Raw genomic sequence first — 348,302 nt, forward strand, 5'->3', positions numbered from 1 at the left:
AGAGTCCGGGCAAGAACGGTAAGGCCAAGAGGACAACCGTTGAGGTGGTCTACCTGGTCTGCTCGCTGCCTATGGAGCAGGCTCAGCCCGAGCAGGTTGCGGCCTGGGTCCAAGGGCACTGGGGAATCGAGAACCGGCTCCACTGGGTCAGGGACGTGGTCTTCGATGAGGACCGCCACCAGCTGCGCACCCGTAACGGCCCCGAGATCATGGCCGCCCTGCGCAACCTGGCCATCGGCCTCATCCGCCTGGTCCACGGCCCCGGCGCCGGTATCGCCTCGACCACCAGATCCCTGTCACGACGCCCAAAACGAGCCATCAAGCTCATCACCCAGCCAAGCACCTGACCCGACTTTGCCGACCCCCTGTGGCCCGTGTACTCGACGACGAGGGTGGCGAACCCATCGGAGTGCGTGAGATGGAACAGGCCGACGAACCTCTTTTCCCGCTCTTCGTGCCCGCGCCCACGAATCAGGACGGTCAGGAATCCGTGTCGCAGCCGGAAACTGTAACCGGTCGGCGTGACGGGCCTGAGAGAGATCGGGGCATCGGCCCAACGGGGTACGATCACTGGCCTCGAGTTTTCATTGTTGGGGTGTTGAAGGCGGGGTGGGGGTGTCGCTTCGCTTGGAATAGTGAGGTTTTCTCGCTGGGGTGGTGGTGCTGGTGGTCTGAGCGCTGGGATGGCTGAGAAGGGGGGCCGGGGTGTGTCGGAGCGGGGTGCACGCGGAGCCGTGCGTCAGAGTTGTTTTCGACCAAGAAAACCTGCTCGCAAGAAAGGCTCCGCGCGGGTGTCCTATCGTGCCGCTCCCGACGTACCCATCGCCACCGCGCGTACCGTCAACGGCTGGCCGACCACCCACCACCGCACCCACGACGCCCGACCCCATCAACGGACCGTCACCACCCGGGTCCAGACAGCCCCGGTGCTGCGGCGGCCCAAGGACGGCACCGATGCGCGGGCCCTGACCCGCGACGCCGGGGTCCCGCGGGCCACCGCCCACCGCTACCGCCCGCGAGGCCCTGGAGGTCATCGCCCAACGATCCCCCGACATCACCGACGTCCCGAACAGGCTCCGGCGCAGAGGTGAGCCTTTTGCGCGCCTGGACGCCACCCTGGTGCGCACCGACCGGGTCGCAGCCCGCACCCAGGCCGGCAACCACCTGTGACACTCGGGTAAGCACAAGGCCTTCGGCGGCAACATGCAGGTCCTGACCGATCGCACTGGCTTCCCGGTGCGGACCGCGCCCATGGAGCCCGGCTCGACCCATCTTCATCACCGCCGCCCGGGCCCACGCCCCGCCGGCACTGCACCGGGCGGCCTCACCGGGACTGCCCACCCCCCGGCGGACAAGAGCCGCACCGGGGCCGGCATCGGCATCAAGGCCCCGGCCAAGAACCCCGCCCCGGACCCCGACACCAGACGGCACGGGCAAGCCGATCGCCCGCATACGAGCCCCGGCCGAGACAGCCAACACCCTACTCAAGCACTTCAAGGCCCTACGACACGCCACTCCCACCCCCACAGCCATCACCACCATCACCGCCACAGCCCCGGCCACCCTCACCCTCCACAAAAACCCCTGGCGAGAAAACCTCAGTGAGAGGGTCCACCGAATGGTGTACCCCGCGCAGAGCAGGGCGATCAACGATATGGCCTCATGGATCGAGCTGAGATACAACCATGTCCGCCTTCACTCAGCCCTGGTGTACCGCAACCCTGACGAGGTGGAACGCGAGTTCCTGGGCCTGACCAAGGCGGCCTGAAGCACAAAACAAGTAATGTCCGAAAAACACATAGCAGTCCACCGGATCAACTCACAGCATTACGGAACATTCCCCGCCCGTCGCGGCGATCGGGGACCCAGGGCCGCGCGCAGCGCCGGGGCGAGCTGCGCGACGATCTCGTTCGGGGTCAGCGAGGCCACCGGTTCGAGCCGCAGCAGGTGCCGGGTCAGGAAGAGCCCGCTCATGATCGTCGCCGCCGCGGCCGCCCGCTGCTGCGCGTCCGGCCCCTCGATGTGGTCGGTCAGGCGCCCGATCATCTCGGACTGCAGATATTCCCGCAGGACCCGTGAGGCGGACTGCGAGGCGAGTGCGTCGGCGAACAGGCGCGTCAGGCCGGTGCGGTACTCCGGACGGTCCCACAGGGTGAGGGCCGCCCGCAGCAGTGCCTCGGGCAGGTGCTCGGGGGCGACCTTCGCGGCCACGACGTCGAAGCCCTGCGCCGGGCTGAGTGCGAGCGCGGCCACGGCCCGGAACAGTCCCTCTTTCGAGCCGAAGTAGTAGGTGACCAGGGTGTGGTCGACATCCGCCTCGCGGGCGATCGACCGCAAGGAGGTTCCGATGTAGCCATTCGCCTCGAACCCGGCGCGCGCCGCCGTGAGGATCCGCCCCTTGGCGTTCGAGGATCCGGAGGGGCGCCCCCGTCGTTTATTCACCACGGTTGAAATCATGATGCTCCGACGCGTCCCATGGCAACCATGAGCACTCACCACGACCCCGGACCGCCCGCCTGCTCCGACGCCCCCGCCGTCAGCTTCCGCGACCTGCGCATGGAGTTCCGACGACGCCGTCGCGAGCCCCTGACGGCGCTCGACTCCCTGACCCTCGACGTCGCCCACGGCCAGGTCTTCGGCCTGCTCGGCCCCAACGGCTCGGGCAAGACGACCTCCGTCAACCTCCTGTGCGGGCTCCTGCGCCCCACCCGCGGGACTGTCCTGTGCGAGGGCATCGACGTGCGCACCGACGTCACCGCAGTACGCACCCACCTGGGCGTCGTCCCCCAGGAGACCGCCCTGTACAACGACCTGTCCGCCGATGAGAACCTCTCCTTCCATGCCCGCCTGTACGGCGTCCCCCGCGACGAGCGGCGCGGCCGCATCGACGAGGCTCTCGAGCTCGTCGGACTGGCCGAGCGCCGCCGCGACCGGGTCGGCACCTACTCCGGCGGCATGCAGCGCCGCCTGGCCCTTGCGCGCGCCCTCCTGACCGAGCCGAGCGTCGTCGTCCTGGACGAGCCCACCCTCGGCGTTGACGTCCAGTCCCGGGCCGCCCTGTGGGACCGGGTGCGGCGCATCGCCTCCGGGGGCGGCACGGTGCTGTTGACGACCAACTACATGGAGGAGGCCCAGGCGCTCGCCGACAACCTCGCCATCCTCGACCACGGCGTGCTCGTGGCCACCGGTACCCCCGACGAGCTGCGCGGGCGGTTGGGCCGGACCTTCATCGACGTGCGCGCCTCCCGCCCGGACGCGGCCGGCCGACTCGCCGGCCTGCCCGGCGTCACCGGCGTCACCTGGCACGACGGCGTCGCCTCCGTGGCCGCCGACGCCGCACCGGCGACCACCCGCGCCGTGCTCGACTGGTTCGTCGAGCGCGACCCCGACGCCGCACTCGTCGGCGTGCGGCGCCCCGACCTCAATGACGTCTTCCTGGCCCTGACCGGGACGGCGCTGCGCGACGGGGGCCGAGCATGAAGGGCGCGAGCGCGGCCGTCGCGATCGCGGTCAAGGACTGGACGAGGTTCGCCCGCCAGCCGTTCCTCATGGTCATCAGCGTCGTCATCCCCCTGGTCTTCATCTTCTTCTACTCACTGATCATCCCCGTGTCCAACAACAACCCGATCATGGTCGCCGACCTCGACGGCGGCCCGGTCTCCTCGCGCCTGATCGAGACCATGCGGACCATCCACTCCGAGGAGGGGCCCTACTACGACGTGCGCACCACCGATGCGACCGCTGCGCTGGAGGCGTTCGACGACGGCGACGCCCTGGCGGTCATCGTCATCCCGGAGGGCTTCTCCGACGCCGCCGAGGCCGGGAGCGCGCAGGTGGAGCTGCGGCTGAACAACATCAACTCCGACTACTCCAAGAACCTGCGCCTGCGGCTGGACGATGCGGTCCGCCAGCTCGATGACGGCCTGGCCCAGCCCGTGGCGAGCGTGGAGGAGACTGGCTGGCTGCCGACGGACCCCACCATGCTCGGCTACATCTCCACTAGCCTGCTCCTGTTCGGCTGTCTGTACGCCGCCATGGTGGGCGCTGGCCTCCAGGTGGCCTGCGAGTGGAATGACAGGACGGTCAAGAACCTGCTGCTGGCCCCGCTGGGACGCGGCGCGCTCGTGGCCGGCAAGGTGCTCGCCGGCCTGGGGCAGTCCCTGGCCTCTGTGGCACTCGTCCTGCTCGTGCTCGTCGTCGGCTTCGGCTTTCACCCCACCGGGAACCTGCTGGCCATGACCGGCATCGTGGCGGCGGCGCTCCTCATGGGCTCGGGGATCGGCACCGTCGTCGGCGTCGCGTCGAAGAAGACGCTCGCGACGGCATCGGGTCTGATCGCCCTGGCCGTCATGTTCTTCCTCGTCTCCGGCAACGAGGAGTCCATGCGCGGCTTGGCCTGGGGTGAGCCGATCACGACGCTGTGGCGCCTCTCGCGGGCGCTGCCCACCACGTACGCCTTCATGAGCGCGCGCAGCATTTTCTTGACCGGCGACACATCGGACCTGGCCGGGAACCTGGTCGTCGTGCTGGCCTCCACCGCGGTGATCCTCGCCCTCGCCGGATGGCTGCTGCGTCGAGCCTACAGCCGCCTGACCGGAGGACAGTGATGACGGTGATGACAGCGCAGACGGCGCAGGGGCCGCGGACGACGATGGGCCGGCACCTCGACCGTGTCGGGGCGGTCGCCCGCAAGGACCTGCACCAGTGGGCCCGAGACCGGCAGGCCCTGGCCGGGCCTGTGCTCATCCCCCTGGTGCTCATGTTCCTGTGCGGCGTCCTGTTCGGGTTCGGCGGGGACGATTGGAACATCGGCCTGGTCAATCGGGGCACCGGCCCGCACGCGGCCGCCCTCGAGCAGGAGATCCGCGACCTGCGCAGCAACATCTCCCCGTACTTCCATGTCGTGACCACCGACCCCGACGAGGCCGACCGCCTGGTCGCCGAGGGCCGCCTGCACCTGGTGGTCACCATCCCCGAGGACTTCGACGCCCAGGTGGACGCCGGGCGGACCCCCGTACTCAGGACGAGGGCCTACAACATCAACACTGACATGATGAAGAACGCCCGCCTGCGCCTGACCCGGGCCGTCCAGGACTACGCCGCGGGGCACGTCCCCGACGCGGCGCCGGTCACCGTGACCCAGACGACCACACGCACCGACGACGTGCGGCGGCGGGTCTTCATCGCCCACAGCGCCGTCGTCCTGGCGGTCATGGTCGGCTCCGCGCTCAACGCCGCGATCATGGTCGCTCGCGAGTGGGAGCACCGGACCGTCAAGGAGGTTCGGCTCGCGCCGCGGCCCCTGGCCGATCTCACTGCCGGTACCCTGACCGCCTCGGTCCTCGCCGGCTGCATCAACACCCTGGTCACGCTCGCCGTGGCGCTCCTCCTCTTCGGGGTGCGCCTGCCGGTGGGGCGGCTGCCCGTCTTGCTGGCGGTCGCCGCCCTGACGAGCGTGGCCTGCTCCGGGGTGGGGGTGGCCATCGGGGCGTGGCTGCGCGACTACCGCACCGTCCAGCCGCTGCTCATGATCACTTTTGCCGGTTCCTTCTTCGCTTCGGGCGGGTTCTCCTCTGTCGCCACTCTGCCGCGGAACGTTCAGGTCTTCGACCGGTTCTGGCCGCCGTCCTACATCTTTGAGACCATGCAAGCGCAGGCATGGATGGTGGAGCCGCCCTCGGTCGTGCCCGTGCTGGCCGGATGCCTTGTCGCCGCCGCCTGCGGAGTGGGGCTGGGCGCCTGGGCGCTGGGCAGGAGGCTGTAGAGGGCCGACGGCGGGAGGGGCCGTCCTCAGGCGAAGACGACGGTGCGGCGGCCGTTGAGCAGGACGCGGTGCTCGGCGTGCCACGTGACGGCCTGGGCGAGGACCCGGCGCTCGACGTCCCGGCCCTTGCGCTGGAGGGCGAGGGCCGAGTCGGCGTGCGACGCCCGGGTGACGTCCTGCTCGATGATCGGGCCCTCGTCGAGGTCGGCCGTGACGTAGTGGGCCGTCGCCCCGATGAGCTTGACGCCGCGGTCGTGGGCCTGGTGATACGGCTTGGCGCCCTTGAAGCTGGGCAGGAAGGAGTGGTGGATGTTGATCACGCTCCCGTGAAGCCGTTCGCACAGGGCGGGGGAGAGGATCTGCATGTAGCGCGCCAGCACGACGAGCTCCACGCCCAGGGAGTCGACCAGGGCGAGCAGCTCGGACTCGGCCGTCGCCTTGGTGTCCCTGGTGACCGGGATGTGGTGGAAGGAGGCTCCGTAGAACTCGGTCACGCTGCGCAGGTCCTCGTGATTGCCGACGACGCCGACGACGTCGATGGGCAGGCCCTGGCTGGTGGCGCGGAACAGCAGGTCGGACAGGCAGTGGGCCTCCTTGGACACCATGAGGAGCGTGCGCAGCGGGCGGTCGACCTCGTGCAGCGCCCAGTGCATCTCGTACTGCTCGGCCATCTCGGCCAGATCCGCCTCCAGCTCGGGGCGCGGCACCCGGGTGACGACGGAGACGCGCATGAAGAACAGGCCGGACTCGGGGTCGCCGAACTGCTGGGACTCGGTGATATTGCCCCCGCGTCGCGCCAGTGCCCCGGAGACGGCGTGGACGATGCCCGGCCGGTCCGGACAGGACAGCGTGAGGACGAGGTGCTGCGGCGCCGGGGGTGAGGGGGCGACGGTCGCAGGGGCTTCGACGGTCCCGGGGGCTCCGGCGGTGTCGGCGGTCTCGGAGGTCATGTCCGCAGGGTAGTCGGAGGAGCGCGACGGCCGCGCGGCATCCCGATGGGGCCGCCTCACGCGGTGGCGACCTCCGCGAGCGGGAGGGGCCCAGGAACCGCCCCGGTGGTTGGCGCCACCGGGGCGGGCGACCTCCGCGTGCGGGCCCTCTCAGCCCTGACGGGCCTTGAAGCGGGGGTTCTTCCTGTTGATGACGTAGGTGTGGCCGCGGCGGCGCACCACCTTGCTGCCGGGCTGCTTGGCGAGCGACCTGATGGAGGCGCGAACCTTCATGGGCTGGTCCTCTATCTTCCTTATCTTCGTTCGGATGCGGGTGATTCCTGGGGTGCTCCCTGGATGCGGTCGGCGTCTCAGCGCCGGCGCCTCCCGTAGCGGCGCTCGAACTTCTCCACCCGGCCGGCCGTGTCCAGGATCCGGCCCCTGCCGGTCCAGAAGGGGTGCGAGGCGCTGGAGACATCGACGTCCACGACGGGGTAGGTATTGCCGTCCTCCCACTCGATGGTCTGAGAGGACGTCATGGTGGAGCGGGTCAGGAAGGCGAAGTCCGCGCTCTTGTCGCGGAAGACGATCGGGTGGTAGTCGGGGTGGATTCCGGGGCGCATGAGGATGACGCACTCCTCACCAGGACGACTTCGAGATGCCGGGCAGCTCGCCGCGCAGGGCCATCTCGCGGAAGCGGACGCGCGAGATCCCGGCCTTGCGCAGGAAGCCGCGCGGGCGCCCGTCGACGCCGTCGCGGTTGCGCACGCGAGTGGGGGAGGCGTTCCGGGGCAGGGCGTGCAGGGCCGCCATGGCGGCATCCCGCTCGGCGACGGTCAGCGCCGGGTCGACCGCGGCCCGTTTCAGCTCGGCGCGGCGCTCGGCGTATCGCGCCACGGTCCGGCGACGGCGCCTGTCGGCCGCGATCTTGGACTTCTTGGCCATCAGCGGGACTCCTTGAACTCGACGTGCCGGCGCACGACCGGGTCGAACTTGCGCAGGACGAGGCGGTCCGGCGTGTTGCGCCGGTTCTTGCGGGTGACGTAGGTGCAGCCGGTGCCGGCGGTGGAGACCAGCGTGATGACGGGCCTCAGGTCCTTGGATCTCCCGGTCCTGGCGGGCATCAGATCCTCTCCCCTCTGGCGCGCATCTGCGCCACGACGACGTCGATGCCCTTCTTGTCGATGATCTTGATGCCCTTGGCGCTCACGGTCAGGCGCACGGTGCGGCCCAGGGAGGGCACCCAGTAGCGCTTCCTCTGCAGGTTGGGCAGCCACCGGCGCTTGGAGCGGCGGTGGGAGTGGGAGATCGAGTGACCGGTGACCGGCCGGGCTCCCGTGACTTGGCAATAGCGGCTCATGGGGCCACTATATGCAAATGATTCTCAGTACAGTCAATTGGGAGGTGCCGTGCACTGCCTCGCACTCATCAGCGTCGTCGATCCGCTGCTGGTGGACCTGGTCGGCCTCGCTCTCCACGGCGAGGACGCCCTCGTCCTGACGGCCTCGCTCCACGCCGGCCCCGATGCCGGTCCCGGCACCGATCTCAGCGCCGCCCCCGGCTCCGTCACCGCTGCCGACGCGCCCGGCGACCCCGGCCTCGCCGACGGCTTCATCCGACTGACCGCCGCGCAGGTCCCCCTCGACGCGGGCACCGCGCCCGTCCTCGACATCGCCCGCACGACGGACTGCTGGACCTGCTCCCTGCGGGAGGTGCTGCTGGCCGTCGTCGAGGACCGCGCGCGCCTGGACCCCGACGGCGCCACCGTCGTCCTGCTGCCGCCCGGCGTCGAGCTCATCCACCTCGCCCCGCGCCTGGCCGACGACCTCGCCCGGCTGCCCGGCGTGACGCTCGCCGGCCTGGCCCACGTCATCGACGTCGACGCCGCGGCCCGCGACCTGCTCACCCACCGCCCTGCGCCCGAGTCGGTCGCCGTCGTCGAGGACCAGTGCGCGGGCGAGCTGCACATGGTGGCCCTCGGCTACGCCGACGCGGTCGTCGCCCTCGGCCGGGACCCGGTCGGCCGCGACCTGGTGGAGCACCTGCGCCCTCACGACACCCTCCTGCTGCCCGGCCTGGACGCGCCGCTCCTGCCCGAGCTGCTCGCCCTGCGCCACGACGCCGCCCGCGCGGTGGCCCGCGTCCACCCCGCCACGACCCGGGCCTGGGGCGGTCCGGCCGAGCACGGGGTGCGCACCCTGGATCTGTTCAGCGAGATGCCCTTCCACCCCGGGCGCCTGCGCGAGCTGGTCGAGGACCTGGCGGGGCGCGGCATGCTGGCGCGCGGCTGCTTCTGGCTGCCGAGCCGCCCCGGGCGCGTGTGCACCTGGGAGGTCGCCGGGGGCGCGGTCAGCGTGGGGGACGCCGGCCCCTGGACGGAGAGCCCGGACGATCCGGACGGCCCGGACGGGCCCCGGTGCCACCTCGTGGTCACCGGCGTCGCCGATGACGACGCCTGCGAGCGCGTGCGCGCCGCCTTCGGCAGCATCCTCCTGCGCGCCGACGAGCTCGCCGAGGCCCTCGCCTGGGCCGGCGCGCCCGACGGCCTGGAGGACTGGCTCGGCCGGGGGTGACCCGCCCGCACCCCGGGGCGTCCGCGCCGCGGGCGGTTCCGCGCCCGAGCCTCCCGACGGCGGTAGCATGGACATCGTCGTCGCGACTGGCGCAGAGGTGGTCACCACCGGGGAGCGACGGCGCCGCACCGGACCGCGCCGGAGCGGCCGTCACGGGAACCTGGTCGCCCGCCTGGGCCGGAGTCACCGCCCCCGCACGGCGCCGCCGTGCCGACACGAGGAGAACCATGACTGGACCAGCCGGCACCACGCTCAACAACCTGCCCCTGGCCGAGCTCGACCCGGAGATCGCGTCCGTCCTGGACGACGAGCTCGCCCGTCAGCGCGGCACCCTGGAGATGATCGCCTCGGAGAACTTCGTGCCCCGCGCCGTGCTCCAGGCCCAGGGGTCGGTGCTGACCAACAAGTACGCCGAGGGCTACCCGGGCCGCCGCTACTACGGCGGCTGCGAGGTCGTCGACGTCGCCGAGACCCTCGCCATCGAGCGCGCCAAGGCCGTCTTCGACGCCGAGTGGGCCAACGTCCAGCCCCACTCCGGCGCCCAGGCCAACGCCGCCGTCCTCCACGCCCTGGCCGACGCCGGCGACACCATCCTCGGCCTGTCGCTCGCCCACGGCGGTCACCTCACCCATGGGATGAGGATCAACTTCTCCGGCAAGAACTACCACGCCACCGCCTACGGCGTGGACGAGACCACCATGCGCGTCGAGATGGACCAGGTGCGCGAGGCCGCCCTGCGCGAGCGCCCCAGGGTCATCATCGCAGGCTGGTCCGCCTACCCCCGCCACCTCGACTTCGAGGCCTTCCGCGCCATCGCCGACGAGGTCGGCGCCTCCCTGTGGACCGACATGGCCCACTTCGCCGGGCTCGTCGCCGCCGGCCTCCACCCCAGCCCCCTGCCCGCCTCCGACGTCGTGTCCACCACCGTCCACAAGACCCTCGGCGGCCCCCGCTCCGGCATGCTCCTGACCAACCGCGCCGAGCAGTGGGGCAGGAGGCTCGACTCCGCCGTCTTCCCGGGCCAGCAGGGAGGCCCCCTCATGCACGTCATCGCCGCCAAGGCCGTGGCCATGAGGGTCGCCGGTACCGAGGAGTTCAAGGACCGCCAGGTGCGCACCCTCGAGGGCGCCGCCATCCTGGCCGAGCGCCTCCTGGCCGACGACGCGCGCGCGGCCGGGATCCGGCTGGTGACCGGCGGCACCGACGTCCACCTCGTCCTGGTGGACCTGCGCGAGGCCCCCCTGGACGGCCAGCAGGCCGAGGACCTCCTCCACGAGGCAGGCATCACCGTCAACCGCAACGCCGTCCCCTTCGACCCGCGTCCGCCGCGGGTCACCTCGGGCCTGCGCATCGGCACCCCCGCCCTGGCCGCCCGCGGCTTCGGCGCCGCCGAGTTCACCGAGGTCGCCGACATCATCGCCACCGCCCTCGTCCACGGCGCCGCCGGCACCGCCGACGACGAGACCCTGGCCGCCCTGCGCGACCGCGTGCGCGCCCTGACCGACGCCTTCCCCCTCTACCCGGGGCTGGCCCAGTGAGGGCCCCCTGGGGCGGGCCCGCCCGGATCCTGGACGGCAGGGCCACGGCCGCCGCCCTCAAGGCCGAGCTCGCCGAGCGCGTCGCGGCGCTGCGCGAGCGCGGCGTCGTGCCGGGGCTCGGCACGGTGCTCGTGGGCGAGGACCCCGGAAGCCTCACGTACGTCGCCGGCAAGCACGCCGACTGCGCCGAGGTCGGCATCGACTCGCTCCGCATCGACCTGCCCGCCACCGCGACGCGGGCCGAGGTCGAGGCCGCCGTCGACCGCCTCAACGCGGATCCCGCCTGCACCGGCTACATCGTCCAGCTCCCGCTGCCGGCCGGCGTGGACACCAACGCCGTCCTGGAGCGCATCGACCCGGGCAAGGACGCCGACGGCCTGCACCCCACCAACCTGGGCCGCCTGGTGCTGCGGACCTCGGGGCCCATCGCCTCCCCGCTGCCGTGCACGCCCCGGGCCTGCATCGAGCTGATCGCCCGCCACGGCATCGACCTGGCGGGGGCCGACGTGTGCGTCATCGGTCGCGGCGTCACCGTGGGGCGCAGCATCGGCCTGCTGCTGGGCCGCAAGGACATCAACGCCACCGTCGATGTCTGCCACACGGGCACTCGCGACCTGGCCGCGCACGTGCGCCGCGCCGGCGTCGTCGTCTCGGCGGCCGGCAGCCCCGGCATCATCGCCGCGGACATGGTGGCTCCCGGTGCGGTCGTCCTGGACGTCGGGGTCGCCCGGGTCACCGACCCCGCCACCGGCAGGGGGAGGATCGCCGGGGACGTCGCCGACGGCGTCGATGAGGTCGCGGCCTGGCTCTCCCCGAACCCCGGGGGAGTGGGGCCCATGACGCGGGCCCTGCTGCTGGCCAACGTCGTCGAGGCCGCCGAGCGGCGCGCCGGTTGAGCGCACGGCCCGGGATCAGTTGCCCGGTCGGAAATCCCTGCGGGACAGGCTGCCCGGTGGCATCTCGGTGAGCCGGACGTCGTCGACCCGCGCCCACCGGGGGCCGTGGTGGAGCCAGGAGACCAGCCGCGAGACCGCGTCGGCCGGTCCCTGGGCCACGACCTCGACGTCGCCGTCGGAAAGGTTGCTCACCCGGCCGACCAGCCCCAGCTCCTGCGCCTCCTCGGTGCAGTACCAGCGGAAGCCGACGCCCTGGACCTGCCCCGACACGCGCGCGCGGATGGTGCGCACGCGGGCGGTGCTCGCGTCCGCCGGTGCGCCCGGGCCGCCGGGAGGGCGCGATGAGCCGGAGCCGCGCAGGCGGGAGAAGAGACTCATGGTTCCGTCCCTCAGAAGACGTAGTCGATGACCAGCGGGGCGTGGTCGGACCACCTGGCGTCGTAGGAGTCGGCGCGGTCCACGGTCAGGGAGGCGGCGCGTCTGGCCAGGCGCGGTGTGGCCACCTGGTAGTCGATGCGCCAGCCCACGTCGTTGTCGAAGGCCTTGCCGCGCTGGGACCACCACGTGTAGGGGCCCTGCCGGTCGGGCGCCAGGGAGCGCGCCACGTCCACCCAGCCGGCGGCGAACCAGCCCTCCAGGTGGGCGATCTCCTCGTCCAGGACGCCCGCGGACTTGTTGTGGTTCGGCTTCCAGTTCTTGATGTCCCTCTCGGAGCGGACCACGTTGAGGTCGCCGGCCATGACGACCTGGGGGCCGCCCGACTCGCTGGAGTCCAGCAGCTCCGCCATGCGCGCATCCACGAGCTCCAGGTGGGCGTACTTCTGATCCATCTTCTCGGTGCCGACCCGGCCCGAGTGCAGGTAGGCCGAGACGATGGTGAGCGTGTGGCGGCCGGCTCCGTCCGAGCCCGGCGTGCCCTCCACGCCGAGGTCCACTTCGAGCCACCGGCCCGAATCGACATCGGGCTCGGCGGTGTCCGGGGGCGCCACGCCCCGGCGCACCTCCCCCGCGGTGACCGGGATGTCCTCGCGGACGGCGACGGCGACCCCCGCGCGGCCCTTGATGCGGCACGGCCAGATCTCCGAGCGGTACCCGGGCAGGAGGGAGGAGGCGGTCGTCTCGTCCGCGCGGACCTCCTGGAGCACGAGGACGTCGGGCGCGCTGGCCTCCAGCCACCCCGAGATGCCCTTGCGGGCCGCTGCCCGAATGCCGTTGACGTTGACGGTGGCGATACGCATGATCTCAGAGTACGGCCTGCCGCGATGACACCGCGGCTGGACACTCGCTGTCGGGGGCGCTGACGATGAGGAGCTCCGGCGAGCTCCGACGGGCGCCGACGGGCTCAGTAGCGGATGGCGTCGATGGGGCGGATGCGCACGGCCACGATCGCCGGGATGATGCCCGACAACGCGCCCACGGCGGTCGCCGCCAGCAGGCCGATCACGGCGGCCAGCATGGGGAAGGGCGGGTTCGAGGGCATCGGCAGCCCATCGAACACGACGCTCAACGGCACCCAGCGGAGCGCCACGATGGCGATGCCGACGCCGACGACGCCGGCCACCACGGTCGCCACGACCGACTCCAGCATGATGGAGAAGAATATTCGCCGGCTCGTCGCCCCGAAGGAGCGTCTCACCCCGATCTCGTGGATGCGCTGGCGCACCGTCACCAGCGAGATGTTGACCAGGCTCAGGGCGCCCAGGATCATGACGAAGACGCCGGAGCCGGTGACCACGGTGGTGAAGGCGTCCGCGCTGACGTTCGAGCTTCCGCTGACGTTGTCGGTCGTCTGCGTGGATCCCTGCCCGAACTGGGCGTCCAGGCTCGCCTTGGCCAGGTCCTTGACCTGCTGGGCCTCGGCTTTGCCGGCCCAGATCTCGAGCGTCGGTATGGGGCGCTCGCTCTCCTCGGGCAGCTGCTGCTCGTAGGAGTCCGCCAGGACGAAGGCCGACAGCGGCTGCGGGCAGGGGATGTTGTTGCCCTCGGCGTCGGTGGTGGTGCAGTAGCTCAGATTCTCGGGCTCGAGCACGCCCACGATGGTGAAGGTGGTGCGCACGGGGGTGTAGGAGGTGACGGTGACCGGCTCCGTGAGCTCGGAGATGCCGAGGTCCTCGAGGAATCCCTGGGAGACGACCAGTGTCGGGGAGAGGTCGTCGGCGTCGTCGGACCTGAACCACCGGCCCTGGGACACGGACGTGTGGTGCAGGGTCCCGTACCCCTCGCTCACCGCCTGGGTGGAGATCTGGCGGGGGCCGTCCGGGAAGGCGAAGCGCACCTTCGTGGTGTAGGTGGTCGCCCAGGAGCTCGCCTCGTAGCGGGAGACGAAGGACGCCATGGCGCGGTTCACCCTGTCCGAGGTGGCGGCCGACGCCGTGGCCCCCGACGACCCCGCGCCGCCCCGTCCCGAGCCGGCGGAGCCCTGCCCGGAGCCCGACTGCCCGGAGCCCGACTGCCCGGAGCCCTGACCCGAGCCGGACTGGCCCGAGCCCGCCGTCGGAGCGCTCGAGGCCCCGGCGTCATCGTCCCCGGGGTCGTCCTGACCGCGGACCGTCACGTCCTTCCCGGTGGGGGAGACGTTGATGGTGACGGTGCCGGGGCGCCCGACGCCCTGCTCGATCTCGGAGTTGATCGCGGACACCGAGACCTGCCCGACGGCGATGACGAAGGACATCGCGGCCACGGCCGCCGCCACGCCGACGAGGGAGAGCAGCACCCGGAGCTTGCCGATGCGCAGCTGCGCCCACGCCTCGATGACGGCGCCGACGAATCCGGTGAGCAGGCCGCCCGCTCCTGCGAATATGCTCACTTCGGACCCCCTCCCGCGTCGGCCGGCTCGGGTGCGCGGGAGGCGTGCGCCCCGGGCGCCCGGCCGAGCTGGACCTCGCCGAACTCCTCCAGGGAGCCCACCCGCCGGCGGGTCACCGAGATCGGGGTGAGGACCCCGTGCTCCAGGCGGTACTGGGTGTGCGCCCGCCCGGCCACCGCCAGGTCGTGGGTGATGAGGATGAGTGCCGCACCGGTGTCGCGGCACTGCCTCTCCAGCAGCTCCATGACGGCGTTGCCGGTATCGACGTCGAGGGCGCCGGTCGGCTCGTCGGCCAGGATGACGTGGGGGCGTCGTGCCAGGGCCCGGGCGATGGCGACCCGCTGCTGCTCGCCGCCCGACAGGCGCCCGATGGAGAAGCCCCTCTTGCTCCCCAGCCCGACGGCGTCCAGAAGCCCCTCGGCCCGGGAGGTGCGGCTCCAGAAGGCCGTCCCGTGGTCGTACAGGAGGGGGGCCGCGATGTTCTCGGTGGTCGTCAGCCCGTTGATGAGGTTGAAGGACTGGAAGACGAAGCCGAAGGTCTGCCCGCGCAGGTGGGCGCGGCGGCCCTCGCCCAGCCCCGCCGTGTCGATGCCCATCAGGTGATAGCTGCCGGAGGTCGGGGTGTCGATGAGTCCGAGGGTGTTGAGCAGGGTCGACTTGCCGGTGCCGGAGCGCCCGACGATGGCCACGTGCTCCCCGGGGTGGACGTCCAGGTCGACGCCGGTGAGGATGTTCAGCGGCGGGCTGTCGGGGACCATGAAGGTGCGCGTGATGCCGCGCAGGCTGATCAGCGGGTCCGGGCTCACAGGATCTCCTGGCCGTTCTCGTCGTAGCAGGCCGAGTTGTCGGGCTCGCACGTGTTGGGCGTGCCCGTGCGGACGATGTCCTTGCCGGGCACGTACTGGAGGATCGTCTCGCCCCCGGTCAGGCCGTCGGTGACCTGGATGCTGGTGCCGTCGTTGATACCCAGGGAGACCTCGCGCTTCTCGGCCCCCCTCGGGTTGTCCGGGTCGGTGACGACCCAGACATTCCCCGCCGTCACGGATCCCTCGACCGCCGTGACGGGGACCAGGACGGCGCCCGAGGCCGAGCCCGCGTCGATGCCGATGGTGGCCTTGAGACCGGCGAAGACCTGCTGCTCCGCCGGCACGGAGCAGCGCACCTCCACCGAGGTGCCGTCCCCGGCCTTGGTCGTGGGCTGCCCGTCCTGGCCGGTGGTGGTGGAGGTGTTCTCCTTCGTGCCGATCTTGAGGCTCAAGCAGGAGAAGGGCGCGGGGCCGTCGTTCGTCGAGACGGTCGCCGTGGCCGGGGCGTTGGTGAGCCGGTACTGCTGGGAGGCGGTGATGGTGCCCGTGGCCGAGTAGGTCTGGGGGGTCACCGTGGCCACGACCATGCCGACGCTCGTGTCCTGGTTCTCGATGACGCTGAAGGACACCTTGCCGCTCTCCGGGGCGGTGACCGTGCCCCAGGTGGTCTTGTCCCCGCCGTCGGCGCTCGGCTCGGTCTTCTTGATGTACAGGAGGGGCTCCCCCTGGGTGACCAGGGCGTCCTTGGCCACGGCGAGGGAGTCGACGGTGCCGGTCAGGGTGGCCTTCGCCTCGACGGCCTTGTCCTGGACGATCTGGCCCTTGATCTCCACCGTGCTGGTGATGTCCCCGACCGTGGCGGTGGTCGTCCTCGTGGAGACCTCCAGCCCGGAGGAGATGTCCGCGCGTTCCTGCCCCTGCTGGCTGGGGAAGAAGGCGATCTTCGTCAGCGCCAGGGCGATGACGACGGCGATGAGGACCTTGAGTGTCGGTAGGGCGTATTTCTTCATTCGAGTCTCCGGTTGTGCCCGGGTGCGCGGGCGCCTGGAACGGGGCGCAACGGGACGACGATGCGCCTGGCAGGGGGTTGTGCGGAGCCTATAGTCCTTGGTCTTAGGGGCGGTTCCTCCTCCAGGAGGAACCGCCCCTAAGACCACGGAATGAGAAGGAATTGAGACAGGTGGGGCCGGGGGGCCTCAGACCAGGCGGCCGGCCGGCGCGGAGGGGACCGCGTTCAGGAACGCCGGGGCCGCGAAGCCGGTCTCGGCGTAGGCGTCGACGACGGCCCGGGCGACGGCGCCGGCGGCGGTGGCGTCGATGAGCGCGATCGCGGAGCCTCCGAAGCCGCCGCCGGTCATCCGCGCCCCGTGGGCGCCGGCCGCCCGGGCCGCCTCCACGGCCGTGTCCAGCTCGGGACAGGTGCACTCGTAGTCGTCGCGCAGCGAGTCGTGGCTGGCGTCCATGAGGGCGCCGACCTCCTCCAGCTTCGCGCCGGCCAGCGGGCGGTCGTCGCGCAGCAGCGCGACGAGACGGCGGGTGCGCTCGATCTCGGTCACCACATGGCGGGTGCGCTTGACCAGCTCGTCGGCGTCCGCCTCGCCCGATCCCGACAGGCGGGTCAGGTGCGCGTCCAGCTCGCCCGGCGGGACGTCCGCCAGCAGGTCGACGCCGAGCACCCGGGCGGACCTCTCGCAGGAGGCTCGGCGCGCGCCGTACTGCCCGTCCACCAGGGAGTGCTTGGCCCTGGTGTCGATGACCAGCAGCGCCAGTCCGGCGGCGTCCAGGTCGAAGGGGACCTGCTCGACCGCGCCTGTGCGGCAGTCCAGTCTCAGGGCGTGCCCGGCGCGGCAGCGCAGGGAGGCGGACTGGTCCATCCCGCCCGTGGGCGCGCCCGCCACCTCGTTCTCCGCGCGTACGCAGGCCGTCACGAGGCGCGCGCGGCCGGCATCGTCGGGCGCATCCGCCGTGCCCGCCAGCCCGAGGCCGTTGACCTCGTCCAGGGCCACCGCGGTGGCGCTCTCCAGGGCGGCCGAGGAGGACAGGCCGCCGCCCAGGGGCACGCAGGAGTACAGGGCGGCGTCGAATCCCGACAACGGGCCCACCCCGTCGTGCTCCAGGGCCCAGGCCACGCCGGCGATGTAGGCGTTCCAGTTGCGCACCTCGCCGGGCGTCCCCTTGGGCCCGATGGCGTCCAGGTCCAGGACGTCGATGCTCTCCCGCGTCTGGGAGGACACGAGCCGGATCGTGCGGTCCGTGCGGCGCCGAAACGCCAGGTGGGCGCGGTGCGGCAGGGCGATGGGCAGGGCGAGCCCGCCGTTGTAGTCCGTGTGCTCGCCGATGATGTTGACGCGTCCCGGCGCGTACCAGACGCCGTCGGGCTCGCCGCCGAGGGTCTCGCGGAACAGGGTGGTGGCCGCGGTCACGCCCTCCTCGGGGCTCATGGCCGGGGAGAAGGCGGGGGCGCCGCTGGCGGTGGCGGGGGTCGGGGTGTCGTTCATGGCGGGCTCCTGGTGCTGCGGGTCGGCGATGACGGGCTTCGAGCGCCATCCTGCCAGAGGACGGGCCCGCGCACGCGGGATCGCGCGTACCAGTGGTGGCCCCGGAGCCCCAGAAGGAGAGACGGGCCCGCGCACGCGGGATCGCGCGGCGGGTAGCCTGCGTCTACGCCGACCTGGACGGGACGGGCCCGCGCACGCGGGATCGCGCGAGCCCGTCCGGGCCCGGGCGCGGGGCGGACGGCGAGCGGACGGCGGAGGACTGCACTTCGTGCGGTAGTGTCCCCCTGACACGTCCCCGGCCCGACGGAGGTGACATGGACGTACCCGTGCCGACCCCCTTCCAGTGCGTCGTGGGGCTGACCATCCCCCTGCCGGAGCCCTGGGCGGCTCAGGTCCGGATCGTCCGCGCTGACGCCGGCGACCCGCTGGCCCGCGTCATCGCGCCGCACGTCACCCTGCTGCCGCCCACCGCCGTCGAGCGGGACGACGTGCCGGTCATCGCGGCGCATGTCGAGCAGGTGGCCGCCGGCACCGCGCCGTTCGTGGTGCGCGCGTGCGGGGTCGGCACTTTCCGCCCGGTCAGCCCCGTCGTCTACGTCGCGCTCATGGACGGCGGGCCCCAGTGCGACGCCCTCCAGCGGGCGCTGCGGGAGCGGGGCGGGCCCCTGGCCACGGCCCTGCGCTTCCCCTTCCACCCGCACATCACCCTCGCCCACGAGGTCGATGACGACGCCCTCGATGCGGCGGCCCGGGACGGCGCGGGCATCGACGCGCGCTTCGTGGTCGAGCGGATCCGCCTGCACCGTCTGGCCGACGACGGCTCCTGGCAGGTGCTGGCCGCCCCGGCGCTGGCCGGTCGGGCGCAGCGCGCGGGCACCGGGAGCGGGACGGCCGGGTCGGGCCGCGCACCCGCTAGCCTGGGGGCGTGACCGACAAGCCGATCCACGCGATCATCCCCGCCGGCGGCGCCGGCACCCGGCTGTGGCCGCTCTCCAGGCGGCGCCGCCCCAAGTTCCTCCTCGACCTCACCGGCGCCGGCCGCACCCTCATCCAGGGCACGGTGGCGCGGCTGGAGCCCGTGGCCGCCACGACGACGGTCGTCACCGGCGCCGCCCACGTGGCGGCGGTCGCCGATCAGCTGCCCGACGTTCCGCGCGAGAGCATCCTGGCCGAGCCCGCCCCCCGGGACTCCATGGCGGCCATCGCCCTGGCCGCCGGGGTCGTCGCCGGACGCCACGGCCGCGACGCCGTGGTCGGCTCCTTCGCCGCCGACCACGCCATCGCCGACGAGGCGGCCTTCGTCGACGCCGTCCGGCAGGCCGCCGCGCTGGCGCGCGAGGGATGGGTCGCGACCATCGGCATCGAGGCGACCGGTCCATCGACGGCCTTCGGCTACATCCACTCCGGCGAGGCCGTCGACGTGCCCGGGGCCCCCGACGGCCGCCGCGTGCTCGACTTCACCGAGAAGCCCGACGCCGCCACCGCGGCCGCCTACCTGGCCACGGGCGACTACCGCTGGAACGCCGGCATGTTCGTGGCCCGCGCGGACGTCCTGCTGGACCATCTCGCCGCCCGGAGGCCCCGGCTCGCCGCGGACGTCGAGGCGATCGCGGCCGCCTGGGACGCCCCCGCGCGCGAGGAGGTTCTCGCCGCGCTCTGGCCGGGCCTGGAGGGGATCTCCATCGACCACGCCATCGCCGAGCCCGTGGCCGCGGCCGGGGGCGTGGCCACGGTGCCCGTCTCCATGGGCTGGGACGACGTCGGCGGCTTCGACTCCCTGGCGGCCCTCGTGGCCGCGCGCACCCGCGGGAGGGCCGACGGCGTCGCCGTGCTGGAGGGGATCATCGGCTCCGACAACGCTCCGGCCGACCCCGCGGACGGCTCCTCGGACGGCGGGCCGGCGGCCGGGGTCGAGGCCGTGTCCTCGTCCGGTGCGCTCGTGGCCTCGACCACCGGACGCAGGATCGCCCTGCTGGGCGTGCCGGGCATCGTCGTCGTCGACACGCCGGACGCCCTGCTCGTGACGACTCCGGAGCGGGCCCAGGCGGTCAAGGACGTCGTCGATCGGCTGCGGGCCGAGGGGCGCGACGAGCTCCTGTGACTCCTGCGGGCCTCCGCGAACGCCGAGGCCCGTCGCCCCGCCCGCTCGGCCGGCTCGACCGGGTCCGGCCCGCGCGGCTGCTCCCGCGGGAGTCGTGCGGAGCGTTCTCGACTTGAGAATTTCGGATGCCCGAAATAATCTCGCCTCTCATGAGAACCATGATCACCGGTCGGCGCCGCGCGGCGACCGCGCTCGCCTCCCTCGCCATCGCCGCGGCGGCCCTGCCCCTGACCGCCTGCAGCGCGTCCACGTCGTCGGGCACCGACGCCTCCACCATCAAGGCCGTGGCCTCCACCACCCAGATCTGCGACTACATCACCCAGCTCGCCTCCGGCGGCCAGGACGACGGCCTCTCCTTCGAGCGCACCGCGGCCGACGGCACCACCGAGCACATCGGCGCCGACGACGCCGGCGCCAAGACCCGTCTGAAGCTCACCTGCCTGCTCGCCCCCAACGCCTCCGCCCACGAGCACGACATGACCCCCGCCCAGTCCAAGGCCCTGTCCGAGGCCGACCTCTTCTTCGTCTCCGGGGTGGACCTGGAGCACTTCCTCGACGACGCCGTCACCTCCACCGGGTTCAAGGGCTCCATGGTCGTGACCTCCGGGGTGGCCGGCGCCGCGGACATCGACGACCTCGACGCCCAGAAGGCCGAGGAGAAGGACCTGCCGTACACCATCGACCGCGGCACCGCCACGGTGGAGGTCGCCCGGTGGCCCTTCCCGCCCGAGGACGGCGAGAGCGAGCCCGAGTTCCGCTTCGACCCGCACGTGTGGACCTCGCCGAAGAACGCCATCGCCCAGGTCACCAACATCGGCGCCGCCCTGGAGGAGGCCTCGCCCGAGTCCGCCGAGCTCCTGGGCTCCCACGTCCAGGCCTACGTCGACCGCCTGAACGACCTCGACGCCTGGGCCCGCACCAGCCTGGAGACCGTCCCCGCCGACAAGCGCGTCCTGTTCACCAGCCACGACGCCTTCGGCTACTTCTCCGCCGAGTACGGCGTGGCCTTCAAGGGCGCCGCCCTGTCCGACTTCAACGACCAGCAGGACGCCACCGCCCAGAAGATCCAGGACACCGCCGACGAGGTCAAGGCCTCCGGCGCCGTGGCGATCTTCGCCGAGAACTCCAACAACCCCAAGTCCGTCCAGAAGGTCGCCGAGGTCGCCGGCGTCAAGGCCATCATCGGGGACGAGGCCCTGTACGGGGACTCGCTGGGCGACCCCGGCTCGGACGGCGAGACCTACATCGGCTCGATCCTCCACAACGTCACCAACCTCACCAAGGCCTGGGACGGCTCGGTCGCGGACATCCCGGACTCGCTGAAGGACTGGACGCCCATGCAGACGGAGGTTCGATGACCGTCGACGGCGAGCCGGTCGTCGCTCTGGAGGAGGCGGCCTTCGCCTACGCCTCCCGCCCCGTCCTGACCGGGGTCACCGGAACCGTCGGGGCCGGTGAGGCCCTCGCCCTCATCGGCCCCAACGGGTCGGGCAAGACGACGCTCCTGCGCGGCCTGCTCGGCATGGTCCGGCTCGCCGCGGGGGCCCTGCGCGTGGTCGGCGCGGCGCCCGGCCGGGCGCCGCGCGGATCGATCGGCTACGTCCCCCAGGTCGCCGACCTCGACCCGAGCTTCCCCGTCACCGTCCTGGACGTCGTCCTCATGGGCACGTACTCCCGCCTGGGTCTCCTGCGCCGCCCCGGACGCGAGGAGCGCCGGCGCTGCCGGGAGGCCCTGGAGGGCGTCGGGCTGGACGACCTGGCCTCCCGGCGCTTCGGCACGCTGTCGGGCGGCCAGCGCCAGCGCGTGCTCGTGGCCCGCTGCATCGCCGCCGACCCGCGTCTCATCCTCCTGGACGAGCCCTTCAACGGCCTCGACCAGCCCAACCGCACCGCCCTGCTCGGCATCATCGAGCGGCTCAAGGAGCGCGGCATCGGTGTGGTCGTCTCCACCCACGACCTGGTTCTGGCCCGGCGGACCTGCGAGAAGGCCGCCCTGCTGGCCGGGCGGCAGATCGCCTTCGGGCCGCGCGAGGAGGTCCTGGTGCCCGCCCTGGTCGAGCAGGCCTACGGCGGGCCGGGCTCGGACCTCCTCATCGGGCTCGGTCCCCTCCCCGCCGCGCCGGGCGGCGGCGCGGCGGACAGCGACCGGGGGAACGACTCGGAGAGCATCCCGGGGAATGACGAGGAGAGGCCATGACGGCCTTCGCCGATCTCGTCGAGGCCCTGCGGCTCCTGGCCGCCCGCGTGCCGGGCCTGGCCCCGCTCGCCTCCGCGCCCTACCTCTTCCGGCCGCTGCTCATGATCGTGCTGCTCGGCGGCGTGTGCGCCGTCGTCGGCACCCTGGTCAACCTGCGCGCCACCGAGTTCACCGCCGAGGCGATGGTCCACGCCGTCTTCCCCGGCATCGTGGCGGGCGCCGTCTACGGAGGCATCGACCGGATCGTCCCCGCGGCCGGCGCGGTGGCCGTGCTCGCCGCCGCCGTCCTGACGTGGGTGACCCATCGCGCGACCCGCCGCTCCGCCTCCGAGGCGGGCACGGCCGTGGTCCTCACCGGTTTCTTCTCGATCGGGATCATCCTGTCTCTGGCCGAGGGGGACTTCTCCGGGCAGCTCGAGGCGCTCATGTTCGGCAGGCTCCTGGAGGTCACCGACCTGCGCCTGGCCCAGGCCGTCCTCATGTGCCTGATCGCCCTGGCCGCGGTGGCGGCGACCTGGAAGGAGCAGGTCGCCTACGCCTTCGACCCCATCGGGGCGAGGGCCGCCGGCATGCGCCTGCTCGTGCTCGACCTGGTGCTCAACATGGCCGTCGCCGCGGTCGTCGTCTCGGCGTCCACGGCGGTGGGCACGCTCCTGGTCATCGGGTACCTCGTCATACCCGGCGCCACCGGCCGCATCCTGGCCGGCCGGGTGCCCGCCATGGTGGCCGTGGCCCTCGGCGTGGGCGTCGGCGGCGGCTGGCTGGGGCTGCTGATCATGACCGCGCCGCTGCCCCGCCCGGTCTCGCCGCAGGCGGCGGTGGCCCTGACCATGACCGTCCTGTTCCTGGTGGCCGCGGCCCATCGCAGCGTGCGCCGCGCCGGAGCGGGGGCGGCATGAGCGTCAGCTGGGACGTCCTTGCCCTGCCGCTTCTCGAGGTGGTGCTCATGGGGGCGCTGGCCGGCGTCGTGGGGGCCCTGGCACTGGTTCACCGGCGGATCTTCTTCACCGAGTCCCTCACCCACGCCACCTTCCCCGGCGCGGTCGCGGGAGTGGTCGTGGCCGCGGCGCTGAGCCGCTCCCTGGCCGGTCAACGGGCCGACTACGACCTGCTGACCGGCGCCCTGTTCATCGGCGCCGTGCTCATGTGCCTGCCCATGATCGCGCTCATGCGCTGGCTGTCGACCATCCCGGGGCTGACCTCCCAGTCGGCCGCGGGGATCGTGCTGACCTTCGGCTTCGCACTGGGCTACTTCCTGGTCAAGTGGTTCGCTCCGCTGCCGCTGAAGGTCGACGGGTTCCTGACCGGGTCGGTCCTCAACATCGGCCTCGCGGACGTCGCCGTGACGACCGCGGTCCTCCTCGGGGCGCTCGCGGTCCTGGCGGTCGCCGGCCGTCTCCTGGCCTTCCACGGCTTCGACCCGGTCGGCTACCGGGCCGCCGGGCTGCGCAGTGGACCGGTCGAGGCGGTCCTGCTGATCCTGATCTGCCTGACCATCGCGGCGCTGGTGCCGGCCGTCGGCACGATCCTGCCCATCGCCCTGGTCGCGGCGCCCGCCGCCGCGATCGCCCCGTGGTGCTCCTCGATGCGCGCCCTGGTGGCAGGGTCGGCGCTGCTGGGCGCCGCCACCTGCGTGGCGGGGATGTGGCTGGGAGTGTCCCTGGGCCTGTCGGTGGGCGGCGTCATCGCGGCGACGGCGGCCGCCGCCTACGTACTGGCCGCCGCCGTGCGCGCCCTCAGATGCCGAGTACTCCGTGCAGATCGGTCGTCATGAGCTCCAGACGGTCGGCGGCGGTGCGGCGCGCCACCTCGACCGGATCCTCGACGGCGACCGGCACGACGACCTCGCAGTAGCACGTCAGTGCCGGCTCGGCCCCCGAGGGGAGCACGACGACGCGGTCGTCGGCCGCCGTCTTGATGATCAGGCCGTCGGCCGGCGGCAGGCTCCCGCCGTTGCCGTCCGAGGCCCCGTCCATCAGGTCGAAGACGTCGACCACGGGGGAGCCGGCCAGTGAGGCGGGCACGCCGCCGGCGCGCAGGCGGTCCATGGTGCCGGGGATGAGGGACGGATCCTCCACGCGCACGCGCAGGGGTCTGGTGGCGTGCAGCCCGTGCTCGCGCGCCAGCCGTTCGAGCAGGTCGGCGATCGATCGGCCCTGCTGCTTGAGCACGCTGGCCAGCACCGCCAGGCGCACGGCGGCCGAGATGCCGTCCCCGTCTCGCACCGAGGCGGGATCCACGCAGTAGCCCAGCGCCTCCTCGTAGCCGAAGACGAGCCCGGGCACCCGGCTGATCCACCTGAAGCCGGTCAGCGCGTTGCGGTGGCCGAGCCCGTGGGCCTGCGCGATCCTGCGCAGCATGCGGGAGGAGACGATCGAGCTGGCCAGGATGCCGGTGCCCGTGAAGGCGGCGAGCTCGGCCGCCTGCTCGCCCAGGACCGTCCCGACCTCGTCGCCGGTGAGCCGACGCCAGCCTCCTGTGACGTGCTTGTCGGGGATGGCCGCGCAGCAGCGGCCGGCGTCGGGGCCGATGGCGATCACGAGGTCGGCATCGACCTGGCGGGCCAGCGCGAGGGCCGGGTCGAGGCGCCCGGACTCCTCCGGGGCGGGGAGGACGACGGCGGGGGAGTCGGGATCGGGGTCGAACTGCTCGGGCACGACGACGACGTCGAGCCCCACGCGGCTCAGCGCGTCGCGGCAGATCCTCCCGCCCTCGCCGCGCATGGCGGCCAGGACCACCCTCAGGGGCGCGGCGGCGCGCATGCGCGCCGCCCTCGCCGCGCTGTCGGTGTACTCCTCGACCACCTCGGCGCCGAGGGCCTCCCAGCCGGAGTCCGGCATGGGCACCCCGTCCAGAGAGCCGACCGCGGCGATCCGCTCGGCGATCTCGGCGTCGTGGGGCGGCACGATCCGCGCGCCCCGACCCGGGCCGGTCACGACCCGTCCGCCCAGGTAGACCGCCCAGCTGCTGAGATCGTCGCAGCCGTTCGCGTCGGCGCGGTCCTCGCAGCCGCCGCCGTCCCGGGGCGGTCGGCGGGAGGTCGTCGCCATGACCGCGGCGTCGGCCCCCAGGCGCCGCAGCGCGAAGGCGAGGACCGGAGTGGGGCAATGGGACTCGAACAGGAGAGCGCGGCCCCCCGCACCGGTGATGACGGAGGCCGTGTCGCGGGCGAGGGCGTCCGAGCCGTGATGCGCGTCGTAGCCGATCACGACGGCGAAGCCCGCACCGAGCCTGTCCCGCAGATAGGCGGCCAGACCCGCGGCGGCGCGGATGACGACGACGCGGTTCATCCGGCCGGGCCCCGCCCCCGGGCGTCCCCGCAGGCCGGCGGCGCCAAGCCGCAGGACGGTCGAGAACGCGTCGGCCAGGGCGGCGGTGGCCCCGGCGTCGCCGTTCTCGTGGGCCCTCAGCAGAGCGGCGAGCTCCTCACGGGTCGTGGGATCGGGGTCCTCATCGATCCAGGCAGTCACGGCAACGGTGTCGAGAGAGCGATCCGGGGGGGTCATGGTTGCGACGCTACCGTGACGCGCCTGCCCCGAACCGGGACAATGACGGCCCTCACGAGTGGTGCCCAACACAAGGATGTGAGGCGGCTGATCCCGGCCGGGGAGGCTCGGGGCGCGCCGGTCGCTCGGGCCCGGATCCCGCCGTTCGGGCCCGGGGATCTGGAGCCCGGGCCGTGCCGCCGGAGCGGGCTCGGATCCCGCCGCTCGGGCCCGGCCGCTCCCGGCTCGGGGCGCGCCGCTCGGGCTCGGCCTCGGAACCGGGCGTCGCCGTACGCTGGGCCCATGACCGATGCCCCGCTCCCGCGGCCCCCTCGGGCCCCGCAGCAGCCGCCCGGCGATCCCGTTGCGCTGCCCGATCCCACCGGCGACCTCGGAGCCCTCGCCCTCGCCCTGGTGTCCGCCCCGAGCGTGTCCGGCGCCGAGGGCCCGCTGGCCGACGCCGTCCAGGCCGCTCTGGCGGCACGGGGGCATCTGGAGGTCCTGCGGCACGGCAACACGGTCGTCGCCCGCACCCGTCTGGGCCGCCCCGAGAGGATCGTCGTCGCCGGTCACCTGGACACCGTCCCCGTCTCGCGTCGCACCGGCAACGTCCCGGGCCGCATGGAGACGCGCGACGGCCGGCCGGTCGTGTGGGGGCGCGGCAGTGTCGACATGAAGGGCGGCGTCGCCGTCGGCCTGCACCTGGCCGCCACCCTGACCGCCCCGCGCCGCGACGTCACCTGGGTCTTCTACGACAACGAGGAGGTCGTCGATGAGCTCAACGGGCTCGGCCTGGCGCTCGCGGCCCACCCGGACTGGTTCGAGGCCGACCTGGCGGTGCTCGGCGAGCCCACCGGCGCGGGCATCGAGGGCGGCTGCAACGGCACCCTGCGCCTCATCCTGGACGTGCCCGGGCTGGCCGCGCACTCGGCACGGGCCTGGCGCGGCGTCAACGCCATTCACGCCGCCTCCACCCTCATCGAGCGGGTCCGAGCCGCTCCGGTGCGGACCGTCGAGGTCGAGGGCCTGGCCTACCGGGAGTCCTTCAGCGTCGTCCTCATCGAGGGGGGCGTGGCGGCCAACACGATCCCCGACCGCTGCCGCCTCACGGTCAACTACCGCTTCGCCCCCGACCTGACGGCCGAGGAGGCCCTCACTCGCGCCCGGCGCGTCCTGGCGGGACTCGCCCCCGACCGTCCCGGCGTCGACGACGGGGCGGGCCCGGTCATCGACGCCGGCACCGGGGCGGTCGCGGTCGAGCTCGACGACCTGAGCCCGCCCGCCCGCCCGGGTCTCGACTCCCCCATGGCGCGCGAGCTCATCGATCTGGTGCGCGAGCGCGGGGGAGGGGTCGGCCCCAAGTACGGGTGGACCGACGTCGCCCGCTTCTCCGCGGCCGGCGTGCCCGCGGTGAACCTCGGCCCGGGCGACCCGATGCTGTGCCACACCGACGACGAGCACTGCCCCGTGGACCAGATCGAGGCGGTCGCGGACGCGCTGCGCGCCTGGCTCGCGTGATGGTCCGGGCGGCGTGTCCGACGGCACCCGCCGGTACCGCCGCGCGATGGGGGATCATGCCCCCATGACGAGCAAGATACGTGAGACCTACCGCAAGGGGCCCGTGCTGCTGCGCGGGACTCAGATCCCCGCTCGGACCACCGACGCGCGCCTGCTGGACCGTCGAGGCGACGCCGACTGGCTCCACTCCGATCCGTGGCGCGTCCTGCGCATCCAGTCCGAGTTCGTCGAGGGGTTCGGCGCGCTGGCCGAGCTGGGGCCGGCGATCGGCGTCTTCGGGTCGGCGCGCACCGCCGCCGACGACCCGGCCTACGCCCTGGCCGAGCGGATCGGAGCGGGCCTGGCGCGCAGCGGCTACGGCGTCATCACCGGCGGGGGCCCCGGAATGATGGAGGCCGCCAACAAGGGCGCCCATGAGGCCGGCGGCGCCTCCGTGGGACTCGGCATCGAGCTCCCCCGGGAGCAGGAGATGAATCAGTACGTCGACCTGGGCATCGACTTCCGCTACTTCTTCGCGCGCAAGACGATGTTCCTGAAGTACTCGGACGGCTTCGTCGTCATGCCGGGGGGCATGGGCACGCTCGACGAGCTCTTCGAGGCAGTCACCCTGGTCCAGACCGGCAAGGTCTCCTCCTTCCCGATCGTACTGGTGGGCTCGGCCTACTGGGGCGGACTGGTGGACTGGATCCGCGGCACCGTTCTCGACACCGGCACGATCTCGCCCGAGGACCTCGATCTGCTCCCCGTTGTCGACACGGCCCGGGAGGCCGTCGACTACGTCGTCGATGGCGCGCGGCGGCTGCGGGCCGGTCGGGTCGCCCGGGATCGCGAGGCCTGACGAGGCGCGAGGCGGCCCGGCGGATGACCCGACGACCGGGCGGCGACGAAGCGGAACCGGGCATAGTTGAGCATTCGTGGACTTAACCACGTTCTCCTGAGGATCGGCGTCGTCGTGCCGTAGAATGAACTGGGCAGTGCGGTGATGAATCCGCGATACAGCACTGAAAGGGGAGCTCATGGCTGCCATGAAGCCCAGGACCGGCGACGGGCCTCTCGAAGTCGTCAAAGAAGGCCGCTCGATTATTATGCGCGTACCGCTGGAGGGCGGTGGCCGTCTGGTCGTCGAGATCACACCCAATGAGATCAAAGAGCTCCAGGAGGCGCTGGCCTCCGTGAAGTACTGATTCTCGAGCCGTGCATCGTATGCGGTGCCGACCGCGGTAACGGCAGGAGCCGGGTCCCCACGGGCCCGGTTCTCGTATGAGGGCGCAGGAGCACCAGTCCACTACTACTACTCCGGTAACAGGTCCTGCGCCAGTCGGGGCCGGCCCGAATCGGTCCGGGCCGGCATGGGCCGGTGCGAACCGGTCGAGAACCGGTTCGATTCAGGGGTCGGTCCGGGCGGCCCGGGGCCGGCACCGGGCTCAGGCCCGGCGGACGGCCACCAGCAGCCCGTCGCCCACCGGCAGGAGCGAGACGAGCACACTGTCGTGATCGCGCAGGGACTTGCCGAGCTCGCGCGCGGCGACCGTCGCGGCGTCGCGGCGGGCGGGGTCGGCGACATGATCGTTCCACAGGGCCCGAGTGACGGCGAGGACGCCGCCGATGCGCAGCATGCGCAGCGCCGCTCCGGCCAGCGCGGCGGACTCCTCCGGCTCGACGTCGAGGACGACCATGTCGTAGGAGCGGGCGGCCATGCGGGGCATGACGTCGGAGGCCCTGCCCCGGATGATCCGCGTGCGCGCCCCCGGGTAGCCGGCGGCGTCGAAGGCCCTGCGCGCCTCCCTCTGGAGCTCGGGCTCGACGTCGATGGTCGTCAGCACGCCGTCCGAGCCCATGCCGCTGAGCAGGCACAGCCCCGAGACGCCGGTGCCGGTGCCGATCTCGGCGACGGACTTCGCGGCCACGGCGGCGGCGAGCATCCTCAGTGCCGCGCCGGTCGCCGGGGACACGGGCGCGATGCCGAGCTCGATGCCGCGCAGCCTGGCCTCGGCGGTCTGCTCGTCCTCGCCGGGGAACTCCTCGGTGTAGGACCAGCTCAAGGTCTTGTCGGCGCTCACCGTTCCACCTTCCGTGCTGCGACCGGTGGTCGCGTGGGATCGGGTCTGCCCGTGCGGGGCCCGAGGCGGGGCGGGCGCGGGCGACTGCTCTCATTGTTCCAGGTTGCGAGCCCATCAGCGGTATCGCCCCTGGCGATGCGCACGCCGCCGTGATGCTACGCGGGCGTGCGGGATCGCCGTGCGGCACGCCGCGGCCCCGTCCGCCGTGCGCCGGGCCCGTGCTCGGTGTCGTCCTCGTTCCCTATACTGGTCGCGTGCTAGGCATCTCGGGTTCCGAATTCCTCGTCATCATCCTGGTGGTGGTCATCGTCGTCGGGCCGCAGCGCCTGCCCGAGTACGCCCGCAAGCTGACCCAGGCCGTGCGCCGTCTCAGGGTGTTCCTGGACGACGCCAAGGAGCAGATCGCAGAGGAGGTCGGTCCGGAGCTGGCCGACCTCAACCTGACCGACCTCGACCCCCGCAACTACGACCCGCGCAAGATCGTGCGCGACGCCCTGGGCGAGGACCTGGACGCCATCCGCAAGGACCTCGCCACCCCGTTCCAGTCCGTCGCCAAGGAGGCCAGGGAGACGGCCGACGCCGTCGCGACGGGGACGGCGCCCCGCTCGACCAAGTCCCTGACTCGGATGATCGATGGCAAGGCCGAGGAGACGCGCAGGGAGCGCGAGGCGCAGGCGGAGCCGTCGCCGTCCGGCGCTCCCGACGGAGACGGCTCCGGGGGCTCCTCCGAGAGCTCTTGCAGGGACTCGCACGATGCCGATGACACCACGGGCGGGACGACCGCCGGCGTCCCGGTGGATGCTGGCGGGGCCCCCGCCGACGACGGTGGGAGGGCCGCCGACGGGGATTCGGTCATCCAGGCCCCGGCGGCCGATGAGACCCTGGATGAGATCCCGGCGGCCGGGGCGGCCGATGAGGGCCCGGGTGGTCGGGCCCCGGATCCGGTTCCTTCGAGCCTGGTCGAGGACGCCGCCCAGGATGATGGGGACGCCGAGCGGTCGATCGGGAGGACCCGGGTGCGCCCGGTGTCTCCCCGCGACATCGTGCGCGCGGCCAACGCCGCCGCGCGCACCCGCGCCGAGGCCGCAACGGCCGTCGTCGATGCCTGAGGCCCGGGAGGTTTGAGATCCGGCTGACCGAGGATCGGGGCCGGCCGAGGCGACTCACTCACGACCGCCGACCGCCGGGAGCCCCTCGGGGCTCCCGGCGGTCGGCGGTCGTCAGGTCGCGACCTTCAGGCTGAGCCTGCGACCGGCCAGCCCGCGGGAGCGGTGGGAGAGCCTGCTCGCGACCCCCGCCAGCTCCAGGGCCGCGGGCGCATCGGCGGCCGGCCTGCCGCCCTCGGAGACAGTGGTGGGCACACCGCCGTCGGAGCCCTCCCGCAGGCGGATGTCCAGGGGGAGTTGGGCCAGGAGCGGCACCTCGTACCCCAGCGTTCGCGTCAGTGAGTCGCTGACTCTCCCGCCCCCTCCCGAGCCGAAGATCTCCAGGCGCGAACCGTCGGCCTGCGGCATGTAGGACATGTTCTCGATGACGCCGACGACCTTCTGATTGGTCTGGGTGGCGATGAGCCCGGTGCGCTCGGCGACCTCCGCCGCGGCGGTCTGCGGCGTGGTCACCACCAGGATCTCGGCGTTCGGCAGGAGCTGGGCCACCGAGATCGTCACGTCCCCGGTTCCGGGGGGCAGGTCGAGCAGGAGGACGTCCAGGTCGCCCCAGAAGACGTCGGAGAGGAACTGCTGGACCGCCCGGTGCAGCATGGGACCGCGCCAGACGACCGGCTGCTTGTCCTCCACGAACATGCCGATGGAGATGACCTTGACCCCGTACGCCACCGGCGGGACGATCATGCCGTCCAGCTGGGTGGGGACCCGGTCCACGCCGAGCATGCGGGGGATGGAGAAGCCGTAGATGTCGGCGTCGACGACGCCCACGCTCAGGCCCTGGGCGGCCATCGCCGCCGCGAGGTTGGCGGTCACCGAGGACTTGCCGACCCCGCCCTTGCCGGAGGTCACCGCGTACACGCGCGTGAGGCTGCCCGGCTGGGTGAAGGGGATGACCGGTTCGGCGGCGCCGCCGCGCAGCCGGGCGCGCAGCTCCGCCTTCTGCTCGTCGGTCATGACGCCCAGGCGCACGCTCACCCCGGTGACGCCCTCGACACCACCGACCTCGCGACGCGTGTCCTCCGTGATCGTGTCCTTGAGCGGACAGCCGGCGACAGTCAGCAGGACGCCGACGGTCACGGCCCCCGCGTCGTCGATCTCGACCGATTCGACCATGCCGAGATCGGTGATCGAACGGCGGAGCTCGGGGTCGATGACTCGGCCGAGGGCCTCACGAACTGCGTCTTCGGTGGGTGCGGACATGACACCATCCTAAGTGGCCGCGTGCGGTGGCCGTCGTGGTGCGCAGCACGTTGGAGGGGGCCTTCGCGCTCCGGGCGCGGCCTCGGGGCGGGATCGGGCGCCGGCCGGGTCCGAGGCCCGTGCTGCGCTCCGGGCGCGCATGGCCTCAGGCGTTCCGTGGCGGCGCCCCCTGCCCGTCCGGCTCCTCGGAGAGCTCCTCCATGAGCTCGCCGACGATCTCCTCGCGCGAGCGGCGCTCCTCGGTGAGCAGCTCCTCCAGGACGTCGCGCAGCTCGGAGCGCACGAAGTCCCGGGTGGCCACCTCGTTCATCGCCAGGCGCAGCGAGGCGATCTCGCGAGTGAGGAACTCCGTGTCCTCCAGGTTGCGCTGGGCGCGCTGGCGGTCCTGCTCGGCGGTGACGCGGTCGCGGTCGTCCTGGCGGTTCTGGGCCAGCAGGATCAGCGGCGCGGAGTAGGACGCCTGGGTGGAGAAGGCCAGGTTGAGCAGGATGAAGGGGTACGGGTCCCAGGCGGCTCCCTCGTTGATCTTCACCAGGAGCATGTTCGCCGCGATCCACGCCACGACGAACACCGTCATGTAGAGGACGAACTTCGGCGAGCCCATGAACCGGGCCGTCGCCTCGGCGAAGCGCCCGAAGCCGTCGGAGCGGGAGGCGCGCGCGGGATGGAACCAGCGCATCCACCGCGAGCGGGACCGGTTCAGCGGCTGGTCGAGCTGGTCAGGCATTGGCGTTCCTCTCGATCGTCTCGTCGGTGACGGCCTCATCGGCCTCCCGCCAGTCGTCGGGCATGAGGTGGTCCAGGACGTCGTCGACGGACACCGCGCCGAGCAGCCGACCCGCCTCGTCCAGGATCGGCAGGGCGGTGAGGTTGTAGGTGGCCAGCAGCCGGGTGACCGTGCCGATCGAGTCGTCGGCGTGGACTGGTTCGAGGGCCTTGTCCAGGATCGAGCCGAGCAGGCGCTGCGGGCGCTCGCGCAGGGCCTTCTGGAAGTGGACCATTCCCAGGAAGCGCCCCGTCGGGGACTCCAGCGGGGGGCGGCACACGAAGGCGATCGCCGCGAGCGCCGGCTGGACCTCGGCCTTGCGCGCCTGCGCCAGGAAGGTCGCCACGTTGGCCTCCGGGGGCAGGATGATCGGCTCGGTCGTCATGAGGCCGCCGGCGGTGTACTCGTCGTACCTCATGAGGCGGCGCACGTCCTCGGCCTCATCGGGCTGCATGAGTCCGAGCAGCTCGGTCGCCTTGGGCAGGGGGAGCTCCGAGACCAGGTCGGCGGCGTCGTCCGGCTGCATGGCGTCCAGGACGTCGGCGGCGCGGGCGGCGTCCAGCCCCGACAGCAGGGCGACGGCGTCGTCGGTGGACAGCTCCTCGACGGCGTCGGCCAGGCGCTCGTCGGACAGCTCGGCGGCCACCTCGATCTGGCGGGGCAGGGGCAGGTCCGACAGGACATCGGCCAGGTCGGCGGGCTTGAGGTCCTCCATGGTGGCCAGCAGCGCGGTCGCCCCCTGCTGGTCGGCGCTGCCCGCCAGGCCCGTGACCTCCTCGGGGCGCGCCATGAAGGTCTCCCCGCGGCGCAGTCCCAGGGGGCCGGAGGCGCCGCGCTGGACGAACAGGCGCGTCACCTTCCAGTCCATGCCGCGGTCGCGCTCGATGGCGACGTCGCGGACCGTGACGGGCCCCGTGCCGTCGCGCATGGTGACCACTCGGTCGAGCAGCTCGCCCACGACGAGCGTCTCGACGTGGCGCTGCTCGAAGCGGCGGATGTTGACCAGGCCGGTGGTGATGACGGCGCCCGGCTCGATGGCCGTCACCCGTGACAGCGGCAGGAAGACGCGGCGGCGGCCGGGCACCTCGATGACCAGTCCCACCGCTCGCGGCTCCCCGCGCATCTGGATCAGGACGATGACGTCGTGGACCTTGCCCACCGCGTCCCCGAGCGGATCGAAGACGGTCGTGCCCACGAGACGGGCGACGAAGACCCTTGATATAGTGCGCGTCCTGGTGTTCTCCACGAGCACAGACTATGCGCCCCGAGCATGATGGGCCGGTATGCGGCCCTGATCGGGGGCGTGGCGTGGGACGATGGGGTCATGAGTCAGTTCTCCGCGCGACCCGCGCTCTCGCCCAGGGGCGGCGTCATGCCCCGGGGCGATGAGGTCGCCTCCTTCGCCAGTTACGCCGAGGCCCAGCACGCCGTCGACTCCCTGTCCGATGATGGCTTCCCCGTGCAGCACCTCACCATCATCGGTACCGACCTGCGGCAGGTGGAGCGGATCACGGGACGCATGAGCTGGGGGCGCGCCGTTGCCTCGGGCGCCGGGTCGGGTCTGTGGATCGGCCTGTTCTTCGGCGCGATGATGTCCCTGGTGGGCTCCGAGTCGGCCGGCGGCATGAGCATGGTGACGGCGGTGCTCCTGGGCGTGGTGTGGGGGATCGTCTTCCAGGTGGGCTCCTACGCGCTGACCCGCGGGCGGCGCGACTTCACCTCGGTGAGCCAGGTCGTGGCCTCGCGCTACTCGATCATCGCGTCGTCCAGAGCCGCCGAGGCGGCGCAGGCCCTGGCCGGCGTGCCCGGCAACCTCTCCCGGGGCGGCGACGCGGCTCGTCGGGCCGAGGAGCGGCGAGCCGCTCGGGAGCAGGCGCGCGGCGGCGGCCCCACGGCCTTCGGGTCGCGCCTCGACGAGCGGCCGCGCTACGGCGTCCGCGTGCCAGAGGGGGTCGATCCCTCCGAGTACTCCGACGCCGGCGGCCCCGGGGGTCCCGGCGGCTCCGGCGCGGCGGAGGGGGAGGAGGTCGACCCCTACCTGCGGCCGGCGGACGACCGGGGGCCCCGTGCCCGGGGCGAAGAGGGCTCGGGGCGCTCCGACGAGCACGGGGCTGACGAGGCATGAGCATCCCCATCGGCCTGTCCAATGCCTGCCTCATGCCCGCCGGCGTCGAGACGACCTTCGCGCTGGCGGCCGAGCTCGGGTACGACGGCGTCGAGGTCATGGTGTGGTCCGAGCGCACCACGCAGGACTCGCGGCTCCTGTCCGTGCTCGCCGAGCGCTACGAGCAACCGGTCCTGGCCGTGCACGCCCCCACGCTGCTGCTCACCCGCGGGGTCTTCGGCGCCGATCCCTGGGACAAGGTCGATCGCTCCATCGAGCTCGCGTTCGCCCTGGGGGCGCCCAACGTCGTTCTCCACCCGCCCTTCTTCTGGCAGACCCGCTACGCCCGCGGCTTCGTGGCCGGGGTGGCTCTGCGCGAGACCACCACCGGCATGCACCTGTGCGTGGAGAACATGTTCACCTGGCGCCCCCGCGACGCCCGCTCCTCACGGGAGTTCCAGGCGTACTCCCCGACCTGGGACCCGGTGGGTCAGGGCTACCACTCGGTCACCCTGGATATCTCCCACGCGGCGACCTCGGGCTCGGACGCCCTGGCCATGGCCCGTGCGCTCGGCCCGACCCTGCGCCACCTCCACCTGACGGACGGGGTGCCGGGGTTCCGCGACGACCACCTTCTGCCCGGCCAGGGCAACCAGGACTGCGCGGGCGTCCTGGCGCACCTGGCGGACACCGGCTTCGAGGGCCGCGGCGGCCAGGTCGTCGTCGAGGTCAAGGCGGGATCCATGACGGCCGCCGAGCGCCGCGAGGGCCTGACCAGCGCCCTGGCGTTCGCCCGCGAGCACCTCGAGGGGGAGGGGCGCACCGAGAACGTCCACGTCCCCGCTCCCACGCGCAGGCGCTACCGCACGGGCTGATGCGCCGCCGCGCCGCCGGCTCGGCTCAGCAGGGGCTCTCGAGCTCGCGGTGGGCGGCGGGCTCGAGCTGGAAGGTCGCGTGCTTGATGGGAACCGGGAAGTGCTCGGCGACGCACGTCTGGAGCATGTCCAGGATCGCCGCGGCGTGCCCGTCGCGCAGGCACTCGTCGCGCACGACGACGTGGGCGGTCAGCACCGGCAGGCCGGAGGCGATCGTCCAGGCGTGCAGGTCGTGGACGTCCTCGACGTGGTCGACGTCCAGGACGTGGCGGCGCACCTCGGCCAGGTCGAGGGTCTCGGGCGTGAAGTCCATCAGCACGCGTCCGGCCGAGCGCAGCAGGCTCAGCGCCCGCGGGAAGATGAGGGCGACGATGAGGAGCGATGCGATGGCGTCGGCGCGGGTCCATCCCGTGAGCGCGACGACGCCCGCGGCCACGATGACCCCGACCGAGCCGAGCGCGTCGTTGGCGACCTCCAGGAAGGCCGCGCGGGTATTGAGGCTCGACCCGCGGCCGCTCGCCAGGACGAGCATGGAGACGACGTTGGCGGCCAGGCCGATCACGCCCATGACGAGCATGCCGTCGGCCCCGATCTCGCCCGGCGCGAGGAGGTCGATGATCGCGCGCACGCCGACGACGATCCCGACGACGGCGAGCATCCCGGCCTGGAGGGCGGCGCCGATGACCTCGGCGCGCCGCATGCCCCAGGTCGAGCGGTCCGTGGGCGGGCGGGTGGACAGGTGCGCGGCCGTGAGCGCGATGACCAGGCCGATGGCGTCGGTGAGCATGTGACCGGCGTCCGCGAGCAGGGCGAGGGAGCCGGTGAGCAGGCCGGTGACGACCTCGGCGACGAGGACGGTGGAGGTCAGGGCGAGGACGAGGGCGAGCCGGCCCCGCGAGGCGCCGGCGGAGTGGTCGTGGGCGTGATGGGGACGGTGGTCGTGCGGGTCGTGCCGGCCATCGTGGTCGCGGTGGTCGGGGAGGGGGCGGTCGGCGGCGCTCATTCGATCCTCTCCGTCTCCTCCGGCTCATCGCCGGCGTTATCAGGGGCGACGGCGACCGCGCGGGCGAGGGTCCCGGCGGCGACGAGGACGGCGGTCAGCTCGTCGGCGTGCTCCAGGACGCTCACGCGGGCTCGGCCGTGGGCGTGTGTGGAGATGAGTCCGGCGCCGCGCAGGATGGCGAGGTGCTGGGAGACCGTCGACTGGGCCAGGCCCAGGTGCTCGGCGAGCTCGCCGACGCGGTGCTCGCCGCCGCGCAGGTGGGACAGGACGGCCAGACGCGTGGGATCCCCGAGGACGGACAGGACCGCCGCCTGGGCGGTGGCGTCGTGGACGGCGGAGGTGTCGTCGGTGATATCGGTGGGCAGGATCTCATGAATGATCGGCACCCACCGATGATATCGGTGGGTGCCGAAATGATGTCAAGAGGTGTCAGAATCCTCGTGATTCGCGTGCTGCTCGTGCTGCGCGGCTCAGCTCTCGATCAGGCCGTTCACCCAGGCCTCGACGTCATCGGCCGTGCGCGGGATCGCCGCGGTCAGGTACTCGGCGCGGCCGTCGGGGCGCATGACGACGTCGTCCTCGATCCGCACCCCCATGCCGCGCAGCTCGGCGGGGACCCGCAGGTCGTCCGCCCTGAAGTACAGGCCCGGCTCGATCGTGAAGACCATGCCCGGGACGAGCTCGGCGTCCATGGACATCTCGCGGCGCGCCTGGGCGCAGTCGTGCACGTCCAGGCCCAGGTGGTGGCTCGTGCCGTGCACCATCCAGCGCCGGTGGTACTGCCCCTCGGGGCCGAGGGAGTCGGCCGCCGTGACGCCGTCGGGCAGCAGCCCCCACTCCTCCAGCCGGGCGGCGATGACCTCCATGGCCGCGGCGTGCAGGTCCTTGAAGCGGCAGCCGGGCTCGTTGGCCCGGGCGAAGGCCGCGTCGGCGGCCTCGAGCACCGCCTCGTAGACGCGGCGCTGCTCGGCGGTGAATCGCCCGTCCACCGGGATCGTGCGGGTCACGTCGGCCGTGTAGAGGGAGTCGATCTCCACGCCGGCGTCCACCAGCACCAGCTCGCCGGGCTGGACGCGCCCGTTGTTGTCGATCCAGTGCAGGGTGTTGGCGTGGTCCCCGGCCGCGGCGATCGTGTCGTAGCCCAGGCCGTTGCCCTCCTCGCGGGCCCTGGCCCCGAAGGCCCCCTCGAGCACGCGCTCGCCGCGCCAGTGGCCCTTCGCGCGGGGGATGGAGCGGATGAGGTCGTCGAAGCCGGCCTTGGTGGCGTCCACCGCCTTGCGCATCTGGTCCACCTCCCAGGCGTCCTTGACCAGGCGCAGCTCACTGGTCGCCTCGGCCAGCGCGTCGTCGACCTGCTGGGCCTCCTGCCCGGCGGCCAGGCCGGCGCTGCGCCGCACCCGGTCGACCAGCGCGGTGACGGCCGCGTCGGCCTCGGCGACCACTCGCAGGCCGACCCCGCCCGCGCCCGCGTCCTTGGCCAGGACGTCGGGCAGCGAGTCGATGTGGGCGCAGCGGATCCCGGTGGCGGCCTCGACCTCCTCGACGGAGGGGCGCACACCCACCCACAGCTCGCCGTAGCGCGAGTCGGCGTAGAACCCCTCGCTCGTCCGCGAGGCGCGCGGACGGAAGTAGAGCACGGACTCGTGCGTGGGCTCGCCCGCGGCGATCCGCTGGCCCGGCACGGTGAGCGGCTCGAGGACGAGGACCGCGTCGGGCTCGAAGTCGGTGCCCGTGCCCGCCAGGTGGGCGAAGGCCGAATGGGGCCGGAAGCGGTAGTCGCAGTCGTTGTTGCGGGTCACCAGCGTCCCGGCGGGGATCACCAGGCGCTCGCCGGGGAAGAGCGCTCCCAGGGCGCTGCGGCGCGTCGCGGCCCACGGCGCGGCGTCGCTGCGCTCCGGCAGGTCGGAGGGGCGCGGGCCCCAGCCCGAGCCGATGAACTCCCGGAAGGCCTTGTTGGTGGGCCGGCGGGAGCGGTTGCCGCCGCGCTGGCTCAGCGGCTGACTCGTCGGCTGGTTCGAGGGTCGAACCGAGGGGCCGTCGGTCGGTCGGTCGGAGGGGCGGGCCGGGGACTGCGGGGCCGCGGCGGACTCGGGCGTGGATCCAGCAGCCGGTTCAGTGGCTGATTCAGTGGCTGATTCAGTGGCTGATTCAGTGGCTGATCCGGTGACGGTCTCGGCGGCTCGCTCGCCGGCCGGCGCGGGGGCGACGGGGGAAGGACGGTTCGTCTCACTCATGACCGCATCCTCCCACCGGGCGGCCCCTCAGGCCGAGCGGGTCGGCTCCTCGGCCCGGGCACCCGACCGACGGCGGGCCCGCGACAGCACGTCGGCCGCGGCGACGGACGCCGCCAGCGGGTGAAGGTCGGATTCCCGCGCCCCGGAGGTCACGAGACGGCAGACCTCTGCCAGCTCCCGGGCGAGCACGGGCGCGCCGTCGTCGGGCACCGACAGGTCCTCCTCGCCCTCCGGGCCCGTCAACCGGATGACGCGGGGCCACTGGGGGTCGTCGAAGCTCAGGACGCGGTGATCGGAGGTGATGCAGCTGCCGGTCCCGGTGGGCGAGGTCTTCGAGTGCAGGCAGACCACCTGCAGATCCGTGAGCAGGGCGGCCCCGTCCGCGGCGCAGGCGCCGGTGATCCGGTCGTAGTCGAGCACCACGACGCCGTGGGAGTCGGCCGCATCCGGCAGGTTCCGCCCCGCGGCGGTGATCCGGCTCGGCGTCCCGAACAGGTGGATGGCCAGCGACACCGGGTAGATGCCCAGGTCCATGAGGCTGCCGCCTCCCAGGGCCGGGTCGAAGGCGGGCGGCAGCTCTCCGGCGCGCAGGTGATCCATGCGGCTGGAGTACTGCTCCCTGATCAGCACCGCGCGGTGCGGGCCGCTCCCATCGGCGAGCAGCTCGGGCAGGGCACGACGGATCGCCGCGGTGCCCGGCTCGAAGGCGGTCAGCCATCCCTCCATGAGGAAGCGGTCGTGGCGCCCGGCGGCGACGACCATCGCCTCCGCCTCGGCGGCGTCGAGTGCGAACGGCTTCTCCACCAGGACGTGGAAGCCGGCCTCGAGGGCGGCGATCGTCTGGGGGGCGTGCAGGGCGTTCGGGGAGCCGATGTAGACGACGTCGATGGGGGTGGGGCCATCGGGACGGCCCGCCGCGAGCATCTCCTCCAGCGTCGCGTACGACGCCCCGATGCCGTGCTCGGCGGCGAAGGCGGCCGCGCGCTCGGGGTGCGCCGAGGTCACGGCCACCACCCGGGCCTGCGGCATGACGGCGGCCGCCTGGAGGAACCACCGGGCGATGAAGCCGGCTCCCACGATCCCGAAGCGCACGATCGGCGGATCGGCCCCGGGGACCGCGGCGGTGCCGTCGGAGCGGGCGGACGCGATGGGAGTGAGAGAACTCATACCGGCATCGTCCCACACTCCGCTGCGCTCATGCCGGCGTTCGCCCCCGAATCGAGTCCGCGCGCCCGGGGGCCGCCCTCCCGCAGTCCTCCCGCACTGTCCATCCGCGCCCTCCCTACACTGTGCTCGTGAGCGCGCGCATCGATCCCCACACCCACTCCACCTGCTCGGACGGAACCGACACGCCCACGGAGCTCATGGCCGCGGCCGCGCGCGCGGGGCTCGACGTCGTCGGGCTGACCGACCACGACACGACGGCCGGGTGGGCCGAGGCCGCCGCGGCCGTGCCGCGGTGCGGCGTGACCCTGCTGCGGGGCGCGGAGATCTCCTGCGCCGCCGATGGCGCCGTCCTCCATCTGCTCGCCTACCTCTTCGATCCCGAGGACGCGGCTCTGCGGGACGTCCTGGAGCACGCCCGCGCCTCGCGCGACGGCCGGGCCCGGCGCATGGTCGAGCGCCTCGCGGCCGACTACCCGATCACCTGGCAGGACGTCGTCGAGCAGGCCTCGCGGGAGGCCACCATCGGGCGGCCCCACATCGCGGACGCGCTCGTGTCCGCGGGCTGCTTCCCGGATCGCTCGGCCGCCTTCGCGGGTCCGCTGGCCACGGACTCGCCGTACTACGCGCCCCACTGGGCGCCGGATCCCGTCGAGGCCTGCGGGCTCGTGCGCGGCGCCGGGGGCGTGCCCGTCGCGGCCCACCCGCGCGCCGTCCGGCGGCAGCGCCGTCCCGTGCCCGACGAGACCTTCGCCGCCATGGCCGAGGCGGGGCTGGCCGCCCTCGAGGTCGATCATCGCGACCACGACGCCGCCGGACGCGAGGCGGCCCGCACCCTGGCACGCGCCCTCGGTCTGGGAATGTCCGGATCCTCCGACTACCATGGCACCGGCAAGCCCAATCGCCTGGGCGAGAACCTCATGGCGCCCGAGCTGCTCGACCGCGTCGTCGGCGAGGGCGCCCTGCCTCTTGTCACCGCCTGACCCGCTCCACCGGACATCCGCTCCCACGCCCATGCTCGACTCCCTCTTCAGCCTCAACCTGTTCGCCACGTCCTTCACGACGGTGCTCGTCATCCAGGACCCGCTCGGGGCCATCCCGATCTTCCTGTCGCTGACCAGCCGGCAGAGCACCGATGAGCGCAAGCGCTCGGCCAGGGAGGCCACCCTGGTCTCCCTGGCGGTGATCCTGGTCTTCGCGATCTTCGGGCGGTACATCCTGAAGTTCCTCGGCATCTCCGTGCCGGCCCTGCAGACCTCCGGCGGACTGCTGCTGCTGCTCGTGGCCCTCGAGCTGCTCACCGACAAGGCCGATGAGAGCCCCGACCCGGAGGCCGTGAGCACCAACGTCGCACTGGTGCCCCTGGGCACGCCCCTGCTGGCCGGGCCGGGGGCCATCGTCGCGGCCATGGTGGCGGTCGAGTCCGCATCGGGCTCCATCGTGGGGTGGACGTCGGTGACCGCGGCCATGATCGCCACTCACGTCGTCATCTGGCTCACCCTGCGCTTCTCCGTGGCGCTGCACCGCTTCCTGGGCGACTCCGCGATCCGCGTCCTCACCCGGATCTTCGGTCTGCTGCTCGCGGCGATCGCGGTGCAGATGATCGCGGCCGGCGTCCTCGCGTTCATCGCCGACATGCTCTGAGAGCCGACATCGACATGCTCAGAGACGCTCTCCGATAGTCCTGCGGGTCCCCACGGCCCCGGGCGCTCCGCGACCGGTCGTGCCCGATCGCGCCGGGGCGGGCTCCGGCGGGGGCAGCTCGGCTCAGTCCTCGCGAGGAGGGACGGGCCTGCCCCCGCGGGTGCGTTTGCGGGAGCGGCGGCGCCCGTCATGCGCCGTCGTCCCGCCGCGGCGCGCGCGGGCGCCGTCGAGCCACCGCGCGTCGTGATCGTCGTGCCCGTCGGAGCGGGAGGCCCTGCCGCCGCCACTGCGCCCGGCGCGCGCGCCCCGCCCGCCCCTCGGTCGCCGCGATCCCTGCGAGCCGCGCTCGCGCCTGCCGGTCTCGCCCAGGTCCTCGATCTTCTCCGCGTCCAGTCCCGCCAGCACGCGCTTGGAGCGCGGCAGGGTGCCGGTCGCGTCATGGGCGATGCCCAGGTCGGTGTAGAGGTGGTCGCTGGTGTGATAGGTCTCCACCGGCTCCTCGACGGGCAGCCCCAGGGCCTTGGCGATCATCCTCCACCGGGGGATGTCGTCCCAGTCCACGAAGGTGACCGCCGTGCCCGAGTGGCCCGCGCGCCCGGTGCGGCCGATGCGGTGGACGTAGATCTTCTCGTCCTCCGGGCACTGGTAGTTGATGACGTGGGTGACGTCGTCGACGTCGATGCCGCGCGCCGCGACGTCGGTGGCGACGAGCACATCGACCTTGCCGTTGCGGAAGGCCCGAAGCGCCTGCTCGCGGGCCCCCTGGCCCAGGTCCCCGTGCAGGGCCGCCGTGGCGAAGCCGCGGGCGGACAGGTCCTCGGCGACGCGCGCGCAGGTGCGCTTGGTGCGCGCGAAGATGATGGTGCGCCCGCGTCCGTCCGCCTGGAGGATCCGCGCGACGACCTCCACCTTGTTCAGGGCGTGGGTGCGGTACACGACCTGCCGGACGGTCGTGACCGTCATGCCCTCGTCACCGGGGTCCTGGGCGCGGATGTGCGTCGGCTTGGTCATGTAGCGCCGTGCCAGGGCGACCACGGCGCCGGGCATGGTGGCGCTGAACAGCATGGTCTGCCGGTCGCTGCGCGTGCGGGCCAGGATCTTCTCGACGTCGGGCAGGAAGCCCAGGTCGAGCATCTCGTCGGCCTCGTCCAGCACGACGGTGGTCACGTGAGTCAGATCCAGCACGTCGCGGTCCATGAGGTCGATGAGCCGGCCGGGCGTGCCCACGACGATCTCGGCTCCCCGCTCCAGGGCCTCGATCTGCGGCTCGTAGGCGCGCCCCCCGTAGACCTGCACGATGCGCACCGTGCGCCTGGCCGCCGCCATGGCCAGCTCCTCGGCGACCTGCTTGGCCAGCTCGCGGGTGGGCAGGACGATGAGCGCCTGCGGGGATCCCGACGCCGGATCCTCCTCCCAGCCGTCCTCGCCCGGGCCCAGGGTGTCCATGAGCAGGGGCAGGGCGAAGCCGAGCGTCTTCCCGGTGCCGGTCTTGGCCTGGCCGATGATGTCCTGGCCCTCCAGGGCCACGGGGAGCGCGAGCGCCTGGATGGGGAAGGGATGGGTGACGCCGTGCTCCGCCAGGGCGCTGCAGAGCTCCGGCTCCACCCCGAGGTCGGCGAAGGTCCTCCCGGTCAGATCGGCGTCGCCGTCCTCGTCGGTGATATCGGGAGTGGCCTCGTCCAGGACCGGGGCGTGGGCGCCGGAGGTGCGCAGGACGCCCGAGGCATCGGGGGCGTCATCGGGGACCGGTCCCTTCCGGGGGGCCCGCGCGGTCTGCGCGATGGGGGCCCCGAGCGCGCTCGGGGCGGCGGTGCTGTCGTCGGTCACGACGTTCCTTCCGGTCGGACCGCGCGTGCTCCCCGCGCGCACCGGCGCGGTCGGGCCTCGGCCCGCCGGGGGCGCGCGACATGGGGGCGCCGGGCGCTGCTGGGCACGGGCCCGGCGCGCCGAACTCCTTGCGGTCGCGGTGCGGCAGCCGATCGTGAATCGTGTCCCGCACCGGGCCGGAGGGCCTGCGGGACCAGGCTGCGGGACGACCGGTCAGCCATGGACTCCGCCAGGCTAGCCCCTTGTCGCGTGATGCGCCGCCGGGACCGGGACCCGAGCGTCGTGGTGGTGGTCGAACTCACGCACTCGGGCGCGTCTCGTGCTCTCCCGCTCACCGATGATCGTCGCCCGTCCGCCCCGCCGCGCTCCCGCGGGCCCGCCGCGCGCGACCCTACGCGCCCCGCGCCGGCGGCCTACGCTTGTTCTCATGACCAGCCCGATGCCCCCCTATCCGTCGTCGTCCCCCGCCTCCCACGTGCAGTCCGTCCTGGGCATGGCCGCATTCATGTGCTCCATCGCCTGCACGCGCTACGCCAAGGACGCCGACAAGGCCCCCTCGATGGGGCCGCGGGTGGAGCTGCTGCGGATGAGCGCCGAGCGCGTGGCCGCCTTCGACGCCGTCAACGCCCTCGCCCGGGAGGCCGGGGTGGACGCCAGCGCCGGTGCCGAGCCCTTCATCGGCTCCCTCGGGGACTTCGACGAGCGACTGCGGCCGTTGGACTGGGAGGAGCGGCTGATCAAGACCTACCTCGCCTTCGGCCTGCTCCTGGACTTCTCCGAGGCGCTGGTGGACGCCCTGGACGAGCCGCTGCGCACAGCGGTGCTCGACGTGCTCGGGGCGGACCGCTTCGGCGCCATGGCCGCCACGGAGCTTCTCGACGACGTGGCCGGCGATCCCCAGCTCGCCGCCCGGCTCGGCCTGTGGGGACGACGGGTCGTGGGGGAGGAGATCGGCACCCTCCGGCGGATGCTGTCGGCGCATCCCGAGCTCCTGGGCGGCGGCGCCGATGCGGAGGCGCTGTACGAGGTCCTCTCGCAGGGGGCGACCAGCCGCATGCGCGGCCTGGGCCTGCGGGCCTGACCCCGGGCGGCACGATCGGGAGCCCCGGGGGGCCGGGGCGCCGCCGCCGGGACGGCCGGGGCTCCGCCGATCGCCGTCATCCGCGCGCTCTGACCGGCCCCTCGGTCCCTCGGCCCCGGCCGGCGGGGAGGAGAACCGGTGGCCGAGGAGCCCGGTCGGCCCCGGCCGGCTGCGGGGGAAGAAGAAGAGAGAAGAGAAGAAAGAGGAGCAAGGAGGTGCGCGCATGCGCACGATGTTCATCCTGCGCGGGGCGCCCGGCGCGGGCAAGTCGACTCTGATCCGCCGGCATCGGCTCGGCGATCTCGCCATCGGTCTGGACGACTTCCGACGCCTGTACTCCACTCCCTTCACGGACCTGGACGGCGTTCCCACCCTGTCCATGACCTTCGGCGCGGAGAAGCAGGTCGTGACGGCCTTCAGGGCCGCCGTCGCCAACCGGATCCGGCAGGGCGGCACCCTTCTGCTGGACTGCACCAACCCGACGCGCAAGAGCTACCGGGAGTTCGCCTCCCTGGCGCGGCGCTGCGGCTACGAGGTCCGCGTCATCGACGTCCAGGGCGAGCTCGACGACGCCGAGCTGGTCGAGCGCAACGAGTCCCGCCGCGGCGAGATCGGATACGTCGAGCCGCGCGTCGTGACGGACATCGCCGCCCGCGTGCGGGCCGGGGCGGGCTCGGTCGTCGAGCCCGTCGTGGGCATGGACGACGTGCGCCGCCTCAGCACCGTCGAGGAGATCGACGCCACCGGCTACGAGCGCCTCGTCATCATCGGCGACGTGCAGAGCTGCTCCGGGGCACTGGCCCGGGTCAAGGAGCGCTTCGGCGGCTGGGACCCCGCCACCCTGTTCGTCTTCGTCGGCGACCTGTTCGACCGGGGTCCCGACGCCGCGGGCGTCTTCGACCTCATCGCCGGTGAGACCGGCGAGGTGCCGGACAACGTCGTCCTCGTCGAGGGCAACCACGACGAGCACCTGCGCATGCTCTGCTCCGACGTGCGCGGCGGCAGCTGGCCGGACACGCGCGAGTCCCGTCGCCGGATCCTGGACTCGGGGCGGAGCAACGGGGACATCGAGGCGCTCCTGGCGCGCATGGTCCCGCTGGCCGGTCTGCGCTTCGCAGGCGAGCACGTCCTGGTCACCCATGCGGGCCTCGACCCGGCCACCATCGACCGGATCGTCACCGAGCGCGAGGATGGCCTCCTGGCCTGGGACCTCACGGAGGTCCCCATGCTCCAGCTCCTGCTCGGCTCCTCCTGGCGGTCCGCCACCTTCCAGGGGCGGTCCAGCTACGAGAGCGCCGTCGAGACCCGCCTGTCCCACCCGCGGATCCTCCAGGTCCACGGGCACCGCAACGGCACCCGCTCCGAGGAGCCGGGGCCCGCGCGGGCCGCGCCCAACGTCTACACCCTCGAGCACGGGGTCGAGCACGGCGGCCATCTCGCCGTCCTGCAGATCGACGCCGACGGCACGCGCACCCTTCACGCCTTCGAGGAGGATCACCCGGCGGTCGCCGGCGCGGCCGCCGACCCCACCAGCCTGGTGGCGCGCATGAGCGCCCACCCCGAGGTCCGCGTGCGCGAGGTGACGGGCCTGCCCGGCGTGCTCGCCTGCAACTTCTCCAGGCGGGCCTTCACCAAGCGCCTGTGGGACGAGACCAGCTGCAGGGCCCGCGGCCTGTTCCTGCGCGCCGCGGACGCCGCGGTCGTCGCCCGCGGCTACGACAAGTTCTTCAACATCGGCCAAGCCCCGGGCCCGGCCAGCGCGGAGGAGATCGTGCGCGTCGGCGTTGGACGGCCCCTGACCGCGCGCCGCAAGTGGAACGGCTACCTCGCCATCGTCAGCGTCATCGATGGTCGGCTGCGCGTCTTCTCCAAGTCCGGCGTCACACCCTTCTCCGAGCACGCGGAGGCCCTCCTGGTCGCTCACGTGGGGGATCGGGCCGACGAGCTCGCGGGGATCATCGCCGGGGCCGGAGTCTCGCTCACCTTCGAGGTCATCAGCCGCCGCGATCCCCACATCATCGACGAGGGCGATGACAAGGTCGTGCTGCTCGACGCCATCCGCAACCAGGAGGACATGGAACTGGTCGATGACCTGCGCCTGCGCCTGGCCGACGACTTCGGCTTCGTCTCCCCGGAGGTGGAGGTCCTGTCCGAGGCCGCGGACGACGGTGCGACGGCGGCGCTGGCAGCCCGGTCCCGCGTCGCCGAGGAGCGAGGGGAGGAGGGATTCGTCATCACCTACGCCGACGGCGCGATGGCCAAGTACAAGTCCCGGGTCTACAGCGAGATCAAGGCCTTCCGCTCCCAGCTGTCCCGTTACCTGGAGGGGGGCCGGGTGCGCGCGACGGGGCCGGGCGCCGGGCTCATGCGCACCTACCTCGATAGGGCCGCCGGCGAGGGCTCCGGCGGGGGGCTCGTCGGGGACTTCATGGTCGATGGCCTGATCGGGCCGGTGATCGACATCCCGGCACTGGTCGCCGCCATGTGAGAGCCCCGTGAGGGGACGACGGCGCCGCGCCCCGCTTCTCGCGGGGCGCGGCTGTGCTCATGCGCTCATATGCTCGTACGGCTGACTCGTACGGCTCACACGCCGAAGCCGACGCGGCGCGGGGAGGCCTCCCCGACCTCGACGTAGGCGAGCGAGCCGGCCGGGATGAAGACCTTACGACCCTTGTCGTCGCTCAGTGTGACGTCCGCCTCGGCGGCGCCGGCCACCGCGGCGAGCACCTCCTCCTGCGAGACGGTGGTGTCGAGGCTCAGCTCGCGGGCGACGTGCTTGATGCCGATCGTGACCTGCATGATGACTCCTTCGTTCCTGCCGGCGGCGCGCCGCCGGTCGGTCGTTCCTGTCGTTCCTGGCCGTATTCCAGGGCGATCCTAGGGCGGGCCCGTCGCCCGCATCGCGGTCGGTGCGGGTTCGGCGCGGTGTTTCGCGTCGCGCGGACGGTGAGGAAGGCGACCGCGCGATCCGGTCGCTGATCGGTCGCCGGGGCCGGGACGTGGCCGTACGTGTCGCACCCCCGTGGTGTCATGGGACCATGCACGACGACGGCGCCCCGACTCGGGTCCGGCTCCTCCCCGCCCGGGAGGCGCCGCCCCTGCCCGCCCCGGACGCCTCCGGGCGCGCGGTCCTGGAGCGCGCCGCGGCGGGCGCCGACCTCGTGGTCCTCGGCGCGGCCGGCACGGGCAAGACCTCCCTGGCGCTGCGCCTGCTCTCAGACGCCGTCGCCGCCGGCCGCGACGCCCTCCTGCTCGCCCCCACCCGGGCCCGCGCCGATGCCCTGCGGCAGCGCTCCGCCCACCTGATGCGCGAGCGCGGCGTCGGGGACGGCGCGGTGAGGGTGCGCACGCCCGCCGGATACGCCTTCATGGTGCTCACCACCTTCCTCACGCGCCGCCGTGATCCGCTGCCCGCCCCGGTCCTGCTCGCCGGGGCCGAGGAGGACGCGGCGCTCGCCGATCTCATCGATCCCCGGCAGTGGCCGGGCCTGCCGCCCGAGGCCGTCGCCTCCCGGGCCTTCCGCACCGAGGTGCGCAACCTCCTGGCGCGCGCCGGGGAGCTGAAGGTGGACGCCGATCGCCTCGCCGCCCTGGGACGCGAGCTCGGGATCCCGGTCTGGGGCCCGGCCTCGGCCCTCCTGCGCACGTGGGACGCGCAGGGCAGGCCCACCGCCCGGCGGCGCTCGGAGACGCGCGGGCTGGACACCGCTCGCATCCAGGACCGCGCCGTCGAGGCCCTGGAGGACTGGGACGCCCCGGGCGTCCTCGACCGGCCCCCCGTGCCCGATCTGGTCGTGGTCGACGACTACCAGGACTGCACCGCCGCCACGGCGCGACTCCTGTCCGCCCTGGCCCGTCCCGACGCCGCCGGGCGCCGCGCCCGGGTCGTCGTGCTGGGGGACCCCGACGTCGCCGTCGAGACCTTCCGCGGCGGGACCCCGAGCCTGCTCGTGGAGGCCGAGGACGACTCGGGCCTGGCCGCCGAGCGCCTGACCCTGGACGCCGTCCACCGGGGCAATCCCGCGCTGCACGCCGTGTGGAGGGATCAGGCCGGAAGGGTCCCGGTGACCGGCACCGCCTCCCACCGCGGGGCGCTGATGGCCGCGGCGCCGGGCGAGCCGGAGGCGCCGGTCGCCGGGGCGGATGAGGCGGACTCCGGGGGCCCGGGAGGAGCCGAGGTCGTCGTCGCCTCCTCGCCCGCCCAGGAGGCCGCGCACGTCGCCCGCATGCTGCGCGGCGAGCGCATCCACCGCTCCACGCCCTGGGACTCCATGGCCGTCATCGTGCGCTCGGCGGGGCGTGCCCAGGTCGTGGCCCGCGAGCTGCGCCGCCGCGGCGTGCCCCTGGCGACCACCGCACCGGCGGTGCTGCTGCGCGCCGAACCGGCCACCGGGGCGATTCTGGCGACCGCCCGGGCCGCGCTCGCCGGGCGCCTCGGCGGTGCGGACGCGCCGCCCGAGCGGCCCAGCGCCCTCGACCTGCTCACCAGCCCCCTGGTCGGCCTGAGCTCGCTGGATCTGCGACGCCTGCGCCGTCGTCTGCGCCTGGATCGCCCCGCCGAGGCCCTCCCCGATGAGAATCTGCTCGCCGCGCTGGACTCGCCCGGAGCCGCCTCGGCTCTGGCGGAGGGGCTCGCCCGGGAGCCCCTGGCGGAGCAGGCCGCGCGCCTGGCGGCCGCGGCGCGCATCGTGTCCGCGGCGCGCGCGGCCTGCGGGACCGGCGACGAGGATGAGACCGGCGGCAGCGGGACCGGCGACGGGGGACGGCCCGAGCGCATCGACGCGGAGGCGCTCCTGTGGGCGATCTGGGACGCCTCGGGGTGCGCCGAGCGGTGGCGCTCCACGGCCCTCGGGGCGGACTCGGATCCGCTCCTGGCCGAGGCCGCCGAACGGGACCTCGACACGGTCACCGCCCTGTTCAAGCGCGCCGAGGTGTGGGCCGAACGGCACCCGGGCGAGGACGCGTCCTCCTTCCTGGCCGAGCTCCTCGACGAGGTCCTCCCCTCCGACTCGGTCGCCCCGCAGGGGGTGCGCCCCGCCGGCGTCGCGATCCTCACGCCCGCCTCCGCGGCGGGCGACGAGTGGGACGTCGTCGCCGTCATGGGCGTGGGCCGGGACGCCTGGCCGGACCTGCGCCTGCGGGACACGATCACGCGCTCGGGCCTCCTCGTCGATGCCGTCACCGGTCGCCTGCCCGCGCCCCCGTCCGGTCGCGGCGGGGCCGCCGTCGACACCGCCGCCGCCCGCTCCCAGGTGCGCGCCGACGAGCGCCGCATGCTCCTGGCGGCGCTGACCCGTGCGAGACGGCGTCTCCTGGTCACCGCCGTCGCCGACGCCGACAACGCGCCCTCCGCGTTCCTCGTCGAGGTGGCCCGCGCCGCCCGCGTGCCCGTTCAGGACGCGGACGGCGACCCGGTCATCGCCCCGGACACCGGCGACCTCACCCTGCGGGGGCTGGTCGGAGAGCTGCGGCGCGCCGCCGTCTCCGGCCTGCTCCCCGGTGCCTCGCCCGCTGAGCGGGAGCGCGCGCGCTCCGCGGCGGCGCTCCTGGCCGAGCTGGGCCGCGACGGTCCCGGCCCCGGCGTGGCCGGCGCGCTGCCGGAGGACTGGGCCGGCATCGCCGCACCGACCTCGACGGCCCCGCTCGTCGGGCGGGACGACGCCGTGCGCATCAGCCCCTCCGACGTCGAGGCCATCGCCGCCTGCCCGCTGCGCTGGTTCCTGCTCCGCCAGGGCGGGGGCACCGGCCCGTCGACCCCGCAGACCCTGGGCCTGCTCGTCCACGACGTCGCCGAGCAGGCCCAGCGCGAGGGACTGCGCGGCGAGGCGCTCAGGGCCCGCTTCGAGGAGCGTCTGCCCGACCTCGCCTACCCCGACACCTGGCTCGGCGATCTCGCCGCCGACCACGCGAGGCAGCTCATCGACCGGCTCGACTCCTATCTGTCGGGCGTGTCCGGGCGCGTCGACGTCGAGAGGCGCGTCGATGTCCGGCTCGATCTGCCCGTCCCAGCCGGCGCCGGTGATGCCGCTGGCGCCGGTGATACCGCCGGCGCTCGCGGGAGCGTCGCGGTGCGGCTGCGCGGTCGGATCGACCGCATCGAGTACGTCGACGGCGCGCCGTCGTCCACCGGCGAGCAGGATCGGCCCGACGACCCCCTGCCCGACGGGCGCGGCGAGCGCGTTCGCCTCATCGACCTCAAGACCGGTGCGAGGAGGCCGAAGGACGAGGACGCCGCCCGCAACCCGCAGCTGGCCGCCTACCGTCTCGCCCTGGAGACCAAGGGGTACGTCGTCGCCGGTGGGGCGCTCGTCCTCCTCGGAGCACCGCCGCTCAGGGACGGACTGACCATCCTGGCCCCCAAGGGCGCCGCGCTCGCCGACAGCCCCGACCCGCGGACCGGTCGGGACTGGGCGCGGGAGCTCGTCGCCTCCGCGGCGGCCGACGCCCGCGGCGCCCGGCTGACCGCCCGGACCGGGGCGCACTGCGCCCGCTGCATCGTCAGGGACTCCTGCCCGGCCGTCCCCGAGGGGAGGAGGACCGCATCATGAGCGCGCCGACGCCCGACGGGCTCGCCGAGGCCCTCGGCCTGCCTCCGCCGACGCCCGAGCAGGCCCGCGTCATCGCGCACCCGCTCCGCCCCCTCCTCGTCGTCGCGGGCGCCGGCAGCGGCAAGACCGCCACCATGAGCCAGCGCGTCGTCCACCTCGTCGCCCGGGGCGAGGTCGCCGCCGACCAGGTCCTCGGCCTGACCTTCACCCGCAGGGCCACCGCCGAGCTGGCGCAGCGCGTCTCCGCCCGGCTCGGCCGACTCGCGGCCTCCGGCCTCGTCCCCGACCCGCAGGAGGCCCCCGAGCCCACCGTCGCCACCTACAACGCCTTCGCGGGCTCCCTCGTGCGTGACCATGGCCTGCGCGTGGGCGTCGACCCCGACTCCGCCCTCATCACCGAGGCCAGGGCGTGGCGGATCGTCGCCGACCTGCTCGAGGCCCGAACCGAGCCCCTGCCGGTCGACAGGCTCTCCACCGCGGTCAGGGCCGTCCTCGCTCTCGACTCCGCGCTGTCCGAGAACCTCCTCGACGTCGAGGAGGCCGCCTCCGGCCTTGAGGACCTCTCGGACCTGTTCGAGGGACTCTCCTCGGTGCGCGGGCTCAAGAGCCTCGTCGGCAGGGCGTCGACCGCCTCTCGTCAGCGGCTGGGCATGCTCCAGGTCGTCGCCGACTACCGCGAGCACAGGCACCGCCGCGGCCTGCTGTCCTTCGGGGACCAGATCGCGCTCGCCTGCCGCATCGCCGAGCGCGTCCCCGAGGTCGTCGAACAGGTGCGCGCCCGGTACCCGGCCGTTCTCCTCGATGAGTTCCAGGACACCTCAGTCGCCCAGGCGCGCCTCCTGTCCGCCCTCTTCGCGGACAGCGGGGTCACGGCCGTCGGCGACCCGAACCAGGCGATCTACGGGTGGCGCGGCGCCAGCGCCGACGCCCTCGACGACTTCCACCGCCGCTTCAACCCCGACGGCGCGGCCGCCGTGCGCTCGGGGGCGGTCGCGGCGGACGACCCCGCGGGCGCGCCCGTCCTGCCCCTGTCGACCGCCTGGCGCAGCGACCGGGCCGTCCTCGCGGCCGCCAACGCCGTCTCGGAGCCGCTGCGCCGCCACGTTCCGCGGGCGGGGGACGCCGAGGTCGAGCACGTTCCCGTGGAGGAGCTGCGCGCCCGACCCGCGTCGGCCGGACTCGCCGACGGGCACGTCCTGGGACTGCGCGTCGGCGACCCGCTCGCGGAGGCCGAGGCCGTCGCCGACTTCATGGCGGAGCGCTGGAGCGCCACGGCCGAGCTCGCGGTGCTCGGTCGCGTCCGCTCGGCCTTCCCGGTCGTCGCCGAGGCGCTGGAGGCGCGCGGCATCCCCTACGAGGTCGTCGGGCTGGGCGGAATGCTCTCGGTGCCCGAGGTCGCCGACGTGCGCGCCCTCATCACCGTGGCCGCCGATCCGGAGCGCGGGGACCGGCTCATGAGGCTGCTCACCGCCGCCCGCATCGGCGCCACCGACCTGCGGGCGCTGAGCGACTACGCCGGGGCGATCGCGCGGGGGCCGTCCCCCGTCGGTGGCCCGGACGGTGCGCGCACCGCCGACGCGCCGGACGGGGAGAGGGGCGCGCCGCTGCTCGCCGAGGCGATCGAGGCGATCGCACGGCGCGCCGACGCCGCTACCGGGAGCGGAGTCGGCGTCGATGACGTCGGCGTCCCGGGCCTGACCGCGGCGGGCGCGCGCGCCGCCGACCGCGTCGCCCGGGCCGTGCGCCGGGTCCGCGCCGTCCTGGCGCTGCCGCCGGCGGAGGTCGTCATGGCCGCCGAGCAGGCCCTCGGACTCGATGTCGAGCTGACGGCACGGGTCGGCGACCGCATGGGGCGCCGCGCCCTCGACGCCCTCCGGGCCACCGCCGAGCGCTACGCCGCGGACACGGAGGCCCCGGACGTCGCCGACTTCCTCGCCTGGCTCGACGACGCCGCCGAGCACGAGCGCGGTCTTGAGGCGCCCGAGGTCGAGCCGGAGCCCGGTGCCGTCCAGATCCTCACCGTCCACGCCGCCAAGGGCCTGGAGTGGGACCACGTCGCCGTCATCGGCATGGTCGAGGGCGTCCTCCCGAGCTACTCGACGTCTCCGGCGGACGACCTCAGCGTCAGGGACTGGGCGTGGATGACGAGGCTCGACGAGTTCCCCCACCCCCTGCGCGCCGATGCCGGCACGCTCCCGCCCTTCGAGCTCGGCGCGCTGGAGCCGCCGGACGTCGACAAGGACGAGGTGAAGGACCTGCTCGACTCCTACCGGCTCGCCCTGGGGCGGCACGGCCTGGCCGAGGAGCGCCGTCTCGCCTACGTGGCGATCACGCGGGCCCGCCACGACGTCCTCCTCGCCTCCAGCCACTTCGCCGGCGGGGCCGGCAGGAGCCGTCCCATGTCGCGCTTCCTGGCCGAGCTGCGGCGCCGCGAGCTGGTCGAGCCCCGGGGGGAGGGCTTCACCGAGCCGGCCCCCGACGCCGTCAACCGGCTGGCGGACCGCTCGATGACGGCCCAGTGGCCCGAGCCGGCCGCGGACGACGACGTCGCCCTGGCCCGTAGGCGGGCGGCGGACGCCGTCACCGCGTTCCTCGCGCCCTCCGCCACGGTCCCGGTCACGCCCCTCGATGTCTCCTCGGCGGAGGGCGGCGACGCGGCGTCCGAACCTCGGGGGGATCCCGTCGTGCGTCGTTGGCGCGAGGAGGCGGCCCTGCTCCTGGCGGAGCGGACCCGCAGTCGCGGGGAGTCCCCGGCCGTCCGGATGCCCCCGCACCTGCCCGCCACCAGGCTCGACGACCTGCGCGCGGACGGGGACCGCTTCGCCCTGGACCTGCGTCGCCCCCTGCCCCCGGAACCGCGCCCGGCGGGGCGGCTGGGCACCGTCTTCCACGAGGCCGTGGCCCTGCGTCTGAGCGGGCAGGGTCAGCTGCTGACCCTGGAGCAGGCGGGCGTGCCCACCTCGCTGACGCCCGGAGATCGCGAGCAACTCGACCGGTGGCTCCAGGTCGCCGAGAACCTGCCCCTGTTGGACGGCTATGCGCTCGACGGCACCGAGGTCGAGCTCGAACTGGCGCTGGAGCCCGTCGCCCTGCGCTGCCGCCTCGACGCCGTCTTCCGGGGGCGCGACGGCACCTGGCTCATCATCGACTGGAAGACGGGAGGTCGACGGGTGCCCGTCGACCAGCTCAGCACCTACGTCCACGCCCTGGCCGCCTCCCGGGGCGTGGCGACCGGCGCCGTGCGCGCAGCCTACGTCTACGTGAACAGCCCCGGCGGGCGGGTCGACGAGCTCACCGCCGAGGACCTGCTGCCCCTGGCCGAGATCGAGGCCGCCCTGCGGACGGAGACGTGAGCGAGAGGTGACGGCTCTCCGCGCTCCCGGGCGAGGCCGGGGGCGCATCGGCGGGCGGTGGCCCGGTACTCCCGGGCGCGGCGCGGTCCTGGAAGGCCAGGTGATGCATCGCGCTCGCTTGGCCCGGTGCTCCCGGGCGCGGCTCGGTCGTACGCCGGGCGTTCTCCTGGTTTCTCGTCGGAGTCGGGCTCGCCGTCATCCGGAGCTCGCGCGGTCGTACGTGGGCTCGCGCAGTCGTACCCTCCTGCGCCGGGTCGTACCTTGGGGAGGCTTTAAGGCACGACCGTGCGCGCTCGGGTACGACCGCGTGGATCTGGATACGACCGCGTGGCGATGAGTACGACCGCGCGCGGGGCTCTCGCAGCGTCGCGGCACTGGACGGCCCGGCCCGACACCGATCGCGCGGGGACGGACCGGGCTCGATCGCTCCGGGGAGACCCCGCACGGTCCCGCGGAGGCCGACAATGGATGCCAGGGGCACTCGGGCGCCGCCCCCGTCGTCCCCGGACACGACGAGCCGGTTGACCTTGCCACTGTGACAACCCGGAAGGTGAATGCATGCCCGAGACACCCGTCCGACCGTGCTGGACCATCGGCCAGTTCTCCCGTATGACGCGCCTGAGCGCCAGGATGCTGCGGCACTACGACAGCCTGGGCCTCCTGCGCCCCGGCGAGGTCGATCCGTGGAGCGGCTACCGGTACTACTCGGACGTCGAGCTCGGTCCCGCCATGATGCTGCGTCGTCTGCGGGACGCGGGCCTGGGCCTGGACGACATAGCCCGGGTCCTGCCCGCCCTTCTCGCCGACGACGAGAGCCTCTGGAGGCCCGCGCTGGAACGGCATCTCGACCGCCTTGAGGCCGAGGCCGAGGCGCTCGGGCAGCGGCGCGAGCTGACGCTCGCCCTGCTCCGTCACCGAGAGGAAGAAGAGGAACCAGTCATGACAGCGTCAACCGCATCCGCCACGATCCTCACGATCCCGGCGCACACGATCGTCGCCCGGCGCGAGACCATTCCCACCTACGCCGACGAGGCCGCCCTGTTCGAGGAGTTCGAGGCCCAGCTCCACGAGGTCCTGGCCTCCACCGGTACGGCCCTGAGCGGAGAGCCGTGCGGCGCCACCTTCTACGAGGACGGGTACGTCGAGCGCGACGTCGATATCGAGGTCTGGGAGGTCGTCGCCTCCCCGGTCGAGGTCGTCCCTCCGCTGACCTGCCGCGCCGTGGAGGAGCGCACGGTCGCCATGGCCGAGCACGCGGGCTCGTACGAGAGTCTCTCGGAGACCTACACGGCGCTCCTGCGGGAGGTCGGCGAGCGCGGGCTCACGCCCTGCGGTCAGATGTTCGAGCGCTACCTCGTGGGTCCGATCCACAACCCCGATGCCACCACGTGGCGCACGCAGGTGTGCTGCCCGATCGTCGTCGGCTGACGTCCCTCGCGGGTCGGCGGGGCCGGCCGGGTGAGGTCGCCGGGCCGTGTCGATCGGCCGGGTCGGCCCGCTCGGGCTCCGTCGATCTGCTCGCCCGGCCCGGCCCGCCCTGCCCCGTCGGGCGAGGGCGCCGGGGCCGACGGCAGCAACCTCTTCGCCGTTCTGTCCTCATGCCCCGTCGGGCGAGGGCGCCGGGCCGTGAACCGGGCGCAGCGGCGTGACCCGCGCCGTGCCCCGCTCGGCGCGGGCGTCGTCGGCCTCCTCGTCGTCGGAGTCGGCGGCGTCGATGTCGTCGTCGAGCGCGACCATGGCGACCTCGTGGGTGATCGCCTCCGGCCCGGCGGGCACCCGCTCGCCCGGCACCGGGGCCAGGCGGGGCTCGCGCGGCTCGACGAGCGGCTCGTCGCCGACCTGGTCGGCCAGGTCGGCGAGCATGGTCACGGCGTCCTCGACGATCCCGTCCCGGCCGGCGCGCACCCCGTGCAGGAGCCACCGCGCCAGGCTCAGTTCGCTGACCAGCTCGGCGCGATCCCGCAGGTGCTTGTCGACGCCCTCGGTGCGCGCCAGGTCGTAGGCGCCCTCGATGGAGTCCAGGCAGTCGACCGGGACGGAGGCGTAGATCCAGGCCATGTCCTCCGCGGGGTCCCCGACGTGGGCCTGGCCGAGCCCGCGCATGGCGACGACCGCGCCGCCCGCCGTCAGGACGTTCTCCGCATCGAGGTCCCCGTGCACAACCACCGGTCGGAACCTCCACAGCGTGGGATCCTCCAGTGCGGACTCCCACCGGGACAGCAGCGCCGGGGGCACCCTCCCGGTCCCGGCGGCGTCGTCCATGAGGCTCAGCCAGCGGTCGCGGACCTCCTGGGAGTCGTAGACCGGCATGCCCGCCTCGGAGATGACGGAGGTCGGCAGCTCGTGGAGCTCGCCCAGGGCCCTGCCCACGCCGGCGGACAGACCGGGGCCCGGGTGCAGGGCGGAGACGTCCACCGGCCGACCCTCCAGATGGGTGCGGACCTGGATGTGGGCCTCCTCGCTGCGCACCGTCCCGGCCACGCGCGGCACGTTGAAGCTCAGACGGCCGTCGTCGACGATCCGCCCGATGCGCCGCAGCACCTCGGCCTCGGCGTCGAGGCCCGCGCCGGTGGTGTCGTCGTGGGCCTCGAGGACCTCCCAGTGACGGCCCCTGGTGTCGATCACGCCGACGACATGGAGGGAGGCGGACTCCTCCTGGGGCAGGGCCAGGCGCGCCGGGTCGAGTCCGGGCACGGCGACGCCGGCCAGGGCGGCCAGCGCCAGCGGGGAGCGCTTGCGGCGGGGCGCCGCGGAGGAGGCCGGGGCGGGCGCTGAGGACGGCGCAGCGGCGGGCGCGGCGGTAGGCGCGTCCTCCGCGCTCGGCGGTGCGGCGGGGTCGGACGGTCCGGTGGGCGGCTGCGACATGGCTCAACCGTAGGCGAGTAGCGGGTTATCGGGGTACTGCCGCGCCCTATTGCGACGGGTCGAGGTCCCCGTGTTATCCACAGGGCGCCGCCGGGGGCTGGCGCGGAGGGGAGAACGTGCTCTAGGCTCCGAATCGCGGAGCCGCCCGCCCGTCCGCGGTACCGCCGCCCCGGTCGACCCTGATCGCATCTGATCGCGCAGCGGTCGCCTGGGCCGACCATCCCTGCCCACCCCTGACCCACAGCGAGGCCCGACCATGGATGCAGCGGCGCTGCTGCACGACGAGATCCGCGAGCTCGTCCGCCTGCGGGGCGTGGACCCGCTCACCGAGACCGCGGCGCTGGAGGCCCTCGTCGCCGAGGCCTCCGCCGACTACGTGACCCGCGCCGACGCCGGGCTCGTCCCGCCCCTGCGCGATCCCGACGACGCCCGGGCGCGGGCGGTCGATGCCCTGGCGGGGCTCGGCCCCCTGCAGCGCTACCTCGACGACGACTCGATCGAGGAGGTCTGGTGCAATGCGCCCGGGCGGGTCTTCGTGGCGCGCTCCGGCAGGCCGGAGCTGACGACGACGATTCTGGAGGACGAGGACCTGCGCGTGCTCGTCGAGCGCATGCTGCGGGTCTCGGGGCGCCGCCTCGACCTGTCCAGTCCCTTCGTGGACGCCCAGATGCCCGACGGCGAGCGCCTCCACGTCGTCATCCCGCCCATCACCGCCCGGCACTGGGCCGTCAACATCCGCAAGCACTCCTCGCGGGCCTGGCGCACGGCCGACCTCGTGCGCCTGGGCTCCCTGACGCCGCGGGTCGCCGCCTTCCTGGACGCCTCCGTCCAGGCGGGCCTCAACATCCTCGTCTCGGGCGCCACCCAGGCCGGCAAGACCACCATGGTCCGCGCGCTGGCCGGGGCCATCCCCGCGGGTCAGCGCGTGATCACCTGCGAGGAGGTCTTCGAGCTCTCCCTGCGCAACCGCGACTGCGTCGCCATGCAGACCCGGGCCGCCAACCTCGAGGGGGTCGGCGAGATCAGTCTGCGCCGTCTGGTCAAGGAGGCTCTGCGCATGCGTCCCGACCGCCTCCTGATCGGCGAGGTCCGCGAGGCCGAGGCGCTCGATCTTCTCATCGCCATGAACTCCGGGCTGCCCGCCATGAGCACCCTGCACGCGAACTCCGCGCGCGAGGCCGTCGTCAAGATCTGCACGCTCCCGCTGCTGGCGGGGGAGAACGTGTCGGCGGCCTTCGTGGTGCCCACGGTCGCCGGCGCCGTGGACCTCGTCGTCCATCTCGACCTCGACTCCAAGGGCCGTCGGCGCGTGCGCGAGGTCGCCGCCCTGTCCGGACGGGTCGAGAACGGCGTCGTCGAGCTGGCCGACGTCTTCCATCGCGAACCCGGGGGCGGGCTCGTGCGCGGCCCCGGCGCTCCGCCGTCGCCCGATCGCTACGCCCGCGCCGGCCACAGCCTGGCGGAGCTCCTCGCCCCCGAGGGCAGCGGTCGTCGCACGGGGGAGCGGGTCTGATGGGCGCGATCGCGGGACTCGCGGGCGGGATCGGCATGGTGCTCGTCTGGCTCGCCCTGACCACCGAGCCTCCCCAGTGGCGCTCCGAGCGGCAGCGCCGCCTCGCGGACCTCCTGGTCCAGGCCGGGGTCGGGCGCACCAGCCCGGCGGTGTTCGTCGCGGGCAGCGCGGCCCTGGGGGTCGTGGCCGCTCTGGGCTTCCTCGGCGTCTCCCGCGCCTGGTCCATCGCCATCGTCTTCGGGGCCATCGCCGCCGTCGCGCCCTACGTCGCGGTCTCCAGCCGGGCCCGCTCACGGCGCACCCGTCTGCGGGAGGTGTGGCCCGAGGCCGTCGACACCCTGGTGTCCGGGGTGCGCGCCGGCATGAGTCTGCCCGAGGCCCTGGGCAACCTCGGCGAGCGCGGTCCGGATGCGGTGCGCGAGCAGTTCCGCGCCTTCGCGGTCGATTACGCGGCCACGGCGCGCTTCGCCGTGTGCCTGGACCGGCTCAAGGCGCGCTTCGCCGATCCGGTCGCCGACCGGATCGTGGAGGCTCTCCGTCTGGCCCACGAGGTCGGCGGCAGCGAGCTGGGAGTTCTGCTGCGCTCCCTGTCGCACATGCTGCGCGAGGACCTGCGCACTCGCGGCGAGCTCGAGGCCCGTCAGTCCTGGACCGTCAACGGGGCCAGGGTCGCCGTGGCTGCGCCCTGGCTCGTCCTGGCGCTCCTGTCGACCCGCCCCCAGGCGGCCGCGGCCTATGCGACATCGACGGGCGCGCTGATCCTGGCCGTGGGGGCCGTGGCCAGCGTTCTGGCCTACCGCCTCATGCTGCGGCTCGGGCGCCTGCCCGAGGAGGAGCGGGTGCTGCGATGAACGTCTCCCTGGGCGCCCTCGCCGGTCTCATGGCGGCGTGCGGCCTGCTTCTCATCGTCTCGGCGTCACGACGCCGCCACCTCACCCTGGACGACCGGCTCGCCCCCTACACCCACGAGCAGCCCGCGACCTCGGGCCTGCTGAGCGCCACCGCGCCGGACGCCGACGGGCGCACGATCTCGCTCGTGCTGCTGGCGGCGATCGGCTCGGCGGGCCGTGTGCTCGAGGGCCTGGGGTCATCGGCGGAGTCGGTGCGGCGCCGGCTGCCGCGAGCGGGCAGCGCCCTGAGCTACGAGGGGTTCCGGCTCCAGCAGCTCCTGTGGGCCGCCTCGGCCTTCGCCGTCACGATCGGGGCCGGTCTGCTCGTCTCGATGGTGCGTCACGTGAGCGTGCCGCTGCTCGGCGTCGCGGCTCTCGTCGCCCTGGTCGGCGGCGCGGCCTGCCGCGACTGGCGGCTCAGCCAGGAGGTCGAGCGACGTCGGAGGCGCATCGAGGCCCAGCTGCCCGACGTCGTGGAGCTGCTCGCCCTCGTCGTCGGCGCCGGGCAGGGCCCCGTCGCCGCCATCGAGCGCGTCGTCGGGCTCGGAACCGGCGACCTGGTCGACGAGCTCTCCCTGACCCTGGCGGACGTGCGCAGCGGCGCGGTCCTGACCACCGCCCTGCTCCGCCTGGAGAGCCGCGTCGACTCCCTGCACGTGACGCGCCTGTCGGAGGCCATCGCCGTCGCCCTCGAACGGGGCACGCCGCTGACCGACGTCATGCGCGCCCAGGCCGCCGACGTGCGGGAGGCCTCCCGACGCGCCCTCATGGAGGAGGGCGGCAAGCGCGAGATCGCGCAGATGGTGCCGGTGGTCTTCCTCGTTCTGCCGATCACCGTCGTCTTCGCCCTGTTCCCCGGCCTGTTCGTCCTGCGCCTGGGGATCTGAGACCGCCGACGCCCCGCCCTCACCGACCGACCTCCCCGCCCTCCGCCCGCCCCGACCCGTCGTCCTCGTCCCGTCCAGATCCGCCTTCGACCAGATCCGCCCTTGAAACTTGAAAGGACAGTCAGATGATTCATCCCACCTCCTCCGCCCCCGCCGCCCGCCTGCGCGACGAGCGCGGGGACGTCCCCGGCTGGGTGCTGGTCACCCTCATGACCGCGGGTCTGGTCGTCACCCTGTGGGCGGTGGCCGGGCCGGCACTGACCCAGGTGTTCAACGATGCGATCGCCAAGGTCACCGGTGCCATCTGACGGCGGGGCCCGCGGACGTCCCGACCCGCGGGCCGCCGAGGCCGGCTCCGCCGTCGTGGACTTCGCGCTGGTGGGCGTGCTCGTGATCGCCGTGTCCGTCGCGCTCCTCCAGCTCGCCCTGGGCCTGCACGTGCGCAACATCCTGACCGACGCCGCCGGTGAGGGCGCCCGCAGGGCCGCTCTTGTCGGCGGCAGCGAGGCCGAGGCCGCGGCGCGCGTGTCCATGCTGGCCGATGCCGCGCTGGCGGACGGCTACGTCGAGGACGTGGTCGTGTCCCGGACCGCGATCGACGGCGTCCCGGTGGTGCGGGCCGAGGTGACGGCGCCCCTGCCGGTGCTGGGGCTGCTCGGACCCTCGGGCGCGCTGCGGGTGACCGGCCACGCCGTCGACGAGGCCGCGCTCGTGCGTCGGGCGAGCGGCGCCCGGGAGGAGCCATGAGCGGCGGCGAGGACGGCAACGCGCCCGTGGAGTTCGTCGGCTGGACGCTGCTGATGGTCGTTCCGCTCCTCTACCTGCTCGTGGCCCTCGCGAGGATCCAGGCGGCGTCCTTCGCCGTCGCCTCCGCCGCCGACGCCGCCGGCCGCGTCCTGGAGGTGGAGGAGGGCGACGGCGCCCTGACGCATGCCCGCGTCGCGGTCGGCCTGGCCCTGTCCGACCAGCGCATCGACGCCGATCCCGCGAGCGCCCTGAGCCTGACGTGCTCGGACGACGCGTGCGCCGCGGGCGTCGTGCGCGTCGAGGCCGGGGTCGATCTGCCGGTCCTGGGGGCGGCCGGCGTGGGCCGCGGCGTCGTCGTGCTCGACGCCGAGCGCGCCGTGACCCGGGCCGGGTCCGAGAAGTCCGGGAGACCCGGGTGAGGCGCGGGCCGCGGCCTCCAGCGGGAGGGCCGGCGCCCCACGAGGGCGGTGCGGTGGGCAAGCAGTGCGATGGGCGAGTCGACGAGCGGGGAAGGCGACGGATGCAGTCGGTGAGACGCGGCGGGGCGCGTGAGGGCCGCGGTGACGAGGGCCGCGGCGATGCGCACGAGGAGGGGCAGGTCCTGCTGCTGGGCGTCGGGGCGATCGCGGTGGTGGCCGCGCTCGTCCTGGTGGTGGCCAGCGCCACCGCCGTCCACCTGGACCTGAAGACCCTGACCTCGCTGGCCGACTCGGCGGCCGCGGCCGCCGTCGACGGCATGGACGAGGACGGCTACTTCGGGGGAGTCGAGGCCGGCGGCGCGCCCGGGCGCCTCACGGACGCGGGCGTGCGCGCGGCGGCGCTCGACGATCTCGGGACCCAGCCCGAGCGCCCGGAGTCGCTGCAGCTGCGTCAGGCGGTCAGCCCCGACGGCGTCACCGCCGTCGTCACGCTCACCGCCCGGTCTCGTCCGCCCTTCCTGCCGTGGGGCGTGATCCCGGCCCAGGGGTTCACCATCACCGCCACCGGCTCGGCGCGGGTCTCGACGGCGCCGTGAGGCGGCGGCGAGAGCACGATCCGACCGGGCCGTTGAAGAGCGGCCGCATATCTCCATATGGACCATATAGATGATCTGAACCGAGGTCGGTACTGTCGATCCCATGGACATCTCCGCTCATCGCATCGCCGTCCTCCTCGCCGTGCATCGCGCCGGAGGCGTTGTGGCGGCCGCGGATCTGCTCCGCCTCAGCCCGTCGGCGGTCAGCCAGCAGGTCCGTCTGCTGGAGAAGGAGGCGGGCGTGCGCGTGCTCGACCGCACGCCCACGGGCGCCGTCCTGACCGAGTCCGGCCGGGTCCTGGCCGAAACCGCCGAGCGCATCGAGTCCGAGCTGGCCACGGCCCGGCGGGAGCTCGCGCTCGTCGATGGCGACGTCCCCGCCGGCATCGTCCGCATCGGCTCCTTCGCCACGGCGATCCGGGCGCTCCTTTTGCCGCTGCTGCTCGCACTGGAGGAGTCGATGCCCGGCATCGAGGTGATCATCGAGGAGGTCGAGGAGCGCGCGGCCCTGGCGCGGCTGCGGCAGGGGGCGCTCGACCTGGCCCTGCTCGAGCGCGATTCCCACACCCTGCCGGCGCCTCCGCGCGCCATGAACGACGTCCCCCTGCTGGACGAGTCATGGCTGGTGGTCGTCCCGCCCGGGCGGGCCGTCCCGAGCACGCTGGCCGACCTGGCGAGCGCCACCTGGATCGATCAGGATCCCTCGTCCGCCGGCGCGTTCGCGCTGGCCCGTCTCTCGCGCCGGCTGGGCGCGCCCCTGACCGTCCGCCACGTGGTCCACGACGACGACGTCGTCCTGGCGATGGTGGGCCAGGGCCTGGGCTACGCGCTCCTGCCCGAGCTGGCGGTGCACTCCGGCGCGGTCCCCGACGGCGTCGTCGTCTCCAGCCCGCCCGGCCTGGGCACCCGGCAGCTCGTCGTGCGCCACCGCGTCACCCGCACCGAGCCGACCAGCGCGGTGCGCGCGGTCCTGGAGGCGCTGCTGGCGCGCGCCCAGGCCCTCGAGCTGGGCTGAGCCGCGGGGGTCCGGCCGCCGCGGGGACTCTGCCGTAGACTCGCGGCGTGGCCACCGACTTCCCCGCCGAGATCGAACGACTCCGACACACCTACGCCTCCATCGCGGCGGTGACGGATCCCGAGGCGCTGCGGGCGCGCATCGCCTCCCTGTCCGAGAGGGCCGCCGCCCCGGACCTGTGGGACGATCCGGACGCCGCCCAGGCGGTCACCTCGGCGCTGTCGCACGCCCAGGCCGACCTGGGGCGCGTCGAGGAGCTCGGGGGGCGTCTCGACGACCTCGAGGCCATGGTCGAGATGGCGGGGGAGGAGAGCGGTGAGGACGCCGATGAGCTGCTCGCCGAGGCCGAGTCGGACCTGGCCGCCATCGACAAGGACCTGTCCGACCTGGAGATTCGCACGCTGCTGAGCGGCGAGTACGACCAGCGCGACGCCGTCGTCACCATCCGGTCCGGGGCCGGCGGGGTGGACGCGGCCGACTTCGCCGAGATGCTCCTGCGCATGTACACCCGCTGGGCCGAGCGCCATGACTACCCCGTCAAGGTCCTCAACACCTCCTACGCCGAGGAGGCGGGCCTGAAGTCCGTCACCTTCGAGGTCCACGCCCCCTACGCCTACGGGACGCTCTCGGTGGAGGGCGGCACGCACCGGCTGGTGCGCATCAGCCCCTTCGACAATCAGGGGCGCCGGCAGACCTCCTTCGCGGCCGTCGAGGTCATCCCGCTCATCGAGTCCACCGACCACATCGACGTCCCGGAGACGGACATCCGCGTCGACGTCTTCCGATCCTCGGGGCCCGGCGGGCAGAGCGTCAACACGACCGACTCGGCCGTGCGCATCACCCACATCCCCACCGGCCTGGTGGTCTCCATGCAGGACGAGAAGTCCCAGATCCAGAACCGCGCCGCCGCCATGCGCGTCCTCCAGTCGCGCCTGCTGCTGCTCAAGCAGCAGGAGGAGGACGCCAGGAAGAAGGAGCTCGCCGGGGACGTCAAGGCGTCCTGGGGCGACCAGATGCGCTCCTACGTCCTCAACCCCTACCAGATGGTCAAGGACCTGCGGACCAGCTTCGAGGTCGGCAACCCCGACTCGGTCTTCGACGGCGACATCGACGGCTTCATCGACGCCGGCATCCGCTGGCGCAGGCAGCAGGAGGGCGCCGGGGACTGATCGGCCGACGTCGAGGCTCCGGCGGTTGCGGGCCTGACGGCCGCCTCATCCGGGCGGTCGGTCCTGCGCGCCTCGCCCATGAGGGGGGACCCTGGTATGTGTCAGGGGGTGCCCGTATTCATCCCTGAACAGTGGATGAGAGTGTTGTGGCGCGGGGCACCGCTTCCTAACGTCGGGAGTCATGAGCACCTCACCGGCTGAAGCACCTTCCCCTGACACCGCAACAGATCCTTCCTCGCCCCGGCGCCGGCTGCCCGGCCGCGGGGGAACGGCCCTGCGCGTCGCGCTCGCAGTGCTTGTCATGTCTGCGGGCGACCTCCTGCTCGTTCCCCTGCTGCTTCTCGGTTTGCTCAAGAACCGCCCGGAAGACGCGGCGGGGGCTGTGATGGGAACCGCGGCGACGCTCGCGTCGTCCCTGCTCGTCCTGTTCCTGACCTGGTTGCTGGTGACTCGTCTGGACGGGGGGAGCCTAAGCGACCTGCGGCTGCGAGTCGATCGGCGGGCCCTGGCCTGGATGCTGGCCATGGTCGTGGTGGCCGTGGCCATCGCGGCGGTCATCGGGGTGGTCATGGACATGCTCGGGATCGAGCCGGCCGCCAGCGGGCTCACGGATCTCTCCCCGCCCGTCATTGGGATCCTGCTCCTCGCTCGAGTGAATTCGGCGTTCCTGGTCCAGGGGTTCCCGGAGGAGCTCGTGTGGCGCGGTTGGCTCTTCGGATCGCTGGGCGGCACTCGCCGGGCCGGTGCCATCTCGGTCATCGCCTTCACGCTGCTGCACATCATCTCCAACGGCGGGCAGGAGAACTGGATGGAGCGCATCCTGTACCTGGCGATGCCCTTCGGCTTCGCCGTCGCGGCGGTGGTGGTGGCGCGGGTGTCGGGCTCGACATGGGCGGCCGTGGGCGTGCACGGGGGCTTCCACATGGGCTCCCTGGTCCTGCTCGCCATGCGAACCGATGAGGGGCATCCCGTGGCCTGGGTGCTTGGGGGCGCCCTGTGGCTGGCGGTGGCCGGCGTGGTCCGCCTCCTGGCCCGACGCCGCATACTGCCCTGCTCCACGGAGCGCGCGATATCGGTTTGATGATGTGGTATCACGCGGGGAAGGGGTGAGGAGGAGTTATGGCCAGTGCGGTGATTCGCGGGCTCAATGTCATCTCCGAGCCTCTGCGGCGACGGCCTGGACGACGATGGTCGGCGGGGCGAGAGCGGAGGGGCATCTCCCGGTCGTGGACTCCCTCATCGCCGCCGCCGCTCGTTGAGGGCGGGTCCGAAGCCGGAAACGGCGTAAAAGATCGAGATCGACGTGGCCATGCCCGGGCTGAATATCCGGGGTGCTCTCGCGTGATGACGAGAACCGGTCCTCGATAGGTGTTCGTGCATCGATTGATTGGTTGCAACTGTAACGGTGTTCGTCTCATATTCCAGGCGACTACTGTTGTGCTGCATCGGGGTTGCTGTATTTTGAGTGAAGGATGTTGATCCAGTGGTTGAGGGGGAGTGCTTGTGATGAATAGGACGATCAAGATCGTTGAGATTGTTGAGTCCAATAAAACGGCGACGTCCGGGGTCATGATGATGGCCTGGAATCGCACGAGGCCCACTGTCCGGTGAGAACTGTGGTGCGATGCGATGAGTTTTGAAGAGCATTGGACTGCCTCCGCTCCTTGCTGTGTGGCGGAAGGACTTGTGAGATGAGGAGTCTCCTCGAGGATGCGGATAGATTGCGTGTCGCAGATTGAAGGCTTTCAGGAGAACGTCGAAATCATGAAGGCCGAGGCGGAGCGAATCGCTGACGATATCGCAGCGGACGTCCTGGGCGCCACCAGGGGACTGGTGGTGCCGTGCGGATGAGCAATGTGGTTCTTACGGCCACGGGTCTGCGCCGGGTCTTCGGGAGGAGGAACAAGGTCGTCGCCGTCGACGGCGTCAACCTCGACGTCGAACCTGGGCAGGTTCACGCACTTCTGGGTCCCAACGGCGCGGGCAAGACGACGACGGTGCGCATGTGCTCCACTCTCCTCGCACCCACGAGTGGGGACATCGCCGTCGACGGCGTGGACGCGGTGAGGCGGCCCCGGCGCGCACGCGCCCGTCTGGGGCTGGTCCTCGGAGGCGAACTCGGCTTCTACCCCCGGGCGACCGCGAGGGAGAACCTCTTGTTCTTCGCCGACCTCCAGGGACTCGACGCATCGCGGCGCCGGGCGGCGGTTGAGGACGCGCTCGAGCGCGTGACCCTGACCGACGTCGGAGACCGCAAGGCGGGGGCTCTTTCCCGGGGGATGCTCCAGCGCCTCCACCTCGCTCGTGCGCTCCTGGGGCGTCCGCGCCTTCTGCTCCTCGATGAGCCGACGACCGGACTCGACCCCGACGTCGCCCTGCAGGTCCGTGACCTCGTCAGGGACATGGCGTCGCAGGGCGTCGGCGTGCTCATGACGTCGCACTCGATGCCGGAGGTGGAGGAGCTCGCCGACGTCATCTCGGTCATTGGCGCGGGGAGGATCGTCACCAGGGGGTCCGTGCGCGACGTCGCCGCGTTCGCGGGCGTCGAGATGACGACGACCCTCACCCTTCCCGCGCGACTGTCCGGGCTCTCGGAGCGCCTTCAGGATCGCATCGGCGACGACGGCGTCGTGGTGCAGCGCCCGCTGTCGGGGCAGTGGGCGATGACCGTCCTCTGGACGACGGCGGCCGCCCCGTCGGCAGGTCTTGCGGTTCTCGGGGAACTGCTCGAGAAGGAGGGCGCGGCGGAGCCTGTTGACATGGTGACGCGTCCGGCGTCGCTCGAGGAGGCGTATCTGGCGCTCGTGGACGGGCTCGGGGCATGAGGCGCCACTTGCGGATGAGCTGGTTCCATGTCCGTCAGTTCGTCTCCGTGCCCTACTTCATCCAGCTCATGATACTGACGACGGTGACGACGACCCTGATCCAGTTCCTCGCGCAGCGCGCGTGGGGAGGGATCACGCCGACCGAGGGGTGGGTGCGTGGTGGGGTCATCGGCATGTGGACGACTGCGACCTGCGCCGCCGGCATCGTCGGCTTCGAACGGTACAAGGGCACGCTGGTGCACCTGATCCTCGCGCCCATCGGCGCCCTGCGGGCTCTCACCGCGCTCGTCGCCTCGGCGGCCTCTTTCGGGGTGGCGGCGTTGCCGTTGTCCTGGGTGACGTGGGCGGTGCTGTCCTGGTCAGTGGACTTCACACCGATAAGCGCGTCACTCGTGCCCCGGCTGCTCGGCGGCGCGGTCATGCTGCTCGTCGGGTGCGTGGTCCTCAGCTTCGTCGTCGCCGCGGTGTTCGTCCTGACCCCGAACGCCATCTCCTACGAGGGTCTCCTCCTCGTCCCGGTCTTCATCCTCTCCGGCATCGTGTTCACGTCGGTGGACCCCCCGGCCTGGCTCGCACTGGTGAGCAGGCTGATCCCGCTGCGGTTGCCCGTTGATCTCCTCCTGGGCGAGCCGATCGGTGCGGTCGACGCGCTGGTCTGGTGCTCCGTCGTTCTGGCCTGGCTCGTCCTGTCCGGGTTCCTGGCGGTTCGCGCACTCAGGGGCGCGACCCGAGCGGGGACGCTCGAGGTGATCTGATGGTCTCGTTCGTTCACCGGTTGGCATCCGGCGTGCGCGTGGGCTGGGCGTCCTCCACCGCTTTCGCCTCCCTCGGCACGACGCTGACGACGCTCCTGCTCATTCCGCTGCTCGATGTTCTCTTCGACGTCCTCATGGGGCACGACCTGTCCTCTCCGAACCTCGTGCGCACCGGGTACGCGGCGGCGCTCGTGGCCGTTGCCGTCTCCGTCTCCGGCGGAGTCGTCTCCAGCGTGGCGGCGGACCGGAACCTCGGGGTCTTTCACGAGGTCCACACCCGCAGGCGGGTCGACGCGGCGTACTGGCTGTCCGCAGGCGTCATGCCGCTGATCCTGGCGATTCCGACCGGGGCCGCCGCGATCGGTTCCGTCTTCGTCCTGTCGTCGGCCCACGACATCGCCATGCTGGGGCGGGTGGTTGCGCTCGTTCCCGTGGTCGTCGTGTGCGGGCTGCTCATGGGAGTGGGCGGAGCCGGGGTCGGGGTGGATCTTCCCGACCCCTATCTGGGGGCGACGGTGATCGCATCCGTCCTCCCGCTCCTCGCAGGAGTGATCGTGCCGCTGAGCGATTGCCCGCAGTGGTTGAGGGCGGCGGCGAGTCTCATGCCGCTGAGCGGCGTCGTCGGCGTCATCGACACGACGGGCGGTATCCGGCCGGCGATCGGCCACGACCTCGGGGTCGCCCTCGCCTGGGCCCTCGCAGGGCTGCTCGCCACTCGCCACGCCGTCGTGCGCGTGCGGGCCGGACTGCGTCGCGACGTCATCTGAGGGCGAGTCGGTACCACGGAGGAGGATGAGGATGAGTGACGCGGAGACGTTCGGCTGGGGCGATCGTTGGCGCGCCCACCTCGAGGTCGCGGCGATGGGGGCCGGCGAGGACCTCGCCGCCGGACGCGTCATCGCGGCAGTCCTCCCCCGTCGAACGTATCTTGAGCGCCCGTCGCCGTCGGGGCGGTCGGTCGGGCAGCCCATCGCTGCGAACATCGATGTCGTCCTCATCGTCGAGCCCATGGACCCGACTCCCTCCGTCGGGCGTGTGGAGAGGTTCGCCGCGATGTCGAGATCCGCCGGGGCCGAGGCGTGGCTCGTCCTCACGAAGACCGATCTGGTCGCTCCCGAGGTTGTCGAGGAGGCCCTGACGGGCATGGCGCCCTGGGTCGACGCCGCCGTCGGTGTCACCTCGGCGGACCCGGCGTCCACCGAGCGCCTGCGGACCCTGCTCCCGAAGGGGGCGACCGCCGTCCTCGTCGGACGGTCGGGGGCCGGGAAGTCGACCCTGCTCAACACGATCCTCGGCGTGGACCACGCGACGGGGGAGGTCCGCTCCTCCGACTCCAAGGGGCGTCACACGACGACGCGCCGCGAGCTTCTCGCCCGACGGGGAATCTCCCTCATCGACACCCCGGGAGTGCGGGCTCTGGCCGCCACTGTTGACGGGGAGGCGATCGACGACGTGTTCAGCGACATCATTGACGCGGCGGCCGCATGCCGGTACGCGAACTGCCAGCACGGGAGCGAACCGGGCTGCGCCGTGCGAGAGGCGATCACCGAGGGGCGCCTGGATCCCGAACGGCTCGGTCGCTACCAGCGAATGCTGCGGGAGTCCGCTCGGCTGGCCGCTCGCTCGGATGCTCGGCACGCCCGTGAACAGGAACGCCGAGCGTTTCGGAATGACAGTCGGGGCAGGCGGGGCGTCATGCGCCTCAAGGGACGCTGATCGCCCACCGCCGACCCGGTGCCGCACGGGGCTGCGGGGCCGCGGGTGCCGTCGTCGGTTCCGGGGGAGGGCGCGACTCCATCGCCTCGGCAGTCCGACCCGACTCCTGACGGGCCGGCCTCGAGTTCTCATCGGAGCACGCGCGCGGGAGCGGGGTTCCCGGACTGCGGGTCCCGGATCAGGTCCTCGGAGCGTTCGGCGCCCGGCATCTGGGGCGCCCCGAGTACTGGGAGGCGCTCACCGGATCGGGCCCCGTCCTCATCGAGAACATCAGGCTCGATCCAGCGGTTCTCCAAGCCGGGACAACGCGAACGCCGGGCCCCATCCACGACAGGTACTCCGGCGTCTACTCCCACTCCACCTCAGTGGCGGCCCTCCAAGCGTATGATCGACATGCGCATCCGGGCAAGAGATCGACGAGACTCATCAGGCATGCCCGCAATGGATGCGATCCGGCGGATCGCCGAGGAGTCGGGAGCTCACCGCGAGCGGGTGCCGGGATCGACGTGGACCGCGACATCATCGGCGTCGTCGAGGGCCTTCAACATGCGCTCGTAGGCGTCGGGGCTGAGGAGAACCCCGACGGTGTGTCCCCGCTTGGTCAGGAAGACAGTGTCATGCCGCGCCTGATCAACGAGATGAGGAAGAGTGGAACGGGCTTTTGACATCGAGACCGTCGTGGACATGGGGCAACTGTACGTTTCGCCGTGCGATACGGGCATGACGCCGTCGATCATCGACGCGTCCGCCTCCCCGAGGGACGCGTCCGCCTCCCCGAGGGAGAGCTCCCGGGGCTCCGGGCGGAATGAGCGGGTGGAGCCGGCGTACTGCCGGCGTGCCGTCGGCGTGCACCGCCTCACGCCATCGCCCGTCGCCATCGTCCGTCCGCTCCCTTAGGCTTGGCCCCGGTGCGCACGGCCGGGGCCGCGGGGTCCGTCGTCGCGCAGAACCTCCGCTCACACACCGACGAAAGGCGCGGCGAAGCAGTGGCTGAGTACATCTACCAGATGATCAAGGCGCGCAAGGCGCACGGCGACAAGGTCATCCTCGACGACGTCACCATGGCCTTCCTCCCCGGAGCCAAGATCGGCATGGTCGGCCCCAACGGCGCCGGCAAGTCCTCCATCCTCAAGATCATGGCCGGCATCGACCAGCCCTCCAACGGCGAGGCCCGCCTGAGCCCCGGCTACAGCGTCGGCATCCTCCTCCAGGAGCCCCCGCTCAACGAGGACAAGACGGTGCTCGGCAACGTCGAGGAGGGCGTTGCCGAGATCAAGTCCAAACTCGACCGCTACAACGAGATCTCCGCCGCCATGGCCGACCCGGACGCCGACTTCGACGCCCTCATGGAGGAGATGGGCGCGCTCCAGACCGAGATCGACGCCGCGAACGCCTGGGACCTCGACTCCCAGCTCGAGCAGGCCATGGACGCCCTGCGCTGCCCCCCGCCGGACGCCGAGGTGGGGCACCTGTCCGGTGGCGAGCGCCGCCGCGTGGCCCTGTGCAAGCTGCTCCTCGAGGCCCCCGACCTGCTGCTCCTGGACGAGCCCACCAACCACCTCGACGCCGAGTCCGTGCTGTGGCTGGAGCAGCACCTGTCCACCTACGCGGGCGCCGTCATCGCCGTCACTCACGACCGCTACTTCCTCGACCACGTCGCCCAGTGGATCGCCGAGGTCGACCGCGGTCACCTCTACCCCTACGAGGGCAACTACTCCACCTACCTGGAGACCAAGGAGAAGCGCCTGGAGGTCCAGGGCAAGAAGGACGCCAAGCTCGCCAAGCGCCTCAAGGACGAGCTGGAGTGGGTGCGCTCGTCGGCCAAGGGCCGCCAGGCCAAGTCCAAGGCGCGTCTGGCCCGCTACGAGGAGATGGCCGCCGAGGCCGAGCGCACGCGCAAGCTCGACTTCGAGGAGATCCAGATCCCGCCGGGCCCCCGATTGGGCAACCAGGTCCTGGAGGCCACCAACCTCAACAAGGGCTTCGACGGGCGCACCCTCATCGACGACCTGTCCTTCACCCTGCCGCGCAACGGCATCGTCGGCATCGTCGGGCCCAACGGCGTCGGCAAGACGACCCTGTTCAAGACCATCGTGGGTCTGGAGCCGCTCGACGGCGGGGACCTCACGATCGGCCAGACCGTCAAGCTCTCCTACGTCGACCAGACCCGCGCGGGCATAGACCCCAAGAAGACGCTGTGGGAGGTCGTCTCCGACGGACTGGACTACATCCAGGTCGGCAACGTGGAGATGCCCTCGCGCGCCTACGTCGCCTCCTTCGGGTTCAAGGGCGCCGACCAGCAGAAGCCAGCCGGTGTGCTCTCCGGCGGTGAGCGCAACCGTCTCAACCTGGCCCTGACCCTCAAGCAGGGCGGCAACCTCATCCTCCTGGACGAGCCCACCAACGACCTCGACGTCGAGACTCTGGGGTCGCTGGAGAACGCCCTGCTGGAGTTCCCCGGCTGCGCTGTGGTCATCACCCACGACCGCTGGTTCCTCGACCGCGTGGCCACCCACATCCTCGCCTGGGAGGGAACTGACGCCGATCCGGCCAGCTGGTACTGGTTCGAGGGGAACTTCGCCTCCTACGAGGAGAACAAGGTCAAGCGCCTGGGTGCCGAGGCGGCCCGCCCGCACCGGGTCACCTACCGCAAGCTGACCCGCGATTGACCCGCGACTGATCTCGAGATCGGTTCAGTTCCGCGCCGAGATCGGTTCGGTTCCGCATCGAGATCGGTCCGGCGGAGCTGTGCCCCGACGACGGCGTTGTCGGTCGAGCGGGGAGCGCCCGCCACTGACGGAGGGGAAACGAGCGATGTAGCCGAGGTTCGGCACGTACGACTGAGGATCATCCGGCCAGTTGTGCGGGGCTCACCGTGCTGATGTGGTGATCGGCTTCAGATGGAGCAGCCGCTGGGTGCTGTTGTAGTCGACGACCTCGGCGATAATGTGCAGATTCTGGCCTACGCTCACGCTGTCCGGGACGTTGTCGCCCGTGAGATTGAGGTTGAAGTAACTGCAATTCGCGAATTGGAAACTTGGTCCGTGCACCGAGGTGGTGCTGTAGTCACCTGCGTAGACCAGAAAATCGAAACGTGTGTTATAGGCGTTGTGGCGAGCCACGTCCGCAATGTTCCCGTCGAACTCGACGGCACGCCCCTTGTATTCCGATGTGAACTGCTCGACGGTGGCGTCGTCCGGCTGCGGACTCTGCACCAGTGCGCGGAAGTCTTCGTTGTTGTCGACTGTGATGGTCTCGTCGCCGGTGGTGGGTGACGGAGTTGCCTCAGGAGTCGGAGAGGGTTCGGGGCTCAGCGGGGTGGAGGGGGAGGGCGGCTGCTCGGATGCGGCCGGTATCGGCTCCGAGGATTCCTTCTCCTTCTTCGGGAAGGTGTGATAGCTGACGATCACAGGTGTATCTGCTGAAAATGTATCTCTGGTGGAGAACGACGTGTCGCCGCCGATCGACACCTCCTCGACCTCGCCGTCCTCGGTCAGCCAGCCGGTGATCAGGTCATCTATCTCTTTCGTTGAGACGTCGGTGAACCCTGCATCATTGAATTTCGACACTACTTTTTGATAATTGCTGCTGCTCGCCTCGGATGAGTCGATTGGGGCGTTGATCTTCCTGCTGGCTGCATCGTTGCAGCTCACAAGGGAGATCGTCAGGACGCACACGCTGATCAAGCTGATCGTTTTTTTCACGATGTTCCTCGGGGAATAGTGTCGATGGGGAGCTCGACGTAAGGGGTGTGTTATCGACCGGTCGATTCTACGGCGAGGCCGGCGCCATCGGGGCGATACCGCGCAAGACTATTATGCCACTCGTAGGGCGGGTGCAACCGTTCAGGGTGCTTCCATCGTCCATGAGACTCCAATGTCTCGCAGCCGTGCGGTGCCCTAGAGCTGCTTCGCCCTAGAGCTGCTTCCCGTGGTCGCTCGGGTCGGTCGAACAAGGACAGCTGTCCTGCTGGGCGGCGCGAAGATTTTCCCCGGCGCATCCCTCATGTTTTTCATGGGTGTGGTGATCCCGCGCCGAGATCGGTTCGGTTCCGCATCGAGATCGGTCCGGCGGAGCTGTGCCCCGACGAGTCGGGCATTCCTGCACGAGTCCGACGACGGCGTCGTCCAACTCATGCAGAAATGCAGCCCTCGCGCAGAAAAGCTCGACTCGATGGCACCTTGTCGACGCGGACCGCGGCGGCCTTGATCTCCAAAAGTGTCCAAATCTGCCGCAAAGGCGGTTCTTGTGCACTCGAAGGCATGGGAGATCCGCCTGATTCCAACGATCTGCAGTGCGGTGCATGGTGCAGAACAATCCCTTTGTGGCAGATTTGGACACGCTCCGCCCGAACGATCCTGTTACGTCTCAGAAGTCCCACGCGCCTCACCGGGCGGGTGCACCCGTCTCCTCGTGCCCCATCAGGAGAACCCGCTCCCACCCTCGATCTCACTTCTCCACTGCACCGGTCCCCGGACGTGCTCGTAGCGCCGTCGTCGCCGTGACCTCAATTCTCGCCCTCCGCAGAGGAACCCGACGAGAACGCCTCAAGGGGGGAGTCGGGCGGTCAGTGCGTGGATGAGGGCCGCGACCGACGGATCCGCGACCATCGCCCATTCCCCTCTGCTCAGACCGATGACGACGTCGACGACTCGGAGGACAGCTCAGCCGGGAGCCCCGCCGTCGTCCTCCTCCGCCATGCGGATCTCCCACCGGCCGCTGCCGCGAGCAGTCCGCGTGGGCACTCTGATCATGCCCTCCTGGGCGATGGTGGACACGAGCCGCCCGGAGGAGTCGAAGACCTCCGCCCGGACCATCGCCCGCCCGCCCTGCGAGCTCGGCGAGTCCTGGACGAAGAGCAGCCAGTCGCACACGTCCACGTCCCGGTGGAACCACTGGGTGTGGTCGAGAGTCGCCAGGCTCATCCCCTTGCTGCGCCAGCTGAGCCCCTGACTGCGCAGCGCCGGCTCCAGCATCACCTGGTCGCACATGTAGGTCAGCAGCGCCCTGTGCACCGTCTGCGAGGCCCCGGCCGGGACGCGCCCGCGCGAGCGCGCCCACAGGTGCTGGACGCCGCTCCGCTCCTCGTCGGGACTCAGATAGACAGTGCCCTCGACATGTCGCAGGTCGAAGGCCGCCGTGCGTCCGAGGAACTTCGCCACCGGGTGGTTGACGGTCCTGAAGAGCTCCAGCGCACTCGTCAGCTCCTCGGGGCGCGGCACCTCGGGCGCCCCGATCTGAACATCGGCGCCGCCCTGAGTCTCCTGGAATGAGGAGATCATGGTCAGGATCGGCACCCCGCCCTGCGAGGCCGTGGTGCGCCGCTGCGAGAAGGACCTGCCGTCATGGAGTCTCTCGACGGCGAAGCGCACCGGCATGTCGGGCCTGCCCCCGCGCATGAAGTAGGCGTGCACCGAGTGGGGCAGGCGCTCGCCATCGCCGTCGTCCACCAGAGTGGCGGCCCCGGCGAGCAGCCCCTGCGCCACTACCTGACCGCCGTAGATGCGCCCGGAGAGCTGGGGCAGGGACTCGCCCGTGAAGGCGTCCTCCGCCGCGCACCCGTCTCCGTCGTGGACCTCCTCGCTCAGGGCCAGGACCCGGGTCACTGAGCCCAACGGCTCCTCGGTGGCGACGGGGACCGGGTACGGCGTCGTCACAGGCCGAGTTCCTCCAGGATCGGCAGCTCGGCGCGCACGGCGGTCCGGGCGTCGTCAGCGGTCCTGGCGTTGATCGCCAGCTCGGCCAGGCGCTGGCAGTCGGCGAGGTCCACGGACTTGAGCACGGCGTCGACGTCGGGCAGGGCGCGGGCCGTCATCGACAGGCTCGCCACGCCCAGACCCACCAGGACGACGGCGAGCGCCGGGTCGGCGGCGGCCTCGCCGCACACGCCCACCGGGCGGCCGTGGGGGGAGGCGCCGTCGCAGGCGGCCTTGATCAGACGCAGGACCGCGGGCTGCCAGCCGGTCGACAGATCCGCCAGGGAGGACAGGAGCCGGTCCGCCGCCATGACGTACTGCGTGAGGTCGTTGGTGCCGATGGAGGCGAAGTCGGCGTGCTCGAAGAGCTTGTCCGCCATGAGCGCGGCGGACGGCACCTCGATCATCATGCCCGCGGTCCTGAGCCCGTAGGAGCGCGCCTTGTCGGTGAACGCCTTGGCCTCGTCGGCGGTGGAGATCATGGGGGCCATGACCCACACCTTCGCCTCGGTGGCGGCCTCGGCCTTGGCGAGGGCCTCGAGCTGGTGCTCCAGGACCTCGGGGTCGCGTCGCGCGGTGCGGTAGGCGCGCACGCCGAGCGCCGGGTTGGCCTCAGTGGCGTCGGTGAGGAAGGGGAGCGGCTTGTCGGCCCCGGCGTCGAGGGTGCGCACGACGACCTTCTTGCCGGGGAAGGCCTCGAGCACGCCGCGGTAGGCCTCCACCTGCGCCTCGATCGTGGGCTCCTCGGGCTGGTCGAGGAAGCAGAACTCGGTGCGGAACAGTCCCACGCCCATGGCGCCCGCCTTCGCGGCGCTGCGGGCCCCCGCGGCCTCGCCGACATTGGCCAGCAGCTGGACCTCATGGCCGTCCTTGGTGGCGCCGTCGCCGTGGAAGACGCGCACCCGGCTGGCGAGCTCGCGGGCCCGGCGCAGGGCCTCCTCCGTCGGGTTGAGGGTGACGGTGCCCTTGGTGCCGTCGACGAGGACGATGTCGCCGTCGTGAAGCTGGTCGATGACCTCCGTGCCGGTGCCGACGATCGCCGGTATGCCGAGCGCGCGGGCCAGGATCGCGGTGTGCGAGGTGGGGCCGCCCTCGGAGGTGATGAAGGCGACGACCTTCTCGGGATCGAGTAGGGCCGTGTCGGCGGGCGCGAGATCCTCGGCGACGAGGACGAAGGGCTCGGGCAGGTGCGGGATGCCCGGCATGGGGGAGTCGGTGAGGACGGCGACGATGCGGTCGCGCACGTCCGCCACGTCGCGGGTGCGCTCGGCCATGTAGCCGCCCAGGGACTCGAGCATACCGGCGAGGGTGTCGGCGGCCTCCCACACGGCGCGCTCGGGGACGAGCTTGCGCTCGCGGACCTTGGCCTGGGCCGACGTGGTCAGAGTCGGGTCGGCGGCCATCTGGGCCGTGGTCTCCAGCAGAGTGCGTCCATCGCCCTTGGCCTCGGCCGCGGAGAGCTCGAGGTTCTTCTTGACCCTCTGAGCGGCTTCGGCGATGCGGTCGCACTCCTTCTCGGGGTCTCGATCGGAGTCGAGCGTGGCGATCTCGGGCTCGGTGATGCCCGGTGCCATGCAGGCAACGGGGCCGGCGATGAGCCCGGGGCTCACGCCAATGCCGGTCAGGGACGACGTGGGTGTTGCGTCGGACGGGGCCATGCGGTGCTCCTCAACAGCGATGGAGGCGAGTATCACGCTCCATTGTGCCCCGGAGGAGCGGTGGATGGAGCGTTTCCGCCGTCGGATGAATGACGATTGACACCGGGGCGCCTCGACGAGACCCCGATCGGCCCTCGGCGGAGGGCCTGTCCGACGGGAGGCGTTCCACCTAGGATAAAGTGATACCGAGCACGGAGATGACGAGCCGTCGCGCGGCGTCCGTGGGCGCCCTCGAACGCCCACGGACGCCACCGGGTCGAGTCTCACGAGGAGCCATGAGGAGCACAGAATGAGCACTGCTGAACAGATCGTCACCGGCCTGGGGGGCCGCGAGAACATCTCGGATCTCGAGCCCTGCATCACGCGTCTGCGCGTCGAGGTCGTGGATCAGGAGAAGGTCGATGAGGAGGCCCTGCGGGCCGCGGGCGCCTTCGGGGTCGTCCGCTCCGGCCGCGTCGTGCAGGTCGTCGTCGGGCCGGCGGCGGACGACCTCGCGGGCGAGATCGCGGGCCTGGACTGAACCGCGGCGCTCGTGGCCCCGCCGTCCGCCGCTCGACCGTGGGTGCGGACGGCGGGCGGCCGAGGAGGAGGCGAGTAGGAAAGGCGCGTCGCGACTAGTAATGCGCCGCCAGGTGTGAAACGCTTGCTGCAACGGATGGCTGCCGCTCGATCGTCCAGTCGCATTGTCGCGCTGGCACGGTCGGGCGAGCCGTCGCTCACCACACCATCCCCATAGGGACCACCCTCGCGCCCACGCGACCGACCAACGAGAAGCCACGCCATGACTGAGTCCATCGCCGCATCCGAGCCCGCGGGCGAGCGCCTGAAGAGGCTCGCCGAAGCACACGGAGTCTCCACCGAGTACTGGGACTACCACGGCAACCTCGCCGCCCCGTCCCGGGCCACGCTCGTCGCCGTCCTGGCGGCGCTGGGCGTCGATGCCGGCACCGACGAGGAGGTCGAGGCCTCCCTGATGGAGGCCGACCTCGCCCCCTGGCGGCTCACGTTGCCGCGCGTCGTCGTCACCCGGGCCGGCTCCTCGGGCTCCGTGCCGGTCCATCTGCCCGACGGCGCCTCCGTGCGGGTGCGCGTCGAGCTGGAGGGCGGCGGCAGGTGGGACCTGTCCCAGACCGATGAGTGGACGCTCCCGCACGATGTGGACGGGGCCCTGATCGGCCGGGCGTGCTTCGCCCTGCCGGCCGATCTCCCCCTGGGATGGCACACCCTGGTCGCGGAGATCGACGCCTCCCCGGCGCGCGAGGCGTTCTCGGCGACCGCGCCGCTGGCCGTCACCCCGGAACGACTGGAGCTGCCGGCGGCCCTGGGACTGCGGGGCTGGGGAGCGATGGCGCAGCTGTACTCCGTGCGCTCGCACGGCTCATGGGGCATCGGGGACGCGGACGACCTCACCGAGCTGGTCAGCTTCCTGGGGGACGAGGGCGCCGACTTCCTCCTCATCAACCCGCTGCACGCCGCGGAGCCGGCCGGTCGCATGACTCCGTCGCCCTATCTGCCGGTGACCAGGCGCTTCGTCAACCCCATCTACATCCGTCCCGAGGCGATCGGGGAGGTCGCTCGCCTGTCCGGGCCGCGCCGCTCCCTGGTCCAGTGGGCCTTCGAGGAGGTCTCGGCGACCGATCTCAGCGCGGAGCCCATCGACCGTGATGCCGTCTGGAAGGCCAAGAGAGAGGCCCTCGAGGTCATCTTCGCCGCCGGGCGCTCCCGGGCGCGTCAGCGCGACTTCGAGCGCTTCCGCGCCGAGCAGGGCGAGGGGCTGGAGCGCTACGCCCTGTGGTGCGCCCTGACCGAGAAGTACGGCGCGCTGGTGGACTGGCCCCATACCCTCAAGGACGCCTCGAGCGCCTTCGTCGCCAACGAGGCCCGAACCCTGACCGAGCGCATCGACTTCTACGCCTGGATGCAGTGGATCGTCGATGAGCAGCTGGGCCGTGCGCAGGCGGAGGCCAAGGCCTCCGGCATGAGCCTGGGAGTCATGGACGATCTGGCCGTCGGCGTGCACCCGCACGGAGCCGACGTGTGGAGCGATCCGGAGTCCTTCGCCCGGGGCATCGAGGTCGGCGCCCCGCCGGACATGTACAACCAGCTCGGCCAGAACTGGTCCCAGCCCCCGTGGAGCCCCGTGCACCTGGCGGAGACGGCCTACGCGCCCCTGCGCGACATGGTGCGCACGGTCCTGCGCCACGCCGGCGCGCTGCGCATGGATCACATCGTCGGGCTGTTCCGCCTGTGGTGGATCCCCCGGGGCATGCGGGCCGATCAGGGCGCCTACGTCCGCTACGACCACGAGGCCATGGTCGGCGTGGTCCTGCTGGAGGCCCACCGCGCCGGTGCCGTCATCATCGGCGAGGACCTGGGCACCGTCGAGCCCTGGGCGCGCGACTACCTCGCCAGCCGGGGCGTGCTCGGCACATCGGTGCTGTGGTTCGAGAAGCAGCACGACGGTTGGCCGCTGCAGCCCGCCGCCTACCGGCGCCTGGCCCTGTCCACCGTCAACACCCACGACCTGCCGCCCACCGCCGGATACCTCGCCGATGAGCACGTGGCCCTGCGCGAGCGGCTCGGGCTGCTCACCGAGCCCGCCGAGCGGGTTCGCGCCGAGGCCCGCCTGGAGCGCGAGCGGATGATCACCCGGCTGCGCGAGCACGGGCTGCTGGACGACGACCCCTCGGAGCGGGAGATCGTCGAGGCCCTGCACCGCTACGTGATGCGCACCCCCTCCGCGCTGGTCGGCGTGGCCCTCGTCGATGGCGTCGGCGAGCGGCGCACCCAGAACCAGCCGGGCACCGATCAGGAGTACCCGAACTGGAAGATCCCGCTCGCCGACGGCTCGGGCAGCGTCGTCCTGGTCGAGGACCTGCCGGACAACGTCAGGCTGAGCAGCCTGCTGGCCGCCGTCCGCGAGGAGATGAAGCGCTGAGGCGCCGCTGAGCCGGGGCGCCCCGCCCCTTTTCGCCGAGATCGGTCCGGTTCCGCACCGAGATCGGTCCGGTTCCGCACCGAGATCGGTCCGGTTCCGCACCGAGATCGGTCCGGTTCCGCACCGAGATCGGTCCGGCGATTCTCGTTCAGGCCCAGGTGCAGGCCGCGGCCCCGCTGGCGAGTGCCTCGCCCGCGCGTGCGGTCGTCAGCGCCTCCTTCTCGGCCTCCAGCGCGACCACCGGAACGATCGGGTCGTATCCGCGTGCCTCGATCCTCGTGGGGGACCAGGTCACCACCGGGTCGCCGACGGCGACCGCGCTGCCCTCGGCGGCGTGGACCGCGAAGCCCTCTCCGCTCAGCCGGACCGTATCGAGGCCGAGATGGACGAGCACGCCGCGCCCCTCCGGGGACACGACGACGTAGGCGTGCGGGTGGACCTTGGACAGGGTGCCGGAGATCGGCGCGACGGCGGTGACGGCACCGCCGTCGCGGTCGGGATCGATGGCCAGTCCGGGGCCGACGAGTCCGCCCGAGAAGACGGGGTCGGGGACGTCCTCGATGGCGACGACCCTTCCCGCCAGCGGGGCCCGGACGACCAGGCTCATCGCAGGTCCTCGATCTCCTCCGCGATCGTGTCGGCGTTGGGCCCGACGACGACCTGGGCGACGGCGCCGACCATGAGCACGCCGTGCGCGCCCGCGGCCTTGAGCCCGGCCTCGTCGACGAGCGAGGCGTTCTCCAGCTCGCACCGCAGGCGGGTGATGCAGGGTTCGATCTCGATGATGTTGTCGAATCCCCCGAGGGCCTTGACGATGCTCTGTGCCTGATCGGTCTGGGACTGGGGCATGGCGCGATGTCCTCCTGTGTCGGCCGGCCGCAGCCGGGCTCGGTGAATGACGAGGAGAATGCTATGGCCTTCGGGCGACGAGGTCGGGGAGGCGGCGCCCGGCTCGCGGGGGCGATGTCGCACCCCGTTGCCTTTACCTTATTGATATGAGTCATACGATTCGTCGGGGCGTGATGTGCTTTACAGTCTGCACAGCGTCTCACTTGCCAGGGAGAGCTGGTCCGGACGAGCCCATCGGCGGGCGCGCGTCTCGTCGTCTCCCTCAAGAGCGATGCGCTCCCGGTGCGGCGACGTGGCCCACCATCCCGGAACCGGAGAGAGGAGAACCGTGTCTGACGAGAAGAAGAGGGGCGGCGCCTTCGCGCTCGCTCAGCGGCTCGGACGTTCGCTCATGCTCCCCATCGCGACGCTGCCGGCCGCCGGCCTTCTCATGCGCCTGGGCCAGGCGGACATGCTCGGCTCCGACTCCCACGGCGGGGGTCTGTCCTCGCACGTGCCCTGGATGCAACCGGTCGCCGACGTGCTCGTCGCCTCCGGCAACGCCGTCTTCTCCCACCTGCCCCTCATCTTCGCCGTCGGGGTCGCCGTCGGGGTCGCCAGGAGGTCGGATGGCTCGACGGGCATGGCCGGCCTGTTCGGCTACATCGTGTACGAGGGCGTCCTCGGCGCCCTGGCCCCCCACTGGGGGACGGGCGGCGCGACGCCGGAGCACAACACCATCGACTACGGCGTGCTCGGCGGCATCGTCATCGGGATCATGTCCGCCGTTCTGTGGGAACGGTTCCATCGGGTCGCACTGCCCGACTGGCTCGCCTTCTTCGGCGGTCGCCGCTTCGTGCTGATCGTCACCTCACTGGCGGCGATCGGCGTCGCGCTGGTCATGGGCGCTCTCTACCCGGTCTTCAACTGGCTCATCAACGACCAGCTCGGCGGCTGGCTCATGAGGGCGGGCGCTGAGGGCGGCGCCTCGGCGGTCCTGGCGACCTTCGTCTTCGGCGTCGTCAACCGCCTCCTCATCCCCTTCGGCCTGCATCACCTGCTCAACTCCATCCCGTGGTTCCAGCTCGGAACGTGCACGGATGCCGACGGGCAGACCCTCCACGGCGACCTCACCTGCTTCTTCTCCGGAGTCGACGGCACCAACGCCTGGACCGGTTCCTTCATGACGGGGTTCTTCCCGATCATGATGTTCGCCCTGCCGGCCGCGGCCCTCGCCATCTGGCACACGGCCCGCCTCTCCAGGCGCAGGGCCACCGGGGCCCTCATGATCTCCGTCGCCCTGACCGCCTTCCTCACCGGCATCACCGAGCCTCTGGAGTACGCCTTCGCCTACGTGGCCTTCCCCCTGTACGCGGTTCACGCGGTCCTCACCGGCACCTCACTGGCCCTGGTCAACGCCCTGGGCATCAAGGACGGATTCGCCTTCTCCGCGGGGGGCATCGACTACCTCATCAACCTCGGCAAGTCCGCCGAGCTCTCGGGCGGCTACCTGGCCGGCCCGATTCTTCTGGCCGCCATCGGCCTGGCGTACGGCGTCGTGTACTACCTGCTGTTCCGGTTCCTCATCGTCCTGATGGGCTTCAAGACTCCCGGACGCGACGACTCCGACCTCGATGCCCTCGAGCCAGCGGCGGCGGACGAGCCCGATCGGGCGACGGCGGCGCGCACGCGCCTGCGGATGCAACGGCGCAGGGGCGTCGTGACCGCCTGAGCCGGGCGCCGGCCCCGATCGAGGGGGCCGGAGCCCGGTCGGCTCCTGCGATGGCGCGGGCCGGCGACGTCCGGCGGCGCAGGGCCGAGGCGGCTGGGGCGCCCGGCCGGCGCTCCCTCCCGTCAGCCCGCGGCGGCCTCGCGGGCCTGGGCGCCGGCCACCCGGCGGGTGTCGTCGAGGTTCTCCGAGATGATCCGGCGGAAGGCCGCCGGCGCATCCTCGTGGGAGGCCAGCCAGCCCTCCAGGGCGCCGATCGGGTCCGCGCCGTCGAGCCCCACCGTCGCGGGGGACCACAGGGCGGTGAGCAGGTTCTCGGCCATGTGGAAGGTGCGCGTGTCCCAGATGGCGTCCGCCTGGCGGACGTACTCCTCGATGAAGGGGACGAGCAGCCCGGGATCGCGCTCGACGTCGTTGAAACCGCGCAGGGTCTTGACCTGAGTCTCGTTGGGCATGGAGGCGTCCTCCACGAGCGTGCGCCAGGTCTCGGACTTGGCCTCGGCGGTCGGCACGGCGGCCCGCGCCTGCGCGGCGCGCTCGCGTCCCGTCGTCGTCAGGTCGCGGGCCTCCTCGGCGGCGATCTCGGTCTCGCCCGCGCGGCCCGCGGCCACGAGCCCGATGAGCAGCTCCCAGCGCAGGTCCTGGTCGACGACGAGACCCTCGGGGACGTCCGAGCCGGCGAGCCAGGCGGCGACGACGCCGGTCTGCTCGTCCGTGACCGCGTGGGCTGCGACGGCGCGCACCAGCTGGAGCTGTTTGTCGCTGCCGGGCTCGGCGTTCCCGGCCAGGGCCAGCAGGGCACCGGCGGAGCCGGGAGCGGCGGCTCGGCGGTCGTCCGGGGGCAGGTAGAGGGACAGGCAGGTGGTGATCCGCGCCAGGAGGCCCTGGATGACCGAGGAGTGCGTCTCGACGGCGAGCGCGTCGAGGGCGGCGGCGAGGTAGCGCGAGGACGGCAGCTCGGCATCGCGCACCATGTCCCAGGCCGAGGCCAGGACGACGGAGCGCGGCAGGGACTCGGCGAAGGCGCCCACGTGCTCCAGACCGGCGGCCAGGGAGTCCTCGTCCAGGCGCACCTTGGCGTAGGTGAGATCGTCGTCGTTGAGGACGAGGACGTCGGCGCGGCGCGTGCCGACCAGCCCGGGGACCGGAGTGCGCTCCCCGTCCACGTCGAGCTCGATGCGTCCGGTGCGGGTCAGGACGGCCTGGTCGCCTCGGCCGGTCAGCGTGTAGGAGCCGATCGCCACCCGGTGCGGGCGCAGCGAGGCGGGGGAGCCCGTCGGGATCTCCTGCACGACCTCGGCGGAGGTGATGACGCCGTCATCGTCGGTGGTGAGCGACATGCGCAGGGTGGTGACCCCCGCCTCCTGAAGCCACACCCGCGTCCACGCGCCCAGATCGCGTCCCGAGACCCTCTCCAGCTCGGCGAGCAGGTCGGTGAGCGTGGCGTTGCCGTAGGCATGGGCGGCCAGGTAGTTCTTGATGCCCTCGAAGAAGCTCTCCCGGCCCACGTAGCCCACGAGGGCCGCCAGCACGGAGGCCCCCTTGGCGTAGGTGATGCCGTCGAAGTTGACCTCGACGTCGTGCAGGTCGTTGATCTCGGCGGCGACCGGGTGGGTGGAGCTCAACTGGTCCTGGTTGTAGGCCCAGCCCTTCTCGATGGTCTGGAAGGTGGTCCAGGCGTCGGAGAAGCGGGTGGTCTCGGCGACGGCGAGGGTGGAGGTGTACTCGGCGAAGGACTCGTTCAGCCACAGGTCGTTCCACCACTTCATGGTCACCATGTCGCCGAACCACATGTGGGCGAGCTCGTGGAGGATGGTGACGGCGCGGCGCTCCACGCGGGCCTCGATGGGCCGGGAGCGGAAGATGTAGTCGTCGCGGTGGGTCACGCACCCGGCGTTCTCCATGGCGCCGGCGTTGAACTCGGGCACGAAGATCTGGTCGTACTTCGCGAAGGCGTAGGGGGTGCCGAAGAGGTCCTCGTAGTAGGCGAAGCCCTCGCGGGTCATCTCCAGGATCTCGTCGGCGTCCATGTGATCGAACAGCGAGGCGCGGCAGTGGACGCCCAGCGGGACGACGCGTCCGTCGGCGGCCCGGTACTCGCCGGTGGCCCCCCGGTAGGGACCGGCGACGATGGCGGTGATGTAGGAGCTGATCGGCTCGGTGGGGGCGAAGGCGAAGACGCGCGCGCCGTCCCGGGCCGCCGGCGAGGGGGTGGGGGAGTTGGACAGGACCGTCCAGCCCTCGGGCACGGTCACCGTGAAGGCGAAGGGGGCCTTGAGATCGGGCTGCTCGAAGACGGCGAAGACCCGGCGGGCGTCGGGCACCTCGAACTGGGTGTAGAGGTAGGTCTCGGAGTCGGCGGGGTCGGTGAAGCGGTGCAGGCCCTCCCCGGTGTGCATGTAGGCGCAGTCGGCGACGACCGTCAGCTCGTTGTCGGCCTCCAGGTCGCCCAGCACGATACGGGAGTCGATATAGGTCTCGGCCGGGTCGAGCTCGCGGCCGTTCAGGACGATGGAGCGCACCCGCGGGGCGATCAGGTCGATGAACGTGACGGCTCCGGGCTCGGCCGAGAAGCGCGCGGTCGTCGTCGAGCGGAAGGTCTTGCGCGCCGGATCGGCGGCGCCGGACAGGTCGAGGGCGACGTCGTAGCTCGTGGCGGTCACGAGGCCGGCGCGGGCGGCCGCCTCGTCGCGGGTCAGGTTCTGACCGGGCATGGGTGCTCCTTGCGGTTCGGGGAGGTTGACGCCGCACCGGTGGCGGGCCGTCGTGGGCCGGGGCGGTGCGGAACTGCGGGCCATCCTCTCATCGGGGCCGCGGTCGGATGAAATGAGCCCGTCCCATCAGCCCGTCGCGGCCCAGCCGGCCGGGGCGCGGCGGTCGAGCCGGGTGCGCAGCAGGGCGACGGCGTGTCGCGGCTCAGTCCGCCGGGGCGCAGTTCCCGGGCTCGTAGCCGTGCTCGGCGAGCACGGCGCGGGTCTCCTCGGTGGGCAGGGCTATGAAGGAGTCGCCCTGCGTGGGAGCGGGGACATCGACGAGCGTGACGGCGTCGGCACCGGCCCGGGCCGCGGTGCCGCCCAGCGTGGCGAGGTCGAGCAGGCCGGTGCCGTCGTCGACCCCCAGGTTGCCGCTGAGAGTCCAGGCCAGCCGGTGCGCCGCGAAGGGGTTGCGAGCGCGGTCGCGCATGGCGCCGACGAGGGCCTTCATGACGACGCCGGTGTACTGGCTGCGTCGCTGCGCGCCCTCGGAGTCGGACAGCACGACCCACGCGCCGTCGCGGTGGACCTCGGGATGCCGGGAGCGGACCAGGGCGAGTGCGTCGATGCCGGACAGGGTCCGGGGGCCGGCCTCGGGGATGTCGAGACCGGCGTTGGCGTCCCGGACGGGCTCGTCGAGCGCGACGTCGAGGCCGCCCATGGAGTCGATAATGGCGGCGAACTGGGCCATATCGACAATGACCAGGTGCGTCGTGGCGATGCCGAGCTGGGTGCACAGCAGATCGACGGTGTTCTGCGCGCCGTCGAGGTAGGAGGTGGCGAGTCTCTGACTCGTGAGGAAGGTCGGGCCGATGGTGAGGTCCCGGGGCAGGGCGAGGACGGTGAGTCCGTCCGCGGTGGGCCGCACGAGGGCCAGGACATCGGCGCGGGAGCCGCCCCCGGTGTCCTCCACGGTGCCGTACCGGTCGGGGCCCGCGGGGAGGGTCTCGCGCGAGTCGGTGCCGACGACGAGCCACGTCTCGTCGTTCGCAGCGCCTGTCGAGGTGGCGTCCGCGATGGCATGCGGCATGCGGACCTCGGTGCGGCCGAGCCTGGCGGACATGAGGCCGACGTCGCCGACGGCGAGGGCCAGGACCAGAATCAGGGCGAGGGCGGTCGCGGCCAGGAGCGGGCGTCGCCGACGGAAGACCCCCGCTCGGGTGCGTGCGGCGACGAGGGCCGCACGCACCCGAGCGGGGGCTGTGCGATGGGCGGGCGTGTCGGAGTGCGTCATCACCCGCACATTACGCGGGACTCATGCCTTGCGGCGCGAGGCGAGAACGACGGCGCCGGAGGCCAGGAAGCCGGCGGCGACGAGGACGACGCCGAGGTCGGCACCGGTGTTGGCGAGGCCCTTCTTGGCGGGAGCCGAGGCGGCCGCCTTGGTCTCGGCGGGCTTGGGCTCGGCAGCGGGCTTCTTGGCCGGAGCCGCCTGGTCATCGGTGCCGGGGTCCGCCGGGGCCGCCGGGTCCTCGACGCCGGGCGCGGGCTGCTGGGCGTTGTCGTCGCCTCCGGCCTGGCCGGTCCCGCTGCCGTCGTCGACGTAGTACATCTTGCCGCTCTTGACGAGGACGTTCTGGAACCAGGCGTGCTCGCCGTAGGCGATGCCGAAGACGCCGGCCTTGTACCTGCCGTCGGGCACGTCGACGGGGGCGGTGAAGCGGTGGGACACGGCGCCCTTGGCGTCGGCGGTGAAGGTCGACAGGACGGTGAAGTCGCCCTCGACCGGGCCCGTCTCACTGTTGTAGGCGTTCTCCGGCACGAGGCGGAAGGTGGCCTCCTCGTTGGGGGCGAAGCCGGTGACCTCGACCGCGATGGTCTGGGAGCCGTCGGCCTCGGAGGTCAGCGTGTAGGAGCCGTCGAGCGTCGTGGAGTCCGCCTGGAGGGACAGCCCGAGGGACTTGATGGTGTTGTTGTTGTAGTCGAGGCAGGCGAAGGAGAGGGTGGTCCTCTGCTGATCCTTCACGCCGGCGGCGGCCAGGTTGATCGTCGCGCTCCACGAGCCGTCGGAGTTGACCGTGCCGGTGCCCTGGGCGCCCTGCCCGCCCTCGCCGACGGCCCACATGAGGCTGGTCTGCTTGGAACTGCTGTCGGATCCGTCGGGGCCGTCGGGGGCGACGCAGCCGGTGCCGGAGACGGTGAAGGGCACGCTCGGGTCGGCGACGCCCGTGTAGTCGTTGTTGACCGTGAAGCCGTCCTCCTCGTCGGCGAAGGCGGGGGTGGAGACGGCGGAGCCGGCGACGACGAGGGCGGCGGCAGCACCTAGGGCGGCAGCGGAGCGTCCGAGACGCATGAGTCCTCCAAGGGGATGATCGGGTTGGGTTGTTGGCCATCACGGTGCTGCTGCACCGATCCGGGTCTCACTCTCTCTCACTCGAGGGCAGGACACAAGTCCACAACATCTCGAACACAGGCTCAACATGCGTATCACTAGTCACATCAGTCACAGGAGTCCCAGATATGTGGGACTTCGGTCCTAAAATTCACCAGATGGTGATGCGTTTCTCGGGCGCCAGCCACAGGGCGTCGTCCCCGGTCACGCCGAAGGCCTCGTAGAAGGCGTCCATGTTGCGCACGATGCCGTTGCAGCGGAACTCGTTCGGGGAGTGCGGGTCGATGGTGAGCAGCAGCTCGGCGTAGTCGTCGCGGTTCCGGCCCCTCCAGATGCGCGCCCAGGAGCAGAAGAAGCGCTCCAGCGCGCTCAGGCCGTCGATGACCGGCGCCTCCTCGACCGACTCGATGCCCGCCTCGGCCAGCGCCAGCCGGTAGGCCTTGAGCGCGATCCCCAGGCCCCCGAGATCCCCGATGTTCTCGCCGATCGTCAGCGCGCCGTTGACGTGCGGGACTGCGGAGACGTCCTCGCCCGCGGCCTCGGCCCGGGCTACGAGCAGCGCCGGCCGATAGGCGCTGTACTGGTCGATGAGCGCCCTGGTGCGCGCCGTGAAGGCCTCGCGGTCGGCGGGGGTCCACCAGTCGGACACCTTGCCGGTGCCGTCGAAGGTCGAGCCCTGGTCGTCGAAGCCATGCCCGATCTCGTGGCCGATGACCGCGCCGATGCCGCCGTAGTTGACGGCGTCGTCGGCCTCGGGGTCGAAGAAGGGCGGCTGGAGGATCGCCGCGGGGAAGACGATCTCGTTCATCGTCGGGTTGTAGTAGGCGTTGACGGTCTGCGGCGTCATGTGCCACTCGCCCCGGTCCACGGGCTCGGACAGCTTGCGCAGATCGCGGGCCAGGTCGACGTCCTCGACCGAGCGCACCGAGGCGATGACGTCCCCGGGCGTGACGACGACCGCGGAGTAGTCGCGCCAGGTGTCCGGATAGCCGATCTTGGGCGTGAACATGGCCAGCTTCTCCAGAGCGCGCTCGCGGGTGGCCGGGCTCATCCACTCCAGGGACGAGATCGACTCCCGGTAGGCCTCGATGAGGCGCTCCACCAGCGCCTTCATCCGCTCCTTGTGCGCGGGAGGGAAGTGCCGTTCCACGTAGAGCTCTCCCAGGGCCTCGCCCATGGCGCCCTCGACCAGGCCGACGGCGCGCTTCCACCGCGCCCGGAGCTCGTCGACTCCCTGCAGGGTGCGGGAGTAGAAGTCGAAGTTCTCCTCCACGAAGGCCCGTGACAGCAGGGTCGCACGGCCGTGGACCACGTGCCACGCCGCCCACGCGCGCAGGCCCTCCAGGTCCGACTCCTCCCACACCCGCGCGGCATGGGGCAGGTAGTCGGGCTGCTTGACGATCGCGCGGTCGAGCAGCGTCGTCGGGGCCGCGCCCGCGGCCGCGGCCGCCCGGTTGATCCCGGAGCGCCAGGCCTCCCACGGGAAGGCCGGGGCCGAGGCGGTCAGCTCGGCCCAGGTGCGCGGGTTGTTCATCCTCTCCACGTCGCGGCGGGCGACACGGTCCCAGTGCCCGGCGGCCAGGGCGGTCTCCAACGCCATGATTCTCGCGGCCAGCTCGTCGGCCTCGGCACCGAGCCGCTCCGGCAGTCCCGCCAGCTCCAGCATGCGCGCGATGTGCGCCGTGTAGGCCTCGCGGACCTCGGCGCGCTCGTCCTGACGGTAGTACGACTCGTCGGGAAGGCCGAGCCCGGACTGCCCCACCCAGGTGGTGTAGTGGTCGGGGTCGTTGAGGTCGACGTCGACATCGACGGCGACCGGGCCCATGAAGCCGGCGGTGATCCTCTCTCCCAGCGCCCGCGCCAGGGCCTCCTCGTCGTCCGCCTCCAGGACGGGGGCGAGTTCGTCCCGCAGCGGCGCGGACCCCAGCTCCTCGATGCGCTCCTCGTCGAGGAAGGAGGCGTACAGGGAGGCGATCTTCGCTGAGGACGTGACTGGCGCGGTCCCTCCGTCGGCCCGGGCGGCGAGGTCGTCGAGGATGTCGCGGCAGGCGGCCTCCGCCGCGTCGCGCAGGACCACGAAGGAGCTGATGCCCGGGCGGTCGGCGGCGATCCGCGCGTTGGCGAGCCACGTGCCGTTGACGTGGCGGAAGAGGTCGTCCTGAGGCCGCACGGCGGGGTCGATGGCCGAGGCCTCGAGCACGCCGCCGCGTGCGGGGGCGGTGCCCTGGAGGGCGGCCGAGCCCGCGGGATCCGATGGGCTCGCTGGGTTCGCGGGGGCCGCTGGGTTCGCGGGCGCCCCGGAGCCCTCGGTGCTCTCGGCCGGGACGTGCGCCGCCGAAGCGGGGGAGTGAGTCGTCATGGAGTCACGCTAACGTGGGCCACGGCCGCGCATCGGCGCCGCCGATGCGCGGCCGGAGACTGTTCGCGTGAGGCACAATCCGGCCGTCACCGGTTCCTCCTGGTCGTCTCGCACCACGTTCCCCGCGTCTCGCACCACCGTCGCCGCTTACTCCTGCCGCCGCCTGTCGCGCGGGTCCGTCGGTTCCTCCTCGCCGCCCCGGAGGTACACCGCCAGCAGGGCGTACGCCGCGGCGCCCAGCCAGAGGGCGACGGAGGGAGCCGATGCCGCATCGAGGCTCAGAGCCGGCCAGCTGCCCGCCACTGCGCCGAGCGCCCCACCGGCCCGGCACCAGACGGTGTCGTTCACGAACTCCTCGCCCTGCGGCTGCACCTACTGCTCCCCGATCAGCACGCTCACGATCCCCCATGCGCACGGCTGGGCGATCACGAGCCCGGTCGCACCGAGGACCGGGCCGCGTCCGGGCAGGAGCAGGGCGGACGCGGATAGCGCGACGGCCCCTGCGACGCAGCACGCGAGGCCCGTCGCCCTGGCGCCGTAGCGGGCGCGTGATACCCGGCTGATCTGGGTCCCGCACTGGCCCCCGCGCCCATCGCCACCAGGGGCCGGACGTAAGCGGAATGCCCGTCATGCGCTCCGACGTGGATCGGCGCGTAGACCGCGGTGAGGCCCATGATGACGGCCCTTCCGCCCCGTGCATCTCCTCGGACACATCCAGTACGAGGGGGATGGGTGAGGCGAGGATCAGGTAGGCGACGACAACATATCCGACGTGAATCCCACTGACGATGGAGTCGATAGCCACTGCCAGAAGGAGGACGTCGTAGCACTCGCAGAATAGGGGTACCCGTCCTGGGCGCCAGTTCGCGACGAGTCTCACCGCAAGGGGAGCGAGCAGATCCTCGATATTCGTGAGCGTCGCGTCGAAGGCGATCCAGGCCGGTGGCAGGAGCGAGGCGACGGCCATAGCCCACGCCGTCCTCTCGACGGGGCCGTCACGGTGCCCGGTTGTCCAAATCTGCCACAAAGGGCTCGTTCTGTACCATGCGGCGCACTGCGGATCGTTGATATCACGCGGATCGTTCATGTCTTCGGGTGCACAAGAACCGCCTTTGCGGCAGATTCGGACACGTCCCCGCCCGGACGAGTCCTGTTACGTCTCAGAAGTCCCATGCGCCCCACCGGGAGGGTGCGCTTCTTCCCGGGTCGGTCCGCCGTGTCGCCCTCGCGCTCCTCGTGGGTACGCGCATCGGCATCGCCGGAGCGCAGTCGAAAATCGCTCGCGTGAGGCACAATCCGCTCATGCGTATTCACATCGGTACCGACCACGCCGGATTCGAGCTCAAGAACCATCTGAAGGACCACTGGAGACGGGCCGGCCACGAGGTCGTCGATCATGGCAGTCACGAGTACGACCCCGGCGACGACTACCCCGAGTTCTGCTTCGCCTGCGCCGAGGGCGTCATCGCGGACCCCGGCAGCCTCGGCGTCGTCCTGGGCGGCTCCGGCAACGGCGAGCAGATCGCCGCCAACAAGGTCGATGGCGTGCGCGCCGCCCTCGTGTGGTCCGTCGAGACCGCGCGCCTGGCTCGTCAGCACAATGACGCCAACGTCGCCGGCTTCGGTGTGCGCCAGCACTCCGTCGAGGAGGCCCTGACGATCCTCGACGCCTTCATCGCCGAGTCCTTCTCCGGCGACGCTCGCCACCGCGCACGGATCGACCAGGTGCGCGATTACGAGCGCACCCATCACGAGGGGGTCTGACCCCAGCGGTAGGGGGCCGGCCCCGGCTCCGTCCTGACTCCTCCGTCCCGGCTCCGTTCCGGCCGTGGCCCGATTCTGCTCCGGCCAGGGGCTCGGGTCCGAGGCGAGGCCGCCTCGAATCCCGACTCCGCGGTGCCGCCGCTCCGGCATCCGCGGAGGCTCGGGTAGCGTCCGACCCATGCCGGAAGGACACACCATCCATCGACTCGCGGGCGCTCTCGCCGAGCTCTACGGCGGTCGGCGCCTGCGGGCGCTCTCCCCGCAGGGGCGCTTCGCCGACGGCGCCGCCCGGCTCGACGGTCAGGTCCTCCTGGGCGCCGAGGCACACGGCAAGCACCTTCTCCTGGCCTTCGGGCCCCGGTCCGACGTGCCGCTGGGCGCCGAGGCCGTCACCTGGCTGCGCATCCACCTGGGGCTGTACGGCTCGTGGACCTTCGACGGCGACTCCGCCTTCACCGCTCCGCACGCCATCGGCGCCCCGCGCAGACGGGTCGGCGAGCGCGGGGAGCACGCGCTGCGGCACGGGGGCGGCTCCGCGCTCACGGGCCTGAACGGCGGTGACGAGACGGACCCGGGAACCGCTGATGCGCCGGCCGCGCCCGAGCCGGGGCGGTGGAGCCCTCCCGAGCCCCGTGGCGCCGTGCGGCTGCGTCTGCTCGGGGAGCACGGCGTGGCTGATCTGACAGGACCGGCGGCCTGCGAGCTTCTCGACGCCGAGGGCGTCGCCGCCGTGCACCGGCGCCTGGGTCCCGACCCGCTGCGCGCCGACGCCGACCCGGACGAGTTCATCGCGAGCGCGCGGCGTCGTCGGAAGGCGATCGGGGAACTGCTCATGGACCAGTCGGTCATCTCCGGAGTGGGCAATATCTTCCGCGCCGAGACGCTGCTGCGCTGCGGGATCAGTCCTTTCCCCGCGGGCAACCGGCTCGGCGAGGAGCGCCTGCGCGCCGTATGGGACGACCTCGTCCCGCTCATGGAGTACGGCGTGGCCACCGGCTTCATCACCACCGTCGATCCCGATGACGTCCCCGATCCGCTGCCCGACGGCGACGAGGAGGCCGGGCGCTGGTACGTCTACCACCGCACCGGGCGGCCCTGCCTGAGGTGCGGCACCCCGGTGAAAGAGCGGGAGGCGGCCGGGCGACGGCTCTTCTGGTGCCCGACGTGCCAGGCCTGTTGACGCTCGTCTCCTTCTCGCGGCCTTCGTCGAGTTCGGTCGGGTTCCGCGTCGAGATCGGTTCGGTTCCGGCTCGAGTTCGGTTCGGGGCGGGTGCTGTCAGGGTTTTGCCAGGTGGGGTGGGGGTGAATCTCCAGGGTGGTGGGGTTACATAGTGGTCGCCGTCGGACGGGGCGGGTCCTGAGGGTTGGGGAACCCGGTGAGGGATTCGCGTCGAGCGCTGCTGGGGTCCAAGGGAGCCCTGGTGGTGCGTTCCGGCGAAGGAGGCTCGTCCGGCCGGGAGTGGGAACCCGGTGCGGCGGTCTCGATGACGAGGGCCCGTGGGTCCGGGTCGCCGCCCCGGACCCACGGGCCGCACTCATGCACAACGGCGGAGGCGAGTGCGCGATCTCGTTCCCCGCCTCCCACCGCCGTCGGATGCGGCGTCAGATGTAGATCGTCGGATCCATCATGAGCTCGGGATCGGTGCGCGGGTCGCGCACGCGCGCCGGGACGCCCACGCCGACGTGATCGGCCGGCAGGTTCTTCACCAGCACCGCGTTGGCCCCGATCTTGGCATTGTCCTGCACCGTCACTGGGCCGAGCACCTTGGCGCCCGCACCGATCTGCACATTGTTGCCGATGGTGGGGTGCCGCTTGCCGGGGTTCATCGAGACCCCGCCCAGGGTGACGCCGTGGAACATGAGGACGTCGTCGCCGACCTCCGCGGTCTCCCCGATGACGACGCCCATGCCGTGGTCGATGAAGAACCGGTCGCCGATCCTCGCCGCCGGGTGGATCTCGATACCGGTGACGCCCCGCGCCGCCTGGGACAGGGCCCGTGCGGCGAACTTGTGGCCCGAGTTCCACAGCTTGTGCGCCGCGCGGTGCGCCCACAGGGCGTGCACGCCGGGGTAGAGCACGGCCACCTCGAAGTTGGAGCGCGCGGCGGGGTCGCGCCTGCGGGCCGTGGCCAGGTCCTCCCTGGCCAGCCTCCACAGTGAACGGGTCGGGTCGTGCATGGTGCTCCTCGGTATTCGGGTCGGTGGCGAGGCCGATGTCGGGCGGCACCGCCGGGATTCAGGGGTCTCAGGGATCGAGGATCGGATGCCGGATTCCTCGTCCGTGGCTGCCGTGGCTATCCGCGGCGCGGATGATTCCGGTGGAGCAACGCCGACGGCGGCGCTCCTGTTCCCAGGGGCGCCGCCATCGGACGACCCGCCTCAGAGCGGCGAAGGCCGACGTGCGGAGCTTCGACGGGCTCAACCGGCTGGCCCGGGTGAGGTACTCAGTTGAGGTACTCGGAGTACAGCGGAGTCGACAGGTAGCGCTCGCCGGTGTCGGGCAGCACGGTGACGATCGTCTTGCCGGCGAACTCGGGGCGCTGGGCGAGCAGGTCCGCGGCGGCCAGGGCGGCGCCGGAGGAGATGCCCACGAGGAGGCCCTCCTCGGCGGCGGCCCGGCGGGCGTAGACGATGGCGTCGTCCGACGGGACGTGGAGCAGCTCGTCCCAGATGTCCTGGTCGAGGACCTCGGGGACCACGTTCGGGCCCAGTCCCTGGATCTTGTGCGGAGCGGCGCGTCCCTCGCCGAGCAACGGCGACTCCGTGGGCTCCACCCCGAAGATCTTGGTGCGGGGCCGCTCCTTCCGCAGGATCTGGCCGACGCCGGTCAGGGTGCCTCCGGTGCCGATGCCGGCCACGAAGACATCGATATCGCCCGCCTGCTCCAGGAGTTCCCGCGCCGTGGTCTCCCGGTGGATCTCGGGGTTGGCCGGATTGGTGAACTGGGAGGCCAGGATCGAGTTGGGAGTGGCCGCCTGGATCTCCTCGGCGCGCTTGACGGCGCCGGCGACGCCGCCCTCGGTGGTGAGTACCAGCTCTGCGCCGAAGGCGCGCATGATCGCGCGGCGCTCCTTCGACATGGTCTCGGGCATCGTGATGACGACCTTGTAGCCCAGGGCCGCGCCGACCATGGCCAGGCCGACGCCCGTGTTGCCGCTGGTGGCCTCGATGATGGTGCCGCCCAGCGTGAGGTCGCCGGAGGCCTCGGCCGCGCGCACGATCGACAGGGCGATGCGGTCCTTGACGCTGCCGGCCGGCTCGAAGGCCTCGACCTTGGCCAGAACCGTGGCCGGGCCGGAGATGAGACGATTGATGCGCACCAGCGGGGTTCCGCCGACGGTTTCGGTGATGTTGGACAAGTAGGGCATCGTGCTTCTTCCTCGTGAGTGTCCCTGCGGGCGGGCTCGACGGCGCTGGGGCGCCGCGTTCGAGAGTGTCTGGAATGCCGGGTGGACCGGAAGACCGGGTCCGGGCGGGGCCGGCATGAGGCGGAGTGACGGTTCGCGGCCGTCGATGAGGGGGACTTGCCGGTCGTGCCGGTGGTGACGCGGCGTGAGTCTCGCCGGGGTCGTCCCATAGCGCCGGGCATGCGCGCAGCGACGCGCGCACAGTTGTCGTGGCCAGGCGCTCTATCGACACCGGGTGCACTCAGCGCAGTGAATGCACTGAGCGGTGGGCCGACAGCGGACCGACATCGCACGCATGACGCCGTTGGTCATCGTGGGGTCCTCCTTCTGCGGCCCGGGGCGACCCGCGGGGGCGGTCGCCTCTACAGTGCAGACCGTACCGCGGCGATGCGCGTCGTTGTCAAGACGTCTCGGGCGCACGCGCGTGATCCGCACGGCGGACGGCGAGCGGTTGATGAGCGGCGGCCCCGACGCCGACGATGAGGGAGCGGGGAAGCGGTGCCGTGCGACGCGGTTTCAGACGGGCAGCTCGACGACGCGCCGCCCGGCGCTGCGAGGCGCGGCGCTCCCCGCCGTCATGGCGGCCAGGAGCTCGGTGATCCGGGCGGCGTCGGGGGAGCCGGTGGCCAGGAGGAGGACCGCGTGGGTGGCGCCCCAGACGGTCTCCTCGACGGTGAGGTCGTGCTCTCCGCGCCCGCACGCGGCCCGCAACTCCGCCTCGATCCGGCCAGCGTCGGCCACCGGGAGCCGCACGTCCCACAGGTGGCGGGTCGTCAGACGGACTCGTTTCGCGGCGGCCAGGGCGCGGGCGGTCGCCTCCGAGTAGGCCCGCACGAGGCCGCCGGTGCCCAGGAGGACTCCGCCGAAGTACCGGGTGACGACGACGGCGGTCGCGGTCAGGTCCGCGGCCCGCAGCGTCTCGAGCATCGGCCGACCGGCCGTGCCCGGGGGCTCGCCGTCGTCGTTGGAGCGCTCGATCGGCAACGCGCCCGGGCTGGGGACCGTGTAGGCCGAGCAGTGGTGACGGGCGTCCGGGTGATCACCGCGCACCACGGCGATGAAGGCCCTCGCCTCCTCCTCGCAGTCCGCGCGCGCAGCGCGGGCCAGGAAGTGGGATCGCTTGATCTCCAGGTCGATCTCGGGCTGATCGCCCTGGGCCAGGGTGAGCGGCGAGTCGGACGGGGCGGCGCCGTCGGCCCCGGAGGCGGAAGTGAGCATGGTGCCATCGTGGCATGGCGGGACTGATCTCACACGCTCGCCGCCCCGTTCGGGCTGGAACGGCCTTGGACGATGTCGTTAAGGTATCCTCCGGTTCAGCTGTCGATGGATCGGACGATCCCAGGACTTTGGAGAGGAGCGGGCTCATGGCAGTGCCGAAGCGGAGGATGTCCCGCAGCAACACCCGTAACCGCCGCTCGCAGTGGAAGGCCAAGCTTCCCGAGCTCAACACCATCCGGGTCGCGGGTCGCGAGATCTCCGTGCCCCGCCGCCTGGTGAAGGCCTACAAGACTGGGCTCCTCGAGTACTGAGCCCTGTCCAGCGGATTCGCGCGGTTGGCCGTGGTCGATCGCATCGGGTCCGTCCATGCGGGTGTAGCTCAATGGTAGAGCCTCTGCCTTCCAAGCAGATTGCGCGGGTTCGATTCCCGTCACCCGCTCGGTGATCGAACCGGGCCGCTTCCGGCGCTGCGCTGGCGATCCGGTCCGTTTCTCACGGGGTATAGCGCAGCTTGGTAGCGCGCCTGCTTTGGGAGCAGGAGATCGTGGGTTCAAATCCCGCTACCCCGACCATCAAGTCTGGATTGCCGGGTGTTTTTTTGTGGTTCAGGCCGCCTTGCTCAGGCTCAGGAGTTCGCGTCCACCTCGTTGGGGGCGCGATATCCCAGGGCTGAGTGAAGGCGGCTATGGTTGTGTCCCGGCTCGATCCACGAGGCAATATCATTGATCGCCTTGTCCTTCGCGGGGTGCACCATGCGGTGGCTCTCTCATTCTTCAGTGCGGCGTTGAGCGACTGAAGCCCGGGCAACCCACCCGGTCGCTCCCCCGTGCGCCCCACCGGGGTCGAATGCTGTAGACCTTGAGGTGGTTCAGGAACTTCTGAGACGTGTACTGACCGCCACGGTCGGAGTGGAAGGTCGTCACGTCTTTCTCGATCGGGCACCTGCGCACGGTGACAATGAGTCTTGTTCCTGTTGTTTGGGTGCGCTGGTTCCGGTCTTCGGGGTTGGGGAGGGCGGGGTGATCTGGGCATGGTTGGGAAGGGCTGTTCCGGGGGAGTTTGCGGTGTCGGGCGGTGGGCCTGTACGAGATGGTACTGGGGGCGAGGGTGCGTGGGAGCGCCCGGGACCTGGGAATCGTGCATGGCGCGCTGCGCCGGTGGCCGGCCCGGTGGGGGCGGGCCGGCGCCCGGCCTGCTGCGCTCCAGCGCTTCCAGTACGTCCCAGCCGAGTGGCGCAGAGGAGCCTGCCTCGGAGGCGATCACCCGCCTGGAGGCTGCCAATGTCAGGCTTCGGGCCCGGAGAAGTCAAGCCCGGCCCGGGGAGCCGGTGGGATCCTTCGGTAGGCGGGCGGGCATGTTCCGCCGGTGGAGACGATCCGGTAGAGCCCGTGCTCCGGTTCGTTGAGGACCACCGAGATTCCTATGGGGTCAAGCGGCTGCGGGCTGGTCGAGCCGGCTTGCTCGTCTTATCTGCGCCTGGAGAGTCCGGCGCACCGGCCCGTCAGCGGCGCTGGGCCGCTGAGGCGGCCCTGACCGAGCTGATAACGCGCACCTGCACAGGGCCGACCTGGCCATGGGCTCGCCCAGGACCGATCGCCGAGCTTAACGAGACCGCCGAGCAGGCGGGCGGGCGCGTGAGCCGTCAGCGGGTTGCCCGACTGATGCGCACCGTGGGCGCCAACCGGCTACCGGCGACGGCGCCGGGTGCGCACCACCGTGCCGGACCGGATCGGGCTGGCGCCAGGTGCCCCAACCCGCTCGGGCGCGACGTCACGGCCTCTGGCCCCCAACCGCAGGATGCGTCGGCGATATTCCCCCACTGCGTGGGAGGCGCCCCTCCCGCCCGCCTCTGGTTGATGGGACGAACCTGTACCTGGCCGCTGTCATCGACTGCGCACGGCCGGCGCCCGGTCGGCCGGAAGTTGCGCGCCCACATGCGTAACACCCCCTGGCCATCGAGGCTCTCCAGCAGGCCGCGACCACACGCGGGAGGCCCGAAGGGGGCTGTATTCCATACTGACCACGGATCGCCCGCACCTCCAAGAGCCTTTCACGCCTGCGAGAGGCCCGGGACGACCCCGTCTGGGGTACGTGGTGTCTCGGACTGGGGATTTTTTCTTCCCGTTAGTCGATAGGATGGAGACCATACCAGCAGCAAAATACTCTGAGGGGTTCAAGGCCCAGGTCGTGCGTGAGGTGATCGAGAAGCACCGCACGATCGCCTCGGTGTCCGCCTCATAGAGCCTTGTGGCATAGAGAAGTGGGCAGCTGGGTCGCCAGGTACAGAAAGACTGTGCCACTGATCAGGGCCGGCAGAAGGCGCTCGAGTTGGCTTAAGAATCGCAAAACTCAGGGCGGAGAACAGGGAGCTGCGTGAGGAAAACGGGTTTCTGGAAAAAGCGGTCGCCTGGTTTGCGAAGGAACGGCCGTGACCGAACGCTACGAGGTCGAGGACGCGAAGAGGACCATTATAGCCGGCATTAAACAAGGTTGCATTCCGGGGGTGTGTCACCCGGTAATTGCGGGTTATTCAATATGGAATGCGTGCGTGATTGTTGATGTGACGCCGGAGGAGCGGGGCGTTCTTCTGGGGCGGAAGAAGCGTGGTGACTCGTTCGTCCTGGTGTGGTTAAAGGCCGAGGCCATTTTGTACGCGTCTCGTGGTGTCGGCACGGGCGTTATCGCTGAGATGGGCGACCGCAGCCACAGGACGGTGCCCAACTGGCTCTCGGGGCGGGGTGGCGGGCCACCGGGCTGCACTCGGCGGTGGCCGGGCACGCCGGTAGCGAGAACGCCGCCAAGCTCACCCGCGCCCAGAAGGAGCAGCTCAAGGAGACCCTGAGCAGACCACCGGCCCAGAGCGGGGTCAGGGCGGAGTTCTGGGACGTGCCGGCCCTGCGCGACGTGGTGTGGGTCAGGCTCGGTGTGGAGTATGACTCGGACTCCTCCTACCAGTTGCTCCTGCATTTCCTCGGGATGAGCTTTAAGCTTCCCGACCCTTTTGACAAGCGTCGCGACGAGGCCGCCATCACCGCTCGGATGGGCCAGGTCCGCCAGGAGGTCGCCGACCTGCTGGTCCAGGGCTGGAAGGTGTACACCGTAGATGAGGTCCGCGTCGAGCACGAGGCCGAGATCCGCCGCATGTGGCTACCCAAGGGCCAGAGAACCAAGGTCTATGTCGACCGGGACCGTTCGGTCCGGTCCTTCTTCGGTGCACTGAGCCTGACCAGCAAGCAGGTGCGCATCTACCCCATCGAGGGCAATCAGAATGCCGAGCAGATCATCCCCAGCCCTGGCCCGCCCGGTGCGCAAGACGGACAACGACAAGATCGCTGTTGTTCTTGACAACGCGAGCTTCCACCACGCCAAGGCGGTCACTGGTCTGTATGAGCACGGCCAGGCCCTGGAGCGCATCAGGCCGATCTACCTATTTCCTTACGCTCCTGATCACAACCCGATCGAGCACGTCTGGAACACCGCTAAGGAGAACATCTCAAACATACAACGAGACACCCTCGAGGAAGCCTACTGCGCATTCACCATCTACATCACCAACCGCGCCTTCGACTACGACTTCGAGCACCTACTCATCACACCAACCCAAGGAAACCTCGACTAAAGACGGCCATAGAGAACTGGGCTGCAGCCACTCAACCGTGGTCGATGGCCGCCAAGTCCTAGAGGAGAAAATAATACCGATTTGTAAATTTCTAGCACCTGGGAGTGGGAGAATCGTCAAATGCCCAATCTTCACTTCCCGACCCACGATTCTGATCCACCCACCCAGAACCGCCCTCACCGGGAAACGAATCTGGAATCATTTCACTGGAGTACCGCCAATGAGTATCGACATCACTTGATCCGCCTACAGCCAGGCAGCAACCACCAACAGTTTGTCGCCAAGCGTACCAAGCCTGAGCGTCGCTTCTTACACCAAGATGAATTTCCCGTGGCTCGGAAAGATAGTCGAACCCAGCAATAGGAAGCACAACATTTTTGTCGCCCTGGTAGCGATGACCGTGATTGCGGTACAGTCCCATCTCGGCAAAATATACGCTCTCAAGTGTTTGTTTCGTTTCGTAGAACTCGCGACGATCGATCCATCTTCCATTGTCGTCTCGCCCCTGAGAGCCAGCGAGCTTTCGAAGGCGCCGCTCTCGTTTGCGATTCATCTGAGCGTGCGCCCTCACGACCTGGCGGTAACGACACATCACGTCACGTGCTTCGTGATAACTTTCAGCGTTCGCGACATCAATGAGCCACTGTCCGCAGAATGCGCGCACGTATCGTAGGCTACCATGAAATCCTATAATCATCGCCAATTTCGTCGATTTTTTGACTTGCTTGTTGTGAATTTGTAGAAGAACGAGTTTGGTCTCCGCGCTGGCGATAATTCCCAACATATATGCAAACGGAATCATCGTGATTGGCAAGTAGACTGAGAATGCGAAAGACCTCAATTGCTGCCCCCAATCATAGGTGTCATGTCTCTGGATTAGCCAATTACTCACCCATACAAATAAACTTATGCCGATGAATCCCAGCAGCCGGTTGAACAAGGCTACCGTCGAAGCCTGCGACGGATCCCTCTTGTTGAAGTTGACCCCAAATATTAGAATGACTACAAGCGTTTGCAATAGTAGCTCCAATACATATGGTAGCGACGTCAGGTTTACATAAGTGATTGCAAGCGCGGCTACGCCGAAAGTCTCTTTTGTGATGCTGAGCAACAGTTGCTTACCGTCATCGGCTTCAAGGGATTTAAAAATTAGAAGTGGAATGCCAGAAAATATTGCAAGGACCAATGTATCCTTAAGTAACATGAAGTCCCACAAACCGATCCAAGCAGCCTGGTAGGTTAAGGCGGCAATCGTCGCCCCATATACGAGGATGACTTGCAGAACTTTCGGGCGAAGGGTCTGCTTGACGACGTCGCCCCAAGAGCTCTTTAGTTGTCGTCGGTCTTTGCTCTTGACAATAGCGAAGACAATGAAAATAAGTAACAGTGTGAGTGATGCTGCTTCACGGCTCGTCAACAACATGCCAATGCCTTTGATAATACTATTAACGTCGCGATTTTCTCAAGAGATCATTGAGATTTTCTCATCGGGGTGGGGGTGCTCGTGTCCTGAGCGCTGGGACGGCGGGAAAGGGTGGATAGGATTAGGGTGGGGTCTGTCTGAGCGGGGTGCACGCGGAGCCGTGTGTTCGAGTTGTTTTCGACCAGGGAAACCTGCTCGCAAGGGAGGCTCTGCGCGGGTATTCTACCATGCCACTTTCGACGTCCCGGCTGCTACCGTACGTATCGTCGGCGGCTGACCGGCCGTCCACCGCCGCGCCCACGACATCCGCCCCCACCAGTGGGTCGCCACGATTCGGAGCCAGGCCATCCTGGTACTGCGGTGGCTCAAGGACGGCATCGACGTGCGCACCCTGGCCGGCGACTCCGGGGTCTCGCAGGCCACTGCCTGCCGCTACCTGCATGAGGCTCTGGAGGTCATCGCCCAACGATCCCCCGACATCACTGACGTCCTGGACAGGCTCACAAGGAACGGGTGAGCCGTTTGTGTGCGCTGGCGGCACTCTGGTGCGCAGCGACCGGGTCCCGGGTCGCGGCCCGCACCGAGTCCGGTAATCACCTGCGGTACTCGGGTAAGCGCAGGGCCTTCGGCGGCAACGTGCAGGTTTTGACCGACCACGCGGGATTCCCGGTGCGGACCGCGCCCGTGGAGCCGGGCTCGACCCATGACTGAATCGCATCGGGTTTGATGGAGGCAGTGAATGCGCGGAAGGATCACTGTCATGAGTGCACCGAGGAAGTACCTCGAGGAGTTGAGGGGCGGGCCACCCGCCTGGCTGTGGAGGCCCGTCGGGACCCGGAGAGGTCCGAGGGCGCGATCCGTAGGATCGCCGACGAGCTGGGCGTCTACCCCCGAGGCTCTGCGCACCTGGGTGAGGTAGGCCGAGATCGACGGCGGCATCCGGCCAGGAACCACCACTGACGAGGCGCAGCGGATCAGGGAGCTGGAGGCCGAGAATCGGGAGCTGCGCAGGGCGAACGCGATCCTGAAGAGCTCATCGGCTTGTCTATCGCGGCGGAGTGCGGGCGCCCATCTCGCTTGAGCGTGTTCAATGGTTTGTGTAGGCCGCTTCCGTTAGAAGGGCTGACACTGGTGACTGCTACCGATGACGACAGGGCTCGTGCTGGTGGGTGGGATGTGATTGACCAGGTGCGCCGGAGCGGAGCTCTGGATGGTTTGTTCGAGCAGACCTGGTGCCGGGCGGGTGACGATGACCGGGGCCGATGGTCTGCTTCCGGCCCTGCACCAAGGGAGGGCCTGGAGCGGGGCCTGGCCGCCTGGCTTGAGCGAGCACCTGGACTACGAGGGGGGGGCGAGCAAGCGGCCCGAGCGCGCGGCAGCGCCAGGAGGGGGCCACGCCCAAGATGGTGGACTCGCCAGGAGGGGTCCCTTTGAGACCCGTGGTGCCCCGGAGGCCGGGCCGGGACCTTCACCCCGCGCCCGGTAGCGCTATGGGACAGCGCCGCCCGGTTTGGGGTCGATGCGCGTGAACCACCAGACCTGATACGCTGGCAGAATTGAGACGTAAGGGGATATCCGGCTCTTCGTGTTTGAGGGTGTAGTAGGTAAAGGCCTATTGATGTGTTCGGGGGCGGGGGTGGGTGCGTCGTTGCGCTGGGTGGGGGTCGAGGTCCTCCGATGATGGGAGCTGCTACACACCCCGGCTGAGAGACCTCGACGTGCCTGAGACTACCTTCACCCGCCCTGATCTGACGACCTTTCTGGGCCTGGACGCCCTGGGGCTGACCGCGGTGGGCCAGTTTCTCACAGCGGAGCGGGCGGTTGTGGAGTGCCGCGTGCAGATCGGGTTTGAGGACCCCTTCTGCAAGGCGTGCGGGGCCCAGGGGCAGGCTCGTGGGACAGTGGCCCGGCGCCTGGCCCACGTGCCGGTGGGGTGGCGGCCCACACAGCTGCTGGTACGTGTGCGGCGCTTCGCCTGCACCCACTGCCGCCGGGTGTGGCGGCAGGACGCGACTCGGCTGGCCCGGCCCAGAGCCCGTCTGACCCACTGCGCGGTTCAGTGGGGGCTGCGGGCCCTTGCCCTGGAGTCCATGTCCGTCTCACGCGTCGCGCAGGCCCTGGGGATCTCCTGGCACGCCGCCAACAACGCGATCCTCATTCGGGCCGAGCAGGTCCTCACCGGCGACCCGGACCGCTTCGGCGGCGTGGAGGTGCTCGGCGTCGACGAGCACGCGTGGCGCCACACCAAGCGGGGCGACAAGGGCGACACGTACGTCACGGTGATCGTTGACCTGACCCCGGTACGCGACTCCACAGGGCCGGCCCGCCTGCTGGACGTGGTCCCGGGCCGGTCCAAGAAGGTCCTCAAGACTTGGCTCGCCCAGCGCGACCAGGACTGGCGCCAACGGGTTGAGGTGGTGGCCATGGATGGTTTCACCGGGTTCAAGAGCGCCGCCGGCGAGGAGTTCCCCAAGGCCCGGGCGGTCATGGGCCCCTACGCGCGTCGTGGCCCTGGCTGCCGGCAAGCTCGTCCAGTGCCGCCGCCGCACCCAACGAGCGATCACAGGGCGTCGGGGCCGGGCGGGGGACCTGCTCTACCGAGCCCGGCGCACCCTGCTGACAGGCGCCGACCTGCTCACCGACGCCCAGGCCAGCCGTCTCGAGGCTCTGTTCGCCGACGAGCGCCACGCTCCGGTCCAGGCCACCTGGGGCGTCTACCAGCGCCTCATTCAGGCCTACCGCACCGAGGGCCCGGGCCTGGGAAAGCACCTGATGCAACAGCTCATCGACTCCTTGAAGCAGGCCATCCCCGACGGGCCGGAGGAGACCCAGGCACTGGCTAAGACCCTGATCAGCCGCAGTCAGGACGTCCTGGCCTACTTCGACACCCCCGTACCTCTAACGGCCCCACCGAAGCCGCGGGCGGACGCCTCGAGCACCTACGCGGCATCGCCCTGGGACTCCGCAACCTCACCCACTACACCATCCGCAGCCTCATCCACGCCGGACGCCTCAAAGACCACCTGACAACAACTACCCAAGCGCACCGATAAGCCCCACCTACCACACCCCCAAACATGAAGAGCCGCCTTCATCCTCGATTCGCGTGACGCGCGGAGCGCGTCGTGGTCCGCTCGCACGAGGCGGATCCTGACGGTGACGGAACAGATCGTGACGGTAAGGCGTCCATCGGTCTGTGCCGAGACGAACCTTCGTGAGTTAAAGTGTTAGGCGTTCTCACGCTAGCGACTTGCTAGTTGGGCTGATCTTCGCATCGTCAGGAGTTCCCATGGTCCCCATCTACCCTACTGGCGGGCCCAGGCACGCTGCGCCATACCCTCCCCTTCCTCCGCGGCCACCCCTTCCTCCCCTTTCTCCGCCGCCACCTCGCAGGAGCCACGCTGGTGTTGTCGTGTCCATCCTCGTCACCGCTGCCGTCGCTCTTGCGGTCGGCACCGCCGGTGGCTACGCCGTGGGGAGCGGAAAGGCCGTCGCAGCCGCATCGGCGTCCGCTTCCGCCACGCGCAGCACCTTGTTCTCCTCCGCCGTCTCCTCGTGCGGCTCTCCCGCCGGTACTCAGCTCGGCGACGGCGGCCGTACCCTCATGCTCCATACGCGAGGCACGAAGCAGCGTTCGTCTGGCATGTCGGTTCAAGACCTGCGATGCATCCTCAAGAAGCTCGGCGCGTCCGACGCTGTCATATCCCGCATGAGCGCCACTCGAGCCATCGACGGCATGCAGGACGGGCGGTGGGGCGGCATCAGCGCCTCATGGACGTATCACCCCGACGACGGATTGAACATCACCCTGACCATGGACTGATCTGGTCGTGGACGGCTGGCGACAGACCTGGACGGAGGAATGAATGAGGAATGCGCGGGTGACCCTCCGCGACGGCCTCCCGCGCGTGGCGCGCCCCATAGGATGGGGGCGGCGTTGCAGATGACGCCAGGAGGAGGAACCATGAAGATCCTGCACTCGCAGTTCACCGCCAAGCCCGGTTTCGAGGGCGAGGTGGCGGGGATGATCTGCGATTTCGCCGACAAGGTCCGCGCCGAGCCGGGCAACCGCGTCTTCGACGTCTACCGGCACAACGACAACCCCGGGAAGTTCTTCGTCATGGAGGCCTACGTCGACGAGGACGCCTTCCAGACCCACCTGGGCATGCCCTACGGCGGGCCCTTCAACGCGCGTCTGGAGGAGCTCATCGAGGAGCCCCACTCGATCCTCACCTTCCTCGATCAGATCGCCTGACGGGAACGCCCGGCCGCGCTCCTCGCGGGCGCCCGGCCGAGGACGGGGGCGGGGCCCCGCGGATCATGCGAACATGTCGGCGGGTCCCGCCCCGGTTGCGTCATCGCCGCTCGATCAGTGGTTGGGCCCGCCCGCGCCCTCGTTGACGCGGTCGGTGAGGATGCGCCCGAAGGAGGAGGCGTCACGGGTGGAGATGTAGTTCGCGACGGCCTGGAAGAAGCCGTCCTGCATCGCCGGCGAGATCACCTCCCCGTAGGAGATCGAGTTGAGGATCTTCTGGCTGCGCAGATCGCTCGCCGCCTGCTGCTGATAGGCGGACAGGGAGGACACGTCGGCGTCGTTGCGCACCGGGACGCATCCCTTGACCTCGCAGACGGCGGTCTGGACGCCGGGGTCGAGGACGGAGCCGAGGAACGCGTCCGCGTCGCCGCGGCTGTCCGTGGAGGAGGAGACCACGAACGAATCGACGACCATGAGGAAGCTGCCCTCGGTTCCCGGGAAGACGGTGGAGGACACCGGCGAGGCTCCGGCGGTCGAGCCGCCGGTGGGGCTGCCGGTCGAGTCGCCGAGAGTGAGGGACTCCGACAGGGCGCTGTCGTTCATCTGGTAGAACCCGCACTCGCCCGCCGCCAGGCGACCGGAGGCCTCGTCCCACGTGCGGGTCGCGTCGCCCTGATCCGTGTGGTCCATGAGGCGCCCGAAGGTGTCGAGGGCGTTCCTCACCTCCTGCCCGTTCCAGTCGAAGCGGTCCGCCTGGATCCTCTCCCAGCCCTCCTGGCCGATGGTGGCCAGCAGGACCGACTCGAAGAGCCCGGCCGTGGTGATGGAGTCGGCCCCGCCGATGCACAGGGGTGTCGTCCCCTTCGCCTGCAGGGTGTCCAGGTCGGTCATGAACTGGTCGAGGGTGTAGCCCTCGCCCGGCTCGGCGATCCCCGCGCTCTGAAGAACGCTCCGGTTGAACATCAGGAGGTTCGCGCGGTGAGCGGACAGGGGGGCCGCGTACTGGGCCCCGTCGACCGAGACCGAGGACAGCACGTCCTCGGGGAGCTGCGCCTTGACGTCGTCGGAGAAGAGGGAGGAGACGTCGCCGACGGAGCCGGCGTTGCGCCACGCGGAGATGTTGCCGCCGACGAGGCTCTGCCAGACGTCGGGCGCGTCCCCGCGCGCGATGCGCGTGGCGAGGGTGACGTGGGCCTGGGAGCCTCCGCCGCCGGCCACCGCGATCTCGTCCACGGAGGCCTCGGGGTTCCGCGTCTTGTACTGGTCGACGAGGGCGTCGAAGGCGGATGACTCGGAGGCGGACGTCCACCAGGAGAGGACGTCGATGGATCCGCTCGCGGAGGGGGACGAGCCTCCCGAGCAGGCGGTGAGGGCGACGGCGGTCGTCGCAGCGGTGAGAAGGGCGACGAGGCGTTGTTTCAGAGTGGTCATCACGAGGCCTTCCTCTCTGATGAGGTGGTGGTGATTACTCGCGGGGCGGGCGTGCGCAGGTCGTAGATCGCGTAGAGCGTGACCATGGCGAAGCAGAACGCCGGCACGACGAACGAGGTGGCTGCGCTCGTCATGTCCATCACCCGTCCCTGGACCATCGGCATGATCGCTCCGCCGACGATCGCCATGACGAGGCCGGCGGCGCCGAACTTCGTCGCCTCGCCCAGGCCCGCCAGGGCCACGCCGTAGATCGTGGGGAACATGAGGGACAGGCACAGGGAGATGGCGATGACGGCGATCACCCCGGTGATATCCGGACGCAGTGCGGCGTAGAGGCACAGGGCGACTGCCACGGTGCCGAGGAGCGTCATGACCTTGGTCGCGCGGATGCGCGCGATGACGGCGGTCATGACGAAGCGGGCGATGAGGAAGACGACGAGGCTGATCTGCAGCATCTGCGAGCCCAGCTGGAGGGAGCCGTCGATCGCCTGCTGCGTGTACTGGATGATGTACGTCCAGCAGCACACCTGGGCGGCCACGTTGAAGAACTGGGCGAGGACGCCGTATCTGTACCTCGTGGAGCGCCACAGGACGATCGCCGGGTTGGCGGCCCTCGTCGCGGCCTCCTCGTCGGTCGACGACGAGGGCGGCGCCTTCTGGATGAAGATGATGACGAGGATGACGGCCAGTAGGATTCCGAGGCCGATGTAGGGGCCGGTGACGGCTCGCAGCTGCTCCGCGCGGATCTGACGCTCCATCTCTGCGCTGACGTCGGCGAGGTTCACCGGGGTGTCGAGCTTGGGGAGGATGAGGGTCGAGGCGATGAGGACGCCGATGTTGGTCCCCAGCGGGTTGAACGCCTGAGCGAGGTTGAGGCGTCGTGTCGCGGTCTCCTCCGGCCCCAGCGAGATGACGTAGGGGCTGGCGGACGTCTCCAGGAGGGAGCACCCTGCGGCGATGGCGAACAGGGCGGCGAGGAAGGCCCCGTAGGTCATCACCCGGGAGGCCGGCCAGAACCCGAAGGCGCCCAGTGCGGCCAGGGCGAGGCCGGAGACCATTCCCGCCTTGTAGCCCCACCGGGAGTTGATGAAGGCGGCGGGTATGGCCAGGAGGAAGTATGCGCCGTAGTACGCCATCTGGACCAGGGACGCCTGGAACGAGGACATGTCGAAGATGCGTTTGAAGCCCGAGACCATGGGGGTCGTCAGGTCGGCGGCGATGCCCCAGGCGGTGAAGCACCCGATGACCGCGATGAGGAGCATGGCGGTGCCCGGGAAGAGTATCTTGGGTTTGGATGCGGCGTGTGGATCGGCGGTTTCTTTGTCTGTGGCTGATGTCAGGGCCGTCATTGGGTCTCCGTGAATCTGCTCCGGCGGAGCGGATGCGGGGTCCGGGCCGGAGTGTGTGCAGCGCGTCACTGCGATGGTACCCGGACCGCGTCGCGCCGGTTGGTTTTCGCGGACAGGTCTTCAACGGTCTTCTGCGAGGACGTCCTGAGAGGCGGCGCATGGAGGGACAGCCCGCCCGTCCTGATCCGCGCGGGCTCGTTCCCGTCCTGCTCGTCCATCCGCGCGCCTGCGCGCGCTATCGATGGCGGTGTGGGCGGCGACGTCGAGGTGGGCGTCCATCCGCGCGCCTGCGCGCGCTATGCTCCGACCCCCGCTCCTTCGCGTCCGGTCGCCCTGCTCCGGCGGCGCGCCCGTGGGCGGCCGTGGCGACCAGGCGGACGGGGAGGTCCGGGTGATGCCCGCCCGCGCGCCTGTGCGCGGCCTCATTTTTCGCGCCGCGCTGCCCGTGGCCTAGGATGGCCCGGATTGACGCCATCCATCGGCGTCCGTGACGGGGCACGTCCGGCTCCGCACGCATTGTCAGCATCCCCCGCATCGGAGTAGAGCCCCGTGAAGAGCACTGTCGAGAACCTTGACCCCACGCGCATCAAGCTGACCGTGGAGGTCCCCTACGAGGAGCTCAAGCCCGGCCTCGACGCCGCCTACAAGGAGATCGGCTCTCAGATCCAGGTGCCCGGCTTCCGCCGCGGCCACGTTCCCGCCCAGGTCATCGATCAGCGCGTGGGCCGCGCCTCGGTCATCCAGGAGGCCGTCAACAACAGGCTGTCGGACTTCTACCGCGAGGCCATCACGGAGGCGGGCCGCGTGCCCATGGCCCAGCCCGGGGTCGAGGTCACCGAGCTGCCCAATGTCACCGGGCCCCAGGGCGGCCGGCTCGGCTTCACCGCCGAGGTCACCGTCCGCCCGGAGTTCGACCTGCCCGACCTGGGGACCGCCGAGGTCGTCGTCGATGCCGTCGAGGTCGGCGATGAGGACGTCGACGGCGAGCTGGAGAGCCTCCGCGCCCGCTTCGGCTCCCTGAAGTCCGTGGAGCGCGAGGTCGAGACCGGGGACTTCGTCACCATCGACCTCAAGGCCGTCATCGACGGCGAGGAGGTCGACTCGGTGTCCGGCGTCTCCTATGAGATCGGCAAGGGCAACATGCTCGAGGGCCTGGACGACGCCCTGCGCGGTCTGAGGGCCGAGGAGTCCACCACCTTCACCACCAACCTCGCCGGTGGCGAGCACGCGGGAGAGGAGGCCGAGGTCACGGTGACCGCCACGGCCGTCAAGGAGCGCGAGCTCCCGGAGGCCGATGACGAGTTCGCCGAGGTGGCCTCGGAGTTCGACACCATCGACGAGCTGCGCGAGGACCTGAGGAGGCAGGTCGCCCAGCGCAAGGCCGGCGACCAGGCCATCGCCGCCCGCGACGCCCTTCTGGACTACCTGCGCGGACAGGTCTCCTTCGACGTCCCCGCCGAGGTCGTCGAGGCTGAGATCAAGCAGCATCTGACTGCCGAGGGCAAGGAGGGCGACGACGATCACGCCGAGAAGATCCGCGAGGACGTCACCGCCGGCGTGCGCGACCAGGTCATCCTCGACACCCTGGCCGAGAGTCTCGAGGTCGGCGTGAATCAGGAGGAGCTCATCGACTACCTCGTCCAGACCGCGCAGCAGTACGGCATGGAGCCCGCCCAGTTCATGCAGGGCGCCCAGAAGGCCGGCCAGATTCCGGCCTTCGTCGCCGAGATCGCCCGCAACAAGTCCCTGGCCATGGCCCTGCGCCAGGTAACCGTCAAGGACTCCGAGGGCCGGACCATCGACCTGACCGAGTTCATCGGCTCCGACGAGCTCGACGCGGCCTCCGTGGTCTCCGAGACCGAGGACGCCTCCTCCCCGGACGACGTCGAGGCTGATGACGTTGAGCCCGCGGATGGCGCCGACGAGGCCCCCGTGGCCGCCGCCGGCTCCGCCGCCTCGGCGGCTTCCGCCGACTGAGTCGCCGCCATCGCGGATCCGGGCCGCCACCTCCTCAGGGGTGGCGGCCCGTTCGCGCGCGTGAGGCCGTTGACGGCGTCGCTGAGTGCGCCTACCATATGACTCATCAGTCATATGACTCACGAGTCATAAGTCATAGGAGGTCGTCGTGCCCCACGCCACCTTTTTCAGTCTCCCCGAGGACAAACGCGCCCGCGTCGTGGACGCTCTCAAGGCCGAGTTCGCCGCCCGTCCCTACTCCCGGGCCTCGGTCGATCGCGTCACCGCCTCCGCCGGTGTGTCCAAGGGCAGCTTCTACCAGTACTTCGAGGACAAGCTCGACGCCTACACCCACCTGGTGCGCGGGCTCATGAGTGAACGCGTCGGCCTGGCGGGAGCGCCTGCTCCCGAGGCCCCCCTCGAGGAGGTGCTCACCGCCGTCGTGAGGGGGAGCCACGACTTCCACCGGCGCGACCCGCTGGGCTGGGCCGTGCTCGCGCGCGCCCTGGCCGACGACGCCCCGCGGCTTCTCGACTCCGACGAGTCGATCTCCGGCGGTGTCCACCGGTGGGCGGTCGCCGCCATCGCCGCCGGACAGGCGAGCGGCGAGCTGCGCGACGACGTCGACGCCGATACCGCCGCCTGGATGATCGAACGCGTGCTGCTGGGAACGCCCCACTACGTCATGACCCGCTTCGGCGTCGACCCCGAGAGCGCCGCCGCCGACGGCAGTGCCTTCGACCGGCCCGAGATCGCCCGGGTGGCCGACGACGTCGTCGCCCTGCTGGCGGCCGCCCTGACGGTGCCGGGCCGGGACGGCGGCCGCGACTGCGGGGGCGAGGGCGGTGAGTGAGGCGATCGCGGTCCACGACCTTTCCTTCACCTATCGGGGCTCGACCCGCCCGGCCCTGGACGACGTCGGCCTGAGCGTCGCCGCCGGCGAGATCATCGGCCTGCTGGGGCCCAGCGGCGCGGGCAAGTCCACCCTCCAGCGGGTCCTGACCGGCCTGATCACCGGGTACCGGGGCTCGGCGTGCGTGCTCGGCCGCGAGATCGCCGACTGGGGGCGCGGGGTCTACGAGCGCATCGGGGTCGCCTTCGAGACGCCCGTCTCCTTCGGGCGCCTCACCCTGCGCGAGAACCTCGCCTACACCGCCCGCCTGTACCGCGGCCCCGTCCGGGACCCGGAGGGGCTGCTGGCCGCCGTCGACCTCGCCGACGACGCGGAGCTGCGCGCCGCGCACATGAGCAAGGGCATGGGGGTGCGCTTCAATGTGGCGCGCGCTCTCCTGCACGGACCCGAGCTGGTCTTCCTCGACGAGCCCACCTCCGGTCTCGACCCGGTGGGGGCGCGGAGGATGGAGGACCTCATCGCCGCCGAGCGCGCCCGGGGGTGCACCGTCGTCGTCACCACCCACGACATGACCCTCGCCCATCGCGCCTGCGACCGGGTCGGCTTCATCGTCGACGGGCGGCTCGTCGAGGCGGGCGCGCCGGGCGAGCTGTGCCGGCGGCACGGCAGGCGGGAGGTCCGCGTCGCCTGGGACGGGGGCGGCGGCGTCTACCCGCTGGACGGTCTCGCCGACGACGCCTCCTTCCACGAGGCGCTTCGCACCCGGCGCGTGCGCGCGCTCCACTCGCGCGAGGCCGACCTGGCCGAGGTCTTCGCCTCCGTCACCGGCCGGGAGCTGTCATGACCGGGGCCGGGGCGGGGCGCGCCGCCGCCTGCGGTCGCGCCGCCGTGAGGCGCACCGCCGCCACCCTCGTGCTCGACCTGCGGCGCCAGGCAACGGAGGGGTACTGGTTCGTGGCCCTGCTCGCGGGCCTGATGGTCGGCGCCGTCCTCCTCGCGATCGCCGGGGATCCGCGCCGCTGGTGGCCGGTCGTCGTCCTGGCCGAGCTGTCCATCACCTCCTTCTACTTCGCCGCCGTGCAGGTCCTGCGCGAGCGGGGCGAGGGCACCCTCGCCGCCCGGGCCCTCACCCCGCTGGGGCCGGGGGAGTACCTGGCCGCGCTCGCCGCATCCCTGTGCCCGCTCGCCCTCGCCGAGGTCGGCGCGCTGGTCCTCGCGGCCCACGGCGCGGCGGTGCTCTGGCCGGTCCTGGCCCTCGGCGCGGCCCTCGTCTCCTGCCTCTACGTCCTCTACGGCGTCATCGCCGTCGCCGGCTACGAGACCATCGGGGCCTTCCTGCTGCCCTCGGGGCTGTGGACGCTCGTCCTGGGCCTTCCCGTCCTGCCCCTCCTCGGGGTCCCGGGCGGGTGGTGGCTGTGGTGCCACCCGCTCCAGCCCGCCGTTGTCCTCATCGAGGCCGCGTTCGGGGCCCGGCCGGTCGGGGCCGTCGCGCCCTGCGCGCTGCTCGGGGCCGCCTGGTGCGCGCTCCTGGCCCTCGTCGCCCGGGCGAGGCTGGTGCGCGCTGTCACTGCGAAGGGGGCGGTCTCATGAGACCCCGCGCAATGCTGGGACTGCTGCCCGCCGACCTGCGCCGCCTGGCCCGCGACGAGCTGCTGGTGTGGATGCCGGCCGTGCCCCTGGCCATGGCCCTGGCCGCGCGGCTCGGCGTGCCGGCGCTCCTGCGGGCCGTCGGCCCGGGCGGGGCGGGGGCCCGGGAGTGGGCCGCCCGCATCGACGTGGCCGCCTTCGCCATTGTCGTGCCGGTGCTGGTCGGCACGGTCGTGGGCTTCATGCTGCTGGGGGAGAAGGAGGACGGGGTCTGGTCGGTCCTCGCCGTCACGCCGACGTCCCTGCGCGGCTACCTGATCTGGAGGGCCGCCGGCGCGGTGATCGTCGCGGCCGCCGCCGGCGGGGTGTGCACGCGGCTCGCCGGCCTGGACGACCTGGGGGCGGCGCGCACCGCCGTCCTCGCCGCGGCCGGCGCGCCCCTGGCAGGCGCCGCCGCCCTGAGCTTGGCGGCCTGGGCGGCGAACACGGTCCAGGGATTCGCCGCCGTCAAGCTGTCCCTGATCGTCCTCGTCCTGCCCGCCGTCGTGCCCCGCGACGCCGGGGCGTGGCACTGGCCGCTCGCCGCGATCCCGAGCTGGTGGCCGGTGCGCGCCTACTGGGACCTGACCGGCCCGGGATCCTGGTGGCCCGCCTGGCTGCTGGGGTCCGTGGCGGTCGGTCTGGCGATCATGGCGGCCGGGCTGCGCCGGGCCGCGCCCTGAGCGGCGGCGGCATGACGAGGCGGGCGGGACTGTCTCAGTCCCTCGCGCCGACCTCCACCATGACGAGCTGCATGCGGCAGGCGGTCACCGCGGTCAGGGCGTGACGGTCGTTCGGGGCCAGGTAGACGACATCGCCGGCCTTCAGACGCTCGCTGCGGTTGCCGATGGAGAAGTCCATCTCGCCCTCCAGCAGGGTGACCACGACGGCCTTGGTCGAGGCGTGCTCGGTGAGCATCTGCCCGGCGTCGAAGGTGAAGATGACGGTGCGCAGCACGTCGTTGTTGACGACCACGCGGGATGTGGTGGCCTCCTCGCTGATGGGCAGGACCTCGTTCAGACCGAGGCGGAAGAGGGACTCCGAGACGGCGGTGGCGGGCATGACGAGTTCCTTTCTCATGGTTCTCATGGTTCGGTGATTGCTCTCATGGTGCGGTGACTGCTGACGACGCGAGTCCGGGCGATCCTGGGGGCGCGGCGCGCCTCGGGCCGGTGCGGGCTCCGTGCCCGTCGGATCGCTCGCGCGGCGCCGGGCCCGGAGCCCGAGTCGGGGACGAGGCCGGTGTCCGGGGTCGGGGCGGACGGGGCGAACGACGACTCGTGTCCTCCCGACTCCTCCCGATCCCTCTCATTCGCCCTCCCGGCGCCGTTTCAAATGGGTCGGAAACACACTAGCGCACCCGCTTTCGTCCCGATGGGTGCCCTCCCTCACGGCTCCCGCAGTGCGCAATGGGGCCGATCCCGGGAGAGGGCCGGGCGACGCCCTCTCTCACGGCTCTCACGGTGCCGCCCGGGACGCCGACCTGCGGGCGGGGAGCCTGTGCCGTGAGCGAAAGCGCTCGATCGCGGGCATGAGGCTCGCCCCGACGGCGTTAGCGTTGACGGTACCGAACACGAGAGGACTGACGTGAGCGAGCTTACTTCGCCCGTGACGCCCGCGGCGGCCGAGGGGCCCGGCGCGGGACTGGGCCTGACCGACTCCATCTACAACCGCCTCCTGAAGGAGCGGATCATCTGGCTCGGATCCGAGGTGCGCGATGACAACGCCAACGCCATCTGCGCGCAGATGCTTCTGCTCGCCGCGGAGGATCCGGAGCGGGACATCTACCTCTACATCAACAGCCCCGGCGGCTCGGTGACCGCCGGGATGGCCATCTACGACACCATGCAGTACGTCCGGCCGGACGTCGTCACGGTGGCCACCGGCCTGGCCGCCTCCATGGGGCAGTTCCTGCTGACCGCCGGGGCGAAGGGCAAGCGCTACATCACCCCGCACGCGCGCGTGCTCATGCACCAGCCCTCCGGCGGCGCGGGCGGGTCCGCCACGGACATACGCATCAACGCCGACCTCATCATCGCGATGAAGCACGAGCTCGCCGAGATCACCGCCTCCAACACCGGGCACACGGTGGAGGAGATCATCGCCGACTCGGACCGCGACCACTGGTTCAGCGCGACCGAGGCCCTGGACTACGGCTTCATCGACCACATCGTGACCTCGAGCCGTGAGATCGGCGCTCAGAACGGAGAGAACTGACATGACGAGCTCTCGTCCCTACTTCGAGGCCGTCGCGCGCCAGACCGGTGTCGCGGCCCAGGCGGGATCCCTCCCGCAGTCCCGCTACGTGCTGCCCCAGTTCGAGGAGCGCACCGCCTACGGCTTCAAGCGGCAGGACCCCTACGCCAAGCTCTTCGAGGACCGCATCGTCTTCATGGGCGTCCAGGTCGACGACGCCAGCGCCGATGACATCATGGCCCAGCTGCTCGTCCTGGAGTCCCAGGACCCAGACGGGCTGATCACCATGTACATCAACAGCCCCGGCGGCTCGTTCACCGCCCTGACGGCCATCTACGACACCATGCAGTACATCAAGCCGCAGGTGCAGACGGTGTGCCTGGGCCAGGCCGCCTCCGCCGCCGCGGTGCTGCTGGCCGCGGGATCGCCGGGCAAGCGCCTGGCCCTGCCCAATGTGCGGGTCCTCATCCACCAGCCCGCGATGGAGGGCGTTCAGGGGCAGGCCAGCGACATCGAGATCGTGGCCGACGAGATCGACCGCATGCGCGCCTGGCTGGAGGACACCCTGGCGGCCCACACCGGCAGGGACCGCGACCTCATCCACGCCGATCTGGAGCGGGACAAGATCCTGACCGCCAAGCAGGCCCTGGAGTACGGCATCGTCGACCAGGTCCTGTCGTCCCGCAAGGCACTCCCCTCACCCCACTCAGCCTGAGAATGCCCTGAGTTCACCCTGAGATCGATCAAATCAGCGGACGGGCGCGGGGTTGGCGCGTTACCCTACGAAAAACAATCCCACCCCACGCCCATCCCGCTGCTGTGCGGACACGCCGACCGGTCCGGCCGCGCCGAGACGCCTTGAACATAGGCTGGCGCACGAGTCGGGCCCTGTGCCCGCAGCGGCTCGACAAGACGGAGGATCCCCACGTGGCACGCAGCGCCGAGAGTGTTGACCTTCTCAAGTGCTCTTTCTGCGGCAAGAGTCAAAAGCAGGTCAAGAAACTAATCGCCGGTCCGGGCGTCTACATCTGCGATGAGTGCATTGAGCTGTGCAACGAGATCGTCGACGAGGAGCTCGGCGACTCCAGCGCGGGTGTTCCCCTGGAGCTGCCCAAGCCGCAGGAGATCTTCGACTTCCTCAACCAGTACGTCATCGGCCAGGAGGGCGCCAAGCGCGCCATGAGCGTGGCCGTCTACAACCATTACAAGCGCGTTCAGGTGCGCGAGCGCGCGGTCGCCGAGGGCGACGGCCTGGAGCTCGGCAAGTCGAACATCCTCCTGCTCGGCCCCACCGGTACGGGTAAGACCCATCTGGCCCGCACTCTGGCCCGTCTCCTCGACGTCCCCTTCGCCATCGTCGATGCGACCGCCCTGACCGAGGCCGGGTACGTGGGCGAGGACGTGGAGAACATTCTGCTCAAGCTCATCCAGGCCGCCGACGGAGATGTCAAGCGCGCCGAGAAGGGCATTATCTATATCGATGAGATCGACAAGATCGGGCGCAAGGCCGAGAATCCGTCGATCACGCGCGACGTGTCCGGCGAGGGCGTTCAGCAGGCTCTCCTGAAGATCATCGAGGGCACCACCGCCTCGGTTCCGCCGGGCGGCGGGCGCAAGCACCCCCACCAGGAGTTCCTGGAGATCGACACCACCAACATCCTGTTCATCGCGGCCGGGGCCTTCGCGGGCATCGAGGACATCGTCCGGCAGCGCCAGCGCAAAGAGGTCGGCGCACAGCTGGTGGGGTTCGGCGCGACCCTGACCAGGGACTCCGCCAGGGACGTGTTCGCCTCGCCGGTGCGCCCGGAGGACCTTCACAAGTTCGGTCTCATCCCCGAGTTCATCGGGCGCCTTCCCGTGATCGCCACCGTTCAGGATCTGGGCGTGCCCGAGCTGGTGCGCGTGATGACCGAGCCCAAGAACGCGCTCGTGTCCCAGTACGAGTACCTCTTCAGCCTCGACGGCGTCGAGCTCGTCTTCACCGATGAGGCCATCGAGGCCATCGCCTCCCTGGCCCTGGAGCGCAAGACCGGTGCCCGGGGACTGACCAGCATCGCCGAGGAGGTCCTGGGCAACGCCATGTTCGAGGTGCCCTCCATGCCGGAGGTCGGGCGGGTCGTCGTCGATGCCGACGCCGTGCGCGGGACGGGGCGCCCGTGCTACGAGGTGGGCTCCGGAACCCTCGCGGCCGCCTACAAGGGGGAGCGGAGCCGCACCGCATGAGCGCCGTTCCGGCCCCCACCCCCGGTGGCGCCGGTGCCGCCGAAGCGGTGCCCGCGACGGGGCCGGAGGCCGTCGAGCGGAACCAGCCGGGCGTCCCGACCCGGTTGGCGGTCTACCGCGCGACCATCGACAACCTGGATGCCGCCCTCGTTCACCTGCTGGCCGAGCGCTTCCGCTGCACGCAGCAGGTGGGTCTGCTCAAGGCCGAGCTCGACCTGCCTCCGTCGGATCCGGGCAGGGAGGAGCGCCAGGTGGTGCGCCTGCGGGCCCTCGCCCAGGACTCCGGGCTCGACCCGGTTTTCGCGGAGAAGTTCTTCACCTTCATCGTCGCCGAGGTGATCCGCCACCACGAGGCGATTCGCGACGAGTTGGCCGAGTGAGTCGCGAGCGGGGCGGGCGGCGGGACCGGCCCGCTCACCTCAGGGCGCGCGTGTAGAGCGCGTCGATCTCCTCGGCGAAGCGCTCTCGGGCCTGCGCCCGGCGGACCTTCAATGAGGGCGTGAGCAGCCCGTTGGCGACAGTGAAGTCCCCGGGAAGCACCGTGAAGGTTCGAATGGACTCGGCCCGGGACACCGCCTCGTTCGCCCTGGCCACGGCCCGCTCGAGGGCCGCCCGTATCCGCGGGTCCTGCGCGGCCTCGACCGGATCCATGTCCTCCAGGCCGTGGCTCGCGAGCCACAGCGGCAGCATCTCCGCGTCGAGGGTGACCAGGGCGCCGATGCAGGGCCGCCCGTCGCCCACGACGAGGACCTGGCTGACCAGCGGGTGCCCGCGCAGCCGGTCCTCCAGGATGGCCGGGGCGACGTTCTTGCCGCCGGCGGTCACGATGAGCTCCTTCTTGCGACCCGTGATCCACAGGAAGCCCTCCGAGTCGAGGGAGCCGAGGTCGCCGCTGCGCAGCCATCCGTCGTCGAGCGCCTCCGCGGTGGCGGCGGGGTTGTTGTGGTACCCCCGGAAGAGACCGATGCCCTTGATGAGGATCTCGCCGTCGTCGTCCAGCCTCACCGAGGTGCCCGGCAGCGGCGGTCCGACCGAGCCGATGCGCGTGGCGTCCGGCAGGTTGACCGTGCACGGGGCGGCCGTCTCGGTCAGGCCGTAGCCCTCCAGGACCGTGATCCCGGCACCGCGGTAGAAGTGGCCCAGCCGCTCGCCCAGGGGCCCGCCGCCGGAGATGACGTGGCAGACCCGGCCCCCCAGCAGGTCCCGCAGTCTGGAGAAGACCATTCGGTCGAAGACGGCCCGCTGCGCCCGCAGGCCGCGGCTCGGCCCCTCCGGGGCGTCCAGGGCCCGCGAGTAGGCGATCGCGGTCTTGGCCGCCAGGCGGAAGACCTTCTGCTTGGCGCCGGTCGAACGGGCATCGGCGGCGTTGTAGATCTTCTCGAACACCCGCGGAACGGCGATGACGAAGGTCGGACGGAAGGATGCCAGGTCGGTCACCAGGTTCTTCACGTCCGGGCTGTGCCCGAGGACGCCGGCCGGTGAGCAGACGATCGCGATCTCGACGAAGCGCCCCAGCACGTGCGCCAGGGGCAGGAACAGCAGCGCCCGGACCTCGGGCGCCCCCAGCACCTCGGGGACGTGGGCGACCGTGTTGACGCTCAGGTGGATGAGGTTGCCGTGAGTGAGCTCGACGCCCTTGGGCCGACCCGTCGTGCCCGAGGTGTAGACGATGGTGGCCGGGTCCGCGCTCCCCAGTCGCGCGGTGCGGGCGTCGAGGTCCGCGTAGGCGCTGCCGCCGATGTCCCGCCCGGCCGCCATGAGCTCGGTGATCGCCCCCCTGGCGATGGACAGCACCTGGAGGTCGCCCAGCTCGGGCGCGGTGGCCGTGAGCGAGGTCAGCATCGTCCCCATGGCCACGTCCTCGACGACGACCAGGCGCACATCGGCATCGGTGAGGATCCATCGCGCCTGCTCGGCCGACGAGGTCTCGTAGATGGGCACGACGACGAGGCCCGCCTCCCAGGCCGCGAAATCGAGCAGCGTCCACTCGTAGCTCGTGTGCGACATGATGCCGATTGCGCTTCCGGGCTCCAGGCCGCGCGCCACGAGCCCGGCCGCCACCTGGCGGACCTGGTCGCGGAAGGCGCGGGCGGGCATGCTCCGCCAGCGTCCTCCCACCGAGGACTTGCGCGCGATCAGCGGGCCGTCGGGATTGGTGCGCACGCGCTCGGCCAGTGCCCACGGGCCCGTCATGCCGTCATGCACGGGCACGAGCAGCGGCGCGGAGATCTCACGGGGCGCGCTCACTCCTGCGGCCCCTTCCTCGTCGAGGCGTAGATGCCCGCGATCGTGTCGGCGTACTCCTCCATCACCTGGTTGCGCTTGACCTTCAGGGAGGGGGTCAGCAGGCCGTTGGCCTCGGTGAAGTCGGCGGTCAGCACCCGGTAGGCCCGGATCGACTCGGCCCGCGAGACCGCGCGATTCGTGCGCGCCACCGCCCGGTCGAGGGCCGCGAGCACCTGCGGGTTGGTCGAGGCCTCGACGACGTCCATCTCCGGCAGGCCGTGGTTGCGCAGCCAGCCGGGCAGCATCTCGCGGTCCAGCGTGATGAGGGCCGAGATGAACGGCTCGCCGTCGCCGACGACGAGGACCTGGCTGACCAGCGGGTGCCCGCGCAGCCGGTCCTCCAGGATGGCCGGGGCGACGTTCTTGCCGCCGGCGGTCACGATGAGCTCCTTCTTGCGACCCGTGATCCTGATCCATCCGTCGGGGTCGATGGAGCCGATGTCCCCGGTGCGGAACCAGCCGTCCGGTGTGAAGGCCTCGGCATTGGCGGCGGGATTGTTGTGGTAGCGGGAGAAGACGCTCATCCCACGGACCTCGATCTCGCCGTCCGCGCCCACCCGGGCCCGGCTCCCGCACACGGGCGGGCCCACGGTGCCGATCTTGTTGCGCCAGTCGAGGTTGACGCTGAGGGGGCCGATCGTCTCGGTCAGGCCGTAGCCCTCGAGGATGATCAGGCCCAGGCCGCGGTAGAAGTGGCCCAGCCGCTCGCCCAGGGGCCCGCCGCCGGAGATGGCGTAGCGGGCGTTGGGGCCGAGTAGATCCCGAATGGTGCGGTAGACGAGTCGATCCGCCAGCGCGTGCGCGGCCGTCAGCCCGCGGGAGGGGCCCTCGGGGGTGTCCAGGGCGCGGGAGTACTCGATGGCGACCTTCGCCGCCCAGCGGAAGGTCTTGAGCCTGAACCCGCCGCCGGCCTTGGCGTCCGCCGCGTTGTAGATCTTCTCCAGGACGCGGGGGACGGCCAGTACGTAGGACGGCCCGAAGCCCTTGAGGTCGGGCAGCAGGGTGGCGACGTCGGGCGTATGACCGAGAACGCCGTTTCCGGCGATGGACAGCAGCTCCAGGCACCGGGCGTAGGAGTGGGCCAGCGGCAGGAACAGCAGCAGGCGCGTATCGGGGGAGAAGAGCAGATCGGGGATCCAGCGCACGCCGTTCCAGGCCAGACCCGCGGCCATGCGGTGGGTGACCTCGACGCCCTTGGGATTGCCGGTCGTCCCGGAGGTGTAGATGATCGAGAAGACGTCATCGGCCCTCAGCGCGTCGCAGCGCTCGTCGAGGTCGGCGCGGGAGACCGCTCTGCCCTCGGCCGAGATGGTCGTGATGGCGTCGCGGTCCAGGGACAGCACCCGCACCTCGGCGGCATCGGGATGGGCGGCGGCCCTCGCCGCGGCGGCGCCCCGCACCAGCTCGGCCAGCGCGGCCGACTCGGTGATCACCAGTCGCACGTCCGCGTCCTGCAGGATCCACTGCACCTGGGAGGGCGAGTCCGTCTCGTAGATCGGCACCGAGACCAGGGCGGCCCGGGCGATGGCCATGTCGAGCAGTGTCCACTCGTAGGAGGTGTGGGCCATGATACTCACGCACTGCCCGGGCTCCAGCCCCATTCCCACCAGGCCGGAGGCGACCCGGGCGACGTCCTCGCCGAAGTTGCGCGCCGTGACATCGACCCAGGAGCGTCCCAGCGCGGCCTTGCGCTCGATGATCGTCGAGTCCGGGTCGCGGGCGATACGATCGGCCAGCAGCCACGGAACCGTCCATGAGAGGTCCGGCTCGGTGACGACGTCGCTGGTGGCGGCGCCGTCGAGCACGCGGGGCTTGCCGGCTGCGGACACGGTGGGCTGGCCGGGGGATGGTCGCGGGTTCACCTGGTCATTGTGTCAGGTCGGTCGCTGCGAGCGGTCCCTTCGACCAAAAGATCTGACGGCCTGTCTTAGTGAGATCCGCTAAGGAGGCCTCTGCCCCTCGTGCGCTCCCACAGGTCGGGCTCATGAGCCCGCCGAGTTCGTCGCACTCGCCGAGCTCCCCCGGTCCTCCGGGGCCGTCGCGTCCGCCGCTCGCACCGGGCCGCCGTACAGCTCGTCGATCCGGTCGGCGAAGCGCTCCACCGCGACGGCGCGCTTGACCTTGAGCGAGGGGGTGAGCAGGCCGTTGGCCTCGGTGAAGTCCCCGTTGAGGACGGTGATCCTGCGGATCGACTCCGCCCGCGAGACATGCGCGTTGGTCCGCGCCACCGCCCGGTCGAGCGCCGCCAGCACGCTGGGGTCGGAGGCGGCCTCGGGCGCCGTCATCGGGGGCAGGCCGTGGTTGCGCAGCCAGCCGGGCAGCATCTCGGCGTCGAGTGTGATGAGTGCGGCGATGAAGGGCCGCTTGTCGCCGACGACGACCACCTGGCTGATGAGGGGGTGCCCGCGCAGCCGGTCCTCCAGGATGGCCGGGGCGACGTTCTTGCCGCCGGCGGTCACGATGATGTCCTTGGCCCTGCCCGTGATCCTCACGTAGCCGTCGCGGTCCAGGGAGCCGAGATCGCCGGTGCGGAACCAGCCGTCGGGAGTGAGGGCGGCCGCCGTGGCCTCGGTGTCGTTGTGGTAGCCCTGGAAGACCGAGGGGCCCTTGACGAGGATCTCCCCGTCCTCGGCCACGCGCACGGCCACGGGCGGCAGGGGCGGTCCCACGGTGCCGATCTTCGACAGCCGGGGCGTGTTGACCGAGACCGGTCCCACCGTCTCGGTCAGCCCGTAGCCCTCCAGGACGGGGATGCCGAGTCCGCGGTAGAAGTGGGCGAGCCGTTGGGACAGCGGCGCCCCGCCGGAGATGATCCAGTCGACGTTGCCGCCCACGAGGGTCCTGATGCGCTGGAAGACGAGGCGGTCCGCCAGCGCCCGCTGCGCACGCAGGGCGCGCGACGGCCCGGCCGGCCCATCCAGGGAGCGGGAGTAGTCGACGGCGACCTTCGCCGCCCAGCGGAACACCGTCCGGGCGCTGCCCGAACCGGCTCGGGCGTCGGCGGAGTTGTAGATCTTCTCCAGGACCCGCGGCACCACCAGCAGGTAGGACGGGCGGAAGGTGGCCAGATCGGACAGGAGGTTCTTCGTGTCGGGCACGTGGCCGATGACCCCCTGCCCGGAGATCTGGAACACCTCCAGGAAGCGTGCGAAGACGTGGGCCAGCGGCAGGAAGAGCAGGAGCCGCGAGTCGCGTCCCATGGCGATCTCCGGTATCCACTGGTGCGCGTTGGTGCACAGGTCGGTGAAGTTGCCATGGGACAGGACGGTGCCCTTGGGCGTGCCGGTGGTCCCCGAGGTGTAGACGATCGTCGCGAGCGAGGAGGTCGTCAGGGAGTCGGTGCGCTCGGCCGGCGCCGAGCGGGGAACGGAGCGGCCGGAGTCGGTGATGGTGTGGAGCGCGTCGGTGTCCAGGGAGAGCACCCGAGTGCCCTCCCGCCCCGCCGAGGCGGCGGCCGCGCGGACGAGCTCGGCCATGGTGATCGTCTCGGTGACGACGAGATCGATGTCGGCGTCGGCGAGGACGTGCGCGATCTGCTCGGCCGAGCTCGTCTCGTAGATGGGGACCGGGACCAGGGCGGCGGTCCAGCAGGCGAAGTCGAGCAGTGTCCACTCGTAGCGGGTGCGCGACATGATGGCGACTCGCTCGCCGGGTCCCAGCCCCATGCCGATGAGTCCGGCGGCGACCGTCTCGACCTCCTCGGAGAAGTCGCGGGCGGTGATCGTGCGCCACACCTCGCTCGTCTCCTGCTTGCGGGCGACGAGCGGGCGGTCCGCCGAGCGGGAGACCCTCTCCCGCAGCAGTGCGGGCAGGGTCGTCCGCTCGTCGATGCGCACGAGGACGGGGGCGCGCCACTCCAGCGCGCCGCGTCGGGCGGGGGAGGCGGAGGGAACGATCGGTTTCGTCATGCACGGCATTTAACGGCATGTCCGCCGCCTCCGCAGGCGCGTCGCGGGATCGGCGGCGAGGAATCGGAGAGCCCGCCGAGCCGGACCCCGATCGCGTTCTGACGGCCGTGGAGGCGCACCAGGCGGTCCTCGATGCCGAGTGGACCGATCCCGGGGCGTCGACCGGCGGTCCGAGCCCCATGCCCGCGGAGACGACGATCCGGGACGGGCGCGACGATCTCATCCGACTCGGGCCTCCGGTGATCTCGGCGGCCAGCGACGTGCGGCGCGTGAAGGCGGTCTTCCAGGATGACGGCACCGCGACGGCCAGGACCGAGGGTCGCGAGCCGTACGACGACGGCTCGGCTACCGCTCCGGTCGCTCCCCGACGGACGACGTGACGACGCGGTCGCCCGTGCGCGTCCGCGTCGCGCCTCAGGCCCTCCTGCGCCTGGCCGGGGCCTCGCCGAGCTCGACGGCGGTGACGCGCACCGGGGTGCTCTCGGGAGCCTCGGCGCCGGGGACCGCCTCGGTCGCACCGGTCCTTGCGGGCGTCGCGACCTCTACCGTGAAGGGGCCGATGACCTTGGCGGCGTCGACCAGGTCCGCGCGCACGGTCTCGACCGCGTCGGCCACGGCGGCGGCCTCGGGAGCCACTGCCAGGGCGACCGACAGGATCGGAGTCCTCTGACTCGTCCTGGCCTCGGACTTCACCTTGCGCAGGGCGGTCAGGGCCGCTCCCGCGTGCGCGACCAGCCGGGCGTCTGCGCCGCCCGCGGCCTCCCGCAGCACCGCCGCCTCGGGCCACGCCGCGCGGTGCACGCTCCCGGTGCGGTACCAGCTCCACACCTCCTCGGTGACGAAGGGCAGGAAGGGGGCGAACAGGCGCACGAACGTGTCCACCGCGATCGCCAGCAGCGCGCGGGCGCTGCGCACCGCCGCGGCGTCGTGCGAGCCGTCGAAGTCGTTGGCGCGATCCTTGACCAGCTCGATGTAGTCGTCGCAGAAGGTCCAGAACAGGGACTCCGCGGCCTCCAGCGCGCGGGCGTGCTCGAAGTCCTCGAACGCGGCCGTCGCGGTCTCGACGACATCGGCCAGGGCGGACAGCACGGCGCGGTCGATGGGCTCCGTGACCGCGCTCGCCTCCAGGCTCGGCGGCGGCACGGCGGCCAGCGCCGTCTCATCGGCGTCGAACGGGATCCCCATGGACAGGGCGAACTTGGAGGCGTTGAGGATCTTGATGGCCAGGCGTCGTCCGATCTTGATCTGCGCCTCGTCGAAGGTGGCGTCCAGCCCCAGGCGGGCCGACGCCGCCCAGTAGCGCACGGCGTCGGAGCCGTACTGCTCCAGCAGGTCCATGGGGGTGACGACATTGCCCTTGGACTTGGACATCTTCTTGTGATCCGGATCCAGGATCCACCCGGAGATGCCTGCGTGCGCCCATGGCAGCGCACCGAACTCCAGATCGGCGCGCACGACGGTGGAGAACAGCCAGGTGCGGATGATGTCCTGCCCCTGGGGGCGCAGATCCATGGGGTAGGTGCGGGCGAAGAGATCCTCGTCGGTCAGCCACCCGCAGGCCAGCTCGGGGGACAGGGAGGAGGTCGCCCAGGTGTCCATGATGTCCAGCTCGCCGACGAACCCGCCCGGCGCGCCGCGCTGCTCCTCGGTGTATCCGGCCGGGACGTCCGAGGAGGGGTCGATCGGCAGGGCCGACTCCTCGGGGGTGATGATCGCGTCGTAGTCGACCTCGCCGTCGGCCCCGACCCCGTACCACAGCGGGAAGGGCACGCCGAAGAAGCGCTGGCGGGAGATGAGCCAGTCGTTGTTCAGACCCGTCACCCAGTTCTCGTAGCGCACCCGCATGAAGTCGGGGTGGAAGGTCAGCTCGCGCCCGCGCGTCAGCAGCTCGGCCCGCAGGTCCGCCCCCGTCTCCGGATTCGTCCACGCCCTGCCGCCGTTGCGGATGTACCACTGGCGGGAGGTGACGATCTCCAGGGGCTTGTCGCCCTTCTCGAAGAAGTTGGTCTGGCGCATCGTCCTGGTGGGCTCGCCGCGCATCTCGCCGGTGGCGGCCAGCTCGCCCACGACCGCCTCGCGGGCCGAGAAGGTGGTCCTGCCGGCCATGGACCGGTAGACCTCGCGACCGCGGGAGTCGGCGATCCAGTCGGGGACCTCGCTCCGCAGGCGTCCGTCCCTGCGCAGCACCGCGCGCAGCGGCAGGCTCAGATCGCGCCACCAGTCGATATCGGTGGTGTCGCCGAAGGTGCAGCACATGGCGATGCCCGCGCCCTTGTCCATCTCGGCCTCGGGGTGGGCCAGCACGGGCACCTCGACGCCGAAGACGGGGGAGGCGACGGTCGTGCCGAACAGCGGCTTGAAGCGCTCGTCGTCGGGATGGGCCACCAGGGCCACGCAGGCCGGCAGCAGCTCGGGACGCGTCGTCTCCACGCAGATGTCGGCGGTGCCGCCCGGTCCCGCCTCGATCGGGGCGCCCGCCGCCTCCGCCGCGGCCGCGGCCGCGGAATCGACCACGTGGAAGGCGATGCGGTGGTAGAAGCCGGGGTACTCCCGCGACTCCAGCTCCGCCTGGGCCACCGCCGTCTGGAACGTCACGTCCCACAGGCCGGGGGCGGCGGACTGGTAGGCCTCCCCTCGCGCCAGGTTGCGCAGGAAGGCGGCCTGGGCGACCTTGCGGGCCCGCTCCCCGATGGTCTGATAGGTCTGGGACCAGTCCACGCTCAGGCCCAGGCGGCGCCACAGGGCCTCGAACTGCTTCTCGTCGTCCACCGTGAGGCGCTCGCACAGCTCGACGAAGTTGCGCCGGGAGACCGGAACCTGGTCGCGGGCCCTGATCGACCTGCCCTCGCCACCGGTGTGCGGCGGGACGAAGTCGGGGTCGTAGGGCAGAGAGGGGTCGCAGCGCACCCCGAAGTAGTTCTGGACCCGTCGCTCGGTGGGCAGGCCGTTGTCGTCCCAGCCCATGGGGTAGAACACCGCCCTGCCTCGCATGCGCTGGAAGCGGGCCACCGTATCGGTGTGGGTGTAGGAGAAGACGTGCCCCACGTGCAGGGAGCCGGAGGCCGTGGGCGGCGGGGTGTCGATGGAGAAGACGTCATGGCGATCGGCGCTGCGGTCGAAGTCGTACGTGCCGTCGGACTGCCAGCGCTCGCCCCACGCGATCTCCAGGCCGTCGGTGGAGACTCTGGCCGGCACGCGCGGGCTGCGGAGGGAGGAGGGGAGGAGGCGAGAGGCCGGCTCCGCTGGAGTCGCTGGAGTCGCTGGAGTCGCTGGAGTCTCGGGCATGGGCCCGATTCTGTCACGGGGCGCGGGCTCGTCCCGAATGGGTGCCCCGCGCCGCCCTGTGAAGTGGGCTACCAGGCGCGCCCGTCGCGCGGGCCGTGGCGCTCGACGTCGGACGCGTCGGCGTGTCGGGGTCGGATGGGACGAGAGACACGCGGGTGAACGCGAGGAGGGGATGAAACGAAGCCCCAGGACGTTTATCGTTCTGTTGTAAGCAACCCGCTGACCAGCGCCCCGCCCCGCCCCGTATTCCCGACCCACCGAGACCCACTGAGAGGAGAGCCCGTGGACGAGCGCCCCCAGGTGGCCCCGTCCGGGACATCCCCCGACCCCCTCCCGGCGACCACTCCCGCACCCGCCTCACCCCCGACATCCTCCGCGCCACCATCCGCGTCCGCCAGCGCCGCCGAGTTGGAGGCGCAACGACGTCTGCGGGAGGACACCGGCAGTATCGAACCCATCGAGGACGTCATCGCCGCGCCCTCCGCGCCCACCGAGTCCCCCGCTCCGGTCGACGAGCCCTCGCCGAGCACGCCGGTGGCCCCGATGCCCGCGGTGGGCGCCGCGGCCAAGCGGGCGTCCACGCTGGCCCGCGCGCAGATCGGTGTCGCGGTCGTCGCCGGCCTGTCGGTCATCGCCGCCCTGGCCATATTCGTACCCGGCTCCGGCGGGCGGGAGGGGATCGGTCAGGGACCCGTCCAGCCCACGGCCACCAGCACCGCGGAGACCTCTCAGCCCTCGCCCACGGCGCAGGCCGCCAGAACGGCGCCCGCCGGGGCGGGCCGGCACGGCGGGGGGGCCACCGCCGGCGGCGGTCAACCGGACCCCGCGGCCTCGGCCTCCGCACCACCGGCCGCTCAGTCCGACGCCGCGCCGAACGGCGACGGCGATTCCGGCGCCAACGGCGCCGGTGCCGGCACGGGCACCTTCTCCGGTCCGGGGTCCGGCGGCGACGCCGGCGTGGCGGATGCCGCCGACGCAGGGGACGGCGGCGGCGCGGGACCGGGCGGATCCTCCTCCGAGGAGGGGCCGGCGAGCGACCCTCCTCCCCCGCAGGAGTCGGAGGACAAGCCGAGCCTGCCGTCCCACAAGAACCCCCTCGTGCACCCGACCTCGCCGCCGCCGAGTCATCCCGATGCCAGTCCCACGCCCTGAACGGCGGGGGAGGCCTTCCCCGGACGTCGCGCCGTCGGAGCCGCGGGCCCTGGTCGCCCGACTCATTTCAGGTTAGGCTCACCTGGTCGCGCATGATCGGTCGTGCGCGGTGCGCCCGGGCGGCGACGCCGTCCGCGGCGGCTGCGCTCATCGACGAGGAGGACACGGGATGGCGGTCACCGTCGGCACCCTCATCAGCCCCGCCCGCAGGGCGATGGTCCTGTCCGGTCTGCTCACGGCCGGCGGTGCCGTTCTGTCCGTCGTGCCGTACGCGGCGCTGCGCAATATGGCGGCCATCTGGCTGGGCGAGTCGAATCGCGTCGGCTGGGCCGGCGGCCTGTGGGCGTGGGCGATCATCGCCGTCGCCTCCCTCTTCGCGGCGCAGGTGCTGTACCTGATGGGCCTGGGGGTCACCCACCTGGCCGAGGCGAGGCTGCGCCACCTGCTGCGCACGCGGGTGGTCGATGCCATCGGCCACCTGCCGCTGGGGAGCGTGGCCTCCATCCCGCACGGCGCCATCCGCAAGATGGTCGCCGACGACACCTCCTCCATCCACACACTGGTCGCCCACGTGCCCGGGGACGCCACCAACGCCGTCGTCGGGGTCGCCGCGGGCATGATCTACCTCCTGTGGACGGACTGGCGGCTCGCCCTCGCCCTGCTGGGCGTGTGGTGCCTGGTTCTCGCGGCCATCGCCGTCCCCACCATGCGCGGCCTCGGCGACATCACCGATCGCTTCGGGGTCGCGCAGACCCGGCTGGCCTCCGCCACCGTCGAGATGCTCGAGGGCATCAAGGAGATCAAGGGCTTCCAGGCCGCCGATGCGACTCGTACCCGTTTCGATGCGGCCCGCGCCCGCTTCTCCGACCTCTCCTACGAGTGGGTGTCAGCCTCCGGCAGGACGATGAGCCTCATGGGCGCCGTCCTGCGCCCGGCCGCCGTCTTCGCCACCGTGGCGCCCCTCGTCGTCCTCTTCGTGACGCAGGGGTGGACCCGGTTGTCCGACACGCTGCCCTTCTTCCTCCTGGCGCCGGGCCTGCCCGAGGGGCTGCTGACGCTGGTCGGACTCATGCAGCACACGTACGAGTCCCGCATGGCGGCCCGAACCACCGCCGACCTCCTCTCCCGGGAGCCCATGCCCGAGGGCGCCCGCGACGAGGAGGAGGGACCGACCCCTGGCCGCGTCGAGGTCGATGGCGTCACCTTCTCCTACGAGGCCGGTTCCCCGGTGCTCAGGGACGTCTCCCTCACCGCCGAGCCGGGCACCGTCACCGCCCTCGTCGGCCCCTCCGGCGGCGGCAAGTCCACCCTGGTCCGCCTCATCGCGCGCTTCTACGACGTCGACTCCGGCGCCGTGCGCGTCGGCGGCGTCGATGTGCGCGCGGCGACCTTCTCCTGGCTGTTCACCCGCATCGCGGTCATGCTGCAGGATGTGGAGCTGTCCCACGACTCGGTGGCGGACAACATCGCCCTGGGGCGCCCCGGGGCCTCCCACGAGCAGATCGAGGCCGCGGCGCGCGCCGCCTGCATCCATGAGCGCATCACGCGCCTGCCTCGGGGCTACGACACCGTCCTGGGAGAGGAGGGAGGGTTCCTCTCGGGCGGTGAGCAGCAGCGTGTCGCCCTTGCCCGGGCCTACCTCCAGGACGCCCCGATCCTCCTCCTGGACGAGGCCACCGCCCAGGCCGACCCCGCCTCCGAGCGGGACATTCATCGGGCCCTGTCCCGCCTGGCGGCGGGTCGCACCGTCATCATCATCGCCCACCGCCTGTCGACCGTGCGCGACGCCGATCAGATCCTCGTCGTGGACGGCGGTCGGGTCGTCGAGCGCGGGCGCCACCACGAGCTCATGGCCGCCGATGGTCGCTACGCCTCCATGTGGCGCAGTCAGGACACCGGCTCCGAGAGCGGGGACGAGCGCGACCATGCCGGAACCGCTCCCGCGGGCGTCGGAGAGGGGGAGTGACCATGTGGTCGATGCTGCTGCGCCTCGTCAATGCCGCGGAGATGCGGATGATCCTCGCCGGGTTCGTCGCCTCGTCGGTCCTTCAGGGCGTGACCCTGGCTCTCATGATCCCCTTCCTGCGCGCCCTCTACGGGCGCTCGGAGTCCTTGACCGCCTGGCTCATCGTGGTCGTGGCGCTCGGGGCCCTCACGGTGCTCGTCGATGCGGTCGCCATGTACCGCTCCTACCGGGTGAGCGTCTTCGAGGTCTGCGACACCATGATCGACCGCGTGGCCGAGCACGTCCTGTCCCTGCCGCTGGGCTGGTTCGACGCCGGGCGCCGGGCCGCCGTGGTCAACGCGACCTCCAAGGAGGTCAACACCCTGTCGCACCTGACGTCGCTGGTCATCCCCAGTCTGTGCAACGCCTTCATCGTGCCCCTGGTCATGCTGGTGGCGACGGCGTTCGTCGAGTGGCCGCTGGCCCTCATCATGGCCATCACGATCGTTCCGCTGGCCCTCACCTGGCGGCTCATGCTCGCCGCGACCACCCGCGCCAACGAGATGGAGGACTCCGCGTCGGCGGACGCCGCCGGCCGCCTGGTCGAGTTCGCCCGCCTTCAGGCGGTGCTGCGCGCCACCGGCGCCACCGAGACGGGCTGGGAGCCCCTGCGCGCGACTCTCGACGCCGACTCCGAGGCCACTCTCGCCGGGCTGCGCATCAAGGGGCGCCCCGCCCAGGCCTTCAATCTCATCGTCAATCTCGCCTTCGCCCTGGTCATGGCCGCGGGTCTGTCCGCGGTCAGCGGCCACGGTCTCGACGTGGTCGCCTACCTGGCGATCGTGACCGTCGCCTCGCGGATGCTCCTGCCGCTGACCAGGGCCGCCCTGCTGTCCGCCGAGGCCGATCATGCCCGGATCGCCCTGCGCGCCATGAGCTCCATCCTCGATGCCGAGCCCCTGCCGGAGCCCGCCCCCGACGAGCGGAGCCGTCCCGAGGGCACCGCGATCGCCCTGTCCGGAGTCTCCTTCTCCTACGACGAGGGTCGTCCGGTCCTGGCCGACGTGTCCCTGACCGCGCCGCAGGGACGGGTCACGGCGCTGGTGGGCCCCTCCGGCGCCGGGAAGTCCACGATCCTGCGTCTGATCGCCCGCTTCTGGGACGTGGACGCCGGAGCGGTCACCATCGGCGGCGCCGACGTGCGCGCCCTGCCCGCCACCGAGATCATGGGCCTGACCTCCATGGTCTTCCAGGACGTCTACCTCTTCGACACGACCATCCGGGAGAACCTGCGCATCGCCCGGCCCGAGGCGACCGACGCCGAGCTGGAGGCGGCGGCCCGTCGCGCCCGGCTGGACGGAGTCATCGAGGCGCTCCCGCACGGGTGGGACACGGAGGTGGGGCCCGGTGGTCTCAGCCTGTCCGGCGGTGAGCGTCAGCGGGTGTCGATCGCCCGCGCCTTCGTCAAGGACGCCCCGATCCTCCTGCTCGACGAGATGACGTCCGCCCTGGACGGGGAGAACGAGTCGGCGATCACCGAGATCATTCGCGAGCTGTCCCACGGGCGCACCGTCATGATGGTGGCTCACCGCTTGTCCACGATCCGTCGGGCCGACGAGGTCGTCTTCCTCGAACCCGCCGATGGGGGCGCGCGGGTCGTGCAGCGGGGCGCGCCGACCGAGCTGGCGGTCGTACCCGGTCCCTTCCGCGACTTCGTCGAGGCGTCCGGGACCGCCTCCCGCTGGCACCTCGCCCGGGACTGACGGAGCCGAGGCGGTCGGGGACGCTCAGGCCCCGAGCGCGCGGTCACGGGCGATCGTCGCCCGCACCGCCTCGATGACGGCCGGGGAGAAGCCCTCCCGCTCCATCGCGACCAGGCCGGCTATCGTCGTCCCGCCGGGGGAGCACACGGCGTCGACCAGGTCCGCCGGCGTACGGGCCGCCCCGTCCCCGGCGCTGCGCTCCGCCTCGCGGCGGACCAGGACCGCCGTGCCGAGCAGCGCCTGGGCGACGACGTCCACCGCCTGCGCCTTGGGCATCCCGGCGTCGACGCCGCCGCGGGCGAGCGCCTCGACCAGGGTGAGGATGAATGCGGGCGATGAGCCGGCGAGGGCCGTGAACGCAGGGAAGCTCCTCTCGGGCAGGACCATCGTGCGACCGACCCGCCCCATGAGCTCGGCGGCGAGCCCCAGATCGGCCTCGTCCGCCGCCGCTCCCGCCACCAGCGCCGTCATGGACTCGCCCACGACCGCGGCCAGATTGGGCATGGCCCGCACCACCCGGGCGCCGTCCGGCAGCCGGGCCTCCAGCTGCGCCGTCGTCAGCCCTGCCGCGATGGAGACGATCAGGGGACGGTGCTCGGCCAGGACCGCCTGAAGCGGTGCCAGGGCGACGGGGACGACATGGGGCTTGACCGCCAGGACGACGACGTCGGCGGCGGACACGAGCTCCTCGGGACCGCGGGCGAGGCGCGCGCCGGTGCGGGCCGCCAGTGCCGCGGCCGAGTCGTGCGCGCTCCACACCAGGACGTCGGCGGCGTCGGCGGGGGCGCGGGGGACGCCGGCGGTACTGGCGCCGCGCCCGCCGGCGAGCAGGCCGTCCACGATCGCGCCCGCCATGCTGCCCGCCCCGATGAAGCCGTAGGTCGTCATGGCCCCAGCCTATCGGCGGTTCGCCGGCGGCGCGGAGGCGCGGCACGAAGGTGTGGCGCCTCCGCGCCGCCTCAGGCGGCCCCGACGATGAGGTACCCCGCGGACACGACGGTCAGCGCGGTGACCAGGCGGTTGAAGAGCCCCTGGTCCATCCGGGCGGCCACCCGCCTGCCGGCCAGGGCCGAGGCGATGACGACGGGCGCCAGGACGGCGTCCAGCCCCAGGGTCTCCGCGTGAATGACCCCCAGGCCGATCGAGAAGGGCAGCTTGACCACGTTGACGAGGAAGAAGAACCAGGCGGTCGTGCCCAGGAAGGACGTCACCGCGAACCTCGAGGCCAGGAGGTACATGGTCATCACCGGTCCTCCCGCGTTGGCCGCCATCGTGGTGAAGCCCGACAGCGTGCCGTAGACGAGTCTCCCGGCCGGCCCCTGGACCGTCGGCGGACCCGGGCGGCGCATGAGGGCGAGCGTCACCGCGATGAGGATCAGCAGGAGCGCCCCGATGAGGATCGCCGTCGCGCGATCGCCGGCGGCCATCAGGAACCCGGCACCGGCGATGACCCCCAGCAGGACGCCCGGCACCAGGCGGCGCAGGGTCGCCCAGTCGACGTCGCGGCGATAGGCGGAGATGGCGACCGCGTCGCCCACCAGCAGGAGGATGAGCAGCGTGCCCGTGGAGGCCCTGGCCGGCAGGACCGCCGCGAACAGGGCCACCGCGAGCGTGGCCGCGCCCGGCAGGGCCGTCTTGGCGATGCCGACGGCGACGGCGGCGACGACGAGCACGCACCAGCCGATGCCGGAGAGGGGGAGAAGCACCTCTGCATTGTCCTGCACCGCAGGGACAAGCGTAAGAGCATGAGAGAAATTGTCAGGACTAGTGCGAGGGCGATTCCGATGGCGGCTCCGAGGGGGACCCGGAGGCGGCTCAGGGGAGGGCGAGGCGGTCGGCCCCGCCTCGGGCGCGTCGGGCCGAGGCGAGGAGGTCGTCGCGCCGCCGGCGCAGCGCGGAGATGTCCTCGGGCGCGTTCAGGACCGTGAAGCGCAGATGCTTCGTCTCGGACGCCTGGGCCGGCAGGTGGTGGAGGTCGCCGCGCTGCTCGTGGTAGCCGCGGCCGTGGACCGAGGAGTTGGCCGGTTCGAGCCCGACGACGTAGTCGCCCGACGCCATCGACTTCCACTCCATGAGGTAGGGGAGCTCGCGGGCGGAGAACTCGACGACCAGGGCCAGGCCGAGCTCGTCGTTGACGACCGCCGCGAAGGTCGAGCCGTCGTCGGCCGCTGCGGGGGTGTGGATGTAGACCGACTCCTCGATGCCGGGGCGCGGCTCCTCGACGCTCGACCACGGGGTCGTGTCCGCCGCCGTGGTCTCGTTGCGGGGCTCGGCCTCGAGGCTCGGGATGACGATCTCCGCGCCGGGCGCGAGCAGCGGCCAGCCGACGTTGCAGTGGTACATGAGCATCATGGGCTCGTCGCGGAAGCCCTCGTTGATGATCTCATCGGTGACCTCCAGCGCGGCCTCGCCCGATCGGGTCCGCAGGCGACGGCGCAGGAGCAGGTTCTCGCCGAAGAGCTCGGCCTCGCGAACCTCTCCGCTGACCGACAGGACGTAGTCCTCGCCCTCCCAGGCCGCGTCGTAGCCCACGTGCTCGGCGGGGCTGGTGCGGATCCTGCCGTGCATGGGGTACTCGCGCCCCTCGGCGTCGGCCCACGGGGCGCCGATGTTCTCGAAGCCGCAGGTGAAGAACAGGCCGCCCATGATGGAGCGCTGCGCCTCCAGGCCATGGGTGTCGAAGGGGTTGCGGCCTCCCAGACCGGGCTTGGAGGTGAAGGAGAGGATCGTGCCGCTGTACTCCAGCTCGGCGACATCGAGTGCCTTGTCCGCCATCGCGGCCAGGCGCAGGGGGCCGTTCTTCATCTCGATGACGCGCATGCCGGCCGCTCGGCCGTCCTCGTGCCGGACGGAGCGGACGTAGGCGAGCTGCTGCATCGAGCCGACTCTGGCGAGGGTCTCGGAGCGGTTCATCGGCGGGCCTCCTCGGGCTCGGTGTCTCCCGCCGGGGACGGCGGTCCGAGGCGGCTCGTGGAGGCCCCTTCGTCCATCGGCGCGGTCGAGAACCCGGCGCCCCCCGCTCAGGGTAGCGCACCCCGGGGCGCGGACGGGGCGGGCCCGTGCGCGTCTCGGGATGGCTCGGCGGCCCAGTCGCGTGCCCTGAAGGGGGTGGCGGGCGGGCCCGTGCGCCTCGGGACGGCCCGGGAGGGGCCGGAGCGGCTCAGGACAGGACGGCCCAGCCGAGCGGGGGCAGGACGACGCCGTCGCGCTCGGGCCGCGGGGGCGGGGCGTCGTGCGCCGAGGCCAGGACGAGGTGATGGTCCGCGGTGGGCAGCCAGACCTCGGTCTCCTCCAGGCTGAGGACGAGCACCGCCTCGGCGGGCTCGCGCTCACCGGTGCGCTCGCGCATGCGCAGCGACAGGACGGTGTTGTCCAGATGGAGCGCATCGACCTCGGCGTCATGCAGCCACGGCAGGCGGCGGCGCAGGCCGATGAGCTCCTGGTGCAGGGCGCGCACCGGCCCGCCGGCGCGCGCCTGCGGCGAGGCGGGCAGCTCGGGGCGGATGGCGTCGTCGCCGCCGAGGCGCTCCTCCTTGACGGCCCGCAGGCCGTCCTCGTCTCCGTAGTAGACGGCCGGTGTGCCCGGCAGGGCCATGAGCAGGGCCAGCGCGTGGGGCGCTCGGCGCGGGTCGGGGAGCTGGGAGGCGATCCTGGTGGTGTCGTGGTTGCCGATGAAGGTCCACGGAACGAAGGTCCTGAGCAGCTCGGCGTTGCGTCCCAGGGTCCAGTCCAGTTCGTAGAAGTTCGCCTCGGCCAGGGAGTGCCAGATCGCCTGCCACAACTCGTACTGGGTGACGGCGTCCATGCCCGAGGCGGACACGATGGCGGCGTAGTCCCCGTGGATGACCTCGCCCACGATGTAGACCTCCGGATGGGCGCGGCGCACCCGGGGCAGAACCCGCGTCCAGAAGGTCGGATCGATGGCGTAGGCCGCGTCCAGCCGCCAGCCGTCCACGCCCCGTGAGCACCAGTGGGTCATGACGTCGGTGACGAGCTCAACCACCGCCTCGCAGGAGTGGTCGAGCTCGGGCAGCCAGTCCTGGCCCTCGAAGCGCTCGTAGTCCGGTGCGGTGCCCGGTCTCCACGCGTCCTCGCCGCCCGGCCATGTCAGGCGGAACATGCCGGCCTGCCGGGAGCGGGGGCCGACCCGGGGCAGGGCGGCGAAGTCCGGGTGGTCGATGCCGACGTGGTTGAAGACGCCGTCGAGCATGACGCGCACGCCCCGGGTGTGAGCGGCGTCGATGAGGGCGAGCAGGTCCTCGTTCGTGCCCAGGCGGGGATCGACCCGCATGTGGTCGACCGTGTCGTAGCCGTGCGACATCGACTGGAACACGGGGCCGAGCATGAGCACGTTGCAGCCGAGCTCGACGAGGTGGTCGAGCCAGGGGATGAGGCGGCGGAGGCGGTGCTCGGCCGCCATGGCCCCCGCGGGCGAGGCCGGGTCGTCCGGGTTCCCGGGCGGGCGGAGCGCCGGGGCTCCCATGGCCCCCAGGGGGAAGACGTGCCAGGCGATGGCGTGGCGGACCCAGTCCGGCTCGCCCGGACCGGCTGGGTGGAGGGCGGAGGGGTCGGGCGCGGCGGCATCGGCGTGCATGCCCCCAATCTATCGCGCCGACGGCCCGATCATCGGGGTCCGCCGAGCGCTCGTCGGTCGGCATCGTGCGCCGGCCCCGGGGGCGGGCCCGGCGGGGTGCGCCGTGCCGCGGCCGACGACGGGCGCGGCCGCGCGGGTCCGGAGAGGGACTCGCCGACCGGACTCGCACCGGGTGCCCGGACGGTGCGGCCGTGCGGCCTCCCGGGCGGGCGTGCGGATCCGAGCGGCGATCCGAGCGTTCGACGGGGGCGTGGCGGGGGCATGGGGGAGGATGGCGTCATGAGTCAGCCTGCGAATCAGTCCATGAGTCAGCCGCGGAGCCGTTCCCGCGCGTCCTCCGGTCCGCGTCGGGCCCTGGTCACCGGGGCCTCCACCGGCATCGGCGAGGCCACCGTCCGCCTGCTTCGATCCCACAGGTGGGACGTGATCGCCACCGCGCGCCGCGTCGAGCGCCTCCGGGCCCTGGCGGCCGACACCGGCTGCGCCTGGATCGCCGCGGATCTTCAGCGAGCCGACGACGTCGAGGCTCTCGCCGCCGAGGCGCTCGGGGCCGGAGGCGTGGACGCGGTGGTCAACAACGCCGGGGGCGCGCTCGGCGCCGATCCCGTCGCCGATGGGAGCCCGCAGGAGTGGCTGACCATGTACGAGCGCAACGTCCTGGCGGCGCTGCGCGTCACCCAGGCGCTCCTGCCCGGCATGCGCGAGCGCGGCGGCGACGTCGTCTTCCTGACGTCCACCGCGGCCCACGACACCTACCCGGGAGGCGCCGGCTACGTGGCGGCCAAGCACGGCGAGCGGATCATCGCCAACACCCTGCGTCTCGAGCTCGTCGGGGAGCCGGTGCGCATCATCGAGATCGCGCCGGGCATGGTCGCCACCAGCGAGTTCTCCCTCAACCGCTTCCACGGGGACCGGTCGCGGGCCGATGCCGTCTACGCCGGGGTCGAGGCCCCGCTGAGCGCCGAGGACGTCGCCGAGTGCATCGTCTGGGCCCTGGAGCGCCCCGTCCACGTCAACATCGACTCCATGGTCGTGCGGCCGCGCGCCCAGGCCTCCAACACGATCGTCGCGCGCGACTGAGGCGAGGGGCGGCCGGCCCGCACCCGCAGGGCGGTGGTGGGTGGAGTCGCGCCTGCCCGGTGCCACCGGCGGGCGGCCCGCCCGGGGCGCTCCGAGCTCTCCGGCGGGAGGGGCGGTCCTCCGAGCCGCTCAAGGCCGTTCTAAGGCCGGAGAGGGCCGGCCGGAGCCGGCCGCGCCTCTCGTGCCCCCTCACGGGGTCCTGCAACGACCCCCCGAATTGTGATGCGCATCTCATTGTGTGACTCCGGGCTCGTGCGGTGTACTTATGTGCACAAGCACTTATGTGCACAAGTCGTCGATGCTCGCCCGGTCCCGCTCGATCCCAGGGGAAGTCATGTCCTTCGAAGACGCCGTCGTCTACCAGATCTACCCGCGCTCCTTCCGCGACTCCACGGGCGATGGCGTCGGCGACCTGCGCGGGATCGTCGAGAGGGTCCCCTACATCGCCTCCCTCGGCGTCGACTACGTCTGGCTCAACCCCTTCTTCCCCTCACCGGGATGCGACAACGGCTACGACGTGTCCGACTACTGCGCCGTCGATCCCGCCATGGGCTCCCTGGAGGACTTCGACGATCTCGTCGCCGCTCTGGGCGCCCACGGCATCGGGGTCATGCTCGACATGGTGCTCAACCACACCTCGACCGAGCACGAGTGGTTCCAGCGGGCCCTGGCCGGCGAGCAGCGCTATCGCGACTACTTCTACATCCGCCCCGTCAGGGAGAGGGGAAGCCGGCCCACCGAGCTGCCCACGAACTGGGTCTCCAAGTTCGGCGGGCCCGCCTGGGCCCCATTCGGTCCCGTCGACGAGGACGGGCGGCCGCTCTCGGGCGAGTACTACCTCCACCTCTACGATCCCGGCCAGGCCGATCTCGACTGGCACAACCCCGAGGTGCGCGCCCGCGCCGCCGAGGTCGTCAACTTCTGGCGCGCCCGGGGCGTGCACGCCTTCCGCTTCGACGTCGTCAACCTCATCGGCAAGCCCGAGCCGTTCGTCGATGCGCCGGCGGGCACCGACGACCGGGCCGTCTACACCGACGGCCCCCTGGTCCACACCTACCTGCGCGAGCTCAATGAGGCCAGCTTCGGCCAGGACCCCGACTCGGTGACGGTGGGGGAGATGTCCTCGACCAGCATCGGCGCGTGCGTGGAGTACACGCGGCCCGAGAACCGTGAGCTGTCCATGGTGTTCAACTTCCACCACCTCAAGGTCGATTACGCGTCGGGGCGCAAGTGGACGCTCATGGATCCCGACATCCCCGCCCTGAAGAGGCTCCTCAACGACTGGGCCCTCGGTCTCCAGGACGGCGGCGGTTGGAACGCCCTGTTCTGGAACAACCACGACCAGCCCCGCGCCATCGACCGGTTCGGCGACGCCGACCGCTTCCGCTACGAGTCCGCCACCATGCTGGCCACCGCCATCCACCTCATGCGCGGCACCCCCTACGTGTACATGGGGGAGGAGATCGGCATGAGCGACCCCGGATACACGACCATCGAGGACTACGTCGATATCGAGGCGCGCAACGCCTTCGCCGAGCTCGTCGCCGCCGGGCACGAGGCGGACGAGGCCTTCCGGATCGTCCACTCCAAGGCGCGCGACAACGCCCGCACCCCCATGCAGTGGGACGCGAGCGCCAGCGCCGGGTTCACCGATGGCGTCCCCTGGCTGCGGCCCACCAACCAGGACGAGGTCAATGTCGCCCACGAGGAGGCGTCGGGCCGCATCCTCCCCTATTACAGGAGACTCATCGCCCTGCGCAAGAGCGTGCCGGTGATATCCGGGGGAGCCTACGAGCCCTACGCGCTCGACGACCCGGACATCATGGCCTACGTCCGCCACGACGAGGAGCACCGCCTGCTGGTCGTCTGCAGCTTCCGCGGGCACGAGACCGGGATCGACCTGCCCACGGACTTCCTGGGCGGGGAGGTGCTCATCTCCAACTACCCGCTCCGATCGCTGCGGGAGCGGATGAGCCTGCGCCCGTACGAGGCCCTCGCCCTGCTCGTGTGACCCGGGTGGTCCGCTCCCGCGCGCCGCCCCCGTACCCGTCCGCTGCTCAGTCGTCCTCCAGTCCTGATCCCGATCCCTGCCCACCACGGAGTACCGCTCCCCGCCCGGCGGCACCTCCCCGACCCGCTGACAGCACAACGCTCCGAAAGGAACACGTCATGTCCCTACCAGCCAAGCCAGCGATCGAACGCGAGGTCCCGATCGCCTCCCCGGTGACGGGGAGGGTCATCGACCTCGCCGACGTTCCCGATCCGGTCTTCTCCTCCAAGGCCGTCGGCGATGGGCTCGGCGTCGAGCCAGACGACGGGACCATCGTCTCCCCGGTGGACGCCACCGTCACCATGGTGGCCGGAACCGGGCACGCCATCGGGTTCAAGGCGGACTCCGGCCTCGAGGTCCTCGTCCACCTGGGCGTGGACACTGTCGAGCTGGAGGGAGAGCCCTTCGATCTGGGCGTGAGCGTCGGCGACGCCGTCAGGGCGGGCGATGCGCTGGGCACCATGGACCTGGAGGCCATCCGCGCCGCCGGCAAGGCCACCACCGCCATCGTGGTCCTCACCAACACCATGACCCACCTCGAGTCGCTCTCCGTCACCCTCGGCGAGGCCGAGGCGGGCACCACCATCGCCACCGCCGTGCTCAAGAGCGGCGAGTCCGCCGCCGCTGACGATGACGCCGCCGGTTCGGGAGCCGTCTCCGGGACGGGCGGCGCCGATGGCCTCACCGGCTTCGACGCCACGGCCGCCGGCATCATCAGGAGCATCGGCGGTCCCGACAACGTCCGCTCGGTGCTCCACTGCATCACCCGGGTGCGCTTCTACCTCAAGGACCAGTCGCTCGCCGACGACGCGGCGGTGGCCGATACCGAGGGCGTCATCGACGTCGCCAAGGCCGGCGGCCAGTACCAGGTGGTCATCGGCCCGGCGGTGGAGGACGTCTACGACGCGGTCGTGAAGCAGCTGCCCGGCACGGCTCGGGGAGACGCGGACGGCGGCGAGGTCGAGGAGGTCGAGAGGCCCACCACTCTGATCGGATGGCTCAAGCTCGGCTTCAGCTCGATGATCGGGGTCATCACCGGCTCGATGATCCCGGTCATCGGCCTGCTCGCGGCCTCGGGCGTGCTCAAGGGGATCCTGTCCCTGCTCACCCAGTTCGACATCGTGGGGGCGGGGACGTCCACCTACAAGATCATCGATGCGATGTCCTCCTCGGTGTTCTACTTCCTGCCCATCATCATCGGATTCACCGCGGCGCGGCGCCTGGGCTCGGATCCCATCGTCGTGGCCATCATCGGCGGGGTCCTGTGCTATCCCAGCCTGATCGACCTCTCGAACTCGGACGCGTCCGACTACAGGATCGTCGCCAGACTCGGGCAGACGGTGTTCAACGCCGACTTCTTCGGCATTCCGGTCTCCCTACCGGAGAGGACCGCCTACACCAGCTCGATCTTCCCGATCATCGTGGCGGCTTGGCTGGCGGCCAGGATCGAACCGGTCCTCAAGAGGCGGATCCCCGTGGTCGTCCGCTCGATCTTCATGCCGCTGCTCGAGGTCTTCATCGTCTCCGCCCTCATCCTGCTGGTCTTCGGCCCCGTCATCATGTTCATCTCCGGCGGCATCGCCGGCGCCATCAAGCTCGTCCTCGGACTGAACTTCTCGCTGGCCGGGTTCGACCTGAACTTCTCGCTGGCCGGGTTGTTCATCGGCGGCTTCTACCAGTGCCTGGTCATCTTCGGCCTGCACTGGGCGGTCATCCCGCTCATCTCCGCCGATCTGGCCCAGACCGGGAGCTCGCCCCTGAACGCCATCGTCTCGGCGACCATGATCGCTCAGGGCGGCGGCGCCCTGGCGGTGTGGCTCAAGACGCGCAACGCCCGCATTCGCACGCTCGCCGGGCCCGCGACCATCTCCGCCTTCTGCGGTATCACCGAGCCCGCCATGTACGGTCTCAACCTCAAGTACGGCCGAATCTTCATCACCGCGTCGATCGGCGGTGCCGTGGGCGGTCTGCTCACCGGCCTGTTCAATGTCACCATGTACGGCTTCACCGGGGCCTTCGTCGGCTTCCCCTCCTTCGTCAACCCCGAAGGCATCGACTCGGGCTTCACGGGCTACTGGATCGCCTCCATCGCCGCTCTTGCCGTCTCCTTCACGTGCACCTACTTCTTCGGCTTCTCCGATGCCGACGTCGATAAGGTCCGCGAGGTCAAGAAGGTCCGGCTGGGACGTCGGGAGCCCGCAGGCGCATGATCTCCGGGAGGGAGCCGGTTGCGAGTCGGGTACTGTCAGCGCTGCGCCGGCAGGCGCTGGGCGATGGAGATGAAGCTGAAGGTCCTGGCCGCATGACGGGAGCGGGTGTACTCGAAGGGCACGCCCGAGGAGTCGAAGGAGAAGGACTCCACGACGCCCACGCAGTTCTGCCCGCCCAGGTCGAGGTAGTGCAGGTCCTCCTCGTCGGCCGGCTCGATGGTGGCCAGACGGGAGGAGGAGACGATGCTCACCCCGAGCTCATTCTCCAGGTAGGCGTAGATGGAGGACTCGGCCGCCTCCCTCGGTACCCGCGGGACGACCTCGGCGAGGAACATGTTGTGGTCCACGATGGCGGGGCGCCCGTCCAGGAATCGCAGGCGCTTCAGCGCGATCGCGCTCGCGCCCTCGGGCAGGCCGGATCGCTGGGCCAGATCCGCGTCGACGGTCACCGTGCTGGAGTCCAGCAGCCTGGTGCGCACCTCGATGCCCAGTCGTCGGCCGGCCTCGGCCAGCGACTCGATGCCGGCGAGCAGGAAGTGGGAGGTCCGGTGCCGGCGGAAGATGATCTGGATCCCCTTGCCCTGCATCGCCTGGACGTACCCCTGGCTCGCCAGGTACTGGAGCGCCTTGCGCACCGTGTTGCGCGAGATCCCGAACTCGTCGGCCAGGGAGTTCTCCGAGGGGAGGAAGGATAGGAAGGGGTAGTCCCCCCGTTCGATGCTCGTGCGCAGCGTGGAGTAGATCTCCTCGTACTTCGCCATGCGACTCGCCCCCTCACGTCTGAGATCCTCACCGGGCAGTCGTCGGATGACCGGCGGACCGTGGGCCCATACCCTATCGTCCGGTCCCGGCGGGACGGGATGACCGGCCGGCGATCGCCCGGTAGCGCCGGGCGACGACCTCCGCGACCGCGGGGTGGTCGCCCAGGGGAGGGGACACCAGATCGGCCCCGGCCCCGCGCAGCGCGCGTGAGAAGCGTCCCTGCGCCAGAAGGTAGGTGGCGATCGCGATGGTGCCGGCGCCCTCGGCCCGCCAGTGCCGCACGGCGAGGCGCGCGCTCGGCTCGACCGATGACAGGTAGGCGGTGCGCACCGGTGTCCCGAGCAGCCGGGACAGCCTCCGTCCGGCCGCCTCCGCCTCCGCCACCGGGCCGCGACGGCGCGAGCCCGCCGCGGCCAGGACGACGCCGTCGATCTCGCCGAGCTCCGCGCCCTCGCCCGCCAGCGCCCGTCGGAGGCGCTGCGCGACGGCTCCCACGATGACGGGCTCCGGACCCAGATGGGCGGTGATCGTTCCGGAGCCGTGCTCGCGCACGCAGTGCGGCAGGTCGTGCCCGACGTGGTGGCCGCCGCCGAGGAAGAGGGGCACGACGACGGGGTCGGTGCTCCCCGCCAGCGCGTCCGCGATGCTGGGCCTCTGGAACTCCGCCCAGCCGTGCCGCACGTCCGCTTCGGGGAGCAGAGCGCTCACCCGCTCGGCGATGCGCTCCAGCAGTGGTGGGCCACCGGGGCGGCGAGTGCCGTGCGCCGCCAGCACGAGCGGCCCGGGCGCGGTCGCAGCGGTGCCCGGAGCCCGTGCGCGCGCCCCCGGGGGCGCGGCGACGCCCGCCTCCCTCCGGCCGGTCCCCGGAGTGCGCGCGCGGGCTCCCGCGATCATCGGACTCGGACCACCGGGACCGCGGCGGCCTCCCCGACCGACGTGGACTCTCGCAGGGCGGACCCCTTCACCGGTGACGGCGGCTGGTCCGCACCGCGTCCCGAGCGCCTTGAGCGCTCTGAGAGCCCTGGGCGCCCAGAGCGCACTGAGACGGTGACGAGCAGGGCCCACACCGGGAGGAGGATCAGCGGGGCTACGGTGACGAGCCGTCCCGGGGCGTGGAGGGCCGACAGGATCGTGCGCAGATTGGTCAGGGCGATGAATCCTCCCACCGTGCTACCGAGAACCCGGCCGGGAATGCGCGACACGAGCCAGGCCGCGACCGGCGCCGCGATGAGCCCACCGACCAGGAGCGCGCCCACGACCGTCGGGCTGATGCCGGCCGTGCCCAGTCCCGCCAGGAAGCCCGCCGAGGCGGCCACGGCGACGATGAGCTCCGAGGTATCGACGCTGCCGACGATGGTGCGCGGCGCGGTCCGGCCGCGCGCCAGCAGCGTCGTCGTCGCCACGGGGCCCCAGCCGCCACCGCCGATCGCGTCCACGAATCCGCCGACCAGGCCGAGCAGGGCGAGGAACCGGGCCGAGTGCGGGCTGCGACGCGCGGAGGAGCCGGCCGGAGGGCGCACTGCGAAGCGGACCAGGACGTACAGGCCCAGCACCAGCAGGATGCCCGAGGTCGCCGGCGTCGCCGTCCCGCTGCCCAGGCGGGTCAGGAGGGTCGCGCCCGCGAGCGCGCCCACCGCCCCCGGGCCGCCCAGTCGGGCGACGAGCCGCCAGTCGGTGTTGCCCAGTCGGTGGTGGGCGGCCCCCGAGACGAGCGTCGTGCCGATCTCGGACAGGTGGACGCAGGCGCTCGTCAGGGCGGGGCCGAGTCCGGCCAGCAGGAGCAGGGAGGACGAGGTGACGCCGTAGCCCATGCCGAGGGCGCCGTCGACGAGCTGGGATGCCAGGCCCACGAGGGCCAGGACGAGGAGTTCTCTCATGAACCGATCCGATCTGACTGGGGGGGGCGGAGGGGCGGTCGATCAGCCCCGGGGCACGACCCGGTCCTTCCAGGCGGGGCTGACCGTGACGACGTCGCCGAGGACGATGACCGCCGGCGCTCTCGCTCCGATGGACTCGGCGACATCGGGGAGATGACGCAGGATGGTGGTGGTCACCCGCTGGTCGGGGCGGTAGCCGCGCTCGACGACGGCCGCCGGGGTGCCGGGGTCGGCACCGCGACCGGTGAGGAGGGCCGTGGAGCGACGCAGATGGCGCACTCCCATGAGCAGGATCAGGGTGTGATCGCGGCGCGCCGGGACGGTGGCGACCAGGTCCTCGTTGGCCGAGACGACCGAGAAGCCGCGGGCGAGTCCGCGGTGCGTGACCGGTATGCCCGCCGCCGCCGGCACGGCGATGGCGGAGGTCACTCCGGGGACGATCTCGACGGTCACGCCGGCGGCGCGGCAGGCCCGCGCCTCCTCGCCGCCGCGCCCGAGCACGCAGGGGTCGCCGCCCTTGAGCCGCACCACTCGCCTGCCGGCCCGGGCGCGGGCCACCAGCAGGGCGTCGATGTCGGCCTGGGGCATCAGGTGGTCGCCGGGCCGCTTGGAGGCGTCGATCACCTCGACGGTCGGGGCCAGGCCGCTCAGCAGGCCGCGCGGCGCCAGGCGATCGGCGACGACGACGTCGGCGCGGGCGAGCAGCTCCATGCCGCGCACGGTGATGAGCCCGGGTTCGCCCGGGCCCCCGCCCACGAGGGCGACCCAGCCGCCCGCGTCGTCGTCGGTGATGCCCACTCGCGCAGAAGCGCTCATGACCCGGCCTCCTCGACGCGCCTCTCGAGCGCCTCGGGAGCGCGGACCATGCCGGCCGCCAGGGTCCGGCCGTCCTGCGGGTCGATGAGCAGGAAGGCGCCGTCGGTGCGCGAGGCCGCGTAGTCGGCCGCGGGCAGCGGCTCCGCCAGCCGGAGGCGGACCCGTCCGATGTCGTTGAGAACGAGCCGGTCGGCGGGCGCGGTCGTCAGGTCGTCCAGGTCCAGGGCGCCCTCGATGCCCGCCACGAGGGCCCGGACCGTGCGCGTGCCGTGCTTGACCAGGATCCGGTCGTCCCCGTGCAGGGGATGCTCGGACAACCAGGCGACGTGCGCGTCGATCTCCCGCACGAGCGGCGGGAGGCCGCGGGGTCCCGCGATGACGTCGCCGCGGGCGATGTCGATGTCGTCGGCGAGCTCCAGGGCCACGGACTGCCCGGCTCGTGCCGAGGGGAGCGCCCGCGCGCCCAGGTTGATGCCGGTCACCGCGGTGCGCCGGCGGGAGGGGAGGACGACGACCTCGTCGCCGATGCTCACGGTGCCGGCGGCGATGCTCCCGGCGTAGCCGCGGTACTCGCTCAGGCCCTCGGCGGCGGCGGCCCGGGGGCGGATGACCATCTGGACGGGCAGGCGCAGGGGGCGATCGGCGCGTGCCGACTCCGCGGGCAGGGACTCCAGGAGCTCCAGGAGCGCCGGGCCGTCGTAGAAGGGGGTGCGCGCCGAGCGCTCCACGATGTTGTCCCCCAGAAGCGCCGAGGTGGGCAGAATGCGCGCGTCGGCGACGCCGAGGGCCGCGGCGACCCGCTCGATCCGGTCGGCCACGCGGGTGAAGGCCTCGGCCGAGAAGTCGACCAGGTCGATCTTGTTGACTGCGACCACCACGTGGGGCACCGCCAGGAGTCCGGCGACCGCCAGGTGCCTGCGGGTCTGCTCGAGCACGCCGTGGCGCGCGTCCACCAGCAGTACGACGACGTCGGCCGTCGAGGCGCCGGTGACCATGTTGCGCGTGTACTGCACGTGTCCGGGGCAGTCGGCCAGGATGAAGGAGCGCCGCGGGGTGGCGAAGTAGCGGTAGGCGACGTCGATGGTGATGCCCTGCTCGCGCTCGGCCCGCAGGCCGTCGGTGAGCAGCGCCGGGTCCGCCCGCGTCAGGCCCCTGTCCAGACTGACCCGCTCCACGGCTGCGAGCTGATCGCGCAGAACGGACTTGGAGTCGAGCAGGAGACGGCCCACGAGGGTGGACTTGCCGTCGTCGACGCTCCCGGCGGTGGCCAGGCGCAGCAGGCCCCCGCCCTGGAGGGCGGTCTCGGCCCGCTCGGCGGAGGGGGCGCTCATCAGAAGTACCCCTCCCTCTTGCGGTCCTCCATGGCGCCTCGCTCAGGCGGTCGTCGGCGCGGGTGGCGCCCCGCTCGGTGAGGGAGGAGGCCGCCACCTCGACGACGATCTCGTGGTTGGTGGTCGCGGCGGACTCCACCGCACCGGTGCAGGACATGTCGCCCACGGTGCGGTAGCGCGCCCTCGCAGTGCGCGTGCGCTCCCCGCGGCGCGGCCGGGTCACGGGGCTCACCGCCAGCCACATGCCGTCGCGGAGGAGGACCTCGCGCTCATGGGCGTAGTACAGGCTCGGCAGGGCGATGCCCTCGCGCTCGACGTAGCGCCACACGTCCAGCTCGGTCCAGTTCGACAGCGGGAAGACGCGCACGTGCTCGCCGGGGGCGTGGCGCGGATTGAGCAGGGTCCACAGCTCGGGGCGCTGGTTGCGCGGGTCCCACTGCCCGAACTCGTCGCGCAGGGAGACGATGCGCTCCTTGGCGCGCGCCTTCTCCTCGTCGCGTCGTCCGCCGCCGAAGACCCCGTCGAAGCCGCCGTCCCGGATGGCGTCCAGCAGGGGGCGGGTCTGCAGGGGGTTGCGGGTGCCGTCGGGCCGCTCGCGCAGCCGGCCGTCGTCGATGTAGTCCTGGACGCGGGCGATGATCAGGCGCATCCCGAGGCGCTCGGCGACGGCGTCCCGGTAGGCGAGCACCTCGGGGAAGTTGTGGCCGGTGTCCACGTGCAGCAGGGGGAAGGGCACGGGCGCCGGCCAGAAGGCCTTGCGCGCCAGGTGCAGCACGACCACGGAGTCCTTGCCGCCGGAGAAGAGCAGCACGGGCCGGCGGCACTCGGCGACGGCCTCCCGGACGACGGCGATGGCCTCGGCCTCCAGGGCGTCGAGCTGGTCGAGGGGAGGGGAGCCGTCCCCCGCTCCCGCCCGGTCGGCCGCCGGGGTCGTCCCCGGAGTCGCAGCGGGTGCGGCGGATTCAGTGGGCGCAGTGGTTCTGACGGCTTCAGCGGCTACGGGGGTCGTTGCGGTCGTCGTGGTTGCGGTCAGGGGGGTCACGGGTCCTCCGGAAGGGGGGCGGCGTCGATCTGCGACGATCCGCGCTGGTTGACGATGGTTTGGCGATGACAGGGCGCTCACAGGTGGATGCCGCACTCGGTCTTGGCGAAGCCGGACCAGCGGCCCGAGCGCGGGTCCTCGCCGGGGGCGACGCGGGCGGTGCAGGGCTCGCAGCCGATCGAGGGGTATCCGTCGGCCAGCAGCGGGTTGACGATGACGCCGTGCTCGGTCGCGTAGTCCAGGAGCTCCTCGATGGTCCAGGCGGCCAGTGGATTGATCTTGACGATCCGGTGCGTCCGGTCGAAGCCGACCAGCGGGGCGGCGGCGCGGGTGGGGGCGTCCTCGCGACGCACCCCGGTGGCCCAGGCCTCGTACCCGGCGAGCGCGCGCGCCAGCGGCTCGACCTTGCGCAGGCGGCAGCACAGGCCCGGGTCGCGCGCGTGCAGGCGCGGTCCGAAGCGCTCGTCCTGCTCGGCCACGCTCAGCGCGGGCAGCACGTCGATGAGCGTGATGTCCATGGTGGCCGCCACGGCGTCGCGGGTGCCGTTGGTCTCGGCGAAGTGGAGGCCCGTCTGCACGAAGAGCGTATCGACGCCCGGGACCAGGGCGGAGACGACGTGGGGCAAAACGGCGTCGGCCATGGAGCAGGCCACCGCGAGCGTGCCCGGGAAGGTGCGGGCCGCCCAGGCGATGACCTCGGCGGCGGGGGCGTCGTCGCCGAGGTCGGCTGCGCCCGCTGCGGCCAGGGCGCGCAGCTCGTCCTCGTCGCGCCTGGGGGCATCGGCCGGGCGCGGGGCGTTGGCGCCCCGGGCGGTGGCGCGCCCGAAGCGGTTGCGGGCGGGCCCGGCGGACCCAGGAGACTCAGCCGGCTCGGCGGGTTCGGCGAGTTCAGCGCGGTTCGGGGCGAGAGGGCTGATGACAGTCATTGAAGGGCCTCCTGATCGGCACGATGAACCCACTGGGCGAAGCTCTCCTCGTCCTCCCGCTGGGCGAGGTAGCGGCGCACGAGGCGCTCGATGTAGTCGGTCAGGCCGGTGGCGGGCACCTTGAGCCCGCGCACCGTGCGGCCGATCTCGGCCTCGGGCCGGCCCTCGCGGGCCAGGGAGCCGCCCAGGTGGACCTGGAAGCCCGGGACGCGCTCGCCGTCGACCGTGATGATCTGGCCCTTGAGGCCGACGTCGGCGGTCTGAATGCGCGCGCAGGAGTTGGGGCAGCCGTTGATGTTGACGGTCAGCGGGCGCTCCAAATCGGTGTCGGCCAGGCGCTCGTCGAGCTCGGCCGCCACACGTGCGGCCAGGGCCTTGGTCTCCACGATCGCGAACTTGCAGAACTCCAGGCCGGTGCACGCCAGCATCGAGCGGGTCAGGGGGCCGGGGTCGGGGTCGATCCCCAGCGCCCTCAATCCGGCGACGGCGTCGTCGGTCCTGTCCCCGGGCACGTCCAGCAGCAGGATGTTCTGCAGGGGTGTGGTGCGCACCCGGTCCGATCCCACCGATTCCGCCAGGTCGGCCAGGCCCAGCATGATGTCCCCTGACAGGCGTCCCACCGGGGGCTTCCCGCCGATCCAGTAGGCGCCGTCCCGCTGCAGGTGCACGCCCAGGTGGTCGGCCTCGCCGCGAGGCGGGCGCGGGGCCGGCCCATCGGCGAGGCGGAAGCCGAGGTACTCCTCCTCCAGGACCTCGCGGAAGCGCTCGGGCCCCCACTCGGCCATGAGGAACTTCAGCCGCGCCTTGTTGCGCAGGCGCCGGTAGCCGTAGTCGCGGAAGATGCGGACCACGCCCCACCACACGTCGCCGACCTGGTCGGGGCGCACGAAGGCCCCCAGGCGCCTGCCCAGGAACGGCGCGGTGGACAGGGCGCCGGCGATCCACAGGTCGTAGCCGGGGCCGAGCTCGGGGTGGTCGACGCCGACGTAGGAGATGTCGTTGATCTCGTGGAGGACATCGAGTGTGGGCGAGCCGGTGAAGGCCGTCTTGAACTTGCGCGGCAGGTTGGCGATCTCCGGGTCGCCCAGGTAGGCGTCGTGGATCGCCCGGGCCGCCTCGGAGGGGTCGATGACCTCCTCCGGCTCGATGCCGGCCACCGGTGAGACCAGGAATCCCCGAGGGGTGTCCCCGCAGGCCTCGACGGTGGTCAGTCCGACGTCGTCCAGACGCCGCCACAGCTCGGGGATGTTCTCGATCTCGAGCCAGTGCAGCTGGAGGTTCTGACGGTCGGTGATGTCCAGAGTGCCGCGGGCGAAATCGTTGGAGGCGGTGCCGATGACCCGCATCTGGCCCACCGACAGCGTCTGACCGTCCATGCGGATGCGCTGCATGAAGTAGTGGTCCTCCAGCTCGGTGACGTCGAGCTGGGCGGTTCTGCCGCCGTCGATGCCCTGCTTGCGCTGGGTGTACAGCCCCCACCATCGGAAACGGCCGTGCAGGTCGGTGGGGTCGATGGAGCCGAAGCCGCCCGTGGCGTAGTCGGCGATGATGCGCTCGCGGGCACCCAGCGGGTTCCCGTCCTGCTTGAGTACTTCGTTGTCATTGAGCGGTTCGCGGCCGTCGACGAGCCACTGGCCGTTGGAGCGGCCCCGGCGCGGCGGGCGGACGTCGCGCCGGGCTCCGGGAGCGGCATCCGGGACGGGGCGACGGGCCGTGACAGGGCGCTCGCGCGCAGGCCGGGTGCGGGTGGTGGTGCTCATGTCCTTCTCCGAGAAAGTGGGATCGATGAGCGTCCGGTGGCGGTTCTCGCCGCGGTCCATGGCGGTGGCCGTCATGGCTCCACCTCTCGCACGCGCCTGTGCGGCCCCGGACGCCTCGTTGCGCCGGATCCGTGTGCGGTCGTGCCGTTGCGGTCAGGCGCCTGTCAGGCCTGACAACACATGACTCGTCCGTGGGCACGCTGGTGCGCCGAGGGGCTGATCCTCTCCGGGATGCCCCTGGCGGCGGTACGGCGTGCGGCGGTCATGCCACTGACGCTAGTGAGGGCGACGCGTGGCTCTACAGGTAGGGAACCTCGCAAGATGACGCTGTGTCATTGGGATGAACCACGAAAATCCCGAAGAATCTCATCCTGCGGAATCGGGGTGGTCTCCAGAGCGGAACCCGGTAGTGCGCCGTGCGGCCTGCGTCACGCCGGAGAGGGGAGAGGGATGAGGAATGACGAAGAGGGCCGGCGCAGCGCCGTGAGGCTGCGGACGGGGCGCCGTCGAGGTCGTGCGGCCCTACCTGGGACGCGCCGGTGCCGTCAGTCTACGGACGGGGCGCCGGCTCGGGGGCGCCTGCCAGTCGTGCCGGATCGGGTCCGGACTGGGCCTGGATGCGGGATGATCGGCTCCGGTCCGGCGGGCGCGACCGCGGGGCTCTACGGCTCTGCCAACCGGTGTCGAGCGGGAACGTGAACGTACCTTCGTCATGTGAACGTACTTTTCTCCCATTCCACTGAGCTTTAGCCCCAGTGGAATGGGAGAAAAGTACGTTCACATCGCAAAAGTACGTTCACGTTGGGGCTTTTCTGTTGTCCGCGTTTGGCTGGGCCGGCCTCGCCGCCGGCGGCCGGCTCGACATGGTTTCCCGAGCCTCCCGAGCCTCCCGAGTCGGGCGGATCCGGTGGGCGCCGAGGCGAGCTGCGGTTCGTGGCTGCGATCGGAGGCTGCGCAGCGTGTCGTGTGTCAGCAGCGCGTCAGGGTGTGTCGAGGATGACGCCGCCGACCGGGGCTTGCGGCTGGTCCGGGCCGCCCGGGTCTGATTACACTCCCTGGCATCCAGGCGCTGACCCGGCCGGAACGTCGTGTGCACTGTGTGCACTGTGCGTACGACGAATCCGGGCATCACCGGCGAGCCTCCCGGAAGAACAGGTGCCTGCCGTCCAGCCGGCTCATCGGCCTCAATCAGCCGATCGGCTCAGGTGGCTCAGGTCGGCATGTGCCCCATTAGACCCGGGCGGGAGGGGCCCGTACAGCCCCGCACGAGCGGTCGCGCACCGTCCGCCGTCGCGGCTCTCACGCGGCGGCGGTGCCTCAGGGCTCCACCCTGTGGGCGAGGCGCGCGGCAAGCGAGGTGGTACCGCGGTGCCCTTCCCCGCGCCGGCTGCCAGCCGGGACCGGCGGGGACGGCGTCGTCCTCGTGAGACGCAGATGTTCACGAGTGAGACACGAGGCAGACCCCGATGGCTGATACCGCCGACACCGCCGCTACCGCCGATACGTCCGGCACCGCCAAGCCGACCACCGCCCACACGGGCGCCGCCTTCTACCCCCTGCACCGGCCCGGCCAGGCGGTTGAGCCATCGCCGTCCTTCCCCGCCATCGAGGAGGATGTCCTCGCCTACTGGAAGGCCGACGGCACCTTCCAGGCCTCCATCGACAATCGCGATGAGCCCTGCGACGAATTCGTCTTCTACGACGGCCCGCCCTTCGCCAACGGCCTGCCGCACTACGGCCACCTCCTGACCGGTTACGTCAAGGACGCCGTCGGGCGCTTCCAGACCCAGATGGGCAAGCGCGTCGAGCGCCGATTCGGCTGGGACACCCACGGCCTGCCCGCCGAGCTCGAGGCCCAGCGCCTGCTCGGCCTCGACGACGTCACCGAGATCACCCGCCCCGGCGGCATCGGCATCGAGAAGTTCAACGCCGAGTGCCGCTCCTCCGTGCTGCGCTACACCGAGGAGTGGGAGGACTACGTCACCCGCCAGGCGCGCTGGGTCGACTTCGAGCACGACTACAAGACCCTCGACCCCACCTACATGGAGTCCGTCCTGTGGGCCTTCAAGTCCCTCTACGACAAGGGCCTGGCCTATCAGGGCTACCGCGTGCTGCCCTACTGCTGGCACGACCGCACCCCCTTGAGCAACCACGAGCTCAAGATGGACGACGACATCTACCAGGACCGCCAGGACAACACCGTCACGGTGGGCCTGCGTCTTCAGGAGCCGCTGCGTCGGGGGGCGGAGCGGCCCGAGCTCCTGCTCATCTGGACCACGACCCCCTGGACCCTGCCCTCCAACCTGGCCGTCGCCGTGGGTCCCGACGTCGAGTACGTCACCGTGCACGTCGCCGAGGACCTCGACTCGCCGGTGGCGGGCGAGGACGTCGTCATCGCCAAGGACCTTCTGGGCGCCTATGTCCGCGAGCTCGGCGAGGACCCGCGGATCGTGGCCGCCTGCATCGGGGCCGACCTGGCGGGAGTGCGCTACCACCCCATCTTCGACTACTTCGATGACGACGCCCACCGCGCCGCTCCCGGGCCGAACGCCTGGAGCGTCATCACCGCCGACTTCGTCACCACCACGGACGGGACCGGTCTGGTCCATATGGCCTCCGCCTTCGGTGAGGACGACATGATCGCCTGCACCGAGGCGGGCATCGAGACCGTCGTGCCCGTGGACGACGGCGGCTGCTTCACCGAGGAGGTCGGCGACTACGCCGGGCTCCAGGTCTTCGAGGCCAACAAGCCGATCGTGGCCGACCTGCGCGACGGCAGCGGCCCCCTGGCCCGCCGCGATGCCGCCCAGCGCGCCGTCCTGGTGCGCCAGGCCTCCTACGTGCACTCCTACCCGCACTGCTGGCGCTGCCGCAAACCGCTCATCTACAAGGCCGTCTCCTCCTGGTTCGTGCGCGTGACCGCCATCCGCGACCGCATGGTCGAGCTCAACCAGGAGATCGACTGGTTCCCCGGACACATCAAGGACGGCATCTTCGGCAAGTGGCTGGCCGGCGCCCGCGACTGGTCGATCTCCCGCAACCGCTTCTGGGGCGCTCCCATCCCGGTATGGCGCTCGGACGACCCGCGCTACCCGCGCGAGGACGTCTACGGCTCCTTCGAAGAGCTCGAGCGCGACTTCGGGGTGACGATCACCGACCTGCACCGCCCCTTCATCGACACCCTCGTGCGGCCCAACCCCGATGACCCCACGGGCAAGTCCATGATGCGCCGCATCCCCGATGTTCTGGACTGCTGGTTCGAGTCCGGCTCCATGCCCTTCGCCCAGGTGCACTACCCCTTCGAGAACGTCGAGTGGTTCGAGTCCCACTACCCCGGGGACTTCATCGTGGAGTACATCGGCCAGACCCGCGGATGGTTCTACACCCTCCACGTGCTGGCCACGGCCCTGTTCGACCGGCCCGCCTTCACCAACTGCGTCTCCCACGGGATCCTCCTGGGCAACGACGGGGCGAAGATGAGCAAGTCCCGGCGCAACTACCCCGACGTCTCCATGGTCTTCGACCGCGACGGCGCCGACGCCATGCGCTGGTTCCTGCTGTCCAGCCCCGTGGTGCGCGGCGGGAACCTCGTGGTCACCGACAAGGCCATCCGCGACACCGTGCGCCAGGTGCTGCTGCCGCTGTGGAACGTCTGGTACTTCTTCGCGCTCTACGCGGGGCAGGCCGACGACGGGCGCGGCTACGTCACCGACGGGGTGGACCTGGACGACGCGGGCCTGTTCGGCAAGAAGGGCTCCCTGCACGTCATGGACCGCTACATCTTGGCTCGCACCAAGGACCTGGCCGCCACCGTGGGGGCGCAGATGAGCGCCTACGACGTCACCGGCGCCACCGCCACCGTGCGCGAATTCCTCGACGTGCTCACCAACTGGTACCTGCGCACCTCGCGGAGCCGCTTCACCGACGGGGCCAATGCCGCGGTCTGCCGGCCGGCCTTCGACACCCTGGCCACCGTGCTGCGCGTCCTGGTGCAGGTGATGGCTCCGCTCACCCCGCTGACCAGCGAGGAGATCTACCGCGGTCTGACGGGGGAGCGCTCCGTGCACCTGACCGATTGGCCGGTCCTGCCCGCGCATGTGGCCGACTCCTCCCTGGTGGCCGCCATGGATGAGGCCCGTGACGCCGTCTCGGCGGCGCTGAGCCTGCGCAAGGCCGAGAAGCTGCGCGTGCGCCAGCCGCTGCGCTCGCTCACCGTGGCCACGACCGATCCCGCCGCTCTGGCGCCCTTCCGCGACCTGATCGCTGAGGAGGTCAACGTCAAGGAGGTGCGGGTGCTCGATGCCGCCGACGCCGGCTACGAGGTGACCGAGCAGCTCACCCTCAACCCCCGCGCCTTCGACCCCGATATCCGCAAGGCGACCAGCAAGCTCTTCGCGGCCGTCAAGGCGGGGGAGTGGACGCTGACCGAGGACGGGGACGTGCGCTTCGACGACGTCCTGGTGGGCGGTGCACCCGTGGTGCTCGAGGCCGAGGAGAGCTCATTCACCCTGACCAGCCGCATCGAGGTCGATGACGACTCCCTGGCCGCGACCATGATCGGCTCGGGCGCCTTCATCGTCCTGGACACGGCCCTGGACGACGCCCTGGAGGCCGAGGGCTGGGCGCGCGACCTGATCCGGCTCGTCCAGGACGAGCGCAAGGCCGCCGGGCTGCACGTGGGCGATCGCATCGAGCTGACCCTGACGGTTCCGGCCGACAGGGGCGCCTGGACGGGCGCGCATCTGGACCTGATCAAGGGCGAGACCGGGTGCGTGGCCGCGAACGTCCTGACCGACCCGCAGGCCGATCAGGCCAGTGCCTCCGTTGCGAAGGCGGAGGGCTGAATCTGCTCCGTGCTCCACTCCGAGTGCTGGGCACGCGCCGGCCGTGGACGTCGTTGGCGTACCTCGTCGTGGAGATCGCAGCCGGATGGCTCACCTGGCTGTTCGCGAGCACCATCGTGCTGCTGCCCGTCTGGGCGGCGGCATGGGCGGGCGCCGAGCGCCGGCTGGTGACGCTGGCCGGCCTCCCGCCGATCGCGCCCCGGGCGGCGGGCTGGGCGGGTCGTCTGCGTGAGGCCGCCTTCGTCCTGGTCCTCGCCGTGGTGGCGATCCTGGGGACGATCGCGGCCGCGATGCTGCGCACCGCGGCGCAGATCACCCTCATCGAGCCGGTCCGGGCGCAGGCCGATGCCGGCGGCGCATCGGCCTCTCCGGCGGGGCGCTGCCTGATCGTCCTCGTCGGCCTCATCGGCGCGTGCCTGCTCCCGTGGCTCGTGATCGGGGCGGCGTCGGGGCTGGCGCGCCTGTCCACGGCGCTGCTCTCTCCGCGGGCCGAACAACTGCAGAAGCAGGTCGACGCCCTCGTCGACAGGGCCGTGGAGACGGAGGACCGCCTCATTTTGGAGCGCAGGCTCATGGAGCAGCGCCTTCACGACGGCGCGCAGCTGCACCTGAGCGCGGCCGGCCTCCGCCTGGGGCTCCTCGAGCTTCGGCTCGCCGGCCTCGAGGGCCCGTCGGGGGCGGAGGCGCGCGAGACCCTCGGCGAGCTGCGCGAGCAGATCGACGCCGCCGCCGACGCGGTTCGGGAGGCGGCCCACGGGCTCACCCCGAGGACTCTCGCCGAGCAGGGGCTGCGGGCCGCTCTGGAGGAGCTCGCCGCCGGCCTGCCAATCCCGACCCGGGTGACCTGGGCCGGCGGGGAGGGGACGCCGTCGCCTCCCGATGAGATCGCCGAGAACCTGTACCTCATCGCCTCCGAGGCGATCACCAACGCGATTCGGCACAGCGGCTGCAGCCGCATCGAGGCGCGCGTGGAGTGCATCGGCGCTGACAACGGTGCCGTCGTGCTGACGGTGCGTGACGACGGCAGGGGCGGGGCCGCCCCGACGGGGCAGGGAATCCTCGGAATGGCGGCCCGTTCCCGCCGTCTGGGAGGTACTTTCGAGGCGGTCAGCCCCGACGGCGGGCCGACCACCATCACCGTCCGCATCCCGACGGGAGAGCAGCGATGAGGATAGTCCTGGCCGAGGACGAGGCGCTGCTGCGCGAGGGCCTGGTCATGCTGCTCGAGCATGCCGGGCACGACGTCGTCGCGTCCGTGGCGACCGCCACCGAGCTGGTCCACGTGGTGAAGCGCAATGATCCCGCAGTTCCGCCGGACATCGTCATCACCGATGTGCGCATGCCGCCGGGCAGGACCGATGACGGCCTGCGCGCCGCCATCGAGCTGCGCCGAGATCGCCCGCACCTGCCGATCCTGCTCCTGTCCCAGTACCTGGGCAACGAGTATCTGCAACGACTCCTGGACTCGGCCGAGGACGACCCGCGCTCCGGCGGCGTCGGGTACCTGCTCAAGGACAGGGTGGCCCACGTGCACGAGTTCATGCAGGCGCTCCAGGCCGTGGCCTCCGGCGGGGTGGTCGTGGACCGCAAGGTCATCAGTGCGCTGATGCGCCGCAGCGAGGACCGCCTGGAGCGCCTGACGCCGCGGGAGCGGGAAGTGCTCCAGCACGTGTCGGCGGGGGAGACCAACCACGGGATCGCCGAGGCGCTGCACCTGTCCGATGGGGCGGTCGTCAAGCACATCGGCGCCATCTTCGACAAGCTGGGCCTGTCCCAGCGCGAGGGCAACCGGCGCGTGCTGGCCGTACTGGCCTTCCTCGACCATCCCTGAGACCGGCTCTGACCCGGACCGGATTCGACCCCGATCGGTTCTCATCCCGGCCAGCGGCGCCACGACGGCGCGCGGCAGAGTCCTGAGTCCGTGTGAGTCCGTGGTGGGGTTTTCCCCACCACGATCCGACCGCCATGCCCACTGCGCTCGCGGGCGCACTGGGCTGACATGGGGGCATGAGACCGACCCCCGCCGTTGAGGCCCACGAGCTGCGCAAGTCCTTCCCGACTCCCGGCGGGAGGCCGATCGAGATCCTGCACGGCGTCACCTGCGCCATTGAGGCGGGCAGGGTGACGGCGCTGGTGGGCCCCAGCGGGTCGGGCAAGTCCACCGCCCTGCTGTGCCTGGCGGGGCTCGAGCCGGCGTCCTCGGGCCGGGTGATCCTCATGGGGCGCGACGTGGGCGCGCTGTCGGCCGCGCGCGTGGCGGAGCTGTACCGCGACCGGGTCGGCTTCGTCTTCCAGGCCTACAACCTCGTGCCCTACCTGAGCGTGCGGGAGAATCTGACGATCAGCGACACCCTGGCGGGCCGCAGGCCCGATCGGACGCGCGTGCAGCAGGTCCTCGCCGGGCTCGGCCTTGAGGCGCGCGCCGACGCGGTCACGACGACGCTCTCCGGCGGGGAGCAGCAGCGCGTCGCCCTGGGGAGGGTGCTCTACCGCCGCCCGCCGGTGGTGTTCGCCGATGAACCGACCGGGGCTCTGGACACGCGCTCGGCATCCTTCGTCCTGGCCGAGCTGCGGCGCCTGGCCGACGAGGGCGCCGCGGTCGTGCTGGTCACCCACGACCTAGGGGCAGCAGCCATGGCGGAGACGGCGCTCGTCATGCGCGATGGAGTGATTGTCGGCCGCCGTTGCGGCGCCACCCCCGACGAGCTGCTGACTGTGATGAACCGGGCGGGGGAGGCGGCATGATCCGCTACACGCTGCGCGCTCTGGCCGTTCAGTGGCGGGCCTGGTCGGGCACGCTGATGGTGCTGGCCTTCGCGGCTGCCCTCGTCGATGTCTGCCTGGTGCACCGGATGACCGTCACCCGGCCGGACGTGGTCGCCGCGGCGCGGGCCGCGGGCGTCAGACCGGCGGAGCTGGTGGTGCCCGGCGTATCGGTGTACGTCTACTCGGCGATGGTGGCGATCCCGGTGGTGGCGGTCGTCGGGCAGTCCTGCGTGCAGGCCCTGCGCACGGACTGGGCCAGGTGGCGCCTGGCCGGCGCCCTGCCCCGGCAGGTGTTCGTCGGCGTCATCGCCACCGTGGTCTCGGTGGCGGTGGTGTCCTGCCTGCCCGGCATCCTGGTGGGGGCGGTGGTGGACCAGCCCTTCGCCGCGGTGCTCACGCGCATGGCGGCGCAGCGCATGGGACGGATCGAGGTGGCCCAGACGCCGGCGACGGTCCTGCTCACGATCGTCTCCGTCGTCGGCGTCGCCGTGATCGGGGCGATCGGCCCGGCGCGCACCGCCGTGCGCACTCCGGCGGCCGAGGCGGTCCGCACCGCCACCGCCGCGTCGGGACGGCGCCGTATGGGCGTCATCCGGTGGATCCTGGCCGGGGCGTGGGCCCTGGTGTGCGTCGTCCAGCTGCTCGTGGCCTTCATGGTCCGGCCCGGTAAGCGTGCCGATGGGCTGCCGGACGGCGGCGGCCAGGCGATGCTGGCCGCCCTGCTGCTGGCCATCCTGGTCGTGCTGCTCGCGCCCGCAGTGATTCCCGGTCTGCTGCGCGCCTGGTCGGCTCCGCTGGCCCGGCTCGGAGGGCCGTGCATGATCGCCCGCCGTTCCGCGCTGTGGCGCAGTTCCCTGGCGGCCAGCGCCATCGCCCAGCTGGCCCTGGCCTTCTCCTTCGCGGCCGCCCTGATGACCAACCTCGATACGGCCGAGGCGGTGATCGAGGCGGAGCACCTGAACGTGACGCTCAACCAGTCCGATTCCCTGGTCCTGGCGGCGATTCTCGGGGCCATGGCCCTGCTCGGCGCCATCGCCGTGGTCGCCATGGCATCCCGCTCCAGACAGCAGGAGATCGCCGTGCTCCGCTGCGCGGGAGCCACCATCGGAGGTGTGCGCGCCCAGGTCGTGATCGAGGCGGCCCTGTACGTCGGGACCGCCCTGATCATCTCCGTCATTCCATTGGCCGTCACGGCGCTCGGCGAGGCGATGTTCTTCGCCAGGGCGGGCCTGCCGTTCCTGCCCAGCCCGGCCGTCGGACGACTCGTGCTGCTGGCTCTGGGGTCCTTCGCGGTTCTCGCCGCGGTGCTCCTGGCACCGGTGCGCCGCGCCCACCGGGCGCCGATCGGCTCCACCCTGACCGCTGAGTGAGGCATGGGTGAGGCGAGTGAGTGCGAGGCGATCCGGTCAGTGCGCTTCGTCGCGTTGCAAGGAGCCGTTATCGCGCCGGGACGCGAGGCGACGCAGGAAGTGGGCGCATCCCAGGCAGCCGAAGAGCGCGGGGTAGCCGACCAGCGTCCATGGCCGGGCGGACTCCGCTCCGGATGCGATGATCATGCCGCCCAGAAAGGATGCAATGGCGATCAGGCCCAGGCAGAGTCCTGCAACTCTGAGGTAGAGGATGCGCCGCTGAGTCTGAGTCGTTGTCCGGGTTATCCGTGTCATCACTGTGATCATACTCAACTCGCCCCGACTCGCCCCCGGCTCACCCCGACTCGAGGACGCGGCCGTCGGCGGTGAGGATGGCGAGCGCGGGCGCGCTGGCGACGTCGGCGCCTACGGCCGGCGTCTCCATCTTCACGATAGGTGAACTCGATTACTTTGCCTTCCTCTATTGACAGATGGCGGTAGCATCTGCTCGGGCTGCTTGGTCGCGCATGCGGCGAAAGGCATGCGGACGGACATTCGAAGAACAATCGCGAAGGACGTGGTGATGAGCGGGAGTGAGCCTCGTTCCGGCGGAGGGGATGGTCATCCGGGGGCTGCCTTCGGAATCCCCGAGGGAGCCACGGGCGAGGAGGTCGTTGACGCCGTCCTGGCCGCCGGTGGCTCGACCGGCCCCGATGATCTCGAGGGAATCGATCCCGAGCTCCTGCCCTACCTGGAGGCCGCCGACGCTGAGGACAGTGATGTCGGCGAAGCCGACGAAGCCGACGAAGCCGACGAAGCCGACGAAGCCGACGAAGCCGACGAAGCCGACGAAGCCGGCGGTACTGATGACGCCGCCGCTGGGCACCGGGCTCAGGAGGAGGACCTGGAGGCCCTGCGCGAACTCGTCGCCGCCAATATGATTCCGGGCGGCGACCTGGAGCGCCTCGACGCCCTCCTGGCCGAGGTCGATGAGGACGACTCCGACGACTGGAACGAGTGGGAGCCTCAACTTCCCGACTCGCCCGCCGCATCGGGCGCCGACTCGGACGAGGACGAGGAAACTGAAGAGACCGGGCACCACCGGGCCGACCTGCTCGCCGCCGCCCGCGCCGTCGAGGTCTCTGCGCGCATGCGCGAGGTGGAGTCGGAGATTCTGTCGCGCGCCCCCGAGCACCGCGTCCAGCCGAGCCTGGAGCGCGTCGAGTGGGCCCTCGACCTGCTCGGCAACCCCGAGCGGGCCTACCGCAATATCCACATCACCGGCACCAATGGCAAGACCTCCACCGCACGCATGGCCGAGCGCCTCCTGGCCGCCACCGGCATGCGTACCGGCCGCTTCACCAGCCCCCACCTGGCCACCATTCGCGAGCGCATCGCCCTGGACGGCGAGCCGATCAGCGAGGAGGGGTTCATCGCCGCGTGGGAGGACGTGGCCCCCTACATCCGGATGGTGGATGAGCGCTCGGCCGCGGCGGGCGGGCCGCGCATGAGCTTCTTCGAGGTCCTAACCGTCATGGCGCTGGCCGTCTTCGCCGATCATCCGGTCGACGTCGCCGTCATCGAGGTCGGCATGGGCGGAACCTGGGACTGCACCAACGTCGTGCCCGGGGATGTCGAGGTGATCACCCCCATCGGCTTGGACCATGCCGCCTGGCTGGGCGACACCATCGAGGAGGTCGCCTCCAACAAGGCCGGCATCATCAAGGACGGCGCCATGCTCATCACCTCCGTCCAGCCCCCGGCGGCGCAGGCCATCATCGCCGCGGCCGCCGCGCAGCACGGCGTCGTCTGGCGCCGTGAGCTGGATCCCGAGGAGGATCCTGACGAGGCGGGCGCGGGTGTCCTGAGCGTGCTGGATCGCACCCTGGCCGTGGGCGGGCAGATGACGACGCTGCGCACCACGGCTGCCGTGTACGAGGACGTCTTCATCCCGCTGCACGGCGACTACCAGGCGCACAACGCTCTGCTGGCGCTGGCCTCCGCCGAGGCCCTGTTCGGTGGCCGTGCGCTGCCCGCCAAGATCGTCGAGGACGGCTTCGCCTCGGTGGCCAGCCCCGGCCGCATGGAGGTGCTGCGCTCCAGCCCGACCGTCATCGTCGATGCCGGACACAACCCCCACGGTCTGGGGGCGCTCGTGCCCGCCGTGGAGGAGGCGTTCGGATTCCGCCATCTGGTGGCGGTCGTCGGGGTCATGGCGGACAAGGATGTCGAGGGGATCCTGTCCGTCCTCGAGCCGGCCTGCGACGCGGTGGTGTGCGTGCCGGTCGATTCCCCGCGCGCCTTGGAGGTCGAGGACCTGGCCGTCGTCGCGCGCGAGGTCTTCGGCGCCGATCGCGTCGATGCGGCCGACACGCTGGCGGGCGGCATCGAGAGAGCCGTCACCCTCTCGGAGGGCTTCGACGACCCCTTGGCGTCCTCGGGCGTCCTCGTCGTCGGCTCGGTGGTGCTGGTCGCCGAGGCCCGCGCCCTGTTCGGCCGGGCCTGAGGGGCGTGTGGCGGGCATCGCGCTCACGGGATCCTCGGGGCCGGGGCGCCTAACAGGCGCGCTGGCGTGCGGGATGCCAGAATGGAGCAGTACAGTCCGGCATCTGCCGGCACAGGATGCTGACCGGCAACAGGACGACGAGGAGAACCGTGACTCACGAGAAGCCGCTTGACGTCGCGTGGAGCACCGCTTGGATCCGCGGTGCGGCGGCGGCCGTCGCCGAGCACCGTGACGAGCTCACGGCACTGGACGCGGCCATCGGCGACGGCGACCACGGCGCCAATCTCGATCGCGGGATGCACGCGGCGGTGGCCAAGCTCGATTCCCAGCTCGACTCCCGGCAGGGCGCGGGCGGTGTGCTCGACCTGCCCGCGGGCGTGCTCAAGGCGACGGCGACCACTCTGCTGGCCACGGTGGGGGGCGCGGCCGGTCCGCTGCTGGGGACGGCCTTCCTGCGGGCGTCGCGGATCGGCGACCTGCCCGTGCTGTCCTCCCAGGATGTCGCGATGCTCCTGAACGAGGCCGCGGCCGGGGTGCAGGTGCGCGGACGGGCCGAGATCGGTGACAAGACGATGCTGGACGCGTGGCAGCCCGCCGCCCGGGCCGCGCGTGAGGCCGCCGATGCAGGGGCGAGCCCGGCCGAGGTGCTGCGGGCCGCGGCCGCCGCCGCGGCCGATGGCGCCGAGACGACCTGCCCGATGACGGCGCGCAGGGGCCGCGCCTCCTATCTCGGTGCGCGCTCCGCGGGCCACTGCGATCCCGGTGCGCTCTCGACCGCCCTCATCCTCGCGGCCGCGGTGCGGGCCGCGGGCGCCGAGATGGGCTGACCGTGTCCGCCCGGGGTGGGCGGAGATGACAGGGGTTGCCAATCGAGGCGATCGCCGACACGCTGGCGTCCTGGGCCTTTGCGGGGCCTGCGCGGGGCCGTCGCGCCCTCGCTCCGCCGTGATTCGCGTTGAAAGGATTCGCCATGACCGACGCCCCCGAGCGCATGCTCGTCCTCATCAAGCCCGACGCCGTCCGACGCCGGCTGACCGGGGAGATCCTGCGCCGCATCGAGGCCAAGGGCTACGAGATCGTCGCGCTCGACCGCCTCGTGGCGACCCCCGACGTGCTGGCCGAGCACTACGCGGAGCACGTCGACAAGCCCTTCTACCCCGGCGTCGTGGAGTACATGACCAGCGGCCCGCTGGTCTCCGTCGTCGTCGAGGGGCATCGGGTGGTCGAGGGGCTGCGCTCCCTCATCGGCGCCACCGAGCCGACCATTGCGGCCCCGGGGACCATCCGCGGCGATCTGGGCCGCGACTGGGGCGGCTCGGCCATGATGAACCTCGTCCACGGCTCCGACTCGCCTCAGTCGGCCGAGCGCGAGATCGCGATCTGGTTCCCCCATCTCGTCGACTGAGCTCCGGGCCGGGCCCCGGAGCCTTCGAGGAAGCCCTCGATGAGCCTCTGACCGAGGCCGGCAGTCCGGTGCCGATTGGAGTCCGGCCAGCGACTCCGGGCCCGGGCCAGCGACTCGCACCAGGTCGGCGGGCGGTTCGCGGCGGCCTGCGAGCCACTCGCCGTGGGTCCCGGGCGAACCGGGCCGATCTCGAGCCGGAACTCGACCGATCTCGGCGCGAGGGGGCGAGGGGGCGACGGGCGCGCCCCGGCCGCCCCGTAGGCCGCCGCGGCGATCGCATAGCCCACGATCATCCACACGATCATGGCGACGACCACCGCGTCGATGCTGAACAGCGCCTCGGGCAGGACCCCGGTCAGCTCGGCGGCGGCGCCCGCGGCGAGCCCGATGAGCCCGTAGCCGAGGATGACGGCGACGCCCGTGCCCAGGATCTTGCCCGCCAGGAGCGAGCCGGGTCGCACGCAGGCCAGCAGGATCTCCACGATCCTGCTGGACTTCTCCTCGACCACGCCCATGGCGATGGTCTGGCCGCCGCCCATGATGACGATGATCATGAGGATGTCGATGAGGCCGAGGGTCGCGTACCGGGCGCCGAAGTCCTCGGAGTCGTACCGGGGCGGGTCGAGCGCCTCCACCCGGGGCGCCGCCTGGGCCAGGGCCCCGGCCGTCGTCGCCGGGTCCCCGCCGAGCGCGGTGACCTGGTCCGACAGCGCCGCCTGCTGCAGGATGTTGGTGACGGCGGCCACGACGGCGCTGTCGGAGTTCTCGCTCCTGGACACGAGGAGCCCGGGTGTCTCCCCGGTCAGGTCGAGGACCATATCGACTGTGCCGGCTGCGCCGCCGGGGGACTCGGGGGCGCCGTCGTCGATGCCCAGAGCGGCCTCGGGCCGCGCGCCCGAGAGGTCGACGACCTCGATGGGCCGCTCCTTGGAGTCCTTGATGCCCTTGATCTGCTCCAGGACGGAGGTCGACGCGTGCGCGCCGGCCTCCGCCGGCTCGATCGAGTCGGTCGCGTCCGCCGGATCCGCCGCGTCCGCCGCACCTGCCATGAGCACGCCCAGGCGGTAGGGCTCCTCGTCGTCCCCGGTGACGTAGCTGTGGGCGAGGATCCCGCCGACGGTGATGACGAGCAGGACGATCGTGGCGGCGAGCGAGGACCTCTTGAGCAGCTGGGCGCGCAGCTCGCGTGCTGCGACCAGACGGATCTCGGCGCCGCGGGGCATGGTGCTGCGTGGCGTGGCGGTACGCGATGACGACATGCTCTCAGGCCTCCTGCTCGGTTGCGGCACTCGCCGCGCCTCCGGCTCCGGCGGCCCCGCCGGTCGCCCCGCCTCGTCGGCGGGCGCGGCGAGGGCCTCTCGGAAGATCTCGGTCAGTGGGCGGTGGACCGGGCCCAGCTCGCGCAGACGGCCCAGGTGCTCGGCGGCCCGGCGGAGGGGCTGCTCGTCGGGGCCGCCGGCGGAGAGCTCGAGGCGGGCTCCCCGGTCGTGCGCCGCGGCGGTGACCCGCGGGTCGGGAACGCCGGCCAGCAGGGCGCGGGCGGCGTCCGCGGCGGCGTCGGGGGAGTCGTCCGTCTCGACGACGGCCCGCCAGCGCGGTTCGGCGGTGGCGCGGAGCCGGTCGATGGTGCCCTCGGCGACGAGCCGGCCGGAGCGGATGATGACGACGCGGTCGCACAGGCGCTCGACGAGGTCGAGCTGGTGGGAGGAGAAGAGGGCGGGCACACCGGATCGGGCGCACTCGCGCAGCACGGCGCTCATGACGTCGACCGCCATCGGGTCCAGGCCGGAGAAGGGCTCGTCGAGGATGAGCAGGTCGGGGCGGCCGACGAGGGCGGCGGCGAGCTGGACGCGCTGCTGGTTGCCCAGGGAGAGCCTCTGGACCTCGTCGTCGCGGCGCCGGGCGATGCCGAGGCGCTCGGTCCACTCCCGACCGGCCCTGCGGGCGGTGGCGGCGTCGATGCCGTGGAGCCGGGCGAGGTAGGTCAGCTGCTCGCCGACCCTCATCCTGGGGTACAGGCCGCGCTCCTCGGGCATGTAGCCGATGCGGCGGCGGATCCGGGCGTCGACCGGTGCGCCGTTCCAGGTCACCGCGCCCGCGTCGGGGGCGAGCGCGCCCATGACGATGCGCATGGCGGTGGACTTGCCGGCGCCGTTGGCCCCCACGAAGCCGACCAGCTCGTGGTCGTCCAGGGTGAGGGACAGGGAGTCGAGGGCCTGAAGGCCCCCGAGGCGCTTGGACAGGCGTCTGATCATCAGCATGAGAGCTCCGGGACCGGTCGACGGAATGTCAAGTTCCCTTGACTTAGAAGGCATGCTTGACCAGATGTCGGTTGTCAAGCGCTCTTGCCATGAGCATGCCGGGGCCGCGATGGGTCCGACATCATCGGACGAGTCGTGCGATGTCGCCGTCGGGCTCGTCCGACGATCAGGGGGGGGCTCGCCGCTCGGAGTCCGGGCGACGACTCCGGTCGGGCGACGAGCGGACCCGACCGGGGGCCGCTGCGAGGATCAGGACCGGGAGGCGATCCACTCGGCCGCGGCCGCGGGCGCCTCCTGGGACGGGACCTCGACGTCGGGCGCGATCGGCTCCTCCGAGAACCGCTCGCCGGTGCGGGCCTGCGAGATGCCCGTGGTGAGGACCATGGTGCGCCCCGTGTACAGCGGGTACTCCTGATTGACCGAGGCGTAGCCCCTGGTCGGATCGCCGAAGGCCCGGGCGTTGTCCAGCCCGCGGAAGGCCAGGAGCGTCTGCTCGCCCGAGGAGGCGGTCGTCCCCGAGGTCAGCACCGCCACGGGCACGTCGAGCTTGTCGCGGGCTCCCACCGAGATCGATGTGCCGCCGCCCTTGATCGTGCCGTCCTCGAGGGCGGCGTCGCTGGTGCGCCCCTGGATCACGAAGGAGGTGACCGTCCCGTCGGGCAGCAGGGGGGACAGCCCGGCGAGCATCGGCCCCATGTCCCCGCCGCCGTTCTCGCGCAGATCGACCACCACGCCGCAGACCCCGTCCGCGCCCAGGGCGTCCGCGATGGTGTTGGCGTACTCGTCGCCCTGGTCGACGGTTCCCGCGAACTCCGGGACCGTGACGGTCAGCACGCACCCGTCCAGGGAGGACGTCGGTGCGATGTAGGAGTCGCTCAGGCTCCGGACCTCGTCGGCGTCCATCATGAAGGAGTGCTTGCCGCCGGCGACTGCGAGGGCGTCGGTCAGGATCTCGTCGACCTCGTCGTGGGTGGAGGCCGCCCTGATCCGTTCGGAGGCGTCGGCGCGGGCGGCCTCCCACTCCTCGCCGGTGGCGTGGATGCCGGCGTCCATGATGTCCAGGACCTTCGCCCCGTAGGACTGCGGATCGGGCGCGGGCCACCAGATGCCGAGGGAGGGGCCCGCCGAGTGGACGAGCCAAGCCCCGCCGGCGGCGCCGACGACGACGAGGACGGAGACGACCACGACGACGATCATGAGGACCCGATGGCGGGAACGGGCGGGTCGGGGAGAGGGGGAGGGGCGCTGCGTGCTCATGGCTCTATGATGGCCATCACTGGTCGCCGAGCGGATCGGCCCGCGGGACCGGTTCACGGTCCGTCCCCGGGAGGAGACCCCCACCGCCTCATCCTCCGCGGTGACGGCCCGGCCGTGGTCCCGGGCCGAGGGGCCGCGAGTCGTCGGGCCTCACGAAAGGGGCGCTCCCCGGTGCGGGTCCGCTCGCCCCGCGGGAGGGCCGCTATCGTGGGCGCGTGCATCTCAAGACGTTGACGCTCAAGGGCTTCAAGTCCTTCGCCTCGTCAACCACCCTCCGTCTGGAGCCCGGCATCACCGCGGTGGTCGGCCCCAACGGGTCCGGCAAGTCCAACGTCGTCGACGCCCTGACCTGGGTCATGGGGGAGCAGGGCGCCAAGAACCTGCGCGGTGGCTCCATGGCCGACGTCATCTTCGCCGGGGCCGGGTCCCGCCCGGCGCTCGGCCGCGCCGAGGTCTCCCTGACCATCGACAACACCGACGGCTCCCTGCCGATCGACTACACCGAGGTCACCATCACCCGCACCCTCTTCCGCGGTGGCGGATCCGAGTACAGGATCAACGGCACCGCCTGCCGCCTCCTCGACGTCCAGGAGCTGCTCTCCGACACCGGCCTGGGCCGACAGATGCACGTCATTGTGGGGCAGGGCCGGCTCGACGCCGTCCTGTCCGCCACGCCCGAGGACCGGCGCGGGTTCATCGAGGAGGCCGCCGGCGTCCTCAAGCACCGCCGTCGCAAGGAGCGCGCCCTGCGCAAGCTCGACTCCATGGCGGCCGACCTCGCCCGCCTGACGGACCTGACCACCGAGCTGCGCCGCCAGCTCGGCCCCCTGGCCCGGCAGGCCGCCGCGGCGCGCCGCGCCCGCACCATTCAGGCCGAGGTCCGCGACGCCACCGCCCGGCTGCTCGCCGACGACGTCGTCCAGACCCAGTCCCTCCTGGAGGCCGGGGACGAGGACAAGGCCCTCCTGGCCCGCCGCCGCGCCGCCGCGGAGGAGGCCGCCCGCGCCGCCCGCTCCCGCCTGGCCGAGCTCGCCGCCGTCGAGACCACCTCCGCGCAGCGCCTGGCGCGAGCCGCCGACGTCTGGGAGGGGCTCACCACCGCCGCCCAGTCGCTGGGCGCGCTGGCCGACGTCGCCGCCGAGCGCGTCCGCGGCCTCGCCTCCGCCCCCGCTCCCGCCCGGGGGACCGACCCCGACGAGCTCGAGCGCCGCGCAGAGGCGGCCGCGATCGAGGAGGCCGAGCTGGCGGGCGCCGTCGAGACGGCCCGCTCGGCCCTGTCCGACGCGACCCGCCGGCGCGCGGACGCCGAGGCCGCCGAGGCCGCCGCCGAGCGGGCCCTGTCCCAGGCGCAGCGCCGCGCCGCGGACCGTCGCGAGTCACTGGCCCGCGCCGGCGGCCGAGTGGCCTCCGCACGTTCCCGCCACGAGGCCGCCCTGGCCGCGCGCGAGCAGGCCCGCTCGGCGCTGGCGGCGGCCCGTCAGCGCGCCGACGCCGCGCAGGCCGCACTGACCGATCACCGGGGGGCGCGCCCCGACGACCCGAGCGGCGACGGTGAGGCGCCGGGCGAGCAGCAGGTCCGGGCCGCCGCTGCCCACGAGACGGCCGCCGCCGGGCTGGCGGCCGCTCGCGACGCCGTCGCCGCGGCCACCGACGCCCGCCGCGAGGCCGCGTCGGACCGCGCCACCTGGACGGCGCGCCGCGACACCCTGTCCCTGTCGCTGACGGCTCAGGACGCCACCGGCGCCCTCGCCGAGGCTGGCCTGCCCGGTGTGCTCGGCCCCCTCAGCGAGGCCGTGGGTGTGGAGCGCGGCTGGGAGAACGCCATCGCGGCGCTGCTCGGCGACCTCGCCGGGGCGGCCGTCGTGGAGGGGACCGGGAGCGCCCTGACCGCCATGGCGCACGTGCGCGACGAGGGCGGCGGCGCCCTGCGCCTGGTGATCCTCCGGGAGCCGGGCCCCGACGGGACCGGCGGGAGGGGCGCCGAGGGCGGGGCCGCCGGTGCGGAGGCCGTCGCCGGGACCGACGCCGGGGGCGGTACCGGGACGGCCGGGACGTCGGCTCCGCCGCCGGAGGGCGCGCGCCCGTCCACCGCCCTGGTGTCGGCCGGGCAACCGGGGCTGAGCGCCGCCCTGAGACGGATCCTCGCCGGCGCCTGGGTCGCCCCGGACCTGGAGACGGCCCGCGCCGTGCGGGAGGCCCTGCCCGAGGCCGTCGTCGCCACCAGGGACGGGGAGGTGCTCGCACCCGCATGGGCGACGTCCGCCGGGCGCGGCACCTCCTCCGTGCTCGAGCTGGCCGCTGCGCACGAGGAGGCCTCCGCCGAGGCCGACGCCGCCGCCCGGGCCGAGGCCGAGGCCGACGCCGCCCTCGATGAGGCCCGTGATCGCGAGGAGGCCGCCCGCCTCGCGGTCGGCGAGGCGCTGTCGGCCCTGCGCGCGGCCGACGCCGACGCGGCCCGCTCCGCGGAGGCGCTGGCCCGCCTGACCTCGGCGGCGCGCGCCGCGCAGGAGGAGGCCGAACGCGCCCGACGCGTCCTGGAGCGGGCCGAGGACGAGTCGGCTCAGCGCACGACCGAGCTCGCGGCGGCGACCTCGGCCCTGGCCGACATCGAGTCCTCGGGCGCGGACGACGACGGGCACGGGGGCCTCGACGACGCCGTCGAGGCCGCTCGCGCAGGGCGGGGATCGGCGGTCGCGGAGGCCCGCCGGGCGCGCGCCGATGAGACCGAGGCCCGTCTGACGCTGCGCACCGCCGAGGAGCGCGAGCGCTCGGGGCGCGGGCGCGCGGACTCCCTGCGCGCCGCCGCTCGCCGCGAGCGGGAGGCGCGCGCCGCCGCCGAGCGGGCCGCGGCGCGGCGCGCCTCCCGGCTGGCCATCGCCTCCCGCGTGCGGGACCGCGCCCGGACCGCCGCCGATACCGCACGCGCCTGGATAGAGGAGGCCCAGGAGGAGCGCGTCCGCATCGAGACCGAGCGGACGCGGGCGGGCGCCGCGACGAACGAGGTCCGCGCCGAGCTCGACGACCTGGGCGCGGAGATGTCCCGGCTGACCGATGCCGCCCACCGCGACGAGATCGCTCGCGCCGAGCACCGCATGCGCCTGCAGTCCCTGGCCGAGCGCGCCATGAATGAGCTGGGACTGGAGCTGGAGCCGCTCGTGGAGGAGTACGGGCCGCACATGCCCGTTCCCATGGCGGTCGGGGAGGGGGCGGACGACGGCGCCGGTCCGACGGACGATGGGGACGGGGGCTCCGCGGGGGAGCGGGCCTCCCTCTCCCGGGGCCGCCCCTACGTGCGCGCCGAGCAGGAGAAGCGGCTGACGCGGGCCAACCGGGATCTCGCCCGCCTGGGCAAGGTCAACCCGCTGGCCCTGGAGGAGCACGCCGCCCTGGAGCAGCGCCACCAGTTCCTCGCCGAGCAGCTCGCCGACCTCAAGTCGTCGCGCGCCGACCTGCTGAGCATCGTCGAGGAGATCGACGCCCGCGTTCAGGAGGTCTTCGCCCGCGCCTTCGAGGACACGGCCCGCCAGTTCGCGGCCGTCTTCGACCGGCTCTTCCCCGGGGGCGAGGGGCGCCTGGTGCTCACCGATCCGGAGGACATGCTCACCACGGGCATCGAGATCGAGGCGCGGCCCGCGGGCAAGAGGGTCAAGCGGCTCTCACTGCTCTCCGGCGGCGAGCGGTCGCTGGCCGCGGTGGCGCTCCTCATCGCGATCTTCAAGGCGAGGCCCTCGCCGTTCTACGTCATGGACGAGGTCGAGGCGGCCCTGGACGACACGAACCTGGGCCGCCTGCTGGAGATCTTCACCGAGCTGCGGGAGTCGAGCCAGCTCATCATCATCACCCATCAGAAGCGCACCATGGAGGTCGCCGACGCCCTGTACGGCATCAGCATGCGCGACGGCATCACCAAGGCCGTCAGCCAGCGGCTGGCGCGCGGCGGGGAGGCGAGCGGGGACACGGCCTGACGCGCCCACCGGGATCGGCGTCGCACTCGCCCCGGCGGCACGCGACCGCACCCGCATGTGTGACGAAAGTCAGAACAAAGTCGCCGGGTCGCGGACGAGTGCGATTGCCGCTTGCGCCCGCGGCGAACGCGGTGCCGGCAGTGCACGACACGTGTCGTGGACCTCAGCGACGGCGTGACGCACGTGAGGCACAATCAATCCCATGGGTGACATGATCGTTCCTCTGCTCGTCGTCGTCATCGCCGCTCTGGCGGTTATCGGAATCTTCATCATCAGTCGCTACCCCGTCTCCACCTGGCGAGCCGGACTGCGCGACCTCACCAAGGCCGCCCGTGACAAGGAGGGGCCCGTCGAGGTCGTTCCGCAGGACGTGCACCTGGACGATCTCATGACTCGTGACGACTCCTCGGCCTACACCCGCACCGACGCCTTCCCCGGTCTGGTCGGCGCCGTGGAGAAGGCCATGACCACCGCCGAGGGGACCACCGCGGTGGTGCGTCGGGCGCGCGCCGAGCTGACGTCCGATCATGCGTCCGGGTCGCGGGCCGCGCGAGATGGGCAGATTCCGGTTTCCTGAGCAACCAGCCGCGTCGCGCCGGTGCGAGGCTCTCGCACCGGCGCGACGCGGCGTTCGCGGCCGCCGCGGGCTGAGTCGCCCCCCGATGCGAGCGGCCCCGTCGACGGACTGCGCCGGCGGGCGCGAGGCGGGGCCCGCTGCCCGCCGCCGATTGGATCGGGCATGATGGGGCCATGGATTCCTGGATGATCGTTCTCGCCATCATCATCGTCATCGCCGTGATCGGCGGCATCTGGTTCGTCGCGAGTCGCCGTGGCGGCGGGCGGGTGCCCGACGAGATCAGCGCCCACAAGCCCGCCGAGGCCGACGACGTCCTGCCCGCACCGCCGCAGGAGCAGGGGGAGGCCGATTCCGGCGCCGGGGCCCCGCAGACGGCGACGCTCGAGCGCCCCGAGTCGATCCCCGGGCGCATGCAGCGCCTGCGGGCGCGCCTGGCGGGATCCGGCGGCTTCGGGCGCGCCGTCCTGTCGGTCCTGTCGCGCGGGGACCTGACCGAGGCCGACTGGGAGGAGATCGAGGACACGCTCCTGACCTCGGATCTCGGCATCGAGGTGACCACCGCTGTCATGGAGGAGCTGCGCACCCAGGCCAAGGTCCTGGACACCTCCGATCCCGAGGCGATACGCGAGGTCCTGCGCGCCGAGCTGCTGACGCTGGTCGACCCGACCATGGACCGCTCCCTCGTCCTGAAGCGGCCCGACCCCGCCGAGGGCCGGGACGGGGACGAGGGCGCCCCGGCCGCCGCGGTCCTCATGGTGGGCGTCAACGGGACCGGTAAGACGACGACCTGCGGCAAGCTCGCGCGCGTCCTGGTCGCCCAGGACCGCACGGTCCTCATGGGCGCCGCCGACACCTTCCGCGCCGCGGCCGCCGATCAGCTGACCACCTGGGGGCGGCGCGTGGGCGTCGAGGTCGTGCGCAGCGAGAAGGAGGGCGCCGACCCGGCGTCGGTGGCCTACGACGCCGTCCGTCGGGCGGCCCGCACCGGGGTCGACGTCGTCCTGGTCGATACCGCCGGACGCCTCCAGAACAAGGCCGGTCTCATGGACGAGCTCGGCAAGGTCAAGCGCGTCATGGAGAAGATCGCCCCCGTCGGCGAGATCCTGCTGGTGCTGGACGCCACGACCGGCCAGAACGGCATGCGTCAGGCCCAGGTCTTCTCCGAGGCCGTGGGCGTCACCGGGATCGTGCTGACCAAGATGGACGGCACCGCCAAGGGCGGCATCGTCGTCACCGTCCAGAAGGAGCTGGGTGTGCCCGTCAAGCTCGTGGGCCTGGGGGAGGGCGCCGACGACCTGGCCCCCTTCGACCCGGAGGGCTTCGTCGACGCGCTGCTGGGCTGAGCCGTCGCTCACGGGCCTGCCCGTCTCTGCGCAACGCCTCCGGCCACTCGCCTCGTTTCAGAGCCTGGGTAGCCGGAGGCGTCTCGACCAAGTCGGGTGAGGGCCCTTACTGAATGATCCACCCCTTCTGGGCGGCGATGTGCACCGCTGCGGCGCGGGTGGGGGCGCCGGTCTTGGCCATGGCCTGGGAGAGGTGATTGCGGGTCGTTCCCTCCGAGAGGTGAACGCGCCGGGCGACCTCGGAGACGGTGGCGCCGTCGGCGGCGGCCTGAAGCACCTCGGTCTCCCTGGCGGTCAAAGGGGAGTCCCCGAAGATGAGCGAGTCGGCGGCCAGCGCCGGGTCGACGACTCGCAGCCCTGCATGGACTCGGCGCACCGACTCGGCCAGCTCGGTGACCGGAGCGTCCTTGACGACGAAGCCGTGGGCCCCGGACTGGATAGCGCGTCGCAGGAATCCGGGGCGCCCAAAGGTGGTGACGATGAGGACCCTTGTGGTCGGCAGCCGCTCCAGGAGTCTCGCGGTCGCGCTCAGTCCGTCAGTGCCGGGCATGTCGACGTCCATGAGAACGACGTCTGGCCGGTGCTCGAGTGCAACGGGGAGGACGTCGTCCCCGTTTCCGACCTGGGCGACGACCTCGATGTCGGTTTCCAAGGTGAGCAGCGCGGCCAGCGCCCCGCGCACCATGGCCTGGTCATCGGCCAGCATCACTCGGATCATCGATCATCTCCGTCGCTCGTGGTCCATCTAGGACTGGTGCATCAGCAGCAGCGCACTGCGGGTACGCAACCGGTTCAGCGCGTCGTATCCTGCGTCAGCCGAGAGGATAAACGACGGGCGCTCACCCTCAGAGCAGTGCCCTTGCCGCTGGAAGGCGTCCCAGCGGTGAGGTCAGCGCCGTTGTCCTGGCAGCGTTGACGCAGCCCCTCCAACCCGTGACCGTCACTGGCGCTAGACGAGTCGAGTCCGATACCGTCGTCGGTCACCTCAATGGAATCAGTGGTCAGCTCCACCTTGCAGTGCGAGGCGTGGGCATGGCGCACGACGTTGGTGACGCCCTCGCGCACCACCCAGGCGAAGAGCTCGCGCAGCTCGGGGTCGACGACCTCGACGGTCAGCGGTAAATCGGCGCGGATACCGGCTGAGCTCAGGACATTCGTGGCACGAGCCAGCTCGCCGGCCAGGCTCAGCTCGCGGTAGCTGTTGACGGTGGCGCGCACGTCGGCCAGGGCGGAGCGCGCCAGGGACTGAACCTCGGTCAGCTCCGCCTTGACCTGATCGGGGGCGGTATCGACGAGTCTGGTGGCGAGCTCGGTCTTCAGGGCGATGACGGTCAACGAGTGCCCCAGGATGTCATGCATGTCCCGGGCCATGCGGTTGCGCTCCTCATTGATCTCCAGCTCGTGAGTGCGCTGCTCCAGAATGCGGGCCACCCGTCGCTGCTCCATGATGTAGCGCCCGAAGACGCAGGCGCCTCCCGCACCGAGGAGAGCGATCCATGCGTCTTCACTCGCGGACCAGGAGGGACTCATCCTGGGAACGAGGAACAGTGTGCCAGCGAGGATCGCGATGGGGCCGATGGCCGCCTGCCAGGGCAGGGAGAAGGCCAGGACGACGGCCAGGAAGACCACCAGCTGCAGGCTCTGAGGCCCCACGCCGAGGGCGGCCCCGATCGCTGTGAGCGCGCCGACGACGATGAGCAACAGACTCAGGCGGCCTGGCCAGGTCAGGCCCTGGCGCACCCGTCTCACGCTGAGCGAGCAGGCGGCGTACAGGCATGCGCAGGAGACGACGACGCTGACAGCGCCCCACGCCCCACCGCTGGATCCTTGGGCCAGCCCCACCCTGACGACCGGAACCATGGAGGCGGCCCACACGATCCCCCAGCCGAGCGCCACAACGCGGGTGCGGCGAGCCCGCGCCTCGTCGGGTGACAGGGCGCGGGCGGTCATGGACGAGATCGTACTCATTCTTGGAGCTCTAGACCCGAGCAGTATCGCGGCCCATCCTCCAGGCGGCACCGCCCAGGAAGACCGCGAGCCAGGTCAGGACGTTGACCACCCACCCCCAGGAGAAGTTCTCGCCGCCCATGGGCCACAGCGCCAGGTTGTGCAGCCCGTACATGGGGGTGAGGCTGCCGATGCGATCCATGGTGGAGCCCGGCGTCAATGGGATGAACATGCCGCCGAGGAAGGCGAGCAGGGCCATGAGCGGGCCGACCACCTGCATGGCGTTGTCCGAGGGGAGGAGGTAGCCGACAAACAGGCCGAAGGCGACGAAGACCAGGGAGCCGAACCAGATGATGAGTGCCGAGGAGATCCAGACCTTCGCCGGCATCTGCGCGTGACGCAAGGGGCCGCAGGCGTAGACGGCACCGATGGCCAGGGCGCTGATGAGCATCCCGACGATCGTCTTGGTGGCGATGTAGGCGATGGGCTTCAGCGGCGTCAGGCGCAGCTGTCGGCTCCAGCCCGAGGCCCGCTCGGTGCTCACGGCCGCTCCGGCCCCGGTGGTGGTCATGAGTGCGCCGTACAGGGCCATGCCGATCATCATGTTCGCCACGACGTTGCCGTTGCCGTAGGGCGTGGAGGAGTAGTCGGTGGTGGTGAACATGAGGAAGAAGGCCACCGGTAGAAGAACCGAGAAGATGACGGACCGACGGTTGCGCAGGCGTCGGCGGATCTCGAGGAGCAGGAGAGTCAGGCTCAACCCACCCAGAGGCGGCGTGGTGCGGGAGGAGAGATCGAAACGACGGATAGGCGAGGTCTTGGCCGAGGGCAGGGTTGACGATGAAGAAGACATGGAAGTGGCGGATCCGGTTGAGGTAGTGGATGGGAGAGTGACGGTGCTGCTGGTGCGGACGGCACGGCTCATGCTGATGCTTCCGGAGCAGGAACGGTGGTGTCATCGCTGGTCAGGGCCACGAAGGCCTCCTCCAGGCCACGGCTGGTGATCTCCAGGTCCTTGGCGAGGTGCTCGCCGAGGAGAAGTGCGGCGACGGCGTCGGTGTCGGTCGAGCTCAGGGTGAGCGCGCTGCCCAGGATCTCGACATCGGAGACCGTGCCTTGGGCCCGCAGATCGGCCAGGGCGTCATGCAGCTGCTCGGGAGCGCAGGTCAGGGTGGCCCGTACGCTCCGCCCGCTCACGGAGGCGCGGATTTCGGCGGCGGTGCCGTCGGCGATGATGCGCCCATGACGCATCAGGATGATCCGGTCGGCGAAGGCATCGGCCTCCTCGAGGTAGTGCGTGGCGAAGACGATGGTGCGCCCGCGCTCGGCGTCGGCGTGGATGGACTCCCAGAAGCTGCGGCGCCCCTCGACGTCCATGCCTGTGGTCGGTTCATCGAGGATGAGCAGTGCAGGATCACTCACGAGCGCCATGGCGAAGCGCAGGCGCTGCTGCTGGCCCCCGGAGCACTTCTTGACGATGCGCGAGGCGAAGTCGGTGACGCCGGCGCGACGCATGGCCTCCTCGGCGTCGGTCCGATGGGAGAAGAGACTCGCCGTCAGCTCCACCGTCTCACGCACGGTGATATCGGGCAGGAGGCCTGCGGTCTGCATGACTGCGGCGACCAGACCCCGGTCGACCGCCTGGCGCGGAGTCGTCCCGAAGACTCTCGCATCGCCGCTGGTGGGGCGGCTCAGTCCCAGGATCATGTCGATCGTCGTCGTCTTGCCCGCGCCGTTGGGTCCCAGGAGGGCGACGACCTCCCCGGGGCGGATGGTCAGGTCGATACCGTCGACGGCGGTGACATCACCGAATGACTTGTGCAGATCGGTCAGTCGGACGGCGTCTGCACGGTCCGTCTGGAGAGCCTCCTGGGCAGAGGGCTCCAGGTCGGGCCGAGGCGTTGCTGTGCTCATGGCTCAAGACTCGCGCAGCAGCGGCGGTGGCCCATGGCCCATCGGTCATCACTTGCTCATGACATATCTCAGGGGTGAGCAGATGGTGGAATAAGCGCATTGTGGCGGGCAAAGCCGGATTGTTGAACGCGAGAGGAGATACCGGGCGAAGCCGGCGAGTAGCGGGCGGTCGGTGAGTGTGGGCTCAGTCCCGGTCCGGGCACGGGGGAGAGGACGGGCCCCGCTTGCCGCTATCCTGGGTCGCAGTCAGCGGAGTCGCCATGGCTGACGGCCATGGGTGTTCCTCTTTCATCCGCCCTCAAGTCTCCCGACCAACGCGCCCGACGGCGCCAGGAAGGACCATCGCGTGTTCGGCAATCTCTCCGATCGCATCACCGCCTCCTTCAACCAGCTGCGCGGCAAGGGCCGCCTGACCGAGGCGGATATCGATGGCACCGTCTCCGAGATCCGCCGCGCCCTTCTGGAGGCCGACGTCGCCCTGCCGGTGGTCCGCGCCTTCACCGCGGCCGTGCGCGAGAAGGCCAGGGCCGCCGTGCGCTCCCAGGCGCTCAATCCCGCCCAGCAGGTCGTGCAGATCGTCAACGACGAGCTCATCGAGGTCCTGGGCGGACAGTCCCGCGAGATCAACTGGGCCGACCGCGGTCCCACGATCATCATGCTCGCCGGTCTTCAGGGCGCGGGCAAGACCACCCTGGCGGGGAAGCTCGGACGCTGGCTGCGCGACCAGGGCAAGCGCGTCCTCCTGATCGCCTCCGACCTGCAGCGCCCCAACGCCGTCACCCAGCTGAGCGTCGTCGCCGAGCGCGCCGGGGTGCACGTGTGGGCGCCCGAGCCCGGCAACGGTGTGGGCGACCCCGTGGCCGTGGCCCGCACCGGCGTCGAGCAGGCGCGCACTCACGGCTACGACGTCGTCGTCGTGGACACGGCCGGTCGCCTGGGCGTGGACGCCGAGATGATGGACCAGGCCATCCGCATCCGCGACGCGGTCGCCCCCCACGAGATCCTCTTCGTCCTGGACGCCATGGTCGGCCAGGACGCCGTCAACACCTCGGTCGCCTTCCGCGACGGCGTCGGCTTCACCGGCGTCGTGCTCTCCAAGCTCGACGGCGACGCCCGCGGCGGCGCCGCCCTGTCGGTGCGCGGGGTCACCGGCGCCCCGGTCCTGTTCTCCTCCACCGGTGAGGGCCTGACCGACTTCGAGCGCTTCCACGCCGACCGCATGGCCAGCCGCATCCTCGACATGGGCGACATGCTCACCCTCATCGAGCAGGCGCAGAGGACCTTCGACGAGAAGGAGGCCGAGGACGCCGCCGCCAAGCTCGCCTCCGGCGACTTCACCCTCGAGGACTTCCTGTCCCAGCTGCGGCAGATCCGCAAGATGGGCTCGATGAAGAAGCTGCTGGGCATGATGCCCGGCATGGGGCAGATGCGCGAGACCCTGGAGGCCTTCGACGAACGGGAGGTCGACCGCATCGAGGCCATCGTGTGCTCCATGACGCCCGCCGAGCGCAAGGACCTGTCCATCCTCAACGGCTCGCGTCGCTCGCGCATCGCCAAGGGGTCTGGCACCACCGTTCAGGCCGTCAACGAGCTCGTCGAGCGCTTCGGCCAGGCCAAGAAGATGATGGAGGCCATGGCCGCCGGCGGCGGCCCCGACAGCGCCGGCGCCGGTATGCCCGGGATGGGGTCGCTGCCGTCCATGGGCAAGCACTCCAAGGCCAGGCAGGCCCCCAGGAGCAAGCGGCGCAAGGGCGGCAGGAAGGGGCGCTCCGGCAACCCCGCCAAGGCCGCCCGTCAGGCGAAGGAGGCCGCCGCTCGGGCCAAGGCGAACGACGGCGCGTCCGGGGCGCCCGCCGCCGGCTCCGCCTTCGGCCTGGGCGCGGGAGCGAACGCGCCCGCTGCGGGCGGGTACGGCATCATGCCCGGCCAGGAGGAGGCGTCCGCGGCACGATCCGCCGGCGCCGGCAGCGGCGATGACGTCGCCGACGCCATGAACTCCCTGCCCGAGGACCTGAAGCGCCGACTCGGGCTGTGACCCCGTTCTAGGGCGCGTCGACCAGGCGCTTCGAGACGTCCACCTCCGCGCCCAGGCCGGAGTACGCGTCCGCGAGGGCATCGACGGCGGCCGTCAGCTGCTCGTCGGTCGCCGGGGCGAGCGCGTCGAGGATGAAGAGCGCCGTCCGCGTCTCGTCGGACAGGCCGGTGCGTCGGCCCTGCCGCCAGTTCCAGCGACGGCAGGTCACCCCGGCGCCGTCGCACCACACGACCTCCCCGGGCTCGGGATGCTCGATCACCGCCTCGCCGCCGGCGGTGGTGTCGAAGGGCTCGTCCCCGACCGCGCGGATCAGGCGGGCGGGGCCCTGGTAGCGGTGGAGGTCCTCCCCGCCCAGGGGGATCTGGTGGAGGACCGAGATCGCGTTGTACACGTCGGTGAGCGCATTGACCCGCGGCAGCCCGCGCTCCGCGCGGCGGGTGAGGGCCTCGAGGCTGTTGCGGGTGCGCTGCGGCTTCGCGCCGAAGGCCCGGTACGCCTCCCGCCAGGCCGCGATGTGCGGAAGCTCGGCCACAGGCGACTTCGCGAGCAGGGCGCGGGCGCGGGCCTCGGCGGCCGCGATGAGCGCATCGGCTCCCGAGACCGGGTCGCCGTCGCCGCCGTCGGTCTGGAGGCCCGCCACGGGCTCAAGGCCGTCGACCACGAGCAGCATGGCTCGATAGTCCGGGCGCAACTCGAACACCGCGGGCTCCACGGTGCAGGCGGCCAGGAACTCGGCGGGAGTCGCGTGGTCGGACATGGCGGGTCCTCACTCTCCTCTTGGACGCGCGGGCGGCGGCGACACCATGATGGCAGAGCGGCGGGCGGTTCGGGAGCGTCGTCCTCGAGCCGCCCGGGGCGGGCGCCGAAGAGCATCGGAGCTGGATGAACACTGAGAGTCTTCATGTCACCTCCGTCCCGCCACCACGTGTCACAGCCAGCCGTTGGTCTCGGCCGTGCGCGCGGCCTCGGTGCGGTTGCGGGCGTGCGTCTTGCTGATCGCGCTGGACAGGTAGTTGCGCACCGTCCCGGCGCCCAGGTGGAGGGAGTCGGCGATGTCGTGGGCGTCCGCGCCGCGCGCGGCCAGTCGCAGCACGTCCTTCTCGCGGTCCGTGAGCGGGTTCGGCCCCACGATCACCGACTCCTGGGCCAGCGTCGGGTCGATGACGCGCAGCCCCGCCGCGACCTTCCGGATCGCCTCCGCAAGCTCCTCGGGCGGGGTGTCCTTGACCAGGAAACCCGATGCGCCGGCCTCCAGCGCGCGGGACAGGTAGCCGGGGCGCCCGAACGTCGTGACGATGAGGCTGCGGCAGCCCGTGCCCGATGCGGTCAGCGCCTCCGCGGTGGCCAGGCCGTCCATGTCCGGCATGTCGATGTCCAGCAGGGCGACGTCGACGGCGTGCTCCCGGACCAGCGCCGTCACCGCTCGCCCGGTGCCCGCCTGGGCGACGACATCGATATCGTGCTCCAGGCCGAGCAGTGTGGCCAGCGCCCCCCGGACGAGGGCCTGGTCGTCGGCGATGAGGACGCGGATCGGGGTGCTCATAGGGTGACCTCCAGGACGGTGCCCGGGTGCGCGGCCGTGCCGCCCGGTGCGGGACTGGTCAGGACGAGGGCGCCGCCGACGGCCTCGACGCGCTCGCGCAGGCCGGTCAGCCCGTTGCCGGGACGGTGCCCGGCGACGCCCGCGCCGTCGTCCTGCACGCGCACCCGCCCCGGGGCGAGGCCGATCCGCACGTGAGTGGCGCCGGCGTGCCGCAGGACGTTCGTCGTCCCCTCCCGCAGGGCCCATGCGAGCAGCTCGCGCTGGGGCAGGGGGACATCGGAGGCCTGACCGGAGAACACGGCGGCGATGTCGGCGGCCGCGAAGGCCGTGCGGGACGCCTCCAGCTGACCGGCGAGATCCGGTACGCGCAGGCGGGTGACGGTTGCGCGCACGTCCGCCAGGGCGGAGCGGGACAGCTCGACGATCTCGGCGAGCTCGTGCTCGGCGGCCTCGGGGTCGCGGCGCACGAGCCGGTGGGCGACCTCCGCCTTGAGCGTGAGGACGGTCAGGGAGTGCCCGAGGAGGTCGTGGACGTCGCGGCCGATCTCCTCGCGCTCGGCGGCGGCGGCGAGCTCGCGCCCCTCCGCCTCGCGTCGCGCGCTGGCGCCGGCCCCGAAGCGGGAGATCATGACGATGACGGAGGACAGGGAGAAGCCCATGGCCGCCCACGTGATCCCCGCCTCCGGGGCGAGGAGGAGAATGCCGAGGTCGGTCAGGAGGATGAGGCAGCCGGAGATGATCAGGCCGGTGCGCAGCGTCGTCGTGAACAGGATGATCGCGCAGAAGTAGGGCAGGTAGGAGAACGTGTACCACCCGTTCAGTCCCGGGGCGGAGGCGGCTGCGACGCCCGCCAGCAGTGCGAGTCTGCCGGCCGCCGGCCTCAGCTGGTCGAGGACGCCCGCCCCCTCCGGCAGATCGAGCCAGAGCGGCATGGTGGACACGGCCCAGGTGTAGGCGCAGGTGAAGCCGAGGAGCCCGATGACGCCCACGACTTTGTAGGACAGCGGCATGTCGGCCCTGATCACGAAGGTGAGGGGGATGAGGAGGAAGACGGTCCAGAAGGTGGAGCTCCAGTCGATCCGCCGGTACCAGGGCCCGGGGCGGCCGTCGGCGGCCGCCACCGGACCGGTGGCGGCCGCGCTTCCGCCGGGCAGGAGGGCCATCTCGGATGTCCCGGTCGTCTGCCCGGTCAGCGGCGCACCGTCGTGCGACGCTGCGCGGTCAGGCACGCCACGACGAAGATGAGGGTCCACACGCCGATGTTAACGACCGGCACCCACAGGGCCTCGTGGATGATGGCGCTCTCGCCGGTGCTGGTCGCGGTGGCGATGACGTCCCCCTGGAGCGCGCGGACGGCCAGGTTGCCGGTCCCGTACATGGGAGTGACGTGGGCGAAGGCGAACAGGCCCCCGCTCAGCGGCATGAACAGGTTGCCGAGGAAGGCGTAGATGCTGATCGAGGCGCCCGCGATGCCGACCGCCGCCTGCGCCGGGAACCACAGACCCACGGCCAGCCCGTAGCAGGCGAAGGGGACGGCGGCCAGCAGGGTGAGGGCGTAGCTGGCGGCCCACACCCAGGGGGCGTCCATCTGCGCGCCCGTGAAGGATCCCGCGATGAAGATGACGGTGACCGGGAAGACCGAGACGATGAGGGCGGTCAGCAGCTTGGTGGTGATGTAGACGCGCAGGCCGCCCGCCGTGAGCGCCATCTGGCGGCCCCATCCGCCCACCTGCTCGACGGCGGCGCCGGCGGCCGTGCAGGTGGCGGCGATGGCCACGGAGAAGACCGACATGTTGATCATGATCGTGGCGGCGACATTGCCCCGACCGACGTCATAGGCGGAGAAGTCCTGCATGGCGCCCCAGAACAGGTACATGCCCAGCGGCATCACGAGGGTGAAGAAGAGCATGTCGGGACGGCGCAGGGTGGTCAGGGCGTCGATGCGCGTGTAGACCCACGGGCGCGGGCGGCGAGTCGCGGTGGCGGGGCCGTCGCCGCGCGCGGTGGAGGCGGTGGTGGTCATGAGTGGTTCCTTGATTCTGGTGACGGGCGGACGGGGATCTGCGGGGCCGGCGCCCTGGCCTGGCGGGCGGCTCCGACCGGGAGGAGCGGCGGGCTCACGCCGCGCGCGCGGACGCGTCGTCGTGCTCCCCGCCGACGAGCTCGGCGAAGATCTCCTCGAGGCTGAGCGCGGTGATGCCGAGGTGGGTGGCCGGGGTGGCGGTGAGCAGGAGCCGGGCGACGTCGTCCGGGGCGGTGGTGCGCACCTCCAGGTGCGCGCCGTGGACCTCCACTCCCAGCAGGGAGTCGGATACGGGCTCCAGGGCGGCGCGCAGCTCGCCCTGGCCGGTCAGGCCCGGCCAGGAGGCGGTCACCGTGGTGCCCTCGCCCATGGCGCGCACCTCGTCCACCGAGCCGGCGGCGACCAGGCGGCCGCGGTCGATGATGACGATGCGGTCCGCGACGTCGGCGGCCTCCTGCAGGTAGTGGGTGGCGAAGAGGATCGCCCGGCCCCGCGCCGTCTGCCGGCGCATGGTGTCCCAGAAGGCGGCGCGGGCGGTGGGGTCCAGGCCGGTGGTCGGCTCGTCCAGGACCAGCAGCTCCGGCTGCGCCAGGAGCGCCAGTGCCAGACGGATGCGCTGGATCTCGCCGCCCGAGCACCGGGAGATCCTCCGGCGGAGCATCCCGCGCAGGTCCGTCTGGTCGATGATCGCCTCGACGTCGGGCGCGCGCAGCTGGAGGGAGGCGACGATGTCGAGGGTCTGACCGACCGTGAAGGAGGGGATGAGTCCCCCGGTCTGGAGGACCGCGCCGACGCGCCCGGCCCGCACCGCCTCGCGCGGCGCGACTCCCAGGACGGTGGCCGTGCCGGCGTCGGCCCGGGTGAAGCCGAGGACGACGTCCAGGGTGGTGGACTTGCCGGCGCCGTTGGGCCCGAGGAAGGCGACGACCTCGCCGGGGGCCACGGTGAGGTCGAGGGAGTCGACGGCGACGACGGGGCCGAAGGTCTTGCGCAGGCCGACCACGTGGACGGCGGGGACGATCGAGGGACCGGCATCGGCGTCGGAATCGACCGGGGGGAGGACGGGGCGCGCCATGAGGGGGGAAGCGGCTGTGCTGTTCATGGCATGAGGGTCACCCCGGTCCGCCCGGCACGGTACTGAGCGCTGTCACCGGCTCGGCATGACAGGTGTCATGCGCGCGCTCGGCCCCGTGCCGGCGCGCCGGGCCTCCCCGATATGCGGACGCCCGAGGCCGTCGGGGAACGGCTCCTGTAGCGTCGAGCGCGCCCCGCTCCCGACGGACGGAGATCCCCGTGCTCGCTGCACTGCCCGCCGCAGCAGGAACCGACCTGACTCAGGACCTGTCCGCCTTCGAGGAGTTCGTCTCGGGGAGGATCCTCGTCTGGGTCCTGCTCGGCGCCGGCCTGTACCTGACGATCCGCACGCGCGGCGTCCAGGTGCGCCTGTTCCCACGGGCCGTTCACCTCGTGGCGCGCTCGCGCCACCAGCGCGGCAGCCTGTCGAGCTTCCAGGCCTTCGTCATCGGGCTGGGCGGCCGTGTGGGCACCGGCAACATCGCGGGGGTCGCGCTGGCGATCACCCTCGGCGGCCCGGGAGCCCTGTTCTGGATGTGGGTGGTGGCCCTGCTGGGCATGGCGACCTCCTTCGCGGAATCGACGCTCGCCCAGGTCTTCAAGGTCCGCGGCCCCGACGGCATCTTCCGCGGCGGCCCCGCCTACTACATGCGGCGCGGACTGGGCCGGCGGGGCGGCGCCCCGGGCGGGGCGACCCGGCCCGGCCGGGCCATGGGCGCGGCCTTCGCCGTCATGCTCGTCTTCTCCTACGGCCTCATCTTCCCCATGGTCCAGTCCAACACCATCGCCGTGACCCTCCAGGAGGGCCACGGCGTGGGGACCGCGGTGACGGCGATCGTGCTCATGGCCGTGACCGCCCCGATCCTGCTGGCCGGCATGCGCATGGTCGCCCGCGTCACCGAGTGGCTCGTGCCTCTCATGGCGCTGGCCTACCTCGGGGTCGTCCTCGTCGTCCTCGTCGTCTCGGCCCCGCGGGTGCCCGGGGTCCTCGCCGATATCGTCGCCGGCGCCCTCCACCTCCGGGCGGGCCTGGCGGGCACGGCCGGAGGCTTCTTCGCCACCTTCCTCAACGGCACCAAGCGCGGACTGTTCTCCAACGAGGCCGGCCAGGGCTCCTCGCCCAACGGGGCCGCCACCGCCGACGTCGCCCACCCCGTCACCCAGGGGCTCATCCAGGCGCTCGGCGTGTTCATCGACACGATCGTCATCTGCACGGCCACGGGGCTGACCGTGCTGCTCGCCTCGCCGCGGGTCTACACCCCCGGCGTCGAGCCCGAGTGGGCCGAGACGACGCTGGTCCAGCACGCGCTGGCCGACTCCCTGCCCGGCGGCTGGGTCGTGCCCTTCATGACCTTCGTGGTCCTCACCTTCGCCTACTCCAGCGTGCTGGGGTACTCCGCCTTCGCCGAGATCAACATCTCCTACCTCGGCGGGGGGCGCGCGGCGGGCGTGCTCCTGCGCCTGACCATGACGGCGGCCACCGGGCTGGGCGCCGTCGTCGCCCTGGAGCCGGCGTGGGTCATGGCCGACATCGCCCTGGCGCTCATGACCGTCCTCAACCTCGTCGCCGTCCTGGGGCTGAGCCGCTGGGTCCTCGCCGTCCTGCGCGACTACGACTCCCAGCGCGCCGACGGCGTGGCCGAGCCCGCCTTCGTGGCGCGCGGCAACCCGCTGCTGCCCGGTGACCCCGGCGGCGACGTCTGGACGGCCGAGCGCGCGACCGCCCGCGTGGCCGCCCTCGACGAGGAGTGAAGGAGGAGCGAGTCGCGCGCATGTCAGGCCGCCGGCGACACCGCTTTGTCAGCCGGTGGGCGCATAGGTGACCAGGGCGCCGTCCTCGAGCGCGATGAGGAGGTCCTCCCGCATAACCGTGACATGGGCCCTCTCGCCGTACAGCGACTCCCCCAGGGGGACCACTCGCCCCTGGGCGAGGTCGATGACGCGCACGGGACCGGGCCCCGGGGAGGAGAGCCTCAGGACCAGATATCGTTCGCCCGCTGTGACGGCCTTCTCGTTCCCAAGCCGCAACGAGGTCGTGACCCTCCCGTCCGCGCCGGTCACCCGGCGTCCGCTCCCGAGCGCGCACGTGCCGTGCCGCGGGTGGCAGTCGAACGCGATCGAGGTCCAGGACGAGTCCCCCTCCCCGGCGATGGCGGGCCTCCGGAACTGGGGGAGGGCGTCGCCGGGGAGGGGGACGGGTCCCCATCGCAGTGCGAGGACGCCGTCCTGCAGATCCCAGCCGGTGCAGGCGGGATCGGGTCCGCCCGTGCAGGCGATGACGAGGTCGTTTGTGACCAGCGCGGGCGAGGACGATCCGCCCCAGGGGGTGCCCTCGACCTCGCCCGTGGCCGGATCGATGAGGCTGTTGGAGGAGATCAGGGCTGTGGAGGTCAGGGCCTTGGGCTCCAACAGGGGCGTGGTCGACCAAGCTTCTCGGGGCTGGCCGTCGACGAGCCTGTATCCGCGCAGCCGATTCGACGCCCCGTGGTCCCCTGGAGTCGAGTCGTAGACCACGAGACGGTCGCCGTTGACGTGGACGCGGACGTAGGCGTCGGCGCTCAGCCCGAGGTCGACGCGCCGCGCCTGGGACCACGGGTCGTCCGTGGCGGAGGGCTCAGGGGAGGGCGGCGTGGTACGAGAGAACGGCGGGGCGGCGGGCTCCTCCGATGATCGCGTCTCTACGGGTTCGTCCTCCGGACCGCGGCTCTGGAAGCGCTCGACGACGGTGAACGCGACGAGCACGACGACGAGGGGGGACCATCAGGGCGGCCAGGAGCGCGGAGCCCCGGCCGAGATCGTCGAGCCGCCTCGTCATCGCGCTCGGGCGTCGTGGAGGCCTCCGGGGTGGGCGCGTGGACGGACTCGGCTCGCCTTCTCGCCCGCCTGCGCGCGCCCTCGCGGGTCCGGGCCGCCTGAGCGGGGATGATCCCGAGGGACCCCGCGCGGAGCCGGGCGGGTGGATGGAGGTCGGTGCGCCGGGGGGGCGGATGCCGGAGAAGAGGCGTCTCACAGGGGTAGCGTGCTCCGGTCGCCGCTCGCGCGGCCAGCCCCGACCGCGGTCGGGCGCCTCGCCTTCCTGCCGCCGGCGGCGCCGGCGACGAACGCCAGGACGACCAGCAGGCGGGCGCACAGGCGTCGAGCCCTGTGCGAGCGGTTCCGGAGGCGGAGCCTCGCGTCCGGATCCTCGGCGAGATCATCATGGCGCTGCCTTCGCTCGTCTGCCGATGTCTGCCGCCGATGTCTGCTGAGGAGGTCCTCCCGAACGACTCTCACACGGGCGCGGTCGTCGTGCAACGACTCCGACCGGGCAGCGCGCCCCACCCGCCCGGCGCCGGCGACGCGCACCTGGCCGGTCGCGCCGTTGTGGGGCATCTCGCACGTGTCCCGGGGCGATGCCTCCGTCGTGCGCTGGCGACGATATCGATCGCTCTGGCAGAATGACCGGCTGTACTCGACTGCGTACGGTCCCTCTCCCGGGCGTGGTTGCGTCTCGGCCCGCGCCGGACATCGTTGCTCGACCCCACCGGGTCCGTCGTGCGCCACACCATCCAGAGTCAGGAGCTCATCTACTGTGGCAGTTAAGATTCGCCTCAAGCGCATCGGCAAGAAGTTCGCGCCCGCGTATCGGGTGGTTGTGCTGGATGCGCGCAAGAAGCGCGATGGTCGTGTGATCGAGGAGATCGGCCTGTACGACCCGATGCAGGAGCCGTCGCTGATACGGATCGATTCCGAGCGGGTGCGGTACTGGCTGGGCGTGGGTGCTCAGCCGTCGAACACGGTGTTCAACTTGTTGAAGATCACGGGCGACTACCAGGCGTTCAAGGGGCTGCCGATCCCGGAGGGCAAGCTGCGGGTCAAGGACGAGGCCGCTGAGGCGGCCGCCAGGCAGGAGGCCATCCGGTCCGCCGCCGACGATGCGGAGAAGCGCAAGGCCACCGCCGCCGCGGCTGCTCAGGAGGCCGGGGCGGCCGAGCAGGCTGCCGAGGGGGCCTGAGCTATGCTGGCTCAGGCGCTGGAGCATCTTGTACGGGGCATCGTGGACAATCCCGATGACGTGACGGTCACCTCCAGGTCCCTGCGTCGCGGTGGCCTGCTGGAGGTGCGGGTCGATCCCGAGGACCTGGGCCGCGTGATCGGCCGGTCGGGACGAACCGCCCGGGCGTTGCGCACCGTCATCGGCGCCCTGGCCGATACTCCGGTGCGCGTCGACGTCATCGACACCGATCGTCATCCATAGACACCGATCGCATCGGCCGTTTCATCGGCGCGGGCGCCCGGCCCTCATCAGGAGGGACCGGGCGCCCGCGCCTGTCCCGGATGAGCCCGGGGCCGCCGGAGGCCGTGATGGAGAGGCCGGCCGTGCCGATCGGGCCGACCGGGGCGGTGACGAGGCCCCGGCGGGGCGGTCGGGCCGGCCCGGCCGTGCTCGGCCGTGCCGTGGCGGGGCGCGGTAGGTTTACCCCGTGCTGCTCACCGTCGCCGTCATCGGCCCCGCCCATGCCCTCAAGGGAGAGGTCCGTCTTGAGATCCGCACCGACGATCCCGAGGGCAGGCTCTCTCCGGGCACCAGTCTGCCGGTTCAGGCGCCCCGGGGCCGCACGGCGCCCTCGCACGACCAGCCCTCATACGACCGCCTGACCGTCGCGCGTCTGCGCTTCGACGGCACCCGCTGGTTCGCCGCCTTCGAGGAGGCGCGGGACCGCACCGCCGCCGAGGCCCTGCGCGGCGTGCGCCTGCTGGTCGACACCGACACCGTCGGCGGAAGCGCCGCCGAGGGCTCCGGCGATGCCGACGACGAGGCCTGGTACGCCCACGAGCTCATCGGTCTGCGGGCCGTCCGCGCCCTGCCCGGCGCCGAGCCCCAGCACCTCGGCGAGGTCGTCGACCTCGAACCCGGTGTCGCCCAGGACCGCATCGTCGTGCGCACTCCCGACGGCGAGGAGGTCGCCGTGCCCTTCGTCGAGCAGCTCGTCCCCGGGATCGATCCCGAGGCCGGTGTCGTGACCCTGGATCCTCCCGGCGGGCTCTTCCCCGGCGTCGGCCGGACCGAGGAGGCCCGCTGATGGTCCGGGCCCCCGCGGGATCCGGCGCGGGACCCGACGTTCCCGGCTCCCTGCGCCTCGACGTCGTCACGATCTTCCCCGATTACCCGAAGGCGCTGAACCTCTCCCTCATCGGCAGAGCGGCGCGGACCGGGCTCATCGACCTGCACGTCCACGACCTGCGCGAGTGGACCCACGACCGCCATCGCACTGTCGACGACACCCCGCTCGGCGGCGGCGCCGGCATGGTGATGAGGCCCGACGTGTGGGGCGAGGCCCTCGACTCCCTCCTCGCTCCCCCCGCCGGCGCCGCGGGGGCCCTCCCCGCGCCGGTCGGCCGCCCCGCCCCCCGCGACACCGGGGCCTCTTCGGGGCCCGACCGCCAGGTCCTCGTCATCCCCACACCCGCGGGCGACCTGTTCACCCAGCGCACCGCTGAGGACCTCGCCCGGGCCGACCGGATCGTCTTCGCCTGCGGGCGCTACGAGGGCATCGACGCCCGCGTCGCCGAGCACTACCGGAGCCTCGGCGTCGAGGTGCGCGAGCTGTCCATCGGCGACTACGTGCTGAGCGGCGGCGAGGTCGCGGCCCTGGTCATGATCGAGGCCGTCGCCCGCCTGCGCCCCGGAGTTCTGGGCAACCCCGCCTCCGTCGTCGAGGAGTCCCACGGCGGGGCAGGCCTTCTGGAGCACCCCGTTCACACCCGTCCCGTCGCCTGGCGCGGTCTCGACCTGGCCGACTCCGACCCGCACCTCCTGTCGGGCGACCACGCCCGCATCGCCCGCGCACGTCGCGACCAGGCCCTCGCCCGCACGGCGGCCCGCCGTCCCGACATGATCGGCCGTCTGCGCCCCGAGACCCTCGACGCCGCCGACCGCGCCGTCCTGGCGCGCCACGGCTGGGCGGTCCCGGAGGGCGCGCGGGGCCCGGTCGGGCTGGTCGTGCGACCCGCCCTGGCCGAGGACGTCGAGGCTCTGTCCGCCCTGGCGGCGCGCACCTTCCCCGACGCCTGCCCGCCCTTCCTCGCACCGGAGCGGATCGCCGCCCACATCGCGACCAACCTCGCCCCCGAGCGCTTCGCCGTCTGGCGGGCCGACCCGCGCGCGGTCCTGACGGTGGCCGAGCTGCCCGGCGGACTCGCACCGGACGGCCTCGCGGCGGGCGCCGATCCCGCCGACGCCGTGGCCCCGGGGGAGATCATCGGTTACAGCGTCGTGCTCGTGGAGCGGGCCGACCCCGAGGGCGGGCTCATCACGGGGCTGGACCAGCGGCCCGACGCCGTCGGCGTCCCCCCGCGCTCCGACGGCACCGCGGGACTGGCCGCCGAGCTGTCCAAGGCCTACGTCGATACGCGCCTGCGCTCCTCCGGAGTCGCCGCGGTGCTCCTGGACGAGGCCGTCCGCGCCGCCGCCGCGGAGGGCGCCACCGTCCTGTGGCTCGGCACCCACGAGCGCAACCGCCGGGCGCAGAGGGCCTACAGGCGGCGCGGCTTCCGCATCGTCGGATCGCGAGTCTACGACGTCGGCGGGCGGACCTGCCGGGACGTGGTCATGAGCCTTGACCCGCGGGAGGCCCGCCATGAGCACTGAGAGCACTGAGAGCACTGACGGCACTGAGAACACTGGCAGTACGGGCGGAATGGGCGGTGCGGGCCGCACCGACCGCATCGGGACGGTGAGGGTGACGGAGATGAGGCAGATGAGGAATGCGCCCGGGCGCGCCGCCGAGGCCGCCCTTCCAGAGCGGCCGCACGGGCGGTCGCGCGGTCTCGGCGGGAGGCGGGAGCCCCACCCGTTCGTGCGCAGGCTGGTCACCCTGGTCGCCGTGCTGGTGGTCATCGCCGTCGTGCGCAGCCTGGTCGTGCAGAGCTACACCATTCCCTCGGGGTCCATGGAGAACACGCTCCACGCCGGCGATCGCATCATGGTCACGGTGTACGACGCCGGCTCCGTCGAGCGCGGTGACGTCGTCGTGTTCACCGATCCCGACAACTGGCTCACCGAGCCCGGGCCCACAGGCGTCGCCCGCGTCATCCAGGATGTGCTGGTGGCTGTGCGCCTGCTGCCGGAGAACGCGGGGCACCACCTCGTCAAGCGGGTCGTCGGACTGCCCGGCGACCACATCGTGGCGGATGGCACCGGTCCGATGAGCGTCAACGGGATCGTTCTCGACGAGCCCTACCTCAAGCCCGGTCGCACCAGTTCGGACATCGCCTTCGACGTCACCGTCCCCGACGGCTACGTGTGGGTCATGGGCGACAACAGGTCGAACTCGGCCGATTCCCGGGTGCACCGGGGCGATGCCCACGGCGGCTTCGTGCCGGCCGGCAACATCGTCGGCACCGCCAGGTTCGTGTACTGGCCCATCGGACGCTGGTCCGGGCTGGGGGGCGGTCGGGACGTCTTCTCCCGCGTGCCCGAGGCGGCCTCCGCCCCGGTGACGACGCCCGCTCCGGCCGTCGGCGAGCACTGAGGGTCATCCGCCCGTAGACGCCCGTAAGGCGCGTGACGTCAGGCACTCGGACCCCGACGGCCTCGCAGCCTCGTGCCGCACTGTGGCAGACTGAGCGCGCCTCCGGGCCTCGGGCGTCCTCTGCCACTGGGGAGGGCGCTCATGCGCAGGATCCGCGGGCGATCGAGAACGATGCAGCCGCCCCATGGGGTTCGTCCCGAGGCGGGCCGCGGCGTCGCCTACCAAACGCCCATGACCAGTGGCACGAGCGTGGAGAGAGTAATGACCAACCTGATTGACCAGATCGACGCGGCCTCGCTGCGCGACGATGTGCCCGACTTCCGAGCCGGTGACACCCTCAAGGTGCACGTCAAGGTCGTCGAGGGCAGCCGTACCCGTACCCAGGTGTTCCAGGGCGTCGTGATCGCCCGCCAGGGCGGCGGCGTCTCCGAGACCTTCACGGTTCGCAAGATCTCCTTCGGCGTCGGCGTCGAGCGCACCTTCCCGGTTCACACGCCCACCGTTGAGAGGATCGAGGTCGTCACTCGCGGCGACGTGCGTCGGGCCAAGCTGTACTACCTGCGCAACCTGCGGGGCAAGGCGGCCAAGATCAAGGAGCGCCGCGAGAGCTGAGGGGCGCGCTCGTCGCGTTCCGCCGTCCGGATCCGGGCGGCGCCCCTTCTCACCACCGGGGCATCCAGGCCTCGTTATGCATACGCACCACCTCGGAACAGGAGCACGGTGACCTCACCGCAGGACGACCGCGAGGAGTTCGGTCCCGACGTCGACGACGGCGGGACCGCGACCTCTCCCGACAAGGAGCAGGCCGACGACGAGTCCGCGGCCGCTCCTCCCGAGGAGAGCCCGACGCAGGCTGCGCCCGCGGAGGCGGGCGATGAGGCCGTGGCGTCCGACGGGGCGGATGAGCTCGCACCCGAGGAGGCGGAGTCCGTCCCCGCTCCCGCGGGCCGGGAGCCCTGCGAGGCGGATGAGGCCGGCTCGATCGAGCAGCCGGTCGAGCACGAGGCCGACGCTCCCGAGTCCGATCCGGTCGAGGCGAGCGGGGAGCCGGAGTCGGCGCCCCCGGTCGTCGCGTCCGCCGACTCCGCCGGGTCGGGACGGCAGGCCGTTGAGCCGGTCGACTCCGAGCAGGTCGGGTCCGGGTCCGGCACTGAGACTGAGGACCCGGCTGAGGCCGGGCGGCAGGCCGGTGGGGCGGACATGGCCGAGCCGGCCGAGCCGGCCGAGCCGGCCGAGCCGGCCGAGCCGGCCGATCCGGTCGAGGTCGAGCCCGAGGCGGAGGAGCTCGCCGAGGTCGATCCGGTCGAGGATGCTGGGCCCGGGATCGCCGAGTCCGATGCCGAGCCGGTCGAGGTCGAGCCCGAGACGGAGGACTCCGCCGAATCCGGGTTGGCCGAGTCCGCTGAACCCGGGCGGATCGCGTCCGAGGCGGATGAGGCGGGGGCCGATGACGCGAGGAGCGAGCCGGATGCCGTCGAGGCCGGGCCTGCTGAATCCGGGGCCGAGTCGGTGCCGGACGACCTCGAGGAGGGGCGGATCGAGCCGGTCGAGGCCGTGACGGATGTCGAAGCCGACGAAGCATCCGAGGCGCCCGAGGGACGCGAGGCGATCGACTCCCGGGCCGATGACGGCCGAGCCGCGGGCGACGGCTCGGAGTCCGTCGTCGAGCCGCACGAGGAGCGGGCGCCCGTCGTGGACGAGGGCGGCGGTGCTGCGCCGCACGAGCCGGATGAAGAGCCCGATGCCGCGGACTCCGCGCCGGAGGCCCGGCCCCCCGCGCCGGAGATCGATGAGCCCTCGCCCGGGGCCGGCGGCACCGGGGTCGTCGAGCCCGATGCCGGGACCACGGCACGGAGCCTCGCGGCAGAAGCGGCCGACGCGTCGACTCCGCTGCCGGAGGCGGTGTCCGGAACGGAGGAGCCCTCGTCGCACGCCGGTGAGCCGGCTGCCGGTGCCGAGGAGTCCGAGCCGGAGGAGCCCATCGACCTCCCCCCCTCCTACCCGCCCACCCGGCGCCCTCGTCCCCTGCCGATCCCTGGCAGGGAGAAGGATGAGGACTCCTCGGAGACCCGACCGCGCCGGGGATGGCTGTCCACCGTCGCCGTCGTCCTGGTCGTCCTCGCCCTGTCCGCCTTCATCAAGACTCACATCGTCCAGACCTTCGAGATCCCGTCCGGTTCGATGGAGAACACCCTGCAGTCCGATGACCAGGTCGCCGTGCGGATGTACCACGCCCACGACGTCCACCGCGGAGACGTCGTGGTCTTCGCGGACCCGGGCGGCTGGCTCGATGCCGAGGATCCGTCCGGTTTCAAGGGGCTCGTTCGCGATGGTCTCATCCTCACCGGACTGCTGCCGAGGAACTCGGGGCATCACCTCATCAAACGAGTCATCGGCGTCGCCGGGGACCGCGTCACGGCCGATGGGCACGGCGTCCTGACCGTCAACGGCGTCCCCCTGAATGAGACCTATGTCAAGGAGGGTACCGTCCCGTCCTCGGTGCCCTTCGACGTCATCGTCCCCGAGGGCTGCGTATGGGTCATGGGCGACAACCGCTCCAACTCCCTGGACTCCCGATTCCACCAGGACGACCCGCACGGCGGCGCCGTGCCGTTGAAGGACGTCGTCGGCGTGGCCACCAACGTCGTGTGGCCGGTGAGCCGCTGGAGCTCGCTCGACAACGGTGAGGCGGTCTTCGCCGACGTGTCCGGCTCCGGCCCGTGATCCCTTCTGCTCCCGCGGCTGCGGCGAGGCGGTCGCGGCCGCTCCGCCCCGACCGGGAGGTCGAGACCGGGATGCTGACGCGCCACCGGCTGGTCGGCGGCATGGACGAGGTCGGGCGCGGCTCCCTGGCGGGACCGGTGACCGTCGGTCTGGCCGTCGTCGGCCGCGAGACGTCGGACGCCTTCCCCGGGACCCTGGCCGATTCGAAGCAGCTCACGCCCCGACGCCGCGAGGCCCTCGTGGGACCGTGCCGCGCGTGGGTCCTCGACTGGGCCGTGGCCCATGCCTCCCCCGCGGAGATCGACGACCTCGGCATCGTCGGCGCCCTGCGCCTGGCCGGCCGGCGTGCCCTCGCCCGAGTGGCCGCGCGCGACCGTCTGCCCGGCGCGATCATCCTCGACGGGCGGGCGGACTGGCTGACCGGCACCGATCCCGACCTGCTCGACGCCCTGGCCGGCGAGCCCGCCGGCACCGACCCGCCCCCGGGCGACGGCGCACCGGCTCTGCCCGCCCGTCTCATCCCGGGCGTGCGCATGGAGGTCGGGGGAGACGCCCGCTGCGCCGTCGTCGCCGCGGCGTCCGTCCTGGCGAAGGTCGAGCGCGACGCCCTGATGACGGCCCTGCCCGATCCGGGCTACGACTGGGCCTCCAACAAGGGGTACTCCTCCGGGGCGCACATCGAGGCACTGGCTCGTCTGGGCGCGAGCGACCAGCATCGCCGCTCGTGGCGCCTCCCCGGGCTGACGCCCGCGGACGGAACGACCCGTTGAGCCCGCATCCGCGGATCCGGTCCGGACCGGGGCCGGTCCACGGCCGGATCGGGACCGCTCCGGACCGCTTCGCGGCTGGTCCGTGGCCGACGGAGTGCGACGCGCCACCGGCGCCTGCTCGGGCCGCGCAGCAGGGACGTGCATGATGGGACGGTGAGCGCCGATGACCTCGAGTCCTACGAGAACGACCTGGAGCTGGACCTGTACCGCGAGTACAGGGACGTCGTCTCGTTGTTCTCCTACGTCGTGGAGACCGAGCGCCGCTTCTACCTGGCCAACGCCATCGACGTGCAGGTGCGCACCAATGGCGGCGAGGTCTTCTTCGAGCTCAGCCTCGAGGACGCCTGGGTATGGGATATCTACCGCTCGAGCCGCTTCGTGAAGTCCGTTCATGTCGTCACCTTCAAGGACGTCAACGTCGAGGAGCTCACCAAGCCGGAGATGGACATCCCCTCCTGATCCCGCCGGCCCACCACCCGGCATTGATGTGATGCAGATCATGTTGTAGGGCTCCACCGCACTTCTCGCGCCGGACGCCTCCACCATGCTCGAGGACGTCGTTCGCGCGGTCCGCCGCCGCCCGCGCATTCTGGTGGCGGAGGTGATCCCCGTGATCATGACAACGTCTACGACCCGCGGGTCCGCGGAGGCGCTCGGCCGCCCGGCGGTCGGCCGGCGCGGCGAGGACATCGCCGCCCGGTATCTCGGCGACCACGGCTGGCGGGTCCTGGACCGCAACTGGCGCCTCAGCGACGGCCTGCGCGGCGAGCTCGATCTTGTGGCCCTGGAGCCCGCCGCCGACCGTCCACCGACCCTCGTGGTGGTCGAGGTCAAGACCCGCACGGGCCTGAGCGCCGGGCCGCCCGCGGCGGCCGTCGACACGGCCAAGCTCGGTCGCCTGCGCGTGCTCGCGGCGGCCTGGGCGGCGCAGCACCCCGTCCCCCACGAGCGCATCCGCCTCGATGTGGTCTCGGTGCTCCTGCGCCGGGGCCTGCCCGCCGAGCTGCGCCATCACCGCGGGGTGGGCGTGTCATGAGCCTGGCGCGCACCCTGGCCGTGACCCTCACCGGCCTGGAGGGCCATCTCGTGGACGTCGAGGCCCACTCGAGCCAGGGCCTGCCCGGCTTCACCCTCGTGGGGCTCCCCGACGCCGCCGTGCGCGAGTCGCGCGAGCGCGTACGCGCGGCACTGACCACCTGCGGCGTCACATGGGGCGAGCAGCGGCTGACGGTCAACCTGTCTCCGGCCGATCTGCGCAAGACCGGCACCGGGTTCGACCTGGCCCTGGCCCTGGCCGTTCTCGGCGCCCGCGCGCTGCTGCCCGGTGGCGCCCTGGCGGTGCTGGACCGCACCGTCTACATCGGCGAGCTCGGACTGGACGGCTCCGTCCATCCCGTGCGCGGCATCCTGCCGGCCGTGCGCACCGCCGTCGAGGCCGGTGTGCCCGACGTCGTCGTGGCCGCCTCCGCCGCCTGCGAGGCCGCCCTCGTCCCGGGGGCCCGCGTGCGCGCGGTCGACCACATCGGCGAGCTCGTCGAGGACTACGGAGGAGAACTGCCTCCCCGCGCCCGCGCGGTCGTCGAGCGCGCCCACCGGCGCTCCGAGCAGACCCGCGGCCCGCGGCGCCGCCCGACGGGCTCCGCCCCCGATCTCGCCGACGTCGTCGGGCAGCCCGAGGCCCGCCATGCACTTGAGGTCGCCGCCGCGGGCGGCCACCATCTTCTTCTCGTGGGTCCGCCCGGCGCGGGCAAGACCATGCTGGCCGAGCGACTGCCCTCCGTCCTGCCGCCGCTGGACGCGGAGGATGCCGCGACCGTCACCTCCCTGCACTCCCTGGCGGGCGCCTTCGACCCGGAGGCCGGCCTGCTGACCACGCCGCCCCTACGAGCCCCGCACCACACCGCGACCAGGGCGGCGGTCGTCGGGGGCGGCAGCGGCTCGCCCCGGCCGGGCGACGTCTCGCTGGCCCACCGCGGGGTGCTCTTCCTCGACGAGGCGCCGGAGTTCCCCAGCGGCGTCCTGGACTGCCTGCGTCAGCCCCTGGAGACCGGCTCGGTCACCATCGACCGGGTCGGCGGACGGGCCGCCTTCCCCGCCGCCTTCCAACTCGTCCTGGCGGCGAACCCCTGCCCCTGCGGCAAGAGCGGGGGCCGCGGGCTGGAATGCACCTGCACGTCCCTGCAGCGCAGACGCTACTTCTCGCGGCTGTCGGGCCCGCTCCTGGATCGCATCGACATCCAGGTCGAGGTCGCGGCCGTCACGGCTCAGGACCTGGCGGTGGGCGCCGTGGGCGAATCGAGCCGGGACGTCGCCGCGCGCGTGCAGCGGGCGCGTGCGCGCGCGGCCCATCGGCTGGCGAGCACTCCCTGGCGGCTCATGGGGCAGGTGCCGGGGTCCTGGCTGCGCTCGCCCTCCTCCGGAATGGACGCCGCCCTGCTGGCACCGCTCATGGCCGCCCTGGACCACGGCGACCTCACCCTTCGCGGCGTCGACAGGGTGCTGCGCCTGTCCTGGACCCTGGCGGACCTCGCCGGCCGCCCGGCTCCCACGACCGCCGACCTCGGCGGCGCCCTGGCCCTGCGCATGAGAGGAGCGCGACTGTGAACCCGACCGGTACCGCGGACGCGGCGGGCTCGACCGTCCCGGCGGGTTCGGCCGACTCGACCGATCCGGTCGGCCCGACGGGCGCGGGTCCCGCCCCCGCGCCGTCGTCGGGGGCCCCGGTGCCCTCCGTCCCGGAATCCCCTCGTGCGGCCGATCCCTCATCCGACCGGGTGCGGGGGAGGAGCGGGCCGCCCGCCGGAGCCCGCCCGCGGCGCCGCACGCTGCCCCACCCCATCGGGAACGAGGCCCTGGCCCGAGCCACCTGGTCCCGCCTGGCCGAGCCCGCCGATCGCGCCGCATGCGCCCTGGTCGGCGCCCTGGGCGCCACCGGGGCTCTCGCCTGGCTCCTCGACGAGGCTCTGGACTCCGACGGGAGGGTGCTGCCCGCGCCGCGCCCGCCCGTGCCCGTCCGGGGCGACGCCGCCCGGGCTCGCGCGGCCTGGAGCCGGGCGGTCGCACGATGGGCGCCCAGGCTCACCGGTCTGGACATCCGTCGCGAGCTCGACGCCCTGGAGCGGCTCGGCGGCAGTCTCGTCCTGCCCTCCGACCCGTGGTGGCCCGCCGGTCTGGACGATCTTGAGCACCCGCCCCACTGCCTGTGGGTCCGCGGCGACCCCGCGCTGCTGTCATCGGACGGCCCCCATGACGGGGCGCCGCCCTCCCGGGCCGCTGCCGGGGCCGCTGGGGCCCGGCGCGCCCGAGCCGATCTCGTCGCCGCGGGCCCCGGCGCCGGGCGGTCCCTGGCCCTGGTCGGATCGAGAGCCTCCACCGATTACGGGGAGCGCGTCGCCGCCCGAATCGCCTCCGAGGTGACGGCCCGGGGCGCCGTCGTCGTCTCCGGCGGGGCCTTCGGCATCGACGCCGCGGCCCTGCGCGGAGCCCTGCACGCCGGCCCGACGCTGTCCGTGAGCGCCGGAGGGGTGGACCGGCTCTACCCGGCGGCGAATGCCGATCTGCTGTCGGCCGTCATCGGCACCGGCGCTCTCGTGGCCGAGGTCCCCCCGGGATGCCAGCCCGGACGGCATCGCTTCCTGACGCGCAACCGTCTCATCGCGGCCATGAGCGGGGCGACCGTCGTCGTCGAGGCCGCCTGGCGCTCCGGGGCCCTGTCCACGGCCCGGCACGCGCGCGACCTCGGCCGCGGCCTCGGCGCGGTGCCCGGCCCGGTCACCTCCATGGAGTCAGTCGGCTGCCACCGGCTGCTGCGCAACGGCGCCGTGTGCGTCACCGACGCCGACGACGCCCTCGAGCTCATCGCCCCTCTGGGAGAGATCGATCCCGAGGCGACCCGTGCGGCCGCCGCCGGCCAGGCCGGCTCCGGGCTTCTCGACGGCCTGTCGGAGGAGGCCTCCGCGGTGATCGACGCCCTTCCCGCCCGGGGTTCGGCGAGGGTCGAGACGCTGACCCGAGCGGCGGGCCTCTCGGAGCAGGAGGTCGTCTCGGCGCTGGGGCTGCTCGAGCTCTCCGGACGCGTCCAGCGCGACGGGCCGCGCTGGCGCCGACGCCCCGTGCCGTGAGAGCCGCGGGCGGGTGCGATGGCGGGCGTCGCTGGGAAACGGCGAGAGTCGCCGTGCGAGTGCTCGTGGGAGCCGCGTCGATGGGCGGATCGCTAGTCTGTCCTCATGAGCGAACCGGTCCGGCCGCGCACCCGCGGCGAGCTGAGCGACGCGTGGTTCCGCCACCTCGCTCTTCAACGGGGCCTGTCCGAGCACACCGTGCGCGCCTACGTCGCCGACGTCGAGGACCTGCTCACCTTCCTCGGCGTGGGCGCCGACGCCGATGAGCCGGTCGGCCCCGCGCTGGCCAGCCTCGACCTGGCCGATCTGCGCGCGTGGCTGGCGCGGATGTCCGCCTCCGGCAGCGCCCGGGCCACCATCGCGCGTCGCTCGGCGGCGGTGAGGGCCTTCTCCGCCTGGGCCCACCGCGGCGCCCTGCTCACCGCCGACGTCGCCGTCCGACTGCGCTCGCCCCGGGCGGACAACCGGCTGCCGGCGGTCCTGACCGAGGAGCAGGCCGAGGCGCTCCTGACGGCGGCCGCGCGTCGAGTCGATGAGGCCTCCGAGGCCTCCGCGCTCGCGGAGGGCGGTGCCGCACGAGGGGAGGACGCGCGCAAGAGCATCGCGCGGCGGGCCATCGCTCTGCGCGACGTCGCGCTCCTGGAGCTCCTGTACGCCACCGGCGTGCGCGTCTCGGAGCTGTGCGGTCTCGACGTCGCCGACCTGGATCGCTCCCGCCGCACCCTGCGCGTGCTGGGCAAGGGGGGGGATGAGCGCACCGTGCCCTACGGGGCCCCCGCATCCCGGGCGCTTGAGCACTGGCTCTCCGTACGCGGCCGGATCGCGGCCGGCGCCGCCGGCGGGGCGCTCTTCGTCGGCGTGCGCGGCCGGCGCCTCGATCCCCGTGCGGCCCGCGACGTCGTCCACCGGGCGGCCGCGCTCGCGGGTGTGCCCGACCTCGGCCCGCACGGACTGCGGCACTCGGCCGCCACCCACGTCCTGAACGGGGGGGCGGACCTGCGCAGTGTCCAGGAGCTGCTCGGCCACTCCTCCCTGTCCACCACGCAGCGCTACACCCACGTATCGACCGAGCGCCTGCGGGCCGTGTACGCCCAGGCGTTCCCGCGGGCGTGAGCGGTTGGTGCGCGACGGTGCGGCGGCCGGCTCCCCGCCCGCTGTCGTGGAGCTCGCCGGGGGACGCCCGGACCCGGAGGTGCTCGGCCGTACCCGTACGACCTCGTGCGCTCGGCGGTGCTCATCACCCGGCCCTCAGAGGCTTGAGACGGATGACGGCGGGCCGCAGGAGGCGCAACGGGTTGATGTAGGCCTTCGGCCCTGTGCGCGCCCCCCAGTGGAGCGCGTCCGCCCCGTCGGAGCGGTGCCCCGCTCGAAGCGTGCCGATGGTCTGGCCCCGCGCGACGACGTCACCGGTCGCGACCGAGGCCTCGACCGGCTCGTAGGTGGTGCGGACGCCATCGGCGTGATCGATGGAGACCACCGGCCGGCCCGCGACCACGCCCGCGAAGGCCACGGTCCCGTCCCCCGCCGCGAGCACCGGCGAGCCCGCCGGAAGGGCCAGATCCACGCCCCGATGCCCCGAGCCCCAGACCACCGCCGGAGGGTCGAAGCCCTGGAGCACATCCGCGGGGGCGCCGGTCGGCCACCCGTAGAGGGAGCGGGGAGCAGGATTCCGCGGATCCGCGGCGCTCAGGGTCGCCGAGGACGCGGCGTCCATCACCGTCACGTCGGCCGTTGCCGCCGTTACGGTCGCCGCGGCCGGCGGCGGTCCTGCGGCCAGTGGCGCCAGCAGGCTCAGGGCAGTGCCCAGCACGAGGGACCGGTGGCGGTGCTCGCGCGAGGACGCGCGCGGGCGCCGGCAGGGGCACGGACACGGGGAGGACGGGCGCACGGGGCTCATGCTCACCAGGCTGCTCCGGGCGCCCGGTCGGCGCACCCGAGGGCGTTGAGCCCTGTGGGCCGTGATTCGGCGCGGGGACTGGTGGAGCCCGGCGAGGTGATGGGAATGACATTCCCGCGCCTCCGGATCCTCTCATTTCGGCGCGGAATCGCGCCAAACACTGTGGTAGCCTCGCGTTCGCAGTCGCCTGTGGCCCGCTCGCACCGATTCGTCAAACCGATCGATCGTCGCTGGTTGATGTCGATCGGCATTCCGTCGGTTCCACGCTGACCGTGGGTGGCTGACTTCGCGTGCTCGCGTCCGCGCCCATCGGCTCACCCCGATCCGGGTGCGGGCTTCCTTTCGGGCGTCGCGGTCGAGGTCCTGAACCGCCCAGGCGGAGAGGGTGACCGCGCGTCGCGAGCACCAGGCCCCATCCACCCGGCCCCTCCGGGGCGGAGCCGCGGCCCGCCGTGCGGGCCCACCGGTCAAAGGGGAAGAACCATCAATACCGGGGCGTCGTCCACGACGGCGGACAACCGCCCCACGACTCATAGCGGGCCCGGCAACCTCCGGGTCGCGCGCGAAAGGACCGACATGGCGATTGTCACCATGCGTCAACTCCTCGAGAGCGGTGTCCACTTCGGCCACCAGACCCGCCGCTGGAACCCGAAGATGAAGCGCTTCATCCTCACCGAGCGCAACGGCATCTACGTCATCGACCTCCAGCAGACCGTCGAGGGCATCAACACCGCCTACGACTTCGTCAAGGAGATCGTCGCCCGCGGTGGCAGCATCCTGTTCGTCGGTACCAAGAAGCAGGCGCAGGCCGCCGTGGCCGAGCAGGCCCAGCGCGTCGGCATGCCCTACGTGAGCCAGCGCTGGCTCGGCGGCATGCTCACCAACTTCTCCACCGTGCGCGCCCGCCTGGACCGCATGAAGGAGCTCGAGCAGATCGACTTCGACGACGTGGCCGGGTCCGGCCGCACGAAGAAGGAGCTGCTCATGATGCGCCGTGAGAAGGACAAGCTCGTCAAGACCCTCGGCGGTATTCGCGACATGAGCAGGCTGCCGGCCGCGGTGTGGGTCGTCGATACCAAGAAGGAGCACCTGGCGATCTCCGAGGCCCGGAAGCTGAACATCCCCGTCGTCGCCATCCTCGACACCAACTGCGACCCCGACGAGGTCACCTACGGCGTCCCCGGCAACGACGACGCCATCCGCGCCGTCAGCCTGCTGACCCGCGTCATCGCCGACGCCGCGGCCGAGGGCCTCGTGGCCCGCTCCGCCGGCCGCGCCCGCACGGGCGCCGAGGCCGAGGTCGCCGCGACCGACGCCGAGCCGCTGCCCGAGTGGGAGGCCGCCCTCCTCGCCGGTGCCGAGGCGGAGCAGACCGAGCAGGCCGTTGTCGAGCAGGTCGAGCAGACCGCCGAGCCGGGCGAGCAGACGGCCGGCGCCGCCCAGCAGGCCTGAGCGCCCCGCCCCGGCAGCCCGACCGGCCCAGCGGGGCGCGGCGGGACCCGGCCGGACCCAGTCAGACACACTCCAGTCAGTACAGGAGACACAGGAGACATCCATGGCGAACTACACCACCGCCGACATCAAGGCGCTGCGCGAGAAGACCGGCGCCGGCATGCTCGACGTCAAGAAGGCCCTCGACGAGGCCGACGGCGACGCCGAGAAGGCCATTGAGATCATCCGCGTCAAGGGGCTGAAGGGCATCGCCAAGCGCGAGGGCCGCTCGGCCACGGCCGGCCTCATCGCCGCCAAGGTCGTCGAGGACGGCGGCTCCCAGGTCGGGGTCCTGGTCGAGGTCAACGCGGAGACCGACTTCGTGGCCAAGAACGAGAAGTTCATCGACTTCGCCGCCAAGGTCCTCGACGCGGCCATCGCCTCCGGCGCCCAGACCGCCGAGGAGCTCGCCGAGGCCGCGGCCGACGGCGGCAGCGTCAAGGAGCTGACCGACTCCATGCAGGCCGTCATCGGGGAGAAGATCGTCGTGCGCCGCGTCGCCCGCCTGGCGGCCCCGAGGGTCGACACCTATCTGCACCGCACCAACCCCGACCTGCCCGCCCAGGTCGCGGTGCTCGTCGGCACCGACGAGGCGGCCGCGGAGGTGGCCCACGACATCGCGATGCACATCGCCGCCTACTCGCCGCTCTACCTCGCCCGCGAGGACGTCCCGGAGGAGACGGTCGCCAAGGAGCGCGCCATCGCCGAGGAGACGACCCGCGCCGAGGGCAAGCCCGAGAAGGCCGTCCCCAGGATCGTCGAGGGCCGGCTGAACGGCTACTTCAAGGAGAACTGCCTCGTCGACCAGCCCTACGCCAAGGACCCCAAGACCACGGTCGGCAAGGTCGTGGGAGCCACCGGCGGCGAGCTGACCGGCTTCGTCCGCTTCCGCGTCGGCGCCTGAGCGCCCGGCCTCCCGCGCCGTCGCGAGGCGACCCGCCGGCGACTCCGCCATCACTCGAGGGCCCCGCGAGCACCCGCTCGCGGGGCCCTCGCGGGGTTCCGCCCGGGCGGGGCCGCCCGTCGACGCGACCGGGGGCGCGCTGGCATGCTGTGGACGTGAGCACGTCCACCAGCACCCGGGCCGGGGATGTCCCCGGTTCGGCGAACGGGACCAGGATCGTCCTGCGGCCCTCGGGCGACAGGTGCGTCGGCGGCGGCTGCCTGGTCGCGCTGCCCATCGTCATCCTGCCGACGGCCATCGGCTCCGTCGTGGCTCGCGGCGGGCGGATGCCGGACCTCCTCGCCCTGCCGATCCTCGCGCTCATCGTGATGCTGATGGTCGGGCTGGCGATCCTGCCCTCGCACGTGGTCATCGACTCCGGCGGCTTCCATCGGCGGGGGATCCTCCTCCGCAAGGACCTCCCCTGGCCGGTCATGCCCTCCCGGCTCGTGCTGCGCGAGCGCACGGAGTCCAGCGGCCGCGGCCGCCGCAGGGTCCTGAGAGTCGTTCTCGACCCGAGATCAATGACGCCGCAGCCCTGGCCGCCATGTTCGACGACGGGCCCGCGGACGGCGCCGCGCATGCTGGCGCCCGATCCTGAGACGGGCTCCGGTTCCGGAAGGCTCGGTCGGCGCGCCGGGACCGGGGGACCGCCGCGCGCGGAGGCGCCGGACGCCGGGTCGTGACTGCGTCGACAACGAGTGCGGGCGCGACAGCGGGTAGGCTCGCTCCCGGCGCGCCTGCCGCCTTGCTATGTATCGTCGGACGCACATTCAGGAGACATGACTTATGACCGCTCAGCCGCTGCCCTGCACGACCCCGGCGACTCCGGTCGAGCACCCGCGCCGCGTCCTGCTGAAGCTCTCCGGAGAGGTGTTCGGCGGGGGAGCGGTGGGCCTGGACCCCGACGTCGTCTCCGACGCCGCTCGGCAGATCGCCGAGGCGGTGCTCTCCGGGGTGCAGGTGGCCGTCGTCGTCGGCGGGGGCAACTTCTTCCGCGGCGCCGAGCTCTCCCAGCGCGGCATGGCCCGCGACCGCGCCGACTACATGGGCATGCTCGGCACCGTCATGAACGCCCTGGCGCTGCAGGACTTCATCGAGAAGGCCGGGGTGCCGGCGCGCGTCCAGTCCGCGATCGCCATGACCCAGGTCGCCGAGCCCTACGTCCCGCTGCGCGCCATCCGCCACCTGGAGAAGGGGCGGGTCGTCGTCTTCGGCGCCGGGGCGGGGCTGCCCTACTTCTCCACCGACACCGTCTCCGCCCAGCGGGCGCTGGAGACCCGCTGCGACGAGCTCCTCGTGGGCAAGAACGGCGTCGACGGCGTCTACACCGCCGACCCGCGCACGGACCCGACGGCCCGACTTCTCGACCGCCTGACCTACGAGCGCGCCCTGGCCGACGGGCTCAAGGTCGTCGACGCCTCCGCCTTCGCCCTGTGCCGCGACAACGGCCTGACCATGCGCGTCTTCGGCATGGGCGAGGGCGGTGGCATCACTCGCGCGCTCCTCGGTGAGCAGATCGGTACCCTCGTCACACAGGACTGAGCCGGCGCCCGGCCAGCACCGCCCACTACTCGAGAACCACCAGCCACCACCGGAGGAACCACCATGATCGACGATGTCATGCTCGATGCCGAGGACAAGATGGACAAGGCCCTCGACGCCGCCAAGCACGAGCTCGCAGCCATCCGCACCGGTCGCGCCAACCCCGCCATGTTCACCCCGCTTCTGGTCGACTACTACGGAGCCCCGACCCCGCTCCAGCAGCTCGCCTCCATCACCATTCCCGAGGCCCGCACGGTGATCATCAGCCCCTTCGACCGCTCCGCGATGAAGGCCATCACCACCGCCATCCGCGAGTCCGACCTCGGCGTCAACCCGACCGACGACGGCACGGTCATCCGCGTGTCCCTGCCCGCCCTGACGGAGGAGCGGCGCAGGGACTACGTCAAGCTCGCCCGCAGCCGCGCCGAGGAGTCCCGCGTTCAGGTGCGCGGCATCCGCGGTCGCTCCAAGAAGGAGCTCGAGGCCATCAAGAAGGGCGGAGAGGCCGGCGAGGACGATGTTATGCGCGCCGAGTCCGAGCTCGACGCCCTGACCAAGCGCTTCGTCGATGCCATCGACGAAGCGCTGTCCGCCAAGGAGGCCGAGCTCCTCGACGTCTGAGCCCGCGCCGCCCGACCGTTTTCGCAGACCGACGAGAACACGCGCCCCGTGACCTTGCTGAGCACGCTGCTGACCCCGCCGCCGACGCGCAACCGCCCCCCTCTGCCCGCCACCGGGCGGGCGGGGCGGAATCTCCCCGCCGCCGTCGGGGTCGCGGTCGTCCTGATCGGCGCAGTCCTGGCCTCCCTGTTCTTCTACAAGATCCTGTTCGTCGGGGTGGTGGTCATCGCCGTCTGCGGGGCCCTGTGGGAGCTCGCCGGGGCCTTCGCGCGCAAGGGCATACGCCTGCCCATGGCCCCCCTGTGGCTCGGCTCCCTCGGAATGGCCGTGTGCGCCTGGACCATCGGCGCCGAGGCTGCCCTCGGGGCCTACCTCGCCACGGCGGGATCCTGCGTGCTGTGGTGCTTCATGGACCAGGCGGAGGCCGAGTCCGGCACCGACCTCGAGGCCCCCGATCACATGGTCCCGCGCACGGATGAGCACGACGCCGCACGACGATCCCGCTCCGTGGAGGCCTCCGCCTCCGTCTTCGCCGCGACCTACCTGCCGTTCCTGGCCAGCTTCGCCGTGCTGGTCACGGCTCAGGATCACGGGGTCGGCAAGGTTCTCATGCTCATCGCCCTGCCTGTGGCCAATGACACCGGCGGTTGGTTGGCGGGCATCACCCTCGGCCGGCACCCCATGGCGCCGAGCGTCTCGCCCAAGAAGTCCTGGGAGGGCTTCGCCGGCTCCATGATCGCCACCGTGTGCACTGGTGCCGGCTGCCTGTGGGCCCTGGGCGGGCCCTGGTGGGCGGGCGCGGCCCTGGGCGCCGCCATCGTCGTCGTCTCGACCTTGGGCGACCTGGGCGAGTCCCTTCTCAAGCGGGATCTCGGCCTGAAGGACATGGGCACGCTCCTGCCCGGGCATGGCGGTCTCATGGATCGACTCGACTCGATCCTCGTGGCCGCGCCCGTCGTCTACGTCTTCTCCCTGCTTATTCGATAGTTTGTCCTATAGATCATCCGACGGCCCGACCGACCGACTCGGTCGACCGGGGCCGGCCGGTACCGCCACCTCATTCCTGAGAGGAGCACTGAACCAAGTGAGATCCGTATCGCGGCCCGCTCCCGTCGTCATCGGGCGCGGTCCGACGGCCCCAGGGCCGTCTTCGGGATCACGCCGGGTTCAGGTGCGCCCCACCGACCAGCCCCCCGAGGGCGCCACCAGTCCTGACGCGCGCCCCCGCCTGTCCTTCGCGGTGCCCCCGGCACGGGGGAGGGCCCCCCGGCACCTGGCGGATCTCGACCTGGCGGGCCGCAGGGCCGCCGTCGGGGAGGCGGGCCTGCCCGCCTTCCGGGCCGACCAGCTCTCGCGCCACTACTTCACCCGCTTCACGCGCGATGCCGCCGACATGACCGATCTGCCCGCCGACGGGCGCGACCGGCTGGTCGCCGACCTGCTGCCCGACCTCATCCGCGAGGTGCGCGCGCTCCGGGCCGACGGCGGCCGCACCGTCAAGCACCTGTGGGAGCTGCACGACGGGGTGCGCGTGGAGTCGGTCCTCATGCGCTACCGGGACCGCACCACCCTGTGCGTGTCCTCTCAGGCCGGCTGCGGCATGGCCTGCCCCTTCTGCGCCACCGGTCAGATGGGACTCACCCGCAACCTGTCGGCCGCCGAGATCGTCGAGCAGGTGCGCCGCGCCGCGCGGGCCTCGGCCGCAGGCGCCCTCACCGGCGGCCCCGCCCGCCTGTCCAACGTCGTCTTCATGGGCATGGGCGAGCCGATGATCAACTACAAGAACGTCGTCGCCGCCCTGCACCGGCTCATCGATCCGCCTCCCGAGGGCTTCGGGCTGTCCGCCCGCGCGATCACCGTCTCCACGGTCGGCCTGGTGCCCCTGATCCGCAGGCTCGCCACCGAGGGCATGCCCGTGACGCTGGCGGTGTCCCTGCACGCCCCCGACGACGAGTTGCGGGACGAGCTCATCCCCGTCAACTCCAAGTGGAAGGTGGGCGAGCTCCTCGACGCCGCCCATGACTACTTCCGATCCACCGGGCGACGCGTCTCGATCGAGTACGCCCTCATCAGGAACATGAACGATCACGCCTGGCGCGCTCAGCGCCTGGCGGACGAGTTGTGCGCCCGCGGCCGCGGGTGGGCGCACGTCAACCCCATTCCGCTCAACCCGACGCCGGGCTCCATCTGGACCTGCTCGGAACCGGACGTGCAGAACCTCTTCGTCGACACGCTGCGGCGCGCCGGCATCACGACGACGGTGCGGGATACTCGCGGTAGTGACATCGACGGCGCCTGCGGTCAGTTGGCCGCTGAGGTGCTCCACCAGGAAAGGGCCAGGACATGAGCGACATGTTCCCCAGGGCGGGCCTGTTCCGGCAGGGTTACCGCCGCGAGCAGGTCGAGGGCTATTTCGCGACCGCTCACGAGATCTACGACGCCGGCGAGCTCGACGAGATGGATTCCGAGGGCGTGCGCACCGTCGCCTTCGACATCGTGCGCGGCGGCTACAAGCCCGCCGCCGTCGATGCCGCCCTGGATCGGCTCGAGGCCGCCTTCCTGCAGCGGCGTCGGGCCGACTTCGTGGCCGAGAGGGGGCGCAAGGCCTGGATGGAGGAGGTCGCCCAGCTGGCCACCACCCTCTACCCGCGGCTGCTGCGGCCCCACGGGTCGCGCTTCGCCTCGGCTCACAAGCACGGGTACTCCAAGGTCGAGGTCGATCGGCTCATGGACCGCGTCGCCTCCTACTTCGACGCCGCTACCGCGCTGTCCTCCATCGAGGTGCGCACCGCCACCTTCTCGGCCGCGAGGAAGGACGCCGCCTACGACGAGAGGAGCGTGGACCGCTATCTCGCCCGCGTCGTCGAGGTCCTGCTGTCCGTCGAGTGAGGCGAGGCGGTGGGAGCGGTCCGCGGACCCGCGACGGCGCCGCGCTCGCCGTGTCCGCCAGAAGCCCCGGCAGACGCTCCGGGAGTCCAGGAAGGAGTACGCATGAGTCACGCCCCCGCCCGGCTGGTCGTGCTGGGGTCCACCGGCTCGATCGGGACCCAGGCCCTGGAGGTCGTCGCGCGCCTCGGCCCCCGGGGGAGGGCCCCCCGGGTCGTGGGACTGGCCGCCGGGGGCTCCCGCCTCGAGGAGCTGGCCGAGCAGGCCGTCGTCCATGAGGTGCCGCGGGTCGCGGTCTCCTCCTCCGAGACGGGCGCGCGCGAGCGGGCGCGCGCCGCGCTGGCGGCCGCGGCCGACCGCCTGGGGCGTCCCGACCCGGTCGCGGAGGTCCTCGTCGGCCCCGACGCCCCGGTCGAGCTCGTCGTCCGGGCCGGGCTGGCCGAGGACGACACCGTCCTGAACGGCATCACCGGCTCGGTCGGCCTGCGCCCGACCCTGGCGGCGCTGGCCACCGGTGCGCGCCTGGCCCTGGCGAACAAGGAGTCCCTCGTCGTCGGCGGTGCCCTGGTCCGGCATGCCGTGCGTCGCGACGGGCAGGTCGTCCCCGTGGACTCCGAGCACTCCGCCATCGCCCAGGCCCTGGCCTCCGGCCGCCACGAGAAGGGGCTGACCAGCCCGGTCGTCACCGGGCGCAGCGAGGTGCGCCGCCTGGTGCTCACCGCCTCGGGCGGCCCCTTCCGCGGCCGCGCGCGAGCCGACCTCGCCGCAGTGACCGCCGAGCAGGCCCTGGCGCACCCGACCTGGACGATGGGACCCGTCGTCACCGTCAACTCCTCCACCCTGGTCAACAAGGGACTGGAGCTCATCGAGGCGCACCTCCTGTTCGACGTCGCCCCGACCGACATCGCTGTCGTCGTGCACCCGCAGTCCGTCGTCCACTCCATGGTCGAGTTCGTCGACGGCGCCACCATCGCCCAGGCCTCGCCCCCGGACATGCGGCTGCCCATCGCCCTGGGGCTGACCTGGCCGGCGCGCCCCGACCTGTCCGGGCTGGTGACGCCCAACCGGTGGGGGGAGCCGACCGCCTGGACCTTCGAGCCGCTGGATGCCGAGACCTTCCCCGCCGTCGACCTGGCCCGCCGCGCGGTGGCGGCCTCCGCGACCCACCCGGCCGTCCTCAACGCCGCCAACGAGCAGGCCGTCGACGCCTTCCTGGCCGGCCGCCTGAGGTGGACGGACATCGTCGAGGTCGACGCCGCCGTCGTGGGCGAGCACGAGGGCTTCTCCGGGGCGCCCGCGCCCGGCGCCCCCGACGGCCCCGGCGCGGCCCCGCGCCTGGACGACGTCCTGGCGGCCGAGGCATGGGCGCGCCGGCGGGCGGAGGAGCTCATCGCCGATCGCTCGCGCCGTTCGGGCTGAGCCCTCCCCAGTACCGACCTGTCCCGTTCTACAGCACCAGGAGCCGCCCGTGAGCCCGACTCTCGCATACATCCTCGGCATCATCGTCCTCATCGTGGGGATCGCCGTGTCAGTCGCCCTCCATGAGCTGGGGCACATGATCCCCGCCAAGCGGTTCGGCGTGAAGGTGCCCGAGTACTTCATCGGCTTCGGGCCGCGCCTGTGGTCCGTGCGCCGCGGCGAGACCGAGTACGGCGTCAAGGCGATCTGGCTCGGCGGCTACGTCAGGCTGCTCGGCATGCTGCCCCCGGCCCGACCCGACCGCCCGGACAAGCCCGGGTCGATGGTGGCCGACGCCCGTCAGGAGTCCCTGGACGAGCTGGGACCCGACGAGCGGGACCGGGCCTTCTACCGGCTCACCGTGCCGCGCAAGCTCCTGGTGATGGCCGGGGGGATCCTGACCAACCTGGTTCTGGGGATCCTCTGCCTCGTGCTGGCCCTGGGCGCGGTCGGGCAGTACACCCGCACCTCCACGATCTCATCGGTGGGGGCCTGCGTACCGGCCGACGTCGACGCCGGCGGATCCGAGTGCGCCACGGACGATCCCTCGCCCGCGGCGGCCGCGGACCTGCGGGTGGGCGACGAGATCGTCTCCTGGAACGGCGCGCGCACGCCCGCCTGGGAGGACGTTCAGAAGGCCATCCGCTCCGGCGGCACCGAACCGGCCGAGGTCGTCGTGCGCCGGGACGGGGCGGAGACGACCCTGAGCGTGACCCCCGTCGAGGTCGAGCGCACCGTCACCGCCTCCGACGGGAGCACCTCCAAGGAGCCGAGACCCTACGTCGGCATCGGGCCGGGGCTGGGCACGGTGCGGGTGCCGATCAGCCGGGTCCCGGGGGCGGTCGCCACCGCGGTCGGGCAGACCCTCAAGGCGATCTTCACCCTGCCGGTCGGCCTCTACCACTCGGTGGCCGCGGGCCTGGGACTGGAGCAGCGCAGTGCCGACGGCCTGGTCAGCCTGGTGGGCGTGGGCAGGATCGCGGGCGAGGTCTCCAGCGAGGGCGTGGGCACCGGCGCGATCCCCTTCTCCGCGCGCCTGTCCTCCATGCTGAGCCTGCTGGGCTCGCTCAACCTCGCCCTGTTCGCCTTCAACCTGGTGCCGCTCCTGCCCCTGGACGGCGGGCACGTCGCGGGCGCCTGCTGGGAGGGGGTGCGGCGCGCCTGGGCGCGCCGGCGCGGGCGCCCCGATCCCGGTCCCGTGGACACGGCCCGGATGCTGCCGGTGGGGCAGGTGGTGCTCGTCGCCCTGGTCGTCATGGCGCTGGTGCTCATCTGGGTCGACATCGTCGCGCCGTTCTGAGCCCGACGCCGGCCCCCGGGCGGCGTCGGCGCATCCGCGCCGCGTGCTCCGCGGGGCACGGGGAGAAGCGCTCGGGGGAGGGCCCGGGCGCCCGGGGACGAGAACCCGGGGAGGAGGACGCGGGAAGCGGAGCCCATGGCGACCGCCCCGAGCCCCGGGAGACCATGGTCGAGTCATCGAGCCCATCGGGACCATCAGTGCGGACCGCTGCGGCGGGCGGTCGCGGCGCCGTCGGCTGCGCGGGCCGCACCGGTCCCCCGGAAGCCTCAGGAGAGCTCATGGCTGAGTCATCGCCGGCGCCCGCCGCCCCCGGGAGGCCCGAGGGGAGCCGCCTCCCGCACGAGCCGGAGTCCCGGCGCCGCGTGCGGTCCGACCGCACCCGGAGGCTGGGCGCCTTCCTGTTCCTGGCCCAGGGCCCCATTGTCACGTTCACGCCCGTCTGGACGCTCGGGGTGTTCTTCATGGGACTCACCGGGGGCGGGTGGTTCACGGTGTTCTACATCATCTACGCCCTGCCCGTGGTCGTCATCGGCCAGGCGCTCATGTGGGCGTTCTCGGCCCTGGAGGCTCGCCGCACCCATGTGCGGCGCCTGAACGCCGTGGGGACCTGGGCCTACCTGGTGCACGTCGTGTGCGTCCTCGTCTTCCCGCTCATCCTCGTGGACGTCGACGACTCTCACGACATCGGATCACTCCTGACGTGGATCGGCCTGCCCCACTTCTTCGCGTTCACCGTGGACGGCGCGGTGCTGGTGGTCGGGGCCCTGGCGGGCGTCGTGGCCCTGGCGGTCGGGTGGATGCCGCTCGAGGAGTGATCTCGCCGCGCGCGGGAGCCGCACCACAGGACGCCTCGCCGCCTGGCTGACAGGCTGTCATCGGGTCCATACTTGGGCGCGTGACTGAAGCCATCGCCCTTGGTATCCCCACCGTCCGTGAGGAGAGGCCCGTCCTGGCTCCGCGCAGGCCCACTCGAAGGATCAGGGTGGGGGACCGTCACGTCGGGGGCGACGCTCCCATCACGGTCCAGTCGATGACGACGACGAAGACTCACGACATCGGCGCGACCCTCCAGCAGATCGCCGAGCTGACGGCCGCCGGCTGCGACATCGTGCGGGTCGCCTGCCCCACCGACAAGGACGCCGACGCACTGCCGGTCATCGCCAAGCAGTCGCGCATCCCCGTGATCGCGGACATCCACTTCAAGCCCAAGTACGTCTTCCAGGCCATCGAGGCCGGTTGTGGCGCGGTGCGCGTCAACCCGGGCAACATCCGCAAATTCGACGACCAGGTCGCCGAGATCTGCAAGGCCGCCTCCGACCACGGCGTCTCCCTGCGCATCGGCGTCAACGCCGGCTCCCTGGACCGGCGTCTGCTCAAGAAGTACGGCAAGGCCACGCCCGAGGCGCTCGTGGAGTCGGCGACGTGGGAGGCGGGCCTGTTCGAGGAGTGCGGCTTCCACGACTTCAAGATCTCGGTCAAGCACCACGACGTGGTCACCATGGTCCAGGCCTATCAGCTGCTCTCCGAGAAGGGCGACTGGCCCCTGCACCTGGGGGTGACCGAGGCCGGTCCCGCCTTCCAGGGCACCATCAAGTCCTGCGCGGCCTTCGGCACGCTGCTCGCTCAGGGCATCGGGGACACCATCCGCGTGTCCCTGTCGGCCCCGCCGGTGGAGGAGGTCAAGGTCGGCACCAAGCTGCTGGAGTTCATGGGGCTGCGCGAGCGCAAGCTCGAGATCGTCTCGTGCCCCTCGTGCGGGCGCGCTCAGGTGGATGTGTGGACGCTCGCCGAGGAGGTCGAGTCCGGGCTCAAGCAGATCACCGCTCCGCTGCGGGTGGCCGTCATGGGCTGCGTGGTCAACGGACCCGGCGAGGCCCGCGAGGCCGATCTCGGCTGCGCCTCGGGCAACGGCAAGGGTCAGATCTTCGTGCGCGGCAAGGTCGTCGAGACCGTTCCCGAGAATCGAGTCGTCGAGACCCTCCTCGAGCACGCCCAGTCGATGGCCGATCAGATGCGCTCCGAGCTCGGCGAGGCCGCTCTGGCGGGGACGACCCCCAGCGTCGTCACCAGCGCCTGACGCCGCTGCGGGAGTGCACCGCTCGCCCAGTCGCCGCTACCGTGAGCTTCTTCGGCCACCGCTTGAACGCCATCGGCCCGCACCAGCGCGACGGGCTGCTGCGCCTGTGCGCCCTCGAGCCGGTCGGCGCCGTCTCCCTGGCCCACCTGGTGCGCAGGTGGGAGCGATGGAGCAGAGGCGACGTCGTCGTCCTGGGACGGCCGAGCCGACCCGCCGCCGGAGCGTGGGCAACCGGCTCGCTGGTGCCCTTCGGCCTGGCCGCGCGTCCCGGGCTCGGGCACGACGGCGTCGGGCCCGCCGGGGCGCGGGTGATCGCGGACCACGCGCGGCTGCGCCTGACTCGCCGCGGCTCGGTCACGGGTCCGGCGCCGGATGTGGAGGCGGTGTGGGCGCCCCTGGCCGTCGACGGCCTGCGCGCGCGCGAGGAGCGGTGGATACAGCCGCTCCTGGTGGCGCCGTCGCCCCCCGGCGGTCTGGTCGAGCCGGTTCTGAGACGCCGACCGCGCCTGGGATGGGCGGCCGACGGTCTTCACGCCGCCGGCCCGGCCGAGGAGGAGCTGGTGCTGCCCGCATCGGTGGCCATGTTCTCCGGCGAGCTCGGCTACGACCCGACGGCGGCGGGGGGCTCCTACGCCCGGCACGTCGCCTGGCTGATCGCCGCGGGACGCACGTACGTCCTCCTGGACGACGGCGAAGGGCGGCCCGCGCAACCGGGCGGACCGGCACGGGTGGCATTCAAGACCGACGTCGGCGCGATATGGGAGTCTCCCACGGGCGTGGTCGCCCAGTTGACCGGGGTGTGGACCCGGGACGACCTGCGCGGACGGGGAATCGGCACGGCGGCCCTGGCGGCCGTGGTCGATGCCGTGCGCCGGGACCACGTGCGCGCCGGAGGCGTCGTGAGTCTGTACGTCAATGACTTCAATGCCGCCGCACTGGGCCTGTACGGCCGGCTGGGCTTCGAGCGGGTCGGCACCTTCGCCACCGTGCTGCTTTAGCGGGTCGGGCCCTCGGCGGCTCGGGCTTTCGGCGGCCGGGGCGTCTCCGCTCCGGGGCCCGGGAGGCAGGGACCTGCGCTCCCTTTTCACCGAGATCGGTTCAGTTCCGCGTCGAGATCGGTCGAGTTCCGCGTCGAGATCGGTCCGGTTCGGCCGCGTCTCTCGCGCCCTCGGCGGGCTCACGTCCCGACCGCGTCGAGCATCTCTCGCAGGGCGCGGGTGTACTCCTCGAAGGCCGCGCGCCCCCTGGTGGTGAGCGCGAGGTAGGTGGCGGGGGTGCGTCCCGTGAAGGTCTTGGACTGGGACACGTACCCGGCCTCCTCCAGCCTGCTCAGGTGGGTGGACAGGTTCCCCGCCGTCATGCCGAGCATCTCGCGCAGACGGGGGAAGACCATCTCGTCGCCCCGGGGCAGGCCCGCCAGGGTCGCCATGATGCGGAGCCGGGCCTGCGCGTGGATGACCGGGTCGAGTGGTACGGCGCCGGAACTCATCGCGCGGCCCTTTTCGCGTCCCGGGTGCGGAAGAGGTCGACGGCGGCGGCGATGAGCATGCCTCCACCGCCCGCCAGAGCCATGATCGCCCATAGCAGGGCGCCCCCGACGAGGGTGGCCGCCGTGGTGACCGCGAGGAACCAGCCACCGATCCACGCCAGCACGGGCTCGTCCCACACGGCTGAGCCGGCGATGAAGAGGACGCCGACGATGAGGCAGGGAACGGCGTTGCTCAGGACCATGCCCGTCTCCATGGCCTCCGGCGTCCCGAGGCTCATGAGGAGGGCGCCGACCCGGCCGACGGCGACCTCGCCGAGGATGAATCCTCCGACCCAGGCGGCGCCGTAGCGCAGGGCCGCCCGGTTGGAGGCTCCGCGCACCCCGCGCGCGCGGCGGATGATGTAGATGCCGGTGTAGGTGCCGGCCGCGGCGAGGCAGCCGAAGTAGACCAGCCAGAAGAGTCGCGGCATGGTCCAGTCGGGACGGATGCTCAACCAGCCGACGCCGTAGCCCACGAGCCATGCCAGTCCCCAGGCGGTGAGCAGGGGCGAGGAGCGGATGAGGGTGCGCCGCCGGACGGCGACCTGCTGCTCGACGATCGTGTCGAGGGCGGTGCGAGGGCTGAACGGGGCATCGGTGCTCATGGGACTCCTCGGCGATCACAGTGGTTTGCGAACCAAACTCGAATCGGGCCCGAACCACTGTACTCCGCCGCCCCGGACGTCCGCCCCCGCTCCTGCGACGCGCATCGGGCCGTCGCTCCCGGGCCCGTCGTTCCGCCTCGTCTCCCGGGCCCGTCGTTCCGCCTCGTCTCCCGGGCCCGTCGTTCCGCCTCAGGGCATCGACGGGGACATCATGGTGAACAGCATATGGTGCGCTCAGGGGAGCGGGCATAGCATCGCCGCTCGTGCACGATATGTCCGAAACCGGATCTAAGAGCACGGATCGTCAGAATATCGAGGTCTGGAATGATCTCGTCTCGCCCAAGGATCTCGTGGTCTGCTTGCTGATATCGGTGGTCTGCGCCGTCGCGGCCGTGCCGATCGCCTCCAGAATCGGCGGGCAGACGCTTTTCTGGGGGCTGGGCGCATCCGTTCTCGGTTTCATCGTGAACTGCCTGCTGGTGGCCCCCAAACGGGACGTCGTTATCGTCGACGAGTCGGGCGTCACCGACGAAGCGGATTCCGCCGACGCGGAGGGGAGCGACGCCCGATGACCCCGGAGCTCATTCCCATGATGCTGATGGCGGTGCTGGGCGCCGTCGTTCTCTACACCTTCATCGGTTTCGTCCCCGGTACCGATGAGACGAGCGTGCTCGCCCCGGTCACTCTGGCCCTCGTGCTCGCCGGCGCCCCGCCGCAGGTGGTGCTCGCCTTCTTCGTCTCGGCGGTCGTCACCCTCAACCTGATGAACGGCATACCGACGGCGCTGGTCGGGCTGCCGGGCGGAGTGATGTCGGCTCCGCTGATGGAGCACTCCGTGCTGCTGCGCGACAAGGGCCTGGCCTCCGGCACGATCAGGAAGATGGCGGTCGGCTCCGCCATCGGAACCCTGATCTCCATCCCGCTCGGCTTCGCCCTGGCGGGGCTGCTCAGCCCCGTCGCCGAGCCGATCAAGTCCCAGACCCCGCTCATCCTCGCCGCGGGGACGGTGCTCCTGGCGCTGCTCGGCGGCAATCGGGCTCTCGCGTTGATCGCGATCATCCCATTGGCGCTCATGTTCCAGGCGCTGCCCGCGCTCTACCGCTCGACCGGCATCATCTCCGAGGACGGCAACGTGAGCGTTTCCTTCTTCCTGGGGATCACGGTGGGCCCCATGCTCCTGACCGGGCTGGAGCTGCTCAACCCGGGGCGGCGCGCGGCTCTTCCGCACGGAACCCGCACGAGGACGGAGCTCCTGCGCTCCGGGTTCGACTCGCGGGAGCTGATGCCGGGGCGCCTGGTCTCCCTGTCCGAGGGCTGGTGGAGCGCCACCATGGCGGCCGCCTCCACACCTCTGTTCGTGCTCAGTCCCGTCGGCCTGACCTTCCTGCTGGGGGAGGCGTCCGTGGCGCGCCAGGAGGAGAATCGCGTGCGTCGTGCGCAGCGCGCGGTGACCGTGATGAGCGCGCTGACGCACTCGACGTATCTCGCCGGCGTCATCATTCCGCTCGTCGCCCTGGGCATTCCCGTCTCGGGAGTCTCCGCGGGGCCCGCGGGCCCGCTCTTCAACGCGCCGCCCGTCTACGACTTGAGCAACAACCTGCACCACCAACTGCGGATGCCCGATTTCGTCATGGCCGTCACCGCGGGCGCGCTGATCTCCGTCGCGATCACATATGTGATCGCGGTCCGCTGGTCGTCGCGGATCACCTACTTCGTGATGCGGCGCATTCCGCACGAGGCGGTTCTCGCGCTGTTCATGGCCTTCATCCTGCTGCTCGCCTACATTGACGCGGGCGTTCCGAATGTGTTCGGAGTACTGCTCGTCGGCGTGCTGTGCGGAGCGCTCAATCGTCTCGGAGTCTCCTACGGCGTGCAGTTCATGACGCTCTACGCCGCGCCCGGCATCGTCGGGGCTCTGGTCGCTCTGGCCTGAGCGGTGGCGGTCCGACGTCGGCCCCGACCGCTCCGACTCCCGACCGCGAGGGCTCGTCCATCAGCGACGCGGACCGATCTCGACGCGGATCTGAACCGATCTCGACGCACCGGCGCGCGCCGCTGCGCGGTCATCGGACCCGCGCGATGAGCCCGGCCCGGACCGTCTGGCGGCGCCCGGACCGTCTAGCGGCGCTCCGAGCGACGGGCCAGAGCCTCCGGATCCACACCCAGCAGTCGCGCCCGTTCGCGGGTGGGTCCCGTCACCAGCACGTCCGTGAGGCGCAGGTGGTCGACATCGGCCGCCCCCAGCAGGGTCATCAGCGTTCGCACGTGGTCGGTCCACGAGTGCAGCTCGTCCCGGAGCCCATCGGCGCCCCGTACGGTCAGGGTGTGCAGGAAATGCCCCGAGACGCCGACCGCGCGAGCCCCCAGGGCGAGCGAGCGCACGACGTCGAGAGGATTGCGCACGCCTCCGGAGGCGAGCACCGGGAGCCCGACGGGGTCCCGGCCGCAGAGCGCATCCAGGAGGCACAGGGGCGCCGACTGCCCCCAGCCGGTCAGGTAGGCGTACTCCCGGCGGCGGCGCTCGTTCTCGATGGCGATGAAGTCCGTGCCGCCGGCGCCCGCCACATCGACCGCGGTGACGCCGGTCCGCTCCAGCGTCATGATCGTGCGGCGCGAGAGCCCGAACCCCACCTCCTTCGCCACGACCGGCACGGGCACGGTTGCGACGATGGCGGCGATGCGCTCCGCCCAGTCGCGGAAGTCCCGGTCCCCCTCGGGCATGATCAACTCCTGCGCCGCGTTCAGGTGGATCTGCAGGGCGTCCGCCCGGACCATCTCGACGGCGCGCAGCGCCTGCTCCGGAGTGACCGTCGGACCGACATTGGCGAGCACGAAGGCGTGCGGGGCCTCACGACGGATGATGCGGAAGCCGTCGGCGCGCTCGGGATCCTCCAGGGCGATGCGCTGCGAGCCGCAGGCGATCGCGACATCCGCATCGGCGGCGGCCCCGGCCAGGCCGGCGTTGACCGCCGCCGTCGCCCGCGTGCCCCCGGTCATCGCGTTGATGTAGAACGGAACCCTCCAGGTCGCGCCGCACACCGTCGTGCTCGTGTCGATCATGTCGGCGCTGGTGCGCGGGAGGCCGTGATGGACGAAGGACACGTCGTCGAAGGCGTTCGGCCCGCCCTGGTCGTGCAGACGCACCGCCAGCCTCAGGTGCTCATCCTTGCGGGAGGCGCGCTCCGGCCCCGCCGGTGGCGTGGGCCCGGCAGGACTCCCGGGCACCACGGGCTCCGCGGGCTCGACGCTCATGAGGCGGCCTCGCCTCGGGAGTGGACCGACAGATCCAGGGGCCGGATGCCCGATGCCTCCCAGGCCGAGCACATGGCGTCCGCATCCGTCCCCGGCGGGCACAGGGCGATGCCGCAGTCCCCGCCACCGGCGCCGGAGCTCTTGGCGGACGCTCCGAAACCCCGGGCGATGTCCACGAGCCGCCGCAGCCGAGGGGTCTCGATGACGATCCCGCTCGTGCGGCTGAGGTCCGACAGGAGCCGGCGGCTCTCCTCGATCCGACCGGCGATCGCCCGGCCGTCGTCCTCCCGGAGCGCACGGGCGAGGGAGCCCACGCAGCTCTCGCTGGCCCGGAGGAAGGCCGCGTAGGCCGCGTAGGCCGGGGCCGCATGGGCCGTGCGGGCGGCATGGGCGGCCTGCCCGGTTCCCCTGGTGCGAGCCCGGACGCCCGCCACGAGCCGCGGGGTGGAGGCCGGCTCGCCGGTCCATCCCACGCGCAGGCGCGGGCTCGGCGGTTCCAGGCGGCGGATGCCAAGGCACGGCCAGTCCATCCGCACCAGCTCTCCCACGCTCGTGCGGCCGCTCGTCCGGCGCAGCCATCGGCGGTCGGGGGAGGTGTAGTCGATCCATCCGGTGAAGGCACTGGCCGCGATATCGCCCCCGGAGCCGATGGGCTGCACGGACTCGTTGGCCAGCAGTGCGAGCTTGTAGACGGCGAGGTCGTCCAGGGGCAGGTCGTGGAACCCGGCCACCGCGCGCACCGTGGCCACGGTCACCGCCGCGGAGGAGCCCAGGCCGAGCTTGCGTCCGCCGTCGTCCAGCTCGCTGGAGACATCCAGGTCGAAGAGCCGCAGCGGGCCGCCCGCCTCGCGCACCATCTGCTCGACGAGGCGGATCGCCGGGACCACGTGGTCGCCGGCCCGCTCCTCGACCTCCATCGCGCCGTCCTCGGGACGCCGGTACCAGGTCCGGGAGCGCGTCCCGTGCAGGGCGGTGCTGATGCGGCCGGCGTGCTCGGCGGGGGCGACCCGCGCCGTGATGAAGCGGTCGACCGCGACCAGCACCGCCCGGTGGCCCGGTTCGACGACGGCGTACTCGCCGGCGATGTAGAGCTTCCCGGGCGCGCTGCGCGTCACGCCGCCCGCGGTCACGGGACGACCTCCTCGACGTGCACGCCGGCGCCCGGGTGCCTGACCGACACCGTCGCTCCGGGCAGGCGATCGCGAAGGGCGGCGGCGACCCGGTCGGCGCTGTCCCTGCTGGTGAGCGCCTTCACGTTCGGGCCGGCGTCGATGGTCGCCCAGACGGGCAGCCCCTCGTCGCGCACGGCGCGGATCGTGCCCAGCGCCTCGACCGTCCGCGGCAGCCAGTACATGATGCCGGGGCGGGAGGCGATCATCGCGGCGTGCATCCCCAGCGCGTTCGCCTCGACGACCTCGCCCAGGCGAGGCAGGTCGCGGCGGCGCACCGCCGCCAGCGCCGCGCGCAGGTCCTCGCGGCCGGCCTCCACCCAGGCGGGGTAGAGCGGCGAGGACCTCATGGTCTCCCGCATGGCCCTCGTACTGCTGATGCCCTTGTGCCGCTCGGAGAGCACGACCACGACCATGGCCAGGTCCAGGGCGCACTCCACGGGCTCGGCATAGGACGTCTCGTCATCGACGCCGGCGTTCCACAGCACCAGCCCGCCGAAGACCGACCGCGTCGCCGAGCCGGAGCCGCGTCGGGCGAGCCGGGAGAGCGCGCGGTCGTCGAGACGCATGCCCGCTGCGCGCGAGGCGGCTGCGGCGAGCGCGGCGAAGCCCGCGGCGGAGCTCGCCAGGCCGGCCGCCAGCGGCACCGTGGAGGAGGAGGCCACGGTCGCCGACGCCGACTCGCCCGACTTCGCGCGCACGAGGTCGAGGAAGCGGGTCACCCGGGCCAGCTCCGCACCGCCGGGGGACGAGCCGTTGATCGTGACCGCGTCCCCGCCCCGCTCCTCGCTCGTCGCGCCCGCCCCGACTGCGCCGCCGTCGAAGGAGACCGTCGTGGTCGTCCGGGTCCCGTCGAGGGTGAGGGACAGGCTGGATGCGGTGGGGATCGTCAGCGACTCGTCCGCCTTGCCCCAGTACTTGATCAGAGCGATGTTGGTGTTCGCCGTGGCCGTCACCGCGGGCGCCGCCGCGGCCGTCTTCGCGGGGCTCACTCGTCCGCCTCGCCGGTGCGCATCCGATGGGTCCACGCGGCGGGCGCCCCCGCCCGCCGCAGGGCGGAGCGGACCCGGTCCGCCGCCCCCTCGCTGCCCGTCAGGGCGATCACGCACCCGCCGAGGCCTCCTCCGGTGAGCTTGGCTCCCAGTGCTCCGGCCCGGCGCGCCGCCCCGACGAGCCGGTCCAGGACCGGCAGGCTCAGGTCGAGCCCCGCGAGCACCGTGTGCGCCCGATTCATGGCCTCCCCCAGGGCGGGCGCGTCGCCGTCGTGCAGCGCCGTGATCGCCGTCCTCGCCAGCGCGCCGAGGCCGTCGATGAGCGGGCCCACGCCCTCGGCGTCCTGCTCGTAGCGCCGGCGCAGGCCGCTGACGGCCTCGCGGGTGCTGCCCTGAACGCCCGAGTCGGCGATGACGAGGTGCGCGTGGGCGATGCGCTGGCTGACGGGCCGCATCCGACCGCCCTGGAATCGGATCGGGGAGGACGAGCTGGTCGCCGCCGCGTCCAGTCCGGACGGGTTCCCGTGCGCGACCCGCTCGGCCATCTGCGTGAGCGCGAACAGCTCATCGGCGGAGGCGTCGCGTCGGCAGGCGTCCAGAACGGCGCGGATGACCGCGCCCGACGCCGCGGCGGAGGAGCCCAGCCCGCGCGCGTGGGGGAAGTCGCTGCGGGTGGTGATCTCGAAGGACTGGCCGAGGCGCCCCGAGAACTCCCGGGCCTTGTCGAATGCGCGGGCGACGCAGGCGAACCGGGGCCCGCTGCGATCGATGGGGCCGCGGTAGTCGAGGCTGCACAGCCTCGAAGGGCCGGGCACCGGCGCGGCCGTCGCCCGCATCCGCAGATCGTGCAGCGGCAGGGCCACGGCGGGGTGCCCGTACACGACGGAGTGCTCGCCCAGGAGGATGACCTTCGCCCAGGTCCGACCGCGCCCCTCGCGGACGGAGGAGTGCCTGTCCATCTTCTTCCCCTGCCTGTAGGCCAAGAGTGCGGGAGGTCCTGCGGGAAGTCACGGCCCCGACCGGGCTGAAGCATATCGCGGGGATGCTCGACATGCCGCGCCGCGGCATCGCGTCGGCCGCGTCGGCCGCGCCGTCGTCGCGCACCGCATGATGCCGCGCGCGTGCGGTGCGTACCATGTGCCCCGTGCTGCACAGACTCTCCACCGCCTTCATCCGGACGCTGCGCGAGGACCCGGCCGATGCCGAGGTCGCCAGCCACAGGCTGCTCGTGCGCGCCTGCTACATACGCCGCGCCGCGCCCGGCGTCTACACCTGGTTGCCGCTGGGTCTGCGCACCCTGCGCAAGATCGAGGCGGTCGTGCGCGAGGAGATGGACGCCATCGGCGCCCAGGAGGTCCACTTCCCCGGCCTGCTGTCCGCCGACCCGTACAAGGCGAGCGGCCGCTGGGATCAGTACGGCCCCACCCTGTTCACCCTGGCCGATCGTCGGGGCAACGACTACCTCCTGGCGCCCACCCATGAGGAGATGTTCACGCTCCTGGTCAAGGACATGTACTCCTCGTACAAGGACCTGCCCGCGGTGATCTACCAGATCCAGACCAAGTACCGCGACGAGGCCCGCCCTCGCGCCGGCCTCATCCGCGGCCGCGAGTTCGTCATGAAGGACTCCTACTCCTTCGACATGGACGACGCCGGTCTGGAGGCCTCCTACCGGATGCACCGCGACGCCTACGAGCGGATCTTCACCCGCCTGGGCCTGGACTACGTGCCGGTCAACGCCGTGGCCGGGGCCATGGGCGGCTCCCACTCCGAGGAGTTCCTCCACCCCTCGCCGATCGGCGAGGACACCTTCGTGCGCTCCGCCGGCGGCTACGCCGCCAACGCGGAGGCCGTGGTCACGGTCCCCCCCGAGCCGGTCGACGCCGGCGCCGAGCCGCCCGCGCGCGTCGTGGACACCCCCGACACCCCCACCATCGACACGCTCGTGGACCTGTGCAACGAGCGCTACCCCCGCCAGGACGGCCGGGCGTGGACCGCCGCCGACACCCTGAAGAATGTTGTGGTCACTCTCACCCACCCGGGCGGCGCCAAGGAGCTCCTCGTCGTGGGCCTGCCCGGCGACCGCGAGATCGACATGAGGCGGCTCGAGGCGGCCGTCGCCCCCGCCGAGGTCGAGATGGCCGTCGATGAGGACTTCGACGGCCACCCCGAGCTCGTGCGCGGCTACATCGGCCCGACCGCCATCGGACCCAACTCGCCCGACCGACGCACGGAGATCGACCAGGACGGCCGGGAGCGCCCCGCCGGCTCCGTGCGCTACCTGCTGGATCCCCGAGTCGTGGACGGCACCAGCTGGGTCACCGGCGCCAACACGCCCAAGAAGCACGTGCTCCACCTGGTCAAGGGCCGCGACTTCACCGCCGACGGCACGATCGAGGCCGCCGAGATCCGCGCCGGCGACCCCGCCCCCGACGGCTCGGGCCCCCTCGAGCTGGCCCGCGGCATCGAGATCGGCCACATCTTCGCGCTGGGCCGGAGGTACGCCGAGGCGCTGGGGCTGTCCGTCCTGGACGTCAACGGCAGGTCCCGCGTGGTCACCATGGGCTCCTACGGCATCGGGGTGTCCCGGGTCATGGCGGCGCTGGCGGAGGCCAACCACGACGAGCACGGGCTCGCCTGGCCCATCCGGGTCGCCCCGTACCACGTCCAGATCCTGGCCACCGGCAAGGACGACGCCGTCTTCGACACCGCCGCCTCCCTGGGGGAGGCGCTCGACGCCGAGGGCCTCGAGGTCCTCTACGACGACCGCCGCAGGGTGTCGGCGGGTGTGAAGTTCGCCGACGCCGAGCTGCTGGGCATGCCCTATATCGTCGTCGTCGGACGCGACCTGGCCAGGGAGGGCACGGTCGAGCTCCGCGATCGTCGCAGCGGCGACCGCCGCAGCGTGCCGGTCGCCGACGCCGTCGGGCGGGTGGCCGCCGTCCTGCACGAGGCTCTCGCGCGCGCCTGAGCGGGCCGGCTCGGCGGGGACGCCCGGGGACCGGGGGAGCGGGCCCTCGCGCGGGCCCGAGCGGTCGCACCGGCCCGCAGCCGCGCGGCTCCGCTCCCGACGCCCTCTGGCATACTGCCGCTCATGGGCCCGCTTCTCACGGTGGCGGCCGTCGTGGCCGTCCTGCTCGCGCTGGATCGCCTCTGCCTGTGGATGGAGAGCCGGGGCCTGATCTACTGGCGCCGGAGCAGGCCCGACCCGCGCGGCGCTGTGCTCGGCGTCGTCGATGGGGTCGTCAATCCCGCGCACGTGCACGTGGTCGAGCAGCGCCGCACCGAGGCGCTCCTCATCGACGTCCAGACCGACGCCGGGCCATCACGGCTTCCCGCACCCTCCTCGCGCGAGGGCCGTGAGGGTGACGAGGGTCGCGCCTGCCGCGGGAACGCGGGGAACGCGGGGGACGCGGTCGCGCGGCGCTGCGACGGCTGAGCGGATGGCTGACCGGACGACCGGGCGCCCGCTCGCCTCCTGGTGCCCGAGCGCTCCACTGCGCGGCTACCAGGCCGACCTCCTGAACGCCGTGCGACCCGACGACGGAGCCCGTCTTCACCTGGTCGCCCCGCCCGGCGTCGGCAAGACCGTGCTCGGCCTGGCCCTCGCGGTCCGCAACGGCCGCCGCGCCCTGGTCCTGGCGCCCACCACCGTCATCCGCGCCCAGTGGGTCGAGCAGGCCGCGCGGTTCTTCCGCGCCCCCGACGGCAGTGCGCCCCTGGTCGCCGACCGCTGCCCCGAGGCGGGGGAGGACCCCGCGGATCTCACCGTCCTGACCTATCAGGCGCTGTCGGTGGTCGACGACTCCGGTTCCTGGGAGACGGCCGCCCGGGAGCGGTGGCTGGACGACCTCGGACGCGACGGGCGCCCTCGCGCCCGGGCCGACGCCTGGCTCGACGCCCTCGCGGCCGACAACCCGGCCGCCTACAACCGCGGCATCCGCTCGCGCGCCGCCACCATCCGCGCCCGCGTCGATGAGCTCGACGACGGCGCCGTCGCCGCGCTGCTGGCACCCGGGGCGCGCGAGCGCCTGGACGCGCTCATCGGGGCCGGCACGGCCACGATCGTCCTGGACGAGTGCCACCACCTGCGCGCTCACTGGGCCGTCGTCGTCCACTACCTGCGTCGCCGTCTCGACGCCGCCGGACTGGCCCCCACCCTCATCGGCCTGACGGCCACCGAGCCCAGCGCCGAGGACCGCTCCCGGCGGCGCTACCAGGCCCTGCTGGGCGATGTCGATGCCGAGATCGCCGTTCCCGCCGTGGTGCGATCCGGCCACCTCGCCCCCTACCGGCCCATGGCCTGGTTCACCCTGCCCGCGCCCGAGGAGACCGCCTTCCTGACCACCGCCGGGGCGGAGCTCCGCCACCGCATCGCCCAGTACCTCCTCGCGCCCGACGGCATCGACCACCTCCTCGGCCTCGTCGCGCCGGGACTGCCCGCCGACGCGCTGCTGCCCGCGCGCGGCGCCCCGCCCGGCGACGGCTCGCGCCGCCCTCGCCGCCGGCCGCTCGCGCCCGACGACCCGCTCCTGATGCGGGCCCTGGCCGCCGGCTTCGACGAGGCCCCGGCGCTCGCCGCGGCGGCCGCGGCCCTTCTGCGGCGCACCGACGACTACGCGCCCACTCCGCTCAGCGTGCTCGTCGTCCCGCACCTGCTGGAGCTCGACGCCCTCGACGCCGCCGAGGAGCTGAGCCTCCTGGCGCACTACGCCCTGAACCGGCTCCTGCCCGATCCCGCCCGCCGCGCCGACTGGGAGGACGTGCGCCTGACGCTGCGCGGCTTCGGACTGCACCTGACCGACTCCGGGATCCGCACCGGCCGCTCGCCCCTCGACGTCATCACCGCCGCCTCGCGCGCCAAGGACGCCGCCGTCGTCGACATCGTGCGCCACGAGCTCGACGCCCTCGGGGACCGCCTGCGCGCGGTGGTGGTCACCGACGCCGCCGAGCGCTCCGCGCCGCACCGCGCCCTCGACGTCCTGGTGGGCGCCGACCGGGCCGATGCCGCGGGCGGGGCCGCGCGCTGCTTCAACGCGATCCTGGCGGACGAGGCGCTGCGCGGCCTGCACCCGGTGCTGCTCACCGCCTCCAGGCTGCGGCTGGCCCACGGCGACGACGCCCTCCTGGAGCGCCTGCGCGCGCGCACCGGTCTGGAGCTGCCCGCCCGCGACGACGGCTGGTCCCTGACGGTCGCCGGCGGCGTCCGCGGCGCCGACCTCGTGCTGGCGGTCAGCGGGCTCGTCTCCGCCGGCCAGATCCGTCTCGTCGTCGGCACGCGCGGCCTGCTCGGGGAGGGATGGGACTGCCCCGCCGTCAACACCCTGGTGGACCTCACCACCGTCACCACGTCCGCGTCCGTCCAGCAGCTGCGCGGACGCACCATCCGCCTGGACCCGGCGTGGCCCGGCAAGGTCGCCCACAACTGGTCCGTCGCCTGCCTGGTGCCGGCCGACTCCCGACTGCGCTCCACCACGGACCTCGACCGCCTGCGCCGCAAGGCCGACCGCATCTGGTCGGTCGTCCTGCCCGAGCCCGGCTCCGGGGACGATCCGCCGCCCGGACGACGGCCCCCGACGATCGAGACCGGGCTGGCCGGCGTCCTGACGCCCTCCCAGCGTCGGGTCCTCGACCGGCTCGCCGGGGGCGCCCGGTCCGAGGACGTCGCCGCCCTCAATACCACGACCCTGGCCTCCCTCGGCGACCGGGAGGCCGAGGGCGGCCGCTGGTCGGTCGGCGCGCCGAGCAGCGACTCGCCCGGCGCGCCGAATGGCGCCTCGCCCGGCGCGGGGCGCTCCCTGGAAGTGGTCCGCATCCGCGTGTCCGCTCCCGTCCCCGGGTGGAACGCGGCGGGCGCCGGCCTGCTGCGCCGCGGCGCCCCGGCGGATTTCTGGGCCGGTGCGGCGCGCGCGGTCCTGGCCGCCATGGGATCCCGCGACGGGGCCGTCGGGCCGGATCGCGGACATCTGGTCGTCCTGACCGGGGACGAGCGGGGCGGGCGCGCGGCGGGCACCGTGGTCGTCGGGCTCGACGGGGTCGACGCCGCGACGGGCGCCCGCTTCGCCGACGCCCTGGCCGAGCTGCTGACCCCGCCGCGGCGCCGGCCCCGCTTCGTGCTGGAGGCCGCGCCCCTGACGCTCATCCGGCCCGGGGGGCCGGGCGCCCTGGGACCCGTGCGCCGGCTCCTGGGACGTCTGGCGGCCCGCGGCGCCTGGGGGAGGGGGCGCAGCCTGCATCTTCCCGTCCCCACGGCGCTGGCGGCCTCACCGGCCGGTATGGGGATGCTCGTGCGGGCGTGGAGGCGGTACGTCGGTCCGTGCCGTGCGCACCTGGTGCGCGACGCCGATGACGCCGAGGCGCTCATGGCCGGCCGCAGCGGGGGCGTGCGCCGGCGCGTCACCGTGCGTCGCGCCCGCCGCTGGGTGGAGTCCCCGGCCGGCCGGACCGGGCGGCCCGGTCAGGCCGAGGCGTAGCCCGGCAGGGGCTCGTCCGCCGCGGCTCCCCAGGCTCGCGCCCTCAGGCCCGCGTCGACGGCCGCGTTGATGGCCTCGGTGGTCGCCTCACCGCCGCCGGCGGCGACGCCGGCGACCTCCGCGTCCATGACGGTGGTCCAGGCCTGGCGCGCCCAGGTCACGTCCAGCGAGGCGCCCTCCGCCGCTCCCGTCGGAGGCGCGTAGGCGGACAGGCGCGCGTCCGCCCCTCCGAGCGCCAGCGATGCCGAGACCACGCGAGTGGCGTACGCGGCGTCCTCGTTCGCGTGAGCGCGCTGATCGTCGGCCGCGCGCGCCGCCACCTCCTGGAGCGCGTAGCGAGCGGCGTCGTAGGCCTGCAGCACCGATCCGGGCGCGGGAGCGCCCGAGGAGAAGGATCGTCGAGGAGCTTCGACCGCCCCGGGGTCGAGCGAGACCGCTCCCAGCAGCCACGCGACGGCCAGGGAGGCGTACAGGCGCGCGGCGGTGGTCTCCGAGGCCTGGGAGGCCGCCGTCGATGCCTGCGTCGCGCCCTCGGTCAGCGCTGTCACCAGGTCCGCCGTGGCGGCGGTGGGCGCGGCCGTGGCGATCGGCGACGCCGTCGGGTGGCCGGAGGGGGGCGCCGTCGCCCACGGCTCCCACACGCCGCCCAGGGCGTTGAGCTGCGCGCGTCCGGAGTCGGCCAGGCGCCGGGCATCGCCTGCTCCGTCGGCGCCGCCGGCGACGACGTCCGCGGTCGAGACGATGAGGGACGCGCGGCGCGCCAGGGCGTCGCGAGCCGCCTCGGACGCGGGGGGCGCGGGCAGCGAGTCGGGTGCACCGGTGCCCAGGCGCAGCTCGCACCCGGCGGTCAGGGCGAGCACGGCGGCCACGGCGCCCGCCCCGCCGCCGCGCAGCATCAGACGCCGGGACGGGGGACGGCCCGAGCGCGCACGGGCCGGAACGGAGTCTGAGGACGGGGGGGTCGATCGCATCACGCGGCGATCCTCCCATGGACGGGTAGCATGTGACTCATTGACCATGTTCGCCGAGTTCGCTGAGTTCGATGAGAGTCACCGGCCTCGCTGAATTCACTAGTCACTGTCGCCGACAGTCCCGCCGGCCCCGATGGGCCCGGCGGGAGGAAGCACGATCGGGAGGATCCGCCCATGGCCGACGCGCTCGCACGCAGTCTCACCGAGCTGCTCGCCCCTGTCGTCGAGGGCGCCGGGGCCTTCCTCGAGGGCATTGAGACGACCCGGGCCGGGAAGTACTCCACCGTGCGTGTCCTGGTCGACCTCCCCGACGGTCCCGGGGACCTGGGCATGGACGCGCTGACCGAGGTCTCCCGCGCCGTGTCGACCGCCCTCGATGAGGCGGATCCGGTCAAGGGCCGGTACACCCTGGAGGTCTCGACCCCCGGCGCGGAACGCGAGCTGAGCACCCCGCGCCACTTCCGCCGCGCGGTGGGGCACGACGTCGAGCTCACGGTCGAGGGCGGCGGCGCGGACGTCGTGCTCGCCGGCACCGTCACCGCGGCGGATGAGAACTCCGTCACCCTCCGGGTCGACGGGCGGGAGCGGACCCTGGCGCTCGGCGACGTGAGGCGGGCGCGCATGGTCGTCATCTTCTGATACTACGAACCATCGGCCCGGTCCCGACCGCGGCCGCGGGCGGCCCGCCCGACGCACCGCCCAGACGAGAGAGGACCCGAGGAACCATGGACATCAACATGCCGGAGCTGCGAGGCGCTGCCGATGAGCTGGGCATAGACCTGGACAACCTCCTGCCGGCCATCGAGGATGCCATTCTGGGCGCCTACTCCAAGGTCCCCGGCGCCATCCGCGGCGCCCACGTCGAGATCGACCGGCGGACCGGCCATATGAGCGTGCTGGCGCCCGAGGTGGACGAGGAGGACCAGCCCACGGGCGAGTACTTCGACGACACCCCCGACGACTTCGGACGCATCGCCCAGGCCACGGCCCGCTCCGTCATCGTCCAGCGCATCCAGGACCGGCGCGACTTCCAGGTCCTGGGCGCCTTCAAGGACAAGTCCGGCGAGCTGATCTCCGGAGTGGTCGAGCAGGGGCGCGACCCGCGTGTCGTCTACGTGCGCCTGGACGAGGAGCACGAGGGGATCATGCCCCCGCACGAGCAGGTGCCCGGCGAGAGGTACCGGCACGGCGACCGCGTGCGCGCCTACGTCACCGAGGTCTCCCGCGGGCCCAAGGGCGCCCAGATCATCCTCTCGCGCACTCATCCCGGCCTGGTGCGCAAGCTCTTCGAGCGGGAGGTCCCCGAGCTCGCCTCCGGCGACGTCGAGATCGTCTCGGTCGCCAGGGAGGCGGGGCACCGCTCCAAGATGGCGGTGCGCTCCCGAGTGCGCGGCGTGGGCGCCAAGGGCGCCTGCATCGGCCCGATGGGTCAGCGGGTGCGCGCCGTCATGGCGGAGCTGGGCGGGGAGAAGATCGACATCGTCGACTACTCCGAGGACCCGGCGCGCTTCGTCGCCAACGCCCTGTCCCCGGCGCGGGTCGCCTCGGTGACGGTGCTGGACGCCGAGGAGCGCATGGCGCGCGCCGTCGTCCCCGACTTCCAGCTCTCCCTGGCCATCGGCAAGGAGGGGCAGAACGCCCGTCTGGCCGCGCGCCTGACCGGGTGGAAGATCGATATCCACGCCGACGCCGAGTCGGGCGAGGTCGCTCCCGGCCACGTCTCGCGCGCCGACGACGTGACTGGTCCCTCAAATCCGGACGCTCAGGACTGAGGCCGTACAGCGGCGGACGACGGTAAACTCTGGGCGGGTCTGTCCGAGGGCGCCCGTCTCATCAGCTGAGCCAGTTGATCGGGTCGGCCGAGCCGGTGCGCTCCGATGGCGGCACCCGAGCAGCGAGCGGAGCGACGCGGGAGTACGCGGAAGGACACGGCGAGCCGGTGGCAACCACCACACACACGCCCGAGCGCAGGTGCATCGGCTGTCGGAGCAGGGCTCCCCGGGCGCAGCTCCTGCGCCTGGTGACGAGCGCCGACGGCGAGTTGATGGTCGACGTCCGGGCCACCATGCCCGGACGCGGCGCGTGGATCCATCCCGACTCCGCGTGCCTCGCTCTCGCAGAGCGCAGGCGCGCCTTCGGGCGCGCTCTGCGAACCAGCGGGCCACCCGATGTGGCCCCCGTGCGCGACTGGATCGCCTCCTACGAGGCGGGCCGGGGCGGGCACGAAGCACCGGTTCCCGCGGAACCGGCACGACCGATAGCGAAGGCGGGTAGGAAGTTGATGGGCACCCGATGAGTACCCGGCGATGAGCTGCCTCTAGAAGCGCCCACCCTGATCCGGGGTGGGCAACCGGACAGGAGAAAAGTGGCTAAACCACGCGTTCATGAGCTCGCGAAGGAGCTCGACCCCTCTGGCAAGAAGATCACCTCGAAGATGATTCTGGCCTGGCTCAAGGACCAGGGAGAGTTCGTCAAGGCGGCGTCCTCGGCGGTGGAGCCCCCCGTCGCCCGCAGAGTCCGCGAGCACTTCGGCTCCCCGGCCGCGTCGGCCCGGGGAGGCTCGCCCAAGCCCGCGCCGGCGGCGCCCCGGCCCCGTCCGGGCAAGCCCCCGGTCCCCAAGCCCGGCGGCGCCCGGCCGGCGGGGCCGCGCCCGGGGGCGCCCAAGCCCGCCGCGCCGACTCCGCCGAAGCCGGAGGCCCAGGCGCCCCGCCCGGCGGCGCCCGCGACTCCGAAGGCGCCCAAGCCCGCGCCCCGCCCCGGTGCCGGGGCGGCCCCGAAGCCCGGGGCGGCGGCCGAGCGCAAGGGCTCCGCCCCCACTCCCGGCCCGCGTCGCGGCTCGGCGCCGACTCCCGGCCCGCGTCCGGGCGCGCCGCGTCCGGGCAACAACCCCTACGCCACGTCCCAGGGCATGCCCCGCCCCAGCGGCCGCGGTCGTGACCGCGGCGGTCAGGGCGGCCCGCGTCCGGGCAACAACCCCTACGCCACGTCCCAGGGCATGCCCCGCCCCGGCGGCTCGGGCGGTCCGCGCCCTCAGGGAGGGCGTCCGGGTCCGCGCCCCGGCGGCGGGCGCGCCCAGGGCTCCACCGGAGGCCCGCGCTCGCAGGGGGCGCCGCGTCCGGGAGGCCCGCGCCCCAACCCGGGCATGATGCCCGGGCACTCCTCCGTCGGACGTCCCGGCGCTCCCGCCCGCGGCGGGCAGTCCGGCCGCGGCGGTCGTCCGGGCGGCGGTGGCCGCGGAGGCGCCGGTGGCGGCGGTCCCCGCGGTGGGGGCGGCTTCGGCGGCGGTCCCCGCGGCGGGCGCGGGGGGCGCGGCTCCACGCAGGGCGCCTTCGGGCGCGGCGGCGGTGCTCCTCGCGGGCGCAAGTCCAGGCGGGCGAAGCGCCAGGAGTTCGAGCAGCAGAGCGCGCCGTCGATCGGCGGGGTGGTCGTCCCCCGCGGAGACGGCTCGACCCCGATCCGCGTGCGTCAGGGCGCGACGCTCACGGACCTGGCGGAGAAGATCGACGCCAACCCCGCGGCTCTCGTCACGGTGCTCTTCCACCTCGGTGAGATGGCCACGGCCACCCAGTCCCTCGACGAGGACACCTTCGCCCTGCTGGGCGCCGAGCTGGGCTACAACGTCCAGGTCGTCTCGCCCGAGGACGAGGACCGCGAGCTGCTGGAGTCCTTCGACATCGACCTGGAGGCCGAGGAGGCCGGGGAGGACGACGACGATCTGCTGCCGCGTCCGCCGGTGGTCACCGTCATGGGTCACGTCGACCACGGCAAGACCAAGCTGCTGGACGCCATCCGCTCCACCGACGTCGTCGCCGCCGAGGCCGGAGGGATCACTCAGTCCATCGGCGCCTACCAGGTGCGCGTGCACCTGAACGACGACATCCGCCCGATCACCTTCATCGACACGCCCGGCCACGAGGCCTTCACGGCCATGCGCGCCCGCGGCGCGGAGGTCACGGACATCGCGATCCTCGTGGTGGCCGCCGACGACGGCGTCATGCCGCAGACCGTCGAGGCCCTCAACCACGCCCAGGCCGCGAACGTGCCGATCGTGGTGGCCATCAACAAGATCGACAAGGAGGGCGCCAACCCGGACAAGATCCGCGGCCAGCTCACCGAGTACGGCCTGGTGCCCGAGGAGTACGGCGGCGACACCATGTTCGTCGAGATCTCGGCCAAGCAGCGCCTCAACATCGACGCCCTCCTGGAGGCGGTCCTGCTGACGGCCGATGCGGCCCTCGACTTGCGCGCCAATCCGGACACGGACGCCCGCGGCGTCACCATCGAGGCCAAGCTCGACAGGGGGCGCGGCGCTGTGACGACCGCTCTGGTCCAGCGCGGCACTCTGCACGTCGGCGACCCGATCGTTGCCGGCAGCGCTTACGGGCGCGTGCGCGCCATGTTCGACGAGCACGGCGGCTCCCTGGAGGAGGCGGGTCCGGCGCGTCCGGCCCTCGTCCTGGGCCTGACCAGCGTGCCCAGTGCCGGGGACTCCTTCATCGTGGCGCCCGACGACCGCACCGCTCGGCAGATCGCGGACAGGCGCGAGGCCGCCGAGCGGGCGGCACTGCTGGCCAGGCGGCGCAAGCGCGTGTCCCTGGAGAACCTCACCGACGTCCTCAAGGAGGGCAAGGTCGACACCCTCAACCTCATCCTCAAGGGCGACAGCTCGGGCGCGGTCGAGGCGCTGGAGGACTCCCTGCTCAAGATCGATGTCGGCGAGGAGGTCGCCCTGCGTGTCATCCACCGCGGGGTGGGCGCGATCACGCAGAACGACGTCAATCTCGCCACGGTCGACTCCGCCGTCATCATCGGCTTCAACGTGCGGCCCGCCGAACGGGTGGCCGAGCTGGCCGACCGCGAGGGCGTCGATATGAAGTTCTACTCGGTCATCTACAACGCGATCGAGGACGTCGAGTCCGCCATGAGAGGCATGCTCAAGCCCATCTACGAGGAGGTCGGACTCGGTACCGCCGAGATCCGGCAGGTCTTCCACTCCTCTAAGTTCGGCTCGATCGCCGGTTCGATCGTCCGCTCCGGGACGATCAGGCGCGGCACGAAGGCGCGCCTCGTGCGCGACGGAGTCGTCGTCAAAGGCGATCTGTCCATCGAGACGCTGCGCCGCGAGAAGGACGACGTCACCGAGGTCCGCGAGGGCTACGAGTGCGGCATCAACCTGGCCTTCAGGGACATCGCCGAGGGCGACGTCATCGAGACCTGGGAGATGCGCGAGAAGCCGCGCGACTGAGGCGGACCGGCGGCCCGTCGAGGACCGCCGGCGGCTGCCCCGCGGTGGAGCGAGGGGGCGCGGGATCATCCTGCGCCCCCTCGCCGCGCGCCTGGTCGGGTCGGGGCGGGGGCCGACGGACCGATCTCGAGCCGGAACTGAACCGATCTCGACGTGGAACTCGACCGATCCCGACGAGGGCTCCGGTGGCCCGGCGCTCCCGGGGCCCGCGCGATGGCGGCGCCCCGACCGCTCTCACGCGCGGCGCACGCGCGGTCGGCGGGTCGCCTCGCGCACGGCATCGGCCACGAAGATCGCGACCGCGATCCACACCAGCACCATGGCCGCCCAGCGGGCCGGCGGAATCTCCTCGTGGAACACCGCCCACGCCAGGATGAACTGGATGATCGGCGCGATGTACTGACTCATTCCCACCACGCTCAGCGGTACCCGGCGCGTCCCGGCCGCGAAGAGCAGCAGCGGCACTGCCGTGACCGGTCCGGCCACGATGAGCAGGGCCACCATCGACCAGCCCGTCTGCGGCCCCTGCCAGGCGGACTGGCCCCGCAGGGCCAGATGGCCCAGGTATCCCATCGCCACGGGGCAGACCATGGCGCTCTCCACCGTCAGGCCGGTCAGCGCATCGACTCGCGGCCCGATCCGCTTCTTGACCAGGCCGTACAGCCCGAACGAGAGGGCCAGGGCCAGGGAGATCCACGGCAGGGAGCCCTGCAGCGCCACCAGGAGCACCACGGCCGCGGTCGCCAGGCCGATCGAGACCCGGTGGACGGGGCGCAGCCGCTCGCGCAGCACCAGGGAGGCCAGGGCCACCGTCACCAGCGGGTTGATGAAGTAGCCCAGGGCCGCGTCGGCCGTCCGCGCGGTGTTGACGCCGTAGACGTAGATGAGCCAGTTGACCGAGACCAGCGCTCCCGAGACGGCCAGGGTTCCCAGCAGGCGGGGCGTGCGCAGCGCGCGGACCAGCTGCGACCAGCGGCGTCGTGCGGCGACGAGGAGCAGACAGGTCGCAAGGGTCCACACGATGCGATGGCCGATGATCTCCACGCTGCCCGCGTCCGCCAGCAGGTGGAAGTACAGGGGGAAGACGCCCCACAGGGTGTAGCACCCGACGACCAGGGCCATCCCGGTGCCGTCGAGCCCAGCGCCCTCCCGTCGCGGGGCGGGCACGGGCGCGTCGGGGGAGGAGTGCATGGTGCGGATCCGTTCGCAGTCGGACATCACGGCGGCACGGGACCGTCGCTCCGCGTAGCATAGTGCGGCGTGCTGCCGGGCATCGCAACGGCTCACGGAGCACAGTTCCTCCACACGCCCCCGCGTTCGCCCAGTCCGGAGGCCGCCCGCCATCAGATCCACGACCGTCCACCCCGAGGAGCCCGCCATGGCCGACGCCGCCCGCGCCCGCAAGGTCGCCGACCGAATCCACCAGACCGTCGCCCGCCTCCTGCAGGGGCGGATCAAGGACCCGCGCCTGGGATTCGTCACCATCACCGACGTGCGCGTCACCGGCGACCTCCAGCAGGCGACGATCTTCTACACGGTCTACGGCAGTGACGAGGACCGCAGCGACAGCGCCGCCGCCCTGAGCTCGGCCAAGGGACTGATCCGCTCCGAGGTGGGCCGGGCACTCGGGATCCGCCTGACGCCGTCGCTGACCTTCCAGCTCGATGCCCTCCCCGCGCAGGCCAGGTCCTTCGACGACGCCCTGGCCCGGGCGCGCGCCAGGGATGAGGAGATCGCTCGCGCTCACGCCGGCGCCGCCCACGCCGGCGACGCCGATCCGTACAGGCACGACAACGAGCCCGACGACGCCGGTCGGGCCGCCGGGGCGGAGGCGGACGCGACCGGAGCCGACGGGACGCGGGCGTGAGGGCGACTCGCCCGGACGTGCCCCGGGGCGCCGCGACGGCCGGCGACGGCATCGTCCTGGTCGACAAGCTGGCGGGTCTGTCCAGCCACGACGTCGTCGCCCTCACCCGCCGCCTGGCCGCCACGCGCAAGGTGGGTCACGCCGGCACTCTCGACCCCATGGCCACCGGCCTGCTGGTCCTGGGCGTCGGCCGCGCCACGCGCCTGCTGACCTACCTCGTCGGCGCCGACAAGACCTACGAGGCCACCGTGCGCCTGGGGCAGGAGACCACCACCGAGGACGCCGAGGGCGGGGTCACCACCGCTCGGGGCTGCCGGATCGACGACCTGCCCGCCGCCCGTCTCGACGAGGCGTTGGACCGCCTGACCGGTCCGATCCAGCAGGTGCCCAGCGCCGTGTCCGCCATCAGGGTCGACGGCATGCGCTCCTACGAGCGGGTGCGCCGCGGTCAGGACGTCGAGCTGGCGGCCAGATCCGTCACCATCCACGCGCTGGAGCTGCGCGGCCGCCCGCGTGCCGCTGCGGCCGTGAACGGCAACGGGACGGCGGGAGCCGCCGGTGCGGCCGGCTCCGTCGGCTCCGTCGGTGCAGCCGATACGGTCGAGGTCGTCGATATCGACCTGCGCGTGGCCTGCTCCTCGGGGACCTACGTGCGCGCCCTCGCCAGGGACCTGGGCGCCGCCCTGGGATGCGGGGCGCACCTGACGGCCCTCAGGCGCACCCGGGTCGGCCCCTTCGGCGTCGACGAGGCCGCCACTCTCGGCGCGCTGAGCGCCCGGGTGGAGTCCGACGCCGCTGCCGCCCGGCCGCGAGGACTGAGCGTGCTGCCCGTGCCGACGGCGGCGCGCCGGTGCTTCGAGGCGGTGGAGCTCACCGGGTCGGAGGCGCGCGCCCTCGGCCACGGCCAGTTCCTGCCGGCATCCCTCCTGGACCGGGCCCGAGCCCCCGAGCACCCCATCGTTCCCACGGCCGCGGTCCCGGCGGGATCGGCGACCCCGGCGGGCCGGCGGAGGGTGACCGCCGGGTTCGCCCCGGACGGCGCCGTCGTGGCGCTGCTGGCCCGCGAAGGCGCCCGTGCCCGCCCCGTGCTGGTGCTGGCCCCGGCATGAGCGGAGAATCCGGCTCGACGACGACCTCGGGACGGATGACGGCCGCCGATGCCGGGCCCGGAGGCGTCGCGCTCGCCGTGCTCGCTGCGCGCCCGAGTCGGTGCGGGAGGCCCGGGGAGCCGCCGGGGCCTCCCGGGGTCGTCCGACGGGGTCGGGCCCGCGGCGGCTCCGGAGTTGGTGCCGGTCACACGGAGCGGCGTTGCAGGGCCTCCGAGACGGTGGACAGGCGCTGTGCGGCCCGGGCCTCCTCGTACTCGCCCAGCGCCAAGTCCTCGGCGATGGATCCGTCGACGAGCACCAGCACCCGGTCCGCCCGGGTCGCCACCCGGGCGTCGTGGGTGACCATGACGAGGGTCGTTCCCGAGGCGTGCACCTGGCCGAGCAGATCGAGGATCTGCTGCGCGGTGGCCGAGTTGAGCGCCCCGGTGGGCTCGTCGGCGAAGACGATCCCGGGGTCGTTGATGAGCGCCCGGCAGATGCCGGCCCGCTGCAGCTGGCCCCCGGAGACCTCGGTGACGCCGTTGTCGGCCAGGTCCGCGATCCCCATGCGCTCCATGAGGCTCCGGCCCCGCGCCGTGATCTCCGGGCGCGGGCGCAGCCCGGCCAGGTAGCCCGGCAGGACGATGTTGTCCAGCAGGCACAGGGTGGGCATCAGGTGAGCCTGCTGGAAGACGAAGCCGAAGCGCGTCAGCCGCAGCGCCGCCAGCTCCTTCTCGCTCAGGGCGGTGACGTCGGTGTCGCCCAGGAGGATCGAGCCGGCGCTGGGGCGGTCCATGCCGCTCAGGCAGTGCAGGAGGGTGGACTTCCCGGATCCGGAGGGCCCCATGATCGCGACGAACTGTCCCCGCTCGATGTCCAGGTCGAGGCTCTCCAGGACGGGGGAGCGGTAGCTCTTCGACAGGCCTCTGGCGCACAGCGCCGGGGGCGTGGATCCGCTCCTCGTCATGGTGCTCGACGGGGTCGAGGTGTGCATGTGATCTTTCCTCATTCGCTGGTCGGGGTCGTGGACAGGGGCATGGCGCGCAGACGTCTGAGGGCCAGGGCGACGGCGCCGGTGACGGTGGCCAGCAGTGCTCCTGGCAGGATCACTCCCACCAGCCACGGGTCGGGGAGGAGCTGGAGGTCGGGCGCTCCCCGGGTGGCCATGACCGCCCCGATCGCGGACTGCCCCACCGTGAAGGTTCCCAGGAGCCCCAGCGCGACTCCCGTCAGGGCGAGCGCGCCGAAACGGACGAGGTACTGGCCCGCGATGGCGCGTCCGGTGCAGCCCAAGGCCCGCAGCACCCCCACCTGGAGTCTCTCCCGGGACAGGATCAGGACGGTGAACAGGATTGTGATGAGGAAGGACAGCCCCAGCGCGATGGCGCAGGCCATGATGGTGATGAGACGGACCTGGGAGCCGGTGGCCCCGAAGAACTGGGAGGCGTACTCGTTCATGCCGATCGCCTGGACTCCCGCGAACTCCTGGCTCAGGTCGTGGGCGACGACGTCGGCCTGGTCCTCGCTGTGCACATCGGCGTAGATGATCTGCCACAGCGCCGGGGCGCCGTCGTCGAAAGTGGCCTTGGCGGTCAGCCCGTTGTTGGTGATGTCCTGGTAGACGCCCGTGACCGTGAGGTCCCTGTTCCCCTGCGCCGTCTGCACGGTGACGGTGGAGCCCTCCTCGGCGCCGACGGCCCGGGCCTGGCTGTAGGACAGGGAGACCTCGTCGTCGGAGGCGGGGCCATGACCGGAGATGTACCTCATGGGGAAGGCCTCGTGGTCGCCGATGTCGATGAGCACCGTCTCCCACGTGCCGCTGCTCGTGGCCATCTTGTAGTTGCGGCGCAGCACGGTGGCGTGCCGGCTGACACGGGGGTCGGAGTCGACCGCCCTCTCCACGGCGGCCAGGTCCTGGACCCCGGTGCGCACGTCGATGCGCAGATCAGCCTGGCCGACGCCCAGGTAGGTGGCGATCTGCGGGTCGCTCAAGGTGGTGGAGACGTTGGCCGGCAGCACCATGGTGACGGTGCACAGCGCCAGGACGCCCAGCAGCAGCGCGTTGGAGGGGCGCAGGGCCTCGCGCGCCCCGAGCCACACCTGGACCGGGAGCCGGCGCACACCGGTCAGCCGCCACCGCCGGCGGCGCGGGCGCAGAGTCCCGCTGGTCCCGCTGCGCAGGGCCTCGATCGCCGAGATGCGCCCGATGCGCCGCAGGGAGGCCCACGTGGAGGCGATGACGGCCGCGGCCAGCACCAGGACCGTCAGGACGGGCAGTCCCAGGCTCCAGACGGTGGTGGGGGGTGAGCCCAGGTAGAGCGTCGTCGGCGCCTCCAGCGCCGCTGCCAGCGGCTGTCCCGCCGCGTAGCCCACGACGGCGCCCACCGCTGACAGCGCCAGGTACTTGAGCACGTAGAGGCGGCGTATCCGGCTCTGCGGGGCGCCGATGGCCTTGAGCACCGCGATCTGGGCCAGGTCCGTCTCGATGGCCGCCAGCACCGTGTAGCGCAGGGCGAGCATGGCGACGACCGCGAGGACGACCGCGACGATGAGGGCGACGGCCACGATGAGCATGGCGTTCAGGGAATTCATGAACTGGATCATCGAGGCGCTGACGTTGATGCCGTTGCTGGGCAGGCCCGCCTCCTTGTAGTCGTCGATGACGGCGCCGGGACGGGCGGAGTCGGCCAGGGCGAATTCGATGAGGTACTCGGGCTCGGTGATCTGCTGCTCCAGGGCGGAGAAGTCCTCGGGGCTGATCACCAGGCGCTTGGAGGGGATGATGGCGGCGTTCATCTGCGCGTCCCGCATGAAGCCCGCCACCGTCAGCTCGGTCCTCGTCCCCCCGGCGCTCACGGTGACCGCGTCCCCGACGTCCGCCGCTCCGATGGCCCGGTAGTGGATCGGCAGGAACACCTCGCCCGGTCCCGGGTGGACCGGGTCGCCGTTGTCATCCAGCAGCAGGTCGAGGTGCTCGGGGGAGGTGACGAAGGCGGGCTCGCTGTAGGAGTCGGACTGGACGACTCCGTTGATCGAGAGCTCCTGGCGCGGTACCGGCAGAGTCTTGATGACCTCGTGATCGGTGACGTCGTCGCGCGCGGCGGCCCACCGGTCGATGGCTCCGCGATCGACCTGCCCGGTGTGCATCTGGACCAGGTCCGGCAGCTCGGCCCGCGTGGAGAGCCGGCTGGTCGCCGACAGGCTGTCCACGATGAGGGAGGTGCCGGCCGACATCAGCGTGGCGGCCAGTGCGACGAGGGCGGTCAGGGTGGCGGCGACGACGGCGCCGCGCGCCAGGTCGGCCCTGAGGAGTCGAGTCAGCACGGGACGGCCCTCGCGGTCGACCGTGTCGCGCGCCCCGTTCGCTCCGCCCGCTCCGCAAGCGCTGCTGACCGGGGACCACTCGTCCCGGTCCGGGTCTCCGCCTGCGGGGATTCCCGTCCACCGGCGGGGGAGGGAGGGGTCAAGGACCGGCGCCGCGAGTGGATGACGGCGGCCAGTCCGATGGTGACCAGGCCCGCCAGGGCCACCAGCAGAGCCGCGCCGCGCCCCGTCCCGGTGCCCATGACCGCTCCCAGGCCGTGGGCCAGCGCGCCGTCGGACGTCAGGAGCGGCTGGAGGACGCGGTCGGCCAGGGGCCCGGCGCTCACATAGGCGACGACGTACCCCAGCTGGGAGATGAGGCTGATCGTCCCCCAGGCCCGGGCCTGATAGTCCCCGTCCACGCTCATGCGCACCAGGGTCTCGGCTCCGGCGTTGCACAGGGCCAGGCTGGCGAAGACGGCGAATCCCGTGACCGCGGCCCACCAGGGCCATACGCGCAGGGCCAGGAGCACCATGGCCGCGCCCGCGCCCGCCGTCCCCAGGGTCAGCAGCGTCGTGGGGCGCAGGCGCGCCAGGGCGGTCACCAGGCCGGCGCCGGCCAGGATGCCGGTGGCCGCCGCGGTCTCCACCTGGCCCATGGTGGTCGTGCCCACGTGGGGGAGCAGGATCGGCTTGAGCAGCACCTGCAGCGTGCCGATGGTCAGGGTCACGAAGGTCATGAGGGCCACGAGACCTCTCACGCCGGGACGCGCCGTGACGGCGCGCCAGCCGCCCAGGAGATGGTCGGCCGGGGAGGCGGCGCCCCGCTCGCCGGCGCTCCGGCGCCCGACGGCGCGCATGACGATGATCGAGCAGGTCACGGTCACCAGGCAGGTGGAGGCGTCCAGGGCCAAAAGGCCCCGCAGTCCCACCAGGGACAGCAGAAGACCGGCCAGCAGCGGGGACAGCAGGTAGCGTGCGGAGGAGGCGGCCTGCAGCATGCCGGCGCTGCGCAGGTAGTCCTCCTCATCGACCAGGTCGGTGACGGAGGCGCGCAGCGCGGGCTCGGTCAGGGCCGCCAGGCAGGAGGAGGCCGCCACGCCCGCCAGGATGTGAGCGAGCCGGGGCGAGGGCGTGCTCAGCACCAGGATGATGGCGACCAGCCCGAGCACGGATCCGCCGTCGCCGATGATCATCATGAGCCTGCGGTCGAAGTGGTCCGCCAGGGCTCCGGCCACCGGGGCCAGGAGGATGATCGGGGCGAAGGCGCACAGCTGGACCAGGGCCACGGCTGAGGCCGTCCCGTAGGCGGAGTAGGCGAAGACGGCCAGGCCGAAGGCGGTCAGCCCGCTGCCCACGGAGTTGACGAGCGTGCCGATCAGCAGCAGGTGGAGGTGCTTCATCGCTCACCGCCTCGGGGCGACGTCGCAGGACCGGACGCGAGTCCCGGTGGGGTCTGGGCGACGTGCGCGGCAGCGGCGCGGCGCGCCGTCCGATCCGCCTCGCCGGTGACGACGCGGTCCTCCGAAGGCGATCCGGCGGGTCGCCGGGGAACTGGTGTGCGTGTGTTGGGGGCCATGGCTCCTCGCGATGTGTCGAGCGGGCCCGTGCCGGGCTCCGGGGTGGATGGGCTGATGGACGCCGAGAGGCGGACGGGGCGATATGGGACATGACCCGACCGACCGTCGGTCTAGTTCGAGGGTAGCCTCCTCCGCCGAGGGCGGTCAACCCGGACGCCCCGGGCCCCCGGTCGGGCGCCGCCCGGCTCGACCGGGACGAGGGGGGAGGGACCCGCGGGCGGCTCGCACCCCGGTGATGCCGTCGCCGCTGATCCGTTGCGAGAGGGACCCGCGGGCGGCGGCTCGCGCGGCGCGGTCCGCTCGTGGCAGTGTTGACCCGCAAGATCGGTGGTCGTTCCGCCGAGTGGATCGAGAACAGGATTGCCCGCAGTGGAGGTCTGGTACGGCGCCGAGCAGGTGCCCGCGAGTCTGAGTGCGCCTGGTGGGCCGGGCAGCGTGGTGACCATCGGCGTCTTCGACGGCGTGCACCGCGGGCATCAGGCGATCCTGAGCCGGGTTGTCGAGCGGGCCCGCCGGGCGGGGGGCGCCGGGCCGTTGGCGGTGGCCGTGACCTTCGACCCGCACCCGGTGCTGGTTCACCACCCCGAGGCCCACCTGCCCATGGTCGCCTCCCTGGCGGACCGGCTCACGGCCCTGGCGGCCACCGGCCTGGACGCCGTCCTCGTGATCCCCTACACCCTCGACTTCGCCGACCAGGGCCCCGAGGAGTTCGTGCGCACCTGGCTCGAGGAGCTGCTCGGGGCGCGGGCGGTCGTCGTGGGCGACGACGTGCGCTTCGGGCGCGGTAATAGCGGTGATGCGGCGAGACTGGGGCGGATAGGTCGTGCCGACGGCCTGGCCGTGGAGATCGTCGCCGACGTGCGCTCCCCCTCGGGGCGCCGCTGGTCGTCCACCTGGGTGCGCGAGCTCCTCAGGGCGGGTGACATGCGCGGGGCCGCCGAGGTCCTGGGGCGCACCCATCGTCTGCGCGGCACCGTCGTCCACGGGCTGCGGCGCGGTCGCGAGCTGGGCTTCCCCACGGCCAATCTCGACGCCGCCAGTGCGGGCGTGGTCCCGCCCGACGGCGTCTACGCCGGATGGCTCGTGCGCTCGTCCGGCGCCGGGGCCCTCTCCGACCCGCGGGACCGCGCGCCGCGCGAGGAGCGGTTGCCGGCCGCGATCTCCATCGGCACCAACCCGACTTTCGACGACGTCCCCCAGCGCACCGTCGAGGCGCACGTGCTGGGGCGCGGCGATCTCGACCTGTACGGGGAGGTCGTCGCCATCGAGCTCGTCGAGCTGCTGCGCCCCATGCTCGCCTTCGACGGCCTGGAGCCGCTGCTGGTCCAGATGCGCCAGGACGTCATCGACACCGCTCACGTCCTGGCCGTCCCGGTTCCCGAGCCGATCCGCCCGGAGGACGTCACGGCCGGCTGATGGGGCCGGCCGACCGAGAGCGGTCGTCAGCCCGTCGTCAGCCCTTGGGGTGCTCGGCGAAGAACTCCCACATCAGCTCGGAGGCGCTGATCTCCCGAGTCGTGGTTCCCAGGGCGCTCAGGTCGGCCGAGGTCCCCGGCCAGGTGTGCCCGCCGCCGGCGATCGTGTAGGCCACGACGTCCGCGCCCCGGCTGCAGCCCTGGTGGGCGGTGCGCTCGACGTGCTCGCTGATCTGCTCGGTCGTCGTCCCCGTGCACTCGTCGAGATCGGCCCACCTCTGGACGGCGGTGGCGACGTCGTAGCCCCACCGCGGGTCGTTGTCGCCCCTGTAGGGGTTGACGAGATCGGCCGTTCCGTGGAACGTCATGACCGACACGCCCTGGGCGGAGGCGCAGGTGGTCGTGTCGATGACGGTGGGGTCCTCCTCGCTCGCCCGACCCGCGCGCAGGCCCGCCACCGGTGCGATGGCGGCGACGAGGTCGGGGCGGGCGCAGGCGAGGGCGGAGGCCATGCGGCCGCCGCCGGAGAAACCGGTGACGTAGACGCGCTGGGGATCCGCGCAGCCCTGAGCGGTGAGCTCCTCGATGACGGCGGCCAGGAAGTCGACGTCGTCGCGCGCGTCCTCCGGCGGCAGCCGGCCGGCGGTGGTGGGAACGCCCGGGACGTTCCAGGCCCAGTTCCCGTCGGCCAGCGGACTGCTCGACTCCGTCGCGATCGCCGCGGACGGCTGCGCCACGATGAAGCCGGTCTCGTCGGAGTCGGCGACGGCGTCCAGGTCGGAGATGCTGGCCTGGAAGAAGCCGTTCGAGTCCGAGCCGTGCAGGTCCAGGACCAGGGGCAGGGGCGTCTCCGGATCGGACGCCTCGGGGACGTGCACCCGGACGGGGTAGGTGGTTCCGTCGAAGTCGATGTCGAGCGTCCGGGTCCCGCTGAGCGTGCGACTGCACTGCGTCGCGGCCGGGGCCGTATCGGCCGACGGGGTGACGTCGGGCGTCGGGGCGGGCGAGGAGCCGGTCGCGGAGGGCCGCGAGGTCGTGCGCTGGAGGACCGACGTCGCCGTGATCAGGGCGGCGATGATGAGGAGGGAGAGGCCTCCGATGAGGAGGGGGCGACGTGGCGGGCGACGTGACATGGGTCCTTCCTTGTCCGCCGGGGCTCCTGGCTGCGGCGCGAGAGTGGGCGGGAACGGCTCGTGCGGGGCGCACGGCGACGGGCGGGCCCGTCTCCAGCCGCCCCGAGCACACTGCGGATTATAACGGCGGGGTCTCCGCGGTCGCGGCTCGACGGCGGCGCCGGCCGCCCGCGGGTCGTGTGCGCGAGCCCACGGGCCGCACGGCCCGGTGCGGGTGTGGGTGCCGGTGGGGACTGGTAGTGTTGGCGGGCCGTCGACCGGCCGCGGACGAGTCATGCCCGGGAGAACCAGCCCCGGCGCTCCGCGCAACGAGGATCAGGAGCCGTCGTGTCGATTTCCGCCAAGCGCAAGCAGGAGCTCATCGCCGAGTACGCCACTCACGAGGGGGACACGGGCTCCCCGGAGGTCCAGGTCGCCATCCTGTCGGAGCGCATCTCCAATCTCACCGAGCACTTCAAGACCCACACGCACGACCACCACTCGCGCCGGGGCCTCTATCTGCTCATCGGTAAGCGCCGTCGCCTCCTCGACTACCTCATGGAGGAGGACATCGGGCGCTACCGCTCGCTGATCTCCCGTCTCGGCATTCGCCGCTGAGGCCGGCGTCCCCGCTCCTCCCGAGGGTTTCCTTCGAGTCCTCGTCGGGACTGCGCCGCACGATCCGGTGCGCTCCGGTCCCGCCGCCGCATGCGGGAGCGGAGCGTCATCGACGGGCCCGCCCCCGCGCTCAGTCTCAGAGCAGCGAGCGGTAGAGGGCCTCGATGTCCTCCCGGGTCGCCGGCCGCGGGTTGCCCGGGGTGCACACGTCGTTGAAGGCGTCCTCGGCCAGGGCGGCGACGCCCGAGGCGTCCACGCCGATCTCCGAGATCCGCGTGGGGTTGCCGAGGTCGGTCGTCAGGGTCGCGACGGCCTCGACGGCGGCGGCGCGGGCATCGGCCAGCGGCATGGTTCGGGCCCCCTCGGCACCGAAGGCCTCGGCGATGTCGCGGTACTTCTCCCCGGTGAACTCCGCGTTGTAGGCCATGACCGGCGCGAGCAGGATGCCGTTGGCCACTCCGTGGGGCGCGCCGTAGCGCCCGCCCAGCGGGTGGGCCATGCCGTGGACCAGGCCGAGACCGACGTTGGAGTAGGCCATGCCGTTGATGTAGGCGGCCAGTCCCATCGCCTCGACGGCGTCGGCGTCGCCGTCGGCCGCCTTGCGCAGGTTCGTCGCGATCATCCGGATGGAGCGCAGGCACAGGGCGTCGCTCAGCTCCCAGGCGCCGGGTGTGATGTAGCCCTCGATGGCGTGAGTCAGGGCGTCCAGGCCGGTGGCGACCTTGAGGGAGCGGGGCATGGCGTCCATCAGGTCGGGGTCGACGACGGCGACCACCGGGATGTCGTGCGGGTCCACGCACACGAACTTGCGCCTGTTCGCGGTGTCGGTGATGACGTAGTTGATCGTGGTCTCCGATGCGGTCCCGGCGGTCGTGGGCACGCCGATGATCGGCACGCCCGGGTTCTTCGTGGGCGACACGCCCTCCAGGCTCAGGACGTCCTCGAACTCGGGGTTGGTGGCGATGACCGAGATGGCCTTGCAGGTGTCCTGCGGGGACCCGCCGCCCAGGCCGATGAGGATCTCGGCGCCGGATGCGCGGAAGGCGGCCAGACCCGCCTGGACCTTCTCGATGGGCGGGTTGGGGACGACGTCGGAGAAGAGATCCCAGCCGATGCCGGCGCCGTCGAGGAGGTCGGTGATGCGGGTCGCCGTCCCATTGCCCGCCAGGACCGGGTCGGTGACGATGAAGGCCCTGCTCAGGCCCCGGCCGGTGATCTCCGCGGGGATGGCGGAGACGGCGCCGCGGCCGAAGTGGCCGGTCTGGTTGAAGATCATGCGGTGGGTCATGACGGGTGCTCCTCGAACGGACGGTGCCGGTGCGGTCCGGCGTGATCGGTGCGGCCGGTGCGAGTCGCCGCGAGTCGGTGCGGTCGTGACGGCGGCGCCCATCCGGCATGTCCACGATCACATGCGAGGCGGCCCGGGGGGCAGGCCCGAAGGTCCCTGGTGCCGGGGTGCCGGGGTGCCGGACGCGGCGCGTGGGCGCTGCGCCTCGCCCGCGCGACGGCGCGGTGGCCTGCCGGCCCCGGGCGCGGGCCGCGGGACGGCACTCGCCCGCCGCCGCTGCCGCCGCCCTCACCCCGGGCGCGGGCCGCGGGACGAGAGCCTCGGGCGGGCCCCGCGGGCCCCGGCCCTCCGGGGACTCGTGGGGCGCGTCGCGCGTCCCATCTCACGCCGACACGGGGGCGGGGACGCGTTGAGGCCGACACCTCCACGGTAGGATCATCGCGCCCGCACGTGTGCGCGCGCCCGTGATTCCCGGGTCGGATGCATGCTGAGGACCGGCAAGGACCGGCGTCGGAGCGACGCCGCCTCATCGGCGCGGGCCCGGGACCCGGGGACAAGCCCGGCCCCGGACGGCAGGAGCCGTCGGTTTTCGGTGGTGGCCTCCGGAACGGCGCGCGTCGGTCGCGGCGCGACTGCTCTGTTCCGTGGGCCTCGATCGAAGACCGCGCTCCGGCCCCAGAGGAAACCTGAGAAAGAGACGCATCGCAGATGTTCATTGACGACCCCGAGGTCACCGCCGCCGAGGCAGTGATCGACAACGGTGCCTTCGGCAAGCGCGTGGTCCGCTTCGAGACCGGCCGCCTCGCCAAGCAGGCGGCCGGAAGCGCCATGGCCTATCTCGACGGCGAGACGGCCATCCTGTCCGCCACGACCGTGGGCAAGCACCCCAAGGACCAGTTCGACTTCTTCCCGCTCACCGTCGACGTGGAGGAGCGCCAGTACGCCGCCGGGCGCATCCCCGGATCCTTCTTCCGCCGCGAGGGCCGAGCCGGCACTTCCGCCATCCTCGCCTGCCGACTCATCGACCGCCCGCTGCGCCCCTCCTTCGTCAAGGGGCTGCGCAACGAGGTCCAGGTCATCGAGACGATCCTGGCCATCGATCCCGACGACGCCTACGACGTCCTGGCCATCAACGCGGCCTCCATGTCCACCCAGATCGCGGGCCTACCCTTCTCGGGGCCCGTCGCGGGCACCCGCCTGGCCCTCATCGACGGCCAGTGGGTGGCCTTCCCCCGCTACTCCGAGCTCGAGCGCGCTACCTTCAACATGGTGGTGGCGGGCCGGGTCCTGGAGTCCGGCGACGTCGCCATCATGATGGTCGAGGCCGGTGCCACCGAGAACGCCTGGAACCTCATCGCCACCGGTGCCACGGCCCCCACCGAGGCCGTCGTCGCCGAGGCCCTGGAGGCCGCCAAGCCGCACATCAAGGCGCTGTGCGAGGCTCAGATGGAGGTCGCCGCCCGCGCCTCGAAGCCCACCGCCGAGTTCCCGCTCTACCTGGACTACACCGACGAGCAGTACGACGCCGTGGAGAGGGCCGCGGAGACGCACGATCTGGCCGGCGCCATCGCCACCGAGGGCAAGCAGGCCCGCGACCAGGCCATCGACGCCGTGCGCGAGGGGGTCCTCGCCGAGCTGGCCGAGCGGTTCGGGGCCGAGGAGGACGCCAAGGCGCTCAAGGCCGCCTTCAGGTCCGTGACCAAGAAGCTGGTGCGTCACCGCACCCTGACCGAGGGCGTGCGCATGGACGGCCGCGGCACGAAGGACATCCGCACGCTGGCGGCCGAGGTGGAGGTTCTGCCCCGCGTTCACGGGTCGGCCGTCTTCGAGCGCGGCGAGACCCAGATCCTGGGCGTCACCACGCTCAACATGCTGCGCATGGAGCAGCAGATCGACGACCTCTCCCCGATCACGCACAAGCGCTACATGCACCAGTACGTCTTCCCGCCCTTCTCCACCGGTGAGACCGGTCGGGTGGGCGCTCCCAAGCGCCGCGAGATCGGCCACGGGGCCCTGGCCGAGCGCGCGCTCGTGCCGGTGCTGCCCAGCCGCGACGACTTCCCCTACGCCATCCGCCAGGTCTCCGAGGCCCTCGGCTCCAACGGGTCGACGTCCATGGGCTCCGTGTGCGCCTCGACGCTGTCGCTGCTCAACGCGGGCGTGCCGCTGCGCGCCCCGGTGGCGGGCATCGCCATGGGCCTCATGCACGAGGAGATCGACGGCGAGACCACGTGGGCCACGCTGACCGACATCCTCGGATCGGAGGACGCCTTCGGCGACATGGACTTCAAGGTCGCCGGCACCCGTGACTTCATCACGGCCCTCCAGCTCGACACCAAGCTCGACGGGCTGCCCTCGGAGATCCTCGCCGGCGCGCTCGGGCAGGCCCGTGACGCCCGTCTGTTCATCCTCGACGTCCTGGCTCAGGCCATCGACGGCCCCGACGAGATGGCATCGACCGCGCCGCGCGTCCTGGCCGTGCGCATCCCCGTGGACAAGATCGGCGAGGTCATCGGCCCCAAGGGCAAGATGATCAACCAGATCCAGGAGGACACCGGCGCGGACCTCACGGTGGAGGACGACGGCACCGTCTACATCGGCGCCTCCGACGGCCCGTCCGCCGAGGCCGCCCGTGACGCCGTCAACGCCATCGCCAACCCGCAGATGCCGGAGATCGGCGAGCGCTTCGTGGGCACCGTCGTCAAGACGACGACCTTCGGCGCCTTCGTCTCCCTGACCCCGGGCAAGGACGGTCTGCTGCACGTCTCGCAGATCCGCCGTCTGGTGGGCGGCAAGCGCGTGGAGAACGTGGAGGACGTCCTGGGCGTCGGCGACAAGGTTCAGGTCGAGCTGGCCGAGATCGACCAGCGCGGCAAGCTGAGTCTGCACGCCGTCCTGTCCGACGAGCAGCTGGCCGCCGAGGCCGAGAACAAGGCGGCGCACTCGCACTCCGGCGGCGGGAGTGGGGAGCGTCGCGAGCGTCGCCCGCGTCGCGAGCGCGCCGAGCGCACCGAGCGCTCGGACGGCGATGGCGAGCGTCGTGAGCGCCGCCCGCGACGGCGCCGCACCCGCACGGTCGAGTCCTCCGAGGAGGAGTGAGCGACGGGCGACCGCGCGCTGATGCCGGCGGGGCCGGGACGCTGCGAGGCGGCCCGGCCCCGCCGCCCCGTCTCCTCCGTCGAGATCGGTCGAGTTCCGCGTCGAGATCGGTCCGGGGCGCCGGGAGAGCACGTCGCGCCCGTCCGCGTGCCCGGTGGGGCGGCGGGGCGCCACCCCGTCGGTGAGGGGGCTCCGCCCCGGTACCGGTGACGGCGCCGGGCCCGTTAGGCTCATCCGGTGACCAACCCGTCCCCCTCCACCGCTGGCGCCCTCGGGAGCAGGGCCACCAGCTACGCCGAGGCCGATCTCCTGCGCGGTACTGCGGGCGCTCCCGGCACCGAGTTGCGCTTGACCGACGACAGCGCCGTGCTGCGCCGTTCGATTCTGCCCGGTGGTGTGCGCGTCATCACCGAGTCCGTGCCGGGTCTGCGCTCGGCGTCGATCGGCATGTGGTTCGGCGTCGGGTCCCGTGATGAGGCCGCGGGCCAGGAGGGCTCCACCCACTTCCTGGAGCACCTGCTGTTCAAGGGCACCGCCACGCGCGACGCCCACGACATCGCCGAGGCCTTCGACATGATCGGCGGCGAGTCCAACGCCGCCACCTCCAAGGAGCACACCTCCTACTACGCCCGCGTGCTCGCCCCCGACGCCATGGAGGCACTCGATGTACTCGCCGACATGGTGACCTCCTCCCTCCTGGAACCGACCGACGTTGAGACCGAGCGCGGCGTCATCGTCTCCGAGCTCGCCGACGCCGCCGACGACCCGGCCGACGTCGCCCAGGAGGCATTCGCCCGTGCCGCCTTCGGCGAGGACACGCCGCTGGGCCGGCCCATCGGCGGCACCAACGAGACTGTCATCGCCGTGCCGCGCGACGCCGTGTGGGAGCACTACAGGCGCACCTACGCCTCCGACTCCCTCGTGGTGGCGGCTGCCGGCGCCGTGGACCACGACGAGGTCTGCGAGCGGGTGGCCGCCGATCTGGCCGCCGCCGGGTGGGATGCCTCGGCCGACGCCGCCCCCCGGGAGCGCCGTTTCGAGGTCGAGCCCTTCACGCCGCTGGACGTCCACGACATCACCGTCTCCCGTGAGGGCGAGCAGACCCACCTGTACCTGACCTGCCAGGGCATCGCCGTGCTCGACGAGAGGCGCTGGGCGATGAGCGTGCTCACCACCATCCTGGGCGGAGGCATGTCCTCTCGTCTGTTCCAGGAGGTGCGCGAGAAGCGCGGCCTGGCCTACACCACCTACGCCTTCGACGTCTCCCACGCCGGTGCCGGGGCCTTCGGGCTCTACGCCGGCTGCGCCCCGAGCAACGTGGACGAGGTGTGCGCTGTCATGGTCGGGGAGTTCGAGAGGCTCGCGGCCGACGGCGTGAGTGAGCGCGAGTTGCGGCGCGCCCGCGGCCAGCTGCGCGGCGCCATGGTGCTCGGGGGAGAGGACTCCCTTGCGCGCATGGGGCGCCTGGGCCGCGGCGAGGTCGTCACCGGCCGCCTGCGCTCCATGGAGGAGAACCTGCGGCGCCTGAGCGCCGTCACTGCCGAGGAGGTGCGTGAGATGGCCGCCTGGCTGGCGGGACACGCCCGCGCCCGCGTCCTCGTCGGCCCCAGGGCCTAATCGGGTGGGAGTATGTGTCACGCTGCGGCAGCCGTCGCCGTAGGGGTGCCGACGTCGTCGCGAGAGAACTGCGTCGGCGGAGGCATCCACATCCTTGTCGTGCAGGCTTTCAGACAGGCTGATGGACGAGTGACGTGGAGCCCGTGGGCCGGGGGCGCGCCCGAGGCTGGTTAAGAAGCGGCCTCGACAGTCCGTGCGGAGCGAGGCGCGGTCAAGTCTTTTGGTGTGGTGTAGTTGTGGTTAGGGGTTGAGGATGATGGTGCTGTGGTCGGTTAGGGCGTGCTGGTCGTGGGAGAGTGTGTGGGTGAGGTTTCTGAGGGAGGCTTCGGACAGGTAGCGGCGTTCGCCGTACTGCCACTCTTCGTGCTGCTCGAGCAGGACGGCGCCGATCAGGCGGGTGACGGACTGCCGGTCGGGGAAGACCTGCACGACGTCGGCGCGGCGCTTGACCTCGCGGTTGAGGCGCTCGATGGGGTTGTTGGACCAGATCTTGGGCCAGTGCTGTTTGGGGAGGGCCGCAAACGCGGTGCAGCGCTGCCAGGCGGCGCCGGGCAGGATCGCCTTGACCGCGGAGCGGATACCGGCGTGGGCGTCGCTGGTGACCAGCACGACCCCCTCGGGGGCCTGGTCGGTGGTGACCCTCAGTCCCCGCTGGCGCAGGGACCGCAGGAAGGGCGTCCAAAAGTCGGTGGTCTCGGCGTCGCCGAGAGCCATGCCCAGGATCTCGCGACGTCCTTGGGCTGAAACCCCGGTGGCGACCACCAGGGCCTGGCAGACCACCCGGTGGCCCAGGCGTACGTCGAGGTAGGTGGCGTCCACGAACAGGTAGGGGAACCAGGTGTGGTCCAGTGGCCGGGGCAGAAACTCCGCGACTCCCTCGCCGATGTCCTTGCAGATCCTTGAGACGGTGGATCTGGAGGTACCGGACTCGTTGCCCAGGGCCTTGACCAGGTCATCGACCTTGCGGGTCGAGACCCCCCTCCCTCGATCCAGGCTGAGCAGATCACGGCGTACAGGGCCTTGTCGACCCGTTTGCGCGGTGACAGCAGGGACGGGAAGAACGATCCCTGCCGCAGCTTGGGGATGGCCAGGTCCACCTCCCCGGCCGTGGTGGCCAGCCTCTTGGGACGCCTCCCGTTGCGCCGTGTGCGCCGGTCCTGGGTGCGCTCGTAGCGGCCGGCGCCGATCACCGCGGTGGCCTCGGCGTCCACAAGGTCCTGCAGCCCGGCCTGAAGCAGACGACGCAAGGACGTCGTCATGGGCCAGGTCGGGGTCGGCCAGGACTTCCTGAATCAGCGCGGGGCACGGCAGACTTGTTCTCGGGCATCGTGGGTACTCCTTGGTGAATCCTGGTCGTGAACACACGGGCTCCCACGATGCCCCCTCGTGCGCCTACACCGCCTCAGGGACCAGCGCGGGAATTGCCACCACATAAGGGACTCACCCGCGCTATGCGAACAGCCCGCGCGCAAGGGAACGGCGTGACCGCGCTGGCACGTCAGTTTGGGGTTCACCGGGGCACGGTGTGGGCGAAGACGCGGTGACAGCACCTGAGGACCGGCGTGGAAGATGAACTCTTGCCCCCGGCCGAACAGGCGAGTGGCAGTCCGTGCGGCAACGGCTCCAGCGCCCGCATGACCAGCGTGCTGGTCATAGTGATAAGCACGCTTGTCTCATAGACAAGCGTGCTTGACACTTTGGAGCCATGTTCAAGTTCAGTGTTCGGGAATGGTTCGCAGTAGTCGGGGGATCGGTCGTGTTCTTCGCAGGCGCGGTCATCGGCGGTGTGCTCTACGCACTCGACGTTTTGCCCGCATGGGCGGGATGCGGGATGGGGTCTCGCCGTAGCCTCGATCCTTGGGTTGCTTCTCTTCATAGGCACAACAGTGCGTGGCCTGCTGCGCACTGACACCGAGGGGGTGGAGCGCCAGGACGCGGCGCGGGCGTCCATGATCGCGGTCCTCGTGATCGTCATGGCCGGGTTCGCCTACGCGCTCCTCGAAGCGTTCGCGGGCCTGCCGAGGATGATCGCCGCGGCGCCCGCAGCCGCGACCGCCCTCGTCCGGATGATCGCGTTCGCATGGCGGCTCCGCGGCGGTGAGGAAGGATGATCGCCAATCGTCTCCCCGTGCTGTGTGCCGAGCGCCGCTGGAGCCAAGCCGACCTCGCCGAACGTATCAACGTGTCACGGCAGACGATCGTCTCACTAGAGAACGGTCGATACGAGCCGACGCTGATAGATCGCCATGCGGTTGTCGGCAGTGTTCGATGCACCGATCGAGGAGATCTTCAGCCCAGACCCCGACGACCTCAGCCTCGTTCGCACAGACTGACCACACGCGCCCTCTCCCCACAAGACGCCGAACGCCTCGATTCATCTGGATGGACGCCCATACAGCGAGGCCACTACGAGCACATCGTTACCCTCCGCCCAGGGCGATGACGAGCGTTGCTGCTGCCAGCAGGAGGCTGGCCGGTGTCATCGTCCAGCGTTCGGCGGGGCTGCGCGAGATCGCGTTGAGCGCCACGCTCGCGGCGAAGAACGCGAACATCACCCAGGTCAAGACGATCACCGCTGCACTGTCTCCGGCCGGGAGAACGCCCGCACGGCTGAGCAGCAGGGCCGCCAACCCCGCGTACACCAGCACCGACGCCGCACTGGCGACGCGGAGCCCGCGCGGCAGAACGCGGTGCTGGCCGCCCCACCCGAAATGACCTAAGGGGAGGCCCGACGCGGCGAGGATCTGCATGACGGCGAGCGCCGCCAGCAGCGCGAGCGCGACGACAAGAGCGATGGCGGTCATGCGGTTTCCTCTCATCGAGCCACTGCATTGCGAGCACATGCGCGAGGATGCCGTGGTCCAGGGTCGCCCGCCGTTAGTGGTAGACCTGCTGGACGTCGTCCGAGACCTCTGTAGCATCGAGTTCCGCTGCCAACGAGGCGAGCCGATCGGCATCCGCCGCGATCCTCCCGCGCAGCACCGCGACGCACGCACGCGCGCCGGTCGGCTGCGGGAAGCCGTCCGAGCAAGCAGACCTTCGCGAGCATCGTCGGCCCGGCATCGGAGGCGGTGACCGGCGCGTGCATCCACTCGCGCCACGCCTGCTGGCCGGCATCGTTGACGACGTAGACCTTCTTGCGCCGACGAGAGTCGTCGGCGTCGAGGATCGTCACCCACCCATGCGACTCCAGTTGCCCGAGCGCGCGCTGGATACTCCCGGAACTGGCGGTGTAGAACAGCGAGATGCCCGCAGCGAACTGTTTGCGCATGTCGTAGAGCGAGAGCGGCCCATCCAGCAGGATGCCGAGGATCAAGAACCGCATGAGGTCGCTGAACGGATTCAGCCCCAAGACCCGGACGCTGCCCTGGGTGGGCCGGCGGAGACCTGCCAGCATCTCCACGGTCGTGGTCTTACCGGCACCGTTCGTGCCCAGCAGACCGAAGGTCTCCCCCGCGCGGAGCTGCAGGTCGATGCCGTCAACCGCCGTCTTGTACCGCTTGACCAGGTGCCGGGCATCGACAGCCAGAGGCGGAGTCGCGGTATCCATCATTCGCTCCTCAGATCGTGGGCCGTGCTCGGCCGGGTACGTGCTGGTAGGGCTCTTCCTGGTCACGGTCACTCCTGAGAGTTCTCGGTCGGCTCGGCGAGTCCGAGCAGCTGGCGCGTCTCGCGCAGCCACTCCCGTTCGGCCTCGGCGTGGACCAGGCCATTGCGCAGGGTCGCCGTCTGCAACAGCCCCATCAGGTCATCGGACCTGATCGTGATCGAGGACAACGTGGTCAACGCCTCGTTCATCTGACGCTCCCGCTCATCAAGCATCCTCTCCACCCCTTCCCGGCCGATCAGGGCGGCAAAGAACAGCCGGGCGAGGAACGGCTCCTTGGGAAGGTCCTCCTCTACCGGAGACGACAGCCAGTCCATCAGCTCCGCGCGCCCGGCGTCGGTCAGGGAGTGCACCTTGCGGTCGGGCTTGCCGTCCTGTCGCACCACCGCTGTCGTGATCGCCCCCGCCCCGCTCAGCCGGTCCAGCGTCCGATAGATCTGCGACCGGTCGGCGTGCCAGAAGTGCGCCACCGAACCTGCGAACGCACGTGCCAGGTCGTAACCACTCGCGGAACGGATCGACAGCAGCCCGAGGATCGCGTGCTTCAACTCCATGCCATATACTCTACTGCACACCTAGATGACTATGCACCTATGGGTTCGGAATCTACGAGCACGCTGGTGCTGCGGTCACCTGTCCAGGGACGGCCCGCCATAGCGTGGGCCGCGGTCTTGAGTCAGGGCGTGCGAGGATTGGAGTTGGCGGTGACGTTCCTCGACAGCACGGTCGGTGGCATCGCGCTGCGTCTGCTCGATGGCACGGGACTGCTTGATGCGTCGAAGTGCCTCGGTGGGGGTGAGTGCGCGTAATGCCTCGATTTCGGCGTGGGCTCGGTTTGCTGTGCGGGTCGCGTCCTCAACGTTCCGATGCGGGCGGGCGTTGAGGTAGGCGGCCTGGTTCTTCGCCACCGCATCCGTGCCGAAGATGCGGGCACACATGCGCAGGCGCGGCAGGTCGTCGGGTTCCAGCGACTTGCTGCTTGGCGTCGGCCTCGTGGCACTGGCCTCGATCTTTCATGGGGTGGTTGGGTGGGGCTGGGGTGGCGTCGTTGCCGGTGTGGTGGGTCTGATTGTGGCACGTGGGTGTGACGGCCTGCCGCGTGTCGGGCCGCGGTGGTCGGGCCTGTCCTGGGGACCGGAGGGGTTCTTCCTTCAGTGTTGTGGGGCGGGTATGGGACGGGGCCGCGTGCCTATGGGGCTGATAGGGCCCGCAGGTGCCTGAGCCCGGTGACAAGGAGGCTGGTGAAGGGGGTGGTGGGCCTTGTAGCGCAGCACGGTGCGTCGGGCGTGGCGGGCGATGACGGCGGGGATGCTCAGCAGGCGCAGGGCCCTGGGCTCCCACTTTCGGGCCGGGGTGCGGGCAAGCGCCAGTGTCTGGCAGAAGGCGAGGATGTCGCAGGTCAGGGCCACGATCAGGCACCAGGCGCGGGTGGCCAGGTCCTTGAGCACCTGGGAGTGATCCGGACATGACAAGCACGAGCAGTTATAGCGCGGATGGCATCCGAAGGGCTCCCTCGGCTTCCGGGCAGTGTGACAACCACCTGGCTACCAGGAGCCTTCACCCTCTCAACGACCAACACACCCCAGTTCCCAAACGGCCTCTCAGTCAGGTCCTGAGTCAGCGCAGGAAGCCGAAGGCGGCGCCGATGAGCTGGTCGAAGGCGCGGTCGGGCAGGACCCGGCGCGCGGCGATGAGCGGCTTGGCCATGAAGCCCACCGCGTAGCGGGTACGGGGGTGGCGGGCAGTGACGATCTTTCCGATGGTGCGGGCGATGACCGCGGGCGGGGAGTAGCGCCGCTGGTACGACTCGCTGCGCATGGCTCCGGCCACCGCCCTGATCTGGTCGGCGTAGGCGCTGCCCTCGGCCGTGGCCTCCAGATGGTCGGCGGCGATCGGCCACCATGCGGTGCGGATCGCGCCGGGCTCGACCACGACGACGTCGATGCCGAAGGGACGCAGCTCCATGCGCAGCGCGTCGCTCAGGGCCTCGACGGCGTACTTGGTGGCGTGGTACCAGCCGCCCAGCGGTGTGGTCAGTCTCCCGCCCATGGAGGAGATATTGATGATGGTGCCCGAGCCCTGGGCGCGCATGTGCGGGGTCACCAGCTGGGTGAGGCGGCCCAGACCGAAGACGTTGACCTCGAACTGGCGGCGGGCCTCGTCGATCGGGACGTCCTCGATGGCCCCGTAGGAGCCGTAGCCGGCGTTGTTGACCAGGATGTCGATGCGGCCGGTCTCCTCCAGGATGCGGTTCGCACCGGCGGTCATGGAGGCGTCGTCGGTGACGTCCATGGACAGCGGGCGGATGCCGTCGGCGGCCAGGGCCTGGAGACGGTCGGTGCGGCGGGCCGCGCCGTAGACGATGCAGCCCAGCGCCTGGAGCCTGCGGGCGGTGTCCTCGCCGATGCCGGAGGAGGCTCCGGTGACGAGCGCGGTACGGGTCGCGCCGTGGTCCGCCGAGCTCGTGGGAGAGCTCTTGGCGGTGGTGGCTTGGTTAGGCGTGGTGGTGGTCATCGTCTGAGGTGTCCTCTCACTAACATGAATCGATGTTCAGGCACTATCGTGAACCTAGATTCACATTCGTGCAACTGAGATGCTCGGCACGGTGCGGAGCAGGACGGGGGAGGCGCACAGGCATGACTCGGGCAACGGACGACGCGGCCGGGCGGGGTCGCTGTGGCGAGGTCGGGCGGGTCGCGACCGCTGCGACGGAGGCGGCGGCGACCGGGACGTCGCCGGGGACGTCGCCGAGGCGCGCCGACGCGGTGCGCAACCGGACCTCCATCCTGGAGGCCGCCAGGCAGCTGGTCACCGAGCAGGGGACTGAGGTCGCCATGGGGGAGATCGCTCGGGCGGCCGGCGTCGCTGTGGGCACGCTCTACCGGCACTTCCCCAACAAGGCGGACCTGCTCGCGGCGGTCGTCAACGAGTACGTCGAGGCCCTGGCCGATGACGCTCAGGACGCCTGGGCGCGCGTCGAGGCCGGACGGGCCGACGCCGCCCAGGAGCTCCTGGAGTTCCTGGAGCGGGCCCTGGAGATGATCTCCAGGAGCCATGCCGCCAAGGCCGTCGCTCAGGCGCTGGGCGCGCAGGTGGAGTACTCCGAGCCGGAGACCCGCGCCATCGAGGCGCTGGAGCGCCTCATCGAGGCGGGGCGGGCGAGCGGGCGGCTGCGCTCCGACCTCACCGTCTCCGACCTCTACATCCTCATGGTCTTCTACCCCGGTGACGGTTCTGTTGAGGTCCGTCGGCGCTGGCTGGAGCTCATCCGCCCAGGCCTGCTGGGGCACGGCGGGTAAGACGGCCCCTGCGGTGGACGGGCGAGTCGCTAGGGTGGGGCCATGACGATTCGCGTAGCTGTTGTGGGCGCCGCCGGGCGCATGGGATCGACCGTCTGCCAGGCGGTCCAGGAGGCCGAGGACCTCGAGCTCGTGGCCCGCCTGGACGTGGGGGGCGCCCTCGACGTCGAGCACCTGAACGGGGCAGACGTCGCCGTGGACTTCACCGTCCCCAGCGTCACCGAGGCCAATGTCCACGCCCTCCTCGACGCCGGGGTGGACGTCGTCGTGGGCACCACCGGCTGGAACGAGGAGTCCTACGGGCGCGTCCGCGAGCACCTGGCCCGGCCCGAGGCCGCAGGCCGCAGTGTCCTCATCGCCCCGAACTTCGCCCTGTCCGCCGTGCTGGCCATGAGCTTTGCCGCGAAGGCGGCCCCCTACTTCGAGTCCGCCGAGGTCATCGAGCTCCACCACCCGAACAAGGTCGACGCCCCCTCGGGCACTGCGGTCGCCACCGCCCAGGGCATCGCCGCCGCCCGTGCCGGGGCGGGCCTGGGCGCCGTGCCGGACGCCACCCAGACCGACCCCGACGGTGCCCGCGGGGCCGTCGTCGACGGCGTCCACGTCCACGCCGTGCGCCTGCGGGGGCTCACCGCCCACGAGGAGGTCGTGCTCGGCAACCCCGGCGAGCAGCTGACCATCCGCACCGACTCCTTCGACCGCGCCAGCTTCATGCCCGGCGTCCTCCTCGCCGTTCGTCGGGTCGGCGGGCGCCCGGGACTCACGGTGGGCCTGGACCGGCTCCTCGGCGTCTGAACCTCCGAAGCGCCGGTCCGCCCGGGTCGCGGCGCGCCGCCCGGCCGGCCGTTCCGCCTCGCCCCTGCCGAGGGCGGGCGGGGCGCGAGGCGCCGCCGGATCGCTGATGGGCCGTCGGAGCCGTCAGAGACGTGCCGCCCAGCAGTCCTCGGTCACGCCGCCTCCGACCGGCAGCGCGCGGTGGGAGCCGGTCGGCTCCAAGCCCGCCCCGGTGAGCAGCCGCGCCAGCGACTCGTCGCCACGCACGACCCACATCGTGAGCACCGTGGCGCCGTCCCGCCTGGCGAGGTCCGCGGCCGCTGCGAGCAGCCGGGAGCCGTGACCGCGGCGCTGATGGGCGGGGGCGACGCCGAGGGCCGTGATCTCGGCCGCCGGCTCGGACGCCCGGAGGCGCTCGGCCTCGGTGGCACCGATGTCGTCGACGGTGCCGGAGACGTCGACGGCCGTTGTGAGCTCGGTGGGAGCGACCCCCGCCAGCCCGACGACGGCGCCGTCCCGGGCCGCGACGAGGACGTGGTGGGCCCGACTGGGAGGGGCGGTGATCGCGGGCTCCCACCCGGCGGCGACCACCGGGGCTGAGACCATGGCGCGCACGTCCTCGGGAAGCGGTCCCTCGTGCCCGGTGGCCAGGGAGGCGAGCATGGTCGCCGCGTGGACCTCGCCCATGGCGGGCAGGTCGGTCTCCACGGCCGCGCGCACGATGCCGCTCTCCTCCATCGGGTGCGAGCGGGGCCCGGATGCGTTCCGGTCGTCGGGAGCGCTCTCGTCGCCCGGGCCGGAGGGGGCGCACGACCCGCCTCGCTCCTCCCGCGCGCGGGCCGGCAGGCCGGAGGAGGGGTCGGCGTCGAAGACGGAGGCGGAGGGCGTCATGCCCGCGAGCCTATCGGTGGCCGGAAGGGCTCGATAGGCTCGCGGGCGGAAAGGGGCATCAGGATGATTCGCACGATCGCATGCATCGGCGTGGGCCGCATGGGCGGCGGCATCGCCAGGAACCTGGCGCGCAGCGGCAGGTTCGAGGTGCGGGTGGGCAACCGGAGCCGGGGCGCCCTCGCCGCCTGCGTCGAGGCGGGGGCGGTGGCGCCGACCGGGATGGAGGACCTGCTGGCCGGGGCGGATCTGGTCATCACCTGTCTGCCGCTGCCGGAGACGGTCCTCGACGTGCATGAGGCCAGGAGGGGACTCTCGCCCGCCGGCTCCATCTGGATGGACACCTCCACGGTCGATCCGGCGACCGCCAGACGACTGGCCGACGGCGCGGCGTCCCAGGGGCGGCGCTTCGTGGCCTGCCCGCTGGGCAAGGGGCCGGCCCAGGCGGAGGCCGGGACCCTGCCGCTCTTCGTGGGCGGGGACGAGGAGGCCGTCGCCGCCCTGGGTGAGGTCTTCGACTGCATCGGCGAGTCCGTCCACCACCTGGGCACGGTCGAGGCCGCCGCCTCGTTCAAGATCGTCTCCAACCTCATCGGGATGACCAATCTGGCGGTTCTCGCCGAGGGGTACGAGCTGTGCCGCTCCTGCGGCGTCGACGACGAGGCCTTCGAGGCCTCCCTGCGGGACACGGGCGGCTGGTCGTACCAGGCCGAGGTGCGGCTGCCGTGGATGACGGCCGGTGACTTCGAGAACCGCTTCGGGATCGACCTCGCCCTCAAGGACCTCCGGCTGGCCGTCGACATGGCCGCCCGCCGCGGGATCCCCGCGCCGGTGGGCGCCGCCGGGCTCATGCAGCTGGCGAGCGCGCACGCGCTCGGCCACGGCGGCGAGGACGCGAGCGCCGTCTACAGGGCGGTGGCGCCGGAGGCGTGACGCCCTCCGGGCTCCGGGGTCGTCCGGGATCGCCGGAGGGGCGGTCGGGGCGCCCCGTTCCCCGTCCGGCCGCGCTCCGGCGTGCTCCGCTTCCGAACATCTTCCGAATACCATGGCGAGACGACCGGTGCCAGGATCGCGGCCCCGTTACACTGCCGGTATGAGCGCTCTTCCGACTCGTCCCTTCGGCTCCGTCGGCGTCGCCATGGTCACGCCCTTCACTCCTCGGGGGGAGATCGACGTCGAGGCCGCCCAGAGCCTCGCCGTCACCCTCGTCGAGGACGGCGCGGACATGATCCTGCTTGCCGGCACCACGGGTGAGGCCCCCACCACTCACCTGCCCGAGAAGCAGACGCTGCTGCGCGAGGTGGGGGACGCGCTCGCGGGCCGCGCCATGCTGGTGGCCGGCGCGGGCTCGAACGACACCGCCCATGCGGTGCGCATCGGCGTGGGCAGCCAGGAGGCCGGCGCCCAGGGGCTGCTCATCAACGCCCCCTACTACAACCGCCCCAGTGCGGAGGGCGTCTACCGTCACATCATGGCGATCGTCGAGGCCACCGACCTGCCCGTCATGATCTACGACATCCCCGGACGCACGGGCGTGAGGATCACCGATGAGACCCTGGCCCGGCTGGCCGAGCACGAGCGGGTCCTGGCGGTCAAGGACGCCACCGGCGACGTCGAGCAGGGCTTCCGGCGCATGGAGGCCACCGGCCTGGCCCACTACTCGGGCGACGACGGCCTCAACTTCGCCTGGCTGGCCCACGGCGCCTCGGGCGTGGTCTCGGTCGTCGCGCACGCCGACGCCCACTCCTGGCGCGAGATGATCACGGAGGTCGACGCCGGGGACCTCGCCGGGGCGCGAGCGGTCGCCCGGCGCATCCGTCCTCTGGTGCAGGCGATCATGGGCGGGGGTCAGGGCGCGGTCATGGCCAAGGAGGCCCTGCTGCTCCAGGATCGCATCCCCAGCGCCGCCGTGCGCCTGCCGCTGGTGCGCGCCGAGGCCGACGACGTCGCCGCGCTGCGGAGCGTGCTGGACGACTGCGGTCTTCTCTGAGGCCGCTGCGACTGCTCGACGCCAACGTCCTCGCCGCGCCGTCCCCGCCCACTCATCCTCGTCCCGCGCTCACCACGAGGTGATGACCTGGATGCCCCTCGGCGCGTACGGGGCGGCGGCTCAGCGCCCTGCCAGCTGCTCGCGCACGACGCGCCGCAGCACCTTGCCGATCGCGCTGCGCGGCATCTCGTCGAGGACCTCCAGGCGGCGGGGCAGCGCGTAGTGGGGGAGGACCCGCTCGGCGTGGGCGCGCACCGACTCCAGTGTGACGGCGTCCGCCGGCGCGTCGGCGTCCAGGACGACGGCGGCGCACACGAGCTCGCCACTGGCCCCGTCGTCCAGCCCGACCACGGCGACGTCGGCTACCGAGTCCATGTCCCGGATGGCCTCCTCCACCTGGGAGGGGTAGACGTTGAAACCTCCGGTCAGAATGAGCTCGCGCCTGCGATCGGCCATCCACAGGAACGAGTCCTCGCGGCGCGCCATGTCCCCGGTGCGCAGCCATCCGCCGTCGAGGAGCGCGGCCGCCGTGGCCTGCGGGTCGTCCCAGTACCCGGCGAAGACCTGCGGCCCGCGCACGAGGACCTCGCCCGGCTCGCCGTCGGGGACCTCCCGCCGCGGGTCCGGGTCGTCCGGGTCCACCAGGCGCACGTCCGTGGAGGGGAAGGGCAGCCCCAGCGCGCCCAGGCGCCGACTCGGCCCCATGGGCGTGCCCGCGATGATCGGGCTCGCCTCGGTCATGCCGTAGCCATCGACGATGAACCCGCCCGTGGCCTCCTCCCACTCGGCACCCACCGCGGCCGGCATGGGGGCGCCACCGCACACGCCGTAGCGCATCGACCTCAGGGAGGCGCCTCTCTCGCGCGCACCACGCAGGAGCCGCTCGAACATGACCGGGACCCCCACGAAGAAGGTGAGAGGACGTCGCCGATGGGCGTCGAGCACCTGGCCGACGGAGAACCGCGGCAGGACCACCTGCGTCGCCGCCTTCTGCACCGCGCAGAACAGGTTGAGGGTCAGCCCGAAGGCGTGGAAGAAGGGCAGCAGCGCCAGGAAGGTCTCCGCGCCCTCGTGGAGCAGATGCATCCAGGCGATGGCCTGGTTGGCGTTGGCCCGCAGGTTCGTGTGCGTGAGCATGGCGGCCTTGGGCGCGCCGGTGGTGCCGCCGGTGTGCAGCAGCACGGCGAGATCGTCCCCGCCCGGGCGGGGCCACGACGCGGGCAGTCGAGGGGCGCCCGCGACCTCCCTGTCCCAGGAGCGCACCCCGGCGGGGAGGCGACGGGCCTTCATCGACGAGCGCGTTCGGCGGGCGCGGGCCACCGGCAGGCGCAGGGCGGCGCGCAGTCGGGCGGGCATCGCCGCGGACAGGTCCACCGAGAACACCGTGCGCCCGGCCAGTGGGTCCACCGCGGAATCCGGTCCGCCGGCGGCCGTCGAGGCCGGGTCCAGGACCAGCTCGACGCCCTTCTCCCAGGCGATGACCACGCGCGCTCCATGGCGGTCGAGCTGGTCGCGCACCTCGTGCGCGGGCGCCAGCGGGTTGTGCTCGGCGACGACCGCTCCGAGCCGCAGCGCCCCGTAGACGGCGATCACGTGCTGCGGGCAGTTGGGCATGAGCATGGACACCCTGTCGCCCGCCACGACCCCCGCCTCCCGCAGCAGCTGGGCGGCGCGCTCGGAGGCCTCGAGCAGCTCGGCGTAGGTCAGCGTCGCCCCGAAGAAGTCCAGGGCGCAGCGCTCGCCGTAGAACCGCGCGGTGGTCTCCAGCAACTCGCTCAGCGGTGCGTCGGGCGCATCGATGACGGCGGGCACCCCGGGGGCGTAGTGCGGACGCCGGTAGAGGGCCGCGTCCCCGGCGTCCCCGGCCCCGTTCGCGCGAGCGTTATCCTCCGGCCTCGAGTCGCCGCTGCGAGGGGTCATCCGTCGTCGCCGGTCCTCCCGGACCCCTCGCGGTCCCCGGACGACTCCGGGGACGGCATCGCGGGGGAGGCGGGCGCCGATGGGGACTCCGACTGGTCGCCGCGTCTCGTGCCCGCGCGGGCGCCCGCCTCCCCGAGGCGCTCGGCGATGGCGCCGGCCGCGCTGACCGCGCTGGCCGATGCGGAGGCGGCTGCACTGGCCGCCCCCGAGGCGACCTCGCGGGCCGCCAGGAGCTCTTCGCGCACCACTCTGCGCAGCACCTTGCCGATCTGGGAGCGCGGCATCTCGGTCAGGATGGCGATCTGCCGGGGCAGGGCGTAGTGCGACAGGGTCTTCTCCGCCCACTCGCGCACCTGCTCCAGGGTGACGGTCTGTCCCTCCTTGGGCAGGATGGCGGCCACCACCGACTCGTTCCCGCTCTCGGCGGGCAGTCCGACGACGGCGACGTCCTCGACCTGCGGCATGGAGCGCACGGCCGCCTCGACCTCGGTGGGGTAGATGTTGAACCCGCCGGAGATGATGAGCTCCTTGCGACGATCGGCGATGACGTAGAAACCGTCCTCCTCCTGACGCACCAGGTCTCCGGTGCGCAGCCACCCGCCGGGCAGCATGACGGCCTCGGTCTCCTCGGGGTTCTCCCAGTAGCCGACGAAGACCTGAGGGCCGCGGACGACGAGCTCGCCGACCTGACCGGGGGCGATCTCCTGCTCGGGATCCTCGGGATCGATGACGCGCACGTCGGTCGATGGGTAGGGCACCCCCAGGGAGCCGGCGCGGCGCTCGGGGGAGATGGGGTTGCCCAGGATGATGGGGGAGGTCTCCGTCATGCCGTAGCCCTCGATGATGATCCCGCCCGTGGCCCGCTCCCAGGCCTCGGCGACCGCTCTGGGGTTGGGGGCGGCGCCGCACACGGCGATCTTGCAGCTCGACAGGTCGGCCCCCGTCGCTCCGGCGCGCGCGACGATGCGGTCGAACATGACGGGCACGCCCGGGAAGAACGTCGCAGGGCGCCTCTTCCAGGCGGTCAGGACCATGTCCGCGCTGAACTTGGGCAGCACCACCTGGGTGGCCGCCAGGCCCACGGCGCACAGGAGCGACAGGCTCAGCCCGAAGGCGTGGAAGAAGGGCAGGACGGCGTAGAAGGTCTCCTCGCCGGCCTCGCAGGTCTGAGAGGCCCACGCCAGTGACATCTCGGCGTTCGATCGGGCATTTGCGTGCGTGAGCGCCACGGCCTTGGGCGTGCCGGTGGTGCCGCCGGTGTAGAGCAGAACGGCGACCGCGTCGACGTCCGGCAGCGGGTGGCCGTCGGGCAGCGGCGCCGTGACCGCCGCCAGGTCGTCCCAGGACGCCACCCCGGCCGGGACCCTGCCTCGCAGCTCGCTGCGCTGGGACCTGGCCGCGGCCACGGGCAGCCTCAGGGCCAGCCGGCTGGTCCACGGCAGCCCGCGAGACAGATCGACCGCCAGGACCCTCCGCCCGGCCATGCCGGCCTCCTCGAGCGAGCCGGCGGCCTGGACCAGACGGGTCAGCGACTTCTCCCAGGCGATGACGACGCGCCCGCGGTGGAGCTCGATCTGCTCGCGGATCTGCGCGGCCGGCGCCAGCGGGTTGTGCTCGGCGACGATGGCGCCTATGCGCCAGGCGGCGTAGGCGATGACGACGTGCTGCGGGCAGTTGGGCAGGATGACGCCGATCACGTCTCCGCGACCCACGCCCAGGCGCCTGAGGGTCCCGGCGGCGCGGGCCACCTGATCGCTGAGTCGACGGTAGGTGGTGGCCCGCCCGAGGAAGTCCAGCGCGACCCGGTCCGGGAAACGACGGGCGGCGTCGTCGAGCATGCGGGAGAGCGGCTCGTCGACCGGGGCGATGACACCGGGCACGCCGGGGGCGTAGTGGGGGCGCAGATAGTGCGCTGAGGCGTCAACGGCGTCGGCGGCACCGGCGGACCGGGGCTCGGGCGCGGAAACTGCGGCGGACCTGCTCACGGTGTCCCCTTCCTCGAGGATGCTCCGGCTGCGGCCGGGGCTCGATGGTGCGACCGTACGCAACCGTAACCTACGGTTGCGTAGGTCCGCAGGCGAGTGCGGCGGCGGCGCCTGTGGCATCCCGCTCACGTCGGGGGTTCTCGGGGCGCTCAAGGACGCCGCAGTCCCTCGGGCAGGGGCGCGCGGGACACCACCCGCAGCCGGCGAGTGGGACGCGTCATGGACACGTACAGATCCCCGGCACTGATCTCGCCCACGACGGCGGGATCCACCAGCACGACGACGTCGAACTCCAGCCCCTTGCTCAGCCGCGGCGCCATCACCGCCAGGCGGCTGCGCAGCACGTCTCCGCCGGGGGCCTCCAGCGCCTGCGCCAGCACCGGGTCGTCCCGCAGGATCTCGACGTCCCGACCCGGATGCGGGGTGATGACGGCGATCCGCCCTCCGTCGGCGCCGACGCTCCGGTCCAGGGCGGCGGATTCCTCGTGCACCGCTGCGCGCAGCGCGCGCGCCCAGGCCTCCTCAGCGCTCTCGGCGGCCTCAGCGTCCTCGGTGCCCCTGTCCCGCGCGCTCGCGGCCCCGAGGGGGCCGACCGGACCGGAGGAACCCGGCAGGACGTCGATCACCAGGCAGTCCTCCAGGTCGCGCACCGAGCTGACCGGGAAGACCAGCGGCTGCCCCAGGGCCGTCGCCACGTCCTCCGCCGCGGCCATGATGGTGGCCGGGGTGCGATAGCACACCGTCAGCGCCTCCTGACGCAGGGGCGTCGAGGCGGTCCTCCCGCGGCCCCGGCCGCCCTCCCGTGCTCGCGTCCCCAGGGCGGCCAGCACGTCCTCCCATGAGCGCGGGGCGCTCGGCCCCGAGTACTGCGCCAGGTCGCCGACCACCGTGAAGGACCGCACCGGGCACCGCCTCGCCAGGGCGCGCCATGCCATGGCGCCGAGCTCCTGGGCCTCATCGACCACGACGTGCCCGTAGGTCCACGTCCGGTCTGCTCGCGCGCGCTCCGCCAGGGTCAGTGAGGGGCCGGCGTCCTCCACGCGATCCGCCAGCATCTCGGCATCGACCATGCCCGAGCCCAGGTCCTGGGCCTCGATCGCCCGCGCCGCGTAGGAGACGAGCTCCTCGCGGCGCCGCGCCTCCAGGCGCGCTCGGCGGGCCTGGGCGTCCTGGCTGGGCCCCAGCAGCTCGGCCAGCTCGTCGATCAGCGGGACATCGGCCGGCGTCGGCTCGGCGCCCGCGGCGCGCTCGACCAGCGCCCGGTCCGCGGCGTCGAGCTCGGGCGCCAGACGCTCCAGCAGCGCCGGGCGCGCCCACAGCCGCTCCAGGAGCCCGACGGGCGTCGTGGGCATCCAGCACAGGTTGATCTCCCGACGGGCGTCGCGGGAGGTGCGGATGTCCTCGCGGATCCAGGCCCGCGTGTCGGCGTCCGAGGCGTCCTGGTGGGTGGCCGAGGCGAACTGGTCGGTCAGGCGCTCCAGCAGCCATAGCACGAATGTCTCGCGCGCGAGGTTGTGGGGCCTGTCCGACCGTCGGGCCCGACTGATCGCCTCGCGCACGTCCGCGGGGCGCAGCTCCAGGCGCGTCCCCTCCACCGTGATCGGGCGCGGCGAGTCGGGCGCGCGCTGGAGGTCGCGCACCGCCCGGCGCAGGATCGTGGCCCACACCGGTCGGGACTTCACCTCGGCCGTCTCGGCCGACTCCGCACCGCGGGCGCGCACACCGGGCACCAGGTCCGCCAGCGTGGTGGAGACCACGCCGGTCTCGCCCAGCGAGGGCAGCACCTGCTCCACATAGCGGAGGAAGGTGCGCGAGGGCCCCACCAGGAGCACGCCCGAGCGCTCCAGGCGCGCGCGCTCGGAGTAGAAGAGGTAGGCGACCCGGTGCAGCGCCACAGCCGTCTTGCCCGTGCCGGGCCCGCCCTGGACGACGAGCACTCCCGTGCCGTCGGAGGTGACGATCCGATCCTGCTCGGCCTGGATCGTCGCCACGATGTCGTTCATGCGCCCGTCGCGGGCCGCGCTCATGGCCGCGATGAGAGCGCCCTCGCCCTGCAGGCCCGCGGCTGCCGGGCGCCCGCCCTCCTCCGGTGCCCCCGGCGCCGCCTCCAGGTCGTCGAGGCCGCCGACGTCGACGAGCTCGTCCTCGACGCCGAGGACCATGCGCCCGCGGGTCTCGATGTGCCGCCGGCGCACGAGGCCCATCGGATCCGAGGCGGTCGCCTGGTAGAAGGCCCGAGCCAACGGGGCCCGCCAGTCCAGGACCACCTCGCGGTGCTGGGCGTCCTGCAGCCCGGTGCGCCCCACGTAGTGCCGCCGGCCGGCGTCGGTGACCGGTCCGCCCGGGGCCCGGCCCTGCGCCGCGACCGCCCGAGGGCTCAGGTCCATCCGGCCGAACACGAGCCGGTCCTCGACCCCCTCCAGGGAGGAGATCAGGCCCGTGTAGTGCACGGCATAGGCGTCCCTCTCCCCGCGGGACTGGTGGGTGCCGGCCGCGCCGCGGGCCTCCGTGGCCGCCAGGGACCGCCTCGCCTCGGCCAGCTGGCGGTCGAGCTCGGAGTAGGCCAGATCGACGATCACCTGCTCGGAGGCGATCTCGCGCTCGCGAGGGGCCTCGGCGGCGGTGGAGGAGGGGCGCGTGCTGTGGGACTGAGTCACATGACCTCACTGGAAGCGGTGGGTGGATGCGGATGCGCTCGAGGCCGCCGAGCCGTCGGGCGCACCGTGTTTCGCAGGGGCTCCATTATTCTCCCGACCGATCGTGTTCGACGACGGTCGACGACGGAGACCTCCAGGATGTGACACGATCGCCGTGTCGGATGTGGCGCAGGCCCCCGGAGCCGAGGGAACAGGCCGTCGGGACTCGGCGTTGCACCCGCTGACGGCGCGATCGCCCTCGGCGCGCACGCCGTGCGGCCGTCGCCCCGGATGGGACGAGACACGAGCAGCGCCTCGGGCGCGGGAGGAGGATGCAGTGGGACCGCTGTACACCGTTGAGCATCCGGCTGAGGACCCCGTGACCCCGCGTGTGCTCCTGCACCACTTCGACGGGGCCATGGACGCCGGGCACGCGGGCGCGCTCGCCATCGAGCAGCTTCTCATGACCCTGCCCCACGAGCGCCTGGCCACCTTCGACGTCGACACCCTCATCGACTACCGGGCGCGCCGCCCCGTCGTGACCTACGCCACTCACACCTATGAGAGCGTGATCATGCCCGAGCTCGTCCTGGACCTCCTCCAGGACGACGAGGGCGAGGATCTGCTCGTGCTCCACGGGGCCGAGCCCGATTTCCGCTGGAACGAGTTCGTCGGCGCGGTCACGCACCTGGCGGTCTCCATGGGCGTGTCCCGGGCCGTGGGCATGACCGGGCTGCCCCTGGCGACTCCGCACACCCGTCCCACCTATGTCCACCACCACGGCAACCGGCCCGAGCTGCTGCCCGAGCAGCCCGACTTCTTCGGCCGGGTGGAGGTCCCGGGCTCCATGAGCGCGTTCCTCGAGCTCCGACTCGGGCAGGCCGGACTCGACTCGCGCGGCCTGTCGGCCGGAATCCCCCACTACGTCGCCCGCGACGACTACCCGGCGGGGGCGGCGGCCCTGCTGGCCGCCGTCTCGGAGAGCACGGGTCTGGCCCTGCCGGTCGGTGACCTCGAGGCGGCCGCCAACATCAATCGCGCGGAGATCGACGCCGAGGCCGCCGGGCAGCCCGAGGTCGCCGCCGTCGTCAGCGCCCTGGAGGCCCAGTACGACGCAGTCGCCCCGGTGAGCAGCGCCGATCTCGCGCGGATCGTGGACGTCCCCTCGGCGGACGAGATCGGCGCCCGGCTCGAGGCCTTCCTCCAGGCCGCCGAGGCGGATCCGGGCGCATGGCACCTCGACGACCGCCGAGAGGACTGAGCCACGTCCTTCACCGCGTCGTTCGCCGACCGCGGCCGGGAACCGGGTGCTGAGTCGCATGCGCGCCGGGACGGCCGCGCCGTGAGCGCGCCCCGCCCACCGCGCCGGTCCTCTCCTCCCGCGCGCGGGAGGAGAGGCTCCGCGCCGTCTCTGGGCGGCGCCCGGGCCTGGCTCGTCCTCCTGGCGGCTGCCCTCGTCTACGTCATGGCGGTCGCCGCGCGCACCAGCTTCGCCGTGGCGGTTCCGCAGGCCGGGGAGCGCTTCGCCGGCCGGTCGGGCGTGCTCGCCGTCTTCGTCGTGCTCCAGCTCGCCGTCTACGCGGTGGCGCAGGTGCCCGTGGGACTCCTGCTGGATCGTTTCGGCCCGCGGCGGGTGCTGGTGGCCGGAGCCCTTCTCGTGGCGATCGGCCAGGGGCTGCTGGCCCTGGCGGGCTCCCTGCCCTGGGCCATCGGGGCGCGCGTCCTCGTGGGAGCCGGGGACGCCACCGCCTTCATCGGCGCCCTGCGACTGATACCGGCGTGGTTCCCCCTGGGGCGGGTGCCGATGATGAGCCAGATCGTCTCCGTGTTCGGCCAGTGCGGGCAGGTGGTCTCGGCCGTGCCCTTCGTCGCGGTGCTGCGCGCCGGCGGGTGGGAGAGGGCCTTCGCCGCGATGAGCGGCCTGGGCCTGGCCGTCGCCCTGATCGCCCTGGCCGTCATCCGCGACCCGACCCCCGGCGCCGTCGGCGGCTCGCGCCCGGGCGGCCGCGAGCCCGTCGGGGCGACGCTGGGGCGCGTCGCCCGCCAGCCGGGCACGTGGCTGGGCTTCTTCACCCATTGGATGGGTATGTTCCCGACGGCCGTGATCGTCCTCATGTGGGGCATGTCGTGGATGACCCAGGGCCTGAGGCTGCCGATTCCGGTGGCCTCGGCGCTCCTGACCGCCAGCACGGCGGCCGGCGTCGTCGGCTCACTGGTGGCCGGGGCGCTGTCCGGGCGGCTGCCCGCGCACCGCTCCGCCATCGCCGGTGCGACGGGCGTCGTGGCGCTGGCCGCGTGGTGCGCCGGACTGACCCTGCCGGCGGCCCTGCCGGCCGCGGCGACGGCCACGATCCTGCTGGGCTTCACGGCCCCCTTCAGCGGAATCGGCTTCGACTCGGCCCGATCCTTCAACGAGCCCGCCCGGTGGGGCACGTGCACGGGCGTGGTCAACATGGGCGGCTTCACGGCGACGATCCTGTCCGTGGAGCTGGTCGGCCTGGTGCTGGACGCCGTTGGCGGGGACCGCAGTGCCGCGGATTTCCGGCTGGCCTTCGCCGCGACGCTCGCGGTGTGGCTGGCCGGGATGACCGGCCTCGCCCTGGCGGGCGCCGCAGTGCGGCGCCGTCTGCGCGCGGGCGCGCTCACCGCTCGTTTCTGAGCCGATCGCCCCGCCCGGGGCCGGACGGGGCGATCGGCCGTCGGCCCGCCGCGGCCGCGCTCCGAGGGCCGTCAGGGCAGAGCCGGATCGCCGGCCCGCCAGGTGCGCACGGGCAGCGGCAGGCGGCGCACGGCTCGTTCGACGGCCTCGGCCTCCGAGGCCGTGAAGGGGGCGTCACGGGCGACGACCACGAGGTTGCCCCGCCGCCGGCCCCGGGCGACTGCGGCGTCGGCGACCACCATCACCGCATCGAACGCCTCCCGTGCGACGGCGAGCTCGTCCGCGGCCGCCCGGCGCGACCCGGCCGCCGGGCCATTCCCGCCGCCTGCGCCCGCCGGACGGGCCGAGTCGGCTGGGCCGGGCACATTGGCCAGGTAGAGTCCGCCCGGGGCCAGAGCGCGTCGGCAGGCGGTGACGAACTCGGGCGTGCGGCACGCGGCGGGCACCTCGCCGCCGTGGAACACGTCGCGCACGACGACGTCCCACTCGCCCGCGCGCAGGCCCGGCACCACCCGGGCCGCGTCCCCCACGCGAATGCGCAGCCGCGGTGCGCGCGGCAGATCGAACCACTCCCGCACCCGTTGAGCCAGGACGACGTCGGCCTCCACCGCGAGCTGGACCGAGCCGGGCCGCGCGACGTCCCAGGCCCGTGCCAGTGCGCACCCCGCCCCGCCCAGATGGACGGCCCGCACCGGCTCGTCCCCGCCGCGCAGCGCCGTGAGCGCCGCATCCATCTGCTGGAGGTACTCGAAGTCCAGGTGCGCGGGGTCGTGCGGATCGATCCACGACGACTCCGCGCCGTCCAGCAGGAGCAGGATCCCGCGGTCGCGCACCTGAAGCTCGGCGGTCGCCAGGGATGTGCGCACCGGTCCCGACGGCAGCCCTCGCAGGGAGGCGGTCCGCCCGCCCGCGCGGGCGCCTCTGCGCCCGGCGGATCCTCGGGCCCCCCGCGGTGGTGTCACAGGTCCACGGTATCGTGAACGCGTGTCCGTCCGACCGGATGGATTCGGCCGGGACGGCCCGGAGCCGGACCAGGGTCGGGCTGGAGCCGGACTGAGCCGACGACGGGCCGAACGCGTCACGAGCCGAGCGGACGGATGAGTGGACAGGGCAGGAGGCGATGATGAGTCGGTCACCTCGCGCAAGCGCCGCGCGCCGCTCCTGGGGCGACGACGACTCGGGCGCACCGATCCTCCACGTGGACATGGACGCCTTCTTCGCCTCGGTCGAGCTCCTCGAGCACCCCGAGCTCGTCGGGCGGCCCGTCATCGTGGGAGGCGCCTCGGGGCGCGGCGTCGTCTCAGCCGCCTCCTACGAGGCCCGCATCTACGGGGTGACCTCGGCCATGTCCATGGCCGAGGCGCACCGGCGCTGTCCCCAGGCGGTCGTCCTGCCGGTGCGCCATGGCCTGTACTCCCGGGTCTCGCGCCGGGTGATGGAGATCCTCGGGCGGGTCACACCGATGATGGAGAAGGTCAGCGTCGACGAGGCCTTCCTCGACGTCTCAGGAGCGCGCCGGCGCATGGGCCCCCCGGTCGCCATCGCCAGGTGGATCCGCGCCGAGGTCCGCGAACGCATCGGCGTGCCCGCCTCGGTGGGCGTCGCCGCCACCAAGTTCGTGGCCAAGCTCGCCTCCTCCCACGCCAAGCCCGACGGACTGCTCCTCGTGCCGGCCGACGCCACCCGGGATTTCCTCGACGTCCTTCCGGTGGGAGCGCTGTGGGGCGTGGGCGACAAGAGCGCCCGGGTCCTCCAGCGGTGGGGGATCCGCGACGTGCGAACCCTGGCCGCCACCGACGTGCGGCGCCTGGAGAAGATCCTCGGGACCGCCGCCGGCCGTCACCTGCACGACCTCTCCCACGGCATCGACCCCCGGCCCGTGACCCCGGAGCACGAGGAGAAGTCCGTAGGCACGGAGTCGACCTTCTTCGAGACCATCACCGACCGCGCGCACGCCCGGCGCGTCCTGCTCGATCAGACCCACCAGTGCGCCGCCCGCCTGCGCGCGGGAGACCTGCGCGGGCGCGTCGTCGTCCTCAAGGCGCGCGGCGCCGATTTCGTCACCGTCACCCGCTCGCGCACCCTGACCGCGCCGACCGACCTGGCGCGCGACCTGTTCGCGGTCGTCGAGAGGCTCTTCGACGCACTGCCCACGCCCGGGGGCGGATTCCGACTGCTGGGCGTGAGGGTCGAGGGCCTGGCCCGCGCCGACGACGGCGTCCAGCTCCTGCTCGACGACGATCCCCGGCGCGGGGCGCCCGAGCGCGCCGCGGACGCCGTGCGCCGCCGCTGGGGCGCCGGCGTCCTGGCCCCCGCCAGTCTCCTGGAGGCGCCCGGGGGCGCCTCGGCCCGGGCCTCCGAGTCGTCGCGCACGGGTCGGACCGGGCGCGCGTGAGACCATCCGGGAACCGGAGTGATCGGGGTGCGGCGGAGGGGACCGCTCGCGGAGCCCCGGACCCCGGGACTCATGGGCGGTACCGGTTTCCCAGATATGACGCTCACCGCCTATCCTGGCACCGTCCGGAACCGCGCCGGTGCGGGCCGATCGCCGCGGCACCCGTCACCGGAGCACGAGACTCGGGAAAGCGAGGTGCGCTGTGGCGTTGTCGGAGCGTGAGCAACAGGTGCTGCGCGATCTGGAGGAGCAGCTACACGTCGAGGACCCGTCGTTGGCTCATAGCATGGGCCGTGCGGAGGCGTCCCGGCGACGGGCCTCGCCGCGGCACGTGGGCGCGGGAGTCGCTCTGGTGCTCGTGGGGCTGGCCTTCGTGATTGGAGGCGTCGCGGTGGGCCACTCGCTGGTCTCCATCCTCCTGGGAGTGGCGGGCTTCGGAGTGGCGGTGTGGGGGGTGACCCTCATGCTCACCCGGGCCGAGTCCGTCGGCTCCCGCGGGACGTCCGCGGGCCCGTCCTTCATGGACCGCCAGTCCGAGCGCTGGGATCGGCGCCGCAGCAGTGAGAACTGACTGAGGACCGACCTCCTCCACTTCCCTCCACCCGAGCCGTTCGAGCCCCGTCGCCACCCCGGTGACGGGGTTTTTTCGTGCCGTTTCATGTTCTTCCGCACTCTCCGCCGCGCTCGTTACGACGGCTTTCGCGGCGGAGCGCCACGCCGGGGCGCGACCGCCGACTCGCTCTCCTCCACTTCTCTCCACCGCGGAAAACGGCGAGTTCATGCCCTTGGAGGTGGGAACGTGACGCGTATGCGACGCCTGGTGTGGGAGAAAAAGGAGGGAAGTGGAGTACTGTGGGGCGCACTGGACCGTCGAGGAGGGGAAGGAGGGACGCCCGATGTTCCTGGGCACCCACGCCCCCCGTCTCGACCAGAAGGGACGGCTGATCCTCCCGGCGAAGTTCCGGGATGAGCTGGCCGGGGGAGTGGTCCTCACCCGGGGGCAGGAGCACTGCCTCTACGCCTTCACCGCCGCGGAGTTCGAGCGCATGTACGCCCAGCTGCGCGAGGCTCCTCTCGCCCAGAAGCAGGCGCGCGACTACGTGCGCGTCATGCTGTCGGGCGCGGACTCCCAGATCCCGGACAAGCAGGGACGAATCACCCTGCCGGCGCCCCTGCGCGCCTACGCCGGACTGAGCCGGGACCTGGCCGTCATCGGCGCCGGTGCCCGCGTCGAGATCTGGGACGCCGAGGCCTGGCAGACCTATCTGGCCGCGCAGGAGCAGGTCTTCGCCGACACGGCCGAGGAGATCATCCCCGGCTTCTTCTGAGTCGGCGTCCCACGGCCGCGCGGACAACCGCATATCGCTCATATCGCTGCCGAGCCCCACGGCTCCATCGCCATGCGGCCCCGTCCCGTGAGGTCTCCGCCCGCCGCAGCGTCCGACGTCACTTCCCCGGCGCCGGAACGCGCGGGAGGAGTCCTGGCGGGACGGAGCCGGGCCGGCTCGGCCGCCCGCATCCGCCCGCGCGCCATCCAGACCCCGCACGATCGACCAGGAAGGAGGGGACGGTGAACAAGACCCGGACGACCGCCGACGGCGACTCCGCCGGTCGCGCCCGCGGCGCCGCACCGCCGGCTCGGCCCGTCACCGCGCTCGACGCGGCGCAGATCGCCGATCTTCACGCACCCGTCCTCCTTCGGCGCTGTCTCGACCTGCTCGCCCCGGCCCTGACCGGGCCCGGCGCCCCCGTCCGCCCGCTCCTGATCGACTGCACGCTCGGCATGGGCGGGCACAGCGAGGCGGCGCTGGAGCGCTTCGAGAGCCTCATGGTCGTCGGGATCGACCGGGACCCCGAGGCGGTCTCGCTGGCGAGATCCCGTCTCAGCCGCTTCGGCGGGCGCTTCCGGGCGGAGCGCGCCACCTACGATCGCGTCGATGCCGTCGCGCGCCGGGCCGCCGAGGCGGCCGGACGGCGGGACGGGACCGTCGACGCCGTGCTCATGGACCTCGGCGTTTCCTCCCTCCAGCTCGATCGCGTCGAGCGGGGCTTCTCGTACTCGCGCAGCGCGCCCCTCGACATGCGCATGGACCAGTCCGGCGGGTGCACCGCGCAGGACATCCTCGACGGCGCCGACGAGGACGAGCTCGCTCGCATCCTGCGGACGTACGGCGAGGAGCGCTTCGCCCCGCGCATCGCCGCGGCCATCGTGCGCCGGCGCGAGGCGGGCGATCCGGTCGAGTCCACCGACGCCCTGGCGGATCTGGTGCGCGCCTGCGTGCCGGCGGCCGCCCGCCGCACCGGCGGGCACCCGGCCAAACGGACCTTCCAGGCCCTGCGCGTGGCCGTCAACGGCGAGCTCGAGCTCCTCGAGCTCGCCGTGCCCCGGGCGCTGAACTCCGTGCGCGTCGGCGGCCGCGTCGTCATCGAGTCCTACCAGAGCCTGGAGGACCGCGTCGTCAAGCGGGCGCTCGCCGCGGGGGCCCGCCCATCGGTCCCCCGGGAGCTCCCCTTCGTGCCCCGGGAGGCCCTGCCCTACCTCGAGCACGCCACCCGCGGGGCGGTCAGGGCCGACGGCGACGAGCTCGCCGACAACCCCCGCAGCGCATCCGTGCGGCTGCGGGCCGCCACCCGCATCCGTCCCGCCCGCGAGGCCCCCGCACCGGAGCCCGCCCCCGGACCCCGCACCCATCCCGCCAGAACGCCCGCACAAGGAAGGAGAGGCAGATGAGTACAGCAGCGGCTCGAGTCCGCCGTCCACGTACCGACGACATCGCCCCATCCGGTCGGCGCTCCACGGCGCGCGACCAGGTCAGACAGTCCAGGGAGCGGCCCAGGCTCCACGTCGTCCGGGGCGTCGCCCCGGCCCGGGCCACCATGCCGTTCCTGCTGGTGGTCGTCGCGATCCTGGTGGGAGCGCTGGCGGCGTCGATGCTCCTGAACGCCAAGATGGCGGACACGGCCTACAAGATGAAGGCCGCGCAGGTCGAGCTCAACGTCCTGAACGACCACATCGAGACGGTCCGCTCGGACGTCCAGGAGGCGTCCTCCCCCGACTCGCTCACGTCGCGGGCCTCCGAGCTGGGCATGGTCCCGGCCGCGGCTCCAGGCGTCGTCGACCTGTCCGACTCGACCCTGTCCGGCGGAGCCGCCGCCACGGACGACTCCAAGTAGGGACTCCGTGAATCCCAGTCGCCGACAGGCCCTTCAGCTCATGGGCCTCGCCGGGTTCACCTCCCTGGCCGGCCGCACCGCCTGGCTCCAGATGGTCTCCGGTCCGGAGCTGGCCGCCAGGGCCAAGGCCGAGCGCACCGTCACCTGGGTCAACCGCGCCCCGCGCGGTGACATCCTCGGGCGCGACGGCACGATTCTCGCGTCCTCGGCCGTCTCGTACGACATCGGCGTCAACCAGCTCAAGATAGCCCAGTACGAGCGGACCGAGGACCGCACGGACCCCGCCACCGGGGAGGAGACGAAGGTCGTCATCGGCCACGGCGCGGCCGCCGCCGCCAAGCAGATGGCCGAGGTCCTGGGCGTGAACGCCCAGGACCTCGGGGCCTCGATGGTGGGGGACTCCCCCTACGTCGTCGTCGCCGAGGCCGTGTCCCCGGACACCTGGCGGCAGATCAAGGCGCTCGGCATCCCGGGCGTCGAGCCCGACCAGCGCACCCGTCGCACCTATCCCGCGGGGACGGTGGCGGGCAACGTGCTGGGGTACACCTACGAGGGCGACGGTCGCCTCCTCATCGGCTCCGCGGGCCTCGAGCTGACCCAGAACGAGCAGCTCATGGGCGTCGACGGCGAGGGCAGCGTCGAGATCGGCAAGACCGGGGCCATCATCCCCACCGGCGAGCAGGAGGAGATCGACGCGGTCCCGGGGACGACGGTGCGCACCACCATCAGCCCGGATCTGCAGGCCATCGCCCAGGAGTCGATAGACGAGGTCGTCACGGCCCAGGGCGCCGACTGGGGGTGCGTGGTCGTCATGGAGCCCGCCACCGGCAAGCTGCTCGTTCTGGCCGACTCCAACGCGGTCGACCCGGCCGACGTCGAGGCCACTCCCGAGGCGGATCGCACCGCCCGCAGCGTTCAGGCGATCTTCGAGCCCGGCAGCGTCGGCAAGGTCATGACCTTCGCCGCCGCGCTGGAGGAGGGTGCGATGAGGCCCGAGGACTCGTGGACCGTCCCCTACACGTGGACCTCCTCCACCGGGCAGACCTTCCGCGACTCCCATGAGCACGGGGTCCAGCGCCTCACCAGCGCCCAGGTGCTGGCCGAGTCCTCCAACGTGGGCACCGTGCAGATCGGCGAGAGGCTGTCGAGCGAGGTGCGTCACTCCTATATCGAGCGATTCGGCTTCGGCAGCCTGACCGGCATCGAGATGCCCGCCGAGTCGGCCGGCATGCTCGGCGCCGCCGCCGATTGGGACGATCGGACCGACTACACCACCATGTTCGGCCAGGGCTTCGCGGGGACCGCGCTCCAGGCCGTCCAGGTGCTCGCGACCGTGGCCAACAAGGGAGTGCGCGTGGCCCCGCGCGTCATCGACGCGTGGATCGACCCGGCGGGCGGGCGGACCCCTCAGTCGCAGTCGGAGGGGGACCGCGTCATCTCCGAGAGCGCCGCCGCGGCACTCACGGAGATGCTCATCGGCGTGACCCAGGAGGGGGGCACCGCGGAGGCGGCCTCGATCGACGGCTACCTGGTGGCGGGCAAGACCGGCACCACCGAGATCCTCACCGAGGACGGCACGGTCGCCTCCTTCGTCGGCTTCACGCCGGCGCGCGACCCCGCCATCGCCGTGGCCGTCATCGTCTACCGGCCCCGGGACACGTACGGCGGCACGGTCTCGGCCCCGGTGTTCCGCAAGATCGCGCTCGCCACGATGCACTCCCTGGGGATCGCGCCCGACCCCTCGGTCGTGGCGACCCGGGCGGCCGCGCAGGCCGATGCCGAGGCCGCTCACGCCGCCGAGGCCGCCGGGGGCCACGGCTAGCCGTGCGTCGCGGCGTGACGCGCCACACGCGAGCCCCTCCCGGTGTGGGAGAGCGCACCCCGTGGCGGTCACGTGGATCGTGACCAGGGCGTAGCCTTCGACCTGCGCGGTCCCCTGCACGTTCCGACGGCGGAAGCCGTCACTTTCCGGCCACGATAGATTGAGGAACCATGAGCAACCACGCGTACGAGTCGGCTGCCGCGCTGCGCCCCCACCACAGCGCTCCGGTCACTGCGAGGGACCTCGCTACGCGCTTCGCGCTCCGCGCCGCCGGGGCCGATGCGCCCGACGGGCTCGCCGTGGGCGGAGCGAGCGTCGATTCCTCGGACGTCCGCCGCGGCGAGCTGTTCATCGCTCTGCCCGGCTTCGCCCATCACGGCGCCGAGTTCGCCCCCGAGGCGGTCGCGGCCGGCGCCGCCGCGGTCCTCACCGACGACGCCGGTGCGGCCATGGTCCGCGACTCCTGCCCGCAGGTGCCCGTGCTGATCACGGACGACCCGCGCGCCGTGGCCGGTCCGCTGTCGGCCGAGGTCTACCACCACCCCGCCGAGCGGCTGACGACCACCGCGGTCACGGGCACCAACGGGAAGACCACGACCTCCTACTTCAACGACGCGATCCTGACGGCCCACCTGGGCGCGTGCATGGTCGCGGGGACGGTGGAGCTGCGCGTGGGCGGGCTGTCGATCGAGTCGCCCCGCACCACCGTGGAGGCGCCGGTCCTGACGCGGATGATGGCCCTGGCCGTGGAGGAGGGCGTGGGGGCGGCCAGCCTGGAGGCGTCCAGCCACGCGATCGTCCTGCACCGCCTCGACGGCACCGTGGTGGATGTCGCCGGCTTCACCAACCTGCAGCGCGACCACCTCGACTTCCACAAGACCATGCAGGGCTATCTCGACGCCAAGGCCCGGCTCTTCGCCCCCGAGCACGCCCGTCGCGGCGTCATCTGCGTCGATGACCAGTGGGGGGCCCGGCTCGCCGACCGCGTCGAGCGGGCCGGTCTCATCCCCGTGGATCGCGTGCGGGCCTACCCCGGCGGCGGGGACGGGGACGCCCCCGCCGACTGGTGGGTCGGCGACGCCGCCGTGTCGATGACCGACTCCGCCACCACCTTCGTCCTCCACGGCCCCGACTCCGAGCGCATCGAGGCCTCCTGCCCGCTGCCCGGACTGGTCAACGTCCAGAACGCCGCCCTCGCGCTGGTGATGACCATGCGCGCGGGCGTCCCCGCCGAGACCGCCGTGGCCGCCCTCGCCTCCGCCCACAACATCCCCGGGCGCATGCAGCGCATCACCCGGCGCGACGGGGTGCGCGGCACCTGCATCGTGGACTTCGCCCACACGCCCGACGCCATGGAGCTGGCCCTCAAGGCCATCCGCCAGATCACCCCCGGCCGCCTCATCGTCGTCTTCGGCTCCGACGGCGACCGGGACCGCGGCAAACGACCCATGCTCGGCGAGGTCGCGGCCCGTCTGGCGGACGTCCTGATCGTCACCGATGAGAACCCGCGCAGTGAGGACCCGCGGACGATCCGCGACGCCATCCTGTCCGGGGTGCGCTCGGTGCGCCCCGACCTGGCCGACGTCGAGGAGATCACCACGTGGCGCGGCGACGCCGTGCGCCGCGGCGTCGAGATCTGCGGGCCGCAGGACACCGTCGTCGTCACCGGCAAGGGCCATGAGCCCTTCCAGGAGGTCGCGGGGGACTTCATCCGCTACAACGACGCGCCCGTCATGCGTCAGGCCGCCGAGGCCAAGTGGGGGCCGGTGACACCCGCATGATTCCCCGCTCCCTGCCCCGGATCTCCTCCCTCAGCGGCGGCGCACTCGTCGGCGGCGCCGACGGGCCCGCCGATCCCCGGGCCGTCACCCGTGTCGTCACGGACTCCCGCAAGGCCGGTCCCGGCGCCCTGTTCGTCGCCATCGCCGGCGAGCGCACCGATGGCCACGCCCACGTCGGTCAGGTCGCCTCCGCCGGGGGCGCGGCCGCCCTGGTGAGCGATCCCGACACCGCCCGCTCCTCCCTGGCCGCAGCGGGGCACGACCCGGACGCGTTCCCGCTCCTGGTCGTCCCCGACACCGTCGAGGCGCTCGGCGAGCTCGCCCGCGGCCACCTGGCCGAGCTGCGCGGGCGCGCCGCCGCCCGCGGCGATGCGCTCGCGGTCGTGGCCATGACCGGGTCGGTGGGCAAGACCACCACCAAGGACCTCACCCGCCAGCTCCTGGCCGCGCAAGGACCCACCGTCGCGCCCATCGCCTCGTTCAACAACGAGGTCGGGTTGCCCCTGACCGTGCTGGAGACCGACGAATCGACCCGCTACCTCGTCCTGGAGATGGGTGCCTCCGGCCCCGGGCACATCGACTACCTCACCAGGATCGCGCCGCTGGACGCCGCCGCCGTCCTCATGATCGGTCACGCCCACCTGGAGGGATTCGGATCGGTCGACGGCGTCGCGGCGGCCAAGAGCGAGATCGTCTCCGGACTGGTCCCCACCGGGACCGCGGTGCTCAACGCCGATGACGAGCGGGCCGCGGCCATGGCCCGGCTCGCCCCCGCCGGCGTCCTGACCTTCTCGGCGTCCGGCGGGCCCGCCGACCTGCGCGCCACCGACGTGCGACTGTCGGGCGACGCCCGGGCCGGATTCGACCTGCACGCCCCCGGCCTGGCCGAGCCCCGACGCGTGCGCCTGGCTCCGCCCGGCGCCCATAACGTCGCCAACGCCCTGGCCGCCGCGGGTCTCGCGATCGCCGCCGGGGCCCCCGCGGAGGACGTCGCCCGGGCGCTGGGGGGCGCCCGGATCGAGAGCCCGCACCGCATGGACGTGAGCGACGTCCCGTTCGGCGACGGCAGCGTCCTGCTGATCGACGACTCCTACAACGCCAATATCGACTCCATGACCGCCTCGCTGGCCGCTCTGCCCGCCCTGGCGGACGACCGGCGCCGCGTCGTGGTGATCTCCGAGATGCTCGAGCTGGGGGCCTCCTCCGCGGCCGATCATGCCCGCACCGGCGAGCTCGCGGCCCGGGCGGGGACGGCCCTTCTGATCACCATCGGTCCCGGCGCCCTGCCGGCTGCGCGCGCCGCCGCGGAGGCCGGCGTCGCAACCATCGAGCTCGCCGATGCCGGCGCGGCGCTCGCCCTGCTCGACTCGCCGGACTGCCCGCTGCGCGACGCGGACGTCGTCCTGGTCAAGGGGTCCCACGACTCCGGCGCCTGGCGCGTCGCCGACCGTCTCAAGGAAGGCCTCAAGGAGATGGACGCCCGATGACCGCGATCTTCGTCGCCGCCGCCGTCGGCATGCTCGTCACACTGCTCGGCACGCCGCTGCTGATCCGATTCCTCCATCGGCGCGAGTACGGTCAGTTCATCCGCGAGGACGGGCCGCAGGGCCACTTCACCAAGCGCGGCACCCCCACGATGGGCGGCCTGGTCATCATCCTGGCGGCCGTGCTCGGCTACGCGATCGCCAACCTGATCGAGCTGCGCCTGCCCCGTGCCAGCGGGGTCCTGCTGATCTTCCTCATCGTGGGACTGGGGCTGATCGGATTCCTCGACGACTTCGAGAAGATCTCCAAGGAGCGCTCGCTGGGGCTGCGCGCCTGGCAGAAGATGCTGGGGCAGGCGTTCATCGGCATCACCTTCGCCGTGGTGGCCCTGCGGTTCTCCGACCGCTACGGCCTGACCCCGGCCTCCACCCGCGTGTCCTTCGCGCGCGACACGAACCTCGATCTGGCCTTCGCCGGAGCGGGCCTGGGCCTGGTCCTGTTCATCCTGTGGGCGAACTTCCTCATCACCGCCTGGTCGAATGCCGTCAACCTCACCGATGGGCTCGACGGGCTGGCGGCCGGGTCCTCGGCCATGGTCTTCGCCGCCTACACGCTCATCGGCGTGTGGCAGTCGAACCAGTCGTGCTTCTACAGCCACCACGCCATCGTGGCCACGCTGTGCTATCAGACCCGGGACCCGCGCGACCTGGCCATGATCGCCGCCGCCCTCATGGGCGCTTGCTTCGGCTTCCTGTGGTGGAACGCGTCCCCGGCCAAGATCTTCATGGGCGACACCGGCTCCCTGGCCCTGGGCGGGGCGCTGGCGGGCCTGTCCATCCTGAGCCGCACGGAGTTCCTCGCCGTCATCCTCGGCGGGCTATTCCTGGCCGAGGTGCTCAGCGACGTCATCCAGGTGGCGTCCTTCAAGTCCACGGGCAGGCGCGTCTTCCGCATGGCGCCGCTCCACCACCACTTCGAGCTCGGCGGGTGGACCGAGGTCAACGTCGTCATCCGCTTCTGGATCGTCGCGGGGGTCTGCGTCGTGGTGGGGCTCGGCCTGTTCTACACCGAGTACCTCGTATCCTGATCCGCCGGGGGCCCACGGGCGCACCGCCTCGTCATCGCACTCCTCACCGCAACTCACCGCAACCTAGGACCGAGATCACCAGTGACTACCGCCGACGCCATCTCCCTCGAGGACCTCGCCGGGGCCCGTGTCGGCGTCGTCGGCGCCGGCCGCACCGGGCTCGCCGTCATCGAGGCGCTGTCCGACCTCGGCGCGCGCATCCACCTGCTCGACACCCGCTCGGACGCGGCCGATGCCGTGACGGCGCCGCTCGAGCGGGTCACCGTCGGCGACGACGCCGCCCTGGCCGACGCGCTGGCGCAGTGCCGTCCAGATCTGCTCATCGTCTCCCCGGGGGTGCCGGCCACGGGGCCGGTCCTGACCGGCGCCCGGCGGGACGGCACCCGGGTGTGGAGCGAGATCGAGCTCGCCTGGCGCCTGCAGCGATCCACCCGCCCCGAGGTGCCCTGGATCGTCGTGACGGGGACCGACGGCAAGACCACCACGGTCGGCATGCTCTCCGCCGTTCTCACGGCGGCGGGGCTCAACGCCCCGGCCGTGGGCAACATCGGGGCCCCTGCCGTCACCACAGTCCTGGAGGGCCGGGCCGATGCCATGGCCGTCGAGCTGTCCAGCTTCCAGCTCCACACCACCCGCACGCTCAGTCCGCTGGCCGCGGCCTGCCTCAACCTCGCTCCCGATCACCTGGACTGGCACGGGGGACTGGCCGCCTACGGCGCGGACAAGGCCCGCGTCTACGCGCGGACCCGGCGCGCGGCCGTCTACAACACCGCCGATGCCTCGACCAGGGCCATGGTCGAGCGGGCCGACGTCGCCGAGGGCTGCCTCGCCGTCGGCTTCACCCTGGCCGTCCCCGCCCTGGGGCAGGTGGGCGTGGTCGAGGATCTCCTGGTCGACCGCGCCCTGCACGCCGGGCGACGCGGCGCCGGTCTGCCGCTCGCCTCTCTGGCCGACCTCGCCCACCTGGCGCCCGGCGGCGAGGCCGGGCGGCTGCCCGACCACGTGGTCGCCGACGCCCTGGCCGCGGCCGCCCTGGCCCTGGCCCATGACGCCGTCGCCGCCGATCCCGGCGCGATCGCCGAGGGCCTGCGCGCCTTCGCCCCCGGTGCCCACCGCATCGTCACCGTGGCCCGGGGCGGCGGCGTCACCTGGGTCGATGACTCCAAGGCCACCAACCCGCACTCGGCCCAGGCCGCTCTGACGTCCCTGCCCGCGGGCACCGGCGTGTGGATCCTGGGGGGCGACACCAAGGGCGCCTCCTTCGACGAGCTCGTGCGCGCGGTGCGCCCCGCCCTGCGCGGTGCGGTCGTGATAGGCAGGGACCAGACCGACGTGCTGGCCGCCCTTCGCTCTCAGGCGCCGGAGCTGGCGGTGACCCGTGTCCCCGATGGCGACGGGGCCTCGGTCATGAGCGGCGCCGTCGCGGCGGCGGCCGCCATGGCGCGGCCCGGCGATACCGTCATGCTCGCCCCGGCCTGCGCCTCGTGGGACCAGTTCAGCTCCTACGTCCAGAGGGGCGATCTGTTCGCCGACTCGGCTCGCGCCCGCGTCCGGGGCCGGGGGACGCCATGACGGCGCGTTCACGACGCCGCTCGGCGCGCGGGGGCGGGACGGGACGCAACGGCCGTCCGCGTCCCGAGCGCGCCCGGGGGAGGGCGAAGGCTCCGACGACCGATCCGACGGCCGCGTCGAGGCCCGCTTCGAAGACGGAGGGCTCCGCGGGGGCGGTCCCGGGCACGGCTCCCGAGCGCGCTCGGGGGGCGGACGCCGCGAAGAGCCCCGCGGCCCCGGAGAGCCCCGCGGCACCGGCGAGTCCGGCGGCCCCCGCCTCCCGCGGAGCGCGGACGCGCTGGAACCGGGTGCTGGGCGGTGACGGGCCCCGACCGGGCGAGCCCGCCACGCTGACCTACTACGCCCTGCTCCTGTCCACGCTCTTCCTGCTCCTGTTCGGGCTGGTCATGGTCTTCTCGGTCCAGTCGGTGACCGTGGCGGCCCAGGGCCAGGACGCCTTCACCGAGTTCGCGAAGTACCTCGTCTTCGCGGTCGTCGGCCTGGCGGGCATGGCCGCCATCGCCCGCGCCCCGATGCGCGTTCTCAAACGGATGGCGGTGCCCGCTCTGGTGGTCGCCAGCCTCGGGCAGCTCCTCGTCTACGCCCCGGGCGTGGGCAGCTGCGTGGGCGGCAACTGCAACTGGGTGCGCGTCCCCGGCATCGGCACCATTCAGCCCTCGGAGTTCATCAAGCTCGCCCTGTGCCTCTACCTGGGGGTCATGATCACCACCCGGCAGGACATCGTCCGGCCGGGAGTCGATACGTGGCGCAAGTTCGCACGCCTGGCCGGGTGGGTCTTCGCACCGGTGCTGCTGGCCATCGTCCTCGTCCTGGGCGGTGGGGACCTGGGCACCGTGGTCGTTCTGGCGCTGCTCGTGGCCGGGGCGCTGTGGATGGGCGGGCTGGGGTGGCGCTGGTTCGCGGCCCTCGGCGCCCTCGGGCTGGGCGGCTTCGCGCTGCTGTCGGCGCTGTCGGCCAATCGACGCGCCCGCATCATCGCCTGGTGGCACCCGGACGGCGCGGATCCGCTCGACGTCGGGTACCAGCCCAAGCACGGGCGCTGGGCCCTGGGCACCGGGAGCTGGTGGGGCGTGGGGCCGGGCTCGTCCCGCCAGAAGTGGGGCTACCTCACCCAGGCCGACTCCGACTACATCTTCGCCGTTCTGGGCGAGGAGTTCGGCCTGATAGGCACGCTCATCGTCATCGCCCTGTTCGCCGTCATCGGATGGTGCTGCGTGCGAATCATCCGGCGCTCCCACTCCTTGTACGTCTCGGTGGTCACCGGCGGTCTCATGGCCTGGATCGTCGGGCAGGCGCTGATCAACATGAGCGTCGTGGTCGGTCTGCTGCCCGTGCTCGGCGTGCCCCTGCCGCTGATCTCCAAGGGCGGTTCTGCCCTGGTCTCGGTGCTCCTGGCCGTCGGCGTGCTGCTCGCCCTGGCCCGTCACGAACCCGGCGCGCCCGAGGCCCTGCGCGCCAGCGGTGCGGCCGTGCGCCGTACTCTTGCCGTCATCGCCCCCCGCAGGAGGAACCGTGCCTGATACTCATCCCACCGGTGCGTCCGGGAGCGCCCCCGCCCCGTCGACGCGCCGTCCGCTGCGCGTGCTGCTGGCTGGAGGCGGCACCGCCGGACACGTCAACCCGCTCCTGGCCACGGCCGCCGCGTTGCGCGACCCGTCGACGGGCGGGGACGAGCGCGCCGAGATCCTCGTGCTGGGCACCCGGGAGGGACTGGAGGAACGTCTCGTGCCCGAGGCCGGCTACGAGCTCGCCCACGTCCCCAGGGTGCCGATGCCGCGCCGCCCCACGGGCGACCTGTTCATGCTGCCGCGTCGGCTGCAGAGGGCCGTGGCCGCCGCCGGGGAGGCCATTGCCCGCGTCGATGCGCAGGTCGTCGTCGGCTTCGGAGGCTTCGTGTCGACCCCCGCCTACCTGGCCGCCCGGCAGGCGGGGGTGCCCGTCGTCATCCACGAGCAGAACGCCCGGCCAGGCCTGGCCAACAGGCTGGGCGCGGGCTGGGCCGCGGCGGTCGCCCTGACCTTCGCCTCCACACGCCTGAAGGCCTCCAGGGGACGCACCGAGGTCACCGGTTTGCCCCTGCGCCCCGCCATCGGCGCCCTCGTGGCGGAGCGGGCCGACGCCGACGGCGCCGCCCGCGCTCGCAGCGCGGGCGCGGCGGCCCTGGGCCTGGACCCCCGGCTCCCGACCCTCCTGATCACCGGCGGCTCCCTGGGAGCGCAGCACCTGAACGAGGTCATCGCCTCGTCGTTGCCGCGCCTGCCCGCCGAGCTCCAGGTCCTCCACCTCACCGGCCGCGACAAGGACGAGCCCGTGCGCGCCGCCCTGGAGCGGGCCGTCGCCGAGGGCGCCTGCGCCCCCGACCTGATGGACCGCTACCACGTGCTGGACTACCTGTCCGCCATGGAGCGGGCCTACGCCTGCGCCGACGGCGTCATCTGCCGCTCCGGCGCGGGCACGGTGGCCGAGCTGACCGCCCTCGGGCTGCCGGCCCTCTACGTGCCGCTGCCCATCGGCAACGGCGAGCAGAGGCTCAACGCAACCGACTGCGTCGCCGCCGGCGGAGGCCGTCTCGTCCTCGACGGCGACCTCACCGCGGATGACATCGTGTCCTTCACCGATCTGCTGGCCGACGCCGAGGCGCGCACCCGGGCGGCCGAGGCGGCGGCCTCGACCGGCGTGCGCGACGCCGCCGCCCGTCTGGCGGCGCTGATCCGCTCCACGGCCGCGGGGCCCGGGCCGGACGCGGGCCCCGAGCCCGTGCACGACATCGATTCCAACGATTCCGCGGGGAGCCCCGCGGACCAGGAGGCCGAGTGATGAGCGCGCCCGAGTCGATCGACATGAACGGGAGGGCCTTCCACCTCATCGGCGTCGGCGGCGCCGGGATGAGCGTGCTCGCCCAGCTCCTGGCCGAACGCGGTGCCGCGGTCACCGGCTCGGACGCCGTCGGCGGCGACGCCTTCGACCACCTGCGCGATCTGGGCCTGGCGGTCGCCCGGGGCCATGACGCCGACAACGTGCCCGCCAACGCCACCGTTGTGGTATCGACCGCCATCAAGGAGACCAATCCCGAGCTCGTCGTCGCTCGCGAGCGCGGGCAGGAGATCGTGCACCGCTCCCAGGCCCTCGCGCTCGCGGCCCGGGGGCGCGCCTTCGTGGCGGTGGCCGGGGCTCACGGGAAGACGACCACCTCGGGCATGCTCGCCCAGGCGCTGTCGGTCGCGGGGGAGGACCCGTCCTTCGCCATCGGCGGCGTCGTGCGCGACCTGGGCACGGGTGCCCATCTCGGGGCTGGTCGCGCCTTCGTGGCGGAGGCCGACGAGTCCGATCGTTCCTTCCTCAACTACGACCCCTACCTGGCGATCGTCACCAATGTCGAGCCCGATCACCTCGACAACTACGGGACTCCCGAGGCGTTCGAGAGGGCCTTCCTCGACTTCGCGTGCAATGTCCGGTCCGGTGGCGGCCTCATCGTCTGCACGGACGACGCCGGGGGCGAGCGCCTGGCGCGAGCCGCGGCCGCGCGGGGCGTCCCGGTCACGACCTACGGCACCGCCGCCGGCCCGGGCCCCGAGGGACGGCTCGGCGCCGCCCACGGGGCCCACGTGCGCGTGGAGATCACCGGGCGCCGCGCCGACGGGACCAGTGCGCTGCTGACACTGCGGAGCGACCGGTCGGAGCGTCCCGGCGATCGCGCCGTCACCGGTCCGATCGCCCTGGAGCTCGCCGTGCCCGGTGATCATGTCGCCCTGGACGCCGCCGCCGCCTGGGCCGCCGGACTCGAGCTGGGCGTGGCCCCCGAGGCCATGGCCCGTGCTCTGGGCGCCTTCGGCGGAACCGGACGCCGTTTCGAGGAGCGCGGTGAGGTCGCCGGAGTGCGGGTCATCGACGACTACGCCCACCATCCCACCGAGATCGAGGCGTTGCTGGCCACCGCCAGGGAGGTCGCCGATGCCCGAGGGGGTCGCGTCCTGGCACTGTTCCAGCCGCACCTGTTCTCCCGTACCCGCGCCTTCGCCGATCGTTTCGGCGCCGCCCTGGGACGCGCCGACCTCGTTGTCGTGACGTCCATCTACCCCGCGCGCGAGACTCAGGAGGACTTCCCGGACATCACCGGTGCCACGGTCGCCGACCGCGTCGAGGGGGTCGGCGCCCGGTACGTGGCGGACCACGTCGAGGCCGCCCGTGCCCTGGCCGACGCCGCCCGGCCCGGTGACGTCCTGCTGACCATCGGCGCCGGGGACGTGACCCGGCTCGGCGCCGTGATCCTCGAGCGGCTCGGCACCCGGCGGGACCGCTCCCCGCGGTGATGATGAGGAAGCCGAGAGCGCCGCGACCCGGGACCACCGGCGAGTCGCAGAATGCGCCCGATGATCCCGGAGCGGGAGGGGGACGGGCGAGCTCGGGTCGCGACCTGGTCCCTCGTCCCCGCCCCGAGGGGCGGGCGGGAGGATCCCTGACCGTCTTCGGCCGCCGCGCCCCGACGCCGGCTCGCGCCGACCGGCGCGACCCCCGCGATCCCGTCGTGTCGACCGGGCTGACCGATCGGCTCGCCGAGCGCCGCCGCGCCGGTCGCGTCCTGCTCCTGCGGCGTCTGGCGGCGCTGCTGGCCCTGGGGGCCGGTGCGGCCGTCCTGGTGTGGGCGCTCGTCTTCTCGCCTCTGCTCGCCCTGCGCACCGCCGACATCGTGGTCTCCGGCTCCGACGGGAGCGTCGATGCCGGAGCCGTGCAGGAGGCGCTGTCCGATCATGCGGGAACGTCCCTGGTGCGCCTGGACGCGACCGCGCTCGGCGACGAGGTCGCGGACGACCTGGTTCGCGTGAAGTCCGCCACCGTGACGCGGTCGTGGCCCCACGGGCTCGCCGTCGCGCTGACCATGCGGGTGCCCGTCGCGCAGCACCGGACCGACGCCGGCTACGAGCTCCTCGACGGCGAGGCCGTCGTGCTGGAGACCACCGACCAGCCTCGGCCGGACCTGGCCGAGATCACGGCCGATGACGACTCGACCCTGACGCAGGAGCAGGTCGGCGCCGTCGCTCAGGCCGTGGGGAGCCTGGATGAGGCGACTCGCGCGCAGGTGGCCTCGGGCAGTGCGACGACGACCGGGCAGGTCACCCTCATGCTGAGCGGCGGCGCTCGTGTGGTGTGGGGCGACGGCACCGATGCGGCCCTCAAGGCGGCGGTTCTCGCGGTGCTGCTGGGGCAGCCGGCCTCCACCTACGACGTCTCGAGCCCGCACAGCCCGACGACGTCCTGAGGCGGTTCGCGGATGCCGGGGGCAAGCCCCTCGGGCGGGCGTTCCGCGAGCGTGCGGCGGCGAGCCCGGGGGCGTCCGAGGAGTGTCGCGCCCGTGGGAGAACACGCCGAGGCCAAATACGACGACGGCGCCCGCACGCCCCATAGCGTTGCCCATGTCATCGGCAGAATGACATAAGTATAAACCTTAACTTGAGGTTGAGGGTTGAGGGGAGTCCCACGGGGCTCGGCACGAACTCGCGGAGGCAGACAGTGGCGGAATCGCAGCACTACCAGGCAGTCATTAAGGTGGTGGGCGTTGGCGGTGGCGGCGTCAACGCCGTCAACCGCATGATCGAAGCCGGACTGCGCGGCGTCGAGTTCATCGCCGTCAACACCGACGCCCAGGCCCTGCTCATGTCGGACGCCGACACCAAGCTCGATATCGGCCGCGACCTGACCCGGGGACTCGGAGCCGGGGCCGATCCCTCCATCGGCCGCAAGGCGGCCGAGGATCACGAGGACGACATCCGCGAGGCGCTCGAGGGCGCCGACATGGTGTTCGTCACCGCCGGCGAGGGGGGCGGCACGGGGACCGGTGCGGCGCCCGTCGTCGCCAGGGTCGCCCGCGAGCTGGGGGCCCTGACCATCGGTGTGGTCACCCGCCCCTTCATCTTCGAGGGTCGGCGTCGTGCGGCCCAGGCCGAGGACGGTGTCGCCAATCTGCGTGCCGAGGTCGACACCCTCATCGTCATCCCCAACGACCGCCTCCTCCAGATCGCCGACAGGAACATCAGCGTCGTCGACGCCTTCAAGCAGGCCGACCAGGTTCTCCTGCAAGGTGTCCAGGGCATCACCGAGCTCATCACCACCCCGGGGCTCATCAACGTCGACTTCAACGACGTCAAGTCGGTCATGCAGGACGCGGGAAGCGCGCTCATGGGCATCGGCTCCGCGACCGGGGAGGGGCGCGCCCTGTCCGCCACCGAGCAGGCCATCGCCTCGCCCCTGCTCGAGTCGTCCATCGAGGGCGCCCACGGGGTCCTGCTGTTCTTCCAGGGCGGCTCCGATCTCGGCCTGTTCGAGATCTCCGAGGCCGCCAACCTCGTGCGCGAGGCGGTCCACCCCGAGGCCAACATCATCTTCGGCAACGTGGTCGACGGGGCCCTGGGCGACGAGGTGCGCGTGACCGTCATCGCCGCCGGCTTCGACGAGGAGCCCCTGCCCAGCGCCCGGACCGAGCCGGTCCCGAACCTGGCGAAGGCCGCGGCGTCCGCCACTCCGTCCACCCCGCCGTCGGCGGGCCCCGCATCCGTCTTCGCCCCGCGAGGGGGGGCGCACGCCGCCGAGAACCCCGTCGTGCGACCCGTCGTCCGCCCCTCGCCGCCGGTCGGCAGCAGGCCCGCGCCCGCCCCGTCCTCGCCACCGACCGCCGGCGAGGTCCCCGCCTACGTCGACGACTCGCTCCCGGAGGCCGGGCCGGAGCTCGATGTCCCGCGCGTCATCGGCGTGGACGCCGAGAAGGACGAGATCGACCTGCCCGACTTCCTGCGCTAGCGCCGTGAGCCCCATCGGCCTGCTGGAGGTCGTACTGGGTCCGTGCGCGCGCGGGTGCTTCACCACCCGCGGCGCAGGGGAGGCGCGCGCGCCTCGGGATGATCCGTACGCGGGCCTCAATCTCGCCGCCCACGTCGGGGACGATCCCGATCGGGTGGCGCGCAACCGCCACCGTCTCGCCGGCGCGCTGGGGCTGGACGATGACGACATCGCCTGGATGAACCAGGTCCACTCCGCCACCGCGGTCGTGGCGCGGCGCGGTTGCCTCCCCACGGCGGACGCCCTCGTCCTGGTGCGTCGGGACCCGAGGGCCCCGCGGGCCGCAGGGGTGCTCGTCGCCGATTGCGTCCCGCTGCTGCTCGCCACGAGCGACGGCGCCCTCCTGGCCGCTGTCCACGCGGGCAGGAAGGGCATGCTCGGCGGTGTCGTCTCCGAGGCGCTGGCGGTGTTCGCCGCCCGCGGAGCGCGGCCGGCGGACATATGGGCCGCGATCGGCCCGACGGTGTGCGGCGCCTGCTACGAGGTGCCCGAGGAGATGCACTCGGCCGCGGCCGCCATCGAGCCCGAGTGCGCGACGACGACGCGCTGGGGAACGCCCGGGCTCGACGTCGCCGCGGGAGTGCGCGCCCAGTTGAGACGAGAGGGTATCGGCCATGTCACTGGCGGCCCGTGGTGCACGATGGAGGATCGGCGGTTCTACTCCTATCGGCGCGACGGCGTCACCGGTCGTATCGCCGGAGTCGTGATCGCGGCGCCCCCTCGGGCCGTCATCGAAGAGTGACTCGCTCGGGATCGCCGGGCCGGGACACGCCGCGACGAATCATCAGCCCCTCTCCCAAACGCCGATACCGTCGGCATGTCCGGACTGCTCAGGGTCCGGACGGAGAAGGAGCACACCATGAGCGCGCTGCGCAAGATGACGAACTTCCTCGGTTACTCCGAGCCCGCTGAGGACGCTTATGAGGGTGGTTACCAGGCCGAGGCCCCTTACGACGACGAGTACGCGCCCGCCGAGGAGACGTACGACGAGCCCTACGATCGCGCCTACGACCATGCCTACGAGGAGTCCGACTCCCCCGAACCGGTGGCGGCCCCGGATCTGCGTCGCATCGTCACGGTCCATCCCTCCACCTACAACGAGGCGCGGGTCATCGGCGAGTCCTTCCGCGATGGTGTGCCGGTGATCGTCAACCTGACGAATATGAACGAGTCCGATGCCCGTCGCATGGTCGACTTCTCCGCGGGACTGGTCTTCGGTCTGCACGGGGCCATCGAGCGGGTCACGCCGCGCGTCTTCCTGCTGACGCCCGCCTCGGTCGACATCGACGGCGGCGCCATCGCCGCCGAGGCGAACGGCCGTTTCTTCAACCAGAGCTGAGGGGGGAGCGGGACGGTGATCTCCGCCATCGCCTCGATCGTCTCGAGCCTGCTCTACCTCTACCTCCTGATTCTCCTCGTGCGCGTCGTGATCGACTGGGTGCAGATGCTCGCTCGGGGCTGGCGCCCCACCGGAGCGCTGCTCGTGCTGGCGAACCTGGTCTACGGACTCACCGATCCGCCCCTGCGGTGGCTTCGGCGCGTGGTCCCGGCGCTGCGCCTGGGGGGCGTGGGCATTGACCTGAGTTTCCTGGTCCTCTTCATCGGCATCTCCATCGTCCAGCGTCTCCTGGCAGCCCTGGGTTGAGGCGCTTCGCTACCCGCTGATCAGTCGTGACACGCTCCTCGTCCGGCTTATTCCAACAGCGGAGTAATGGGCTGCAAGTCGCATGATTAGGCGCATTGAGCGAGCTATCGATATCGCACCGTGACGTGAGGTGGCGCATCCAAAGTGGCCTGAACCTCGAGTTCAGGTACTCTATCCGTATGAGTGACCGGTTGAACCGGTGACCGTGACATCTTCCGTAACGACACCGAGGTGACGACCATGACGCTGCTGACGGCAGACGACGTCCTCAACAAGAAGTTCCAGGCGACCAAGTTCCGCGAGGGCTACGAGCAGGACGAGGTCGACGAGTTCCTCGACGAGGTTGTTGAGGCGATGCGCCAGCTGGAGGCCGAGAATGCCGATCTCAAGGCCAAGCTCGATGCCGCCAACAGGCGTGTGGCCGAGCTCGGCGACACGGCTGCGCGCGGAATCTCCGAGACCACCGTCGTGGAGCCGGTCGTCCAGCAGCAGGAGCCCCCGGTCGCACCGGTCGCCCCGGTGATGACGCCTCCCGTGTTCCAGCAGGGCGCTGCTGGAGGAGAGGAGCCCACCGCCGCTTCCGGCATGCTCGAGCTGGCTCAGCGCCTGCACGACGAGCACGTTGCGAACGGCCGTGCCGAGGGCGAGCGCATCATCGGCGAGGCCCGTGCCACCGGCGAGCAGATCGTCCGCGAGGCCGAGGACCAGCGCAATCGCACCCTGGCCCAGCTCGAGAAGGAGCGCTCCGGTCTTGAGCACAAGATCGATGAGCTGCGCCGCTTCGAGTCCGACTACCGCACTCGGCTCAAGAGCTACCTGCAGGGCCTCCTGTCCAACGTCGAGGACGGCGAGGAGGCGACCGCCGCGGGCCTGTGAGGCCGGCTGCCCTGGACGAGCACGCCCCGGCGGCGCGTGTTCGCGGGCGTGATCGATCACCATCGTTCGAGGGTGGCGACCCTTCGCGGGTCGTCGCTCTCGGTCGTTTCGCCCAGTCGCCCGCATTGATGCCCGTTGACATCAAGGAACCATGAGTCAGATGCCCGAGCCCGCATCCACTGGCGCTCCCGAGCCGAGCGCGTTCGCCGTCGGCGACCGCGCCGGCCGACGGCGCACTCCGGGACCGGCGCGGGTGCGCCCGCCGAGGCCCAGTCGCTGGATCATCGTGCTGTGGTGCCTCGCGCTGAGCGTCGTCGTCGTCGATCAGCTGACGAAGGCCTGGGCGGTGAGCGCCCTGACGGGCTCCCGCCGCATTGATGTGCTGGGGCACTGGCTGGGGCTCGTGCTGGTCCGCAATCCCGGTGCCGCATTCTCTTTCGCCACGGGCCAGACCTGGGTCTTCACCGCCGTGGCCGTGGTCGTGACCGTGATTGTGCTCCGGGTGTCGCGACGGCTGGGATCCATGTGGTGGGCGGCCACTCTCGGTCTTGTGCTGGGGGGCGCTGTTGGTAACCTCATTGACAGGCTCGCCCGGGATCCGGGGATCTTTCGCGGGCACGTCGTCGACTTCATCGACTATGGTGGCCTGTTCGTCGGGAATGTCGCTGATATCGCCATTGTCGGTGCAGCCGCGGCCATTATGGCCCTATCGGCCGCCGGGTTCGAGATCGACGGCACGCGGGCCGGGGAACCGGGCGAGGAGCGGGCTTCCGCGGATCGCGGGCCCGTCGACGGCGGTCGGCGCCTGGGCGCCCGTCCGGTTTCCGGTGTCGCCGAGGGCGGCGCTCCGGGGGCGCCGTCGGGGACGAGCGCCGACGGAGCGGAGGACGAGGAGCTCGGAGGCGGGCGGCCGTGAGCCCGAGGCTGCTTCCGGTGCCCGATGGCCTGGTGGGGGAGCGGATCGATGTCGCCCTGTCCCGGATGACCGGACTGTCGCGCTCGAAGGTCGGCGAGCTGTGCTCGGCGGGCGCGGTCCGCCTCGACGGGGCGCCGGCCGGCAAGTCCGAGCGGGTGACGGCGAGCGCCGTGATCGAGGCGGAGCTGCCCGATCCCCGTCCCGTCGAGCCCGCGGCGACGCCGGTGGCGGGCATGGGGCTGCTCTACGAGGACGAGGACATCGTCGTCGTCGATAAGCCTGCCGGCGTGGCCGCCCACCCGTCGATGGGCTGGGACGGTCCCGACGTGCTGGGCGCGCTCAGGGCGATGCGAGTGCGGGTGGCCACCTCCGGGGCGGCCGAGCGCCGTGGCATCGTGTCCCGGCTCGACGTGGGCACATCCGGCGTCATGATCGTGGCCAAGGGGGAACGGGCCTACTCCGTCCTCAAGCGCGCCTTCCGGGAGCACGCGGTCGATAAGACCTATCACGCGGTCGTTCAGGGCCATCTCGATCCTCCCAGAGGCACCATCGACGCCCCCATCGGCCGTCACCCGGGTCGCGAGTGGAGGATGGCGATCATCGACGGCGGACGCGAGTCGGTCACGCACTACGACGTCATCGAGGTCATGCCCCGGGCGTGCCTGGCGCAGGCGCGTCCCGAGACCGGTCGCACCCATCAGATCCGCGTCCACATGGCGGCCGTCGGCCACCCGTGCGCGGGGGACGCCACCTACGGCGCCGATCCCGTCATGACCGCTCGAACCGGCCTCGGCCGTCAGTGGCTGCACGCCCGCGAGCTCGGCATCGCCCACCCGATCACCGGGGAGCGGATGACCTTCCGCTCCGACTACCCGGACGATCTCGTCCGCGCCCTCGACGTGCTGCGATCATGACGTCCACCACCCGTCCCGGGACCGAGAGGAGCCGGCAGTGCCGCTGTCCGCAACGCACCCCGGATTCCCGGAGCTTCTGATCGCGCCCGTGGGGGCCGTCGTCGAGCCGTGCCGCTTCGAGGCCTGCGCGGGCGACGCGACGGGCCCGGCCGCGGACGCCGTCCGCGCCGGTGCGGCCGGCGTCCGCCTGGAGGTCTTCGTCGGGGAGCAGGACGTGCCCTTCGCCCTGGAGATCGATGCCCGTGATGATCTGGCCACCACGATCCACATGCTCGCCCGAGGAGCGGATGGGGCGCCGCTGGCCGCCGGCCGCATCCTGCTGGACCCCGGGCATCCGGGCGTGGTGCACCTGGGACGGCTGGCCGTGCGTCGCGCCTGCCGCGGTACGGGGCTGGGAGCCCGGATGGTCGCCGCGATCGAGGCCGCCGCGTGCCGTCGGGCGGCGGTGCCCCGGGAGGGCGCCCGCCCGGCCGTCACCGTGATCCTGTCCGCCCAGGAGCAGGCGATGGGCTTCTACGCCCGCTGCGGCTACACCGTCCTGACCGGCGAGTCCTACCTGGACGCGGGCATCCCCCATCAGGACATGGCCCATACGGTCGTCCTCCCCTCCGACGACCCCGACGGCGCATCCCGGGAGCGCGGGAACGACGTCCTGCGAACGGCTCGGCGGGGCGGGGCTCCGCCGTCGGGCCCCTAGGATGGGTCCCATGACGGAGACGAGCAGCACGGGCAACCGGGAAGCACCCAGGGACGACTTCGTCCACCTCCACGTCCACACCGACTACTCCATGCTCGACGGCGCGGGCAAGATCAAGGACTACGTCGCCGAGGCCGAGCGGCTGGGGCAGCCCGCCCTGGCGATCACCGACCACGGCTACATGTTCGGCGCCTACGAGTTCTACTCGGCCGCCAAGGCGGCGGGCATCAAGCCGATCATCGGCGTCGAGGCCTACATGACGCCGGGCACCTCCCGCTTCGACAGGACGCGCGTGTTCTGGGGCGATGAGTCGCAGCGGAGCGACGACGTCTCCGCCCGCGGCTCCTACACGCACATGACCCTGCTCTCGCGCACCGACGAGGGCCTGCACAACCTCATGCGGATGGACTCCTACGCCTCCCTGGAGGGCCAGTGGGGCAAGGCGCCCCGTATTGACCGCGAGCTGCTCTCCCGCTACTCGGCCGGCCTCATCGGCTCCACCGGCTGCCCCTCCTCGGAGGTTCAGACGCGTCTGCGCCTGGGCCAGTGGGACGAGGCGCTGCGCGCCGCCGGCGAGCTGCAGGACATCTTCGGCAGGGAGTTCTTCTACGTCGAGCTCATGGATCACGGCCTGGAGATCGAGCAGCGCGTCACCAAGGATCTGCTGCGCCTGGCCGAGAAGCTCGGCGCACCGCTCCTGGCGACCAACGACTCCCACTACGTGCGTCCCGAGGACCGCACCGTTCAGGACGCGATGCTGTGCATCAACTCCGGATCGGTGCTCACCGATCCGGATCGCTTCAAGTTCGATGGGGACACCTACTACCTGCGACCCGGTCGCGAGATGCGGGAGCTCTTCCGGGAGGTGCCGCAGGCCTGCGACAACACCCTGCTGGTGGCCGAGCAGTGCAACGTCCACTTCGCCACCGTCGATGAGGGCGCCTCCTTCATGCCGGCCTTCCCCGTCCCCGAGGGGGAGACGATGGAATCCTGGTTCGTGAGCGAGTGCTGGAAGGGCATGGACAGCCGTTTCCACGGCGACATCCCCGAGGACTGCCGCGCGCAGGCCGAGTACGAGATCGGCGTCATCACCCAGATGGGATTCCCCGGGTACTTCCTGGTCGTGGCCGACTACATCAACTGGGCCAAGAGCAACGGCATTCGCGTGGGGCCGGGGCGCGGCTCCGGCGCCGGGTCCATGGTCGCCTACGCCATGGGCATCACCGAGCTCAACCCTCTCAAGCACGGGCTCATCTTCGAGCGCTTCCTCAACCCCGAGCGCATTTCCATGCCCGATATCGACGTCGATTTCGACGAGCGCAGGCGCGACGAGGTCATCGAGTACGTCAAGCACAAGTACGGCTCGGACAAGATCAGCCAGGTCGTCACCTACGGCGTCATCAAGGCCAAGCAGTCCCTGAAGGACTCCAGCCGCGTCATGGGCTACCCCTACGCGGTGGGCGATCGGCTGACCAAGGCCATGCCGCCGACCATCATGGGCAAGGACATCTCCATCAAGGGGATGTTCAACCCCGATGACGAGCGCTACGGGGAGGCGCAGCAGTTCCGCGAGCTGCACGCCGAGGACCCCGACGCGCAGAAGATCGTCGAGCTGGCCCGGGGGCTGGAGGGCATGACCCGCCAGTGGGGCGTTCACGCCTGCGCCGTCATCATGTCATCGGCGACGCTGACCGACATCATCCCCATGATGCAGCGCCTCCAGGACGGCGCCTACATCACCCAGTTCGACTACCCCACCTGCGAGCACCTGGGCCTGCTCAAGATGGACTTCCTGGGGCTGCGCAACCTCACGGTCATCTCCGACGCCCTGGAGGGCATCGTCGCCAACGGCAAGGAGCCGCTGGACATCGACCACGTCGAGCTCGACGACCGGGCCACCTACGAGCTGCTCTCGCGCGGGGAGACCCTGGGCGTCTTCCAGCTCGACGGCGGCGGGATGCGCACCCTGCTGCGCCTGATGAAGCCCGACAACTTCGAGGACATCTCCGCCGTCGGCGCCCTCTACCGGCCCGGTCCCATGGGGGCGGAGTCCCACACCAACTACGCGCTGCGCAAGAACGGCCTGCAGGAGGTCGTCCCGATCCACCCCGAGCTCAAGGACGCCCTCGAACCGATCCTGGGAACCACGCACGGCCTCATCGTCTACCAGGAGCAGGTCATGAAGATCGCCACCGACCTGGCGGGCTTCTCCATGGGCAAGGCCGATGCGCTGCGCAAGGCCATGGGGAAGAAGAAGATGGACATCCTGGCCACGATGTTCGTCGAGTTCGAGGCCGGCATGGTTGAGGCCGGCTTCTCCAAGGAGAGCGTCAAGACCCTGTGGGACGTCGTGGTGCCCTTCGCCAAGTACGCCTTCAACAAGGCCCACTCGGCGGCCTACGGGGTCGTGTCCTACTGGACGGCCTACCTCAAGGCGCACTATCCCACCGAGTACATGGCGGCGCTGCTGACCAGTCAGAAGGACAACAAGGACAAGCTGGCCGTCTACCTGGGGGAGTGCCGCCACATGGGCATCACGGTCCTGCCCCCGGATGTCAACGCCTCCCGCGCCCAGTTCTCCGCCGACGGCGAGGACATCCGCTTCGGCCTGGCCGCCGTCCGCAACGTCGGCCTCAACGTCGTCGATGCGATCGTGACGGCGCGAGAGTCCAAGGGCGAGTTCGCCTCCTTCGAGGACTTCCTCGACAAGGTCCCGGCCGTGGTCTGCAACAAGCGCACCATCGACTCCCTCATCAAGGCCGGCGCCTTCGACACCCTGGGGCGGTCCCGGCGCTCCCTGCAGGCCTGTCATGAGGAGTTCGTCGACGAGATCATCGGCGTCAAGCGCAACGAGGCCGCCGGCCAGTTCGATCTGTTCGCCTCCATGATGGGCGACGGCGGCGGCCCGGGCGGGACCGACGACCCCTTCGGGTCCGGTCCGGTCTTCTCCTCGGAGGTGCCCGATCTGCCCGAGTGGGACAAGAAGGACAAGCTCGCCTACGAGCGCGACATGCTCGGCCTGTACGTCTCCGACCACCCGTTGCTGGGGCTGGAGGGCGTGCTGGGCAAGCTCGCCGACACGGAGATCGCCGACCTGGTCGAGGACGAGGAGCGCCCCGACGGCGCCATGGTCACGATCGCCGGGCTCATCACGGGGCTGACCCGCAAGACCACCAAGCAGGGCAACCTGTGGGCCATCGCCCAGATCGAGGATCTCGGTGGGAGCATCGAGGCGCTCTTCTTCCCGAGCACGTATCAGACCGTGTCGACGATGCTGGCGCCGGACACGGTGGTCACCGTGCGGGGGCGCCTCAACCGGCGCGACGGGCAGGTGGCCCTGTACGCCCAGGAGATGACTCTCCCGGACGTCTCCAGCGCGACTCACGAGGCGGTCACCATCACGCTGCCGACGAACCGGTGCACCGCTCCACTGGTCGAGAGGTTCAAGGCGGTGCTCGAGAACCACCCGGGCATGTCGACCGTGCGTCTCAACCTGACCAGTCCCGGCCGGGAGGTGCGCACGCAGCTGGACTCCTCGTTGCGGGTCGAGGCGAGCGCGGCCTTCTACTCGGACATCAAGGCGCTGCTCGGGCCCGGATGCCTGAGATCCTGACGGCATTACGACGTCGAGCGGTTTTCGCCCCGAGCGATGCCGGTCAGGGGCGCTGCGTCGGGTCCCGCTCGGATCGGACCTGCTCGACGACGGCGCCCGCGGCGCCGGTCGGCAGGCTCACCACGACGACGTCGCCGTCCGCCAGAGCGTGTCCGCGGCGGGTATCGACCTCGCCGTTGACGGAGACATCGCCGGACTGAACGGCTGCGCGCGCCCCGGCGCCGTCCTCCACGAGGCCCGCCAACTTGAGGAATTGGCCGAGTCCGATCCGGCCGTGGACGGGCACGGACGGGTGGAGGCCCCCGCGCTCCTCGTATCCTCCACCGCTCTTCGTCCCATCGCCCCGAGAAGTCATGGACCCATCCTCCCAGACCCCGGTCCCGGGCGGTCCGGCGGGGCGGGGCGAGCCGCGCACCTGCCGTGCGTCCGTGGACGCACGAACCCACTGTGTGAGATGCACGGTCGCGCTCGCCGGACGATAACGGTACGGTGAACACGGTTTTAAGCAGCCTGGAGGAGGAGGACCCGCGTGCGTCGCAGTGCAGCCAGGACAACCGGGGTGACCGGTACAGCCATCGTTGTCGCCGTACTAGCTTTCATTGCGCTCCCACTGACATCCCCGGCCGTCGCGGCCGAGTCCGGTGACGGCGTGATCCACGTATCGGCCTCGGCCGCCCAGGGCGGCGACGGATCGGCGGACAAGCCGTACGCCAGCATCGGGGAGGCCGTTGCGAGCGCCGGGGACGGAGCCACGATCGAGGTCGGGGACGGCACCTATCGCGAGGGTGAGATCTCGACCGACAAGAGCGTGACCATCCGCGCGGCGCAGGGCGCCGCCCCCGTGCTCTCGGGCGCCGAGGTCCCCACCTCCTGGTCCGCGTCCGGCAGCACCTGGTCGACGTCCGCGGACATGGTCCGCTTCTGCACGGTGTGCACCACCAACGCGGACCCGTCCGCCGAGGGCATGGCGGCGCATCCCGAGCAGGTCTTCGTCGATGGCGCCCCGTTGACGCAGGTCGCCACGCGCGAGGAGGTGACGGCCTCGACCTTCTACGTCGATGACAGTGATCCGATCACCATGAAGCAGCCGGGGAACAACCGGGCCGGGTTCAACACCAAGGAGCACCGGGGCGCCGCCTACGTCATCGGAGTGGATCCTTCCCAGCACACGGTCGAGGTCGCCCAGCACTCGCGGGCCCTGTCCTTGTCCGGCGCCAACTCGAGCCTGCAGGGCCTGACCGTGGAGAAGTACTCCCCGGTCCAGGAGTGGAGCTACGTCGACCCCGATATCGGCGGGAGCACGGGAGGCGTCATGATCTTCGCCTCAGGCAGCGGTCTGAAGATCACCGGCAACACCTTCAGGTACTCGGGGGGCGGCGCGGCTCTGGGCCTGACCAACGTGAAGGACGCGACGGTGTCCGACAACCGCCTGGTCGACAACGGGGGCGTGGGGATGGGCATCAACCGCTCGTCCAACGTCACCGTTGAGAACAACCTCTGGTCGGGCAACAACAGCAAGGGCTTCATCACCGTGGGCTGCGGGGCCTACTGCACCATGTCGGACATGAAGGTGACGCACGCGGAGGGCATTCGCTACGCCTACAACACCGTCGATTACTCCCAGTCGGGCACCGACCACTCGGAGTCGTCCTCGTGGGCGAGCAACCGGCAGTCCGCCATCTGGTTCGACGAGGGCGTGATCAACTCCAGCGTCCTGGCCTCGCACTTCGTCAATGTGCCGACCGCGATCTTCGTCGAGGTCTCGAAGAGCAACACCATCGCCTCCAACCTCATCGAAGGAGCCGGCCTCGGCATCCAGGTCGCGGGCTCGGAGAGCACTCAGGTGTGGAACAACACGGTGACGCACGCGCTGACGAGCATCTCGGTGTACGAGGACACCCGTTCCGACGGCTGCAACGCGCGCGCCGGCGATGGCTCCTGCACCATGCCCGAGAGCTGGTCGACGCAGCACGGACTGAAGTGGGACACCCTGGACACGACCATCTACAACAACATCCTGTCCTCCGAGCAGATGGCCTCCGAGGGCGATGTGTGGCGGTTCTCCGCCATGGTGCAGGTCACGGGCGACAAGGACGCCGATGGCTCGAGCGCGTTGTACGCGAACGACATGATCAAGGGCATCGACTACAACGTCTACTACCGTCAGCCCACCACACAGCCCTCGACCACCGTCCTGTGGCAGTACGGTGCGGACCGCAAGACCGACAGCATCAACGCGGCCTCCCTGTCCGACTTCTCCAGCAGCCCGAACGTGACGACGGAGGGCAAGGAGTCCCACGGGGTCGACCTGCAGGGCGCGCGGGACGCCAACCCCGTCCTGGTGAGCGAGTCGGCCGATCCCACCGCCTGGAAGACCTCCGACCTGCACGCCAAGCCGGGCGGGCCCGCCGCGGGCACCGGCACGCCGCTGCCGCAGGACATCGCCGACGCACTCGGACTCAGCGCGGGTGCCGCTGTTGATCGCGGGGCCCTGGTCAATGCCGCCTGGAAGGAGGGCGCTCCGACGTCGGGGGCGCCCGCCGCCGGAGGGGACCAGCAGGCCGCGGCGCCGGCGGACTCCTCGGCGCAGAGCGAGGCGCCCTCCGACTCCCAGAACGGGACCGACGCGACTCAGGCGGCCTCCACCGAGCAGGCCTCGCAGGGCGTTCTCGCCGCCTCCCCGGCCGATGGGGTCGGCGCGGCCGCCCAGGGCGGGGAGATGACGGCGAGGCAGCCCGCTGCCGAGGGATCCGCGGGTCTTCAGAAGACCGTGGGTCGTGCCGCCGCGGGTCTGGGCGCCGTCGCAACGGCACTGGGCGCAGTCGTCTATGTCTTCCGGGCGCGGCTGTTCTGAGGAGCAACGGCGATCCCAGCGGAAACCCCGGCTCCCCGCACGCGGCGGGGAGCCGGGGGCTCTCGCTCTGGACGTCGGCGGACGATACCCGGTGGGCGAGCGGATGCTCACACTCACGCCCCGCCTCGCGGAGGCCGTCGTGCGGGCCCGGGAGGTGCTGCTCGACGTGGCGGCCCACCACGAGGTCATCACGTACGGGGAGCTCGGCGAGGCGATCGGCGGTCTCGTCCTACCGCGGCACATGGGGCCGCTGCTCCACATGCTCGGTCATGACTGCCGTGCGCGCGACGAGCCGTCTCTTCCCTCGCTCGTCGTCAGCGCCCTCACCGGCGAGGTCGGTACCGCCGATGACTCGTGGGCCCCTCCCGCTCGTCGGGCCTGCTGGCTCCGGTGGGGGCAGGGGTAGAGTGGGGCTCCGGTGCCGCCACGCCCTAACGAGTGGGAAACGAGCTGGTATGGGCCGTGGTATTCTTCCCCGTGTCGTGGTATCGTCCCCGAGGCTATCTCTATCCACCTATCCCTGTAGGAGATACGCGACATGCTCAGTTGTGAATCTCGGTCGGTGATGGCGGTATGACATTCGAGGAACTTCTCAAGCTCACTCGCCGACAGGTTGTCGCCATCGCCATCGGTTTATTCACCGGTCTTTTCCTGTCCCTCGTGGTGGTCTGGCTGACTCCCGTCTCGTATAAGGCGTCCGCGGACGCCTATGTTCGCGTCACGGTGTCCCAGGACGGGGAGGCGCCGCAGCAGACGGACTCGTACTACGCGGCGTCCCAGCTCGCGACGCAGAAGGTCAAGGCCTTCGTGCCCGTGTTCACCTCCGACGCCGTTGCGCAGGGAGTCATCGACTCCCTGGGCCTCGACATGACATCGGCCGAGTTGTCCCGCTCCCTGTCCGCGACCAACAAGAACAACACCCTGACGATCACGGTCACCGCGACGGCCTCCTCGGCCTCCGAGGCCCGGAGCATCGCGGACGAGGTCGTGCGGCAGTCGGCCGAGCAGGTCAAGCAGCTGGAGGGGGAGGACTCGCCGGTCACGGTCGTGCTCATGTCCCCGTCGAGTCTGTCGGCCACAACCCGATCGCCGTCGGTGCCCACCTACCTCGGCGGCGGTATCCTGGGCGGGGTGCTGCTCGGTTACGCCCTGGCCCTGGGGCGCGAGGTGTGGGACAAGCGGGTCCGGTCCGCATCGGACATCGCCGCCGTCATCGACCGGCCGGTTCTCGGCGTCATCCCCGCGTCGAACGCCATCGCGCACGGCCAGGTGAATGCGGATGGCGGTCCCGGGGCGGAGGAGGCCTTCCGGAAGCTGCGCACCAACCTGCGCTACGCCAACGTCGATGAGGGCGTTCGCTCATTCGTCGTGACCTCGGGCGTGCAGGGCGACGGCAAGTCGACCGTCGCCTGCAACCTTGCTCGTGTCATGGCGCTGGCCGGCCGGCCGGTCGTCCTCATCGACGGCGATCTGCGCCGCCGAAGGCCCCAGGACGAGGGGAAGGCCGGCCGTCGTCATCCCGGGCTGACGCAGCTTCTCGTCGGCGCGACCTCCCTGGACGGGGTGCTCGTCCAGTCCGCGGTGCCCGGATTGCGGATCATCCCCGCTGGAGATCCTCCCCCGAATCCGTCGGAGCTCCTCGGCTCCGAACGCATGTCGGACCTGGTCACCTACCTGTCCTCGAAGCATGTCGTCATCATCGACGCTCCCGCCGCGCTCCCGGTCACCGATGCGGCTGCGCTCGGTGCGCACACGGACGGGGTCCTTCTCGTGGCGCGCACGGGCCGGACGACGGATGATCAGCTGGAGCAGACGATCGCAGCCATTCGTCAGGGAGGGGGCACCATCCTCGGTGTCGTCCTCAACCAGGTGCCGTCGTCCGGCCGCCGTCGTCTCGGAATCGGGGACGAGGTGACGGCGGCCGCTACTCGCGGGCAGGCGCTCTCCCGTCAAGAGGCGCCGACGGCGGGACGGCGCACGGTCGGAGTGCCGGGTGGCGCCGCCGCACCCGGGCCCACGCTGCCGGCGAGGGCCAGGTGAGTGCACGGTTCCGACGTCGCACGAATGCTCTTGCCGCACGCACAGCAGGCTTCGCCGGGCCCGCATGCTCCTCGCCGCAGGCGCTGGTTCGGTCGTCGCGGGTTCCGGCCGGCCGCCGACCACTGCCGCATCCGGCCCGGCCCCGAATCGGGCTCCCGGCCGAACGGCCACTCCGGTCGTTCCGGTCCCGCCCGCGGGTCCCTGGGACGACCCGATCACTCGGCCACTGACCCCGGGGCCCGTGCTACCCGGAGTCGCCGTCCTGGTTCCGCAGCTTTCCCTGAGGTTGCCATCTCGCGCCGCCTCGACACTTTCTCGACCCTGGAGAGACCATGTCCCGCACGCACATCGCCCCCTACGACACATCGAATAGTCCTGGTGCCCACGTGACAGCGGGATTCCAGTACCTGCTCCGGGTCGGTGACCTGGTCGTCATCCTACTCGCCATCATCGTCAACCACCTCGTGGGACTCGATGGCGGGGGATTCCTCGTCGCCTCGAGAGCCGGTCGCATCCTGCCCAACGATGTGCTGCTGGATATCGGCTTCGGCCTCAGCTGGTGGTTCCTCCTGGCAGCCATGAGCTCGTATCGGGAGCGTCTTCTCGGTTACGGTCCCGAGGAGTACCACCGCGTGCTTCAGGCCTCCGCGATCGAGTTCGGGAGCCTCGCCCTCCTGTCCTACCTGAGCGGCGCCCAGCTGCCCCGCGCCTACTTCCTGGTGGCCCTGCCCGTCGGCGTCGCGCTGCTCATCACCTGGCGCTGGGGGGCTCGCCAGTTCTTCATCAGGGCGAGGAGAAGGGGGGCCTTCACGCATCCGGCGTTCGTCGTCGGCTCACGCGAGTCGGCATCCTCGGTCATCGCGGCCATCAGCCGGCGCCCCGAGCTCGGCCTGAGGCCCTGCGGCGCCTTCCTCTCCGATGCCGATTCGTTCCGCTACGACGCCCAGCGGCTTCCGGTGCCGGTCATCGGGGGCGTTGAGGACCTGGATCGTGTCGTCGATGGGGCCGGCGAGATCACCCTGCTGATCACTCCGGCCTCCGGGCTCACCCCGCCGGCCGTGCGCAGAATCGGCCGTTCCATGGGGACGACGAGTCGTCTCCTCATGGTCCACTCCTTCCTCGACGTCTCCGGCCTGCGGCGTTACCTGCGCCCGGTCGGCTCCATATCCCTGAGCGAGATGCGGCTCGGATCCTTCGGCAGGACGAAGCTTCTCGTCAAGAGGCTGTTCGATGTCGTCGCGTCATGCGTCCTGATCCTCGCTCTCGTCCCGATGTGGATCGTGGTGCCGCTGCTCATCTGGCGGGATGATCGGGGACCGGCGTTCTTCCGGCAGACCAGGGTCGGCAGGGACGGCCGGGAGTTCAGGATCTGGAAGTTCCGCACGATGCGCGTGAACGCCGACTCCGAGCTCAGGACCCTGCTCAACAGGCAGGGGAGGGCCGACAAGCCCCTGTTCAAGGTGGACGGCGATCCACGGATCACACGGATCGGACGCCTGCTGCGACGCACATCCTTGGATGAGTTCCCCCAGCTGTTCAACGTTCTCGAGGGGTCGATGAGCCTGGTGGGGCCGAGGCCCCAGGTTCCCAAGGAGGTCGAGCTCTACGACGAGACGGCCGCGCGTCGGTTGTTGGTCAAGCCCGGGATGACGGGGCTGTGGCAGGTCAACGGGCGGTCCTCGCTGAGCTGGGAGGAGGCGCTTCGCCTCGATCTCTTCTACGTGGAGAACTGGACCTTCTCGATGGACCTGGGAATTCTAATCAAGACCATCAAGGTCGTCCTCGCTCAGGAGGGATCCGCCTGATCGGTCGTGTCGCCCTCGCGCCCGGATGATCGGCGTCCGGCGAGACCGACACGGATCTGATGCGCCCGGGTGCTCCAGCGTCGCGGCGTCGCCAGCTGCACGACGGCTCTGAGGATCCCGTAGACCGCCATCGGGTGGCCGTCGAAGTGCCTGAGCAGGATTCGGCAGCGGGACACCAGCTGCGTCCTGCGCCTGTTCTCGGAGATGCCCCCGTCCCCGGTGCGGCAGCGCACCAGGACCTGCGGGATGTTCGCCGCCTCCGACGTCGCGAGCATCTGCGCGAACAGCCCGTAGTCCTCCGCCGCGGGGTAGCTCATCGGATAGCCGCCTGCGTGGTCGTAGGCCTCCCTTCTGAACATCGCCGCGGGGTGGGTGATGGCGCAGTTGACGCGCATCCGCCTGCGGACCGCGGATGGTCGGGCGGGCTGCTCGAGCCGGTAGAGGAAGGATCCGTCGGGCGAGACGAAGTCCACCCAGGATCCGACCAGGGCGATGTCGCGATGCCCGAGGAGGAAGTCCCGCTGCTTGGTGAAGCGCTCCGGGTGGCAGGTGTCGCCGCAGTCGAGGCGGGCGATGAGGGCGAAGTCCGGGGGGGCGTTCGAGATCCCGGCGCGCAGTGCCGCGGTGATGCCGCTGTTGCGCGCCAGCTCGATGAGCCGTAGCGGTGTGTCTCCGACCGCCTCGGGGACGAGATCCCTCGCCGGGCATCGCCGTGACCCGTCGTCGACGACGATGATGAGGTCGGTCGGCTCCAACCGCACGCTCGCGAGGGAATCGACGAGGTCCTCCCCCGCCTCGTAGTAGGGGATCACCAGGCAGATCCGGTCGGTGGGCGGCGTCATTCCTTCAGGGCCTCCGAGTACAGCACGGTCAGGGCCTCGGTGAGGCGCTGCGGGCAGTGGGCGTCGAGGAGACGAGCGCCTCGAGCCCTCGCGTCGGCGAGGGCGTCCTCCGAACGGAGCAGATCGGTGACGAGAGCGGCCGCCTGCTCGGGAGCATCCGACATGAGGAGGTCGGTGTGCTCCACGGCCGCGATCCTGCGCGCGACGATCGGGGCCCCGCACGCGGCCGCGTCGAGAAGGCTCAGAGGGAATCCCTCGTAGCGCGCCGAGTGGACGTAGACGGCGCCGTGAAGAAGGTCCCTCACCCGTGCGGGGCTCAGCCAGCCCGTCACGCGGATTCCCGCCTCGGTCAGCAGCCGCCTCAGGGCGCCCTCGCCGTCCCCGATCCAGACCGCCTCGATGGCGACTCCGGACTCGCGCAGCGCTCCGACCGCATCGGCGTAGAACCGCGGGTCCTTCTGCGGGGCGATCCGTCCCACCATGGCCAGTCGGCTGATGCCGTCGGGCCGGGGGCTCGTCCGCTCGGGCCCGGGCGGCACCGTCGGCACATTCGGGATCTCGATCACGGGCAGGCGCCGGGACATCGCGCTCACGACGGCCCGCTCGTGGGGCGAGAGCACTCCGATGGCCGCTGTTCTGGTCATGAGGACGCGCTCGGCGAACCGGAACGCGCCGCTGATCGGGCGTCGGAGGTCCGGATCGTCGAACTTGAAGCAGTGAGGTTCGTAGACCACCGGTCGTCCCATGTCGACGACCCGCGTGTAGACCCCCGCCCAGCTCGAGTGCGCGTGGACGATGTCCGGGTTCACCTGGCGCGTCCTCCGGCGAGCCTCCTTGACGCGCGAGACGGCTGACCGCGGGAGCGGGACCACGGACGCCCACTGGGATGTCGCCGGGGTCTCCTCACCGGTCCACAGGAGGTGGTGCTCCGCGCGCGGCAGCGCCTGCGCCCTCAGCCTGACGGCGCGGCCGACACCGGCACCGAAGCACTCGGTGACGTGAAGAACTCTCAATGGCCGGGTCGTTCCGTCGGCCTCGCGAACCAGGCCGGGGGCCAGTACGTCGGCATTCATCAGGGCGCGTCACCTCCGCAGTTGAGCAGCCGGCACCGGGATGCCGGGCCGCGCTACCCGAACCGCCGGATCCACTGATCGAAATCATAGTGGTCCAGCGCCTCCTGGCCGGCGGGCAGTGACTCGGTTCGCATGAACTCGTCGATCCTGCCGATGTCGGGTCGGTCCAGAATGAGCACCCGGCTCGGGTCGTAGAAGACCTCGGAGGAGATCGCGTCGGAGAAGCTCAGGATCTTCTTGCCCATCATGAAGGCCTCGATCGGGCGCAGGGACAGCCCGGTCTGACCCGCCTGGGGGAGCTCGACCACCGCACGGGCCTGTCCGGTCAATCGGAGGATCTCCTCGTACGGAATCGGGTCGATCGGTTCGAGGAGCGGATAGGAGGAGATCTCCGCCCTGCTGAGGCCGTTGACGCGGAACCGGAAGCTGAAGCCGTGGCGCTCGAGCTGCTCCGCCAGCCTCGATAGCTTGCTCGCGCGTCCCTTGTTCACGCCGACGAAGAGGAAATCGAAGGCATCTCCGGAGCGGAACCGGGCGATCTCGCGGAAGGAGTAGTTCGTATTGTAGTTGAGCCCGAACCTCTCGCAGTCGCGGCGGTCGAAGGACCACGACTCGCAGACATCGGGTGGCAGCCGCGACGGGTCCGTGCCCGGACCCGACGGATTCCAGTACCAGGAGATGATGCGCTTGCCGGGCCACCGCGATCGGATATGGAGGATGGCCGGGATGATGAGGTCGCTGGATTCGACCAGAACCGCATCGGCCTCATCGACCAGATGGTCCCAGGGCTCGAACCAGATCGACGCCCCGGGCAGACCCGTCCGGAAGTGGAGGCGCCTGGCCGCGCGCGCCAGGAGATGGGGCTGCGGCCTCAGGGAGTGCGCGACGGGCACGCCGCGCTCCATGAGGCGGCTGACGTAGTAGTTCTCTCCCGCGAAGAAGCCTGAGTTGAGGATGAGTGTCTTGTTCATTGGTCGGGGGTGATCATCGTCTGCTGGTGCGGCCGGCGCCGGTCGGGCGGGCGGTCGGAGGGGTTCCTCCTCATCCGGGCGATGGCGAGGGCCGAGAAGGCGATCTTGGCGGCGTTGGCGGTCGATGCGGCCGCTGCTCCCGCCCACAGCGCGGGCGCGTCCCCCAGGTAGCACAGGAGGATGCAGGCCAGTGTGAGGCCCAGGGCCCATGCGACCACCAGGAACTGGTTCCGGTACGCGTTGAGCGCCAGCAGGCCCGCATTGAGCACGTACGTGCCCGGGTCGAGGATCGCCGCCGCGGTCAGCGACGCGATGAACCAGGGTGAGAAGCTGAAGTCCCGGCCGTAAACGGACGCGAGCAGGAACGGGCCGATGAAGAACGCCAGGACCGACAGCACGGCGCCGACCATCCCGATTCCGATCGTCGCCCGCCGGAGCCGACGGAGCAGGGCGTAGAACCCCCGCCGCGATGCGATGGACTGGTACTCGCCGATGAACATGGAGTTGAGCGAGGACCCGAGAAGGGACCCGAGCGTGAGGATGTATGCCGCGGCCGCGAACCGGCCGACGTCGGAGCGCTCGCCGAGGGCCGCGACGATCCAGGTCGGAATATTCGCCAGGACCACCGCCAGTATCTGGGCGAAGGCGACGGGGGCGGAGATCCTGAGCAGCCGACGGGCGGGATCGGGCGCCTCGATATCGCTGGGCTCCACCGCCCGATAGCGCCTCAGGACCGCCATCGCGAGCGCCATCGTGGTCGTCGATCCCAGCGACGAGCCGAAGACGATCATGGACGGATCGGCGGACAGCATCGCCATCAGACCGGACATGAGGGCGGAGACGGCTCCGTTCGCGATCATGAGCAGGCCGTACGGCGCGAGCGCCTGCCGCCGCTGCAGCGGGCCGTAGAGGAGGTCGGTGACGCCGTCGGCGACCTTCATGAGCAGGACCGCCCACAGCATCGTCGGATCCGCCCGGACCCACACCCCGATCCCGAGGAGCATGATCGCCGCCGCGCTCAGAAGGAGCAGACGGATTCTCATGTAGAGGGCGAAGGGATAGCGCTGCCGCAGGGTGATGAGAGTGTTCCTGAGTCCCCAGCCCGCTGCGATGAACAGAGGAGTCGAGTACGCCAGAAGCGTGGCGAACACCCCGGACTGCGCCACGCTTCCGTAACGCGCGAGAAGCCAGAAAACGAACCACTGTGCTATCGGAGCGATGAAGGTTCCGCCCAGAACGAGCGCTCGCGCACCCGTTTTGGAGGTCATCGCGCTACCGCGTGGCGAAAGCACTCGCCGCAGTTCTTCGCAATGACAGTCATCGTGCGTCTCCTCGATGCTGACAGTGACCGGCAGTGATTGACAGGGGCGAACAGATGCTGACAGATGCCGGTGGAGGTTGGCAAATGCCGGCGGGCTCCGGCACGGGTCGAGCCGCGCCGGAGCCGGTGCGGACGATGATGGGGGATGATGGGGATCGTGGGGCCCGGACCGTCGCGACCGCTGATCGTCATGACGGGGACCACTCGTAGGGGAGCAGGTCTCCGTAGCGGGTGAGACTGATGAAGAAGTACGTGATGATGCCGAGCCACAGCACTGCGTGACGGGCCCTCGATCCGTGGGCGAGCAGGGGAGCGATGAGCATCGGCAGGCACGCCGCGAAGTAGAGGGTGACCCGGTCGAGGACGGCGAGCTGGAGACCCACCACCTGCGCGCCCAGGCCGAGGGAGTAGAAGCGGGATGCGCAGTGGAGCTCGTCGGGAAGACTCGTGGACTGGAGGAACCAGACGACCATGAGCATGAGGGCGAGATGCACGAGGCGCCCGCGTCCCGACCCCATGTCCTGACCCAGGTAGGCGCCGTACTTGTCGCCGACCAGGTCCGTCAGGAATGCCGCGAGCGCGGCGCTCACGAGCAGAAGGCCGAGGACCACCCCTCCGCACAGCAGGACGATGCGCGCGTTGAACGTCGTGCGACGGCGGTACCGGTGGGCCAGGATGAAGGCCGGCAGGGCGATCAGGGTCGACTGGTGGACGAGGGCGGCCAGGACGAGGAGCGCCCATCCACGGCGGCGGCCCCGCAGGATGACCGCCATGCCGAAGACGAATATCGATATGGCGAGCGCCTGCCTCATGCCGTTGAACTGGAAGAGGTAGAGACCGGAGAGCGAGTAGGCGCTGATCGCCGGGAGCATCCTCGGGGCGGTCATTCGGATGGCCCCGTACTGCAGGCCGTTGGTCACCAGGGCGGTGACCACCAGGAACCAGCGCGTGCTCAGCCCGAGGAGGCTCCAGATGAATTGCCACAGGGCGAATCCCGGTTCGACGATCGACTGCTCCGTGGTATTGCTCCACGAGGCGGTGTCGATCGTGGTGTCGTACATGGACACGTACATGATCGTGTCGGTTCCCACATGCCAGGCGCGGAAGCCCGGAGCCGCCGCGAGCACGAGGACGCAGACGCAATCGATGCCCCACTGCATCGCTGACGTCCTGCGCGGCCCGTCGTCGGTCGTGCCGACGGCCGCCCGCAGCAGTTGGAGAAGAATCGTGGCGACGACGGTCGCAAGATAGATGGTCACTGGTTCCTCGAGGCGGTCGCAGGCCGATCAGGGACGAGGACGGGGTATGAAGACGAGATGCGGTCCCGATGACATCAACGAGCGGAGTGCTCATCGTCTGCTGTGTCATAGACGAAGCGGCGTCGCACGATGGGGACTCATTCGACGAGTATAACGCCGGACTCGCTCGCGGCATGACAGGACCCTATATCGTGACCGCTTTTTCATCTCCCTCATTCTGGCGTTGTCGCCGGCTCCCGGATCCCCGGGGCCCAGCAGCGGGCGCGCCGGGGCCCGTGCGGCTACCCCCTCGGACGTCCGAGCCCCGACAGCGCCGTCGCGCGCGCCAGGGACCGCAGATCGGCGGCGCGCAACGGTTCGGAGCCGGGTCCGGCCGGGAGCCCGTGAACCTTCGCCTCCCACTCGGCCGGGATCGCGGAGGCGCCCAGGTAGCTGCCCGCCACGGCGCCCGCGATCGCGGCCACGGTGTCCGAGTCGTCGCTGGCGCTCACCGCGCGACTCAGGACGAGTCGCATCCACGCGCCCGCCAGCGCCGTGCGACCGGCGTCCGGGGGGAGAGCTCCCGCCGCATGATTGGCGGCGATGAAGGCCAGGCGGGCCTTGCCCAGGGCATCGACGGTGAATCCGTCGGTGGGCGGCAGTCCGGGTCGGTCCCAGTTCATGGGGTCGTAGGCGCCCCCGTCGAAGAGGTCGTGCCAGTAGCCGCGCCGCCCCTCGTCCACCGCGTCGAGGGCGGCCAGCGGGTTGGCCCCGTTGAACGGCCTGCCCTCCCACGCGGGCGAGACGATGTTGGCGCGGATCATCTCGGCCTGGATGACGCAGGAGTCGGCCGCCAGGGGATCGGCGTGCGTCAGCGACGCCACGGCTCGGGCGGCCGCGGCGGTGGCGCGCGGGTCGTGCAGGCGAGTCAGACCCACGACGCCGTTGCGCATGAGCGCCCCGTTCCCGGCACTGCGGCCGCCGGAGGCCTCGTGGTAGTCCAGCGCGGCCCGGCGCATCCGGTCGGAGACGCCCGGCTCGCCGCGGTGACGGGCGACGGCCGTCAGGACCGCGCGCGTCTGGACACCGACGTCGGAGGCCGTGGAGCGGTACCAGTCGATGAAACCGTTCGCGATGGCGTCCAGGGCGGGACGGCTCGTCAGATCCGCCCCGGTGGCCGCCACCCGTGCGACGACCACCGCCATCTGGGTGTCATCGCTCCACTCGCCGGGCTCGTAGGGGCCCAGCCCCCCGCCCTGCATGAAGCCGTCTCCCGGCTCGGCCCCGCAGCCGGCGTCGGCGGGGCGGTGCCCGAGCTCCCACGGCACCCCGAGCGCGTCGCCGCAGGCCTGGGCCAGCAGGACTCCTTCGATGCGGTCGAGTCGGGAGTCGGACAGCGTGGCGGGTTCGCTCATCCTCATGGGGGCAGCCTACGTCGTGCCGCCGTCATGCGACTCGGCCGCGGGACCCGGGCCCGCGGCCCGGGCGGACCGCCCGCCGGCAGGACCCGGCCGCGGGGCCGGCGGCAGCCGATCCGGCACGGGAGCCGGGCCCGTGATCCGGACGCCGCCCGGCCCCGTGTGAGACTGTGAGACCATGGGCCGGTCCGCGTCGCCGTCGCCGAGGAGCCCCGCCGTGAGCGCAGTCCGCCCGTCGGAACCCGCCCTGACCCGTCATGAGCAGGCCGACGGCCCCGTCCTGGTCACCGCGGGGGCCCCGATCATCGCAGTCGATGGGCACCTCTTCAAGGATCTGTCCCGCACCGGCGAGCTCGTCGCCTACGAGGACTGGCGCCTGCCCGCCGCCGAGCGGGCCGCCGATCTCGCCTCGCGGCTGACCATCGAGCAGATCGCCGGCCTCATGGTGTACTCGCCCCACCAGATGGTTCCCAACCCCGGCGCCGGTCCCTTCCCCGGGACCTACGACGGCCTGCCGTTCGCACGGGCGGACGTCCCCGGCTGGACGCCGACCGACCAGCAGCGCGCCATGATCGTCCGGGACTGCGTGCGCCACGTCCTGGTCATCGCGCTCCAGGACGCCGCCACGGCCGCGCGTTGGAGCAACGCTCTGCAGTGCCTGGCGGAGTCCCGGCCCCCGGGCGTGCCGGTGGGCATCTCGTCCGATCCGCGTCACGGGGCGGCCGAGGCCTCCGGGGCCGAGTTCGCCACCGCGGCCGCCGACGTGTCGCGATGGCCCGAGGGCATCGGGATGGCCGCGCTGCTCGACCCCGAGCGAGTGCGCGAGTACGCCGGGATCATCTCCAGGGAGTACCGGGCGCTGGGCATCACCACCGCCCTGGGCCCGCAGATCGACCTCGCCACCGACCCGCGCTGGATGCGGCTGCAGGACACCTGGGGACCCCACCGGGGACTGGTCGTCGATTACACGCGAGCCTGTTGCGACGGCATGCAGACCACGCCGCCCGTCGGGATCCCGGCCTTCGGCCCTCCCGCCGCGGTGAGCGCCGCCGACGCGGGATGGGGCGGCGCCTCGGTCGTCGCCATGGTCAAGCACTGGCCCGGTGGCGGCACCGGGGAGGGCGGGCGCGACGCCCACTACGGATTCGGCAAGTTCGCCGTCTACCCCGGCGGCAACGCCGCCGAGCACCTGCGCCCCTTCACCGACGCGGCCTTCGAGCTGCCCGGGCCCACCGGCGCCGCCGGTGCCGTCATGCCCTACTACACGATCTCCTGGGGCTACCCCGGGCGGGACGGGGAGCCCACCAACAACGGCTCCGACGGCTCAGCGCCGCGCGCCAACGCCTACAACCGGTGGATCGTCCACGACCTGCTGCGGGAGCGGTGCGGCTACGACGGCGTCGTGTGCACCGACTGGGGCATCACGGCCGACCCGGATGCGGAGATCAACAACTTCGGGCAGCGCTGCTACGGGGTGGAGGATCTGGACGTCGTCGGCCGTCACCAGCTGGCCATCGACAACGGGATCGACCAGTTCGGGGGCAGCTGCGAGCCCGGCCCGATCATCGAGGCCTACCGGCGCATCGCCGCGCGCGATGGGGAGCGGGCGGCCCGCGCCAGGTTCGAGTCCTCCGCGGCGCGCCTGCTGCGCGCGTTCTTCCGCGTCGGGCTGTTCGAGAACCCCTACCTGGACCCCGCCGAGTCGACCGCCGTCGTGGGCTGCGAGGCCTTCGTCGCAGCCGGACGCGCCGCTCAGCGCGACAGCCTGGTGCTGCTGAAGAACCGCGGAGCCGGCGGTGATGGCGCCGGCCGGGTCCTGCCGCTGGCCGAGGACGTCGCCCGCATCCACGTGCCGCACCGGCGCGTCGATGCCCGGCTCGGCTTCATGCGTCAGGTCGAGCCGCCCCGTGATATCGACCCCCTCGTGGCCGGGGCGTGCCCCTACGAGCGCGCGGCCGACCCCGACTCGGCCGATGCCGCCGTCGTCTTCGTCGAGTCCCCCCTGACCGATCCCTACTCGCTCGAGGATCGGGAGGCGGGCGGCAACGGCTACCTGCCGATCTCCCTCCAGTACGGCCCCTACACGGCGAGCACGGCCCGGGAGCGCTCCATCGCCCACGGCGACGACCGGGAGAGGGAGCACCCCGATCGCGCCTACCGCGGCAAGACGACCCGCGCCGCCAACGCATCCGACCTCGCGGCCGTCATCGACGCCCGCCGGGCGATGGGGGAGCGGCCCGTCATCGTGATCATCCGCATGCACAACCCGACGGTCCTGGCCGAGCTCGAGCCGTACGCCGACGCGATCGTCGTCGATTTCGGCGTTCAGCAGGAAGCGGTGTGGAGCCTCCTGCGCGGTGACGCCGAGCCCCGCGGCCTGCTGCCCATGACGCTGCCGGCCTCGATGGAGGCCGTCGAGGCGCACGCCGAGGACCTGCCCTTCGACTACGAGCCCTACGTCGATGCCGCCGGGCACGCCTACGCCTTCGGCTACGGAATGGGATGGGACGGGATCATCGAGGACGATCGCACGCGCCGGTACCGGCCCTGATTCTCAACGATTCTCAACCGCTCCGCACGGACGGCGCCGGATGATCGCGGGCGGACCGCCGAGCGGCGACCGCGAGTCCGCGAGCCTCCATGACGTACCGAGCGGCCACTGTGAGATACTCCATGGACCCGATACGATCACGTCATCACGTGCGGTGCTCGCCCCTGGTTAGTCTGTGGGCACATCACGTCTCGCTGTTCCGAGCACGGCCTGACGTTCCTGTGCGAGAACGCGGCGTCCCCCGCGGGGCTCTCCGCGTACCACCGAGTGCCGATTGACCTGAACCATGTACTTCCCTGATCTCAACGGCGCGGGGCATGCTCTGTCCATCCCCGCCGCCCCAGCCCAGCAGCATCTCGATCTGATCCCCCGGCTCCTCCTGGACGTCGCCGGGACGGCCTTCCTGGTCATCGTCCTGCTCCTCGTCGGGCTCAACCTGTACGGCGCGGTCTACCGCGCGCGCTCCCTTCGCGGCATCCGCGGCGTCGTCTACCGGCCGCGCCACGCGAGGCCCCGGCCCCTGCGCGGCGCCGCTGTCCATGAGCCGACGGCGGTGAGACCATGAGCGCCCTCGACCTGATCGATCGCATCGCCTGGTGGGGCGCGCTGGCAATGGTCGTCGTGGCCCTCGTCTACACCCTGGCCCTTCTCGTCATGTCCCGTCGCCGGCCCCGCCGCTCGGTCGACGGCCCGGGGGCCGGGCCCGACCCGGGCATGCGCATCGTCGTCCTCATGCCCTGCCTCAACGAGGCCGAGGTCATCGCGGCCTCCGTCCAGCGCCTGCTCGACATCGACGATCCGGGACTGCACGTCATGGTCATCGACGACGGCAGCGACGACGGAACCGGAGACGTCGTCGAGGCCATCGGCGATCCGCGGGCCGAGGTCCTGCGACGGGTCCTGCCCAACGCCCGCAAGGGAAAGGGGGAGGCGCTCAACAACGCCCTCGCGGTCGTCCGCGAGCGCTTCTCCGTCTGCGATCCGAACTCGGTGGTCATCGGAGTGGTCGATGCCGACGGCCGGCTGGATCCCCATGCGATCGCCGAGGCGCGCCGGGCGTTCGCCCCGGCCGAGGTCGGCGCCGTGCAGATGGGGGTGCGGATCAACAACCGGTTCCACTCGCTGCTGGCCCGCATGCAGGACATGGAGTTCGTCGTGTTCACCTCCGTCTTCCAGGAGGGGCGCAGGCATCTGGGCAGCGTCGGCATGGGCGGCAACGCCCAGTTCGCGCGCCTGTCCGCGCTCAACGCCCTGGGGCGCAGGCCGTGGACGAGGTCGCTGACCGAGGACTTCGACCTGGGCGTGCGCCTCAACGGCGCCGGTTGGACGAACGAGTACTGGGGCAGGGCGGCCGTTCACCAGCAGGGCGTCACCAGCGGCCGCCGCCTACTGCGCCAGCGCACCCGTTGGTTCCAGGGCAATCTCCAGTCCGTCCACCTCCTGGGGAGAGTCGCCCGCGAGCAGCACGGCCTGTCCCGGGTGGATTCCCTGTGGCAGATCCTCACGCCCTCGGTTCTCCTGGCGGGGTCCTTCCTGGCCGCCTCCTTCCTGGCGGCCCTCGTCCTGACGCTCACCGCGGCGGTGCGCGGTGCGCCCCAGTCCTGGGCCTGGGTCCTGAGCGCCTACCTGCTGGCCTTCGGCCCCGGCCTGGTCTTCGGATGGCTGTACTGGCGCGTCGAGCGCAGCGAGGGCCTGGGCCTGCTGCGCATGGTCGCCTACTCCCACCTCTTCGTCCTGTACGGGCTCATGCCCTGTCTCATCGGCTGGCGCGCGCTGGCCCGGCAGGTCACCGGTCGCACCGGCTGGGCCAAGACGGCGCGCGAGTCGGAGGAAACGGAGCAGGTCGCCGCGGCGCCGGCGACGGCGTCGATACCGGGCCGACCGCCCGCCCTGCCGCAGGCCCGGTCGCTGCCCGGCGCGGACGCCCTGGTGCCATCATGGCGGGTGGCGACCGTCGAGGCCACTCGATGAGGAGGACGGGCAGGCGGTTCACTCGGCTCTCACGGCGTCGCATCATCGTCGTGGTGCTCTCCGCCGCGCTCGTTCTCGGCGGCATCGCCGCCGTCGTCCACGTCATGACCGGCCGCTGCCAGTGGAGGACCGTTCACCACGGCTACGGGGAGGTCTCCTGCTCCGAGGACGCCGTGCGCCTGAGCCCGCAGGCCTCGACCCGCTCGGACGAGACGCATGCCGCCCTGGCCACGGCCAGAGGCATCGCCGTCGAGAAGGGCACGACCCAGACGATCACGGCCGCGGTGCGCACCGACGCCCAGCTGCGCACCGGAGGCGACCCCAATCCCTGGGAGGTCGCCTGGCTGCTGTGGAGCTACACCGACGACCAGCACTTCTACGCCGTCGTCCTGAAGCCCAACGGCTGGGAGATCAGCAAGGAGGACCCGGACTACCCCGGGGCCCAGCGCTTCCTCGCCTCGGGCGACGCCCCCGCCTACCCGATCGGCACGGCCCTCGAGGTCGTGGTGACGGTGACCACCGCGGACGACGCCGTGACCATGACGGTGAGCGTGGACGGCGCCGAGCTCGCCACCGTCACCGATGAGGAGAACTCCTATCCATCCGGAGCCGTCGCGGCCTACACCGAGGACGCCGCCGTCACCGTCGGCCCGGTCTCGCTGACGGCCGGGTCCGCGTCCAGCTGAGAGCACCAGACCATGAGAAGAGATGAACCCATGACCGCGCCCAACACCCCCCTGACCGCCATGCTCATCTACGGCACTCGGCCCGAGGCCATCAAGATGGCCCCGCTCGTGAGGGCCATGAGGGACGACGAGCGCTTCCGGCCCGTCGTGGTCGTGACCGGGCAGCACCGCGAGATGCTCGACCAGGTCAACGACTTCTTCGCCATCGCCCCCGACGTCGACCTCGACATCCACTCCCCCGGGCAGTCCCTGACCCGGGTGACCACCCGGACGCTGACCGGCGCGGGCGAGCAGATCGAGGCGCTGGAGCCCGACGTCGTCCTCGTCCAGGGCGACACCACCTCCGCCTTCGCCGCGGGCCTGTCCGCCTTCTACCACGAGGTACCCGTCGCGCACGTCGAGGCCGGCCTGCGCACCGGCTCGATCGCCTCGCCCTACCCCGAGGAGGCCAACCGGCGCCTACTCAGCCAGATCACCTCCCTGCACCTGTGCCCGACCGGGCGCAGTCGGGAGAACCTCCTGCGGGAGGCCTTCGACCCCGCGACGGTCCTGGTCACCGGCAACACCGTCATCGACGCCCTCCTCGACGCCGTCACCCGGCCGGTGCCGCCGACCGATCCGGCACTGGCCGAGGCCCTGTCCGATCCCGCGCGGCGCGTCGTCCTGGTCACCGCGCACCGGCGGGAGTCCTGGGGCGAGCCCATGGAGCGCATCGGCCGGGCCGTCGCGCGCCTGGCCCGGTCCCACCCCGACGCGCTGCTCGTCCTGCCGGCGCACCGCAACCCGCGCGTGCGCGAGGCCCTGCTGCCGCGCATCGCCGGCTGCGACAACGTCGTGGTCACCGAGCCCCTCGAGTACGGTCAGTTCTGCACCCTCATGCACCGCGCCGATGTCGTGCTCACCGACTCCGGCGGCATCCAGGAGGAGGCGCCGGCCCTGTCCAAGCCCGTTCTGGTCATGCGCGAGAACACCGAGAGGCCCGAGGCGATCGCCTTCGGGGTCGCCCGGCTCGTGGGCACCGACGAGGAGCGGATCGTGGCGGAGGTCTCCCGCCTTCTGGACGACCCCGACGCGTACGCCGCCATGGCCAGAGCCGTCAACCCGTACGGCGACGGGCACGCCGCCGCTCGCGTCCTGGCGGCGCTCGCGGCCGCCTTCGACCGCGGTGAGCGCCTCCCGGACTTCGACCCGGCCCCCGGCCGCTGAGACGCCCGGCGCGCCGTGGTGCGCACCGGGACGCCCGGTCCGGCCCGGCTAGCATATCCGCGTGCTCACCCGAATCGATCTGCGCGAACAGGACCCCTCCGCCCGCGAGCTCGTCGAGGCGCTGCCCCGCGCCCGACTGGACGTCGCCGCCGCCATGGCGGCGGTGGTGCCCGTCATCGAGGACGTGCGCGTGCGGGGCGCCGCCGCGGTGCGCGACGCCTCCGAGCGCTTCGACGGGGTGCGCCCCGAGCATCTGCGCGTGCCCGCGACGGCCATCGAGGCGGCCCTGACCGATCTCGACCCGGCGGTGCGCGAGGGCCTCGATCTGTGCATCGCCCACAACCGCGCCGGTCATGCCGCCCAGCTTCCCGCTGAGACCGTCACCGAGGTGGTCCCCGGGGGACGGATCGTGCAGCGGTGGATCCCGGTGCGCAGGGTCGGGCTGTACGTCCCCGGGGGGCTGGCGGTCTACCCGAGCTCGGTGGTCATGAACGCGGTGGCCGCGCAGGTCGCCGGCGTCGAGCGGATCGCGCTCGCCTCCCCGCCGCAGGCCGCCTTCGACGGTCTGCCCCACCCCACGATCCTGGCCGCCTGCGCGCTGCTGGGCGTGACGGAGGTCTACGCCGCCGGCGGCGCCCAGGCCATCGCCCTGCTCGCCCACGGAGCCGCGGCCGACGACGACGTCGATCGGGCCGATCTCGCGGCGGCGGAGCTCCCCCCGCGGGCGGGAGGATCCACGAGCGGGATGCTGTGCGAGCCCGTCGACGTCGTCACCGGCCCCGGCAACGTCTACGTGGCGGCGGCCAAGCGGGCCGTGCGCGGCGCGGTGGGCATCGACGCGGAGGCCGGGCCCACCGAGATCGCCGTCCTGGCCGACGCGAGCGCCGATCCCGAGTACGTGGCCGCCGACCTGCTCTCCCAGGCCGAGCACGACCCGAACGCCGGGAGCGTCCTCATCACCGACTCTCCCGCCCTCGCCGACGCCGTCGATTCCGCGCTGGCGCGCCGCCTGGCCGCCACCAGGCACTCCGAGCGCGCCGGCGCCGCGCTGAGCGGGAGGCAGTCGGGGACCGTCCTGGTGCGCGATCTCGAGCAGGCCGTCGCCGTCGCCGACGCCTACGCCGCCGAGCACCTGGAGGTCCACACCGCTCGCGCACCCGAGGTCGCCCGCCGCATCCGCAATGCCGGGGCGATCTTCGTCGGCCCCCACAGCCCCGTGCCGCTGGGGGACTACCTGGCGGGCTCCAACCACGTCCTGCCCACCGGCGGCACCGCGCGCTTCAGCTCGGGCCTGAGCGTCATGACCTACCTCAAGCCCGTCCAGCTCATCGAGTACGACGCCGCGGCCCTGGAGGCGTTGACCGACCCGCTGGCCGCGCTGGCGACCTGCGAGGACCTGCCGGCGCACGCCGAGGCCGTCCGAGCGCGTCGGGGCTGACGCCCTCCGCGATATCGGAGCACGACCGGCCCGAGCCGATGAGTACGCGTCCGGGTGCGCGGGGCGCCTCGCACCCGGACGCGCAGTGAGGAGGAACCATGGCGCATCGCGCGGGCGGGCCCAGCAGGCGTCAGGCCCTGTCCTGGGCCACGGGCGCCGCCGTGACGGCCGCCGTCGTGACGGCGTGCGCGCCCGGGGGACCCGATTCCGACGAGGAGCAGGAGGCCGCCGTCGCGCGGCTCGACGTCGTCGATTCAGCGGGCGTCCTGCTCGACCTCGACGGCCTGCGCCGGGTTCAGTCCAACGGTGCGGGCGAGGACGGCTGGGACGACCAGCTCCTGGACACCGACACCCTGGAGGTCCTGGCCCACGCGCCCCTGTACGAGGACGACGAGGCCAGCGCCGCCGTCGATCTGCCCGACGGCGGCGCCGCGACCCTGACGCTGTCGTGGCCCACCGGCCACGGCTACTCCGCCCTCATGGCGGACATCCCCGGTCCGGGCCGCTACTCCCTGGCCGAGCTCGCCGCCCGCTCCCTGCACGGGCGTCAGCAGCCCCGTCTCGATTCCCTGACCTCCTCGCGGACGCGCACCGAGGTGCAGACCCTGCGGGACGGCGCGGCCGCCGCCCTGGACGCCTGCTCCTCGAGCTCCGACCCGGTCGAGCGCGCCGTTCACGGCGCCGAGGCCCTGGAGGCGGCGGCCGGGGCCCAGCTGGCGCTCGACGAGGCTGGCCTGGCGGTCGCACCGCACGACGCCGTCATCGGCGTCACCTTCACCCGACCACCCGGTGCCGCCCAGATCTCGCAGGCGACCGGTATCGGCGGGGGACAGCGGCGGGTTGCGGCCAGAATCGTCGTCGACGACGCCGCGGACGCCGACGAGATGGACTCCTGGCGGCGGACCATCGCGGCCCTGCACGCCGCTGGGGCGCTCGCCCTGGTGCAGGTCTGCGACTCCCAGACGATGACGGCCTTCGGGCCCGGGGCCTGGGACGCGCGAGTGGCGTCCCTGGTGACCGGGCTGAGCCAGGCCGACGCCTGGGAGATCGGCAACGAGCTGGGCGGCTCATGGCTCGGAGACGACGCCGTTGAGAAGACCCTGCGGGCAGCGCGGGCGGTGCGCGCCGACCCGGCCACGGCGGACGCCACCACCGTCGTGACCCTCTACTACCAGCTCGGCCAGGAGTCGGCCGAGAGCTCCCTCCTGACCTGGGCCGGCAACGGGCTCGTCCCCGAGCTGCTCGATCTGACGGACGTGCTGGGCCTGTCCGTCTACCCTCAGCTGCACCCGCTGGGCACGGGCGCCGACCGGGTCCTGTCCACCCTCGCAGAGGCCTTCCCGGATCAGCGCGTGGCCCTGACCGAGCTCGGCTACGGCGGGGACGACCTGGACTCCGGTCCCTGGTGGTTCGGCTCCCAGCAGGACACGGCGACCGCCCGCACCGCCACCGCGCGTCATCTCACCAGCGCGGCGCTGGGCCGCCAGAGGGCCTGGGGAGCGCCCTTCTGGTGGTACTACCTTCAGGATGAGGAGCCCGGGGCCCCGGGCGGTCCCGTGGACGAGGTGCTCAGCGACGTCGCCGCGGGTTCCCAGGACCGGTAACCGGGCCGGCGGCGGTGGGGCTCGCCCGCGGCTCAGCGCTGGGCCAGGACGAAGGGATGCACCGACGCCGCTCCGGCGCGCAGCAGCGCGGATGCGGCGACTGTGAGCGTCCAGCCCGAGTCGGTCCAGTCGTCCACGAGGATCACCCGCGCCCCCCGGAGCCGATCCAGGGAGTCGCGGCGCCACCCGTCCAGGGTCAGGGAGCGCGCCACCTCGGCGAGCCGGTGCGCGCTGCCGACGTCGTGCCGCCCCGGCTCGCCGTGCACTCCGACGATCCCCAGGGGCCTGGCGGCGAGGTGGCGGGCCAGGGCGCGACCCACCTGGCGCACGAGCCGGGGGCGGCGTCGGGACTCGATGATGACGACGGCCGGAGACGCGCAGGCCCGATCCGGGCCCGGTCCCTCGCGCCCCGCCCCGGCGCCATCGGCATTATCGGCACTGCCGGCACTATCGGCGTCCCCGGAGCTCGTGACGAGATCCGCGAGGCGGTCGGCCACCTGGAGGATCGGGGCGCGCAGCGCGACGGGAACCTCGGCGTCGGCCCCCGACTCCAGCAGGTCGCGCAGGGCCCCGGCCACGCCCAGACCGTCCATCCTCCCCACGGCCATACCGGTGGCGGCCCGCTCGGACTCCGTGATCCGGCCGCGCAGGGCGGGCAGTCCGAGCCGATCCATGCCGACGGGCCACTGCTTGCGGGGCGTCAGGGCCACCCCGACCCGGGCCAGTGAGATCCGGGCCTCCTCCACCTCCCGGGCCTGCGCCGTCCGGGGCAGGACGAGGCCGCCGCACAGGTCGCAGGCCCCGCAGCGCCATCCGGCGCTCATGTCCGGGTCGTCGAGGGCCGAGCGGAGGAAGGCCATCCGGCACTCGGGGGCCTTCAGCGCCTCGTAGTGCAGCATCGCCTCCTGCTCGGCCGCCCGGGCGGCCTCGACGCGCGCGTACCTCTGCGCGTCGTAGGCCCAGGGACGACCGGTGGACTGCCATCCGCCGCGCACCCGTCGCACCGCGCCGTCGACGTCCAGGACCTTGAGCATGGACTCCAGCCGGCTGCGGCGCAGGCTCGTGGAGGTCTCCAGAATGCGTGTGCTCAACGGCCCCGCGCCCGTCGCGGCCGCCTCGTCGAGAGCCGCCAGCACCTCGCGGACCGCGGGCTCGGGGGGAAAGCCCTGGGAGCCGAACCAGTCCCAGATGGAGCGGTCCTCGGCCCCGGGCAGGAGCACCACCTCGGCGCGATCGACCCCGCGGCCGGCGCGCCCGACCTGCTGGTAGTAGGACACGGGAGAGCTCGGAGCCCCCATGTGAATGACGAAAGCCAGATCGGGCTTGTCGAAGCCCATGCCCAGGGCCGAGGTGGCCACGAGCGCCTTGACCCGGTCGGCCTTGAGGGCGTCCTCGAGCCGCTCCCGCTCGGCCGCGTCGGTCCGACCGGTGTAGGCGGCCGCCTCCAGCCCCGCCTCGCGGAGGCGCTCGGTGACCTCCACGGCCGCCGAGATCGTCAGGCAGTACACGATGCCCGAGCCGGATGCGCCGCGCAGATAGGCGGTCAGCCACGCCAGGCGCGATGCGGCATCGGGCAGGCGGCGCACGCCCAGGTGGAGGGAGTCCCGCTCCAGGGTCCCCCTCAGGACGAGGACCCGCTCGGCCCGGCGCCCCGGCGCGGAACCGGCGAGCTGCTCGGCGACGTCCGCGGTGACGCGGGCATTGGCGGTCGCCGTGGTGGCCAGGACCGGCGTGCGCGGGGGCAGGCTCGCCAGCAGGGTGCGGATGCGCCGGTAGTCGGGGCGGAAGTCGTGGCCCCAGTCCGAGATGCAGTGCGCCTCGTCGATGACGATCAGGCCGGCGTCGGCTGCGAGGGCAGGGAGGACCTCCTCCCGGAAGGCCGGATTGTTGAGCCGCTCGGGGGACACCAGCAGGACGTCGACGGCGCCCTCGCGCACCCGGGCCTCGATGTCCGGCCACTGCGCGGCGTTGGCGGAGTTCATGGTGACGGCGTTGATGCCGGCGCGCCGGGCCGCCGCGACCTGGTCGCGCATGAGGGCGAGCAGGGGCGAGATGATCACCGTCGGCCCCGACGCGGGGCCGTCCATCGACGCGGCCGCGGAAGCGGTTGACGCGGCTGCGGACGAGGACCTCGGGCCCGGCCCGGGGCCGGCCCCCGGAGGATCGGGCGCGGCGGCGGGGGTCCGGCCCTCGCGCAGCAGGACGGTCGCGACGAAGTAGACGGCCGACTTGCCCCAGCCCGTGCGCTGAACCACCAGTGCACGACGGCGATCGACCACCAGGGCGCGGATGGCGCTCCACTGATCGTCCCGCAGACGGGCGTCGCCGCGTCCGACGAGCTCGCGCAGCACCGCCTCGGCGCGCTCGCGGACGGGGGAGAGGTCGGCGTCCACGGGCGCCGACCGGCTGATGGGCGGGCTCATACCGCCACAGTAATCCGACCAACCGGGCCGATTCGTCCGGTCCGGCCGATGAGGGGGCTGCCCGTCCCGGCCGTCTTCGGTCTCACGCCAGGCTCGTCCGGTCCGGCCGGGCGATCGCCGCCCGAGCCGCGGCCTTCGACGGGGCCCGGGGAGCGGTGATCAGATCCAGTCGTTCCTGCGCATGATCGCGTACACGACGATGGCGGGGACGACGACCAGGATCGCCGCGGATATCAGTCCGGACGGCTCCCCGGCGCCCGGGTAGGGCACGTTGATGCCGAACCAGCCCGTGACGAGGGTCGGCACGGAGATGACCGCCGCCCAGCCGGCCAGCTTCTTCATCACGTTGTTCAGCCGCTGGTCCTGGAGGGACAGGTGGGTCTCGAAGACACTGGCGATCATGTCGCGCAGCGACTCCGTCCACTCCGTCGCCCGCAGGACGTGATCGGTGAGATCCGCGTAGTACGGATCCAGCTCGCGCAGCGAGTCGTCGCGGTGGCGCCACAGCACGTTGACGACCTCCCGCATCGGCAGGATCACGTGGCGCAGGGTGACGAGCTTGGTGCGCACGTCGTAGGCGGCGCGCTGGAACTCCGTGGAGTGGGAGTCCGGCGAGAACAGGTCGTCCTCCAGGCTCTCGATGGCGTCGTCCAGGTCCTGCACGGTCTCGAAGTAGCCGTCGACGATGAGGTCCAGGAGGACGTGCACCAGAGCCGCCGAACCCAGCCGCAGGAACTCCGGGTCGGAGTCGATGCGCTGCGCGAGCGCGCGGGCGTCGATGCACTCGGAGGCCCGGATCGTCACGAGCCCGCCGGGGAAGGAGAAGCCTGCGACCCTGCTCAGCTGGTCCTCCTCGTCCCCCGCCGTGGAGGCGAAGTCGGGCAGCGTCGTGTAGGTGACGAAGAAGGCGTAGTCGCTGTGCTGAGAGGCCTTGGGCCGCTCGTGCGGCGCGACCGCGTCCTCCACGGCGTGCGGATCGAGGCTCAGCTCGGTGGCCAGAAGCGTCAGCTCGTCGTGGGTGGGACTCACCAGGTCCGCCCAGACGAGCAGTGTCGGCTCCGCGAGGGCCTCGCTCAGACCGCGCGGACTCGTGGGGGCCTCATCGGTGGGATGTCCATCGCGCCATGCCAGGGCTCGGAAGGTCATGCGCCGATCCTGCCACCGCGAGTGCGGGAGCCGCACGCACTCTGGGAAGTGTTCTTGGTGGCGCCGACCCTGCCACCGCGAGTGCGGGAGCCGCACTCGCGTCCGCACTCCGAGGCTCGGGCCCCCGGATGCGCCATGCGGGAGCGCCGCGAGGACCGTGGCGGGACCGCCCGTCCGGTCCGGCGGGCCCCGCGGGAGTGCGGTCCCGAGGACCGGCGGTCCGGCGGGCGGGGCGCCGAGGGTGCGCGACTCCGCGGCCCGTAGGCTTGCCCCATGGACCTCCTCATCATCGCCGTGGCGGGCCTGCTGGCGATCGCCGGCGCCACTCAGATCAGCGACCGCGTCCGGGTGGCCCCGGCGCTCCTGCTGCTCACGGGCGGCGTCGTCGTGGGCTTCCTGCCGGTCGTGCCCGCCATCGAGGTCGGGCCGGAGATCATCCTCGAGGGGGTCCTCCCCCCTCTCCTGTACGCCACCGCGGTGAACATCTCCACCATCAACTTCCGTCGTGAGCTCGCCTCCGTGGCCGTTCTGGCGGTCCTGCTGGTGGGCCTGTCCGCCGCGGTCATCGGCGGGGTCCTCACGCTCGTCGTCCCCAGCCTGTCCCTGGCGTGGGCCATCGCCATGGGCGCCGTTCTCAGCCCCACCGACGCCGTGGCCATCTCCATCGCCAGGCGCCTGGGCGTCTCGCAGCGCATCATCACCGTCCTGGAGGGCGAGGGCCTGCTCAACGACGCCACCGCCCTCGTGGTCCTGTCCTCCGCCAGCGCCGCCGCGACGGCGGGCGCCGTGACCGCGGGAGGAGTCGTCGGCGACTTCGCCGCCGCCGTCCTCGCGGCCCTCGCCGTGGGCTGGGCGGTCGGCGAGCTCACGCTCCATCTGCGGGCCCGCATCACCGACGCCAGCGTCGACACGGTCGTGTCCTTCACGATCCCCTTCCTCGCGGCGATCCCCGCCGAGCACACGGGCGGCAGCGGGCTCGTGGCCGCGGTCATCGCCGGCCTCGTCACCGGCCATCGGGCCCCGCGCGTCCTGCCTCCCGACCACCGGATCGCCGGTCAGGAGACCTGGCACACAGTCGAGCTCGTCCTGGAGGGGTTCATCTTCCTCGTCATGGGGCTGCAGTTCTTCGGCATCGTCGAGGAGGTCCTGGCCGAGGGACCCAGCATCACCACCGCCGTCTGGCTGGCCGTCCTCGCCGGAGGGCTCGCGGTGCTGGTCCGGTCCGCCGTCGTGGCCCCCATGCTGGCCTGGCAGCGCCGCCGCGATGAACGGCACGCCACTCACTGGGAGGAGATGAGCGAGTCCATCCGGGCCTTCGAAGGGCGCTGCTCGGCCATCGCCCACGGCGACATCCCCGAGGACATGCAGATCCCCTGGGACCGCAGTCGACGCGGGCTCAGGCGCCGGATCAGGCGGGCGCTCAGACTCCACCGCCTTCCCGCCGACCCCGAGCGGAGCCGGCGCCGCGCCTCGCAGGCCCTCGATCGGATCCGCCGTCGCGGCGCGGACCTGGAGTACTACCGCGATGAGCCGCTCGGCCTGCGGGAGGGGGCCGTCATCGTCTGGGCGGGCATGCGCGGCGCCGTCACGCTCGCGGCCGCTCAGACCCTGCCCGCCCAGGCCCCCAACCGGCCCTTCCTCCTCCTCATCGCCATCATGGTGGCCGCGGGCTCCCTCGTCGTGCAGGGCCTGACGCTCCCGTGGGTCGTCAGGGTCGTCGAGCCGTCCATGGAGGGGCCCGCCGATGAGGAGGAGCGCGGCGAGCTCGTCCGTCTTCTCATCGTCGCCGCCAAGAGCGCCGTCGCCGAACGCGATGAGGGAGTCGGCGACGCGGGCCGGGACGGAGCGGACTCCGGAGGAGCGGCGGAGGGCTCCGCCGTGGTCATCGAGCACGATGCCGTCGGCCCCGACCCCGTGGAGCCGTCCGCCGTCTCGGCGCTGGAGCCCGGTGGCCCGCGGCGGGGCGGTGCGGCGGTGGACATCATCCCGCAGAGCACCTCGGATCTGGCCATTCGCATCGTGGGGAAGGACGATGGCGGGGAGCCCGTCTCCGCCGTCGGAGCGGCCGAGACGTGGAAGAGCTCCGAGTCCCGTCGCGAGCTCGCCGCCACCCGGCGGATGATCCTGGACATGATCCGCGCCCAGCGCGAGGCGCTCCTGGACGCCGGAGAGCTGGGCCTGTACTCGGCGGGCTCCATCGAGTACGCGCTCATGCGCCTGGACTACGAGGAGGTCATGCTGACCTCTCAGCCCCAGTGATCCCCGGTCATGCCGGTGCGCCGCCGACGGCGCCCGGTCGGGGCGGTCGGGACCGGGCTCTCTCGCGCTCGTTCCCGCGCCGCCGTCGTGCCCGTTGCCGTGCTGGTCCTGCGCCCGCCGGGGTCAGGCACCCCGTGTGCTCGAAGTGGCCGGGAAGCCAGGCTGGTCCTGCGCCCGCCGGGGTCAGACGGCGCCGATGGCGACCCGCTGCGGCCACCACTGGCCCGTCGGCGGCGGCGGTCCGGCCGGGTCCCAGATGCCGGGGACGTGGCGGCCGCACCGCGGGCAGGCGCCGTCGGGCGTGATCCGGTAGTCGGCGACCCGGTAGCCGTCGCGGTCCACCAGGAGGGCCCCGCAGCCGGCGCAGCGGGTGGCGGCGCCGTCGCGGGTGCGGACGTTGCCGAGGTAGACGTGGGCGATCCCGGCGTCGTGGGCGATGGTCCGGGCCCGCTCCAGGGCGGAGGCCGGTGTGCGCGGGGTGTCCAGCATCCGATGCGCCGGGTGGAAGGCCGAGAAGTGCACGGGCACCTCGGCCCCGAGCTCGGCGACGATCCAGTCGCACTCGGCGGCGATCTCGGCGTCGGAGTCGTTGCGCCCGGGGATGAGCAGGGTGGTGATCTCCAGCCAGGTGCCCAGCTCGCGCACTCGCACCAGCGTGTCGAGCACGTCGTTCAGGCGTCCTCCGGTCACGCGCCGGTAGAAGTCGTCGGTGAAGCCCTTGAGGTCGATATTGGCAGCGTCGACTGTGCCGAAGAGCTCGTCGCACGGCCCGGGGCTGATCCATCCCCCGGAGACCGCCACGGCCAGCAGCCCCGCCTCGTGGCAGGCGACGGCGGTGTCGATGGCGTACTCGGCGAAGACGATCGGGTCGTTGTAGGTGAAGGCCACCCCCACGGCTCCCACGTCGGCCGCGGCCCCGGCCAGGGCCCGGGGGGAGGCGGGCGCGGCGAGGGTGTCGAACTCCCGGGAGGTGGAGATCTCCCAGTTCTGGCAGTACTTGCACGCCAGGTTGCAGCCCGCGGTCCCGAAGGACAGGATCGTCGATCCGGGCAGCACGTGCGCCAGGGGCTTCTTCTCGATGGGATCCAGGACGAAGCCGGAGGACCGTCCGTAGGTGGTCAGCACGATGGCGTCCCCGACACGGGCGCGCACGAAGCAGAATCCGCGCTGGCCGTCGCGCAGGGCGCACCGGCGGGGGCACAGCTCGCACCGCAGCCGTCCGTCCGGCATGGCCCGCCACCACCGGGCCGGGTGGGGCTCGGCGGTCGTCGTCCCGGTGGCCCTCGCGGTCATGGTCGGCCTCCTCGCGCCTCGCCCGAGGGGACGCCGGACTCGGGCTCCAGCCAGGCGGTCACCGTGTAGATCTCGATGACGACGTCGCGCCCCCGGTAGCCGGCGGGCAGACCGGCCTTGCGGCGCAGGTGGGAGAGGAACTCCGCCGGGTCGGGCAGCTGGTCCCACACCTGGGGCAGGAAGGTCGCGCGGTGGCCGGGGGCCGACAGGATGACGCCGTCGACGCCGGGGCGCAGCCGGGCCAGGAGCTCGGGCTCGTCGGCCGCCGGCAGGGCGGTCGGGGCCGACAGGACGGAGACCTCCACGACGACGTCGTCCAGCTCGGCCCGGTCCAGGGGCGGGAAGCGGGGGTCGCGGCAGGCCGCGGCGACGGCATTGGCCTCCACGTCCTCGCGCAGCGGGCGGCGGGCCTCGAGGCTGCCGATGCAGCCGCGCAGGGCGCCGCCCGGGGCGCGCCCCGAGGTCAGGGTCACGAAGCACGCTCCGGGCGCGTCCAGCCAGGGGGCGTCCGGGGCGGCGGGCTCATCCGGGCCGAGATGCCGGGCGATGGCCGCGCGGGCCAGGGGCAGGAGGACCAGGCCGGCATCGGCGGGCGGTCCGGGAGCCATGTCGGGAGTCACGACGAGCACCTCTATTCCTCGTGGAGGGCGACGGCGGCGTAACCCACCACCCGATCGGGGGCGCCGATGGTGTCGGCGGAGGTGGCCGCCCCGAGCAGGTGCGGCGTCAGGCCCCGCTCGCCGGCGACCATCAGGAGGGCGTCCACCCCGGTGGCGCCGCAGGCCTCCTCGTGGCCGATGTCCGCGCGCAGCGCCAGGATGCGCTCGATGGTCGCGTCGTCCACCCGCCGGGCCTCGGCCCGGGGCAGGTAGTGGGACAGGTCCGAGCTGATCACCACGAGGGTGTCCGGGCTCCCCAGGAAGGGGCGAATGGCCTCGGCGGCCCGGTCGGGGGCGATCCGCCCCACGGCCAGGGGCACCACGCTCGTCCCGGGCAGTACGACGCTCAGGAAGGGGAGGTGGACCTCCAGGGAGTGCTCGGCGGCGTGGACATCGGGCCGGGTGACGACCAGCCCGGCCGCGGCCAACGCCTCGATCTGCGGCGGGACCTCCACCGTCACGGGGCCCAGCGGGGTATCCATTGCCCGGCAGCCGGGCAGGGCGAGTCCGCGCACGCCCACACGGTGCGCGGGCCCCAGCATGACGACGCGGCGGACCCGCCCGCGCAGGGCCCCGGCGCGCACCCAGGCCAGGGCCGCGGTGGGACCCGAGTAGACGTAGCCCGCGTGAGGGACGATGAGCGCGGCCGGGTCGGCATCGACGCCGACGGCGGAGCGCGCCGCCTCCAGCATGGTCTCGACGTCGGTCCGCAGACGAGCGGGCTCGGCGGGGTAGAACAGGCCCGCCACCGCCGGTGGGCGCACCTGCTGGGACTGCGACGGCTGACTCATGAGGATCGCGCTCCCTGGATCGCCTGACGTCCCCAAGGGTACCCGCACGACCCGCCGGGCGGGGGCGGATGGCGCTGGTGGGAGCGGGTATCGCCCCGGGGCCGCGGGACGCCGGAGGGGAGGGATCGTAGACTCCCGGGCGTGAGCACCCTTCCCATCCGACCCGGCCTGGAGGGCTGCGAGCCCTACGGGGCCCCCGAGCTCGACGTGCCCGTGCGGCTCAACGTCAATGAGAACCCCTACGCGCCGTCTCCGGCCGTCGTCGAGTCCATGGCCCGGGCCGCCGCCGGGGCCGCCGCCGGCCTCAATCGCTACCCCGACCGCGACTTCCCGGCCCTGCGCCAGGACCTCGCCGACTACCTCGCCGTCGAGTCCGGGGTGCGGCTGGGGCGGGGGAGGATCTGGGCGGCCAACGGCTCCAACGAGGTCATGCTCCATGTGCTCCAGGCCTTCGGGGGCCCCGGGCGCACCTGCCTGTCGTTCACCCCCACGTACTCCATGTACCCCGAGTACGCGCGCGACACCCTCACCGACTACGCCACCGGGCCGCGCCGCGCGGACTTCACCCTCGATGCGGGGGCCGTGCCCGCCGCGATCGAGCGCACCCGTCCCGCCGTGCTCATCCTGGCCAGCCCCAACAACCCCACCGGCACCGTTCTGCCGTTGGAGGACGTGCGCTCCGTCCTGGAGGCCGCCCGCGGCAACGGGCCCGCGGGCCCCGACGGCGCCCCCACCGACGTCGTCGTCATCATCGACGAGGCCTACGGCGAGTTCCGCCGCCCCGGCGTGCCCAGCGCCCTGGAGCTGCTGGTCGAGGACGACGGCGGGCGCTACCCGCACCTGGCCGTGGCCCGCACCATGTCCAAGGCCTTCGGCGCGGCGGGGCTGCGTCTGGGCTACCTCGCCGCGTCCCGCGAGCTCGTCGACGCCCTGCGGGTCGTGCGCCTTCCCTACCACCTCTCGGCCATGACGCAGGCGGTGGCCCGGGCCGCTCTCGCCCACCGCGAGGAGCTCATGAGCCGGGTCGCCTCCCTGCGCGCCGAGCGGGACGGTGCGGTGGACTGGTTGCGCGGCCGGGGTCTGACCGCCCACGACTCGGACGCCAACTTCGTGCTCTTCGGGGTTTTCCCCGATCGGCGGGCCGTGTGGCAGGGTTTGCTGGACAGGGGCGTGCTCGTCCGCGTCGTCGGCCCCGAGGGCTTCCTGCGCGTCAGCGTCGGAACGCCGGAGGAGATGGCCCGGTTCAGGCACTGCCTCGTCGATGTCCTCAAGGAGACCCGAGTATGAGCCGCACCGCCCGCATCGAACGCGTCACCAGCGAGTCGACCGTCGCCGTCGAGATCGATCTCGACGGCACCGGCGCCACCGACATCTCCACCTCCGTGCCCTTCTACGACCACATGCTCACCGCCCTGGGCGCGCACTCGCTGGTCGACCTGGCCGTGGCCGCCACCGGCGACACCCACGTCGACGTCCACCACACGGTGGAGGACACGGCCATCTGCATCGGTGACGCCCTGCGCGCCGCGCTGGGGGACAAGCGCGGCATCCGCCGCTTCGGCGATGCCCTCGTTCCGTTGGACGAGGCCCTGGCCCAGGCCGTCGTCGACGTGTCGGGCCGCCCCTACCTGGTTCACGACGGCGAGTCCGAGGCCTTCGTCCATCACCTCATCGGCGGGCACTTCACCGGTTCGATGGTCCGTCACGTCTTCGAGTCCATCGCATACCATGCCGGCATCTGCCTGCACGTGCGGGTGCTCGCCGGCCGCGACCCCCACCACATCGCCGAGGCCGAGTTCAAGGCCCTCGCCCGCGCCCTGCGCACCGCCGTCGAGCCCGATCCTCGCGTCGATGGCATCCCCTCCACCAAGGGAGCACTGTGATGCACGATTCCGATCCCACGCCCCATCAGGACCCCGAGGACCGCGACCGGCCCGAGGCGGCCGATGACCCGGCGCCGGGCGCTCGCGCCGAGTTCGGCGACGCCCCCCGCGCCGACGGGCCCGAGCACGACATCGACGCCGAGTTCGCCGCGATGGTGGAGGGCCTGGCGCTGCCCGGCGAGATGCAGGCGGACCTCGAGTCCGTCGATGAGGCCGGCCCTTCGATCATCTCCGTGGACGACGTGCCCCACAACACGTACACGGCCCCGCGAGAGCCGCTGACCGGCGGTCGGGGCGGGACCGATCGGGATTCGGCCGATCGGGACCCGGCTGACGAGGATGCGGATGGGCCGGTCCCGGGCCGGGCCGCCGAGGAGGAGCCGCAGGAGACGCCGGACGCCGGGGCGCCCGGGTCTCCGCGAGCGGTGAAGGTCGCCGTCGTCCTCACGCCCCTGGCGAGCGCGGAGGCCCTGGCGGCCCTGTGCGCCATGAGCGAGCTGGACTGCACCGTCGTGCCCGCGCGCTCCGGCGCCTTCGCGGTCAAGGAGTTCGTGTCCGCCCACGTCGAGTGGGACGTCTCCGAGCTGCTCGGAGGAGCGGAGACCGAACCCGCCGAGGCCGCCGAGCTCGCCTCGACCCTGTCGCGCCTCAGCCGCGCGGGCGTCGTCCTGCTGACCGCGGACCTGGCCACCGACGTCGGCATCGAGTCGGGCCTGTCCGGGACCATCACCGCCCGCCGCTACACGAACGGCGACGCCGGTGAGGACGCCGCGGCGGGGCTGCTGCTGGCCTCGGTCGACCAGGAGGTCGAGGACGTCCTGCTCGGCGCGACCCGCGCCGATGACATCAGGGGGGCGGTGAAGTCCTCCGAGGTCAAACCGTCCAAGGCCATGCGGTGGTTCACGCGCGGGCTGCGCCGCCCCCGCGGCAAGCGGTGAGTCGGCGGGCGCGTCGTCGTGGTCCCGGCGGCGCGGGGGCGACGCTCACCCCGCCGCCGAGGCGTCGGAGAGCGTGAGGAAGACGGTGCCCTCCGCCAGCATCGCGGGAACGGCCGCCAGGTAGCCCGCACCGGTGTCCGCGGCGGGCTGGTTCATGTGGGAGATGACGATGTCGCCGGCGCTCGCCCGCCGCACCTCCGCCTCGACGGTGCCGGCGGGGAAGGTGGCGCCGCCATCGCCGTTGACCGAGAATCCGGCGGCCCGCAGGCCCAGGCGGGCGGCGATCGCCAGGGCGACGTCGTCCCAGTGGGCGGTGCCGGGGCGGAAGAAGCGCGGCGCCCGACCGGTGCGCTCGGTCAGGGCGACCTGATTGCCCATGATCTCGTCCCAGACCTCGCCCGCGTCCCGCGTTCCGGGGATGCCGTAGGCGGCCGCGCCGGTCACCGACATCGGCAGGTGGGCGGTGCCGTGGTTGGCGATCTCCACGGTCTCGCACGCCGCGAGTCTGTCGGTCAGGTCCGGGTTCGCCTCGACCCATCGGGAGTTGAGGAAGGCGGTGAAGGGGACGGAGTCGCCGATGAGCATGTCGACCAGCGCGGTATCGGCACCCGATCCCCCCGGGCCGCCGCAGGCGTCCAACGTCAGGCACACGCCCGCCGCCCGGGTGTCCGAGGCGATCCCCTCGCCGACCAGGTCGAACCAGGCGGGCGCGCGCCCGGTGAACTCGGCGATGATCTCGTCGCGCGAGGGGGTCCCGGGCTCGGGGGAGGGGGAGGTCGCGATCGTCTCGGGAGTCTCGATCGCCCCGGGGTCCCCGGTACCGGGGGCCCGGCTCGGCGAGGCGGTCTCGGCGACCGGCGATGAGCGGGGCGGGGCCGATCCGGGCGTTCCGCCGCACGCGCCGAGCGCCGTCAGCCCCGTGACGGCCAGGAGGCCGTGCACGACGGCACGGCGGTCGGGTTCGGACGATGAGACGGGCATACGCGGATTCTGCCATTCCTGCCGTCGTGCTCACCCGCGCCCGCTCCCGGTCGGGTGGGCGGCACTCGGCTCGGCCTTTGCGACGGGATGAGGACTGAGTCGGGCTCTTCCCCGGTATGGTGGCCGTATGAACCAGCCCCGCGTCGTCGTCCTGTCCTACGGCAGCGGCAACGTCCGCTCCGCCGTGCGCGCCCTGGAGCGGGTCGGCGCCGACGTCGAGCTGACCGCCGAGCCGGCCGCCGTCGAGGCCGCCGACGGACTGGTGGTGCCCGGCGTGGGGGCCTTCGGCGCCGTCATGGAGCGGTTGCGGGCCGTGGGCGCCCCGCGCCTCATCGACCGCAGGCTGGCCGGCGGCCGGCCCGTGCTCGGCATCTGCGTGGGCATGCAGGTGATGTTCGAGTTCTCCACCGAGCACTCGGACGGGCGCGCCGAGGGACCGGACGACGGCGATCGCCCGGCCGGGCTCGCCCAGTGGCCCGGAACCGTGACGCGACTGCGGGGCGATGTCGTGCCCCACATGGGTTGGAACAGGGTTCGCCCACCGCGCGACTCCGCGCTCTTCGAGGGTGTCGCCGACCAGCGCTTCTACTTCGTCCACTCCTACGCGGCCAAGACGGACCCGGCCGTGCTCCTGGGGCCCGGCGCCGCGCCGCCCCCGGCCGTCACCTGGTCCACCCATGGCGAGGACTTCGTGGCCGCCGTTGAGAACGGTGCCCTGTCCGCCACTCAGTTCCACCCCGAGAAGTCCGGCGACGCCGGCGCCCGCCTGCTCCGCAACTGGCTGACCACCCTGTAACCGGGCGGTCGCCGGCACCGCGTCCGCAGCCACCGCACCATCGAAGGAGCCCACCATGCTCGCTCTCCTGCCCGCCGTCGATGTCGCCGATGGCAAGGCCGTCCGTCTGCTCAAGGGGGAGGCCGGCAGCGAGACTGACTACGGCAGCCCCGTCGAGGCCGCCCGCGACTGGGTCGAGGCCGGTGCCGAGTGGATTCACCTGGTCGATCTCGACGCCGCCTTCGGACGCGGGTCCAATGCGCCGCTGCTGGCGCGCATCGTGGGCGAGGTCGGCATCAAGGTCGAGCTGTCCGGGGGCATTCGAGATGACGCCTCGTTGGGTCGTGCCTTGAGCGCCGGCGCAGCTCGGGTCAACCTGGGCACCGCCGCCCTGGAGGACCCCGAGTGGACCGAGCGCGTCATCGCCGAGTACGGCGAGAGGATCGCCGTGGGCCTCGACGTGCGCGGCACGACCCTGGCCGCTCGCGGCTGGACCAGGGAGTGCGGCGATCTGTGGGAGACGCTGGCGCGCCTCGACGCCGCCGGCTGCGCCCGCTACGTGGTCACCGACGTCACCAGGGACGGCACCCTGACCGGTCCCAACACCGGGCTTCTGCGCCGGGTGTGCGCCAGTACGCGGGCCCCCGTCGTGGCCTCCGGCGGCATCGCCCGGCTCGATGACCTGCGCGAGCTGGTCCGCCTCGTCCCCGAGGGCATCGAGGGGGCGATCGTGGGCAAGGCCCTGTACAACGGCAACTTCACGCTTCCCGAGGCGCTGGCGGTGGCCAGTGGCGAGGAGGGCGACACCCTGCCGCGATGACCGCCGAGACCGCGACGGGCCGACGACCCGTCCGCGCTCCGGAGCTCCGGCGTCCCCCGGTACCCGATCACCGTCCCGTGCGGTGCTCGGGCGCCTCGACGCACCCGCTCATGAGCGGCCTCTGGGCGTCGCGGTGCGGACGCGCTACCGTGGCCGCGTGAGTGATCCCCGTCCAGGTCCCCGGTCCGACGACAGGTCGGGCACCCGGTCGGAGACAGCACCGGCCTCCCCCTCCACGGGCCCTGCGGGCTCCGTGGGCTCTGCGGGCGCTCCCGCGCCAAGCGCTGCGGAGCCCCCGCCCTCCGGGACGGCCCGGGCCCCCCAGGTGGTCGCGGCGATGGCGGCCCGGGCCAAGCTGGAACGACTCCTGGCCGCGCCCGCGCTCTTCGCCGCTGATGACGGCTCCGCCGACTCCGCCGTCGTCAGCGCCCTGGAGGCCGCCGATCGCCCGCGTCATGAGTATCTCGATGCCCTGTGGGGCGCGTTGGCGGCCTCGCGCGTCATCGTGCCCGTGGCGGCCCACGCCCTGCCCGGTGCGCGCACGGCCGTGCACCTGGCGGCGCCGGACGTGGGGTCGCGGACTCCCGATCACACGATCCACACGAACGACGCCGCTCAGGACGCCGCGACCCTGGCCGTGGACCTCCCCGATGGGCATGTCGCTCTGCCGGTGTTCACCTCCGCGCAGGCGATGTCCCGTTGGCGCGCCGACGTGCGCCCGGTCCCGGTGGAGCCCCGACGAGCGGCGCAGGTGGCCTGCGTGTCGACCGACCGGCTGTGGGTCCTGGACCCGGGCACGCGGGATCTGCGTCTGCCCCGGCCCGCCGTGGTGGCGCTGTCCGGAGGGGAGGCCTGGGTGCCGTCGTGGCGCAACGGGCCCGTCCAGGCCGAGGTCCGCGCTCAGCTGGAGGAGGTCGACGGTGTCACCGGGGTGGCCTTCGCCCCCGGGCGGGACGCCGAGCTGCGGGTGTTCATCCGCATCGACGCCTCGCGCGGCCGCAGTGCGGTGGCCCGGACCCTGGAGGGCTGCCAGCGCATCATGGTCAACCCGGCCTGGGGGGACCTCATCGATACCGTCGAGCTCTGCCCCCTGCCGGCCTGAGCCCGCTCTCCCGGGCGGCGCTCCGCCGCCCCTCCCTTGCCGCCGAGCCCGGTCCGGTTCCGGCTCGCGATCGGTCGGCCTCGCGTCCGCCCGCGGACCGCGGTGCCACGGGGCCGGGGGCACGGGCCGCTCGCTGGTGGCCGGTGTCACCGCATCGCCGGCTCCGCGGTTCTGGGCAGGAGCTCACCGACCTGGTATGGTTTTCCCGACCGGCCGGAGTTCCTTCTCCGGCGCGCAAGCGGAGAAATCCCACCTGGGTCCCTCGCGGGGCCGGGTCATGCGAGGAGATGTCCTCGGCGGTTCCGGGCGTCTTGACGCCCGCGATCGCGCTCGGATGAGCACATGTACGGCCTTCGCGCGTATTCGCGGCGGAGGCTTTTTTCGTTGCAGCGGTCATCATCACCGAGAGTGAGGAAAAGCCATCAGCGAGCCCCGTATCAACGAACGGATCCGCGTCCCGGAGGTGCGTCTCGTCGGCCCCAGTGGTGAGCAGGTCGGCGTCGTCCGCGTCGAGGACGCCCTGCGCCTGGCCGAGGAGGCGGGCCTCGATCTGGTCGAGGTGGCGCCCGACGCGCACCCTCCCGTGTGCAAGCTCATGGACTACGGCAAGTTCAAGTACGAGTCGGCCATGAAGGCGCGTGACGCCCGCCGCAACCAGGCGAACACGCAACTCAAGGAGATCCAGTTCCGCCCCAAGATCGACCAGCACGACTACGCCACCAAGATGGGGCACATCGAGCGGTTCCTCAAGGGCGGCGACAAGGTCAAGTGCATCGTCCGTTTCCGCGGTCGTGAGCAGTCCCGTCCCGAGCTGGGCATCCGACTGCTTCAGCGCGTGGCGGAGGAGATGGGCGAGTTGGGCACGGTCGAGTCCCAACCCCGCCAGGACGGCCGCAACATGGTCATGGTCCTGTCTCCCACTCGCAAGAAGGCGGAGGTCAAGTCCGACCAGCGCCGTCGTCGCGAGGAGGCCCGCGCGAGCCGACGCGCCGAGAAGCACGCGGGCAGGGCCAGGAGCGCCTCCGCCCCCGGTTCCGGCGGGCGAGCGCGGAACCGGGCCGGCGAGGCCTGACGCGCAGTCCATCACCCACCCCGCGGCAATCCGTCGGGGTCCGCAGCCCGGGCCGTCCGGTCGGGGCCGAGAAGAGGAAATCCACAATGCCGAAGAACAAGACGCACTCCGGTGCCAAGAAGCGCTTCCGGGTCACCGGCAGCGGCAGGCTCATGCGCGAGCAGACCAATAAGCGCCACCTGCTCGAGGCCAAGTCCTCCCGTCGCAAGCGCCGGCTGGCGCTGGACCAGCCCGTCGCCAAGTCCGACGTTCGTCAGGTCAGGAAGTTGCTCGGTCGCTGACCGGCCCATCACGTATACGTCATAAAGGAGTCACCACATGGCACGTGTGAAGCGGGCTGTCAACGCCCAGAAGAAGCGTCGTACCGTTCTCAAGAAGGCCTCGGGCTATCGCGGCCAGCGCTCCCGCCTCTACCGCAAGGCCAAGGAGCAGGTCACCCATTCCGGCGTCTACGCCTTCCGCGACCGTCGCGCTCGCAAGGGCGACTTCCGTCGTCTGTGGATCCAGCGCATCAATGCCGCGGCCCGCGCCGAGGGCCTGACCTACAACCGGTTCATCCAGGGCCTCGGCCTGGCCGGTGTGGAGGTGGACCGCCGTATGCTGGCCGAGCTGGCCGTCAACGAGCCCGAGGACTTCAAGGCCCTCGTCGAGGTCGCCCGCGGCGCCCTGCCCGAGGACGTCAACGCGCCCAGGGCCTGAGCGCTGCGGCGGCTCTCCGCTCGTACCGGGCTCGTACCGGGCTGGAGCCGCCCGAGTCCTCGTCAGGACCCCTCGATGCGGGTGCAGGCGAGGACTCTCGGCGCCCCGGTCCGGGACTCTCGTAGGGTGACGTCATGAGCCGTACCACCGCCGACCCCGGCGGCCCTCTGCAGGACGATGCCGAGCGGGCCGCGCGCGGTCGGCGCTTCGGCGCTGCCGTTGTCGTCGGCGACAGCGCGGCCGCCGGCCACGAGGTGCTGACCAACCCGCGATCGGCCCGCGTCTCGCGCGTGGCCGGCCTATCCCGCCGCAATGCGCGGGCCAAGCACCGGCGCTTCCTCGTCGAAGGCCCTCGGGGCGTGCGCGAGGCCGTTCGTCATGCCCCCGACCGCGTCCTCGACGTCTACCTCACCGAGGCCGCCGTCGAGCGACACGGTGATATCCGGGAGGAGGCCGCTGCCGCTGGCCTGCACCTCCATGTCACCAGCGAGCGGGTCATGGACGCCATGAGCGCCGACGCCCAGGGCGTCCTCGCCGTCGTCGCCACCGAGGGGGCCGCCGGCTCCGAGGCGCTGGCCACCGCCCTGGAGGGGGCCGGGCTCGTCGCCGTCCTCACCGGGGCCCAGGACCCCGGCAACGCCGGTGCCATCATCCGGGCCGCCGACGCCGCCGGAGCCGACGCCATCGTGCTCGTGCGCGGCAGCGTGGACCCCACGGCGCCGAAGGTCGTGCGCTCCACGGCCGGGAGCCTCTTCCACTTGCCCATCGTCACCGGCGTCGCCCTCGACGACGTCGTCGCCGCCCTTCACGGGGCCGGGCTCACCGTCCTGGCCGCCGACGGTCACGGCGGCATCGACCTCTTCGAGGCCGAGTCCCTCCTGGGCGCCCCCGGCGCCTGGCTGCTCGGCAACGAGGCCCGCGGACTGCCCCCGGAGGCGCTGAGCAGCGCCGACGCCGTCGTCTCCATCCCCATCTACGGCAAGGCGGAGTCGCTCAACGTCGCGGCCGCAGCAGCCCTCTGCCTCTACGCCAGCGCCCGGGCGCGGGCCTGAGGCGGAGGGCGGACGACGAGCCGGGTCGAGTCGAAGGCCGCGCGGCGCTTCCGGGGACGTCGTCGACCATGGTGCCGTCGTCGTGCTGCGGTCCTCGCGTCGTGCGGTCACCCCGGCAGCTGCTCCGCGAGGATGCGACGGTAGAGCCCACTGGCCCGAACGAGGTCCTCGTGGGACCCGAACGCCTCGACACGGCCGTTGTCGAGCACGTGCACCGCGTCAGCGCTCGCCATGGACGCCATCCTGTGGGTGATCACGAGCGTCGTGCGCCCCTTCCGCAGACGGGCGGCGGAGGAGGTGATCTCGCGCTCCAGCTCGGGATCGAGATTCGCGGACGGCTCGTCGAGGATGAGGAGCCGGGGCTGTCGCAGGAAGGCCCGTGCGAGGACCAGTCGTTGCCTCTCCCCTCCGGACAGACCGGTTCCCCGGTCCCCCACGGGGGCGTCGAGTCCTCCCAGATCCTCGACGAGCCCGTCCAGACCGGCGGCGCGCAGACAGGACCACATGCTCTCCTCATCCGCCTCCCACGCCGCCAGGCGCAAGTTGGAGCGGAAGGTCCCCGTGAAGACGTGCCCGTCCTGGGGAACGAGGGCGACGTCCCTCCTGTGCTCGTCCGGATCGAGTGCCCTGAGATCCTCGCCCGAGAAGCGCATGCATCCCTCGTCGGGGTCCATGAAGCGCATGACGAGGTATGCAAAGGTGGACTTCCCGGCGCCGGAGGGGCCGACCAGGGCGATCGTGCGCCCGTCGGGGATCACGAGGTCGACGTCCGCCAGAACGCGGTCGGCGCCGTAGCGGCAGCCGACCGACTGGGCCACGAGGTCGCCGTCCTCGCCGGGACGGCGCGGAATCGGCAGGGGAGCGCCGGCGACGGGATCGGGGGCGCTCAGGATCTCCTGGACCCGGTGGGCGCATGACGACACCTCGCCCATGATCCCCATCATTCCGGCGAGAGAGGAGACCGGGAGGGTCGCCAGCCCGCAGAGCACGACGGCGACGGGCAGGAGATGGGCGGGGTAGGTCCCCTCCGCGGCGCGGCCGGTGAGCACGACGAGAATGACGATGTTGATGACGGCGGCGCCCGCACCGGCGAGAGCGGACTCCGTTCCCCTGCGGAGCGCCTGATGGAGCTTGTCCCTCTGCACGTCGGCCGTCGCCCTGAGCACCCTGCGCGTGTGCTCCTCCCGCTGCCCCAGCACGTACAGCTCGCGCGCTCCGACGACCGACTCCAGCCCCAGGGACTTCAGCAGCGACAGACCGGTTCGGACCCTCTCCCCCTGCATCCGCTGGAGCGGGCTGAGGAGGAGCGGGAGGAGCAGGAGCAGGCCCGCCGACACCAGGACGAGGAGAGCGAGAGGACCGATGAGCTCGATAAGGACGGCCTCGATCACGATCGTGTTGACCACCGCGGCGACGGCCACGGGCGCGGTGTGGGCGTAGAACCACTCCAGCTGCTCCATGTCGTTCATCGCCGCCGCGGTGAGGTCGCCGATCCGCCGTCCCGCAAGCCCCCGCGGGGCGATGCGCTGGATCGCGGCGTACAGATCGATCCGCATGCTCGCGAGAACCTGGTAGGCCAGTTGGTGGGACCACCAGGCGTCGTACAGGTAGCCCACGGCGTGGGCGAGGGCCAGGGCGAAGAGGACGACGAACAGCGCGGTGGGACTGTCGGAGGCGGTTCCCCCGACGAGCCTCGTCGTGATCCACACGCTGACGACCGATACGAGGACGAGGGCGATCTGATGGATGATGATGACCAGGACGGATCCGACGAACAGACGCCGGACGTCCCTGAGGCGCCCCATGATGGACGCGAGATCGCTGATCGTTCGTCTCATGTGCCCTCGCTCTCGGCCGTGCTGTCCGTCGTGCTCATCACCGTGCTGTCCACCATGCGGGAGAACTCACCTCCGGCTTCCACGAGATCGCTCGGCGCTCCGAGCTCGACACCGCGCCCGTGGCGCAGGACGAGGACGTCGTCGGCCAGCTGCGCGACCTCCATTCGGTGGGTCACGAGGATCAGCGTGGTCCCCGGGAGGCGTTCGCGTATCCTCCTCAGGATCGTCATCTCCAGGCGCGAGTCGAGAGCCGACGTGGACTCGTCCAGGATGAGCACCCGGGGACTCCTGACCAGTGCTCGTGCTATGGCGAGGCGCTGCCTCTGCCCTCCGGAGAGGTTCGCACCGCCCTCCTCGATGGCGAGGAGGAGATCCTCATCCGTGGCCCGCCCGTCCGCGTCGTCGCAGCGATCGGTGCTTTCGCGATCGTGGAAGCCGTATGCGCCGGCGATGGTGAGGGCGCGGAGCTCATCGTCGCGCGTGGCCCCGGGAGCCGCCCCGCGAAGGATCTCCTCGACCGTGCCCGGGAATATCACCGATTCCTGAGGGACCAGAGATACCACCGATGGAGCATCCAGCTCGCTGGACGGAATTCCGCCGATCACGATGCTGCCCGAGCTCGGGACGTCCAGGCCGAGAAGGAGCCCCAGGAGTGTGGACTTGCCCGAGCCCGATCCGCCGACGACGGCCAGGAACTCCCCCTGGCGGACGTCGAGGCTCACGCCGTCGAGAGCCCTCTCCGTCGCGCCCTCGTAGGAGTAGGAGAGCTCCTCCGCGGTGATGTCCGCGAGTGTGCTCTCCGGGAGAGAGCCGCGGGCGCGCGGAGGCTCCGTGGTGGGAACTCCATTGAACGCGGCATGGATCTCGGTGGCGGCGCTCAGTCCGAAGTATCCCGCGTGGAAGGCGCTCGCCAGCTCCCGCAACGGGCGGAAGACCTCGACGGACAGCAATGCGATGAAGAAGAGCCGATCGACGGGGTAGGCGCCGCGGGAGGTCTCGAGGAAGCCCAGCAGAAGCGCCAGAGCGGGACCCAGCACCATGACCGCAGCGGAGGCGCCCGTCTCCCCGAGGGACACGCGGAGCTGGGTGAGAGTCGTGCGCAGGAGCTCTCTGGAGCGCCGGGCGAGTCTCTCGCCGTAGCGCTCGCTCGCGCCGAAGGCCTTGAGCGTCGTCATGCCCATCATGGCGTCGACGACGTCGCTGTTGAGTTCCTCGTACGCGGTCCAGTGCGCCTGCCCCTCCTCGGCGAGGGCGCGGTCCCACAGGCGGGGGATGAGGAAGGTGACGACGGCGCAGGCGAAGAGCACGGCGCCGATGAGGGGACTGGTGATCGCGATCCAGACGCAGAGCGCACCCGCGGTGAGGGTGGTGACCGCGATCTGGGGCAGATAGGTGCCGAAATAAGGCTCGATCGCCTCCACGCCATCGACCATCATCGACTCGACGCCGCCCGCCCGTGACGAGCTCAGGCGCATCGGCCCGCGGCGGTCGATCTCCGCGAGTATCGCACGCCGCAGACTCGTCTTGAGGAGCAGGCCGACCCTGTTGGACGCCACCCCCCGCAGAAGGCCGAGAAGAGGCGTGACGATGAGAAGAGCGGAGAGGACGCCGATGAGCCGCGTGAGGACCGAGGGGCTCCGCTCACCGAGCAGCTCTGCGAATATCAGGGAATTGACGAGCGCCGTTCCCACGTGAGAGGCGCTCGTCACCACCCCGACGGCGACGGGGAGGAACAGGACCAGGGGAGTGACCCCGGCTGCGCGCAGGACTGCCCTCTGGCGGCCTCCCCACGTAATGCGTCGATCGTTCACCCGTACCACTCCTCGGTTTCCGATCGTCAGAAGGCGGAGCGCTGTTCGACTACTGTTCGCGTGGCGTTCACCGCCTCGACCGTCGGGTAGGCGGCTCCGGAGGGGAGCTCGATGATCTGATTCTTCTTGAAGGCGGTGGTCTCCGTCATGCCGGGAATCCTGCGAAGCCGCTCCATCGAGTCCTCGAAGGTGATGCCTCCCTCACCGGTCGTGACGACGAGAACGTCCGGATCCTCCTTGAGGATGGTCTCCGGGGACAGTGCTCCGTTGAGCATGGCGTCGTAGGAGGGATCGACGACGTTCTTGAGACTCGCGGTGTTGAAGATCCCCTGGATCGTCGAGTTCCCGCCGTAGGCGTAGAGGTCGTCCGAGGCGTCCCAGTAGTACACGCCCGCGACCTTGAGCTCGGTCAGGCCCGCTCCTCTGCTCCTGGCGTCCGTCAGCGTGCTCTCCATGTCGGTGGCGCTGGTCTCGGCGGCCTCCCGCGTGTTGAGGAACGTGCCGACGTCGCGAACGTGCTGCGGAATGGAGTCGAGATTCGCGAAGTCGCCGGCGCTGTCCGGGAAGAGGTACGAGCAGCTATCGGGAGGAAGAATGCCGACGATCCCATTCGCCGCGAGATTGTCGAGGGTCAAGTCGCCCTCGCCTATCGCCGAACCGTATATGACGTCGGGCTGCAGTCCCAGGACCTTCTCGAAGCTGATGCTTCCATGATCCGCGCCGCCGCTCACGGCGACCTGCTCGACGGGCGAGATCGCCTCCTCTATCTCAGGGCTGTACAGGGCCCCGTGCTCGCCGAAGCGGGCGACCATCTTGTCGACGCCGCCGGCGGCGACGATGTTGGCGACTCCTGTGCGCCCTGCGGCGATGACTCTGGTCGGCTCCTCGTTCACCGTCGCCTGCTGCCCGCAGAAGGAGACGGTCATCGGGTACTGGCCATCGCCCACCGAGGACACGCTGCTGTCGCCGGTCGCCGACTGGCGACCCGACGTGTCGCTGGTGGCACAGCCTCCCAGCACCATTGCTCCGATTGTCACGACGGCGAGGAATGGCAGGGTGCCTCTCATCTCTTCTCTTCTCCCTTTGTCCGTGTCCGGGCGTTCGTCTGGTCATTGCGCTGTTGTCTGGTCATCGTGCTGTGAAGAGGAACTGCGGACTCCCGAGGTGCTCCACCCGTGAGACCTCCACCTCGTACAGACGTCGGATGGACTCCTCGGAGAGCACCTCGTCCACGGGGCCCGCCGAGTGCACGCGGCCGTTGTCGAGCATGTGGATCTCATCGCAGTACCGGGCCGCGGCGTTGAGGTCGTGCAGGACGACGATGATCGTCTTCCCGAGGCCGCGAAGGGCTCGGAGCAGTTCGTGCTGATATCGGATGTCGAGGTGATTCGTGGGTTCGTCCAGGAGGATGCAACCGCCGTCCTGAGCCAGGGCGCGCGCGATGACGACGCGCTGGCGCTCCCCGCCGGAGAGCTCGTCCGAGCGACGGTCCTGGTACTCCTTCATTCCAACGGCCTCCAGGGCGTCGAGCGCGTGGAAACGGTCTTCCTTGGAGTAGGGGCTGAAGTCCGAGACGAATGGGAGCCGACCGAGGAGCACCTCGTCGAGGACGCTCATCCGGTGGGGAGCTGAATTGTTCTGAACGACCACGGAGATCTGCCGGGCGATATCACGCGATTTCAGTCTCGACAGATCCACTCCGTTCAGAAGCACGCGACCCGAGTCCGGGCGCAGGGCCCCGTACATCGTGCGCAGGAGCGTGGTCTTGCCGGATCCGTTGGGGCCGACGAGACCCGTGACGATTCCGCGGTGCACCTGGGCGCTCACCCCACGCAGGGCGCTCACCCCGCCGTAGGACACGGTGACGTCCTCGACCGCGTACACCGGAGGGGTGCAGGCCCTCATCCGTCCTCCGCCTTCGTGCGACGCCCGATGAGGAGCATGAGCAGGGGAGCCCCCAGGAGTGATGTGATGATGCCGATTGACATCTCCCCGGGGGCCACGAGCATCCTGGCGACGAGGTCGGCGAGCACGATGACGATCGCGCCGGTGAGCGCGGCGGCGCCCGTTGATCGCCGGAAGACGCCCCCGTGAAGCCTCTTCGCCAGATGAGGGACGACCAGGCCGACGAATCCGATCGTTCCGGTGATGGAGACGAGGAAGGCAATCGTGAAGGAGATCACCACGAACGCGTGGACGCGCTGCCCCCGAGGATCGATACCGAGAGTACGGGCGACGTCATCGCCGAGGGAAAGTGCGTCGATGCGTCGTCCGAGGGCGACCAGGTACGCGATCCCCACCGTGCTGGCGGCGATGGCCACTCCCGCCTCGACCCAATGGCTTCCGGAGAGTGAGCCCAGCATCCAGAACATGATGCCGCGGGACGTCGTCGGATCCTTGGCCATCATGATTAGGAAGCTCGTCAGCGCGGAGAAGAAGAAATTGACGGCCATTCCCGCGAAGATGACGCGCGTTGTGGTCAGGGCGCCGCCCGCGCCGGCGATGATCATGACGATGGCCAGTGATCCCACTGCGCCGACGAAGGCTCCCAGACCCACTCCCAGATGGAGGCCCGCCATCGCCCGTGAGGCGCCGAGCACCATGACAGCGGCCGCGCCGGTCGAGGCTCCGGAGGAGATGCCGAGGATGTACGGATCGGCGAGGACGTTCCGCAGCGTCGACTGGGAGGCCAGGCCCGCGACGGCGAGGCCGGCACCGCATGCCGCGCCGACGAGGACTCTCGGCAGCCTGGTTCTCCAGATGATGCTGTCATCGACGAGGCTCGGCTCCGGCAGGAGCCCCCAGTCCGCGGTCGTGAGATGCCTGATGATGACCCGCAGTGTCACCCCGGGCGTCACGGACTCGGCCCCGAGCCCGCAGGCGAGGATGACGACCCCCAGCAGAATCCCGAGGAGTAGGAGGTCGACGACCGGGGCGCTTCTCAGGAGGTGTAGGGAACCATTCCCGATGCTCCCTTTCCCGATGCTCCCTTTTCGGAAAATCGCTGTAGTCCTCGCTCGGAAAAGCAATTCTCTCCTCCGTGGAATTTATCCGCTTATGCATGGGGCAGGGGGAAAAAATTGAGTTCTTCAACACGTTGAGGTCGTGAGTGAAGTCCGATTTCGAAGTAGGTGTTCAGAATTCTATCCTTTCCCAAGGTAATGTCGCCCGCTGCGAAATTGGGAACCAATCCCGGTACGATTGCCCGCAGAACATTTCCGCCGCATGCGAGAATATCCTTAGTTGTCACGTCGGCAGCAAAAACCTCGAAACCATGACGTTCAAGTCGATCTCGATAGAATCCTACGGTGCGGGATTCGCCTTCGTTCACGAGATCTTCATCCAGCGGTTGTACAGGGCGATCGAGGTGAGGGGCCCTCAGCTCTGCTGCTCGTGGATCGAGGTTGATGTGCTGCTGAATCATAAGATCGGTTACTCTATTGTAGTCCCACTCGATGGTGTCAAGGTATTTCCTGTCGCCACGCCAGGGCAGCGCCATGCGAGGAGAGAGTTCCTTGTTAGCGATTGAACGGTACATGCGTCCATTCGGGTTAAGCAGATCCACTGCGCCATCGAAAAGCGTTGACGCTTCGGTGATCGCCTTCAATGCGGCATCCTCAATAGTGGGACGACAGGAGAAGCCAATATTGCACGTCCGGTATTGCCGATTCTCTAGAACTGCTGCGATGACCGGGATCTTGAATTCGCTGGGAAGAAGGAAGAAAGAGAGGCTGAAGCCCCGTTCTGTGAATGAGTCTGCTACTTCTTCGACTGCGTCTCTCCGGATGGTGACGCGGTTGAGGGTCGGGCGGCTGTGCCACCAGATCATTGTTGCGTCGCGCTCAATGATCTCCTCGAGACCATTGACAAGCGCTCCCTCTGTGTCGACCCCCGCTGCGATTCCCGCGTAGGGGACGGGGTTGACCAATGGGAAACTATCCACCTTGCGGCCAGCGAGCGTGCCTGCTCGATTGTAGTTGACGTACACCATTGAAAGAGGGACGAGCGCATCGTCTTGTCGAGAAATATTCTTGGCGGGGAACCAGGGGATAACCGTGGATCGTGTCAGTCTCTCGAAGCGGCACCCGGGGTTCGCGTACTGCTCGTCGCTGAACAGGACGAACTTCTCCGGTGCGACGGGATGAAGTCCTTCAGACGCAAGAGCATCGTAACTCGAGACGACGACGCGATCCATGTCCAGAACATTGACGCAGTATCGCTCCACCGCTTCTCCGACTGCGGCTCGTCGGGCCTCCAAAGGATTGCGTACGGTACTCCCCTGGCACACTGTGTTATTGCTCCACGGAGATATCACTCGGATGTCTGTGACGTCGGATTGGACTGTGGAGATGAGGGGAGGCAGTGCCGGGTGGTGCTGAATGCGTCGGAGGCGGGTGATGATTCCAGCCGTTTCGTCGCAGAACTCGGGATCGTGAAGAGAGCATATGCGAGGCTCTGTGTGGTAGCCCGCCCATGTAATCCATGGGACCAAGACATGTTTTTTCTCTTCTCTGGCTAGGAGGTCGATCGTTGTCCACTCCAGGCAGGAGAGGGCGTCCGTGACTTCATCGTTGATAGAAGTAGAGATATTCAGACTGTCCGGCGTGAGAGATAACTTTTCGGCGATGACGTCAAAAAGAGGAGTGCGCAGGCTTGCCCACGTCGTCTCCGGAACCAGGCTGGCCGATATTATTCGTTTCTCAAGGTGACGGTATAGATTGGGGTATTCGGGGGTGGAAAGGGGTCCTATGACCAGTTGGGGATAGCGCACGAAAACCGCTTTCATCGCGGCGCCGAACGCCAGGGCTTTCGTCTCCGTATTCAACAGATGGTTGAAGTCGGGGCTGATGTCGATTCTGAGAACTACAGAATTGTCGGGCAGTGAACCAATGTCCATGAATTCTGCGGTATTGAAATGAGAATTCGCGGTTGCTTTCAGGTGGGAGGGTAGAGGATGGTCGGTCACCACTACCGTATGTGCGGATCTGGGTATTGATACTTGCGTATCCCTTCCTGTGGATAAGGGAACCGGAATGGCCTGGTCTGCGCGAACGACAAGATGTTCTGCTTCTTCTCCGTTTAGGGCGACCAGTCGACCGTCCTTTGTGCGGGCGAAAGAATTCTTGTCATTCCGCCAAAGTTGTACGAGGTCCATTCCGGTTCCCTTTTTCACGGAACTCAGATCTCCTCGTCGGCGCTCAGCTGGAAGGCTGAAGTCGGGAGAACGGCGGGGTGGTGGTTGGAGTTCGGTGCCAGAATCTCCTCGTCACGGCCACTCTCGTGGATCTCAGTGATCTCGGGCGTCTTGTCAGTCATGATGTTTCCTAGAGTTCGGTGTCAGGAACAAGTCGGAAGGGGAGTAACCCCGCCCGACATGGTTAGGCTAGCCTTGGCACAGTATCATGTAAAGCATAGCCCAGGTCACGATCAGGGTGCTGTTGATGCTGTGAGACGGGGCTGCGGCCGGGGTGTCGGCGGAGTGGCTCGCCGCGTGTGGTGGCGCGGTAGTCGGTGGTGCCGGGGTGCACCTACTGCAGGGGGTCGGCAAAGTCGGGTCAGGTGCTTGGCTGGGTGATGAGCTTGATGGCTTGTTTTGGGCGTCGTGACAGGGATCTGGTGGTCGAGGCGATACCGGCGCCGGGGCCGTGGACCAGGCGGATGAGGCCGATGGCCAGGTTGCGCAGGGCGGCCATGATCTCGGGGCCGTTACGGGTGCGCAGCTGGTGGCGGTCCTCATCGAAGACCACGTCCCTGACCCAGTGGAGCCGGTTCTCGATTCCCCAGTGCCCTTGGACCCAGGCCGCAACCTGCTCGGGCTGAGCCTGCTCCATAGGCAGCGAGCAGACCAGGTAGACCACCTCAACG

General features: G+C 71.9%; 293 protein-coding genes, 2 tRNA genes and 4 pseudogenes. 179 read left to right on the forward strand and 120 right to left on the reverse strand.

The features are described 5' to 3' along the window. Positions 1-347, forward strand: a 347-nt coding sequence (locus G448_RS0100005; protein ID WP_156910873.1) for an ISAs1 family transposase, incomplete at its 5' end; no start/stop codon positions are given. A gap of 1,307 nt (positions 348-1,654) precedes the next feature. After that, entirely contained in the window at positions 1,655-1,768 is a 114-nt protein-coding gene (locus G448_RS19140) for an integrase (protein WP_425393633.1), read from the forward strand. Positions 1,769-1,827: 59 nt separating this feature from the next. Here the strand turns inward: G448_RS19140 and G448_RS0100015 are convergent, their stop codons facing one another. Beyond that, positions 1,828-2,445, reverse strand: a complete 618-nt coding sequence (locus G448_RS0100015; RefSeq protein ID WP_051268451.1) for a TetR/AcrR family transcriptional regulator — start codon at positions 2,443-2,445, stop codon at positions 1,828-1,830. A 39-nt stretch (positions 2,446-2,484) separates the two neighbouring features. Here G448_RS0100015 and G448_RS14465 point away from each other — a divergent pair, with 39 nt between their 5' ends. The 3 genes from G448_RS14465 to G448_RS0100030 are packed head-to-tail and all read left to right on the forward strand — an operon-like array spanning position 2,485 to position 5,764. Further along, the gene (locus tag G448_RS14465; protein WP_169720811.1) at positions 2,485-3,480 is read left to right on the forward strand and encodes an ABC transporter ATP-binding protein; all 996 of its coding nucleotides are present in this window, start codon (positions 2,485-2,487) and stop codon (positions 3,478-3,480) included. Next, positions 3,477-4,607, forward strand: coding sequence for an ABC transporter permease (locus G448_RS0100025; RefSeq protein WP_026406288.1), 1,131 nt, complete (start codon positions 3,477-3,479; stop codon positions 4,605-4,607). Before G448_RS14465 ends, G448_RS0100025 begins: the two co-directional genes overlap by 4 nt. Beyond that, positions 4,607-5,764 (forward strand): ABC transporter permease, encoded by a 1,158-nt coding sequence (locus G448_RS0100030; protein WP_026406289.1) that lies wholly within the window; start codon positions 4,607-4,609, stop codon positions 5,762-5,764. The genes G448_RS0100025 and G448_RS0100030 overlap by 1 nt, the downstream gene beginning before the upstream one ends. 26 nt (positions 5,765-5,790) lie before the next feature. Here G448_RS0100030 and purU read toward each other — a convergent pair whose 3' ends face one another. The 6 genes from purU to rpmB form a co-directional block, all read right to left on the reverse strand. Continuing rightward, a complete protein-coding gene (purU, locus tag G448_RS0100035; RefSeq protein WP_026406290.1) occupies positions 5,791-6,714 on the reverse strand; it encodes a formyltetrahydrofolate deformylase in 924 nt (307 codons plus the stop codon). Between the two features lie 150 nt (positions 6,715-6,864). Continuing rightward, the gene (gene ykgO, locus G448_RS0100040; RefSeq protein WP_026406291.1) at positions 6,865-6,987 is read right to left on the reverse strand and encodes a type B 50S ribosomal protein L36; all 123 of its coding nucleotides are present in this window, start codon (positions 6,985-6,987) and stop codon (positions 6,865-6,867) included. Between the two features lie 77 nt (positions 6,988-7,064). Then, positions 7,065-7,316 (reverse strand): type B 50S ribosomal protein L31, encoded by a 252-nt coding sequence (locus G448_RS0100045; protein WP_026406292.1) that lies wholly within the window; start codon positions 7,314-7,316, stop codon positions 7,065-7,067. Between the two features lie 16 nt (positions 7,317-7,332). Continuing rightward, positions 7,333-7,638 (reverse strand): 30S ribosomal protein S14, encoded by a 306-nt coding sequence (gene rpsN, locus G448_RS0100050; RefSeq protein ID WP_026406293.1) that lies wholly within the window; start codon positions 7,636-7,638, stop codon positions 7,333-7,335. Then, entirely contained in the window at positions 7,638-7,817 is a 180-nt protein-coding gene (gene rpmG, locus G448_RS0100055) for a 50S ribosomal protein L33 (protein WP_026406294.1), read from the reverse strand. The genes rpsN and rpmG overlap by 1 nt, the downstream gene beginning before the upstream one ends. Then, entirely contained in the window at positions 7,817-8,053 is a 237-nt protein-coding gene (gene rpmB, locus G448_RS0100060) for a 50S ribosomal protein L28 (protein WP_026406295.1), read from the reverse strand. Before rpmB ends, rpmG begins: the two co-directional genes overlap by 1 nt. Positions 8,054-8,102: 49 nt before the next feature. Here rpmB and G448_RS0100065 point away from each other — a divergent pair, with 49 nt between their 5' ends. From G448_RS0100065 to G448_RS0100075, 3 genes are all read left to right on the forward strand, one after another. After that, the gene (locus G448_RS0100065) at positions 8,103-9,266 is read left to right on the forward strand and encodes a CobW C-terminal domain-containing protein (RefSeq protein ID WP_026406296.1); all 1,164 of its coding nucleotides are present in this window, start codon (positions 8,103-8,105) and stop codon (positions 9,264-9,266) included. Positions 9,267-9,493: 227 nt separating this feature from the next. Next, positions 9,494-10,804, forward strand: coding sequence for a serine hydroxymethyltransferase (gene glyA, locus G448_RS0100070; protein WP_026406297.1), 1,311 nt, complete (start codon positions 9,494-9,496; stop codon positions 10,802-10,804). Then, complete coding sequence (locus G448_RS0100075; RefSeq protein WP_026406298.1) at positions 10,801-11,700, forward strand: bifunctional methylenetetrahydrofolate dehydrogenase/methenyltetrahydrofolate cyclohydrolase; 900 nt, start codon at positions 10,801-10,803, stop codon at positions 11,698-11,700. Before glyA ends, G448_RS0100075 begins: the two co-directional genes overlap by 4 nt. A 15-nt stretch (positions 11,701-11,715) precedes the next feature. Here G448_RS0100075 and G448_RS0100080 read toward each other — a convergent pair whose 3' ends face one another. The 6 genes from G448_RS0100080 to galK form a co-directional block, all read right to left on the reverse strand. Next, positions 11,716-12,078 carry an acylphosphatase gene (locus tag G448_RS0100080; RefSeq protein WP_084436158.1) on the reverse strand — a complete coding sequence of 121 codons (363 nt, stop codon included), beginning with the start codon at positions 12,076-12,078 and terminating at the stop codon, positions 11,716-11,718. Between the two features lie 11 nt (positions 12,079-12,089). After that, positions 12,090-12,938, reverse strand: coding sequence for an exodeoxyribonuclease III (locus G448_RS0100085; protein WP_026406300.1), 849 nt, complete (start codon positions 12,936-12,938; stop codon positions 12,090-12,092). A gap of 104 nt (positions 12,939-13,042) precedes the next feature. Then, positions 13,043-14,506: an ABC transporter permease gene (locus G448_RS0100090; protein ID WP_026406301.1), complete on the reverse strand. Its 1,464-nt coding sequence runs from the start codon at positions 14,504-14,506 to the stop codon at positions 13,043-13,045. After that, positions 14,503-15,264 (reverse strand): ABC transporter ATP-binding protein, encoded by a 762-nt coding sequence (locus G448_RS0100095; protein WP_211227942.1) that lies wholly within the window; start codon positions 15,262-15,264, stop codon positions 14,503-14,505. Before G448_RS0100095 ends, G448_RS0100090 begins: the two co-directional genes overlap by 4 nt. A gap of 44 nt (positions 15,265-15,308) precedes the next feature. After that, positions 15,309-16,322 (reverse strand): permuted SH3 domain-containing protein, encoded by a 1,014-nt coding sequence (locus G448_RS0100100; protein WP_026406303.1) that lies wholly within the window; start codon positions 16,320-16,322, stop codon positions 15,309-15,311. A 186-nt stretch (positions 16,323-16,508) separates the two neighbouring features. Further along, on the reverse strand, positions 16,509-17,810 hold the full coding sequence (gene galK / locus G448_RS0100105) for a galactokinase (protein ID WP_026406304.1): 1,302 nt from the start codon (positions 17,808-17,810) through the stop codon (positions 16,509-16,511). A 314-nt stretch (positions 17,811-18,124) separates the two neighbouring features. On the opposite strand from galK, the gene G448_RS0100110 reads away from it, so the two are divergent. The 6 genes from G448_RS0100110 to G448_RS0100135 all read left to right on the forward strand — a co-directional run bounded on the left by G448_RS0100110 (position 18,125) and on the right by G448_RS0100135 (position 23,882). Next, positions 18,125-18,739: a 2'-5' RNA ligase family protein gene (locus tag G448_RS0100110; protein WP_026406305.1), complete on the forward strand. Its 615-nt coding sequence runs from the start codon at positions 18,125-18,127 to the stop codon at positions 18,737-18,739. Continuing rightward, a complete protein-coding gene (locus G448_RS0100115) occupies positions 18,736-19,911 on the forward strand; it encodes a mannose-1-phosphate guanylyltransferase (protein WP_026406306.1) in 1,176 nt (391 codons plus the stop codon). Before G448_RS0100110 ends, G448_RS0100115 begins: the two co-directional genes overlap by 4 nt. A 149-nt stretch (positions 19,912-20,060) precedes the next feature. Further along, the gene (locus G448_RS0100120; RefSeq protein ID WP_026406307.1) at positions 20,061-21,269 is read left to right on the forward strand and encodes a metal ABC transporter substrate-binding protein; all 1,209 of its coding nucleotides are present in this window, start codon (positions 20,061-20,063) and stop codon (positions 21,267-21,269) included. Next, positions 21,266-22,108, forward strand: a complete 843-nt coding sequence (locus G448_RS14470; RefSeq protein ID WP_051268455.1) for a metal ABC transporter ATP-binding protein — start codon at positions 21,266-21,268, stop codon at positions 22,106-22,108. The genes G448_RS0100120 and G448_RS14470 overlap by 4 nt, the downstream gene beginning before the upstream one ends. Further along, the gene (locus G448_RS14475) at positions 22,105-23,007 is read left to right on the forward strand and encodes a metal ABC transporter permease (RefSeq protein ID WP_034493904.1); all 903 of its coding nucleotides are present in this window, start codon (positions 22,105-22,107) and stop codon (positions 23,005-23,007) included. Before G448_RS14470 ends, G448_RS14475 begins: the two co-directional genes overlap by 4 nt. Further along, a complete protein-coding gene (locus G448_RS0100135) occupies positions 23,004-23,882 on the forward strand; it encodes a metal ABC transporter permease (RefSeq protein WP_026406308.1) in 879 nt (292 codons plus the stop codon). The genes G448_RS14475 and G448_RS0100135 overlap by 4 nt, the downstream gene beginning before the upstream one ends. Here the strand turns inward: G448_RS0100135 and G448_RS0100140 are convergent. Continuing rightward, positions 23,845-25,614: a phospho-sugar mutase gene (locus G448_RS0100140; RefSeq protein WP_026406309.1), complete on the reverse strand. Its 1,770-nt coding sequence runs from the start codon at positions 25,612-25,614 to the stop codon at positions 23,845-23,847. The two genes, G448_RS0100135 and G448_RS0100140, sit on opposite strands and share 38 nt — an antisense overlap. Before the next feature lie 282 nt (positions 25,615-25,896). Between G448_RS0100140 and dapE the strand changes: the two genes are divergently transcribed. The 3 genes from dapE to G448_RS17210 all read left to right on the forward strand — a co-directional run bounded on the left by dapE (position 25,897) and on the right by G448_RS17210 (position 28,295). After that, positions 25,897-27,111, forward strand: coding sequence for a succinyl-diaminopimelate desuccinylase (dapE, locus tag G448_RS0100145; protein ID WP_026406310.1), 1,215 nt, complete (start codon positions 25,897-25,899; stop codon positions 27,109-27,111). Positions 27,112-27,175: 64 nt separating this feature from the next. Next, positions 27,176-27,949, forward strand: a complete 774-nt coding sequence (locus tag G448_RS0100150) for an LOG family protein (RefSeq protein WP_026406311.1) — start codon at positions 27,176-27,178, stop codon at positions 27,947-27,949. Positions 27,950-28,127: 178 nt separating this feature from the next. Further along, the gene (locus G448_RS17210; RefSeq protein ID WP_084436160.1) at positions 28,128-28,295 is read left to right on the forward strand and encodes a DUF3117 domain-containing protein; all 168 of its coding nucleotides are present in this window, start codon (positions 28,128-28,130) and stop codon (positions 28,293-28,295) included. Between the two features lie 240 nt (positions 28,296-28,535). Here G448_RS17210 and G448_RS0100160 read toward each other — a convergent pair whose 3' ends face one another. Continuing rightward, entirely contained in the window at positions 28,536-29,171 is a 636-nt protein-coding gene (locus G448_RS0100160) for an O-methyltransferase (RefSeq protein ID WP_026406312.1), read from the reverse strand. A gap of 254 nt (positions 29,172-29,425) precedes the next feature. On the opposite strand from G448_RS0100160, the gene G448_RS0100165 reads away from it, so the two are divergent. Then, complete coding sequence (locus G448_RS0100165) at positions 29,426-30,280, forward strand: twin-arginine translocase TatA/TatE family subunit (protein ID WP_026406313.1); 855 nt, start codon at positions 29,426-29,428, stop codon at positions 30,278-30,280. Between the two features lie 111 nt (positions 30,281-30,391). On the opposite strand, the gene G448_RS0100170 is transcribed toward G448_RS0100165, so the two are convergent. The 3 genes from G448_RS0100170 to G448_RS0100180 form a co-directional block, all read right to left on the reverse strand. Then, entirely contained in the window at positions 30,392-31,537 is a 1,146-nt protein-coding gene (locus G448_RS0100170) for an Mrp/NBP35 family ATP-binding protein (RefSeq protein ID WP_026406314.1), read from the reverse strand. 145 nt (positions 31,538-31,682) lie between these two features. After that, positions 31,683-32,264, reverse strand: a complete 582-nt coding sequence (locus G448_RS0100175; RefSeq protein WP_026406315.1) for a DUF1003 domain-containing protein — start codon at positions 32,262-32,264, stop codon at positions 31,683-31,685. Continuing rightward, positions 32,257-33,549, reverse strand: coding sequence for a magnesium transporter MgtE N-terminal domain-containing protein (locus G448_RS0100180; RefSeq protein ID WP_026406316.1), 1,293 nt, complete (start codon positions 33,547-33,549; stop codon positions 32,257-32,259). Before G448_RS0100180 ends, G448_RS0100175 begins: the two co-directional genes overlap by 8 nt. Before the next feature lie 78 nt (positions 33,550-33,627). Here G448_RS0100180 and G448_RS0100185 point away from each other — a divergent pair, with 78 nt between their 5' ends. Together G448_RS0100185 and G448_RS0100190 are read left to right on the forward strand one after the other, a co-directional pair. Next, positions 33,628-34,428, forward strand: coding sequence for a YflT domain-containing protein (locus tag G448_RS0100185; protein WP_026406317.1), 801 nt, complete (start codon positions 33,628-33,630; stop codon positions 34,426-34,428). Further along, on the forward strand, positions 34,425-35,282 hold the full coding sequence (locus G448_RS0100190; protein ID WP_026406318.1) for a sugar phosphate isomerase/epimerase family protein: 858 nt from the start codon (positions 34,425-34,427) through the stop codon (positions 35,280-35,282). Before G448_RS0100185 ends, G448_RS0100190 begins: the two co-directional genes overlap by 4 nt. Before the next feature lie 25 nt (positions 35,283-35,307). On the opposite strand, the gene G448_RS0100195 is transcribed toward G448_RS0100190, so the two are convergent. The 4 genes from G448_RS0100195 to G448_RS0100210 form a co-directional block, all read right to left on the reverse strand. Further along, positions 35,308-36,285, reverse strand: a complete 978-nt coding sequence (locus tag G448_RS0100195; protein WP_026406319.1) for a cation diffusion facilitator family transporter — start codon at positions 36,283-36,285, stop codon at positions 35,308-35,310. After that, complete coding sequence (locus G448_RS0100200; protein WP_026406320.1) at positions 36,282-36,671, reverse strand: metalloregulator ArsR/SmtB family transcription factor; 390 nt, start codon at positions 36,669-36,671, stop codon at positions 36,282-36,284. Before G448_RS0100200 ends, G448_RS0100195 begins: the two co-directional genes overlap by 4 nt. A gap of 84 nt (positions 36,672-36,755) precedes the next feature. Then, a complete protein-coding gene (locus G448_RS14480) occupies positions 36,756-38,519 on the reverse strand; it encodes an aminopeptidase P N-terminal domain-containing protein (protein WP_084436162.1) in 1,764 nt (587 codons plus the stop codon). A 27-nt stretch (positions 38,520-38,546) separates the two neighbouring features. After that, on the reverse strand, positions 38,547-39,686 hold the full coding sequence (locus G448_RS0100210) for a Gfo/Idh/MocA family protein (protein ID WP_026406321.1): 1,140 nt from the start codon (positions 39,684-39,686) through the stop codon (positions 38,547-38,549). Positions 39,687-39,814: 128 nt separating this feature from the next. On the opposite strand from G448_RS0100210, the gene G448_RS0100215 reads away from it, so the two are divergent. Together G448_RS0100215 and G448_RS0100220 are read left to right on the forward strand one after the other, a co-directional pair. After that, complete coding sequence (locus G448_RS0100215; RefSeq protein WP_034493907.1) at positions 39,815-40,666, forward strand: PHP domain-containing protein; 852 nt, start codon at positions 39,815-39,817, stop codon at positions 40,664-40,666. 31 nt (positions 40,667-40,697) lie between these two features. Then, positions 40,698-41,327: a MarC family protein gene (locus G448_RS0100220; protein ID WP_026406323.1), complete on the forward strand. Its 630-nt coding sequence runs from the start codon at positions 40,698-40,700 to the stop codon at positions 41,325-41,327. 123 nt (positions 41,328-41,450) lie between these two features. Here the strand turns inward: G448_RS0100220 and G448_RS0100225 are convergent, their stop codons facing one another. After that, a complete protein-coding gene (locus G448_RS0100225) occupies positions 41,451-43,154 on the reverse strand; it encodes a DEAD/DEAH box helicase (RefSeq protein ID WP_026406324.1) in 1,704 nt (567 codons plus the stop codon). Positions 43,155-43,581: 427 nt separating this feature from the next. Between G448_RS0100225 and G448_RS0100230 the strand changes: the two genes are divergently transcribed. After that, positions 43,582-44,235, forward strand: a complete 654-nt coding sequence (locus tag G448_RS0100230) for a ferritin-like fold-containing protein (protein WP_026406325.1) — start codon at positions 43,582-43,584, stop codon at positions 44,233-44,235. A gap of 223 nt (positions 44,236-44,458) precedes the next feature. Then, the gene (locus tag G448_RS0100235) at positions 44,459-46,723 is read left to right on the forward strand and encodes an RNA ligase (protein WP_026406326.1); all 2,265 of its coding nucleotides are present in this window, start codon (positions 44,459-44,461) and stop codon (positions 46,721-46,723) included. A 95-nt stretch (positions 46,724-46,818) separates the two neighbouring features. On the opposite strand, the gene G448_RS0100240 is transcribed toward G448_RS0100235, so the two are convergent. Then, the gene (locus G448_RS0100240) at positions 46,819-47,034 is read right to left on the reverse strand and encodes a DUF3107 domain-containing protein (RefSeq protein ID WP_026406327.1); all 216 of its coding nucleotides are present in this window, start codon (positions 47,032-47,034) and stop codon (positions 46,819-46,821) included. A 239-nt stretch (positions 47,035-47,273) separates the two neighbouring features. On the opposite strand from G448_RS0100240, the gene G448_RS0100245 reads away from it, so the two are divergent. From G448_RS0100245 to G448_RS0100255, 3 genes are all read left to right on the forward strand, one after another. Next, a complete protein-coding gene (locus G448_RS0100245; protein WP_026406328.1) occupies positions 47,274-50,783 on the forward strand; it encodes a PD-(D/E)XK nuclease family protein in 3,510 nt (1,169 codons plus the stop codon). Beyond that, the gene (locus G448_RS14485; protein WP_034493909.1) at positions 50,780-54,136 is read left to right on the forward strand and encodes an ATP-dependent helicase; all 3,357 of its coding nucleotides are present in this window, start codon (positions 50,780-50,782) and stop codon (positions 54,134-54,136) included. The genes G448_RS0100245 and G448_RS14485 overlap by 4 nt, the downstream gene beginning before the upstream one ends. Positions 54,137-54,694: 558 nt before the next feature. Next, the gene (locus G448_RS0100255) at positions 54,695-55,564 is read left to right on the forward strand and encodes a MerR family transcriptional regulator (protein WP_026406329.1); all 870 of its coding nucleotides are present in this window, start codon (positions 54,695-54,697) and stop codon (positions 55,562-55,564) included. 168 nt (positions 55,565-55,732) lie between these two features. Here the strand turns inward: G448_RS0100255 and G448_RS0100260 are convergent, their stop codons facing one another. Beyond that, the gene (locus G448_RS0100260) at positions 55,733-57,001 is read right to left on the reverse strand and encodes a phosphotransferase (protein WP_026406330.1); all 1,269 of its coding nucleotides are present in this window, start codon (positions 56,999-57,001) and stop codon (positions 55,733-55,735) included. A gap of 256 nt (positions 57,002-57,257) precedes the next feature. On the opposite strand from G448_RS0100260, the gene G448_RS0100265 reads away from it, so the two are divergent. From G448_RS0100265 to G448_RS14495, 10 genes are all read left to right on the forward strand, one after another. Then, positions 57,258-58,514 (forward strand): TadA family conjugal transfer-associated ATPase, encoded by a 1,257-nt coding sequence (locus G448_RS0100265; RefSeq protein WP_026406331.1) that lies wholly within the window; start codon positions 57,258-57,260, stop codon positions 58,512-58,514. Further along, entirely contained in the window at positions 58,514-59,365 is an 852-nt protein-coding gene (locus G448_RS0100270; RefSeq protein WP_026406332.1) for a type II secretion system F family protein, read from the forward strand. The genes G448_RS0100265 and G448_RS0100270 overlap by 1 nt, the downstream gene beginning before the upstream one ends. After that, positions 59,362-60,291: a type II secretion system F family protein gene (locus G448_RS0100275; protein WP_026406333.1), complete on the forward strand. Its 930-nt coding sequence runs from the start codon at positions 59,362-59,364 to the stop codon at positions 60,289-60,291. The genes G448_RS0100270 and G448_RS0100275 overlap by 4 nt, the downstream gene beginning before the upstream one ends. 125 nt (positions 60,292-60,416) lie before the next feature. Then, positions 60,417-60,599 carry a hypothetical protein gene (locus G448_RS0100280; RefSeq protein ID WP_026406334.1) on the forward strand — a complete coding sequence of 61 codons (183 nt, stop codon included), beginning with the start codon at positions 60,417-60,419 and terminating at the stop codon, positions 60,597-60,599. Continuing rightward, positions 60,589-61,038 carry a TadE/TadG family type IV pilus assembly protein gene (locus tag G448_RS14490; protein ID WP_245572112.1) on the forward strand — a complete coding sequence of 150 codons (450 nt, stop codon included), beginning with the start codon at positions 60,589-60,591 and terminating at the stop codon, positions 61,036-61,038. The genes G448_RS0100280 and G448_RS14490 overlap by 11 nt, the downstream gene beginning before the upstream one ends. Then, the gene (locus G448_RS0100290) at positions 61,035-61,457 is read left to right on the forward strand and encodes a peptidase T4 (protein WP_245572113.1); all 423 of its coding nucleotides are present in this window, start codon (positions 61,035-61,037) and stop codon (positions 61,455-61,457) included. Before G448_RS14490 ends, G448_RS0100290 begins: the two co-directional genes overlap by 4 nt. A 101-nt stretch (positions 61,458-61,558) precedes the next feature. Next, a complete protein-coding gene (locus tag G448_RS0100295) occupies positions 61,559-62,053 on the forward strand; it encodes a glycosyltransferase (protein ID WP_245572114.1) in 495 nt (164 codons plus the stop codon). A 103-nt stretch (positions 62,054-62,156) separates the two neighbouring features. After that, a complete protein-coding gene (locus G448_RS0100300) occupies positions 62,157-63,068 on the forward strand; it encodes a LysR family transcriptional regulator (protein ID WP_026406337.1) in 912 nt (303 codons plus the stop codon). 47 nt (positions 63,069-63,115) lie between these two features. Continuing rightward, positions 63,116-64,237 carry a peptide chain release factor 2 gene (prfB, locus tag G448_RS0100305; RefSeq protein WP_026406338.1) on the forward strand — a complete coding sequence of 374 codons (1,122 nt, stop codon included), beginning with the start codon at positions 63,116-63,118 and terminating at the stop codon, positions 64,235-64,237. A gap of 301 nt (positions 64,238-64,538) precedes the next feature. Beyond that, the gene (locus G448_RS14495) at positions 64,539-65,318 is read left to right on the forward strand and encodes a CPBP family intramembrane glutamic endopeptidase (RefSeq protein ID WP_051268457.1); all 780 of its coding nucleotides are present in this window, start codon (positions 64,539-64,541) and stop codon (positions 65,316-65,318) included. Between the two features lie 155 nt (positions 65,319-65,473). Here the strand turns inward: G448_RS14495 and G448_RS17910 are convergent, their stop codons facing one another. Further along, positions 65,474-65,884, reverse strand: coding sequence for a hypothetical protein (locus G448_RS17910; protein WP_156910874.1), 411 nt, complete (start codon positions 65,882-65,884; stop codon positions 65,474-65,476). Positions 65,885-65,962: 78 nt separating this feature from the next. Here G448_RS17910 and G448_RS18955 point away from each other — a divergent pair, with 78 nt between their 5' ends. Genes G448_RS18955 through rsgA form a run of 5 tightly spaced genes read left to right on the forward strand, consistent with a single transcriptional unit; the run spans position 65,963 to position 69,533 of the window. Further along, positions 65,963-66,088, forward strand: coding sequence for a hypothetical protein (locus tag G448_RS18955; RefSeq protein ID WP_281170914.1), 126 nt, complete (start codon positions 65,963-65,965; stop codon positions 66,086-66,088). Beyond that, positions 66,085-67,062: an ABC transporter ATP-binding protein gene (locus G448_RS0100325; RefSeq protein WP_026406339.1), complete on the forward strand. Its 978-nt coding sequence runs from the start codon at positions 66,085-66,087 to the stop codon at positions 67,060-67,062. The genes G448_RS18955 and G448_RS0100325 overlap by 4 nt, the downstream gene beginning before the upstream one ends. 14 nt (positions 67,063-67,076) lie before the next feature. Then, positions 67,077-67,817 carry an ABC transporter permease gene (locus tag G448_RS0100330; RefSeq protein ID WP_245572115.1) on the forward strand — a complete coding sequence of 247 codons (741 nt, stop codon included), beginning with the start codon at positions 67,077-67,079 and terminating at the stop codon, positions 67,815-67,817. After that, the gene (locus G448_RS0100335; protein WP_026406341.1) at positions 67,817-68,584 is read left to right on the forward strand and encodes a hypothetical protein; all 768 of its coding nucleotides are present in this window, start codon (positions 67,817-67,819) and stop codon (positions 68,582-68,584) included. Before G448_RS0100330 ends, G448_RS0100335 begins: the two co-directional genes overlap by 1 nt. A gap of 31 nt (positions 68,585-68,615) precedes the next feature. Next, positions 68,616-69,533 (forward strand): ribosome small subunit-dependent GTPase A, encoded by a 918-nt coding sequence (gene rsgA / locus G448_RS14500; protein ID WP_051268459.1) that lies wholly within the window; start codon positions 68,616-68,618, stop codon positions 69,531-69,533. A gap of 479 nt (positions 69,534-70,012) precedes the next feature. Here the strand turns inward: rsgA and G448_RS17215 are convergent, their stop codons facing one another. Beyond that, positions 70,013-70,219, reverse strand: coding sequence for a type II toxin-antitoxin system Phd/YefM family antitoxin (locus G448_RS17215; RefSeq protein ID WP_084436212.1), 207 nt, complete (start codon positions 70,217-70,219; stop codon positions 70,013-70,015). A gap of 300 nt (positions 70,220-70,519) precedes the next feature. Here G448_RS17215 and ettA point away from each other — a divergent pair, with 300 nt between their 5' ends. Then, the gene (ettA, locus tag G448_RS0100350) at positions 70,520-72,202 is read left to right on the forward strand and encodes an energy-dependent translational throttle protein EttA (RefSeq protein ID WP_026406342.1); all 1,683 of its coding nucleotides are present in this window, start codon (positions 70,520-70,522) and stop codon (positions 72,200-72,202) included. A 201-nt stretch (positions 72,203-72,403) separates the two neighbouring features. On the opposite strand, the gene G448_RS0100355 is transcribed toward ettA, so the two are convergent. The 3 genes from G448_RS0100355 to ptsP all read right to left on the reverse strand — a co-directional run bounded on the left by G448_RS0100355 (position 72,404) and on the right by ptsP (position 76,887). After that, positions 72,404-73,237 (reverse strand): DUF4839 domain-containing protein, encoded by an 834-nt coding sequence (locus G448_RS0100355; protein WP_026406343.1) that lies wholly within the window; start codon positions 73,235-73,237, stop codon positions 72,404-72,406. Positions 73,238-74,197: 960 nt separating this feature from the next. Further along, positions 74,198-75,190 carry an acyl-CoA thioesterase gene (locus tag G448_RS0100360; RefSeq protein ID WP_026406344.1) on the reverse strand — a complete coding sequence of 331 codons (993 nt, stop codon included), beginning with the start codon at positions 75,188-75,190 and terminating at the stop codon, positions 74,198-74,200. Continuing rightward, positions 75,187-76,887 (reverse strand): phosphoenolpyruvate--protein phosphotransferase, encoded by a 1,701-nt coding sequence (gene ptsP, locus G448_RS0100365; RefSeq protein WP_026406345.1) that lies wholly within the window; start codon positions 76,885-76,887, stop codon positions 75,187-75,189. The genes G448_RS0100360 and ptsP overlap by 4 nt, the downstream gene beginning before the upstream one ends. Positions 76,888-77,140: 253 nt before the next feature. On the opposite strand from ptsP, the pseudogene G448_RS0100370 reads away from it, so the two are divergent. Both G448_RS0100370 and malQ read left to right on the forward strand, forming a co-directional pair. Beyond that, a pseudogene (locus tag G448_RS0100370) lies at positions 77,141-77,407 on the forward strand (PTS sugar transporter subunit IIB); the annotation flags it as partial. A gap of 261 nt (positions 77,408-77,668) precedes the next feature. Continuing rightward, positions 77,669-79,825, forward strand: a complete 2,157-nt coding sequence (gene malQ, locus G448_RS0100375; protein ID WP_026406347.1) for a 4-alpha-glucanotransferase — start codon at positions 77,669-77,671, stop codon at positions 79,823-79,825. A 148-nt stretch (positions 79,826-79,973) separates the two neighbouring features. Here malQ and G448_RS0100380 read toward each other — a convergent pair whose 3' ends face one another. Both G448_RS0100380 and G448_RS0100385 read right to left on the reverse strand, forming a co-directional pair. Further along, the gene (locus G448_RS0100380; protein WP_026406348.1) at positions 79,974-80,432 is read right to left on the reverse strand and encodes a PTS sugar transporter subunit IIA; all 459 of its coding nucleotides are present in this window, start codon (positions 80,430-80,432) and stop codon (positions 79,974-79,976) included. After that, on the reverse strand, positions 80,429-80,674 hold the full coding sequence (locus G448_RS0100385) for a PTS sugar transporter subunit IIB (RefSeq protein WP_026406349.1): 246 nt from the start codon (positions 80,672-80,674) through the stop codon (positions 80,429-80,431). Before G448_RS0100385 ends, G448_RS0100380 begins: the two co-directional genes overlap by 4 nt. Positions 80,675-80,945: 271 nt before the next feature. Here G448_RS0100385 and G448_RS14510 point away from each other — a divergent pair, with 271 nt between their 5' ends. Next, positions 80,946-82,385: a PTS transporter subunit EIIC gene (locus G448_RS14510; RefSeq protein ID WP_051268462.1), complete on the forward strand. Its 1,440-nt coding sequence runs from the start codon at positions 80,946-80,948 to the stop codon at positions 82,383-82,385. 122 nt (positions 82,386-82,507) lie between these two features. On the opposite strand, the gene pepN is transcribed toward G448_RS14510, so the two are convergent. The 5 genes from pepN to G448_RS0100415 all read right to left on the reverse strand — a co-directional run bounded on the left by pepN (position 82,508) and on the right by G448_RS0100415 (position 90,174). Further along, positions 82,508-85,096 (reverse strand): aminopeptidase N, encoded by a 2,589-nt coding sequence (gene pepN / locus G448_RS0100395; RefSeq protein ID WP_026406350.1) that lies wholly within the window; start codon positions 85,094-85,096, stop codon positions 82,508-82,510. 202 nt (positions 85,097-85,298) lie between these two features. Beyond that, positions 85,299-86,369 carry an LCP family protein gene (locus G448_RS0100400; RefSeq protein WP_034493913.1) on the reverse strand — a complete coding sequence of 357 codons (1,071 nt, stop codon included), beginning with the start codon at positions 86,367-86,369 and terminating at the stop codon, positions 85,299-85,301. A gap of 21 nt (positions 86,370-86,390) precedes the next feature. After that, the gene (locus G448_RS0100405; RefSeq protein ID WP_026406352.1) at positions 86,391-87,428 is read right to left on the reverse strand and encodes a hypothetical protein; all 1,038 of its coding nucleotides are present in this window, start codon (positions 87,426-87,428) and stop codon (positions 86,391-86,393) included. A gap of 190 nt (positions 87,429-87,618) precedes the next feature. Next, positions 87,619-89,826 carry a M13 family metallopeptidase gene (locus G448_RS14515; RefSeq protein WP_051268464.1) on the reverse strand — a complete coding sequence of 736 codons (2,208 nt, stop codon included), beginning with the start codon at positions 89,824-89,826 and terminating at the stop codon, positions 87,619-87,621. Positions 89,827-89,973: 147 nt separating this feature from the next. Further along, positions 89,974-90,174 (reverse strand): hypothetical protein, encoded by a 201-nt coding sequence (locus tag G448_RS0100415; protein WP_156910875.1) that lies wholly within the window; start codon positions 90,172-90,174, stop codon positions 89,974-89,976. A 954-nt stretch (positions 90,175-91,128) separates the two neighbouring features. Between G448_RS0100415 and G448_RS0100420 the strand changes: the two genes are divergently transcribed. Together G448_RS0100420 and G448_RS0100425 are read left to right on the forward strand one after the other, a co-directional pair. Continuing rightward, on the forward strand, positions 91,129-91,590 hold the full coding sequence (locus G448_RS0100420) for a ribose-5-phosphate isomerase (protein WP_026406354.1): 462 nt from the start codon (positions 91,129-91,131) through the stop codon (positions 91,588-91,590). Between the two features lie 178 nt (positions 91,591-91,768). After that, positions 91,769-92,770 (forward strand): Fpg/Nei family DNA glycosylase, encoded by a 1,002-nt coding sequence (locus G448_RS0100425; protein ID WP_026406355.1) that lies wholly within the window; start codon positions 91,769-91,771, stop codon positions 92,768-92,770. A 422-nt stretch (positions 92,771-93,192) separates the two neighbouring features. Here G448_RS0100425 and cysE read toward each other — a convergent pair whose 3' ends face one another. The 3 genes from cysE to G448_RS0100440 form a co-directional block, all read right to left on the reverse strand. Continuing rightward, positions 93,193-93,768: a serine O-acetyltransferase gene (gene cysE / locus G448_RS0100430; RefSeq protein ID WP_026406356.1), complete on the reverse strand. Its 576-nt coding sequence runs from the start codon at positions 93,766-93,768 to the stop codon at positions 93,193-93,195. Positions 93,769-94,034: 266 nt separating this feature from the next. Then, positions 94,035-94,958: a cysteine synthase A gene (cysK, locus tag G448_RS0100435; RefSeq protein WP_026406357.1), complete on the reverse strand. Its 924-nt coding sequence runs from the start codon at positions 94,956-94,958 to the stop codon at positions 94,035-94,037. A gap of 555 nt (positions 94,959-95,513) precedes the next feature. Further along, the gene (locus G448_RS0100440; protein WP_026406358.1) at positions 95,514-96,215 is read right to left on the reverse strand and encodes an IMPACT family protein; all 702 of its coding nucleotides are present in this window, start codon (positions 96,213-96,215) and stop codon (positions 95,514-95,516) included. 146 nt (positions 96,216-96,361) lie between these two features. On the opposite strand from G448_RS0100440, the gene rpmF reads away from it, so the two are divergent. The 5 genes from rpmF (at position 96,362) to G448_RS17225 (ending at position 99,834) form a co-directional block, all read left to right on the forward strand. After that, the gene (rpmF, locus tag G448_RS0100445; RefSeq protein ID WP_026406359.1) at positions 96,362-96,526 is read left to right on the forward strand and encodes a 50S ribosomal protein L32; all 165 of its coding nucleotides are present in this window, start codon (positions 96,362-96,364) and stop codon (positions 96,524-96,526) included. Positions 96,527-96,583: 57 nt separating this feature from the next. After that, positions 96,584-96,654 (forward strand) — tRNA-Gly (locus G448_RS0100450). Positions 96,655-96,710: 56 nt separating this feature from the next. Then, positions 96,711-96,787 (forward strand) — tRNA-Pro (locus G448_RS0100455). A gap of 2,194 nt (positions 96,788-98,981) precedes the next feature. Next, complete coding sequence (locus G448_RS17220) at positions 98,982-99,560, forward strand: winged helix-turn-helix domain-containing protein (RefSeq protein WP_169720812.1); 579 nt, start codon at positions 98,982-98,984, stop codon at positions 99,558-99,560. Next, positions 99,520-99,834: a transposase gene (locus G448_RS17225; RefSeq protein WP_034493915.1), complete on the forward strand. Its 315-nt coding sequence runs from the start codon at positions 99,520-99,522 to the stop codon at positions 99,832-99,834. The genes G448_RS17220 and G448_RS17225 overlap by 41 nt, the downstream gene beginning before the upstream one ends. Before the next feature lie 91 nt (positions 99,835-99,925). Here the strand turns inward: G448_RS17225 and G448_RS17915 are convergent, their stop codons facing one another. Then, positions 99,926-101,257, reverse strand: a complete 1,332-nt coding sequence (locus G448_RS17915) for a hypothetical protein (protein ID WP_156910876.1) — start codon at positions 101,255-101,257, stop codon at positions 99,926-99,928. Positions 101,258-101,639: 382 nt separating this feature from the next. On the opposite strand from G448_RS17915, the gene G448_RS18610 reads away from it, so the two are divergent. The 3 genes and pseudogenes from G448_RS18610 (at position 101,640) to G448_RS0100505 (ending at position 105,512) form a co-directional block, all read left to right on the forward strand. Further along, a complete protein-coding gene (locus tag G448_RS18610) occupies positions 101,640-101,774 on the forward strand; it encodes a transposase family protein (protein ID WP_245572117.1) in 135 nt (44 codons plus the stop codon). A gap of 1,201 nt (positions 101,775-102,975) precedes the next feature. Continuing rightward, positions 102,976-104,310, forward strand: a pseudogene (locus G448_RS14540) (ISL3 family transposase). A gap of 911 nt (positions 104,311-105,221) precedes the next feature. Beyond that, the gene (locus G448_RS0100505; RefSeq protein ID WP_026406365.1) at positions 105,222-105,512 is read left to right on the forward strand and encodes a putative quinol monooxygenase; all 291 of its coding nucleotides are present in this window, start codon (positions 105,222-105,224) and stop codon (positions 105,510-105,512) included. 114 nt (positions 105,513-105,626) lie between these two features. Here the strand turns inward: G448_RS0100505 and G448_RS0100510 are convergent, their stop codons facing one another. Both G448_RS0100510 and fucP read right to left on the reverse strand, forming a co-directional pair. Further along, entirely contained in the window at positions 105,627-106,943 is a 1,317-nt protein-coding gene (locus G448_RS0100510) for an ABC transporter substrate-binding protein (protein WP_084436214.1), read from the reverse strand. Continuing rightward, a complete protein-coding gene (gene fucP, locus G448_RS0100515) occupies positions 106,943-108,205 on the reverse strand; it encodes an L-fucose:H+ symporter permease (protein ID WP_245572118.1) in 1,263 nt (420 codons plus the stop codon). The genes G448_RS0100510 and fucP overlap by 1 nt, the downstream gene beginning before the upstream one ends. A gap of 636 nt (positions 108,206-108,841) precedes the next feature. Here fucP and tig point away from each other — a divergent pair. From tig to G448_RS0100545, 5 genes are all read left to right on the forward strand, one after another. After that, positions 108,842-110,269: a trigger factor gene (tig, locus tag G448_RS0100525; RefSeq protein WP_026406368.1), complete on the forward strand. Its 1,428-nt coding sequence runs from the start codon at positions 108,842-108,844 to the stop codon at positions 110,267-110,269. A 148-nt stretch (positions 110,270-110,417) separates the two neighbouring features. Continuing rightward, positions 110,418-111,101, forward strand: a complete 684-nt coding sequence (locus G448_RS14545; RefSeq protein WP_034493917.1) for a TetR/AcrR family transcriptional regulator — start codon at positions 110,418-110,420, stop codon at positions 111,099-111,101. After that, a complete protein-coding gene (locus tag G448_RS0100535; RefSeq protein WP_026406369.1) occupies positions 111,094-111,945 on the forward strand; it encodes an ABC transporter ATP-binding protein in 852 nt (283 codons plus the stop codon). The genes G448_RS14545 and G448_RS0100535 overlap by 8 nt, the downstream gene beginning before the upstream one ends. After that, a complete protein-coding gene (locus tag G448_RS0100540) occupies positions 111,942-112,691 on the forward strand; it encodes a fluoroquinolone export ABC transporter permease subunit (RefSeq protein ID WP_026406370.1) in 750 nt (249 codons plus the stop codon). The genes G448_RS0100535 and G448_RS0100540 overlap by 4 nt, the downstream gene beginning before the upstream one ends. After that, positions 112,688-113,410: a hypothetical protein gene (locus tag G448_RS0100545; protein WP_026406371.1), complete on the forward strand. Its 723-nt coding sequence runs from the start codon at positions 112,688-112,690 to the stop codon at positions 113,408-113,410. Before G448_RS0100540 ends, G448_RS0100545 begins: the two co-directional genes overlap by 4 nt. Positions 113,411-113,444: 34 nt before the next feature. Here the strand turns inward: G448_RS0100545 and G448_RS0100550 are convergent, their stop codons facing one another. After that, the gene (locus tag G448_RS0100550; RefSeq protein ID WP_026406372.1) at positions 113,445-113,789 is read right to left on the reverse strand and encodes a cupin domain-containing protein; all 345 of its coding nucleotides are present in this window, start codon (positions 113,787-113,789) and stop codon (positions 113,445-113,447) included. Between the two features lie 525 nt (positions 113,790-114,314). Here G448_RS0100550 and G448_RS0100555 point away from each other — a divergent pair. The 4 genes from G448_RS0100555 to G448_RS0100570 all read left to right on the forward strand — a co-directional run bounded on the left by G448_RS0100555 (position 114,315) and on the right by G448_RS0100570 (position 117,526). Then, positions 114,315-114,944: an ATP-dependent Clp protease proteolytic subunit gene (locus G448_RS0100555; RefSeq protein WP_026406373.1), complete on the forward strand. Its 630-nt coding sequence runs from the start codon at positions 114,315-114,317 to the stop codon at positions 114,942-114,944. A gap of 1 nt (position 114,945) precedes the next feature. Then, positions 114,946-115,638: an ATP-dependent Clp protease proteolytic subunit gene (locus G448_RS0100560; RefSeq protein ID WP_026406374.1), complete on the forward strand. Its 693-nt coding sequence runs from the start codon at positions 114,946-114,948 to the stop codon at positions 115,636-115,638. Positions 115,639-115,850: 212 nt separating this feature from the next. After that, positions 115,851-117,146: an ATP-dependent Clp protease ATP-binding subunit ClpX gene (clpX, locus tag G448_RS0100565; RefSeq protein ID WP_026406375.1), complete on the forward strand. Its 1,296-nt coding sequence runs from the start codon at positions 115,851-115,853 to the stop codon at positions 117,144-117,146. After that, complete coding sequence (locus tag G448_RS0100570; protein WP_051268468.1) at positions 117,143-117,526, forward strand: chorismate mutase; 384 nt, start codon at positions 117,143-117,145, stop codon at positions 117,524-117,526. Before clpX ends, G448_RS0100570 begins: the two co-directional genes overlap by 4 nt. A 34-nt stretch (positions 117,527-117,560) precedes the next feature. On the opposite strand, the gene G448_RS0100575 is transcribed toward G448_RS0100570, so the two are convergent. The 3 genes from G448_RS0100575 to G448_RS14550 all read right to left on the reverse strand — a co-directional run bounded on the left by G448_RS0100575 (position 117,561) and on the right by G448_RS14550 (position 123,340). Next, positions 117,561-119,339 carry an AMP-dependent synthetase/ligase gene (locus G448_RS0100575; protein WP_084436216.1) on the reverse strand — a complete coding sequence of 593 codons (1,779 nt, stop codon included), beginning with the start codon at positions 119,337-119,339 and terminating at the stop codon, positions 117,561-117,563. 50 nt (positions 119,340-119,389) lie between these two features. Next, positions 119,390-121,294 carry an AMP-dependent synthetase/ligase gene (locus tag G448_RS0100580; protein ID WP_390882905.1) on the reverse strand — a complete coding sequence of 635 codons (1,905 nt, stop codon included), beginning with the start codon at positions 121,292-121,294 and terminating at the stop codon, positions 119,390-119,392. Positions 121,295-121,414: 120 nt separating this feature from the next. Then, on the reverse strand, positions 121,415-123,340 hold the full coding sequence (locus G448_RS14550) for an AMP-dependent synthetase/ligase (protein ID WP_390882904.1): 1,926 nt from the start codon (positions 123,338-123,340) through the stop codon (positions 121,415-121,417). A 17-nt stretch (positions 123,341-123,357) separates the two neighbouring features. Here G448_RS14550 and G448_RS0100590 point away from each other — a divergent pair, with 17 nt between their 5' ends. Then, complete coding sequence (locus tag G448_RS0100590) at positions 123,358-123,720, forward strand: hypothetical protein (protein ID WP_026406379.1); 363 nt, start codon at positions 123,358-123,360, stop codon at positions 123,718-123,720. 34 nt (positions 123,721-123,754) lie between these two features. Here the strand turns inward: G448_RS0100590 and valS are convergent, their stop codons facing one another. Next, positions 123,755-126,625: a valine--tRNA ligase gene (gene valS, locus G448_RS0100595; RefSeq protein WP_026406380.1), complete on the reverse strand. Its 2,871-nt coding sequence runs from the start codon at positions 126,623-126,625 to the stop codon at positions 123,755-123,757. A gap of 282 nt (positions 126,626-126,907) precedes the next feature. Here valS and G448_RS0100600 point away from each other — a divergent pair, with 282 nt between their 5' ends. The 3 genes from G448_RS0100600 (at position 126,908) to G448_RS0100610 (ending at position 131,485) form a co-directional block, all read left to right on the forward strand. Next, on the forward strand, positions 126,908-127,777 hold the full coding sequence (locus G448_RS0100600; RefSeq protein ID WP_026406381.1) for a hypothetical protein: 870 nt from the start codon (positions 126,908-126,910) through the stop codon (positions 127,775-127,777). A gap of 169 nt (positions 127,778-127,946) precedes the next feature. Continuing rightward, on the forward strand, positions 127,947-129,743 hold the full coding sequence (locus G448_RS14555) for an ABC transporter ATP-binding protein (RefSeq protein WP_051268469.1): 1,797 nt from the start codon (positions 127,947-127,949) through the stop codon (positions 129,741-129,743). A gap of 2 nt (positions 129,744-129,745) precedes the next feature. After that, positions 129,746-131,485, forward strand: coding sequence for an ABC transporter ATP-binding protein (locus tag G448_RS0100610; protein WP_026406382.1), 1,740 nt, complete (start codon positions 129,746-129,748; stop codon positions 131,483-131,485). A gap of 24 nt (positions 131,486-131,509) precedes the next feature. Here the strand turns inward: G448_RS0100610 and proC are convergent, their stop codons facing one another. From proC to G448_RS0100630, 4 genes are all read right to left on the reverse strand, one after another. After that, positions 131,510-132,373: a pyrroline-5-carboxylate reductase gene (proC, locus tag G448_RS0100615; RefSeq protein ID WP_026406383.1), complete on the reverse strand. Its 864-nt coding sequence runs from the start codon at positions 132,371-132,373 to the stop codon at positions 131,510-131,512. A gap of 71 nt (positions 132,374-132,444) precedes the next feature. Then, positions 132,445-133,191: a sulfite exporter TauE/SafE family protein gene (locus G448_RS0100620; RefSeq protein ID WP_026406384.1), complete on the reverse strand. Its 747-nt coding sequence runs from the start codon at positions 133,189-133,191 to the stop codon at positions 132,445-132,447. Positions 133,192-133,300: 109 nt separating this feature from the next. After that, positions 133,301-134,398 (reverse strand): aldose 1-epimerase family protein, encoded by a 1,098-nt coding sequence (locus tag G448_RS14560; RefSeq protein ID WP_051268471.1) that lies wholly within the window; start codon positions 134,396-134,398, stop codon positions 133,301-133,303. A gap of 247 nt (positions 134,399-134,645) precedes the next feature. Then, on the reverse strand, positions 134,646-136,079 hold the full coding sequence (locus tag G448_RS0100630; RefSeq protein WP_026406385.1) for an alpha-amylase family protein: 1,434 nt from the start codon (positions 136,077-136,079) through the stop codon (positions 134,646-134,648). A 303-nt stretch (positions 136,080-136,382) separates the two neighbouring features. On the opposite strand from G448_RS0100630, the gene G448_RS0100635 reads away from it, so the two are divergent. The 3 genes from G448_RS0100635 (at position 136,383) to G448_RS0100645 (ending at position 141,419) form a co-directional block, all read left to right on the forward strand. Beyond that, a complete protein-coding gene (locus G448_RS0100635; RefSeq protein ID WP_026406386.1) occupies positions 136,383-137,159 on the forward strand; it encodes an SDR family NAD(P)-dependent oxidoreductase in 777 nt (258 codons plus the stop codon). A gap of 334 nt (positions 137,160-137,493) precedes the next feature. Further along, the gene (locus G448_RS0100640; RefSeq protein ID WP_026406387.1) at positions 137,494-139,170 is read left to right on the forward strand and encodes an alpha,alpha-phosphotrehalase; all 1,677 of its coding nucleotides are present in this window, start codon (positions 137,494-137,496) and stop codon (positions 139,168-139,170) included. Positions 139,171-139,328: 158 nt separating this feature from the next. Further along, on the forward strand, positions 139,329-141,419 hold the full coding sequence (locus G448_RS0100645) for a PTS sugar transporter subunit IIABC (RefSeq protein ID WP_034493920.1): 2,091 nt from the start codon (positions 139,329-139,331) through the stop codon (positions 141,417-141,419). Between the two features lie 35 nt (positions 141,420-141,454). Here G448_RS0100645 and G448_RS0100650 read toward each other — a convergent pair whose 3' ends face one another. The 8 genes and pseudogenes from G448_RS0100650 to G448_RS0100695 all read right to left on the reverse strand — a co-directional run bounded on the left by G448_RS0100650 (position 141,455) and on the right by G448_RS0100695 (position 149,933). After that, on the reverse strand, positions 141,455-142,180 hold the full coding sequence (locus G448_RS0100650; protein ID WP_026406389.1) for a UTRA domain-containing protein: 726 nt from the start codon (positions 142,178-142,180) through the stop codon (positions 141,455-141,457). Positions 142,181-142,253: 73 nt separating this feature from the next. Beyond that, complete coding sequence (locus G448_RS0100655) at positions 142,254-143,075, reverse strand: sirohydrochlorin chelatase (RefSeq protein WP_084436177.1); 822 nt, start codon at positions 143,073-143,075, stop codon at positions 142,254-142,256. After that, complete coding sequence (locus G448_RS14565) at positions 143,072-144,058, reverse strand: sulfite exporter TauE/SafE family protein (RefSeq protein WP_051268472.1); 987 nt, start codon at positions 144,056-144,058, stop codon at positions 143,072-143,074. The genes G448_RS0100655 and G448_RS14565 overlap by 4 nt, the downstream gene beginning before the upstream one ends. Before the next feature lie 42 nt (positions 144,059-144,100). Further along, the gene (cobA, locus tag G448_RS14570; RefSeq protein ID WP_034493923.1) at positions 144,101-144,874 is read right to left on the reverse strand and encodes a uroporphyrinogen-III C-methyltransferase; all 774 of its coding nucleotides are present in this window, start codon (positions 144,872-144,874) and stop codon (positions 144,101-144,103) included. Continuing rightward, positions 144,871-146,205, reverse strand: a complete 1,335-nt coding sequence (locus G448_RS0100675) for a sulfate adenylyltransferase subunit 1 (RefSeq protein WP_026406392.1) — start codon at positions 146,203-146,205, stop codon at positions 144,871-144,873. Before G448_RS0100675 ends, cobA begins: the two co-directional genes overlap by 4 nt. Next, positions 146,205-147,238: pseudogene (gene cysD, locus G448_RS17235) on the reverse strand (sulfate adenylyltransferase subunit CysD). The gene G448_RS0100675 and the pseudogene cysD overlap by 1 nt, the downstream one beginning before the upstream one ends. Before the next feature lie 86 nt (positions 147,239-147,324). Beyond that, complete coding sequence (locus G448_RS0100690; RefSeq protein ID WP_026406393.1) at positions 147,325-148,173, reverse strand: phosphoadenylyl-sulfate reductase; 849 nt, start codon at positions 148,171-148,173, stop codon at positions 147,325-147,327. Further along, positions 148,170-149,933 carry a nitrite/sulfite reductase gene (locus G448_RS0100695; protein ID WP_026406394.1) on the reverse strand — a complete coding sequence of 588 codons (1,764 nt, stop codon included), beginning with the start codon at positions 149,931-149,933 and terminating at the stop codon, positions 148,170-148,172. Before G448_RS0100695 ends, G448_RS0100690 begins: the two co-directional genes overlap by 4 nt. Positions 149,934-151,399: 1,466 nt before the next feature. On the opposite strand from G448_RS0100695, the gene ileS reads away from it, so the two are divergent. From ileS to G448_RS0100720, 5 genes are all read left to right on the forward strand, one after another. Next, positions 151,400-154,777 (forward strand): isoleucine--tRNA ligase, encoded by a 3,378-nt coding sequence (gene ileS, locus G448_RS0100700; protein WP_026406395.1) that lies wholly within the window; start codon positions 151,400-151,402, stop codon positions 154,775-154,777. Positions 154,778-154,800: 23 nt separating this feature from the next. Further along, complete coding sequence (locus tag G448_RS16915; RefSeq protein WP_026406396.1) at positions 154,801-155,946, forward strand: sensor histidine kinase; 1,146 nt, start codon at positions 154,801-154,803, stop codon at positions 155,944-155,946. Then, positions 155,943-156,608, forward strand: a complete 666-nt coding sequence (locus tag G448_RS0100710) for a response regulator transcription factor (RefSeq protein WP_026406397.1) — start codon at positions 155,943-155,945, stop codon at positions 156,606-156,608. Before G448_RS16915 ends, G448_RS0100710 begins: the two co-directional genes overlap by 4 nt. Before the next feature lie 176 nt (positions 156,609-156,784). Continuing rightward, positions 156,785-157,522: an ABC transporter ATP-binding protein gene (locus G448_RS0100715; protein ID WP_026406398.1), complete on the forward strand. Its 738-nt coding sequence runs from the start codon at positions 156,785-156,787 to the stop codon at positions 157,520-157,522. Next, entirely contained in the window at positions 157,519-158,913 is a 1,395-nt protein-coding gene (locus G448_RS0100720) for an ABC transporter permease family protein (protein WP_026406399.1), read from the forward strand. Before G448_RS0100715 ends, G448_RS0100720 begins: the two co-directional genes overlap by 4 nt. 36 nt (positions 158,914-158,949) lie before the next feature. Here G448_RS0100720 and G448_RS17920 read toward each other — a convergent pair whose 3' ends face one another. Beyond that, on the reverse strand, positions 158,950-159,207 hold the full coding sequence (locus tag G448_RS17920; protein WP_156910877.1) for a hypothetical protein: 258 nt from the start codon (positions 159,205-159,207) through the stop codon (positions 158,950-158,952). Between the two features lie 268 nt (positions 159,208-159,475). On the opposite strand from G448_RS17920, the gene G448_RS0100735 reads away from it, so the two are divergent. The 3 genes from G448_RS0100735 to ndk all read left to right on the forward strand — a co-directional run bounded on the left by G448_RS0100735 (position 159,476) and on the right by ndk (position 162,803). Beyond that, positions 159,476-161,398, forward strand: a complete 1,923-nt coding sequence (locus G448_RS0100735; RefSeq protein ID WP_034493930.1) for a bifunctional folylpolyglutamate synthase/dihydrofolate synthase — start codon at positions 159,476-159,478, stop codon at positions 161,396-161,398. A 116-nt stretch (positions 161,399-161,514) separates the two neighbouring features. After that, entirely contained in the window at positions 161,515-162,225 is a 711-nt protein-coding gene (gene dhaL, locus G448_RS0100740) for a dihydroxyacetone kinase subunit DhaL (RefSeq protein WP_051268476.1), read from the forward strand. Positions 162,226-162,368: 143 nt separating this feature from the next. Beyond that, positions 162,369-162,803, forward strand: a complete 435-nt coding sequence (gene ndk, locus G448_RS0100745) for a nucleoside-diphosphate kinase (RefSeq protein WP_026406402.1) — start codon at positions 162,369-162,371, stop codon at positions 162,801-162,803. Here the strand turns inward: ndk and G448_RS19070 are convergent. Next, the gene (locus G448_RS19070) at positions 162,752-165,064 is read right to left on the reverse strand and encodes an ATP-binding cassette domain-containing protein (RefSeq protein WP_084436179.1); all 2,313 of its coding nucleotides are present in this window, start codon (positions 165,062-165,064) and stop codon (positions 162,752-162,754) included. The two genes, ndk and G448_RS19070, sit on opposite strands and share 52 nt — an antisense overlap. 249 nt (positions 165,065-165,313) lie before the next feature. Beyond that, a complete protein-coding gene (locus G448_RS0100760; protein ID WP_245572119.1) occupies positions 165,314-166,321 on the reverse strand; it encodes a S41 family peptidase in 1,008 nt (335 codons plus the stop codon). A 215-nt stretch (positions 166,322-166,536) separates the two neighbouring features. Between G448_RS0100760 and G448_RS0100765 the strand changes: the two genes are divergently transcribed. From G448_RS0100765 to ftsY, 3 genes are all read left to right on the forward strand, one after another. Next, positions 166,537-170,286 carry a chromosome segregation SMC family protein gene (locus tag G448_RS0100765; protein WP_026406404.1) on the forward strand — a complete coding sequence of 1,250 codons (3,750 nt, stop codon included), beginning with the start codon at positions 166,537-166,539 and terminating at the stop codon, positions 170,284-170,286. Positions 170,287-170,488: 202 nt separating this feature from the next. Beyond that, positions 170,489-170,863: a hypothetical protein gene (locus G448_RS0100770; protein WP_026406405.1), complete on the forward strand. Its 375-nt coding sequence runs from the start codon at positions 170,489-170,491 to the stop codon at positions 170,861-170,863. Between the two features lie 173 nt (positions 170,864-171,036). After that, complete coding sequence (ftsY, locus tag G448_RS0100775) at positions 171,037-172,206, forward strand: signal recognition particle-docking protein FtsY (RefSeq protein ID WP_026406406.1); 1,170 nt, start codon at positions 171,037-171,039, stop codon at positions 172,204-172,206. A 106-nt stretch (positions 172,207-172,312) separates the two neighbouring features. Here ftsY and G448_RS0100780 read toward each other — a convergent pair whose 3' ends face one another. The 4 genes from G448_RS0100780 to G448_RS0100795 all read right to left on the reverse strand — a co-directional run bounded on the left by G448_RS0100780 (position 172,313) and on the right by G448_RS0100795 (position 176,067). Next, the gene (locus G448_RS0100780) at positions 172,313-172,924 is read right to left on the reverse strand and encodes a response regulator transcription factor (protein WP_026406407.1); all 612 of its coding nucleotides are present in this window, start codon (positions 172,922-172,924) and stop codon (positions 172,313-172,315) included. Between the two features lie 74 nt (positions 172,925-172,998). Beyond that, a complete protein-coding gene (locus G448_RS0100785; RefSeq protein ID WP_245572120.1) occupies positions 172,999-174,156 on the reverse strand; it encodes a sensor histidine kinase in 1,158 nt (385 codons plus the stop codon). A 28-nt stretch (positions 174,157-174,184) separates the two neighbouring features. Next, the gene (locus G448_RS0100790) at positions 174,185-174,913 is read right to left on the reverse strand and encodes an ABC transporter permease (protein ID WP_026406409.1); all 729 of its coding nucleotides are present in this window, start codon (positions 174,911-174,913) and stop codon (positions 174,185-174,187) included. 161 nt (positions 174,914-175,074) lie between these two features. Next, on the reverse strand, positions 175,075-176,067 hold the full coding sequence (locus G448_RS0100795; protein ID WP_026406410.1) for an ABC transporter ATP-binding protein: 993 nt from the start codon (positions 176,065-176,067) through the stop codon (positions 175,075-175,077). A gap of 346 nt (positions 176,068-176,413) precedes the next feature. On the opposite strand from G448_RS0100795, the gene ffh reads away from it, so the two are divergent. Further along, on the forward strand, positions 176,414-178,102 hold the full coding sequence (gene ffh / locus G448_RS0100800; RefSeq protein WP_026406411.1) for a signal recognition particle protein: 1,689 nt from the start codon (positions 176,414-176,416) through the stop codon (positions 178,100-178,102). A gap of 7 nt (positions 178,103-178,109) precedes the next feature. Here the strand turns inward: ffh and G448_RS0100805 are convergent, their stop codons facing one another. From G448_RS0100805 to G448_RS0100825, 5 genes are all read right to left on the reverse strand, one after another. Next, positions 178,110-178,859, reverse strand: a complete 750-nt coding sequence (locus G448_RS0100805) for a B3/B4 domain-containing protein (RefSeq protein WP_026406412.1) — start codon at positions 178,857-178,859, stop codon at positions 178,110-178,112. A 171-nt stretch (positions 178,860-179,030) separates the two neighbouring features. Further along, positions 179,031-179,645 (reverse strand): response regulator transcription factor, encoded by a 615-nt coding sequence (locus G448_RS0100810; RefSeq protein WP_026406413.1) that lies wholly within the window; start codon positions 179,643-179,645, stop codon positions 179,031-179,033. Next, positions 179,642-180,874, reverse strand: a complete 1,233-nt coding sequence (locus G448_RS14600) for a sensor histidine kinase (RefSeq protein WP_245572121.1) — start codon at positions 180,872-180,874, stop codon at positions 179,642-179,644. The genes G448_RS0100810 and G448_RS14600 overlap by 4 nt, the downstream gene beginning before the upstream one ends. After that, entirely contained in the window at positions 180,835-181,668 is an 834-nt protein-coding gene (locus tag G448_RS0100820) for a hypothetical protein (RefSeq protein ID WP_026406415.1), read from the reverse strand. The genes G448_RS14600 and G448_RS0100820 overlap by 40 nt, the downstream gene beginning before the upstream one ends. A gap of 94 nt (positions 181,669-181,762) precedes the next feature. Beyond that, a complete protein-coding gene (locus tag G448_RS0100825; protein WP_034493935.1) occupies positions 181,763-182,770 on the reverse strand; it encodes an ABC transporter ATP-binding protein in 1,008 nt (335 codons plus the stop codon). 191 nt (positions 182,771-182,961) lie between these two features. On the opposite strand from G448_RS0100825, the gene G448_RS0100830 reads away from it, so the two are divergent. Next, positions 182,962-184,494 (forward strand): alanine/glycine:cation symporter family protein, encoded by a 1,533-nt coding sequence (locus G448_RS0100830; protein WP_026406417.1) that lies wholly within the window; start codon positions 182,962-182,964, stop codon positions 184,492-184,494. A 48-nt stretch (positions 184,495-184,542) separates the two neighbouring features. Here G448_RS0100830 and G448_RS0100835 read toward each other — a convergent pair whose 3' ends face one another. Continuing rightward, complete coding sequence (locus G448_RS0100835; RefSeq protein WP_026406418.1) at positions 184,543-185,484, reverse strand: hypothetical protein; 942 nt, start codon at positions 185,482-185,484, stop codon at positions 184,543-184,545. An 829-nt stretch (positions 185,485-186,313) separates the two neighbouring features. On the opposite strand from G448_RS0100835, the gene rpsP reads away from it, so the two are divergent. From rpsP to G448_RS0100905, 13 genes are all read left to right on the forward strand, one after another. Beyond that, positions 186,314-186,736, forward strand: a complete 423-nt coding sequence (gene rpsP / locus G448_RS0100845; RefSeq protein WP_026406420.1) for a 30S ribosomal protein S16 — start codon at positions 186,314-186,316, stop codon at positions 186,734-186,736. Positions 186,737-186,739: 3 nt separating this feature from the next. Next, complete coding sequence (locus tag G448_RS0100850; RefSeq protein ID WP_026406421.1) at positions 186,740-186,979, forward strand: RNA-binding protein; 240 nt, start codon at positions 186,740-186,742, stop codon at positions 186,977-186,979. A 226-nt stretch (positions 186,980-187,205) separates the two neighbouring features. Then, positions 187,206-187,805, forward strand: coding sequence for a ribosome maturation factor RimM (gene rimM / locus G448_RS0100855; RefSeq protein ID WP_026406422.1), 600 nt, complete (start codon positions 187,206-187,208; stop codon positions 187,803-187,805). After that, complete coding sequence (trmD, locus tag G448_RS0100860) at positions 187,805-189,373, forward strand: tRNA (guanosine(37)-N1)-methyltransferase TrmD (protein WP_034493938.1); 1,569 nt, start codon at positions 187,805-187,807, stop codon at positions 189,371-189,373. Before rimM ends, trmD begins: the two co-directional genes overlap by 1 nt. Continuing rightward, positions 189,363-190,256: a signal peptidase I gene (lepB, locus tag G448_RS0100865; RefSeq protein WP_026406424.1), complete on the forward strand. Its 894-nt coding sequence runs from the start codon at positions 189,363-189,365 to the stop codon at positions 190,254-190,256. The genes trmD and lepB (G448_RS0100865) overlap by 11 nt, the downstream gene beginning before the upstream one ends. A gap of 261 nt (positions 190,257-190,517) precedes the next feature. Next, on the forward strand, positions 190,518-190,868 hold the full coding sequence (gene rplS / locus G448_RS0100870) for a 50S ribosomal protein L19 (RefSeq protein ID WP_026406425.1): 351 nt from the start codon (positions 190,518-190,520) through the stop codon (positions 190,866-190,868). A 108-nt stretch (positions 190,869-190,976) separates the two neighbouring features. Beyond that, positions 190,977-192,980, forward strand: coding sequence for a signal peptidase I (gene lepB, locus G448_RS17245; RefSeq protein WP_026406426.1), 2,004 nt, complete (start codon positions 190,977-190,979; stop codon positions 192,978-192,980). A gap of 71 nt (positions 192,981-193,051) precedes the next feature. Further along, complete coding sequence (locus tag G448_RS0100880; protein WP_051268478.1) at positions 193,052-193,750, forward strand: ribonuclease HII; 699 nt, start codon at positions 193,052-193,054, stop codon at positions 193,748-193,750. A gap of 153 nt (positions 193,751-193,903) precedes the next feature. Next, complete coding sequence (locus G448_RS0100885) at positions 193,904-194,209, forward strand: DUF2469 domain-containing protein (RefSeq protein ID WP_026406428.1); 306 nt, start codon at positions 193,904-193,906, stop codon at positions 194,207-194,209. Positions 194,210-194,366: 157 nt separating this feature from the next. Beyond that, positions 194,367-194,786 (forward strand): YraN family protein, encoded by a 420-nt coding sequence (locus G448_RS0100890; protein WP_245572133.1) that lies wholly within the window; start codon positions 194,367-194,369, stop codon positions 194,784-194,786. Then, the gene (locus tag G448_RS0100895; RefSeq protein ID WP_026406430.1) at positions 194,783-196,354 is read left to right on the forward strand and encodes a YifB family Mg chelatase-like AAA ATPase; all 1,572 of its coding nucleotides are present in this window, start codon (positions 194,783-194,785) and stop codon (positions 196,352-196,354) included. Before G448_RS0100890 ends, G448_RS0100895 begins: the two co-directional genes overlap by 4 nt. Before the next feature lie 170 nt (positions 196,355-196,524). Next, entirely contained in the window at positions 196,525-197,871 is a 1,347-nt protein-coding gene (locus G448_RS0100900) for a DNA-processing protein DprA (protein ID WP_425393634.1), read from the forward strand. Positions 197,872-197,976: 105 nt separating this feature from the next. Next, on the forward strand, positions 197,977-198,984 hold the full coding sequence (locus tag G448_RS0100905; RefSeq protein WP_026406432.1) for a tyrosine recombinase XerC: 1,008 nt from the start codon (positions 197,977-197,979) through the stop codon (positions 198,982-198,984). A gap of 124 nt (positions 198,985-199,108) precedes the next feature. On the opposite strand, the gene G448_RS0100910 is transcribed toward G448_RS0100905, so the two are convergent. Continuing rightward, on the reverse strand, positions 199,109-199,681 hold the full coding sequence (locus G448_RS0100910) for a M23 family metallopeptidase (protein ID WP_245572122.1): 573 nt from the start codon (positions 199,679-199,681) through the stop codon (positions 199,109-199,111). A 663-nt stretch (positions 199,682-200,344) separates the two neighbouring features. Here G448_RS0100910 and rpsB point away from each other — a divergent pair. From rpsB to G448_RS0100975, 13 genes are all read left to right on the forward strand, one after another. Further along, positions 200,345-201,220: a 30S ribosomal protein S2 gene (gene rpsB, locus G448_RS0100915; protein WP_026406434.1), complete on the forward strand. Its 876-nt coding sequence runs from the start codon at positions 200,345-200,347 to the stop codon at positions 201,218-201,220. 103 nt (positions 201,221-201,323) lie between these two features. Next, positions 201,324-202,163 (forward strand): translation elongation factor Ts, encoded by an 840-nt coding sequence (tsf, locus tag G448_RS0100920; protein ID WP_026406435.1) that lies wholly within the window; start codon positions 201,324-201,326, stop codon positions 202,161-202,163. Between the two features lie 155 nt (positions 202,164-202,318). Then, positions 202,319-202,888, forward strand: a complete 570-nt coding sequence (locus G448_RS0100925) for a hypothetical protein (protein WP_026406436.1) — start codon at positions 202,319-202,321, stop codon at positions 202,886-202,888. Between the two features lie 103 nt (positions 202,889-202,991). After that, entirely contained in the window at positions 202,992-203,747 is a 756-nt protein-coding gene (gene pyrH, locus G448_RS0100930; RefSeq protein WP_026406437.1) for a UMP kinase, read from the forward strand. A gap of 63 nt (positions 203,748-203,810) precedes the next feature. Beyond that, positions 203,811-204,368, forward strand: a complete 558-nt coding sequence (frr, locus tag G448_RS0100935; protein WP_026406438.1) for a ribosome recycling factor — start codon at positions 203,811-203,813, stop codon at positions 204,366-204,368. Between the two features lie 57 nt (positions 204,369-204,425). After that, positions 204,426-205,355: a phosphatidate cytidylyltransferase gene (locus tag G448_RS0100940; protein ID WP_034494002.1), complete on the forward strand. Its 930-nt coding sequence runs from the start codon at positions 204,426-204,428 to the stop codon at positions 205,353-205,355. Between the two features lie 130 nt (positions 205,356-205,485). Further along, positions 205,486-206,715: a dual-specificity RNA methyltransferase RlmN gene (rlmN, locus tag G448_RS0100945; protein WP_051268505.1), complete on the forward strand. Its 1,230-nt coding sequence runs from the start codon at positions 205,486-205,488 to the stop codon at positions 206,713-206,715. Further along, positions 206,712-207,257, forward strand: a complete 546-nt coding sequence (locus tag G448_RS0100950) for a DivIVA domain-containing protein (RefSeq protein ID WP_026406441.1) — start codon at positions 206,712-206,714, stop codon at positions 207,255-207,257. The genes rlmN and G448_RS0100950 overlap by 4 nt, the downstream gene beginning before the upstream one ends. Before the next feature lie 102 nt (positions 207,258-207,359). Beyond that, on the forward strand, positions 207,360-208,673 hold the full coding sequence (dxr, locus tag G448_RS0100955) for a 1-deoxy-D-xylulose-5-phosphate reductoisomerase (protein WP_026406442.1): 1,314 nt from the start codon (positions 207,360-207,362) through the stop codon (positions 208,671-208,673). 49 nt (positions 208,674-208,722) lie between these two features. Further along, a complete protein-coding gene (locus G448_RS0100960; RefSeq protein WP_026406443.1) occupies positions 208,723-210,012 on the forward strand; it encodes a M50 family metallopeptidase in 1,290 nt (429 codons plus the stop codon). 278 nt (positions 210,013-210,290) lie between these two features. Beyond that, positions 210,291-210,827: a hypothetical protein gene (locus G448_RS0100965; RefSeq protein ID WP_026406444.1), complete on the forward strand. Its 537-nt coding sequence runs from the start codon at positions 210,291-210,293 to the stop codon at positions 210,825-210,827. A gap of 80 nt (positions 210,828-210,907) precedes the next feature. Continuing rightward, the gene (gene ispG / locus G448_RS0100970; protein WP_026406445.1) at positions 210,908-212,089 is read left to right on the forward strand and encodes a flavodoxin-dependent (E)-4-hydroxy-3-methylbut-2-enyl-diphosphate synthase; all 1,182 of its coding nucleotides are present in this window, start codon (positions 210,908-210,910) and stop codon (positions 212,087-212,089) included. A 41-nt stretch (positions 212,090-212,130) separates the two neighbouring features. Next, positions 212,131-213,087 carry a GNAT family N-acetyltransferase gene (locus G448_RS0100975; protein WP_026406446.1) on the forward strand — a complete coding sequence of 319 codons (957 nt, stop codon included), beginning with the start codon at positions 212,131-212,133 and terminating at the stop codon, positions 213,085-213,087. A 179-nt stretch (positions 213,088-213,266) separates the two neighbouring features. Here the strand turns inward: G448_RS0100975 and G448_RS0100980 are convergent, their stop codons facing one another. Both G448_RS0100980 and G448_RS0100985 read right to left on the reverse strand, forming a co-directional pair. Beyond that, positions 213,267-213,578: a transcriptional regulator gene (locus tag G448_RS0100980; protein WP_026406447.1), complete on the reverse strand. Its 312-nt coding sequence runs from the start codon at positions 213,576-213,578 to the stop codon at positions 213,267-213,269. Then, a complete protein-coding gene (locus G448_RS0100985; RefSeq protein ID WP_026406448.1) occupies positions 213,575-214,222 on the reverse strand; it encodes a hypothetical protein in 648 nt (215 codons plus the stop codon). The genes G448_RS0100980 and G448_RS0100985 overlap by 4 nt, the downstream gene beginning before the upstream one ends. A 272-nt stretch (positions 214,223-214,494) precedes the next feature. Between G448_RS0100985 and G448_RS14605 the strand changes: the two genes are divergently transcribed. Both G448_RS14605 and G448_RS0100995 read left to right on the forward strand, forming a co-directional pair. After that, positions 214,495-214,794: a hypothetical protein gene (locus G448_RS14605; RefSeq protein ID WP_051268480.1), complete on the forward strand. Its 300-nt coding sequence runs from the start codon at positions 214,495-214,497 to the stop codon at positions 214,792-214,794. Beyond that, positions 214,791-216,155, forward strand: coding sequence for a tripartite tricarboxylate transporter permease (locus G448_RS0100995; protein WP_026406449.1), 1,365 nt, complete (start codon positions 214,791-214,793; stop codon positions 216,153-216,155). Before G448_RS14605 ends, G448_RS0100995 begins: the two co-directional genes overlap by 4 nt. Before the next feature lie 185 nt (positions 216,156-216,340). On the opposite strand, the gene fni is transcribed toward G448_RS0100995, so the two are convergent. Genes fni through mvk form a run of 4 tightly spaced genes read right to left on the reverse strand, consistent with a single transcriptional unit; the run spans position 216,341 to position 220,594 of the window. Further along, positions 216,341-217,474: a type 2 isopentenyl-diphosphate Delta-isomerase gene (gene fni / locus G448_RS0101000; RefSeq protein WP_084436183.1), complete on the reverse strand. Its 1,134-nt coding sequence runs from the start codon at positions 217,472-217,474 to the stop codon at positions 216,341-216,343. Further along, complete coding sequence (locus tag G448_RS0101005) at positions 217,471-218,604, reverse strand: phosphomevalonate kinase (RefSeq protein WP_026406451.1); 1,134 nt, start codon at positions 218,602-218,604, stop codon at positions 217,471-217,473. The genes fni and G448_RS0101005 overlap by 4 nt, the downstream gene beginning before the upstream one ends. Continuing rightward, complete coding sequence (gene mvaD / locus G448_RS0101010) at positions 218,601-219,635, reverse strand: diphosphomevalonate decarboxylase (RefSeq protein WP_026406452.1); 1,035 nt, start codon at positions 219,633-219,635, stop codon at positions 218,601-218,603. The genes G448_RS0101005 and mvaD overlap by 4 nt, the downstream gene beginning before the upstream one ends. Next, on the reverse strand, positions 219,632-220,594 hold the full coding sequence (mvk, locus tag G448_RS0101015) for a mevalonate kinase (protein WP_026406453.1): 963 nt from the start codon (positions 220,592-220,594) through the stop codon (positions 219,632-219,634). The genes mvaD and mvk overlap by 4 nt, the downstream gene beginning before the upstream one ends. A gap of 185 nt (positions 220,595-220,779) precedes the next feature. Here mvk and G448_RS0101020 point away from each other — a divergent pair, with 185 nt between their 5' ends. From G448_RS0101020 to G448_RS14615, 3 genes are all read left to right on the forward strand, one after another. Further along, the gene (locus G448_RS0101020; RefSeq protein WP_026406454.1) at positions 220,780-222,606 is read left to right on the forward strand and encodes a proline--tRNA ligase; all 1,827 of its coding nucleotides are present in this window, start codon (positions 220,780-220,782) and stop codon (positions 222,604-222,606) included. A gap of 123 nt (positions 222,607-222,729) precedes the next feature. Then, positions 222,730-223,074 carry a hypothetical protein gene (locus tag G448_RS18615; RefSeq protein WP_245572123.1) on the forward strand — a complete coding sequence of 115 codons (345 nt, stop codon included), beginning with the start codon at positions 222,730-222,732 and terminating at the stop codon, positions 223,072-223,074. A 4-nt stretch (positions 223,075-223,078) separates the two neighbouring features. After that, positions 223,079-226,108: a DEAD/DEAH box helicase family protein gene (locus tag G448_RS14615; protein WP_034493943.1), complete on the forward strand. Its 3,030-nt coding sequence runs from the start codon at positions 223,079-223,081 to the stop codon at positions 226,106-226,108. On the opposite strand, the gene G448_RS0101035 is transcribed toward G448_RS14615, so the two are convergent. Then, positions 226,093-227,079, reverse strand: coding sequence for a hypothetical protein (locus G448_RS0101035; protein WP_245572134.1), 987 nt, complete (start codon positions 227,077-227,079; stop codon positions 226,093-226,095). The two genes, G448_RS14615 and G448_RS0101035, sit on opposite strands and share 16 nt — an antisense overlap. A 174-nt stretch (positions 227,080-227,253) precedes the next feature. Between G448_RS0101035 and G448_RS0101040 the strand changes: the two genes are divergently transcribed. The 4 genes from G448_RS0101040 to infB all read left to right on the forward strand — a co-directional run bounded on the left by G448_RS0101040 (position 227,254) and on the right by infB (position 232,324). Next, a complete protein-coding gene (locus tag G448_RS0101040; protein ID WP_026406456.1) occupies positions 227,254-227,718 on the forward strand; it encodes a ribosome maturation factor RimP in 465 nt (154 codons plus the stop codon). Positions 227,719-227,804: 86 nt separating this feature from the next. Next, complete coding sequence (gene nusA, locus G448_RS0101045; RefSeq protein ID WP_026406457.1) at positions 227,805-228,851, forward strand: transcription termination factor NusA; 1,047 nt, start codon at positions 227,805-227,807, stop codon at positions 228,849-228,851. A 167-nt stretch (positions 228,852-229,018) separates the two neighbouring features. Continuing rightward, positions 229,019-229,375, forward strand: a complete 357-nt coding sequence (locus tag G448_RS17250) for a YlxR family protein (RefSeq protein WP_084436185.1) — start codon at positions 229,019-229,021, stop codon at positions 229,373-229,375. 69 nt (positions 229,376-229,444) lie between these two features. Continuing rightward, positions 229,445-232,324, forward strand: a complete 2,880-nt coding sequence (gene infB, locus G448_RS0101050) for a translation initiation factor IF-2 (protein ID WP_026406458.1) — start codon at positions 229,445-229,447, stop codon at positions 232,322-232,324. Positions 232,325-232,558: 234 nt separating this feature from the next. On the opposite strand, the gene rarD is transcribed toward infB, so the two are convergent. Continuing rightward, positions 232,559-233,542, reverse strand: coding sequence for an EamA family transporter RarD (gene rarD / locus G448_RS0101055; RefSeq protein ID WP_245572135.1), 984 nt, complete (start codon positions 233,540-233,542; stop codon positions 232,559-232,561). Between the two features lie 160 nt (positions 233,543-233,702). Between rarD and rbfA the strand changes: the two genes are divergently transcribed. Both rbfA and truB read left to right on the forward strand, forming a co-directional pair. Beyond that, the gene (gene rbfA, locus G448_RS14620) at positions 233,703-234,191 is read left to right on the forward strand and encodes a 30S ribosome-binding factor RbfA (protein WP_051268482.1); all 489 of its coding nucleotides are present in this window, start codon (positions 233,703-233,705) and stop codon (positions 234,189-234,191) included. Beyond that, positions 234,188-235,300, forward strand: coding sequence for a tRNA pseudouridine(55) synthase TruB (gene truB / locus G448_RS0101065; protein ID WP_026406460.1), 1,113 nt, complete (start codon positions 234,188-234,190; stop codon positions 235,298-235,300). Before rbfA ends, truB begins: the two co-directional genes overlap by 4 nt. 184 nt (positions 235,301-235,484) lie before the next feature. Here the strand turns inward: truB and G448_RS0101070 are convergent, their stop codons facing one another. The 3 genes from G448_RS0101070 to G448_RS14625 are packed head-to-tail and all read right to left on the reverse strand — an operon-like array spanning position 235,485 to position 239,985. Continuing rightward, positions 235,485-236,273, reverse strand: coding sequence for an ABC transporter ATP-binding protein (locus tag G448_RS0101070; RefSeq protein WP_026406461.1), 789 nt, complete (start codon positions 236,271-236,273; stop codon positions 235,485-235,487). Positions 236,274-236,284: 11 nt separating this feature from the next. After that, on the reverse strand, positions 236,285-238,603 hold the full coding sequence (locus G448_RS0101075) for an FtsX-like permease family protein (RefSeq protein WP_026406462.1): 2,319 nt from the start codon (positions 238,601-238,603) through the stop codon (positions 236,285-236,287). Beyond that, entirely contained in the window at positions 238,597-239,985 is a 1,389-nt protein-coding gene (locus G448_RS14625) for an MFS transporter (RefSeq protein WP_084436186.1), read from the reverse strand. Before G448_RS14625 ends, G448_RS0101075 begins: the two co-directional genes overlap by 7 nt. 546 nt (positions 239,986-240,531) lie before the next feature. Here G448_RS14625 and G448_RS0101085 point away from each other — a divergent pair. Continuing rightward, positions 240,532-241,578, forward strand: coding sequence for a bifunctional riboflavin kinase/FAD synthetase (locus G448_RS0101085; RefSeq protein WP_026406463.1), 1,047 nt, complete (start codon positions 240,532-240,534; stop codon positions 241,576-241,578). Positions 241,579-241,615: 37 nt separating this feature from the next. Here G448_RS0101085 and G448_RS0101090 read toward each other — a convergent pair whose 3' ends face one another. After that, positions 241,616-242,710 (reverse strand): extracellular catalytic domain type 1 short-chain-length polyhydroxyalkanoate depolymerase, encoded by a 1,095-nt coding sequence (locus G448_RS0101090; protein ID WP_026406464.1) that lies wholly within the window; start codon positions 242,708-242,710, stop codon positions 241,616-241,618. 327 nt (positions 242,711-243,037) lie between these two features. On the opposite strand from G448_RS0101090, the gene rpsO reads away from it, so the two are divergent. Continuing rightward, entirely contained in the window at positions 243,038-243,307 is a 270-nt protein-coding gene (gene rpsO / locus G448_RS0101095; protein WP_026406465.1) for a 30S ribosomal protein S15, read from the forward strand. A gap of 136 nt (positions 243,308-243,443) precedes the next feature. Here the strand turns inward: rpsO and fucO are convergent, their stop codons facing one another. Next, a complete protein-coding gene (fucO, locus tag G448_RS0101100) occupies positions 243,444-244,595 on the reverse strand; it encodes a lactaldehyde reductase (RefSeq protein ID WP_026406466.1) in 1,152 nt (383 codons plus the stop codon). Positions 244,596-245,303: 708 nt separating this feature from the next. Between fucO and G448_RS0101105 the strand changes: the two genes are divergently transcribed. Both G448_RS0101105 and G448_RS0101110 read left to right on the forward strand, forming a co-directional pair. After that, positions 245,304-247,694: a polyribonucleotide nucleotidyltransferase gene (locus G448_RS0101105; RefSeq protein ID WP_026406467.1), complete on the forward strand. Its 2,391-nt coding sequence runs from the start codon at positions 245,304-245,306 to the stop codon at positions 247,692-247,694. 237 nt (positions 247,695-247,931) lie between these two features. Next, on the forward strand, positions 247,932-249,311 hold the full coding sequence (locus G448_RS0101110) for a M16 family metallopeptidase (protein WP_026406468.1): 1,380 nt from the start codon (positions 247,932-247,934) through the stop codon (positions 249,309-249,311). 240 nt (positions 249,312-249,551) lie between these two features. Here the strand turns inward: G448_RS0101110 and G448_RS14630 are convergent. Further along, positions 249,552-250,638: pseudogene (locus tag G448_RS14630) on the reverse strand (IS256 family transposase). A gap of 559 nt (positions 250,639-251,197) precedes the next feature. On the opposite strand from G448_RS14630, the gene G448_RS0101120 reads away from it, so the two are divergent. After that, positions 251,198-251,422 (forward strand): hypothetical protein, encoded by a 225-nt coding sequence (locus tag G448_RS0101120; protein WP_026406469.1) that lies wholly within the window; start codon positions 251,198-251,200, stop codon positions 251,420-251,422. After that, positions 251,419-251,754, forward strand: a complete 336-nt coding sequence (locus G448_RS17255; RefSeq protein ID WP_245572124.1) for a helix-turn-helix transcriptional regulator — start codon at positions 251,419-251,421, stop codon at positions 251,752-251,754. Before G448_RS0101120 ends, G448_RS17255 begins: the two co-directional genes overlap by 4 nt. Here G448_RS17255 and G448_RS0101130 read toward each other — a convergent pair. The 6 genes from G448_RS0101130 to G448_RS0101155 form a co-directional block, all read right to left on the reverse strand. Further along, positions 251,732-252,115, reverse strand: coding sequence for a hypothetical protein (locus G448_RS0101130; protein WP_026406470.1), 384 nt, complete (start codon positions 252,113-252,115; stop codon positions 251,732-251,734). The genes G448_RS17255 and G448_RS0101130 overlap by 23 nt on opposite strands. An 11-nt stretch (positions 252,116-252,126) precedes the next feature. After that, positions 252,127-252,861: an ATP-binding cassette domain-containing protein gene (locus G448_RS0101135; RefSeq protein WP_026406471.1), complete on the reverse strand. Its 735-nt coding sequence runs from the start codon at positions 252,859-252,861 to the stop codon at positions 252,127-252,129. 68 nt (positions 252,862-252,929) lie between these two features. Then, positions 252,930-253,472 (reverse strand): PadR family transcriptional regulator, encoded by a 543-nt coding sequence (locus G448_RS0101140; RefSeq protein WP_026406472.1) that lies wholly within the window; start codon positions 253,470-253,472, stop codon positions 252,930-252,932. A gap of 75 nt (positions 253,473-253,547) precedes the next feature. After that, the gene (locus tag G448_RS17935; protein WP_156910880.1) at positions 253,548-253,826 is read right to left on the reverse strand and encodes a hypothetical protein; all 279 of its coding nucleotides are present in this window, start codon (positions 253,824-253,826) and stop codon (positions 253,548-253,550) included. A gap of 243 nt (positions 253,827-254,069) precedes the next feature. Continuing rightward, positions 254,070-254,390 carry a transposase gene (locus tag G448_RS17940; RefSeq protein ID WP_156910881.1) on the reverse strand — a complete coding sequence of 107 codons (321 nt, stop codon included), beginning with the start codon at positions 254,388-254,390 and terminating at the stop codon, positions 254,070-254,072. A gap of 145 nt (positions 254,391-254,535) precedes the next feature. Then, positions 254,536-255,432, reverse strand: a complete 897-nt coding sequence (locus G448_RS0101155; protein ID WP_026406474.1) for an oxidoreductase — start codon at positions 255,430-255,432, stop codon at positions 254,536-254,538. 122 nt (positions 255,433-255,554) lie between these two features. Here G448_RS0101155 and G448_RS14635 point away from each other — a divergent pair, with 122 nt between their 5' ends. Beyond that, the gene (locus G448_RS14635) at positions 255,555-256,217 is read left to right on the forward strand and encodes a TetR/AcrR family transcriptional regulator (protein ID WP_084436190.1); all 663 of its coding nucleotides are present in this window, start codon (positions 255,555-255,557) and stop codon (positions 256,215-256,217) included. Positions 256,218-256,259: 42 nt separating this feature from the next. Next, complete coding sequence (gene dapB / locus G448_RS0101165) at positions 256,260-257,012, forward strand: 4-hydroxy-tetrahydrodipicolinate reductase (RefSeq protein WP_026406475.1); 753 nt, start codon at positions 256,260-256,262, stop codon at positions 257,010-257,012. A gap of 123 nt (positions 257,013-257,135) precedes the next feature. On the opposite strand, the gene G448_RS0101170 is transcribed toward dapB, so the two are convergent. Beyond that, on the reverse strand, positions 257,136-257,882 hold the full coding sequence (locus tag G448_RS0101170; RefSeq protein ID WP_026406476.1) for a GNAT family N-acetyltransferase: 747 nt from the start codon (positions 257,880-257,882) through the stop codon (positions 257,136-257,138). Between the two features lie 63 nt (positions 257,883-257,945). Here G448_RS0101170 and G448_RS0101175 point away from each other — a divergent pair, with 63 nt between their 5' ends. Together G448_RS0101175 and dapA are read left to right on the forward strand one after the other, a co-directional pair. Then, positions 257,946-258,812: an NAD(P)-dependent oxidoreductase gene (locus tag G448_RS0101175; RefSeq protein ID WP_026406477.1), complete on the forward strand. Its 867-nt coding sequence runs from the start codon at positions 257,946-257,948 to the stop codon at positions 258,810-258,812. Positions 258,813-258,972: 160 nt separating this feature from the next. Next, positions 258,973-259,869, forward strand: coding sequence for a 4-hydroxy-tetrahydrodipicolinate synthase (dapA, locus tag G448_RS0101180; RefSeq protein WP_026406478.1), 897 nt, complete (start codon positions 258,973-258,975; stop codon positions 259,867-259,869). A gap of 120 nt (positions 259,870-259,989) precedes the next feature. Here the strand turns inward: dapA and G448_RS0101185 are convergent, their stop codons facing one another. The 3 genes from G448_RS0101185 to G448_RS14640 form a co-directional block, all read right to left on the reverse strand. After that, a complete protein-coding gene (locus tag G448_RS0101185; protein ID WP_026406479.1) occupies positions 259,990-261,789 on the reverse strand; it encodes an AMP-binding protein in 1,800 nt (599 codons plus the stop codon). Next, complete coding sequence (locus tag G448_RS0101190; protein ID WP_026406480.1) at positions 261,786-263,774, reverse strand: AMP-binding protein; 1,989 nt, start codon at positions 263,772-263,774, stop codon at positions 261,786-261,788. Before G448_RS0101190 ends, G448_RS0101185 begins: the two co-directional genes overlap by 4 nt. Before the next feature lie 149 nt (positions 263,775-263,923). Beyond that, complete coding sequence (locus G448_RS14640; RefSeq protein ID WP_034493947.1) at positions 263,924-266,431, reverse strand: HelD family protein; 2,508 nt, start codon at positions 266,429-266,431, stop codon at positions 263,924-263,926. 316 nt (positions 266,432-266,747) lie between these two features. Between G448_RS14640 and G448_RS0101200 the strand changes: the two genes are divergently transcribed. Both G448_RS0101200 and G448_RS14645 read left to right on the forward strand, forming a co-directional pair. Next, positions 266,748-267,671 carry a proteasome assembly chaperone family protein gene (locus G448_RS0101200; protein WP_026406481.1) on the forward strand — a complete coding sequence of 308 codons (924 nt, stop codon included), beginning with the start codon at positions 266,748-266,750 and terminating at the stop codon, positions 267,669-267,671. A gap of 81 nt (positions 267,672-267,752) precedes the next feature. After that, complete coding sequence (locus G448_RS14645; RefSeq protein WP_051268485.1) at positions 267,753-269,069, forward strand: MFS transporter; 1,317 nt, start codon at positions 267,753-267,755, stop codon at positions 269,067-269,069. A gap of 71 nt (positions 269,070-269,140) precedes the next feature. Here the strand turns inward: G448_RS14645 and G448_RS0101210 are convergent, their stop codons facing one another. Further along, on the reverse strand, positions 269,141-269,935 hold the full coding sequence (locus G448_RS0101210; protein ID WP_026406482.1) for a spermidine synthase: 795 nt from the start codon (positions 269,933-269,935) through the stop codon (positions 269,141-269,143). 257 nt (positions 269,936-270,192) lie between these two features. Between G448_RS0101210 and dinB the strand changes: the two genes are divergently transcribed. From dinB to dnaE, 23 genes are all read left to right on the forward strand, one after another. Next, on the forward strand, positions 270,193-271,464 hold the full coding sequence (dinB, locus tag G448_RS0101215; RefSeq protein WP_026406483.1) for a DNA polymerase IV: 1,272 nt from the start codon (positions 270,193-270,195) through the stop codon (positions 271,462-271,464). A 202-nt stretch (positions 271,465-271,666) separates the two neighbouring features. Beyond that, the gene (locus tag G448_RS0101220) at positions 271,667-272,035 is read left to right on the forward strand and encodes a DUF3040 domain-containing protein (RefSeq protein WP_026406484.1); all 369 of its coding nucleotides are present in this window, start codon (positions 271,667-271,669) and stop codon (positions 272,033-272,035) included. A gap of 325 nt (positions 272,036-272,360) precedes the next feature. Next, a complete protein-coding gene (gene mraZ / locus G448_RS0101225; protein WP_026406485.1) occupies positions 272,361-272,792 on the forward strand; it encodes a division/cell wall cluster transcriptional repressor MraZ in 432 nt (143 codons plus the stop codon). 242 nt (positions 272,793-273,034) lie between these two features. After that, on the forward strand, positions 273,035-274,195 hold the full coding sequence (gene rsmH / locus G448_RS0101230) for a 16S rRNA (cytosine(1402)-N(4))-methyltransferase RsmH (protein WP_026406486.1): 1,161 nt from the start codon (positions 273,035-273,037) through the stop codon (positions 274,193-274,195). Then, entirely contained in the window at positions 274,192-274,638 is a 447-nt protein-coding gene (gene ftsL, locus G448_RS0101235) for a cell division protein FtsL (protein WP_026406487.1), read from the forward strand. The genes rsmH and ftsL overlap by 4 nt, the downstream gene beginning before the upstream one ends. A 7-nt stretch (positions 274,639-274,645) precedes the next feature. Continuing rightward, complete coding sequence (locus G448_RS0101240) at positions 274,646-276,460, forward strand: peptidoglycan D,D-transpeptidase FtsI family protein (protein ID WP_026406488.1); 1,815 nt, start codon at positions 274,646-274,648, stop codon at positions 276,458-276,460. Positions 276,461-276,630: 170 nt separating this feature from the next. Then, positions 276,631-278,241, forward strand: coding sequence for a UDP-N-acetylmuramoyl-L-alanyl-D-glutamate--2,6-diaminopimelate ligase (locus G448_RS0101245; protein WP_026406489.1), 1,611 nt, complete (start codon positions 276,631-276,633; stop codon positions 278,239-278,241). Continuing rightward, on the forward strand, positions 278,238-279,728 hold the full coding sequence (locus tag G448_RS0101250; RefSeq protein WP_034493950.1) for a UDP-N-acetylmuramoyl-tripeptide--D-alanyl-D-alanine ligase: 1,491 nt from the start codon (positions 278,238-278,240) through the stop codon (positions 279,726-279,728). Before G448_RS0101245 ends, G448_RS0101250 begins: the two co-directional genes overlap by 4 nt. Further along, a complete protein-coding gene (gene mraY, locus G448_RS0101255) occupies positions 279,725-280,813 on the forward strand; it encodes a phospho-N-acetylmuramoyl-pentapeptide-transferase (RefSeq protein ID WP_026406490.1) in 1,089 nt (362 codons plus the stop codon). Before G448_RS0101250 ends, mraY begins: the two co-directional genes overlap by 4 nt. An 81-nt stretch (positions 280,814-280,894) precedes the next feature. Beyond that, positions 280,895-282,385 (forward strand): UDP-N-acetylmuramoyl-L-alanine--D-glutamate ligase, encoded by a 1,491-nt coding sequence (murD, locus tag G448_RS0101260; protein ID WP_026406491.1) that lies wholly within the window; start codon positions 280,895-280,897, stop codon positions 282,383-282,385. Continuing rightward, the gene (locus tag G448_RS0101265; protein WP_245572125.1) at positions 282,382-283,905 is read left to right on the forward strand and encodes a peptidoglycan glycosyltransferase FtsW; all 1,524 of its coding nucleotides are present in this window, start codon (positions 282,382-282,384) and stop codon (positions 283,903-283,905) included. The genes murD and G448_RS0101265 overlap by 4 nt, the downstream gene beginning before the upstream one ends. Next, positions 283,898-285,202 (forward strand): UDP-N-acetylglucosamine--N-acetylmuramyl-(pentapeptide) pyrophosphoryl-undecaprenol N-acetylglucosamine transferase, encoded by a 1,305-nt coding sequence (locus tag G448_RS0101270; protein WP_026406493.1) that lies wholly within the window; start codon positions 283,898-283,900, stop codon positions 285,200-285,202. The genes G448_RS0101265 and G448_RS0101270 overlap by 8 nt, the downstream gene beginning before the upstream one ends. Continuing rightward, complete coding sequence (gene murC / locus G448_RS0101275) at positions 285,202-286,695, forward strand: UDP-N-acetylmuramate--L-alanine ligase (protein WP_034493952.1); 1,494 nt, start codon at positions 285,202-285,204, stop codon at positions 286,693-286,695. The genes G448_RS0101270 and murC overlap by 1 nt, the downstream gene beginning before the upstream one ends. Before the next feature lie 2 nt (positions 286,696-286,697). Then, positions 286,698-287,642 carry a cell division protein FtsQ/DivIB gene (locus G448_RS0101280; RefSeq protein ID WP_342663518.1) on the forward strand — a complete coding sequence of 315 codons (945 nt, stop codon included), beginning with the start codon at positions 286,698-286,700 and terminating at the stop codon, positions 287,640-287,642. Positions 287,643-287,893: 251 nt separating this feature from the next. Further along, positions 287,894-289,177, forward strand: coding sequence for a cell division protein FtsZ (gene ftsZ, locus G448_RS0101285; protein ID WP_026406496.1), 1,284 nt, complete (start codon positions 287,894-287,896; stop codon positions 289,175-289,177). Positions 289,178-289,181: 4 nt separating this feature from the next. Beyond that, a complete protein-coding gene (locus G448_RS0101290) occupies positions 289,182-289,958 on the forward strand; it encodes a purine nucleoside phosphorylase YfiH/LACC1 family protein (protein WP_026406497.1) in 777 nt (258 codons plus the stop codon). Between the two features lie 117 nt (positions 289,959-290,075). After that, positions 290,076-290,555 (forward strand): cell division protein SepF, encoded by a 480-nt coding sequence (locus G448_RS0101295; RefSeq protein ID WP_026406498.1) that lies wholly within the window; start codon positions 290,076-290,078, stop codon positions 290,553-290,555. A gap of 15 nt (positions 290,556-290,570) precedes the next feature. Next, positions 290,571-290,861 carry a YggT family protein gene (locus G448_RS0101300; protein WP_026406499.1) on the forward strand — a complete coding sequence of 97 codons (291 nt, stop codon included), beginning with the start codon at positions 290,571-290,573 and terminating at the stop codon, positions 290,859-290,861. 240 nt (positions 290,862-291,101) lie between these two features. After that, complete coding sequence (locus tag G448_RS0101305; RefSeq protein ID WP_026406500.1) at positions 291,102-291,737, forward strand: DivIVA domain-containing protein; 636 nt, start codon at positions 291,102-291,104, stop codon at positions 291,735-291,737. A gap of 151 nt (positions 291,738-291,888) precedes the next feature. Further along, positions 291,889-292,653 carry a signal peptidase II gene (gene lspA / locus G448_RS14650; RefSeq protein WP_084436192.1) on the forward strand — a complete coding sequence of 255 codons (765 nt, stop codon included), beginning with the start codon at positions 291,889-291,891 and terminating at the stop codon, positions 292,651-292,653. After that, a complete protein-coding gene (locus tag G448_RS0101315; protein WP_026406501.1) occupies positions 292,650-293,567 on the forward strand; it encodes an RluA family pseudouridine synthase in 918 nt (305 codons plus the stop codon). Before lspA ends, G448_RS0101315 begins: the two co-directional genes overlap by 4 nt. A 37-nt stretch (positions 293,568-293,604) precedes the next feature. After that, positions 293,605-294,264, forward strand: coding sequence for a GNAT family N-acetyltransferase (locus tag G448_RS14655; RefSeq protein ID WP_084436194.1), 660 nt, complete (start codon positions 293,605-293,607; stop codon positions 294,262-294,264). 10 nt (positions 294,265-294,274) lie between these two features. After that, positions 294,275-297,877 carry a DNA polymerase III subunit alpha gene (gene dnaE / locus G448_RS0101325; RefSeq protein ID WP_026406502.1) on the forward strand — a complete coding sequence of 1,201 codons (3,603 nt, stop codon included), beginning with the start codon at positions 294,275-294,277 and terminating at the stop codon, positions 297,875-297,877. Between the two features lie 43 nt (positions 297,878-297,920). On the opposite strand, the gene G448_RS14660 is transcribed toward dnaE, so the two are convergent. After that, on the reverse strand, positions 297,921-298,163 hold the full coding sequence (locus G448_RS14660; RefSeq protein ID WP_034493956.1) for an RNA-binding S4 domain-containing protein: 243 nt from the start codon (positions 298,161-298,163) through the stop codon (positions 297,921-297,923). A 243-nt stretch (positions 298,164-298,406) separates the two neighbouring features. Here G448_RS14660 and G448_RS0101335 point away from each other — a divergent pair, with 243 nt between their 5' ends. The 4 genes from G448_RS0101335 (at position 298,407) to G448_RS0101350 (ending at position 304,576) form a co-directional block, all read left to right on the forward strand. Then, a complete protein-coding gene (locus tag G448_RS0101335; RefSeq protein ID WP_245572126.1) occupies positions 298,407-300,731 on the forward strand; it encodes a right-handed parallel beta-helix repeat-containing protein in 2,325 nt (774 codons plus the stop codon). Positions 300,732-300,834: 103 nt separating this feature from the next. Further along, positions 300,835-301,137, forward strand: a complete 303-nt coding sequence (locus G448_RS14665) for a hypothetical protein (protein ID WP_051268511.1) — start codon at positions 300,835-300,837, stop codon at positions 301,135-301,137. A gap of 167 nt (positions 301,138-301,304) precedes the next feature. Continuing rightward, entirely contained in the window at positions 301,305-302,771 is a 1,467-nt protein-coding gene (locus G448_RS0101345; RefSeq protein WP_026406504.1) for a tyrosine-protein kinase domain-containing protein, read from the forward strand. 332 nt (positions 302,772-303,103) lie between these two features. Further along, positions 303,104-304,576 (forward strand): sugar transferase, encoded by a 1,473-nt coding sequence (locus G448_RS0101350; protein ID WP_026406505.1) that lies wholly within the window; start codon positions 303,104-303,106, stop codon positions 304,574-304,576. On the opposite strand, the gene G448_RS14670 is transcribed toward G448_RS0101350, so the two are convergent. The 6 genes from G448_RS14670 to G448_RS0101380 all read right to left on the reverse strand — a co-directional run bounded on the left by G448_RS14670 (position 304,558) and on the right by G448_RS0101380 (position 311,442). Beyond that, positions 304,558-305,418 (reverse strand): glycosyltransferase, encoded by an 861-nt coding sequence (locus tag G448_RS14670; RefSeq protein ID WP_051268487.1) that lies wholly within the window; start codon positions 305,416-305,418, stop codon positions 304,558-304,560. The genes G448_RS0101350 and G448_RS14670 overlap by 19 nt on opposite strands. Next, positions 305,415-306,491, reverse strand: a complete 1,077-nt coding sequence (locus tag G448_RS14675; RefSeq protein ID WP_026406506.1) for a glycosyltransferase family 4 protein — start codon at positions 306,489-306,491, stop codon at positions 305,415-305,417. The genes G448_RS14670 and G448_RS14675 overlap by 4 nt, the downstream gene beginning before the upstream one ends. Before the next feature lie 53 nt (positions 306,492-306,544). Beyond that, the gene (locus G448_RS0101365) at positions 306,545-307,462 is read right to left on the reverse strand and encodes a WaaS/CpsH family glycosyltransferase (RefSeq protein ID WP_026406507.1); all 918 of its coding nucleotides are present in this window, start codon (positions 307,460-307,462) and stop codon (positions 306,545-306,547) included. Beyond that, positions 307,459-308,730 (reverse strand): lipopolysaccharide biosynthesis protein, encoded by a 1,272-nt coding sequence (locus tag G448_RS0101370; protein ID WP_026406508.1) that lies wholly within the window; start codon positions 308,728-308,730, stop codon positions 307,459-307,461. Before G448_RS0101370 ends, G448_RS0101365 begins: the two co-directional genes overlap by 4 nt. Before the next feature lie 241 nt (positions 308,731-308,971). Continuing rightward, positions 308,972-310,042, reverse strand: a complete 1,071-nt coding sequence (locus tag G448_RS0101375) for an EpsG family protein (protein WP_026406509.1) — start codon at positions 310,040-310,042, stop codon at positions 308,972-308,974. A gap of 281 nt (positions 310,043-310,323) precedes the next feature. Beyond that, positions 310,324-311,442: an ADP-ribosylglycohydrolase family protein gene (locus tag G448_RS0101380; RefSeq protein WP_051268489.1), complete on the reverse strand. Its 1,119-nt coding sequence runs from the start codon at positions 311,440-311,442 to the stop codon at positions 310,324-310,326. 214 nt (positions 311,443-311,656) lie between these two features. Here G448_RS0101380 and G448_RS14680 point away from each other — a divergent pair, with 214 nt between their 5' ends. The 7 genes from G448_RS14680 to G448_RS0101415 all read left to right on the forward strand — a co-directional run bounded on the left by G448_RS14680 (position 311,657) and on the right by G448_RS0101415 (position 320,895). Continuing rightward, on the forward strand, positions 311,657-313,990 hold the full coding sequence (locus tag G448_RS14680; RefSeq protein ID WP_245572127.1) for a glycoside hydrolase family 3 N-terminal domain-containing protein: 2,334 nt from the start codon (positions 311,657-311,659) through the stop codon (positions 313,988-313,990). Positions 313,991-314,276: 286 nt separating this feature from the next. Beyond that, positions 314,277-314,555: a hypothetical protein gene (locus G448_RS0101390; RefSeq protein ID WP_026406511.1), complete on the forward strand. Its 279-nt coding sequence runs from the start codon at positions 314,277-314,279 to the stop codon at positions 314,553-314,555. Beyond that, positions 314,552-315,961 carry a glycosyltransferase family 2 protein gene (locus G448_RS0101395; protein WP_026406512.1) on the forward strand — a complete coding sequence of 470 codons (1,410 nt, stop codon included), beginning with the start codon at positions 314,552-314,554 and terminating at the stop codon, positions 315,959-315,961. The genes G448_RS0101390 and G448_RS0101395 overlap by 4 nt, the downstream gene beginning before the upstream one ends. Positions 315,962-316,011: 50 nt before the next feature. Further along, positions 316,012-316,647, forward strand: a complete 636-nt coding sequence (locus G448_RS0101400) for a hypothetical protein (protein WP_245572128.1) — start codon at positions 316,012-316,014, stop codon at positions 316,645-316,647. A gap of 30 nt (positions 316,648-316,677) precedes the next feature. Beyond that, positions 316,678-317,853: a non-hydrolyzing UDP-N-acetylglucosamine 2-epimerase gene (gene wecB, locus G448_RS0101405; protein WP_026406514.1), complete on the forward strand. Its 1,176-nt coding sequence runs from the start codon at positions 316,678-316,680 to the stop codon at positions 317,851-317,853. Between the two features lie 61 nt (positions 317,854-317,914). Further along, positions 317,915-319,291 carry a histidinol dehydrogenase gene (gene hisD, locus G448_RS0101410; RefSeq protein ID WP_026406515.1) on the forward strand — a complete coding sequence of 459 codons (1,377 nt, stop codon included), beginning with the start codon at positions 317,915-317,917 and terminating at the stop codon, positions 319,289-319,291. Positions 319,292-319,389: 98 nt separating this feature from the next. Then, complete coding sequence (locus G448_RS0101415) at positions 319,390-320,895, forward strand: hypothetical protein (protein ID WP_026406516.1); 1,506 nt, start codon at positions 319,390-319,392, stop codon at positions 320,893-320,895. A gap of 32 nt (positions 320,896-320,927) precedes the next feature. On the opposite strand, the gene G448_RS0101420 is transcribed toward G448_RS0101415, so the two are convergent. Together G448_RS0101420 and G448_RS0101425 are read right to left on the reverse strand one after the other, a co-directional pair. Then, positions 320,928-323,318 carry a RecQ family ATP-dependent DNA helicase gene (locus tag G448_RS0101420; protein WP_051268491.1) on the reverse strand — a complete coding sequence of 797 codons (2,391 nt, stop codon included), beginning with the start codon at positions 323,316-323,318 and terminating at the stop codon, positions 320,928-320,930. A 159-nt stretch (positions 323,319-323,477) separates the two neighbouring features. Then, positions 323,478-324,464: a magnesium transporter CorA family protein gene (locus G448_RS0101425; RefSeq protein WP_026406518.1), complete on the reverse strand. Its 987-nt coding sequence runs from the start codon at positions 324,462-324,464 to the stop codon at positions 323,478-323,480. Between the two features lie 273 nt (positions 324,465-324,737). Between G448_RS0101425 and G448_RS0101430 the strand changes: the two genes are divergently transcribed. Beyond that, positions 324,738-326,723, forward strand: a complete 1,986-nt coding sequence (locus tag G448_RS0101430) for a cation:proton antiporter (protein WP_026406519.1) — start codon at positions 324,738-324,740, stop codon at positions 326,721-326,723. A 183-nt stretch (positions 326,724-326,906) separates the two neighbouring features. Here G448_RS0101430 and amrS read toward each other — a convergent pair whose 3' ends face one another. From amrS to amrB, 3 genes are read right to left on the reverse strand one after another with little or no spacing between them, the layout of a single operon-like run. After that, positions 326,907-328,016 (reverse strand): AmmeMemoRadiSam system radical SAM enzyme, encoded by a 1,110-nt coding sequence (amrS, locus tag G448_RS0101435; protein WP_026406520.1) that lies wholly within the window; start codon positions 328,014-328,016, stop codon positions 326,907-326,909. Continuing rightward, positions 328,013-328,645, reverse strand: coding sequence for an AmmeMemoRadiSam system protein A (gene amrA / locus G448_RS0101440; RefSeq protein ID WP_245572129.1), 633 nt, complete (start codon positions 328,643-328,645; stop codon positions 328,013-328,015). The genes amrS and amrA overlap by 4 nt, the downstream gene beginning before the upstream one ends. Before the next feature lie 2 nt (positions 328,646-328,647). Then, complete coding sequence (gene amrB / locus G448_RS0101445) at positions 328,648-329,466, reverse strand: AmmeMemoRadiSam system protein B (protein WP_026406522.1); 819 nt, start codon at positions 329,464-329,466, stop codon at positions 328,648-328,650. A 141-nt stretch (positions 329,467-329,607) separates the two neighbouring features. Between amrB and G448_RS0101450 the strand changes: the two genes are divergently transcribed. The 3 genes from G448_RS0101450 to G448_RS0101460 are packed head-to-tail and all read left to right on the forward strand — an operon-like array spanning position 329,608 to position 332,287. Continuing rightward, positions 329,608-330,753 carry a histidinol-phosphate transaminase gene (locus G448_RS0101450; RefSeq protein WP_026406523.1) on the forward strand — a complete coding sequence of 382 codons (1,146 nt, stop codon included), beginning with the start codon at positions 329,608-329,610 and terminating at the stop codon, positions 330,751-330,753. Further along, a complete protein-coding gene (gene hisB, locus G448_RS0101455) occupies positions 330,750-331,349 on the forward strand; it encodes an imidazoleglycerol-phosphate dehydratase HisB (RefSeq protein WP_026406524.1) in 600 nt (199 codons plus the stop codon). The genes G448_RS0101450 and hisB overlap by 4 nt, the downstream gene beginning before the upstream one ends. Then, positions 331,349-332,287 (forward strand): hypothetical protein, encoded by a 939-nt coding sequence (locus G448_RS0101460; RefSeq protein ID WP_026406525.1) that lies wholly within the window; start codon positions 331,349-331,351, stop codon positions 332,285-332,287. The genes hisB and G448_RS0101460 overlap by 1 nt, the downstream gene beginning before the upstream one ends. Before the next feature lie 45 nt (positions 332,288-332,332). Here the strand turns inward: G448_RS0101460 and G448_RS14685 are convergent, their stop codons facing one another. Further along, positions 332,333-333,268, reverse strand: a complete 936-nt coding sequence (locus tag G448_RS14685; RefSeq protein WP_084436202.1) for a polysaccharide deacetylase family protein — start codon at positions 333,266-333,268, stop codon at positions 332,333-332,335. 127 nt (positions 333,269-333,395) lie between these two features. Between G448_RS14685 and hisH the strand changes: the two genes are divergently transcribed. The 7 genes from hisH (at position 333,396) to G448_RS0101500 (ending at position 338,788) form a co-directional block, all read left to right on the forward strand. Further along, the gene (gene hisH / locus G448_RS0101470; RefSeq protein ID WP_026406526.1) at positions 333,396-334,064 is read left to right on the forward strand and encodes an imidazole glycerol phosphate synthase subunit HisH; all 669 of its coding nucleotides are present in this window, start codon (positions 333,396-333,398) and stop codon (positions 334,062-334,064) included. Between the two features lie 55 nt (positions 334,065-334,119). Continuing rightward, positions 334,120-334,863 carry a bifunctional 1-(5-phosphoribosyl)-5-((5-phosphoribosylamino)methylideneamino)imidazole-4-carboxamide isomerase/phosphoribosylanthranilate isomerase PriA gene (priA, locus tag G448_RS0101475; protein ID WP_026406527.1) on the forward strand — a complete coding sequence of 248 codons (744 nt, stop codon included), beginning with the start codon at positions 334,120-334,122 and terminating at the stop codon, positions 334,861-334,863. A gap of 337 nt (positions 334,864-335,200) precedes the next feature. Beyond that, positions 335,201-335,965 carry an SseB family protein gene (locus G448_RS0101480; protein WP_211227945.1) on the forward strand — a complete coding sequence of 255 codons (765 nt, stop codon included), beginning with the start codon at positions 335,201-335,203 and terminating at the stop codon, positions 335,963-335,965. Positions 335,966-336,401: 436 nt separating this feature from the next. Next, positions 336,402-337,037, forward strand: coding sequence for a translation initiation factor IF-3 (gene infC / locus G448_RS0101485; RefSeq protein ID WP_281170920.1), 636 nt, complete (start codon positions 336,402-336,404; stop codon positions 337,035-337,037). Between the two features lie 86 nt (positions 337,038-337,123). Beyond that, the gene (rpmI, locus tag G448_RS0101490; RefSeq protein WP_026406530.1) at positions 337,124-337,318 is read left to right on the forward strand and encodes a 50S ribosomal protein L35; all 195 of its coding nucleotides are present in this window, start codon (positions 337,124-337,126) and stop codon (positions 337,316-337,318) included. Positions 337,319-337,355: 37 nt separating this feature from the next. After that, positions 337,356-337,736 (forward strand): 50S ribosomal protein L20, encoded by a 381-nt coding sequence (gene rplT, locus G448_RS0101495; RefSeq protein WP_026406531.1) that lies wholly within the window; start codon positions 337,356-337,358, stop codon positions 337,734-337,736. Between the two features lie 134 nt (positions 337,737-337,870). Further along, positions 337,871-338,788, forward strand: a complete 918-nt coding sequence (locus tag G448_RS0101500) for a TrmH family RNA methyltransferase (RefSeq protein WP_026406532.1) — start codon at positions 337,871-337,873, stop codon at positions 338,786-338,788. Positions 338,789-338,895: 107 nt separating this feature from the next. Here the strand turns inward: G448_RS0101500 and G448_RS0101505 are convergent, their stop codons facing one another. The 8 genes from G448_RS0101505 to G448_RS0101540 form a co-directional block, all read right to left on the reverse strand. Beyond that, entirely contained in the window at positions 338,896-340,626 is a 1,731-nt protein-coding gene (locus tag G448_RS0101505; RefSeq protein ID WP_026406533.1) for an ABC transporter ATP-binding protein, read from the reverse strand. After that, positions 340,623-342,437 carry an ABC transporter ATP-binding protein/permease gene (locus G448_RS0101510; protein WP_051268493.1) on the reverse strand — a complete coding sequence of 605 codons (1,815 nt, stop codon included), beginning with the start codon at positions 342,435-342,437 and terminating at the stop codon, positions 340,623-340,625. Before G448_RS0101510 ends, G448_RS0101505 begins: the two co-directional genes overlap by 4 nt. A gap of 26 nt (positions 342,438-342,463) precedes the next feature. Next, entirely contained in the window at positions 342,464-343,504 is a 1,041-nt protein-coding gene (locus tag G448_RS0101515) for an ABC transporter substrate-binding protein (RefSeq protein WP_026406535.1), read from the reverse strand. Positions 343,505-343,565: 61 nt separating this feature from the next. Then, entirely contained in the window at positions 343,566-344,342 is a 777-nt protein-coding gene (locus G448_RS0101520; protein ID WP_034493961.1) for an ABC transporter ATP-binding protein, read from the reverse strand. Then, a complete protein-coding gene (locus G448_RS14690; protein WP_169720813.1) occupies positions 344,339-345,466 on the reverse strand; it encodes a FecCD family ABC transporter permease in 1,128 nt (375 codons plus the stop codon). Before G448_RS14690 ends, G448_RS0101520 begins: the two co-directional genes overlap by 4 nt. Before the next feature lie 26 nt (positions 345,467-345,492). Continuing rightward, on the reverse strand, positions 345,493-347,610 hold the full coding sequence (locus G448_RS17270) for a YcaO-like family protein (RefSeq protein WP_156910882.1): 2,118 nt from the start codon (positions 347,608-347,610) through the stop codon (positions 345,493-345,495). A 5-nt stretch (positions 347,611-347,615) separates the two neighbouring features. After that, positions 347,616-347,753 carry a hypothetical protein gene (locus tag G448_RS17945; protein ID WP_156910883.1) on the reverse strand — a complete coding sequence of 46 codons (138 nt, stop codon included), beginning with the start codon at positions 347,751-347,753 and terminating at the stop codon, positions 347,616-347,618. 239 nt (positions 347,754-347,992) lie between these two features. Then, a partial coding sequence (locus tag G448_RS0101540; protein ID WP_156910884.1) for a transposase occupies positions 347,993-348,302 on the reverse strand: 310 nt, incomplete at its 5' end.

It is taken from the genome of Actinomyces gerencseriae DSM 6844, assembly GCF_000429265.1.
Taxonomy (GTDB): Bacteria; Actinomycetota; Actinomycetes; order Actinomycetales; family Actinomycetaceae; genus Actinomyces; species Actinomyces gerencseriae.

Coding starts and splice junctions, on each gene's coding strand:
- G448_RS19140 (WP_425393633.1), top strand. CDS start 1,655: ATGGCCTCATGGATCGAGCTGAGATACAACCATGTCCGCCTTCACTCA.
- G448_RS14465 (WP_169720811.1), top strand. CDS start 2,485: ATGAGCACTCACCACGACCCCGGACCGCCCGCCTGCTCCGACGCCCCC.
- G448_RS0100025 (WP_026406288.1), top strand. CDS start 3,477: ATGAAGGGCGCGAGCGCGGCCGTCGCGATCGCGGTCAAGGACTGGACG.
- G448_RS0100030 (WP_026406289.1), top strand. CDS start 4,607: ATGACGGTGATGACAGCGCAGACGGCGCAGGGGCCGCGGACGACGATG.
- purU (WP_026406290.1), bottom strand. CDS start 6,714: ATGACCTCCGAGACCGCCGACACCGCCGGAGCCCCCGGGACCGTCGAA.
- ykgO (WP_026406291.1), bottom strand. CDS start 6,987: ATGAAGGTTCGCGCCTCCATCAGGTCGCTCGCCAAGCAGCCCGGCAGC.
- G448_RS0100045 (WP_026406292.1), bottom strand. CDS start 7,316: ATGCGCCCCGGAATCCACCCCGACTACCACCCGATCGTCTTCCGCGAC.
- rpsN (WP_026406293.1), bottom strand. CDS start 7,638: ATGGCCAAGAAGTCCAAGATCGCGGCCGACAGGCGCCGTCGCCGGACC.
- rpmG (WP_026406294.1), bottom strand. CDS start 7,817: ATGCCCGCCAGGACCGGGAGATCCAAGGACCTGAGGCCCGTCATCACG.
- rpmB (WP_026406295.1), bottom strand. CDS start 8,053: ATGAGCCGCTATTGCCAAGTCACGGGAGCCCGGCCGGTCACCGGTCAC.
- glyA (WP_026406297.1), top strand. CDS start 9,494: ATGACTGGACCAGCCGGCACCACGCTCAACAACCTGCCCCTGGCCGAG.
- G448_RS0100080 (WP_084436158.1), bottom strand. CDS start 12,078: ATGAGTCTCTTCTCCCGCCTGCGCGGCTCCGGCTCATCGCGCCCTCCC.
- G448_RS0100085 (WP_026406300.1), bottom strand. CDS start 12,938: ATGCGTATCGCCACCGTCAACGTCAACGGCATTCGGGCAGCGGCCCGC.
- G448_RS0100095 (WP_211227942.1), bottom strand. CDS start 15,264: ATGGTCCCCGACAGCCCGCCGCTGAACATCCTCACCGGCGTCGACCTG.
- G448_RS0100100 (WP_026406303.1), bottom strand. CDS start 16,322: ATGAAGAAATACGCCCTACCGACACTCAAGGTCCTCATCGCCGTCGTC.
- galK (WP_026406304.1), bottom strand. CDS start 17,810: ATGAACGACACCCCGACCCCCGCCACCGCCAGCGGCGCCCCCGCCTTC.
- G448_RS0100110 (WP_026406305.1), top strand. CDS start 18,125: ATGGACGTACCCGTGCCGACCCCCTTCCAGTGCGTCGTGGGGCTGACC.
- G448_RS0100120 (WP_026406307.1), top strand. CDS start 20,061: ATGAGAACCATGATCACCGGTCGGCGCCGCGCGGCGACCGCGCTCGCC.
- G448_RS14470 (WP_051268455.1), top strand. CDS start 21,266: ATGACCGTCGACGGCGAGCCGGTCGTCGCTCTGGAGGAGGCGGCCTTC.
- G448_RS14475 (WP_034493904.1), top strand. CDS start 22,105: ATGACGGCCTTCGCCGATCTCGTCGAGGCCCTGCGGCTCCTGGCCGCC.
- G448_RS0100135 (WP_026406308.1), top strand. CDS start 23,004: ATGAGCGTCAGCTGGGACGTCCTTGCCCTGCCGCTTCTCGAGGTGGTG.
- G448_RS0100140 (WP_026406309.1), bottom strand. CDS start 25,614: ATGACCCCCCCGGATCGCTCTCTCGACACCGTTGCCGTGACTGCCTGG.
- dapE (WP_026406310.1), top strand. CDS start 25,897: ATGACCGATGCCCCGCTCCCGCGGCCCCCTCGGGCCCCGCAGCAGCCG.
- G448_RS0100150 (WP_026406311.1), top strand. CDS start 27,176: ATGACGAGCAAGATACGTGAGACCTACCGCAAGGGGCCCGTGCTGCTG.
- G448_RS17210 (WP_084436160.1), top strand. CDS start 28,128: ATGGCTGCCATGAAGCCCAGGACCGGCGACGGGCCTCTCGAAGTCGTC.
- G448_RS0100170 (WP_026406314.1), bottom strand. CDS start 31,537: ATGTCCGCACCCACCGAAGACGCAGTTCGTGAGGCCCTCGGCCGAGTC.
- G448_RS0100175 (WP_026406315.1), bottom strand. CDS start 32,264: ATGCCTGACCAGCTCGACCAGCCGCTGAACCGGTCCCGCTCGCGGTGG.
- G448_RS0100185 (WP_026406317.1), top strand. CDS start 33,628: ATGAGTCAGTTCTCCGCGCGACCCGCGCTCTCGCCCAGGGGCGGCGTC.
- G448_RS0100190 (WP_026406318.1), top strand. CDS start 34,425: ATGAGCATCCCCATCGGCCTGTCCAATGCCTGCCTCATGCCCGCCGGC.
- G448_RS0100195 (WP_026406319.1), bottom strand. CDS start 36,285: ATGAGCGCCGCCGACCGCCCCCTCCCCGACCACCGCGACCACGATGGC.
- G448_RS14480 (WP_084436162.1), bottom strand. CDS start 38,519: ATGAGTGAGACGAACCGTCCTTCCCCCGTCGCCCCCGCGCCGGCCGGC.
- G448_RS0100210 (WP_026406321.1), bottom strand. CDS start 39,686: ATGAGTTCTCTCACTCCCATCGCGTCCGCCCGCTCCGACGGCACCGCC.
- G448_RS0100220 (WP_026406323.1), top strand. CDS start 40,698: ATGCTCGACTCCCTCTTCAGCCTCAACCTGTTCGCCACGTCCTTCACG.
- G448_RS0100230 (WP_026406325.1), top strand. CDS start 43,582: ATGACCAGCCCGATGCCCCCCTATCCGTCGTCGTCCCCCGCCTCCCAC.
- G448_RS0100235 (WP_026406326.1), top strand. CDS start 44,459: ATGCGCACGATGTTCATCCTGCGCGGGGCGCCCGGCGCGGGCAAGTCG.
- G448_RS0100240 (WP_026406327.1), bottom strand. CDS start 47,034: ATGCAGGTCACGATCGGCATCAAGCACGTCGCCCGCGAGCTGAGCCTC.
- G448_RS0100245 (WP_026406328.1), top strand. CDS start 47,274: ATGCACGACGACGGCGCCCCGACTCGGGTCCGGCTCCTCCCCGCCCGG.
- G448_RS14485 (WP_034493909.1), top strand. CDS start 50,780: ATGAGCGCGCCGACGCCCGACGGGCTCGCCGAGGCCCTCGGCCTGCCT.
- G448_RS0100255 (WP_026406329.1), top strand. CDS start 54,695: ATGCCCGAGACACCCGTCCGACCGTGCTGGACCATCGGCCAGTTCTCC.
- G448_RS0100260 (WP_026406330.1), bottom strand. CDS start 57,001: ATGTCGCAGCCGCCCACCGGACCGTCCGACCCCGCCGCACCGCCGAGC.
- G448_RS0100265 (WP_026406331.1), top strand. CDS start 57,258: ATGGATGCAGCGGCGCTGCTGCACGACGAGATCCGCGAGCTCGTCCGC.
- G448_RS0100270 (WP_026406332.1), top strand. CDS start 58,514: ATGGGCGCGATCGCGGGACTCGCGGGCGGGATCGGCATGGTGCTCGTC.
- G448_RS0100275 (WP_026406333.1), top strand. CDS start 59,362: ATGAACGTCTCCCTGGGCGCCCTCGCCGGTCTCATGGCGGCGTGCGGC.
- G448_RS0100280 (WP_026406334.1), top strand. CDS start 60,417: ATGATTCATCCCACCTCCTCCGCCCCCGCCGCCCGCCTGCGCGACGAG.
- G448_RS0100290 (WP_245572113.1), top strand. CDS start 61,035: ATGAGCGGCGGCGAGGACGGCAACGCGCCCGTGGAGTTCGTCGGCTGG.
- G448_RS0100295 (WP_245572114.1), top strand. CDS start 61,559: ATGCAGTCGGTGAGACGCGGCGGGGCGCGTGAGGGCCGCGGTGACGAG.
- G448_RS0100300 (WP_026406337.1), top strand. CDS start 62,157: ATGGACATCTCCGCTCATCGCATCGCCGTCCTCCTCGCCGTGCATCGC.
- G448_RS14495 (WP_051268457.1), top strand. CDS start 64,539: ATGTCTGCGGGCGACCTCCTGCTCGTTCCCCTGCTGCTTCTCGGTTTG.
- G448_RS17910 (WP_156910874.1), bottom strand. CDS start 65,884: ATGCTCTTCAAAACTCATCGCATCGCACCACAGTTCTCACCGGACAGT.
- G448_RS0100325 (WP_026406339.1), top strand. CDS start 66,085: ATGAGCAATGTGGTTCTTACGGCCACGGGTCTGCGCCGGGTCTTCGGG.
- G448_RS0100330 (WP_245572115.1), top strand. CDS start 67,077: ATGAGCTGGTTCCATGTCCGTCAGTTCGTCTCCGTGCCCTACTTCATC.
- G448_RS0100335 (WP_026406341.1), top strand. CDS start 67,817: ATGGTCTCGTTCGTTCACCGGTTGGCATCCGGCGTGCGCGTGGGCTGG.
- rsgA (WP_051268459.1), top strand. CDS start 68,616: ATGAGTGACGCGGAGACGTTCGGCTGGGGCGATCGTTGGCGCGCCCAC.
- G448_RS17215 (WP_084436212.1), bottom strand. CDS start 70,219: ATGTCCACGACGGTCTCGATGTCAAAAGCCCGTTCCACTCTTCCTCAT.
- ptsP (WP_026406345.1), bottom strand. CDS start 76,887: ATGGCCCCGTCCGACGCAACACCCACGTCGTCCCTGACCGGCATTGGC.
- malQ (WP_026406347.1), top strand. CDS start 77,669: ATGACTGAGTCCATCGCCGCATCCGAGCCCGCGGGCGAGCGCCTGAAG.
- G448_RS0100380 (WP_026406348.1), bottom strand. CDS start 80,432: ATGAGCCTGGTCGTCCGGGCCCCGCTGGCGGGAAGGGTCGTCGCCATC.
- G448_RS0100385 (WP_026406349.1), bottom strand. CDS start 80,674: ATGCCCCAGTCCCAGACCGATCAGGCACAGAGCATCGTCAAGGCCCTC.
- G448_RS14510 (WP_051268462.1), top strand. CDS start 80,946: ATGCGCTCCCGGTGCGGCGACGTGGCCCACCATCCCGGAACCGGAGAG.
- pepN (WP_026406350.1), bottom strand. CDS start 85,096: ATGCCCGGTCAGAACCTGACCCGCGACGAGGCGGCCGCCCGCGCCGGC.
- G448_RS0100400 (WP_034493913.1), bottom strand. CDS start 86,369: ATGACGCACTCCGACACGCCCGCCCATCGCACAGCCCCCGCTCGGGTG.
- G448_RS0100405 (WP_026406352.1), bottom strand. CDS start 87,428: ATGCGTCTCGGACGCTCCGCTGCCGCCCTAGGTGCTGCCGCCGCCCTC.
- G448_RS14515 (WP_051268464.1), bottom strand. CDS start 89,826: ATGACGACTCACTCCCCCGCTTCGGCGGCGCACGTCCCGGCCGAGAGC.
- G448_RS0100420 (WP_026406354.1), top strand. CDS start 91,129: ATGCGTATTCACATCGGTACCGACCACGCCGGATTCGAGCTCAAGAAC.
- G448_RS0100425 (WP_026406355.1), top strand. CDS start 91,769: ATGCCGGAAGGACACACCATCCATCGACTCGCGGGCGCTCTCGCCGAG.
- cysE (WP_026406356.1), bottom strand. CDS start 93,768: ATGCACGACCCGACCCGTTCACTGTGGAGGCTGGCCAGGGAGGACCTG.
- cysK (WP_026406357.1), bottom strand. CDS start 94,958: ATGCCCTACTTGTCCAACATCACCGAAACCGTCGGCGGAACCCCGCTG.
- G448_RS0100440 (WP_026406358.1), bottom strand. CDS start 96,215: ATGCTCACTTCCGCCTCCGGGGCCGACGGCGCCGCCCCGTCCGACTCG.
- rpmF (WP_026406359.1), top strand. CDS start 96,362: ATGGCAGTGCCGAAGCGGAGGATGTCCCGCAGCAACACCCGTAACCGC.
- G448_RS17915 (WP_156910876.1), bottom strand. CDS start 101,257: ATGTTGTTGACGAGCCGTGAAGCAGCATCACTCACACTGTTACTTATT.
- G448_RS0100505 (WP_026406365.1), top strand. CDS start 105,222: ATGAAGATCCTGCACTCGCAGTTCACCGCCAAGCCCGGTTTCGAGGGC.
- G448_RS0100510 (WP_084436214.1), bottom strand. CDS start 106,943: ATGACCACTCTGAAACAACGCCTCGTCGCCCTTCTCACCGCTGCGACG.
- fucP (WP_245572118.1), bottom strand. CDS start 108,205: ATGCTCCTCATCGCGGTCATCGGGTGCTTCACCGCCTGGGGCATCGCC.
- G448_RS0100540 (WP_026406370.1), top strand. CDS start 111,942: ATGACCGGGGCCGGGGCGGGGCGCGCCGCCGCCTGCGGTCGCGCCGCC.
- G448_RS0100545 (WP_026406371.1), top strand. CDS start 112,688: ATGAGACCCCGCGCAATGCTGGGACTGCTGCCCGCCGACCTGCGCCGC.
- G448_RS0100550 (WP_026406372.1), bottom strand. CDS start 113,789: ATGCCCGCCACCGCCGTCTCGGAGTCCCTCTTCCGCCTCGGTCTGAAC.
- G448_RS0100560 (WP_026406374.1), top strand. CDS start 114,946: ATGACGAGCTCTCGTCCCTACTTCGAGGCCGTCGCGCGCCAGACCGGT.
- G448_RS0100570 (WP_051268468.1), top strand. CDS start 117,143: ATGAGCGCCGTTCCGGCCCCCACCCCCGGTGGCGCCGGTGCCGCCGAA.
- G448_RS0100575 (WP_084436216.1), bottom strand. CDS start 119,339: ATGACGGGCCCGTGGGCACTGGCCGAGCGCGTGCGCACCAATCCCGAC.
- G448_RS14550 (WP_390882904.1), bottom strand. CDS start 123,340: ATGACGAAACCGATCGTTCCCTCCGCCTCCCCCGCCCGACGCGGCGCG.
- G448_RS0100590 (WP_026406379.1), top strand. CDS start 123,358: ATGTCCGCCGCCTCCGCAGGCGCGTCGCGGGATCGGCGGCGAGGAATC.
- valS (WP_026406380.1), bottom strand. CDS start 126,625: ATGCCCGAGACTCCAGCGACTCCAGCGACTCCAGCGACTCCAGCGGAG.
- G448_RS14555 (WP_051268469.1), top strand. CDS start 127,947: ATGGCGGTCACCGTCGGCACCCTCATCAGCCCCGCCCGCAGGGCGATG.
- G448_RS0100610 (WP_026406382.1), top strand. CDS start 129,746: ATGTGGTCGATGCTGCTGCGCCTCGTCAATGCCGCGGAGATGCGGATG.
- proC (WP_026406383.1), bottom strand. CDS start 132,373: ATGACGACCTACGGCTTCATCGGGGCGGGCAGCATGGCGGGCGCGATC.
- G448_RS14560 (WP_051268471.1), bottom strand. CDS start 134,398: ATGAACCGCTCCGAGACCCTCGCCAGAGTCGGCTCGATGCAGCAGCTC.
- G448_RS0100630 (WP_026406385.1), bottom strand. CDS start 136,079: ATGCACGCCGATGCCGCCGCGCCCGACCCCTCCGCCCTCCACCCAGCC.
- G448_RS0100635 (WP_026406386.1), top strand. CDS start 136,383: ATGAGTCAGCCGCGGAGCCGTTCCCGCGCGTCCTCCGGTCCGCGTCGG.
- G448_RS0100640 (WP_026406387.1), top strand. CDS start 137,494: ATGTCCTTCGAAGACGCCGTCGTCTACCAGATCTACCCGCGCTCCTTC.
- G448_RS0100645 (WP_034493920.1), top strand. CDS start 139,329: ATGTCCCTACCAGCCAAGCCAGCGATCGAACGCGAGGTCCCGATCGCC.
- G448_RS0100650 (WP_026406389.1), bottom strand. CDS start 142,180: ATGGCGAAGTACGAGGAGATCTACTCCACGCTGCGCACGAGCATCGAA.
- G448_RS0100655 (WP_084436177.1), bottom strand. CDS start 143,075: ATGATCGCGGGAGCCCGCGCGCGCACTCCGGGGACCGGCCGGAGGGAG.
- G448_RS14565 (WP_051268472.1), bottom strand. CDS start 144,058: ATGAGAGAACTCCTCGTCCTGGCCCTCGTGGGCCTGGCATCCCAGCTC.
- cobA (WP_034493923.1), bottom strand. CDS start 144,874: ATGAGCGCTTCTGCGCGAGTGGGCATCACCGACGACGACGCGGGCGGC.
- G448_RS0100675 (WP_026406392.1), bottom strand. CDS start 146,205: ATGAGCGCCCCCTCCGCCGAGCGGGCCGAGACCGCCCTCCAGGGCGGG.
- G448_RS0100690 (WP_026406393.1), bottom strand. CDS start 148,173: ATGACTGTCATCAGCCCTCTCGCCCCGAACCGCGCTGAACTCGCCGAA.
- G448_RS0100695 (WP_026406394.1), bottom strand. CDS start 149,933: ATGAGCACCACCACCCGCACCCGGCCTGCGCGCGAGCGCCCTGTCACG.
- ileS (WP_026406395.1), top strand. CDS start 151,400: ATGGCTGATACCGCCGACACCGCCGCTACCGCCGATACGTCCGGCACC.
- G448_RS0100710 (WP_026406397.1), top strand. CDS start 155,943: ATGAGGATAGTCCTGGCCGAGGACGAGGCGCTGCTGCGCGAGGGCCTG.
- G448_RS0100715 (WP_026406398.1), top strand. CDS start 156,785: ATGAGACCGACCCCCGCCGTTGAGGCCCACGAGCTGCGCAAGTCCTTC.
- G448_RS0100720 (WP_026406399.1), top strand. CDS start 157,519: ATGATCCGCTACACGCTGCGCGCTCTGGCCGTTCAGTGGCGGGCCTGG.
- G448_RS17920 (WP_156910877.1), bottom strand. CDS start 159,207: ATGACACGGATAACCCGGACAACGACTCAGACTCAGCGGCGCATCCTC.
- G448_RS0100735 (WP_034493930.1), top strand. CDS start 159,476: ATGAGCGGGAGTGAGCCTCGTTCCGGCGGAGGGGATGGTCATCCGGGG.
- dhaL (WP_051268476.1), top strand. CDS start 161,515: ATGCTGACCGGCAACAGGACGACGAGGAGAACCGTGACTCACGAGAAG.
- ndk (WP_026406402.1), top strand. CDS start 162,369: ATGACCGACGCCCCCGAGCGCATGCTCGTCCTCATCAAGCCCGACGCC.
- G448_RS19070 (WP_084436179.1), bottom strand. CDS start 165,064: ATGCTGATGATCAGACGCCTGTCCAAGCGCCTCGGGGGCCTTCAGGCC.
- G448_RS0100760 (WP_245572119.1), bottom strand. CDS start 166,321: ATGAGCACGCAGCGCCCCTCCCCCTCTCCCCGACCCGCCCGTTCCCGC.
- G448_RS0100770 (WP_026406405.1), top strand. CDS start 170,489: ATGGGTGACATGATCGTTCCTCTGCTCGTCGTCGTCATCGCCGCTCTG.
- ftsY (WP_026406406.1), top strand. CDS start 171,037: ATGGATTCCTGGATGATCGTTCTCGCCATCATCATCGTCATCGCCGTG.
- G448_RS0100780 (WP_026406407.1), bottom strand. CDS start 172,924: ATGATCCGAGTGATGCTGGCCGATGACCAGGCCATGGTGCGCGGGGCG.
- G448_RS0100785 (WP_245572120.1), bottom strand. CDS start 174,156: ATGACCGCCCGCGCCCTGTCACCCGACGAGGCGCGGGCTCGCCGCACC.
- G448_RS0100795 (WP_026406410.1), bottom strand. CDS start 176,067: ATGAGCACAGCAACGCCTCGGCCCGACCTGGAGCCCTCTGCCCAGGAG.
- G448_RS0100805 (WP_026406412.1), bottom strand. CDS start 178,859: ATGTCCGACCACGCGACTCCCGCCGAGTTCCTGGCCGCCTGCACCGTG.
- G448_RS0100810 (WP_026406413.1), bottom strand. CDS start 179,645: ATGAGCACCCCGATCCGCGTCCTCATCGCCGACGACCAGGCCCTCGTC.
- G448_RS0100820 (WP_026406415.1), bottom strand. CDS start 181,668: ATGACCACCACCGCCTCCACCGCGCGCGGCGACGGCCCCGCCACCGCG.
- G448_RS0100825 (WP_034493935.1), bottom strand. CDS start 182,770: ATGAACAGCACAGCCGCTTCCCCCCTCATGGCGCGCCCCGTCCTCCCC.
- G448_RS0100850 (WP_026406421.1), top strand. CDS start 186,740: ATGCTGGCTCAGGCGCTGGAGCATCTTGTACGGGGCATCGTGGACAAT.
- trmD (WP_034493938.1), top strand. CDS start 187,805: ATGGTCCGGGCCCCCGCGGGATCCGGCGCGGGACCCGACGTTCCCGGC.
- lepB (WP_026406424.1), top strand. CDS start 189,363: ATGAGCACTGAGAGCACTGAGAGCACTGACGGCACTGAGAACACTGGC.
- rplS (WP_026406425.1), top strand. CDS start 190,518: ATGACCAACCTGATTGACCAGATCGACGCGGCCTCGCTGCGCGACGAT.
- G448_RS0100880 (WP_051268478.1), top strand. CDS start 193,052: ATGCTGACGCGCCACCGGCTGGTCGGCGGCATGGACGAGGTCGGGCGC.
- G448_RS0100890 (WP_245572133.1), top strand. CDS start 194,367: ATGACAACGTCTACGACCCGCGGGTCCGCGGAGGCGCTCGGCCGCCCG.
- G448_RS0100895 (WP_026406430.1), top strand. CDS start 194,783: ATGAGCCTGGCGCGCACCCTGGCCGTGACCCTCACCGGCCTGGAGGGC.
- G448_RS0100905 (WP_026406432.1), top strand. CDS start 197,977: ATGAGCGAACCGGTCCGGCCGCGCACCCGCGGCGAGCTGAGCGACGCG.
- rpsB (WP_026406434.1), top strand. CDS start 200,345: ATGGCGATTGTCACCATGCGTCAACTCCTCGAGAGCGGTGTCCACTTC.
- tsf (WP_026406435.1), top strand. CDS start 201,324: ATGGCGAACTACACCACCGCCGACATCAAGGCGCTGCGCGAGAAGACC.
- pyrH (WP_026406437.1), top strand. CDS start 202,992: ATGACCGCTCAGCCGCTGCCCTGCACGACCCCGGCGACTCCGGTCGAG.
- frr (WP_026406438.1), top strand. CDS start 203,811: ATGATCGACGATGTCATGCTCGATGCCGAGGACAAGATGGACAAGGCC.
- G448_RS0100950 (WP_026406441.1), top strand. CDS start 206,712: ATGAGCGACATGTTCCCCAGGGCGGGCCTGTTCCGGCAGGGTTACCGC.
- dxr (WP_026406442.1), top strand. CDS start 207,360: ATGAGTCACGCCCCCGCCCGGCTGGTCGTGCTGGGGTCCACCGGCTCG.
- G448_RS0100965 (WP_026406444.1), top strand. CDS start 210,291: ATGGCTGAGTCATCGCCGGCGCCCGCCGCCCCCGGGAGGCCCGAGGGG.
- G448_RS0100980 (WP_026406447.1), bottom strand. CDS start 213,578: ATGAGTTCCGGCGCCGTACCACTCGACCCGGTCATCCACGCGCAGGCC.
- G448_RS0100985 (WP_026406448.1), bottom strand. CDS start 214,222: ATGAGCACCGATGCCCCGTTCAGCCCTCGCACCGCCCTCGACACGATC.
- G448_RS14605 (WP_051268480.1), top strand. CDS start 214,495: ATGTCCGAAACCGGATCTAAGAGCACGGATCGTCAGAATATCGAGGTC.
- G448_RS0100995 (WP_026406449.1), top strand. CDS start 214,791: ATGACCCCGGAGCTCATTCCCATGATGCTGATGGCGGTGCTGGGCGCC.
- fni (WP_084436183.1), bottom strand. CDS start 217,474: ATGAGCGTCGAGCCCGCGGAGCCCGTGGTGCCCGGGAGTCCTGCCGGG.
- mvk (WP_026406453.1), bottom strand. CDS start 220,594: ATGGACAGGCACTCCTCCGTCCGCGAGGGGCGCGGTCGGACCTGGGCG.
- G448_RS18615 (WP_245572123.1), top strand. CDS start 222,730: ATGGGCCCGCTTCTCACGGTGGCGGCCGTCGTGGCCGTCCTGCTCGCG.
- G448_RS14615 (WP_034493943.1), top strand. CDS start 223,079: ATGGCTGACCGGACGACCGGGCGCCCGCTCGCCTCCTGGTGCCCGAGC.
- G448_RS0101035 (WP_245572134.1), bottom strand. CDS start 227,079: ATGCGATCGACCCCCCCGTCCTCAGACTCCGTTCCGGCCCGTGCGCGC.
- G448_RS0101040 (WP_026406456.1), top strand. CDS start 227,254: ATGGCCGACGCGCTCGCACGCAGTCTCACCGAGCTGCTCGCCCCTGTC.
- nusA (WP_026406457.1), top strand. CDS start 227,805: ATGGACATCAACATGCCGGAGCTGCGAGGCGCTGCCGATGAGCTGGGC.
- rarD (WP_245572135.1), bottom strand. CDS start 233,542: ATGTCCGACTGCGAACGGATCCGCACCATGCACTCCTCCCCCGACGCG.
- rbfA (WP_051268482.1), top strand. CDS start 233,703: ATGGCCGACGCCGCCCGCGCCCGCAAGGTCGCCGACCGAATCCACCAG.
- G448_RS0101070 (WP_026406461.1), bottom strand. CDS start 236,273: ATGCACACCTCGACCCCGTCGAGCACCATGACGAGGAGCGGATCCACG.
- G448_RS14625 (WP_084436186.1), bottom strand. CDS start 239,985: ATGAAGCACCTCCACCTGCTGCTGATCGGCACGCTCGTCAACTCCGTG.
- G448_RS0101090 (WP_026406464.1), bottom strand. CDS start 242,710: ATGTCACGTCGCCCGCCACGTCGCCCCCTCCTCATCGGAGGCCTCTCC.
- fucO (WP_026406466.1), bottom strand. CDS start 244,595: ATGACCCACCGCATGATCTTCAACCAGACCGGCCACTTCGGCCGCGGC.
- G448_RS0101105 (WP_026406467.1), top strand. CDS start 245,304: ATGTTCATTGACGACCCCGAGGTCACCGCCGCCGAGGCAGTGATCGAC.
- G448_RS17255 (WP_245572124.1), top strand. CDS start 251,419: ATGATCGCCAATCGTCTCCCCGTGCTGTGTGCCGAGCGCCGCTGGAGC.
- G448_RS0101130 (WP_026406470.1), bottom strand. CDS start 252,115: ATGACCGCCATCGCTCTTGTCGTCGCGCTCGCGCTGCTGGCGGCGCTC.
- G448_RS0101135 (WP_026406471.1), bottom strand. CDS start 252,861: ATGGATACCGCGACTCCGCCTCTGGCTGTCGATGCCCGGCACCTGGTC.
- G448_RS0101140 (WP_026406472.1), bottom strand. CDS start 253,472: ATGGAGTTGAAGCACGCGATCCTCGGGCTGCTGTCGATCCGTTCCGCG.
- G448_RS0101155 (WP_026406474.1), bottom strand. CDS start 255,432: ATGACCACCACCACGCCTAACCAAGCCACCACCGCCAAGAGCTCTCCC.
- G448_RS14635 (WP_084436190.1), top strand. CDS start 255,555: ATGACTCGGGCAACGGACGACGCGGCCGGGCGGGGTCGCTGTGGCGAG.
- dapB (WP_026406475.1), top strand. CDS start 256,260: ATGACGATTCGCGTAGCTGTTGTGGGCGCCGCCGGGCGCATGGGATCG.
- G448_RS0101170 (WP_026406476.1), bottom strand. CDS start 257,882: ATGACGCCCTCCGCCTCCGTCTTCGACGCCGACCCCTCCTCCGGCCTG.
- G448_RS0101175 (WP_026406477.1), top strand. CDS start 257,946: ATGATTCGCACGATCGCATGCATCGGCGTGGGCCGCATGGGCGGCGGC.
- dapA (WP_026406478.1), top strand. CDS start 258,973: ATGAGCGCTCTTCCGACTCGTCCCTTCGGCTCCGTCGGCGTCGCCATG.
- G448_RS0101185 (WP_026406479.1), bottom strand. CDS start 261,789: ATGACCCCTCGCAGCGGCGACTCGAGGCCGGAGGATAACGCTCGCGCG.
- dinB (WP_026406483.1), top strand. CDS start 270,193: ATGAGTCGGTCACCTCGCGCAAGCGCCGCGCGCCGCTCCTGGGGCGAC.
- mraZ (WP_026406485.1), top strand. CDS start 272,361: ATGTTCCTGGGCACCCACGCCCCCCGTCTCGACCAGAAGGGACGGCTG.
- ftsL (WP_026406487.1), top strand. CDS start 274,192: ATGAGTACAGCAGCGGCTCGAGTCCGCCGTCCACGTACCGACGACATC.
- G448_RS0101245 (WP_026406489.1), top strand. CDS start 276,631: ATGAGCAACCACGCGTACGAGTCGGCTGCCGCGCTGCGCCCCCACCAC.
- G448_RS0101250 (WP_034493950.1), top strand. CDS start 278,238: ATGATTCCCCGCTCCCTGCCCCGGATCTCCTCCCTCAGCGGCGGCGCA.
- mraY (WP_026406490.1), top strand. CDS start 279,725: ATGACCGCGATCTTCGTCGCCGCCGCCGTCGGCATGCTCGTCACACTG.
- G448_RS0101265 (WP_245572125.1), top strand. CDS start 282,382: ATGACGGCGCGTTCACGACGCCGCTCGGCGCGCGGGGGCGGGACGGGA.
- murC (WP_034493952.1), top strand. CDS start 285,202: ATGAGCGCGCCCGAGTCGATCGACATGAACGGGAGGGCCTTCCACCTC.
- G448_RS0101280 (WP_342663518.1), top strand. CDS start 286,698: ATGAGGAAGCCGAGAGCGCCGCGACCCGGGACCACCGGCGAGTCGCAG.
- G448_RS0101295 (WP_026406498.1), top strand. CDS start 290,076: ATGAGCGCGCTGCGCAAGATGACGAACTTCCTCGGTTACTCCGAGCCC.
- G448_RS0101305 (WP_026406500.1), top strand. CDS start 291,102: ATGACGCTGCTGACGGCAGACGACGTCCTCAACAAGAAGTTCCAGGCG.
- lspA (WP_084436192.1), top strand. CDS start 291,889: ATGAGTCAGATGCCCGAGCCCGCATCCACTGGCGCTCCCGAGCCGAGC.
- dnaE (WP_026406502.1), top strand. CDS start 294,275: ATGACGGAGACGAGCAGCACGGGCAACCGGGAAGCACCCAGGGACGAC.
- G448_RS14665 (WP_051268511.1), top strand. CDS start 300,835: ATGCTCACACTCACGCCCCGCCTCGCGGAGGCCGTCGTGCGGGCCCGG.
- G448_RS0101345 (WP_026406504.1), top strand. CDS start 301,305: ATGACATTCGAGGAACTTCTCAAGCTCACTCGCCGACAGGTTGTCGCC.
- G448_RS0101350 (WP_026406505.1), top strand. CDS start 303,104: ATGTCCCGCACGCACATCGCCCCCTACGACACATCGAATAGTCCTGGT.
- G448_RS14670 (WP_051268487.1), bottom strand. CDS start 305,418: ATGACGCCGCCCACCGACCGGATCTGCCTGGTGATCCCCTACTACGAG.
- G448_RS14675 (WP_026406506.1), bottom strand. CDS start 306,491: ATGAATGCCGACGTACTGGCCCCCGGCCTGGTTCGCGAGGCCGACGGA.
- G448_RS0101365 (WP_026406507.1), bottom strand. CDS start 307,462: ATGAACAAGACACTCATCCTCAACTCAGGCTTCTTCGCGGGAGAGAAC.
- G448_RS0101370 (WP_026406508.1), bottom strand. CDS start 308,730: ATGACCTCCAAAACGGGTGCGCGAGCGCTCGTTCTGGGCGGAACCTTC.
- G448_RS0101380 (WP_051268489.1), bottom strand. CDS start 311,442: ATGAGGATGAGCGAACCCGCCACGCTGTCCGACTCCCGACTCGACCGC.
- G448_RS0101390 (WP_026406511.1), top strand. CDS start 314,277: ATGTACTTCCCTGATCTCAACGGCGCGGGGCATGCTCTGTCCATCCCC.
- G448_RS0101395 (WP_026406512.1), top strand. CDS start 314,552: ATGAGCGCCCTCGACCTGATCGATCGCATCGCCTGGTGGGGCGCGCTG.
- wecB (WP_026406514.1), top strand. CDS start 316,678: ATGACCGCGCCCAACACCCCCCTGACCGCCATGCTCATCTACGGCACT.
- G448_RS0101415 (WP_026406516.1), top strand. CDS start 319,390: ATGGCGCATCGCGCGGGCGGGCCCAGCAGGCGTCAGGCCCTGTCCTGG.
- G448_RS0101420 (WP_051268491.1), bottom strand. CDS start 323,318: ATGAGCCCGCCCATCAGCCGGTCGGCGCCCGTGGACGCCGACCTCTCC.
- G448_RS0101425 (WP_026406518.1), bottom strand. CDS start 324,464: ATGACCTTCCGAGCCCTGGCATGGCGCGATGGACATCCCACCGATGAG.
- G448_RS0101430 (WP_026406519.1), top strand. CDS start 324,738: ATGGACCTCCTCATCATCGCCGTGGCGGGCCTGCTGGCGATCGCCGGC.
- amrS (WP_026406520.1), bottom strand. CDS start 328,016: ATGACCGCGAGGGCCACCGGGACGACGACCGCCGAGCCCCACCCGGCC.
- amrB (WP_026406522.1), bottom strand. CDS start 329,466: ATGAGTCAGCCGTCGCAGTCCCAGCAGGTGCGCCCACCGGCGGTGGCG.
- hisB (WP_026406524.1), top strand. CDS start 330,750: ATGAGCCGCACCGCCCGCATCGAACGCGTCACCAGCGAGTCGACCGTC.
- G448_RS0101460 (WP_026406525.1), top strand. CDS start 331,349: ATGCACGATTCCGATCCCACGCCCCATCAGGACCCCGAGGACCGCGAC.
- G448_RS14685 (WP_084436202.1), bottom strand. CDS start 333,268: ATGCCCGTCTCATCGTCCGAACCCGACCGCCGTGCCGTCGTGCACGGC.
- hisH (WP_026406526.1), top strand. CDS start 333,396: ATGAACCAGCCCCGCGTCGTCGTCCTGTCCTACGGCAGCGGCAACGTC.
- priA (WP_026406527.1), top strand. CDS start 334,120: ATGCTCGCTCTCCTGCCCGCCGTCGATGTCGCCGATGGCAAGGCCGTC.
- G448_RS0101480 (WP_211227945.1), top strand. CDS start 335,201: ATGGCGGCCCGGGCCAAGCTGGAACGACTCCTGGCCGCGCCCGCGCTC.
- rpmI (WP_026406530.1), top strand. CDS start 337,124: ATGCCGAAGAACAAGACGCACTCCGGTGCCAAGAAGCGCTTCCGGGTC.
- rplT (WP_026406531.1), top strand. CDS start 337,356: ATGGCACGTGTGAAGCGGGCTGTCAACGCCCAGAAGAAGCGTCGTACC.
- G448_RS0101500 (WP_026406532.1), top strand. CDS start 337,871: ATGAGCCGTACCACCGCCGACCCCGGCGGCCCTCTGCAGGACGATGCC.
- G448_RS0101505 (WP_026406533.1), bottom strand. CDS start 340,626: ATGAGACGAACGATCAGCGATCTCGCGTCCATCATGGGGCGCCTCAGG.
- G448_RS0101515 (WP_026406535.1), bottom strand. CDS start 343,504: ATGAGAGGCACCCTGCCATTCCTCGCCGTCGTGACAATCGGAGCAATG.
- G448_RS0101520 (WP_034493961.1), bottom strand. CDS start 344,342: ATGAGGGCCTGCACCCCTCCGGTGTACGCGGTCGAGGACGTCACCGTG.
- G448_RS17945 (WP_156910883.1), bottom strand. CDS start 347,753: ATGACTGACAAGACGCCCGAGATCACTGAGATCCACGAGAGTGGCCGT.